Origin of the sequence: Arthrobacter sp. MW3 TE3886, assembly GCF_041262145.1 — a bacterium.
Lineage (GTDB): Bacteria > Actinomycetota > Actinomycetes > Actinomycetales > Micrococcaceae > Arthrobacter.
In genome coordinates this window covers 3,835,669-4,288,122 of record NZ_JBGCAN010000001.1, presented here as the reverse complement: position 1 = coordinate 4,288,122, position 452,454 = coordinate 3,835,669, and the positions used below count along the sequence as shown (strand labels likewise).

Below are 452,454 nucleotides of genomic sequence, written 5' to 3'. Positions count from 1 at the left end.
GCTTGTCGCGGTAGGGCTGCACAAACGATCCCGGAACCTGCGAACGGCCCGCACCTACGACACCAGGGAGCCGTTCGCGTCCGACGAGGACAGGCCCGTCAATCCTCATGCGCTGCCAAATACCTACGGCGCCCTTCCCCCACCGGGTTAGGCGTCCCCAGGCCCGGCGGATACCCACCGAGTGCTGCGACGGCCGTCACGATGGTTTGAAACTGGTGGGAGGGCAGGAGGACATGATCGCCGATGCCGCGCTGGACTTGGTCAGTGCTGCGCAGGCTTCGTAGGTCGTTGTGGCGTGACGGCCCCTTGTAAATCCTCATTGTGGCGGCTGCCCGACTGCGCCACGATGTCCGTATGAACGCTGAAACACCGAAGGCGGCGGAGCTGAATCTTCCCCAGGCCTTCCTCCTTCTGGCAACGAACGACAAAGACGGCAAACCTGTTGTGCCGATGTACGCACTCAGGACCACCTTGGCGGGGGCAATATTGGCCGAGCTGGACCTGATCGGTGCAATCGGGCTGCAGGGGAAGCTCGTCAGGGCTACCGGCACTGCCCCGGAAACGGATTTCCAGCGCGAGCTGGAGCTCATCCGTGGCAAATCCCGGCCCCACACTCCCAAACGGTGGGTCTCCATGCTGGAGGGCCGCGCCGAAATGCAGCGTGTCTACGAGGGGATGGCGGCACTGGGCATCGTGGAACACATCGGCGAAAAACACCTGGGTCTGTTCCGGACCGTGCGGTACCCGGAGAAGGACCACGCTCCCGAGGCGGCGCTCCTGACAAAGATCCAGGCCGCACTCGGTGGAGCGCCGCCCGCTCCCGCGAAGGCTGATGCCGGGACGCCCGCTCCCGCGACGGCTGACGCCACGGCACCTGATGCCGGGACGCCCGCTCCCGGGACGCCCGCTCCCGCGACGGCTGACGCCACGGCACCTGATGCCGGGACGCCCGCTCCCGGGACGCCCGCTCCCGCGACGGCTGACGCCACGGCACCTGATGCCGGGACGCCCGCTCCCGGGACGCCCGCTCCCGCGACGCCTGACGCCACGGCACCCGACGCCCGAACCACAGCGCTGATCGCCCTGCTGCAGGCGGCCGGGCTGCTCGGCAAGCTCATACCGGCAGCAGACAAAATCCGGGCAAGTGAGCTGGCGAAAGACTATTGGCCTTCCCGCGCGGTGGAGGTCGAACTCCGCATGATCAGACTGGCAGAGGAAGAAGAACCAGGCATATGAGGCTGCCTGAATCGCCAGGCGCGGGACTCGACGGTCTCCGTGGGCTCCGGACCCACCGTCGGCTCTACATGCTTAGCCCCCAATGGACCCGAATTGCCTCTGCGATTCGGCCAGTGGTGACATCGACCCGGAAAGCAGCGGGTGCGGTCCCTGTCTCTTCGATGACCGTGTCACGGTATACGCGGCCGCATGATGGACACAGCGTGTAGAGGTCCTCATCCTCATGCGGCAGGCTTCGGACCTAACGGTTCGTGGACGTGCCCTGTCCTTGAGCCGCGGTCAGGACTTCCGCCAGCGTCGCCATGGAATTGTCGCCCGGGGTGGTCATTGCCAAGGCGCCGTGGGCGGCGCCGATGTCAACGGCTTCTTGAACCGAGAGTCCCTGCAGCAGACCGTAGATCAGGCCGGACGCGAAGCCGTCGCCCCCGCCAACCCGGTCGAGAATCTCCAGTTCCTTCCGTTCCCGGGATGTGACGGTTCCCGTCGCTGACGTGTGGCACAGGCCGTGCCAGTCATTGCGACTGGCGCTGCTGACCCTGCGGGTAGTTGTGGCGACCATGCCCAGGTTGGGGAACCGCCGCAGTGTCCTGGAGGCGATTGAGGTAAATCGCGGCGTGCCAGTCAGGGATTCGGCGGGAGCCTCGATGCCAAGCCTGTCGACAAAGTCCGTTTCACCTCCAATGACGACGTCGGCGGCTTCGGCCAGTTGCATGAATACGGCGGCCGCCCGGTCCTGGCCTCCGTGGTCAGCCCACAGGCTCGGACGGTAGTTGAGGTCAACGGAGACCACCGTGCCGTGCTTCCGGGCGCACATCATAGCCGCGATCGCCGTCGCACAGGAGACTTCGGAGAGCCCAGCGAAAATGCCGCCGGTGTGCAACCAGCGGACACCGCGGACGCCGAAGAGGTCCTCGAAGTTCACGTCCTCCGCGCGCATCTGTGACACCGCGGTGTTTCCGCGGTCGGAGACGCCGCGCGCGCCGCGGATGCCAAAGCCTCGTTCCGTGAAGTTCAGCCCATTGCGGGCATCACGTCCAAGACCGTCGTAGGGAACCCACTTGATGAGGGAGGTGTCCACGCCGCCGGCGCGGGCCAGGCTCTCGATGAGATGACCGATGTCATTGTCGACGAGTGCTGACAAGGCCGCCGTCCGCTGCCCGAAGACATGGCTCAGGGCCCGGATCGCGTTGTACTCGCCGCCGCCCTCCCAGACATCGAATTGCCGGGCCGTGCGGATCCGCCCGGCGCCAGGGTCCAGGCGCAGCATGATCTCACCCAGCGCCACGGCGTCGTAGGACGCGTCGGCCTTGACCGTCAGAGGCATCAGATCGATCCCTTGTTCATGCGGTGGTGTTCGGCCAGCGCTGAACGGCTTTCAGCGCACAGCCGGGCAATTTCCTGGAAGTTGCCCGCAACGATCGCGGCCCGGGGGACCATCCAGCTGCCTCCGGCGGCGAACACCGCAGGATGGTCGAGGTAGGCGTTAACATTGTCCGGGCGCACGCCGCCGCTGGGCATGAACCGCACGTCGGGGAAGGGGCCGGAGAGTGCGCTGAGGACCGGCAGGCCACCTGATTGTTCGGCGGGGAAGAACTTCACGTGTCGGAGGCCCGCGGCTACGGCTGCCTGCAGTTCTGAGGCTGTGGCGACTCCGGGGATGGCGGTGACGCCGCGTTCACGGCACCGTGTAACGACGTCGGCTCCGAACCCGGGGCTGACGATGAACTTCGCCCCCGCATCGGCGGCGAGATCCACGTCCGCGGCGTTGAGCACCGTGCCGGCACCGAGCAGCAGATCGGTGCGCCCGCGAAGCGCCTTCAGCGCTTCAAGGCCGGCAGGCGTGCGGAAGGTGATTTCGGCGCAGGGGATGCCGCCCGCAACCAGGGCGTCGGCGAGTTCGTTCGCCCCCGCCGGGTCATCCAGGACCACCACCGGAACGATTTGGATTTCAGCGAGTATCCCGGTGACGGTTGCTGTCGAGGTGTGAGTCATCGTCCCAGCCATCCGCCGTCCACTGACAGCACCGTGCCGGAGACGTAGTCCGAGGCACGGCTGGACAGGAAGACGACGGCCCCCGCCATGTCATCGGCAGTGCCCCAGCGGCCGGCCGGGATGCGGTCCAATATTGCTTTGGACCGGCCGGGGTCGTTGCGCAGTGCTTCCGTGTTGTCTGTGGCGATATACCCGGGGGCAATGGCGTTGACGTTGATGCCGTGGCCCGCCCACTCGTTGGACAGCGCCCTGGTCAGTCCGGCGATGCCGGATTTGGCGGCGGTATAGCCGGGGACGTTGATGCCGCCCTGGAAGCTCAGCAGGGACGCGGTGAAAATGATTTTGCCCCCGGCGCCACGCTGGATCATGGCCTGGCCGATTTCGCGGCTCAGCACAAACTGCGAGGAAAGATTCACCTGCAGCACATGGTCCCAGAGATCGTCCGAGTGCTCTGCCGCAGGTGCCCGCTCGATGGTGCCCGCGTTATTGACCAGGATGTCAACGGGCCGCTCCATGGCGGCGAGTTCGGCGCCAAGGACGCCGACGGCGGCCCGGTCCGAGAAGTCGACGGTGCGGGCGCTGAATGTGCGCCCGAGTGACTCGACCGCCTGGGCGACCTCGCTGCCCTCGGGCTCCAGGGTTGCGCTGACGCCGATGATGTCGGCTCCGGCGGCGGCCAGGGCCTCGGCCATTGCCCGGCCCAGCCCGCGCTTCGCGCCGGTGACAACCGCAAGCTTCCCGGTCAGGTCGAATGGATGTGTGCTCACGCCGGCACCGCCTGGCAGTCGACCAGGATCTTCATGGCATCGCCGGCCGCGAGCCGGCTGAAGGCATCCGCGGTCCGCTCGAGGGGCACGGTTCCGGTGATCATCTGATCGGCCGGGATGACCCCGGCAGCCAGCAACTCTACTGCCGTTTCGAAGTCCCGGCGTTCGTAGACCCGTGCGCCCACGATGGTCAGTTCGCGCCAGAACACCCGCTGAAGGTCCACAGGCCGGGGCTGGGGGTGGATGGCCACGATCACCAGCCGTCCCCGCACCTTGGCCAGCGCCGTTGCTCCCAGCACCGCGGCGGCAGCCCCGGAAACCTCGAAGACGACGTCGGCGCCGGCGCCGCCTGTCCACGTGTTGACCCATTCGACCTGGTCCTGCGTCCGCGGGTCCAGTACTTCAAAGCCCAGCTCTTCAATCATGGCGCGCCGGTCGCCGTCGAGCTCCAGCACAACAACCTCGGCGCCGGCATGCCGCGCTGTGGTGGCGATGAGGACGCCGATGGGTCCGCCACCGATGACGACGGCTTTCTCGCCCGGTTGGATATCGGCGCGGCGGACATCGTGGACCGAAACCGCAACGGGTTCAACCAAGGCGGCGTGGTCCAGGCGCAGGGACTCCGGCAGCCGGACAAGGACCGATTCCGGGACGTTCCACTGCTTCTGCAGCGAGCCGGCCGAGTCGATGCCGATAAAGTTCAAGTTCTGGCAAATATGCTGATGTCCGGCCTTGCACGCGGGGCAGTCGCCGCACCAGTCAAGCGGCATCACCGTGACGGGGTCGCCAAGGCCCCAGCCGGTGACGCCTTCGCCGAGAGCCGAGATGCGGCCCGACATTTCGTGGCCGATGATCGCCGGAAAAGTGACCCTGGAGTCCATGTTGCCGTGCAGGATGTGAAGATCCGTCCCACAGATTCCCGTGAAGGCGACGTCGATCTGGACCTCGCCCGGCGCGGGCGGGCGTTGGCTGCTTTCGACGATGTCGATGGTGCTGTTGCCGATATATGTTGCCGCTGGCATGTCTTATTCCTTTGCTGGGAGGCTATGCGGGACCGGGACGTGCCCGGCCCCGCGGTTGACTTAGACGCTGACGGGAGCGGCGTTCCTGGCTTTACCCCAGTACGTGCCTGCGGGGAATGAGAACTCGGCCAGGGTGGACTCGAACATCTCGGCGCTGTACCCGGGAAGGGACGGCAGGACGTACGCGCCGTCGCGCACGATGCAGGGATCGACGAAGTGCTCGTGCAGGTGGTCAACGAACTCGGTAACCCGTCCCTCCAGGCTTCCCGAGACGGCAACGAAGTCGAAAATCGACAGGTGCTGCACCAGCTCGCAGAGGCCCACGCCGCCTGCGTGCGGGCAGACCGGGACCCCGAATTTGGCTGCCATGAACAGCACGGAGAGAACCTCGTTGACACTGCCGAGCCGGCAGGCATCGAGCTGGCAGTAGTCGATTGCCTCGGCCTGGAACAGCTGCTTGAACAGGACACGGTTCATTCCGTGTTCGCCGGTGGCTACACCGATGGGTGCCACGGCCTTCCGGACCGCGGCATGCCCGAGGACATCGTCAGGGCTCGTGGGCTCCTCGATCCACAGCGGCTTGAATTCGGCCAATGCGCTGACCCACTCGATCGCCTCCGGAACATCCCAGACCTGGTTCGCATCGATCATCAGGTGGGCGTCGTCGCCGATGACTTCGCGGGCGATTGAACAGCGGCGGATGTCGTCCTGAAGGTCGGCGCCGACCTTGAGCTTGATGTGGCGGTAGCCCGAGTCCACGGCCTCCTGGCAGAGCATGCGCAGTTTGTCGTCGGAGTAGCCGAGCCAGCCGGCGGACGTGGTGTAGGAGGGGTAGCCTGACACATCCAACTGCGCGATCCGGTCTTTGCGTGTTCCTTCGAGGTTCCTCAGCAGCGCCAGTGCTTCGTCGCGGGTGAGCGCGTCCGACAGGTAACGCATGTCCGCGGCGTTGACGAGCTCTTCGGGTGTCATCTCGGCCAGCAGTCTCCAGAGCGGCTTTCCGGCCCGGCGTGCGGCCAGGTCCCATACGGCGTTCATGACCGCGGCGAGGGCGAGGTGAATGACGCCCTTCTCCGGGCCGAGCCAGCGCAGCTGGGAGTCGGACTGCAGCTCACGATAGATGCCGCCCAGGTCCGAGGTGATCTCTTCGACGTTCCGTCCGATCAGCGGCAGCGCACGCTGCTCGGCGGCGGCAACACAAAGGTCGTTGCCGCGGCCAATCGTGAAGGTGAACCCGTAGCCCGAGAGCTCCGGGTCGTCGGTGTGGAGGACGACGTAGGCGGCGGAGTAGTCGCCGTCCTTGTTCATGGCGTCCGAGCCGTCCGCGGTCAGCGATGTGGGGAAGCGGACGTCTACGACGTCGACCCCGGTGATGACTGTCATTTTGATTCCTTAGCGAATGAGCTGGTGAGTGCGGGCGTGGCGTTCCATAAGTGATGCGCTGAGATCGAATCCTATAGGAATACTCGTAATTATATATAGGGTGTGATCTGAGTCAAGCAATTGGTCCTGCTGCGGGGCCGCACCCGGATGGCCGCAGGGGAATCGTGTGTGATGTGCTGGGCAGCGGCCGATCACATATGCTTCGTTTAAGCCACACACACGGAGGGACGGAAGGGTTTCATGCCAAATCGGGCGCCCGCAGACCAAGCCAAGGTCCCTACGAGCGAGGTGTATACGTTGCTCCGAGCGGCCATCATGTCCGGGGAAATCGCACCGGACTCGCGGATCAATATCGAGGCTATTTCGCGGACCTTTGGCGTGTCCCAGACGCCGGTTCGTGAAGCGTTGCAGCGCCTTGAAGGCGACAACTTGATTAACTACGCACCGGGCAGGGGATACAGCACCACGGCCCTGCTGGATCTTCAGGGTCTGCATGACCTCTTTGAGTTCCGGCTGCTCGTCGAACCCTGGGCGGCCCGGGCGGTAGCGGTGGACAGGCTTTCCAACCCCGGAACCCAACTCCTCCATGAGGTGGAAAAGTTCGCCGACACGGCGGCTCCGGACCAGGACCTGCGTCAGGACATGGTGGCGCACGATGCGCGGTTCCACGAATTGATCCTGACGGCCACCGGAAACCCGGTGATCGGGCAGGCCTACGCACAGACCCACTGCCACCTGCACATATTCCGCCTGTATCCCCGGGACCTCTACAGGGCTGAGACGATCGATGAGCATCGGCGGATTGCCACCGCCGTCGCCAACGCCGATCCGGAGCTGGCGGAGCAGGCCATGTCCGACCACATCAAAAACTCATTTGGACGGTTTTCCGTGGCCTTTGATGTCAGCGCAGGATCCCCGACGCTGGTCCACACGAAGCGGCCGCCGCTCCGGCTCCAGCGCTAGGGCTACATCACCGTGCCGACCATCCACGGAACGAATTCCTTGTCGCCGTAGCCGAAGTCTTCGCTCTTGGTGTGGGTCCCGGAGGCAACGTCGAGGATCGTCCGGAAAATTTCCTCTCCCAGGTCCTCGATGGTGGTGGTGCCGTCGGCCACGCCGCCACAGTTGATGTCCATGTCCTCGGTCATGCGGTCATAGAGTTCAGTGTTTGTGGCGAGTTTGATGCTGGGCACCGGAGCGCATCCGAACGCTGATCCGCGGCCGGTGGTGAAGCAGACCAGATTGGCCCCGCCGGCGACGATGCCGGTGACGGACACGGGATCGTGGCCGGGGGTGTCCATGAAGACGAACCCTTTGGACGTGACGGGTTCCGCATACTCCACGACGTCGGCGAGGGTGGTGGTGCCTCCCTTGGCGACGGCGCCCAGGGACTTTTCGAGAATGGTGGTGAGGCCGCCCTCCTTGTTGCCAGGGGACGGGTTGTTGTCCATGGATCCCGAGTTTTTCGCGGTGTAGTCGCGCCACCAGTCGATGCGTGCCAGCAGCTTGTGCGCTACGGCCTCGGTGGCCGCCCGCCGAACGAGCATATGCTCGGTGCCATAGATTTCGGGGGTTTCGCCGACGATCCCGGTCCCGCCCTGAAGGACCAGACGGTCCACGGCGTTGCCGAGAGCGGGATTGGCCGTAATCCCGGAGTAGGCATCGGAGCCGCCGCAGTTGGTTCCGAGAATGAGCTCGGATGCCGGGACGGTGGTTCGCTTCGTCTCGTTGACCTGCCCCAGCATGCCGGTGAGCCATCCGATGCCGGCGGCAATGGTCTTCGAGGTTCCGCCGAGCTCCTGGATGGTCGAATAGACGATGGGCAGGTCCGGGCGGAGCTGGACGTCCTGGGTCAGTTGATTGATCTGGTTGTCTTCGCAGCCGAGGCCCAGCACCAGGAAGCCGCCGAAATTGGGATGGGCGAGGTAGCCTCGCATGGTCCGGCGGAGGATGTCCATCCCCTCGCCCTCCTGGGCCATGCCGCATCCGGTGCCATGCGTCAGTGCAACGATGCCGTCGACGTTCTCATACTGGTCCAGGACACCTGAATACCGGAGGCGCTGGACGATCTGGCTCGCTGCCGTGGCGGAGCAGTTGACCGTGCTCAGGACGCCGATGTAATTCCGGGTTCCCACCCTGCCGTCCGAGCGGACGTAGCCCTGGAAGGTTGCCCGCTCGCTGAGGGGCAGAACGGGCTCAACCTTCGCGTCCACGCAGAATTCGTACTCGCGGTCGAACTCCTTGTAGTCAAGATTGTGCAGGTGAACGTGATCCCCGGTGCTGATGTCCGACCGGGCGAAACCGATGATCTGGCCGTACCGGCGGACTGCGTCGCCCTCGGCGATGTCGCGTACGGCCACCTTGTGGCTGCGCGGAACCGCGGCGGCCAGCGTCACCAGCTGATCGCCGGCACTGGCAGTTGAGGCGACCTGCATGTCCTGGGTGGTGATGGCCACGTTGTCTTCGGTGTGAAGGTGGATGAGGGGCGCAATGGCAGTGGCCACGGGGATAAACCTTTGTTCGATGTTTCGGCAGGACGGATCCAGGTCGGGCCGTCGATGGTGCGGGCACGTCCGGGCCGTGGGCTGTGCACGGAATTGGGGCGTCCGGTGGGAGATTGCCCCACCGGACGCTAAGGGGAGCCGGTATCCGGCGGCTAGAGAACGGCAGTTGGAGAACGGCGGCTAGAGAACCTTGCTCAGGAATCCCTGGGTTCTTCCGTGCTGGGGGGCGGCGAAGATCTCTTCGGGTGTGCCTTCCTCGACGATCCGTCCCTGGTCCATGAAGATCACGCGGTCCGCGACTTCCCGGGCGAAGCCCATTTCGTGGGTGACAACCACCATGGTCATGCCCTCATTTGCCAGGTCCTTCATCACGGCCAGCACTTCGCCGACAATTTCTGGGTCGAGAGCCGAGGTGGGTTCATCAAAAAGCATGATTTTGGGATCCATCGCCAGGGCCCGGGCTATGGCGACACGCTGCATCTGGCCGCCCGACAGGTTCCCGGGGAAGGTGTTCATCTTTTCCGCGAGGCCCACCTTTCTCAGCAGCATTTCAGCCTTGGCGCGGGCTTCCTCCTTGGAGGTCTTGGCGACCTTGAGGGGGGCAAGCATGACGTTGTCAATGACTTTCAGGTGCGGGAACAGGTTGAAATGCTGGAAGACCATTCCGGCCTCCTGCCGGACCAGATTGATATTGGTCTTCGAATCGTCCAACCGATGCTTGTTGATGACGATGCTTCCCGAGGAGATCGTCTCCAGGCCGTTCATGCACCGAAGGAAGGTGCTTTTGCCGGATCCTGAGGGGCCGATGACGCACACCACCTCACGCTCGCGGATGTGGCAATCGATGCCCTTGAGCACATGGTTCGGCCCGAAGTTCTTATTCAAATTCTCAACAAAAATCACTGGTGTATTCCGATCTAAATGCCCGCGGGCTCTGGAAGTTTGAGGGGGTCGGCATGGACGCCGGTGCGCTTCTCGTAGAGTCTGCCCAGCCGGGAGATGCCGTAGCAGATGACGAAGTACATGGCGGCGACCACCAGGAACGTCTTGATGGGGTCACCGGTGAGGTTGGTGACGATGTTCCCTGCATGGGTCAGTTCGAGGAGGCCGGTGACCGTGACTAGCGACGAATCCTTGACCAGGCCGATGAGGAACCCGATGCCGGGCGGAACCATGATCTTCACGGCCTGGGGAAGGATGACGTAGGTCAGTTTCCGCCAGTAGTTCAGGCCGAGGGCATCCGCTGCTTCGCTTTGTCCCTTGGCCACGGCTTCGATGCTGCCGCGCACGATCTCGGCGACGTAGGCTGCGGCGAAGCAGGTCAGTGCGATGACAGCTGAGGAGAACTTGTCCGGTTCCAGACCGGGAAACAGCAACGGGATCCCGAAGAAGACAAAGAAGATGATGACCAGAACGGGAATGCCGCGTACGCAGCTGATGTAGATGGTGCTGATCCATCGCGCGATCCTGCTCGGCGACGTCCGGGCGATGCCGAGAATCAGTCCAAAGATGACTCCGAGAATCCCGGATACGGCGCAGAGCTGAATGGTCAGCCATGCTCCCTGGAGCAGCGGAATCAGGTCCTGCCAGTCGAAGGGCCTAAACATGGGTGCCCACCGCCCAACGGAACAGCGTCGTTTCGGCCCGCTTGGAGGCCAGCGACATCAGTGCCGATACCCCGAGATAGAGAAGCCCGCCGACGGCGAGTACCTCGATGGTTCGGTACGTGGTGTTGCTGACGCTCATGATCGCGTTGGTCAATTCAGGAAGCGAGATGATGGATCCAATCGACGAGGCCAAGAACAGCAGAATGAGCTGGTTGGTCAGTGCGGGGAAGACGTTTCGCGTGGCCGGAAGCAAGATGATGTAGCGCACGATCTGGCCAGTCTTCATGCCGAGCGCTTTGCCGGCTTCGCGCAGGCCGTGGGGCACCGACTCGAACCCTGCCCGGTAGATTTCCGCCGTGTATGCAGCATTGTTCAGGGTCAGGCCGATGATGGCCGCCCAGACGGGCTCGAGGTTGATGCCCAGGGCGGGAAGTGCGAAGTAGATCAGGTACAGCTGCACCAGCAGGGGCGTGTTGCGGATGGCCTCGATGTAGCAGGTACACAGAATGCTGAGTGGTTTTCCGGGCCCGACCTTCCCCAGGTACACGAGAACGCCGAGGGCGCTTCCCGCCAGCATGGCCACGAGGGTGATGTACAAAGCCGTCCAAAGCCCCTCGAGTAGCAGCGAGCTGAACGGGAGAAGGTCTCCGAAATATAGAGCCATGAGCAGGGGATCCTATCCGTGAACGGCAGGCGTGGGCGGCGACTGCATGTCAGCCACCCACGCCTGAGGGCGCGTTCGAATGCTGTTTAGTGGGCGAGGAACGGAGGGAGGGACAGCCCGAACCACTTCTGCAAGGAGGCCTCGTTCTGCCCGGAGATGTTGTAGTTCCGGAGGAAGTTATTGAGGTAGTTGAGCCAGGTCTGGTCGCCCTGCTTGACCCCAATGGAGAACAGCGCCGGCTTGATCGGATCGCCCTTGAGGACCTGGAACGCGGAAGGTTCCTTCTTCACGAGACCGCCGACGATGGCATTGTTTTCAATCAGTGCGTCCACCTTGCCGCTTTTGAGCGCCTGGATGGAGTCCGCCGTCGTGTTGAAGCCGGTGATCTTGGCGTTGGGGAAGCTGGCCTTGAGGATCTGCTCGCCAACGCTGCCCCGTGACGTGGCCACGGCTTTCCCGTCAAGGTCCGCGTAGCTGGAGATCGGGCTTCCCGCAGGCACCATGAAGACGGTGGAGCTCGCAGCGTACGGCTCGGACATGTCCACCACTTGGGCGCGCGCATCCGAAGCAGTGAAGGTGGCGATCACGGCGTCAGCCTTATCGGTCTGCAGCAGCGGGATGCGGCTTTCATTCGTGGCGGTCACGAACTCGACCTTGGCGCCGAGCGAGGCGCCGAGGGCATTTGCGACGTCGATGTCGAAACCCTCGTGGGCACCGGAGGAATTCATGACGCCATATCCCGGGGAGTCGGCGCTGACGGCGATCTTGACGGTCTTCGACTTGAGAATCTGGGTGAGGTGGCTGTCTCCGACGGCGCCTGTTGCGGCACCGGATCCGTTCGAAGCGCCGCCGGAAGAGCAGCCCCCCAAAGTAAGGGCCAAGGCGACAGCCGGAACAAGAAGCAACTTCGGCGTTGCTCTGAACATGAGTACTCTCCTGGTGATTATTTACTGCGTAACGGAAGCGGACTGTGACAGCGTTCCGGGATCCCGGCTGATAGCGCCTCGAGAGATCCTGTAGGAATATGTTGTATCATATATGCAATGTGATCTAGGTCAAGTCTTTGCCTAAAGGGCCTGCTGCAGCTAGCTGGCGGTACGACCCGCCGTTCTGGCCAGCTCACGATCTCGACGGCTATTGGAATGAGGGGCGAGTGACGGTATCAACCGCAGGCGACGCAACGACGGCGAAGGTCGCGGCCAGCGACGTGTATTCAGCCCTACGCCAGTCAATACTGGATGGCGATCTGGCTCCGGGCACGCGCATTAACATCGACGCAGTGTCCAGGCGCCTGGGCGTGTCCCAGACTCCAGTCCGCGAAGCGCTGCAGCACCTGGAGGGCGACAACCTGCTGGTGTACTACCCCGGCCGGGGCTACAGCACTACGCCCCTGTTGAGCCTGCCGGAGCTTCGTTCCCTGTTTGAGTTCCGGCTGCTGGTTGAGCCCTGGGCGGCGCGATCGGCCGCCGTGGACCGGTTGTCCAACCCCTCGGCTGCCCTGCGGGCGGAACTTGACGTGCTTGAGCGCCAGGTGGATGACACTGTCAACGTGCGCCAGGACCTGCTGGCCCACGATGCACGCTTCCACGACCTGATCCTGGCCTCCGCCGGCAACCCGGTGGTCCAGCAGGCGTACGTCCAGACGCATTGCCACCTGCACATGTTCCGGCTCTACCCCTCGGACCTGGACAGCCAGGTCACGCTGATGGAGCACCGCGGCATCCGCGACGCAATTGCAGCCGCGGATCCGATAGCTGCCGAGGAAGCCATGAGCGCGCACCTCCGCAGCTCCTTCCACCGCTTCGCCCGTGCCTTCGGCGCGGGGCCGGCCGCACTGCCGCGCGCCGCGCCCGGACGATTGACACCCTAAGCCCCAGCACCATTTGATCCGGGTCACATTGCATATATGATGCGATGCATCCATATATGATCCATTCATCCGTTCAGGAGATAGAGACTTCATGGCAACGACGATTTCCAGCACCACCCGCGGCGAGGCCTCAGTGAGGACCAGCGTCGAGGACCTGAACACGACCGTAGAGGCGGCACACGCCGCGTTTCTGCTCGGGCGCCGCGCCGATTTGTCCACCCGGGCAGGGTGGCTCGAGGTGGTGGCTGCGGCCCTGGAAGAGGACGCCGACGTCCTGGTTCCGCTGGCGGCCCGCGAGACCAACCTCGGTGTAGCCAGGCTTCAGGGCGAACTGAAGCGCACCGTTTTCCAGCTCCGGCTGTTCGCCGCGGAAGCCCGCTCCGGTGAGCACCTGGACGCGACCATCGACCATCCGGATCCCGACTGGGGGATGGGCGCCCGGCCTGACCTGCGGCGGATGAATGTCCCGTTGGGCGTCGTGGGCGTCTTCGGCGCATCCAACTTCCCGTTTGCCTTCAGCGTCATGGGCGGGGACAGCGCATCGGCCCTCGCAGCCGGATGTTCCGTTGTCTACAAGGCCCACGAGGGCCACCTTGGACTCTCGCTCCGCACGGCCGAAACCGTGCAGCGCGCCCTCCGGGAGGCGGGAGCTCCGGCCGGTCTCTTCGCCCTGATCGCGGGCCGGGCGGCGGCTGAGGCGCTGGTAGACCACCCGCTGGTTAGAGCCGTCGGCTTCACGGGCTCCACGGCCGGGGGACGGGCGTTGGCAGAGCGGGCCTTCGCCAGGGCGGAGCCGATTCCATTTTATGGCGAGCTCGGCGGCATCAACGCCGTGTTCGTGACCGAAAAAGCCTGGACGGCGCGCAAAGACAGCATCCTCAGCGGCTACGCGGCGTCACTCAGCCTCGGCATGGGGCAGTTCTGCACGAAACCGGGCCTCCTCTTTGTCCCCGGGGGGACGACGGCGGAAGTTGCCGAAGCGCTGCGCGCAGCGTTCACGGACTTCGAGCCGGCGCCGCTGCTCACCGAACGGCTGCACGAAGGCTACCGCAATGCCGTCAAGGAAGTTGCCGGACGGCCGGGAGTGGAACCGCTGGTGGAAGGCACTTTCGACGCCGCCCCGATGCCGACCGTGCTGCACGCGGCCAGCGCTGCGGTCTTCGAACAGCCCGAGCTGCTGCGGCAGGAGATGTTCGGCCCGGCCAGCCTCCTGGTCGAATACCGGGACGAATCCGAGCTGGTGGCGCTGGCCGAGCTGCTCGAGGGCCAGCTGACCACCACTCTGCAGGCCGAGGCGGACGACGACGTCAGCGAACTCGCGGTCCGGCTTGCCGACATCAGCGGACGGGTTCTCTGGAACGGCTGGCCCACCGGCGTTACGGTCAGTTTCGCCCAGCACCACGGCGGCCCCTACCCGGCCACGACTTCGACCACGACGTCTGTGGGGACGGCGGCCGTCGGGCGCTTCATGCGTCCGGTGGCGCACCAGGACTTCCCCGCGGCACGGCTGCCGGAACCACTTCAAGACACGAACCCATGGTCGGTGCCCCAGCGCATCGACGGGACCTGGACCCGACCGCAGCCAAAGGTGGATGCCCGATGACTATTCCCAGCGAAAACCTCCCGCAGCGCCTGACGATGAGGGACGTGCTCCCCGAGGACCCTGAGAACGCCCTGCTGATCGGACGTGTCTGGGACGTTGAAACCCGGGGCCCGCGCGTCGTGGCCTTCCGCGGGGAAGACGCCTTCGATCTTCAGCCCGTCACCGCCACCGTGTCGGAGCTGCTGGAATCCAGGACCCTCCTCGCGGACGTAAAAGCGGCCATGACAACGCCCCGCTGGCGCACGGCGGACATCATCGACGCATCTATGTCCAGGGACCTTGAGCGCACCCACTTGCTGGCCCCGGTAGATCTGCAGGTCATCAAGGCCTGCGGAGTAACCTTCGTGGACAGCATGATCGAACGCGTCATCGAGGAAAGATCCGGGGGCAATCCGCAAAAGGCCGCCGACATCCGGGGCCGCGTCGGCGCAGCCCTTGGCGGTAGCCTGGCAGGGGTCCGGCCCGGCTCGAAAGAAGCCGTGGAAGCCAAGAAAGTGCTGATCGAGGAAGGGCTCTGGTCCCAGTATCTTGAAGTGGGCATTGGGCCCGACCCGGAGGTCTTCACCAAGGCGCCTGTGCTCTCCTCGGTCGGAACAGGCGCAATGATCGGGATCCCCTCCTTCTCGTCATGGAACAACCCGGAACCGGAGCTGGTGCTCCTGGTCAACTCGCGCGGAGCCGCCGTAGGGGCAACGCTCGGCAACGACGTGAACCTGCGCGATGTGGAGGGCCGCAGCGCACTCCTGCTGGGTAAGGCGAAGGACAACAACGCTTCCAGCGCGCTGGGCCCCTTCATTCGCCTCTTTGACGAGGACTTCACGTTGGAGACCCTGCGGACCGAGGAAATCCTCCTCAAAGTCCAGGGCCCGGACGGCTACCTGCTGACCGGGAACAGCAGCGTCGGCCGGATCAGCCGCAGCTTCGAAGAACTGATATCCGCGAGCCATGGCGACCACCACCAGTATCCGGACGGCTTCGCTTTGTACACCGGCACCCTGTTCGCCCCCACCCAGGACAGGGGTGAGCCCGGCCGAGGGTTTACTCACCAGATGGGCGACACCGTGGAAATTTCCAGCGCTCATCTGGGGACGTTGATCAACGAGGTAGGCCCTACGGAAGAGCTGCCACGCTGGAGCTACGGCATCCGTGATCTGCTGGGCTATCTCCAGCGCATCGGGGCCGGCACGACCATACCGTCTCCTGCCGTGAGGGCCTGACCGGGGGAGCAGCCGAGCACCTGAGCCGTGGCGACGTGGACCGGTCCCGCCGCCACGGCACAGGCCTCATCTCATTCTCCGACCGCTTCGCGGAGTTTTTCAGACCGCTTCTCGGAGCCAGGTGTCGACGCCGGAAATGTGGACCGTCAGCAAGGCCCGGGCGAGTTCGCTATCGCCGCGAGCCAGCGCCTCTACGATGGCGGCATGCTCGTCAACGGTTCGTGCCACCGCGCGTTCCTCGGTCAGGCCGCGCCAGATCCGGGCTCGCACGGTGCCGCTGGAGAGGCCATCCAGAAGGCTCGCGAGGTAGCTGTTGCCGCTGGCGTGGGCAATGATGCGGTGGAATTCCAGGTCGTGGGAAACCAGTTCCTCCACCGAGGTGTCTTTCCGGACCGTGGCCATGCTTGCCCGGAGCAGGGCCAGCTGGTCACCGCTGATCCGGCTGGCGGCGATGGATGCAGCTGCCGGCTCCAGGATTCGACGGACTTCGAAGAGTTCGAGTACTGAGGTGTCCTGGTGCAGGTCCACGATGAAAGCCATCGCTTCTGAAAGCAGCCGCGGCTCCAGGCTCGTGACGTAGGTGCCGTCGCCCCGGCGCACATCCAAGACACGGATGATTTCCAGGGCCTTGACCGCTTCGCGCAGCGAGCTGCGGGACAACCCGAGCTGCTCGCTGAGTTCCTTCTCGGGCGGTAGGCGCTCTCCTGCCGTGAGCCGTCCATCGAGGATCATTTCCTTGATCTTCAGAATCGCTTCATCGGTTACGGTCATGAGTGCCGGGCCGGGGGCAGCCGCAGTGCCTGGAGGCCTCCGTCAACGGCCAGGGAGGTACCGGTCGTGGAACCGGAGAGCGGGCTGGCCAGGTAGACAACGGCGCCCGCGACCTCGTCCGCAGTGACCAGCCGGCCATGCGGCTGCCGCCCGTTCAGGGCCACGCGTTCGGCCTCGGGATCGGCGGCGGCATCCAGCAGCCGCCCGACCCAGGGGGTGTCCGCGGTGCCGGGGTTGACGCAGTTGACGCGGATACCTTCGCACAGGTGGTCAGCAGCCATGGCCTGGGTCAGGGAGAGTACAGCTCCTTTGGTGGCGCTGTAGAGGGCGCGCTGGGGCAGCCCGGCCGTGGCGGCAATGGAGCAGGTGTTGACGATGGCGGCCGACGGCGACCTGCGCAACAGCGGCAGGGCGGCACGGGCAATACGGACCATCCCGACGACGTTGATGTCCCATACGCGGTGCCATTCGTCGTCGTCGTTATCCTCCACGGTGCCCAGAGCACCCATGCCGGCGTTGTTGACAACGATATCCAGCCGCCCGAATGAGGCTCGCACCGTCTCGATGGCCGCGCGCACGGACGCATCGTTGGCGACGTCGCAGACCAGGCCGAGCTGGCCGTCCGGCAGTCCGGTGGGTCGGAGGTCCAGAACGGCAACTGTGGCGCCGAACTCCTGCAGGCGGGCGGCTATGGCGGCGCCGATCCCGGATGCCCCACCGGTGACGACGGCGACGAGTCCATTCATTTCCTGGCCCATGCAGGCCTCCTTGCTGGAGCTAGTGGCTGCTTCGATGGGGGTGTGGCGCCGGCCCGGACGGGCGCTCGCGCGACGGGGTGCGCACGTAGGTCTGACGTTGCCGGCCCAGGCCCTCTATCTCGAGATCGACGACGTCGCCGTCCTGCAGGTAGGGGAAGCGGCCGGAGAGGGCCACGCCTTCCGGGGTGCCGGTGAGGATGACGTCCCCCGGTTCCAGCAGCATGTACTGGCTCACGTGGTGCACCACCGTCGCGACGTCGAAGATCAGGTCCGCGGTGTTCGAGTCCTGGCGTTCTTCCCCGTTTACCCAGCTGCGCAGCCGAAGGTTTCCGGCGTCCACTTCATCGGCAGGCACCAGCCAGGGCCCCAGCGGAGTGGACTTGGGCAGTGACTTGCCCTTCGTCCATTGCCCGGCGGCGCCTGGAAGCTGGTACTCACGTTCGGAGAGGTCATTGGCGACGAGGTAGCCCGCGACGGCGTTCATCGCCTCTGCCTGACTGTCCAGGTAGCTGGCTTCCTTGCCAACAACGATCCCCAGCTCCACTTCCCAGTCATACTTGCGGCTGCCCGGCGGAATCGGGGCGTGGTCGAAGGGGCCGGCGACGGTGTTGTTCGGTTTCAGAAAGACCACCGGGATTTCAGGCGGAGCTGCCCCTGACTCCGCAGCGTGGGCCGCATAGTTCATGCCGATGCAGATCACGTTGTTGGGCCTGGCGAGAGGAGTTCCTATCCGCAGACCGGCTGCCCCGGGCAAGACCGGCAGGGCGCCCGCCGTTAGGGCGGCGCGGAGCCGGGCAACGCCGTCGCCCGCCAGGAATGCCCCGTCGATGTCGGCGGTGATGCTGCTCGCGTCGTACGCCACTTCCTCGCCGTTCACCGCTGCGAAGATGACGGGTATTTCCTGCCCTGCTGGTCCAAGCCGTGCGATTTTCACTCTTGTCGTATCCCTTCGGGCGATTCCTGGGTGCGTGTCGCATATTGTCGCGAACCTCGAAGCACAGCAAACATCGGAGTTGTCAGCAGGCGTGATCGTGTTGCCACGCAGTTAGTTCAGCCAATAGTAATGGGATTTTCGACACAGGCAAGTAATACATCCGATGTTTCATGTACCTTCTCACCCGCGCATTGCCGCGGGTGCCGGTGGCGGGGCTCCTTCCCATCCAGGCGAGAACAAGGAATGATCATATTGGTCAGTAGACTTACTAATTTGGATGCGACTGAAGGAGCGAACATGAAGGCACTTACCTGGCAGGGCAAGCGGTCGGTCAGCGTGGAGATGGTTCCGGATCCCGTCATTGAGAAGGGGACGGACGCCATCGTCAGGATCACTTCATCGGCCATATGCGGCTCAGACCTCCACCTGTACGAGGTCCTTGGCCCCTATATGAAGGCTGGCGACATCCTGGGCCACGAACCCATGGGCGTCGTTGAGGAGGTCGGCTCCGAAGTCAGGAACCTCAAGCCGGGCGACAGAGTGGTCATCCCCTTCAACATTTCCTGCGGCCATTGCTGGATGTGCAAGCAGGGGCTTCAGTCCCAGTGCGAAACCACCCAGGTCCATGCCCACAACAGCGGGGCAAGCCTGTTCGGGTTCTCCGAGCTCTACGGGTCGGTTCCCGGCGGGCAGGCCGAATACCTGCGCGTCCCCCACGCCGACTACGGGCCGATAAAGGTCGGACACGAACTGCCCGATGAGCGGTACCTCTACCTCTCCGATATCCTTCCCACCGCCTGGCAGGGAGTGAAATACGCGGACGTCCCCGCCGGTGGCACACTGGCCGTCTTTGGGCTCGGCCCGGTAGGGCAGTTCGCCAGCCGGGTCGGTCGACACCTCGGCCAGCGGGTCATCGCCGTCGAGCCAGTTCCGGAACGCCGCCGCATGGCCGAGCGTCACGGAGTGGAAACGATTGACTTCACAAAAGACATCGGAGACCAGCTTCGCGACATGACCGACGGCAGGGGGCCGGACGCGGTCGTCGACGCCGTCGGCATGGAAGCGCACAATTCGCCTGTCGGCGCCTTTGCCCAGAATGCGGTGGGGCTTTTGCCGGATGCCCTGGCGAAGAAGGCCATGGAGACTGCCGGCGTAGACCGCATGACGGTCCTCCACGCTGCGATCGACTCTGTGCGCCGCGGAGGCACCGTCTCGCTAAGCGGGGTTTACGGGGGTACAGCGAGCCCCATGCCGCTGCTGACCATGTTCGACAAGCAGATCCAACTCCGGATGGGCCAGTGCAACGTCCGCCGGTGGACGGATGAGCTGCTCCCGCTCGTGGAAGATCCCGCAGACCCGCTCGGCGTCATGGACTTGAAAACCCACGAGGTAGACCTCGACGGTGCCGCAGCCGCCTACGAGATCTTCCAGAAAAAGGAAGACGGCTGCATCAAGGTGGTCCTGAAGCCGTAGCGAAGATGTCCCCGCTCCGGGAGATTTCCTTAAGTCTTCCGCCAGCCCGGACTCAGGCGTAGCTGGGCTCCCCATTCGACAGGAACGGGAGCCAAGCTGGGCGACCTCGGTGAAGAGAGGTCCCGCCGTCGTCCGTTTTGTGTGAAACTGCCGCTATTCGCCGGCGGGCTGGAACAACTCGACCACGTTCCCGGACGGATCCTCCAGCAGGATCTGCTGTCCGCCCGGGCCGGTGACAATGTCGTTCCGGAACGTGACGCCCGCGCCGCGCAGCCGCTTCACCTCGGCCGCGATATCGCCCACGATGAGATGTATGCGGTTCCATCCTCCCGGCGCGGGCACCGTGCCGTCCGGCATGGGACGGCCCGCCGAGCTGCTCGGCCCGCTCAGGAGGAGCCGCAACCGGCCGCGGGTGACGTCGGCGAACGCCGGTGCGGCGCTCATCCTGACGGTGAATCCGAGATGCGTTGTGTAGAAGTCGACCGCCGCGTCGACGTCGGCCACCATGTACCGGACGCTGACCAGCTCCGTAAGGTCGTTGGGCATTTCTCGCTCCTTTCCGAACTCGTTTGGGAGTACCCGAAGTAGATAGATCACACTGTTGATCGGTTTGGCACCCAACGCAAGCCCACGGCGGTGGGAGGTGCGCAGCCGATCCTTGGGCCTCGAACTCGCGAGTATCGCTACGCCCGGGAGCCGCCGGCGCCGGCCTCCAGCAGCCCGCCTCCGGCCCAGCGCCTGAGTGCGAGCTTTTCGGCGTCGTCGAACTCCATCAGGGCCAGCCGGCACAGCTCTTCCACGTTCCTGGTCCACGCGGCGGCGAGTTCTGCCGCTGACATCTCCTCTGCGAGGGAGCCGCCGGCGTACACCACGCCCTGGATCACGAAGTTGACGGCCGAGCGGGACACCGGCTGCCCGGCCGCAACACAGTCGTCCCGGACAAGGCGGGACAGCTCGCTTCGATTGACCGGCTGCTCCCGGAGCCTGGCGGCCATGGCCTCGAGCAGTTGACGGAACTGGGCCGCGGAGAGCGCGGGCACGTCAGTGACCCGGGCGACCCGTTCCGCGATGCCGGGCTCAATCTCAGCTCCGGCGGGCAAATCGTCGTCGGAGAACCTCTTCGCATCCCAGACCCAGCCGCCCCGCGCAGCTGAGTATTCAACACCGTGGCCGATCTGGGCCACCCACGTCCCGAACTTGCCGCAGCCGCCCCAGTCCGTCTTCAGGGAGGGATCGGCCGCGAGGGCACGGTGAGCCACCATGGCCCCGACCACCGGACCCGGGGCAGTCCGGACAAAGTCGCGGACCTCTTTGGCGGCGCCGGAAAGTGTCGTCGCCGTGGACTTCGCCTTCACTGCCCCTTCTGCCCGCGGCGTCTGGACAGATGCCACCGCGTGGATGGACTCGGCCGCGGTCCCGTTGAGGATTGCCACGAAGTCGTGGGACTCCACCACACTGTCGGCCATCTCCCGGTACGCGAACGCCACGGCACCGGCAGCGATGACGGTGGTCATCCGGTCCGCCGCCCGGAACCGCTGGACCAGCGAGGTGAAGTCCGCGTCCGCCGACGCGACGAAGAACTCCTCAATATGTGCCGCGCCGGACAGGGCATCCATTGCGTCCAGCACCAGGTTGATGTCGGTGCTGGACTTGCCCCGCTGTGTCAGGGAGGGGCAGTCGATCACGCGGAAGCCTGCGCGCGTCCAGTACGGCCGGTACTTGGAGTAGATCACCGGATTGAGATAGCAGTTGCGGATCAGGAAACGCCGGGACTCTTCGCCGGCGCCGCCATCGGCCAGCGCCTCCGTCCAGTGCTTGGGGTCCTCGGCGAATCTCTTCGCGGCCGCCGGGTCCAAGGCCATCAGGCCCGTATAGACGTTGTCGAAGTCCACGAACATCGCGGCACGGATGCCAGGCCGCCGGGACTGGGGGAGGGGATCGCTCATCGGCTCAGTGTGCCAGCAAGAGTGGGGACGTACCAGATGTGTCGTCCCCTTCGTTGCCTATTTGCCGTCGCGTTCGGGCCTCCTCGTGGGCGCAGGAGTTCCGTACGCCTGTCCGGGATCGGCCGTAGCGGCCGGTAGCGCCGGAACAGCTTGCTACGGCCAGTCTTCGACTATAAGCATCCGCGCCAAAACCCCGCCTGACCAGCAGGGACGTCTGTCCGGAGCCCATGGTTCACCGGACTAAGATGGATCCACGTTGTCGAAATACATCCCTGTCATGAGGGACTTTTCGTGGGGCGGCGCCTGCAGGCGCCGGACGGATTTGTCTGGGCCCGGGGCCCGGACCAACAGTGCCGCCGTCGGTCTCGATTGGCGGGTCCATGTGTGTGAATTGGAAGAGCAGGTTGGCCGATGGCGTCTGGTGCGGCAGCGCGAAACAACGTTCAGGTGTACGGCACAGAAGACGGCCCTGTCCTGGTGTTTGCCCACGGGTTCGGCACCGACCAGGGCATGTGGGGCAAGGTTCTGCCCCGGTTCGCCGACCGCTACCGGGTGGTCCTGCTGGACCACGTGGGTTCCGGCGGCTCCGACCAGTCCGCCTACGATTCGGCCACCTACTCCACGCTTGATGCCTACGTCGATGACCTGATGGAACTCTGCGGCGAACTCGACCTGCAGGACGTGACCCTGATCGGCCACAGCGTCGGTCCATGATGGCCGTCAGCGCAGCCGCCCGGGACACAGGGCGCAGGTTCGGCCGGCTTGTGCTGGTCACGGCGTCGCCGAGCTACCTCGACCACCCCGAGGACGGTTACGTGGGTGGGTTCACCCGGCAGGACATTGACGACGTCTTCGAATCCCTGGATGCCAACTATGTGGTCTGGGCCGAGTCGATGGCCCCAGTCTACATGAATACACCGCATGCTCCCGAACTGGAGCACGAGATCCAAGGCAGCTTCGGGCGGATTAGCCCCCGGGTTGCGCGTGACTTTGCCCGGGTGGCGTTCCTTTCCGATGTCCGGCACCTGCTCGGCGAGGTCACCATCCCGGTGTTGGTCCTGCAAAGCACCGACGACGTCGTCACGCCGGACCACGTGGGAACGTACCTGCACAACGCGCTCCCCAACAGCACCCTGGTCCGGCTTGCGGCCACAGGCCACTTCCCGCAAAGCAGCGCGCCGGACGAAACGTCCGCCGCCATCCTCGAATTTTTGAAGCCGGCATGACCCGGACCAGCACCATGGCCGTCGATTACGGGCAGCTCTTCCACCAGGCGCCCGCCGGCTACATCGTTGCCGGTACCGACGGGACCATCCTGGCCGCGAACGCCACCATGTGCGCCTGGACCGGCATCCCCGAAGGCGGCCTCGACGGCACCCGCCTCCTGGACCTCATGCCGGCCGGCGACAGGCTGATGTACCGGACGCACGCCGGGCCGAAGCTGGAACGCGACGGGCACCTCGCCGAGCTCTCGATCGAGCTGTTGGGCCCGGACGGGCATCGCAGGCCCGTCCTGCTCTCCGTCACCCGGACCGTGGACGGGGCGGAATCGAGGGATTTGATGATCTTTTTCGCGGCCCCCGAGCGGCGGCGGTATGAGCGCGAGCTGGCCAGTGCGCACCGGCGACTCGAGGATGCCGAGGCGGACCGCGCCAAACTCCTGCAGCAAGCCCACCATCGGGCGCTGCATGACCCACTGACAGGCCTGCCGAACCGGCGGCACCTGGAGGAAAACCTGCTGGCTGCCCTGGCCAGCGCCGGCGAACAGCGGAACCGCGTCGGCGTGCTCTTTTGCGACGTCAACAAGTTCAAACAGGTCAACGACACTCTGGGCCACGCGGCCGGCGACCAGGTCCTGGAACACGTGGCGCTGATGCTCTCCCAGGCCGTGCGCGGCGCGGACACCGTCACGCGCTACAGCGGGGACGAGTTCGTTGTCCTGATCCCCTGGCTGGAGCACCCGGCCGAGCTCGAGGCGGTTGCCGGGCGCGTCCGGAGCTGCCTGGCCGGCGCCGTCACCATCGCAGGAAGCGAACTCCGGCTGGGCATGTCCGTTGGCCAGGCGGAAACGGCAGTCCCGGCGGACGCTGATCCGGCAGCGCACAAGGAACTGGCCACGGCCCTGCTGCTGGCCGCCGATCAGGACATGTACCGGGTCAAGACGGAAATGCGCCGGGCCGTGGCCGCCGGTTGAGCCGCCGGCTTTAACGCCAAACGACGACGGGGGGAGGTGGCTCCCGCCGTCGTCGTTTTGCTTTTAGCCTGGAACCCGGGCTTTAGGCGCCGTGGTTCAGGCTGAGGGTGAAGGTGTTCGGGCCGCTGGCGTGGACCGCGATGTTGCTCTTGGCGGTGTTGTGGCGCTCGGAGAGCTCGTGGACCAGCGCGTCCAGCTCGTGGTGCATGGTGGAGCGGTCCCAGAGCTTGTGGGTTACAGAGTTGGCAGTTTCAAACGTCATTGTTCAGTGCTTCCATTTCTTGAATCCGGATGTCCGGCTGCCGCACCGATGCGGAGCCGCCGTAGGGGCCAAACCAGGAACGCCTGAGACCGTGGGCAGCTCTGCGAGCTCACCGGTTTGGCCTCATTGCGTCCACCAGGATGGGTGCCCGGCGTTTACTGCGGACGCGGAACGTCGCAGTCCCTGCCTTGCCTTTCCATAGTGCACAGCGCCGCGCGGGCGGCTCAAGCCAGATGGCGAAAATTGCGCGTGAGACTCGTCACAGCCGCCCTGGCTTCCGCCGCATCGGCGGAGCGGGCATGTGTTTGCGGCTCAGCCCCCGGGCGGGGGCGGGGGTTACCGGCACCGGGCCGCCGGGTTCCGGTCCCGCGGCAGCAGCGGCCCGTCCGTAACGGGCGGCCAACGGCGCGGCGCTGAGGCCGTGGGCCAGGACGCTGATCAGGACGGTGGCGGTAATGACGGCCACCGCCTGATCGGACACTGATCCGAGCGCTTCCAGCGCCAGCAGCGCGAACACGAGGGAAGCCAGGCCGCGCGGACCGAACCACCCCACGAACAGGACGGTTTTCCGGTCGAGGCCGGCGCCGATCGAGGCCAGCGCCACCGGCAGCATCCGCACCACCGTAAGGCTGAGCACGGCATAGGCGATGGTCAGGGGGACGGAGCTCGCCAGCATAATCGGAACGGTGATGGCTCCGAAGGACAGCCACACGAGCAGCGACACCAGGCCGCCCATCTGCTCGACGAAGACCAGCTCGGCCGGCGCCCGCTGACCGGCGCACGTTCCGAACGCCAGCCCGGCGCAGAACGCGGCGACGAAGCCGTTGCCGCCCACCACGAGTGCGGCGCTGTAGGAGAGCAGGCTCAGGGCAAGGACTCCGATGCCGGCGAAGTCCTCGGCCCCGGTCCCGCGCCGGCGGGCCAGCTGCAGCAGCCACCCGCCCAAGGTGCCGGCCCCTGCGCCGGCCCCGGCGCCGATGAGCAGTTCGACGGCGGCGCTGCCGGGACCGGCGGCGCTCTCCAGACCTGCCGCGGCGGCCGCGCCGGCGATCGCCAGCATGACAACGGGGGTGGCGATGCCGTCGTTGAGGCCGCTCTCGACGGTGATCAGCTGGCGGATCCGCGACGGCACCGCCGGATTCGTCACCACGGGGATTCCGAGTGCGGCGTCGGTAGGGGCCAGCGCGGCACCGACGAGCAGGGCCAGCCACAGCCCGAACTGGGGGAAAAACCAGGCGGCCAAGGCCCATCCGAACACAATCGTCAGGGGCAGGCCGACTCCCAGCAACCGCACATAGCGGCCCACGTCCCGGCGCAGTTCCTGCAGCGGCAGGCGGGCAGCGTCGGTGAAGAGCACCCACACCAGGGTGACCTCGACAACCGGGGTGATCAGCGCGGGCGCCGAGGACGCATTGACCAGCCCGGACCAGGCCAGGGCCGCGCCGAGGGCGGTGAACACAATAGGGGCGGTCAGGTCCGCCTGCTGCAGCCTCACCGACACCAGCGCCCATGCGAACAGTGCGGCGGTGATGAGGACGACGACTGTCAGCTCCATGACGGACCTGTGCCCGCGTCCGTGGGCCCAGCGGTCGGGCGGCCCGATGCCAGCAGCCGGATCGGTCCGTCCACAGGGACCACGCTCCCTCCGCCGGTGGCACCAACGTTTCCCCTGCAGTTCAGTGAATCCGCGGACCCGGCACCGCGCCAGAGAACTAAGCCCTGTCCTTTGGGTCGAGGCGCCCAATGCCGCCCGCAGGTGGATCAGGTGTGCTAGCGGGCCGCCCGCGGGGCCGCGACCGAGCCGCGGCGGATCAGCGCGGCCGTGAATGTCGGTGCGGCCGCCGGTGCCTTGCGGCCTTCGATCTGCCGGACCAGGGCTGACGCGGCCGCAACGCCCATGTCATAGACAGGCTGGGCGATGACCGTGAGCGGGGGTGTGGTCAGGCGCGTCCAGGCGAAGTCGTCATACATGAGGAAGGAGACGTCATCCGGAATGGAGAGGCCGAGTTCGTGGATCGCTTCCACGACGCTGAGGCCGATCAGGCCGTCGGAGGCGATGATCGCAGTCGCCGGGTCAGGGCGCTGCACGAGTTCGCGGGTGATCTTCTTGATGGACTCGTCGTCGCCGGCGTTGAGGCGGATCAGATCGACGGGCAGGTCCAGTCCCGCCTCCTCGAACGCGCGTTTCATTCCGTCGCGCCGGTCCGAGATCTGTGACGAGTCCAATGGCATGCCGTCGTGGTAAAGCCCGGCTGTTTTCAGGGTGGAGATGAAAGCGATCCTCCGGTGGCCGGACTTGAGCAAGTAACTGGTGGATTCATGGGAGATGTCCTCCATGTCCACCGCCACGGTGTCGACGTCGAGCCCTGGCGCCTTGCGGTCCAAAAGCACCAGCGGACGGCCGGATTCGTGAACGCGCCGTAAATGTTGCGTTTCCACGGAGGACGCGGGTGCCACGATCAGGCCGTCAACGCGCTTGTCGAGGAGCACCCTGACGGCGTCGATTTCCGCGTCGGTGTCCTCGTCCGTATTGATCAGGATGACATTGAATCCACTGCGCTTGGCGGTATCCGTAATGCCCCGTGTGGCCAGGCCGAAATGGGGGTTTTCGATGTCGCCGACCACCACCCCGATCGTGTGCGATTTCCCGGTGTTCATGCTGCGGGCGAGCTCGTTGGGTCGGTACTCCAGTTCTTCGGCGGCAGCCAGCACCCGCTCGCGCACGTCGTCGCTCACGGCCCCGTAGTTGCCTAAGGCGCGGGCGGCCTGGGCCTTGGAAACCTGGGCGGCTTTTGCGACGTCGGCGACAGTGACATCGCGGCGCCGGGAAGCATCACTATTCATTACGGCCTTTCGTAGCGGACCCTTGACGCCTGATGTGGCTTCGATTACATTTCTAGCAATCGATGTGAGTCCGGTCTCAATTCTAGGGACTGAGACCGGACTCAGCAAGACTCCCATCGACAAAGTCCCACTTCAAGGGGCCCACTGCCCGCCAACCTCGCCCCTCACCCCCACGATTGGAAACGCTGTGAACACAGGAAACAAAATGCGCCCCGGGGCGCTCATCGCCGCTGCTGTTGCCGCGGTCCTGGCACTGTCCGGCTGCGGAGGCAGCTCGTCCGCCTCGTCTTCGCCGGCGGACAACCCCTACGGCCTGATCGAGGCCGGCACCATCCGCGTTGCCAGCCTCGGTGATTCGAAGCCCTATACCTTTGCCGATGCCCAGGGCAACTTCACCGGCTTCGACGTCGAGCTCTTCAAAGACGTCGCCCACCGCGCCGGAATCGACAAGGTCGTCTTCACCGGGCAGGACTTCTCCGGGCTGCTCGCGGCCGTCTCCAACGGCCAGTTCGACGCCGGCGTTGCGGCGATCGGCATCACTGACAAGCGCAAACAAACCGTCGACTTCTCCGACGGCTACCTGGCCGGCTACCTGACCGTCATCACTACGAAGACCTCGGGCATCACCAGCGCCGACGGTCTCGCCGGAAAGCGTCTCGGCGTCGTGCAGGGAACACTGCAGGAGGCCTACGCCGTCAAGAACTTCACCTCCGCTAACCTTGTGCGCTTCCCGGACAACAACACCGCCATCTCCGCAGTGAACAGCGGATCCGTCGACGCGCACTTCCTGGATTACGAGGCAGCCAAGGCCTACGAGACGCAGTACGGACTGGTCAGCGCCGCGGACATCCCGTCCTTCGACGCTCCCGCCGGCTTCGCCGTGGCCAAGGGTAAGACCGCTTTCAAGGACGCCCTCAACAAGGGCCTGGCCGCAGCCATGGAAGACGGCACGTGGAAGAAGCTCTACCAGAAGTGGTTCCCGGGCTCCCCGATGCCCGAGCAGTACCTGCCCAAGGCCGAGCAGACGGCAAGCTCCACACCCAGCAAGTAGGGCCGAGCAAGTAAACGGCCCAGCAAATAAGCGGCCCGGCAGCCAATAGCCGCCGAAACTATCGGCACGTCCGGCACATAGCCCGGCTGCCACCTGACCGGGCGGGCCGCACCGCGCGGCCCGCCCGGGTTCCACAAGCTACCTACGTCTGAGAGCAACCATGGACTGGTTAAGCACCATCACCCGCACCTTCTTCGACTTCGGCGCAATGGCCGAGGTCCTGCCCCAACTTCTGGGAGTCGGTCTCCTCAATACCCTCATCATCTCCATTGCGGCAACGATCATCGGCGTTGGCCTCGGCATGGTCGTCGCCGTGATGGGGATATCTCCCTCCCGGTGGCTTCGGGTGCCGGCCCGGATCTACACGGACCTCTTCCGCGGACTCCCCGCCATCCTGACCATCCTGCTGATCGGCCAGGGCTTCGCCCGCTTCAGCCAATCGATCTTCGGCCCCTCGCCCTACCCCTTGGGGATCATCGCCCTGAGCCTGATCGCCAGCGCCTACATCGGTGAGATCTTCCGCGCCGGTATCCAGAGCGTGGACAAGGGCCAGGGTGAGGCCTGCCGCGCGCTGGGCATGAGCTACGCGAAGTCCATGGCCCTGGTGGTGGTTCCGCAAGGCGTTCGCCGGGTCCTGCCGGCGCTGGTGAACCAGTTCATCGCGATCGTCAAGGACTCCTCGCTGGTCTATTTCCTGGGCCTGCTGGTCACGGAACGCGAGCTCTTCCGCGTGGGCCAGGACGCCGCCGTGCTTTCCGGCAACCTCTCGCCCCTGGTCATGGCCGGCATCTTTTACCTGCTGATCACGGTTCCCCTGACCCATCTGGTCAATTACTTCGATAACCGCTTCCGCACCGGCCGACGCCGCCCCGCCGCACCCAGCAGCGGTCTCAAGGAAGTCAAAGAACTCGCCGCGGCTTCACCGCTGACCACCGGGAGCAACACATGAGCCTCGCCAGCAACACCGCAAGCAGCACCAGCAACACCAGCAACGCCAAAGAATCAGTCCCGGACATCGAGACGTTCCACGGCTCCAGCCTGGAACTGACGAACCTGACCATGGCCTATGGCGACGTCGAAGTGCTCCGCAACGTCAGCCTCAACGTCGCCCCGGGCACCACCACCTGCATTATCGGGCCCTCCGGCTCCGGCAAGTCCACCCTCCTGCGCGGCGTCAACCGGCTCCACGAACCCAAGAGTGGGGACGTGCTCCTGGCCGGCGAGAGCGCCCTGCAGGTCAAACCGGACCTCCTGCGCAGCCGCATCGGCATGGTGTTCCAGCACTTCAACCTCTTCCCGGACCACACCGCCCTCGAGAACGTGGCGCTGGCCCTCTGGAGCGTCAAGGGCATGCCCAAGGCCGAGGCCAGGGAACGCGCCCGGCGCCGCCTCGCCGAGGTCGGTCTCGCCGAACGCGCCGAGCACCGGCCACGCGACCTCTCTGGCGGACAGCAGCAGCGCGTCGCGATTGCCCGGGCCCTGGCCATGGAACCGGAAGTCATGCTCTTCGACGAGGCCACCAGCGCCCTGGACCCGGAACTGGTCAAGGGCGTGCTGAACCTCATGGCAGGCCTGGGCCGCCGGGGCATGACCATGCTGGTGGTCACGCACGAGATGGGTTTTGCCCGCAAAGTCGCCGACCAGGTCGTCTTCATGGACGAAGGCGAGGTCGTCGAGTCCGGCACGCCGGCCGACCTCTTCGACAACCCGCAAAGCGAACGCCTCCAGCGCTTCCTCTCGGAAGTGCTCTGATGGACACCCTGAAGGGAAACACCGCGGCGGCACCCATCCGCACCGCCGTCGTCGGGTTCGGCATCTCGGGCAGGGTCTTCCACGCACCGCTGATCGCGGCGGATGCGAACTATTCGCTGGACGTGATCGTCACGGCAGATCCGGACCGCGCCTCGGAGGCGGCACGGCTCTACCCGGATACCCGGATCGTCCCGACGCCGGAGGCCCTGTTTGCGCTGTCCGGTGACCTTGATCTGGTGGTCCTCGGCACGCCACCGCTGACCCACTTCGACCTCGCCGCGATGGCCATCGCCCATGGCCTCCACGTGGTGGTGGACAAGCCGTTCGTCACCACATCGGACCAGGGGCATGAGCTCATCTCCCGGGCGGCCGACGCCGGCGTGCAGCTCACGGTATTTCAGAACCGACGCTGGGACGCCGATTTCCTGACGCTGCAGAAGCTAATCGGGGAAGGAGCGCTGGGCGAGGTCCGCAGCTTCGAATCGCGCTTTGAATGGTGGCGGCCGGAGGGCTTCGGGAACTGGCGGGACACCGCCGCCGTGTCCGAGGGCGGCGGTATCCTCAACGACCTCGGTGCCCACCTGATCGACCAGGCCATCCAGCTCTTTGGCCCGGTAGCCGAAAGCTATGGGGAAACGGCGAACCACGGCCCGGACCCGGGCGGCGCCGACACGGAGGCCTTTGTGTCCCTGCTCCACGAATCCGGGGTCCGCTCACGGCTCTGGATGAACGGCATGGCCCCCCAGGTCGGCCCGCGCTTCCACGTCCTGGGCTCAGAGTCCGGCTACACGAAGTGGGGCCTGGACGGCCAGGAACCGGCCCTCGCGGCCGGCATGACACCGTCGGATCCCGCCTACGGCATCGAACCCCAAACCCATTGGGGGGCCTTGGGCACCGACGGAGACCTGCGGCCAACCGCACCTGAACCCGGCGCCTATCCGCTGTTCTATGCACAGCTCGCGTCTGCCCTCCGTGGCGAGGGCCCACTTCCTGTCAACCCGCAGGAATCACTCGACGTCCTGAACGCCATCGAAAATGTCCGCGCCTTCGCATAGCCCGCACACCGGCTCCCAGTGCCCCTGACGGACACCCCAGACACCACTACTTAAGGAAAGGCAGACCCATGTCCTCCACGCCCTCAACCAAACGCATCGCCATCATCGGCGGCGGCATCCTCGGCGTCTCCACCGCCGTCCACCTGCTCCGCGACGGCGCCTCCGTCATCCTCCTGACCGAACACGGCCTGGCCAGCGAGGCCACCGGCCGCTCGCTCTCCTGGCTGAACTCCGCCGGAGAACGGTCCACGCCGTACCACCAGCTCCGGGTCGCCGGCGTGGACCGCTACCGCACACTCTTCGCCGCTGACCCCGGCCGGGACTGGCTGCAGTTCGGCGGCGGCCTCATGTGGAATCCCGCCGGCCAGGAAGCCGCGACGGAAGCCCGCCACGGCTACGAGAAATCGATTGGCTACGACTCGAAGCTCCTGGCGCCCGGACAGATTTCTTCAAGCACCCCCGGCATCGTTCCGGATGCCGTGCCGGAGAACGCCATCTTCAATCCCGGTGAGGGCTGGGTCAGCCTGCCTCATCTGGTGGACTTCCTGATGGAGGAATTCCACGCCCTGGGCGGTGAACTCGTACTCAGCGCCGGGAAGGTGTCCGTGACGGTCGACGGCGGCCGGGCCACCGGCGTCGAGACGGCCGCAGGCGAAACCTACGAGGCAGACGCTGTCCTCGTGGCGTGCGGTGCCGCAACTCCCGCCGTGGTCGCGCCCCTCGGCGTCGAGATCCCCAACGGATCCCCGGTCTCCATGCTGGTGCTGACCAAGCCCGTGGAGCACGAGCTGAAGGCCGTGCTGAACACCCCCAGGGCCGCCGTCCGGCCCAACCCCGGAAACACCCTTGCCCTGGACCACGACTGGTATGAAGGGCACATCGCCGAACACGCCGACGGCTCCTTCAGCATCCCCGATGATGTGGTCCAGGAACTCGCCGATGAAGCCTCCAAGCTCATCGCCGGCAACCCCGACCTCAAACCGGCCTCCTGGAAGATCGGCTACAAGCCCATCCCGGGCGACGGCGAACCGGTCCTCGGTGAACTCGGCCAGGTGCCCGGCTGCTTCGTGGCCTTCACCCACTCGGGGGCCACGCTCGGCCTCATCGCAGGAGAACTTCTTGCGGGCGAGATCATGACCGGCACGAAGCACCCGATGCTCGCCACCTTCCGGCCGGGACGCTTCTCCTAGCCAGAGCCGCGGCTGCCAGGGCAGGCGGGGACGGCGTGCACCGGCCCTGCCTGCCCAAGCCCTGTCCTGCTCAGGTACCGGGCCCGGGCTACGGGCTGGGGGAGGGGCTGGGACTGGGGGACCCGGTCCCGGGTTGCGTGGGTGACGGGGCGCTCGAGGCAGTCCCGGACCCGGGCGATGCGGGCATGTATGACTGGTATTCGGGCAGCGTGGAATCGAGGACCGGAAGCTGCACCTCGGCCGACGTGCCCGTGGAGTCCTCACTCACCCGGACCGTGACCAGGGTCCCGGGGGATCCCGTGGTGGGGTCCAGCATCATGGCCGGAGGTTGGGCCAGGGATGTTTCACCGTTGGCCTTGACCGGAATCGATACCGTCGACCCGGAAGCGCCCGAAATGGTGACAACCGCGTCCGTGGCGGACGTGTTGAATACGGTGCCCATGATCCGTCCGGGCTGGTCCGCTCCGTAGGAGAGGATGAGCATGTCCGCCAGCTTTATCGGACCGACCACGGTGTTGATCCCGTTGGTTGCCGGCGTGATCTTCGTGGTTTCCGCGGGATTGTCGGAGGAGCAGCCGGTTCCGGTCAGCAGCAGCACCCCCAGCGTGAGGGCGGCGATCGCAGATCTGATTCCTGCCAGCAGGGTGGTGGGTGCCACGGCCGGCTCCTCTCGGCAGAAGCTGTCCGGTCACCTCCGATTATCGTCCCGGGCGGCGGCAAAATCGACCCGCCGTCGCTCCCGATGACCGCCCAGCAGGCGGCGCCCGACGACGGCGCCGAACTTTTCGACTGATTTGCGGATCGAACTGCCCATAATTTCCGCAAATGGGGGATTATGGAGTCATGCCGAAAATCCGCATCTCCGAAGCAGCACGTTTTCTCGGGGTCAGTGACGACACCGTCCGGCGCTGGACCGAGAACGGGATCCTGACCCCGGTGAAGGATGACTCCGGCCGCCTGGCCGTGGACGGCTTGGAACTTGCCCACCTCGCCCGCGACCAGGCCCAGCTTCCCGACGACCCCACCAAGGTGGGCCGCTCCGCCCGCAACCGGTTCGTCGGCCTGGTCACGGGCATCACCGCGGACAAAGTCATGGCACAGGTCGAGCTGCAGTGCGGGCCCTTCCGCGTCGTGTCCCTGATGAGCAGCGAAGCCGTCCGTGAACTGGGCCTGGAGCTTGGATCCGTGGCGACAGCGGTGGTCAAAGCCACCAACGTCATCATCGAAACGCCCCACGGAAAGAGCATCATATGAGGATCGCCAGCAAGCACGTCACCGCTATGCTGGTGGCCGGCGTCCTGGCCGCGGGCCTGGCCGGCTGCGCCGCCGGCACGTCCGGGGCAGGCTCCACCTCCAGCGCCGGGGCCAGCGGGACCCCCAGGCTGTCCGGAGCGATCACCGTCTTCGCCGCGGCCTCGCTGAAATCGACCTTCGCCAAGCTGGCCAGCGACTTCGAGGCGAAGAACCCGGGCACCAAAATCACGCTGAACTTTGCCGGTTCCTCGGACCTGGTCACGCAGATCACCCAGGGCGCCCCGGCCGACGTCTTTGCCTCGGCCGACACCAGGAACATGGCCAAGCTGGCCGATGCGAAGCTGATCGACGGCGCCCCGGCCGATTTCGCCACGAACGTCCTGGAGATCGCGGTTCCGCCGTCCAACCCGGCGTCGATCAGCTCCTTCGCCGACCTCGGCAAACCGGGCGTGGAGGTGGTGGTCTGCGCACCTCAGGTTCCCTGCGGTGCCGCGACCGAGACCGTCGAAAAGGCGGCGGGCACCACCCTGGCGCCGGTCAGCGAGGAATCGTCCGTCACGGATGTCCTGGGCAAGGTCACCTCGGGTGAGGCCGACGCCGGTCTGGTCTATGTCACGGACGTCAAGACCGCCGGAGACAAGGTCAAAGGCATCCCCTTCGCCGAGTCGGACCAGGCCGTGAACACGTACCCGATCGCCACCGTCGGCACGAGCAAGAACAAGGAGCTCGCCCAGGCTTTCATCGCCATCGTCACCGGCAGCGAGGGCAAGAAGGTCCTGAGCGACGCCGGATTCGGCACCCCGTAAACGGCATGCACAGACGCAGCGGCACGGGGTATTCCGGCATCCCGGCATGGATTTACGCCATCGCGGCGGCGGGGGCACTCTTCGTCCTGCTGCCCCTGGTGGCGATGGTGGCCAGGGTCAACTGGTCCCAGTTCATCCCGCTGGTCACCTCCGAATCCTCACTGACCGCCCTGGGCCTGAGCCTGCGGACCTCCGCGGCGAGCACGGCCGCCTGCATCGTCCTTGGCGTGCCGCTGGCACTCATCCTGGCCCGGAGCCCGTTCCCGGGCCAGCGCCTGCTCCGGGCCTTCGTCCTGCTGCCACTGGTCCTGCCTCCCGTGGTGGGAGGCATCGCCCTGCTCTACACCTTCGGCCGCCAAGGACTCCTGGGCAAAAGCCTGGAGCTGGCCGGAATCCAGATCGCCTTCTCCACCACCGCCGTCGTCCTCGCGCAGACGTACGTTGCGCTGCCGTTCCTGGTGGTCAGCCTCGAAGGCGCCCTGCGCACCGCCGGCAACAAGTACGAGGCGGTCGCCGCGACCCTCGGGGCCCGCCCGGGCACCGTGCTGCGCCGGGTGACCATCCCGCTGGTGCTGCCCGGGTTGGCCTCCGGCGCCGTCCTGTCCTTCGCCCGCAGCCTGGGCGAATTCGGCGCCACCCTGACCTTCGCCGGCAGCCTGCAGGGCGTCACCCGCACCCTCCCGCTGGAGATCTATTTGCAGCGCGAAACCGACGCCGACGCCGCCGTCGCCCTCTCCCTCCTGCTGGTCGCCGTGGCGGTGGCCGTCGTCGGGCTCTCCTACCGGCGCCCGCGCCTTGGCGTGGCACCGGAAGGGGCGGTCCGGTGACCTTTCAGCTGGACGCAACCCTGGCCGCACGGCGTTTCGAGGTCTCCCTCAGACTCGGCCCGGCCGAGACAATCGCCGTCCTCGGGCCCAACGGGGCCGGCAAATCGACGCTGCTCTCGATCATTTCGGGCCTGCTGCGCCCCGACGCCGGCAAGGCCACGATCGGCGAAAAGGTCCTTTTCGACCTGGGCGCGGACACCAACATCTGGCGCGCCCCGCACACCCGGGGCACGGCGCTGCTGGCCCAGGAAGCCCTCCTGTTTCCACACCTCAGCGCACTGGACAACGTCGCGTTCGGGCCGCGCAGCGCCGGCGCCTCCAGCGCCGCGGCCCGCGACACGGCCATGCACTGGCTCACCGAAGTCGACGCCGACTCCCTCGCCTCGCGGCGCCCCGGACAGCTCTCCGGCGGACAGGCCCAGCGTGTGGCCGTGGCCCGCGCCCTCGCCGCCGACCCAGCCCTGCTGCTCCTCGACGAGCCCATGGCCGCGCTCGACATCCATGCCGCCCCACTGCTCCGCCGGCTCCTCAAACGCGTCCTCGCCGGCCGCCGCGCCATCATCATCACCCACGACATCCTCGACGCCCTCATGCTGGCCGACAGGGTGATCGTCCTCGAGGACGGCCGGATCACGGAACAAGGCCCCACCCGCGAAGTCCTCGAAAAACCGCGCAGCCGGTTCGCCGCCGGCCTGGCCGGGCTGAACCTGGTGGCCGGCACCGTCAGCGACGCCGGCGTGACCACCGCCCAGGGGATGGTCGTCGCGGGCCAGCGGGACGGCACCATCGAGCCCGGGCAGGACGGCGTAGCGGTCTTTCCGCCCTCCGCGGTATCGGTGTTCCTCACCGAAGAGCACGGCAGCCCGCGAAACTCATTCCAGGTGATCATCACGGACCTGGAGCCGCACGGCGATCAGATCCGGGTCCGTGCAGGACGGCTCTCCGCCGACATCACCCCGGCCGCGTCAGCCGACCTCGGCCTTACCCCCGGAATGAGCGTCTACTTCGTCATCAAGGCCGCCGCCATCGCGATCTACCCGGCCTAGGGAGCTTCCGGACGTTCCGATCGGCGGAGTAGTCTCGGTGCCGGGTGCTGCCGGCGCCGAGCGATTTTAGAGCCGATTCTGAGAGAAGGGAAGGCCATGCCCGGACAGTATGTGGCGACATCGACCATCACCATCGAGGCGCCCGCGAGCCGCGTATGGTCCGTGATCACCGATCCCGGCGCCGCCAGGGAGTTCATGTTCGGCACCGAACTCGTGACCGACTGGACGGTGGGCGGAACCATCCTGTGGCGGGGCACCTGGGACGGCAAGGAGTACGAGGACAGGGGCAGCATCCTTGAGTTTGAGCCCGGTCGGCGGCTGGTCGTTACGCACTTCAGTCCGCTGAGCGGCCAGGAGGATGCGCCCGAGAACTACCACACGCTCACCTGGACGCTCGAGGACCGGGCCGGCGCCACGCAACTGACGCTCGCCCAGGACAACAACGCCAGTGCCGAGGAAGCCGACCACTCCAAGGGCATGTGGGACAGCCTGGTAAAGAGCGTGAAAGGAATCGCGGAGCGGGAAGAGCCAGGGCGCGATTAGGCCGTACGGCGGCAGAGTGCCTACAGCAGGCTTGCCGCGATGTCCCTCCCGATCCTCTGCAGCAGGGCGGCGGAAAGTCCGGGGTCTTTGGAGGAGTCCTGGTCGGTGTACTCGGCCAGGGTGTAGACCCGGGTGAGCGCCAGTTCGGACCACCGTTCCCGGGGGAGGAGGGAACGGCCGGCCACCGCGATGATCGGGCGGGTTCCGGACCTCCGGGCGACGGCGGCGGGAAGTTTTCCGGCGAGGGTCTGTTCGTCGATGCTGCCTTCGCCGGTGATGACGACGTCGCAGCTGTCCCTGCGGTTGTTGAAATCGAGCAGGTCCAGGAAGTAGTCGGCGCCCGAGACCTGCTTTGCGCCCAGCAGCAGGCAGGCGAAGCCGATCCCGCCGGCGCTTCCGGCACCCTCGCGCCGCGCAAGTGCGGCCGCATCCTCGAACCCGGCGTCCGTCATCTTGGCGACGAGGTGCTCCAGCCCGTGCTCGAGTGCCGCAATGTCCTGGGGTCCGGCGCCCTTTTGGGGTCCGAAGACCGCCGGCGCGCCGTCGGCCCCGAGCAGCGGATTGTGGACATCGCTGGCGACCACGAGCTCCGTCCCGTCCAGTTCCGGGAACCTGGTCCGGCGGATGGTGTGGATCTGCGCCAGGGACTGTCCGCTGCCGTAGAGCTGCCGGCCATCGGCGTCGTGGAAGCTGTAGCCCAGGGCGGTGAGCATTCCCATGCCGCCGTCGGTGCTGGCACTTCCGCCCAGCGCCAGCACGATCCTGGCCGGGTTCAGGCTGAGGGCCAACAGGACCGCCTCCCCAAAGCCCCGGCTGGAGGACACCAAGGGTTCCAGCTGGCCCTCCGGCAGGAGCGCCAGGCCGCAGGTGTTGGCGACCTCGACGACGGCGGTGGTGCCGTCGTACGCGATGCCGGCCCGGACGGGCTGGCCGGTGGGCCCGGTGACGGTGTGGCGGTGCCGGGTGAAGCCGGCGGCGACGGCGGCATCCACACTGCCGTCCCCGCCGTCGGCCAGCGGAAGCAGCTCGCAGTGGACCGCGGCGGCCCCGCCGGTGGAGCCTGCTCCGGCGCGGAGCCCTGCGGCCAGGGCATCGGCCACCTCGCCGGCCGTGAGGCTGCCTTTGAACTTGTCCGGCGCAATGAGGGTCCGCACGGTTTTCGGGGCGGTGGTGTTGAACATGTCAGATGGTTTCCGAGTAGGCGGGGCGGCGGTTGTCCTGGGCCGTCGGGGCGTCCTCGGCGGGTTCCGCGTGCCCCGGGTGGCTGTCCATGGACGGGTGGCCGTGGTCGGTGAGGTCAGCAGCGATATCCGTGAACTCGTCCAGTGGGGTCGGGTCCTCGCTGGGCAGGGGCTCAACAGCTTCGCCGTTGAAGACGCGGCGGACGCGGTCCGCGTCCAGGGTGTGGTCCCACCAGGCGATGAACAAGGTGGCGACGGCGTTGCCGGTGAAGTTCACCAGGGCCCGGCACTCGGACATGAACTTATCGATGCCGAAGATGAGCATGATGCCGGCGGCCGGGATGGTGCCGAGCGTGGCCAGGGTGGCGGTCAGGGCGATGAAGCCGCCGCCCGCGACGCCCGCGGCGCCCTTGGAGGTGAGCAGCATGACCGCGATGAGGCCCAGCTGCTGGCCGATGGTCAGGTTCGTGTTGGTGGCCTGGGCGATGTAGACGGCTGCCAGGGACAGATAGATGGCGGCTCCGTCGAGGTTGAAGCTGTAGCCGGTGGGGACCACGAGCCCGACCGTTTCCTTCTTCACACCGGCGTGCTCGAGCTTGCGCATCAGGCCCGGCAGGGCCGGTTCGGCAGTGGAGGTGCCCAGGATGAGCAGGTATTCCTCCTTGAGGTGGCGGATCATTTTGAAGATGTTCAGCTTCAGGAAGGCCATGACGGATCCGAGGACCACGACGACGAACAGGATCGAGGTGGCGTAGAAGAGGGCGATCAGCCCGCCCATGCTGGAAAGGGAGGAGACGCCGTACTTGCCGACGGCGAAGGCCATCGCGCCGAACGCGCCCAGCGGGGCGGCCTTCATGATGAAGCCCAGGATTTTGAACATGACCCCGGTGAGGCGCTGGACGCCGTCGAGGACGGGCGCTCCGACCTTGCCCATGGCGTTCAGGGCGATGCCGAAGATCACGGCGATGAAGATGATCTGGAGGATGTCGCCTTCCACGAAGGGCGCGACGATGCTGGTGGGGATGATGTGGGTCAGGAACTGCCACCATTCCTGGTGCGCGCCGGCGTCGATGAGTTTGGCTGCGGAGTCCGTCGTCTTGATCGCGCTGGCGTCTGCGTTGACGCCGTCGCCGAGGCGGAAGATGTTGATGGCGACCAGGCCGAAGAGCAGGGCAAAGATCGTGCCGACCTGGAAATACGTCAGGGCCTTCAGTCCGGTCATGCCGACCTTTTTCAGATCGGCGACGCTGGCGATGCCGCCGACGATGGTCAGGAACACGATCGGGCCGATCAGCATTCTCATGGCGTTGACGAAGGTGGTGCCGATCGGCTCCATGGCGATGCCCGCGGCCGGGGCCAGCCAGCCCACCAGAATGCCGAGGACGATGCCGGTTAATACCCAGAAGTACAGCTGCCTGTACCAGCGTTTCTTGGGGGCAGGGATTTCCGTGCCCGCGGTGGTGATGTGTCCCATGATTCCTACCTCATTGTGGAATGTCTCTGGAGATGCTTTTAAGTGTGGGGTTTGCACGGGGCGGGTGCCAGTTGGGCGCAGCCGCCCCGTGCGGTGGTATAGCGTTCGACGGCGGCCGCGCGGCCGGCGTCGTCTGTTTCAGTGCCGTCGTCCGTCTTAGTGCGCCGCAGCGCTAGACGGTGGCCAGGGTGCGGGCGAGGGCCTCGATGATGGCGTCGGTGACGTCCGCGGTGGTGGCGTCGCCGCCGACGTCGCGGGTCAGGTGGCCGGTGCCGGTTGCCTCTTCGATGGCGGCCTCGATGCGGCGGGCTTCCTCGTGCAGACCGAAGTGGTCCAGCATCAGGGCTGCGCTGGCGATCGCGCCGATCGGGTTGCTGATGCCCTTGCCCGCGATGTCCGGGGCCGAGCCGTGGACCGGTTCGAACATGGACGGGAAGCGGCGCTCCGGGTTCAGGTTTGCGCTGGCGGCCAGGCCGAGGCTGCCGGCCAGGGCCGAGCCGAGGTCGGAGAGGATGTCGGCGTTGAGGTTGGAGGCGACGACGACGGAGAGGTCCTCGGGGTGCAGGATGAACTTGGCGCTCATCGCGTCGACCAGGACGCTCTCGGTGGCGACATCCGGGTAGTCCAGGGCAACACGCTGGAAGGTTTCGTCCCAGAGGACCATGCCGTACTGCTGGGCGTTGGACTTGGTGACCGACGAGACCTTCTTCACCGTGCGGGTCCGGGCGAGATCGAACGCGAAGCGCATGATGCGCTCGCAGCCCTTCTCGGTGAACAGCGCGGTCTGCAGGGCCACCTCGTTGCCGGGGCCACGGCCGCTGAGGTTGCGCCCGCCGAGGCCGGCGTACTCGCCTTCGCTGTTTTCGCGGACCACAATCCAGTCGAGCTCGGTGGTGTCGGCCTTGCGCAGCGGGGACTGGACGCCCGGGAGGAACTTCACCGGGCGGATGTTCGCCCATTGGTCAAAGTTCTGGGTGATCTTCAGGCGCAGGCCCCAGAGGCTGATGTGGTCCGGGACGTTTTCCCAGCCGACGGCGCCGAAGTAGATGGCGTCGAAGTCCTTGAGGGTGTCCAGTCCGTCGGGGTCCATCATCTGGCCGGTTTTGGCGTAGTACTCGCAGCCCCACGGGAACTCGGTCCATTCGAAGGCGAACTTGCCGCCGGAATTCTGTGCCAGGGCGTCCAGGACCCGGCGTCCGGCGGAGACGACTTCCTTGCCGACCCCGTCGGCGGGGATTGAAGCGATGCTGAATTTCTGGGTGGCGCTCATGTGCCTACCTCCTCATTGAGTGTGTTAGCAGCGTCACACTGCCTTCCTCTTCAAGTAGACGGGCCGGCACCACCTGCCGTCCAAGACCAAGATCCGATCCGCTAGATAGGTTCAGCCTATTGATGAGGCGCCCGGGGGAGGCGTGTCTGTCTTTCCTTGCGGTGGCGGGGCCGCGTGCAGCCGCGCCACCGCCAGGAAGGACCGGGCTGCGGGGGTCAGGTCGTCCCTCCGGCTGAGAACGGCAACATCCAGGTAGGACACGGGTTCGATCAGCAGCGTCCGCAGCCCTGATTTGTGCGCCAGGGGCGCCCACGACGACGGCATCACGGCGTGGCCGACCCCGGCCAGGACCAACGGCAGTATCGAGGTCCGGTGGGCGACCTCGACGACGATCTCGGCGTCGATCCCCCGTGCCAGGGCGTCGTCCACAAGCCACCGCATCAGCGAACCGCGCTGGCTCGCGACCAGACGGTGGCCGGCCAGCTCCTCGCGTTGGATGGTTGTTGCGGCGCCGAACGTATCGGACTGGGGATTGACGAGAAGGATCAGCGGCTGGCGATCGAGCTCCAGCACCTCAACGCCGGGAACCTTGATGGGCGTGGGGGATCCTGCCAGCCCGATCTCCGTGCTGCCGCTTCGGACAGACTCGATGACGTCCTCCGGAGTGAAGGCGGCGCTGACATTGAGCCTGACCAGGGGATGCGCCCGCGTGAAGGCGGCGATCATCGATGACAGCGGCTCGATCCCGGGCGAGGGCATCGTGACGATGTCCAGCCGTCCGCTGCGCAGCCCCCGCACCGACTGCACCGCAGACTGCGCCGCATCGAGGTTGCGCATCACGAGCCGGGCCGGCCCGATCAGCTCCTTGCCCGCCTCCGTGAGCACCGCCCGCCGCCCGATCCGGTGGAACAGCGGCACGCCCAGCTCCTTCTCGAGGGCGGCGATGGTTTGCGAGAGGGATGGCTGGGCGATGAGAAGGTGCTCCGCCGCCCGGCTGAACCCGTCGTGGTCAACAACAGCCAGAAAATACTTCAGCTTTCGGGTGTCCACGCTGGCTCCTTCACCGGTTGGGCGCTTGGCGGTTGCCGTGCGTCCGCCTGATCGATGAGTCCGAGCCTATTTCCTGCCGACGGTCCGGATGAGCATTTGTTCCACATCCGAGGCAAAGAACGCTATCGCCGCCCGCGCCGCCCGCGCCGGCCGCCGCCCGCCGTCGTCCGCGCCGGATCACGCAACCCGGCGCTACGGCAGCCGGGACGGGCGCAGCAGCGTGGGGACGCCGGCCTGTCCGGGGTCGAGCGGCACGGGGCTGACCAGCACGGCCGGCCCGCGGCTCAGGAGGCCGGTCGAAAGGGGCTGGCAGCGCACGCCTCCCCGGCCGCGCATGGCGGCGTGCGCGCCCGGGGCAAGCATCCGGTCCATCCAGGCACAGGGGTGGGCTGGCCGTCCGGCCCGGATCCGGACCACGTCCCCCCTCGATTCGAGCGCGAACTCTTCGCCGAGCAGGGGAGCGAGGTGGGCGCCCCGGAGGACCACATTCCGCCGGGTCGGGAGCGGGTCAAAGGGTCCGGTTCCCAGCTCCTCGGCCATCGCCTCGAGGGCCTCGATCGAGAGGAGGGTGACGGCGGCGTCCATGTGCGCGGCCTTGCCGAAGAACCGGTCGCCGACGATGCCCTTGCCGGCCACGAGTTCGACTTGTTCCGCGTCCGTCGTGGGGACCTGCGCCGCACCATCGCGGGCGCGGCCGAAGTAGGCGTGCGCCGGCGAGACGAGGAGGTGCAGGATCTCGACGTCGTACCTGTAGCTTGCCGTCATGCCCTAAAACTATCCTCCCATCGTGGCGTTGGGGCGCGTCGATGGTCCCGGGTACGGCGGCCGCGTGCATGTGTGCCGGCTGTGGCGCGCGAAGTCGCCGGAAACCCTCGGGCTCGCCGGAACCTTGCGGCTACCTCGCAGGCTTCCGGCGAACCCGGCGGGGCCTTACGCCTAGTGCCGCGGCGTCAGCCATGCCGGCTCAGGGTACGAGCACGATCTTCCCTTTCGCCGCGGTGCTTTCCAGCAGCTCATGGGCGCGACGAACGTCGGAAATTGGCAGGCGCTCGGCGACCACCGGGTGAATCTGGCCGCGGCGAAGCATCTCGAGCAGGGCGAAGAAGTCTGCCCTGAACCAGTCCTGGTGATGGATGCGCAACTTCTGGATCCGGTAGGACAGCACTTTTCGGCGGGGTGACAGCCAGCCCCAGAGCGCGACGCTCCCCGTTGCCGCGTACCAGGCGATCACGCCCGGCCAGTTCTTGCGCCCCTGCGCGATCGTGGCGTAGCGGCCAAACACAACGAGCCGACCGCCGGGCCGCAGTGCGCGGAAGGAGCGCAGCGACAACGGCCCACCGATCCCGTCGAGGGCAATGTCGACGCCGTCGCCGGTGAGCCCGCGCACTCGGGCCAGGAAATCCTCGTTCTGATAGTCGATCGCCACCGCGCCCAGCCGCGCCACTGCGGCGCGGTCCGCGCCGGCGGCGGTCCCGTAGAGGCGGAGGCGGGCCAGTGTTCCGAGCTCGAGGATAGCGGTGCCCACCCTGCCGGCCGCGCCGTGAACCAGAACGCTCTCCCCGGGCTTCGCCTGGGCCGTCCGGTGCAGCAGCTGGTAAGCGGTCATATAGGGGAAGACGAGGCTCACGACCTCGGCCGGGTCGAGGTCCTCAGGCACCTCCACCGCGTATGCCTCCGGTACGCAGACGAGTTCGGCGTTGGCGCCCCACACCGTCAGCGCGCCGATCCGGTCTCCGACCCGTACCCGCGAGCAACCGGGCCCGATCTCATCGACGATGCCGACGAACTCGTAGCCGGGCGTGAAGGGCGGCTTCGGTCCGCCGAGGTAGGTGCCGGCGCGCAACTGTGCGTCGGTGAAAGAGACCCCCGAGGCCAGGACCCTGACGCGGACTTCGCCCGGGCCGGGCCGGGGATCCTCGACCTCCACCACCTGCAGGACCTCGGGGCCGCCGAAGCGGTCGATCACCACACGCTTCATGGGCTCACTCTACGCTCGGCACCCGCTCCGCACACCGGTCTCTTGGCGCCCGGCGCCGGGTCTCGTCTGGGCCGTTTCCCGACCTATTGACACCCCCGAACCGCCGGACTATTCTACAACCAAATGGTTGTAGATCAGCTCCGAGCCCAGCTCAACGACGAAGAACTCGACCGCCTGTTCCAGGCGTTCGCCGACACGACCCGCCGGGATATCGTGCGCCGGGTGACGGTGGGCGAGTACTCGGTCTCCGGGCTCGCTGCCTTCTATGCCATGAGTTTCGCGGCCGTCCAGAAGCATGTGGCGGTCCTGGAACGCGCTTCCCTTGTCTCCAAGGAAAAGCGGGGGAGGGAGCAGATTGTGCGGGCCAACCACGATGGGCTGCAGCGGGCCCGCCGGCTGCTCGACGAGTACGAGGTCATCTGGCGGCAGCGGGCGGAGCGGATCGCAGACCTGCTCGCCGAAACGGCCGCCCCCGAATCAGGCAACACAAACCAGCAAGGCAACACGCAAGGCAGGAACCAGCAAGCTGAAGGTTAGGAAGGGTTCGTCATGACGGTTATCAGTTCAGTCAAGAATCTCGAGGCGCTGAGCCTCACCGTGGTCGCCGAGTTCGACGCCGGCGTGGAGCGAGTCTGGCAAGTCTGGGAGGACCCGCGCCAGCTCGAGCGCTGGTGGGGCCCGCCCACCTGGCCGGCCACCTTCGAGAAGCACGAGTTCGTCCCGGGCGGCGAGGCCAGCTACTACATGACGGGACCCGAGGGGGAGAAGGCCCGCGGCTGGTGGCGGTTCGTGACCATCAACGCCCCGCACCGCCTGGAGTTCGATGACGGCTTCGCGGACGACAACGGCGACCCCGTGGCCGACATGGGCACCATTCACGGTGTTGTGACGCTGGAGCCAATCGGCGGCCGCACCCGAATGACCATCCTGTCCACCTTCGAGGCCGAGGAACAGATGGAGCAGATCGTCGCCATGGGCATGGAAGAAGGCATGAAGGGGGCACTCGGCCAGGTCGACGCGATCCTCGCCGAGTCCGTCAACGCCTGACCTGCAACGCAAGACGACGGCGGCGGGAATCTGCCGCCGTCGTCCTTTGGCCCTATTCAGCCCGCCGCGTGCGGCGTTAGGATGCCATGTGACTTTCACCCACGGTTACGCGGCCAACAGCGACCTCCGGATGTACTACGAGGTCCATGGTCACCCGCGGGTCGGCGAGCCTCCGCTGTTGCTGATTCCTGGCGGAGGCTCGAGCATCGAGACCAACTTCGCCGGCCTCATCCCCGCGCTGCTGGCCGAGAGCCTGCAGGTGATCGCCGTCGAAGAGGAAGGCCACGGCCGGACCGCGGCTACCGGCCGGCCGCTCACCGCCGAAAACTCGGCCGGGGACGTCAAAGCCGTGCTCGATGAGCTCAACGTGGACTCCGTGGATGTGCTCGGGTTCAGCGCCGGGGGCCACACTGCGCTTGCGCTGGCCATGAGGCATCCGTCCATGGTGCGTTGCCTGATTGCCGCCTCAACCTTCGTCAGCCGCGACGCTGTAGGCGACGAGTTCTGGGAGGGGATGGAGAAGGCAACCCTCGATGAGATGCCGGAGGCGTACCGGTCCGCGGACCGCCGGCTCAATCCGGAGCCCGGACACCTCGAGCGGATGTTCGAACTCGACCGCCAGCGGATCATGACCTTCCCCGGCTGGCCGGACGAGGATCTGCGCCGCATCACGGCCCGCACCCTGGTGCTGAGCGCCGACCGCGACGTCGTCAGCGCTGAACACGCCGTGCGGATGTCACGGGTCATTCCCGGGGCGCGCCTGATGATCGTGCCCGGCAGCCACGGCGACTACCTCGGCGAGCTGGCCGCCAGCGGGGGCGACCTGCGGGCCATGCGGACCACTCTCCCGTACCTGCTGCGGTTCCTGGAGGAGTAGCCGACAGCTAGGACGGTGCCGGCGCGGAGGTCCAGTGCTGCCGGTGCAGCCGCTCGAAGCCGTCCAGGAGCAGATCGAGGGCGAACTCGAACTCGAACTGGTCATCGCATCCCTGTCCCACCACGGAGTCCTGGTGCGCGGAGGCGGTGGCGACCTTCAGGATGTTCGGATACCGCTCGGCCATCTCCTGGAACATGGCCGCCTGGGCCTCCGGCGGAAGGGCGGCCAGTCCCGCGGCGTTCCCGTCGGCGGAGTCGTCGAACAGTTCCTGGGTGAACCCCCACATGCGGCTGCCGAGGGCGTGCATGACGTGATGGGTCAGGTCCACGGAGAAACCTCCGGCCAGGAACATGCCGATGAACGAGTCCATATAGCCAAGGACCGCGGGCGTTTTGTTCGTGCGCGATTCCAGCACTTGCCGTGCCCACGGATGCCGCAGCAGTGCCCCCCGCGCCGAGAGCACCCTCAGGCGCACGGCGTCCTTCCAGCCGGCGTCGCGGACGGGAGGATCGATCTCGCTGACAAGGGCGTCCACCATGCCGTCGAGGAGTTCCTCCTTGTTGGCCACGTGCTTGTAGAGCGCCATCGGCACGACGCCGAGTTCCTGCGCCAGCCGGCGCATGCTCAGCGCCTCGATCCCCACGTGATCGGCCAGCTGGACGGCGGCAGCCAGGACGCGGTCCCGGCTCAACGGGATCCGGCGCGTTCGCTCCGCTTGCTGGGTCATCCGGCCACCTTTCCCTAACGGTTCCCCATTGACAAGTGTACGCCGTACACCTAACGTTGCCGCATCAGGTGTACGCCGTACACCCCGGCCCATGTACCACCGCCTCCAGCCATCCCAGCCAAGGACCACGCCGTGACAACACACGCCAGCACCGCCCCCGTCCCCCGTGTCCGCCGCCGCCCCCAGTGGCCGGTGCCCGCCGGATTGATCCTTCTCAGCCTCATCCCGGTGATCGCGGGCGCGGCGCGGCTGACGGAACTGACCGGCGGTGCCGCCATCACCGCCCAGAACGCCCGGTTCTTCGCCTCGCCGGTGCCCGTGGTGACGCACATCCTCAGTGTCACCACCTACAGCCTGCTCGGGGCGTTCCAGTTCCTCCCCTCGCTGCGGGGCCGCCGCGGCTGGCACCGCATCGCCGGCCGCATCCTCGCGCCCGCGGGCCTGCTGGCCGCCCTGTCCGGCCTGTGGATGGCAGTCTTCTATCCGCTGCCGCCCGGGGACGGCCCGGCGCTGTTGGTGCTGCGGCTGGTCTTCGGCTCGGCCATGGCGGCGAGCATTGTCCTGGGAGTCGTGGCGGTGGTGCGCCGGGACTTTGTACGGCACGGCGCGTGGATGACCCGTGGCTACGCGATCGGCGTCGCCGCGGGAACGCAGGCGCTAACGGGGCTGCCGTGGATCCTGCTAGTGGGCCCGCCTGACGAACCGACCCGGGCGGTGCTCCTGGGGGCAGCCTGGGTGATCAACGTTGCGGTGGCCGAGTACGTCATCCACCGGCGCGCCAGGCGGACCGTGCGGGTGCCCGCCGTCGCCGTCCCCGGGCCCGCCGCCGTCGTCGAAGTCGCCGGAAGCGTGCCGGATCGCCGTACTGTTCCGGCGAAGCGGGCAGCTTCCGGCGAGGTGGAGTCCGGGCGGCTAGACTCACGCGCATGACGATTGTGGATGATCAGGGCCGCCCGGAGCCTCCCCTTGCCGCCGACGAAACCGCGACCCTCCTGGGATTCCTGGACTATCAGCGGGCCACGCTGGCGTGGAAATGCGCCGGACTGGACGCGGCCGGGCTTCGTGGCCACCACCGCCGCCTCATCGATGACCCTGGGCGGGCTCCTGAAGCACATGGCCTATGTGGAGAGCGAATGGTTCTCCCGGTCCCTGCACGCCCGGGACCGCGAGGCCCCGTTCGCCGCCGTGGATTGGAAGGCCGACCCGGACTGGGAGTGGCATTCCGCCGCCGGGGACACCCCGGACCAGCTGCGCACCCTGTGGCAGGACGCCGTGGACCGGTCCCGGGCCAGCGTCGCGGAGGCCCTGGCCACCGGTGGCCTGGACCAATTGGCCCGACGCCCGTGGCCGGACGGTTCGGCACCGAGCCTGCGCTGGATCCTGTGCCACATGATCGAGGAGTATGCCCGGCACAACGGCCACGCCGACCTCCTCCGCGAGGCCGTGGACGGCGAAACGGGGGAGTAGGCGGCAGGCGGGTCGACGCTTCCACCCGTTGCGCTATCAGTCCTGGCGGTTATCAACGCCGAATGACGACCAGGACTGATCGCGCAACGAGGTTGGGCAGGGCGGATTAGTAGGCCTTGACTCGCTGTTCGACGACGAGGTGGACCAGGGCGAACACACGGTCCCGGTCGATGGCGGCCAACGCAGCCTCGAGGGCGGCCGGCACGTCCTTGTCCTCGGTGACTGTGATGCCGAAACCGCCGAACGCCCGGGCCATCATGCCGAAGTCGGGGTTCTTCAGCTGCGTCCCCGATACCCGGGACGGGTAGTGGCGTTCCTGGTGGGTGCGGATGGTGCCGTATTCCTGGTTGTCCATCACGATGATCAGCGGCGTGGCTCCGTACTGGGCGGCCGTGGCGAGCTCCTGGCCGTTCATCAGGAATTCCCCGTCGCCGGCGATGGTGACCACCCGGCGCTCGGGGTTGGCCAGCGAGGCGGCGATCGCCGAGGGCACCGAGTACCCCATGGAACCGTTCCGGGCGCTGATCATCGAGGCGTAGCGCCGGGTGGGGAAGTAGCGGTGCGCCCAGTTGGTGTGCTCGCCCGCCCCGAATGTCACGAGGGCATCCTCCGGCAGCAGGGGGACGAGGTTCGCCATCAGGGTGTCCATCTTCGCGGGCCCCTCGCCGGGGGTCGACGGCGGCAGGCTGGCGAAGGAGCGCTGCTCGGCGCGCATTCGGGCCGTCCACGCCTTCCACTGCTGACTGACGGGCAGGTCGATGTTGACCAGATCCCGGACGAAGGCGTCCGGCTTGGCCAGGATCTGGCGGGAGACCGGACCGGAGCGGCCGCGCAGCGAGGGATCGATGGTGACGAGGAAGTTGTTCTTGTTCCAGTCCTGCCGGCAGACAAAGCCGTCCGTGATCACGTCCCCGGGGATTGTCCCGACAAAGACGAGCAGGTCGGTTTCCTCCAGGAGGTCATAGGTGGGGCGGGGCCGGCCGTAGCCGATCGGCCCCACATAGCTGGGGGAGTCGAAGGAGACGGTTCCCTGCGTGCGCCACTCCGCCGCGGCCGGGATGTGGTGCTTTTCGAGCCAGCCGGTCAGCTCCGAGGCCGCTTCCTGGGTCCAGTCGTTGCCGCCGGTGACAAAGAGCGGCTTCTTGGACTGGGCCAGGGCCTCGGCCAGGGCACCGGCATCGGTGCTGCTCATGCCGCCCGCGGCCACCGGGATGGCCGGGTGCAGGGCCGGATCAATGGGGACCCGGATGATGTCCTCCGGCAGGCCGACCACCACGGGGCCGGGACGGCCGCTCATGGCCGCGAACATTGCCTCCGCGACGATTTCGGAGGCCCGCTCGGGGTGGTCGAGGACCATCACGCGTTTGGCGCCCGTGTCGAACCACGCCTTGATGTCGAACTCCTGGAACGCCTCGCGGTCCCGGTGCGCGAACGGAATCAGTCCGACGAAGAGCAGCATCGGGGTGGAGTCCTGCCACGCGGTGTGCAGGCCCACGTGGGCGTTCGCCGCCCCGGGGCCGCGGGTGACCATGGCGACGCCGGGGCGCTGGTTCATCTTGCCGTCGGCCTCGGCCATGTAGGCGGCGCCGCCCTCATGGCGGCAGACCACGGTCTCGATCTCAGAGTCGTGCAGCCCGTCGAGCACGTCCAGGAAGCTTTCCCCCGGGACAACAAAGGTGCGTTCGACCCCGTGCGCCACGAGAGAATCAACAATTACGTGGCCGGCGGACTTGAGCGTCTTGCCCGGGTGGAGGAGGTCGCCGTCGGAGGGCTTCGTGTCAGTTACGGTCATGGTTGCTGTGAACTCCGTTGTCATCACTACTGGTTTTCTGGCTTGTTGGGATGGGACAGTTCCGCCGGGCACGGCGGGAGGGTGGCGGATTGCTAGTCGGTTTCAGGCCCGGTACAGAAGAAGCAGCCGTCTTCGCAACTGTCGTTCGACGCCGGCGGGTTGCCTTCGTTTGCGGCTGGCGGGTGGCGCTCCTGCAGAGTGCCGGGGCGGCCGTGACTCAGCGGGTTTTGTGGCTTCATGGAGGCTTTCAGGTTGTATGTCGGGCTGGGGGACGGGTCGGCGCCCGAATGTTCGATGAGCGAGGTTCGATTAGTGGATTGGGGTTCGGTTGGCCAGCACGGGCGCGGCGCCCGTGAAACCGTCGCGGGTTTCGGCGATGTCGTGGATCTGTTTCCGGCAGGCGTACCAGCCGCCTACCATCAGCGCGCAGGCTACCAGGGTCACCAGCAGCGTGAGCGGGGAGTCGATGAAGACCATGACGAGCACGCCGAGCAGGAACACCAGGGAGAGGTACCCGGTGTAGGGGGCGCCGAACATCCGGAAAGAGGGGCGCTCGAGCCAGCCTCTGTCTGCCCACCGTTTGAGCTGGATCTGGCAGAGCACGATGGTCGCCCAGGTGACGACGATGCCTACGGAGGCGACGTTCAGGACGATCTCGAATGCCTGGCCGGGGACGAGGTAGTTCAGCGGGACCCCGAGGAGGGAGACGCCGGCGGTGATGGCGATGCCGCCGTAGGGGACGCCGGCCTTGTTCATCCGCTGGGCGAACTTCGGGGCCGATCCGGCCACCGACATGGAGCGCAGGATGCGGCCGGTGGAGTACAGGCCGGCGTTCAGAGAGGACAGGGCGGCCGTGAGGACCACGAGGTTCATGATGACGTCCACGCCCTGGATGCCGATGGATCCGAAGAACGTCACAAACGGGCTGACGCCTTTTTCGTACGAGGTGTAAGGCAGCAGCAGGGCGAGCAGAATGACCGAGCCGACGTAGAAGACGGCGATGCGGAAAACTACGGAGTTGATGGCCTTGGGCATGATCCTTTCGGGGTTTTCGGTTTCGCCGGCGGCGGTGCCGATCAGTTCGATCGAGGCGTAGGCGAACAGCACGCCCTGCATGAGGATGATCATGGGCAGCAGGCCGTTGGGGAAGATGCCGCCGTTGTCGGAGATGAGGCTGAAGCCGACTTCCTGGCCGTCCACGGGGGTGCCGAACATGACGAAGTAGGCGCCGACCAGCAGGAACGCGACAAGGGCTGCGACTTTGATGAGGGCGAACCAGAACTCGAGTTCGCCGAACACCTTGACGGAGGCGAGGTTGAGGCAGAGGACCACGATGAGGGCGATCAGCGCCCACGCCCACTGCGGTACGGCCCCCATCCAGGGGATGTATTTGCCGAAGAAGTTCATGTAGAGGGCCGCGGCGGTGATGTCCACGACGGTGGTGGTGGCCCAGTTGATCCAATAGAACCAGCCGGAGATGAATGCGGCCTTCTCTCCGTAGAATTCGCGGGCGTAGGACACGAACGATCCGGACGAGGGCCGGTGCAGCACCAGTTCTCCCAGGGCGCGCAGGATGAGAAACGCGAAGAAGCCGCAGACGGCGTAGGCGATGACCAGCGAGGGGCCGGCCGCGTTGAGCCGGCCGCCGGCGCCCAGGAACAGGCCGGTTCCGATGGCGCCGCCGATGGCGATCATCTGGATCTGCCGGGGCTTCAGGCTTTTGTGGTAGCCCGAGTCCTCCGCGTGGATCGTGGCATCCGAAGCGTGGGCGTGGCCTCCATCGGCCTGGTACAAACCAACCTCGTCATTGGGGTTGTTGGACATGGGTGTTCCTTTCGATCTGTCAGAGATCTAAATGGGGTATTGGAGGGAGATTGTGGGGACAGCCAGGCGTCAGATCAGAAGATCGACCACCCTGTCCGGTCGGACAAGTCAGCGAGAGCCGCCGTGCCTGCCAGGGAATTTCCTTTGGAATCCAGCCGCGGGCTCCAGACGCAGATGACGCACTCGCCGGGGACGACGGCCAGGATTCCGCCGCCCACACCGCTTTTCCCTGGAAGTCCCACGCGGTAGGCAAACTCGCCGGCTGCGTCATACATGCCGCAGGTCAGCATGATGGAGCCAATGCGCTTGGCCTCGCTCCTGGAGATCACCGCGCCTTGCGTTCCGCGACCATCCTGCGCGAGGAAAAGGCCCGCCTTGGCCACCTCCACGCAGGTCATCATGATTGAGCATTGTCTGACGTAGTTCTCGACCACTGCCTGTGCGGGCCGCCGCAGGTTGCCGAATTCCTTCAGGAAGTGAGCGAGGGCCAGGTTACGGCTGCTGCTGGCGAGTTCACTCCTTGCGGCTATCTCGTCGATGAACGGGCCCGGTTGACCTACCTGGCCGGTGAGGAAGCGCAGGACCTGAGCGGCGGCGTCGGGAGATCTTTCCATCAGGTGGTCGGTGACCACCAGGGCGCCCGAATTGATGAAGGGGTTCCGTGGGATTCCGTGCTCGACTTCAAGCTGGACGAGCGAGTTGAAGGACGTCCCTGACGGCTCGCGAAGGACCCTGGACCACAACGCGCCGGAGTCGTCGGCGCTGAGCGCCATCGCCAGGGTGAAGACCTTGGAGATGCTCTGGATCGAGAACGGAAGATCGGCGTCGCCGGAACTGAACACGTCCCCGGAGGTCGTGGCAACCGCGATGCCGAAACGGTCGAACGGCGGGGACTGCAGGTGAGGAATGTTTGCGGGAACTGACCCCGCATCCGTCCGGGGCCGGTGGCTGCGGACAATGTCATCCAGTACCAGGCCAAGCGGGGGCGAATCGAGTGCTGTCATCATTTCTTGCCCAGGTGCTCCTTCTGCGTGCCGGCCCACTCCTGAACATGAAGCAGGGCGACCAATGAATCGCGGGGATTGCTGAAGGTCAGCCCGGTAACCCGGCTGACCTTGTTTATCCGGTAATAGACGGTGTTCTTATGCAGCTGCATGCGCTTCGCGCACTCGGCCACGTCCAGGGACGCGTCGAAGAATGCACGCAGGGTCTCGGCCAGTTCCGCATCATCGCGAAGGAGAGCCCAGAGGCTGCGGTGCCGGAACGCCGCCGTCGTGAAGTTCTCCACAGCGTCGTGGAAGAGGATCTCTGCCTCGAAGTCGTCCACGGTGGCCACCGGGGCTTCGCCGGACAGGCGCATACACCCCAGCAGCGCTTCGGATATTCCGGTCACGGAATGGATCGAGAGCAGATCGGGGACAACGGGTCCGACGGCGGCAAAGGGGCTGATGCCGAGGTGCTTGTTGGCATCTCTCACGATTGCCTGGGCCAGGCTCCGCAGCCCGGCCTCGGTGTTGGCGGATTGGAGCCCGGGAATGACCACGGCGGTGTCGCCGTGAAACTGTCCCACGATGGCTGACGGTTTGTAGGCGGCCGCGTGGATCGAGGCGAGGTTGGCCAGTTCCCCATGTTTGAGGGCGGCGTCGTCTTCCTGGGCTTCACGTGCCGACAGGCCAAGCAGGATCAGGGCCGCGGGACGGTCCGCGGGGATCTTCTCGCTGTGCGCGCTCGCCGCAGCCTCGGCAGGACCCGAAAGAAGGCGTGCAATCCGGTCCTCGCGCATGTGCACGGACTGCTGGTTGCGGTAGCGGATCAGTTCGGCGGAGGCCCGCGCGGCTGATCCGGTGAGGACGTAGTCGACGTCGTCACCGAAGCCGGCCCCGGTTTCCTGAAGCCAGATGTAGCCCATGATGCGGTTGCCGGCGAACAGGGTGATGGCGACGCGTTCCCGCAGGCCGTCCTGGGGCCGGGCGGCAACCCGTACCGGCAGGCGGGTCCGGTGCAGCTCGCGGTAGGCGCCAAGGTCCTTGAGCAGGAGTTCGTATTTGCGCGGACCGCGCCGGGCCAGGATGGAGGCCTTGCGGAGCTCGTCAATGGCATTGGAGACCGTGGAGTACGCCAGGACCTTGTTGGCGGCATCCTCGATCACCACGTGGCTGGAGGTCAGGCGGGCCGTGGTCTGGGCGATGGCGAAGAGGTCTTCTTCGAGAAGGGTCAGCACTTCGCGCTGGTAGCTGGGCGGCTGGATCCGGTCCTTGGCGATGGACAGCAGACGGTCCCAGTCCGCGGCCGGATCCACCAGCAGCAGGCCGGTTCCGGCGGCTCGCAGCAGCTCTTCGGCTTCCGCCAGTTCCCCGCGACTTCCCTTGACGGCGAGCACCAGGGGAGGGTTCTTCAGGAGGCGCCGCACTGCCGGCAACGCGGAGCGTCCGCGAACGCCGATCAGCAGGACGAATGCGGTCCCGCCGTCGGCGGTCTCGTCGTCGGCGTCGACGATCACAAATCGCTCGATCGCCGCATCCGTGCGGGACGGCCGGAGCATGAGGCTGGCGAAACCCAGCGGGAGATCCGCGAGGATGTGGTCCACCGTAGCTGCGGCCATGGGCTTCCTTCTGACATTGGCACCCTTCCCGGACGGCTTTGTCCGGACACCTCAGCCTATCCAGCTGCCATCATCGAAAGTATGGAAAAGTTCCTAAATTACGTGGCCCGTTTTAGGTCTGCGGACCAAGGCGAGGTCAGCGGGCCCACGGCGCCCCATCGATTGCTCCGTAAGTGCCGTAATCACTCCTCAAAAGGGCGTCTACGGAGCAATCGACGGGGTTTGAGGACCGGAAACGGACCGGTCATCATGGAGTGTTGGTGCGTCATTGCGGAACCCGACGTCCGCCGCACCGGCCGCCACTGGCGCTGACGCACACAGGAGAACACATGGACACGGCCCCGGAGCTGATCGACTTCACCGCAGGCGGCCCGCAGCCCGGCGACCTGGACGTGGCCTGGATCCACGGATCGGAGTCCGCGAAACACAACACAGACCCGGATATCCAGGTCCACGCCTACGACGAGCACACGTTTATCCTGCGCCAGAACATGGCGGTCAATTACGAGGCGCCGTTCATGTTCCTGCTGTTCGGCAACGCCCGGGCCGTCCTCATCGATACCGGCGCGACGGCATCCGCGGCCTTCTTCCCGCTGCGCCGCGTTGTCGACGGCCTTGTGGACACCTGGCTTGCCGCCCATCCCCGCGACGGCTACGGGCTCCTCGTCCTGCATACCCACCCGCATGGCGACCATGTCGCGGGCGATGCCCAGTTCGCCGGCCGTCCCGACACCGTCCTGGTGGAAGCGGCCCGGGACAGTGCGTGGGAATTCTTCGAATTCAGTGACGATTCTGGCAAGGGCGGTGACCCGGACAACGGCGACGGCGGCATTCGGCCTGCACACGTGGACCTCGGCGGCCGCGTCCTGGCATGCTGGCCCAGCCCGGGGCACCACCACGCGGCCGTCACGTTCTACGATCCCCACACCGGGTTCCTGCTCACCGGAGACACGGTCTATCCCGGCCGGCTGTACATCCAGGACTGGCCTGCGTTTGTCCGCACCATCGACCGGCTGATCGGGTTCTGCGACACCCATCCCGTCACCCATGTCTTGGGCTGCCACATCGAGATGTCGCGGCAGCCCGGCGTCGACTATCCGATCTTCACCACCTACCAGCCCGACGAACCACCGCTGCAGATGACCGTCGGGCAGCTCCGGCAGATCCGCCGGGCCATCGACGAGGTGGGCGGACGCCCCGGCCGGCATGTGTTTCCCGGCTTCATCCTCTGCCTCGACGAGGATTGAGGCCGCGGCAGCCTGGACCGCCGATTCGGTTCCCCGGCCGACGCGAGTGGGCAGTTCGCGGCAGTGTTTGTGGGGGACACTGCCGCGAATTGCCTACTCGGCGCACAACTCCGGGGTGGCGGCTCCTAGAGAGCGCCTTGGCCCGGGGTCCCGGCCGGGATGGGCTCGTGGCGCATGACCTCGACCGGTCGCTCCAGCAGTCCGTCGAGGGCGGCATTCAGCCGCTGGACGGGTTCGCCCGCGCCATGGGCGTCGAGCAATTCGGCGGATTCCCACTTCTCGATCATGAGGATCTGCCCGTTGGGGGATTCATGAATGGCGTAGAGGATGCAGCCGGGTTCCTCATGGACCTCTGCAATGGCCGGGGACAGGGCCGCGACCACGTGGTCGAAGGATCCCTCTTTGGGCGTGAATGTTGCGGTGACGACGACGGGCATGGATTTTCCTTTGTGATGTGGGCGTTAGCGGATGGCGGTCTGGGCGAGAGGGGCACAGCTGTTGCGGGGCAGGAAATCGGCCTTGACCTCAATGAGGCGGGGGCCTTCGGGGAGCCTGCCTTGCATTCGTCCGAGCACGAGTTCAATGGCATGAACGGCGAGCATGTCCAGCGGCTGGCGGATCACGCTCAGCGGCGGAGACATCAGTTCAGTCCACGGGTTGTCATCGAAGACAATCACCGAGAGGTCTTCCGGGATGCGGACTCCCTTCTGGACAAGCCGCCGCACCGAGCTCTGCACCTGGGCCGTATTGGCGACGATGAGGGCCGTGGGCGGCTGAGGCATGGCAAGGAGGGAGCCGACGGCATCGCCGCCGGCGTCCCCCCGGAACGGGACATCGCGGATGAGCAGGGGGTCAACCGGGAGGGACGCGCTCTCGTGCGCCGCGGTGTAGCCGCTGATCCTGGCCCTGCCCGTTGACGTGCTGCGGGGCCCCGTAACGAGTGCGATCCGGGTGTGGCCGAGGCCTAGCAGGTACTCCGTTGAGCGCTGCGCGGAGTCAAAGTTTTCGATGCTGACGACGTCGGCGTCGCCAAGCTCCTCGATGGTGCGGTCCACGAATACAACATTCACGCCGAGGTCCTGCAGGCGCGCCCATTTCTCGATGTTCCCGCCCGTGGGGGTGGCAATAACGCCGCTGACGGACCGGTCCAGCAGCGTATCCAGCGATTCCGCTTCCAGATGCGGATCCTCCTGTGTGGTCATCAAGACAACCTGCACACCGTGGCTCCGGGCTTCCCAGACGATGCGGTCGGCCAGGCGCGCGAAAAACGGGTTGGAAAGATCCGTGACCACGAGCCCGATCGTGAGGGCATGGCCAGCGCTAAGCTCGCGGGCGGCCGCCCGGGGCCGGTAGCCCAGCTCGTCGATGACCCTGACGACTTCCTGCCGTTTTGCCGGCGCAACGGGCCCGGAGTCCGGGTTCAGTACCCGGGACACCACAGAGACCGAGACTCCCGCAGCCGCCGCGACATCGCGAATGGTTGGGGCCTTCTTCACCGCTCCTCCTTGAGGGAAATCCTAGGCAGTAGTTCGTATGCAGCGTCTCCGTTTGAGTGCCATGAGCTGGCGGAGGACGTTTTGTTTGGATCCGTTGACACAGCTTAGCACCGGGTGGTACAAAAGTGGAACCGGTTCCACTTCGGGTAAATTTCCAGCACATAGCGACAAAGAAGTTGTTCCATCCGCCGCGGCGGACGGGCGTCTCTTCGCTTCGCACCCCTACCAGAGAGACTCCAGTGAATCTTCACAAACTCCTCAGCGACCGCGAACAGGATGGCCGTCCCATCCGGGTTGGCCTGATCGGTGCCGGCCGCTACGGCACCATGTACCTGGCCCAGGCCAACAACATCCCCGGCATCCACGTCGTCGCCATCGCGGACATCAACGTCAAGCGCGCCGAAGGCGCCTTCGATCTCGTCGGTTGGCCCAAGGACCAGATCGCTCCGGACATCGCGACCGCCCTCAGGAACCGCACCACGACGATCGTGGCCAACGCGGACGAGCTCTTCGACGTCGACATCGACGTCATCGTTGAAGCAACGGGCAACCCCATCGTCGGCGTGAAGCACGCGCTGCGCGCCATTGAAACCAAGAAGCACATCATCATGGTCACCGTTGAGGCCGACGCCCTGGCGGGCCCCGCCCTGGCCAGGCGTGCGGAAGCCGCCGGTGTTGTCTACTCGATGGCCTACGGCGACCAGCCTGCACTCATCATGGAACTCGTCGACTGGGCCCGCACCAGCGGCTTCGACGTTGTCTGCGCCGGCAAGGGCGCAAAGTACCTTGAGCACTATCACGAAATGAACCCGGACAACGTCTGGGAGAACTGGGAGTTCTCCAAGGAACTCACCGATTCCGGCCAGCTGAACCCGAACATGCACACCTCGTTCCGCGACGGCACTAAGGCCGCCATCGAGATGGCCGCCGTCGCCAACGGCGCCGGGCTGGTGCCTTCTGACGCCGGGCTGAGCTTCACGCCGGGGGATGTCGAGGAAATCGCCACGATCTGCCGCCCCGCCGACGTCGGGGGAGCCCTTGCGCACGAAGGCAGCGTCGATGTCATGTCCAGCGTCAACCGCGACGGCACGTGGATCCCCCACAACACCCAGGAGGGTGTCTTCGTCGTCGTCAAGGCCACGAACGACTACGTTTCCGGCTGCTTCAACGAATACCCGTGGCACCCGGACCCCACCGGCCAGTACGCCGCCCTGTACCGCCCGTACCACTACGTGGGCCTGGAGCTGAACGTCTCCATCGCCAACGCCGTTCTTCGGGGGATCGCCACGGGTTCGCCCGTCGGGTTCTTCGGCGACGTTGTGGCGACGGCGAAGAAGGACCTGAAAGCCGGTGAGTTCCTCGACGGCGAAGGCGGGTACACGGTCTGGGGCAAGCTCGTCTCGGCCAGGCACTCCGTCTCGGCCGGCGCACTCCCGGTGGCGCTGGCCCACCATGTGGAACTGCGCAACGACGTGGCCAAGGGCGAGATCGTCGGCTGGGACGACGTCATCATGGATGACTCCCTGTCCCAGGCCCTCGAGCTGCGTCGTGAAACCGAAGCGCTCGTCGCGGAAACCGCCCTCAGCGCCTGACGCTCCCCGCAACTCCCCGCAGCACACCGGGCGCGGCCATGAACTTCACCTGTTCACGCCTCCGGAACAAGACTCCTTCCAATGAAGAAAGGCATCACATGAAATCCAAGACCCGCGCCCTCACCGGAGTGCTGGCCTGCACCCTGGCCGCCTCGCTCCTCGCCGGCTGCGCTTCCGGAGCGCCCGGCGGGGCCGGCGGCGCTCCGGCGAAAATCCAGCTGTCCATCCCGGATCCGCTCACCTCGTCCGTGGGCGTTTCCGCCCAGCATTTCGCCGACCAGGTCAAGAAGACCTCCAACGGATCGGTGATCGTCACGGTGGTCCCGAACGGAACGAGCTTCAGCGGGGACCAGAACGCCGCCGTCACCCGCCTGCAGGGCGGCTCGCTCGACGCCCTCATCCTCTCGACTTCCGTGTACGCCTCGGTGGTACCGGAAATGAACGGCATCAGCATCCCCTACCTTTTCAAGGACACGACCGAGGAAGCGGCGTTCCTGGCAGGAAAGCCGGGCCAGCTACTCAAGGACAAGCTCGCAGCCAAAGACACCGTCGCCTTGTCCTTCCTCACCCGGACCGGCCGCGAGATCACCAACTCGGTGCGCCCCATTCAGAAGCCGTCGGACCTGAAGGGCCTGAAGATCCGCGTTCCCGGCAACCCGCTCTGGACCGACTTCTTCGGAAAGCTCGGCGCGAGCCCGACCACCATGGCCTTCTCCGAGGTCTTCACGGGCCTGCAGACGGGAACGATCAACGGGCAGGAGAACCCGATCGAGGTGCCGTGGACGAATAAGTTCTCCGAGGTGCAGAAATATGTCTCGCTGACCAACCACATCAATGACGCCTGGGTGCTCGCCCTGTCATCGAAGAAGTGGGGCACACTCTCCGAGGATCAAAAGAAGGCCCTCACCGACGCCTCGACCGAAACGGCCACGTTCAAGACAAGCTACGACGCCGAACAGTCCAAGAAACAGCTGGACGAACTCACGGCCAAGGGCATGACGGTCAACGAGCTCAGCGACTCGGGCCTTGAAGAATTCAAAGCCACCTCCAAGAGCCTCTACCCGCAGTTCTCCGAGCTGATCGGCAAGGAATTCTTCGACCAGGCGATCGCTTTCACAGAGTCCAACTAGCCCTGCACGGCCCGGGCCGGGGCGCCATCGGTGCCCCGGCCCTCCCACCAATATTCCGCTCTCCCCTCCACCAACATCCCGCTCTCAATGTCGACAGTCTGGAAGAACATGAAACGCACCTTGGCTCCCGAGCAACTCGAGGAGGTCATTCCGTCTGACGCGGAAGAGATCCTGCACCACGGTCACGTCCCCCCGGGTTGGAGTGGTGCCGTCTGGCTCGACAAGGTCCTCGAATGGACCGTGGGCGCGGCGATCCTCGCCGAGCTCGTCGTCATCCTTCTGAACATCATGGTCAGGCTCATCACCGGTGACTCTGTGCTCTGGACCCAGGAAGTGTCGGAGATTGCGCTCCTGACCATTGCCTTTATCGGCGGGGCCATCGCGTATCCCAAGGGTGCGCACATGTCGGTGCAGGCCCTGATCATGCGCCTGCCCGCAGCGTGGAAGCCCTATCTGGCCGCCCTGGTCGACTGGCTCGTCTTCGTCATGAGTGCAGGGGCTTTCGCCCTCTTCGTGCCGACCCTGGCCCAGCAGATCGAGGAAAAGACGCCCATCCTGCAGCTGCCCGTGTTCTGGGTTTCCCTGCCGTTCTCCTGCGGCATGCTGCTGATCGCGTGGTTCGCGCTCATCAAGCTCTGGCGCCAGGATCGCCGGCCCGTCCTGGCCGCGGCCGGGATCGCCGCGGCAATGGTCGCCGTCGTCATGCTGGCCCCGCCGCTGTTCTACTACGCATCGCCGAACGTCCTCCTCGGCGTGGTGCTCGCGGTCCTGTTCCTGCTGCTCTTCCTGGGCCTCCCGATCGCCTTCGTCCTGGCCCTCGCGTCCGGAATCTACCTCTACCTCGGCGGCATTTCCGATGTCAGCGCCATCCCGATCGGCATGGCCTCCGGAGCCAAGGGGTTCGTGCTGCTGGCGATCCCGTTCTTCATCCTCGCCGGAACGGTCATGAACTCTGCCGGCCTCACCCTGCCGCTGGCCAAGCTCGTCGACGCCCTCATCGGCCACCTGCGCGGCGGCCTGCTGCAGGTGGTCGTGGTCACCATGTACATCTTCTCCGGCATCTCCGGCTCCAAAGTCGCCGACGTCGCGGCCGTCGGCACCACCATGCGCGGCATGCTCGAAGAACGCAAATACCCGCGCGGCGAGGTGGTCGCGGTCCTTTCGGCCTCGGCCATCATGGGCGAAACAATCCCGCCCAGCATCGTGCTGCTCATCCTCGGATCCATCACGACCATCTCGACCACCACGCTCTTCCTGGCCGGCTTCGTTCCGGCGGCGTTCCTCGCCCTCGTCGTCATGGCCCTCGTCTTCCTGCGGGCCAGGAAGCAGGGCGGAGTCGCCAGCCCCAAGGCCACGTGGCGGGTACGCGGTTCAGCAACGTTCTTCGCCTTGCCCACCCTCCTCCTGCCGGTCGGCATGGTGGTGGGCATCCTCAGCGGCTTCGCGACGCCGACGGAGGTCTCCTCGGTGGCCGTGGCCTACGCCTTCGTGCTCGCCGCCGCCTACCGGCGGGGCAGCAAGAAGCTGCTCGGCGACACCCTGCGCGAAACGACGACGACGGCGGGCATGGTCCTCTTCATCATCGCCGCCGCCTCGCCCCTGGCCCAGACCCTCGCCCTCGCCGGCGTCTCGCAGCAGATCCACGACCTCATGTCCGGACTCGGCGATTCTCCGCTCCTGTTCATGCTGTTCACGATCATCCTGCTCATCATCATGGGCCAGCTGCTCGAGGGCCTGCCGGCCGTGCTCATCTTTGCCCCGCTGCTGCTGCCGATCGCCATCGACTTCGGCGTCAATCCGGTGCAGTACGCCATGGTGCTCATCATCTCCATGGGCATCGGCTCCTTCGCACCCCCGGCCGGCGTCGGGTTCTACGTAGCCTGCGCCACCGCCCGCGAAACCGTGGAAAACAGCCTGAAGCACTTCTGGCCCTACCTGGTGGCCGTATTCATCGGACTCCTCGTGCTGGCCGCGGTTCCGTGGTTCAGCACCTTCCTCCCCGCCCTCGCCGGGCTCATCCCCTTCTAAGCCAGGAGACAGCCAACAATGGACATTTCGTCTGCGGGCCTGCCCGCGTCCGTAGCACTGCTGGGAACAGGGCCCATGGGCGCCCCGATTGCCCGGAACATCATCGCCGCGGGCGTGCCGCTGACCCTCTGGAACCGCACACCCGAGAGAGCCCATGCGATTGACGGAGGTACCGTCGTGGCCGGTCCCGCAGAGGCGGCCAGCGAGGTCGTGCTGACTGTCTTGCCCGACCTGCCACAGGTTGCAGCCCTTCTTCACGGTCACGACGGGCTGCTGGCAGGGTGGAAGACCGCCGGCATAGAGCATCCAATCCTCGTCATTCACGGGACGGTGTCGCCGGTGGCGGTCGCCGAGTTCGCCGACGACTGCCTGCGAAACTGGGGCCTGACCGTCGTGGACGCACCCCTCAGTGGCGGCACGATCGGGGCGGAGGAAGGCCGGCTGAGCATCATGGTTGGGGGCCCCCACGGCGCAGTGGAACGTGTTAAGCCGCTGTTCTCGCTGTACGGCTCGACAGTCGTGTGGTTCGGCGACACGGGTGCCGGGTCCACGGTCAAGGCCTGCAACCAGATCGTCGTTGCCGCCACCGTGACGGCCCTGGCGGAGGCTATGGCCTTGGCAAACTCTGCCGGCCTGGATCTTGAAAAAGTGCAGTCCGTGCTTTCCGGCGGGCTCGCCAATTCGGAGGTTCTGGCTCAGAAAGGACAGCGCTGGATTGACGCAGACTTCGAAGGCGGCGGATCTGCCAAGAATCAGCTCAAAGACCTCGGATTCATTACCGAACTCGCAACGCAGGCCGGTCTGACGCTGCCCGTGGCCGGCAGCCTCCTGACCGCGTTTCAGGCGATGGTCTCCGCGGGCCGCGGCGAACTGGACCACACCGGCATCTACCTCGGCATCCGGGAGTGAGCCGGCCCAGGTCCCTCAGCGCCCCCTTAGCGACGCCGCGGCCGGAACGCCGGGCGGGAAATCAGGCAGCGCCCCTGCGGGCGTGTGGAAGATCCACAACGAGAGCGCTCGGTGGACGGCCCAGTCGTCGTTGGATGCCCGCAGGGACGCGATTTGGGTGCCGTCCGGCTGCTCTGTGGTCCGGATGACCTGCAGCCGTACCGGAGCGGCCTCCGGCAGCCGAAGCATGACCTCTCCCGAGGCCGGAAGCGTGCCGTGCGGGAACCGGACCGCCGCTCCGCCAACCGAAATGTCCAGCAGTTCGCCGCGGACCCCCTCGGCTTCCACCGGGGCGGCCACCTCGATCCGGTAGGCGTTGCGGCGGGACGTGGCGAATTCGGCGGCCCGGATCCTGCGCGTCCCGAGTACCAGGACCGCGCCGGCGAGAACCAGCCAAGCACCGGACGCCACCGTGGAACCGGGCGTCGTACGCCAGGGAACAAGCCCGGCCAGCCCGGCCGCCGCGTACAGAATCACCGCGGTGATAAGGACAACCATCACGATCAAGATGCGCGGCGTCCGGCCCCGGAGCCGGAGGTCGGCGGCGCCCTTGGGCGTCACCTGGAACTCCAGGATGTTCCGGGACATCAGCCACCAGAGGCACGCGAGGCCAACCGGGACGCGGAAGATCCGCAGGGCGAAAGCCGTGGGCCAGTGGATTTCGTTGCGCATCAGTTGCTTGGAGCCCCACAGGCGCACGGTGAACATGACCAGGAAGACCCCGGTGAAAAGCAGCGGGCCGGCGGTGGACGTCTGCGCCCCGGACAGCATGATCACCACCGGAATCAGGAAGGCCACCAGCGTGGCGATGCCCTCCAGCCACCACAGCGTGCCGTTGAGGTACTCGTGGTAATTCCGCCATGACAGCCAGCCCTTCGCCGCCCACAGCTTCTCGTGGACAAGGATCTGCATGGCACCCATGCCCCAGCGCCGGCGCTGCAGCAGGTACTGGTCCGGCGTCGCCGGCGCGAGCCCGACGGCGAGCGTCTGGTGGTGGTAGACGGTCCGCCAGCCGCGCCGGATGAGTTTGAGCGTGGTGTGCATGTCCTCGGTGATGGTCTCCGTTGCCACGCCGCCCACCTCCTCCAGGGCGCTCAGGCGCAACAACGACGTCGACCCGCACCAGAACGGTCCGGCGCCGGGAACGTTGCGGGACGCCATGAGGACGTTGAAGAAGGTGCCCTGCTCACCCGTGATGCCGTCGTCGTCGAACGCGCCGCCGTTGTAGAACGACTGCGGGCCCTGGATCAGGGCGATCTCGGGGTCATTGAACCAGCCCAGCGTGGCGGTGAGGAACGTGGGCAGCGGGACGTGGTCGCAGTCCAGGACGGCGATGATGTCGATGCCCGGGCCGCCTGCGGCCTTTTCCGCCGCCATCAGGCCCAGGGCGTGGTTCATGTTGCCGGCCTTGGCGTGGTCGTGGACGGCCCGGCGGACGTACCGGGCGCCATAGGCGATGCACATTTCTTCGACCCAGGGCCGGTCGCCGTCGTCGAGGACCCACGTCTCGTGCGCCGGGGCCAGCTCGCAGGCCGCCGCGACAGTGGGCGTCAGGACCTCGATGGGCTCGTTGTAGGTGGGGATCAGCACCGCCACCCGCATGCCGTCCGGGGCCTCCGTCACCGGCGCCGGCGGATGGCTGTCAATGTTCCACACGGACCACGCCTTCAGGATGAGGCCGGCCAGCGGCAAGGCCTCGAAAGTGACCAGGATCCAGGCGATGGCCAGGTTCCATTCACCGGACGGCATCGTAAACAGGACACGCCATGTCAGGTACATGACCAGGGCTGCGATGGCCGCGATACCGCCCACATGGGCCAGCCGCCGGGACCGGGGTGCTTCCGGTCCGGGAGGTCCCAGCCGTGCGGCCCAGCCGGCGATACCGGCACGGGTCAGGGCTGTGGCGTCAAGCGGTACGGGCCGCGGCGCAGCGGAAGATTTTCCAGTCGGCAGTCTTTGAACCGATACGTTCTCGGCGCGCTCATGCAGATCTTCACGCAGATTCTCTCGAGGCACGTGATCTCCCTCAGCTAGATCCGGTGCTCAATGTCCGATCATCGTAGCCGCGGCATGGCACCCGTGACCGGATCCGCCGGAATCCTTGCGCAAAACTGCGTATGGGGTGCGCTTCGTCCTACTGCCCTGTTCTAGTGGACGGCGGCGTTTTCCGTCTCCTCAGGCCCGACGAAGTTGCACGAGCCGGGGTGGCGCGCGGGCAGCGTGCACGTTCGCCCGGTGGGCAGGTGGACGTTGGCGCACCGTCCCGCCATGGCCACGTCTTCGCGGACATGCGTGACGTGCGTGCTGCTCTGATCCTCTGGCGCTTCCTCGCGGCTGGTTTGTAGGGGGCTTCCGGACGCACTCTGGTTTTGGCTGTTCACGGCTGCAACTCCTCGAGATCTGCTGTGCAGAAGGGATGGGAAGGATGCTTAGTTTTATCCGAAGTCCCCAGCCTCGCACGGGTGGGTTAACACCGGGTTACGGGAGTGTAAGGATCCCGTCTCGGCGAGGAGTCGGGTTGCAATTGTCGCGGTTCGCCGCCGCAAGGATCTTTTGCCGCCCCCGGCCGTTCCCCATACTGGAAGACAGATCCGCGATTCCGGCAGGCGAGGACGGTGGTGGCTGATGAGCAGCGGAGTAAGTGGTTCCAACAGCGCGTTCCGGCGCAGGGTGGAGCGGGCCGCGGAACTCCGGGCCGTGCGGGCCTCGGGCAGCACCGCCCAGGAGAACGGCGAGCTCAACGCCGCCGAGGACGAGCTCCGGCAAAAGCGCGCCAAGATCGACGACGCCGCCAAAGCCGAATACCTGATCCGGGACGCCATGGCGCAGGGCAAGTTCGACAACCTCAAGTACGCCGGCAAACCCATTCCCGGGCTGGGTGAGGCGTACGACCCCGACTGGTGGGTCAAGGGCCTGATCCAGCGGGAGAACATCTCCGGCCTGGGCCCGAAGGCGATCCTGCTCCGCACCGAGGACGCCGGGCTCGACGCGCGGCTCGATGCCCAGTTCAGTGAGAAGCAGGTCCGCGAGATCGTGGAGGACTTCAACGCCCGGATCATCGATGCCCGGCGGCAGCTTCAGGGCGGACCGCCCGTGATCACCAAAACGCGCGACGTCGACGTCGAACTGGGCCGCTGGCGGGGCCGCCGGGCCGCCGCGGCCGCCGTCGCCCCTCCGGAGCCGGAGCCGAAGCGGCCCTGGTGGCGGCGGCTCTGGAACGGGACCGGTTAGGCGCCGCCGAACTTAAGCCCATCGTCGACGCCGGCCAGATTGGCGACGTCGAAGTCCTTCGGCTCATTACCCGGGGCCGGCCCTTCGCCGCTGCAGCAGAGAGAACATCCAGGAGATATCAATGTCTGAACAGGAGCCTGTGCTGGTGGTCGGTGCAACGGGATCGCTCGGTGGGCAGGTCGTCGACCGGCTTCTTTCCCGGGGCAGGAAGGTGCGGGCGCTTGTCCGCCCGAGCTCGGACGCGGGCAGACTCCAAGCCAAGGGCGTCGAGATAGCCCCGGGCGACATGCTCGACCTCGATTCGCTCGTCGCCGCGATGTCTGGCACCGCCGCGGTAATCACGACGGCGGCCGGGTACACCGGGAAGAACAAGAACGCCCACGAGATCGACACGCGTGGCAACGCCAATCTCGCCATCGCCGCCAGCAAAGCCGGGGTGCCGCGCTTCGTGCTCACCAGCATCCTCACGAGCGACCAGGCACCCAATGTGCCGCATTTCTGGCACAAGAAGCTCGCCGAGGACAAACTCGAAGAACTCGGTGTCCCGTTCGTCGCCCTGCGTCCCGGAGCATTTTTCGATCAGATCGCCCAGATGGGCGGTGACCCGTTCGAGAAGGGCCGGATCGTCTGGCTCGGCTCCAAAAGCGTCCCGCTGACATTCGTTCTGGTCAGCGACGTCGCGACTTATCTCGCGGAGGCCGTTGACGCGGACATCGCCGACGGCGAACGCATCGATCTCGGCTGGAGCCGTCCAATCAGCATGCAGGAGGGCGCTGATCTGGTGTCGCGGCTGGCGAACAAGAAAATTAGGGTCGTGTCGGTTCCCACGGGACTGCTCCGGGCTGCAGGCAAGGTTGCGGGAAAGTCCGCCCCGCTCATGAAAGACATGGGAGCCATGGCGGCCTGGTTCGATACCGGACGTTACGTGGCCAAGACGAGCCGCCAGGCCGAACTCTTCGGTCCCGCGCCAACTCCGGAAGACGCCGTCGCGCGCTTCGCTGCGCGGCTAGGCCATGGACGAGCGCTGTCCTAATGGGTGCGGCGGTGTCCAGATAAACGGGCCGTCCGGCTGGGTCGCACGTGCGGCCGCGCTATACCGATCAAGGGTCCGTGGCTCCGCGGACGCAACCGGCGTAGCCTGCGCTTAGGGGCCAGCAACCAGGCGCGCAGTTCGCGCACCCCGCGCGTCGGCACGAAACGGGCGATGCCATGAAGAAGTACGGCACAGATCATAATCGGCGGCCGGCGGCTTCGGCCGAGTCCGGGCGCCCGTCATCAGCCCGTGCACCGCTGCGCCTGGCCGCCACGCTGGCGTTTGCCGGCTTCGCGCTGTCCGTGGTCGCCGGGCTGCTCCATGCCGACACGGCCAGCGCAAACGACCACCCGGCGACCTTTACGGAGTATGCCGGCAGCAGCATCTGGACTGCGGTCCACCTCGGTCAGTTCGTCGGCATGGCTCTTCTGATCGCCGGGCTGCTGGTCCTGCTGGTGGTCTTGAAAGGACCGGACGGGACCACGACCTGGACGGCCCGCTTCGGCGCTGTGGCTGCCGTCGCGGCACTGGCGCTGTATGCCGCGCTCCAGGCTGTCGACGGCGTTGCCCTCAAGCACGCCGTGGACGCCTGGTTTGCGGCTCCGGAGCCGGAGAGGGCTGCGCGGTTTGCGACGGCCGAGGGCATCCGGTGGCTGGAGTGGGGGATGCGCAGCTACCAAAGCCTCGTGCTGGGTGCAGCCCTCATCCTGACCGGGGCCGTGGTCGTCGGTGCCCGCCGCATTTCCCGGCTGATCGGCTATCTCATGGCGCTTTCCGGGCTCGCCTACCTCGCCCAGGGCTGGATCATCGGGGCCGAGGGCTTCTCCACGGCCAACACCATTCCCACGCTCTCGGGGATCGTCCTGATTCTGGTGTGGTCCGTGTGGCTGATGATGAGCGCCTGGCTCGGAAAGGACGTGCCGAACCGCGACAGGTGACGCGGCTGACGGGCCTCGACCGGCCGAATTCGCCGGAAAGCTGCGAGCCCGCCGGAAAAGTCCGGCGACCTTGAAGGCTTCCGGCGACTTCGAGCGGCGAAGGTGGCGTGGGGGAGGAGGCGTTAGCCGGCTTCAGCCTCCGGCGGAGCCCTGGTCGGCGTCGAACCCTGCCAGGAGGCGCCGGGAGGCCGTGTCCATGTGGGAGCGCATGGCTGCCGTCACGGCGGCCTCATCGCGTGATTCCAGGGCGCGGAAGATCTCCCGGTGCTCGGCAAGGGCCGATGCCGCGTGCCCTTCGTCCGTCAGAGCGCGGTCAACCCAGATGCGCAGCAGCGACCGGATGCTCTGGAGCAGTTCCTGCAGGACCTGGTTGCCGGAGGCTGCGGCGATTTCGCGGTGGAAGGCGGCGTCGGCCTCCACGAAGGTCGCCAGATCCTCGAGGCTGTGCTCCATCGTGGCCAGATTGGCGCGCATCCGGTCCAGGGCGTCGTCGGTAATCCGCTGCGCCGCCAACTGGCCGGCCTGTACCTCGAGCCCGCTGCGCAATTCCACCAGTTCGCGCGTGCGCGGGGCGCCCAGCATGAGACCCCAGCTCAGAGTGCGGGGGAGGAGCTCGGAGATGCCGTCTCGAAGGTACGTTCCGGAACCCGGCCGGACAATGACGATCCCAAGGATCTCCAGCGCCGCGAGGGCTTCGCGGACGGCGGAGCGTCCGACCCCCAGCGAGGCGGCGAGTTGGCGCTCGGCCGGCAGGCGGGTTCCCACGGCAATTTCACCGCTCGTGAAGTAGCCCAAGAGGCGTTCCGCGACTTCGGACACAACAGAGCCTTGCTCCATAGAACCGAGCGCAGCACTGATTTTTGCCGTCGAAGCGGCGGAGTTAACGGACACCTTCCCAGCGTAACAACCAGGACAGGCGCAGCCGCGCAGGCTTTATCCTCAGAAATAAACATGTCAACCGGTTGACCAATTTGCCTCCAGCGCTTTATGGTTTTAATCACACGCTTAGTAGCGGCCCCGCCAGCTTTCCCGAACTAGGCACTGAGACATCCCAAGGCATCCATCGCAGGCCGCCGCTGGGAGACCAACATCTAGGAGTCAATGTGGACACCACACAATCGGTGGTCGAAAGATCTGCAATCAAGAAGGTGGCATACCGGCTGGTGCCGTTCGTCGCTTTGATGTTCTTTATCAACTACCTGGACCGGACGGCTATCGCCTTTGCAGGCCCCAACGGCATGAACGCCGATCTGGGCCTCTCGGCGGCCCAGTTCGGCTTCGCATCCGGGGTCTTCTTCATCGGCTACATCCTGCTGGAAGTTCCCAGCAACCTCGCCCTGCACAGGTTCGGCGCCCGCCGCTGGCTCTCCCGCATCATGGTCAGCTGGGGCATCGTCTCCCTGCTGTTTGTCTGGGTCAGCAGCGTGGAGGGGCTCTATATTCTGCGCTTCGCCCTGGGTGTGGCCGAAGCCGGCTTCTTTCCCGGCGCCATCCTCTTCCTGAGCCTGTGGGTCCCGTCCCGTCACCGCAGCAAGATCCTGGCCCTGTTCTACTTGGCCCAGCCGCTGACCACGGTCGTTGGTGCACCGCTTGCCGGTTGGCTCATTCAGCAGGAGGGCCTCTTCGGCCTCGAGGGCTGGCGCGTGATGTACCTCGGCGTATCGGTTCCGGCCATCGTCGTCGGCATCATCGCCTGGTTCTACCTCGCCGATTCCCCGGCCAAGGCCAAGTGGCTTAATCCGGACGAAAAGACGTGGCTGACCAACGCCCTGGAGACGGAAAAGAAGGAAACAACGGCGAGCCACAAGCACGTCAGCGTCCGCACTGTCTTCTCCAACGGCAGGGTCTGGATGCTGTCCGCCATCTACTTCGGCTTCATCTACGGCCTGTACGCCTTGGCGTTCTTCCTGCCCACCATCATCGCCGGCTTCGAAAGCCAATACGGCGCGAAGTTCGATGTGCTCCAAAAGGGCCTCATCACGGCCATCCCGTACGTGTTCGCGGCCTTTGCCCTGTACTTCTGGTCCAAGGACGCCACGAAGCGCGGCGTCAAGACCTGGCACATCGCCTTGCCCGCCCTCATCGGCGGCCTGAGCGTCCCGCTGGCCCTGTTTGCCGGCTCGCCGGCCGCGACCATCGCCGTCATCACCGTCACGGCCATGGCCATCTTTGCCGCACTGCCCAACTTCTGGACCGTTCCCACCCAGTTCCTCACCGGAGCGGCGGCCGCAGCCGGCATCGCCCTGATCAATACCGTGGGAAACCTGGCCGGCTTCAGCGCCGGCTTCGTTACCGGCTGGCTCAAGGACTGGACCGGCGGCTACACCGTCCCGATGTTCGTCGTCGGCGGCCTCATGCTCCTGTCCGCCGTCCTGATGGTGGTGCTGGGCCGCTCCGGCGCCGGCAACGCCACGGCCGCCCCCGAAACAGCGGATTCAGCGGCCGTGGAGTCCGCAGCCGCCCGCTAACGGACGCAGCGGCGGAGTCCACTGCCGGCGCCCTCCCAACAAACCGGTGCCCGCCGCGTGCCACACGGCCGCGGCGGGCACCCACCAAGCAGCTTTTTCTTCTTCCAGGAGTACCCCCATGACCCGCCTGTTCAATGACCCCGCAGCCTTTGCTGACGAAATGATCGAAGGCTTCGTCGCCTCCCACAGCCGCTGGGTCAGGCGCGTCTCCGGCGGCGTCGTCCGCAACACCCACAGCACCCCGGGCAGTGTGGCGCTCGTGATCGGCGGCGGCTCCGGACACTACCCCGCCTTCGCCGGACTCGTGGGCCAGGGCCTGGCCCACGGTGCCGCGATGGGCAACCTCTTCGCATCCCCGTCCGCCCAGCAGATCTACACCGTGGCCAAGGCCGCCAGCAACGGCGGCGGCGTCCTCCTGGGCTACGGCAACTACGCCGGCGACGTCCTGCACTTCAACCAGGCCCAGGCCCGGCTCCGCGCCGAAGGCATCGACTGCCGCAGCATCGCCGTCACCGACGACGTCTCCTCCGCCCCGCCGGCCGAGCACGCCAAGCGCCGCGGGATCGCCGGCGACCTCACGGTCTTCAAGGTCGCCGCCGCCGCCGCCGAGGCCGGTTACACCATGGACCAGACCGTCGCGATCGCCGAGCGCGCCAACCACCGCACCCGCTCCTTCGGTGTTGCCTTCACCGGCTGCACCCTGCCGGGCGCGGACCGCCCGCTGTTCTCCGTCCCGGACGGCCGGATGGCCGTCGGGATGGGCATCCACGGCGAGCCCGGCATCGCGGAAACGGATGTCCCGACGGCGAACGGACTCGCCGAACTGCTGGTCAGCAGCCTGCTGGCGGAGGTTCCCGACGGCGTCGAGGCAAAGAGTGCGCGCGTCGTGCCCATCCTCAACGGCCTGGGCAGCGTCAAATACGAGGAACTCTTCGTGGTTTACCGCCGGGTGGCCCAGCTCCTGGCCGAGGCCGGCCTGGAAGCCGTGGACCCGCAGGTGGGCGAGCTGGTCACCAGCTTCGACATGGCCGGAACCTCCCTGACCCTGTTCTGGCTGGACGAGCAACTCGAAACTCTCTGGCATTCCCCGGCCGACGCCCCGGCCTTCCGCCGCGGCGCCGTCACTGCGGAAGCCCTGGAGGCCGGCGACGGAGGTACAGACAACAGCGAACTGGACGACGCCGTGACCGCCATCCCGGACGCCACCGAAGAGTCCCGCTATGGGGCCCTCCGGGTCCTGGCCGCCCTCGGCGCCGCCAAGGACGTGGTGGATGCCAACGCCGAGGAACTCGGCCGGATCGATGCGATCGCCGGCGACGGTGACCACGGCATCGGCATGGAACGCGGAGTGGGCGCGGCCGTCAAGGCGGCCACGGACGCTGTCTCCCGCGGCGCGGGAGCCGCGACCACCCTCTACATTGCCGGTGATGCCTGGGCCGACAAGGCCGGCGGCACCTCCGGTGCGCTGTGGGGCATGGCCCTGCGGGCCGTCGGTGACGCGATCGGGGACAGCAACGCTCCCGACGCCGCTGCCGTCGCCGCCGGCGTGGCCGGCGCGGCCGCCGCGATCATGGACTTCGGCAAGGCAAAGCCCGGGGACAAGACCCTGGTGGACGTCCTGGTCCCGTTCCGCGACGCGCTCACCGAGGGCGTGTCCGCCGGCAAGTCGCTCGGCGAGGCCTGGGGCACCGCAGCCGGCGTGGCCGAGCAGGCGGCCGAAGACACCGCCCAGCTGCTGCCGCTGATGGGACGTGCGCGCCCGCACGCCGAGAAGAGCCTCGGGACCCCCGACGCAGGCGCGGTGTCCATGGCGCTGATCGTACGAGCCATTCACAACACGCTCATCGAGCGGACAAACATTAAGGAGAACGCATGAGCGCCAAACTGCGCCTGGTCATCGGAGCCGACGACGCCGGATTCGACTACAAAGAGGCACTGAAGGCCGACCTCGAGGCATCCGACCTCGTCGAGTCGGTTACCGACGTGGGCGTGGATGCCACCAGCCACACCCCCTACCCGTCGGTGGCCATCGCGGCCGCCGAACTCATCGCCGCCGGCAAGGCCGACCGTGCGCTGCTGGTCTGCGGCACAGGACTGGGCGTCGCGATCGCCGCGAACAAGGTCCCCGGGATCCGCGCCGTCACCGCGCACGACAGCTTCTCCGTGGAGCGTTCGATCCTGAGCAACAACGCACAGGTCCTGACCTTCGGCCAGCGCGTCGTCGGCCTGGAACTCGCCCGCCGGCTCGCCAGGGAATGGCTCACCTACACGTTCGACGAAACCTCCGCCTCGGCCGAAAAAGTCACACTGATTAAGGACTATGAGGGTGTCACTTCCTGCTAAGACCGCGACAAAACCGAAGGCCATCATCGGCGTCAGCCTGAAGATGTACTTTGGCTACCAGCGCACGCTGGACTACTGCCGCGAAGTGGCCACCATCGCGTTCGCGCACCCGGCGGTCCAGAACGGCGAGATCGAGCTGTTCGTCCTGCCCACCCTGCCGGTACTGCCCGATGCGGCCCGCATCCTCGGGACCGCAGGGGCAGCCACAGGCGCCCAGGACATCTTCTGGGAAGACGAGGGCGCCTACACCGGCGAAGTCGGCGGCAAGATTGTTGCTGAACTCGGCGGCCGCTACGCCGAAGTGGGCCACGCGGAACGTCGCCGGATCTTCGGCGAGGACGACGACGTGATCGGGCTCAAGACCGCCGCGGCCTACCGCAACGGCCTCACCCCGGTCCTGTGCGTCGGCGAACCCGTCCGCGGCACGGCCGCGGACGCCGTGAAGCACTGCATCCGCGAAATTGAGGGCGTGTTGAACCGGGCGGCAAGCCTGGGCCCCGCCAGGCGGACGATTGTGGCCTACGAACCGCAATGGGCCATCGGCGCACCGGAACCGGCCAGCCCGGAGTACATCAGCGCCGTCAGCGCCGGACTGGACGCGCACCTGCGCACCCTGCCCGGTCAGGCCGACAGCCGGGTCATCTACGGCGGCAGCGCCGGCCCCGGGTTGATCAGCCGGCTGGACACCGCCGTCGCCGGGCTGTTCCTGGGCCGCTTCGCCCACGACCCGCAGGCGCTCAAGACCATCCTGGACGAAACCGCCGCACGGCTGGGCCTGCTGTCCGGGACGGCGGCAGCATGAGCACCACCGGCCACGGCTCCCGGACCCGATCTGGTTCAAGAATTGGATTGAGCAGCTACGCGTTCTTCTGGCAGCTCTCGGAAAAGGTCTCGGAGCCGCTCAACCTCCACCAGGCGCTGCAGCGCACCGCGGACCTGGGCGTGGACCTGTTCCAGATCTGCGACTACGCGCCGCTCGAAACCATGAGCGACGCCGAACTCAAAGACATCAGGGCCACCGCGGACTCGCTGGGCATCGCGCTGGAACTGGGCACCAAGGGCATCCGCCCGGAACACCTCCGGAAGTTCCTCGGGATTGCCGGGATCCTGGGCGCGCCGCTGCTGCGGACCATGTTCAACGTCCCGGGCCACACCCCCTCCGTGGAGGAGGCCGTGGCAATCTTCGCCGAGGTCCTGCCCGAATTCGAGGCCGCAGGGGTGAAGATCGCGGTCGAGACCTACGAACAGGTCCCCACCGCCAGGATCCTGGAGGTCATCCGCCGGGTGAACAGCCCCTCGCTGGGCATCTGCAGCGACCCCGCGAACACGGTGGCGGCGCTGGAGTCCCCGCGCGAGGTGATTGACGCCGTCGCGCCCTATGTCCTCAACATGCACATCAAAGACTTTGCGTTCAGCCGCAAGGAGGGGTGGGTCGGGTTCACGTACTCCGGCGCTCCCCTCGGCGAAGGCCTTCTGGACTATGACTACATGGCCGGAAAGCTGCAGCCCAAAGAAAGAAACATCAACCAAATTGTCGAGCACTGGCTGCCGTGGCAGGACTCCGAAGACGAGACCATCCGCCGCGAAAACCAGTGGACCCAGCAAAGCCTCGATTTCCTAAGGAGCAAGTGAAATGTCAGCAGAACAATTGACCGTCGCCGTCATCGGGGCCGGAGGCAAAATGGGGCTGCGTGTTTCAGCCAACCTCCAGAAGAGCGCCCACACCGTCTTCTACAGCGAGAACTCGCCTGCCGGCCAGGAGCGCGTCCGCGCTGAAGGCCGCGAAATCAGCGCCACCGAGGACGCCATCAAGGACGCCGACGTCGTGATCCTCGCCGTCCCGGACACCGTCCTGGGCGTCGTGTCCCACGGCGTGGTCCCGCAGATGAAGTCCGGCGCCATCCTGCTCACCCTCGACCCGGCCGCGGCCTACGCCGGCCTGCTGGCCAAGCGCGAGGACGTCGTCCAGGCCGTCGCGCACCCCTGCCACCCGTCGGTCTTCCTGGAGCGCACCACCAAGGAAGAATGGGCCGACACCTTCGGCGGCCAGGGCGCCCCGCAGAACGTGGTTGCCGCGATCGACGAGGACGCCACCGAGGCTGCCCGCGCTGCCGCCGAGGCGACCATCAAGGTCATCTACGCCCCCGTGATCGACGTGCACTGGGTCACCGTGAAGCAGCTCGCCATCCTCGAACCCACCCTCGTGGAGACGGTTGCCTGCATGATCGGCACCCTGCTCAAGGAAGCCCTGCACGAGACCGTGCACACCGCAGGCGTTCCCGAGGAAGCCGCCAAGGCCATGCTGTTCGGCCACGTCCAGATCGCCCTGACCAACGCCCTGCGTGGTTCCAACCCGTTCTCCGAGGCCTGCGAAATCGCCATCCAGTACGGCAAGGACACCATCATCAAGGACGACTGGAAGAAGATCTTCGACGACTCCGAGCTCGACTTCGTGATCGCCAAGATGCTCAAGCTCGACGCCGCCGTCCAGCGCTGACCACCCACCCCGGCCGAATTCGCCGGAACGCTGCGAGCCCGCCGGAAAAGTCCGGCGACCTCGCGGGCTTCCGGCGAATTCGCGCGCCCGGGCCAGGATGGGACAGCGGGTCCTGGGCCGGGCAGGACGGGTCAGATGGTGCGAGGCGCCTTGGCCAGGTTCTCGGCGAGCTCGGCCGCGTTCTGCCGGATCACGTAGGCCGGGCGGTCCCGTTCCGCGCGCCAGCTTTCGGAGGCCGGGCCCATATTGACGGTGTCGAAGCCGAATTCGTCATAGAGCCTGGCCACACGCTCAGCCGCTTCCGGGAAGTCGCTCGCCGTGGCCAGGGCCCGGCGGTTGGGGGTGCCGGCCGGCGTACCGTCCGTGGTGATCTGGCTGGACATGATGTGGTTGAAAGCCTTGGCCACCTTGGACTGGGGAAGGTGCTCCTGCAGCAGGCCGGTCGTGGTGGCCTCGCCGGCATCCAAAGCCGGGATATGCCCGTCGCGTTCCCAGTAGTAGTTGTTGGTGTCGAGGACGATCTTGCCCGCCAACGGCTCCACGGGGACGTCCGGGAGGCTCCTGAGCGGCACGGTGACGACGGCGAAGTCGCCGGCTGCCGCCGCCTCGGCCGGCGTTGCGGCCCGGGCCCTGGGCCCCAGTTCCGCGACGAGGTCCGCCAGGGTTTCCGGCCCGCGCGAGTTGCTGATCACGACGTCGTAGCCGAGCTCCACGGCCTTGCGGGCGATCTGGCCGCCGATGTGTCCTGCACCGATGATTCCGATTGTTGTCATGCCGGGGCAACACCCGGGCAGGCGAGGATATTTCGCCGGTTACGGACTGTGCGCCCGCGAACCGTCGGGGCCCCGCGGGGCAGGCGAGTCCAATTCGCCGGAAGCCTGCGGTCTCGCCGGAACTTTCCGGCGAGCCCGGAGGCTTCCGGCGAATTCGAGCCTAGAGAGCCTAGAGAGCCCAGGGAGGCTACGGCGTGGGGCCCGGTTCGTCGTCGAGGTCCGGGCCTTCTGCCGCGTCCTGGGAATGGGCCCGGTCGTCGAAGGGCTCAGCCGTTGCATCACCCTCGGCGGGGGTCTCGCTGTGGTGGCGCTCCGGCGCCTGTGAGTCGTTGCTCATGTCCGCTCCTTAGCTGCTCCTGCGGTGGATTGCCGGCTATTTGAACATCTAGCGCCCGCTGCGAGAGGGCTGTCAAGGGCCCCCGGATCCCGGGGATTCAGAAGGGCGCCCGGCCGCCGGGACGGCTGGAATCCCGTTTGTTTTCCTTGCGGGAGCGCAGGGCATAGTCGCGGGACCGCTTGCTGGAGAGCGCCAGAAGCAACAGGATGTCCAGGGTCAGGCCGGGGAGATTGGACGCCAGGGTGATGTCCGGGCCGCCGTGGAAAACATCGATTGCCTGGATGAGGATGGCGGCCGTGCTCAGTGCCATGGCCACCGTCCGGGCCCAGTTTCGGCCGAGGAACACAAACCACGCCAGCAGGATCTCGGCCAGGGCAAAGAGCAGGACAACCACCGTTGCGGCGCTGACGGCCAATTCCGCCTGGGCCTCCGTGACCGCCGGACCGGCTACGGGCTGCATCAGCGAGCCGACGTGCGCGTCCTTGAAGAGCACCAGGGACAGGGCCAGCAGCGCGGCCGCCGCCGCGCGGGCGCCGACGAAGAGCGCCCCGACAACCGTGGTCGAAGGACGCCTGGTGCGGCCCCCGGCCGGGGGCGTGACGGACACCGGCGGCTCCGCGGCGGTCTGCCGGAGATCGACGATCGGGAGATTGCCGTCGGTGGTGATGGTGTCGCCCCCGCCGTTGCGCGCGTGATAGCCGGTGGAAAAATCACGGATCACCCGGAGCCCGGCAGCGGGATCGGCTTCGATAATGGCGCCGACCACATGGTCGCGTTCGGCGTCGGTGTTCTCATCGATCTTGTGGGTGATCTGCAGGGTAAACAGGGACAGCCCGACGCTGCGGTCATACGTGCCGGCCGCCAACCAGTCGACGGCCAGGCCGCCCGGCAGCAGCCAGCCTGGCGGGCAACGCCAGAAACGGACGTGGTGCCGCTTGCCCGGGGTGCCGTCGACTTCCTCCTGGTAGGCGAAATCCTGCTGGCGGCCGAACAGGAACAGCGGACTGACCGGGGCCTCGAGATAGCTGCGGCGCAGGAGGGTGGAGGAGACGATCCGCCGGCTGCTGGCCAGGGTCACGTCATCGGCCAGCGTCCAGCCCGCGGACCGCATCACGCCATGGACCTGCGGTTCCGATCCCAGCAGGGCAATGTTCACGGGATCGCCCAGCAGCCCGTCGCTGGTGCGCGCCCGGCCGATGAAATAGTCCGGAACGTAGAGCCGGGTCAGGATCCGGTGGAGACGGGGGAGCACCAGATAGGCGAGCAGGGCCCAGAAGATGAAGAGGAACCAGACCTGCGCCCATCCCCATTCGAAGCTCAACTGCACCAGCAACGCGGTCAGCCACACAGCCGCAACGCCGCCCACCACGAAGAACACGCTGTCCAGCACCGAGTACGGCACCGCGTCCGCGGGGGCTGTGACCTCAACCGCTGCCTTGGTCATGGCCGTCATACTACGCCCGTCATCAACAGTGGGCTGGCCCGAAAGATGAATCTTCTGGCCCCAAGGTGGAGCGCGGCCGGATGTGACCGGCCGGGGGCCGACGCCGTGGATAGGGTGACAGCATGGAACCACTACTGAAAGTTTTGCGGCATTGGGGCGCCCCCGCGGCGGCCGTTCTCTTCTTCACGCTGTGGTGCGTGGCCGAGGCCGGCCGGATGGGCCCGGGCCTCCACACCTGGGATGGGACGTGGCCGCTGATCCTCATGACAGCAGCGATTGCCTGCGCCACCTGGAGGCCCTATGCGTCGCTCGGATTCACGGCAGGGCTCCTCGCGGGCCAGCTGGGGTACGCCATTCCCGCGATGCACGCCAACCACTGGGCCATCTACCTCGGGGCGTTCGTGGCCGTGGCCTTCATCCAATGGACGGCCCGGCGAAGGACACGCTTCATCGCGGCGGCCGCGAACGTGGTATTCGCCGGCGCCATGACCTTCCTGATGCTGTCCTGGCGCTACGGCAACGGCGTCGGCTGGTTTCCCCCTGCGTACACCGGCGATCGGTGGATGCTCCAGGACTACGGCTGGCAACTCTTTTCGCTGCTGCTGTTGATCGCGGCAGCCTCCGCCGCCGTCGGACTGCTGCTGGCCATGTACCAGGAACGCGGCAGCCTGTTCCGGGCCAGGACCATCGCCCAGACCAGCCTCAGGGAAGCGGAGGTGGACCTGATCGTGGAACAGGAACGGACCCGGATCGGCCGGGACCTGCACGACGTCCTGGCCCACTCACTCGCCGTGATCGCGGCGCAGGCGGACGGCACCCGCTACCTGAGCAAGGACCAGCCCAGAGCCGTGTTGAACGCACTTGAGAACATCGCGACGTCGGCCCGGAGCGCCCTGGTGGACGCGCAGCGCGTCATCGAGGGCGTGCACGACGACGGCGTTGTCACGCCCCAGCCCCGGCTCAGCGACGTCGGGCCCCTGGTGGCGCGCATGCAGGGCAGCCTCGAAATTGAACAGAGCGAGTCCGGCGCGCCCGCCGAGCTCTCCGCCGGGCAGCAGCTCGCCGTCTTCCGGATCATCCAGGAATGCCTGACCAACGCCCTGAAACACGGCGGCCGTGGCACCGCGGTGCGGCTGCACCTGGACTGGAGCGGCCCAGGGCTGACCCTGCATGTGGCCTCCGGCATCCCGGATGCCGCATCCACGGTCAGCCCGGACCCCGCCGCCGAAACACGGGTGGGCCGCGGCCTCGCCGGGATGCGGGAACGCGCCCACCTCGCGGGAGGGTGGATGACGTCCGGCCCGGATGGTGAACAGTACCGGGTGACCGTCTTCATCCCCTACGGCACAAGGACTGCCGACGCCGCCGTTGCCGGCGCGGAGCCGGACCTGGTTGTCGCGGGAAGTCCCGCAGCGCACCCGGGAATGCCGCTGGAGGAAGCCGGCCGTGGCTGATGCCGGGGCGGCCATTACCGTGGCGATCGTCGATGACCAGGCGCTGTTCCGTGCGGGAATTCGGATGCTGGTGGAGAGCCAGCCGGACATGGCGATGGCCTGGGAAGCCGGCGACGGCGCGCAGGCGGCGGTATCCGCCGTCGAACGGTGCCCCGACGTGATGCTCATGGACCTGCGCATGCCGGTCCTGGACGGCGTCGGCGCCACCCGGCGGATCGTGCGTGAGGCGGAGGCCTCGGGTACCAGCGCGCCGAAGATCATCGCCCTGACCACGTTCAACCGGGACCAGGCGGTGGTCGACGCCGTGCACGCCGGAGCCAGCGGCTACCTGCTCAAGAGCGCCGAACCGGAGTTCCTGCTCGCCGCGATCCGGACCGTATATGCCGGGTACTCCGTGATTGCGCCGGGATCAGTGCAGGATTTGTTCCAGCATGCCGCCCGGACCGTGCCGGCCGGGGGACCGGATCTGTCTGTGCTGGAAGTGCTCTCCGCCCGGGAACGGGACGTGTTCCTGCTCGCGGCCAAGGGGCTGGCCAACGGTGAGATCGCCGGAAGCCTGTTCGTTTCGGAGGCGACCGTCAAGACACACCTCAGGAGCGTGCTGGGCAAGCTCGGCCTCGGGACCCGGCTCCAGTTGGTGGCCTTCGCCTATGAGCGCCGGCTACTGGGCTGAGACCCACGGCTGAGATCCACGGCTGAGACCCACGGCTGAGACCAGCATTTTGGCCCCCGGCTGAGACCTGCCGGGAACCTCTACCGACGTCCGCCACTGGCAAGGCCGGATACCTCACACCGAAGCGTCAGAAGCTCACCGTCTGGGTCAGGTATCCGTAGTACTGCCCCCCGACCGGGTGGATGGGATCGCCGTCGAAGCCGTAGTCATGGTGCCGCTTCGAGTACGACTTTGTCAGCTCCAGGTACTGCTTCATGACGTGTTCGGCTGAGCCCGTGCAGGCCTTCTGGCTGATGCACAGGGCCACGGATCCTGCCACAGCCGGGCTGGCGAAGCTGGTGCCGTTGCTGACGTTGTACCCGCCGGGCCAGGTGGAGAGCATGCACACGCCGGGGCCGGCGACCGTGTGGGCCTTGTCCTCGCTCGTGGTGGCGAAGTTGGAGAAGAAGGCCTGCTGGTCATCCTTTTGCCCGTACTTCGAAAAGTCGTCCGGGCCGCAGACGGCGGCGGCATCCCCGCCGGACTTTCCGTCGAAGTCGCCCATGGCGGTGGCGGTCAGCACTTGGTCGTACGTGGCCGGGACCGTGTTGGCGAAGTCCTCACCGGCGTTGCCGGCCGCGACGGCGTAGGTGACGCCGGCCCGGACCGAGCGGCAGATGGCGTAGTGCATCGGGTCCGTGCCCTTGCCGCAGTTGGACGTGTCCGGGGCGCCGCCGGCGATGCTGATGTTGGCCACGGCGATGTCGTTGCTGTCGTCGTCATCCTTGTGCGTCGACGTCACCCAGTCAATCGCGCAGATCAGCATCTCCTCGGAGATCAGGCCGGCGTCGTCAACCACGCGGACGGACCACAGCGGGGTGCCCGGGGCGGTCCCAATCACGCCCAGGCGGTTGTTCCGGGCGCCGATCACACCGGCGACGAACGTCCCGTGCCCCATGACATCAACGGGGGTCACATCCACGGGCGAGCCGGACTGGCAGTCAACCCCGCCCTTGACGTTCAGGTCCGGGTGGGTCGCGTCGATGCCGCTGTCGATCACGGCGACGTTGACATTGATCCGGCTTGGCCCCTTGTCGAGGGCCTTACGGACGTCGGAACTGGTTCCGGCGATCCGCTTCCGCCAAAACGGTGTCTCCTGCGTGGCCGAGGTCCCAGGCTCCTGCGGATTCTGGAAGGTCCGGCCCGCAGTAACGAAGTCGACGTTCGGGTCGGCCTGGACGCGTTGCGCCTGGGCCGCCGTCAGGTTGGCAGAGTAGCCCTTCACGGCATTGCGGTAGACCTTCGACGTCGCAAATCCGTAGGCGCTTTGCTGGGCGGCCGCCACCGCTCCGGCGTCCACGACGCCGTCCTTGAGCACCACGATATAGTTTTGCGCCGGGCCGGCGGCGTTCGAAGGAGCTGCCGCCACCAGGCCGCCGCCAGCCACCAGGGCAAAGGCCGCCAGCGAGGCCAGCCCGCGCCCGAACCAACCTGTGTCCGTTCTGGGAAGGGAGCTGCGCCGGTGTCTGCGCGGGGTCCGCGCCACCGATGTTAGCTTCGGTTTTGATGCCTTGCGGCTGGCTTGGCTGAACATCGTGGCCTCCCATTAAGCGAGTTCGCTAATTCGAGTGCCCCCCGCCCATATCTTAAGCCTCCGGCCGCGTCTTACACCCGGGCCCTTTGGAAAAACTTGTGCCGGACCCGGCGGTCGCCTCAGACGAGGCTGTCCTCCTTTGCACGCGCGGATGCGTTTTCCGGTGCCCGGCCGGCCGCGTGGGCTGACGTCGCCGCGTGGGCCGACGTCGCGGCGTGCGCCGCGCCGACGTGGTGGCCGAACGGGTTGAACCGGCTGAAGCCCAGTTCGGCGAAGGCATATGCGGTCTCGGCGTGTTCAGACCGGTCCACGCCGGCGAGTTCATCCTCGCGGCTGACCCGGAAGCCCAGCGTCTTGTGGATGGCCAGTCCGATCACCGCGGTCCCGAGGCCGGACACCGCCACGGTGATGAGGACGGCCACGGCCTGCGCGATGACTTGGTGGAGCCCGCCGCCGTAGAACAGCCCGCCGCCGGCACCGTCCACCGGCAGCGCAATGAAACCGAGCGCGAGGGTGCCGATCAGGCCGCCGCCGAGGTGGACGCCGACGACGTCGAGCGAGTCATCGAAGCCAAACTTGAATTTCAGGTCCACGAACACCGCGCAGGCGGCACCGGCCACGAAGCCCAGGCCCAGCGCGGCGAGGGGGCTGATGTTGGCGCACGAGGGCGTGATGGCCACCAGGCCGGCGACAGCGCCGGACGCCGCGCCCAAAGAGGTGTGGTGGCCGTGGCGGACCTTCTCCGTCACCAGCCAGCTGATCATGGCCGCGGCGGGGGCGGCCAGGGTGTTCACCCAGATCAGGCCGGCCTGCTCCACGGTGGTAGCGGCGCCGGCGTTGAAGCCGAACCAGCCGAACCACAGGATGCCCGCGCCGAGCATGATGAAGGGGATGTTGTGGGGGCGGTGGCCGGGGTCCTTGCCGAAGCCGTGCCGGTTGCCCAGGATCAGGACCAGGACCAGGGCTGCGGTTCCGGACGCGATTTCCACCACGGTGCCGCCGGCGAAGTCGATGACCTGGCCGAACACGGCACTCACGGCGCCGCCGGCACTCATGAGGCCGCCGCCCCAGACCATGAAGGCCAGCGGGCAGTACACGAGGGTGATCCAGATGGGGACGAAGAGGGCCCAAGAGGTGAATTTCGCGCGGTCCGCGATGGCGCCGCTGATGAGGGCCACGGTGAGGATGGCGAATGTGGCGCTGTAGCCGGCCTTGATCAGGTCCGGCGATCCGATGAGGCTGCTCAGGCCGAAGCTCGCGAACGGGTTGCCGAACACGCCGAGGACGCCCTGCCCGGTGCTCATCGAGTAGCCCCAGAGGACCCACACCACCCCGACGATTCCGACCGAGACGAAGCTCATCATCATCATGTTGAGCGAGGCCTTGGCCCGGGTCATGCCGCCGTAAAACAGGCCCAAGGCCGGGGTCATCAGCAGAACCATCGCTGCCGACACAATCATCCAGACGCTTCCAGCAGTGAGCTCCACCGGCGGGTCCCTTCTCGTCAGTCTTCCGTACCGGGACACGTCGCCGCCGGCCCCCCCGATCCGGATTTAATCCTCGCGGAGCCATGTTTCCGGCAGTGGGGCGGAAAGTTGCGGGCACGTTACGGGAATCGCGACGGCGTGAAGTTCGCGTGACCGGCATGTTTCAGGAATGTAAACGGAGCCTCATGTGCCTGGAGGGCTGTCGAGCGGAATCTCCAGGCAGCGGCCGGCCGCGTTCCAGCTGCCCAACGTGCCCAGTTGGCCGCTCAGCCGCTGCATCCGGGCGGCTATATCGGGGGCCGACCCGCGGGCCAGGCGGGCCTGAAATCCGGCGATGATCGTCGGATGCAGCCGAAGAGTGCGGGGTGCGCCGGCGTCGGTGTCGAGCATGAACACGAAGGACTGGTCATTGCGCTCGACGGGGTCCACAGCGTAATCGTCAATGAAATCCCCGGCGCTGTAGATGATGGGGCGGTTCCGGTGGATGCCGACGCCGCGGAATATGTGCGGCGAATGGCCGAACACGACGTCGGCCCCGGCCTCGATGAGGTCCCGGGCAAGGTCCTGATGCCCGGCCGGGACCTCGTAGCCCCAGTTCCCGCCCCAATGGGCCGACACGATGAGGACCTGGACGCGGGCCTTGGTCCTGGCGACCAGTTCCAGGAGGCCGTCCCGCCGGGCCCGGCGGCGCCGGCCGCCGTCGGTCGCGGGAACGGCGGTCACGGGTACGGCGGTCACGGGTACGGCGGTCAAGGGAACATCGTCCACCGGGACGTAGTAGACTCCGGGAGCCGCGGGGCCGGCCTCCCAGCCGGGCTCGTTGTCCGTGAAGGCAATGAATCCGACGGCGACGGCGCCCACGCGCCACACGGCCGGGCGGCGGGCCGCCTCCAGGTCCGGGCCGGCCCCGGCATGGAAGATGCCGCAGCCGTCCAGCGCCGGCAGCATCTCAGCGAACGCTGCCTGGCCGAAGTCCAGGACGTGGTTGTTGGCCAGCGAGACGGCGTCGATCCCGGCGGCGAGGAGGCTGGCGACGTTCTTCGGGTCCGAGCGGAAATGGAAGATCTTGCCGGGCTCGGGCTCGCCGCCGGCCGCCAGGACACACTCGAGGTTGGCGATGCGAACATCCGCCTGCTTCAGGAGCTCCAGAGTGTCGCCCCACGGGTAGGCAGGCCGGGCCGTTGCCAGGTGCCGGTTCACCAGCCGGCCCAGCATGACGTCTCCCAGCAGCGCGATCCGCATGGCCTGCCTGCCTACTTCCCAGCCTGTCAGGTCAGGGCCGAGGGCTAGCTTTGGTAGCCCTCGACCTCGCTGACCGGCCGCACCTCCGCCTCGTCCGGGTTCTCGCCATAGTCCTTTTTCGCGCGCCGCTGGCGGAGCAGGTCCCAGCACTGATCCAGCTGTTCTTCCACCTGCTGCAGCCGGAGAATGTCCGGGGCTCCGCTCCCTTGCTCACCAGGCTGGGTTGAGCCTTCGCGGAGGCCGTGTTCCTCCTCCACCAGGGCCTTGATGCGCTCCAGGATGTCTTGGTTGTCCACGGTGTCCTCTTTTCGTCCGACGGCGGCGGGCCGCCTTCTCTTCCCCCGGGTTCCCTTCCAGCCTACGGAGGGGACGGCGCGGTGAACAGGGCAGCCCCGAGTGCGGGCGGGACGGCGCTGGCCGGTGCCTGCGGCCTAGCCCAGGAGCTCGTCCGGGTAGCACCAGCGCCAGTCCTCGCCCGGCTCGGCGCTGCGCATGACGGGGTGGCCGCTGAGCTGGAAGTGCTTGTACGCGTGGGTTCCCGGTGAGGAATCGCAGCAGGCCACGTTGCCGCACTGCAGGCACATCCGCAGATGCACCGTCGTCGTCCCCTCCCGTTCGCACGCCTCACAGAAGGGCCCGGGCGGGACGACGAGATCCGGGGCGGATTCCAGGTGCGGACAGACTCCGCGGGGCCGGGCGATTCCCTCACCGCCGCTGCCGCCGTCCGCGTCCGGTTCCTCCAGTGCGGCGTCCAGCATGGACTCTTCGACGTCGAGGCGGTCAAGGACGTTGACCAGGACCTCGTGCGCGTACCCGCCGCCGCGCCGCAGCTCGAGGACTTTGGTGCGTTCGGCGTCCAGCATGGCCAGCCGGAGTTGGGCGTACCGCTGGCTGGGGGTGGCGGCTTCGGCGGACGGGCGGCCCAGCCGCTCCCATGCGGCCAGCCCGCGCTCCTGGGTGCGCCGTTTCAGCATCGCCACGACTTCCGGGGGATCGGCGTCCGAACGCAGTTCCTGGAGCCGCTGCACGCCCGCCGCCGTCGCCATTTGCATCAGCGAAGCCTCGTTAAGCGCGTCCTCGCGCGGGTCCGGCCCCTTCACATTCAGCCACCGGACCAGGACCGGGAGCGTGAAGCCCTGCAGGGTCAGCGTGCCGCCCACCACCACGAGGGCCATCAGGATCAGGACGGACCGGTGCTCCAGCTCCGCCGGCAGGACCAGGACGGCGGCCAGCGTCACCACGCCGCGCATGCCGGCCCAGGACACGATCGCCGGATACTGCCACGGCGGCGCGGGATCCTTGCGCCGGACCGCGGGAATGAGCCGCGGCAGGTAGGTGGTGGGGAAGACCCAGACCGGACGCAGGACCAGTACGGCGAGCAGCACCACGGCACAGCCGAACCAGATCCTTTCCGGCCCCAGCGAATCATCCCGGACGCCCTCGATGATGGTCCGGACCTGCAGCCCGATCAGGAGGAACACAGAGTTCTCCAGCAGGAACTGCACCGTGTGCCAGTTGCTGCGCTGGCTCAGCCGTGCCGCCCCGTTTGGCATGGACGGCGCCTTGGTCCCCATGATCAGCCCGGTAACGACGACGGCCAGGACGCCGGAGGCGTGGATTGCTTCCGCCGGGAGGTAGGCCACGAGCGGGGCGATCAGCGAAGTGGAGGTGTTGATGGCCACGTTGCGGATCCGCTTGCGGAGCGCGGTGAGCACGAAAGCCGCGGCAACGCCCACCACCACGCCCCCGCCGGCCGCCAGGACGAAGCCGCCGGCGATCTCCGCTGCGGAGACAGCTCCGGCGATGGCGGCGATGGCAGCACGCAGGCAGACCAGCGCCGTGGCATCGTTGACCAGCGATTCGCCCTCCAGGATGGTGACAATCCTGCGGGGCATGCCCACCTTTCGCGCGATCGCCGTCGCGGCCACGGCGTCCGGAGGCGCGACGACCGCACCCAGGGCCATGGCGGCCGCCAACGGGATCTCTGGAAACAGCCAGGCGACCACCAGCCCGACGCTGACCGTGCCGAAAATGACGTAGCCCACCGACAGCAGGCCAATGGAGCGGCGGTTGGAACGGAAATCGAACAGCGAGGTCTGCAGCGCCGCAGCGTAGAGCAGCGGCGGCAACAGCCCGACCAGAACGAGTTCGGGGTTCAGCTCGATGGTCGGAACAAACGGGAGGAACGAGCACACCACGCCGGCCAGCACCAGCAGCAGGGGGACGGAGACGTTGATCTTTTGGCCCAGCGCGCTGACGGCACAGACGATGGCGACGAGGGCCAGTAGCCCGAAAGCGACTTCCATTGGCCCATTCTCTCAGCTTCCTGTCCGCTGCCGTCCGCGGCTCCGCAACACATCATCAGCTTGCTTACGACTTGGCGGCTTCCTAGAGTTAAGACTGCAAGCCAACTGAGAGTCTGCGCTGGCGCCGGCACTGAACAAATACTGAACAAATGCTGCCCGGCCCGCGCCCCGGCATGAGGAGGACATATATGTCAGAGCACAACCTTTCGGGCAAGAAAGTCGCGTTCCTGCTGACCGACGGTGTGGAGCAAGTGGAGCTGACCAGCCCGTGGGATGCCGTGAAGGAAGCCGGCGGCGTGCCAACCCTGGTCTCGCCGAAGAGCGGAGAACTGCAGGGCTATGACGGCACCGAAAAAGGGCAGACGTTCGCGGTCGACCTCGCCGTGGGACAGGCCGACGCCGCCGACTTCCACGCCCTGGTCATCCCCGGCGGCGTGGTCAACGCCGATCACCTCAGAGTCGACAAAGACGCCCAGGCGTTCACCCGGGCCTTCTTCGAGCAGCACAAGCCTGTCGCCGCCATCTGCCACGGCCCGTGGCTGCTCATTGACGCCGGCGTGGTCAGCGGCAGGAGCCTGACCTCGTACCACACGCTCCAGACGGACCTCAAGAATGCCGGCGCGATCTGGACTGACGAGCAGGTCGTGGTGGATCAGGGCCTGGTGACCAGCCGCAGCCCGCGTGACCTCCCGGCCTTCAACGCCAAACTCCTTGAGGAAATCGCCGAAGGCGAACACGCAGGCCAGACGCCGTAGCCGCACGCCCGTGGAAGCCTCCGACGGCGGCAAAGGCCGCCGTCTGAGGCTTCCGGCTGGCCCCTCAGTTGCTTTGTCGTCGGCGGCCCGGTTCCGCTGCCGGGCACCTACCCACGCTGCCGGTTTTGCGGCAGGATATGCCCTGTACCGTGCACCGTCGTCGTTGCCGCCCCGGCCGGCGCCCCCAGCAGCAAGGAGTTTCGGACATGACTACGCTCAATCCCTACCTCGGCTTCCGCGACAACGCGCAAGAGGCCATGACCTTCTACCAGTCGGTGTTCGGCGGCGAACTGACCATGAGTACCTTCGCCGAATACCACGCCAGCGAAGACCCGGCGGAGCAGGAGAAGATCATGCATGCCCAGCTCAGGACGGACGCGGGCATGGTGTTGATGGGCGCGGACACGCCCAACAGCATGGATTTCACCCCGGGCAACAACTTTTCCGTATCCCTCAGCGGGTCCAACGAGGCTGAGCTCCGTGGCTACTTCGACAAGCTGGCCGAAGGCGGCACCATCGCGATGCCGCTGGAGAGGGCACCGTGGGGCGACATCTTCGGCATGTGCAAGGACAGGTTTGGTGTGGACTGGCTGGTGAACGTCGGTTCCGAGCCTGCCTAGGAGGGGCCCTCGGCCCGGCCGGCAGCAAGCGCTATCCTAGATGCAGCCAGGACAGTGCAGGGACGAGTCCGTCCCCTGGCCAAGGGAGGCATGCAATGACCGAGAAGCTGCACCTCAGCCCGGAAGATGACTTCCCGGAGGACCTCAGCAAGGTGCCGGACAAGGATCTTCAGGTCCTCGACAGCCAAGTCGAGCGCCAGTTGGACTATGAGTACGTGGTGGAGGGGGAGCCGAATCCGGAGACGGAATTCCGGCACTATGACCTCGATGAGGAGTTCGAAGAGCGGGACAAACGGGACACCTGATCCGCCGTGATCAGCCTGAAAGGGCCGGCCGTCCCGCACGGCGTCAGGGATCTAGCCAGCAGGCTTACTAGACTGGGCCGACCACCCGGCTACGAAACGAGCCCTCCATGACCCCGGCTGCTGCCACGCGGTCCCTCCCGCACCCGTGCTGCGCGCCGCGGTCGTGCACCGCATGACCGATCCGGTCCGTCTGGAGATTTTTGTCGCGGGCCACGCCGGCCACGTCTTCGCCTCGCGCGAAATGGCTGGCGGGTCCGCGCCCGCCGTCGTGCTCATCCACGGTATCGGCGCGTCACACCGTTACCTGCGCCGGCTGCACCGGATCCTGGCCGGATCGGTGGAGACCTACTCCATCGACCTGCCGGGATTCGGCGCCACCCCCAAGCCCGCGTACACGCTCTCCATTGCCGACCACGCCCGCTACATCCTTGGCGCCATGGAACAGCTTGGCGTTGCCGAAATAGTGCTGGTGGGGCACTCGATGGGAACGCAGATGGCCCTGGAGGCGGCCCTTCAGGAACCGGGCCGGATCTCGAATGTGGTTCTGATGGGTCCCGTGGTGGACCCCCGGCGCGGCACAGTGGCGCGGACGGCCCTGGCGCTGGGCCGTGACTGCCTGTTCTACGAGAGCCCCTCCTCGAACGCCTTGGTTTTCACCGACTACCTGCGGTGCGGCCCGTCCTGGTACTTCAAGACCCTGCAGGTCATGATGGAGTACCCCATGGATCAGAGGATCGCCGGAGTCAGCGCACCGGTCCTCGTGGTGCGCGGCGCCAACGACCCCATCGCGGATGCAGACTGGTGCCGCCGGCTGGCCGGGCTCGCCAGCCGCGGGCGGCTACTGGAGGTGCCGGGAACCGGGCACGTCGTCCAGCACAACCGGGCCCTCGAGGTGCGGGACGGCATTCTGGCGTTCACGGGCCTTGGCGCGGCCGCGGGCGAGCCGCTGCCCGGAAGCCCGGCCTGACCGCACGGGCTGCCCAGGGCCGGGGTCAGACGTCGAAGTGGGTCCGGGTGGGGCCCTGACCGAGTGACTCGACCACCCCGGCCGCGACGGCGTGGAGCTTGATGTTCCGGGCGCTAGAGGCCGACTTCAGGAGCTCGAACGCCTCGGCCTGGCTGCAGCGGTTCTGCGCCATGATGATGCCGACGGCGACGTCGATCACGGTCCGTGTCTCCAGGGTGGCCTTGAGGTTGGCGGCCGTATCGCTGCTGTGCGCGAACCGGACAGCGAGGCGCAGGGCCATGGATGTCTGGTGGACGAAGTCACGGGCAAGTTCCGTGGCGCGCTCATCGAACCGGCCCGGCCGGTGCGAATACAGGTTCAGGGCGGCCCGGGTCTCGCCTTCGAGCAGGAACGGCAGCGCCAGGATGGACCGGAAGCCATGTCCGCGCACCGTGGCGGCGTACTGCGGCCAGCGGCCATCCAGAACCAGATCCTCAACGTGGACGGTTTCCTGCTCCCGGGAAGCCGTCATGCAAGGACCGTCGCCGAAGGCGTACTGGATTTCGTCCATGGCCTGCGCGGCGGGGCTGCTGCTCGCGACGGTGGCCGCCTTCCTTTCCCGCAGGAGCGTGATGCCGCACAGGACTTCGTCCCCGGGCTCGGACAGGCTGCGCGCGGACACGCGGGCGAGCTCACCGAGGAAGTCCTCGACGTCGGAGCTGCTGAGCACCAGTTCATGCAGGTGCTGGTTTATTGAATTTGCGGTTGACTCGCTGACCACTTATCTGTTGTGCCGTTTCACTCAGGTCAAGACGACCCGGCCGTGCTTCCCACCGCGGCAAAGTGGCGGATACGGCAGCGGCCGGATCGAAGAACAATCCAACGGCTCGCTGCAAAACCGTACCGGGAGAGTATATACATCCGGGAAACGCGGGTTCCATCCAGGCACTGGTCCGACGGCTCCTGAACCGTTCGTCCCGGGCATAAGCTGTGCCTTAAACGAATTGTCGTGAACGGATCCGCATGCCAGAGCTGGACGTCAAGGACTCGCCCCCCGCACCGCTGGCGATCGCCCGCGCCGCGGCCCGGCCAGTCGCCGCCGTGCTGGAAGAGCTGGGCTCGGGCGGGAATGGACTGACTGGTGCCGAAGCAGTCAGGCGCCTGGCGGAATTGGGGCCGAATGCGGTGCGGACCCACATGGCCAGCGGGTGGTCGGTGCTGGGCCGGCAATTGGCCAGCCCCATCCTGATCCTCCTGCTCATCACCGCCGGGCTTTCACTGTTTCTCGGGGATCCCACGAACGCGATCGTCATCGGCGTGATCCTGCTGGTCAGTGTCGGGCTCGGGTTCAGCAACGAATACCGGGCCGAACGCGCTGCGGAGGCCTTACATTCCCGCGTCACGCACCGCGCCGTCGTCGTTCGCGACGGGGTCCAAGGCGAAATCGACGTCACCGCGCTGGTGCCCGGCGACGTCGTCCACCTGGGGATCGGCGCGATCATTCCGGCCGACATGCGGGTGCTGACGGAGAAGGACCTCCTGTGTGATGAAAGCATCCTGACCGGGGAATCGCTGCCGGTTGCCAAGGATCCGGCGCCGGTGCCGGAGGATGCGCCGCTGGCGGAGCTGAGCAGCTGCCTCTTCATGGGGACCGTGATTCAGTCCGGCAGTTGTACCGCGGTGGTGGTCGCCACGGGAGGCCGGGCGGAATTCGGCCGGATTGCACTGGGCCTGGGCGAACGGCAGCCGCAGACCGAGTTTCAGCTGGGCCTGAAACGCTTCTCCTTCCTGTTGCTGCAGGTGGCCATCGGGCTGAGCTCGCTCATCTTCGTCGCGAACCTGCTGCTGCACCGGCCAGTGATCGAATCGCTGCTGTTCTCCCTGGCGATCGCGGTCGGCATCACTCCGCAGCTGCTGCCCGCGGTGGTCAGCACCAGCCTGGCCACGGGAACCCGGCAGCTGGCCCGGCGCAAGGTCCTGGTGAAGCGCCTGGTCTGCATCGAGGACCTGGGCGACATGGACATCCTGGTCACGGACAAGACCGGGACGCTGACCGAGGGCCGGATCAGCTTCACCGCCGCGCTGCCCGTCGGCCCGGGCATCCCGCCCGCCGAGCTGCTCACGCTCGGACTGTTGGCGACAGAGGCCGAATACGCCGAGGCGAAACTCTCTGCGGTCGGCCTGAACCCCTTGGATGCCGCCCTCTGGGAATCATCCGACGCGGCGGCCTTCCGGCCCGAGCGCTACGAACGCCTGGACGTCATAGACTTCGACCACCAGCGCCGCCGGACCAGCGTGCTGGTGCGCGAAGCCAACGGAGAAGCCCGCATCATCACAAAAGGCTCGCCGGAAGATGTCCTGGCCCTCTGCGTGGGCACGCCTGCGGACGTGCAGGCGATGCTGGACCAGCAGTTCGACGCCGGATCCCGGGTGATAGCTGTCGGAACGCGACCCGCGGGCGGGCTGGAGGACCTGACGCCATCCGACGAGAAGGATCTGGTCCTTGCCGGGTTCCTCATCTTCCTGGACCGGCCCAAAGCCAACGCCCGCGGCTCGCTTGACCAGCTCGAGGCGCTCGGCATTACGGTCAAGATCGCCACCGGCGACAACGCCCGGGTCGCCGAAAAGGTCTGTGACGAACTCGGCGTCCTCTCCGGCGGAACGCTCAGCGGCGCCGCCGTGGAGGCCATGTCCGATCCGGAGCTGGCCGCCGCCGCACGGGAGGCCAGCATCTTCGCCCGCGTATCGCCCGAACAGAAGGCGCGGATCATCCGGCTGCTGCGGCTAAGCGGCGGCGCCGTCGGGTTCATGGGCGACGGCGTCAACGACGCCCTGGCACTGCATGCGGCGGACATCGGCATCTCGGTCGACAGCGCCACCGACGTCGCCAAGGACGCCGCCGACGTCGTGCTGCTCGATAAGGACCTGGGGGTGTTGGCTGAGGGCGTCATGGAAGGCCGGCGGATCTTCGCCAACACCATCAAGTACGTTCTCATGGGCACGTCCAGCAACTTCGGCAACATGTTCAGTGCGGCCACGGCCTCCGTGCTGTTGAGTTTCCTGCCCATGCTGCCGGGCCAGATTCTGCTCAACAACCTGCTCTACGATGCCGGCCAACTGGCCATTCCGGGCGACCGGGTGGACAAGGAACAGCTGGTGGCCCCATCGCACTGGGACATCGGCTTCATCCGGCGTTTCATGTTCCTGTTTGGCCCGATCAGCTCTATCTTCGACTTCGCGACCTTCGCCCTGATGCTGTTCGTCCTCGACGCGGTTCCCGGCGAATTCCGGGCCGGCTGGTTCATCGAGTCCATCGTCACGCAGACACTGATCATCTTCGTCATCCGGACCCGGCGCGTGCCCTTCTTCCGGAGCAGGCCGTCGCTGGGCCTGGTCGGTGCCTCCCTGGGGGTGGTAACCCTGGGGGTGTACCTGCCGTTCTCGCCCCTGGCCGGCGTGCTGGGCTTCGATCCGCTGCCTGTTCCGTTCTTCCTCGCCTTGCTCGGGATGGCCGCGGTGTACTTGGTTCTGGTCGAAATGGCGAAAGTCTGGTTTTACGCCCGGGCCGCCCAGCAGCCTGTCCCTGGCCGGCCAGCGGCGCTCCGGCACCGCGGCCGGACCCACCGCATTGCCCGGCGGGCCGCCCGCTTCAGCATCCCGGCGAAGCCGCTCCTCGTCCACCGGGGCCCGGGATGGCGCCGTCGACGCAAACTCGGGCATAAAGGCCCTCACAGGGTTTCGGCCGCGGGCGGATAGTTGGAGGCAGCGGCCACCTGGTCCTGTTCGGGTTTGGGGAACCCGTAGGAGCGCACCAGTTTCAGCAGCACATGACTGATGGCCGATGGCCCACGCTTCGACTTGAAAGCCATAGCCCATGAGCATCTTTGAAGACAGGGTGGACGCCGGCAGGCAGCTCGGCAGGCGTCTGGCGGAATTGCGGGGCCAGGACATTGTGGTCCTGGGCCTGCCGCGCGGCGGCGTGCCCGTAGCCTTCGAAGTCGCCGCCGCCCTGGACGCTCCCCTGGATGTGATTGTGGTGCGGAAACTTGGGCTTCCCTACCAGCCAGAGCTCGCCATGGGGGCGATCGGTGAAGGCGGCGCCAAAGTCCTGGACGAGGAAGTCCTGGCCCATTCACGGGTCAGCGGTGAGGAATTCCAGGCTGTTGAAGAACGCGAACGCGCCGTGCTGGAAAACCGCGTGGTCCTGTTCCGGAAGGGCCGGACCCGGCACGACCTGACCGGACGCATCGCGGTGATCGTCGACGACGGGATCGCCACCGGCTCCACCGCCCGGGCGGCCTGCCGGGTCGCCCGCAAACAGGGTGCGGCCCGCGTGATCCTGGCCGTTCCGGTTGCCCCCGCCGAGACCCTCGCCGACCTGACAGAACCGGACGAAGTGGTCTGCCTGGCGACCCCGCGCCAGTTCACCGCCGTCGGATACCACTACCGGGACTTCTCGCCCACTGACGACGACGAGGTGCTGCGCCTGCTCGATCTTGCGGCCAAACGCGTCGAGGCCGCACCGCCGCCCTTCTGGACCTCGACGGCGACCCGCACCGACAGAGCCGCCGACGTCGACGAGGAAGTGGAAATCCCGTCCCGCGGGGTGCGGCTCCAGGCCCAGCTCCACCTGCCGGTGCCCGCGCGGGCCGTGGTGCTGTTCGCCCATGGCAGCGGCAGCAGCCGCCACAGCCCCCGGAACCGGTACGTGGCCGGCGTCCTGCAGCAGGCCGGTCTCGGCACGCTGCTGCTGGACCTGCTGACGCCTGCGGAGGAGCGCCACCGCGCCAACGTCTTTGACATTGAACTCCTGGCCCGCAGGCTGTCCTCGGCAACGGACTGGCTTTCCACCCGGGCAGATACGGCCTCCTGCGCGGTGGGCTACTTCGGTGCGAGCACGGGAGCCGGGGCCGCCTTGTGGGCGGCGTCGGAGCCGTCGGCCCGGATCGCGGCTGTCGTGTCCCGCGGTGGCCGCCCCGACCTCGCCGGCCCGCGGTTGTCCGCCGTCAAAGCGCCCACGCTCCTGATCGTGGGGAGCCTGGACCACGAGGTCCTGGAACTCAACCGCCGGGCGAAAGCGATGATGCGCAGCCCCAGCCAGCTCGCCGTCGTGCAGGGGGCGACGCACTTGTTCGAAGAGCCGGGCACGCTCGCGGCGGCGGCCATCCTGGCGCGGGACTGGTTTGTCGACTACCTGCTGCCCCCGAACGGTACCAGCGCGCGGGCAGCGGGCGTCTGAGGGGGCGGAACCAGCCCAGAACCAGCAGGGCCGGGGTCACGAAGGCCGCGGACCCTGGCTCCGGCGGCCCTCTACCCTGGACCGGATCCCCAGGAGCATCCGCCGTTCCATCAGGAACTGCACCGGCTCCAGCAGTGCGCGCAGGGCCAGCCCCTCCGCCAGGGGCGAAAAGTCGTACCGGGTGCGGGACAGGAGCCTGGTGGCCTGGGGACCAGCAGGCCGCAACACGAACGTCCAGCTGATGTCCAGCCGGCGCCCGGTGGGACGGACCCCTGCCGGCGACATCGTCCCCGTGCGCAGATCGATGGTTCCGCCCAGCCCCAGCACCGAACCGGACTGGAGGAGCCTGACCGGAAGGCCACCGTCGGCGGACATCGGAACAATGTCGCCTACTTTCAGGCGCTGCAGCTCCGGGAGAATCCGGTCCGCGTTCCGGATGCCCAGGCCCGCGCCGCGTTCGAGCCAGTCGTAGGAGTAGAAACCGCCGCGCCCGGCGCCCATCTGGACCAGCCATGGCCAGACCTCTGCCACCGGCGCCGCGATGGTGACCGCACGGGTGCTTTGCATGCGCGGGGCGGGCACGATCTCGTCCCCGGCGAGCGGGCCGGCGGCCTCCTGGGTGGTGGCCCCCCAGCGCAGGAGCCGCGGCCGGACGGCCAGGACGTAGGCTGCGCCCGCCGATGCCGCAGCCAGCGCCGCGAGCGGTCCGCGCAGCCGGCCGGGAACGTGCGGACCGCTCACGCGAGGGACCTCATCCGCTGGTCCGGCCCCGGAGGTCGTCCGAGTCCGGGCCGACCACCACCACCGGGCAGTGGGAGTGGGCCGCGCAGGCCCCGCTCACCGAGCCCATGACCTGATGGAGGAAGCCGCCCTTGCCGCGCCGGCCCACCACGAGCAACTCGGCGTGCTGGCTTTCCTCGATGAGGACCTTGGCCGGCGCCCCGAACTTGACCGAGCGGGTAAGTCCTTCCGGACGCGATTCGCCGAAGGCCCGCTCCAGTGACTGGTCCACGAGGCGTTCGGCGGTCTCCTCCAGCTCATCGAGGGTGGGCGTTCTGTCCTCCGGCAGGTGGGATGCAAGGAAGAAATCGGAAGTTCCCAGGCAGGTGATGATTTCCAACGGGATGTTCAGCCCCGCGGACATGCGCCCGGCGAGGCGGAGCGCCGTCGTCGAAAACTCGGAACCGTCCACACCCACGACAATGCGCTGATCACCGTTCATGTTCCCCAGCCTTGCCGCTGCCCCCGGGACTGCCTAGGGCCGAAAGTCACGCGGGGCTGGGCACCGCGGCCGCCTCCCCTTAGGGTGGAACGGTGAGCGCCGGCACCGGAGCAGGTGCCGGCCCCCGGCCGGACCATGACGGTCAGCCGAGCCTGCCACCCGAGGAGTTTCTGATGCGAGTTGCTGTTACTGGAGGAAGCGGAAAGCTGGGCCGAAACGTCATGCGGCGGCTCAGCGATGACGGGCACGAGGTGACCAACCTGGACCGCACCGGCGCGCGCGGCCGCGGCTTCACGGAGGTGGACCTGCGCAATTACGGCCAGGTGGTGGATGTGTTCCTGGGCCTGGAGGACCGCCATGCCGGCTTTGACGCCGTGGTGCACCTGGCCGCGATTCCCGCACCGGGCCATGCCCCTGATGCCGCCACCTTCGAGAACAACATGCAGTCCACCTACAACGTGTTCCAGGCTGCCCGCCGGGCCGGCATCAAGAAAATCGTCTACGCGTCCAGTGAGACGGTGCTGGGGCTGCCTTTCGACGTCGACCCTCCCTACATCCCGGTGGACGAGGACTACCCCGCCCGGCCGGAAAGCACGTACTCCCTGGTCAAACACCTTGAGGAGCAGATGGCCATCCAGCTGACCCGCTGGGACCCGGACCTGAGCATCACCGGCCTGCGGTTCTCCAATGTGATGGACCCGGAGGACTATGAGGAATTCCCCTCCTTCGACCACGACGCCCGGGCGCGCAAGTGGAATCTCTGGGGCTACATTGACGGCCGGGACGGCGCGCAGGCCGTGGCCCGCGCCCTGGAGCACGGCAAACCCGGCTTCGAGGCGTTCATCATCGCCAACGAGGACACGGTGATGAGCCGCTCCAGCGCCAGCCTGGCCGCCGAGGTGTTCCCGAACGTGAAAGTGGTCAAGGACCTGGCCGAGCACGAGACCATGCTCTCGATCGACAAGGCCAAGCGGCTGCTGGGCTACGCGCCGGAGCACACCTGGCGGAACTACCACCCGCTGCGCACCACCCCCACGGAAGACTGACCCCAATTTGAGGAGCTCCATGCAATACCGCACCCTGGGCAACAGCGGCGCCGTCGTCTCCAATTACGCGCTGGGCACCATGACTTTCGGCGCCGAGGCAACCGAGGAGCAATCCCGCGCGATCCTGGATGACTACTTCGCGGCGGGCGGCAACTTCATCGACACCGCCGACGTCTACAGCTCGGGGGTGTCGGAGGAAATCATCGGCCGGTGGCTGGCGGACCGGGCCGAGGTGCGGGACCGGGCGGTGGTGGCCACGAAGGGCCGTTTCCCCATGGGCCAGGCGCCCAACGACGTCGGAACCTCCCGCCGGCACCTGGTCCGGGCACTCGATGACTCGCTGCGCCGGCTGGGCGTGGAACAGATCGATCTCTACCAGTTGCACGCCTGGGATCCGGTCACGCCCCTCGAGGAGACCCTCCGGTTCCTGCACGACGCCGTCACCAGCGGCAAGATCGCCTACTACGGCTTCTCCAACTTCCTGGGCTGGCAGTTGACCAAGGCTGTCCATGTGGCGAAGGCTCATGGCTGGAGCGCCCCGGTGACGCTGCAGCCTCAGTACAGCCTGCTGGTCCGGGAGATCGAGTCGGAAGTTGTCCCGGCCTCACTCGACGCCGGGATCGGGCTGCTGCCATGGTCGCCGCTGGGTGGCGGGTGGCTGTCCGGCAAGTACAAGCGCGACCAGCCGCCGGCCGGGGCGACCCGGCTCGGCGAAAACCCGAAGCGGGGGATGGAGGCCTGGGAGGCCCGCAACGCCGATCCGCGCACCTGGGACGTGATTGCCGAGGTGGAGCAGACCGCCGGGCGCCATGGCGTGAGCCCTTCCCAGGTGGCGCTGGCCTGGCTGGCGGACCGGCCGGCGGTCACCTCGGTGATCCTGGGCGCCCGCACCACCGGGCAGCTGGCGGACAATCTCGCGGCCGCGGATCTGCGGCTCACCGCAGGCGAGACAGAGCGGTTGACCGAGGTCAGCCGGCCGCGCGTCGGAGTCTATCCTTATGGGCCCATGGCCCAGGAACAGCGCAGCCGGAAGCTCGAGGGCGGCCGCTAACCAAATAAGCCGCTTACCAAACAACGCGGGGTCACCTGGCACCGGTCCAGGGGGTGTGGATGGGCGCGGAGGGACCCCGCGTCAGTTCCCGGGGGAGGCGGGGCCGCCGGCGTGGTAGCTGGACCAGATGTCGCCCATTTCCTCGGTGGACTGCTCCACGATCCTGCTCATGGCGGCGTGCGCGGCGTCCGCCTCGCCGCGCTGAATGGCGCTGGCCACATCCACGTGCAGTTGGAGGGCCTCGTGGTGGGGCAAATGCGGCATGAGGCCGTGCTCGGTGCGCCCTGTCAGCACCTCGGTGACCAGGTTGTGCAGCTGGGCGAACATGGCGTTGCCCGAGGCGCGGAGCACCGCCGCGTGGAAGTCGATGTCGAGCCGGAGGAACTCGTCTTGGTCCCCGCGCTGGCCGGACGCCCACAGCCGTGCGGCGAGGGAGACGAGGTCGCTGCCGGCATCCCAGGATGCCCTCTCGGCGGCGAGGCGGGCAGCCTGCGGTTCGATTGCCCCGCGGAGCTCGTTCAGGGCCTGCAATTGCTCGAGGCGCCTTGAGGACGCAAGCCGCCAGCGGATTACCTGGGGGTCGTACGCGTTCCACGATTCCTCCGGCTGCACCACCGTCCCCAGCCGCCGCCGCGACTCCAGCATCCCCTTGGAGGACAGCACGCGGGTGGCTTCCCGCACCACGGACCGGGAGACGTTGTGCTGGGCCTCAATCTCGTCCAGGCGCAGGATCGAGTGCGGCGCCAGCGTCCCTTCGGCGATGGCAAGCCCCAGGTTCTGGAGCAGCACGGCATGCAGGTCTGCTGTTGGCTCCGCCTTTGGAGTTTTCATAAATAAATCATACTGTCGGGCCGCAAGGTCTTGTATAAATCTGCTTTATTTACCTAAGATCACTTCCAGAGCGGATGTAAAGATGCATTTGCAGTCGGCTGTGCAGAGACGCCCAGCCCTGAAAACCAAAGGAAGTCGTAATGAAGCGACGTTCAATTGCGAAGTACGCGGCTGTTGCCGCGGTCCTGTCACTGGGGCTGACCGCCTGCGGCGGGGCCAGCGGCAGCACCGACGCCAAGACCTCCGGCACCGTCCGGGTCACCCTCGCCAACCATGTCTGGACCGAGGGCATCAAGGCCGCCATTCCGGAATTCGAGAAGTCCAGCGGGCTCAAGGTCGAACTGACCCAGCTGGGCGAAGACCAGCTCTCGGACCAGTACAACGTCAAGCTCAACGCCGGCAGCGACGAGATCGACGTGATGATGTACCGCCCGCTCCAGGAAGGCAAGGCGTTCGCGAAGAACGGCTACCTCGCGGACCTGACGTCCAAGGTCTCCTCGGACGCCGCGTGGGACTGGAAGGACTACCAGGAGGGCCCGGTCAAGGCCACCACCGCTGACGGCAAGGTGGTCGGCGTCCCGATCATCACCGAGCGCGAAGTTCTCTACTACCGCAAGGACCTGCTGAAGGCCGCCGGCCTGGAGGTTCCCAAGACCATGGACGAGCTCGAAGCCGCGGCCAAGGCCATCAAGGCTTCCTCCCCGGACACGGCCGGCTTCGTGGCCCGCACCGGCAAGTCCGCCGCCGTCACCCAGTTCTCGAGCTTCCTGTACAGCTTCGGCGGCGACTTCACCGACGCCGGCGGCAAGTCCGCCGTCAACTCCGACGCCGCGAAGAAGGCGTACGCGTTCTACGGCGGCCTGATCAAGAACTACGGCCCCGCCAACGTCAGCACCGACATGAGCTGGCCCGAGGCCATGGCAATCTTCACGCAGGGCAAGGCCGCCTTCTACACCGAGGCCGACTCGCTCTACAAGAACGCCACCGACCCGGCCAAGTCCAAGGTCGCCGACACGGTGGGCTTCGCCGCCCTGCCCGCCGGCCCCGCCGGTTCCAAGCCGTACAACATTCCGTCCTGGGGCCTCGCCGTCAACCAGGCATCGAGCAACCAGGACAACGCCTGGAAGTTCATCCAGTGGGCCACCAGCAAGGAACGCACCCTCGAGGCACAGAAGGCCGGCGTCCCCGGACCGCGCGCCTCGGTCTGGGCTGACCCGGCCGGAACCTCCACGTACCCGAAGGACCTCGCCGAGGCCATCACCGTCAGTGCCAAGAACGGTGTCGGACACGACCGTCCCCAGGTTCTCACCGTGGGCAAGGCCCGCGAAATCGTGGGCGGCCCGATCGTCGCGACCATCACCGGCTCTGACGGTTCCGCCGCAGCCGACACGGCGCACGACGCCTTCCAGAAGTTCCTGGACACCGAAAAGAAGTAGCGCGCCCGGCGCGCTACGCGCCTGACACACTACCCGCGTGACGCACCATCGAGCCCGGCGGGACGGCAGTCCGCTGCCGTCCCGCCGCGGCCAGCTCTTCACTTCACCCCCAACTCCTTAGGTGAACCATGTCTGTATTGACTCCTCCCCGCAGCGCGCCGACCAGGAAGGCCGTCCGCCCACCCAGCGCACGCGAGAACTTCTCGGGCTGGGCCAACCGGCACCGCAAGTGGCTCTTCGCCGCCCCCGCCATGATCTTCGTCGGCGTCCTGATCGTCTTCCCGCTGGCCTGGACCCTGTACCTGAGCCTGACCGATTCGCAGGGCTCGGTAAGGGCTGCCTCCGAGTTCGTCGGCCTGCAGAACTACCTCACGGTCCTGTCCGACGTCGAACGCTTCTGGCCCGCCGTCGGCCGCACGCTCAGCTTCACCGGCGTTGCCCTCGTCTGCGAGGTGGTGCTGGGCATGTGCATCGCGCTGCTGCTGTGGCGCCCGTTCCGCGGCGAAAAGTGGGTCCGCGTTGCCATCCTGCTTCCGCTCGTCGCCACCCCCGTGGCGGTCGGCATGATGTGGAGGCTGATCTTCGACCCCAACATCGGCTTCGTCAACCAACTGCTCGGCATGGTCGGCATTCCCGCCCAGCCCTGGCTCTCCGGCCAGGACACGGCGCTGGGCACCACCATCTTCATGGACGTGTGGCAGTGGACCCCCATGGTGGTCCTGATCCTGCTGGCCGGGCTGACCTCCCTCTCCGAGGAGCCCGACGAGGCGGCCCGGATGGACGGCGCCAACGCCTTCCAGCGTTTCTTCTTCATCACGCTGCCCCTCATGATGCCGACCGTGATCGTCGCCATCCTGCTCCGGGGCATCGACGCCCTGAAGACCTTCGACATCCTCTACGCCACCAAGGGCAAAGGCGGCGGGTCCTTCCACGAAGTCGAGACGCTCAACGTCTACGCCTACGGGCTGAGCTTCGACTACAACCAGTACGGCCTCTCCTCCGCGGTGCTGATCCTGTTCTTCATGATCATCATCGGCTCCATGTGGCTGCTGACCATGCGCAAGAAAGCGGTAAGCAAATGACCGTACTGTCCAAAAACAACGGAAACACCAAAAACACCCAAAACACCGAACCCCAAACCGCCCCCGCCGAGCCGGCCAAGACGGCGCCGCGCCCCCGGAAGCCGCTGGGCACCCGCGCGTACAAGGTGTTCCGCGTCGCCGCACTGGTGGCCGTGGTGCTGTTCCTGATCGCCCCGCTGTTCTGGATGCTGCTGGCCTCCCTCAAGACCAACGTGGACATCTACGACACCGGTAAGTCGTTCTTGTTCACCCCCACATTCGAGAACTACGCCAATGTGCTGCAGCGGAACAACTACTTCGTCTTTATCTTCAACAGCTTCTGGGTGGCCTTCGTCTCCACGGCCCTGTCGCTGGTCCTGGGCGTGCCCGCCGCCTACGCCATGAGCCGGTTCACGATGCACCGCTCGGCGATCGTGGTCCTGATGGCCCGCGTCATCCCCGGCGTCTCCCTGCTGGTGCCCTGGTACTACGTCTTCTCCAACCTGAAGATGGTGGGCGGTTTCGAGGTCCTGATCCTTAGCCACATGTTCGTCGCGCTGCCGCTGATCGTGTACATCATGATGAGCTACTTCGATTCCCTGCCGCTGGAGCTGGAGGAGTCGGCCCAGGTGGACGGCCTCACCCCGATTGGCGCGTTCCGCCGCATCACGCTGCCGCTCTCCGTCGCCGGCATGGCCACCGCCGGCATCCTGTCCTTCATTTTCTCGTGGAACAACTTCATGTTCGCCCTGGTGCTCTCCGGCTCCAAGACCAAGACCCTGCCGGTCGCGATCTTCGACTTCGTCTCCTACGCCAGCATCGACTGGGGCGGACTCATGGCGGCCGCCACCGTGGTCACCATCCCGATCATGATCATTGCGCTCTTCACGCAGAAGTACATCGTCTCCGGCATGACCGCCGGCGCGACCAAGGGCTAGGCCACAGATGACACTCATCAGCAGGATTGAAACATTCCTCGTCGCGCCGCGCTGGCTCTTCGTCCGGGTCGAGACCGAGAGCGGGATCGTCGGCTGGGGCGAGGCGAGCTGCGAAGGCCGCAGCGAAACCGTGCGCACCGCCGTCGAGCAGCTCTCGGAGCTGCTCGTCGGCAACGATGCGCTGCGGATCGAGGACCACTGGCAGGTCATGACCAAGGGGTCCTTCTACCGCGGCGGGCCGATCCTGGCCAGCGCCGTGTCCGGCCTGGACCAGGCCCTCTGGGACATCGCCGGCAAGCACTTCAACACCCCCGTGCACCAGCTGCTCGGCGGCCATGTCCGGGACCGGATCCGGATGTACGGCTGGGTGGGCGGGGATGAGCCCAACGAGGTGGCCGACCAGATCAGCGCGCAGCTGGAGGTCGGGCTGACGGCCGTTAAGATGAACGCCAGCGGCCGGATGAGCCCCATCGCCTCCGTGGCCGAGCTCGACGGCGTCGTCCGCCGCGTCGCCGCCGCCCGCGAGGTCCTCGGCGACCACCGTGACGTCGCCGTGGACTTCCACGGCCGCTTCAGCCTCGCCAACGCCCGCCGGGTGGCTCCGCTGCTGGAACCGTACCGGCCCTTCTTCCTCGAAGAACCGGTGGTCCCGGAAAACACGCACCTGCTGCGCGAGTTCACCTCCTCCACCACGACGCCGGTCTCCACCGGCGAGCGGCTCTACAGCCGGCAGGAATTCCTGCCCGCGCTGCAGGCCGGCATCGCCGTGGCCCAGCCGGACCTCTCCCACGCCGGCGGCATCACCGAGGTCCGTAAGATCGCCTCGCTCGCCGAAATCTACGAGGTCCAGCTCGCCCCGCACTGCCCGCTGGGCCCGCTGGCGCTCGCCGCCTGCCTGCAGGTGGGCTTCGCGACACCCAACTTCCTGATCCAGGAGCAAAGCATCGGCATCCACTACAACCAGGGCGCCGAAGTCCTGGACTACGTGGTGGACAAGTCCCCGCTGAAGTTCGTGGACGGACACATCGAACGGCTCACCGGCCCGGGCCTGGGCATCGAGATCGACGAGGCCGTGGTCCGGGCCGCGGACAAGCGCGGGCATGCCTGGCGCGGTCCCGTCTGGCGGCACCCCGACGGCGCCTTCGCCGAGTGGTGAACGCCCGAACGCCGGATCCGGACCTATTTGCCCCGACGAAGGAGACGCCTGACATGGAGAACACGCTGACGCCCGAGCTGCTGCTGGCCGGCATCCAGGAAAGCCGGCTGGTGGCAATTGTGCGCGGCACAGACGGGGCGGCCGCCGCGAAGGCAGCCCTCGCGGCGATGGAGGAGGGCTTCCGGTACGTCGAAATAGCGCTCACCACGCCGCGGGCCCTTGAAGCGATCCGCGACGTCCGCGCAGCCGCGCCCGCGGGCTGCTTCGTGGGTGCCGGAACGGTGCTGACGGCCCGGGACGTGCACCGGGTGGCCGAGGCGGGCGGCCAGTTCATGGTGACCCCGTCGCTGGCAGAGTCGATCGCCGAATCGGCCCGGCTGGGGGTGCCCGTGCTCGCCGGTGCGCTGACCCCCAGCGAGGCCTACGAAGCCATGAACCGCGGCGCCACCGCGGTCAAGCTCTTCCCCGCTTCCATCGGCGGTCCGGGCTACCTCAAGGCGCTCCGCGATCCGTTCCCCGGGATCCCCTTCATCGCGGTCGGCGGCGTCGGGCTGGATGAGGCCGAGGGCTACTGGGAAGCCGGCGCCATCGCCGTGGGGCTCGGCGGACCGCTGTTCGGCGACGCCGGCTCCGGCGGCGACCTCGCGCCGATGCGGGAGCGGGCCCGCCGTTTCGTGGCCCTGGCCGCGGAATTTGGCCGCCCGCGCGCGGGGAGCCTGCGGTGATGGCCGACGTCGACAGCGCGTCCGCCCCGCAGGCCGTGGACCTGCTGACGTTTGGCGAGTCCATGGTCTCGCTCCGGTCCACCGGTCCGTTGTCCGCCGGCGGCCGCCTGGGGATGCACGTGGCCGGGGCAGAGTCGAACGTGGCCGTCGGGGTCGCCCGGCTCGGGCACAGCGTCACCTGGGCCGGGGTGGTCGGCGCCGACCCGCACGGGGAGTACATCCTGCGGCAGCTGCGCGCCGAAGGGATCAGGCTGCGGCACCGGGTGGACGCCGCACGGAACACCGGGGTGATGTTCCTTGAACAACGCACCGCGGATGTCACCCGGGCCTTCTACTACCGCGCCGGATCCGCCGGATCCACCCTGGGCCGGGAGGACCTGGACCGTGCCCTGAGCGCCGGTGCCCGGATCCTGCACCTGACCGGCATCACTGCCGCCCTCAGCCCCGACGCCCGCAAGGCCGTGGAGTACGCGGCCGAGCGCGCCGCCGCCGAAGGCATGGAGGTCTCCCTCGACGTCAATTACCGCAGCAAGCTGTGGACCCGGGAGGAGGCCCGCGCTGCGCTCACGCCGCTCGCCCGGCACGCCAGCATCGTGATCGCCTCCGACGACGAGCTCGGGCTGGTCGCGGCCCCGGTGGGGGCAGGCCCGGAGGGAACACCGCATCCCGGCGATGCCGATACAGATGCAGATGCCGCCGAAACGGCGATGGCCGCCGAACTGCTGGACCGCGGCGTCCGGGAAGTCGTGGTCAAACGCGGCGCCGCCGGCGCCGGCGTCCACACCTCCGACGGGCGCTGGGAAGTGCCCGCCGTGCCCGTGACCAGCATCGATACCGTGGGGGCCGGGGACGCTTTCACCGCCGGCTACCTCTCCGCCCTGCTCGACGGCGCCGACGCCGCCGGACGCCTGCAGCGCGGCGCCCTGGCGGGAGCCTTCGCCGTCAGCACCGCGGGGGACTGGGAAGGCCTGCCCGGCCGCGCGGAGCTGGCACTGCTCGGGACCACGCCGAGCGGAACCACCCAGCGCTAAGCCCCCAGCTATCAGCCCGCCGCGGCCGGCGACCGGCCGTTTCGGCCGGCGCGGCGCCGTTGGTGCCGGGCAATTAAGACATCCCCGTTAGAGCAGATAAGGACCTGTTGTGAAAATCATTGCCGCTGAAGTGTTCGTCACCAGCCCCTCCCGGAACTTCGTGACCTTGCGGATCACCACCGAGGACGGTGTGACCGGGATCGGGGACGCGACCCTGAACGGGCGCGAGCTGGCCGTGGCCGCGTATTTGAAGGAGCACGTCGCGCAGCTGCTGATCGGCAAGGACCCGCACCGGATCGAGGACACCTGGCAGTTCCTGTACCGGTCCTCGTACTGGCGCCGCGGGCCGGTCACGATGGCCGCGATCGCCGCGGTGGACATGGCGTTGTGGGACATCAAGGGCAAGCTCGCCGGGATGCCGGTCTACCAGCTCCTGGGCGGGGCGTCCCGGAACGGGCTGCGCGCCTACGGGCACGCCTCCGGCGCGGACCTGCCCTCGCTCTTCGACTCGGTCCGCGAACACCTGGAGCTCGGGTACAAGTCGATCCGGATCCAGACCGCGGTCCCCGGGATCAAGGCCGTCTACGGCGTCGCGGCCCAGGCCCAGGCCTCCGGGGAGCGGTACGACTACGAACCGGCCGGGCGCGGCGCGTTCCCGCAGGAAGAGGACTGGGACACCCGCGCCTACCTCCGCCACCTGCCGGGCGTGTTCGAGGCGGTCCGGAACGAGTTCGGCCCGGAAATCCCGTTGCTGCACGACGGGCACCACCGGATGACCCCGATCCAGGCCGCGAAGCTGGGCAAGGCGCTCGAACCCTACGACCTGTTCTGGCTCGAGGACTGCACCCCGGCCGAGAACCAGGAAGCCCTCCGCCTGGTCCGGGCGCACACCACCACCCCGCTGGCGATCGGGGAGATCTTCAACACCGTCTACGACTACCAGGCCCTGATCAAGGAACAGCTGATCGACTACGTCCGGGCCGCGTCCACGCACTTCGGCGGGATCAGCCCGCTGAAGAAGGTCATGGACTACGCCGCGCAGTACCAGATCAAGTCCGGCTTCCACGGCCCCACCGACATCTCCCCGGTCGGGTTCGCCGCGCAGCTGCACGTGGGCCTGGCGATCCACAACTACGGCATCCAGGAATACATGCAGCACTCGGAGGCGACCAACGAGGTCTTCGAACAATCCATGACGTTCACCGACGGCTACCTGCACCCGGGCGACAAGCCCGGCATCGGCGTCGAATTCAACGAAGAAGCCGCCGCCGCGTTCCCCTACCAGCAGGCCTACCTGCCCTACAACCGCCTCGTCGACGGCACCGTCCATGACTGGTGACCCGGCCATGAAAAGTACCCCGGCCACGACCGGTGAGCTGAACATGACCGGTGGCCATCCCTGACACACCAAAAAGGTCCCGGGCGGCGAGTCAATGCTCTGCCGCCCGGGACCTGGCTCTTTTGAGTCCGGCTCTCAGCGTCCGGTTTGCTGGTGGCTTAGCGAACCTGTTCCCGGGTCATGCCGAAGGGGACCTGGTCGGAGAGGGCCGCGGTGTAGTGGCCCGGCTTGTGCCGCGTGAGCAAAATGCCGTGCGTCCCCGTGGTCATGGCGAGCTGCTGCAGCCCGCGGACGGCGTCGTTGAGTCGGTCATCGAGTACGCGCCGGTTGTCGACCTGGATCTCAATGGACTCGGTAATCGTGGTCATAGCTCTGTCTTTCTTGGAGTACTTCTAGTCGGCCCCAATGGATTCAGGAACAATAACGTCATATTTATTGACCCGTCAAATCACCACGCCGCATCTGCGCGGGGTGCCGTGCGGGGGCCAAATGCCCGCACATTGGGCCGCGGGCGGCTGACCTGCAGATCCATCCAGGCACGGGTGGCCCCAGTGAGTCTGATCACCCGGCATCATTGCGGGCAGGCCGAAAGATGCTCGTGGACGCAAACGATGCCGCCGTCGGGGGCACGGGAGAAGATGATGGTCTCGCGTTCATCGCTCGTATCGCGGCCACCGTCCCGGTCAATCTGGACGGTCGTGGCGACTCGGTGCGAAAACACCGCGGTAGCCCCGAGGAGCTGGATATCCTGCTCGCTGCTCCGGCATTCAAGCACACGCCAGCCACCGGCGAGCCAGCTGTCCCAAAGGGTGCGGTAGGCGGAGCGGGAACCAAGGCGCTGGGCTTCCGGATGGAAGATAAAGGTCGCCTGCGGGCTGAAGGCCGCAAAGTAGGCCTCGGTGTCCGTGGCGGCGAAGGCGGCGACCAGTCGGTCCGCCGCATCCTGCACCTCCTCGCGGCTGAGGGCCCGGAGCGCAGCCGGCCGCAGTTCCGCCGCCGGCAGCGGCCGGGCCACGGCCCGGATCGGGGCGCCGTCGGCCCCGGGGATATGGAGGGGAAAGAGGAAGAGCTCGACGTCGGATCCGGCGTCTCTGGCCCGCTGGACCTGCTCCAGCCCGGTGAGGTTTTCCACGATGATGCAGCCGTTCCCGGCCAGGATGGCGTGGGCGGGAAAGTCGCCGCCGGCCGGGTTGCCGTCCGAAGCGCCGGGGGAGCTGGGATCCACGCTGAGGGCATCCAGGCCTACGGCGCGGTAGCCGCGGTCCACGATCAGTTGCGCCGCCGCCTCCTCCAGCCAGGGATGCTTGAGGTACTCCTCCGTTCCCCACGCCGCGGCGGAGCCGGTGTGCAGCAGCAGGATCTTTGCTGGCTTGTCCTGATCCCCAGAAGCCCCACCTGAACCCGCCGGGGCGATCCCCGCCAGCTGCGCTGCGGTGATGGCGCCGCCGCGGGCCACGTCCCGGACGTCCACGATTTCGGCGACGCCGCCGAAGAGGGACAGCGGCAGTTCGTCCAAAGCTGCCCAGCCCTCGCCCACGTGCAGGGGTGCGTCGGCGTGGGTGCCCGAATGGGAGCCCAGTCCGAGCGAGAGCACGTTGGCGCCGTCGGCCTCCACGGTCAGCGCCGCTGCAATCCGGACCTCAGGGTCGCCGGGGTAGACAGGCATTCCGGTGCGCAGCGGAACGCTGAGATCGAACCACGTCACCGCTGGCCCACCAGTTCCGTGTCCCGGTCGCCGGGCAAGCCCGGCCCGGCCGCCTCCGGTGTTCCGGCAGCGACGGTGTCTCCGGCCGCATCGATGACCGGCGGCACCGGGGTGTCCTTCGAAGGGATCCAGCGCGGCCCGGCGGACGGGAACACCCCGCGCGGCTCCGGGAAGATCCACAGCAGCCCGAGGTAGAGCACGGCTGCGAGCGCCAGCGATGCCGGCAGGCTGATGTCCACGCCGCCCGCCAGGTTGCCCAGGGGCCCCTGGAACTGGCCGGGCATGTTCACCATACTCAGCCCGGCCGCGGCGCTGACCAGCCAGGCCGTCATGCCGCGCAGGTTCCAGCCGTGGTTGAACCAGTACCGTCCGCCGGTCTGGCGCCGGTTGAATACCTGGAGGGCGTCGGCGTCGTACCAGCCGCGGCGGGTGATGAAACCGAGGATCATCACCACCATCCACGGCGCGGTGCAGGTCACGATCAGGGTGGCGAACGTGGAAATGCTCTGGACGAGGTTGAAGGCAAAGCGGCCGGCGAAGATGAATGCGATCGCCAGGATACCGATGAACAGGGTGGCCTGGACCCGGTTGAACCTCGGGAAGACGCTGCTGAAGTCAAGGCCGGTCCCGTACAGCGATGACGCCCCGGTGGACATGCCGCCGATCAGGGCGATGGCGCAGAGCGGGATGAAGTACCAGGCGGGGGAGATCGCCAGCAGGCCGCCGACGTAGTTCGGCGCCGCCGGGTCCATGAATTCCGGCGCTTTGGTGGCGATGATGGACGCCGTGGCCAGGCCAAAGACGAACGGAATAAGGGTGGCCAGCTGGGCCAGCAGCGCCGCACCCATGACCCTGCGCTTCGGGGTGGCGGTGGGGATGTAGCGCGCCCAGTCGCCCAGGAACGCGCCGAAGGAGATGGGGTTGGACATGACGATCAGGGCCGCGCCGATGAACGCCGGGATGAACCCTGCGACGCCGACGCCGTCGAACCCGGTCCCGAAGGCACCCTCGAAGTTCAGGTTCAGGTCACCCGCGAACGCGATGAACCCGACAACGAACAGCAGGGTGGCCGCGGTGACGGCGATCTTGTTCACGAGCAGCATGAACTTGAACCCGTAGACGCAGACCACCAGGACGAGTCCACCGAAGAGGCCGTAGGCGACGGCGAACGAGCCCATGTCCTGCGGCAGGCCAACCAGCCGGTTCAGCCCGCCGACCAGGGCATCGCCGGAGCTCCAGACCGAGATGGAGAAAAATGCCAGCGCGGTGAGCAGCGACAGGAATGATCCGACCACCCGGCCGTGCACGCCCAGATGGGCGGAGGAGGACACCGCGTTGTTGGTCCCGTTCGTGGGGCCGAAGACGGCCATGGGCGCCAGCAGGAGGGCGCCGACAACCAGGCCCGTCACCGTCGCGGCGAGCCCCTGCCAGAATGACAGGCCGAAGAGGATCGGAAACGCGCCCAGGAAGGCCGTGGCAAAGGTGTTGGCCCCGCCGAACGAAACCCTGAACAAGTCAAAGGCACTGGCATTGCGGTCCTTCTCGGGGATCCGTTCGATGCCATAGGTCTCCACGTCGGTGACCTTGCCGCGGTTCCGCCCTGCGCGGGCGCCGGCAGGCTGTTCCTCGACCATGTTGTTCTCCATCCAGCTCATCATTGATTCCGTGAGAGTTGCTTCATAAGCATCACAAGTTGCTTTGGAGGCTACCTTGCTTGGTTTGGAGGCTACACTGTGAAGCGGCTCACAGCAAAGCGCCGGTCCGTCCGGCCGGCATATTAAGCAACCGGCCGCCGGACCGGACCTCTCCCGCGGGGCCCGGGCGCCCGGGTGCCTGCCGCCCCGTGAAGAACAGGGATAATCTTCAACGGGGACTATCCACTACACGGCGCAAAGGCGGCACGGCGACATGGCACAGGCTCAGACAGGCAAACCCCGGGGACGGTGGCGGACCTTCCACGAAAAATTCGTCGTGGAAGAGCGCTACATGAGTGTGGCGGCGCGCCGGAATCTCTACCGCACTGCCGTCGTCCTGATGATCACGGGCGCCGTGCTGTTCGTGGTAATCCTCACCGGAGTCCTGCAGCACGGCGGCATCTCGGCGGCGGACGAGCCCGTGCGAACCTGGCTCCTGACCCTGCGCGCGGAACCCACCACCATCATCATGATCATCCTGGCGATCATCTTCGGCCCCATCGGCCTGCCAATCATCGTCCTCATCGTGACGGTGGCCTGGGGCCTGCTCGCCAAGCACGCCTGGCGGCCGATGCTCCTGGCCGGCGCCATGCTGACCGGCGTCATCCTGGCGCAGGTCATCGGCCGCATCGTCGAACGCCACCGGCCTCCGATCGACCTCATGCTTTTCGGCGCCGACTCCACGTTCTCGTTTCCTTCCGGGCACGTCCTGGGCGCGTGCGACTTCCTGCTGGTCACCACGTACCTGGTCTTTTCGCGCCGGAAGAACCCCGTGTCCGCTGTCATCGCCTTCATTGTGGCGGGGATCGGCATCTTCTTCGCGGCCGTCAGCCGCCTCTACCTCGGCTACCACTGGATGACCGATGCCCTGGGCGCCTTCTCGATCTCGCTCGTGATCCTGGGCGGCGTCATTGCGCTGGACACCTGGCGAACGGCACGGATCCCGGGCGAACAGATCACCGGGACGCTGTCCACCGCCGACGCGGGCCAGGACTAAGCGCCGTCAGCGGCTGCGCGCCCGCTTGAGTTCGGCCCGCAGCCGGGCGTTGGCTGCCTCCAGTTCCATCACCTTGGCCACGCCGGCCAGGTTGAGCCCCTCCGCCAGGAGTTGGCCGATCCGCCGCAGCACTGCGAGGTCTGCGTCGCTGTACTGCCGGGTGCCACCCGCGGTGCGGTCCGGCGCTAGGAGCCCCCGGCGCTCGTAGAGCCGGATGTTCTGCTGCCCCGTGCCCACCAGTTGAGCCACCACCGAGATGGCGTACAGGCCTGTATTCGTGCCGCGGTCCGCCATGGCATTCCTCCCGTTCCGGCAATTCCCTTGCATCAGTGTTTCACCGGTGCTATAAAAAATCTATACCCACTACCACAGATAAATAGTGGTGGGTTGTGGAAGGAATGCAGATCAACTCTCGCTAAAGGAGTGGGAAATGATGTTGATTCGGACGGACCCGTTCCGTGACTTTGACCGGCTCGCGCAGCAGGTGTTCGGCACGGTGGCGCGCCCGGCGCCCATGCCCATGGATGCGTGGCAGGAAGAGGGCGTATTCGTCGTCGTGTTCGATCTTCCGGGGGTCAATGTCGACTCGATCGGGCTCGACATTGAGCGCAATGTCCTGACTGTCCGGGCGGAACGGCGGGACCCGGTGCAGCCCGATGTGGAGCTGACGGTCTCGGAGCGCCCCCGTGGCGTGTTCAGCCGCCAGCTGATCCTCGGCGACACCCTGGACACGGAGAACGTCAAGGCGAACTACGCCGACGGCGTCCTGACGCTCCGCATCCCGGTGGCGGAGGCGGCCAAGCCGCGGAAGATTGAAGTCACCCGTTCGCAGGACAAGATGCAGGAGATCGGGAAGTAGCCCCCGGAGCCGGGGCGGCGCCCGCAGCGTTGCTCCGGCTCCGGCTTCATGCAACGGAGGCCGATCATGTCCGGCAGGAACCCTGATCCCCACGGCTACTACGCGCTCTTGCACGTCTCGCCGGAGGCGGGACGGCAGGAGATTGGCCGCGCCTTCCGGGCGCTGATGCGCCGGCACCATCCCGACATCGGCCAGTTGGACATCGACCCTCCCGATGTCGGCGCCATTCTGCACGCTTTCGCCGTGCTGCGGGACGCCAGGAGCCGGGCGGAGTACGACGCCGGCGGCTGGCGGCCCGCCGTCGAGGACGACACCTTCCAGCACCGGAACGACCATGCCGGCCAAGGCGGACGCGACATCCCGGTGCGCATCATCCGGCGTCGGGATCCTCTTGTGCGCGTGCTCCCCGTCCGCTGGGAACCCGGGCCGTGACGGGGCAACACTCATGGCCGGGCCGCTGAACCGGACAGGAAGCCCACCCGGCAGTCCCATCCAACAGTCCCATCCAACAGTCCCATCCGCTGAGGAGGAGAGCGGCCATGAGCACATGGCGCCGTTACGATTCGCACCTGATGCCGGTATTCCACGAGCGCTTCGAAGAGCGCTGGGGCGTGGGAACGGCGCCGTTCCTGGACCCAGAGGCGCACGAGGCCCCGTTGCCCCGTGCGCAATGGATCAACATCGACACGGGCGCGGCGCTGGCCGTGGTCCCGGTCTGGACAGATGAAGACAGTCAGCACCGATCCTTTGGCGTGTTCTACCTGCCGCCCGCGGGTGATATCTGGGTGCTGAGGCCTGGCTTCACGGAGTATCTGGAACCCTCGATGGACGAGGCTGAGCAGCTCATGACGCTGCGGAATGATGCCTTCCGCAAGGCCGTGGAGCACGCCAAGGTCTTCCTGTTCGGGCCGGAGACCTCGGTGTTCTGAACGGCCCGGTGGTCTGAACGGCAGGGACCAGTTGATGCCAGGGATCAGTTGCTGGCGGCGGCGTACGCATTCAGGCTCAGGGAGAACACGATCCACGAGACATATGGCAGCATGAGCAGGCCCGCCGCCCGGCTGATAAGGCCGAACCGGACCACGGTGACGGCAGCGGCCACCGCATGGACGGCGATGAGCAGCAGGGCCAGCCACAGGGCGGCCCCGCCGGCCATGGGGTACATGCCGAAGAACAAGGGCGCCCAGGCGAGGTTCACGAGCAGCAGGATGACGTAGACGGTCATGGCGCCACGGCCGCGCCCGGAGCGTAGTCCTGTCCCCCGGCGCCAGACCAGCCACGCTGCCACGGCCATGGTCGTATATAGCACTGTCCAGACCGCTCCGAAGGCCCAGCCCGGCGGAGTCCACGGGGCCTTCTCTGCCGCCGCGTACCAGCCGTCGGCGTTGCCGATGATGGCCAGCGACGCCACGAAGGACACCCCGTGGGAGACCGCCAGGAAGCAAAGGAGGGCCGCCGCCTGCCTGCCGGGGCTGGGCGGCGCCGCCGGCGGCCGGCGGTTGACGCCTTGTTCAATTTTCACGTGCACTGATCAACAGTGGCCGTTGGCACCGCGCGCGTCAAACGGCCCGGGTCGTGGCGCTCACCCCCGTCGGAGCCTAAGATCAGTCAACCAACCACCGAAACTACATAGAGGTCCCCGTCGATGAACGCTTCCGCCAACGATCTGGCTTCCCTTCTTCCGCCCGGCTTCACCCTGGGCGTGGCGACCTCGGCCTTCCAGATCGAGGGTGCACTCGATGAAGACGGCCGCGGCCCTTCCGGATGGGACGTCTTTGCCGCGAAGCCGGGTTCGATCGTGGAGGACCAGAGCCCGGCCGTTTCCTGCGACCACTACCACCGGATGCCCGAGGACGTGGCGCTGATGAAGGACCTGGGGATCGACTCGTACCGGTTCTCGCTGTCCTGGTCCAGGATCCAGCCCGGCGGGAGCGGGCCCGCGAACCCCGCCGGGGTGGACTTCTATGACCGGCTGATCGACCTTTTGCTCGCCAACGGCATTTCCCCCATGGCCACGCTCTACCACTGGGACACCCCATTGCCCCTGGATGAGGCCGGCGGCTGGATGAACCGAGACACGGCCTACCGGCTGGGGGACTTCGCCGCCATCGCCGCCGCTGCCTTCGGGGACCGCGTGAAGCGCTGGGTGACTGTCAACGAGCCCGCCACAGTCACCACCAACGGCTACGCCCTGGGCATGCACGCGCCCGGCCAGGCCCTCATGCTCAAGGCACTCCCCAGCGTGCACCACCAACTGCTGGGCCACGGCCTGGCGCTCCAGGCGCTGCGTGCCGCCAAAGTACCGGGGGAGATCGGCATCACCAACGTTTACTCACCGATGGTCCCGGCCACCGCGAACCCGCTGGACAAGGTCAGTGCCGGACTCATGGACGTGGCGCAGAACCGGCTCTACGCCGATCCCGTGCTGCTCGGCAAATACCCGGATGTCATCCGGGCCGCCACGTTCTTTTCGTCGTCTTTCAGCCCGTCCAGCGAAGACATGGAGCTGATCTCCCAGCCCCTGGATTTCTATGGCCTGAACTACTACATGCCCACCCTGGTCGGGGCAGGCCCGGGGGAGGGGGCCGTGCCGCCCGGCATGGCCGAGGCCATGGGGGACGACCTCAGCGGGACACCCGGAGCGCCCTTCCACATCGCGCCGTTCCCGGACACCGAGACCACGGCCTACGGCTGGCCGGTCAAGCCCGAATACATGTCTGTCGCCCTGGCCGAGATGGCCGACCGCTACCCGGATCTGCCCCCGGTCTACATCACCGAGGGCGGGGCGAGTTTCGAGGACGTCGTGGTCCACCCTGTCGGGACGGACCGCCGGATGATCCCGGACGAACGGCGCCTGCGTTACCTCGCGGACCACATCGGTACGGCCCTGGAAGCGACACGTCCAGGCGGTGCCGCCGAGGCCATCGACCTCCGCGGCTACTATGTGTGGTCCTTCATGGACAACTTCGAGTGGTCCGCTGGCTACAAGCAGCCGTTTGGTCTGGTGCACGTCGATTTCGATACCCAGGTCCGCACGCCGAAGGCCTCCTACTACTGGCTCCAGGAGGTCATTGCGGCCCGAAGCGCGGCGTCCGCCGGAGAGCCCGACAGCCTCGCGCAGCCCGCCAGCGGCGCCGGGCAGGACTAGACGGCCGACGTCGGAGCGCCGCATCCGGCAGGCTGACACCCCAAAAGCAGGGTCAGACTAGAGCAGATCCAGGTCCTGCAGGCCCTTGGCGAGTCCCGCCCCGTCGGGCGAATAGAACCACGGGACGGAGGACTCCGAGTGGTCGCCGGTGTCGGAGTGGCCACCGGCGAAGACCGCTTCGGTGGAGGAGAGCTGCCGGATGCCGATCGCGGCCACCTGGTCGGGGTGCTTCTGCGCGAAGCCGGAGTAAATCTCTTCATCGTGCTGGCCGTTGTCGCCGAACAGCAGCCAGCGCATGTTCGGGAACTCCTGGGCCAGCAGCTCAAGGTTCCGCCGCTTGTGTTCCTGGCCGCTACGGAACCAACGGTCGTGCGTCAGTCCCCAGTCCGTGAGCAGCAGCGCGCCCGAGGGATAGAGGTTCCGTGCGATGAAACGGGCCAGGGTGGGAGCTGCGTTCCACGGCCCGGTGGACAGGTAGATCACCGGCGCCTCCGGGTGCTCCACCTTGAGCCGATCCAGCAGGACGGCCATGCCGGGTGTCGCCATCCGGGCCCGTTCGTTCAGGACGAAGGTGTTCCACAGTGCCAGGAAGGGCCGGGGGAGGGCTGTGACCATGATGGTGTCGTCAATGTCCGAGACAATGCCCAGCTTGGTGTCCGGGGAGATCACGAAAATCCTGGCCTCGACCGGTTCCGTTCCTTCGGCGCGCAGCACCGCCGTATGCCAGCCCGGGGTCAACGACACGTGAACCAGGGTGTCCACCAGGCCGCCGCGGTCGGCATGCACGCGGGTGGTGACGCCGCCGATCTGGATCTCCACCTCGGTGAACTGGACCGGGACACTCGTGAACGCCCGCCAGCCGCGGAAGTTCTGGTTGCCGTTCACGGCCAGCCGTTCCGCCTTGCTGCCGGCCACCGGCCGGCTGGTGAGGACCACGCGGCCCAGTACCCTGACCCACTCCGTCGAGCCGTAGCCCTGATAGGCGACGGTCTGCGGGCTGAACTTCCAGCGCCGGGCCGTCTTGAGCCGGACCCCGTTGACGGTGTCAGACACCCAGTGGGCGAGCCGGAAGGCCCTGTTGCCGGACACGGGCAGCTGCTGCGCTGGTTGCGACGCCAATTCCATGCCTCCACTCTCCCACAGTGCCGGGCTCCGGCCGTGCCGGCGGGGTCCCCGGGACCCGGCCCCCGCCATGCCGGATCACCATCGCGGCGGCTGACCCAGCAGCCCGCGCAGGGTGGCGGCGTTGCGGACGGCGTTGCCGCCGCCGTCGTTGTTAAAATACGCGTAGACGTCTTTCCCGCCGGCCTGCCACTCGCGGATCCGGTCCGCCCACCAGCGCAGGTCCTCATCGGAATAGGATCCGCCGTACAGGACGTCGTGGTCCGGGCCGTGCAGCCGGACATAGACGAACGGCGCGGTGGCGCGCAGCACGCACGGGAGCCCGGCGCCGCTCATGATGCAGTAGGCCGCGCCGTGGCTTTCCAGCAGGGCGTACACGGCGTCGTCGTCCCAGCTGGGGTGGCGGAACTCCACGCAGACGCGGATCCACCCGGGCAGAGCCGCCAGGAAGTAGTCCAGCCGGGCGTCATCGCGCGCCAAGCCCGGGGGCAGTTGGACGAGCAGCACGGCCCGCTTGTCGCCGAGCTCGTGCCAGCACCGGGTGATCCGCTCCGCCCAGACCTCCGGGGCATATAGCTTCTTGGCGTGCGTCAGGCCCCGGGGCGCCTTGACGGACAGGGCAAAACCGTCGGGCAGGCGGCGGCGCCAGCTGGCGAACGAGTCCTCTTTCGGCCAGCGGTAGAAGCTGGCATTCAATTCCACGGTGTCGAAGCGTGCCGCGTAGTAGGCCAGCCTGTCCCGGGCCGGCAGGCCTGGCGGATAGAGGACCCCGTCCCAGTGGTCATAGCTCCAGCCGGACGTGCCGATCCGCACAGTGGCTTCGTGCGCTGCCATGCCCCGTCCCCTGCCCTTTCCCCTCAACGATGGATCCGCGTCCTCCGGCCGGTCCCGTGCGCCGCCGCCCGTCAGCTTTCACCATCAGCTTTCACCGTCAGCTTTCACCGTGTGCCCTCCGCCCGTGCCGGGTGCGCGGCGGTGTGGCACTGTAAGTGTCATGGTACGCATCGAGGATTACGCAATGGTCGGGGATCTGCATACCGCGGCCCTGATCAGCACCGAAGGTTCCATCGACTGGCTGTGCCTGCCGCGCTTCGACTCACCGGCCTGTTTCAGCGCCCTCCTCGATTCGCCCGCGGCCGGCCGGTGGCTCCTGGCGCCGGCAGGCGGCGGCGAATGCACCCGCCGCCGCTACCGCAAGGGCACGCTGATCCTGGAAACCGAGTGGGATATGCCTGAGGGCAAGGTCAGGATCATTGACTTCATGCCACCCCGCGACGAGGTGGCGGATATCGTGCGGATCGTGGTCGGTGTCCGCGGCACGGTGCGGATGCGCGGCGAACTGGCGCTCCGGTTCGACTACGGCCATGTTGTGCCGTGGGTCCGCCACGACGAGCGCGGGATCCACGCCGTCGCCGGGCCCGATGCCGCCTATCTGGTGACCGATGCGCCCCTGCGCGGTGAGCGGATGCATACCGTCAGCGACTTCACGGTCAAGGCCGGGGAGCGTGTGCCCTTCGTGCTGACCTGGAGCCCCAGCCACCTGCACCGGCCGCGGTCGGTGAATCCGGAAACGGTCCTGGCGTCCACCGAGGAGTTCTGGCTTCGCTGGTCGGCGAAGTGCACGGTCACCGGGCGGTACCGCGACGCCGTCCAGCGCTCGCTGATCACGCTCAAAGCCCTGACTTTTGCCCCCACCGGCGGGATCGTGGCCGCCGTCACGACGTCGCTGCCGGAGGAGATCGGCGGCACCCGGAACTGGGACTACCGCTTCTGCTGGCTGCGCGATGCCACGCTCACGCTGCAGGCGCTGCTGGCCGCGGGCTACACGGAGGAGGCCGGCGCGTGGCGCGACTGGCTGCTCCGCGCCATCGCCGGGGACCCGGCGGATCTGCAGATCATGTACGGGCTCCACGGCGAGCGCCGGATGCCGGAGCTCGAACTGCCGTGGCTGAAGGGCTACGAGAACTCCGCGCCGGTGCGTACCGGCAACGGTGCGGCCGGCCAGCTGCAGCTCGACGTCTGGGGCGAGGTCCTCGATTGCCTGTCCCTGACGCGGAACTCCCTGCTCAAACACACTGACGACGCCTGGGACGTCCAGGTGGCCCTCATGGAACATCTGGAGACGGCCTGGCGCCAGCCGGACAACGGGCTGTGGGAAATGCGCGGCCCGCAGCGCCATTTCACGCACTCCAAGGTGATGGCATGGGTGGCGGCGGACCGCATGGTCAAGGGTGTCCGGGACTTCGGCCTGATCGGCCCGGCGGACCGTTGGGAGGAGCTGCGTGACGCCATCCACACCGAGGTCATGGCCAACGGGTTCGACGCCGACCGCAACACGTTCGTGCAGTCCTACGGGCGGCCGGAGCTGGATGCGAGCCTCCTGCTGCTGCCGCGGGTGGGGTTCCTCCCGCCGGATGATCCGCGCATCATCGGCACCATCGACGCGGTCCAGCGCGAGTTGACGCACGACGGCTTCCTCCGCCGCTACCTGCCGGCGCAGAGCGACGACGGGCTTCCCGGCGGGGAAGGGGTGTTCCTGGCATGCTCCTTCTGGCTGGTTGAGGCCCTGATCGGGGCGGGCCGGCGCCACGAGGCCCGGGAGCTGTTTGAGCGCCTGCTGGCGTTGCGCAACGACGTCGGACTCCTCAGTGAGGAGTGGGGCGTGGAGACCGGCCGGCAGCTGGGCAACACCCCGCAGGCCTTCAGCCACTTCGCCCTCGTGATGAGCGCGCTGGAACTGCATGAAGATGGCGTCCGCCGCAGCGACACGCCGCTTCCGTGACCCGCGGCCCCGCCACCGGCCGCGGCGACCGCCGGCGGGACCTTCAGCACTTTCCCCGCACCGTAAAATAAGTACACTTACTAATATCCCGGCGGGGGATACGAGGGAATGAGGAGTGTGCAATGGCGGGGTATTTTGAGCTCGTGGACGCGCCCGACGGCGGCTACCGCATTCGGATGATGGACGGGGCAGGGCAGCTGCTGGCGGTTTCCGTGACGTTTCCCACCAAGAAAGCGGCCGTGGCCGGCGTGGCCCAGGCGAGGGAGATCGCCGGAACCGGCCTGATCAGGGACCGCAGCGCCGATGGACGGCCCGCCGTGCCCGGCTCGTCCGCCCGGGTGATCAGGGGGCGGCGCGGCGGCGCCGGGCGCTCAAACTCCGCCTTGGGCAGCTCGCTGGCGGGCAAGAGGGCGCAGGCCCGTACCTGATCCTCGGGGCGGCAGTGTCCCCTGCGGGGTTCCCCGCGCCGAGCGGTTACAGTATGGCCATGGAGCAGCGGGGGAATCGGAACACCGGCCGTGCACGGAAGAATCTGCTCGGCCGTGTGGCGGTGCCGCTCGCTGCCGCGGCCATGCTGGTGGCCGGCCTGGTTTTCCTCGCCCAGCCTGTGCCGCAGGAGGACTTTGGCTGGGTCGCTTATGCTCCGCTGCCGACGGGGCCCGTCGTGCTGCAGGGGCTCATGATCATGGGCCCGTGGACCTGGGCAGGGGTCGCGCTGATCGGCATCGGGTTGCTCCTGCTGGCGTTCTGGTCCGGCTACCGCACCGGCCGGCAGGCCCGGGACCGCGGCGACGACTCCCGCTAGGCGGCTGCCGCCTGGCCGTCCGTCGGTTGGCCGGCCGCGCCGCACCGGCTGCAGCCGCGAGCCCGCTCTGCCGGTGCCCCGCTCTGCCGCCAGCCCGCTCCGCCGCCGCCCCGAGGAGAGCGTTCGCGGCGGTCCGGGCGCGAAACACTGCCGCGATGTGCCGTCTCGGCGGTACGCTGGCCGGGCAGCGCCTAACCGTCGAGGAGGAGGACCTCATGAGCCAGCACCACACCCCCGGAAGGGTCGCCGTCGTCACCGGAGCCGGTTCCGGCATCGGACGTGCGGTGGCCCGCCTCATGCTGGCCGAGGGCTACCGGGTGGTCCTGGCGGGGCGGCGGGAAGAACCGCTCCGCGAGACCGCGGCCGGCCACCGCCAGGCGCTCGCGGTCCCGTGCGATGTCACCGTCCCCGCCGACGTCGAGCGGCTCTTCGCCGCGGCGCTGCGTCAGTGGGAACGGGTGGACGTGCTCTTCAACAACGCCGGCGTGTTCGGCCCCGCCGCCTCGGTGGACGAGATCACCCTGGAGGACTGGGACGCGACCGTTGCCGTGAACCTCACAGGATCCCTCCTCTGCGCCGCTGCCGCGGTCCGGGCCATGAAGGCCCAGTCGCCCCAGGGTGGGCGGATCATCAACAACGGTTCGGTCGCGGCGCATTCGCCCCGGCCGCGGACGGTGGCCTACACGGTGACCAAGCACGCGATCACGGGACTGACCAAAAGCATTGACCTGGACGGGCGCGGGTTCGGCATCAGCTGTGGACAGATCGACATCGGCAATGCGGCGACGGATCTCATGGAGGAGATCGGCGTCGGCTCCGGGGCAGCCCAGGCAGACGGCAGCCTGCGGGCCGAGCCGACATTTGCGGTGCAGGACGCGGCGCGGGCCGTGCTGCTGATGGCCGGGATGCCGGCGTCGGCCAACGTGGGATCCCTCGTGGTGACAGCTGCGGGCATGCCGTTCATCGGGCGCGGCTGAGGCGCGGGCCCGTCTGGTGGGTCCTGCCGGTGGGTTCTGCCGGACTCGGCATCCGGACGCCGCATCCGGGGGTTGCTAGAGGGGCAGGAGGGCGGACAGGTCCGCGCGCAGTCCCGAGGCGGCAACACGGCCGGCCGCGACGGCGTCGGCCCAGCTCAATCGTCCGCTGACCATCGCCAGCCAGGTGTCGGCGTCGCACTCGATGACGTTTGGCGGGGTGCCGCGCGTGTGCCGCGGGCCCTCCACGCACTGAGTGACGCCGAACGGCGGGACGCGCACCTCCACGGAGTTCCCGGGCGCCCGCGCGGTGACTTCCTCCAGGCAGTAGCGCACCGCCGTCGCGATCGTGGTGCGCGGGACCGCGCCGGGTCCTGCAGGGCCGGGGACCCCGGGGGCCTGTACGCCGGTTCCCGGCGCGGGCGCGGTGGCGTCCTGCCATGCGGCGAGTGCCGCGCGGCCCTCGTCCACGGCAATGCGACGGCGCGATACAGCCACTTTCCTGCCTCCAGCCTGGCGATGTGACGGCCGCCGTTTCGGTGGCCTCAGTCCAGCCTATGCCACAGGCCGCGGTGGTCCCGAAGCCGGCGCCGTCCGCCCTCCGGCTGGGGTATGACTCCTAGTCCAGCAGTGCCGCGACGGCCCGCCCGAGCCGGATCTTGCCGACCGGGCGTCCCCCGCCCAGTACCGGGTCCACAACCTTGTCCAGGACGCTGGACACTTCAGGGATTTCGACGGCGCCGGAGGCCGCGAGGAGCGTCAGCCCCACCAGCGTGGTGGCCCGGATGTTGCCGTCGAGCATCTTGATGGCAACCGAGACGCCCTGGCGGGTGGCCATGACCAGCACGCCCTCGGCGCCGATCTTGGCCAGGATGCCGAGTTCGTCCATGACGATCGTGTTGGCCTGCCCGCGGCCCTGGACGGCCCACGGGTAGTCCAGCATGGATGTGGCAATCGTGGCGGCCCGCGCGTTCGAGTTCTTGTCGCCCGGGGCCTTGGCCAGCTTCGAGTAGGCCCGGGCGAGGCCGATCAGGGAGACGGCGGCAACGGGCGCGCCGCAGCCGTCGATGCCCAGGTGGGTGATGCGTTCGCCGCAGTATTCCTCGATCACGGAGCGGATGCGCTGCTGCAGCGGGTGGTTGGGTTCGAGGTAGCTGTTCTTGTCCCAGCCGTTCTCCGTGCACGCCCACAGGAACGCGGCGTGCTTGCCCGAGCAGTTGAAGGCCAGCCGGGACTTGCCGCGCTCGGTCTGGACGAGCCAGTTCCGGGCGGTCTCATCCTGGGGCCAGTCGGCCGGGCACTGCAGCTGGTCTTCCTTGGCCCCGGCCGCCTTGAGCATGCCCTCGACCACGTCCATGTGGTCCAGGGATCCGACGTGGCTGCCGCACGCGATGGCCACCTGGGCGCCCCGCAGGGGCACGCCGGACTGCATCGAGGCCAGGGCCTGCAACGGTTTGAGCGTGGACCGGGCAAAGATCGGGGCGTTCACGTCGCCGAGCTCGACCACTACTGTCCCGTCCGCGGCCAGCACCACGGCCGAGCCGATGTGGCGGGACTCCACGAAGCCGCTGCGTTCGATGACTGCCAGTTCGACGGCGGAGTCGACTGTGAAAGTTGCATGCGGGTTCAAAGCCATGCTGCAAGTCTATGGTGCCCGGTGCTGATACCCCGGTTATTCCACGGTCACCATCACCGACTGCCAGCCGGAGGCGCCGTCCGGGACCGGATCCGCCCGCTTGTCCGTCTGGACCTCGCCGGTGCCGTCCGTGGCACGGACCTTGAGGTAGTGCGGGCCCGGCGTGGCCTCCCAGTCCAGGGACCACTGCCGCCACGTGATGAGGGAGGCCTCGTCGGAGAGTACTGCCTCGGTCCAGGGCCCGCTGTCGATCTGCACCTCGACCTTGGTGATCCCGCGGGTCTGGGCCCACGCGGTGCCGCCGATGGCGACCTTTCCGGCGGGGACCTTGGCGAAGGACTTCGGCACCTCGATCCGGGCCATGGTCTTGATCGGGCCGCGTTCGGACCAGCCGCGCTGGGTCCAGTAGGCCGTGCTGTCCGCGAACCGGGTCACCTCCAGGTCCACCACCCACTTGGTGGCGGAGACGAAGCCGTACAGCCCGGGAACCACCATCCGCACCGGGTAGCCGTGTTCGAGCGGGAGCGCCTCGCCGTTCATGCCGATTGCCAGCATCGCGTCGCGGTCGTCCTGGAGGACCTCCAGGGGCGTGGAGGCGCTGAAGCCGTCAATCGAGGTGGAGAGCACCATGTCCGCGCCCTGCGTGGGGCGGGCCAGCTTCAGAGCGTCGCGGATGGGCATGCCCAGCCATTTGGCGTTGCCGGCCAGGTTGCCGCCGACCGGGTTGGACACGCAGGTCAGGGACACGTGGGATTCGATGAGCTGGGCGTCGAGGAGGTCCTGGAAGGTGAGCCGGACCTCCTGTTCCACGAGGCCGTGGATGCGCAGTTCCCAGTCCTGGGCGTTGACCTCCGGCACACTCAGGGCCGTGTCGATCCGGTAGAAGTCCTTGTTCGGGGTCAGCCACGGCGTGACGCCCGGCGCCTTGGACTGCACCCCGGCCGGGACCGCGGGGGCGGCCTTGGCGGGCGCGGGCAGCTGCAGCGACTCGCGGGCCGCGGCCACGTTGCTGCGGGCCGCGCTCAGCAGCCGTCCGCCGGTGGCGGCCACGGCCGAGGCGGCCGCGGTGATGCCGGCGGCGGCGAAGAACCCGCGCCGGGTGGTCGCCGGGCGCTCGGGTTCCTTCGCGGCGAGGTCCGCGGCCCGGTCCGGCCATTCCTGCATCCGCCACAGCCGGGTGATCAGGAACCGCAGCACCACCAGCCCGGCGACGGTGCCGATCAGGGAGGGAATGGCATCGACCGGCTTGACGCTGGCCCGCGTCACCACGCTGCCGACGATCACGGCGCCCATCAGCACCACGCCGGCCACACCCAGGGCCCACTTCCGGTACGCCACGATGCCGAGCACGCACGCCAGGAGCAGGATCGTGACGGCCATGCCGGCGAACAGTGCGGCCTTGTCGTTGGTGCCGAACGTGGCAATCGCGAAATCCTTCATCCACGGCGGCGTGAAGTCGATGAACGTGGAGCCCAGCGCGATGACGGGTGTGGCCCGCGCGGTGAAGAACGCCCCGATCAGTTCCGCGACGGACAGGACGACGGCGGCCGCAGCCACTCCGGCCACCGCGGCCAGGGCTGTGGCGCCGCGGGACCGCTTGCTGGGCTTCATGCTGGGTTTGGTCATACAGGCCATTCGTAGCCGCGGGCCCGGCGGATTGTCCGGCGCCGGGTCCGGTCCTCCGGCCGGTGGGCATGCCCTCCGGCCGGACCCGGGAGTGGACATGCCCCGCGGTCCACGGGACATGCCCAGTCTTGGAACCTGGGCGTGGGCATGTTCTCCAGCGCCAGGGGACATGTCCAGCCTTGGGACCCGGGCGTGGGCATGGTGGCATTGTGCCCAATGGCCGAGGCCGGGACTGGACATGTCCCGGGGATTTGCCCGGCGCCCGTGGGTGCCGCGCTGCGGACCCACATGCGGTCCCGGGGCTAGTGCCTGGGTCTGTTCGACGCGGCCGGGGGACATATCCCGCCGTAACTTGGCGGGTGCAACATGTTCCCCGGGCCCAGGAGGACATGTCCAGCCTTGGCATTCCGGCAGGGGCATGTTCGCCCGCAACACGGGACATGTCCAGCCCTGGCGCCCAGGCGTGGGCATGGTGGCATTGTGCCCAGTGGCCGCGCCCGGGACTGGGCATGTCCCGCGGGTTGCCCCTGCGCCTGCGCCCGCGAGTGCCGAGCCTGCCGGTTGCCCCTGCGTCCGGGACTGGACATGTCCCGCGGGTTGCAACTGCGCCCGCGAGTGACCGGCCGCGAAATTGAGCATGTCCAGCGGCCGACACAGCTTAGGAGCCTGCGGGGTGCACCACGTACCCTTGGAGACTGTGAAGGTACTTGTCATAGGCCCCGGCGGCCGCGAACACGCCATTGTCCGATCCTTGCTTGCAGACCCCAACGTTTCCGAGGTCCACGCGGCCCCGGGCAACGCCGGGATCAGTGCGCTGGTCCCCACATATGCGATCGACGCGAACGATCCCGACGCCGTCGCCGCGCTGGCCGTCAAGCTCACCGTGGACCTGGTGGTGGTCGGTCCGGAGGCGCCCCTCGCCGCGGGCGTGTCCGACGCCGTCCGCGCTGCCGGCATCCCGGTCTTCGGCCCCAGCAAGGCCGCGGCCCAGCTGGAAGCGTCCAAGGCCTTCGCCAAGGAAGTCATGGCCGAGGCCGGCGTGCCCACCGCAATGGCCCGCGTTGCCTCCAACGCCGGGGAAGCCGCCGACGCCCTCGATACCTTCGGCGCCCCCTACGTCGTCAAGGACGACGGGCTCGCCGCCGGCAAGGGCGTCGTGGTCACCTCCAACCGCGACGAGGCCCTGGCGCACGCCCAGACCTGCTTCGACGCGGGCGGCACCGTGGTGATCGAGGAGTTCCTGGACGGACCCGAGGTCTCCGTGTTCGTCCTTTGCGACGGCACCAACACCGTGGCCCTGTCCCCGGCGCAGGACTTCAAGCGCATCTTCGACAACGACGAAGGCCCCAACACCGGCGGCATGGGCGCGTACACACCCCTGGAATGGGCCCCCGAAGGCCTTGTGCAGGAAGTGATCGACCGCATCGCCCAGCCCACCGTTAACCAGATGGCGCACCGCGGCACCCCGTTCGTCGGCGTCCTCTTCGTCGGCCTCGCCCTGACCTCGCGCGGGACGAGGGTCATCGAGTTCAACGTCCGGTTCGGCGATCCCGAAACCCAGGCCGTCCTCGCCCGGCTCAAGACGCCCCTCGGCGGGCTGCTCATGGCTGCCGCCAAGGGCGAACTGGACAAGGTGCAGCCGCTGCGCTGGTCCAAGGACACGGCCGTCGCCGTCGTCGTGGCTGCCGAAAACTACCCTGACACCCCGCGGACCGGTGACCGCATCCGGGGCCTGAAGAAGGTCGACGCCCTGGACGGCGTCCACGTGATCCACGCCGGCACCAAGCTCGACGGCGAAGGCAAGGTCGTCTCCGCCGGCGGCCGCGTCCTGGCGGTTGTGGCGCTGGGTACGGACCTCGTAGAGGCCCGGGAACGGGCGTACGACGGCGTCGAGCTCGTCCAGCTGGACGGCAGCCAGTTCCGCACCGACATCGGCGGCAAGGCCGCCCGCGGCCAGATCCGGGTAGCCGCGCCGGGAACCCCGGCCGCGTCGAAAGCGAAGGCATGAACGTGACCGAACCCGCAGCGCCGGCGCCCGGCACCCAGCCCGAGACCACGCCCGAGACCGCGCCTGAGACCCGGCCCAAGGGCGGGCTCGACACCGCCACGCAGGACCTGCCGGGCTGGCGGCACGTCTACTCCGGCAAGGTCCGCGACCTCTACGTCCCCGCGGACCCCGCCGTCACCGAGCGCTTCGGCCAGGACTGTGTCCTGGTGGTTGCCAGCGACCGGATCAGCGCGTTCGACCACGTCCTGGCCAGCGAGATCCCGGACAAGGGCCGCATCCTGACCCAGCTGAGCCTGTGGTGGTTCGACCAGCTCGGCGTCGCCCACCACGTCCTCGCCTCCACGGCCGACGGCGGTGTTCCCGCCGCCGTCGAGGGCCGGGCGATGATCTGCAAGAAGCTGGACATGTTCCCGGTCGAATGCATCGCCCGCGGCTATCTCACCGGCACCGGGCTCGCGGAGTACCGCGAGTCGGGCACCGTGTGCAGCATCCCGCTGCCCGCCGGCCTGGTTGACGGGTCGCGGCTGCAGGAGGCGATCTTCACGCCGTCGGCCAAGGCCGAGGTGGGCGAGCACGACGAGAACATCACCTACGACGCCGTCGTGGGCCTCGTCGGTGCGGACGTCGCGGCGGATTTGAGCAGGCTGACCCTGGAGATCTACACCAGGGCCGAGGAAATCGCGCGCGGCCGCGGCATCATCCTGGCCGACACCAAGGTGGAGTTCGGCCTGGACGCGGCGACCGGCGTCATTACCCTGGGCGACGAGGTGCTGACCCCGGATTCCTCACGGTTCTGGGACGCGGCCACGTACCAGCCCGGGCAGGCGCAGCCGTCCTACGACAAGCAGTATGTGCGCGACTGGCTGACGTCGCCGGCATCGGGCTGGGACAAGGCCTCCGACACGCCCCCGCCCGTCCTTCCGGCCGACGTCGTGGCGCGCACGCGCAGCCGCTACGTGGAGGCCTACGAGAAGCTCACCGGCCGGACGTTCGCCTAGCCCGGGCGCACCCGGTCCGGGCTGCACCCGGTCCGGGCGGGGCTAGGCTTCCGCGGAAGCGGCCTCGGCCCGGCGCTGGGCGAGCTTGATCTCGAGCACGGCGTCCAGGGCCTGCTGGACCCGGTCCGAGGCGCCCGCCGCGCTGAACTCCTTTTGGGCTTCCTCAAGATACACCAGGGCCTCCGCGGACTCCCCGGCAGCCTTAAGCGCCTTCCCCAGCAGCAGGGAGACCTCGCCGGCGGTGTGCCGGGCCAGTGCCTCCCGCTCGGCATGGATCTCGCGCAGTTTCTGGACGGCGGCCACGATGTCGCCGGTGAGGTAGAGCCAGCGGGCCCGGATGAAGGCGACCTCCAGCTGGTCCGTCTTGTTGCCGCCGACAATCGAGAGGGCCAGCTCGGCGCGCTCGATCGATGACAGCGTCTCGGGCTCGACGATTCCCGAGGACAGGCGGACGGCGGCGGAGGCCTTGTTGAACCGGGCCCACAGGTCGATGTCGTTGGCCGGGGAGAGCAGCCGGCCGGCCCGTTCGTGGTATTTGATCCCCTCGGGGTAGTCGTGGCGCATGAAGGCGACGTTGCCGATCACCCAGGCCACCTCGCCGGCGAGCTGGGACATTGAGTGGTCGTCCATCTGGTCGTTCATCGCCTGGCAGTACTCCCAGGCTTCATCGAGCCGGCCGCTCTCAGCCAGGGCGCCGATCAGGGCGCGGAGGGCGCCGATGATCATGGTGGAGCCCTTGGGCAGCTCTGCGCAGAGCCGCACCGCTTCCTGCGCATGCTCGACGGCGGCGGTCAGCTGGCCCTGGCCCTGCGAGGCTGCGGCGAGCATCTGCTGGGCCCGGACGCCGAGCCCGGCCGACTCCGCGGCCATCGGGTGCTCCAGGAGATTCTGGACTACGTCCTTGCACTCCTGCCAGAGGCCCTGCTTGATCAGACACTCGGCCTGCATATAGGTCATGTTCCACCACGCGCTGGTGTTCCTGGCCTCCAGGGCGATCTTGGCGGCGGCGGCGGCGTGGGTGGCGGCCACGGGGTAGTCCCGGAGGTCCCAGGCCTGCCGGGCATACAGCCCAGCGAGCACGTATTCGGCGTCGCTGGTGGACACCGGCTGGCTCCAGGCCTCGAGCGCTTTGGGGGCAAGTTCAAGCCGGTGGGCCAGCTCTTCGATGACGTCGGCCGTCGGCTCGCGGCGCCCGGTTTCCAACAGAGAGATGTAGCTGGGGGAGTACAGGTCGCGGCCCAGCTCCGCTTGCGTCAGGCCCCGTTCGAGCCGTTCCGCGCGGAGCTTCTCCCCAAATCCGTTCCCCACGGATACCTCCTAATTCCGGACATTCTTTGTACTAAATGCTTGACAGTCTCTGTGGAAACCATTTTACAATGTGTGTCAACAAGGGTAGTACTGACTTGGTTAAGGACCCCAACGCATATTGAGGAACTCTATGTTGAAGAAGATTGCAGCCGGCGCCGTCTTGGCGGGCGCACTGGCATTCTCCGCCGCGGCCCCGGCCGTGCTGTCCGCTGCTTCACTGACCGATGTCTCAGACGTTGCCGCCGTCGGCAACTGGCCCGACCCCATGCGCACGGCCCAGGCGGTGGGCAACTGGCCCGACCCCATGACCCACTCGCTGAACGTCGGCAACTGGCCCGACCCGATGTAACAGCCCCGGCATAGCGGGCCTGGCGCAGCAACGGCCGGCTGCCTGCGAATGTCCGGCACAGCCCCGGGGGATTGACTCCCGGGGCTGTGCTGTGTCCGGGGCGGAGTTGTGTCCGGGGCGCCCCGCGCCGGGAAATTCGCCGCCGGGAGACGCGCCGGTGACGCCCTGAAATCGTGCCGGACATGCAGCGGACATACAAAAGAGGACCCTCCGTGTGGAGGGCCCTCTTTGTGTTTGGTCGGGATGACAGGATTTGAACCTGCGACCTCGTCGTCCCGAACGACGCGCGCTACCAAGCTGCGCCACATCCCGATCCGCTGCTTCAAAAGCAACTTCACAAGAGTATCCGATCATGGCCCCGGATGTGAAATCGGGGCGTCGGCCGGGACGCGTCCCGCCGTCGTCCCGGCCCGGATGCCGACCGGTCTCGGCAGGAGCTGTTCAGACCAGCGAGTCTTTCCAGGCGCCGTGGAGCCGGGCGAAGGCGCCGCCGTCGCCGATCAGCTGCTCCGGGGTGCCGTCCTCGACGACGCGTCCGTCGTGCACCACCAGGACCCGGTCCGCCGTCTCCACGGTGGAGAGCCGGTGGGCAATGATCAGCGCTGTCCGCCCGGCGGGGGCCGCGGCGGGCTGGCCGCCGGTCGCCTGCTGGCCGGCCTCCCGGGTGCCCTGCAGCAGCCCTGCCAGGCCCTGCTGGACCATGCGCTCCGACGGGATGTCCAGCGAGGACGTGGCCTCGTCCAGGATCAGGACGGCCGGGCGGGCCAGGAAGGCGCGGGCGAAGCTGATCAGCTGGCGCTGCCCTGCGGAGACGCGGCCGCCGCGCTTGTTGACGTCGGTGTCGTAGCCGTCCGGAAGTTCCATGATGAAGGCGTGCGCCCCCACCGCCCTGGCCGCGTCCTCGATCTCCCTGCGCGAGGCTTCGGGCCGGCCCAGGGCGATGTTGTCCGCCACGGAACCGCTGAACAGGAAGGCCTCCTGGGTGACCATGACGACATTCCGGCGCAGGTCCTCGGTGCTGAGCTGGCGCAGGTCCACGCCGTCGAGAGTCAGGGACCCGGCCGAGACGTCGTAGAAGCGGGCAATCAGCTTCGCAAGGGTGGATTTGCCGGCCCCGGTCTGCCCGACGAGCGCGACCGTCTGGCCGGCGGGGATGTGCAGGTCCAGGCGCGGGATGACGACCGGGCCCTCGCCGTAGCGGAATTCGACGCCGTTGAAGTCGATGCTGCCCCGCGCGTGGGGCAGGGCCGCGGGTGTTTTCGGCGGCCGCACCGTGGGGACCTCCTCGAGCAGGCCCGAGACCTTTTCCAGGGCCGCCTGGGCACTTTGGAAGGAGTTGTAGAACATCGCCATCTGGTCCACCGGCTGGAAGAAGCGCTTGGCGGACAGGATCAGGGCCAGGAGGACGCCCACCTCCAGGTCGCCGCTAAGGACCCGGAAACCGCCGGTGAGCAGCACGAGAGCCACGCACACGTTCCCGATCAGCACCAGCCCCGGCTGGAAGATGCCGTTGAGGTTGATGGAGCGGACGGTCGCGCGCCGGTAGTCCTCCGACAGTCCGGCGTAGCGCGCGGCATTCTCGCGTTCCTTCCGGAAGGCCTTCACGGCGCGGATCCCGGTCATGGTCTCGACGAAGTGCACGATCAGCCGGGCCGAGACCACCCGGGATTCGCGGAAGGCGATCTGGGAGTGCTTCTGGTACCAGCGGGCCAGGAAGTACATCGGCACGCCGGCGGCCAGCACCAGCACGCCGCTGCGCCAGTCCAGGGCGAACACGGTCACGGCGGTGAAGGCCATGAACAGTGTTCCCGAGGCCAGCGAGCTCACGCCGGAATCCAGGAGTTCGCGCAGGGCCTCCAGGTCCGAAGTCTGCCGGGCGATGATGCGCCCGGAGGTGTATTTCTCGTGGAATTCCAGGCTCAGCCGCTGCGTGTGGCGGAAGACCCGGACCCGGAGGTCCAGCAGCATCGCCTGGCTGAGCCGCGCCGTCGACGTCACGTACAGGGCCGTCAGGCCGGCCGCCACGACGGCCGCGGCAAGGTAGGCGACGCCGGCGAGCACCAGGGGAAGGCTGTTGCCGGCGCGCACGGCGGGCAGGGCGTGGTCGATGCCGAATGCGATCAGCGCCGGCCCGGCCACGCGGGCGGCCTGGGACAGGACGACGGCGCCGATCGTCAGCCAGAACCGGGCCCGGACGGGACGGATCAGGGAGCCCAGGAGGGTCAGGGAACGCCGCCGGACGGCCTTGCTTTCGTTCCTGCTGAGGTGCGCGTTGTCCTCATTGGCGGTGCCGAACGTGGCGCTGCTCATCGGGAAATCTCCTCGGACTGGTCCTCGAGGGCGGACAATTCTGAATCCAGGTCCCGCGGTTCCGGGTCCAGGCTGGCGATCACGTAGCGGTAATGGCTGTTCTTGGCGAGCAGTTCCGCATGGGTTCCGACGGCGGCGATCCGGCCGTCCTCGAGCAGGGCCACCCGGTCGGCCAGCGCCACCGTGGAGGGCCGGTGCGCCACGATCAGCGTGGTGGTGTCCGCGAGGACCTTGCGCAGCCGCGCCTCGACGAGCACCTCGGTGTTCACATCCAGCGCCGAGAGCGGATCGTCCAGGACCAGCACGGCCGGTTTCGCGGCGATGGCCCGGGCCAGGGCGATGCGCTGGCGCTGGCCGCCGGAGAGGCTGAGGCCCTCCTCTCCGATCAGGGTATCCACCCCGTCCGGCAGGGAGTAGGCGAAGTGGGCCTGGGCGACGTCGAGGGCTTCTTCCAGGGCCGCGTCGCGGCCTTCCGCCGACCCGGCGTCGGGCGCGCCGAGCAGAACGTTGTCCCGGACGGAGCTGGAGAACAGCGTAGTGTCCTCGAACGCCACCGCGACCACGGTGCGCAGGTCCTCCACGGCGAACTCGCGCAGGTCCACGCCGTCGATGGTGATGGCACCGCCGGTGACGTCATAGAGGCGGGGGACCAGCTGGATCAGGGCGCTTTTGCCGCCGCCCGTGATGCCCACGAGGGCCATGGTTTCGCCGGGGCGGATGTCCAGGGTGATGTCCTTGAGGATCGGCTTGTCCGGCGCGTCCTCGAACGCGAACGAGGCATTGCGGAAGCTGAGGGCACCCTTGAGGCCGGCCGGGCGGCGGGGCTGGTCCGGGCTGGTGATCGTGTTCTGCGCGTCCATGACCTCGAAGTGCCGGTCCACCGCGGACTTCGCGGTGAGGGCCATCGCCAGCAGCATGCCGCAGAACTCGACCGGCGCGGCGACCACGGCGGCGGTGGCGAAGAAGGCCACCAGGGAGCCGATGGAGAGCTGGTCCGTGGATGCCAGCAGGATGCCGACGACGAGGCCGGCGCCGAGGGCGAGCTCAGGCAGGAGCGTCACCACCAGGCTGAAGGTGGCCAGGTGCTTGGCCTTGGCGATCTCGGTCTGCCGGAGTTCCTCGGCCTGTTCGTTGAAATTCTCCAGCGCCTCGCGGCTGCGGCCGAAGGCCTTCAGGACGCGGATGCCGTGCACGGATTCCTCGACCGTGGTGGCGAGGTCCCCGGCCTGGTCCTGGCTGCGGCGGGCCACCTTGCTGAACCGGGTGCGGAAGCGGAATCCGTAGATCATGATCGGCACGGCGGCGGCCAGGAAGATCAGGGCCAGCTGCCAGCTCATGGCAAACATCACCGCGACGCCTATCACCACGGTGAGCGTGGTGACCACCAGCATGATGGCGCCGAAAGCCATCCAGCGGCGCAGGAAGTTCAGGTCCGTCATGGCCCGGGACAGCAGCTGCCCGGAGCCCCAGCGGTCATGGAAGGCGACCGTGAGGTCCTGAAGGTGCCCGTAGAGCGAGACCCGCATCCGGGTCTCGACGGTGGTGGCGGGATTGATGACGAACTGCCGGCGCAGGGCCACGAGGCCCGCCTCGGCGATGCCCAGGACCAGGATTATGAGCGAGGCGGTCCAGACGGCCTCCGCGCTGCCGCCGGGGGTCAGGGACTCGTTGACCAGCACGCGCAGCACCTGCGGGATGGCCAGTGCCATGAGGCTGGCCAGCAGTGCGCAGAGCAGGCCCATGACCAGCCGGGGCAGGATTGGCCTGACGTGCGGGTAGAGACGGCTGATGGAGGTGAAGAATGAACTCTGCTTGGCCATGCCTGCTTCTTAAGACGCCCGTGCATAGATCGCACCGTTGAATGTAGTTTCCTGTAGCAACTACCCTAGGCCATCGGGTGACCGGATTCACACGTTGTTCAGCGCTCCCAGCATCTCGCCCAGTCATTACGATCCGCAATGGGCTACGGGCGGCGGGGGACCCCGGGACATGTCCAGTGGTGGCCCGGAGCCCGGCGGGACATGTCCGGTGGTGGCCGTGGCGGGTGGGCATGTCCGGTGGTGGCGCGGAGCCCGGCGGGACATGTCCGGTGGTGGCCGTGGCGGGTGGGCATTGTGGGTCTATGCCCATTGCTTGCGATCAGGGGAGGGCATGTCCCGTGGGCGCGGGCGCGAGGGGAGGGCATGTCCACCCGCCGGACCGCAGGACGGGGAGGACGCGCAGGGCGGGCTGCGGCCAGGCCTAGGCGCGGGAGGTCAGTGTGAGCAGAACGGCTTCGGGCCGGCAGGCGATGCGGACCGGGGCGAAGCGGGACGTGCCGATGCCGCCCGAGACGTTCACCGGCGTCGTCCTGCCGTTGCTTTCCCAGGTGTGCAGCCCCCGGGCCCGCCAGGTGGGCAGGTCGCAGTTGGTGACCAGTGCCCCGTAGCCCGGGACGCAGATCTGGCCGCCGTGGGTGTGGCCGGCCAGGAGGAGATGGGCGCCGGCTTCGGTGAAGTGGTCCAGGACGCGCTGGTAGGGTGCGTGAGCGACGGCGATGCGCAGGTGCGGGTCGGCGTCCCGGCCCTTGGTGCCGCGCGGCCAGCCCGCGTACCGTTCCAGGCGCAGGTGGGGGTCGTCGACACCGGAGAAATCGAAGCGCATGCCCTTGAGCACAACAGACTGGCAGCGGTTGGTCAGGTCCAGCCAGCCGGACATGCCGAACTCGGAACGCAGCCGGGGCCAGTCGAGTTTTTCCGGGTCTTTGCGCTCGCCCGAAGGCCCGAACAGGTATGAGGCCGGGTTCTTCAAGCTCGGGCCGAAGTAGTCGTTCGAGCCGGGGACGAACACGCCGGGGAATTCCAGCAGGGGGCGCAGGGCCGCCACGAGGGGGTCCACGCCTTTGGCATGGCTGAGGTTGTCGCCCGTGTTGACCACGAGATCCGGCTGCAGCTGCGCCAGGGAGGACAGCCACTGTGCTTTCCGGTGCTGGCCGGGAACGAAGTGGATATCGGACAGGTGCAGTATCCGGAACGGGCCGAACCCGGCCGGCAGGATGGGGAGGGTTTCCTCCCGGAGCACGAACTGGTTCTTCTCCCACAGCCCGTAGCCGGTAGCGGCCGCCCCTGCCGCCGTCCCGATCGCGGCGGTCACGGCAAAGCCGCGTCCGATGCTTCGGACGCGGCTCGCCAGATCATTGCGCAGGGTCATCGGCTACTTCTTGCCGGACGACTTCGTGGGCGCCGGCTTTGGGTCGGCGGACGGTTCGGCGGACGGTTCCGTGGCCGGCTCGGTGCTCCGCTCCACGGGGTTGGTGTTCCGCGGCGGTGCCACCGGCGCCGGGGCGTAGAGCATGTCCGACGGCGGTTCCGGGAACGGATCGGTGCCGTAGGCCGGCGCGACCTGGGCCATGTAGTTCGAGAACTGCGGCCCGGCGATCATGTAGCCGTCGATGCCCTTGTAGAAGTTGCCGTTGATCGTGACATTCTGACCGGCACGCTGCTGGTCGCCCAGCGGATCGCCGAACCACGTGGCCGTAGCGAGGCCCTTGGTGTAGCCCGCCACCCAGGTGGAGCTGTTGTTGTCGTTAGTGCCGGTCTTGGCCGCGATGGGGAAGCTGGTCCGCGTCGAAATCCTGGGCTGGATCAGCGAGCCGGAGCCGCGGTTGAGCACTTCCTGCATCGCGTACGCGACGCCGCGGGCCACCTCGGGTTTGATCGCGTCCCTGCAGTTGGGTGACTGGGCCGGCAGTTGGGCGCCGGTTGCGTCCGTTACGGACTCGATGGCCATCGGTTCGCAGTACTTGCCGTCGTTGGCGAAGGTGGCGAACGCGCTTGCCATGGTCAGCGGGGCCGTTTGGGTGGCGCCGATGAGGTTGGAAAGGCGGGTCATGGGCACCTGCGGGTGCGGATCATCGCCGTTGGGACTCGGGTTGCCGCCGTGGATTCCGACTGCGTCGACGATCTTCTGGATCCCGCACAGGTCCACCTGGGCGGCCGAGGCGAACGTGATGGTGTTGATGGAGTTCGCCAGACCGTCAAGGACCGACATGTACTTGTAGTGGGTCTCGTCGGCGTTCTGCAGGTCAAAGCTCCCCTGGACGTTGGCGTCATAGAATCCGTCCGTCGGGGTGGGGCACGTGTTCTTCCACGGGAAGCCGGGGGAGTAGCGGCGCACGGCGCCGTTGAGCTGCGTGCTCATCGACTTGCCCTCGTTGAGCCACTCCGCGAACGTGAACGGCTTCATCGTGGAGCCGGGCTGGAAACCGCCGAGGCCGTTGAGGTCATTGCCCTTGGCGTCCTGGACGTCCACGTTGAAGTTCTGCGTCTGGTCGAACTTGCCGTCGGCCGGGAACCAGACGGTGTTCTGGGCCATGGAGACGATCTTGCCGGAGCCCGGCTGCACGGACACCAGCGAGGCGCCCCACTTGTCCGGGTTCGCCCCGGCCGAGCCGTCCACCTGGGCCTGGGCCACGGACTGGGCCTTCGGATCCAGCGTGGTCTTGATGGTCAGGCCGCCGCGGAAGATCTTCCGCTCACGCTCGGCAGCATCGGCCCCGTAGGCCGGATTGTTCAGGAGCAGGTGGAGCACGTAGTCGCAGAAGTACGGCGCGGTCTGCGAATAGGCACAGCCCTGGCGGGGCTGGGTGACCTTGGTCTGCACCGGCGTCGCGACCGCTGCGTCGTAGTCGGCCTGCTTGATCTTGCCCTGCGTCAGCATCGCACGGAGCACGAGGTCGCGGCGGACCTTGGCGTTCTCCGGGTTGGTGATCGGGTCATAGTAAGAAGGGCTGTTCACGACGCCGGCCAGCAGGGCCGCCTGCGGCAGGGTCAGGTCCTTGGCCGTGGTGCTGAAGAAGAACTTGGACGCGGCTTCGATGCCGTAGGCGTCCCGGTTGAAGAACACGATGTTCAGGTAGCCCTCGAGGATCTGCTCCTTGGTGAACTTCTTCTCCAGCGCGATGGCCAGCTTCATTTCACGGAGCTTGTCCCCGACGCCCTTATTGACGCCGTTGAGGAGGACCTCGTCGCCCTTGCCTTCGGCCTCCAGCGAGGAGTTGATGACGTTGTTCACGTACTGCTGCGTGATCGTGGACGCGCCCTGCTTGTTGCCGCGGGCCGTGCTCACGAGGGCGCGCAGGATGCCGGTGGTGTCCACACCGCCGTGCTCGTAGAAGCGGCTGTCCTCGATGGCGATGATCGCATCCTTGATGTGCGGGGACATCTGGTCCAGCGAAACACGGGTGCGGTTTTCCGCGTAGAGGTTGGCGATCGGGCTGCCGTCGGACGCCAGGATCGTGGTCGACTGGCTCGGCGGATCGACCTTCAGCTCTGCGGGGAGCGTGTCAAAGAACTGGATCGAACCGCTCGCCGCGCTGCCCGAAACGGCCGCCGCGGGAACCAGGAGGCCCGCCACCAAGACACCGCAAATAGCGCTCACGCCCAGGAAAAGAAAGATCTTTCCGAGGGTGGTGGCCGTGTCGAATAAAGGGTTCTTGCCAGTCGCCATGTTTTCCACTTTACCGGCAACGACTAGGCTTTATGTCATGACCAAATGGGAGTACGCCACGATTCCGCTCATTATCCACGCCACAAAGCAGATCCTGGACCAGTGGGGCGAGGACGGCTGGGAGCTCGTCCAGGTTGTTCCGGGACCCGATGGAAACGGCCTGGTTGCCTACCTGAAGCGGGAGAAGCAGTAGCCATGAGCACCCCCTCAGAAGCCGTTCCGGCCACGCCGGCCGGCGCGGAAAACATCTCCGAAAACACGGCCGGCGCAGAGAGCCGCACGGGCGGCGCGGGCGCGTCGTCCGCCGTCGAACAGCGCCTGGCGGAGCTGGGCCTGACGCTCCCCGACGTCGCGGCTCCGGTCGCGGCGTATGTTCCCGCCGTGATTTCCGGCGACCACGTCTACACCTCCGGGCAGCTGCCGTTCATCAACGGCAAGCTCGAGGCCACCGGAAAGGTTTCCACCGGTTCGGCGGGCGCCTCCGACGAATCGACGGTGTCCCCGGAAGACGCGAAGGCCTACGCTGCCGTCTGCGCGGTCAACGCCCTGGCTGCCGTCAAGAGCGTGATCGGCGACCTCGACCGCATCACACGGATCGTCAAGGTTGTCGGATTTGTTTCCTCCGACCCTTCCTTCACCGGGCAGCCCGGTGTCATCAACGGCGCCTCGGAGCTGCTGGGCCAGGTCCTCGGCGACGCCGGCCAGCACGCGCGTTCCGCCGTCGGCGTTTCGGTCCTGCCACTCGACTCGCCCGTCGAAGTCGAATTGATCGCTGAATTCGCCTAGTAGACCGGTTACTTCGTTGCCTCAGTTAGAACGCCGCCTGTTCGTCCTGCCCCCAGATCTTGAGGGGGCAGCGCGCAGCTGGATTGAACACGGTGAGCGGACGCCCCGCGCGCCCCGGTTTGCCTCCTCGGTAATCCTCCTGCGGGATTCGCCCACGGGCCTGGAGACCTGGCTCGGCTACCGGACGGGATCCTCCCCGCTCGGTGTCCTCGCCTTCCCCGGCGGATCGCTGGAAGCCTCCGACGACGACGCCGTCGGCTGGCTGGGCCCCTCACCCCAGCACTGGGCCGAGCAGATGGGGACGTCCGACGTCGGGCTGGCGCGCCGGCACGTCATCGGTGCTATCCGTGAACTGTTTGAGGAGACCGGCATCCTGCTGGCCGGCCCCGACCTGTCCACCACGGTGGAGCTGACCTCCAGTGCCGAATGGATGCGCGCCCGCGAAGCCGTGGCCGAGCAGGAGAAATCCTTCACCGACGTGCTCGCCAAGCGCGGTCTCTCGTTGCGCACCGACCTGCTCAAACCCCTGGTGAACTGGCTCAGCCCCGATTTCGCGCACCGCCGGTTCAACACCCGGTACTTCGCCGCGACTGTGCCCGTGAACCAGCAGCCCTCGCTGCTGGCCAGCAAGGGCGTCTGGGGCCGCTGGGTGTGTGTCCGGAAGGTTGTGCTCGAGCGGGACACCACCGTGCTGGGTGACGAGGTGGGGCAGGAGAACACCGTCGGCCGGACCCTGGGCGAACTCCTGGTCCCCGGTTCGGAGATCATGCTCGAGAAGATGGCCAAGGCCAACGGCTGCATCGCGTACCTCAGCTACAAGCGCAAGGCCCACGTCTACCAGCCGAAGCTCGTCGAGGAAGACGGCCGGCTCATGCTCGAAGTCGAAGCAGCCAAAACGATCGCCGGCGAACCGCAGCGGGAACGCTAGGCCGCCGAGGGCCGACGCCACGGAAGCCAGGCTTCGGGTTGGCGGCCTGTTAGGGCTTGGCTTGGGCGGGGAGCGCGGGCGATTCCCGGGACATGCTCCGCCCTGATCCTCAGCACTGGACATGTCCCTTCTTGCCGCGCGCCGGCCCCGGACATGCCCCGCCCTGCTCCTCAGCGCTGGACATGTCTCTTCTTGTCGCGCGCCGGCCCGGGACATGCCCTCCGTTGGCCCTGGCCCTCGCGGCCGGGGTTGGAAATGTCCCCAAGTGGCGCGTGCCGGCCCCGGACATGCCCCTCCCTGCTCCTCAGCGCTGGACATGTCTCTTCTTGTCGCGCGCCGGCCCGGGACATGCCCTCCGTTGGCCCTGGCCAGTGGACATAGTGGCATTATGTCCAGTCCTCGCGGCCGGGGTTGGAGATGTCCCGTATTGGCGCGTGCCGGCCCGGGACATACCCCGCCCGGCTCCTCAGCACTGGACATGTCCCGCGGACAACCAGCCGGGACCAGCGACACTTAACGGCAGAAGGCCGGTCCCGTTTCCGGGGCCGGCCTTCGTGGTTGCTGCTGGGAATCCCTAGCGGGAACGCTGGCGCAGGCGCTGCATGTCAAGGATGACGACGGCCCGCGCTTCCAGGCGCAGCCAGCCGCGCTGCACGAACTCAGCCAGAGCCTTGTTGACCGTCTCACGGGAGGCGCCGACCAGTTGGGCGAGCTCTTCCTGCGTCAGCTCGTGGGCGACCAGAACACCGTCGGTCGCCGGGCGGCCGAAGCGGTCGGCCAGGTCCAGCAGCGCCTTGGCCACACGGCCCGGCACGTCGGAGAAGACGAGGTCGGAGAGGGAGTCGTTCGTGCGGCGCAGGCGGCGTGCCAAGGCCTGCAGCAGCTGGGCCGAAACCTCGGGGCGGGTGCGCAGCAGCGCGTTGAGGCTCTCGTTCTTCAGGCCGGCGAGACGCGTCTCGGAAACGGCAGTTGCCGTGGCCGTGCGCGGGCTGGGGTCGAAGAGCGCCATTTCGCCGAAAAGTTCGCCCGGGCCGAGGATGGCCAGCAGCGATTCGCGGCCGTCCGGCGACGTGCGGCCGAGCTTCACCTTGCCGGAGACAATGAAGTAAAGCTGGTCACCCTGATCGCCTTCCCGGAATACCGAGGCACCGCGTGAAAGGTCCACCTCGGTAAGTTCGTCCGTCAGCAGACGGAACGCCTCGTCGTCGAGCGTGGCGAAAAGGGGTGCGCGGCGCAATACCTCGATATCCATGAAATCTCCTGACTAGCTGTGTCGGCTGGGGCGCTTCAGCCATTCTTTCAGAATTTTGGAGCTTCTGTGACGTAGTTGGCACGGAAACGCCCGAAGGGGCCGAAAGCGCACGGCTGGGGAAGTCCGCGCAGATCCCTGTGCAGGCTGGCGGCCGGTCGGCAAACGTTCAGCTTACACCGGTACAATCGTCGCTGAACTGTCTGTGAGGAGCCCCGGTGTTTGGCTTGACCATTTTGGACCTGGTGTTGGTTGTGGCGCTCTTGTCCTACCTGATCCACGGCCTTCGCAACGGCTTCCTCGTGACGCTCGGAGGCATCGCGGGATTCGCGGCAGGCGCCGTCGCCGCATTCGTCTCCGTTCCCATCGTCAGCGGCCTCGTGGAGGACAGCGGCTGGCGCCTGACCGCCATCGTTGCCACCGCGGTCCTTCTGATGATCGTGGGCAACGGCCTTGGCACCATGATCGGGCGGCGGATCCGCAGCGTGGTCCCCTTCAGCCCCCTGCGGGCGGCGGACCGCCTCGTGGGCGGAGGCGTGAACGTGGTGGTGTCGGCCCTCGTGATGTCGATGCTCGCGTTCAGCATCGGGGCCCTGGGCGTGCCCTTCGTATCCCAGCAGCTCGCGGAATCCAAAGTCATCAGGTTCATCGACGGCGTGACGCCGATGCCGGTCAAGGCATCGATGGCCCAGCTGCGCTCCGCCGTGATCGGCGAGGGCATCCCAACCCTGCTGGACGGCTTCGGCCAGAGCCAGCCCGTTGCCGTTCCGGACACCAGCACGGACACGCCGGCGCTGAACAAGGCCGCAGCGTCGGTGCTCAAGATCGCCGGAACCGCCTACCAGTGCGGCCAAAACCAGACCGGAACAGGCTTCGTGGTCGCCCCCGGGCGCGTGGTGACCAACGCCCATGTGGTCGCCGGGGTCGACGAACCGGTGGTGGAGACGCCCGGCGGCCGCGCACTGCCTGGGCGCGTGGTGTACTTCGACGCCCAGCACGACCTCGCCGTCGTGGCCGTTGACGGCCTGCGCTCGGAACCGCTCGCGCTGGCCGCTGACCTGCCGTCCGGCAGCGCCGCGGCCTTCGCCGGCTATCCGCACGGCGGGCCCTTCCAGTCCAAACCGGCCACGGTCCAGGACATCGCCACGGTGCTGGTCCCCGACATCTATGGCAAAAATGCGTCGCCCGAGGACGTCTACCGGCTGGCGGGCGACGTGCAGCCGGGCAACTCTGGGGGCCCGCTCCTGACCATGGACGGGCAGGTGGCCGGGGTGGTCTTCGCCAAGGCCACAACCGAGTCCTCGCTCGGATTTGCGATCACCATGAATGACCTGAGCCCCGTGGCGGCGCAGGCGCCGGGTCTGGGCAGCGCCGTCTCGTCCGGACAGTGCATCAAGAAGTAGCCGGACCGCCACGGTAGCCGGACAGCCACTCTGGCTGGAGCCGCACTCAGGCTAGAGCCACTCCAGGCTCTGCCCGTGCGGGCCCGTGATGGCCGCCGGCTGGCCGTCCTGCAGCAGCAGGAACCGGCCGCGGAGCCGGGCGTCATCCATTTCCGGGACCACACTGGACCCGTCCGCCTGCGCAACCACCATGTGGCCTTCGTTCGAGAGCCAGTGGCAGCCTCGCTCCGCGGCAAGATCCGCCATGGTGCGCCGGAACCGGGCGCGGCCGCCGGCATCCAGGTACGCCATGACGGCGCTGTGGAACACCACCAGGACGGCGTCGGCCGGGGCGCGGTCGGCGAGGGCCACAAGTTTTTCGTTGAGGTCGCCGGCCACCAGCAGCGGCGGCCGTTCCCTGGCAATGGCGATCGCCTGGCGCAGCCGCTCAAGCCGGAACTCCTGCTCCGGCCAGACGAGGGCTTCGAGCCAGGCGACGTCGTCCGGGTTGCGCACGTCCAGGGGGTTGAGATCGATCCCGGCACGCCAAACCACCCGGGGAATTTCCGCCGGCAGCGGCACCGGGCCCGAGGTGACGCAGCGCAGGACCGGAAAAGTTCCAGGCTGAGCGCCAGCCGGAACCAGCCGCGTCGTCCTTGAGTCCGCCGCCGGGCCCGAACCCGGCTCATCCGGTCCGCCGGCCCCAGCGTCGACAAACTCATAGCCGTAGCGGTCAGGGAATAGGGCCAGCCCGGCCGAGGCGCCCACCTCGATAAGGGCCAACGGCCGGCCCTCCATTGCGGAAATCTGCGCGAGTGAGGGCAGCAGGGTGGCGCAACGTCCCGCCTCGTTCGTCTGCGTGGACCGGGACAGTACGATTTCCGAGACCGCTGCCCAGTGGCTGTCCAGGAATTTCCGGAAGTCGCGGTAGGGGCTGACCTGCGCGCCCAGGAAGCGGGCCGCGGCGAGGATCAGCAGCGGCTGGCGCTTGTTGTGCGGCCACTGATCGATCCGCCGGATCAGCTCGGCGTCCCCGGCGATCCCCACGGCCCACGCGGCATAGCACGGGGAGGAAGCAAGCGCGTCGGTGGTGCCGAAGTGCCGGTACCACTGCGCCGTGTCCGAAGCAGTGTCCGACGCCGTGCCCCCGGCCGGCCGCGCAACCGGTCCCGGATTCCCGGACGGATCTGCGGCAGGATCCCCGGACGCTTCCGACGCCGCCGCGGGTTCCACGGGGGACATGCTCAGTCCTCGGCCGCGGGCAGCCCGGCGAGGTATTCCACCGCGAAGCGGTAGCCCAGGATCCCGGCGCCGGCGATCACGGCCTTGCTGATGTCCGAAAGGTATGAATGGTGCCGGAAGGGCTCGCGGGCGTGAACATTGGTGATGTGCACCTCGACCGTCGGCAGGGCAACAGCGGAAATGGCGTCCCGGATGGCCACGGACGTGTGCGTGTAGGCGCCGGCGTTGAGCACGATTCCCACCGCCTTCCCGCGTGCGGCGTGGATGGCGTCCACGAGGGCGCCCTCGTGGTTGGACTGGAAGCACTGGACGTCCAGGCCGTGCGCGGCGCCGGCATCTTTGGCGAGCTGTTCGACGTCGGCCAGCGTCGCAGTCCCGTATTTCTCGGGCTCGCGGGTGCCGAGCAGATTCAGATTGGGTCCGTTGAGAACCAGGATGGTGCCGCGGCCGGCAGCGCTGGCGGGGGTGGCTTCAGTCATGTCTGCAAATCTATCGCGCCGCGGCCGGCACGCGCTGTTCGTTACTGCCAATCGGTTCGCTACTGCGGAACTTTCCGCCGCGGCCGCGTATACAGACAGGATTGACGACGACGGCGGCGACGCCCACCGGGGTGGGCAGCGCCGCCGTCGTCCATGCGCCGGTGTTCACCCCCCCCGGCGCGGCGGCTATTTCTGCCGGCTATTTCTTCAGTGACTGCGCAATCTGGGCCATGACCGTGTTGTCCGCCAGAGTCGTCGCGTCGCCAACTTCGCGGCCTTCGGCGACGTCTTTGAGCAGGCGGCGCATGATCTTGCCGGACCGGGTCTTGGGCAGTTCCGGGACCACGAGGATGGTCTTGGGTTTGGCGATCGGGCCGATCTCCTTGCCGACGTGGTTGCGGAGTTCCTGGACGACGGCGTCGCCGGTGTCCACGGCATCGCCGCGCAGGATCACGAAGGCGACGATGGCCTGGCCGGTGGTCTCGTCCGCGGCGCCCACGACGGCGGCTTCCGCCACCGCGGGGTGGGATACGAGTGCGGACTCGATTTCGGCGGTGGAGAGGCGGTGGCCGGAAATGTTCATCACGTCATCGACCCGGCCCAGCAGCCAGATATCGCCGTCCTCGTCTTTCTTGGCGCCGTCGCCGGCGAAGTACATGGTCTCGAAGCGGGACCAGTAGGTTTCCTTGAACCGTTCCGGGTCGCCCCAGATCCCGCGCAGCATGGCCGGCCACGGTTCGCGGATCACCAGGAAGCCGCCGTGCCCGTTGGGGACGGATTCGCCGAGTTCGTCCACGACGTCGACGGCGATGCCCGGCAGCGGGACCTGGGCCGAACCGGGTTTGGTGGCCGTGACGCCGGGCAGCGGGGCGATCATCTGCGCCCCGGTCTCGGTCTGCCACCAGGTGTCCACGATCGGCGCGGGGTTTTGCTTCCGCTCGCCGTTCTTGCCGGCGTTGCCGCCGATGACCTCGCGGTACCACATCCAGGCTTCGGGGTTGATGGGTTCGCCGACGGAACCGAGGACCCGGATCGAGGAGAGGTCGGACTTGGCCGGGATGTCGTTGCCCCACTTCATGAAGGTGCGGATGGCGGTGGGGGCGGTGTAGAGGATGGAGACCTTGTACTTCTCCACGATCTCCCACCAGCGGCCCTGGTGCGGGGAATCCGGGGTGCCCTCGTACAAGACCTGGGTGGCGCCGTTGATGAGCGGGGCGTAGGCGACGTAGGAGTGCCCGGTGATCCAGCCGACGTCGGCGGTGCACCAGTAGACGTCGGTTTCCGGGTGGAGGTCAAAGACCGCCTTGTGCGTGTAGGCGCCCTGGGTGAGGTAGCCGCCGGTGGTGTGCAGGATGCCCTTGGGCTTGCCCGTCGTGCCGGAGGTGTAGAGGATGAACAGCGGGTGTTCGGAGTCGTGCCCGACGGCGGTGTGCTCGGCCGACGCGGTCCCCACGGTGTCCGCCCACCAGTGGTCCCGGCCCTCGTGCCAGTCCACGTCCTGGCCGTTGCGCTTGACCACCACGACGTTCTGCACGGTGTGCCCGCTGCCGTCTCCCTCGTGGGACAACGCGTCGTCGACGGCCGGCTTCAGCGCGCTGGGCTTGCCGCGGCGGAAGGTGCCGTCGGCCGTGACCACGAGCTTGGCCTCCGCGTCGTCGATCCGGGAGCGCAGGGCTTCGGCGGAGAAGCCGCCGAAGACCACGGAATGGATCGCGCCGATCCGGGCGCAGGCCAGCAGTGTGATGACGGCCTCGGGAATCATGGGCAGGTACACGGCCACGCGGTCGCCCTTGGCCACGCCGAGGGACTCGAACGCGTTCGCGGCCTTCTTCACTTCCTCGGTCAGCTGCGCGTACGTGTACGTGCGGGTGTCGCCGGGCTCGCCCTCGAAGTAGATGGCCACCCGGTCCCCGTTGCCGGCCTCGACGTGCCGATCCAGGGCGTTGTAGGCGGCGTTGACCTCGCCGCCGACGAACCACTTCGCGAACGGCGGGTCGGACCAGTCCAGCGCCTGGGTGAAGTCCTTGGACCAGCTGAGCAGCTCGCGGGCCTGCTTCGCCCAGAATGCAGGACGGTCGGCGTCGGCCTCGGCGTACTCGGCGGCGGTGGCCACTGCGTTCGCGGCGAACTCGGCCGACGGCGCAAACCGGCGGTTTTCCTGGGACAGGTTTTCGAAGGCATCGCCCTGGGGCGCCTGCATTGCGGTGGATACGGGAGTCTGCTGGGACATGGTGAACCTCATCATTCATCGATCCGTGCTGCGCGGACGTTCGTGGTGCCTCCGCGCCGTGCCGCATGCGCGACGTTGGGCGGCGGCAGACCGCGGCAGTGCCGCTAGCGCTGTCTGGAATCAACACTAATACGTGGGTCCGACCAAACGTGCGCCCCGTCACAAACAGCACCGTGAGCGGTGTTTGTTAAGCGCCGAGTGGTCTGTCGCCGGCGCCGGGCGGCGGGCCGGGGCAAGCGTCCGCGATTCGGAAATCCGGGGAATTCTGCTGCGTCCGCCCTCGGCTTGTCAGCTAGTGATCGGCCATTCACTTGGCTAGGCTGAGATGAAGTTGTGACATCCGATGGAGGCGACAGGACCGCTGGCGGTTCTGTCCTTGCCTGCCGTTAGACGGCGCTGTCCAGGGCGCCGCCATGCTAAGGAGATACGGAATGAACGAGCAAGACAACGGGCAACTCCGGGCGCCCGCCCTGAACCAAGGTGGAACGGCGCAGCCGGGGCCCGCCGGGTTCGGGGATGCGCCACGCTTCACGGTGGACAAGAAGACCGCGAAGAAGAACGAAGCAGTCCTCGGTCCGTTCACCATCCGTGACCTCACCGTTTTCGGCTCGACGCTCCTTCTTTTCATCGCCTCGCTGATTCCGATGTTTGCCTTCGCCTACAACCTGTGGAACCTGGGCAGCCTGTTCTTCCTGGGCCTGGGCATCGTGCTGCCGCTTATTGTCACCGCGTTGTTTGTGGCCCGCCGCCTCAGCCCGTCGACCAAGATCCGGATCGGATCCCTGTCGATCGACCAGTTCGCGTCCGTTGTTGCGTCCTTCACGCTGGCCTTCTTTTTCCTCGCGGCCGCCGGCGCGTTCGTGCCGAGCATGCTGATCGCGCTCCTGGGCGCCTTGGGGCTCTTCGCCGCCACGGTGCTGGCCCGCTGGATTCCGTTCTTTGCCGGCGACTTCCTGGGCCGGGAGGATGCGCCTGCCCACGTGGTTGCCCGCGAAGCTGCTGTCCCGGTGCGGAAGCCCCGAGCGCCTAAGGCGCCGAAGCAACCGAAACAATCCAAGCTGACCAAGGACACTGCGGGTACAGGCGCAGCCGGGGCGGGCGCCTCTTCGGCGGCCGCATCCGGCGCGGCGGCGTCCGGCGCGGTTGCGTCGGGGCAGGCCGCGTCCGGCGCGGCTGCGGGCTGGGCCAAGCGTCCGGCCACCGGCAGCCAGGCGGCCATGCCGGCGGAAACCACACCTGCCGGGCCCTCCGCCGGGGCAGCTGCGGCGGGCGCGGCGTCCGCTGCGGCGCCCAGCGCTGCGGCTCCCGGCGCACCGGAGACCCAGGTCTCGGGCGTCGTGCCAGCGGCTGCCCCGGCACCGACGGCCTCATCGACGCCGTCGACGCCGGCCCAGACTGCGGAGCCCGCTCCGTCCGCCGCGGACAAGACCCGGACCGCCGGCGTCCCTGCCGCCGGAGCTGCCGCGGGCGCCGCTGCCGCTGCCGGTGCCGCGGGCGCTGGTGCGCAGCCTGCTCCCGCCGCGGAACAGACCCAGGCCGCTGCCGTTCCGGCAGCTGCCGGCGGCAGTGCCCCCACCACGGTCAACCCCCAGGTCCGGCCGCAGGAACAGGTCCGGCCGCAGGAGCCCATCGGCGCGACCGTTGATCCCGCCAGCCGGCCCGCGGAGGACGATGTCCACCCCGTGCACGAGGCTTTCTGGTTCGCCGTCGCACAGCCCCGCACCGCCGTCGATGAGCGCACCGGTGCCCCGGCGTTCGTCATTGAACCCGGCGGCTGGGTCCTTGCCCTGGAGGACCGCGGCAACGAGTTCCTGGTCCAGCACACTGACGGCCGGCTCGGCGTTTTGCGGGACCTCAGCAACATCGAACGCGGTTAGTCCACCCCGTGACAACGGAATCCGGCGCCACGGAATCCGGCAGCCCGGTCCCCGGGACCCCGAACCCGGGGAGCGCCAAGCCGGGTGCGCCGCGGGCGTCAGAAGAGTCGGTGCTGGCGCTCAAGCGCCGCGCGCGTCGGATCAACCGGGAACTCGCGGAACAGTACCCCTACGCCCACGCGGAGCTGGACTTCCGCACACCGTTCGAGCTCGTGATAGCCACCGTGCTGTCCGCACAGACCACAGACGTGCTGGTCAACCAGATCACGCCCCTGCTGTTCGCGCGCTACCCGGATGCGCGGCGGATGGCAGAGGCGGATCCGGCCGAGCTGGAGGCCATCATCAAGCCCACCGGCTTCTTTCGCGCCAAGGCCAGAAATCTCCTGGCGCTGTGCACCCGGCTGGTGGACGAGTACGACGGCGAGGTGCCGGGCCGGCTCGCGGACTTGGTGACGCTGCCCGGCGTCGGGCGGAAAACCGCAAACGTTGTGCTGGGCAATGCCTTCGGCATTCCGGGCATCACGGTGGACACCCACTTCGGTCGCTTGGCCCGGCGCTTTGGCTGGACGGAGTCCGATGATCCGGTCCGGATCGAGTCCGACGTCGCCGCGCTGTTCGAGCCCAAGGACTGGACCATGCTCTCGCACCGCGTCGTCTTCCACGGCCGGCGAGTCTGCCACGCCCGCAAGCCGGCCTGCGGCGCCTGCGCCGTGGCTAACTGGTGCCCCAGCTACGGTGTTGGCGAGACCGACCCGGAGAGGGCCAGAAAGCTGCTGAAGTACGAACTCGCCCCGGGGCAGGAGGAACTGCTGGCCCGGCTGCTGGCCGAGACGCACCGCGCCGCGGAAATCCGGATGGAATCGCAAAGGAAACAGCCGTGACCGCGCGCCAGGACCTCGTCGATCTCGTCGCCGCGGTGGAAGCGGGCACGGCGCCGGCCCCGGACCCGCGCTGGCGGGAACTCGCCGTCGAACCCGGTGAGCGGGTCCGCAGGGCCGCGGTGCTGATGCTCTTTGGTGCGCTGGACAACGTCCCCGCGGTGTCCGAGAAGTTGCTCGCTCCGGCCGATTTGGACGTGCTGCTGCTGCAGCGGGCCCAGACTCTGGACGACCATCCCGGGCAGGTGGCGTTTCCCGGCGGCGGCATCGATCCGGGTGAGTCCGTGGTGGACGCGGCCCTCCGTGAGGCGGAAGAGGAGACCGGCCTGAACCCTGCGGGCGTGGACGTCCTCGGCGTGATGCCTGAACTGGCCCTGCCCCGGGGCAATTTCCTGGTGACCCCGGTCCTTGCCTGGTGGGCTGCCCAGTCGCCGGTCCGGGTGGTGGACTACGGTGAATCCGCGCAGGTTTTCCGTGTCCCGGTCCGGGACCTGCTGGACCCGGACAACCGGGTGATGGCCACGGTCAGCCGGGCTGGCCAGACCTTCCAGAGCCCGGCCTTCACCGTCAACGGCGTCGTGGTGTGGGGGTTTACCGGGATGATCCTGAACCAACTCTTTGAACAGTTGGGCTGGGCCGTGCCGTGGGACCGCGCACGGCTGTACGGGATCGATGTGTAAAGCCCGCAGGGCGCCGGCCAGCCGGCCGGTCCGCTAGCCGGCCAGTCTGCTAGCCGGCAGCCACCGGGCTGCCTGCCCGGGGAGCCAGCGCCCGTACTCCCGACCTGCTGGTGGCGACTCGCCGGTGAGCGCCTGAACGATCCACAACCAGGCCGGTCGCGGCGTTCTCGCGCACGGCGTTGATGCCCGCCGCGGCGCTTTTGATGGAGCTGAAGAGCGGGGACACGGCCACTACTGTGCCATCCGCCGCCGTCAGCCTGAAGAAATATGCCTTGTCGCCAGCCTGCGCGATCTCAAAAATGCCAGCCAAACCTCTGCCTCCCCAATTTCCTTGCGTCGTTGCAATAGCCGGCGGATCGTACGGGAATTTCGCCGGCCTTTCCGAGGGTAGCCCGGTGACGGAGCGCACACAACGCTACCGACGGGTACGTTACAGGCGGTGACTTGGGTCACTCATTTGGCGTTGTCGTACGAGTCCACGACGGCAACACTGACTGGAAATTCGACCGGAATCCGGCCGAACAACAGCTCCTTGGCGGCAGCCGCGGATTCCTCAATCGCCTTGATGCAGTCGCCGACCGCGCTTTCAGGGCAGTGCACCATCACCTCGTCGTGGAGGAAGAACACCAGTTCGCCAGCGGCGGCGCCTTCCGCCCGTGCGGCGCGAAGCCGGCGTCGCAGTTCCGCGAGCCAGCACGCCGCCCAGTCAGCGGCCGAGCCCTGGACCACGAAGTTCCGGGTGAAGCGGCCGCGCGAGCGGGCGATCGAGTCTCCCCGGCGCTGTTCTTCCGCCGTGGTGGAGTGCTGGCTTTGCAGCCAGCGCTCCGACGGCGGCGGGCTGCTCCGGCCCAGGCGTGAGGTGACGGTCCTGCCGGCTTCGCCGTCGCGGGCGGCCTGCTCGACGAAGCCCACGGCGCGGGGGTAGGTGCGGGCCAGCTGGGGCATCAGCCGGCCGGACTCGCCCGTGGTCGCCCCGTAGATTGCCCCGAGGAGGGCCACCTTCGCCTTGGCCCGGTCGCCGCCGAATCCTTGGGCGGCAATGCCGGCATAGAGGTCCTTGTCCCGCGCAGCCTCGGCCATTTTGGAATCCTGGGCCAGTGCCACGAGCACGCGGGGTTCGAGCTGCGAGGCGTCGGCAACGATCAGTTTGTGGCCGGGATCGGCGTGGACCGCCTCGCGGACCTGGCGCGGGATTTGGAGCGCCCCGCCGCCCCGCGACGCCCACCGGCCCGAGACCACGCCGCCCACCACGTACTCAGGCTGGAACCTGCCGTCCTTCACCCAGGTATCAAGCCATGCCCAGCCGTTCGCCGCGTGCAGACGGGCCAGCTTCTTGTAGGCCAGCAGCGGCACGATCGCGGGGTGGCTGGATTCTTTCAGCTCCCATTGGCGGGTGGTTTTCACTTCGATGCCGTTGCGGTGCAGGGCGCGCATGAGCTCCTGCGGGGAGTCCGGGTTCAGCACCGGCGACTTCAGCAGCAGCCTCAGTTCGGACGTGAGCGATTCGAGTTTGGCCGGACGCTGGCCGGGAGCCGGGCGGGGTCCCAGGTGCTCCGCGAGGATCTGCTCGTGGAGTTCCTCCCGCCACGGGACGCCGGTGTGCTGCATTTCGGCGGCGATCATGGCCCCGGCGGATTCCGCCGCGAGCAGCAGCTGGAGCCGTTGCCGCCGGCCGGCGTCAGGAACGACGTCCGTGCCGGGCCCCGTGCCGGGCGCCGTTCCCGCCTGGCGAAGTGCCTCCTGCTGCGCGGCGTACTCGGTGCGGAGAGCCTCAAGGGTTTGGCCGGGACGCTGACCGGGGGCCGGGGCATCGAACAGGGCCCCCTGTTCCGGCGGCGGGGCAGGAGGCTGCAGCCCCCGGGGCGGCTGGTGTAGCTCGTCGTCCTGGGTCAGCTTCTCCGCCGCCTGGGCGTAGCCGGTGTGGGCGGTGAACTCCGAGTGGGCCAGGATCGAACCGCACAAGGTGAGGTCGTAGCAGCGCTCGAGCTCCACCCCGGCGCGCAGCAGGGCGGGATACCAGTCCTGCGTACGGTGCCAGATCCAGCGCGGGTGCCGCGACTCAAGCCCGCGCACAACTCCGGCGAGGTCGACGGCCCTGACAACCCGGGGTTCCGGATTGGCGGGTTCGGGGACGCCATCGGCCGTGATTTGCTGCAATGCCGCGCCATCGGCGTGGGCGGCGAGCAGCAGGTACATAGGGTCAATTCTGCCCTGCTCCGGGACGTGGTCCGTGCCCATTCCCCTGCGGCGGTGCAGGAAAGCCGCCAGACTTGTCCACATAGCCCACGACGGCGGTTCCGCCGCGCTTCCGGCCCGGGCACAGTGGCAGCATGAACAGGCACCAGCACCGTGGTCCAGGCTCGCCGCCACCGCGGGCGCATGAGCCCTGGACCCCCGGGGATTCCGCGGAAACCCTGCTCGTTACTGGGGTCGATGCGCTGCGCAGCGAGGTGGAACGCATCGTGGCAGCGGCCGGAGGCCAGCTGCGGACGGTGCAGGACGTTGCCGAGGCTGCGCCTTTTTGGGACGCCGCGGCCGCCGTGCTGGTGGGCAGCGACATCCGCGGGTTGCCGCCCCGGCGGAGGGCTCCTGCGGTGCTGCTCGGCCTCGAAGGTGATGGAGAAGGGTTGTGGCATCTGGCCGCCGCCGTCGGGGCCGAACGTGTCGCGGTGCTGCCGGACGCGGCGGCCTGGCTGGCGGAATACCTGAGCCGGTCCCGTGCGCCGGAAGCCGGCGGGCTCGTGCTGGGTCTCACCGGCGGCTGCGGCGGGGCCGGGGCCACGACAGCTTCGATCTGGATCGCGCAGGCCGCCGCCGGGGCCGGGGTCCGGGTGCTGCTGATCGACGGAGACCTCCTGGGCGGGGGCCTGGAACTGGCGCTGGCGGCCGAGGACGCCCACGGGCTGCGCTGGCCGGATCTTGCCGGGGTGAGCGGCAGTATCGACCCCGCCCAGCTGGAGGAGTCGCTGCCCGTCGCCGGTGGATTCTCCTTCCTGTCGTGGCCGGGAACCCGGGACCGGGCCGCCGGCGTGGACGCGGCCACCGTGGCCGCGGTTCTCGACGCCGCCCGCCGCGGCTACGAATTGGTGGTGCTGGATATCGGCCGGGAACGGGAAGCCTTGCGGGCCTTCGCCGGCGAATGCGACCGGATTATCGTCGTGGCGCCCGCCCGGCTGCGGGCCGCCGTCGCCACGGCCTGGCTGCTGCAGGAGCTTCCACCCGTGGACACCGCGCTCGTGGTCCGGGTCAGTCGCGGCGCCGCCTTGGATGCGCCGCTGATCGCCGGCTCCGTGGGGCTTGTCCTTCAGGGCATCATGCCGGACATCAAGGATCTGACCGGGGCAACGGAACTCGGCCGCCTACTCGAAACCGGCCGGCACCGCGCCGTCCGCCGGTTCGCGGCCGGACTCCTTGGGCTAAATGGGGGAGATGGGGCATGAGTGCCCATTCGGCCGCAGGACCGGCAGAACCGGAACGTCCGGCCCGCCGGGCACCGGGCCGCCGCCGCTCGCAGGGATTTCTCGACGAGACGCTGCTGGAGTCCGTACGCGAGTCCGTCATGGCCGATGCCTCCCCGGTGACCGCGTCAAGGGTCGCGGCGGCGGTCCAGGCGAGCGGGCGGCTGCTTGGAACGGCCGGCGCCCTGGCCGCCGCGGAGAGCATCAGCGCGGAACTGAATGGACTGGGTCCCCTGCAGCCGCTCACCCGGGATCCCGCCGTGACGGACATCTTCGTCAACGGGCCGGACTCGGTCTGGCTGGACCGCGGCCGCGGTCTTGAGAAGGCGCCGGTCGTCTTTTCCGGGGAACTGCAGGTCAGGGCCCTCGCCGCGAGGCTGGTGGCAGCCGGCGGCCGCCGCCTGGATGACGGTTCGCCCTGCGTCGATGTCCGGCTCGACGGCGGCTACCGGGTGCACGCGGTGCTGCCGCCGATTTCTACGGCCGGGACACTCCTGAGCGTGCGGATCCGGCGGGCCACGGTTTTCTCCATGCCGGAGCTGCAGCGCGCCGGCATGTTCGGGACCGGGACGCTCGGGAGTCTGGTCCAGTCCGTGCTCGAACGCATGGTGGCGTCCAGGCTGAGCTTCCTCATCAGCGGGGCCACCGGTTCGGGGAAGACCACGCTACTGGCGACGCTGCTGGGATTGTGTCACCCCGGGGAGCGGCTCGTCCTGCTCGAGGACGCCGCAGAACTAAATCCCGTCCACCCGCACGTCGTCTCGCTGGAATCCCGGCACGGAAACCTGGAAGGTGGTGGCGCCGTGGACTTGGGCGAACTGGTCCGCCAGGCCCTCAGGATGCGGCCGGACCGGCTGGTGGTGGGCGAATGCCGCGGCGCTGAGGTCCGCGAGCTGCTCTCGGCGATGAACACCGGACACACCGGAGGAGGCGGGACCATCCACGCGAATGAGGCGGCGGCTGTGCCGGCCCGGCTGGCGGCCCTTGGCGCGCTCGCCGGCCTGGGCCAGGACGCGGTGCGGCTGCAGGCCGCCAGCGCGATCGACGCCGTCGTGCACGTCGAGCGGACCGAATCGGGGCGCCAGGTCGCCAGCGTTGGAATCATGGAGGTCCAAGACTCGGGCCTGGCTGTCGCTGCCGCACTGGAGATCCAACGGGGCGAGCTCCGCTTCTGCGGGGCCTGGCCGCTGCTGGCGCACCGTCTCGGCATGGATCCCGGGTTGGCCGGAGCGGGCCCCTCCGATCTGCCGGCGGCGCCGCCAGGACGACCTCCGGGTTCCGGGCACGAATCCGTACAGCCATGGGCGCAGCGATGACCGGTTTCCTCATCGTCGTCTTGGTCCTGGCCGTGTGGCTGGCATTTCCCTCGCCGCGCGCGGCCGGCCCTCGTACCCGCAGGGCATTGCAGGCCTCGGGCACGCGAGGTCCGGCGGCTCACGGGCCGCCGGGATCCCGGCAAGGACGAGCAGTCAGGGGCGTGGCCCGTCGGCTCGGTGGAGGATCCGCCGATGCCGGGCCCGTCCCCATGACAGTCCTGGTCCAACAATTGGCCGCGCTGCTGAGGGGAGGGCGCATCCCCGCCCGACTGTGGGATGAACTGTGGGCCCTGTACGGCGGGGACGCCGCAAGGGGCTGGCCGGTGGCGCAGGTCGCGGTTCACGGCGCCGGCCGCGACCGTCCCCGCGACCGCCCCCACGACCGGACAGGGGACGGCGCCGGAACCGTCCTCGGCCCGGAGTCCCGGAGGATCCTTGCAGCCGCGCGTGGCGCCGCCCTGCGCGGGTCCTCCGTGGCCGCGGCCATCCGCCGCGAGGTCTCCGCGGTTTCTGCCGGTGAGGGCGCCGTCGTCCCGGCCACCAAGGGTGCCGTCGGCATCCGGGCCCGCCGCGACGTGCGCGTGTGGGGCGAGCTCGCCGCATGCTTTGACACCGCTGAGGCCAGCGGTTGCCCCCTGGCCGATGTCCTGGCGCGCTTTGCCGCCCACCTTGAGTCGGAGGACGACGCCGAGGCTGCCCGGCAGACCGCCTTGGCGGGGCCCCGCGCAACCGTCCGCCTACTGACCTGGCTGCCGCTGTCGGGCCTGGGCCTCGGCCTGCTGCTCGGCGTTGACCCGGTCGCGACACTGCTGGGAAATCCCTGGGGCCTCACGGCGTTGGCCGCGGGCGTGGCGCTCACCGTCGTCGGCCGGCTGTGGTCCGCAAGGCTCGTCCGCACCGCGGCGGAAGCCCCAACGTGACGCAGCGGCCGCCGTGAGGCCCGAACTTGCCGGATTCGTGATCGCAGCGAGCCTTGCCGGGGCAGCCGCCGTGGTCCTCGCCCGGCCGGGCCGTGTCCGCCGGCGGCTCCGGCGCCAGCTTCGGGCACCGGCTGACGGGGCCGCGCGACGCCCGACGGCCCAGGACGCAGGCCGGGGACGTCACGGCTTCCAGGGTCTGCGGGACACCGCCATGATGCTGGAACTGATCGGCGCCATGCTGGATGCGGGAGCCGGACTTGGCCGGGCCCTCGAACTCCTGGCCGCCCTCATGCCACCGGAACTCGGGCGGCAGCTTCGGCCGGTTGTGTCAGCCCTCGCAATCGGTGCGGACTGGGGCACGGCATGGCGCAGTTCCGGTGCCCAGGCGTCCCAACTTCAGGCCCTGCGCGACGCCCTTTCCTTCGCCGCGCTCACCGGCGCCCCCTCCTCAGCGCTCCTCTATGCCCAGGCGGCCCGGCTTCGCCGCGAACGCAACAGGACCGCCGAGCAGCGCGCGGCGGCGCTCGGCGTGAAGCTCGTCGTGCCGCTGGGCCTGTGCTCCCTGCCGGCGTTCGTCTGCCTCGGCGTCGTGCCCGTGCTCCTGGGGCTGCTTCCGACGTGATGCCGGCAGCCCGCGGATCACCCGGACCCAAGGTTAATTCAAGTTGCTGGGGGATACCTTGGGGGCAGGCACCGTCGGAGTATGAGCGGTCTCGTGCGTCGGCTACTCACAGCACTTCCTTGGCGCCTCGAATCCCGGAGTATCTGGGGTCTCGTACAAACTGGGAGCCACGCCAGGGGGGCAGATCAATGATTCGACTGTACAAAGCGGGCGTGATTGCAGCGCTCAACCTACTAGTGTTGACCGGTTTGGCGGTGGGAGCCAGTCCGGCGTCCGCCGCCCCGACCTGTCAGCCGGGAACACCCCAACCGACCAACCAATACCCTGGCACAACGGTGATTGCCACGAACTTCGAGTCCGGAAGCCTCACCACCGCCGGCTTCGCCACCGCTTTCACTTCCGGAACCGGCACCGCCGACGTCTCCTCGGCCCAGCAACACTCGGGCCGCTGCTCAGCCAAGGTCCACGTCACCACGGATGCCGGTTCCGTGGCGAATTTTTCCGCACCAGTTCCTGCCGGGAACAATGAGGTCTACGCCGACGGCTGGTTCAACATCACCAAGGAGGGCGTCGCCGGCAACAACGTCCCGTACTTCCGGTTCTTCAACGGGAACACCCGGTTCGTTGACGTCTACCGTTCCAACGGCGGCGTCGGCCCGCTGTGGCTGCGCGTCGCGGCACCCGACGGAACCCTCCGCTACACCGCGATGAAGGTGAACGTTCCGCTCGGCACCTGGCACCATCTCGTCACACACGTCATCGCAAATGGGGCCTCCTCCACGGTCGAGGTGATCTTCGACGGCAAGCTCGTGTATTCCAGCAAGCAGGTCGCCACGGCCTTTACCGCGGTCACCAAGATGCAACTCGGCGCCGAACACCGGCGGCAGGCCGGCGACAGCTTCATTGACGACGTGGTCATCAAGGCCAAAAAGGCGGCCGGCCAGCTTCCCGGGACGTTTACCCCGATTGCCCCACAGCGGTTCCTCGACACCCGGAAAACGTCGCCGGTGGGTGCCGACAAGTCCGTCTCCTTCCAGGTTGCGGGGGCCAACGGGATCCCGGCAAAAGTCGCCGCGGTCGTCTTCAACCTGACCGTCACCGAAGGAAAATCCATTGGCTACATCACCGCCTACCCCTCCGGGACAGTCCGGCCGAATGCTTCCAATGTGAACTTCCGCGCCAACCAAAACGTGCCTAACCTGGTAACAGTCAAGGTGGGTGCGGACGGGAAAGTTGCGCTGTTCAACAGATCCTCTGGCACAACCCACCTCATCGCCGATGTCACCGGCTATTACGTCACGGGGGCCCCAGCGACGCCGGGTGCCTTCCAAAGCCTGGCGCCCAAGCGGCTGCTGGACACCCGGTCCACCACGGCACTTGCAGGAGATTCCACGGTGTCCCTGCAGGTTGCGGGGACCAACGGCGTCCCGGCATCTGCCGCTGCTGTGGTCTTCAACCTCACAGTGACCGAGCCAACTAGGATCGGGTACATTACCGCCTATGCGTCGGGCTCGGCGCGTCCGGACGCGTCCAACCTCAACTTCAACGCCGGACAGACAGTGCCGAACCTGGTCACGGTCCCCATCGGCCCAGACGGGAAAGTCACACTGTTCAATCGTTCCTTCGGACGTTCACACCTGATCGCAGACGTTGCCGGCTACTACCTCGGCGGCACGCCGTCGGCCACCGGTGCGTTCAAGGCCACCGGTCCATCCAGGATCCTCGACACCCGAAACACAACGGCTGTGCGGCCGGACTCCGCGGTGTCCTTCCAGATTGCCGGGGCCAACGGCATCCCCTCCAGTGTCCTGGCGGCTGTTTTCAACCTGACGGTCGTCTCGCCCCAGTCCATCGGCTACGTCACCGCCTACCCCTCGGGCTCCGCCCGTCCGGACGCGTCCAACCTGAACTTCACCGCCCGACAGACTGTGCCGAACCTGGTCTCGGTCCCCGTCGGTTCAGACGGAAAGGTGACGTTGTTCAACCGTTCCTCCGGGTCCTCACACCTCATCGCCGACCTCGCGGGATACTTCCTCCCTTAGGAACGCGCGGGTGACCCGCACCAACTGAACCCGAGGGGCTGTCGTCGCAGGACGGACCGCAGCCCCTCGGGTTCAGCCCTGTCTGGGTCCGGGCAGGGGGCTGGCGGATCCGGGCTTGGCGTTCGGCGTCTGTTGGCCGCCCGGCGGGGACCAGACAGTTCTCCTCCACAGGCAGCCACGACGGCATTTTCGGGCAGGTTTTCCACTTGGCTGCCCTCGGGGCTTATGACGCGGCGTACAAGCCGGGAGAGTCGAATCAGCCGGCGATCACGCCGGTGTCCCGTGGAAGGAAAGCAGATGTCAACAAATCAGGACACTCCCGCTGCACGTCGCATTGAAGCAGGGGAGGGCGGCGTTGCCGAGGTCTATGAGATCTACCCCGGCGCCAGCTCGGTTGTTCCCGTTCAACCACAGAGACGCACAGGGCCGCCGGCCGCGCAGGCGGGCATGGCTACCGCTGAATATGCCATAGCAACCCTGGCCGCCGTGGGCTTCGCCGGGGTCCTCGTGTTCATCATGCGCAGCGATGAGGTCCGCGGGTTCCTCCTGAACCTCATCCGGACAGCGCTCACGTTGCCATGAACGGACTCTGGCGCGCCCGGGGGAGCGGCGGCCGGAGGGAGCCGCCGCCAACGGCGGAGTGCCGCGGGGCCGTCACCGCTGAGTTCGCCGTCGCGTTGCCCTCGGTCGTCCTCCTGCTCTCCGTGCTGCTCGCGGGTTCGGCTGCCGGGGTGATGCAGCTCCGCGTCGAGGAGGCGGCCCGTGGCGGTGCCCGGGCGGTGGCGAGGGGAGCCGCGGCCGGCGAAGTCGGTGAGATTGTCCGCCGTCTCGCCGGCGAAACGGCGGACTCCGAGGTGACGCGGGACGGCGATTGGCACAGGGTCACCGTTTCCGGCCGCGTCCCCGGGGCTGTTGGGTCTCTGGTTCCCTGGGCCCTCAGCGCCAGCGCATGGGCGCGTGCTGAGGATCCTGGCGCGGCACAACGTCCCGGGCTGGACGAGTCCGGACTGATGGGCGTCTCCCGGTCCCCGTCCCCGTGGCGAAGCGGCACGTGATGTCGCCTGCCCATGTCCGTGTCCGTGTCCGGGCCCGCGTCCGTGCCCGGGCCCGCGGGCCGCGACCCCGGAGCCCGGATCCTGCCCGCGCCCGGCACCGGTGTGCGTCTTCAGAGCGGGGGTCGGGGACCGTGCTGGCCCTGGGACTCGGGCTGGCAGTCATCATGGCGTTGGCCCTGCTGCTGCTTTTGGCCCAGTCGGCCGTCGCGGCGTCGAGGGCTGCGGCGGCTGCCGATCTGGCGGCGCTGGCTGCCGCGGACGCCGCGCGGGGGATCACGTCCGGCGAGCCCTGCGCTGTGGCTCGAGAGGTCGCGCTGAAGAACAACGCCACGCTGGCCGCCTGTGCTGAAGGACCGGACGCCACGGTTCAGGTCCGCACCGAGTTCGGCGCCGGTCCGTTCCTCGGGGCGGCCACCGGACGGGCCAGGGCGGGACCGCCCCCCGCGGCCGGGAACGGGTCCGCACGGTGAATGATGCTTCGTTTCCGGCGGGTCGCCAGGAGAGGTGTTCAGGCGCGGAGCGGCTGGGCAGGCTTATCGTCCGAGGTCCCGGCCGCGGCCGCCGTTGTGCCGGGACTGCCGGCGTGCATGAGGTCGCCGGCGTCTTGGAGCAGTACATCGATCAGTGTGACGGCGGCGTCCTTGTCGAGCGGGTTGTTCTTGTTGCCGCACTTGGGTGACTGGACGCAGGAGGGGCAGCCGGACTCGCATTCGCAGGCCTTGATGGCGTCGCGCGTGGCGGTCAGCCACAACCTGGCCTTGTCGTAGCCGCGCTCGGCGAAACCGGCCCCGCCGGGATGGCCGTCGTAGACAAAGATGGTGGGCACTCCAGTGTCGGCGTGGATGGCCGTGGACACTCCGCCGATGTCCCAGCGGTCGCTGGAGGCCACCAGCGGAAGGAGGCCGATTGCCGCGTGCTCGGCAGCATGCAGCGCGCCGGGGAACTGTGCCTCGATGAGCCCCGCGCCGGTCAGCGAGCGGTTGTCCACAACAAACCAGACCGCCTTGGTAAACAGGTCCCTGGCGCCCAATTCCAACGGTTCTTCGCCGAGGATCTCATTCGAAATCAACGCCTTGCGCTGGAAGGACACCACCTGGGTTGTCACTTTCACATCGCCGAAGTGCACAGCCACATCGCCCCACTGGGTGGTGCGTTGCGTCTCGAGGACCTCGATCTGGGTCACGTCCCGGGCGGTGGTGTAGTAGTCGGGGTTCGCCCGGCGCACCACCACACAGTGCTCATCCTCATTCAGGTCTTCCACCACGTAGCTGTCGCCCTGGTGGACATAGATGGCGCCGGTGTGGGCCTGGTAATGGGTCTGCGGCGAATCCATAGTGCCGAGCAAGGAACCCGTCTCGGCATCCACGATGCTCACCGGACCTCCGCCGTCGGCCCGGAGGTTCACCATGGCTGCGGCATTTTGCGGATGGGTCCAAAACCATCCGGCCGGCCGTTTGCGCAGGTAGCCCTGCAGGACCAGCCGGTCCAGCAGCTTCTCGGCGGTGGCCCCGAAGAGCTCCAGTTCGGCGAACCCGAGGGGCAGTTCCGCGGCGGCCGCGCACAAGTGCGGGCCCAGCACATATGGATTGGAGGGATCGAAGACCGTGGCCTCCACCGAGACGTCGAAAATCGCCTCGGGGTGGTTCACCAAGTAGGTGTCCAGCGGGTCGTCGCTGGCCACGAAGGCCGCGATCGCGTCCTGCCCGGCGCGTCCTGCCCGGCCGATCTGCTGGAACAGCGACGCGCGGGTGCCCGGCCAGCCTGCGACCAGGACGGCGTCGAGACCGGAAATGTCGATGCCCAGCTCCAACGCGGACGTGCTCGAGACGCCCAACAGTTCACCCGAGCGCAGCGCCTTTTCCAGGGCCCGCCGCTCTTCCGGCAGGTAGCCCGAGCGGTAGGCGGCCACGCGCTGCGGCAGGCTGGGGTCTACCTCGTCGAGGAGGCGTTTGGCGATTGAGGAAATCGTCTCTGCCCCGCGCCTGGACTTGATGAACGCAATGGTCCGGGTCCGGGAGGACACCAGGTTGGCCAGCAGGTCGGCGGTCTCGGCGACGGCCGTCCGGCGCTCCTTGGCACCGTTTTCGCCCCGGAGTTCGGTCAATGCCGGCTCCCAAAACGCCACCGTGGTGGACCCGTGGGGGGAACTGTCTTCGGAAACGGCCCGCACCGGTGCGCCGATCAGCCGGCCGAAGGACTGTCCGGGTTCAGAGGCCGTGGCGGACGCCGCGATGAACACCGGTCCGGGATGTGAGCCGCCCGGGCTGTAGTAAGCACAGATCCGACGCAGCCGGCGCATGAGGTTTGCCACATGGGAGCCGAAGACGCCGCGGTAGCTGTGGGCCTCATCCACGATCACGTAGCGGAGGCGCCGGAAGAACCTCGCCCACCAGGCATGGTTCGGGAGGATGCCGAAGTGCAGCATGTCCGGGTTGGCCAGGATGAAGTTCGCATGGTCCCGGATCCAGCGCCGGGAAGCGGGATCGGTGTCGCCGTCGTAGGTTTCTGCCCGGACTGTGGGGAGCTTCAGTGCCCTGATCGCTGCCAGTTGGTCGGCGGCGAGCGCCTTGGTCGGGGAGAGGTAGAGGGTCACAGCCCCGTCGTCGTGGATTTTCCCGGGATCGGACAGGACCTTGAGCTCGGAACGGTGGATCGCGTCCAGAGCCGGCAGCTGATACGCCAGGGACTTGCCGGACGCGGTGCCGGTGGCGATGACCACGTTCTCTCCGGCGTGGGCCAGTTCGGCGGCCCGGACCTGGTGAAGGTAGGGCTCGTGGATCCCCAGGGAACCGTAGGCTGCCACGAGATCGGGGTGGGACCACTCCGGCCACGGCGCATTAACGGCCTGGCGGGCGGGGATCGTCCGCACATGACGCAGCTGTTCCGGGTCCGGACCTCGGCCCAGCAACGGAATCAAGGACTCATGCGGGTTCACTCACATATTCTTTCATCCGCCCTCAAATCGGCGGCCTTCCGCCGGGCAGGCATGTTGCCCCGGGCGCACGCCCGCCGGACGGCAGGCGCCCGCGGCGCTTCAACCGACGGAGCGGCGCCTCACCCCACGGACAGGTCGGCCCCTTCGTCGGATGTCGACAACATCAGGACGTGGCACACCTCGCGCCAGCCGAGGTGTGAATAGAGTTTTTGGCCGTCAAGGGAGGCGAGCAGCAGCCCGGAGTCGACATCGTGTTCGAATGCCTGGGCGGCCAGGGCCTTCATGATGAAGCTGCCCAGCCCCCGCCGCTGGTAGGCCGCCGACGTCACGATGTTGTCGAAGATGGCGGTGTGTCCCACCACAAACACGCGTCCGCTCGCGGCGACGTCCTCGCCGGCGGTGACTACTGCGTGGTGGACGCCGTCGGTCCGGGAGGTCTCGAGCTTGAGGTCGTCGTCCGAAAGCCAAGGGTCCTCAGCATCCTGGGTCTCCATGTCCACGATCATCATGGTTTGGGAGGCCGAGGTGACATGGAGGCCGTTCCGCTGTCCCAGCAACGTGTACCGGGCCGCATCGTTGGTGAGGATGGTGAGGACCCGGGCCGGCACTTCGGCCGTCTTTGCCGCCAGCGCCTCGAACTCCGCGTCGGACGGATCGTAGGCGAAATACTCCCATTCGTGAGTGGTGTCCGCGCGTAAGGCCGCGGGGAACCGTCCCTCCCTGCGCGTCTCGTATCCGCGGCAGCCGGCCCATCCGGCAACCCAGATTTCCAGCAGGTGAGTGGTGTCTTCAACCATGGCGTCAAGACTCATGTGATGAGCGTATTCCAGCCGTGCCACAAGCAACAGGGGCCGGGTTGGGCGAAGCCGCTTGCTTATCCAATTGTGATTGTCGCCCGGCCGTCCGCGCCAGCAAGTACCCTTAAAAGCGTGGCTTTGAACAGGATTGTGCTTTTTTACGGATTCACCCCCCTGCCTGACCCGGACGCCGTCCGGCTCTGGCAGCGCGCCCTGTGTGAAAAACTCGGACTGACCGGCCGCATCATCCTTTCCAAGGACGGCATCAACGCCACGGTCGGCGGAGAACTGAACGCCGTGAAGCAATACGTCAAAACGACGCGGGAGTACAAGGGCTTCCAGGGCATCGACGTGAAGTGGTCCGAGGGCGGCGCGGCGGACTTCCCGCGGCTCAGCGTGAAGGTGCGGGACGAAATCGTATCCTTCGGCGCCCCGGGCGAACTCAAAGTCGACGCCGGCGGAGTGGTGGGCGGCGGAACGCACCTCAAACCCGAGGAACTCCACGAACTCATTGAAGCCAAGAAGCAGCAGGGCGACGAAGTCGTGTTCTTCGACGGCCGGAACGGCTTCGAGGCCCAGATCGGCAAGTTCAAGGACGCAGTGGTTCCCGATGTCGCCACCACCCACGACTTCATCAAGGAACTCGACTCCGGTAAATACGACGCCCTCAAGGACAAGCCGGTTGTCACCTACTGCACCGGGGGCATCCGCTGCGAGGTGCTCTCGAGCCTCATGGTGAACCGCGGGTTCAAGGAGGTCTACCAGCTCGACGGCGGCATTGTCCGCTATGGCGAGGCCTTCAAGGACCAGGGCCTGTGGGAGGGCTCCCTGTATGTGTTCGACAAGCGCATGCACGTCGAGTTCAGCGGGGACGCCAAGACCATCGGCAAATGCGTCCGCTGCTCGGCACCCACAAGCAAGTTCGAAAACTGCTCGAATCCGTCCTGCCGGACCCTGACGCTCTATTGCGCCGGTTGCGCCGCGAGCCCCGACACCCTGCGGTGCCCCGAGGGCTGCGCCGCCTGAGGCCTGAGCCGGACTTCCGGCCGCCCCGGAACGCTCAGATGCGGCTCACCCGGTACGCGAAGTTTGCCGGTGCGTTCGCATCCACTTTGATCGACAGCGACGCATCCGCAGCCAGCTGCACCACGTTCACCCTGGACGTCCCGCACCGGAGACTCAGGTCCACGAGTTCGTCCTCACCGTTCTCGATGGAAAAGGACACGCGGCGGGTACTGCGGCAAGCCAGGGTCACGGCGTACGTACCCTTGGGCAGCTGGGCTGTCGTCTCTTTCCGCTCCTCGTCGGCCTCCAGCGTCCCGAAACCGGTATGGAGGACTTGTCCCTCGGCGTCGGGCAGCACGGCATCGACCCAGTCATCCAGCTCCTCGCCCGTCACCGGCTCGTTGAGATGGGGGTCCTGGGGCAGGGCGGCGTCAGTGGTCGGAGGGGCAGCGGAGGTCGATTCATCGTCCCAGTGGTCGGCGCTGTATTCATACGCGCAACCGGACAGGACCGTCCCGAGAAATACCGCAACTGAAAGCACCACGGCGGCCGCCGGGGTGCGCCGTCGCGGCACCCTGCTCGCCGGCACAGTTGGCATACCCTGAGATTAGGGCCGCCCGGGGTCAAACGCCAGAGGCCAAAGGTCCGGGTCGGACAGCCCCGTCAGGGGGCGCCGGGCCGGACACCGCGGACCGGGCTGCGGCGCACGCTACTCGGACGCCGCCAGGTGGTAGGCGTAGAGAAGCGGGGCATCCACACTGGACGTGCTGAGCGTGACCTTGCCCGCGGCGGGCACTTTGATGCGGGCGGTTTCGCGGCTGCCGTTGCAGGCGGCACCGGCTTCGGCCAACTGGCTGCCGTCCAGGCTGACGGCGAAGAACGCCTTCCCGCCGCCGTCGCAGGTCATGGTCAAGGTGTAGGTGCCGGCGGGCACGCCGGACGCGGTCCGGACGATCGGATCCCGGTTCAGGATCTTGCCGGCATCCTCCAGCACCGTCCCCGGGGCGGAGGGCAGCGCGGTGGCCTTCCACGCCGGGACGTCGGCGCCCTCAATCGAACCGGCCGGGGAACATGCCGCTGCGGCCAGTACGACGACGGCGGCGGCCGTGCCGCTGAGCGTCCGCCGGGCCAGGCGGGCGGCCGGGGCGTGGGAGGAAGGGAAAGCCATGCCTCAAACTTACCGTCCCGCGGGCTGCCCTCCGGCCGCGTCGACGTCCCGGGCGCCCTTCCCCCGCGGGCCCTTGACTTTGACGTTGCGTCAAAGTTTAGAGTCGAAGCGACGGCCGGCAGCGGCCGGCCGGCACGGGAACAGCGGGGTCCAGGGGACGCGGGCCTCGAGGGCGCAGAAGGGTGGAGGCATGGACTGGTCCGTTCAGCAGATCGCGAAGTTGGCCGGCACCACCGGCCGGACTTTGCGTCACTACGACGACATCGGCCTGCTCAGGCCAAGCCGCACCGGCAACAACGGCTACCGGTACTACGGCCAGGAGTCCCTGGTCCGTCTGCAGCGGATCCTGCTCCTGCGCGACTTGGGGCTTGGGCTGCCGGCGATCGCGGACGTGCTCGGCAACGAGGCGGACGAGGAGCATGCACTGGGCCGGCACCTGGCGTGGCTGCTGCAGGAACAGGACAGGCTGGGGCGGCAGATTGCCTCGGTCCGTCACACCATCGAGGCATTGCAAACGGGAGGAAAGATCATGGCGGAGGAAATGTTCGACGGTTTCGACCACACCAGGTACCAGGAAGAGGTGGAGCAGCGGTGGGGCAAGGACGCCTATGCGAAGTCGGACGCCTGGTGGCGCGGCATGGGGGCCGGGGAGAAGGCTGCCTGGACAGAACAGTCCCGGCAGCTCGGTGCCGACTGGACGGCTGCTGCGGCATCGGGAGTCCCGGCGGACAGCGCGCAGGCGCAAGACCTGGCCCGGCGCCACGTCGAATGGCTCAGGCGAATCCCCGGCACGCCGGCGTCACCCGCAGCGGCCGGCAGCCCGGCGACCGGTGGCGACATCAAGGGGTACGTGACGGGGCTCGGCGAGATGTACGTGGCCGATCCCAGGTTCGCCGCCAACTACGGAGGTGCCGACGGCGCCGCCTTCGTCCGGGACGCCCTGAAAATCTATGCGGAGACCGAGCTGTAGCCGGACCTGCATCGCCCGGGCCCACCACCGGGGCACAGGCTCCGGAATGAAAGGGGGCCCGGGCCCGGGGACTAAACTTGTCCGGTGACTTCCTCAGCGCAAGGCCCCGCCGCACAGGCTCGTTCAACGCAGGCTCCGGCTACGCCGTTCACGGCGGGCAATACTCCGGACGCTCCGCGCAGCGACCTCCCCGGCCTCCTCGCGGCGCTGGCCGCTGACCTGCGTGCCGTTGGCTACACCGTGGACGGGGTCGCGGAGCTGCTCGGCGAGGCCGCGCACTCGGCCCTGGGCCGGGACCAGCTCATCCCGGCGCTGATCATCACCGGGCGTTCCCTCGGGGAGCCGGCGACGGCGGCGCTCGCCGGCGTCGTGCGTCTCTGGCTCCTGTCCGAACCGCAGCGCGCGGAGACGCTCGACGCCGCCCTCCCCGGCATCCGTACCAAGGGGCTGATGGAACTTGGTCTCGTGGAGCCCTCGGGCGGGGACCTGGTCCAGGCGAAGGTGGACCTCAGGCCCTACGGCTGGGACCCGGCCGTGGGGGAGGACGGGACCAGTGCGGGCGGCGCGGACCTCTGGGTGGCCAGCGACCTCGCGGCCCATCAGCGCGCCGGCGTTCTCCGGCATGACCACGTCCTGGGGATTGGGCAGGCCTCCACCACCCTGGTCCAGGTCACCGCCCGCCGCCATGTTGCCACGGCCCTCGATCTCGGCACCGGCTGCGGCATCCAGACCTTCCACCTGCTGCACCACGCCGAGCACGTGACCGCCACGGACATCTCCGAACGTGCGCTGGCGTTCACCCGGTTCAACCTGCTGCTCAACGCCGCCGAACTGCACCTGGATCCGGCTGACCTTGATGCCCGCGTCAGCCTGCGGCTCGGGTCCTTGCTGGACCCGGTCGCGGGGCAGGAGTTCGAGCTGGTGGTGTCCAACCCGCCGTTCGTCATCACGCCCCGCAGCCTGGGCGAGACCGCCACGGACCAGTTCACGTACCGCGACGGCGGCCTGCCGGGGGACGAGATTGTGTCCTCGCTGGTCCGTACACTGCCCTCGGTCCTTGCCCCGGGCGGAACGGCCCAGCTTCTGGGCAACTGGGAGATCACGGCGGGCGCCGGCTGGGCCGACCGGCCCCAGAGCTGGGCCGGCCCGGCCGCCGACGTCTGGTTCATCCAGCGCGAGCAGGTGGGCCCCGAGCAGTATGCCGAGACCTGGCTCCAGGACGCCTCGGAAGGCCGCGACCGCCGGCTCTACGAGGACTCGTACGCTGCCTACCTGGACGACTTCGCCTCGCGCAATGTGGCCGGAATCGGCTTCGGCATGATCTGGCTGCGGCGGCCTGCCGACGGCGCCGGACGGGTGCTGTCCCGTTTCGAGGAGATCACCTACCCGATCGAACAACCGGTCGGGCCGCACCTGGGCGCCGCCGTCGAGCGTGCCGACTGGCTGGCCGGCCATGATCTGGCCGCCGCCCACCTGCTGGTCGCGGAGGACGTCACCGAAGAACGGCACCAGCGCCCCGGCGCGGAACACCCCGGCGTCATCCTGCTGCGGCAGGGTGCCGGGCTGCGCCGCACCAACCTGCTCAGCACCGAGCTGGCGGGCCTCGTTTCAGCGTGCGACGGCGACCTGTCCGTCGGGCAGATCATCGGCGCCCTCGAGGCGCTGCTGGGCGGCTACGAGGGGTTCGACGGCGCGGAGTTCCGCACCGGCCTGCTCGAAGAAGTCGGGAACCTCGTCCGCGACGGCTTCCTGCTGCCTGCCTGATACGGCAGCGGCCGCGCCCGCCAACGGCGGTTCGGTAGCGGCCGGCAAGGCCGCTTCTGCCGCAGCCCCGGCTGCCGCAGGACCAGTACCGGAGTCGGAATCCTCCCGGCCGAACCGCGGCAGGACGTACGCCGTGAGGGCGAGGGCGACCACGGCCCCGACGACGCCGGTGAGCACGAAGCTGACGCGCACCGGCACCAGGGCGCCCAGGAGGCCGCCCAGGGCCAGCGCACCAATGGAGACGGCACGCGTCATCCCGCCCACAATCGCCATCGCCTGGCCGCGCCCGCTTTCCGGAATCCGCAGGATCGCGATGGCCCCGAAACAGGCGTTCAGGACGCCGCAGGCCATTCCCGTCCCTGTGTAGGCGGCAAAGAGCAGTTCCACGTTCGGGACCATCCCGGTGAGGACCAGGCACGCCGAGGCTGCGGTCATGGCGGCCAGCAGCACGCGCAGCCGGACCCGTGGCGTCCTGATCCTGCCGGCTATCGCGGCCCCGGCTGCCATCCCGAGGCCAAAGGCCGCGGACAGGAGGCCGTACTGGATCTCGGTGGCGCCAAGTTCGTCGCGGGCCAGGAACACCTCCAGCACGTTGGTGGCTTCGCCGACGACGATGAAGAACATTGCCCCCAGGACCAGGGCCCAGACCAGGCTGTCCCGGCGGATCAGGCGCAGCCCGTCCAGCAGCGCCGGCTTCGCCTGGCCGACCCGTTCGGCCGCCGTGCCGCGGCGGGTGCGGATCAGCAGCGCGCCGAGCCCCATGGCGACATAGCAGCCGCTGGCCACGGCGAACACCAGCCCGGTCCCGCCCCAGCCGCTGAGCAGGCCGCCCGCGGCGGGGCCGGCCATGCCCGCGATCATGATGGTCGCCTGCATGGTCCCCATGGCCCGGGGCGTGCGGTCCTCGCCGACGATCCGCGGCAGCAGGGCCTGCCAGGTGGGGCTGGCCACGGACTGGGCCGCGTCGAGCAGGAACGTCATGGCAAATAGCACCGGCAGATAGTTCTCCAGATACTGCATGCCAAGCCCCATGCCGGCGACGGCGGCGGCACTGACCGCGGAACTCGCCGTCGCCAGCGTGCGCGAATCCATGGTGTCGGCGAGCCGGCCGGCCCAAGGGGCCAGCAGGACCAGCGGCAGCGCTGAACACAAAAGGTAGGCGGCCACGAGCCAGGGCCCGGCGACAGGCGTTTCGCCGGCCGCGGCCGCGTTCTGTAGATGCAGCATGACGCTGACGACGACGGCGCCCATCCCGGCCGTCGCCACGAACCGGGCGGTGCCGGCAATCACGAAGTCGCGGTTGCGCCACAGGGGCCGCACGCCGGTTGCGGGGGCCGGCAATTTATGAAGTGTCTGTTTCATAAACAGGAACGTAGCCCGGCGGCAAAACAAATGTCAAGCATTTCTTTCATAGTTTGGCGGGGCTGGATACACTGGAGGAGTGAACGCAGAAACCCCGACGGCGGAGTCAACGGCTCCGCCGGCCACCAAGCGCCGGCACCGTCCGGAGAAGCAAGTGGAAATCACTGACCCGAAGGCGATCCGTGCCCTGGCCCACGCCGCCCGGCTGGAGGTCATTTCCGAGCTGTATTCCACCCAGGTGAGCCGGACGGCCACCGAGCTTGCCGCGCAGACCGGACTGACTCCCAGCGCCATGAGCTACCACCTGCGGGCGCTGCAGAAGTGGGGCATCGTGGTTCCCGCGGCCACCGCAGGGGATGCCCGGGAGCGGCGCTGGCAGGCCGCCGGTACAGATTTCACCATCCACTCGCTGGGGGGAGTGGCCAGCCCCGAACTCGCCGTCCTGGACCTGGAGCTCGACGCCTACCGCCGCCGGGTCCGTGCCTACGCCACGGCCCGCAACGCCCGGCGCGAGAGCGGCGACACCGCCGACGGCCCGTCCTCGGTGGTGCTGGCCAGCAACCTGCTGTACCTGACGCCGGACCAGCGGGCCGAACTGACGCGGCGGATCTTCGACCTGCTGCGGGACTACGAACTCGAGGATCCGGACCACGTGCCCGAGGGCGCCGAGCGCATGGCCACGATGTGGTCGATGATTCCGGACGACCGCGGACCGGCTGCAAAAGCCGCCCCCGGCAAGCCCGCCGCCGGCAAGGGCTGAGGCCTACGCCGGGAAGGCATGGACCGGTCGCGGGCGCGGCGCGGGACTGCATCCGGGGCGCCCCCAGGAGCCGCCCGGGACCCGGCCTTTTTGCGGCCGGAAGCCGCGTCCGCCAGGCCGTCATATCCGGCCGGATGCGCGGGATTCTGCAAAATATGGTGAACTAGGCGGGTATGGGCGCATCTGCCCGAGCCACCTTTTTCTGTAGGAGCACCGTGCCAAGCAAGGCCAAAACCGGCAAGAAACTCGTGATTGTGGAGTCTCCCGCCAAGAGCAAGACCATCGCCAAGTACCTCGGCGAAGGCTTCATAGTGGAGGCCTCCATCGGTCACATCCGCGACCTCCCGCAGCCCTCGGAGCTCCCCGCGGAACTGAAGAAAACCCCGCTGGGCAAGTTCGCCGTCGACATCGACAACGACTTCAAGCCCTACTACGTGGTGTCCTCGGACAAGAAGAAGAAGGTCGCCGAGCTCAAGGCCCAGCTCAAAGACGCCGACGCTCTCTATCTCGCAACCGATGGGGACCGCGAGGGCGAGGCCATTGCGTGGCACCTGCTGGAAGTGCTCAAGCCCAAGGTTCCCGTCTACCGGATGACCTTCGGTGAAATCACCAAGGAAGCCATCCACCGCGCCATGGACAACCTGCGCGATGTCGACCAGGACCTGGTGGACGCCCAGGAGACCCGGCGCGTCCTGGACCGGCTCTACGGCTATGAGATCTCCCCCGTGCTCTGGCGCAAGGTGGCCCGCGGCCTCTCCGCCGGCCGCGTGCAGTCCGTCGTCACCCGCATGGTGGTGGACCGCGAACGCGAACGGATGGCCTTCAAGGCCGCCTCCTACTGGGACCTCACCGGCCAGTTCGCTGCCGGTTCCGGCTCCTTCAAAGCCAAACTCGCCGCAGTCGACGGCGCCAAGGTCGCCAGCGGCCGGGACTTCAACGACAACGGCGAACTCACCTCCCGCAACGCCGTGCACCTCAACGAGGAACTTGCCGCCTCGCTCGCGGCGGGGCTGCAGGACGCCGAATTCCGCGTCCGCTCCGTCGACACCAAGCCCTACACCCGCCGCCCGGCCGCGCCGTTCACCACCTCCACGCTGCAGCAGGAGGCCGGCCGCAAGCTGCGCTTCTCCTCGAAGAGCACGATGCAGGTGGCGCAGCGGCTCTACGAAAACGGCTACATCACTTATATGCGTACGGACTCGTCCGCGCTGAGCAACGAGGCCGTCACGGCCGCCCGGCGCCAGGCCTCCGAGCTGTACGGCCCCGAGTACGTGCCGCAGTCGCCGCGGGTCTACAGCGGCAAGGCAGCGAACGCGCAGGAAGCCCACGAGGCCATCCGTCCCGCCGGTGACTCCTTCCGCACCCCGGCCCAGGTGGCCCAGCAGCTCTCCGGCGACGAATTCCGCCTCTACGAGCTCATCTGGAAGCGCACGGTCGCCTCGCAGATGGCTGACGCCAAGGGCTCCACCGCCACGATCCGCCTCGGCGCCGTCACCGTGGGTGACCCGGCCGACCGCCGCGACGCCGAGTTCTCGGCCTCGGGCACCGTCATCACCTTCCCCGGCTTCCTCGCCGCCTACGAAGAAGGCAAGGACGAAAGCCGCGGGGACGACGAGTCCGAGGAAGCACGCCGGCTGCCCAACGTGGCCAAGGACGACGCGCTCACCGCCACCGACATTGTCGCCGTCGGCCACGAGACCTCGCCGCCGCCGCGCTACACCGAAGCCTCACTGACCGCGGAGCTGGAAAAGAAGGGCATCGGCCGCCCGTCGACCTACGCCTCCACCATCTCCACGATCCAGGACCGCGGCTACGTCCGGAAGCAGGGCTCAGCGCTGGTCCCGAGCTGGATCGCGTTCTCCGTGATCCGGCTCCTGGAGCAGCACTTCCACGACTACGTGGACTACGAGTTCACGGCCGACATGGAAGCGGACCTGGACAAGATCGCCAACGGCCAGGCGGCCGGACCGGCGTGGCTCAAGCACTTCTACTTCGGTGAGGACTCCGAGCCCGGCCTGCTGAGCATCGTGAACAACCTCGGCGAGATCGATGCCCGCGAGATCAACTCCATCCCCATCACGGACGCGATCACGCTCCGGGTCGGCAAGTTCGGCCCGTACCTGGAAAGCTCCACCGCGACGGTGGATCCCGAGACCGGCGAAGTGGTTGAGGCGGCCCGCGCCAACGTCCCCGAGGACCTGGCCCCGGATGAGCTCACAGCCGCCAAGGCCATCGAACTCATGGAGACCGCTGCCCCGGAGGAGCGTGTCCTCGGCGCGGACCCGCACACCGGGCACACGATTGTGGCCAAGAACGGCCGCTACGGCGCCTACGTCACCGAGATCATCCCGGAGATGACCGAGGAACAGCTGGCCAACCAGCCCGTTGAGTACTACAAGAACGGCAAGCCCAAACCGCCGAAGAAGCCCGTCAAGGCCAAGCCGCGCACCGGGTCCCTGTTCGCGTCCATGAGCGTGGACACCATCACGCTGGACGAGGCGCTGCAGCTCATGAGCCTGCCCCGCGTGCTCGGCCAGGACGCCGAGGGCAACCCGATCACGGTGCAGAACGGCCGGTTCGGCCCGTACCTGAAGAAGGGCACGGACTCCCGCTCCATCGGCTCCGAAGAGGAGATCTTCACGATCACGCTCGAGGCGGCGCTGGAGATCTACTCGCAGCCCAAGCAGCGCGGCGCCCGTGCCGCCGTGCCGCCGCTGGCCGAATTCGGGCCGGACCCGGTCTCGGAGAAGAACATCGTGGTGAAGGAAGGCCGGTTCGGCCCGTACATCACCGACGGCATCACCAACATCACGGTGCCGCGCACCACCTCGATCGAGGAACTGACCCGGGAACGCGCCGTCGAACTCCTCGCCGAAAAGCGGGCCAAGGGCCCGGTCAAGCGCACGACGACGGCCCGCAAGGCACCCGCCCGGAAGGCCCCGGCCAAGAAGTAGGCCGGCGCGCCGAAATCGCCGGAAACCTGCCGTTTCGCCGGAAATTACCGGCGAAACCGCAGGTTTCCGGCGATTTCGCGTTTGCGGACCGGCCGTGGACGTGATCGAGTAGGAATATGACTGAACAGCCCGCACACCTGGACAACCAGCCGCTGAACGAACTCGAGGAGCAGCTCGCCCGGGGGGAGCAGCCGGACGCCAACCCGGTGGACGTGATCCTGGCCTTCCTCAACAACGAGGTCTATGTGGTCAGCTCCGACGCCCTGGGAGGGCCCCGACTCGCAGGTGGAGCCGCTGGTCCTCGCCAACTCCTCCGGCAAGCCCGTCCTGGCCGTCTTCTCGCACCCGAGCCGCGTCACCGAGCAGTATCTCGCCGCCGCCCCGAACGTGCTGGGCACGCAGGGCGCCGCGATCATCGGCAACCTCGGCGCGGAACTTGGCATGGTGATCAACCCCGGCGCCGCCTACGGCTTTGAAATCGACCCGGAGGGCGTGGCCAACATCCGCCGCGACTTCAAGCCAACGGACGAGCCCGCTGACGGCACTGCCGACCAGCCCACTGACCCGTCCGCTGACCGCCCGGCGCAGGACAGCGACCCGGCCTAAGCCCGTGATCGGCCAAGACTGCGACGGCGGTATTCTTCGCGAATACCGCCGTCGCAGCTAGGCCGGCCGGTCCGTGGGGGGAATAATGGCAGCATGCGTCTAGGCGTCCTCGACATCGGGTCCAACACTGTCCATCTCCTGCTGGTCGACGCCCATCCCGGCGCCCGTCCGGTCCCCTACGCCTCGCACAAGCGGCGGCTGTCGCTCGTGCAGTACCTCGATGACGACGGCAACATCGACGACGAGGGGCAGCATGAACTTGTCGAGTTTGTCCTCGAGGCGTGGGAATTCGCGGCCAAGCACAAAGCCGACGACCTGCTCGCGTTCTGCACCTCGGCCATCCGCGAGGCCACCAACGGCGCTGACGTCCTGGCCCGCGTCAAGCATGAAACCACCGTCACCCTCCGGGAGCTCACGGGCAGCGAAGAGGCATCCATGACGTTCTTCGCCGTCCGGCGCTGGTACGGATGGGGCGCCGGGCCCATCCTGAACCTGGATATCGGCGGCGGCTCCTTCGAGATGGCCCTCGGACAGGACGAGCTGCCCGAGCTGGCGATGTCCGTTCCGCTCGGCGCCAGCCGGCTGACGCGCGACTGGCTGCCCGAGAACCCGCCCTCGGCCAAGAGCATCAAAGAGCTGCGCCGCTACATCCGCGCCACGCTCAAACCCGCGGTGCGCAAATTCGAGAAGCTGGGCCCGCCCAACCTTGTCGCGGGCACGTCCAAGACATTCCGGTCCCTCGCCAGGATTGCCGGGGCCGCCCCCAGCGGCGCCGGGCCCTACGTCAAGAGGGAGCTGCTGGCCCTCGACCTTGGGCTCTGGGCGCAGCGGATCTCTGCCATGGAGATAGAGGACAGGCTCCACTTGCCCGGGGTCTCCGAGGCCCGCGCGCCGCAGGTCCTCGCCGGCGCCCTCGTCGCGGAAGCGGCCCTGGAGATGTTCAAATTCGACAGCATGGTGACCTGCCCGTGGGCCCTGCGTGAGGGACTCATCCTCCGCCGCCTGGACCAGCTGGTGTTTGAGGGGCCGGTCGAGCCCGCGCCGCATGTGGCAGAGCAGCCGCCGGCGCGGCTCCAGTCGCCGGCAAAAGCTTCCTGAGACCACTCCGGTGACCCACGGTGCCGGGACCGTGTCGATCCGGAGCGTCCTCGATCGTGTAATTGCTGAGAGGCCGGCACACCGCCGGCTGATTCGACAAGGAGGCACCCGAAATGACGCAGTACCTGCTCAGCATTTACCAGCCGGACGGCCCTGCCCCGGACCCTGAGTTCCTCGAACCCATCATGCGGGACCTGGCGGCCCTGAACCATGAAATGCAGGCGGCGGGGGCCTGGGTGTTCGCCGCGGGGCTCCACCCGGCAGAGTCCGCGACGGTCCTGCGGCCCGACGGCGGCGAGATCCTGGTGACCGACGGGCCGTTCACCGAAGGCAAGGAGCACCTCGGCGGATTCACCGTGATCGAGGCCGAAGACCTGGACGCGGCCCTTGGCTGGGCGCGGAAGCTGGCCGGCGCCACCACACTTCCCGTTGAAGTCCGTCCGTTCCAGCATTAGCCGCCGGGCCGGGGTGCCGCTGTGGGTGACCGTCGTGCAAATGAGGCAGCGACCGAGGCGGACATTGCGCGGGTGTTCCGGCACGAATACGGCCGCGCCGTAGCCGTTCTGACGCGGACGTTCGGGAACATCGATATTGCCGAGGACGCCGTCCAGGATGCCTTTGCCGCGGCGGTCCAGCACTGGCCCTCGGCCGGCATCCCGCCCAGCCCGGCCGGCTGGATCATCACGACGGCACGGCACCGGGCGATCGACCGGCTGCGGAGGGAAGCCTCACGCGAGGACAAGCACGCACAGGCGGCCTTGCTCGCGGCGGCGCGGTCCGGGACCGGACCCGCGCCGGCCGCCGAAGAGCAGTTCCTGGCGGAACAGTCAGGAGTCGAGGACGTGGACGACGACACCTTGCGGCTGATTTTCACGTGCTGCCATCCCGCCCTGGCCGGGTCCGCCCGGGTGGCGCTGACGCTGCGGCTTCTGGGTGGCTTGACGACGGCGGAAATCGCCAGGGCCTTCCTGGTCCCGGAGGCGACCATGGCACAGCGGCTGGTCCGGGCGAAAGCGAAAATCCGGGATGCCAAGGTCCCGTACCGGGTCCCGCGGGGCGCCGAACTGCCCGAACGGCTGCAAGCCGTGCTGGCGGTGGTCTACCTCATCTTCAACGAGGGCTACACCGCGGGCCCCGCCGACGGCCCGGAACGCACGGAGCTCTGCACGGAAGCCATCCGGCTCGGCAGGCTGTTGGCGTCGCTGATGCCCGACGAGCCGGAAGCGGCGGGACTGCTGGCGCTGATGCTGCTCAGTGAGTCCCGCCGTGCCGCGCGATTCACACCCGACGGGGGACTGGTGCTGCTCGCGGCCCAGGACCGGGGGCGCTGGGACTCCGCCCTGGCCGCCGAAGGCCGTGAACTGGTGCGCCGGTGCCTGCGCCGGAACCGGCCCGGACCGTATCAGCTGCAGGCGGCGATCAACGCCGTCCACAGCGACGCCGCGACCGCCGGGGACACCGACTGGGCGCAGATCCTGCAGCTGTATGACCAGCTCCTGGCCGTCGCGCCGGGGCCCGTCGTGGCGCTGAACCGCGCCGTGGCCCTGGCAGAACTGCACGGGCCCGCTGCCGCGCTGGCGGCGGTCGAGGGCCTGGGGCTGGACAACTACTACCTCTTCCACGCCGTCCGCGCCGACTTCCTGGTGCGCCTGCGCCGCTATCCGGAGGCCGCCGAAGGCTACAGGCGGGCCCTGGCGCTTGCCGGCAGCGCCGCGGAACGCCGGTTCCTGGAAGGCAAGCTCCGCAGCCCGGCGTTCGGCGGGGCCGGAGACGGCTAGAAACCGGGGGCACCGCGCCCCCGGTGCGGGCCCGTTCACACCGGTTAAACGAGTATGGCCGGGCGATCCGGAGCAGGACTTGGGGGAACTCTGCTGCAAATCGCCCGGCGCACCGCCGGCTCGGAGGAACCGGCTATCATCACTCGCACCTGTTGAGGCACTTTCCAAGGTAACGGCCGATCTTGGGCGCACAGCGAGATTTCCCTGTACGTTTGCTGGCAATCCGACGGCGCCCCCGGGGTTGCGGCCAGCTCCGCCACCGGTCAAAACGGCAAAGCTGTCTTAAACGGCAAAGGCACCGGCGGTCCGCTGCGGGAAAATGGGAAAACCCGCTGCAACCACCGGTGCCGCGCAGGCATCCGCATGCCTGCTGCATCACTCGCACCCTCAATGAGGTAGTTACAACGGTAGGTTCCAAAGTTGTGCGCTGACTGCGCTGAAGGTGGGAGCTGGCTGGGAATCACGTCAGACTGCAATGATGGGGACATGAGCAACCGAATCGCATTCCTGGGCTGTGGGTCAATGAACGAGGCAATCATGGGCGGGCTGATCGACGGCGGCGTCGACCCGGGCGACATCGTCGCGACCGTCCGTCGGGCCGAGCGCGCGGCCGAGCTGGCCCAGCGCCACCACGGGATCACGGCCATCGCGGGCGAAGAAGAGCCCGACAACAACAAACAGGCCGCCACCGGCTCCGGCGTCGTGATCCTCGGCGTCAAACCCGTGGGGATCGCGGACCTGGCCCGGGAAATCAGCGGCTCCCTGGCTCCGGACACGATCGTCATCAGCGTTGCCGCCGCCGTGTCCCTGGAACAGCTCGAGGCGGCGCTGCCGGCCGGCCAGCCCGTCATCCGCACAATGCCGAACACGCCGGCGAAGCTGGGCCGCGGCGTCGTCTCCGTCTCGCCCGGGACCAACTGCTCCGCCGGGCAGCTCCAGCGCGCCAAGGACATCCTCGCTGCCGCCGGCACGGTCGTGGAGATCCCGGAAGAGCAGGTGGACGCCCTCTCCGCGATCAGCGGCTCGGGTCCGGCCTACGCCTTCTACCTGGCGGAGGCCATGGCCGAGGCCGGGGCGCAACTGGGCCTGGACCCGGAGCTGTCCCTGTTGCTGGCCCGCGAGACCGTCGCCGGGGCGGGTTTCATGCTGGCCGAGCCCGGCGCGGATCCCGCCGCGCTGCGCAAGGCGGTCACGAGCCCGAACGGCACCACGGAACGGGCCATCGCGACGTTTGACGAGCGCGGACTGCCGGCCATCATCGCCGACGGCGCCCGCGCGGCGGCCGAGCGCGCAGCCGAAATCACCCGCCAGCTCGCCTGAGCCGGCCCGGGCGGCCCAGGGGGCTGCTGCAGGTCCGGAGCCGCCGCGGCTCCAGTTCCCCCGGCCGGCTCCGGCTGCGGGCTAGGGGCGGGCAGCGAACCGTTCGAGCAGGTCCACGTGCCCCGAAACAATGAGCATGTCCCGCGAGGAAACCTTGGTTTCCGGCCGCGCGTAGGTGAAGTCCTCGCCCGGGGACTTCACGCCCACAATCGTGACGCCGTATTTGGACCGGACCTTTGACTCATCGAGGGTGAAGCCCACGGTCTCTCGCGGCGGGTACATCTTGACGATCGCGAAGTCGTCGTCAAACTCAATGAAGTCCAGCATGCGCCCGGAGACCAGGTGCGCGGCACGGACGCCGGCGTCCGCCTCCGGGTAGATGACGTGGTTGGCGCCGATCCGGGTGAGGATCTTGCCGTGCGAGGGCGTGATCGCCTTGACCCAGAGGTGTTCGATCCCGAGGTCCACGAGGTTTACGGTGATCAGCACCGAGGATTCGATCGAGGTGCCCACGCCCACGACGGCGGAACTGAATTCCTGGGCGCCGAGCTGGCGGAGGGCATCGATGTTGGTGGCGTCGGCTTCCACCACATGCGTCAGGACGCTCGCCCACTTCTGGACGAGGGTGCGGTCGCGTTCAATGGCAAGGACCTCCCGGCCCTGCTTGACCAGCTGCTCTGCGGTGGACGCACCAAAACGGCCCAGCCCGATCACCAGAACAGGGGCGTTGTGGGCGGGGCGGTTGACGGCGCCTGAGGAACTAGCCAATGATCGGTCTCTCTTCCGGGTAGTGGTACAGCTGGCTGCGTTGGCGCAGGGCCAGGCCGGCCGCAAGGGTGACCGTCCCGACGCGCCCGGCGAACATGAGCAAAGCGAGGACATAAACCCCCGACGGCGGCAACTCTGCACTGAGGTTGGTGCTAAGGCCCACCGTGGCGAAGGCGGAAATGGTTTCAAACAGGACCCGGTCCAGGGAGGCATGGCTGATGTGCAGGAGCAGGAGGGCCGAGACCGAGACAAGGGTGGCACCGGCAACGATCACCGAGATGGCCACGCGCATCGTGCCCTCGGGGATGGTGCGGCCGTAGATTTTCACGTCCGCGTCGCCGCGGGCCTCGGCGGCGATCGCCAGGAACATCACGGCGATGGTGGTGACCTTGATGCCGCCGGCCGTGGATGCGGAACCGCCGCCGGCGAACATGAGGGCATCGGAGAGCAACATGGTGGTGGACTCCATGTGGTTCTGGTCCACCAGGTTGAAGCCTCCGGAGCGCAACATGACTGAGGCAAACAGCGCATGTGTGATCTTGTCGCCGAGGTCCATGTCCCCGATGGTGCGCAGGTTGTCCCACTCCAGGAAGCCCCAGAGGACCGTGCCGGCGGCCAGGAGAATGAAGGAGACCTGGATGGTCAGCTTGGTGTGGAGGTTCCACTTCTTCCACCGCAGCCCGTTCTGGTGCAGCACCATGACCACCGGGAAGCCCAGGCTGCCCAGGAATACCCCGAGCATCAGCGGGACGAGGATCCAGAGATCCGTTTCGTACGGCACGATTCCGTCCGAATGCGGCGTGAATCCGGCGTTGTTGAACGACGAAATGGCGTAGAAGATCCCGTGCCAGATTGCCTGCGGGAAGCTCTCCCCGAGGATCAGGAAGCGGGGGATAAGAGTCAGCGCCAGGGCGGCCTCGATCACCACGGAGGTCACGATCACGATCCGGAGCAGCGTACCGACTTCGCCGAGCCGGCCGGCATTCATGGCCTCCTGGGCGATCAGCTTGCCGCGGACACCGAGTCTCTTGCTGACCATGAGCGCCAGCAGCGACGCGAGGGTCAACGTACCCAGGCCGCCCACGAAAATGCCGACCAGGATCACGAGCTGGCCGAAGAAGGACCAGTGCACAGCCGTGGAGACCACGGTCAGCCCCGTGACGCAGACAGCGGACGCCGCGGTGAAGAACGCCTGATGCAGTGGTGTGACTTGTCCCGTCGCGGAAGCTAGGGGCAGCGAGAGCAAGGCGGTGAAGACCAGAATCACGACGCCGAACGCCGAGAGAGCCAGGCGGGCAGGCGAGCTGTTGGCGATGCCGTCAATGAAGTCGCGCAGGCGTGTGAAAATCCACAGGCCTTCCCGCTCCGGCATGCCTGGCTGCCAGTTGGCCGGGCTCGTGGACCTCGACTGGCTTTGCGTCATGTTTTTCCTCGGTTGAAACTTCTTCCCCAAGTAGTAAACCACTAAACACCGCGTAATGGCCGGGGATCCAACCTGCACGCGCGGGAAGCCGGGGACCGCTCGGGTAGCCTGTGATTGATGACATTCCTGCCCGGACTCGCTCAGACCGCGCTGCCAACGACGGTGGTGTGGGCCCCAGCCATGACTGCCTACAACTTTGGCCACTCCCACCCCATGGCGCCGGAACGCATGGAGCTCACCGCAAAGCTGGCCGGAAGCCTTGGACTGCTGGATCTGGACCACGTCACGGTAGCGCCTCCCGACGTCGCCACCGACGCGGAGCTGTGCACAGTCCACAGCCCGGAGTTTGTGGCCGCCGTGCGGCGCGTGAGCGAAAAGCCGGACACCCCCGACCATGCCAGGGGCCTCGGAACCGAGGATGACCCCGCCTTTGCCGGCATGCACGAAGCCAGTGCCCGGCTGGCCGGCGGCTCCCTGCTGGCTGCCGCAGCTGTCCTCGACGGAAGCGCGGTGCGGGCCGTGAACTTCGGCGGCGGTATGCACCATGCCTCCCGGGACCGCGCGAGCGGTTTTTGCATCTACAACGACGCCGCCCTGGCCGTCCAGCGGCTGCTCGACGGCGGCGTCCGGCGGGTGGCCTACGTCGACGTCGACGCCCACCACGGCGACGGCACGCAAAGCATCTTCTGGGACGATCCGCGCGTCCTGACAATTTCGCTGCACGAATCCGGGCTGACCCTCTTCCCGGGCACCGGGTTTGCCAACGAGATTGGCGGACCGAACGCACAGGGCAGCGCCGTGAACGTCGCCCTCCCGGCCGGCACCGTTGACGCCGGGTGGCTGAGGGCCTTCCACGCCGTCGTGCCCCAGCTCATTGGTGCGTTCGAACCGGAAGTGATCGTCAGCCAGCACGGCTGCGACTCGCACCGGCTTGACCCGCTGACCCACCTGAACATCAGTGTGGACGGCCAGCGCGAGGCCGCCACAGCGATCGGCAACCTCGCCGCCCGCTACTGCGAGAACCGGTGGATTTCGACCGGAGGCGGCGGCTACAACGTCGTCAGCGTGGTGCCGCGGGCCTGGAGCCACCTCATAGCCATCGCCGCCGGCCGCCCGGTGCCGCTGCGCACCCCGGTTCCGGAGGACTGGCGCAACTACGTCAAAGACAAGTACGGCGCCAAGTTCGGCGTGGAGCCCCCCGAGACGATGGGCGACGACGTGGACCTCTGGTGGCGGTCCTGGGAAGTGGGTTTCGACCCCAACGACGAGGTGGACCGCACCATCATGGCCACCCGCAAGGAAGTGTTTCCGCTGCACGGGCTGGACCCCTGGTTCGACTAAATCCCGACCGGGCCCAAGGCCCTGCGCCAAGGCACCAATTCGTGGATGCCATCTGGCGTATATGTCGCTAGTGTGGAGGGCATGGTGACAGACGACGTATTTGCCGTCATTGCTGAGGCAACCAGGCGTGACATTCTGATAGCCCTCCGCAAGGGGGACAAAGCGGTGGGGGAACTGGTCCAGGAGCTTGAAGCAAGCCAGCCCACTATTTCCAAGCATCTTAAAGTCCTCCGCGAAGCGGACCTGGTGAGCATGCGCGCCCAGGGCCAGAAGCGGTACTACACGCTCAATCCCAAGCCGCTCGCCGGGGTTGCCAGCTGGCTGCAGGCATTCGACGTCGGCCCCGCCGTGACGGCGGACGCGGCCGCGGCCCTCCACCCCGAAACCGGCCCCACGGCCGTCCCGGATGGCCTGGCCGCCGCCGCTGTTTCGCAACCGGCCGTCCCGCAACCGGTCGCCGCGCAACCCGCCGCAGCACTGGCGGGCCGCCCGGCCGGCAGCCCGCTGAGCCCCGCCGTCGTCATTCCGGTGGGAACGGCAGGGGAGGACAAGATGCCCCAGCAGATCGGGCGGACCGTTGGCCGGGCGGCGACCAGGGCCGCGGATCTCCTGGCCAACCTGCCCAAGTTCGGCCGCAAGAAGTAGCCTTTCCCGCCCCTGCGTATGCCGCCGCGGGTATGCGCCGCGGCCGGCAGCCCTGCCCCACTGCGGACCAGGCGGACCTTGCGGGCGCCTGGTGCGCTAGGTGCGGAGGATCCGCACGTGTTCGGGGGTGAGGTCCGCGACCCGGCTGACGCCCAGCAGGGCCATGGTGCGTTGCATGTCCTTCTCCAGGATGTGGAGGGCATGGTCCACGCCGTCCCGTCCGCCTGCCATGAGCCCGTAGAGGTAGGCGCGGCCGATCAGCGTGAAGTCGGCGCCGAGGGCGAGGGCGGCGATGATGTCCGCGCCGCTCATGATGCCGGTGTCCAGGAGGATCGCGGCGTCGCTGTGGTCGGCCTTGAGGGCGGCGGAGACTTCGGGGAGCAGGTGGAAGGGGATCGGTGCGCGGTCCAGCTGGCGGCCGCCGTGGTTGGAGAGCACGATGCCGTCGGCGCCGTGGTCCACGACTTTGCGGGCGTCGTCGACTGTCTGGATGCCCTTGACCACGAGCTTGCCCTTCCACGTCTCGCGCAGCCAATCGAGGTCGGCGTAGGTCAGGGTGGGGTCGAACATGGAGTTGATGAGGTCCGCGACCGTGCCGGTGTACCGGGAGAGGGATGCGAAGGTCAGTGGTTCGTGGGTGAGGAAGTTGAACCACCACGCGGGCCGGTAGGACGCATCGAGGACGGTCTTGAGGGTCAGGGCGGGCGGGATGGTCATGCCGTTGCGGACGTCGCGGAGCCTGGCGCCGGCGACGGCGGTGTCCACCGTGACCATGAGGGTGTCATTGCCCGCCGCGGCGGCACGCTGGATCAGTTCCAGGGAACGGTCCCGGTCCGTCCACAGGTATAGCTGGAACCAGTTGCGGCCGGTGGGCGCGGCGGCGGCCACGTCCTCGAGGGAGGCCGTGCCCATGGTGGAGAGGGTGTACGGAATGCCGGCGGCTTCGGCGGCCTGGGAGCCTGCGTATTCGCCCTCGGACTGCATCATCCGGGTGAAGCCGGTGGGCGCGATCCCCACCGGGAGGCGGGACGGTCCGCCCAGGATGTCGGTGCTGAGGTCGATGCTGGAGACGTCACGCAGGACCCCGGGCCGGAATTCGATGTCCAGGAACGCCTGGCGGGCGCGGCGGAGGGAGATTTCGGCCTCGGCGGCGCCGTCGGTGTAGTCGAAGGGCGCCTGGGGTGTGCGGCGCTTGGCCATGTCCCGCAGGTCCCAGATGGTGCTGGCCCGGCGGAGCCTGGCGGCCCGGCTGAACTCCGGCTTCTTGAACTGCATCAGGGGCGCAAGGTCGGCGTATTTGGGCACCCGGCGCTTCAGCGCGGCAGGGAGCCCGCGGGCGGCCGCGGCTGTGTCGTGGCCGGATGCGGGGGGCCCAGGGTCCGGGGCGGTGGCCGCGGGTGTGGTCGGAGCCTCGGGGTTGCGGGGCGGGACGGTCTGCGTCATGGCTGCCTCCGGTTCTGCGGGATCTTAAGCGTGTGCTCCAGAACACTCTAATGGCCATGCTTCTGGGCCCCGGCAGGTGTGGCCCAGTGGCTGCCAGGGCGTTCGGGCCAGACCCGTGGGCGTCACCGACCAGCCTGGTGCCCGCAGGAGGCATTGACCTGCTGCCCGATGACGGGAGTTACGTCCTGGCCCGGTGCGACGGCGGATTGTTACGCCCGACGTTTGCCCCGGCCGCGGCTCCGGGGCTATGGTCGACGCTATGACTAAGCGTTGGTATGCGTATTTTTCGTTGGCTCTGGAGGGGCCCGCGTCTAACTGACACGCATCCAACTTTCCTTCAGAGCCAACAGGGCAGAGATCATTCTCTGCCCTTCGCCATTTCTCCGGCGGGTTCTGATCAGGGCCCGCTCCGCATCCGGAACAGGACCCGAACATGAGCATCGAAGCAGCCACCGGCACCCAGCAACCCACCTCAAACCTGCGCGTCAGCGAGTTCACCCCGCTGCCCACCCCGCAGGACCTCATGGCGGAACTGCCGCTGGAGGCCCGCCTGGCCGAGGTGGTCCGGCGGGGCCGGGACGAGGTCCGGGCCATCATGGACGGCGTGGACGACAGGCTGCTCGTCATCGTGGGCCCCTGCTCCATCCACGACCCCAAAGCTGGGCTGGAATACGCCCGTAGGCTCGTCAGCCAGGCGGAGAAGCACCGCGAGGACCTGCTGATCGTTATGCGCACCTACTTCGAAAAGCCGCGCACCACGGTCGGGTGGAAGGGCCTGATCAACGACCCCCGGCTGGACGGCAGCCACGACATCGCCGCGGGCCTGCGCGCGGCCCGGGCGTTCCTGCGGCAGGTCACCGCCCTCGGCCTGCCCACCGCCACTGAGTTCCTTGAGCCCATCAGCCCCCAGTACGTCGCGGACCTGATCGCCTGGGGCGCGATCGGCGCCCGCACCACGGAGAGCCAGATCCACCGCCAGCTGGCCTCCGGGCTGTCGATGCCGATCGGCTTCAAGAACGGGACCGACGGCGATCTCCAGGTGGCACTGGACGCGTGCAGCGCCGCCGCCGCCGCCCAGGCATTCCTCGGGATCGACGACGACGGCAGGGCGGCGCTTGTGGCTACCGCCGGCAACCCGGACACCCACGTCATACTCCGTGGCGGACGCAAGGGTCCCAACTACTCGGCAGCCGACGTTGAAGCGGCCTCGGCGAAACTCGCCGCGAAGCAGTTGAACCCCCGCCTGATCGTCGATGCCAGCCACGCCAACAGCGGCAAGAACCACCACCGCCAGGCCGAGGTCGCCCTCGAAATCGGTGCGCAGCTGGAAAGTGCCGGAGCCGCCGCCGGGGCCATCGCCGGCGTCATGCTGGAGAGCTTCCTGGTGGGCGGGGCGCAGACCCTTGAGGTCAACGCCGCCGTCAACACCGTCACAGGCGCCGGACGCGACGGGCTGGTCTACGGCCAGAGCGTCACGGATGCCTGCATGGACTGGGACGTGACGGCATCGGTACTTGGCCAGCTGGCCGCCTCGGCCCGCACCCGGCGGACGCTTGCCTGAGTCGGGAACCGGAGGAGGCCGGTGCTGCGAGTTTTTCGAGATTCCTGCGGAAATCGTGTGGGGATTCCTGAGGAAGTCTTTCACTTTGGCACCATGAGCAACTAGTGTTGCTAACACATGGTTGTTTGATGGCTCAGCATCGGCACACCGCCATGTCAACAGGTGGGGCTGCCGTTCGCTTGAGCAAAGGAATAGGGAAATGTCTACGGAGGCCAACTTCTCCAAGGCCCGTTTTTTGACCGTGGCCGAAGTCGCGGAACTTATGCGGGTATCAAAAATGACTGTGTACCGTCTTGTGCATTCGGGGGAGATGCCGGCCGTGCGGTTCGGCCGCTCCTACCGCGTGCCGGAAAACGCCGTCGAACAGTACCTCAAGGGTGCCGTCGTCGACCGGAACGACGGCCACGCCGGAACTGGCTGAACAGTCAGCGGCAACATTCACAGCGTGAATCGACTGCTTTGGGTCCCGCACGGGGCCCGCGGTCGTGGGGTGCCTCGCAGAGGCGGTACCCTGTTAAGGAACGTTTTACGTCATTGTAAGAACCTGTCAGTTGTTTTAGTCTGCTGCTTAGCCCGCGGACACTTCCCAACAGGCAGGTACTGCATCTAGCCGGTAAGGAACTTTCGTGGGTTCAGTTATTAAGAAGCGTCGCAAGCGTATGGCCAAGAAGAAGCACCGCAAGCTGCTTCGCAAGACGCGCCACCAGCGTCGCAATAAGAAGTAGCAATACTTCGAAATGCATGAAATGCCCGTTGCCTTCCCGGTGGCGGGCATTTTTCTTGTCCCGCCCCGGTGTGAGGATTTCGCACCGGTCAGGGACACGGGCTACGGAACCGGACACAGGCGGCCCGGATCCGCGGCGCACGGGTCTGAAACCGCAACCCGGGTTCGAAATCGCAGCGGAAAGCCGCGGGCGGCCTAGCGGCTGGGGCCGCGGAAGCGGGAGAACCCCCGCCACAGGCCGTAGATGGCCCCTCCGACCGTCGCGGCCTTGAAGCCCAACGTGGCGGCGCGCCGGCCGGCACGGAAGTCGTAGACCGGCCAGTTGTGCTCGCGGGCGTAACGGCGCAGCTTGGAGTCGGGATTGATGGCAACGGGGTGCCCCACCATGCTCAGCAACGGGATGTCGTTGTGGGAATCGCTGTACGCCCAGCAGCGGCTCAGGTCCAGGCCCTGCTCCTCGGCGATGTGCTGGACTGCGACCGCTTTGGCCGGTCCATGGAGGATCTCGCCCACCAGCCGCCCCGTGTACGAGCCGTCCATGATCTCGCCCACCGTGCCCAGCGCCCCGGTCAGGCCCAGCCGGGCGGCAATGACCGTGGCCACCTCGATCGGCGTCGCCGTAACGAGCCATACCTTGCGCCCGACCCGGAGATGCTGCTCGGCCAGGGCCTTTGCCCCCGGCCAGATCCGCGACTCAATCATCTCGTCGTAGACCTCTTCGCCCAACGCCTCGATGTCCTTCGCCGTGATGCCGGCGGCCAGCGTCAGGGCCGAATCGCGGACGGCATGGACGTCATCCATGTTTTCGCCGCGCAGTACGAACATGAACTGCTTCCAGGCGAACCCGGCAGCCTGCGGCAGGGTGAAGGCGCCACGCTGGTGAAGCTTCCGGGCGACATGGAAAAGGCTTGCGCCCTTCATGAGGGTGTTGTCGACGTCGAAAAATGCGGCCTCGCCGTGCTGCGTCGATGCAGCAGGCTCATTGGCCACAATGACGTATTTCTCCTCGGGCATGCCACGAGTCTAGTCAATGACCGGCCCCCGGCCGCCCCCGTGGCGCGCGGCGCGACGGCAGAACGGCCCCGGCCCCGGGCGGACTGCGCCGCGCGTCGACGCCGAAGTGGCCGCCGGGCTACGGTGGACGCATGGCCAAACCCGCGTCTTTCCCCGATGTAGTTCTGATCACCAAAGCTGACTGCCACCTGTGCACAGAGGCGCGTGCCGCCGTCGGCCGCGTCACCGCTGCGCTCGGAATAGATTGGTCGGAGAAATCGGTGGACGACGACGCCGGGCTGCGGGAACGCTTTGCCGAGGAGATCCCGGTGGTGCTGGTCAATGGTGTCCAGCGGGATTTCTGGAAGATCGACGAGGCCCGCCTGACCCGGACCCTGCAACGGGTCCTCGACCAGTCCTCCTGACGGCGGGTGCTTTGTTGCGTGATGCGCGGGGGCTCTAGAGTGGGAAGCACAACGCGACGCAATGGAGCAGATAGTGACTTCGCTGGATTCATCTCCCGGGGCTGTCCCCGGGGGAGCCGGGACTGCGGCCAAACAGATTCCACCCGCCGCCGTGGCCCGGCTGACCATCTATCTGCGCGCCCTGACCACACTGCTGGCTGAGGGAGTGGACCGGGTCTCCTCCGAATCGCTGGCCGAGGCCTCCGGCGTCAGCTCCTCGACGCTGCGCAAGGACCTCTCCTATGTCGGCTCCTACGGAACCCGGGGTGTCGGTTATGAGGTCCAGTACCTCAACCGCAACATCGCGGCCGCGCTCGGGCTGACGCATGACTGGAAAGTCGCGATCGTCGGTGCGGGCAACCTGGGCAAGGCCCTGGCCCGGTACGGCGGATTCGAGTCGCGGGGCTTTGACATCGTGGCAATTTTCGACGCCGACCAGATGGTGGTGGGCAGCGAGGTCGGCTGGCTGCGGGTCAGCGACGCCGCCGACCTTGAGCCGGTACTGCAGCGGACGGGCGCCAACATGGTGGTCCTCGCCTTGCCTGCCGCTGTGGCCCAGGACGTCTGCGACCGGGTGATCGCCGCCGGCGTGCGGAGCATCCTCAGCTTCGCGCCGGTGATGCTGCAGGTCCCCCCTGGGGTCAACCTCCGCAAGGTGGACATGGCAACGGAACTGCAGATTCTGGCCTACCACGCACAAAGGGCGCAGGACCCGGAAGACGCCGACTAAGGTCGGCGTCTTCCGGGCCCCGCGCCGCTGGGTGGTTCCCTACTGGGCAGAGACTGGCGGAGTTACTTCCCGAACGGGGCTCCGGGCTGTCCGTAGGGGTTGGCAAAGGGCTGCCGCTTCTGGAAGTACGGCGCTGCCGCGGGCAGGTAAAGCAGCACGATGGCCGCGATGCCGACCAGTGCCGCCAGGGTGGCGAGGCTGAGCGGGATGATGTTGAAGACCGACAAGGCGGCGAACACGGTGCCCAGGATGCGGGCCCAGTTCTTGCCCTTGCGGACATTGAATGCCACGAGGGCGTACAGCCCGGCGCTGATGGCGGCGAACACCACGATGGTGCCGATCAGCACACCCTTGATGGATTCGAAATCGATGCTCGTGCCGCTCGCTGCCATCTGCTGCTCGAACATGTCCCTGACGGCAGGGCTGTCCAGGGTTCCCAGGGACACCAGCATCGAGATGACCCAGAGGGCTCCGGCTGCGATGATCAGCCAGAACGAAGTATTGACCAGCTGGGGAACCGCGCCCTGAGCCTGCGGCTGTTCGGACGGGTACTGGGCGTAGGGGGACTGACCGTAGGGGGACTGGCCGTACTGCGGTGCCTGGGGGGCGTTCTGGCCGTAGGCCGGGGGTGTTTGCTGGCCGTACTGCGGTGCCTGGGGGGCGTTCTGGCCGTAGGCGGGGGGTGTCTGCTGGCCGTACTGCGGTGCCTGGGGGGCGTTCTGGCCGTAGGCCGGGGGTGTTTGCTGGCCGTATTGCGGTGCCTGGGGGGCGTTCTGGCCGTAGGCCGGGGGTGTTTGCTGGCCGTACTGCGGTGCCTGCGGGGCGTTCTGGCCGTAGGCCGGGGGCGTCTGCGGGGCCGGAGTGGATTCCTGGCCCGGCTCGGAGCCGTCGGAAGGTGGGGGCTGGACTGGCGGGTTGCTCATGAAGCGGTCCTTTGCGTGTCGATCGATCGAATCGGCCACCGGGATCAGAGATCCTGCCCTGCCCCCAGCATGGTTTAGCTCAACCGTACCGCGGGCTGGCCCCCGTGCGGATCATTCCGGAGAGGTATTCTCAACCCTCATTCGGTGGCCGGCGAGTGGCCGCGGTGGAGCCCTGGCGCTGCCACGATCCGGCCGTGCCCTGTGCGGCGGCGGGCCTAGATTCGGCCCCGGTTGGCGACAAACCAGGCCTGTGCGTTCGGCAGCCACATGAGCACGGTCGCCACCAGGCTGATGAGGAAGCCCGGCAGGTTTCCGCCCGCCCGGCCGTCCGCGATGCCGGAACTGATGAGTGCCAGCACCAAGGAGATGCCAACAAGGATGGTGAGGGCGAAGCGGGCCCACTCCCGGCCTTCCTTCATCTTCATCGCCAGGATGATCTGAGCAGTTGCCAGCATGAGCGCCACGATGACGAGCAACAGCACCAGGAGCCCGATTGCCGGCGCGAAGGCGATCAAAACGAAGGACCCGAACAACCCGATGATTCCACCGAGGAGTCCCAGGAGCCCGCCGATAAGCCAGATCCAGTACGAGACCTTCAGCTCGGTGGGCATTGCAGCGACCTTGAACATGCCAGAGAGTCCGCCGGCAGGCAGTGCATCGCCGAAGTTCCGGGGGCGGTCGGTCGGCATCTCGAAGCGGAATCCGCCGGCAGGGGCCGGCTGGCCCTGGTACCCCGGAGGCGGTGCCTGATAACCGGGCCCGCCCTGGTACCCCGGCGGCGGTGCCTGATAACCGGGAGGGAACGGCGGGTTGGCCGGGGGCTGCTGCGGTCCCGCGGGCGGGACGTTGCCCGCCGCCGGTGGCTGGGCGCCCGGCTGCTGCGGAGGTACATCACTCGGGTTGCTCATGGCTCTCACTGTAGACCGCCGTTTCCCTGTTATCTAGGGAATCTGCAGCCGCGTCCCGGTGCCCGCCGGCGGCGCCCAACAGGGGCAGATAGCAGCGGCGCAAACAGCAGCGCCCTGCTTCATCGCGAAGATGAAGCAGGGCGCTGGAGCCGGCTGACCGGCGTCGGCCATCAGGCCCGTACTGGAGTGACCGGGACCGGACCTGTTGAATACCGACCTGTTGAATACTGACTACGCTGCGGGAGCGATGAAGGCCAGTTCCAGGTTGATGGCAACCTTGTCGCTGACCAGCACGCCGCCGGCTTCGAGGACGGCGTTCCAGGTCAGGCCGAAGTCCTTGCGGCTGATCGTGGTTTCGGCGCTGAGGCCGGCGCGGGTGTTGCCGAAGGGATCGACGGCCACGCCGTTGAATTCGGTCTCGAGGGCCACGGGGCGGGTGATGCCCTTGATGGTGAGGTCGCCCTGGAGCTCGTAGGCGTCGCCCTTGGGGACGATGGTGTTGGAGACAAAGGAGATCTCCGGGAACGTCTCGACGTCGAAGAAGTCTTCGCCGCGGACGTGGCCGTCGCGGTTGGCGTCGCCGGAGTCGAAGCTTGCGGTCTTGATCGAGGCGTTGACCTTGGAGTCGGTGACGTTCTCGGCGAGGTCCAGGGTGGCTGAGGCGTCGGTGAACTGACCGCGCACCTTGCTGATGCCGGCGTGGCGGACGGTGAAGCCGATCTCGCTGTGCGACGGGTCGAGGGTCCAGGTGCCGGTGGTGACGTTTGCGGGAAGTGCCATGGTGGTTCTCCTTGAGTCGGGTTGGTACTGCGGTGGTTCGTCTGATCGCTAGTTGAAGCATCATTGGTTGAACTCTCAACTAACTGCTTCACCCAGTATAAACATGCATTTGCATCTTTTATTCCAACTCCGGGGAACATTTTTCCAAACTCATCAGTTCTACCTCCTGTAGAAGATTTCAGATCGACCGGCATCTTTGAGAAACTGGTAGACATGCCCCAAGCCACTGTTCATTTGCTCCGCCACGGCGAGGTCCACAATCCCGATGGTGTCCTGTACGGCAGGCTGCCGGAATTCCACCTCTCCGAACTCGGCCGGGAGATGGCCCGCACCCTGGCGGAACACTTCAGGGAGCGTTCCGCGCAAGGGGCCCGGATTGTCCACCTCGCCGCGTCCCCGCTGACCCGCGCGCAGGAGACTGCGCAGCCGATCGCCGATGCCCTGGGCCTGGAGATTGCCACCGAGGCCCGCATCATCGAGGCCGCCAACCACTTCGAGGGCCTCCACGTCTCCAAAGCGGAGCTGCTGCGGCCCAAGCACTGGGCCCGGCTGTACAACCCGTTGCGGCCCTCGTGGGGTGAGCCCTACAAGGAGCAGGCCGCACGGGTCATCGCGGCAGTCCAGGACGCACGCGTCCGGGCCATCGAACTGGGCGGCAACGGGGCCGAAGCCATCCTTGTCAGCCACCAGCTGCCCATCTGGGCAACGCGGCTCAGCGCCGAAGGCCGGCCGTTGTGGCACGACCCCCGCAAGCGCGAATGCACCCTGACGTCCCTGACGTCCCTGGTGTTCGACGACGCCGGCGGCCTCGTGCGCGTCGACTACAGCGAGCCCGCTGCCGCCCTGCTGCCCGGTGCCGCCAGCACCCCGGGAGCCTGACCATGGCCGCGAACCGCCGCGAAGAAACTCCTTTGTCCCGCCGCCGCGTGCTGACCGTCGGCGGGGCCGCGCTGGCCGCCGTGTTCGGGCTGTCCGGCTGCGCCCAGGACGACGCCCTCGCCAAACAGGCCAAGGCCGGGGACAACAAGAACTATGTGGCCGGCGACGGGTCCGTCACCGAGTTCGCCGTCGCGGACCGCAAGAGTCCCGTGGCGCTCAAGGGGACGCTGTTCGACGGCACGGCCGTGACGTCGGCGGACTTCCCCGGCAAGGTGACCGTGCTGAACTTCTGGTTTGCCGCCTGCGCCCCCTGCCGGGTCGAGGCGCCCTCCCTCGAGGCGCTGAACCAGGAATTCAAGACCCAGGGCGTGCAGTTTTTCGGCGTCAACCTGCGCGATGAGAAGGCCACGGCCGACGCGTTCGACAAGACCTTCAACCTGACGTACCCGAGCTTCAATGACAAGGACGGCGCCGTGCTGCTGGCGGTCTCCGGACTCGTGCCGCCCGGCGCCGTGCCTACCACCCTCGTGCTGGACAAGCAGGGCCGCGTCGCCTCCCGGGTCCTGGGCGAAATCCAGCAGGGCACCCTGAAGTCCCTCATCGCCGCCGCCGTGGCCGAGTAGCGCGGCCCCACTGTGAACAGCCCCTTCGCCGAAGCCATCCTCAACGGATCGCTCCTGCTTGCCATTCCCGTCGCGCTGCTGGCCGGACTGGTCTCCTTCCTCTCGCCCTGTGTCCTCCCGCTGGTGCCCGGATACCTGGGCTACGTCACGGGACTGACCGGCGTCGACCTGCAGAAGCAAAGGCGCGGGCGCATGCTGGCCGGCATCGGGTTGTTCGTCCTCGGCTTCTCCGTGATCTTCGTGCTGCTCGGCGGCGCCTTCGGGCAGCTGGGCAGCGTCATCACGGGCTCGCAGAACACCTGGATCACCCAGCTGCTGGGCGTCCTGGTGATCGTCATGGGCGTGGTGTTCATGGGCGGCTTCGGCTGGCTCCAGCGCGATGCCAAGATCCACGCCAAACCGCCGGCCGGACTCTGGGGCGCGCCCCTGCTGGGCATCACCTTCGGGCTGGGCTGGGCGCCGTGCATCGGTCCGACGTATTCGGCCGTCCAGCTGCTGAGCCTCTCCGGCGGCTCCTCGGCGGCCAAGGGGGCGTTCCTGGCGTTCGTCTATAGCCTTGGGCTGGGAATCCCGTTCCTGCTGATCGCCCTGGCCGTGCGCCGCGGCATCGGCGTGATGTCCTTCTTCCGCAACCACCGGCTCGCCATCCAGCGCACCGGCGGCGGCATCCTGATCCTGCTCGGGATCCTGATGGCGAGCGGCGTGTGGGGCACCTGGGTCTCCGGGTTGCAGTACTGGTTCCAAACCGATGTGAAATTGCCAATCTGATGAGCGAGCGCGTGAACGAAAAGAAGAAGTCCCCGAAGCCCGAGGCCGTCCTGCCCACCCTGGGTCCGTTGGGCATGCTCCGGTGGGCGTGGACGCAGCTGACCAGCATGCGCACAGCCCTGTTCCTGCTCTTGCTGCTGGCCGTCGCCGCCGTGCCCGGCTCGCTGTTCCCGCAGCGCCCGGCCAACCCGGCGATTGTCACGCAGTACATCAAGGACCACCCGGACTACGGCGCGATCCTGGACTCGGTGCAGCTCTACGACGTCTACTCCTCGGCCTGGTTCTCGGCGATCTACATCCTGCTGTTCGTCTCGCTGATCGGCTGCGTGATCCCCCGCGCCATCGCGCACTACAAGGCGATGCGCTCCCAGCCCCCGCGCACCCCCGCCCGCCTGTCCAGGCTGCCCGAATACGGCACCCTGGTGATTCCGGCCGACGCCGGGATCCCGGCGTCGGCCGCCATCACCGACGCCGCCGAGCTGCTGAAGAAGCGCGGCTACCGCGTCGACGTGCGGGACCGCGACGGCGCCCGCCCGTCTTTGGGTGCCGAGCGCGGCTTCCTGAAGGAAGTCGGCAACCTCGTCTTCCACACCGCACTGATCGGGGTGCTGGTCTCGGTGGCGGCCGGCGGCCTCTTCGGCTACAGCGGGCAGCGGATCCTCGTGGAGGGGGACACGTTCGTCAACACCCTCGTCGGGTACGACCAGTTCACCCCCGGTACCAATTTCCAGAGCAGCCAGCTGCAGCCCTATTCGGTCCAGCTGGATAAGTTCGACATCACCTTCGACCGTGAATCGAAGGGCAAGTTCGGTCAGCCCATCGACTTCACCGCCGCCGTGACCACGAAGGAAAACCCGGACGCACCCGCCAAGAAGGAGGTGCTCAAGGTCAACGACCCCCTCAGCCTCGGCGGCACCAGCGTGTACCTCACCGGCAACGGCTACGCTCCCGTGGTCACCATCCGCGACGGCGCCGGCAATGTTGCCATGCAGGGTCCCGTGGTCGCCAAGCTCCAGGGCGAGAACTACTACTCCTCCGTGGTCATCAAGGTCCCGGACGCCAAACCGGAACAGCTCGCCTTCGCCGGGTTCTTCCTGCCGACGGCGTTCGTCACCGACCAGGGGGTGTCCTTCAGCGGTGATCCCGAGCTCATCAACCCGCAGTTGACGCTCAACTCCTACTTCGGCGACCTCGGCCTCGACGCGGGCTCCCCGCAGAACGTCTTCGAGCTCGACGTCAAGAAACTCACGCCGCTCAACGCCCGCAACCTGGACACGAAGGGCATCGTCCTGGCGCCCGGAAGCAGCTACACGCTGCCGAACGGCAAGGGTTCCATCAGCTTCGACGGCGTCAAGCGCTACATCGGCGTGGACATCCACCACAACCCCGGCCAGCTCTACGCCCTGATCTTCGCGCTTTTGGCCGTCGCCGGTCTGGTGACCTCGCTCTACGTGAACCGCCGCCGCGTCTGGGTCCGCACGGGCACCCACGAGGACGGACGGACCATGGTGGAATACGGTCTGCTGGCCCGCGGCGAAGACCACCGCCTGGCCGGGGAGGCCGCGGCCATCCGCAAGCTCCTTTCCGACGATTGGCTGTTGGGCGATGACGCTCCAACCGGCTCCCAGCCCGCTCCCAGCGCAACAGCGGATAATGACCGGGCGGATACCGCCGCGAAAGGTGCCAGCGGCGCGCACGCCTCTCCTGAACAACCCGCAGAAGACTTCATCCAGTCAACAGCCGGCTCTTCCGAGTCGAAGAAGGACCAGTAATGCCGTTCTCGATCAACGAAACCATGGGCCAGTACAGCGAGCTGTTCATGCTGCTGGCCGCCGGCACGTACACGGTGGCGTTCATCGCCTTCGCCTGGGACCTGGCCAAGAGCAGCAAGACGCTGCGCGCGGTGGACCTCAAGGCCGCAGAGCTCTCCGGGGCGGCCGAGGCCAATGCCGCGCGGGTTCCCGTCGGTGTCGGCGCGGCGGCCGCCGGAGCCGACGTCGCCCGCTCCGATGCGGACGTCAGCGGACCGGCAGGCCGTGCCGAACGTCCGACGTCGGCCACCTCCCGCCGCGGCACCGCGGCAGGCGCGGGCCAGACCGCCGACGGCAGCATGCGCTACGCCGGCGAGCGGCGCGCCCCCGCCCGGGTGGCCGTCGCACTGACCGTCCTCGGCGCCGCGATTCATGCGGCCGGCGTGATCACCCGCGCGCTGGGTGCCGGCCGGGTGCCGTGGGGCAACATGTACGAATTCCTCACGACGGGCGCGTTCGTGGCCGTGGCCGTCTTCCTGCTGGTGCTGATCCGCCGCGACCTGCGCTTCCTGGGCACGTTTGTGATCGGGCTGGCCATCATCATGCTCGTCGCGGCCTCCATCGCCTTCTGGACCCCCGTGGGCCACCTCGTGCCGGCGCTGCAGAGCTACTGGCTGATCATCCACGTGTCGATCGCGGTAATGTCCTCGGCCCTGTTCACCCTGACCTTCGCCATGTCCGCGCTGCAGCTCGTGCAGTCGCACCGGCAGAAGACCATCGCCGCCGGCGGCGCCGACAAGCTCGGGTTCATGCGCCTGGTTCCGAACGCCCTGAGCCTGGAGAACCTGTCCTACCGCATCAACGCGATCGCGTTCGTCGGCTGGACCTTCACGCTCATGTTCGGCGCCATCTGGGCGGAGAAGGCCTGGGGCCGGTTCTGGGGATGGGACACGAAGGAAGTCTGGACGTTCGTGATCTGGGTGGTGTACGCCGGATACCTGCACGCCCGTGCCACCCGCGGATGGACCGGAACCCGTGCCGCCTGGCTGTCGATCGTTGGCTACCTGTGCGTGGTCTTCAACTTCACGATCGTGAACCAGTTCTTCAACGGCCTGCACTCCTACTCGGGACTGTAAGCCGCACCGCAGCCGGGTCCTTCGGGGCCCGCGCTCCCTCGATTTGCCACAGATGGCCGCTAAGCCGATGCGCTTAGCGGCCATTCGTGTCAGGTGGGTACGGCTGGGGGCGGTGTGGCGTGCGGCTGGGGTCGGCTGGGGCGGCGTGGCGTGCGGCTGGGGTGGCGTGGCGTGCGGCTGGGGGCGGCATGGCGTTGCGGGCCTGCCGACACCTGTGTGCTGGACGCGGCCGCGGACCTCGGACGGTGCTTTCGGGGCTGGCAGGGACCGCGCTCCATCGATTCGCCACAGATGGCCGCTAAGCCGATGTTCTTAGCGGCCATTCGTGTCAGGTCGGTGCGGCTGGGGGTGGGCACGTTGACGCCGGCCCGGCTTTTGGCACGGGTCCGGGGTCCAGCCGCGCTCCGTCAGCGCCGCACGCACGCGGGTAACTGCGGCCGGCTCCATCCCAGGGCCGGGCGGGGTCAAATGCCATTGGGTCAATACGACGACGCGCCACCCGGCATCCCTGGCGTTCTCATCCCGGAAGATGTCGCTGCGACGCTGGGCCGGACCGGCGTGGTGACCGCCGTCGTACTGGATCGCGATCCTTTCTTGCTCATAGGAGAGATCCGGGTCCTGGATCCAACCGCCGGTCTCATCGAACATCGGGACATTGATTCCGGGTTCGGGCAGGCCATGCCGAATCAGGAGGAGCCGGAGTTCGGTCTCCTTGGGGGAGTCCGTGCCGGCGCGTATCAGGGAGCGGGCCTGCATGGCCCGCCGGCAGCCCGCCCGGCCTTGTTTCCCGGCGAGGAATGCGTCCAGCTCGGCGAGCGTGGTCAATGGATTTCTCCGCCGCAGCAGGAAGTCCCCGGCGATCACCAAGTCATCGAGGCTTAGTATGCCCGCGAGATCGAACCACGTCCGCAACGGAGAGGTGCAGCTCACCCGCACCCCGGTCACGATTTCCTCCGGTTCAAGTGACTGCTGATGGCCCACCACATTCTTATGCCGGACCGCCCGCTGGCCCGGCCGACTCGTCAGATGGATGACCGCCAGGTTCTCCAGGGCCTGCGGCAGTGGAAATCCCCACAGCACTGCCGCAGACAGGTGGCTTACGATTGCGCCCGTCACGGCAGTCAGGGCATGCACGCGTTTCAGCAAACTGTCTGGGGTGGCCGCCGTGGCGCGGACCCCGTAACAGGGGCTGACGAGATCCCTGGCCCGGGTCCGTCGTCGCCCCACCCCGGCAGTGCGGGCCGCGGCCACGGTGAAGGGCTGGTTTCGAAGATGCGGGGGAAGCTCACTGGGCTGGCGCATACGGGCATTCTGCGCCCGCGCGGACAAGGCTCGGAGGTTATCCACAGAGCAGGCACAGTGTGGGGGAGGAGTGGGCGGTGTGAGCAGCAGACGCCGGCGGGGATGAGTGGCGGCCATTTGCCGGAGATGGCCGCTTAGAGCGTGGGATTCCGGCCATTTGCGGCGAACGGCCGCAGGTGGAGGCCCGGGCGGGGTGACGGGGGCGGCCGAAGATGGGAAAGAGACGCCTGGGCCGGGGCGCGTAAACAGTGGCCAGAGGCGCTGTGAGCAGCAGACGCGGGCGCGGATGAGTGGCGGCCATTTGCCGGAGATGGCCGCTTAGAGCGTGGGATTCCGGCCATTTGGGGCGAACGGCCGCAGGTGGAGGCCCGGAATGGTTCTACCTGACCTCTACTTGACTTCGTCCGTGCCGGGCGTTCCGGCATCGCCGGGTTCGTGGGCATCGCCGGCGCCTTCGGTGCCGCCGGCTTCCGCGTTGCCGGCGTCGTGCTTGCGGCCCTTGGCGTCGAATTCTTCCTTGAGCTTCTTGAGCCTGTCGGCCTCGGCCTGGTTGCGGCGGCGGATCTCAAGGTTGCGCAGGAACTCGGGGTCGTCATCGGGCGCTACCGGGTGGCTGTAGGCAACCGGTGCGGTGTCCGTGGCGCGGGGGCGTCCAATGAGAAACCACAGGGTGGCGCCGACCACGGGGAGGAGGACCTGCACGAAGATCCAGGCGGTCTTGGAGATGCCCCTGGTCAGCCGCGCGTCAGTGCGGATGAGGTCGACCAGTCCATAGACAAACACGGCCAGTATGACGATCGGAACCACTACACGGAGCATACCTTCAGTCTAGCCGTCGGGCGCCTCGACGGCGCCGGTCACTATGCCCGGGTGCAGGCCCCAGGCACCGCGGCCGCTGGGAGCGGAATGGCCGAAGCAACGCGCCGTCCCGGCGGCTAAACTTGAGGCGTGGCTTTCCTCAAATACACCCTGATTCGGCTGGCGCTGTTTGCGCCCTTGTTTGCGCTCTTCCTCTACCTTCAGCTGGGGGTGCTCCTGGCCGCCCTGTGCGCCGGGATGATGTCCTTCGCCGTCAGCTTCCTGTTCTTCCAGAAACAGCGCGACGCGGCCACCGCGACGCTCCACCACCGGTTCTCGGGCAAGGCCAAGCCGATGCGCAGCGCCGGCGAGGTGGCCGACGCCGAGGCCGAAGACCGCCTCGTGGACGAGAACCCCGACATTGCCGTCCGCACTGACAACCGCCCCAAAGATTCCCGGCAACCCGGGGCCTGAGCCCCCGGCCCAGTCCCGTGCAGTCCCGGCAACCCGGGGCCTGAGCCCCCGCGCCGGTCCCGTGCAGTCCTGGGAAACCCCGGCTCAGAGCCCCCCCGCCTAGAAGCCGTGGCTGAGCACGAGTCCGAGTGAAAACAGCGCGGCGAAGCCGAGGTTGATCAGTCCGGTCTGCTTCAGGACCGGGATCAGGCTCTTGCGGCGCCGCCCGGAGATCATCAGCCAGGACGGCATGAGACTGGCGGGGATCAGCAGGAGCACAATCAGCATCCAGGGCCGGGCGGGGGCCAGGACGATGACCAGCAGGATCGCTACGGCCAGCATCAGCACGTAGCTTTCGCGCGCGTGCTTGTCCCCGAGCCGCACGGCAAGGGTTTTCTTCCCCGCCTTTCTGTCGGTGGGGATGTCGCGGACGTTGTTGGCCATCAGCAGGGCGCACGCGATCAGTCCGGTGCCGATCGCCCCGATGATCGCTGCGAGGCTCAGTTGCCCCGCCTGGGTGTACGTGGTGCCAAGCGTTGCGACGAGCCCGAAGAACACAAACACGAAGACGTCGCCCAGGCCGAGATAGCCATACGGGTTCTTGCCGCCGGTATAGCCCCAGGCGGCCAGCACGCAGCCGACGCCGACCAGGATCAGCCACCAGGCCTGCGTTATGATCACGAGGATCAGGCCGAATAGCATCGCCAGCCCGAAGGCCGCGAACGCTGCCCTTTTGACGTGCTCCGGGCTGGCGGCACCGGAGCCCACCAGCCGGAGCGGGCCCACCCGGTCCTCATCCGTGCCGCGGATGCCGTCAGAGTAGTCGTTGGCGTAGTTGACTCCGATCTGCAGGAGCAGGGCCACCAGCGCGGCCAGCACGGCGTTCAGCAGGATGAACGAATCCATCTCGTAGGCGGCTGCGCTGCCGATCAGCACCGGTGCGATCGCTGCCGGCAGGGTGCGCAGTCGGGCGCCTTGGATCCATTGTGCGGCTGTAGCCACGGTCAGTACCTCGTTGGTTGGTTGAATACTCGTTGGTTGAAACACGCAGCCGGCCCGAAGCCGGAGGCGGCTTGTCTATTTTCCCTGATGGAGGGCGTCCAGCAGGACCGTCATGCCCAGCCGGTCCGGTTTGCCGTTGGGCAGCATGAGCAGTTCCGCGGCGGGCAGCACCGTCTTCGGGGCCAGCGCGCCCAGCGACGGTGCCCAGGTCTCGTTCCGGCGGTCGGCGAACGCCGCCAGCCCTTCCGGGGAACTGTCGGCCACGGCGACGTACGCGGCCAGGGCGTGGCCCCACTCGGCGGACGGTACACCGGCGACAAAAGCCGCCCGTACGCCGTCGAGCTTTTCCAGCTCAGCCTGGACATGCGCGGCCGAAACTTTGACGCCGCCGGTGATGACGACGTCGTCGGCGCGGCCGAGCACGGTGAGCCGGCCGTCGGCGTCCAGCTCACCGAGGTCATTGGTCCGGTACCAGCGGACGCCGTCCGCTTCGATGAACGCCGCGGCCGAGAGCTCGGGGGCCTGAAGATAGCCGGCTGCAATGGTTGCCCCGCCCAGCAGGATGCGGCCGTCGTCCTCCACGCGGACCAGGACGTCCTCGAGCGGGAAGCCGTCGTACACGCACCCGCCGCAGGTTTCGGACGAGCCGTAGGTGGTCACCACCCGCACTCCGGCGTCCCTGGCTGCGGCGAGGAGCTCCGCGGACGCGGGACCGCCGCCGAGCAGGATGGCGTTGAAACGCCGCAGCACCGCCAGCGTCCCGGCGGAGGGAGCGTCCAGGAGCCGCTGGAGCTGGGTGGGCACCAGCGAGGTGAAACGGAGCTTGTCCGTGAGTTCCAGCGCCGCGGCGGTGAAGGCCTCCGGCGTAAAACCGCCGGAGAGGTCCATGACCCACGGGCGGGTCCCCGCGAAGAGCGAGCGGACCAGCACCTGGACGCCGGCCACATACTGGACGGGAAGGGCCAGCAGCCACTGCCCCTCGCCCTTGAGCGCAAAGGCGGTCGCCACGGACGAGGCCGCCAGGGCATCGACGGTCAGCACGGTCGCCTTTGGTGTGCCGGTGGAGCCGGAGGTCCGGACCACGACGGCCGCGTCCTCGATGCCGGCCGTGTCAGGGAATCCCAGCACCGGCGTGCCGTCCGGCCCGGCGGAGAGTTCGACGGCGGGTCCCTCGCCATGGAGGGCAGCAGCCAGCGCCTTGAGCGCAGGCTCGATGTTTATGGCTCCGGAAGTCACAGCGCGCCCTAGAAGTAGTACGGGAAAGCGGACCAGTCGGGATCGCGCTTCTCGAGGAAGGCCTCCTTGCCCTCCACGGCCTCGTCCGTCATGTACGCCAGGCGGGTCGCCTCGCCGGCGAAGACCTGCTGGCCGGCCAGGCCGTCGTCGGCCAGGTTGAAGGCGAACTTAAGCATGCGGATGGCCTGCGGGGACTGCCGGGCAATGTCGGCGGCGTACTCCAGGGCGACCTCCTCGAGGCGTTCGTGGTCCACGGCCTCGTTCACGGCGCCCATCCGGACCATGTCCTCGGCGGAATATTCGCGGGCCAGGAAGAAGATCTCCCGGGCGGACTTCTGGCCGATCTGGCGGGCCAGGAGGGCCGAGCCGTAGCCGGCGTCGAAGCTGCCCACGGTGGCGTCGGTCTGCTTGAACTTGCCGTGCTCGCGGGAGGCGATCGTGAGGTCCGAGACCACGTGGAGGGAGTGCCCGCCGCCGGCCGCCCAGCCGTTGACGACGGCGATGACCACCTTGGGCATGGTGCGCATGAGCCGCTGGACTTCCAGTATGTGCAGCCGTCCGGCGCGGGCCGGATCAATGGTTTCGGTCGTTTCACCATTGGCATAGCGGTACCCGTCGCGGCCGCGGATCCGCTGGTCCCCGCCCGAGCAGAACGAGTGCCCGCCGTCCTTGGGGGAGGGGCCGTTGCCGGTGAGCAGGACGGTGGCGACGTCCGGGGTCATCCGGGCGTGGTCCATGGCACGGTAGAGCTCGTCCACGGTGCCGGGCCTGAAGGCGTTGCGGACCTCGGGGCGGTCGAAGGCGATGCGGACGGTGGGCAGGTCCCGGACCACTTCCCCGTCTGCGGAGCGCTCCACCTGCCGGTGGTAGGTCATGTCCTGGAAGTCGTCGAAACCGGACACGGTGCGCCACCGGGAGGGGTCAAAGACGTCGGATACCTTGGCGGGGATTTCGTTGCTCACAGTCCGAGTCTAGTAATCGCGTCAGCTGATGCAGAACTCGTTGCCTTCCGGGTCCGCCATGGTATGCCAGGAATGCGGTCCCTCGCTGGCGGTCCAGAGGAAGGTGGCGCCGCGCGCTTCGAGCGCCGCACGCACTTCGTCCTTGTCCGCGCCGGCCAGGTTCACATCCCAGTGGACCCGGTTCTTGACGGTCTTCGCCTCCGGCGCGGTCTGGAAAAGAATCCGCCGGGTAGCCGGCTTGACCCCCAGATCCTGCGGCGGCCGAATGGCGGCGCCGGTCCGCCAGACCAGTTTCCCGTGGTGCACCTTGGTCTCAGCTTCCGTCGCGAAACCCTGCTCAATCATCGAACGGATGAAGCCCTCATCCTGCGGCTCAACAGCCCAGTCCAGGGTTTCGGCCCACCAGTCGGCGAGTTCGTGCGGGTTGATGCAGTCCACGGCGATCTGGATGTTCAGTGTCATGGGAAGAACCTACGACGCCGCGGCCCGCGACGGAAGGGTTCAGGCCCCACAAGGCGTCGGAGGCCCTTGCGGCGTCAGGGAGTCCACGATCCGCCAGATCGATCCATCCCGTGCCATCAGGTAGTCGAGCTTCCATTCCGAGCATGACTGCCCGTCGGGCCGCTCAGCGCGAGAAGCGTCGTCATCGCCGCAGCTGCCGGGAGCACGAACATTCGGTGGGCGTGGGCTTTCATGGCAGTCCTCCCCAATACAAGGTTGCCGCTCCAACCCTCCCAAACTATCGCGAAGTGCCCTCAAGATAGCGCATGCGCCGGCGAACAACCAGAGGGGAACCGCGTGCGGCGGTAGGGTTCAGGCCCCACAAGGCGCCGCGTTCCTTCGGTCAGCCCTGGACCTGCTGCAGCTGTTCGAGCACCTCGGGCGGAATCGCGTAGATGAAGATGACCGCCAGGAGGTTCTTGGAGGCGTGGACGAAGTAGGAGAACATGACGTTCTTCCCGGTCCAGACGTACACGAACACCAGGACGGCGCCCATGGCGAGGTACGGCATCAGCACCTGCAGGGTCATTTGCTCCTGCCCCACGATGTGCAGGGCCGCGAAGAGAATCACGGACATGGTGCAGCAGACCCAGAGGTTGACCCGGCGGCTCAGTTTGCCGATCAGCAGATGGCGGAAGATGTATTCCTCGACGAACGGGCCGACCAGCACCAGCAGGGGCACCATGAGCCAGACCGGGACCTGCTGCATGAGCGCCTGGAGGCCGGCCTGGTTGGCGGAGGTCTGCACCGGCCCGCTAAGGGCCACGAGCACCGCGGTGAGGATGAGCATCGCGACGACGGTCAGGGGCACCATCAGGGCCGTGAACCAGGGCCTCGTGGCCAGGACGCGGAGATCGCGGACCGCGACACGCCGGGCGGCGGTCACGGCCAGGACGCCGACGGTTGCATAGAAGATCAGGTTCACCGCGTAGGACGCCACCGCAGGATTGGGCGAGAGCTGCAGCAGCAGCGGCTCCAGCAGGCTGCCCGCCACGGCGAATACGCCGGCCACGGCAACATAGAGTCCAACAGTGATGAAATCGAGCCGGGAGAACCGGTAAAGCTCCGGCTGCGGCGCGGGTGGTGTGCGGAGAGCTGTGCCCATGTCCCCAGCCTAGCGCCGAGGCAGGAGGACGCGGTCCAGCTCATCATCCCCGGCACCACGGCAGACCCGACGCCCGACGGCGGCACCCGCCCCGGACACCGGCCCCGGCGCCCAGTGCCCCAGTGACGGCCGGCGGTGCCATACTGAGGCTGCAGGCCGCCGTCGGGCATGCTGGCACCTACTTGCGAGGACTCCTTGAGCGAACATCTCCGCCTTTCAGGCGTATCCCACGGCTATGGGGACCGCCAGCTCTTTGCCGGCGTCGACCTTGCCATCACTGCCGGAGAACATGTGGCGATCGTTGGCGAAAACGGCGCGGGCAAATCCACGCTGCTGCGGATCCTGGCCGGCTTCGAGGCCCCGGACGAGGGCACGGCCGTCAGCCACGGCCGCGTGGGCTACCTGGCCCAGACCCATGGCCTGCCGGAGCAGTTCACCGTCCGCGACGCGATCGACGCCGCACTGGAATCGCTGCGCGCGCTGGAGGCCGAGCTGGACCGTCTGGAGGACGGGCTGGCCGGCGCGGAAGCGGACGAACTGGAGCGCTACGGAAACCTGCAGACGCAGTACCAGCTCAGGGAGGGCTACGCCGCGGAATCCCGGGTGGAGGCGGCGCTGGACCGGCTCGGCCTGGGCGGGCTGGACCGGATGCGGACACTGGGCTCGCTCTCCGGCGGGGAACAGGAACGGGTGGCACTGGCCTGCGTTCTCGCCGATCCCGCGGACATCCTGCTCCTGGACGAACCCACCAACCACGTGGACGCCAGCGGCACCGCCTGGCTGGAGGCACGGCTGGCCGCGCACCGCGGCACCGTGGTGGTGGTCTCCCACGACCGCGTCCTGCTGCGCAAAGTGGCCTCAACCGTGATTGAGGTCGATGCCGAACGCCGGTCGGTCAACCGGTATGGCAACGGCTATGAAGGCTATCTGCGGGAGAAGGCTGCCGAACGCCAGCGCTGGGCCCAGCAGTACCACGGATGGCTGGACGCGATGGCCGCCGAACGGCTCCAGGCGGACACTGTTTCCGGGAAGATGGGCTACGCCCGCCAGCGCGACGGCGACAAAATGGGGTTCGACTTCAAGGCCGGCACGTGGCAAAAGGCCGCCACCAGCAAGGTCCGCAATGCCCAGGAGCGGCTGCGCCGGCTGGAGGCAAACCCCATTGACCGTCCCCCGGTGCCCCTGAGGCTGGCGACGGATCTGCGGGCGGACGTGGCCGAAGGCCCGGCTCTCGAGGCGAAGGGGGTCGCCGTGCCCGGCCGCCTGGAACCCACGGACTTCCGGGTGGAAACCGGCCAGAAGATACTCATTACGGGCCCCAACGGTGCCGGGAAGTCCACGCTGCTCTCCGTCCTCGCCGGCACGCTGGAACCGGCCCAGGGCAAAGTGGTGAGGCACGGCCGGATCGGCTACCTGCAGCAGGAATTGGACCTTCCGCAGCGCCCGGGACTGCGTCTCCTGCCCGCTTTTGCCGCGGGCCTGGGCGGCAACATCGATGAGCACGCCGAGGCCCTGCTCCGGCTGGGGCTCTTCCGGACCAGCGAATTCCACGTGCCGGTGGGCAGCCTTTCCGCGGGGCAGCAACGCCGGCTGGCGCTGGCCCGGCTCCTGCTCGGCGGGTTCGGGACGATGCTGGTGGACGAGCCCACCAACCACCTGGCGCCCGTGCTGGTGGAACAGCTCGAAGCGGCCTTGTCCGAGTTCGCAGGGACACTGGTCATGGTCAGCCACGACCGCGCGCTGGGGGAGTGGTTCAGCACCTGCGCCCGGCGAGGAACGAGCCAAGAAACTCGGAACGGGCACGGGAACAGCTCCGGGAACTGGCTCCGGTACGCGATGCGGGACGGCGCGCTGGCGTAACAGCAGGATGAGCCGGACTTTGCGGAGCCGAAATAGAACATTATTCGGCGATTAGGCAAATCATGCGCCATAAATTATGGATAGTACCCATCTGGTGTTGCCCGCGTCACGGCCAGGCTGGGAATTCTAGTACGATGGATGAGCCGCGCGAAGCTTTGACTTTGTGAGGTTCGGTACACGAGGCTGCCCCACCGGGCAGAACCCGAATGGTGTGTAACCGAATCCCGGTCCCGTCCCGGCCATAATTCGACCTACAAGGAACCGTTGTGCCATCACTTACCCCTACAGAACTCCAGAGCGCGCCGGCGGAATCCGCCGTCGACTCGACCCTCAGCGCCGAGGGCTACAAGAAGACCCTGAGCGGCCGCCACGTGACGATGATCTCGATGGGAGGCGCAATCGGCGTCGGCCTGTTCATGGGAGCCGGCGGACGCCTGGCCTCCACGGGCCCGGCGCTGATCTTCTCTTACGCCATCGCCGGCGTGATCGCCTACCTGCTCATGCGGGCACTGGGCGAGCTCATCATGTACCGCCAGACCTCGGGCTCCTTCGTCAGCTACGCCGGCGAAATGTTCGGCAAGAAGGGCGCCTTCCTCTCCGGCTGGATGTACTTCATCAACTGGGGCATGACCGGGATCGCCGAGCTGATCGCGATCGGCCTGTACTTCCAGTTCTTCTTCCCCAACGTGCCGGTGGAAGCCTCCGCGATTGCCGCCCTCGCGCTGCTCGTGGCCGTCAACCTGCTCAGCGTCAAGGCGTTCGGCGAGTTTGAATTCTGGGCGTCCTGCCTCAAGGTCGGCGCCATCCTGATCTTCCTGGCCGTCGGCACCTTCATGGTGGTCACCAACGCCAAGGTCGGCACCGGCCACGCCTCAGTCGCCAACCTCTTCGCCGACGACGGCGGGATGTTCCCCAAGGGCGCCCTGGTGATGGTCCTCGTGCTCAACGCCGTGATCTTCGCCTACAACGGCATCGAACTCGTCGGCATCACCGCCGGCGAGATGGAGAACGCCAAGCGCGAAGTGCCCAAGGCGATCCGCGCCGTCGTACTGCGCATTGTGGTGTTCTACGTCGGTTCCGTGCTGCTGCTGGCCATGCTGCTGCCCTCGGACCAGTACAAGGCGGGCGTGTCCCCGTTCGTCACCGTGTTCGGCCAGATGGGCCTCGGCTGGGTGGGCGACGTGATGAACATGATCGTCATCACCGCCGCGCTGTCCTCCTGCAACTCGGGCCTGTACTCGATCGGCCGCGTCTTCCGCACCATGGCCAACAACGGGCATGCCCCGCAGTGGCTCACCCGGATGTCCAAGCGCCACGTGCCGTACGCGGCCATCCTGGCGATCGCCGCCTTCTACCTCGTGGGCATCCTGCTGAACATCTGGCTCGGCGGCTCGCACGCCTTCGACCTCGCACTGAACACCGCCTCGATCGGCGTGATCTTCACGTGGGGCGCCATCTTCGCCAGCCAGATCGCGCTGCGCCACCAGAAGGGCCGCGTCTCCAGCCTGCCCATGCCGGGCTCGCCGTGGACCAGCTGGGCCGGACTGGTCGCGCTGCTGGCCATCACGGTGCTGATTGGCTTCGACACCATGACCAGCAAGACCGGTGAGGTCTTCCACCTGGGCCTGTGGACCCTGGCGACCGTTCCGTTCTTCGCCCTGGTGCTGTGGCTGGGCTGGCAGAAGGTCAAGAACAACGCACCCAAGAGCGAGCTCTACAGCTAGGACCGACCAGTCCGGCGCTTAACGCGGCGACGGCGGCAGCCACCTGGAGAAGGTGGCTGCCGCCGTCGCGTTTAACGCCCCGAAGCTTCAGTAACTGGCGGGGGTGCCGCCAGGCTCAGCCACCGGGTCCGGTGGGATGTAGTCGGCGGCAAGGGCCTCGGAGCCGCGGGCCAGGATGGACACATCCGCCCCGACCAGCACAAACGCTGCGCCGGCGGCCAGGTAGGCGCGGGCGGTTGCGGGGTTGAAGGCGTTCACGCCGGCGGGTTTGCCGGCCGCGGTGGCGGCGGCGAGGCAGTGTTCGACGGCGGCGCGCACCCGGGGGTGTTCCTGCTGGCCCAGCAGCCCCATGGAGGCGGCAAGGTCGGAAGGCCCGAGGAAGATCGCGTCCACGCCGTCCACCGCCAGGATGTTCTCCACGGCGGCAACCGCTGCTTCGGATTCAATCTGGACGGTGACGCTGACGGTGTCGGAGGCGCGGGCGAGGTAGTCCGGGATCCGGTTCCAGCGCGCGGCCCGGGCCAGGGCGGAGCCGACGCCGCGGACCCCGTGCGGCGGGTAGCGGGTGGCGGCCACGGCGGCCTCCGCCTCGGCTGCCGAGTTCACCATGGGGATCAGCAGGTTCTGGACGCCCAGGTCCAGGTACTGCTTGATGAGGACCGTGTCGTTCACCGGCGGCCGGACCACGGCCTGGACCGGGTAGCCGTGCACCGCCTGCAGCTGGGCCAGGACGGATTCGAGCCCGTTGGGGCTGTGTTCGGCGTCGATCAGGAGCCAGTCCAGGCCGGACCCGGCGCAGAGCTCGGCCACCAGCGGGCTGCCCGAGCACACCCACATCCCGGCCAGCGGCCGGCCGGCAGCGCCGGTTTGCTTGCGCAGGGCGTCCCTGAGCGTTGCGTCGGGTTCTACTCGAAGCGGCATGTGATGCTCCCCAGCGGTCCGTAGTCGGCGTGCACGGTGTCGCCCTTGTAGACCCAGAGCGGCCGGGTGAAGGAGCCGGCGAGGATGATGTCGCCGGCCTTCATCCCGTCGCCGTGGGCGGCGATCTTGTTGGCCAGCCAGTGCACGCCGTTGGCCGGGTGGTCCAGGACCCCTGCCGCGACGCCGGTTTCTTCCACTGTCTGGTTCTTGTAGAGGATAGCGGAGACCCAGCGCAGGTCCACGGCGTCGGGACGGACGGGGTTGCCGCCGATCACCATGGCGCCCATGGCCGCGTTGTCGGCGATGGTGTCCACGATCGTCCGGCCCTCCATCTCGATCCGGGAGTCCAGGATCTCCAGGGCCGGGACCACATAGTCGGTGGCGTTCAGGACGTCGAAGATGGTGCAGCCGGGGCCGGCGAGGTCCTGCTTCAACACGAACGCGAGCTCCACCTCGACCCGGGGATGCGTGTACCGGTCCCAGTCCACGGAGCAGCCGGTTTCCAGCACCATGTCATCGAAGATGGCGCCGTAGTCCGGCTCGGTGATGCCGGTGGCGGCCTGCATCGCCTTGGACGTGAGGCCGATCTTGCGGCCCACCAGCCGGCGTCCGGCGTCCTCGTTGCGCCGCCGCCACAGCTGCTGGACGGCGTAGGAGTCCTCCACCGTCATCTCCGGGTAGCGGGTGGTCAGGCGGGGGACCGGTGTGCGGTTGCGGCCGGCCTCCAGCAGTTCGTCCGCGATGGCCTCGATCGTTGCGGGATCCAGCACGCTAGACCTGCGCCCCGAGCTTGAAGCCCGTCGCTTCTCCGGCGGAGCCTTCCTCTTCCTTGCGGGTGTAGGAGAAGCCGTCGGCGCCCACGGTCACGGCCATCTCGCTCTTTTCCTCGCGGACGATCACGGGCTGCGGGTTGCCGTCGAGGTCCAGGACCAGGGAGGCCTCGGTGTACCAGGACGGGACCACGGGATTGCCCCACCAGTCGCGGCGCTGGTTGTCGTGGACGTCCCAGGTGATGGTGGGGTTATCCGGGTCGCCGGTGTAGTAGTCCTGGGTGTAGATCTCGATGCGGTGGCCGTCCGGGTCCAGGATGTAGAGGTAGAAGGCGTTGGAGACACCGTGCCGGCCGGGGCCGCGTTCGATCCGGTCCGAGATGCGCAGGGCGCCCATCTTGTCGCAGATCTGGATGATGTTGTGCTTCTCGTGCGTGGCGAAGGCAATGTGGTGCAGCCGCGGGCCGTTGCCGCCGGTCAGGGCGGTGTCGTGCACGGTCTGCTTGCGGTGCATCCACGCGGCGTACGTGACGCCGTCGGAGTCCTTGATGTCCTCGGAGACGCGGAAGCCGAGGTCCTCGAGGTACGCCCGGCCGCGCGGGACGTCCGGGGTGACCTGGTTGAAGTGGTCCAGCCGGACCAGTTCGCCGGCGGAGTAGAGGTCATAGCGCTGGGTGAGGCGCTCGACGTGTTCGGTCTCGTAGAAGAATTCGTAGGGGAAGCCGAGCGGGTCCTCGACGCGGACGGCGTCGCCGATGCCCTTGGTGAAGCCTTCTTTGCGGCGTTCGGTGCGGCAGCCCAGTTCCTTGTAGTAGGCCTCGGCGGCGTCCACCTCGGCCGGGGACTTCACCCGATAGGCGAAAGCGGCCGCAGCGGCCACGGGACCCTTGCGCAGCACCAGGTTGTGGTGGATGAACTCCTCGAGGGAGCGCAGGTAGATGGTGTTCTCGTCTTCCTCGGTGACGTGCAGGCCCAGCAGGTCCACATAGAACTCGCGGGACTTGGCGAGGTCCGTGACCACGAGTTCCAGGTAGGCGCAGCGGACGATGTCCGGAGCCGGGACAGTGGGGGTGGGGACGAAGTTGGTCATGGTGCTCTCTCTTCTTTGAAAGGGGTCTGGGTGGCGCCGGCGGGAAACTTAGGCGCCGAATTTAGGCGTGTGGACGGTGCCCAGGGTGATGTGGACGGCCTGCTGGTCGGTGTAGAAGTCGATGGAGCGGTACCCGCCCTCGTGGCCCAGGCCGGAGGCCTTGACGCCGCCGAACGGGGTGCGGAGGTCGCGGACGTTGTGGCTGTTGAGCCAGACCATGCCGGCCTCGACGTTCTGCGAGAAGTTGTGGGCCCGGGTCAGGTTCTGGGTCCAGATGTACGCCGCGAGCCCGTACCGGGTGTTGTTCGCCAGGGCGAGGGCCTCGGCGTCGCTGTCGAACGGGGTGATGGCGACCACGGGGCCGAAGATCTCCTCCTGGAAGATCCGCGCGTCCGGGGCGACGTCGGCAAACACAGTCGGGGCGATGTAGTTGCTGTTGTTGAGCCCTGCGGGCAAGTGCTCCGGCCGGCCGCCGCCGGCCAGCAGCCGGCCTTCGGTCTTGCCGATCTCCACGTAGGAGGCCACCTTGGCGTAGTGCTCGGGGTGGACCAGGGCGCCGACCTCGGTCTTGGGATCGTGCGGGTCACCGACCACGATGTTCCTGGCCCGGGCGGCGTACTTGTCGCAGAATTCCTCGTACACGGCGCGCTCCACCAGGATCCGGGAGCCGGCGGTGCAGCGCTCGCCGTTGAGGGAGAAAACGCCGAACAGGGCGGAGTCGATCGCGGCGTCGAGGTCCGCGTCGGCGAACACGACGCACGGTGACTTGCCGCCCAGCTCCATGGAGAGGCCCTTGAGGTTCGCCGCGGCGTTGCGGAAGATCGTCTGGCCCGTGGTGGTCTCGCCGGTGAAGGAGATCAGCGGCACATCCGGGTGCTTCACGAGGGCATCGCCGGCTTCCTCGCCGAGGCCGTTGACCAGGTTGAACACGCCGTCGGGGAGCCCGGCGTCCTTGAAGATCTGCGCCCACAGCGAGGCCGAGAGCGGGGTGAATTCGGCCGGCTTGAGCACCACGGTGTTGCCGGTGGCCAGGGCCGGGGCGAGCTTCCAGGACTCGAGCATGAACGGGGTGTTCCACGGCGTGATGAGCCCGGCGACGCCGATCGGCTTGCGGTTGACGTAGTTGATCTGGGCGCCGGGGACCTTCATGGCGTCGTCGAACTGGGCCACGATCAGGTCCGCGAAGAAGCGGAAGTTCTCCGCCGCGCGCAGCGCCTGGCCCTTGGCCTGGGTGATCGGCAGGCCGGTATCGAACGTTTCGAGCTCGGCCAGGCGTGCCTCCTGGGCCTCGACGGCGTCGGCGATCCGGTTCAGGACCCGGGCCCGCTCGCGCGGCTTCATCTTCGGCCACGGGCCGTTGACGAACGCCTCGCGGGCCGCGGCGACGGCGAGGTCGATGTCTTCCTTCTGGCCGGCGGCGGCGGTGGCGTAGTTGGTGTTGGACACCGGGTCCAGGACGTCGAAGGTTGCCCCGCCCACCGAATCAACGAATTCGCCGTTGATGTAGTGCTGGATGTGGGTGGGAAGGTCCTGCGGAACGTAGTGGGCTGTGGTTTCTGCGGCAGTAAACGTCATTGTCTTCCTTACTGGTAGTCCAACGCAGGGTCACTTACGGCCCATGAGGGGGGCCTTAATGGGCGCTAAGTGACCCCGCGTTGGTTTGGGCGAGGTACGCGTCGAGGGTGGCGCTGCGGTGGCGGCGGGCGGCCTTTTCGATGTCATCCGGGCTGGCGCCGGACTCGATGAGCTGCAGCAGCGCCTCGTGCTCATCGACGGATTCGTGGGCACGGCCCGGGACGAAGCGGAACGTGGAGGACCGCAGCGACGCCAGCCGGTTCCAGCCCCGGTGGACGAGGTCCAGGATGTGCGGATTGGGGCAGTGCTCGAACAGGACGCTGTGGAAATCCTGGTTCAGGGCGGTGAACCGGATGGGGTCGAAGTGCTGCAGGCACTCGCGCATCTCGGCGTTGACGGCCCGGGCGCGGGCCACGTCCGCCGCCCCGATCAGCGGGGCCGAGAGTGCCGTGGCGGCGCCCTCGACGATGCTGAGGGTCTGCATCGTGTACAGGTATTCGGTGGGGTCGATCCCGGATACGGTGGCGCCGACGTTCCGTTCGAATTTGACCAGGCCCTCGGCCTCGAGCCGGCGGATGGCTTCGCGGACCGGCACCACGCTGACGCCCAGGTCCTCGGCGATCTTGGCCAGCACCAGCCGGTAGCCCGGGGAGTAGGTCCCGTCCACGATCCGGGCCTTGACGGCCGCATAGGCCTGCTCGGATTTGCTGCCGGAGGTCGCGGGCGGCGTGGCTGCGGCCCTGGCTGTCTCAGTCATTGGCCTTGCCAGCTTCCCATTGCTCGTAGCGGGTCCGCCATGCGGCGTTGAGCGGGTAGAGGCCGTCGACGCTGTGGCCCTGCTGCACCATCTCGGCGATGAAGGTTTCCTCGCGTTCCTGCGCGATCGAGTCGTCCGCGACCTCGTCGGCGAGGGCCGGCGGGATCACCAGGATGCCGTCCGCGTCCGCGACGATGATGTCCCCGGGCTGCACGGTGGTGCCGCCGCAGGCGATGGTGATGTCCGTGTCCCAGGGGATGTGCCGGCGGCCCAGGACGGCCGGGTGCGGGTTGGCATAGTAGGTCGGCATGTCCATGGCGGCCACGGCCGAGAAGTCGCGCACGCCGCCGTCGGTGATGATGGCGGCGGCGCCGCGGACCTGGGCGCGCAGGGCCAGGATGTCGCCGATCGTGCCGGTGCCCTTTTCGCCGCGGGCCTCCATCACCAGGATCTCGCCCTCGTTGACGGAATCGATGGCCTTCTTCTGGGCATTGAAGCCGCCGCCGTGGGTCTTGAACAGGTCCTCGCGGTTGGGCACGTAGCGCAGGGTCCGCGCCAGTCCCACGATCCGCCGCTCCGGGCGGGTGGAGGTCAGGCCGTCGATGCTGACGTTGTTCAGGCCGCGCTTGCGCAGCTGGGAGGACAGGGTGGCCGTGCAGACGGACTCCAGCTTCGCCTTCAGCTCCGGGGACAGGCCCGGCGTTCCTGACGGCTGGGCGGCGGCGAGCCCGGCCGCTTCACGGGAACCGTAGGCTTCCTCCCGCTGGAGATCATCGGTCTTCGGCCGGGCGCCGAAGTCCGCGAACGGCGTCGTGCCTTCCACTACCCGGGTGACCAGCCGGCCGGTGGTGAGCCCGCCGCCGTCGTTGTCTACTTCCACCTCGACGATGTCGCCCGGCGTGGCGACCGACGCCCCGGCGGGGGTGCCTGTGAGGATGATGTCGCCCTCTTCGAGGGTCAGCAGCTGGGACAGGTCGGCCACGAGCCGTGCGAACGGGAAGAGCAGGTCCCCGGTGGTGTCGTCCTGGACCAGCTCACCGTTGTGCCACGTGCGGATCCGCAGTTTTGCGGGATCGACGGCGTCTGCCGCGATCAGGCCCGGGCCCACGGGCGTGAAGCCGTCGCCACCCTTGGAGCGGAGGTTGGAGCCCTTGTCCGCGTAGCGGAGGTCGTAGACGCCGAGGTCGTTGCTGGCCGTGACCCACTCGACATGGCTCCACGCATCCTCGATGCCCACGCGGCGGGCGGGCTTGCCGATGATCAGGGCGATCTCGCCCTCGTAGCCGAGGAGTTCGCAGCCGGCCGGGCGCTCCACGGTCGAAGGGGCTGCTGCCGAACCGAGAGCCAGGGACGACGACGGCTTCAGGAAGTAGGAGGGCTGCTCGGGTGTGCGGCCGCGCTGGGCTGCCCGGCTGGGGTAGTTGATATGCACCGCGATGACCTTGCGGGCCGCGGCCAGGATGTGGTCGGTGACCTGTTCCAAGTGTTGCTCCTCATCGAGTACGAAATCGTATACGAAACACTATGGCCCGGGAATGGCGGAGCGTCAACCCCCTGCGCCGGGACATTGGCACGGGCATTTGCCGGCACCATCTGGCGCACTTGTAACCCGCGTCATATCTGCCGTACAGTTCTGGATCAGGAACACAAATTCTATTATCGAACGTGACGTTCTAATATCGAACACGCTTGGCCGTTGACAGGCCGCCACACAACGAAGTGAGGAAAGCCCGTGCATTTCCACCACCACGGTTACGTATCCGGTGACCCGCGAGTCCAGCCGGCCGCCGGCGTCGGCATCGATCGGCCCACGCAGCTTCCCGACGAGGTTGATGTGCTGATCGTGGGCTCCGGCCCCGCAGGCATGCTCGCCGCCGCCCAGCTGTCCCAGTTCCCGGGCGTCACCACCCGGATCGTGGAACGCCGGCCGGGCCGGCTCGCGATCGGCCAGGCCGACGGCATCCAGGCCCGCAGCGTCGAGACTTTCCAGGCCTTCGGTTTCGCCGAGCGGATCATCGCCGAGGCGTACCGCATCACCGAAATGGCGTTCTGGAAGCCGGATCCCGCGGACCCCTCGAACATCGTCCGCAGCGCCCGCACCCTCGATGACCCGGGCGGGATCAGCGAGTTCCCGCACCTGATCGTCAACCAGGCCCGCGTACTCGACTACTTCTCCGAGTTCATGGCCATGTCCCCGGCCCGAATGACCCCGGACTACGGTCTGGAGTTCCGCGGCCTGGAGGTCACCGGCGAGGGTGAATATCCGGTCACTGTGACGCTGGCGCACACCGCCGGTCCCGACGAGGGCCGGGAACGCATCGTTCGGGCCAAGTACGTCGTGGGTGCGGACGGCGCCCGCAGCAGGGTGCGCGAGTCGATCGGCTGCACCATGGCCGGCGACCAGGCCAACCACGCATGGGGCGTCATGGACGTGCTCGCGTCCACGGACTTCCCCGACATCCGGCTCAAATGCGCCATCCAGTCCCACGACGGCGGCAGCATCCTGCTGATTCCGCGCGAGGGCGGGCATCTCTTCCGCATGTATGTCGATCTCGGCGAGGTCGCCGCGGACGACCGCGGGGCCATCCGCAAGACCACCATCGAGCAGATCATCGCCAAGGCCAACGCGATCATCCACCCCTATACGCTCGACGTGCGCAACGTGGCCTGGCACAGCGTCTACGAGGTGGGCCACCGCCTCACCGACAGGTTCGACGACGTCCTGCCGGAGGAGTTGGGCGCCCGCACGCCGCGCGTGTTCATCACCGGCGATGCGTGCCACACGCACAGCGCCAAGGCCGGCCAGGGCATGAACGTCTCCATGCAGGACGGCTTCAACCTCGGCTGGAAGCTCGGCCACGTGCTGGAGGGCCGCAGCCCGGAGAGCCTGCTGTCCACGTACTCGGCCGAGCGGCAGGTCGTCGCGAAGAACCTCATTGACTTCGACAAGGTGTGGTCGACGCTCATGGCGAAGAAGCCCGAGGAGTTTGAAAACCCCTCCGAGCTCGAGGACTTCTACGTGCGCACCGCCGAGTTCCCTGCCGGCTTCATGACCGAGTACTCGCCGTCGATGGTCGTGGCCGAGGCGACGCACCAGCAGCTGGCCACCGGCTTTCCCGTCGGCAAGCGCTTCAAGTCCGCGCCCGTTGTGCGGGTCTGCGACACCAACCCGGTCCAGCTCGGCCACCAGGCCACGGCGGACGGCCGCTGGCGCATCTACGTCTTCGCGGACGCGGCAGCGCCAGGACAACAGGCGGGGTCCCCGTCGCCCGCCGCGGACCTCGCCGCGTGGCTGGCCGGCGCGCCGGACTCGCCGCTCGCCGCCACCCCCGCAGGGGCCGACCGTGATGCGTGGTTCGATGTGAAGGTGATCTACCAGCAGGACCATACGGGCATCGATATCGGCAACGTCCCCGCGGTCTTCACGCCGGAGGTGGGGCCGTTCAAGCTCCCCTACCTCGAGAAGGTCTACGGCACCGATCCGGCGGCGGACATCTTTGAGCTGCGCGGCATCGACCGCGGCGGCGTCATCGTGGTGGTGCGCCCGGACCAGTACGTGGCCAACATCCTGCCGCTGACGGCGACGGCGGAGCTTGCCGCGTTCTTCGCACCCCTCCTGCAGGCAGGGCGGGCTGCGGCGGTGTGACCGCGTGGGGTGGCTTTCTTCGCAAGGTTGGTCCGGGCTGGCGGTCAGAGGCCGGCTGCCTGCCCGGTCCGGTATTCGGCGGCGGCATAGACGCCAAGGATGCGTACCTCGGTGGTGAAGAACTCCAATTCCTCCAGCGCCAGGCTGAGCGGCAAATCCTCGGGGTGCCCCTCGACGTCGGCCATGAACATCGTGGCCGCAAACTCGTTGCCCACCATGTAGCTCTCCAGCCTTGTCATGTTCACGCCATTCGTGGCAAACCCGCCCAGCCCCTTGAAGAGTGCGGAGGGGACGTTCCGGACCCGGAACAGGAAGCTGGTCACAGCCGGTCCCGGCAACGCCTCCCGGGACGGCAGCTCTTTTTCCGGCGCCAGGACCACGAACCGCGTGGTGTTGGACGGATCATCCTCCACCCGCGAAGCCAGCACCTCCAGGCCGTAGATCCGGGCCGCGAGCGGGGGAGCGAGGGACAGCTTGGCTGGATCGTTCCACTCCCGCACTTCACGGGCGGAACCCGCGGTATCCCCGGCAATTACGGGCTTCAGGCCGGCACTGCGGATCAACTTGCGGCACTGACCCAGGGCGTGGATGTGGCTGTGGACCTCGGTGGCCCCCTCGATGGTGCTGCCGGGGATGCCCATCAGGTCGAAATGGATCGGAAGAAAGTATTCGCCCACTATCTGCAGCCGGGATTGGGGCAGCAGGATGTGGATGTCAGCCACCCGGCCGGCGATCGAGTTCTCGATCGGAATCATGGCCAGGTCGGCCTCGCCGCTGGATACCAGCTCTAAAGCGTCCTCGAAGCTGGCGCAGGGGACGCTCTCCAGCCCGGGAAACATCTGCGCGCAGGCAATATTTGAATTGGCGCCGGGCTCACCCTGGTACGCAATCTTCTGGACCATGGTCCGTATGGTTTCACGCCCAGCGTCCGCCTGCCTAAGTAAGTCGCGGCTGGCGCCGCTTAGGGACTCAAAACGGCTTGCCGCGAATCAGGTGGGGTTCAGATGCGTGGCGAAGTGGTCCTCGATCCGCTGCCAGGCTTCCGGGGCCGATTCCGGATCCGGGCCGATGCCCATGACCCGCATGAGCGGCCGCAGCACTCTCGGCCCGGTCTCCACATCGTTGAGGAAGGCGTGTCCGGCATGCGGGAATTCCTTCACGTCGTTCTCCACGCCCAGCCCGTCGAGCACGGCCGCGAGTTTTGCCGCTTCGCCGGGCAGGGTGCGGTCCCGGCCGCCGAAGTTGGCCACGATCGGGCAGGCGCCGGCGAGGGCCACCGCGGGGTCTTTCGGGCGGCGTCCATAGTTGACGGCGGCGGCGTCGAAGCCGTCATTGGCAAGCAGCAGGGCGAAGCCGCCGCCCATGCAGAAACCGATCACGCCGATCTTGCCCGTGGTCCGGCCGGACGCAAGCAGCCAGTCCCGGGCGGTGGCCAGATCGGTGAAGGCCCGGCCCTCGCCCGCGGACAGCGCGCGCATGGTGGCGACGAGGCAGCGGCGCGCCCCGCCGTCGCTGTACAGGTCAACGGCCAGTGTCAGGTAACCGGCCGCCGCCATCCGGTCGGCGTGGCGGACAGTGATGTCGTCCAGGCCGAAGGCTTCATGGACCATCAGGACGGCCGGGAAAGGCCCTTCGCCTGCCGGCGTCGCCAGGTAGCCGCGCAGCGCCGGCGAACCGCCGGCCGCGGCGCCGCCAGCCTGGCTGAGGTCAGTATTGCTGAGACCCCGGGTGGCGGGCTTGCCCTGTCCTGCGTGTGTCCGGTCCATGCTGGCCCCTCCGTCGGCTGTGGGGCCATTCTTGCATGGCCACAAAACCCCAAAACCGCGGCACGACAGAACGGGCACAAAAAAGCGGCGCCGGAGATCCCCCAAAGGAAAATCCGGCGCCGCGATCGCCCTAAGGGCTAGTCCTTCTTGAAGGCGTCCTTGACGTTTTCGCCGACCTTCTTCGCGTCGGCTACAACCTGGTCCCGCTGGCCCTCGGCTCGAAGCTGGTCGTTGTCAGTTGCGTTGCCAGCAGCTTCCTTGGCCTTGCCGCCGAGGTGCTCTGCTTCGTTCTGAATCTTGTCTCCGACACCCATGGTGTAGGCCACCTTTCGTTCCGGTTGAAAATACTGTCCGATCAGCCTAACACAAAGCATGCTTACTAATTCAAGGGGTTTCGCGGGATAATCCTCCAGAGCGTCGTCTGCGGCAGTTGCGGGGCGGTTTGTCAAAGGGTGAAGTTCCCCCGGTCCGCGGGCTAGGCTCGAGGTCATGGACCACAAGACCACTCTCACCCAGCACATCGATGCTCCGGCGGACTCGGTCTGGGCGGTGGTGTCGGACATTCCCGGATCTGCCGCGACCCTGTCCGGCGTCGATTCGATCCAGATGCTCACCGACGGGCCCTATGCCGTGGGCACCCGCTGGAAGGAAACGCGCACCATGATGGGGCGCTCGGAAACGGTGGAGATGTGGGTGTCCCAGTCCGAGGCGCCGTCGAACGGCCGGGGCGGCAGCACCACGGTGAAGGCCCATCAGGGCGGCGCCGACTACACCACCAGGTTCGCCCTGGCGGAGCGCAGCGGCGGAACCGACCTCACGCTGACCTTCGGCGCCGAAGTCATCAAACCGACCCGGTTCAGCAGGATCATGCTCACCGTGTTCGGTCCGCTCGGAATGCGCATCACCCGCAAGGCCCTTGCAAAAGACCTGGCTGACATCGCGGCCAAGGCCGAGTCCCTGTGATGGTCCGGCGGACTGCGGCGGACAAGACCCCGAAAGTCACCGCCCCCCGGCTCGCCCCGGTCCGGACCGGGGATCTGCGGGATGACCCTGCCCCGGAGTTCCGGCGAGGTGTTCGGAACGACGGCGTCCGGTACAGCCGCGCGTCGGCAGACGGTCTGGACCTGGGCGGTGCGGACTTTGCCGAGTGCGAGTTCACCGGGGTGTCGTTCAATGAGACGCAGCTGCGGGGTGCGACTTTTCGTGACTGCATCCTGACCGAGGCTTACGCCCCGGTGCTGATGGCGGCCCGGACCAGCCTGCGGGATGTCGAGATCGGCAACCCCCGCTGGGGATCGGCGGAGCTCTATGAAAGTGGCTGGCAGTCTGTCCGGATCGACGGCGGCAAACTCGACTACGTGAACCTTCGCGGATCCAAGCTCACGGACGTGCAGATCAGCGACTGCATCATTAGCGAGCTGGATCTGGGCTCCTGCACCGCCACGCGGGTCGCCTTGAAGAACTGCACGATCGGCACTCTTGATTTCACCGGAGCCAGGCTCAAGGACTTCGACCTCCGCGGCACCGACTTCCGCACAGTCAGCGGCCTGGGCAGCCTGGCCGGCCTCGTCGTCGACGATTACCAGCTCACCCTGCTCGCCCCGTTGCTCGCGGCCCATCTGGGCGTCGTCGTCGCGTAATCCGGTGGCATCCGGTTGACCCCCTTGCACCGCCGTGTAATCTTTATAGAACGAACGGTCGGTAAATTACTTTGCTGCCGGCCCCGCTTTCTTGGTGAAGGATGTTCTCATGGTCGAGGCTTTTCTTGTTGGCGGCGCCCGCACCCCCGTGGGCCGGTACGGCGGCGCCCTCTCCGCAGTCCGCCCCGATGACCTGGCCGCACTGGTGGTCCGCGCGGCTGTGGCCCGCGCCGGCGTCGATCCGGACACCATCGACGAGGTCATCCTCGGCAACGCCAACGGGGCCGGCGAAGAGAACCGCAACGTGGCCCGCATGGCCACCCTCCTTGCCGGGCTGCCCCTCCACATCTCCGGCATCACCGTGAACCGGCTTTGCGCCTCCGGGCTCAGCGCCATCATCATGGCCAGCCACATGATCAAGTCCGGCGCCGCGGACATCGTGATCGCCGGCGGCGTCGAATCCATGAGCCGCGCTCCCTGGGTCCAGGAAAAACCCCGGACCGCTTTCGCCAAGCCGGGCGAAATCTTTGACACTTCCATCGGCTGGCGTTTCGTGAACCCCCAGTTCACCAAGGGCGAGCTGTCCCGGGACGGGAAAATGACCTTCTCCATGCCCGAGACGGCGGAAGAGGTGGGACGGGTTGACGGCATCTCGCGGGAGGACGCCGACGCCTTCGCCGTCCGGTCCCACGAACGCGCCCTGGCCGCCATCGCCGCCGGCCGTTTCGCCGAGGAAATCGTCCCCGTGACCGTCAAGACCCGCAAGGGTGAGACCGTGGTGGACACCGATGAGGGTCCCCGCGCCGGCACCACCATGGACGTCCTCGCCGGGCTCCGGCCGGTAGTCAAGGGCGGCTCGATCGTCACCGCGGGCAACTCCTCCACCCTCAACGACGGCGCGTCCGCCATCATCGTTGCCTCGGAGGCCGCGATCCAGAAGCTTGGCCTCACAGCCCGCGCCCGCATCATCGATGGCGCCTCCGCCGGCTGCGAGCCCGAAATCATGGGCATCGGCCCGGTCCCGGCCACCCAGAAGGTGCTCGCCCGTTCCGGGCTCAGCGTCGAGGACCTCGGCGCCGTCGAACTCAACGAGGCGTTCGCGACCCAGTCCCTGGCCAGCATGCGCCGGCTTGGCCTGGACCCGGAGATCGTGAACCGCGACGGCGGCGCGATTTCCCTGGGCCACCCGCTGGGGTCGTCCGGTTCCCGGATCGCCATCACGCTGCTGGGCCGGATGGAACGCGAAAACGCGAAGATCGGCCTCGCCACCATGTGCATCGGCGTCGGCCAGGGCACGGCAATGCTGCTGGAGCGCGTCTAGTGGCGGCCCCGGCAGCAGCGCTCGAGACCGCTACCTTCAGCACGCTCCTGGTCGAAGAGCGCGAGGACCGGGTGGTGGTGCTGCTCAACCGCCCCGAGGTCCGCAACGCAATCGACCAGCAGATGGTGGACGAACTCCACACCGTCTGCGCCCATCTCGAGCGTCTCCCCAAGACCCTCATCATCGCCGGCGCTGACGGGGTATTCGCCTCCGGTGCCGACATCGGCCAGCTGCGCGAACGCCGCCGCGACGATGCCCTGCAGGGCATCAACTCCACCATTTTCGTCCGGATCGCCAAGCTGCCGATGCCCGTCATCGCGGCCCTCGACGGCTTCTGCCTCGGCGGCGGCGCCGAGCTGGCGTACGCCGCCGACTTCCGGATCGGCACACCGTCCGTCCGGATCGGCAATCCCGAAACCGGACTCGGCATCCTGGCCGCCGCCGGTGCCAGCTGGCGCCTCAAGGAACTCGTGGGGGAGCCCGTCGCCAAGGAAATGCTGCTCGCCGGTTCCGTGCTGCGCGCAGAACGTGCCCTCGCGGTCAATCTCATCACCGAAATCCATGAACCGTCCGATCTGATGGCCGCGGCCCACAGCCTCGCCGACCGGATCGCCACCCAGGATCCGCTGGCCGTCCGGATTACCAAATCCGTGTTCCACGCCCCGGCCGAGGCGCATCCCCTCATTGACCAGCTGGCACAGGGGATCCTCTTCGAGTCCCAGGCCAAGTTCGACCGTATGCAGGCTTTTCTGGATAAGAAATCAGCCAAAAAGTCAGCCAAGGAATCAGGGAAGCAGAAATAAACATGGGCAACTCCGTACTCCCCGCCAACCTCCTCGCATCCGTCGGAGTTCTCGGCGGCGGCCGCATGGGCGCAGGCATCGCCCACGCCTTCCTGATCAACGGAGCCAACGTGGTGGTGGTCGAGCGCGATGAGGCGTCGGCCGAGGCAGCCCGGGAGCGGGTTGAGTCCGCCGCCGCCAAGAGCATCGAGCGGGGCGCCGTGGACGGCAACCTGGACGAGATCGTTTCCCGGCTCGCGGTCACGGTGGACTATGACGACTTCGCCGGCCGGCAGTTGGTGGTCGAGGCCGTTCCGGAGGACTGGGACCTGAAGGTCACGGCGCTGCGCGGCATCGAGGAACGGCTCGCCGACAGTGCCTACCTTGCCTCCAACACGTCGTCGTTGTCCGTCAACGGGCTGGCCCGTGAACTGAAGCGGCCGCAGAACTTCCTGGGCCTGCACTTCTTCAACCCGGTGCCGGCGTCGACGCTCATCGAGGTGGTCCTCGGCGAGCAGACTTCCGACGCCCTGGCCCAGGCCGCCCGAGGCTGGGTCGAAGCGCTCGGCAAGACCGCCGTCGTGGTCAACGACGCACCTGGCTTCGCCTCCTCCCGGCTGGGCGTCGCGATCGCCCTCGAAGCGATGCGCATGGTGGAAGAGGGCGTGGCCACCGCCGAAGACATCGACAACGCCATGGTCCTGGGCTACAAGCACCCCACGGGCCCGCTCCGGACCACCGACATTGTGGGCCTGGACGTGCGCCTCGGCATCGCGGAATACCTGCAGTCCACGCTGGGCGATCGTTTCGCTCCGCCGCAGATCCTCCGCGACAAGGTTGCCCGCGGCGAACTGGGACGCAAGTCCGGCAAGGGCTTCTTCGACTGGACCAAGTGACCGGCCTTCGTTCGTGCCCCTAGGATGGTGCGGTGACCTCCCTGGACCGCCCCGCGATCGCCCCCATCACCCTGACCGGCAAATACGTCGTCCTCGAGCCGCTGAGCCAGGACCACCACGACGGCCTCGTCGAGGCGGCCCGCGACGGCGAGCTGTGGCACCTCTGGTACACCAGCGTGCCCGCCCCGCAGCAGATGGCCGCCGAGATTGAGCGGCGCCTGGCCCTGCAGGACAGCGGCGCCATGCTGCCCTTCACCACGCGGCTGCTCGACCCCGCCACGGGCGGGCCGGGCCGGGTGATCGGGATGACCACCTACATGAACATCGACGCCGCCACGCCCCGGGTGGAGATCGGCTCCACCTGGAACGCGGCGTCCGCACATGGCAGCGGCAGCAACCCGGACTCCAAGTTGCTGCTGCTGCGGCATGCCTTCGAGACGTTGGGCTGCCCCGCCGTCGAGTTCCGGACGCACTGGCTCAACCACCAGTCCCGTGAGGCAATCACCCGGCTGGGGGCCAAACAGGACGGCGTGCTCCGCAGTCACACGCGCAGCACTGACGGGGCGCTGCGCGACACCGTCGTGTATTCCATCCTGGAACACGAGTGGCCGATGGTCCGGAACGCCCTTGAATCAAGGCTGGCCAAGCGGCGCTAGGGTGCCGAGTAGGCCTTGGCCGCACTAAGGGATGCGAAGTACGCCTCGTAGCCCTTGGCGTTCGGGTGGAAGTTTTCCGGACTGGCCGGGGCCCAACGGTGGAGATTGATCCACGGGGCCGCAGAGTTGACACCGTGACCGGCGAAGGCGGCCCGGACATCGACGTACTCCGCCCCGGTGGCCCGGGCAGCGGCGGCGATGGAGCCGTTCAGGCCGTCAGCCAAGTGCGTGGCCTTGTAGATGAACCGGGACATCGAATCAGTCTGGCCGGGGGCGACCGGATCGTAGAGGTAGGGGTAGCCCGTCACCACAACGTTGGCGTTGGGCGCGGCAGCCTTCACGCGCTGGATCATCGCGGTCACGTCACCGGCCAGTTTGTGGCTGGAGATCTGGTCCTCCGCGTAGGCGCTGGCGGCCTCGCACAGTGGGTCCGCGGCGGGATTGACGATGGCAGCGCCGCAGGAGGCGAGGATTTCCGCAAACCGGAGATTGTTGCCGCCAGCAGTGATGGTGACGAGCCCGGTAGCCCTGTTCAGCCGCTTGAGCTGGGTGTCGACGACGTCCTGGGTCGTCTTGCCGCTGCAGGCGGCGTTGGCAACCAGCTTGACGGTTTTCGTGTGGGTAGCGAGTTCTGAATAGCTGTTCTCGCTGCGGTAGCAATCATCCAAGTACGGCCCCGCCCCCAGCCCGGCGGCGTAGGAGTCTCCGAGTGCAACGTACCTGGTCCTGTCCACAGCCTGCGCCGGCACAACCGCCACCCCGGCCGCCATGGCCAGGGTGGCGAGACCGGCCGCCAGAGCCGTCCGCCGGCGTCGAAGTTTCAGAGTTCCCATGGTGTTTCCCCTCAGTGGCACGCTGGTTTCAGCGCGCGTGCCGTGAAACGAGTCGCGAGGCGTGAACCCCAGATTCTGCCAATGGTCCCACTCTGTATAACGTTTGTGAATCCTGCCGCGGATCGCGCCGGTGCGTGTGCTTAGCTGTCTGGATGACGATTCCTGCAGCGCCCCTGGGCCAAGCCAAGGGGCAGGCGGTGCCCGGAACGATGGAGTGGGACGGGGCCGTCAACGCGTGGCACGTGGCCGGGGACGTGTTCCGCATGGGACGCCGGGAATGGCTCACCGAGGCCGGCTGGCGGCAGGTGCACCGCCGGGGTATCCGGACCGTCATCGACCTCCGCAACGAAGCCGAAATCCGGCGCCGGGAGACCGATCCGCCGGTGCGGGCGGCGGCCCTGGCCGGCTTCGACGTCGTGCAGGCCCCCACCGAAGACCCGGATAACCGCGAATTTCGCGAGCTCTGCGTGCCTTACCTGAACGACCCCGCCTGTTATGCCGACAACGCCAGGCTGTTCCCGCACCTGCTGGCCCGTGTCTTCAAAGCGGTGGCCGGCGCGGAGGGCGGCGTGGTGATCCATTGCTCCGCCGGGCGGGACCGGAGCGGCATGATCGCCGCCATGCTCCAGGACCTCGCCGGCGACAGCGACGAGGCCATTGTGAGCGGCTACCAGCGCTCCATGCGGGGCATCAACGAGCACCTCCGGCACGCTGCCGTCCCGCATCCCCACGAGCGTTTCCTGCCCGAGAACGTGCTGGTGCCCCTGCTGGAATCCCGGGGCAAGAGCCTGCTGCACTTCGTCCGGTCCCTCAACACAGCGGACTACCTGGTCCGCCACGGAGTGACGTCCGAGGAACTCGCGGCCATCCTGGGAAAGCTCGGCAGATAGGGTGCGCGCAGTTAGGGTAGGCCAGTGAAGACTCCGAAGTTCCAGCCGCTGGGGCGGGCCGCTGCGGCGCTCGCGATTGCGCTTGCCGGTACCCTGCCTGCCTTTGCGTTGACCGCAGTCCCGGCCATGGCCGAAGCCAACGCCCCGGCCCCGGCCCCTGCCGGCCCGGCGCCGTCGACGGTCTCGACGGCGGTCCCGGTGCCGGCGGCTAGCCCCAGTCCGGCCGCGCCGGACCCGGCGCCGTCGACGGTCTCGACGGCGGTCCCGGTGCCGGCGCCGTCTGACGCGCCTTTGGCCGGTTCTTCTGCGGTGCCGTCCGCGACCCCGATCAGCGATGCCGGGCTCGCCGAGGCCGTGCGGCGGGATCTGGGCATGACCCTTGCGGAATTCGACGCCGCCGGTGCCCTTGCCCGCCGGGCCGCCGACGCCGCGCCCTCCCTGCGGGTGCTACCCGGCTACGTGGGGATCAGCCTCTCCGGCGGCAAGATCGCGGTTGAAGGCAGCGGCCCCGGGCTCCGTGCCCGCGTGGCCGAACTGAACCAGTCCGGCCACGCCGACTTCGTGCTTGCCGCCCCTGCGGCCGCCGCCGTTGTCCCCTCGGCCGCGGAGTTGCTGGCCTCCAGCACCCAGCAACTGTTCGAGGCCTACGTCCGCGAGGTCGGGACCGCCGGGCTCCAGGCCGTCACCTACACCGACGGCCACTTCGTCATCCGCGCCGGCGGCACCAACACGGCGCAGTCCGGTCCCGCCTCCGGCGCCGTTCTGGATGCCGGATTGAATCTGCAGCCGGCGGGAGAGCCGGGCACGAAGATGTCCGCGGCCGAGTTCGTGGCCCGCTACGCCAACGTGACGCTGGAACAAGGATCGCGGGTCACCACCGAAGAGGACTTCTTTGGCGGCCAGGGCTACATCGTTGACGGACGCACGCTCTGTTCGGCCGGGTTCGGGGCCTTCAGCCCCGCGGGCGAGCCCGTGGTCCTGACCGCCGGGCACTGCGCCGGTGACGGCGCCGCGAAGCAGGCCGAGATCGAAAATCCGGCGGGAGCGCCAGCGGCCGGGGGCGCTGGTTCGGGCGCGGCCGCCGGGATCCTGGGCACATTCGGGTTCAGCCAGTTCGGTGGCTCCGGCAATTCAAGGGTTGCGTCGGACGGCACCAACGTCGGCACGGACATCACCGTCCTCCAAGGCATCAGGAGTGGCCTGGACCTCCAGCCCGCCGTCACCCGATGGGACAATCCTGCCGATCCGGGGCCGACGTCCGTGAAGATCGTGGGAACTGTGGCGCCCTTCCAGGGCCAGCCCGTGTGCCGTTCCGGCCGGACCACCGGGTGGAGGTGCGGCACGGTGGACTCGGTCGGCATCTGGGCCATCCCTGGGCCAAATTCACTGCCGCCGGACTATGACAACGATCTCCGGGCGATCCGGGGCTTCGACTCGACGTCCGTCACCTCCGGCGGCGGGGACTCCGGCGGGCCGTGGATCAGCGGGAACTTCGCTGTCGGGCTGCACACAGGGGCGGAAAGTACCGACGAGGGCGTGCAGACACGGGCCATCGCAACCACTCTCGAGGACGCCATGGGCCAGGTCCCCGGCGGTGTCCAGCTGCAACTGTTCCTGGCCAAGCCAACGCTCGCGGCGGCCTCCAACGCAACTGTCACAGCCGGTGAGCCGATTACCGGGCACATCGATGCCGGTCCGGCGTCTGTGGTGGCTCCGAATTCCAAGGTCCGCGTCACCGTCCTGAACCAGAAACCGGGCCAGACCTCCGGCCAGAAGGACGGCCAGCCCTTGGAAGTGCCGGTCGACGCGTCGGGAAACTGGCAGTTCCCCGCACCGTCGTCGGCAGGGACCTTCAAGTTCTCCGCTGAAACCGTGAACGGCAACAGCCGCTCCGGTGCAGTCGCCCTGTCCGTCGACGTCTCCCGCCTCGCGGCTCCGGCCATCACCTCACCGGTGGACGGCCAGCCGGACGGCCCCGGTCTCACCGCCATCGAAACCATCGAGGGCACGGGAGAAGCCGGAGGCACGGTGCGGCTCTCCGGCGACCTCACCGGGACCGGGCTCGTCGCCGCAGACGGCCGCTGGAGCATCAACGTGGCCGATCAGCCGGTCTTCGGAAAAATTTCGGTCATGGCCGTGCTCACGGCCCCCGGAGAAGTGGACAGCCCCGCGGTGACCCGCACCTACTCCGTCATTCCGCCGGCGCCGGCGGTGTCGAACCTCAGGGACGGCAGACACCTGCGCCAGGACGCCCTCCCAGCGACCATCTCCGGCATGGCGATTGATGGTGCCGACGTGGCCGTGGCGGTGGACGGCGTTGCTGTTGACTCCGTGCGGGCCGGTCCCGGTTCCACAGCGGCGAAGGCCGCGCTTGAGCCCGGGATCACGCAGACCTCGGCCGGCAGTGCCCGGTGGAGTGTCCCGTTCCCCGCGGAACTCGCCGCCGGAGCGCACACCGTGACCGTGACGCAAGCCATTGACGGTGTCGCATCGCTGCCGGCAGCCGTAGCATTCGTTGTCGATGCCGCGCCTGCGTCCGGGGGCACCCCGGCCGGCACGCCGGGATCCGGGAAACCGGGAGCCGGGACGCCGGCAACGCCCGGCCAGCCGGCAGTCCCGCAGCAGCCGGCCAACCCCGCCGGGGCTCCCGCCGGACCGGCCAAACCGGCGCAGGCTCCCGCCCCGCCGTCGGACACCTCCGTCAGCGTGGGCGGCACAGCACCGGACTACACAGCACCTGGCAACACGCCGGGCACCGCAGACCAGTTGGCGAGCACGGGCGCCGGCGGGCTTCTGCCCGTCGCCGGTCTCGGTGCCGGGGCCCTGCTGCTCGGCGCGGCCTTCATGGCGTTCGGCCGGCGCCGGGCGCTGCGGTAAGCAGGGGCTCCAAGCCCGGGCTCCCCGGAAACCTGCGGGGTCGCCGTACGGCTACGGCGACCCCGCGAGTTTTGGCCGAATACGCGCGGTCGGGACAGAACAGCCCGCCGCGGTTACTGGAAGTCGGCCAGCCAGAGATCCGGGCCGAAAACCTCGTATTGAATGTCCTTGGCTGGGACGCCCCCGGCAATCAAGGCGCTCCGGACCGATTTCAGGAACGGCAGGGGACCGCAGAGGTAGTACTCGGCGTCGTCGGGGAGTTCGACGTCGCTGACGTCCATGAAACCGGAGAACACGGACCCGGACGCCCCGCCGGTCTCGCCCGTCCCGCCGGCCTCCGCTGCCTCCGCGGGAGTCAGGAACCACGTCTTCAGGGTCCCGTCCGCGAGTTTCGCGAGATCCTCCGTGACCTGCGCGCGGAGCGGGAAGGTCGCCTCGCTCTCATCGGCATGCAGGAGCATCACCTGGCGTCGCGACCCGGACTGCACGAGGTGGGAGAGCATTCCGGCCATGGGCGTGATGCCGATTCCGGCGCTGGCCATGACCAGGGGCCGGTCCGTGTACTCCAGCACTACGTCGCCGAACGGTGCTGAGAGCACCACCTCGTCGCCCACCTGGACATCGTTGTGGAGCAGGGTGGACATCTCGCCGTCGGGAGTCGGAAGTCCGTGGACCCTCTTGACGGCGAATTGCCGGTGCTGGCCGTCGTCGGCCTTGGTCAGGCTGTATTGCCGGGGCTGCTGTACGCCGTCGGGCATGGTCATCTTGAGAGTCACGTACTGCCCGGGCAGGGACGGTTTGACGTCCCGCTCGTCGGTCCGTTCGACGACGAACGAGACGACGTCGGCGGTCTCCTGGATCCGCTGCACCACCCGCCACGTCCGCCAAATGGTCTCGGGGGAAAGGTGCACTGCGTTGTACAGCCCGCGCTCCTTGTTGATGAGCAGGTTCGCCATGAGCCAGTAGACCTCGTCCCAGGCCGCGGCGACCTCGGGCGTGACCGCATCCCCCAGAACATCCACGATCGCCCACATGAGGTGGTCGTGGACAATCTGGTACTGGTCCGGGCTCAGCCCCAGCGAGACGTGTTTGTGGGCCACCCGGGAGAGCAGATGGTCCGGCACCTGGTCCGGTTTCTCCACGAGCATGCCGGCGAATGCCGCGATGGATCCTGCGAGTGCCTGCTGCTGCCGGCCGTCAGCCTGGTTCCCCCGGTTGAACAGCCCGTCCAGGAGATCCGGCTGCGCCTCGAACATATGTTTGTAGAAGCGCTTGGCGATCTCCTCGATGTGCTCGCCGACCACGGGAAGCGTTGCCTGGATGACGGGAAGTGAGGTGTCTGAGAGCATGGTGCATCCCTTCCGGTGAGACCGGTGATACCCAGCGGTGCCGGGCGACTCAGCACTTCCACGCTAACAGCCGGGGCAGCGGGCCTTCCGGGTCCATCGGCCCTACATCGCCGGCGGAGTCCGGTGTAGCCGGGTGCTCAGCCCCGGGTGCTCAGCCTCCAAGGCCCCGGCTCGCCGGAACGCTGCGGGGTCGCCGGAAAGATACGGCGACCCCGCAGCGTTCCGGCGACCTCGAGGGGCGGGGCGGTACTCAGCCCTTGCGGTCCAGCAGCAGGTTGGTAATCCGCAGCGTGCAGATCCGCTGGCCGGCCTCGTTCGTGATCAGCACCTCGTGGGTGGTCAGGGTGCCGCCCAGATGGATGGGGGTTGCCGTGATCGTGATCAGTCCCTCGCGGGCCGACTTGTGGTGCGTGGCCGAGACGTCGACGCCCACCGCCGTCTTGCCCAGGGTGCTGGCGTGGATGACGGCGGCCCAGGATCCCACGGCCTCGCCCACGGCCAGTGAGGCGCCGCCGTGCAGGAGCCCGAACGACTGCCGGTTGCCCTCCACCGGCATGGTCGCCACCACGCGGTCCACGGACTCCTCGACGATCTTCACGCCCATCTTCTCGTCGAGTTCCCCAAGGGTGATCTTCCACAAGTCGGTGCTGCCGGTCTCGGGCGTCATAGCGTCTCCTTTGTTGCCGACCGGCCGGGGCCGGGACGGTCGGTGCCGCCGCGGCTAGTGTGCGGCAGGCCTCATTCATGTACTGTAGATCATATTACCGAACGGACGGTCAGTAATGTTCCGGCCGTGTTGATCTTGCTCCCCCGTTGGAAGGACCCGTCAACGATGACCACCACAGCCGCACCCACAGTAGACACTGTCGAGATCGTTCCCAGTTTCATCCGGGGTTCCTGGTGGACTCCCGACGCCACCTCCGCCGCCGGCGCGGCGCCGGTACTGGACGCCAGCACCGGCGAACTCCTGGCGAAGGTGAGCACCGCGGGGCTCGACCTCGCCGCCGTCGTGGATTATGGCCGCACCACGGGCCAGGCGGAACTTGGCACGCTGACCTTCCACCAGCGCGCGCTCAAGCTCAAGGAGCTGGCGCAGTACCTCAACGGCCGCCGCGAGGAGTTCTACGCGCTCTCGGCGCAGACCGGCGCCACCAAGATCGACTCCATGATCGACATCGACGGCGGCATCGGCGTCCTGTTCACCTTTGGGTCCAAGGGCCGCCGCGAGCTGCCCAACTCCCAGGTGGTGGTGGATGGCCCCATGGAAGTGCTGTCCCGCGACGGTTCGTTCGCCGGCGAGCACATCTACACCCGCATTCCCGGCGTCGCCGTGCAGATTAACGCCTTCAACTTCCCGGTCTGGGGCATGCTGGAGAAGCTTGCCCCGGCCTTCCTCGCCGGCGTCCCCACCATCGTCAAGCCCGCCACCCCCACCGGGTACGTGGCCGCGGCCGTGGTCAAGGCGATCGACGAATCCGGCATCCTGCCCACCGGCTCGTTGCAGCTGATTTCCGGCTCCGTCCGCACCCTGCTGGACCACCTGGACTACCGCGACCTCGTGGCCTTCACCGGCTCCGCCTCGACCGCCAACACGCTCAAGTCCCACCCCAATGTGGTCAAGGGCGGGGTCCGCTTCACCTCCGAGACCGACTCGCTCAACGCCGCGATCCTGGGCCCGGACGCCGTCAAGGGCACACCTGAATTCGACGCCTTCATCAAGTCCCTCGTCACCGAGATGACCGCCAAGGCGGGCCAGAAATGCACCTCGATCCGCCGCGCAATCGTGCCGCAGGACCTCGTCGCCGACGTCACCGCGGCCGTGGGGGACCGCATCCGCGAACGCGTGGTGCTCGGTGATCCCCGCGCCGAGGGCGTCACCATGGGCGCCCTGGCCTCCCTCGAGCAGCTCGCCGACGTGCGCGCCGCCGTCCAGTCCATGCTCGACGCCGGCGGGGAGCTCGCCTACGGCACGCTCGATGCGCCCAAGGTCACCAGCGCGGACGGCAGCATCGGCGTCGTTGACGGCGGCGCCTTCATGTCCCCGGTCCTGCTGAGCTGGGCCAACCCGGAGGCCGAGGAGGTCCACTCGCTCGAGGCCTTCGGCCCGGTGTCCTCGGTGATCGGCTACACCGATCTGGCCGACGCCGTCCGCCTCGCCGCCCGCGGCGGCGGCTCTCTCGTCGCCTCGGTCTGCACGAACGATCCCGCCGTGGCCCAGCAGCTGGTCACCGGTATCGCGGCCCATCACGGCCGTGTGCTCATGCTCAACCGCGAGGACGCCCGCAGCTCCACCGGCCACGGCTCCCCGGTCCCGCACCTGGTCCACGGCGGTCCCGGCCGCGCCGGCGGCGGCGAAGAGCTCGGCGGCATCCGCTCGGTGATGCACCACATGCAGCGCACCGCCATCCAGGGCTCGCCGAACATGCTCACCGCGGTCACCGGGGTGTGGCACACCGGCGCCGACCGCAACTTCACGCTCGAGACCGAGGGCCAGCACCCGTTCCGGAAATCCCTGGCCACGCTGCACATCGGCGACGCCATCCGCTCGGAGCTGCGTGAGGTCTCGCTGGAGGAAATCACCAAGTTCGCGAACTCCACCGGCGACACCTTCTACGCCCACACCAACCAGGAAGCCGCCGCGGCCAACCCCTTCTTCCCGGGCATCGTGGCGCACGGCTACCTCCTGCTCAGCTGGGCCGCCGGCCTGTTCGTGGAGCCCGCACCGGGCCCGGTCCTGGCCAACTACGGGCTGGAGAGCCTGCGGTTCATCACCCCCGTGGCTGCGGGTGATTCCATCCGGGTGACCCTGACGGCCAAGAAGATCACCCCGCGCGAGACCGACGAATACGGCGAGGTGGCCTGGGACGCCGTCTTGACCAACCAGAACGACGAAATCGTGGCGACCTACGACGTCCTGACCCTCGTCGAAAAGTAGCCCGTCCGACGCTCCCTCACGTTGCGCTATCACTTGTGGCTGCCAAAAGGTCGGCAAAGTCAACTGGTCGGTGCAACGCGGGTGTTTAGGCTGCTGTTTGCAGCAGCTGGTTCAGCCGGTTGGCTGGGGTCTGCAGGTTGAGGGTGGGACGGGGCCGGCGGTTGAGTTTCGCTGCGACCTGGCGGAGGTCTTCGGGGGTGTGGACGGAGAGGTCCGAGCCTTTCTCGAACCAGAATCTCAGCAGCCGGTTGGTGTTCTCGTTGGTGCCGCGCTGCCAGGGCGAGTGCGGGTCGCAGAAGTAGAGCGTGGTGTCCAGGGCGGTCTGGATCCGGTCATACTCGGCGAGTTCGGTTCCGCGGTCCCAGGTGATCGAGCGTCGCAGGTGATCCGGGAGGTGGCCCATCTCCCGGATCATCGCGGCAGCGACGGTGTCGGCGGTGTGGTCCCCGGGGAGGTGGAGGAGGATCGTGAACCGGGTCGAGCGTTCCACGAGGGTGCCGATCGCGGTCCCGTTAGAGCCGATGATCAGGTCTCCCTCCCAATGCCCGGGCACGGCCCGGTCCTGGACTTCGGCCGGGCGTTCGCTGATCTTGAAGGCCTCCTTGTAGGGGCTGTTCTTGTGCCGGTCCGCGGCATGCGGGACGCGCTGCTTCCGTTTCAGGCTGAGCTTTTCCGCCAGGTCCGCCCGCAGACTTCCGCGGGTTTGGACGTACAGCGCCTGGTAGATCGTTTCGTGGCTCACCTGCATAGTCTGATCGTCGGCGAAGTAGAAGGCCAACATCTCCGAGATCAGTTTCGGGCTCCACCCGTCATCCATCCATACCCCGATCAGCCGGCACAACGCCTCGTCCTGGACCAGTTTCAGCGGTTTGGGCCGGCGCCTGGCCTGGTGGGCCCTCGTGTGGGCGACCGAGGCGTAATACACCCCGTCGTCGCCGGTGTTGCGGTTGACCTCACGCCAGACCACGGATCTGTCCCGGCCGATCAGCTCGGCGATCTTGGCGTAACTGAGCCCGCTGCGCTGGCCCATCTGGATCATCCCCCGCTCAGCCAGGTCCAGCGCCCGGCCCGGGCCCCCGGGCGAGGGCGCCGGATCCGCCAGGCCCCCGACTGGCCCCATGTCCATAGTCATCATCCGGCCAGACTGGGCCCACCAGTTCCTCCCGGTCCCATGCGTGGCCCCGACACACCGGGCGGCAGCAAGAATCGACCTCCCCGAGCACACCAGATCAAAGAACTCAGTGCGCGCTTCCAGGGAAAATACATTGACCATCAAACGCTCCATCAATGAGAGCGTTGCTACGACCATAAGAATTTGCCGTCGCAAAAGGCCGAAATGGCCGCCACAAGTGATAGGGCAACCAGGGAGCGTCAGCTGTCCGCGGGGCAATTAGCAGGCTCTTTCCACCACGCTCCGGCGTAAAATCTTGCTCGTAGGAGGTGGCGAAATGACCCTAGTACTCAATAAAGCCACAACAGTCCTGCCAGTTGATGATGCAGCGCGTGCCCGGCATTTCTACGCGGACACTTTGGGGCTCCCGCACCGCGGCGTGGCAGATGACGGAAGCGAATTGTTCGGCTCAGAAGGCGGCCCAATGCTGCAGCTGATGCCAGTCAAGGATGGAAAGCACTCAGAGCACACCACCCTGAGCTTCGAAGTCAACGAGATCGAGCGCACCGTCCAGGAAATGGAAGCCAAGGGCGTCATGTTCCAGGACTACGATCGCCCGGATCTCAAGACCGAGAACCACATTTGTACAACAGATTCAGAGAAATGCGCCTGGTTCATGGACTCCGAGCACAATATTCTGTGCGTCCACGAGAACATCACCACGGCAGCTGATTACCAGCTCTAAACGGCGGGCAACGGCGAGTTTTCGGGCGCTCCGGCTCAGCGGGGCGCCCTTTCTGTTGCCTGCGGTCATCCAGGGCGCCTCGCCAGTGGCTCGCAGGCTGGTCAGCGGCCGTTGTACTCGTCGTCGGTGATGTGCTCGCCCCACGTGGTGGTGGTCGCTGGGTCCTCGCCGTTCTGGAGCATGGCGATATGTTCCATGAAGCAGCCAGGTGCAGCTGCGTGCCAGTGCTCCTCGCCGGGCGGCGTGTAGAGCGTCTCGCCGGGGTGGACCTCGATGATCTTGCCGTCCCGGGTCCCGAAGCGGCCCACGCCCTGGGTGACGCGGAGGTACTGGCCGTGTTCGTGGGAGTGCCAGGCGGTGCGGGCTCCGGGCGCGAATCGGACGGTCGCGACCACCATCGTCTGATCCGGCTCGTGCGGGAGCGCGATCGGATCGAGCCAGACATCGCCGGCGAACCGGGCCGGCGGGTTCTTCGAAGTGGGGACAGTGGGTTCGATGTTCATGGTGATCCTTACTTGCTCTCGGTGAAGAGTTGCTTGGCGACGCCCATGGCGGCCATGCCCTTGGGCCAGCCGGCGTAGAGCGTGACGTGGGTGATGGCTTCGATGAGTTCTTCCTGCGTGAGGCCGTTCTCAATGGCGCGGCCAAGGTGGAAGCCGAGCTGTTCGGTGTTGCCGCCGGCCGTGAGTATGGCGACGGTGATGAGGCTGCGGTCCCGGGCCGGAAGCTCCGGGCGGTTCCAGACGTCCGCGAAGAGGATGTCGTCGGTGAGCTCGGCGAGCTTCGGGGCGAAGTCTCCGAACATGTTCCGGCCTCCGCCGACCTGCTTGGGTTGGTCAGTCATGATGTTCCTTCTTTCAGTGTTGTGGCGGTTGGCAGGTGTGGATGTCATTCGTCGTCGTCGGATGGTCAGTCGAAGATTTCGACGCCGGTGAGGCGTTGTTCTTCGACATCGAGCCTGGTCTGAAGTCGCCGGGCGACGGTGTCATCGACCGTGCCGGCGAGGCGTAGTCCTAGGAGTGCCTCCCGTTTCCTCTCGAGTAGGGCTTGGCGGAGCGTTGTTTCCTCCCGGCGCGATTGCGTAATCGCCGCCGGATCGGAACCGGTTTTCAGCGCTTGTGTGACCGACAGGTGGGACCGACACTCGTCCGCGACTCGGCCGCGGACTTCTGCGCTGGTCCCGAGTTCCTGGGCGAGTTCGTCCACGGCGGAGACGGCGGCGGAAGCGATGGCCAGTTCGGCCAGTCGGAGTTCTTCCTCCTCAGGTTCATCGGGAAGCTTGGCCCAGCGGACTACCGCGGGAAGTAGTGGGCCTTGGACGAGCATGGTCAGCACAATGACGCCGGCGCTGATGAAGATGATGTCCTCGCGTCCGGGGAGCGGCGTGCCGTCATCGAGTGTTAGGGGCACGGACAATGCGATCGCGAGGGACACTGCTCCGCGGAAGCCGGCAATGGAGCTGACGATTCGTGCGCGGTAGGTCATGCGGCGGTGGCGTTGCGAGGGGCGTCTGTCCAGAATTCGGATGATGGCGACGCTCACGGTTTGGAACACGAACCGGATGATGATGAGCACCAGCCAAACGGCAACTGTGGTCACCAAAAGCCGGCCCACGTCAGCGGGATCGATCTCGTGCACCGCGGCCTGCACCTGAAGGCCGATGAGAACAAACAAGGCGCCGTTCAAAAGGTAGGAACCGAGAGGCCAGGCGGACTCGGTCTGGCGACGCGATGCTGCCGTGCTGATCCGGTTCGAGGTGAAGGAGATGATCAACCCGGCGGCAACAACGGCCAGCACACCCGAGGCTCCAAAGGCTTCGGCGAGCAGGAAGGCAGCGAACGGGGTAATCAACAGTGCGATGTTGATGATCAGCGGATCGCGTACCCGGACCAGAAGCAGGTAGGCTGCGGCTGCCACCAGAATGCCGGCGGCCGCGCCCCCGACATAGGAGAGCGCGAACATGCCTGTGATGTCGAGGGGCGTATAGCTCCCGCCAAGTGTCGCGCCCACTGCGATGGCGTACAGCACCAAGGCAGTGCCGTCATTCGTCAGGCTCTCGGCCTTAAGCAGCATGAAGTTCCGGCGCGGCAGCATCCGGCCCAGAGCCGCGACAGCCGTCGCGTCCGGAGGAGCCAGAGCCGCCCCGAGGATGAGTGCGGCATTCCAGGGAAGACCGAGGAGATGTGCCACGCCCGCCACGGCGAGAGCCGTGGCAACCACAAGCAGCGTGCTGAGCAAGACGATGCCGCGCAGGTCCCGCCGGATCGATCGGAGTGAGGTTGTCAGGCTCTCCCAGAACAGCATGACCGGCAGGAAGATCAGCAGCACCGTCTCCGGTGGAAGCTCGATCTGTCGCAGTTGCGGGACGAAGCCAAGGACAAGGCCGAAGACCAGCAGCAGCAAGGGTGCGGCGACACGGAGCCGGGGAGCCAGGATTGCGCCCGCGAGGACGGTCACGCCCAGGAGTACGACCGTTTCCAGGCCTTCCATGGCATCTCCTTTCGATCTGTATGTTCTATTGCTGTTTCGGACGGGTGGGCTGCCGATGGCGGGGCTGCTACCAGGTTGATGCGACCGTGCGTGCTATGACCCAGCCGTCGCCGCGGGGCTCGAACCAGGAACGCAGCGTCAGGCGCCACGTGGACCTGGATCCCCAGATCGTGGCGTCGGTGCGCGTGCGTGCAGTCAAGCGTGGCGCGGTCCCCTCCGCGTTGAGGGTGGCCTCGACTGTTTCCATCCGGTGGTACTGCATCTGGCCGGATTCGATGGCGTCCAACCATTCCGCCTTGGACTGCACGTATCCGGTCATGTGCGTGAGCGTGAAATCGTCGGCGAGGATGCTGTCCAGCTCCGCCAGGTCCCCGGCGACCATCGCCTGGCACAGAGCTTCATGCAGGGCCTCTACTGCCGCGGCGGTCACGGGGTCTTCCGACGCCGTGACTGCGCTGTGAGTTCGTGGGCTCCGTAGCTGTTGTCCTCGGGGTTGACGGTAACGCCGGGTGCGACGAGCTGGTCGATGCGGTCCAGCACGTCGGCAGACAGAGTGGTGTCGGCGGCGGGCAGGTAGGACTCGAGCTGTTCCATGGTGCGCGGTCCCACGATGGCGGCCGTGACGCCGGGGTGGTTGATCACGAAGGCGATGGCCAGTTCGATGAGTGTCAGCCCGGCCTGTTCGGCCAGCTGGGCGAGTTCTTCGACGATGTCGAGCTTGCGCTGGTTGGCCGTGCTCGTCATGTCGAACCGGGCGCTCGGGCGGGCACTCGAGGTAGGGGCGGACGCTGAGTCTTTGCGCCAGCGCCCGGAGAGCCAGCCGCCGCTGAGCGGACTGTAGGTGAGGGTGCCCATGCCGTGGCGCTGCACCGTGGGAAGGATGTCTTCCTCGATGCCGCGCACGAGGATCGAGTACGGCGGCTGCTCGGTGACGAACCGCTCCAGGTTGCGTTCCCGGGATGCCCACTGGGCTTCCACGATCTGGGATCCGGAATACGACGAGGACCCGATGTAACGTACCTTGCCCTGGCGGACGAGGTCGGTGAGGGCGCCGAGGGTCTCCTCCACGTCGGTGTCCGGGCTGGGCCGGTGCACCTGGTAGAGGTCGAGGTAATCGGTGTTCAACCGGCGAAGGGAGTCTTCCACCGCCCGCATGATCCAGCGGCGGGATCCACCCCGCTGGTTCGGGTCTTCGCTCATGGGCATGAAGAACTTCGTGGCGAGGAACACGTCCTCACGCCGGCCCTCCAGGGCCTGTCCGACGATTTCCTCGGATGCCCCGCCGGAGTAGACATCGGCGGTGTCGATGAAGTTGACGCCCGCGTCCAGGGCGCGGTGGATGATCCGAATGGAGTCCGCGGTGTCGTTGTTGCCCCAGGGGCCGAACATCATCGCGCCGAGGCATAGGGGACTGACCTGCACGCCTGTGCGGCCAAGGGGGCGGTATTTCATGGTGGTTCCTTCTCTCTGTCTCAGGCTTCGGGGATGACCATGGCGAAGCGCTCTTCGCGGGCCTCGTCGGGATCCGGTCCGTTGCGCACGCCGGTGTCGAGTGCGTCGAGGGCGGCGAGTTCGTCGGCGCCGAGTTCGAAGTCGAAGACGTCGAAGTTCTCGGCGATGCGTGCCGGGTTGGTCGACTTCGGGATGGCTGAGCGGCCCTGCTGCAGGTGCCAACGGATCATGACCTGTGCAGGGCTCTTCCCGTGTGTTTGTCCGATGCCGGTGATCGTCGGGTCTTCCATCACGCTCCGGCGGTCCTCGCCCCATCCGGGGTAAAAGGTGATGCCGCCGATCGGCGACCACGCCTGGGTAAGGATGCCGTGTTCGGCGTCGGCCGCCTGGACGTCCGGCTGGGTGAAGTACGGGTGCAGCTCGACCTGGTTCACCGCCGGGACGACGTCGGTGCTCGCCAGCAGCTGCTCCAGGTGGTGCGGCATGAAGTTGCTGACGCCGATCGCCCGCACCTTGCCGTCGGCAAGCAGGGTCTCCAGGGCCCGGTACGCGCCGACGGTCTTGTCGAACCGGTCGGGGGCGGGCTGATGCAGGATGAGCAGGTCCACGTAGTCGACGTCGAGCTTGGCCGTCGCTTTATCCCAGGCGTGCAGGGTCTGGTCGTAGCCGTAGTCGCTGACCCAGACCTTGGTCTCGATGAACACGTCGGAACGGTCCAGGCCCGAGTTGCGGATGCCTTCGCCGACCTCCCGCTCGTTGCCGTACGCCGCGGCGGTATCGATATGCCGGTAGCCGGCGGCAAGCGCGGCTTCGACGGCCGCCGTGGTCCGCTCGGGGGCGCTTTGGAAGACGCCGAGACCGAGGGCGGGCATCGTGATGCCGTTGTTGAGAGTAAGTTTCATGTCCATGCCTTTCACCGTATTCAGAGGTGCGCAGTTGTGGGAGGGCACATGAGTACCCCCTTTTTAGCGGCTGGGCGGTTCAAAGGTTCAGCGCAAAGGGGCAGGCCCCGCGAGAGGCACTGCCCCTGGCAACGCGTGTTTGCCGGCGCAGCTGAACTTATTGGTCGCGGTCGATCGCGGCGTCGAGACCTGCCGAGAGCGGTGCGCCGACGAGGTCGAGGGCGGCCAGGGCTTCGTCGATTTGCCGGAGGTCGTGTGCGGTGAGTTCGAGGTCGGCGGCTGGAAGGTTATCGTCCAGGTGCGCGATGCGGGTGCCGCCGGGGATCGGCACGACCCATGGCTTCTGGGCCAGCAGCCAGGCGAGTGCGATCTGCGCCGGCGATGCGCCCTTTTCGGCGCCGAAGTCCTTGAGGAAGTCGACGAGGGCGAAGTTCGCCTCGAGGGCCTCGGGGGTGAAGCGCGGGAAGTCGGCGCGGAGGTCATCCGGGTTGTCGAACCGCATGTCCCGGGTGATGCCCCCGGTGAGGAATCCCTGTCCAAGCGGACCCCACGCGACCAGCCCGATACCCAGCTCCTCGCAGACCCCGAACTTCTTGGTTTCCGGCTCTCGCATCCACAGAGAGTAGTGGTCCTGAATGACGGCGATGGGCTGGACGGCGTGGGCGCGGCGGATGCTTGTTTCGCTCGCCTCCGACAAGCCGAAGTGACGTACCTTGCCCTCGGCAATGAGTTCCTTGACGGCGCCCGCGACGTCCTCCATCGGGACGTTGGGGTCAACCCGGTGCTGGTAAAGAACGTCGATGTGGTCGGTGCGCAGCCGGCGCAGTGAGGCGTCGACCACGTCCCGGATGTGCCCGGGCCGGCTGTTGAGTCCGACCGTTTCGCCATTGCCGTTGATGTCGAACCCGAACTTGGTGGCGACCAGAACGTCGTCGCGGATGGGCTGCAGCGCTTCGCCGACGAGTTCCTCGTTGACGTAGGGGCCGTATCCCTCGGCGGTATCGAAGAGGGTGACGCCGCGGTCGGCGGCGGACCGGATGACGGCAAGTGCTTCCGTCCGGTCGGTGGCGGGGCCGAGGCCGAAGCTCAGGCCCATGCAGCCGAGGCCGAGGGCCGAGGTCTCGAGGCCGTCGCCGAGTTTGCGTGTGTCCATGGGGATTTCCTTAGGTTTTGTCGGGAACGCAGTTGGGTCTAACCGCAACGCGCCGGTCGAAGGGGGCTTCCTGCAGGAAGGCCGATAAGCGGATACTCTCTATCCGCATAGATCCATGGTAGCCCGATAACCGGATAGTGTCTATCCACTTGTTAGGATGGTGGCATGACTGAACCGGCTTTGCGTAAGGACGCCGAACTGAACCGGCAGCGGCTCATGGCCGCAGGACGCGAGGTGTTCGCCCGGCGCGGCCTGGACGCCACGCTGAACGACGTCGCCCACCATGCGGGTGTGGGGGTCGGCACTGCGTACCGGCGCTTCGCCAACAAGGAAGAACTGATTGACGCGATTCTCGAACAGCAGGTCGGTGAGATCGAACGCATCCTGCGCGCCGCCCTGGCCGAGCCCGATGCGTGGAAGGGCCTGGTGATGTATCTCGAGGGTCTTCTGGCCATGCAGGCTAAGGACCGTGGAATAGCGCAGATCCAGTCCGGCAGGCGCGGTCGGCGGGAGAAGTACGACTGGCAGCGCGACCGGCTCGCCCCGCTGGTCAATGAGCTCGCCGACCGTGGGCGGGCGCAGGGTGTCCTTCGCCCCGACGCGACCGGCACCGACCTGATTTTCCTGCAGATCGCATTGACCGCCATCTCCGAAACTGTTGCTGACAGGACCGAGCCGGGAATCCTGCCAGACGTTGGACAGCTGTATCGACGCTACCTGTGGATCGCGCTCGATGGCCTCCGGGCCCGACCGGAAGGCGTTTCACCGCTTCCCGTGGGCCCGCTGACCACCGAGGAAACCCATACCCTGCTCGGCCCCCCGCAGCCGGGCGCTGACACCCGGTAGCGTCGGCAACGCGTAAACACCCGCCACCAAACGTGGGCCGTTCATCTCCAGGGTGTCCGGCGTTCAGCGGCAGCCCTGCGAACCCAGAGAACGCCAGTGTCCACCAGTTCAGCGGTAGCCTCGACCGCCCTGACTACTCAGGTGTCCAACAGTCTCACCGCGCGGGTTCTGCCTCCCGTGCGGGCACGGCCGCTCGCTGATTTCTGGTCCGCCGTGCCGTGAGGTCTGCGGGCAGGATGAGGGCCGCGGTGACAGCCAGGGCAAGGAGCAGCAGGGCACTGCCTGTCGTGAGGGCAGCGCTGACCTGCGCGGCCAGGTGAGCCGCGGCAGAACCGGCGGCGGGGACGGTGGCTGCGGCCGCGACCGCGATGCCCAGCCCGAGGCAGGTGCCCACCTGGTGGAAGGTGTTCAGCAGGCCCGATGCCGCGCCGGCGTCGGCCGCGGGCGCACCAACGATGCCGAACGACGTAAGGGGCGCAAAAGCCAAGCCCTGTCCGGCTCCGATAAGGACCATCGGGAAAGCGACGCCCGTCAGGTAGGAGGAGTCGACGCCGACCCGGCTGAGCCAGAACATCCCGGCCAGGGTGACCAGGATGCCGGCCACGAGGGGAAATGAACCCGGCATCCGGTTCAGGAGCCGCGGGATGCTCATCGCGACGGCGAAGTTGACGGCCGTCATGGGCAGGAATCCCAGGCCGGCCTGCAGGGGGTCGAAGCCGAGTACCTCCTGCAGGAACTGGGTGGTGAAGAAAAAGAATGCAATCATCGCGCCCAGGTACAGGAAGCGTGCAACATAGGCGCCGGTGCGGCGGCGGCTGGCGAACAGCCGCAGCGGCATGATCGGCTGGGCGGCCCTGCGTTCGATCAGTACGAACACGATGAGCAGTCCGACGCCGGTGGTGACGGCCGTGACAGTGGCCGGGGAGGTCCAGCCCGCGTCGGCGGTGTTGATGATGCCGAACACGAGAGCGCCGACACCCAGGGTCGCGCTGAGCGCCCCGAACATGTCGAAGCGGCCGCTCGCCCGACCGGTTTCCGGGAGGAACCGCGGAGCGAGCGCGATCATGGCCGCGCCAATGGGTACGTTGACGAAGAACCCGGCACGCCATGAGATCCAATGAGCCAACGCCCCGCCGATGACCAGGCCCAGGCTGGCACCAATCCCTGCGGTCGCGCCGTACAACGCCACGGCCCGGGTGCGCCCACGGCCTTCCGGGAAGCTCGCCGTGAGCAGGGACAGCGAGGCGGGCGCGACGATCGCCGCCCCGATACCCTGGATCGCCCGGCCGGCGATCGCCCACCAGCCCGCCGGGGCCAGGCCGATCAGCAGCGACGCGATCGAGAACACCACCAGCCCGAACACAAAGACGCGCCGCCGGCCGAGCAGGTCTCCTGCCCGGGCGCCGAGGAGCAGCAGGCCGCCGAAGACCAGGGTGTACGCGTCCTGGACCCACGAGAGCTCACCCGTGCTCAGCTGCAGATCCGCCTGCAGGCTCGGCAGGGCCGTGAAGATGACCGAGTTATCGAGCAAGATCATGAAGTAGCTGACGAGGACGATCGCCAGGATCGCTGCCGGGTGGGCAGCAGGTGCGGGTTCAGGTTTCATGCTTTCAATGCAACCCTGATCCCTTAATGGCGGGGAGTCACGGTCGTTCCGGGTAATGCCAGTGCCTCCCTCGTCGCATCGGCCGCGGGTAGCGTGGAGGCCATGACACACAGTGACGACGTGCGGAAGTTCCTGACCTCCCGCCGTGCCAGGATCACGCCGGACGAGGCAGGCCTCCCGGTCTACGGCGGCAACCGCCGCGTTACCGGGCTGCGCCGCGAGGAAGTCGCGATGCTCGCCGGGATGAGCATCGATTACTATATCCGCCTTGAGCGCGGGAACCTCTCCGGCGCCTCGGACAGCGTCCTTGAAGCCCTCTGCCGTGCGCTGAAGCTTGACGACGCCGAGACGGCCCACCTTTTTGACCTGGCCCGCGCGGCCACGGCCGCTCCCCGGGTGCGGCGCAAGCGCAGCCCGCAGACGGTGCGGCCGAGCGTGCAACGCGTCATTGATGCGATCACGACGGCGCCGGCCTGGGTCCGCAACGACCGCGGGGATGTCCTCGCCGCCAACGAGCTCGGCCGTGCGCTCTACCTGGACTTGATGGCCGAAGCAACCACTCCGCCGAACAGTGCACGGTTCACCTTCCTGAACCCGAAAGCGCGGGAGTTCTTCGCCGACTGGGAACGCAGCGCGGACGACATCGTCGCGGTCCTGCGCTCCACTGCCGGGAAAAACCCCTACGACAGGGACCTCACGGACCTGATCGGAGAGCTTTCGACCCGCAGCGAGGAGTTCCGCACCCGGTGGGCCCGGCACGACGTGAAGTACCACCGCACCGGCCGCAAACGGCTCCACCACCCGATCGTGGGGGACCTGGACCTGAGCTTCGAAGCACTGGAACTGCCCGCGGACCCGGGACTGCGCATCAACGTTTACACCGCAGATCCCGGGACACCCTCCGAGGACGCCCTGAAAGTCCTCGCCAGCTGGGCCGCGACCCAGCGCGAAACGACAGCGGCCGCAGTCAAGGAGAAGAAATGACCGGCCGTTCCTCCACCGTGCTCATCGTCGGCGCCACCGGAAGCATTGGCCGCCACGCCGTGGCCGAGGCTCTGCGCCAGAGCTACGTCGTCCGGGCGCTCGTGCGTGACCGGGCCCGCGCGGTCCGCATCCTTCCAGACAGGGTGGATCTCGTGACCGGTGACCTGACCCGCCCCGATACTCTCGGCCCAGCCGTCGACGGAGTGGACGCGGTCGTGTTCACGCACGGATCCACCACCAGCGAACGGGACGTGCGGGACAACGACTACACCGGCGTCGCCAACGTCCTTAAAGCCTTGAACGGCCGCCGAACCCGTATTGCCCTCATGACTGCCATCGGCACCACCCGGCCCGGCGTCGCCTATGCCCAGTGGAAGCTGCGCAGCGAGCGGCTCGTCCGCGCCAGCGGCAACCCGTACACGATCGTGCGGCCCGGCTGGTTCGACTACAACCAGCCGGGTCAGCGGACGATCGTCATGCTCCAAGGAGACAGACGCCAGACCGGATCACCCGCCGACGGCGTCATCGCCCGGGACGAGATCGCCCGCGTGCTCATCGACAGCCTTCACGTTGACGCTGCCAACCACAAAACACTCGAGCTCATCGCCGGGCACGGGCCCGAACAAGACGACCTCGCCACGGTCTTCGCCGCACTGACGCCCGACTCAGCCGAATCCCTCGACGCGGCCGAGGACATTGTCGACCTCCCTACGGAGAGCGAACCCGAAATGTTCCGCCGCGACCTCGCCTCAATCAGGGAAGGACGCCCCAAGGACGGGGACTAGATCCGGGCTCCCAACCCCGTCTGGCAGGCACGAACCGCTGCCGGTTCCCGCGCCGGTCCGGGCGGATGTCCCGGGCCGGGCGTGTCACCGGTGCACGCAGGGTCAATGGCCGGGGCCGGTGACGATCTTCTTGCGTTCGGATTCATGCGCGCCGCCCTTCTTCGCCAGCGTTGCGCATGCCTCCTCGATGTCCCGGGCGAGCGTGTCGACGTGCTCGCGGCTCATCGTTTCCTTGACCAGCGCCCGCATGATCGTCACGTCCTGGGCGTTCGGCGGCAGGGTGTAGGCCGGCACCATCCAGCCGCGCTCGGCCGCGAGCTGCCAGGCAATGTCGAACTCGTTGTACCCGGTGTCGGTGGCGAGCCGGAACGCGACGAGGGGCAGCTGCTCCTCGTTGGGGCCGATGATCTCGAACCGGCCCATGGCTTCCAACTTCTCGGCGAGGACGCGGGCGTTGGTCTGCATCATCTGCATGATGTAGGTGTAACCGGCGCGGCCATAGCGCACGAAGTTGTAGTACTGGGCGAGAACCATCGCCGAGCCGGTGGAGAAGTTCAGGGTGAACGTCGAGTCGGTCTTGCCGAGGTAGTTTTCCTCGAAGACGAGGTCCTTGGCCAGATCGGCCGTCTCCCGGAAGATCAGCCAGCCGATGCCGGGGTAGACCAGGCCGAACTTGTGCCCGGAGACATTGATCGAGCGGACCTGCTCGAGCCGGAAGTCCCACTCTGAGTCCGGGTACAGGAAGGGCCAGACGAACCCCCCGCTGGCCCCGTCCACGTGCAGCGGCACATCGAGGCCCCGCTCACCCTTGATCCGGACCAGCAGGTTGTTGATGCCGACGATGTCGTCCTTGTGCCCGGTGAACGTTGTGCCCAGCACGGCTGCGACGCCGATGGTGTTCTCATCGACATGGGCCTGCACGTCCTCCGGGCCGATCGTGTACTTCCCCGGCTGCAGGGGCACGATCCGCGGCTCGACGTCGAAGTAGCGGCAGAACTTCTCCCACACAACATGCACGTCGCCGCCGAACACCAGGTTCGGGCTCGACGTCGATGCGCCGGCGGCCTCGCGGCGCTTGCGCCAGTTCCACTTCAGGGACAGGCCGCCGAGCATGATCGCCTCGGACGATCCCTGGGTCCGGGCGCCCGTCGTCTCGCCGGGGGCGTGGAAGAGGTCGGCGAGCATCCGAATGCAGCGCTGCTCGATCTCGGCCGTGCGGGGATATTCGGCGTGGTCGATGAAATTGCGGTGCAGGTTCGCAGCGATGATCTGCTGGGCCTGCGGCTCCATCCACGTCGTCACGAAGGTCGCCAGGTTCCGGGCCGGATCACCTTCCAGCGCCAGGTCCTCCGACACCAGCCGCAAAGCGTCCTGAGCCGGAATGCCAGTCTCCGGGAACTTGCGGCTCGGAACCTCCTGGGTGACAAATCGGTTGCCGAACAGTGCCACATCGGCATCAGCCGGCTGGGAATTTATTGACATCACTTCTCCTTGCGAAACTGTTGAAAAGGGTTACGGATGAGCTTCCCGTTCCGCCGGAACCGCGGCGTCGGTGGATTCTGGACTCAGCATCAGAATCGCGCCGGTGAGGAAGCACAGGGCTCCCACGAATGTGCCCAGAGTGGCCAGGTCGGCGTTCCAGACATCGCTGCTCGACGGCATGACAAAGGCCGCGACAGCCGAGACGCCGAACGCAACAGAGCCGGCCAGGTTGATCACGCCGATCTTCCACACCCGAGGCCTGGGCCTGCCGGCGATGGCGCGACCGGCATCCCGCAACGCCACACCGCTGGCAACGAGGAAGGCGACTGAACCCAGCGCATCGGGTCGCCACACCCGCTGCTCGGTCAGCGCCACACTGAGATTGACCCGCAATGCGTTTCCCGTACTCCAGTTGAACCACAGCGTGCCGGCAAGCTGAACCGCGCAGGCGAGCCAGCCGAGGTTCCGTGGCGCCCACACCCAAAACGAGTGGCGGCGCGTGGCCCCCAGGAACGGGAGCGCGTCAACGGCTTCGCGGTACTGCAGGAACGACGCAGAGGTGAAGAACAGCGAACCGACGAAGAAGGTGAGCGCACACAAGCGCAATCCCACGGCCTCGGCGTATGACGGAACCGCCCCCAAGGCGAACAGGCCCGAACCAATGATGAACAACCATGCGATCCGCCGGTCCCGTCCGGTCGAACCGCCCGCGCTCCTCATCTCACTTGCATGCTCGGACTTCGAGGCAGCCCGATGGTGGACCTTGCCGCCATGGTCAGGCGCCGCGGGCGCTTTCGGCCCGGGGGCCGGGAGCACGTTGGAGATTACGAAGGCCACCGCCACAGCCACCACCACCTGCGGTGTTACGGCCACGCCGTCCACTCCCAGCAGCAGCGTGGCCAGCAGCGTCGACGTCAACGGCAGCCGCAGCATGGCTGCGCACATGGCTCCCATGCCCATGCCGAGCCCTGCCGCGAGATTCATTCCGGGCAACCCGCTCGCGGCAATACCCAGCGCCGCACCGATGAACATCGAAGGGAACACGGGCCCGCCACGAAAGGCGCTCAGCGAGAGCCCATAGGCCAAGGCCTTACAGGCGATCAGCAGAAGGAGCACAGCAAGCGAGTAGTCCGTGGCGTGTTCGACCAGATCCGGAAGGGCGTCCTGCCCCGAGAACAAGACCTGCGTGAAGCTTTTCCCAGAGATCAACTGGTAGGCCATCGCGGCAAGACCGATCAGCAGGCCCAGCCCAGAGGTCACCACCACCCGGTTCAGGTGCACGAGCGGACGAAGCGAGAGCCCGACCCAGCGGATCAACCATCCCAACAGCGCGCCGACGACGCCCATGATCACCGCCCAGCCCAGCGTCGCCAGGGTCGGCGGCACCGCAGGCGGCACGACGGGCAGCGCCAGCGAGAAGCTTCCCAACCCGGTCCAGCCGTCCAGGCCGACGAACACCAGCGCCCCGACGCCGGATGCGAGCAGTCCGGGCAGGGCCATCAGGCTCAGCGTCATTCCCCCGATTCCGGCGGCCTCCATGATCAGGAATGCGCCGAGCACGGGGGATCCGAGCAGGGTACTGATCGCTGCGAAACTGCCGGCCGACGCCATGATCGTCAGGGCCATCGGCGGGGCGTCCTTCTTCGCCAGGTGCACCGCCAACGCCCCGAGGCCGCCACCGATCGCGATCAGCGGACCCTCCGGCCCGAGCACCGCACCGAGGCTGAGCGTGGTCAGCGCCGCGAGAACGATGCCCACGAGCTCCCGGCCGCTGGGCGGACCGCCGCCTGTCTTGAAGCCGAAAGCCGGTGAGTGGCCCCCGGTTCCCGGCAGATACCGGATGGTCGACGCCGTCAACAGCCCACACAGCACCAACCACGGAACCGGCCACCAGGCAGGAGCGGGTCCCCCGAGGACTTGTTCCGGCAGCCCGACGAAGACGTACTGCTGGACCGCCGCGACCAAAGCGAGAAAGCCGTACGCAATGACCGAGATGGGAACGCCCAGGACCGCTGCCAGCACAAGCGCAGAAATGTACGCCCTGGAACGAATTACGACGGCCGGATCGAAACTGGGCGGCGATGCTGCAGGCTCGCTCATTTTCGGCGACCCGGCGCGACTGTGACGATCCGGGTGGCCCCGAATGTCCTTCTTCCAGCTCGGGGCGGCGTGCCCGGCCGGCAACACCGCGGGTCACCGGTGATCAACGGGCAGAACATCATCCCTCCTCCTTCCGCCAGACGGCGGGGAGCCTTGAGCGAGGTCTCACAAGCGATAGAGGTGGTCCTTCAGATGTTCTCCAAGCTAGCGCTTCCAGCCGGGCGCAGTCGTCACCCAATGCGGGTGAAAGAGCACTAAAGCGCTGCGGTTCACGCCTCCGGTGCCCCGGGTCCGCCCGGGCGGGACCACGGCGTGACGGGGCGCTCCTGCCGGACGCCGTCCACGGTGATGTCCACTCTTTCATTGAAGAAACTGACAAGTCCGTGGATCTGGGCGGCGTCGAGGAACCGCCGGTCGTAACTCCACGCGACGTTCCTGCCCTGCGCGGAACCCGGGTAGCTCCAGTAGCTCGCCTGGCCTTTGTACGGGCAGACGGTCCGCTTGGGGCTCGCCTCCATCAGATCCAGCCGCACATCCGCCGGCGGAATGTAGTAGCGCACCGGCAGCATGGTTTCGTAGAGCAGCTGCGCGCCGTTCGTCGTGGCGAGCATTACGCCGTCGATCCCTACCTCAACGGTGAGCGAGGACGCCCGGATGTCCACGCGGTGGAACGGATCACGTGGATGGCCGATGATCTCCTCGTCGTCCTCGAGCCAGTCGAAAGCGGTGAAATCCAGCACTACGAAGCCGGCGAGGTCGGGGTCCGCCGGCCGGAAGGCAGCGCGCGGCAGCCTCGCATGGGGAGTGACGACGTCGAGCTCCTCACCGGCCGCCGTGTGCCTGCCGAACGCCGTGCGCGGATCCAGTGCCGGCGGCCCCTCCCGGCCCATTCTGAAGCCGTGCTCCGGGACGTCGCCCGCCTGCTGGCCCGGCGGCGCGAGCTCGGCCCGGAGGTCACCTTCGGAAACGGCGTAGACGGGGGTGACGCGTTTCGGCTCCCACACCAGGAGCGCGCCCAGGGTGTCGATGACGGGCCGCCCGCCCGCCATGGCACGGACCCTTTTCGCGGTGGGCTGATAACGCAAATCGGGGAAGGTGCTGAAGAGGACATCAGAGATCTTCGTGGCCATGACAACAGGGTGGGCGTCCGTTATCCTGCCGTCAACGACTCGCCGGGCCACCCGCCGGCCGGCAGGCGGTCAGCGGGGGACGTGAAGGCCGTGGAACGCCATGGTGATGACGTCGTCGGCCAACTTCTCCGGGGACAGCGAGCCGCCCGGCTTGTACCACTCGACGATCGAGTTGATGGTGCCGAACAGCAGCCGGGTGACGGTGCGGGGGTCAATGTCCTGGCGGAGCGAGCCCTCATCCCGGGCCTCGGAAATCAGTGCGGCGACCTTGTGGTCGAAGGTGCGGCGCCGCTCCAGCGCATCCCGCTCGATCTCCGTGTTCCCGCGCAGGCGCAGCAGCAGCGTCACGAAGGGCAGCCGCTCCACCAGCACCGAGATGGTCTGGCGGACCACGAACTCCAGCCGGGCATCGGCCGAACCGGAGGTTGCCCCGGGCTGGTCCAGGATCGCCTCGAGTCCCCCCAGGGCGTGGTCCAGGGCGAGCTTCAGCAGGTCGCCCTTGGACGGCACGTGGTGATAGATCGCGGACTTGGAGATGCCCAGATTCTCGGCGAGGATACCCATCGAGGTGGCGTCGTAGCCGTGGCGGTTGAAGACGTCGACGGCGATGACCAGCACGGACTGCTGGTCATAGCCGGGGCGGCCGCGCTTGGTGGTGGTTGCTGTGCTGGGCATAGTGGCTAGTTTCTCACGATCGGGTGCTCATTCAGGCCTTGGGGCGCAGGTCGTAGATCCGCCGCAGCTTGCCGTTGGACCGCTCCAGGGAGCCGGGTTCGACGACGTCGACTGTGCAGGAGGAGCCGACGTGGATCTTGATCTGCTGCTGCAGGACCTTGGCGGCGTCCGTGGCGCCCTTGACCGTGACGGCGTCGCGGCGCTCGATCTTCACGGTCAGCTGGTCCATGCGCTGTCCCTCGGGCCGGGTCAGCTCCAGCTGGAAGTGCGGGCTGAGCTCGGGGATGCGCAGGGCGATCTCCTCGATCTGGGACGGGAACAGGTTCACCCCGCGCAGGATGATCATGTCGTCGCTGCGGCCGGTGATGCGGCCCATGCGGCGGTGTGCCGGACGCGCGGTGCCCGGCAGCAGCCGGGTGAGGTCCTTGGTGCGGTACCGGATGATCGGCAGCGCTTCCTTGGTGAGCGAGGTGAAAACGAGTTCGCCCGGTTCGCCGTCGCCCAGCACCACCGTGGGGTCGAAGGCGTCGATGATCTCGGGCCGGAAGTGGTCCTCCCAGATGTGGCTGCCGTCCTGCGTTTCCACGGCTTCGCCGGCGACGCCCGGGCCCATGACCTCGGAGAGTCCGTAGATGTCGCAGGCCTTGAGGTTCATGGTGGTCTCGAGCTCGTGCCGCATTTCCTCGGTCCACGGCTCGGCGCCTAGGACCGCGTACTTCAGGGACGTGGAGGCCGGGTCGATGCCCTGCTTGATCATGGCGTCGGCAATCGTCAGCAGGTACGTGGGGGTGGCAAGGATGGCGTCAGGCTTGAAGTCCTGGATGAGCGTGATCTGGCGCTCGGTCTGGCCGCCGGAGATCGGGATGACGGTGCAGCCGAGGGCCTCTGCGCCGGCGTGGGCGCCCATGCCACCGGTGAACAACCCGTAGCCGTAGGCGTTGTGGACCTTCATGCCGGGCCGGACGCCGGAGGCGCGCAGCGAGCGGGCCACAAGCTTGGCCCAGTCGGCGAGGTCCTTCTTCGTGTAGCCCACCACGGTGGCGCGGCCAGTGGTGCCGGAGCTGGCGTGGATCCGCGCGACCTCGTGCTGCGGCACGGCGAACATGCCGAAGGGGTACTCGAGGCGGAGGTCCTCCTTGGTGGTGAAGGGGAACTTGGCGAGGTCGGAGAGCTCACGCAGGTCCGCCGGGTGGACGCCGGCCTCGTCGAACTTGCGCTTGTACAGGGGGACGCGGTCATAGGCGTAGGCCACCGTGTGCTGCAGGCGGCTGAGCTGAAGCGCCTCGAGCTCGTCGCGGGAGATCGTCTCCTCGCGGTCCAGGACGGCGTCAGTTGTGGCGGCGGCAGTTTCTTGGGTCATCTGTGGGTCCCTGTTTCTATTTCTTGGAGATGGTGCGGCTGCGGCCGCGGAACTCGGCGATGAGTTCGCCCGCAGGGGTGGCGGGGTCCGCGGGGAGTTCGCCCGGGACCGTGGCGGTGGGAACCGAGCCGGCGGGTGCCGGCTGCGGAGTGCCCGCGCCGGCGCCGGGATCGGCGGCGTAGATCTGGACGTCGTAGAGGCCGCTGCGCCCGGTGCTGGCGCGGCGGTTGGCGACGGCGGTCAGGACCTGGCCGCGGAAGGCCGGCTTGAGGAAGTTGATGTCGACGCCGGAGGCCACGGTGATGGTGCCGCTGTCGATCCCGGCTTCGCCGGGTTTCGCGCTGGCCGGGTTGCAGGCCAGTGCAAAGGCTGTGTCGCCGAAGGCGAAGATCATTCCGCCGTGGGCCATGCCGAAGCCATTGAGCATTTCCTGCCGGAGCCTCATCCGGATCGTGGCATGTCCGTCGTCCAGTGCGAGAACTTCGATGCCCATCCATTCGGAGGCATAGTCGTCCTTCAGGATTGGGTGGGTGTCACCGGAAATCGTCAGTTCAGCCATGCCTCATTGCCTCCAGCTTTATTTACCGAATGTTCATTAGGTAATCCCATGTGGGTGCCCGCTGTCAAGGGGTGTAAGTATGCTGGGACGCATGGCCAAAGGAATCTATGTCAGCGCGACCACCCCGGGCTCCGGCAAGTCCCTCGTAGCGCTGGGCCTGGCGGACACCCTCCACCGGCACGCGGACCGGATCGGCTTCTTCAAGCCCGTGGTCAACGGCCCCGACGCCGCCTCGGACCCCATGGTGGCCGTCATGAAGTCCCGCTTCGGCCTGGACGAGGACCGCTGCCGCGGCGGCCTGACCTTCGCCGAGGTCCGCAGCCTCCTGGCCGAAGGAAAGCGCGAGGAAATCAACTCCCGGTGCGTCGAAATCTTCGCCGACTTGTCCCAGCACTGCGACGTCGTGATCGTCGAGGGAACGGATCTGACCGGCCAGGACGCCGCCGTCGAGTTCGACCTCAACGCCCGGCTGGCCAACAACCTCGCCGCCCCCGTGGTGGCGGTGGTGGGCGCACGCGGCCTCACCGCTCCGGAGGCCGCGGACGCCGTCGAGGTGGCGCGCAAGGAGCTCCTCGCGGAGCGCTGCGAGCTCCTGGCGATCATGGTCAACCGTGCCGACCCGGAAGACCTCGACGCCATTGCCGCCGCCGTGAAGCCTGGCGCGTCCGGCCGGCCTGTCTATGTCTTCCCGGAATTGGATGACATCGCCCGGCCCACCACCGGGGAGGTCGCCTCGGCCCTGGGCCTCGGCCAGGTGGCCGGCCTTCCGGACCTGGAACGCGATGTCCGTTCCATCAAGGTCGCGGCGATGAACGTCGCCAACTTCCTGCACGTGCTCAACGACGGCGCGCTGGTGATCGTCCCCGGCGACCGGGCGGACGTGCTCGTGGCCTGCCTGGCGTCCTCGTTCTCGCCTGAGTTCCCGGTGCCGTCGGCCCTGATCCTCACCGGCGGCCTGGCCCCGGACCCGACCATCTACTCACTGCTGGCGCAGGCGCCGTTCCCGATCTTCGCTGCTCCCGACGACACCTATGTCACCGCCAAACGCGTCTCCGAGGTCCGGAGCGAAATCTGGTCCGGGCACCGCCGCAAGATCGCCTCCGCCCTGGGTCTCTGGGCCCGGCGGGTGGACGAGGCCGAGCTCCTGGAGCGCCTGCACCTGCCCCGGCCGGAACGGATGACCCCGCTGCGGTTCCTGCATGAGCTGATCGGGCGGGCCAGATCCCAGCGCCGCCACATCGTCCTGCCCGAGGGCAAGGAACTGCGGATCCTGCGCGCCGCAGAGATCCTGCACCGCCGCGACGTCTGTGAACTCACGGTGCTCGGACGCGAGGCCGACGTCCGCGAGGTCGCAGCCACCCATGGCGTCGATCTCACCGGCATCAACATCGTGGATCCGGCCTCGTCCGAACTCCGGGGCGACTTCGCCCGCAAGTACGCGGAACTGCGCGCGCACAAGGGCGTGGACCTGGCCAAGGCCCTGGAGGTCATGCAGGACGAAAGCTACTTCGGCACCATGATGGTCCAGCTCGGCGTGGTGGACGGGATGGTCTCCGGCGCCGCCCACACCACGGCGCACACCATCCGCCCGGCACTGGAATTCGTGAAGACCCGGCCCGGCGTCAAGATCGTCTCCTCCGTGTTCCTCATGCTCATGCCGGACCGGGTCCTGGTTTACGGTGACTGTGCCGTGAATCCTGAACCCAACGTGGAGCAGCTCGCGGACATTGCACTGGCGTCAGCGGAAACGGCGGTGCAGTTCGGCGTCGAGCCGCGGGTCGCGATGCTCTCCTATTCCACGGGCGGCTCCGGCTCGGGCGGGGCCGTGGACCTGGTCCGGGAGGCCACCGAACTGGTGCGCAGCCGGCGCCCGGACCTCGCGGTGGAGGGGCCCATCCAGTACGACGCCGCCGTGGACGCCGCCATCGCCGCGTCCAAGATGCCGGGCTCGTCCGTGGCCGGGCAGGCGACCGTGTTCATCTTCCCGGACCTGAACACCGGCAACAACACCTACAAGGCTGTGCAGCAGTCCTCGGGTGCGGTCGCCGTCGGGCCGGTCCTGCAGGGCCTGCGCAAGCCGGTCAACGACCTCTCGCGCGGCTGCACGGTGGAGGACATCGTCAACACCGTGGCCATCACGGCCATCCAGGCCCAGTCCGTGGAGCCCGCTGCCGAGCCGGCACCCGCGGCCGCCAGCGCATAGCCAGCTGTTTCCCGGCCAGCTGTTTTCCGGCTCAGCTGTTTTCCGGCTTTGCCGGGCTGTCGGGATCTTCCTGCTTGGCAGGCTCATCGGCCAGGCCCGCCGGCGTGAGATCCAGGTCCTCCAGATTCTCGGGGGCCTCGGGTGCTTCCCCGACCTCGGCGGCCTTAAGGTTTCCTGTGTCGTCCAGGGCCGGGTTCGCGCCCACGACGCCGGTGGGATCCGGTTTACCGGAACCGCTGGCCGGTCCGGTGCCCTCTGGCTCGGTGCTGTCCGGTCCGGTGCTGCCCGGCTGGGTCGGGTCGTCAGTCATGGAAATCCCTTTCGTGAGTTGTCCAGTTGGTCCGCCGACTCTAGGCGCCCGGCCCGGCTTTCGCAACGGATTGGCGCCCTGGCGTTCCGGCATTTTGGTCCGGCAGTTCCGTCCGGCAATTTATAGTGGATCCCACGGAGCGCTCGGCCAGGCTCCGGCGTGATGCCAGTTACGGCGCACCCTAGGGTAGCGTCGAAGCCAAGGCTTTAGGAGGCCCCATGCTCGTGCTCGTCATCAACTCCGGTTCGTCCTCGCTCAAGTACCAGGTGCGCGACGTCGAGGCCGGCAACGTGCTCACCGAAGGCCTGGTCGAGAAGATCGGCATGGGTGCCGGCGGCGAGGGCGACGGCCAGATCGAGGGCCCGCGCGACCACGCCGAGGCGCTGGAACAGGTGGACGCGGCCATCCACGAAGCCTTGGGGGACCGAGTGCTGGATGCCGTGGGCCACCGCGTGGTGCACGGCGGTGAGCGCTTCGCCGAACCGGTGCTGGTCAACAACGAGATCACCCGGGCCATTGAACGGCTGAACCCGCTCGCACCGCTGCACAATCCGGCAAACGTCCTTGGCATCCGCGCGATCTCGAAGAAGTGGCCCGAACTGCCGCAGGTGGCCGTGTTTGACACCGCCTTCCACCGCACCCTGCCTGAGCACGCCTGGCGCTATGCGGTGCCGGACGAGCTCTACACCAACCACGGGATCCGCCGCTACGGGTTCCACGGCACTTCGCACGAATACGTTGCGCACCGGGCGGCGGCGCTGCTGGATGTTCCGGTCGAGGAGTTCGACGCCGTGATCGCCCACCTGGGGAACGGCGCCTCGGTCACGGCGATCCGCGGCGGCCATTCGATCGACACGTCCATGGGATTCACGCCCCTTGAGGGCCTGGTCATGGGCACCCGCTCCGGCGACCTCGATCCGTCTATCCTGGTCTTCCTGGGCCGGAACGGCTGGTCCCCCGAGGACTTGGATTCGATGCTGAACCGGCAGTCCGGTCTCAAGGGCCTGGCCGGAAACAACGATATGCGCTCGGTGGTGGAGGCCGCGGAAGCCGGCGATGCCAAGGCGGCCATGGCCCTGGCGGTTGCGTCCTACCGGCTCGCGAAGTACATCGGCGGCTACCACGTGGCCGTTGGCGGCGCGAAGGCCCTCGTGTTCACGGCCGGGATCGGCGAGAACTCGCACCAGTTCCGGAACCTGGTGGCGCAGCGGCTCGGCGCCCTCGGCGTCGAGCTCGACGCCGGGCTGAACCGGGAGCGGTCCAGGGAACCCCGCGTCATTTCCACCCCGACGTCGGCCCTGCCAGTCCTCGTGGTGCCCACCGACGAGGAGCGGGCGATCGCAGAGGCAACGGCCGCCGTCGTCGCCCGGGCATCCGTTGCTCCGTAGCCGCCCTTGTGGCGGCTCAAAACGGCGCTTACGGAGCAGCTGATTGGGTAGCGTTGGAGATGTGACCGAACCCAAGCCCCTCCCTCCGCTGCCCATCCGCACTGAACGGCTGGTGCTGCGGCGCTTTGCAGCCGCCGACCTCGATGCCTTCCACGCCTACCACTCGCTCCCGGAAACCGCCCGGTTCCTGCCCCGCGAGGCCAAGAGCTACACCCAGTCGATGGAAACGGTGGGACGGTACGCGAACTTCGAGTTCGAGAAGGAGGGCGACTGGGTGGCCCTGGCCATCGAGGCCCAGGATTCGCCCGGACTCCTCGGCGAGGTGGTGCTGAAATGGCTGGAAGGGTGCGGGCAGGCCGAGATCGGCTGGAGCCTGGCCCCGGAGGCGCGGGGCCGGGGCATCGCGAGTGAGGCCGCCCGGGCGCTGCTCAAGCTCGGCTTTGAGGATCTAGGCTTCCACCGCATCGACGCCAAGCTCGATGCCCTGAACACGGCCTCGGCGGCGCTCTGTGAACGGCTCGGCATGCGCCTGGAATCACGGCAGGTGGACAAATGGCACTACAAGGGCGAATGGGCCACGGAGGTGGTGTACGCCATCCTCGCGGACGAGTGGAAGGCCCTGCAACAGGTATCCGGCGGCTGACGGCGCCGGGAAGCCCCAACACCACGGAACAACGACCCAACGGGACACCGGTCTGACGCAGATGGCCGGAATGAAGTCCCCATTCCGGCCATCTGCGTCAATTCGGGCCCGCTTCGAACCCGCTTCGAACCCGATTCGGGCCCGCTTCGAACCCGATTCGAACCCGATTCGGGCCCGATTCGGGTCCCCGGCTTAGGGTGCCGGCGGCGCGGTCGACGCGGGCGCCGGTGAGACCGTGCCCGGTGCGGGGGCCGCGGGTTGCGTCAGTTGCTGTCCCGCCGGCACCGTGGCAGAGGAACCCGGGCTGGGCCCGGACGACGTCGTACCGCCAGTCGGCGCCGCCGTTCCCGTGGGTCCCGGGGCCGGGGCCTGCGTGCTGCCGGGGGTGGCTCCCGCAGTGGCGCCGGGAGTCGCACCAGGCGTGCTGGCTCCCGTGGTGGCGGCAGGCGTGGCGCCGGAGGTTGCGCCGGGAGTGGCCCCCGGCGTCGAGGCCGTGCCGGCGGACCCGGCCGGGGTGGCGTTCGGATCGGCCTTGATGACCGCCATGATCTGTTCCTTGTAGGCGCTGAGCCGGCCCTGGATCTCCGAGAGCGGCTGGTTCTGCAGGTCCTTGCCGTAGGCGGCGATCTCCTGCCACAGCGCGTTGAGCCTGGCCATGCCGTCGCTGCTCAGGGGCCCGTCGAGGGTCAAGACAAGCTGGCTGGCCAGGGCGTAGGTCAGGCACCGGACGCAGTTGTAGTTCGCTGACGCCGAGAGGTTTTCCGGAACGATCACGTCGGTCTGGCCCACAATCAGGACCACCTGGAAGCCCACCGCCACGGCGGCGCAGTCCGCGCAGCTGGCAAAGGCGTAGGCCTCATTCCGGGTGTCCACGGTGTCACCGTCCTCGGCCCAGACCAGGGCGAAGGCGACGTCGTAGACCACGGAACCGTCAGTGGTGTTGACCGCGAGCGACTGGTTGCCGTCGTCTTCCGGCGCGGCCGGCTTGTCGAAGGGGAACACCCACGAAGGGGCAGCGGGCGCCGCCGCGGGGGCCGGCCGTGGTGGAGGTGCCGGACTGCCGGGGTACCAGGACCATGCTCAGCTGCGGGTCCTCGCGTGTGGGCCGCCGGGCGCCCTCCGGCCACAGGGCAACGGTCGTTCCTGACTGGCCCTCGGCCATCCGGGCCGCGGCGGCGGCCGGGAAGACGGCGGTGGTGGCGTCGGCCAGGGTGCCGCGCTCGTAGGGCTGGACCGGGCGGTAGGTGTCAGCGCCGGGCCACCAGGCCCAGGCGAGGCCCGCCGCCACCGCCGCGATCGCAACGATGGCGGTGGCACGCTGGAGGGCCTTGCCGCGGGTCTTGCGCCATAACCCGGTGGCCAGCTGGCGGACCAGGCGCAGCAGGATGTACAAGATGCCCAGCACCGGCAGCGCGAGGCAGGCGATCGCGATCACCCGGACGGCGGCGTCGGCGATGTCCCCGGTGGCGACGCTGTGGGAAAGCATGGCCTGCTGCTTCAGGCCGTTGTCCCAGGCGGTGCCCAGGACGCGCGGCAGGGTGAGCACCATGGTGGCCATGCTGAACAGAAGCAGGGGGACCGTGACCAACACCCAGATGGTGACCACGGCCCGCGCCCAGGGCTTCAGGAGCCCGGCTTCGGGATCAGTCTTCCGCCATGGCACCAGGGCCAGCAGCGTGGGTTTGATCCGCTGGAACAGGTCCGGGACGCCGGTAGCGTCGGCCAGGATGTGGTAGCCGTCAAAGCGGACCAGTGGCATCAGCTGCCGGACCATCTGCAGGATCTGGGTGACCACCACCAACAGCAGCGCATCGAAGCCGGTGGCCCACCAGATGCCCATGATCGCGACGGCCACGATGGCGTTGAAGTACAGTCCGCCGAGGTCGGTGCGCAGCCGGCCGCCGCGCCCCAGCCGGTACGAATCCGTGACGTCGGTATAGAAGGCCGGCCACATCAGGTACAGGCCCGTCCCCATGGCGCCGGGGGTGGCCCCGCCGCGGCGGGCGGCGGCGGCGTGGCCGAACTCATGGAAGCCGGCCGAGAGCACCGTGACCACCAGGATCAGCAGCACCAGGCCGGGGTTGGCGAAGGCCTCATGCGTGGCCGACGCCAGCCCCTTGACCATCAGCACCCACCAGCACGTGGCCAGGAATGCAGCAGTCACGGCCACCACGATCAAGGGGTTGAACAGCGTGGCGAACGGCGCCGTGATCTTCCGGGTGCGGTCCGGATCGGTCACCGAGTACCGGAACCGCATGCCCAGCAGCGGATTCGATTTCTTCACCGCGGGCTCGGAACCGTCCGCCAGTTGCAGGAGCCCGAGGGGGAGCAGCTGGGAGGTGATCAGCGTGCGGACGTTCTCGGCACTGACGAGCCGTCCGAAACTGTCGCTGGCGTGCCCGGCGATTTCTTCGATGCCCCGCTGGCCGTCGATTGCCTCGAGCACCAGGTACAGCAGACGGGTGAGCTGGATGGTCTGGCCGTCGGCACGGCGCACCAGGGACGGGGCTTCCTTGTAACCGGACCCTTTCGCCTCGCCGATCAGCTGTACGCCGGCGGCCCGCACCGGAACCGGCTGCTGGGCGACCGCCACGGACGACGCCGGCCCGGCGGCGCCGCGCGCGCCAACGCCAGCGCCGGAGTCGGCGACGGGCGATGGGGCGCCGGCTGTGGCGCCGCCGGTGGCAGGCGCGGCGGGAGGGCCGTCCTGCCCGGACGGCCCTCCGTGAACTGTGCTCATCTAGGTGCTACTGCTTCAGGTCGGACTGCTGGTCAGCCGACGCCGTAGCGTCGCCATGGATGTCCTGGTTGATGATGGCATCCTGCTGGGCGACGGCGAACGCGTTGCTGTCGATTGAGCCGATGTTGGCGCCGACGGCAGCGTCGATCGGCGCGGCCACGTTGGCGTTGGCGGCCACCGCACCATTGATCGGTGCCGCGATGCCCGCGTTGGCGTCCAGGTTCACGTCGACGTTGAGCAGGTTTCCGCTGAGGGCGCCCGCGGCGCCGGCGGCGGCTCCCACGTCCGTCGGCAGCGCGCCGCCCAGGTCCGGGGCCGTGCCATCCGGCAGGACGCCGGTGGCATCGGCGGGTACCGTGCCGGCGGGTACGGCGCCGCCGAGATCGGTCGCGGCCGGATCCGTGGCGGCAGGCGCGGGCGCAGGGGCGGCGTCGGTACCGGTGCCGGCATCCGCGCCGGTGCCCTGCTCGATGACACTGTCCTGGGTGGAGTCTGCCGTGGCGTCGCCCGTGACGCCCTGGTTGATGATGGTGCCCTGGTCGGCGAGGGCCTGGGATTCGGACCCGACTGAGAGCACGTTAGCCGAGGCGGCCGCGTCAATCGGGGCGGCCACGTTGGCGTTGGCCGCGATGCCGAGATCGATCGGCGCCGCTGCGCTGATCCCCAGGTTCAGGTCGGCGTTCAGGTCCAGGACGGAGGCGACTTCCTTGTCCGGAAGAGCCGTGCCGCCCTGCGCCATCAGCTCATCATCAGTCAACGGGGTCATTCCCTGCTCAACGCTCATAACAAACTCCATCTCCGGCACGGTGTCTGCTGCCCCCAGTGAGCAGTATCTACATCGATGTGCCTAATTCCGGGTCAATAGTAAGCATGATGATCATGTGTTGGGTAACGGAAAGCGCATCGGTTGCTCCGTAGCTGCCCTTATGGACCTCCAAAAGGGCGGCTACGGAGCAACCGACGGGGTTCTTACTTCAGTCCGGCTCCGGGCAGCAGTTCGGTGGCGCCGAGGGAATCGGCGACGAATGCGTAGTCCCAGGCCCGTTCGCGCCACTGCACGTACCGGCCCGACGCGCCGCCGTGGCCGCCCTCCATCTCGATTTTCAGGACGACCGGTTCGTTTCCGGTGTTCACCTCGCGCAGCCGCTGCACCCATTTGGCCGGCTCCACGTAGAGCACGCGGGTGTCGTTGAAGCTGGTGACCGCGGCGATCTTCGGGTACGCCACGGCGCGGACGTTCTCGTAGGGCGTGTAGGACTTCATGTACGTGTACACGTCCGGGTCGGTGATCGGGTTGCCCCATTCCTCCCACTCCAGCGCCGAGAGCGGCAGTTCCGGGTCCAGGATGGTGGTCAACGCGTCCACGAATGGGACGGCGGCAACAATCGCCGCGTACTTTTCCGGCGCCAGGTTGGCGACGGCGCCCATCAGCAGGCCGCCCGCGGAGCCGCCCATCGCCGCGATCCGGGCCGGGTCCACCCAGCCGGAACCGGCGAGCCAGTCCGTGGCCGCAATGAAGTCGGTGAATGTGTTTTTCTTGTGCAGCTTCTTCCCGTCGTCGTACCAGTGCCGGCCCAGCTCGCCGCCGCCGCGGATGTGGGCGATCACGAACACGATGCCGCGGTCCAGCAGGGACAGCCGGGGGATCCCGAAGCCCGGATCCATGCTCATTTCGTAGGAGCCGTAGCCGTACACCAGGCCGGCCGCCGTCGAATCCTGCCGGACGGAGGCGTGGCGGAGGACCGAGAGCGGAATCCGGGTCCCGTCGGAGGCCACCGCCCATTCCCGGGTGGCGACGTAGTCCGACGGCGAGTAGCCGCCGAGTACCGGGCTCTCCTTGCGCAGCAGCAGTTCACCGGCCGGGAGCTCCGGGGTGGGCAGCACGAAGTCGTAGACCCGCGACGGGGTGAAGTAGGAGGTATAGCCCATCCGGATCACGGGCGCCTCGTAGTCGGAGCCCGCGACGCCGGCGGTATACAGCTCCTCGGCAAACGCAGGTTCCACCGCGGCGCCCTGCTCCGGGGTGCCCAGCCCGGCCAGGGGCAGGACCTGGACCCGTTCAATGGTGTCCTTGCGCACGGAGACCACCGCGTGGGTCGACGTGACCCCGGCGCCGTTGACCCGGACCTGGTCGGAATGGGCGACGACGGTGTCCCAGCGCTGCTCGGCGAGCGGCTTGGCGAGCTCGGCCGGGTCCACCAGCGAGACCATGGAATTGATGGCGTCCTTGTTGTGGGTGAGCAGGATCCGCTCCTGGCCCCGGCCCGAGGCGTCCGTCAGCAGGAACGGCTCGGCCTCGTAGAGGATGCGCTCGTCGCGGGAGATCACGGTGCGCAGGCCGGCGTCGAGATCGTCAAAGCGCAGCAGGCGTGTCTCGCTGAACTCGGAGCAGCCGATGCTGAGCACCAGGTGGCGCCGGTCGGCCGAGAGCTCGAAGCCGAGCCACATGGCGACGTCGTCCTCCTGGTAGATGACTGTGTCCTCGCCGACGGGTGTGCCGAGCACGTGGGACTTGACCTGGTACGGCCGCCACGAGTCGTCGACCACGGTGTAGAAGATCCGGCTGCCGTCGGGGGAGAAGGAGATGCCGTAGAAGACGTTCTCGATCACGTCCGGCAGCAGCTCGCCGGTGCGGAGGTCCTTGATCCGCAGCGTGAAGCGCTCGTCGCCGGCGTTGTCCACGGCATAGGCATAGAGGGTGCCGTCGATGGTCGTGGCGGCCCCGCCCACGGCGAAGAACGGCTTGCCCTCGGCCTCGAGGTTGCCATCGAGGAGGACTTCCTCGCCGGGGATGACGACGCCGGCCTCCACGGCCGGGGGAGTCCAGTCCGCGACGCGGTCCCCGGTGTCCTGGCCGCGCACGCGGCAGTGGATGCCGTACTCCTTGCCCTCGACGGAGCGGGTGAAGTACCACCAGCCGTCCTTGCGGTTCGGGACGGAAAGGTCAGTTTCCTGGGTGCGGCCCTTGATTTCCTGGAAGATCGCTTCGCGCAGCGGCTCCTGGTGCGCGGTTACGGACTCCTGGTAGGCGTTTTCCGCTTTGAGCAGGTCCACGACCTCTGCGGACTCCTTGTCCCGGAGCCACTCGTAGTTGTCCTCGAATGCGTCGCCGTGGTGGGTGCGCACCGAGGGCACTTTCCGGGCGACGGGAGGCTGCGGGGACGGCTGGGCGGGAGTCTGGGTCATGGACCCAATCTACCGAAGAGCGGCGCCTCAATTGCCGTTCTGCAGGTTGTTGGCCGCGACGTAGCCGGCGAGCGTTCCCGAGCGCAGTGCGGCGGAGACCGCGGCGGTCGCGGCAGGGTCTTTCAGGACAATCGACTGGCCGTCCCGGCTGGTCCCGGTGCCCGCGGTCGGCAGGGTGAAGAACACGGCACGCCCCGGCGGTGTGTTCCGCAGGCTGAAGGCGAGGTTTTCCAGCGGCTTCAGGGTGAAGCTGGCGTCCAAGGTCACGTGCGGCAGCACCGTTTTGATGAGTTTGCGGACGGTGCCGCGGTCCGCCAGGCCGCCTTCGGAAGCCATCTTGGCCATCATGGCTTTCAGGAAAGTCTGCTGGTTCCGGACCCGCTGGTAATCGCCGTCGGCGAAGGCATGGCGTTCGCGGACAAAGGCCAGGGCCTGCAGCCCGTTAAGGTGGTTCACGCCCGCCGGAAAATGCACCTTGTCATCTGCGGTGGCGGTGAATGGCTGTTTGATGGTGACGTCGACGCCGCCGAGTGCGTCCGTCATGGCCGCGAACCCTTGAAAATCCAGCATCACCGTGTGGTCGATGCGGGCACCCAGCAGCACCTCCACCGTTCGCGTCATCAGCGGCACCCCGCCCAGTTCCAGTGCGGCATTCACCTTCGCGGCTCCGTGGCCGGGGATGTCTACCCAGAGGTCGCGCATGATCGAGATGCCGTAGACGGTCTTCCGGTCCGCCGGGAGGTGGATCAGCACAAGGGCGTCGCCGCGCTGGTCGGAGGTGGTGCCGCCGGCCGCCGCCGCCCGTTCATTCACCCGGCTGTCGCTTCCGATCAGCAGGATGTTGAGGGCGACGGCGGGTGGTTCCGGGGTGGGCGTGGGGCTGGGCGCCGGCGTGGGGCTGGCCGGCGTCGCGGTCGCGGCCGCCGGGGCGGCGGCCGGTGCCGTGGTTCCGGCCGGTCCGGGGCTGCCGGGCCGGGCCCCGGGGAGAATGTAGACCGCGACGGCCACCGCGGCGGCGACCGCGAGAAGTACTCCCAGCAGCAGCATCGTCCGGCGGCGGGCGCCTGCAGCGGCGGGCGGGGGAGGGGGCGGGGACGCCGCGGATGCCGCTGCTGCTGGCTCCGGAGCGTTCCCCATAAGCGGACGCTACCACTGCGCCCGGCCGCGGACTATGGGTCCAAGGGCCTCTCTGGGCGCCTCACCCGGCCGGGCTTAGTTGCCGTTCTCGAACTTGTTCGCCGCGACGTATTCGCCCAGGGTGTCAGAGGCCATCGCCGCGGAGATTCTTTGGATGGCGTCCGGGTCGGCCAGCACAATCGACTGGCCGTCCGTGGACGTTCCGATGCCCCCGGTCGGCAGGGTGAACATGACGGTGTTCTGCGCCCGGATGTCCTTGAGTTCGAGCCCCAGCCCTGCCACGGCTCCCGAATCGAAGGTTTTGTCGACCGTGACGAACGGCGAGACGGCACCCACCATGTTGTTGATGGTGATCGGGTTGCTCAGCGTCTGGCCGGCGATCGATTTCTTGATGATGGCCCGCAGGAACTCCTGCTGGTTGCGTACCCGCTGGTAGTCGCCGTCGGCGTAGGCATGGCGTTCGCGCACGAAGGCCAGGGCTTGGGTTCCGTCGAAGGTGTGCTGGCCCGGGGCGAAGGACTGGCCAGGCAGTGCGGTCGAGGTGAACGGCACCTTGATGTTCACGCTTACCCCGCCCAACGCGTCGGTGAGTCCCTTGAAACCTTCAAAGTCGATCATCGCCACGTGATCGATGCGCTGCTGGAAGATCGACTCGATGGTCTGCACCATCAGCGGCGTACCGCCAAGGGCCAGCGCCGAGTTGATTTTCGCCTCGCCGTGGCCGGGAATGTCCACCCAGAGGTCGCGCATGATGGACATGGTGTAGATGTTCTTGCGGTCCGCCGGGATGTGCATGAGCATCAGCGTGTCCGCGCGCTGGTTCGTGGGCGTTCCGCCCGCGGCATCGGCCTCGGCGGCGCCGCGGCTGTCGCTGCCCATCACCAGGATATTCATCGCGGAGTTTGTCTTCTGCGGCCGCGTGGACTCGTCAGGGAAGGCCTGCTCAATCTTGCTCGTACCGGAGTCGAAGGTCCGTGCCAGGTTGAAGAGGTAGCCGCCAGCCACCACCGCGACGAGCGCCACCACCACGGCGACGGCGATCAGCACCTTGCGGCCTCGGTGTTTCTTCAGGGGCCGCCGTTCCCTGGATCCGGCCGCGGGGACTTGGTCTGCGCTGTCGAAGGGGTGCGTCATGTGTTCCTCTTGGTCAGTCGGGACGGTGCCCGGAATCTATCTGGCCGTACTCAGGCTGGCCGTACTCAGGCTGGCTGCGCCGGGGGCAGGCGCCAGAAAGTGGGCGCGGTGGCGGCCTTCTTTACAGTACACCGGGGACGGCAACAATACTTCTGGCCCAAGAAGGCGCTAGATAACGCGGGGTTTCCCGGATATGAAGCGCACTGTTGCCTGCGTCACACTCCCTGCCTAGGCTGGGGGCGGTCGCAGCGTCGCGGCCAAACCGGTCGCAGCGTCGCGGCCAAAGCAGTAAATGCACGAACAGGGGAATCGTTTGAACCACAAACTCCGGGTTCTTGTCAGGCTTGACCTCGATTGCGGTCAGGCAGAAGTAGCAGCGCAGGGACATGTGACGGCAAGAAGCCTCCAGGCCCTGTACGTGGTGGTCAAGCGGGCGAACCACCTGAGGGAAGGACTCCACCTGGTGCTGGATGTCAGCCACGCCGTGGTGGAGCCGGCGGCCCTTGAGCAGCTGCGGGAGTGCTCAGCCTCCCATCACCTGCCCGCGGCCATTGATCCGCTTCAGTCCGAATGCCAGCTCAGCATCGTGGCGCCGGTGGAAACGACGGCGGTACCCCGGGCCAGGATGTTGGCGGCATAGCTCCGGCCCGTCGAACGACACTCCTCCGGGAGTGCCCGGCTCTACGGCCGCTCAGCCGTTGCCAGTCAGCCGTTGTGCCGCTCAGCCGTTGTGCCTCTCAGTCGCGGTGCGCGCGAAACGCAGGATGGTGAAGAGCGCGGGTGCAAGCTCGTACTCCATCTGCCGGTACATTCCCTCGCCGCGTCCGTAGGGATCCACGACGTCGTCCTCTGAAGCGTCCTGGGCAAGCGTCAAGTGCCGGACCGCAGCGGCCCGGGCGGGCAACTCGCGCCAAAAGCTTCCCAGGTCCACGGCCGGATCCGCCGTGCCATCCCGCTGCGTGCTGCCCCGCTGTTCCAGGACGCTCAGCATGCGCGCGAACTCACGGACGGTAAACGTGCGCCGGAGCGCGGAGGCATCCAGCTGCAGCGCTTCGCCGCGGTGATGTGCGGCCATGGTCAGGACCAGATCGGTGTCGCGCAGGATCTTCGGCGTCAACTGCCGGGCGGCAAAGCCTTCCGGTGTTCCGCCATAGGCCCGGATGATGTCCGCTGAGCTGGGCTGGACGGGCTCGCCCACCATGGCCCGCGTGCCGGCACTCTCCACCTGGAAGGCGCCGGGTTTCATCCGGTCAAGTCCTGCCTGGAGCAGGCGCTCTGCGACGGGGGAACGGCAGATGTTTCCTGTGCAGATGGTCAGGATCCGAATGGGTGTGGACGACTCCAAGGCTTCCTTTTTCCGGTTCGTGATGCTTAGCGGCGACGTGATGTTCGAGCTTATCCTCCCCCGGGCACCGGCGTGAGTTTGCCCGCTGAAAGGATGCCTGGACGGCGCTATTCGGCGGACGGCCGCCGTCGTTGCTGTTTCGTTGCCGCCCGCTGTTCCTTGGCGGCGAGGCGCCGACGGTTCGAGCCGCGGGTGGGTTTGGTCGCCCGCCGGCGGGCAGCCTCGGGGGCAAGACCCTCTGCCACGAGGCCGGCGAGCTTGGCCAGGGCGATCTCGCGGTTGCGCAGCTGAGAGCGCTGCTCGGCGGCGGTCACGGTGATAACGCCGGCGATGAGGCGCCGTTCAAGGCGCGTGGCCAGCATCAGCCGCTGGCCATCCGAAAGCGCCGTCGAGGCCGCGACGTTCCACGAAAGTTCGACGCGGCTGTCCGAGGTGTTGACGTGCTGGCCGCCGGGCCCGGATGACCGCGAGAACCGCCAGCGGAGTTCCGACGCGGGAATGGTGAGCGCGGCCGACACCTCCAGATCCATACAACCAGCGTTGCACGGATTCCTGTCCTTGACGCATCTCCGGCCTTCCGCATATCCTGAACGAACGGTCGGTAATTATTTATCGGAAATCATTAGGAGCAACCATGGCATCGCAGACCCTGCAGTCAGTGCCCGCCGAGCCATCGCCGGCACGGCATGAACCGAGCCCCGAGGACGCGGCCCGGCGCGACGCCGAGGGCCAGGCATACTTCGACAAGGTCATGGCGGAAGATTCCCGGATCGAGCCGCGTGACTGGATGCCCCCGGCCTACCGCAAAACGCTCCTGCGCCAGATCTCGCAGCACGCGCACTCGGAGATCATTGGCATGCAGCCCGAAGCCAACTGGATCTCCCGCGCCCCGAGCCTGAAGCGTAAGGCCATCCTCATGGCCAAGGTCCAGGACGAGGCCGGCCACGGACTCTATCTGTATTCCGCTGCCGAAACCCTCGGCCAGCCGCGCGATCAGATGATGCAGGACCTGATGGACGGCAAGGCCAAGTACTCCTCCATCTTCAACTACCCCGCCCGCACCTGGGCCGACATGGGTGCCATCGGCTGGATGGTCGACGGCGCCGCGATCGCCAACCAGGTGCCGCTCTGCCGCGCCTCCTTCGGCCCCTACGGCCGGGCCATGGTGCGGGTCTGCAAGGAAGAGTCCTTCCACCAGCGCCAGGGCTTTGAGATCCTGCTGGAACTCTCCAACGGCACCCCGGAGCAGAAGCAGATGGCGCAGGAAGCGGTGAACCGCTGGTACGCCCCCGCCCTGATGATGTTCGGCCCGCCAGACGACGATTCGCCCAACTCCAAGCAGTCCATGGCCTGGAACATCAAGCGATTCAGCAATGACGAGCTCCGCAACCGGTTTGTCGGCATGATGATGGAGCAGGTCAAGGTCCTCGGCCTGACGCTTCCGGACAAGGACATCCGGTTCAACGAGGAAACCAAGAAGTGGGAGCACGGGCCGCTGGACTGGGCTGAATTCCATGAAGTCCTGGCCGGCCGCGGCCCCTGCAACGCCCAGCGCCTGGAACGGCGCCGCGAGGCACACCAGAACGGCGCCTGGGTGCGCGAAGCCGCCGCCGCCTACGCGGAAAAGCAGGCAAAGAAGCAAGCAGAAAAGGTATCCGCAGCATGATCCCCAACGACACCCCAACCTCGCAAGCTCGGCCGGGGATCCCTGTCGCCGTGGCCCCCACCGAGCCCCAAGCAGGAAACGTCTGGCCCATCTGGGAAGTATTTGTCCGCTCCAGCCGCGGCCTGTCCCACGTCCATGCAGGATCGCTGCACGCGCCCGACGCGGCCATGGCCCTGCGCAACGCCCGGGACCTCTACACCCGCCGCAACGAAGGGGTGTCTATCTGGGTGGTTCCGGCCGACGCCATCGCCTCCAGCGACCCCGATTCCAAGGGCTCCTTCTTCGAATCCCCCCAGGGCAAGGACTACCGCCACGCGACGTACTACACCAAGAGTGAGGGCGTGAAGCACCTGTGAGCACCACTCCCGAAACTGCCCTGCCCGCAGAAGAAACGGCCGGCCACGGCGACATCAACGTCGGCGTCACCGGAGCCAGCGGTAGCGGCGAGGCCACGGCCAGCGCCACCCGCATCACCCCCGGCAACGCCCTCCGTCCGGAGGACATTGCCCTCGCCGTCAGCCGCGGCTCCGCGAAGCCGAGCGAGGACGCGGCCGAGTTCGCGCTGCGCCTGGGTGACGACGCCCTGATCCTGGCCCAGCGGCTGGGCCACTGGATCTCCCGCGCCCCGGAGCTCGAAGAGGACGTCGCCCTCGGCAACATCGCCCTGGACGAACTGGGCCATGCCCGGTCCTTCCTCAGCTACGCCGGCGGGCTGGACGGGCGCAGCGAAGACGACCTCGCCTACTTCCGCAGCGAGCATGAGTTCCGCTCCGCGGCGCTCTTCGAGCAGCCGAACGGGGACTTCGCCGTCACCATCGCCCGGCAGTTCGTGGTCAGCTACTACCAGTTCGAGCTCTACCGCCGGCTGATGTCCTCCACCGACTCCACCCTGGCCGGCATCGCCGCCAAGGCGGTCAAGGAAGTGGACTACCACCGGGACCACAGCGCCCAGTGGGTGCTGCGCCTGGCCCTCGGCACGGACGAATCGCGCCAGCGGATGATCCACGCGTTCAAAGTCGTCTGGCCCTTCGTTGATGAGCTGTTCCACGACGACGAACTCACCGGACGCCTCAGCGAAGCCGGCGCCGCGCCCCAGCCGTCGAGCCTGCGCGAGGACTTCGACCGGCTCACCGGCGAGGTCCTGGCCGAAGCGGAGCTCGAGGTCCCCAACGTCCAGCCAACACCGGGCGGGGGCCGCCGCGGCCTGCACTCCGAACACCTCGGCTACATCCTCGCCGAGATGCAGGTGCTCGCCCGCGAGCACCCCGGAGCCAGCTGGTAGACACCATGGAAATGTTTGTCTCCGATCCGGAAACCGCCGAGCGCCGCAACGCCGCCAAGGGCAACACCGCCCGTGAAAAGGCCTGGGCGGTGGCTGCCACAGTGTGCGACCCCGAAATCCCGGTCCTCACCATCGCGGACCTCGGCATCCTTCGCGATGTCCAGGTCTCGACGGAACCAAGCACTGACGACGGCGGGATGGTTCCCGCCGTCCAGGTCACCATCACCCCGACGTACTCCGGCTGCCCCGCCATGGACGCCATCCGGGATGACCTCACCGCGGCTTTCCACCGCGCGGGGTATCCGAGCGTCCGGATCGAACTGGTCCTCTCGCCGGCCTGGACCACTGACTGGATGAGTGCGGAGGGCAAGGCCAAGCTGGAACAGTACGGGATAGCCCCGCCGTCCGGCCACACAGCTGTTGACGGAAAAGCAGTCCGGCACGCCGGCCCGGTCCGGCTCGCGCTCGCCGTCAAGTGCCCCCAGTGCTCATCCCTGAACACCAAAGAACTCACCCGCTTCGGTTCCACATCCTGCAAGGCCCTCTACGTGTGCCAGGACTGCAAGGAACCGTTCGACTACTTCAAAGTCTTGTAAGGAACAGGTGCCTCCATGAAGGTTGTCCGCCAGACCGCCGCGGAGTCGGCCGCAGCCACCGGCCGCCGTCGTGCGTCCTTCCACACGCTGACGGTGGACGAGGTCCGCCGGCTCACCGACGACGCCATCGAGGTGACGTTCGGGGTCCCGGCCGAGCTCGCCGGGCAGTTCGACTACCTGCCGGGCCAGTACGTCGCGCTGCGCACCACGCTGCCCGACGCCGACGGCCAGCCGCACGAGATCCGCCGCAGCTACTCGATCTGCGCCGAACCGCGCAGTTTCGCGGACGGCAGCAGCGAAATCCGCGTCGCCATCAAGAAAGACCTCGGGGGCCGGTTCTCCACGTGGGCCAATGCCGAACTCAAGGCCGGCGACGTCCTGGACGTCATGAGCCCCATGGGTGCCTTTGTCTCCAAGCACGGCCGCGACGGCAAATCCGTGGAACAGAACGTCATGAACTCGATGAACCATCCGCAGGACATGGCAACGGAACTGGCGGGTGAGCCCGGCTCCTTCGTGGCGATCGCCGCCGGCTCAGGCATCACCCCGGTGATCGCCATCGCCCGCACCCTGCTGGCGGCCCACCCGGAGACCCGCTTCGACCTCATCTACGCCAACAAGGCCGCCATGGACGTGATGTTCCTGGAAGAACTCGCGGACCTGAAGGACAGATACCCGGCCCGGCTGGCATTGCACCACGTCCTTTCGCGTGAACAGCGGATCGCTCCGCTGCTCAGCGGCAGGATCGACGCCGAGAAGCTGCAGGCCCTGCTGGGCACCGCGATCCACGCCGACGACGTTGACGAATGGTTCCTTTGCGGCCCCTTCGAACTCGTCCAGCTCTGCCGGGACACGCTCGCCGCGCGCGGCGTCGCCCCGGAGCACGTCCGCTTCGAACTGTTCACCTCGGGCAAGCCGGAGCGCCCCGAGGGCAACATTGGCCGGCCCGTGGTCACTGACGAATCGAAGGAAACCTACAAGATCACGTTCAAGCTGGACGGGCTGCAGGGCGAAGTGGCGAGCCCCACCCATGCCCGTGAGTCCATCCTCAACGCGGCCCTCCGGGTCCGCCCCGATGTGCCGTTCGCCTGTGCCGGCGGCGTCTGCGGCACCTGCCGGGCCAAGGTGGTCAGCGGCAACGTCATCATGGACGAGAACTACGCCCTGGAACAGGATGAACTCGACAAGGGCTACGTCCTGACCTGCCAGTCCCACCCCACCACCCCGGAAGTCACGGTCGACTTCGACGTCTAAGGTTTTTCGAGGTTTTCCGAATCCAGGTTTTTTCGAATCCAAGGAGCCCCATGATTTCCCTTTCCATCGCCGACGGCGTCGCCGAGGTCGTCCTCGACGCCCCGCACAAGCTGAACTCCCTCGACGAGCAGGCGCTCGCGGATTTGTCCCGGGCGTATGACGACGCCGCTGACGCCGCCGCGCGCGGTGAAGTCCGGGCTCTGCTGCTCCGCGGCGAGGGCCGGGCCTTCTGCGCCGGCCGTGACATCGCTGGCGTGACCCCGGAGAGCGACGACGCGCAGGCCTACCTGGGCGGGCTCGTCCAGCCGTTGCTGAAGAAAATGAGCGCCTTTCCCGCGCCCACGTTCGCCGCTGCCCAGGGCGCCTGCCTCGGCGTGGGGCTGGGGCTGCTGCTGGCCACAGACGTGGTCTACGTGGCAGAGAACGCCAAGGTCGGCTCACCGTTCGCCAAGCTCGGTGCCACCCTCGATTCGGGCGGGCACTGGTATTTCACCGAGCGCCTGGGCATGCACCGGACCCTGGACCTGATCTACACTGCCGAGCTCATGAGCGGCGCCGACGCCGTGGCGCAGGGCCTGTTCAGCCGGGCCATGCCCGCGGCGGAACTGCTGGAGAATACCCGCGCCATCGTGGCCAACGTTGCCACCGGCGCCACGGGTGCGTTCCGGGCCAGCAAGGAGCTCGTCGCGCACATCCGGGACCAGCGGCTCGGGCTGTGGGAGGCCATGGAAGAGGAAAACGCAGAACAGGCACGGCTGTGCAAGAGCGAGGACTACGCCGAGGGTTTCCGCGCCTTCCAGGAGAAGCGCAGCCCGGTTTTCAAGGGCTGAGGGCCGCCCCGGACGGGCGTCCCGGAAACGTGCTTTCGGGGTACTCGTCTTTGCTTCGAAGCATTTTCATTTCCGGAACCCGCTTGTAATGTTCGGTTATGACTCTGGGGAAATCTGTAAACAAGGCTGTCATACCTGCGGCGGGACTGGGAACGCGGTTCCTGCCGGCCACCAAGGCGATGCCCAAGGAAATGCTGCCCGTGGTCGACCAGCCGGCCATCCAGTACGTGGTGGAAGAAGCCGTCCGGGCCGGGCTGACGGATCTGCTCATGGTGACCGGGCGCCAGAAGCGGGCGCTGGAGGACCACTTTGACCGCGAGCCCTCGCTGGAGCACGCCCTCGAACTCAAGGGTGATTTCGACAGGCTGGAGGCCGTCCGCCACGCTTCCCGCCTGGGCCCGCTGCACTACGTGCGCCAGGGCGATCCCAAAGGCCTCGGCCATGCGGTCCTCTGCGCCCGCCAGCACGTCGGGTACGAACCGTTCGCCGTCCTGCTGGGCGATGACCTGATCGACGAGCGGGACGAGCTGCTGACCGCCATGATGGAGGTCCAGGCCCGGACGGGCGGCTCCGTCGTGGCCCTGATCGAGGTGGATCCGGCGGAAATCAGTGCCTACGGCTGCGCCGACGTTTCGGCGGTGCCGGGCCAGGACCATGTGCGGGTCAACCGGCTCGTGGAGAAGCCCGCCGCAGCCGAGGCCCCGTCCAACCTGGCCGTGATCGGCCGGTACATCCTGCACCCGGAGATTTTCGATGTCCTGGAGGACACCCCGCCCGGCCGCGGCGGCGAGATCCAGCTCACCGACGCGCTGCAGACCCTGGCCGTGTCCGACTGCGAGGGCGGAGGCGTCTACGGGGTGGTCTTCCGGGGCCGCCGGTATGACACCGGAGACAAACTGAGCTACCTCAAGGCTGTCATCTCCATCGCTGCCGACCGGGTGGAGTTCGGCGAAGAGCTCCGGGCCTGGATGAAGGCGTTCGTCAGCTAGCGGGTGTCCAGGTCCTCGAACACCAGGAACGTCTGGGTGTCCAGCACCCCGGGCATGGACTGCAGCTGGTCGAAGATCACCCGGCGCAGGTCGATGTTGTCCACGGCGCGCACCAGCAGGATCACATCGAAGTCCCCGCCCACCAGCGCGATGTGGTGGACCTCGGGGATGGCGCGCAGGAGTTCGCGCAGCTCGCGCCAGGAATGCTGGCGCACCTTCAGCGTGACGTAGGCAGAAGACTTCAGGCCGGCTTTGATGGGATCCACCAGGGCCGTGAACTTGGTCAGGACGCCCTCGCCGGTGAGCCGGGCGATCCTGGTGTAGGCGTGGGCGCGGGAAATATGGACGTTCTCGGCCACCTGTGTCACCGACATCCGGCCGTCCCGGGTCAGCTCCGCAATGATGTTCCGGTCCACATCGTCCAGCGGCACCGCCACCTGCTCTGATTCGAGCTCTGCCATTCGTCTACAACCCCCGCCGGTAATCCAGCTCACACTTACGATTTGTCTTCCAGACTAGGGCAAATTCGTGGACATCTCCATGATTCCCGGGAGAGGTGGATACGAAACATCGGCTGGCGGCATACTGGGAAAGATTAGTGGCTACAGAAGGACGGACCAATGACGATCTCCGCAGACCACGCTGCGCAGCCAGCTGCGCAGCAGGCCGCGCAACAAGATCCAGCCGGTGAGGCCGTGAGCAAGTTCGGCATCACCGTTGAGGACTACATGCTGCCCGCCCGCCACCAGATCCAGATGGTGGGCCCGGACGGAACCCTGAATCCCCACACGGAGCAGGGCACCCAGCCGGGGCACGAGTACAGCCTGCCCAGCGAAGCCGAACTGATGGCCGCCTACGAGCAGCTCGTCGTCGGCCGTCGCGTCAATGACCAGAACTCCGCGCTGGTCCGGCAGGGCCGCATGGCCGTCTACCCCTCGAGTCACGGCCAGGAGGCCTGCCAGGTTGCCGCCGCACTGTGCCTTGCCGAGGGTGACTGGCTGTTCCCCACCTACCGCGACTCCGTGGCCGTCATGGCCCGCGGCGTGGATCCGGTCCAGACGATGACGCTCTTCCGCGGCGACTGGCACGGCGGCTACGACCCCGCCAAGAACAAGGTCGGGATCCAGTGCACCCCGCTGACCACCCAGCTGCTGCACGGCGTCGGCGTTGCCCACGCCGCCAAACTGCGCGGCGAGGACACCGTGGTCCTGGCCATGTGCGGCGACGGCGCCACGAGCGAAGGCGATTTCCACGAAGCCCTGAACTTCGCCGCCGTCTTCCACCTGCCCGTGGTCTTCTTCGTCCAGAACAACCAGTACGCGATCTCCGTGCCGCTGGCGCACCAGTCCGTCGCGCCCTCGCTCGCCCACAAGGCCGTGGGCTACGGCATGGCCGGCGAACGCGTGGACGGCAATGACATCGTGGCCCTTCTGGCCGTCCTCGGCCGGGCCGTCAAGCTCGCCCGGGAAGGTTCCGGCCCGCTGCTGGTGGAAGCGCACACCTACCGGATGCAGGCGCACACCAACGCCGATGACGCCACCCGCTACCGGCAGGACAGCGAAGTCGCCGAATGGGTGGCGAAGGATCCGCTGAGCCGGATGCAGACCTACCTGACGGACCGCGGCCTGCTGGATGACGACCGCGCCGCCAGGATCGCCGAAAAGGCAGAGGCTGTGGCCACGCAGCTGCGCGAGGGCCTCAGCGAAGAGGTCCCGGTGGAACCGCAGGATCTCTTCAAGTACGTCTTCTCCACCCCCACACCACAGTTGAAGGAACAGTCCGCCATGCTCGCCGACGAACTGGCCCGCGACGCCGCATCCACCGCAACCGCATCTGCTTCGAAGGGGTCCGGGAAATGAGCCCCACCATCACCACATCCTCCGAAGCGAACGGCAACGTCAGCGCCGCGACCGCGCGCGCCGCCGCCAAGGCCGCAGTTGCGGCCGAGCAGGCCGGCCCGCAGACCATCACCCTGGCCAAGGCCCTGAACACCGCGATGGCGGACGCCATGCACGCGGACCCCTCTGTCCTGGTCTTCGGCGAGGACGTCGGCATGCTCGGCGGCGTCTTCCGCATCACGGACGGGCTCACCAAGACCTTCGGCACGAGCCGCTGCTTCGACACCCCGCTGGCCGAATCCGGCATCGTCGGCATGGCCGTCGGCATGGCAATGAACGGCATGCGCCCGGTCATCGAGATGCAGTTCGACGCGTTCGCCTACCCGGCCTTCGAACAGATCGTGAGCCACGTCGCCAAGATGCACAACCGCACCAAGGGCGCCGTGAAGCTGCCCATGGTCATCCGGGTTCCGTACGCCGGCGGCATCGGGGGAGTGGAGCACCACTGCGACTCGTCCGAGGCCTACTACGCGCACACCGCCGGCCTGAAGGTCTTCACCCCGGCCACCGTGGCCGACGGCTACCGGATGCTCCGGGAAGCCATCGACTCCGACGACCCTGTCATGTTCATGGAGCCCAAGAAGCTGTATTGGTCCAAAGACCAGGTGGACCTGGATGCGCTGCGCGCCGAGCACGCCGCGAACACCGAGCAAGGCACGTCCTCCGAGGGCCGGGCCGCCGTCGCACGCCCCGGCACCGACGCCACACTGATCGCCTACGGCCCGTCTGTCCCGACGGCGCTCGCCGCCGCGGCCGCCGCCGCCGAGGAAGGCCGCTCGCTGGAAGTGATCGACGTCCGCTCGATCGTGCCGTTCGACGACGAGACCGTCTGCGCCTCGGTCCGCAAGACCGGCCGCGCCGTGGTCATCGCCGAGGCCCACGGCTTCGCGTCCGTGGCCTCGGAAATCGTCGCCCGGGTCCAGGAACGCTGCTTCCACCACCTGGCCGCACCGATCCGCCGCGTCACCGGCTTCGACGTGCCCTACCCGGCGCCGAAGCTCGAGCACTACTACCTGCCCGGCGTGGACCGCATCCTCGACGCCGTTGACGACCTCCAGTGGGAAGACTGACCATGAGCGAACCGAAAGTATTCCTCCTGCCGGACCTGGGCGAAGGCCTCACCGAAGCCGAACTCGTGAACTGGCTCGTGTCCGTGGGCGACGAGATCCGCGTGGACCAGCCGATCGCCGAGGTCGAGACGGCCAAGTCCATGGTGGAGGTGCCCTCGCCGTACGCCGGCACCGTGGCCGTGCTGCACGGCGAGCCCGGCCAGACGCTCGACGTCGGCAAGCCGCTGATCTCTGTGATGCCGGTTGGAGCCGCTGCTTCTTCCGTTTCCGGTGGGGCTGGTGGCGCCGCCACAGGCAATGCCGCCCCCGGTGGGGCCGGCGCGGATGATGCCGCCCCCGCCCCTTCGCCGGACGGCATTGCTGCAAGCAGCATGCCGTCCGGCTCCGGAAGGCCCGATGCCACTCCCGGGGCGGCATCATCCGCGCCGGCCGGTTTCGCTGCTGGCTCACCTGCTGCTGTTGCGGCTGAGGCTTACCGCGAGGAGGAGAAGGCCGGGTCTGGCAATGTCTTGATCGGGTATGGGACTCCGGGCGGGCATGGGGTTGCCCGGCGGACTCGGGCTCCTAAGCGGGCCGCGATGGCTGAGGCTGCCAGCGGGGTCTCTGCTGCCGAGAAGGCTGCCGATGACCTGGTGCTGATGCGCACCCGGGTTCCCGGGAAACTGGGGGCCGTTATTTCTCCGCTGGTTCGCCGGATGGCGCGCGATCATGGGGTTGATTTGGGGGAACTCCAAGGGTCAGGGGCCAGCGGGCTCATCATGCGGCGCGATGTCGAGGCCGTCATCAAGCCGTCGCCGGTGGTTGAGCGCCCGATTGCGGAGCCTGCTGCTCTTGCTGCGCCTGCCGCGGCATCCGGAGACACCGACGCGCGCACCGGGCTGGGCATTTCCGGACGCACAGCGGTCCGGGGCGTGCGCAAGGCGGTCGCGGCGAACATGACGCGCAGCCGCTCCGAGATCCCGGAAGCCACCGTGTGGGTGGACGTGGACGCCACTGCGCTGGTGGAGATGCGTGCCGCGCTGAAGAAGGCGGACCCGCACAGCACCCCCGGGCTGCTGGCCTTCATCGCCCGGTTTGTTACTGCCGGGCTCAAGAAATTCCCTGAGCTGAACACCCGGATCGTGACCACCGAGGATGCCGCGGGCGGCGCGATGCAGGAGATTGTGGCCTTCGATGGCGTCAACCTCGGGTTCGCGGCGCAGACCGACCGCGGACTGATGGTGCCGTCGGTGCGGAACGCGGACAAGCTCAGCGCCCGCGAACTGGACGCCGAGATCCGCCGCCTCACCGCCGTCGTGCGCGAAGGCAAAGCGACCCCGGCGGAACTGGGCAGCGGCACGTTCACGCTGAACAACTACGGCGTGTTCGGGGTTGACGGTTCCGCCGCGATCATCAACCACCCCGAGGTGGGGATCCTCGGCGTCGGGCGGATCATCGACAAGCCCTGGGTGGTCAACGGCGAGCTCGCGGTCCGCAAGGTCACCGAGCTGACGCTCACGTTCGACCACCGGGTGTGCGACGGCGGCGCGGCCGGCGGCTTCCTGCGCTACGTCGCGGACGCGATCGAGAACCCGGGGTCGGCGCTCGCGGACATGTAAGGCGTAACCGGGATCTGCACCCCGGGTGAGGGGACGGGGACCGCACAGTCAGTCTGGTGCGGTCCCCGTGCTTTCCGGCCGGGCCGAAAACCACCGTGCCAGCCACGATGCCGGCAGGAGCAGCAGCCACACGAACGGCGTGTAGGCGTTGAGGACGAACGCCGCCGGGATGGAGAGCAGGAAGACCAGCGCCACGGCAATCCGCGCATAAAAGATGCGGCGGTGGACGTGGGCGGCCATCTCGCGGTCCATGAGCCCCGCGTGCTTCGCATAGCCCCAGATGGCCGCCAGCATCAAATAGACCGCGGCAATGTTGGCGGCGTACAGGACGCTCGGCCACGGGGTGGGATCGTCCCCGTAGTCACTGAGGACCGCCGTCGGACCGGGCAGCATGGCGATGAAGAACAAGAGGGCCAGGTTCAGCCAGGCCAGGTTCGCATTGAAACGGCGGATGAGGGCAAAGTCGGAGTGGTGGGACATCCACGTCTTGGCGATGATGACAAAGGACAAGGCGTACGCCAGCAGCTGCGGCAGGGCAGCAACCAAGGCGTCGTCCACCTGCTCCGCGGGAATGCCCTCGGGCAGTTTCAGGTCCAGGGCCAGGAGCGTCAGGGCGATCGCGAAGACGGCATCGCTGAAGAACACCATCCGCTCCAGGGACGTGCCGGATTTCAACGGGAGCCACCCCCATTCGTTCGGTGGAGCACCTGGCTCAATCGAGGGAAGTAGCCCACAGGCTACACCGCCGCGCAGGCCACGACGAGGGGTCCGGGCATACCCGCCGCAGGGACGGGACGGGCACGCCCTGACGGGAATTGCCAGCCAGCGCGGGTAGAATCGAGGCCTGTACAGCACCAACAACGCCGGACCAACAATGCCGGAAAAGCGTCGGAAATACGGAGATTCAATGTCACGATGGCTCGAAGTCGGTCCGGACAACTACGTACTGACAACCCAAGGTTCCCTGCTCAACACAGGTCTGGTGGTCGGCACCGAGCGCGCCATGGTGATCGACACCGGCGGCGGCCCCCGGCAGGGCCGCGAGATCCTGGCTGCCGTGCGGGAAAAGACCGGGCTGCCGCTCGTCGTCGTCAACACGCACGCCCACTACGACCACTTCTTCGGCAACGCCGTCTTCGCCAGCGACGGCGTCACGGAATTCTGGGCGCACGAGAACTGTGCCGCGGAAATCGAGGAGAACGGCGACGAGCAGCGCCGCCTTGTGGCCTCCGCGGAACCCGAAATGGCGGCCGGTCAGGGCTCCGACGCTGAGCTGGTGGTTCCGAACGCCATCGTGAAGGACCAGCCGGTCCTCGTGGATCTTGGCGGACAGACCGCCACCTTGTTCTATCTGGGCCGCGGCCACACCGACGGCGACCTCCTGGTCGGCACGGCAAGCACCCTCTTCGCCGGCGACCTCGTTGAACAGGGTTCCCACCCATCCTTCGAGGACTCATTCCCGGAAGACTGGGCCGACGCCCTCCGGCACCTCTCCGCGCTGCGGCACCGCTACGAATTCCTGATTCCCGGCCACGGCGAACCGTGCTCGGACCAGTTCGTCAAGACCATGGCCAACACCATGAGCACCGCGGTCCGGCAGGCGATCCAGGCCACCCGGGAAACCCCGGACGATGCGACCAAGGCCATCCCGATCCTGCCGTACGGCCCCGAACAGTCTCGCTGGTTCATCAAGCGCCTGCAGGACACACGGGCCCACCGCTAAGTCCAGATAAATGGCGGTGATGGTAAGCGTGCTCATTACTGCCCCTAGACTTGTTCCTTGAACGATGTCAATCGAGCACTGCAGCGGTCTGCGCTGTGATCCTTGGGGGGAACGAACATGCCAGAACCGGTCGAAAACAAGACCGCCAACGCCCTCGCTGAAGCTGAAGCAGCTGAAGAGCAGGCCCAACTTCCGCGCCGGAGAGACCGCCGCCGCGGCGACGACTCTGACGCCTGGACAGGAACCATGCCCATCATTTCGAGCAACCAGGCCGAACAGCGCCCCTCAGCCCCCAGCAGTTCCTGGGCGGAGGCCGCCGCTGCCGCCGATGCGCCGGCGCGCCCGCAGCCTGCCAAACCGTCCAAGGATCCCGTGCTGAAGCCGCCTGCCCCCGAGGCCGCTCCTGCCGTGCCCGCCCAGCCCACCCGTTCCACCCGTTCGGCCAGCAGGGCCGCGGCCCTGGCCGACGCCCCGCTGCCCGACTTCATCAGCTCCCCGGGTCTTTTTGTCCGCGAGCAGAAGCCCCGGCCCGTCGGCGGGTTCCGCGGCGCCCTCTACAACCTGACCGGCGGCGGGCTGAACCTGGGCCCGAGTGCCAGGCAGCGTGAGGAAGACGAGCTGGCCCGGCGCATCTCCCGCCAGCTCCAGGGCAGCTACAACACGGCCGTCCTGAGCCTCAAAGGCGGCATCGGGAAGACCTCCACTACGGTCGGCGTCGGACTGACCCTGGCCGAGTTCCGGGGCGATCCTCCGTGCGCCATCGACGCCAACCCCGATTCCGGCGACCTCGTCGAGCGCGCCCTCGGCGAAGGGATCTACCAGCAGCAGAGCCCGCGCACCATCACGGACCTGCTCAAGAACATCGAGTCAGTCGATTCCCTCACGGCCCTGGCCCGCTACATGCACCACGCCGGCAGGCTCCACCTCATTGCCGGCGAACAGGACCCCGAGGTTTCAGATTCGCTGACGGCCGAGGAATACCTGCGGATCCGCAAGCTCATCTCCGCCTACTACTCAGTGGCGCTGATCGACTGCGGCACGGGCGTGACGCACAATGCCATGAGCGGCATCCTGCAGTCGGCGGACAACCTGATCATCGCGGCCGGCTATGCCGTCAGCGGAGCCAAGCGGGCCCGCAGCACGCTTCACTGGCTGGCCAGCCACGGCTACGAAGACCTCGCCCGCAACGCCGTCGTGGTCATCACCGACAAGGACGAGGTGTCCACCCGGGTGGACAAGGACGCCATCGAGGAACACCTGTCCGGCATCTGCCGCCAGCTGATCGCGGTTCCGCACGACCGCGGGGTGGCCGACGGCGACCTTGTCACCCTTGATGTGCTTCGCCCCGAAACGCGGCGCGCATACCGGGAGATCGCCGCGGCAATCGTTGACGGATACGTCTAAGCGCGACCCGTGCCGGCCTCCGCGGTACATTTGAGCATGGCCAACAACTCACTCGGGGTCGACGCCGCCCGCCACCTCCAGGACCTGCTTCTGGGAACCGACAACGTCGAGGACTTCCTGGGCCGCCTTGCGGAGTTCTCGGCCGCCACCCTGAGCCGTACGACCGGCGCCGAGATTGAGTGCGGCGTGACCTTGCAGCGCCGCAAGCGGACCATGACGGTCGCGGGCAGCAGTCCGCGGGCAGTCACCCTGGACCGCATCGAACAGACCCTCGGTGACGGCCCCTGCATCGAGGCGCTGCGGACCAGGTCCGTGGTCCTGCTGGCGGATGTCGACGCCGATCCCCGCTGGCCCGACTACCAGCGGCAACTTGCCGCCAACGGGTGCCGCAGCACCCTGGGCGTTCCGCTGGAAATCGGCGACGACGCCGCCGCGGCCCTGAACTTCTTCGGGGCGGACACCGGGCTGTTCACGGACGACATCATTGCGGAGGCGGCCGGATTCGCCGACCTCGCCGGCCGCGCCCTCCGGCTGGCCGTGCGGCTCGGAACCTTCCAGTCCCGGGCCGAAGATCTCCAGTCGGCCATGGAACACCGCACTTCCATCGATCTCGCCTGCGGTGTGATTATGGCCCAGAACCGCTGCTCCCAGGACCAGGCCATGGCCATCCTCACCAAGGTCTCAAGCAACCGGAACCAAAAGCTCCGGGAAGTCGCCGCGGACGTGCTCCGGCACCTCACCAGCGAGGAAGTCCGCACCCACTTCGACGCGTAGGGCAGGGACGGCCGCGGTGGATGCCTAGGATGAAGGGGATGACCACCACACGCCTCGAGCCCTTCAGCCTCCGCAGCATCGCCGTTCCCGCGTTCGGGCCGGCCCTCATGTTCAGCCTGGGCGAGGGCGCGATCCTCCCCGTGGTCGCCCTGTCCGCCCGCGATCTTGGCGCCTCCGTGCCCGGTGCCGCGCTGATTGTTACGCTGATCGGCCTCGGATCGTGGTTCTTCAACCTTCCGGCGTCGCTGATCACCCTGAAATTCGGGGAACGCTGGGCGATCGTGGGGGCCGCGGCCGCCAGCGCGTTAGCCCTCGCCGCGGCGGCCGTCGCTCCGCTGTTTTCCGGCGGCCTTTGGGTGCTGGCGGCGGCGATGGTGGTGGTCGGCATGGCCGCCAGCGTATTCAGCCTGGCCCGGCAGAAATACCTGACCGAGGCCGTGCCGGTCATGCTCCGGGCCCGGGCCTTGTCCACCCTCGGCGGCGTCAACCGGATCGGGATCTTCATCGGCCCGTTCGTTGGCGCCGCCGTGATGCAGTTTGCCGGCATCAGCGGGGCCTACTGGGCCGGCGTCGTCGCGATGGCCGCCGCGGCAGCCGTGTCCGTCACCATCCCCGACCTCGAGGCGAAGCCGCTGCCGGCCGGCGGCGTTCCGGCGCAGCAGCCCACCTTGCGCGGGATCGCGGTGTCCCACGCCGGCGTCTTCCTGAGCGTGGGGATCGGGGTCCTGCTGCTGAGCGGGCTGCGCGCCTCGCGCCAGGTGGTCATCCCGCTGTGGGCCGATCACCTGGGCCTGGACCCCACCCAGGCCTCCCTGATTTACGGGATCTCCGGGGCGATCGACATGCTGGTGTTCTATCCGGCCGGAAAGCTGATGGACCGCAAGGGCCGGCAATGGGTGGCCGTGCCGTCCACGCTGATCATGGGGACGGCCATGGTGCTGATTCCGCTAAGCACGGGCTTCGTCTCGCTCATGCTGGCGGCGCTCCTGATCGGCTTCGGCAACGGGATCAGCTCGGGCCTGAACATGACGCTCGGGGCCGATTTTTCGCCGGACAACGGCCGGGGCCAGTTCCTGGGCATCTGGCGCTTCATGGCCGACGCCGGAGCGACCGGCGGGCCCGTGCTGCTCTCCGCCGTCACCGCCGTCGCGTCCCTGGGGGCCGGCGTGGCCGCGACCGGCGTGATCGGCTTGGCCGCCGCGGCCGTGTTCGCTGTGACCATTCCCCGACTCAAGCACCGCCGGAACTACTGAGCGCTGCCGGGCCCAGAACGACAAGCAGGTAGCGACTACTCGGGTGCATGCTAAGCGGGCTTAGTAGGGTCGGGCCAGTGCGCCGGTGCATTCCATGCCGGCCCTACGTGGGGCGGCACGAGTGCCGTTGTCAGGGTCCGCCCGTGATTATTTGCAGCGCATGGTCTCCGCCCGGATGGGTGATGCGTTTCGACGCAAAAAAATGAGGAGATGCTCATGTTCGGAAAACCGTCCCGCTGGTTCGCGCCCCTGGCTGCAACAGCAGCCCTGCTACTTGCTGCTTCGCCCGCGGGTGCAACTGTCACCCGTCCGCCCAACCCGCCGGATTTTGTTGTTTCGGCCGATCTGGCGTGCGGCTTTGATCTTGGCGTCTCCGGTACCGGCGGAAAGATTACGCGGATTGACTTCAAGAACGGCAACTTCTTTCAGGTTGGCAAGGGAGTCATCCTCACCTATACCAACATGAGCAACGGGAAGACGTACAGGGTCAACACGGCCGGAACCGTGGCGAGATTCACCCAAAACCCGGACGGAAAAACCTGGACGTTCAGCGCCGCAGGCCATTTTGGGTTTATCTTCTTTCCGACAGATGCGCCCGGGGCCGGGGCCTTCCAGTACACCGGACAGTTGAAGCTCACCATTGACTCGCCGAGCACTGTGAACGTGCTCTCCGTGGACTCCAGCGGGGGCAAAGCCGTGGACATCTGCGCACGTCTCAGTTAGCTGTCGCAGGATCCCGTAGGCCCGGGCACGCTGTGCTGCCCGGGCCTACGTGCGCCACGCTAGCGTTCCTGGCGCGGGGGCCTGTCCGGCCGTCGTGGGTCCGGCTGCCGGGCGGCCAGGCCGAACAACCACACACCGGCCACCGTGGCGAGGTAGCCGGCAATGACGATCAGCGCCGTGCCGGCCCAGAAGTAGCTGATGGTGCTGACCTCCTGCCCACCCGGCCCGATGCTCAGCAACGCGACGGCCGCCACCCCGGCCGCGGCAAGACCGGTGAGGACGGGAAGCGCCACCCACACCCTGGCTGAGGCCCAGTGCTCGTTGTAGCCGTTCCAGACATTCCAGCCCGGGCCCCGGCGAATGATCAGCCAGCCGGCCGGGACCATAAAGGCCCCGACCACCAGGAAGGCCGCCACCACATCGGCGGGCCGGTGCCACTGGTTGATCAGCGTGGACACGCCCGTGGCGACGGCGAAGCTGCCGCCCAGATAGCCGGCCAGCGGCCGCCAGCGCGGCGAGACCATGAGGAACACGGCAGCGGCGGCCGAGGCCGCCATGGTGGTGTGGCCCGAAGGCAACGAATTCAGCTCCAGCGTCTCGACGCCGCGGTACGGCCGGACCGGAAGCCAGTCCTTCAGGATCTGGGTGGCCAGGTTGGCGCCCACGCACGCCGCAATCGCAATCACCGCCTCAGACCAGCGGCGCCGCAGGATGGTGACGAACACGACCACCACCGACGCGATCACCACAGAGAGCGCCGGCAGCCAGTCCAACAGCTTGGTGGCGGCCTTGCCCGCGGTACCGCTGAGCGCCACGGCTTCCACGAGGGCCGATTCGTCAATGAACTGGCCCGTGGTGGTACGGACAAAGAAGACGTAGGTGGCGGCCAGCGCCGCGACGCAGGCAACCGTGGCCAGCACGAACAAGGCGGCGGTGGCCTTGCCGGGGGACCGCTGAGCCTGCGGATCCGGTGTGGCGCGGGTCCGAGCGCTGCGCCCCGGAGTTTCGGGCGGACGGGCCGGGAGGACTTGTGTTTCCGCGGCCTGTGTTTCATGGACCGGTATCATCTGGACCTGGGTTTTCTGGACTCGGGCAGACGGGTCCCAGGAAGTGCGTTCCTGCCGAAAAGTCATGCCATTAAGAGTCCCACAGAACCCTGCGCGCCAGCTGAAGGGCCCGGCGCGTGGCTGGGGCGGTCGTACCTGCCAAAAAACGAGTACCCACTACTCGTGCGCCGTCGGACCGGGATTTGTAGAGTCGTGTGTGCCGGCGCGGCTTGTCCCCGGCACGACGCTCCTTGAGCGGGGCCGGCGGAGACGAGTTTCCTGGACCAGGGACTCACCCCCAGTCGACGCCGGCCCAATCAAGGATCCACGCCCGGCTCCCGGAACTCAATCCCCGCGCTGTTCATTCCTCGCAGTGCATTCCCAGTACAGTGGCTCCATGCCTGCCCTCCCCATGGACCCCCCGGCACGTCCCGCCGCGCCCCTGCCCGGCCTCGACGAACTCCTGGCCGGCGCCCATGTTGTAAGCCTGCCGATGCGCGTGAAATTCCGGGGCATCCTGCAGCGGGAGGCCCTGCTGCTCCGCGGGCCGCTGGGCTGGGGCGAATTCTGTCCCTTTCCCGAATATGGCGACGCCGAGGCCTCCCGCTGGCTTACAGCCGCGATCGAGGCCGGCTGGGCCGGGTTCCCGGCGCCGTTGCGGGACAGCATCCCGGTCAACGCCACGGTCCCTGCCGTGCCGGCGCACAAGGTGCCGGAGGTCCTGGCCCGCTTCGGGCGGGTGGACGCGGTCAAAGTCAAGGTCGCGGAGCGCGGCCAGAGCCTGGACGACGACGCCGCCCGGGTGGCGGCCGTCCGGGCGGCGCTGCCGGACGCCGCGATCCGTGTGGACGCGAACGGCGGCTGGGACGTGCCGGAGGCCGTCTCGGCACTGACGCGGCTCGCCGCCGTCGGGCTCGAATATGCCGAACAGCCCGTGCCGGAGATCGCGGGCCTCGCCGACGTCAGGCGGCAGCTCCGGGCCGCCGGCGTACCCGTGCTGATCGCCGCGGATGAGAGCGTGCGCAAGGAGGACGACCCCCTCAAAGTGGCGCGGGCCGGCGCCGCGGACCTGATCGTGGTCAAGGTGGCCCCGCTCGGGGGAGTGCGGCGCGCCCTGCGGATCGTGGCGCAGGCCGGGCTGCCCGCCGTCGTGAGTTCGGCGCTGGACACATCGGTGGGGATCCGGGCCGGACTGGCCCTGGCTGCCGCCCTGCCCGAGTTGCCGTATGCCTGCGGCCTGGGCACGGTGTCCCTGCTCGCTGCCGATGTCACTCACGATCCGCTGGTTCCCGACGACGGCGCGATCGCCCTGCGGGACGTCCGCCCGGCGCCCGAGCTGCTGGCCGAACACGCCGCCCCGCCGGAACGCCGGGACTGGTGGCTGGACCGGCTGCGGCGTGTGCACGCGGTGCTGGCCGCATCGACTGCTCCGTAACGGCCCTTTAGGACCTCGAAAACGGCGCTTACGGAGCAACCGATGGGTTCGGCGGCACGGCGAGCATTCACCGGGACTTCATCTGGGAGACGCCTCTCGGTAGCCAGCGGCTGGAAGGGTGGGCGCGACCGCAACTCACCCCATGGAAGGTCTCTCCATGTCTGTCTCCTCCGGACGCACGTTTTCCCTGCTCCCCATGCTTGGCCACACCAAAGGCAAGCGAAGCCCCGTCACCTGCGCGCTGAAGTGCGACAACGCCTGCTCGGGCGAGGTCTGCAACACCAGCACCAACAGCTACTTCCGTGACATCGCCTCCGCCACGATGTCCCGCCGCGCCGTGCTGGGCTTCGGCGCCGCCGGCGCGCTCGCCGTCGCCTTCGGCAACGCGGTGACATCCGCCGGAACCGCCGTCGCCGACGGCGGCCCGGGACTCGCCGCCGCGGCCAAGGACGGGTTTGGGAAATCCAAGCTGCAGTTCACCGCCATCGCACCCGTCGACGCCAGCGTGGACAAGCTGACCGTCCCCGCCGGGTTCACCTGGCAGCCGGTCATCCGCTGGGGCGACCCGCTGTTCAAGGACTCGCCGGCCTTCGACATCGGGCACCAGAGCGCCGCGGCGCAGGCCCGCCAGTTCGGCTACAACAACGACTACACCGACATCCTGCCGATCGAAGGATCCAAGGACCGCCGGGCCGTGCTCTTCACCAACCACGAATACACCAACGAGAACATCATGCTGCCGGCTGGATTCGACGCCGCCGAGGCCCGCGCGATCGGCCGCGCAGCCCACGGCCTGACGGTGGTGGAGCTGGAACGCACGAACAAGAACAAGCCCTGGAGCTACGTCCGGGGCGCCGGGCTGAACCGCCGCTTCCTGACCGACACCACCTACGAGCTCGACGGTCCGGCCGCCGGATCCGCCCTTCTGAAGACCACCGCCGATCCCTCCGGCCGGGCCATCCAGGGCACCCTGGGCAACTGCTCCGGCGGCACCACCCCGTGGGGCACCATCCTCTCCGGCGAGGAAAACTTCAACGGCTACTTCGCCGCGCCCGGAACCTCCGACGCCGACAAGCGCTACGGCCTGACCAGCAAGCCCACCGCCCGCCAGTGGGAACTGGATGACCCGCGCTTCGACACCCGCAACCCCGGATACCAGAACGAGGCCAACCGCTTCGGCTGGATCGTGGAAGTGGACCCGTTCGACCCCACCTCCACGCCCCGCAAGCACTCCGCGATGGGCCGCTTCAAGCACGAGGGCGCCAACGTGATCGTCGCCAAGTCCGGCCACGTGGTGGCCTACATGGGCGACGACGAGCGCTTCGACTACCTGTACAAGTTCGTCTCGGCCGGCACGTACCGGCCCGGAAAGACGGCGGAGGACCGCAAGAACAACCTCACGCTGCTCTCGGAAGGCGACCTGTACGTCGCGAAGTTCACCGGCAATTCCCCGGCCGACGGGTTCGACGGGGCGGGCAAGCTTCCGGCCGACGGGGCCTTCGACGGGGCCGGTGTTTGGCTGCCCCTCGTGGTGGGCGGACAGTCCAAGGTGCCCGGGATGTCCGTGGAAGAAGTGCTCGTGTACACGCGCCTCGCCGCCGACAAGGTAGGCCCCACCAAGATGGACCGCTGCGAGGACGTCCAGCCGAGCCTGCACACCGGCAAGGTCTACGTGGTCTGCACCAACAACGCGGACCGCGGCAAACCCGGCAAGGAAGGGGCCACCGAGGTCAACCCCCGCACCCTCAACCGCGACGGCCACATCGTCGAAATCACCGAGACCGGGGACCAGAGCTCCACAACGTTTGGCTGGAACCTGCTGATGGTCTGCGGCGATCCGGCCAAGAACTCCGCCACCTACTTCGCCGGGTTCCCCGCGAGCCAGGTCTCACCGATCTCCTGCCCGGACAACGTGGCCTTCGATTCCGTGGGTAACCTCTGGATCTCCACCGACGGTGCGCCCTCCAGCATCGGCTACGCCGACGGGCTCTTCAAGGTGACCCTGGACGGTGCCGAACGCGGGAAGGTGGAGCAGTTCCTCGCCGTCCCGCGCGACGCCGAAACCTGCGGCCCGGTCATCCACGACGACGAGCGCACCGTCTTCGTTGCCGTCCAGCACCCGGGCGAGGAAGGCACGTTCGCCGACCAGCACTCGTACTTCCCGGACTACGTCGCGGCCGGGGCGACGCCGAAGCCCGGCCAGGTGCGCGCTCCGCGTCCGTCCGTGGTCCAGGTGTTCCGCACCGACGCCTAGCCGCCTCCGGTCAAAGCAACGCGGGGTCATTTCCCGCCCGTGTCGGCGCCCGGCATGGGCCGGAAATGACCCCGCGTTGCATCTGAGGGCGTTGCTTCGGTGGACGGGCGAGCATCGGGGGAGGGCTCCTACTGATAATTTGGGAACTGTGAATAATCCGGCCGAATTGGTTGTCCCCAGAGTCCAGGCTGCAATTGCCACCGCGTTTGGCGAAGAGTTCCGGCAGACGGACCCGGTGGTCAGGCCCTCCCAGTTCGCGGACATCCAGATCAACGCCGCCATGGCCCTGGCCAAGAAGGTCGGCCTGCCGCCCCGGGACGCCGCTGCCAAGATCGTGGAAGCCCTGAACCTGGACGGCATTTGCACCAGTGTGGAAATCTCCGGGCCCGGCTTCATCAACCTGAGCTTTGACGGCACCTGGATCGAGGAACTGCTCAATGCAGAGTCGGTCCAGGCCGCGTCCCCGGCCACGGCCGTCACGCCCGCCGCGACACCGCAGCGCGTCGTCGTCGACTACTCCTCCCCGAACGTCGCCAAGGAAATGCACGTCGGCCACCTGCGCACCACCGTGGTGGGGGACAGCCTCGTCAAGGTGCTCGAAGCCCTCGGCGACACCGTGATCCGGCAGAACCACATCGGTGACTGGGGCACCCCGTTCGGGATGCTGATCGAGCACTGGCTGGAGATCGGCGAGGACTCCCCGGAGGCGGCGCTGCTGGTGGAGGACCCCAGCGCCTTCTACCAGGCCGCCCGGGCCAAGTTTGATGCCTCCGCCACCGACGAGGACGGCTTCGCCACCCGGGCCCGGCTCCGCGTCGTGGCCCTGCAGGGCGGCGACCAGGAGACCTTCGCCGTCTGGCAGCGGCTGGTCGCGCAGTCCAAGCGCTACTTCAACGCCATCTACTCCACCCTCGGCATCAGCCTTACCGATGACCACATCGCCGGCGAAAGCTCCTACGACGCGCACCTGGCACAGCTGTGCCAGGAACTCGAGGAGCGCGGCCTGGCCCGGATCAGCGACGGCGCCCTGTGCACCTTCCCGGCAGGATTTACCGGCCGCGACGGGCAGCCGCTGCCGCTGATTATCCGCAAGTCCGACGGCGGCTACGGCTACGGCACCACGGACCTCGCCACCATCCGCTACCGGGTCCGCGACCTGGAGGCCAACCGGATCCTCTACGTCGTGGGTGCCCCGCAGAACGTCCACCTGCGCATGGTCATGGCCACGGCCCGGGACGCCGGCTGGCTGCCAGAGACGGTCGAGGCCGTGCATGTGCAGATCGGCAACGTGCTCGGCGAGGACGGGAAGATCCTCAAGTCCCGGTCCGGTGCCCCGGTGAAGCTCATGGCCCTGCTCGAGGAGGCCGTGGACCGGGCCCGCGCCGTCATTGACGCGAGCCGGCCCGAGCTCAGCGAGGCGGAGCGCGCGGTGACCGCCCGCCAGGTGGGCATCGGCGCCGTCAAGTACGCCGACCTCTCCACCGGCCACGACACCGAGTACGTCTTCGACTTCGACCGCATGCTCGCCCTCAGCGGCAACACCGGACCCTACGTGCAGTACGCTGCGGCCCGGATCCGCTCCATCCTGCGCAAAGCCGGGGTACTGGAACAGATCACCGGCGACGGCGGCACACCGGCGGCGGGCACTCCGGCAGCCGAAGCATCCGGCGGACCCGCCACGGCGATCGCCGTCGTCGAACCCGCAGAACGCGCGCTGGCCCTGCACCTGCTGGAGTTCGACGCGACGCTGAACAAGGTGCGGGACGCGCTGGAGCCGCACCGGCTCTGCGGCTACCTCTTTGAGCTCGCGCAGCTTTTCACCACGTTCTACGACCAGTGCCCGGTGCTCAAGGCCGAGGAATCGGTCCGTGACTCGCGGCTGGCCCTGTGCGCGCTGGCGCTGCGCCGCCTCTCCGGCGGCCTGGAGCTGCTGGGCATCGAAACGCCGGAGAACATGTGAGTCCGGCGGATTCCGCTGCCGCCTCGCCCGCCCCCGGCCGCCTGACCGCGGTGGAGGCCGCGCGCATCGCCGTCGACGCGCTGCTCGCCGCCGGTGTGCGCCAGGTGGTGGTGTCGCCGGGATCGCGCTCGGCGCCCATGGCCTACGCCCTGGCCGAGGCCGAAGCCGCCGGACGGGTGGAGCTGCTGGTCCGGATCGACGAGCGGTCCGCCGGTTTCACGGCCTTGGGCCTCGCCCTGTCCGCCGGTGCGCCCGCCGCCGTCCTGACCACGTCCGGGACCGCCGTCGGCAACCTCCTCCCGGCCGTCATGGAGGCCAACCACGCCGCGGTGCCGCTCGTGGTCATCTCCGCCGACCGGCCCGAGGAACTCCGGGGAACCGGCGCCAACCAGACCACCGTGCAGTTGGACCTCTTTGGCGACCACGTCCGCTTCGCCGTCGACGTGCCCGCGGGCAGCGATCCGCAGCGCGCCGTCGAAACGGCCCTCAGCGCCGCCACCGGAGCCTTCGAGGACGCCCCGCCCGGGCCGGTGCAGCTCAACCTTGCCTTCCGCGACCCGCTGGTCCCGGCCGTGGGCGACGGGCTGCCCGCGGCGGCAGGGCGCGGCATCTACCGGGCCGCCCGGAACCCCCTGGCCCTGGACTTTCCGGCCGCGTCGACGGCGCTGCCGGAGCGGCGCACCGTGGTGCTGGCCGGGCACGACGCCGGCCCGGTCGCCGAGGCTTTCGCCCGCGCGCACGGCCTGCCGCTGCTGGCCGAACCGTCTTCCAACGCCCGCTTCGGCCCCAACGCGGTGGGGCCCTACCGGCTGCTGATCGAGCACTTCGGCGCGGACGCGGCACAGCCGGTCGAACGTGTGGTCCTCTTCGGCCGGCCGACGCTTTCCCGGCCGGTGAGCGCGCTGCTGGAGCGCGCCGATGTCCCGTCGGCCCTGTACCAGCCCGTTCCGGTGGCCTGGTACGAACCCGGCCGCCGCACCGAACTGCCGCTGGAAACCCTGGCGGACCTGGCGGACTTCGCCGGCCGCGGAACTGCCGCATGGCTCGATGCCTGGCTGCTCGCAGGAGCCGCCGCCCAACACGCCGTGGACCTGATCCTGGCCGCATCCCCGGCCGCGACTGGCCCGTCGGCGGGCGCCGAGGTCTGGAAACACGCCCGCGGTCAGCTGGTCCTGGGCTCCTCGAACGGGATCCGCGACGTCGACCTCGCCGGGGCGCCGCCCGCGGAACCCCAGGCCACCATGTTTGCCAACCGGGGCCTGGCCGGGATCGACGGCACCACGTCCACCGCCACCGGGATCGCGCTTGGCGGTGGCCAGGAAACGACCGTGTTCATGGGGGATGTGACGTTCCTGCACGACGCCGGGGGACTCCTGCTCGGGGCCGGGGAGGCCGAACCGCAGCTTCGGATCGTGGTGCTCAACGATGCCGGAGGTGCCATCTTCGGGCTCCTGGAGCACGGCACAGTCGCCGCGGCGGGGCGCTACGGCGATGCCGTCGAACGTCTCTTCGCCACCCCGCAGCGCGTGGACCTCGCCGCCCTGGCTGCGGCATACGGTGTCCCGCACCGCCAGGTCGGCACGACGGCGGAACTCGCCGAGGCGCTGTCCGGCCCGCCGGAGGGCCGCAGCATCATCGAGGTGCGCACGGACCGGCACCGGCTCGGGGAACTGCACCGCGCCATCCGGGCCGCGGTGGCCACGGCCGTGGAGGGCCTGCCGCAGACGTAGCGCACGTTTCCGCTACGAAAAAGGACAGCCGCCACGTGGATCCACGTAGCGGCTGTCCTTATTCGGTGCGGAATACCGGAATTACAGCACCCGGCTCAGGAACTCCTTGGTGCGGGGGTGCTGGGGATTGGCCAGGACCTCCCGCGGGTCGCCCGACTCCACGACGATGCCGCCGTCCATGAAGGTCAGGCGGTCACCGACTTCCCGGGCAAAGCCGATCTCGTGGGTCACCACGATCATGGTCATGCCCGACTTGGCGAGGTCCTTCATCACGTTCAGGACATCGCCCACGAGCTCCGGGTCGAGCGCGGAGGTGGGCTCATCGAAGAGCATGAGTTCGGGATCCATGGCCAGTGCACGGGCAATCGCGACGCGCTGCTGCTGGCCGCCGGAGAGCTGGTTCGGGTAGTGGCCGGCGCGGTCGCCGAGTCCCACGCGGTCCAGCAACTCCAGGGCCCGCTTCCGGGCCACTGCCTTCGACTGGCCCTTGACCTGCACCGGGGCTTCCATGATGTTCTGCAGCGCCGTCTTGTGCGGGAACAGGTTGAAGCGCTGGAACACCATGCCGATCTCGCGGCGCTGGGCGGCGATTTCCTTGGCCTTCAGGTCATGGAGCCTGCCCTTGACCTCCCGGTAGCCGATCAGCTCCCCGCCCACGGAAATGCGTCCGGCGCTAATGGTCTCCAGCAGGTTCACGCAGCGGAGCATCGTCGACTTGCCCGAACCGGACGGGCCGATCACCACCGACACCTCGCCCTGGTTGACGTTCAGGTCAATCCCGCGCAGCACGTGGTGCTGGCCGTAGTACTTATGAAGGCCTTCGATCTGTACCAGCGGTTTCTCAGTGGTGATCGTCATTTCGCCTCCTCCTCGGGGAAGTCCATCTTGAGTGCCGGCTCGGCGTCGGCGCTTGGGGCAACGGCCGCTGCAGCCTTGGCCGCCGCGGGGTTCACCGTGGCGGGGGCCCGGTTGTCCACGCCCTTGCCGTAGTAGGCCTCGATGAAGTGCTGGCCCACCATCAGGAGGCTGGTGATGACGAGATACCAGATGGCCGCCACGATCAGCAGGGGAACCGGCAGGTACGTCCGGTTCGCCAGGGCATTGGTGGCAAACGTCAGGTCCAAGGTGAAGGGCACGGCCAGGACCAGCGACGTGGTCTTGAGCATGCCGATGGTTTCGTTCCCGGTGGGCGGCACGATCACTCGCATCGCCTGCGGCAGGATGATACGCCACATGATCTTGGTCTTGCCCATGCCCAGAGCCTCGGCGGCTTCCATCTGGCCCTGGTCCACGGACTTGAGCCCGGCCCGGAAGATTTCCGCGAGGTAGGCGGATTCATTGAGGCCAAGGCCCAGGATCGCCGCCACCGTGGCGGTGACGACCGTGCTGGTGTCCACGCTGAACATCTCCGGCCCGAACGGGACGCCGGCGCTGATTTTGGGGTAGAGAACGGCGATCAGGCCCCAGAAAATCAACTGGGTGTAGACCGGGGTGCCGCGGAAGAACCAGACCCAGGTCCAGCTGGAATAGCGGAATACAGGGTTTTCGGATTGCCGCATGAAAGCCAGGAGGACGGCCAGAATGATGGCCAGGAGCATGGACGCAACCGTCAGGACCAGAGTCCAGACGACACCCTGCACGACCTTGACGTCCAGGATGTAGGCGCCTACGACGTCCCAGCGGAAGTTGGGATTCGTGACGAGGCTCTGCAGGAAGAGAGCCAATGCACCGAGAATGATGATGGCGCTGATCCAGCGGCCGGGGTGCCGCACCGGCACCGCCTTGTTCAGTACCGGTGCTGCCTGGCTGTCCTGATGGCTGTCCATCTGTGCACCTGATTTTTGATTGGTTGTGGGGATACTCATTAGCCGACCGCCGGGTTGACCTCGGACTTGGTGATGGCGCCGTCGCCGTTGCCCCAGCCTTCCAGAATCTTCTTGTAGGAGCCGTCTTGCATCAGCTTGGTGAGGGTCTTCTGGACGACGTCGGCCAGCGCAGTGTCGGACTTGGCGACGGCGATGCCCTGGGGAGCGGAATCGTAGACATCGCCCAGCTTCTCGAGCTGGCCGCTGGTCTGGGTCAGCGCGTAACCGATGATGGGGGAGTCGGCCGCCATCGCATCGATGCTGCCGTTGACCAGCCGGGTGGTGATATCCGTCTGGGTCTTGAGCGTCACGATGTTGATGGGCTGCTTGCCCGCGTCGACGCACTTCTTATTGCGGCCCGAGAGGTCCGGATCTTCCTGGACGGTACCGGTCTGGACGCCGATTGACTTACCGCACAGGTCATCCAGGGAGACCTTCTTCGGGTTGCCCTTCTGCACGGCCCAGGCGGTGCCTGCGTTGAAGTAGCTGACCATGTTCACTGCGGCGAGCCGCTCCGGGTTGATCGTGAACGAGGAGATGCCGAGGTCGTACTTCGGGCCCAGGGCCGGAAGGATGCCGGTGAATTCGGACGTCTGGACCTGGACCTTCAGGCCCAGTGCCGCGCCGATCGCCTTGGCGATGTCGACGTCGTAGCCCACGGGGGTCTGGCCGTCGGTGCCGAGGAATTCCGCGGGTGCGTAGGAGGTGTCCGAGCCCACGGTCAGCGTGCCCTTTGCCTTGATCGCCTCGGGCACCATGGCCGCCAGGGCGTCGTCCTTCTGGACCGTGCTGGGGTCAAAGCTGGCCGCCGCGGCACTGCCGGAGGGCGACGCTGCCCCCTGGCCGCCGGTTTCGGAGGCGTTGGTGCAGGCCGAGAGGGCCAGGGCGCCGACGGCCAGGACGGCTGCCGTCTTAAGCATGGAGTTGCTCAGGAGCGAACGGGAAGTCTGCATTTTCTTACCTTTTGTTGCCGGAGGGATGGTAACGAGGCCGGTTATAGTGTAGCGCCGAACATGAGATGTGCGTCACAGAAAACTTTGTTTCACTATTGGATAACAAATTCGGGTCCAAAAGCAACATCTCTAAAGTCCGATCTGTCTGTAATCCCGGAATCCTACCGATTTGCCAACTCTGACGGCGCCTCCAGCTCCGCGGGCACCGCCAGGTCCGCCGGCGCCGCCGGCGCCGAGCCGCCGGCACCTACCGCCGGCGCCGCACGCTAGCTGCTGATGCCCAGGGACTCCAGCATCGGGCGGAACTTGGCCCACGTCTCGGCGAGCTCGGTCTCGGGCACGGAGCCGTCCACCACGCCGCAGCCCGCGTACAGCCGGACCGTATTCGGGGACTCGATGACGGCGCCGCGCAGCGCGATGCCCCATTCGCCGTTGCCGGCGGCGTCGAGCCAGCCGACCGGGCCGGCGTAGGGCCCGCGGTCCAGGTGCTCGAGTTTGCGGATCAGTGCGCCGGCCACGGTGGTGGGCGTGCCGCAGACCGCGGCGGTCGGATGCAGCGCGTTGATCAGAGCCAGGCACGTGGGGACGTGGCCTTCCACTTCGGCCAGTTCAGCCTTGACGTCCGAGGCCAGATGCCACACGTTGGGCAGTTCCAGGATGAACGGCTCGCTGTGCGCGTTCATGGCCTCGGAAAACGGGGCCAGCTGCGTGGTGAGGGACTGGATCGCGATGTCGTGTTCGTGCCGCTGCTTCTCGGAGCCGGCCAGCACGCGCTCGGCGAATTCCAGCGGGGAGCCGTCCATGCCGTCGGCGTCGCGGCGGTCCAGGGTGCCGGCCAGGACGCGGGCCTGCGCGGTGCGGCCCTCCACCTGGATCAGCATCTCCGGTGTGGCCCCGACCAGCCCGTCCACACCGTACGTCCAGCATTCGCGGTACCGGGCGGACAGCTCGCGGAGCACCTCGGCGGCCTTGACGCCGGTGGGGACGGTGGCCACGACGTCGCGGGCCAGTACCAGCTTCTCCAGGGCGCCGGTCCGGATCTCAGCGACCCCGGCGGCAACGGCGGCCATCCAGTCTTCCTCGCTCAGCGAGCCGGTGTGCAACGTGGCCCCTGCGGCCAAAGGCAAAGGGCGTACGACGGCGCCACCGGCCTGCGCGGCCGCAGGCACCGGGTCGTCCACAGCGGTCACTCGGGCCCCGGGATTGGCGCTGGCAGCGGCGCCGGGATTGGCGCCGGGACCGGGGTTGGCGCTGACGCCGGGATTTGAGCGGGGGTTGGCGCTGGCGCCGGGATTGGCGCCGGGGCTGGTGCTCGTGCTGCCAAGCCAGCGGTCCAGGGCGGCGCGGGCGCCGGCTTCGGTGAGTTCGCCGTCGTCGAACGTGAGCTGGGTCAGCCAGGCCTGGCCGTCGCGGAGCCCCACAGCGATTTCCGGGACCAGCAGCCGGGATTCATGGGCGGAAGCCTTGGAGAAGGCGAAGGATCCGAAGGCGACGGGGCCGGTGCCGGGGCAGCCCACACGGTCCTCGATCTCTGCCTCCAGGACCTGGTGGCGCCACCAGATGTCCGCCTCCAGGAACCGCTCGGGGCCGGTGGCGGTGAATCGGGCGATCTCGCCGAAGCCCACGAGCCCGGCCTCGCGGCGGGTCCAGCAGAGGACATCATCCCGGACCAGAAACGACGGCAGGCCCCCGGGGAAAGTTTCGGCATCGAGGGTGACTGTCAAGGTGCGGAACGTGCTCGTCATGATGGCATAACACTAGCCCGTGATCGCCCGTTGGGTGGATATACACGAGTCCGCAGGGACCGGACGAGGGTGCCGCGGCCGTTGCCGCAGGTGAAAGCCGCGTCAATTGACGGTCCGTTCGTGGGAGCGCCGATCATTTGAGACAATGTCAGGGTGAACCGAGCATCCTTGGATAAGCGTCCGGACGAAGTAGCCACGATGTTTGACGACGTCGCCCCCAAATACGACGTCGTCAACGATGTCCTGTCCTTGGGGCAGACGCGGCGTTGGCGCAAGGTGGTGGTCGAGGCCATGGGCGTATCGGCCGGCCAGCGCGTCCTGGACCTCGCCGCGGGCACGGGCACGTCCAGCGAGCCGTACGCCGACGCAGGCATCAACGTCATCGCCTGCGATTTCTCCCTTGGCATGCTCAAGGTGGGCAAGCGCCGCCGCCCGGACATCGACTTCATCGCCGGGGACGCCACCCGCCTGCCATTCGCGGACAACACCTTCGACGCCAGCACGATCTCCTTTGGCCTGCGCAACGTCAACGAGCCGAAGAAGGCCCTGGCCGAGATGCTGCGGGTCACCAAGCCCGGCGGCCGGTTGGTCATCGCGGAGTTCTCCCAGCCGGTGGTGCCCCTGTGGCGCACCATGTACACCGAATACCTCATGCGGGCCCTGCCGGCCATCGCCGTCAAGGTCTCCTCCAACCCCGACGCCTACGTCTACCTCGCCGAGTCCATCCGGGCCTGGCCGGACCAGGACCACCTCGCGGCCTGGCTGCAGGAGGCTGGCTGGGAATCCGTCACCTACCGCAACCTCAGCGGCGGCATCGTCGCCGTGCACCGGGCCCAGAAACCGGCAGATCCCTCAGCCGGCCCTGCCGCCGGCGCTGCGGCGCTGGCCGCCCACACCGGACCCGTGGCCAAGCTGCGCCGCAACATCACCCGGCCCGGCCGATAGCCGATCCCTGCTGTGAATGTACTGATCGTCGGGGCGGGCCCGGCCGGATCCACCGCCGCCTACTACCTTGCCAAAGCCGGCATTGATGTCACGGTGCTGGAGAAAACCAGCTTTCCCCGCGAGAAGGTCTGCGGCGACGGACTCACCCCGCGTGCGGTCCGCGAGATCCAGAAGCTGGGACTCGCCCACCCCGAAACCGACGGCTGGCGGCGGAACAGGGGCCTGCGCCTGATTGCCGGCGGCCGCACGATCGAACTGCCCTGGCCGGAGGTTGCCGACTTCCCGCAGTACGGGCTGATCCGGACCCGGCTCGGCTTCGACGAACAGCTCGCCCGGCATGCCCAGTCCGCCGGCGCCGTCGTGCTCGAACGCCACAGCGTCACCGAGGCGCTGCGCTCCGAGGACGGCCGGGTCACCGGCGTGCGCGCCGCGCTGCTGGACAACTCCGGGCGCAAGACCGGCGAGACGCGTGACTTCAGTGCCGACGTCGTCCTCGCCGCCGACGGGAACTCGACGCGCACCGCCGTCTCCCTGGGCATCGGCAAGCGCGACGACCGCCCGCTCGGCGTGGCCGTGCGGACGTACTTCACCTCGCCGCGGCACGAGGACGACTGGATGGAAGGCTGGCTCGAGCTTCCCGGCCGCGACGGCAAACTCCTGCCCGGCTACGGCTGGGTGTTCGGCGTCGGCGACGGCACTTCCAACGTGGGCCTGGGCATCCTGAACTCCTCGAAGGACTTCGGCAAGCTGGACTACAAGCAGGTGCTGCGCGAATGGACCGCCGGCATGCCCGCCGACTGGGGCTTCACCCCGGAGAACCAGGTGGGCGAGATCCGCGGCGCCGCGCTGCCCATGGGCTTCAACCGCACCCCGCACTATTCTCCGGGCCTGCTGCTCCTCGGCGACGCCGGCGGCATGGTCTCCCCGTTCAACGGCGAGGGCATCTCCTACGCCATGGAGTCCGCCCGCTTCGCGGCCGAATTCATCGCCGACGCCGCTGCCCGGTCCGCGTCCGCCGGCTGGGGGTCCGGGACGGAGGCCGCCAGGGCCGCCGACGCGCACCTTGCCCGGTACGCCGACTACGTCCGCCAGCAGTGGGGCTCACACTTCACGCTGGGCCGGGCGTTCGCCGCCCTGATCGGCAAGCCGGCCGTCATGAAACTGGCCCTCCGGACCGGCATGCCTGTCCCCGTGCTCATGCGTTTCGTGGTGCGGATGCTGGCCAACCTCACCGATCCTGCCGCCAAGGGCTTCGAGGACCGGGTCATCCGGGTTCTGGAGTCCCTGGTACCCGCCACGTCCAATCAGGCAACGTCCAACAAGGCCGCACCCACCTCGGACAGTGTTCCGCGCTCCGGCACCAACTCCGCGGTTTCCGCAACAAAAAGTTAGGGTTAACCCGTGACCAACTCTGCAGACCAAAGCTGGACGCACGCCGGACACGGCCTGCCGAGCGCTGAACCCAGCCTCAACACCACCGCGATCGCCACCGGCCTCCAACTGCCGGCAGGCTTCTCGGCCATTGCGGGCGACCCCGAGCTGGGCCCCGCGCTCACCACCAACCTGGCGCGCGTCGAGAAGAAGCTGCGCGAAGCCATCGCCAACTCCGATCCCCTGGCTGACGCAACGTCGCGTCACCTCGTGGAAGCCGGCGGCAAGCGCATCCGCCCGCTGCTGACCCTGCTGTGCGCCCACCTCGGCGACGCCTCCCTGCCCGCAGTGGTGCAGGCCGCCGTCGTCGTCGAACTGACGCACCTCGCCACCCTCTACCACGATGACGTCATGGACTCCGCGCCGTTCCGCCGGGGGGCGCCGACGGCCCACGAGGTTTGGGGCAACTCCGTCGCGGTCCTGACCGGCGACCTCATCTTTGCGCGCGCCTCCATCCTGGTCTCGGAGCTCGGGTCCCGGGCGCTTGGCATCCAGGCCCGCACCTTTGAACGGCTCTGCCTGGGCCAGCTGCACGAGACCGTGGGACCGCGCCCGGACGAGGACCCTTTGGCGCACTACCTCTCCGTCATCGCGGACAAGACCGGCTCGCTCGTGGCCGCCTCCGGGCAGCTTGGCGCGATCTTCTCCGGCGCCGACGAAGCCTACGAGCCCATCCTGGTTGAGTACGGCGAGAAGGTGGGCGTGGCCTTCCAGCTCGCCGACGACGTCATCGACGTCACCGGGATCAAGGTCAAGTCCGGCAAGTCGCCGGGGACCGACCTGCGCGAAGGCGTCCCCACCCTGCCCGTGCTGCTCCTGCGCAACGCCGCCCGCGACGGCGATCAGGCCGCCGTCGAACTGCTGACGCTGATCGACGGCGACCTCAGCTCGGATGAGGCCCTGGCCGCCGCCGTGGCCGGACTCCGGGAACACCCCGTCACCGCACAGTCCTGGGTGGTGGCACGCGCCTGGGCCGATGAGGCCATTGCCGCCCTTGCCCCGTTGCCCGAAGGCGTCGTGAAGGCCTCGCTGACCAGCTTTGCCCACGCCGTAGTGGACCGCAGCAGCTAGGTCCCCCGCCCCGGCCTCCGGCTTAAACCGGCCGGCCTTCCGGCTGAGCCTTCAGCGCCGTCCCCGGCCGGTCCTTCTGGCCAAGCCCGGCCCGCCGCGCAGCCGGTCCTCCGGCTTAAACGGAATGGCCCCGGTTCCTCACAACGTTCGAGTCTTCCGTTGTGCCGAACCGGGGCCATTTCTCCGTTCGCATCAGATCCACCGGAGGCATTTGGTGAACCCAAGAAAGAGCATATGACAACTTTGTAATACTGTCCAGCGGTTTTGTAATTTGATTGTCACAGGTTTCGTCGGCAGCTTGGCGGAACCCCGGGCACCTGGGGCCGCCGGCGTATCTTTCGGCCGTGCGGGGCCACTTTGCCGTGCTGCGGACTGGTTCCAGGCTGTTTTCTCGGCGTGTTGGCGTCAAAGTGCCCCGCAGCGGCACGGGGTGTCCGGTCCGAGGTTTTCCACATGGCACAACCGGGCCGGGCCCTAAAGATCCCCGACAGGGCACATTGGCGGAATGGACGTTGCCACTTATCTTGCTTCACGGGGAGGGACGGCCGCTACGGCGGACCTTGGCCGAGCTGGATTCAGCCGCCACCGACTTGCCAAGGCCGTGGCCCAGGGCACCGTGGTGAGGATCCGCCGCGGGCAATATGGGCTTCCGCAGGATCCCGGCGCCTACCGGGCGGCGCGCGAACTGAAGGGGTTGCTGACGTGCCTCTCGGCCGCTCCGGGCTACGGCTTGTGGACTTTGGCGCCGGCCGAGTCCATGCATTTGTCTCTTGGGCACCGGGCGGCACCGCCCGGCACCGTGGCCCACGGCAGCTGCAGGCACGTCCGGCACCCGTGGCTACCCATGGCCGGACTCGCGGACGTGCTGATCCATGCACTCCATTGTCTGCCTGAATTGGCGGCCCTTGTCATGGTCCAATGTGCTGTGGGCCCGGGGGGACATCAGCCTGGCCTTCCTCCGCAGCAAGCTCGGGGGCAACCGCAACGGCCGCGCCAGATCGGTGCTGGACCTCGTCATTGCCCGGGCCGATTCGCTGCTGGAAGTCCTCGCCAACACCGCTTTCCGCAGGGCAGGGCTGCACGTGCGCCGACATGTGGAGATTGCCGGGGTAGGGGAGGTGGACTTCCTCGTCGAGGACTGCATCGTCGTGGAGACTGATGGTGCCTCGCACCTGGAGCCACTGCAAGTCAAGAAGGACCGGCGGCGGAACAACGCAAGCCTCATCGGCGGCTACCTGGTGCTCAGGTTCGGTTACGACGACGTCGTCCATCACCCGGAGCGGATGGTTGCGGAGGTGCTGGCGGTGCTGGAGTTGTGGCGCAGTGGGGCTTTCAGGCCGTGACGGGCAGGTCTCGGCGGCCGTCCGGGGCTACATTGGTGCCTGAGCCGGGGATCCCCGGGCCGGACGACGGCGTGTCCGTGTCAAAGTGCCCCCGGACCGCCGGGCCCGGCAGGGGGGGTAGCCGTGAAGGCCTAGTCCTCGTCCTCGTCCTCGTCGTTGAAGGCCCACTCGAACATGTCGAAGACGAATTCGGAGAAGGTCCCTTCCTCGCTCTTCCACTGGCCGCGGGCGTTGTTGCGGCGGTACACGATGGGATCCGGGATGCTGAGGTCCCCGACGCGGAAGCCCCAGGTGAACTGCTCTTCCTCGTCCTCGAGGAACATGAGGAAACCCTCATCATCTACTTCGAGCTCTTCGGGGTCCCAGAAGTAGTGGTAGGCCTCCATGATGTCCTCGCAGCCGCCGACGGCCAGGTAGAACTCGCGCAGGACCAGCGGGACCTGGAATTGGTGTTCGGCGAGGGCGGCATCGAGCTCCTCGGCCGGGAGGCCATCTTCTTCCTGCCATTCGTCTTCGAGATACTTCGGGACAAGCGCGCGGAATTTCTCGAGGAACATGTCAGTCATGGTCTTATCCTAGCTAATCCTCAGCGGTCGTTTTCCGCGGTGTCCAGGCCCAGCCGGTGCCAGCCGCGCACCGCCAGCGGAACGTACCAGTGGCGCCGCCAGGCCGTGACCCGGAAGGCGAAGACAATCCCGGCGACGGCGCACGCGGTCACCGCGGTGAAGGTCCCCGTGAGGGACAGGATCACGGTCGACGCCGACCCGGCGAACGCCGGCAGTGCGTACAGATCCTTGGGGTCGAAGAGCTGCGGCACCTCGTTGGCGGTGATATCCCGCAGCAGGCCGCCACCTACCGCCGTCGTGACACCCAGCAGGACGGCAGCCACAGGATTCATCCCCGCGGCCAGGGCCTTCAGTGTGCCGGTGATGCAGAACAGGGCCAGCCCGCCGGCGTCGAACAGGACCAGCAGCGACGTGAAGCGCTGGACGCTGGAGAACAGGAAATACACCAGCACCGTGGCAAACAGGGGCGGCGCCAGATACGCCGGGTTGGTGAACGCGGCGGGCGGGCCTGCGTTGATGATGATGTCGCGGATGACGCCGCCGCCCAGGCTCACCACCGAGGCCAGGAGCAGCGAGCCGATGATGTCGAACTGCTTCCGCGCCGCGAGCAGCGAGCCGGAGACCGCAAAGAAGAACACGCCGGCGAGGTCAAGCCAGACCAGGACAAGGCTGAAGGAGAAGGTCATGAAGCGTCCCGGTCGATTGCAAGGGGGCGGATAGGGCGGCTCCAAGGTTACGCTAACGGCTATGAATACCCCCATCCTGATCGCCTGCGCCCACGGCACGTCGAGCCCGCAGGGGGCCGCGGAGGTCAACGCGCTCCGGGACGGCATCGCCGGGCTCCGTCCCGGACTGGACGTCCGCGAGGCCTACGTCGACGTGCAAAACCCGGACCTGCCGGCCGTCGTAGCGGGGCTCCCGACGGGGGAGACCGCCGTCGTGGTTCCGCTGCTGCTCAGCGTCGGGTACCACGTCAAGGTGGACATCGCCCGCGCCGTGAAGAGCCGGCCCACCTCCCTGGCCGCGGCGCCGCTCGGGCCGGATCCGCGGCTCGCAGCGCTGCTGGACCAGCGGTTGCGCGAGGCCGGGGTAACGGACAACGACGCCGTGGTCCTCGCCGCCGCCGGTTCCTCCGATCCCGGAGCCGCACAGAGTGTTGAGGAACTCACGGAACAGCTCCGCGCCCTGCGTTCCAACCGGATCGTGGCCGCCTACGGCGCCTCCGCCAAACCCTCGGTTCCCGACGCCGTCGCCATGCTCCGCGAGGAGGCCGCCGGCGGTGCCGGTGCGGGGGAATCGGCAGGAGCGGTGGACCTTGGCGGACGGGTGGTCATCGCCTCGTATCTTCTGGCGCCCGGCTTCTTCCACGACCAACTGGCCAAGGCCGGCGCGGACCTGGTGACGGCGCCGTTGCTGCCCTCGCCTGTCCTCGCCGAAATTGCCCTGGAACGCTTCGACGCGGCGCTGGCCGGGTCATCGCAACCCCTGCCCTGACGGTCCGCGCAGATGCACAGCCGGTGGGCGACTTCAAGGGTTTCCGGCGGTTCGTGACGAAATGTTGCCCTAGGTGACTCCCCGTTTCTGACCCTTTGTGACGGGATTACGGCCGCCCCTACAGTCGATGCATGACTGATACAGCTCTAGCCGGAGCGTCCACGGACGAGGCTGCCGCCGGCCGCACCAAGCGCCCTTCCCGCCCGGCCGCAAAGCCGCACGGGCAGTGGAAAGTGGACGGCACCACGCCGCTGAACGCCAACGAGACCTGGAAACAGGAAGACAACGGCCTCAACGTCCGCGAGCGTATCGAGTCCGTCTACTCCAAGCACGGCTTCGACTCGATCGACGGCACGGACCTGCACGGCCGCTTCCGCTGGTGGGGGCTCTACACCCAGCGCAAACCCGGGATCGACGGCGGCAAGACTGCCACGCTCGAACCGCACGAGCTCGAAGACAAATACTTCATGCTCCGGGTCAGGATCGACGGCGGTGCGCTCACCACCGAGCAGCTGCGCGTCATCGGTCAGATCTCCGTGGACTTCGCCCGCGACTCGGCCGACCTCACGGACCGCCAGAACATCCAGCTGCACTGGATCCGGGTCGAAGACATGCCCGAGATCTGGCGCCGGCTCGAGGGCGTGGGGCTGTCCACCACGGAAGCCTGCGGCGACGTGCCCCGCGTGATCCTCGGTTCCCCGGTGGCGGGCATTGCAAAGGACGAGATCATCGACCCCACGCCGCTGATCCAGGAACTCGCCGAGCGGTTCATCGGGGACCCGGAACTGGCCAACCTGCCGCGCAAATTCAAGACCGCCATCACCGGCCACCCCAGCCAGGACGTGGTGCACGAGATCAACGACGTCGCCCTGGTGGGCCTGGTCCACCCCGAACTCGGCATCGGCTACGACCTCTGGGTGGGCGGCGCGCTCTCCACCAACCCCATGCTGGGCAAGCGCCTCGGCGCCTTCGTCCGGCCGGACCAGGCTGCCGACGTGTGGCTCGGCGTCACCAGCATCTTCCGCGACTACGGCTACCGGCGCATGCGCACCAAGGCCCGCCTGAAGTTCCTGCTGGCCGACTGGGGACCGGTGAAGTTCCGCCAGGTCCTCGAGGACGAATACCTCGGCTACAAGCTCGCCGACGGCCCGGCCGCCCCGAAGCCCTCCACACCCGGCGACCACATCGGCGTGCACGAACAAAAAGACGGCAAGTTCTTCATCGGCGCGACCCCGCTGGCCGGCCGCCTCTCCGGCAGCCAGCTGGTCAAGCTCGCGGACACCCTGGAGGCCCGCGGCTCGCAGCGCCTGCGCACCACCCCGCACCAGAAGCTCGTGGTCCTCGACGTGCCCAAGGACGAGGTGGACCCGCTCGTGGCCGAGCTCGACGCGCTGGGCCTGTCCGCCCGGCCGTCCGTGTTCCGGCGCGGCACCATCGCCTGCACCGGCATCGAGTTCTGCAAGCTCGCCATCGTGGAAACGAAGGTGACCGCGGCGACGGCGGTTGCCGAACTGGAGCGCCGCCTGGCCGACCTCGCCGAGAGCAAGCAGCTGCCCCAGGCGCTGTCCCTGCACATCAACGGCTGCCCCAACTCCTGCGCACGGATCCAGACGGCGGACATCGGCCTCAAGGGCATGATGCTGCCAACACCCGACGGCGACCCCACCCCGGGCTTCCAGGTCCACCTCGGCGGCGGGCTCGCGTCCGACAGCCGCGAGGAGGCAGGCCTGGGCCGCACCGTCCGGGGACTCAAGGTCACGGCCGGGGAGCTGCCCGACTATGTTGAACGCGTGGTCCGCAAGTTCGTCGCCGACCGCTCCGAGGGCCAAAGCTTCGCCGAGTGGGCCTTCGCCGCGGAGGAAGGTGACCTTCAGTGACCGCAGTCCTCCGCACCCACGACGAGCTCAAGGCCCTCGCCGAGGCCGGTGCCGCCGAGCTCGGCTGGGACGCCCCGGCCCGCGACGTCATTGCCTGGGTGGCCCGCAATTTCGAGCTGCCGACGGTCGCCGTCGCCTGCTCCATGGCGGATGCGGTCCTCCCGGCGCTGGTCGCGGACCAGCTTCCCGGCGTCGACGTCCTGTTCCTGGAGACCGGCTACCACTTCCCGGAGACGCACGCGACACGCGACGAGGTGGCAGCCAACCTGCGCGTCAACGTCGTGGACGTGCTGCCGGAGAACACCGTGGAGCAGCAGGACCGGCTCCTGGGCAAGGACCTCTTCGCCCGCGACCCCGCGCAGTGCTGCGCCCTGCGTAAGGTGGCGCCGCTGCGCCGCACCCTCGCCGGCTACGAGGTCTGGTTCACCGGGGTCCGCCGCGACGAGGCCCCCACCCGCACCAACACGCCGCTGGTCACCTGGGACGAGGCCAACGGCCTGGTCAAGGTCAACCCGGTGGCGGCGTGGTCTTTCGACCAGCTGGTGCAGTACTCCGACGACAATCTTCTTCCCGTCAACCCGCTGCTTTCACAGGGCTACCCGTCCATAGGCTGCCAGCCTTGCACCCGCAAGGTGGCGCCCGGCGACGACCCCCGCGCCGGACGCTGGGCAGGAACCGACAAGACAGAATGCGGACTACACGTATGAGCACTTTCCTGACTGAGGAGCCCACGCAGGTGAACGACGCTCCCGTTTCCACACGACTCTCCAGCCTGGACACCCTTGAGTCCGAGGCCATCCACATCATCCGCGAGGTGGTCGCCGAGTTCGAGAAGCCTGCCCTCTTGTTCTCCGGCGGCAAGGATTCCGTGGTGATGCTGCACCTGGCCACGAAGGCGTTCTGGCCGGGCAAGGTCCCCTTCCCGGTGCTGCATGTGGACACCGGGCACAACTTTCCCGAGGTCATCGACTTCCGCGACCGCACCGTGGAGCGGCTGGGCCTGAAGCTGGTCGTGGGCTCCGTCCAGGAATTCATCGACTCCGGTGAGCTGGCCGAGCGTGCCGACGGCACCAGGAACCCGCTGCAGACCGTGCCGCTGCTGGATGCGATCCAGCGCAACAAGTTCGACGCCGTCTTCGGCGGCGGCCGCCGGGACGAGGACAAGGCCCGGGCCAAGGAACGGATCCTGAGCCTTCGCGATGAGTTCGGCCAGTGGGACCCCCGCAACCAGCGGCCCGAGCTGTGGAACCTTTACAACGGCCGGCACACCGTGGGCCAGCACGTCCGCGCGTTCCCGATCAGCAACTGGACCGAACTGGACGTGTGGCGCTACATCGAGCGCGAAAACATCGAGCTGCCGGGCCTGTACTACGCCCACCGCCGCGAAGTCTTTGCCCGCGACGGCATGTGGCGCGCCGTCGGCGAGGTCTCCCAGCCGCGCGAACACGAGGAAGTCATCACCAAGACCGTCCGCTACCGGACCGTCGGCGACATGTCCTGCACCGGCGCCGTGGAATCGGACGCCGCCACGGTGCGCGACGTCGTCATTGAGGTTGCCGCCTCCACCATCACCGAACGTGGCGCCACCCGGGCCGATGACCGCATCTCCGAGGCCGCCATGGAAGACCGCAAGAAGGACGGCTATTTCTAATGAGCACGGAAACGTTTCTCCCGGGCCCGGACCTGGTCTCCGCGGCGCTGCCCACCACACTGTTCCGCTTCGCCACCGCAGGCTCCGTCGACGACGGCAAGTCCACCCTGGTGGGCAGGCTCCTGCACGACTCGAAGGCGATCCTCGCCGACCAGCTCGACGCCGTCGCCCGCACCTCCGCGGACCGCGGCTTCGGCGGCGAAGGGGCCACCGGCACAAAAGCGATCGACCTCGCCCTGCTGACCGACGGCCTGCGCGCGGAACGCGAGCAGGGCATCACCATCGACGTCGCCTACCGCTACTTCGCCACGGACCGCCGCAGCTTCATCCTCGCGGACTGCCCCGGGCACGTGCAGTACACCAAGAACACGGTGACCGGCGCGTCCACCGCGGACGCCGTCGTCGTGCTCATCGATGCCCGCAAGGGTGTCCTGGAGCAGACCCGCCGGCACCTGTCCGTGCTGCAGTTGCTGCGGGTGGCGCACGTGATCGTCGCCGTGAACAAGATCGACCTCGTGGACTTCAGCGAGGACGTGTTCCGCGAGATCGAGGCGGATGTCCAGCAGGTCGGGCGCGAACTCGGGCTCGGTTCCGATGGCGTGGCGGATCTCCGGGTCATCCCCGTGTCCGCGCTCGAGGGGGACAACGTGGTCGATGCCTCGGAGCGCACCCCGTGGTACGACGGCCCGGCGCTGCTGGAAGTCCTCGAGACGCTGCCGGCCGCGGACGAACTCGAAAGCCACCTCGAGAGCTTCCGTTTCCCGGTCCAGCTGGTGGTCCGGCCGCAGGGCGCGCTGGCTCCGGATGCCATCGCCGGCGGCCTCGATCCGGAGGCGTACCGCGACTACCGTGCCTATGCCGGCCAGATCACCGAAGGCTCGGTCAAGGTGGGGGACCAGGTCAGCATCCTGACCCCGGGCCAGGAGCCGCGCACCACCATAGTCACCGGGATCGACTTCGCTGGCCGCGAGCTCACCGAGGCGGCAGCGCCGCAGTCCGTGGCCCTTCGTCTGGCGGATGAATTCGACGTTGCCCGCGGTGACACGATCGCGGCCGCCGGTCCCGCCGGTGGCAAAACACCTGAAGCATCGGCAGACCTCTACGCCGCGCTGTGCTGGCTCTCGCCCAAACCGCTCCGGGAGGGCGCCAAGGTCCTGGTCAAGCACGGCACCCGCACCGTCCAGGCGCTGGTCCGGAACGTGACGGGCAAGCTGGACCTCGCCAGCTTCGGCCTGGAGCCGACCACCACCCTGGAGCTGAACGACATTGGGCACGCCCAGCTTCGGCTCGCCGCCCCGCTTCCGCTGGAGAACTACCTGCACCACCGCCGCACCGGGGCGTTCCTCGTGATCGACCCGCTGGACGGCAACACCCTCGCCGCCGGCCTGGTCAACGGCCACCCCGGCGACCACGAGGACGAGCGCTACTCGATCTAGGCCACGTGTCACACGGGCGCAGCTTGTTTCCCGGTCGGTCGCCATTGGCGGTGGTCCGGGAAACAAGCTGCCCTCTTTTGGGGCCGAATGTGACGCTGCGTGAACCCGCGTGACCCCCGGTTTCCGGGGCCGTTGAACCCCGAATATGACACTCCCTATGGTGAATGAATGAAGACACAGGAACGGTTCCCCGGCCTCCCCCGCAGGGACTTCCAGGGGCGATGTCGCCGGCGCTGACCATCCGCCCGGCCCTTCCGCACACCCCCAGAACAGGACTTCACCCATGTCTCACACCCCCGAAAACCCCGGGCCCGGCACGCAGCCCGGCACCACCCGGATCGTCGCCGGCGAGACCGGCAAACCCAAACGCAAGCGCACCCTGGAGATTGCCCTCGTCGCGGGGCTCGTGCTCCTGATCGGCGCCGGCGCCGCCGTGGCATCCTCGCTGTCCCGCAGCCCGGAAACCGCCCCGGCAGCGGCCGCGGCGGACGCAGGCCCGGCCACCGAGCTCAAGCTTGGCTACTTTGGCAACATCACCCACGCCCCGGCCCTGGTGGGTGTCAACAAGGGGTTCATCGCCAAGGACCTCGGGGCGACCAAGCTCAGCACGCAGGTGTTCAACGCCGGCCCGGCCGCGATCGAGGCCCTGAACGCCGGCGCCATCGATGCCACCTACATCGGCCCCAACCCGGCCATCAACTCCTATGTCAAGAGCAACGGCCAATCCATCAGCATCATCGCCGGCGCCACGGCCGGCGGAGCGCAGCTGGTGGTCAAGCCCGGCATCAACTCGGCCGCCGACCTGAAGGGCAAGACGCTCGCGTCGCCGCAGCTCGGCGGCACGCAGGACGTGGCCCTCCGCGCCTGGCTCGGCAAGCAGGGGTTCAAGACCTCCACGGACGGCAGCGGCGACGTCTCGATCAACCCGACCGAGAACGCGCAGACCCTCAAGCTGTTCCAGGACGGCAAGCTCGACGGCGCGTGGTTGCCCGAGCCCTGGGCCTCCCGCCTGGTGCTGCAGGCCGGCGCGAAGGTCCTGGTCGACGAGAAGGACCTGTGGGAGAAGGGCGAGTTCGTCACCACCGTCCTGATCGTCAACAAGACGTTCGCGGCCGAGCACCCTGCCACGGTGCAGGCGCTGCTGAAGGGCCATGTCGAATCCGTGGACTGGCTCAACGCGGCGCCCGCCGCCGAGAAAGCCACGGTCCTCAATGACGGACTCAAGGCAGCCGCCGGCAAGGCGCTGCCGGCGGACGTCATCGACAGGTCCCTGAAGAACATTGTCTTCACCACCGACCCGCTCGCGGGGACGTACAAGAAACTGCTTCAGGACGGCATCGACGCCGGCACCACCAAGCAGGCCGACATCAACGGCATCTTCGACCTCACGGCGCTCAACAGTGTTCTGGGCGAGAGTGCGGCCGGCAAGAAGATCTCCGCCGAAGGGCTCGGCAAAGAGTAGCTCCCCGGCCTCCAGCCACCCGCCACAACAGTAAGGACCAGACCATGCCAGTCGTACTGGAACACCTGGGCAAGCGCTTCGGCGCCGGCACGCCGGTGCTGGACGACGTCAACGCCACCATCGGGCAGGGCGAGTTCGTCGCCCTGCTCGGTGCCTCCGGCTGCGGCAAGTCCACCCTGCTCAACATCATGGCGGGACTGGAGGCCCCGACGTCGGGGGCCCTGGAAGTGCCCAGCGACGGCGCCGCCTTCATGTTCCAGGACGCCGCACTGTTTCCTTGGCTGACCGCGCGGGAAAACATCGAGCTGGCCCTGAAGCTCCGCGGCGTCGGGAAAGCTGATCGCCGGGTCAGGGCAGGGGAGTTGCTGGACCTGGTGCACCTGGGCGGCGCGGGGGACAAACGGCCCCACGAACTCTCCGGCGGGATGCGCCAGCGCGTGTCGCTGGCCCGGTCGCTGGCCCAGGACCGCCAGCTGCTCCTCATGGACGAGCCGTTCGCGGCCCTGGACGCCATCACGCGGGACCTGCTCCATGACGAGCTGGAACGCATCTGGAAGGAAACCGGCCGGACCATCGTCTTCGTCACCCACAACGTCCGCGAGGCCGTCCGGCTTGGCCAGCGCGTGCTGCTGCTGTCCTCCCGGCCCGGCCGCGTGGTGCGGGAATGGCACGTCAGCGAAGAGCACCGCACCGACGCCGGACTGGCCGGCCAGCTCACCGGCGAAATCACCGCCCGGCTACGCGAGGAGATCCGCCGCCATGCCAAGTAACCAGCTACCCGTGGCGGAAGCCCCGGCCGAGACCCGCAAAGTCCATGCCGCGCTGACCCGGTCCTCCACCGGCACGGAAGATCTCCGCGAGCTCGAAGCGGGCCTCGATTCCCTGCAGTCAGACTCCATCCGCAAGGTCCGCATCGACTGGAGCCGGATCCTGCTGCCGGTGGCTGCGCTCGCGGTGCTGATTATCCTGTGGCAGTTGTACGTCTCCCTCGGCTTCAAGCGGCGCGACGTCGTGCCCGGCCCCCTGGATGTCGTCGGCCAGGTCGGAACCTTGTGGAGCGAGGGCAAGCTTCAAGAGGCCGTCTGGACCTCGCTGCAGCGCGGCGTCGTGGGCTTCTTGATCAGCGTGGTGATCGCGACGCCGGTGGGTCTTGTGCTGGCCCAGGTGGCACCGCTGCGCCGCGCGTTCGGGCCGCTGATCTCCGGGCTGCAGGTCCTGCCGTCGGTGGCCTGGGTGCCGGCCGCCATTCTCTGGTTTGGGATCACGGACGCCACCGTGTATTTCGTGGTGTTCATGGGTGCCATTCCCTCGATCATCAACGGCCTGATCTCCGGTGTGGACCAGATTCCGCCGCAGTACCGCAGCGTCGGAAAGGTCCTGGGTGCGTCCCGGCTCCAGCTGGCCCTGCAGATCATCCTGCCGGCGGCCCTGCCCGGGTACCTCGGTGGCCTCAAGCAGGGCTGGGCGTTCTCGTGGCGCTCGCTCATGGCGGCGGAAATCATCGCCGTCGGCGGCACGATCGGCTTCGGCCTGGGCTCCATGCTGGACCAGGGCCGCGTCCTGTCCGACATGACCATCGTCATGGCCGCGATCCTGCTGATCCTCGCCGTCGGAATCCTGATCGAACTGCTCGTGTTCGCCCCGATTGAAAAGCGGCTGCTCCGCCGCCGGGGCCTCCTGGCCGGCAGCACCCGCTAGGCCCGCCGCCCAGCCCCACCACCCCGCCCCATCAAAAGCAACGCGGGGTCACTTACGGCCGATAAACCCAAGGGATATTGGCCGTAAGTGACCCCGCGTTGCTTTTGCGATGACTCCTTGCCCGGGCACGGGCACGGGCCTACACTCGCGCCTAGAGGCCGGGTTGCGGCCCCTTCCACGGCTGATGCAAAGCCCGATTCCTAGGAGGTCGCTGTGGCAGCAAAATTTGGCGTGCTGGCCCTGGTCGAAGCCAAAGCGGGGAAGGAACAAGACGTCTGGGACTTCCTGAACGGAGGGCGGGAGATCGTGCTCAACGAGCCCGGAACGCGCACCTGGTATGCCTTCCGGGTCAACGAGAACACCTTCGGCATCTTCGACACCTTCGATACCGAGGAGGACCGGCAGGCCCACCTGGGCGGGGCCATTCCTGCCGCACTCGGCGAACACGGTCCCGCCCTGCTCGCCAAGGATCCCGACATCAAACTCATCGAACTCATCGCCGTGAAGTAGGCCCAGGCCTGTGCTCCGGCGGGGCGAGGGCACATTGGCGAGGACACGCCGTCATTCTGGCCCGAGATGACTGCTCCAGACGTCAAAGTGCCCCCGGACCGCTCCCAGCCTGACCAGTTGAACCCGGATGAGCCCACAGGAGCCCGCAATTATGTGACGCGGCGTTACCTTGCGTGAACTGGTGTTGCCGCACCGTTGTTCCGCTGTGTGACGCCGCCCTATCGTCGATGCATGGCAATTCAGGACATTTACCCCACGGCGCTGCGCCTCCTCGGCCGTCCAGTGCTGGTGGTCGGCGCCGGACCGGTGGCCACCCGGCGTACTAAGGGCCTGCTCGACGCCGGAGCCCGCGTCACCGTCGTGGCACCGGTTGCCTGCCCGGCGCTGGCTGAACTCGCCGACGCTGGCCTCCTGAACTGGGAGCCCCGCCCGTACCGGCCCTCCGACGTCGACGGCGTCTGGTTTGTCCAGACCGCCACCGGCGACGCCGCCGTGGACGCCCAGGTCTCTGCCGACGCCGAGGCGCAACGCATCTGGTGCGTCAACGCCTCCGACCACGAAGCGTCCGCCGCCTGGACGCCCGCCGTCGCCGTGGTGGACGACGTCAAGATCGCCGTCAACGCCGGCGGTGACCCGCGCCGCGCCATGGCCTTGCGCGACGCCGTCGCCACCGCCCTGGCCACCGGAGACCTGCCGCTGCGCCGGCACCGTCTTTCCGGGACGGGGGCAACTCCCGGATCCGTGGCCCTCGTGGGCGGCGGCCCCGGCGACACCGGACTCATCACCGTCCGCGGCCGCCGGCTCCTTGGCCAGGCCGACGTCGTGGTGGCGGACCGGCTCGGCCCGCGTGAACTCCTGGCCGAACTGGCCCCCGACGTCCGCGTGGTGGAGGTCGGCAAGACCCCCGGCCACCATCCGGTGCCACAGTCCGAGATCAACCGGATCCTGGTCGAGGAAGCCCTGCAGGGCCACCGCGTGGTCCGGCTCAAGGGCGGCGACCCCTATGTGCTGGGCCGCGGCGGCGAGGAAGCCGAATTCTGCCGGCAGCACGGCGTCGAGGTTGAAGTGGTTTCCGGCGTCACGTCGGCCATCTCCGTCCCAGCCGCCGCCGGCATCCCGGTCACGCACCGCGGGCTCGCCAAAGGCTTCAGTGTGGTCACCGGCCACGAGGAACTCGCAGAAGTTCCGGCCCGTGCCGACCACACTGTGATCCTGCTCATGGGCGTGGGCCAGCTGCGCGATTCCGCGGCCTCCCTGGCCCGCGCCGGTTTGCCTCTTCAGACGCCTGTTGGCATCGTAGAGAATGGATACCTGCCAAACCAGCGGGTGACCATCGGAACCCTCGGGACCATCGCGGACCAGGCGGAGGCCGCAGGCGTAGCGAACCCCGCCGTGATCGTGATCGGCGACGTGGTCCGCGTCAGCCCGTTCGCGCCGTCGCACTTCAAGACCGCGGACTACAGCACCACCTCCCCGAACGCTCCCCGCACCACCAAGACCCGCGTACTGACCCCCTAACACCCGTCGATTGCTCCATAACTGCCGTTATCAAGCCCCAAAAGGGCGTTTGTGGAGCAACGGATGCAGAAGAAAAAAGGAACACAGCCGTGTCAACTAGCACCCCCGTAGGAACCGCCGCCCGCCCGCTGCGCGTCGCCGTCGTCGGCTCCGGTCCCGCCGGCGTCTACGCCGCGGACATTCTGACCAAGAGCGAGGCCGTCAAGAGCGGCGAGCTCACCGTCAGCATCGACCTCTTCGACCGCTACCCGGCACCCTACGGCCTGATCCGCTATGGCGTGGCCCCCGACCACCCCCGCATCAAGGGCATCGTCAACGCCCTGCACAAGGTCCTGGACCGCGGCGACATCCGGTTCTTCGGCAACGTGGACTACGGCACGGACTTGTCCATCGATGACCTCCGCACCCACTACGACGCCATCATCTTCGCCACCGGCGCCATCAAGGATGCGGACCTCAACATCCCCGGCATCGAGCTCGAGGGCTCGTACGGCGGCGCCGACTTCGTGTCCTGGTACGACGGCCACCCCGATGTGTCCCGCGACTGGCCGCTGGAGGCCAAGGAAATCGCCGTGATCGGCAACGGCAACGTGGCCCTCGACGTGGCCCGCATGCTCTCCAAGCACGCCGACGACCTCCTGGTCTCCGAAATCCCGGACAACGTCTACGCCGGCCTGAAGTCCTCGCCGGTCACGGACGTGCACGTGTTCGGCCGGCGCGGGCCGGCCCAGGTCAAGTTCACGCCCCTGGAACTGCGCGAACTCTCCCACTCCAAGGACGTGGACATCATCCTCTACGCCGAGGACTTCGAGTTCGACGCCGAATCGGACCGGCAGATCCAGAGCAACAACCAGACCAAGACCATGGTGGGCACGCTCACCAACTGGATCGCCGAACAGCCCGAGGACCTCTCCGAGCTCACCGCGTCCCGCCGGCTGCACCTTCACTTCCTGCACAGCCCCGTCGAGATCTACGGAGAAAAAACAGACGACGCCGGGACCCCCGGCCGCGTCGCCGGGATCAAGTTCGAGCGCACCGAGCTGGACGGTACCGGCAACGCCCGCGGCACCGGCGAGTTTGTCGACTACCCGGTCCAGGCCGTGTACCGCGCCATCGGCTACTTCGGCTCCGCCCTCCCCGAGGTCGAGTTCGACCACAGCAAGGGCGTTGTTCCGAACGACGGCGGCCGCGTTCTGGACGCCGCCGGCAGCCACGTGCCGGGGCTCTACGCGACCGGCTGGATCAAGCGCGGGCCGGTGGGACTGATCGGCCACACCAAGGGTGACGCCCTCGAAACCGTGACCTACCTGCTCGAGGACCGCGAAAACCTGCCGGTGGCCGCGTCGCCTGCCCCCGAGGCGATCGTCGAGCTCCTGGCGGGCCGCGGCGTCGAGTACACCAGCTGGGAAGGCTGGCTGGCTCTGGACGAGCACGAACGCGCCCTCGGAGAAAAGGCCACCGCCGCCGGCGGGTCGCACGGCGTCGCCGTCCAGCGCGAGCGCATCAAGGTGGTTCCGCGCGAGGACATGGTGGAAATTTCCCGCGGCGGAGTGGCCGCAGAGGTCTAAACGCCCGCCTCGCAACTGCAACGCGGGGTCACTTCGCGCCCATAATCCCCTCCGGGACGGGCGCGAAATGACCCCGCGTTGTGTGTTAACGGCGCAATCCCGCCGGGTAGTCAGTAGGCTTACCGTCATGAACGAGCAGCGCATGCAGACCCCCGGCGCAGGATCGGGCCAGTGAGGCTCCGCCACAGCAACGCGTCCGGCCGCGGATACCGCAGGGTTCCCGCCGGCACCGGGTTCAGTTACAAGGACCTGGACGGCTCCACCCTGCCGCCGGGCCCCGTGCGGGAACGGCTCGAGGGCATCGGGATCCCGCCGGCCTGGACGGACGTCTGGATCGCCCCGTACGACAACGGGCATATCCAAGCCACGGGCGTCGACGCGGTGGGCCGGCGGCAGTACATCTACCATCCGAGCTGGCGGGAACGGAAAGACCGGCTGAAGTTCGACCGTTCGCTGCAGCTGGCCGAGACCCTGCCGACCGCACGCCGCCTGGTGACCTTGGACCTGCGCTCGGAAGGCCTGACCCGGGAACGCGTGCTGGCGGCCGCCTTTCGGATGCTTGACAGCGGATCGCTGCGCGTCGGCTCGGAGCGCTACACCAACGAAAACGGCAGCCACGGCCTCGCCACGCTGCTCTGCGCCCACGTCAAGGTGCGCAAGAACGAACTCCGGCTCAGCTTCCCGGCCAAGAGCGGCAAGACCTGGGAGTCACGGATCGACGACGCCGACCTTGCCGCCGTCGTGCGCCAGCTCAAGCGCCGCGGCGGCAACGCCAGGCTGCTGGCCTACAAGGACGGCCGCAATTGGCATCCGGTGTCGAGCGCGGACATCAACGAGTACGTCAAGGAGCGCACAGGGGAGGACTTCACCGCGAAGGACTTCCGCACCCTTCGTGGGACGGCGGCGGCAGCGGTCAGCCTGGCGCAAAGCGGCCCGCAGGCGAAAGTCTCGGCCCGGAAGAGCGCGGTGAGCCAGGCCATGCAGGACGCGGCCGCGGTCCTGGGCAACACGCCGTCGATCGCCCGGAAAAGCTACGTGGATCCACGGCTGCTGGACCACTTCGCGGCGGGGGAGACGATCGACCCGAGGCGGCTGGATTCCGCCGAGTCCGAAATCCGCGCCCTGCTGTACCAGGAAGGCGACGTGGTGCCGCTGCGGAAGGCCGTGGGCTAGTACCCCGGCGGCGTTGGCAACACCTCAGAACTCGGCGTTGATGAACCCGATGACGATCGCAGTCCACCAGCACAGCTGCGAGATCACCAGGCACAGCAGCAGATGGACCCGTTGCCCGACGGCCAGGGCCTCGAACGAGGCATCGGGCGTCAGTCTGGCCAGCCGCCGCATGAGCGGAATGAGCATGATCCCGTTCAGGCTGAGCACAAGGACGGCGGCGAGCTTGAGGTCCGTCATCGGGTTGTTCAGGTGTGGGTTCAGGAACACGCCCGTGGCCAGCATGCCGGCCAAGCCGCCCCAGATCAGCGGTGTCGCCGCACCATCGAGCCTGATAGTTTCGGCCAGGTCGCGTCTGCCGATCAGCCACAGGAACCCGTGCCAGTCCACCAGGATGACGGCGCCAAAGGCCACCACCATCGACAGCACGTGCAGCACGACGGCCACATGGTGGACATAGGTATCGACATGGACCGCGGTGGACAACGTGACGGACAGCAGCCAGGCCGCAGCGGCCGCGACGGACAAGGCGGCAACGAGCCGCCGCGTGGACCGCTCAGATTCACGGTGCCGTCGGAGGGTGCGTCGGCTCACCGGAACGTAACTCATGACATACCTCTGCGAGACCTGCCGCCGGTGGCCGTCCCAGCCCGGCCCGGGGTATGTCCACGATAGTCCCGCGGGCGGATGCCAACAAGAAAATCTCCACCCGGGCCTGCGGCTACATCCGGCCGAAGCGCGCCCGGACCAGCGCGAACACGCCGTAGGCAATGAACCCCGCCCCGATCGCCAGGAGCAGGTATGGGCCGAAGGGGTGGCCCCTGAGCGCCTTGAGGCTGCCGTCCAGGCCGGTGGAGGAGTCGGGGTTGTTAGTCGCCGCGGCGATGACGAAGAGCAGCCCGGTCAGGATCAGCGCCAGCCCTTTCGACACGTGGCCGGTGACGCCGAGCACGCTGATCAGCTTGCCGCGGCGAGTCCCTTCGAAATGCTGCAGTTCCTCCTTGAATTTCTTCCCGAAGCCCTTGACGATGAAATACACGCCGATTCCCATGATGGTGAGCCCGAGGCCGACCAGGGCCGGGACCCCGAACGGTGACTGGACCAGCGCGGTGCTGAAATCCCGCGTCGACTCGCCCGAATCGCCGCGCTGGCCGAGCCCGAAGCCCGCGAAGCTCAGCCCGACGCTCCCGTACGCAATGGCAAGGAAGCCGGAGGAAATGAGTTTGCCCAGCTGTTCCCGGCGCGGCAGGTGGCGGCCCCGGAGCGTCGCCTCGCTCAGCTGCCAGAGCGCGAGGCCCGCGCAGGCGATGCAGGCCGCCCACATCACGGCCGGCCCCCAGGGGTTGGCGGCGAGTTGTTCGATGGCGCCGGTGGGTTCGGCCTGGCCCGGCGCGCCCAGGACCAGGGCGACGGCGATAGCTCCGATCACGATATGAAGCACTGCCATGACGGCGAATCCCGAACGTGCGACGACGTCGAGCACGCTACTGTTCGACGCCGCCTCCGCAGTGTCGACGGCGTCGCCGATGGCGGCTTCGATCCCGGACTTTTCTTCTGCCACGTTGATGCTGCCAAACCTCATCTGGTCCGGTGGACCAGTGTTGTGCCCCGGCGGTGCCCCGGCGGTGCCCCGGCGGTGTCCCGGCGGCGGTGTGTCTACCCGCCGATTCTACGCGCGGCGAAGTGGCAGCCGGTGGACTACCGCGTTTTTGGTAAGTGTGCTTACCATAGCCGGGTCATGGCCCCGCTCGTGGACATGCCGCGGACCGGCAGCCTTGCTGCCCCTGCGATTCGGATTCGAAGACAGACGATAGGAAGCTCAACATGGCAGGTAATCTTGTTGCCCGATCCATTCACGACCTGACGGCAGCCGCCTGGTTCGGCGGTTCCCTGATGGGCGCCATTGGGCTCAACGGTGCTACGGCTGTTGCCAAGGACCCGGCGGAACGTACCCGCCTCTCAAGCCTGGGTTGGAAGAAGTGGGCGCCGTACCAGACGGCGGCGTTTGGGGCGCATTTCCTTTCGGGCCTCGCCGTCATGTGGGAGAACAAGGGCCGGATGGCCAAGCAGGACGGCGTCACGCGGCTGAGCGTCTACAAGTCCGTCGTCACCCTCGCCGGTGCCGCTGTGACCCTGTACGCGGGCCTGCAGGGAGCCAAGGTCGAAAAACTGGCCGCCGAGGGCGCCCAGGGTGCCACCGAGCCGAAGCCGGGCGCTTCCGAGGAACTCCGTTCCGCGCAGCAGCAGCTCAAGATGCTTCAGTGGGCCATCCCCGTGTTCGCCGGCTGGGTGATTGTTCTCGGCGCCAAGCACGGCGAGATGCAGCGCCCCAAGAACGTCCTGAAGGGCCTCGTCCGCTAGCCCCGGCACAACCCGGTAAATGCCACTGGAGGGGCCGGAACATCGCGTTCCGGCCCTACCAGTGGCAGGTCCGCTCACGCCGGAACCGTACTCTCACGCCGGAACGGGGGGAGCCGAGACTGCGGCCTGGCCCTTCGATTGCCGGGCCCGCAGGATGATCTTGAAGAGTTCGCCGAGGAGCAGCAGCACGACGCCCGGTATCAGGCAGAGCAGCCACTGTTGGCCGGTGAGCGGCTCGGTGCCGAACAGATCCTGCAATACCCGCATCTGGGTGATCAGCATCGAGCCGAGGACGGCCCACGCAAATGCCCAGAGAAGCTTCGGGTTGGACACCGTGGCGGGCCCGAAGGCGCTCTCCGTGGGGTACCGGAGGTTGAGGGCGACAAAGATGTTCATGAGGCCCAGACCCACGATTGCCATGGTCTGGCCGACCTCGAGGGAACCGTAGGTGGTCTTGCCGATCTGCACGAGGATCAGCGTCGCGGCCGCCATGAAAAGCCCGACGACGAACAGGCGCACCATCATCGACCTGACGAGGATCGGCTGATTGAAGGGCCGGGGCTTGCGGTCCATGATGCCCGGCGTCGCGAGATCCAGGCCCATCACCGCCCCGATCGGGGCGACGATCGCCATGTGGATCCACAGCACCTGAGCCGGACTGAGCAGGGCCGTGCCTGCGATGGCGAACGCCGAGGATCCGATGAACGCCAGAATGAACATGAACAGGTTGGCGACCTGGATCCGGATAAACTTCTGCAGGTTGTCGTACACGAGCCGGCCCTCTTCGACCGCCGCGACGATGGTGGCAAAGTTGTCGTCAGCCAGGATCATTTTGGCCGCGCCCTTGGCGACGTCGGTGCCCGTGATGCCCATCGCGATCCCGATGTCGGCCGCCGCGATCGCCGGGGCATCGTTGACGCCGTCGCCGGTCATGGCAACGACGTGGCCCTTGCGCTTGAGCACCTCGACCAGCCGGACTTTGTGTTCGGGGGCCACCCTGGCGATCACGCCGATCCCGTCCACCTGGCTGTCAGCCTCCGCATCACTCATGGCCGCGAACTCGGCCCCGGTCACCGCACGGCCCCTGATGCCCAGTTCCTCGGCGATCGCCGCCGCCGTGACGGCGTGGTCGCCCGTGATCATCCGGACCCGGATGCCGGCGTGCTTTGCCTTGGCGATGGCGGCCACCGCCTCGGCGCGCGGCGGGTCCACCTCGCCGATCAGCGCCGAAATCTCCAGGTCCTGCATCAGCGCCATCAGGTCACCCGAAGGCTGGAACGTCGCCGGGTCGAACTCGCGCTGCGCCAGGGCGAGCACCCGCCTGCCCTGGCTGGCAATGCGGTCATTCTCGGCAAGCACCTTGCCCCGCATTTCGTCGGTGAGACGCTCGGAGCGGCCGCCCGGCATCCGGCCGAAAGAGGACCTGCTCAGGAGGACGTCGGGTGCCCCCTTCACGTAGGCCCGGATCACGGGCCTGCCATCGGCCCCCGGCATCCGGTGGAACGTGGCCATGAACTTGTAATCGGAATCGAACGGTACCGACGCCACACGCGGGTTGTTCCGGCGGAATTCCCTGACGTCCACGCCGCCCTTCTGCGCGAGCACGTACAGTGCCGCCTCGGTGGGGTCCCCGACCACCTCGCCGTCGTTGATATCGGAGTCGTTGCACAGGGCACAGGAGTACATCACGTAGTCCAGGTCCCGCTCGGCGTCGCCGGTGGTCCGTTGAATCTGGCCGTCGAAACTGTAGCCTTCACCGCTGACGGTGTAGTGGTGCTGCACTGTGGTGATCTCGCGAACCGTCATTTGGTTCAGGGTCAGAGTGCCCGTTTTGTCCGAGTTGATCGCCGACGTGGAGCCCAGGGTCTCGACCGCAGGGAGAACCTTCATGATGGCGTTCTTCTTGGCCATATTGACCGACCCGACGGACAGGATGGTAGTGACGACGGCGGGCAGCGCGTCCGGGATGGAGCCGACAGCCAGCGCCACACCGATTCCGAAGAGCACCGCGAAGGACTCGCCCGAGGCCAGGCCCATCACGACGATGGCGATAAACGCGAAGAGGGCCGCGACGATGATGAAGATGGTGAGCCGGTCCACCTGCTTGGTCAGCGGGGTCTTCTCCGCCTTCTGTCCGGACAGCATGTGGGCGATGTGGCCGACCTCCGACCCCATGCCCGTGGTGGTGACGAGGATTTCGCCGTGGCCCCGCGTCACGTTCGTGTTCATGAATGCCATGTTCAGGCGGTCGCCGATGCCGACGTCGTGCCGGCCGATGGTCTCGGTGTCCTTCTCGACGGCGACGCTCTCTCCGGTCAGGGCGCCCTCCTCGATCTGGAGGGTTGCCGCCAGGATGATCCGGCCGTCCGCCGGGACGCGGTCACCGGCGTCGACCACCACGATGTCGCCGGGGACGATCTGTTCGGCGGGGAGCTCCACAACGTCACCGTCGCGGCGCACCTTGGCCATGGCCTTCATCATCTGCCCCAGGGAGGCGGCGGCTTCCTCGGCCTTGCCCTCCTGGTGGTAGCCCAGCCACGCGTTGAACAGCGTCAGCAGGGCCAGACCAATGGCGGTTCCGTATTCCGCGATCAGCAAGCTGACCAGGGCGGCGACCACAAGGACGATCTGCATGTAGTCCTGATAGTGCTTGAAGAACCGTTTCCACACCGGCTCCTGCTTTGCGGCGGCCAGGGCGTTCGGGCCGTACTCCTGCAGCCGTTGCTGCGCCTCTCCCGGGCTCAACCCTCCAGTCGGATCCACCTTCAGCTCGGCCGCCACTTCCGCCGGCGCCAGCGCGTACCAGCTCGCGTCCGCCTCCGCCGGGGCCACCCCCGCTACTGCTCCGGGATCGTCGCTCATGACTTCCTCCTCATCGCCGGGGCGCTGCTTAGAACGGGGTGGGGATGTGCCGGACGGGCAGTGCCGGCTCGGTGTAATCGCCGGCCTTCTGGCGCTTGGGGAGTTCGACGTCGAGCCCCGGGTACGGTTCGTAGGGCACCTGGCTGAGGATATGGCTGATGACGTTCAGCCTGCCGCGTTTCTTGATGTCATTGTGCGCGACGTACCACGGTGCCCAGGCGGTGTCGGTCGCCTCGAACATGGCGTCCCGGGCCCGGGAGTAGTCGTACCACCGCTTGTAGGACTTCAGGTCCATCGGGGAGAGTTTCCAGGTCTTGCGGGGATCGTCCATGCGGCTCTCGAGCCGCCTGGTCTGCTCGTCCGCGCTGACCTCGAGCCAGTACTTGAGCAGGATGATGCCGGAGTCGACCATCGCCTTCTCCACCATCGGAGTCATGTCGAGGAACCTCTGGGTCTGCTCCGGGGTGCAGAAACCCATCACCCGCTCCACGCCCGCACGGTTGTACCAGCTGCGATCGAAGATGACCACCTCGCCCGCCGCCGGGAAGTGCGACATGTAGCGCTGGAGGTACATCTGCGACTTCTCCCGCTCGGTCGGTGTGGGGAGCGCCACCACGCGGAACACCCGGGGGCTCACCCGCTCGACGATGCGCTTGATGGTGCCGCCCTTGCCGGCCGTGTCGCGGCCTTCGAAGACGATGCAGATCTTGGCTCCGGTGGACTTCACCCACTCCTGCATGGCGACCAGTTCACCCTGCAGGACGGCCATCTCCGCTTCGTACTTCTTGCGCGGCATCTTCTGCCCGGCGCGCTCATCCTCTGCGTCGGAGCCCTTGGTCTTTTTCTTCTTCTTGCCCACCATCGACCTCCTCGCGACGTACTTGCTGAGGTAAACCACACGCTGCGACACCGGCGAGACTGTCATCCAACGAGACCGGCACCTCGGCCCGGGGACCAGCGCGCAAATGCACTTATCGCGGGCACCCTCGTGCGGCGTCCTGCCACTCTTAGTGTTGACCGGGGCTGGGGTCCGGTCTACGGCACTAAGACCCTAATGGGCGCCCGCGGAACCGGGTGGCCCAGTCGAGCCGGCCCCTGCTGCTGGGCGCAGGGGCCGGCCGTCTGGACTCGGCGCTGACGCCGATGATGGCGGGAACCCGCCCGGTCGCGAGGCCGGTGCGCGGGTGGCGGCCGCCACTGAGACAGAGCATCTTCCGTTCACCTTGGGAATCCCTTGGGCTACTCCTGGAGCCATTCCGCGCAGGAATTCAGGTTCCGGGTGACGCTCTCGACGGCGGCCGCCTCGTCGCGGGCGGCAATCGCGGCCACGAGTTCGTCGTGGCCCTCCTCCGGCAGGCCGTTGAAGCCTCCCCGCCGCTGCTGGCGGAGCAGGTCATTGTGGAATACGCTGCCGAAGCTGACATACAGCTCATGCAGCAGCGGGTTGGCGGACGCCTGCGCCACGCGCGCATGGAAGTCCCAGTCTGCCCGGGCCCACGCGGCGTAGTCCTCGGCCAGCCAGGCGGCACGGCGGGCGGTGAGCAAACCGCGCAGGGCAATGAGGTCGTCGGCCGTCGCGTGGCGTGCAGCGAGCCGGGCCGCCTGGGTGTCCAGCCCGACACGGACCTCGAGGATGTGCTCTTGGGAGTGGTCCTGATACATCCGCTGCGTGGCGCCTGCGATCTCGCTCGTCGCGCGGACGTAGGTGCCGTCCCCGCGGCGGACCTCGAGCATTCCGCTGTGGGCGAGCGCCTTGATGGCCTCGCGCAGGGTGCCACGGGAGACCCCGAACGCGGCCATCAGCTCAGGTTCGGCCGGAATGCGCTGCTGCAGCGGCCACTCGCCCGAGTGGATCAGGGCCCGCAGCTTGGCAGTGATTTCCTCCGCCAGCGGTGGCCGGTGCGAAGCCGTGAGGGTCATCGCCGGGTTCCTTCCGAGGAGTGCGGGGTGGCCGCCCGCAGCTTTTTGGCCGCCAGTTCCCTGGCCCGCAGCTCCTTCGGTCCCGCTGAGAGGAGGTGGCCTACCGCGATCTGGCCGAGGGCCACGGCCAGCAGCAGGGCCAGGGGCAGCGTCCAGGAATTAGTGGCGCTGTGCAACAGGCCCATGCCGAACGGCCCGAGCGTCGCCAGCAGATACCCGGCGGACTGGGCCACGGTGGACAGCGCGGTGGTCTCGGCCGTGCTGCGGCCGCTGCGGCTGATCATCACCATGACCAGCGGGAAGATGCCGAGTCCGAAGCCGACCAGCACAGCGGTCAGTGGAGACCAGACAGGGGGCAGGACCAGCATGGCCAGGATGCCCAGGGCCATGGTCACGGTGGCAAGGTAGAACGCCGTCCGCAACATCCGGGGGCGTGAGCCGATGGCCACCAGCACCATGCCGGCGGGGACGGAGACGAGCTGCATGAGTCCGAACATGAGCCCGCTGTCGGAGGCGGTGAGGCCCATGGTGGCCAGCATGTAGGGGAACCAGCTGAGCACGGCATAGGCCAGGAGCGCCTGCACCGTGAAGCCGAGGGTGATCAGCGCGCCCGTGCGGGTCCGCAGCAGGGGCCATGGCGAAACCCGGGCAGCCTTGCCGGCGGAAGCGTTCCGGTGGGCGTGTACCGCGATCGGGAGGAAGCCGAGGCAGGCGCCCAGGGCCAGGAATCCGATCGCGCCGACGCCCGCCGAGGGCGAGCCCAGGGCCTGGGCCACCGGAACGATCAGCACGGCGGTGGCGGTGGCGCCCGTGGTCATGGTCAGCGTGTAGACGGCGGTCATGAGGGACGTGCGGTCCGCGAAGTGCACCCGGATGAAGGAGGGCATGGCCACGTTGCAGATGGCCAGCCCGGACATCCCTGCCACGGTGCCGGCCAGCAGCATCCCGGTGGACGGGACGCCGCGGAGCAGCAGCCCGGCCGCCAGCATCGCGAGGGAGAGCAGGATGGCTTTTTCCAGCCCCAGCTGCCGGGTAAGCCAGGACGTGGCAGCACCGGCCACGGCGAAACACAGCGTGGGGATTGAGGGGAGCAGGGCTGCGATCAGCGGGCCATAACCCAGGACAGCCTGCAGGTCGTGGAAGAGCGCGGCAGCGCCGGTGATGCCGGCGCGCAGGTTGAGTCCGATGAGCACGAGCGCCACGACGCCGGCCACGATCACGCGGCGCGGGCGGACCGCGCCGGGTGGAGCTGTCTGGGAAGGTGCGGAAATCGCAGTGCTGCTAGCCATAGCTAAAGGTTAGACGTTTGATGTTTGAGACTCAGCCTTTAGTGGCGAATATCTCGGCAAGTGACAACCCGCAAAATGCAACGCGGGGTCACTTAGCGCCCATTGTGCGGCCCGGAATGGGCGCTAAGTGACCCCGCGTTGCTTGGTGGTCAGCGCGGGTGCCGGGCGCTGAGCCGCTGCACCGCGAGCGCAAGCCAGAGCTGCACCCGGTCCGCTGTCTGTGCGGGGTCGTATCCGGTGAGTTCGGTGATCTGCGCCAGCCGGTAACGGACCGTGTTGCGGTGCAGGGTCAGTTCCTCGGCGACGGCCGCCACCGAGCCGTTGTTGCCGAGGTAGCTTTCCAGCGTGGCCATGAGTTCGGCCCCGTGCGCCGCGTCGAAGGCCCGCAGCGGGTTCAGCGATTCGTTGGCCATGTCCGCCAGCGGAACGTCCTCGCTGGCCAGCAGCAGCGAGGTCAGGCTCAGCCGCTCGGGCTCGTTGACCGGCAGCCCGTGGCTGGCCGCGTCGCGGGCCTCGAAATAGCTCCAGCGCAGGCCGTTGGGCTTGGTGTACGCCCCGCCTATGCCGATCGTGGCATGGATCCCGGCCTCGGCGAGGTGGTCGCTGAGGCTGCGGGCAAGGGCGCTGGCGCCGCTGCCGTCGTCGGGCACCACCACCACGAGGTCCTTCCCGACGACGGAGCCGACCGCCGCCGCAAGCGGCTGGGGCAGCGAAGAGCTGCCCAGCTGTTTCTGGTGGGCGGCCGATTCGGCGAGCAGGACCACGTTCTTGCGGGTGCTGTTGATGCCGACGCCGGCCAGGCGCCGGGTGGCTTCGGAGGCCTCCAGCGTCCCGTGGATGACGTCGTCGAGGACCTGGCCGGCCAGCGCCCGCTGCGCCTGGCGTTGCTTGACCATGTTGTTGAGTTCAACGCTGATCAGGTTCTGGGCGTAGCCCACGATGCCCGTGTCCTCGAACGGCTGCTTTACCCAGAGGGTGCAGGCGTCGCGGCGTCCCGTGGGAATGGGGTAGGACGCCCAGCCCTCGGCCTTGGGCGCCGGGTGGCCGGCGACGCTGTTGTACAGCTGGGCGGTGAACTGGGTCAGGACGATCTCGGTGCGCAGCATCGACCCCAGGTGTTTCAGGAGCTCGGCGAGGCCGCCGCCGGTCAGCAGCGCGCGGGCCAGGATCTGGTGCCCGGCGATGAGCCGCTCGAGCTTGACCAGGTGGTCCGCGGACTGGGCGTCGGCCACGAGCTTTCCGATCGCGATGAAAGGTGTCTCGTACGGCACTTCCACCACCGGCAGCCCCCACCGGTTGGCCTCGGCGATCAGGGCCGGCGGAACGGCGTCGTGCGTCAGGCCGACCCCGAACCCGATGCCCACCGCACCTGCCCGCTGGACCTGACGCACAAACCGGCGCTGCTCCGCGGCGCTCTTGAGCCGCATCCCGGTTGTCAGGATCAGTTCGCCGCCATTGAGGAACCGCTGCGGATCCTCCTGTTCGGTGACGGCCACCCAATGAATGTCCTGGTGCCAGGTGGTTTCGGCGAGTCCGGCCTTGGTGAGATTCAGGGACGGAACTCCCAGCAGGGCAGCGAGTGAAATGGCCATGGATTCAGGATAGCCGGGTGCTGGTCAAGCGCACTAAAGTTCCGCGGGGATGGTGTGCAGGTGCCTATTCCCAGCGTTGCCGTGCTGGCATAGGCTCGTGACCAGTCACACATCCGTCATTGGCAGTAAGAAAGAGGTTGTACACCGTGGTTCAAACCTTGCAGAACTTCATCAACGGCGAGTTTGTCACGCCCGCCGGCACAGGATTGCTGCCCATCGTGAACCCCACCAACGGTGACGTGGTGGCGCAGGCGCCGATTTCGGTGCAGGCCGACGTCGACGCCGCCATGACGGCCGCCAAGGACGCCTTCAAGACCTGGAAGCACACCACGCCCGGGCAGCGGCAGCTCATGCTGCTCAAGCTCGCGGACGCCGTTGAGGCCAACAGCGACGAGCTCGTCGAGGCCCAGCACCGCAACACCGGCCAGATCCGGTCGCTGATCGCCTCTGAGGAAGTGGCCGCGGGCGCCGACCAGTTGCGCTTCTTCGCCGGTGCGGCCCGCATCATGGAAGGCAAGTCCGCCGGCGAGTACTTCGAAGGCCACACTTCCTACGTGCGCCGCGAGCCGATCGGCGTCGTTGCGCAGGTGGCCCCCTGGAACTACCCGTTCCTCATGGCCATCTGGAAGATCGGGCCGGCCCTGGCCGCCGGCAACACCGTGGTCCTCAAACCGTCGGACACCACCCCGGAATCCACCCTGGTGCTGGCCCGGCTCGCCGGTGAGATCTTCCCGGCCGGCGTCGTGAACGTGGTCCTGGGCACCGGCGAGACCGGCGCCATGATGGTGGAGCACAAGGTCCCCGGCCTGGTCTCCATCACCGGTTCCGTCCGCGCCGGCATCGCCGTCGCCTCGGGCGCCGCCAAGGGACTCAAGCGCGCCCACCTTGAACTCGGCGGCAAGGCCCCCGCCATTGTGTTCGCCGACGCCGACATCAAGAAGAGCGCCGCGGCGATTGCCGAGTTCGCCTTTTTCAACGCCGGCCAGGACTGCACGGCGATCACCCGGGTCCTGGTCCAGGATTCGGTGCACGACGACGTCGTCGCCGCCATGGTGGAACACACCAAGACCCTGCACACGGGTTCGCAGAACGACGAAGACAACTACTTCGGCCCGCTGAACAACGTCAACCACTTCAACGCGGTCACGTCCGTTGTCGAGCACCTGCCTGCCAACTGCAAGATCGAGACCGGCGGCCACCGCGCGGGCGAGAAGGGCTTCTTCTTCGAACCCACCATTGTCACGGGCGCCAAGCAGAGCGATGACATCGTCCAGAAGGAAACCTTCGGCCCGGTCATCACGGTGCAGAAGTTCAGCACCGAGGACGAGGCAGTGGAGCTGGCGAACGACGTCGACTACGCCCTGGCCTCCAGCGTCTGGACGTCCAACCACGGCACCGCCATGCGCCTGAGCCGGGACCTCGACTTCGGTGCCGTCTGGATCAACACCCACATCCTGCTCACGGCCGAAATGCCGCACGGTGGCTTCAAGCAGTCCGGCTACGGCAAGGACCTGTCCATGTACGGCGTCGAGGACTACACCCGCATCAAGCACGTCATGTCTGCGTTGGACGCATAACGCAGACGCATAACGCAGGCGCGTACCCCGGCCGCATAACGCTGCTAACCCAACCTGACGCATAACTCGCGCGCTCAACCGCACGCTTAGAAAGGCTTTCCCATGACCACCACGGCACATGACATCACCTACCGGCTCGAACAGAAACGCCGCGTCCAGGCCGACTTCCCGGGCCCCAAGTCCGTCGCCCTGACCGAGCGCCGCAAGGCCGTGGTCGCCGCCGGCGTCGCCTCCAGCGTCCCGGTCTTCGTGGCCGACGCCGACGGCGGCATCATCCACGACGTCGACGGCAACTCCTTCATCGACCTCGGCTCCGGCATCGCGGTGACGAGCGTCGGCGCCTCGGACCCCGCCGTCGTCGGCGCCGTGAAGGAAGCCGTGGAGCACTTCACCCACACGTGTTTCATGGTCACCCCGTACGAAGGCTATGTTGCCGTCGCAGAGCAGCTGAACCGCCTCACTCCGGGCGACCACGAAAAGCGCACGGTGCTGTTCAACTCCGGCGCCGAGGCCGTCGAAAACGCCGTCAAGGTGGCCCGCCTGGCCACCGGCCGGGACGCCGTCGTCGCGTTCGACCACGCTTACCACGGCCGCACAAACCTGACCATGGCGCTGACCGCCAAGGCCATGCCGTACAAGACCAACTTCGGCCCGTTCGCGCCCGAGGTCTACCGCATGCCGATGAGCTACCCGTTCCGCGAGGAAAACCCGGAGATCACCGGTGCCGAGGCCGCCAAGCGCGCCATCACCATGATCGAGAAGCAGATTGGCGGCGAGCAGGTTGCCGCGATCATCATCGAACCAATCCAGGGCGAGGGCGGCTTCATTGTCCCCGCCGACGGGTTCCTGCCCGCGCTGGCGGACTGGGCCAAGGACAAGGGCATCGTGTTCATCGCCGACGAGGTCCAGTCCGGCTTCTGCCGCACCGGCGAATGGTTCGCCGTGAACCACGAAGGTGTTGTCCCGGACATCATCACCATGGCCAAGGGCATCGCCGGCGGCATGCCGCTCTCCGCCATCACGGGCCGCGCCGACCTGCTCGACGCCGTCCACCCGGGCGGCCTCGGCGGCACCTACGGCGGCAACCCGGTGGCGTGCGCTGCGGCGCTGGCCTCGATCGGCTCGATGGAACAGTACGACCTCAACGGCCGCGCCAAGCACATCGAAGAGATTGCCCTCGGCAAGCTGCGCGAACTCGCCGCCGAGCTTGCTGACAGTTCCGTGATCGGTGACATCCGCGGCCGCGGCGCCATGCTGGCCATTGAACTCGTCCAGGCCGGTTCCAAGGAGCCGAACCCGGAGCTGACCAAGGCCGTCGCCGCAGCCTGCCTCAAGGAGGGTGTCATCATCCTCACCTGCGGCACCTACGGCAACGTCATCCGGCTGCTGCCGCCGCTGGTCATCAGCGACGAGCTGCTGCTGGACGGCCTCGGGGTCCTGGCCGCGGCCATCAAGGCCAACGCCTGACCCTAGGCACCATGGGCTAAGGCCCCATGAGCTGCCGGGAAGGCGATCCTTTCCCGGCAGACGCGGGAGGCCCGGAATGCCCGGCGCTACCCGAAAGCGGGCGACTCAGCGGAGGAGCCGCGGACATCTTGTCCGCGGCTCCTCCGCTGTTTCCGTCCTGATTTCTGTTTCGGCCCCGCGCCCGGCCCTACTTCCAGGCGGTCGCGTCCAGCTGGATCGCGACCACGTACAGGTGCTGGCCCTGCTCAATCTTCTCCACCTCAATGACGCGCACCTTGGTCTCCGGAATGGTGCCCATCGGACGGCCGACGCCGATTCCGTAGCTCAGCACGCCCTCGAAGTCCCCGGCGGGCGCGTAGCTGGTGAGCGCCGGGTATCCGATTGCCGGTGGCGGCGCACTGGTCACGGTGCTGGCCGTGCCGTCTGCGGTGTGCGCCTGGGCCCCGCGGAACGTCACCTCGAGGAGGGTTCCCGTGCCGGGCATCGGGATGGGCAGGCCGCTGCCGTCGTCGACGAGTTCGGGGACCATTTCGACGTCGTAGCTGGGGAACCCGCCGGCGAAACGGAAGCTCAACTGGTCATATGGCGGGGCATCGGCGGGGTGCTGGCCCGCGCCGATGGCGGACAGCGTCGGCAGCGGCGCCGCCGGCGGCGGCGCGATGGGCACGGGATTTTCATGGTCGGTGTGGAACGGGGTGGTGGGCCCCGGCACCGACCAGTCGTGCGTGACCGTGGAGGAGATCACCTTGTCGCCCGGTTGCGGCGGTGCCGTTTCGTCGGCATCCCCGGTTGCGGACGGCGACGGGCTGGCGGTCGGGCTGGCGGAGGCAGTCGGGGACTGCGACGCCGGCTGGCTGCCGGCGGAGGGCTGCGGGGCCGGCGGCGTACAGGCTGTCATGACCAGCAAGAGCGTCAGGGTTCCCAGCCCCGCGGTCCGCGACCGGGCCCTGCGGTTGCGAATGGCGTCCATGATGCGCTCCCCTCGACCACCCCAGCGTAGGCCCGGAAGATTGTGCTGTTCAGGGTCATAAGTCACCACCTTTGAGGGCCCGCTGGACTAGAGTCGTTCCTATCCACTGCAGGAACGCAGACCGGCCGACGTCGCCCGGAACCCCCGGGGCGCAGCTGGCATCTGCCCCAGACCCAAAAGGGGTTCATACATGCGATACGTAGTCGGCTATACACCCACCGAACGCGGTGCGGACGCCGTTGCCCTGGCCTCAGCCATGGCTCGGGCACAGGGAGCCCATCTCGACCTGGTCTATGTGGTGGATCGGCACACGCCTTATGTGGCGATGAATCCGGAGGGAAACCAGGTCAGCGCCGCGGAGCAGAAGATCCGCTCAGCGGAACGCCAGGGAATGGAGCTGGTTCCTGAGGGGCTGGAGGCGCACTTCCATGTCCGCCAGGCGGAATCTTTCGCGGCTGGCCTGATCGAGGCCGCCCTCGAGTACAGGGCCGGCCTGATCGTTGTGGGTGCCGCCAGCAGCAGCCTGTTCAAGCGCCATACCGTGGGCAACGTGGCCAACGCCCTGCTGCACGCGGCTCCGGTCCCGGTGGCCCTGGCGCCGCGCGGCTACCGCCGCACCGAAGCCATCACGCGCCTGACCCTCGCCGTGGGCCAGCGCGTCGGAGCGGAGGCGGCGATCGACGTCGCCATCGAATCCGCCGAGCGCCGAGGGGTGCCGCTGCGGCTGGTTTCCCTCGTTGAACTGGACGTCGAGGGGGACGGCGGGGAAAACGTCAACGCTGCCCACATCCACGCCAACACCATCCTGGCCGCCGCGGCGCACCGCCTGCCGGAGGGCCACCACGTCAGTGTGGAGGTCGCCCACGGGCGCACGATCGAGGAAGCGATCGACGACCTGGAATGGGACGACGGCGAGGTCATGATCGTCGGGTCCTCCCGCCTGGCGGAGAAGTACAAGCTGTTCATCGGCAGCACGGCCTTCAAGGTGCTGCGGGCGCTCCCAGTTCCCATGGTCGTGGTCCCGCGCGACTACCAGCGCGTGGATTCCCTCCCGGAGGTTTGAGGCCTCGGGGCCAGGACCGCCCAGTACGCGGGAATGCTGCAGGGCGGTCCGCCGGCCTCCATCGGCACGGTCTCCAGGACGGTGGGGCCCTCAGCGATGAGGGTCCAGCGGTCCGGGGGAAACACGCGCGAGCGTTGCCCGGGGCCGAAGTGGCCCGGTTTCGGCAGGGCGGCAATGGCCTGGCGGAGCGGTCCCGGGATCCGATTACCGGTGGCGCCCAGTTCCCGCAGGTAGCTTAGGGCCCCGCCCGGGACGTTCGTCTCGACGAGGTAGATCCTGCCCCGGGTGCCAAGGAGGGCCTCGATGGAGCCTGCGAGGCGTGCCTGCCGTCGCCGGCTGAGGACATGGAGAACGCCGCGGACAAAAACGTTGGCGTCGCCGAGTTCGCGTGCCAGCGCAGCCGCCGCGGCCGGCTGTGTGGCATCCAGGCTCCGGAAACTGAGGCCGGGGACCGGCGGCGGCGCGGAATGCGCGGCTGCCACGGCCTGGGGTGAGACATCGACGCCCAGGACCGAGGGGAAGATGCCGGTAAGCCGCCGTGTGATGGTCCCGTTCCCGCAGCCGAGATCGATCACCGGAAGACTGGTGTCCATCGCACCGGCCATCGCCTGCAGGTGGTGCCGGATCTCTTCGTTCCCGGCGCCCGGGGCGGCGTCCCAGATGATCGGTTCCCTGAGGGATCCCTGTGACACGCCGCGCCAGAAGGCATCCCAGCGCCGGTCCGGGGGGCTGGGACGGTGCAGGGAGAGTACGGCGACCCTGGCTGCGAGCCGGATAGTGTCTGCCGCCCTGTGCACGCGTGTGCCTGTCTTGGGTGTGCCTGTCTTGTGTGTGCCTGTCTCGCGTGTGCCCGCCGGAACGGGTCCGCTCACGCGACCGCGCCGTTTCTGTGCGCGAGCAGGTCCGTCATGTCCGCCACCGGGAGCGGTCGGCTGAAGAAGTACCCCTGGCCGAATTCGCAGTTCAGTTGCCGCAGCCTGTCTGCTTGCTCCCTGTCCTCGATGCCTTCGGCGACGGCACCCAGCCCGGCCGAATGGATCAGCTGCAGGATAGCGGCGACGAATGTTTCCTGCTGCCGGTCCGTGGTCAGCCCGTCGAGCAGGGACTTATCGATCTTCGCCTGCGCGGCAGGGAGCGTGCGCAAGTAGCTGATGGAGGAATAGCCGGTGCCGAAGTCGTCGATCTCGATCCGGACGCCGAGGTCATTGAGCGACTGCATGGTGGCGGCCACTTCCGGGCCGCCGCGCATGATCGCGGTTTCGGTGATTTCAATCGAGATATGGCAGGGATCGACGCCGTGCTGGGCCAGGAGGCCTTCGACGTAGGGCGCCAGATCGACGTGGTGCAGGTCCGCGGGGGAGAGGTTGATGTGCGTGCTGAAGTCCGCGGGAAGCCCCGGAAGGGACTTCCAGCGGCCGGTTTGCGCGATGGCGTTCCGGAGCACCCAGTGGCCGATTTCCACGGTGAGCCCGGCGTCGTCGGCGGCGTCGAGGAAGGTATCCGGACCCAGCAGGCCCAGGGCGGGGTGGCGCCAGCGGATCAGGGCCTCGGCACCGGCAATCGCTCCGGTGCGCAGGTCCATGATGGGCTGGTACTCCAGCTCGAGCTGGTCCATCGCCAGCGCCGTCCGCAGCTCCGCCACCTGGTGGACCCGCTGCTTGGCGGCCTCGTGCATGGCCGCGGAAAACACCAGCAGGGTGTCCCGTCCGCGTTTCTTGGCCTCGTGCATGGCGATGTCGGCATCGCGGATGAGTTCCTCGCTCCGCAGGCCCGGTTCCCCCAGCCGGACACCGGTACCGGCCGTGAGGGCGACCGCCACTCCGCCGGCGACGATTCTGTCCTTCAGTGATTCACCGAGCCGGGCCGCGGTCTGCAGCACGGCCTCCGTGTCCTGGTCCGCGACGAGCACCGCGAATTCATCGCCGCTGAGGCGTGCGATCACGTGGCCGGGTCCGGCCGCCGCGCTGAGCCGCAGGGCCGTCTCGCGCAGCACGGCATCGCCCGCGGCGTGGCCGAGGCTGTCGTTGATGAGCCGGAAGGAATCAAGATCCAGCAGGATCAGCGCCGGCTGGCGTCCCGCGCCGGCCCCGGCGACGGCTTCGGCCACTTTTTCCTGCAGCAGCGAGCGGCTGGCCAGGCCCGTCAGCTCATCGGTGTCGATGACGCGCCGGAGTTCGGCTTTGGCCGCCTCGAGGAGTGCGGTCCGCTCGGCGACCCGGACTTCCAGGTCCTCGTACATGCTCTGGAGCTCTTCGGCCAGCAGGTTGATGCCGGTGGTGACTGCGTCAATCCCGTCCCGGGCCGGTGAGACCGGCAGCCGGTTCGACAGATCGCCCGAGGACAGTACGACGATGCCGTCCACGAGTTCCTCGAGGCGGCGGTCATCATCACGCCCCGTCATGGCCCTGCGAGGTCAGCCAGCGGACCGCCTCATCGCCGTTGGTGAAGAAGCGCGTTGGTACCGGCGCGGAATTGACGCCTAGGAAGAAGTTGGCGAGGACCCGGTCCACGGCGGAGGAACCGAGGAGCGCGATTGCCGAGGCGTCGCAGCGTTTGGCAAACACGGCCCGGGCCGCCCGGCTGACGGACTCCGTGGTGGCCATGTCGATCAGCAACGGCGTGGGCCGGCCGCCGCACAACTCATTGACGCGATCCATGGCCAGCTGGGCGCTGGGGGCATCAATCGCCACGCCGCGGGCCCACTGAAGGCGCAAGATGCCGCTGCTGTCGAAGTCCAGGGACGAGATGTCGCGCCCGCCCGGAGTTTCACGATCCTCTTGTGGCACCAGCAATCCTCAATTTCGCCCCAACGTGTCCCCTTCATGATGACACTAACGCACAGCGGCAGGGGTGCGCAGGCCGCTAACCCGCCGGGGCGGCAGGGCTAGGCGGCGGCACGGGCCCGTTTCCGGGTCACGGAGTTCTTCCGGGCCGTGTGCAGCATGTCCACGGTCAGTACCAGCAGCGCCAGCCAGACGACGCCGAAACCGGCCCAGCGGTCCGGTGTCATGGTTTCCTTGAACACCACGAGCGCCACAATGAACTGCAGGACGGGGGCGAAGTACTGCAGCAGGCCGATCGTGGTCATCGGCAGACGGCGGGCTGACGCGCCGAAGAACAGCAGCGGCACCGCAGTGATGACGCCTGATGCCACTAACAGCCAGAAATGTCCCGCACCGTTGGCGGCCAGAGTTGCCGCCCCGCTGACCGCGAGGAAGATCATGGTCGCCGCAGCCACGGGTGCCAGCACGATCGTCTCCACGGTGAGGCTCGTGATCGCCTCCGCCCGCGGGCCCACGCGCTTCTTGACGAATCCGTACAGGCCAAAGCTCAGCGCGAGCGTCAGCGCGATCCAGGGGAGCTTGCCGTAGGAGACCGTCAGCACCCCGACGGCCACGAAGCCGATGCCGACGGCGGCCCACTGGAGCGGCCGCAGCTTCTCCTTCAGGACGAAGACTCCCAGCAATACGGAGACCAGCGGGTTGATGAAGTAGCCCAGGGAGGCCTCGACGGCCTGGCCGGTGGTCACGCCGTAGGTGTACGTCAGCCAGTTCACCGCGATCAGGGCAGCGGCGATGGACAGCGGCCCAATCACCGTGCGGTCCCGGAAAGCAGCAGCCAGAACCCGCCAGGACCGCGTGACGGTGATGAGCAGGACGCAGAACAGGAGCGACCAGACCACCCGGTTGGCGACGATTTCGACCGCGCCGGCCGGCTGCAGAACGTAGAAGTACAGGGGCAGCAGCCCCCAGAGCCCGTAGGCGCCGATACCGAACAGGATTCCCGCCGTCGTGTCCTTGTCCACCGGCGCCGGTCCGGCCGGCCGGACCGGCGCAGGCCCGGCTTCAACGGCTGGGCCTGCCGGCGCTGTCAGTGGGACGGGGGAGAAGGATCCTTCGGGCTTAGGCACAAGACCAATAACACCACCTGCGCGGCGCCTATTCCTGCCAATCGGACCACGAGCGGGCGGGGCACATTTAGAATAGGGGCCTGTGCGCTGTATCTACTGGCGCTGTCCCTAAGACTCAGAAGGGCTCCCGGTGTCCAACTCGGCCGAATCCACATCCTCTCGTCCCCTCCGTGTCGCGATTGTCGGCGCCGGCCCGGCAGGCGTCTACGCCGCGGACATCCTGACGAAGTCCAATGAGGTCAAGGACGGCGACTTCCAGGTCAGCATCGACCTCTTCGAGGCATATCCGGCGCCCTACGGCCTCATCCGCTACGGGGTGGCTCCTGACCATCCGCGGATCAAGGGGATTGTCAACGCGCTCCACAAGGTCCTGGACCGCGGCGACATCCGGTTCCTCGGCAACGTCACTTACGGCCGGGACCTGACGCTGCATGACTTCCGTGCGTTCTATGACGCCGTCATCTTCTCCACCGGCGCCATCAAGGACGCGGACCTGGATATTCCCGGGATCGGCCTGGAGGGTTCCTTCGGCGGGGCCGACTTCGTCTCTTGGTACGACGGCCACCCGGACGTGCCGCGGGACTGGCCGCTGGAGGCCAAGGAAATTGCGGTGATCGGCAACGGCAACGTGGCCCTCGACGTGGCCCGCATGCTGGTCAAGCACGCCGATGAACTCCTGGTCACCGAAATCCCGGACAACGTCTACCGGGCGCTCAAGGATTCGCCGGTCACCGACGTCCACGTGTTTGGCCGCCGCGGCCCGGCCCAGGTGAAGTTCACGCCGCTGGAGCTGCGCGAACTCAGCCACGCCAAGGACGTGGACATCGTCCTGTATCCGGAGGACTTCGAATTCGACGAGGCCTCGGACGAGGCCATTCGCAGCAACAACCAGATCCGGACCATGGTCAACACCCTCACGAACTGGCTCGTCGAGGAGCACGCCGAGTCCGAGGAACCGTCCTCGCGCCGGCTGCACCTGCACTTCCTGCACAGTCCCGTCGAAATCTATGGAACAACAGACGACGCCGCGAACCCCGGCAAGGTCGCCGGCATCAAGTTCGAACGCATGCAGCTGGACGGCACCGGGAACGTCAAGGGCACCGGTGAGTTCCTCGACTACCCGGTCCAGGCCGTCTACCGCGCGATCGGCTACCACGGGTCGCCGCTGGATGAGCTGGAATACGATGCCCGCCGCGGCGTCGTCCCGAATGAAGGCGGCCGCGTGCTCGACGCCGAGGGGAACGCCGTGCCCGGAATCTACGCGACGGGCTGGATCAAGCGCGGCCCCGTCGGGCTGATCGGCCACACCAAGGGCGACGCGCTGGAGACCATCGGCTTCCTGCTGGAGGACCGGCTGACGCTTCCGCCGGCGCAGAACCCGGACCCGCAGGCCATCATCGACCTGCTCCATGAGCGCGGCATCGAGTACACCACGTGGGAAGGGTGGATCAAGCTCGATGCCCACGAGCTCGCCCTCGGCGCCGAGTGGTCCGCGGCGGAGTCCGCCAACGGGATCGAACGGGAGCGCATCAAGGTGGTGCCGCGCGAGGACATGATCGAGATTTCCCGCGGATAGGCTGTGACCACCGGAAGCGGCAGGCCGGTGCGTATCCAAACGCCCCGCGCGGAACTAGACTGGGCCGGACGAGGCGGCCTCTGGCACGCCGTCGAGCCCGTCCGGTGGGAGTTCAATGAGGAAACTGGTCCATCCCGCAGCACTGTTCCCGCCGGCAGGCGGGGTCACCGCAGCGCTGCGCCAGCAGCATGCCAGCGCCGGGCACGAGGAACTCGACTCGCAGGGGCTCGTTTCCCCGGAAGACCTGCGCCTGCCCGGGCTTAGCAGCCTGATCCAGGAGTCGTGGCGGCGTTCGGCGCAGCTGCGCGCCAACCCGGACAACCCCGAGGCGCCGCTGGCCATGGACCGCGAGGAACTCGAAGAATACCGCCGCCAGCATCCGCTGGCCGCCATCATGCCCGTGATCCACAAGCTCCTGGTCCTGCCCAGCCACGACAGCGGAATGCTGGTAGCCGTGGGGGACGAGGTCGGCAGGCTGCTCTGGGTGGAAGGGGATGCCGCCCTGCAGCGCCGGGCCGAGGGCATGATGTTCGTCCCGGGCGCCGACTGGTCCGAAGCGACAGTCGGCACCAGCGCCCCCGGCACCGCGCTGGCCCTGGGCCGGGGAATCCAGATCTCCGGTGCCGAGCACTACAAGCGCTCGGTGCATCCGTGGAGCTGTACGGCCGTGCCGTTCCACGATCCTGATTCCGGTGCCCTGCTGGGTGTCGTGGACATCACCGGCACCGCGTCGGCCGTGGCCCCGCATACGTTGTCGCTCGTAGAGGCGACGGTCGCCGCGGCCCAGGCGCATCTGCGGGTGGAGCGGTTGCAGTTGGCTGCCGCGGGCCAGTCCGCGCCGTCCCGGCGGCGGAACTCGGGGCCGAAAACGGCTGTGGGTCCGGGCGCCAACAGCCTCTACCGCAACAGCCTTCAGCTGCTCGGCCGCGACCAGGCGCTGCTCAGCATCGACGGGCGCACCGTGGCCCTGTCCGCCCGGCACAGCGAGATCCTGGCCCTGCTCAGCACCCACCCCGCGGGGCTGAATGCCGAGGAGCTCTGCGCCCTCCTGTACCCCGGGGATGCCTCCACCATGACGCTGCGCGCGGAGATGGTGCGGCTGCGCAAGGTACTTCAGCAGCTCAACCCCGGCGCCGTCCCGCAATCACGCCCTTACCGGCTGCCGCTGGACCTGGTCCCCGACGCCGGCCAGGTGCTGGACTGCCTGCAGCGCGGCGCCCACCGGATAGCGCTGGAAATCTACCGCGGCGCCGTGCTGCCCCGCTCCGAGGCGCCCGGCATCGTGGAGCTGCGGGACAGGGTCTCCGCGCTGATGCGCGAGGCTCTGCTGACAGACGGCAGCGCCGAATCGCTGTTGAAGTACGCCGCTCTGCCCGAAGCAAAGGACGACGTCGACGTCCGCAGCGCCGCGTTGAAGCTGCTGGCGCCGCGTTCGCCCAAGCGCGCCGCCGTCGTCGCCGACCTGGAACGGCTGGACCGCGAGCTGAGCGCCTGACCGGCGCGGGCCGCGGAATGCCCCGCCAGTGACCTGGCTCACTTCGGTTGCAACCTGACTGCAACCTTCGCGCGCCTACGCTGGGTGCAACGGGGGCCGGAAGCGCCTTGCTGCCCCCATCTTGCACAGCAAAGGAGCTAGCAATGACTGTTTACGCCCAGCCCGGAACCGAGGGCTCGAAGGTCACCTTCAAGGACCGCTACGAAAACTGGATCGGCGGCGAATGGGTTGCCCCGGTCAAGGGCCAGTACTTCGAGAACATCACCCCCGTGACCGGCAAGGCCTTCTGCGAGGTGGCGCGCGGCACCGCCGAGGACATCGAACTGGCGCTGGACGCCGCCCACAAGGTCGCGCCGTCCTGGGGCAAGACCTCCGTGGCCGAGCGCGCCGCGATCCTGAACAAGATTGCCGACCGGATCGATGAGAACCTCGAGATGCTCGCCGTCGCCGAATCCTGGGACAACGGCAAGCCGATCCGCGAGACCCTCAACGCCGACATTCCGCTCGCCGCCGACCACTTCCGCTACTTCGCGTCCGCCGTCCGCGCTCAGGAAGGCCGGCTGTCCCAGCTCGACGACGACACCACCGCCTACCACTACCACGAGCCCCTCGGCGTCGTCGGCCAGATCATCCCCTGGAACTTCCCGATCCTCATGGCCGTCTGGAAGCTCGCCCCGGCGCTCGCCGCCGGCAACGCCGTCGTCCTAAAGCCCGCCGAGCAGACCCCGTCCTCGATCATGGTCCTGATGGAGCTCATCGGCGACCTGCTGCCGGCCGGGGTCCTCAATGTGGTCAACGGCTTCGGCGTCGAGGCCGGCAAGCCGCTGGCCTCCAGCCCCCGGATCCGCAAGATCGCCTTCACCGGCGAAACCTCCACGGGCCGCCTGATCAGCCAGTACGCCAGCCAGAACCTGATCCCGGTCACGCTGGAGCTCGGCGGCAAGAGCCCCAACATCTTCTTCAACGACGTCGCGGACTCCAATGACGCGTTCTACGACAAGGCCCAGGAAGGCTTCACGCTCTTTGCCTTCAACCAGGGCGAAGTCTGCACCTGCCCGTCCCGCGCCCTGGTCCAGGAAGACATCTACGATTCCTTCATGGCCGACGCCGTGGCCCGGGTAGAGAAAATCATCCAGGGCAATCCGCTGGACACCGAAACCCAGCTCGGTGCCCAGGCCTCCAACGACCAGCTGGAAAAGATCCTCTCCTACATCGACATCGGCAAGCAGGAGGGCGCCAAGGTGCTCACCGGCGGAGCCCGGGCCGAAATGCCCGGAGACCTGGCCGGCGGCTACTACGTCCAGCCGACCATCTTCGAAGGCCACAACAAGATGCGGATCTTCCAGGAGGAAATCTTCGGACCGGTGGTGTCCGTAACCCGCTTCAGCGACTACAACGACGCCATGGGCATCGCCAACGACACCCTCTACGGCCTCGGCGCCGGCGTCTGGTCCCGCAACGGCAACGTCGCCTACCGCGCAGGCCGGGAGATCCAGGCCGGCCGCGTGTGGGTCAACAACTACCACGCCTACCCGGCAGGGGCCGCGTTCGGCGGGTACAAGTCCTCCGGCATCGGCCGCGAGAACCACTCGATGATGCTGGACCACTACCAGCAGACCAAGAACCTCCTGGTCAGCTACAACGAGAACAAGCTCGGCTTCTTCTAAGCCGCACTGACCCGGGCGGGGCGGATCGCGCATGATCCGCCCGCCCGCACCACTTGTGCACTTACACGGAGGGACGCCGGCTCACTGCACATGCCCTTAAGCCACACCCAAGTTTGATGACGCAAGGATTTCGCTATGACGACGACAACGACGACGACGACAATGCAAGCCGCGGTAGTTACCGAATTCGGCAAGGACCTCCAGATCCGGACCCTCCCCGTTCCCGTGCCGGGCCGCGGTGAGGCACTGGTCAAGGTACTGACCACCGGGGTCTGCCACACCGACCTGCACGCCGCGGAGGGAGACTGGCCGGTCAAGCCGTCCCCGCCTTTCATTCCCGGCCACGAAGGCGTCGGTGAGGTCGTTGCCCTCGGTGAGGGCGTCACGGACCTGGCCGTCGGCGATTTGGTCGGCAACGCGTGGCTCTGGTCGGCCTGCGGCGACTGCCAGTACTGCCGGACCGGCTGGGAAACCCTGTGCGAGGCGCAGCAGAACGCCGGCTACAGCGTCGACGGTTCCTTTGGCGAGTACATGCTGGTGGACACCCGCTTCGCGGCCAGGATCCCGGCCGGATCGGACCCCGTCGAGGTGGCTCCGGTGCTCTGCGCCGGCGTGACCGTCTACAAGGGCCTGAAAATGACCGAGGCCCGGCCCGGCCAGTGGGTCACCATCTCCGGCATCGGCGGACTCGGGCACATCGCTGTCCAGTACGCCGTGGCGATGGGGCTGCGGGTCGCGGCGGTGGACATCGCCGATGACAAGCTCGCCCTGGCCAAGAAGCACGGCGCCGAGCTGACCGTCAACGCCCTGCACGAAGACCCTGTCGAAGTCATCCAGCGCGAAACCGGAGGTTGCCATGGAGTCCTGGTCACGGCAGTGCACCCGTCAGCATTCGGGCAGGCCATCGGGATGGCCCGCCGCGGCGGAACGATCGTGTTCAATGGGCTGCCGCCGGGGGACTTCCCGGCGCCGATCTTCGAGATTGTGCTCAAGGGCCTGACGGTCCGCGGCTCCATCGTGGGCACCCGGCAGGACCTGGAGGAAGCGCTCGAGTTCTACGCCCAGGGAAAGATCCACCCCACTGTGTCCACGAGGGAACTCTCCGAAGTCAATGCCGTCCTGGACGAGATGAAGCACGCCAAGATCGACGGCCGTGTGGTCATCAAGTACTGACAAGGAAGGACGCTGATGCCTGACACCAAGCTCCATGCGGCAGTGACCCGCCCGGGCGAGGATTTCTCCCGGGTGGCGCTCACCCCGGAAGCGGTGGAGCTGCTGCGCAAGCTCTGGCTCCAGCACGGACCGCTGATGTTCCATCAGTCCGGCGGCTGCTGCGACGGTTCCTCGCCCATGTGTTATCCGGCGGGGGAGTTCATCACCGGGGACTCGGACGTGCAGCTGGGCCTGTTCGACATCTCCGACGGCCTGCAGCCGCAGCCGATCGACTTCTGGATGTCCAAGGAACAATTCAACTACTGGAGCCACACGCACCTGACCGTCGACGTCGTTCCCGGCCGGGGGAGCGGTTTCTCGGTGGAAGCGCCGGAAGGCAAGCGGTTCCTGATCCGCTCGACGCTGATGGAAAACTGGCCCGTCTAGGCGGCCCGGATGCTCTGATACGGAGCAGCTGCGCGCAAGCGGGCCGTGCAGGGGAAACCCGCGCGGCCTGCTTTTGCGTCTCACTATGTGGGATAAAAATGGCCGTCCAGTGGATGGACACTACAATGGATAGGTCTGTTTCCAAACCAGTTATCGAGATTGCGGACTTTCCTAATGAACCTTTTCCGGACCAAATCCATCGAGCAGTCCATGTCCGACGCCGATGAACCCGGACGCAAGCTGAAGCGCTCGCTAAGCACGTGGGACCTCATGATCATGGGGGTCGCGGTAGCCGTGGGCGCCGGGATCTTCTCGGTCGGTGCCAAGGCCGCCGCGAACTTCGCCGGCCCCGCCGTCACCATCTCCTTCGCGATTGCTGCCGTCACCTGCGCGCTCGCCATCATGTGCTACGCCGAGTTCGCCACGGCCATCCCGGTGGCAGGCTCCGCCTACGTCTTCACGTACGCGACCATGGGTGAGATCCTGGCGTGGATCATCGGCTGGAACCTGATCCTCGAACTCTTCACGGCCGGCGCCGTGATCGCGAAGTACTGGGGCATCTACCTCAGCAAAGTCTTTGCGCTCATGGGCGTGGACATCCCGCCGTCGATTTCCCTGGGCGGCGTGGACCTCTACTGGGGCGCCTTCCTGATTGTTGCCATCTTCACCGTGCTGCTGGTCCTGGGGACCAAGCTTTCCGCCCGTGTCGGCAACATCTTCACGCTCATCAAAATCGCAGTGGTCCTCTTCGTGATCGTCGTTGGCTTCACGTACGTGAAGTTCGAGAACTACGCCCCGTTCGTCCCGGCCTCCGAACCGACCGGAGGCACCGGAACCGCGGATGTCCTCAAACAGTCCTTCTTCGGCTTCCTGACCGGCGCGGCCCCGGCCCAGTACGGAACCCTCGGAATCTTCGCCGGCGCCGCCCTGGTCTTCTTCGCCTTCATCGGCTTCGACGTCGTCGCCACGTCGGCCGAAGAGGTCAAGAACCCGCAGAAGACGCTGCCCCGCGGCATCTTCGGCGGCTTGGCTATCGTCACCGTGCTCTACATCCTGGTGTCGCTGGCCCTGACCGGCATGGTGTCCTACACCCAGCTGGCCGAGGCCAAGAACCCGACCCTCACCACCGCCTTCGAGGCCGTCGGCAACACCGACGCCGCCAAGGTCATCGCCTTCGGCTCCCTCGTGGGCCTTACCACCGTGATCATGGTGCTCCTCATGGGCCTCTCCCGCGTGGTCCTCGCGATGAGCCGCGACGGGCTGCTGCCGCGCTCCCTGTCCAAGACCAGCACCATTCGTGCGACGCCGGCCCGCCTGCAGATCATCTGCGGTGCCGGAGTGGCACTCGTCGCCGGCCTGACCAACGTGGACCTGCTCGAGGAAATGATCAACATCGGGACCCTGTCCGCCTTCGTCATGGTGAGCCTCGGCATCCTGGTGCTGCGCAAGAAGCGCCCGGACCTGAAGCCGGCCTTCCGTGTCCCGTTCGGCAAGGTGCTCCCGATCGTCTCCGCCGTCCTGTGCCTGTACCTCATGACGAACCTGGCCGTGGAGACCTGGATCTTCTTCGCCATCTGGCTCGTGATCGGTATTGCGATCTACTTCGCGTACGGCCAGCGCCACTCCCGGCTGAACGAAAAGTTCGCGGAGGCCCGCGCCTCGGTGAACGGCCCGGGCAGGGCAAGCGCTACCGGAGTGTCCGCGGAGGACGACGAGGACGCGCTCACCCGCGCCTGACTCCGGAGCGAGCCGCCCCGCCACATCGAAGTCGCCGGAGCAGTGCGGATTCGCTGGAAATTTCCGGCGTAGTCGCACGGCTCCGGCGACTTCGGCGTTCCGGCGGCGCTCCCTAAGATGGACACATGGCCCGCCCAGCAAGACCGGAACGCAAATCAGAGTTGCTGTCGGCAATTCTCGACTACCTCATGGACAAGACCCTGGCGGAGCTGACCTTTCGGAGCCTTGCCGACGGGCTGGGCGTCAGCAGCTACGTCCTGGTGTACCACTTCGGGCACCGCGAACAGCTGATCAACGAGATCATCCGCGGCATCGAATCCCGGCTCGACAGCATCCGCGCCACCGACGTCAGAGACATCGACCGGGACGCGTGGCGGGCCTTCCTGCTTGAGTCCTGGCAGTGGACCATGGCGCAGCGCAACCGGCACCTGGCCCGGCTTGAATTTGAGGCTACAGCGCAGGACATTGTGGCGGCGGTGCCGCGCGGCACAGCGCAGGAGCACTTCCGGATGCTGCACGAGAAGGCCCGGGACTGGCTGGTCATCCAGGGCATCCAGCCGGAATTCGCCGACACCGACGCCCGCCTGTTCACGGCCGCGTTCTACGGGCTGCAGTTCGACTTCGTCGTCAACAATCAGCCCGAGGAAGCCAGCAAGGCCTTTGAGCTGATGATGCTGGTCTTCTTCAACAACCTCGACAGGCGCCTCGCCACCGACGGCCAGCACATCTGAGCTGAACCTCAGGGAGCCGCGTAGCGGCCCTCCCATTCCACGAGGGGACGCAGCTCCTCCCAGCGCCGGGCTATTTCCTCGACCGCCCCAGGCCCGGCAAGCCAGCCGGGCTGGCCCACGTTGACCCCGGCCGTGAGGGATTTGTGCTTGAGCAGCTCGGCCCTCAGATGGTCCTTGTCGAAGCCCCGCGGCACCGTCTTCAGCCGTTCGCCCTCAACCGCGAACCCTGCCGCCTCGACGTTCCGCACGATCGCCTGCAGGGCATCGCCGCTGTCGGGATCGTCCACGGCACCGCGAAAGCGTGCCAGCTGGGCCGGAGTGTAGGTGTGGCAGCCGCCGCCGATCAGGAGGCCGTCGGCGCTGAGCTGGATATAGAAGCCCACGCCTTCGTCCACCGCCGCGAAGGCCCCCTGCGCGGTCTTATAGGGTGACTTGTCCGGCGAGAACCGGACATCCCGGTTGGGGCGAAAGAGCTTGGCCGGGCCGAAGCGTGGCTCCAGCTCGGCCAGCAGCTGGGTCAGCGGCCCCTTCACCGCGGCATCGTAGACAGGCTTGTGCTCCAGCCACCAGTCCCGGTTGTTGTTCTGTTCAAGATCGGCGTAGAACCGGAAGGCGTCACTTGGAATGCCTGCGAAGGGAATGCCTGCGAATGCGGTCATGCCCAAATCCTACGGAGCCGCGGCACACGGTGGCGAGGGGCACGAGCACCCATGTGGATAACGGCAAAACGCCCCGCCACGGAAATCCGTGACGGGGCGTCTCTCTGGCTCCAGCGGTCACTGAAAGGCCGGTCACTGAAAGGCCGGTCACCGAAAGCCGGTCACCGGCCGCCAAAGCGGCCGTCCGAGCCGGCGCTCAGGCAGGCTTCGACGCAACGGTCAGACCTTGTTGGCGGCCTCGGCGTCGGACTCAACCTGGCCGGCACCGAGGTTGGCGCGCAGCTTGGCGCCGAATTCGGTGTCGACGTTGGTCCAGTACTGGATGGCGCGTTCCTTGATGTCGGCGTTCTTGACGCCGCTGACGGCGCCGGTGACGGTCTCCAGCAGGCGGGCCTTCTCGCCGTCGTTGTACACCTCGCGGTACAGCGTGCCGGCCTGGCCGAAGTCGCCGTCCTCGGCGTGCAGGGAGTGCGCGGAGAGCGTGAGCTCGCCGTCGTTCTCCCAGCCGCCGCCTGCAACGCCGGGCTCAACGGCAGCCGGGCCGCCCACGGAGTTCGGTGCGTACACGGGAACGGACGGGGCGTTGAAGTGGTAACGCCCGGCGCCGTCCTGGCTGTAGTTGTTGACCTGGCTCTTGGGCAGATTCACCGGGAGCTGGGCGTGGTTGGTGCCGACGCGGTAGCGGTGCGCGTCCGCGTAGGAGAAGATGCGGGCCTGCAGCATCTTGTCCGGGGAGGCGGCGATGCCGGGCACGAAGTTCGACGGCGCGAAGGTGGCCTGCTCGATCTGCGCGAAGTAGTTCTCCGGGTTCTTGTTCAGCTCCATGGTGCCGACCTTGATCAGCGGGTAGTCCGCGTGCGGCCACACCTTGGTGAGGTCGAAGGGGTTGAAGCGGTACGTCTTGGCGTCCTCGTACGGCATGACCTGGACGTGGAGGTCCCAGGAGGGGAAGTTGCCGGCGGCAATGTTTTCCTGGAGGTCGCGGATGTAGAAGTCGCCGTCGGCGCCGGCGAGGGCCTCGGCCTCGTCACCGGTCATGGACTTGACGCCCTGGTTGGACTTGAAGTGGTACTTGACCCAGAACCGCTCGCCCTCGGCGTTGATCCACTGGTAGGTGTGGGAGCCGTAGCCCTGCATTTCACGCCAGGAGGCCGGCAGGCCGCGGTCACCCATGAGCCAGGTGACCTGGTGGGCGGACTCGGGGGAGAGGGTCCAGAAGTCCCACTGCATGTCGGCGTCACGCAGGTGGCTGCCGGGGAGGCGCTTCTGGGAGTGGATGAAGTCCGGGAACTTGATGCCGTCGCGGATGAAGAACACCGGAGTGTTGTTGCCGACGAGGTCGTAGTTGCCCTCGGTGGTGTAGAACTTCACTGCGAAACCGCGGGGGTCGCGCCAGGTGTCCGGGGAGCCTGCCTCGCCGGCAACGGAGGAGAAACGGATGAGCATGTCCGTCTCAACACCGGGCTGGAACAGTGCGGCCTTGGTGTACTTCGAGACGTCCTCTGTGGTCTTGAAGGTACCGAAGGCGCCGCCGCCCTTGGCGTGCACGACGCGCTCCGGGACGCGCTCGCGGTTGAACTGCGCGAGCTTCTCGATCAGGTAGTGATCGGTCAGGATGATCGCGCCGTCGGCGCCGACGGACTTTGAGTGGGCGTCGGAAGTGACGGGAGTCCCGGACTGTGTCGTGGACACGGCGGGCGCAGAGATGATCTCAGTCATAGTTCTCCTTGGGTTGGGTTTTTTAGTTTCGTTCGGAGGGAAGCTGTTGGGTGCGCTGGCAGTCCTGGCAGATGCCCTGGTACAGCACGTCCGCGATCTGGATGGTCATCGGCTTGGCGTCCGCGTTCCAGTGCGGGGTCAGGCAGGGCGCGTGGCCCACGGCGCAGTCGACATCCTCCACCCGGCCGCAGCTGATGCACACGGCATGGTGGTGGTTGTCCCCGACCCGTGTCTCGTAGAGCGCGGGCGAGTGCGGGGGCTCAAAACGGCGCAACATGTGCAGATCGGTGAGATCGCCGAGGACCACATAGACCGACTGGGCGGTCAGGTCCGGCAATTCCTGCCGGGCGGCGGCAAGGATTGCCTCCGCCGGCGAATGCGGGTGATGTTCGACGGCGGCCAGCACGGCCAGGCGCTGCTTGGTCACCCGGCGGCCGTGGGCACGCAGGGCGGCTGCCCATGCGTCGTGGGTGCCCGAGGAATCCGTCATACCCTCATTCAAGCACTTATTATGACTGCCTCACAATAAGGCGGGGCTAATAATGTCCGGCCGTGTCACAAGATACTCCCGGTTCGCCACTAGAGTTGCCCGGTGGGGACATTGTTGGCGGACATCACGCCGTTGCGTGAAAGTCCGGCCTTCCGCCGTCTGTGGCTGGGGTCCGCCGTCTCCGCCCTGGGCAGCCAGCTGACCCTGGTGGCGGTCAGCCTGGAGGTCTACCGGCTGACCCAGGACAGCCTCTACGTGGGGCTGCTGAGCCTCTTCGCCCTGGTGCCGCTGGTCTTTGGAGGCCTCCTGGGCGGTTCGATCGCCGACGCCCATGACCGCCGCACGGTAGCCCTCCTGGCCTCGTCCGTCCTCTGGCTGACCACCGCCGCGCTGGCCCTCCAGGCATGGCTGCAGCTGGGCAACGTGTGGCTGCTCTATGGGCTCGTGGCGGTGCAGAGCGGTGCCCAGGCCATCAACCAGCCGGCCCGCAGCGCCATCATCCCGGTGCTGGTGCGCAAGGAGTTGCTGCCGGCGGCGAATGCCCTGAGCATGATGATTTTCGGGCTGACCATGACCGCTGGCCCGCTGCTGGCCGGCGTGCTTGTGGCGTCGGTCGGGTTCGGCTGGACGTACACGATCGACGTCGTCAGCTTTGCGTTTGCGTTCTGGGCTCTCCTGAAACTGCCTTCCATGCCGCCGGGCGAGCACGCCAGGCCGGCCGGGCTGCGTTCGGTGGTGGAGGGGTTCCGTTTCTTGGGCACCCGGCCCAACCTCCGCATGACGTTCGTGATCGACCTCGTGGCCATGGTCTTTGCCCAGCCCCGGGCGCTCCTGCCGGCCATCGGCGCGTTGATGATCGGCGGCGGTGAGGCCACGGTGGGGATCCTGTTGGCCTCGATGGCCGTGGGGGCGTTCCTGGCCGGCCTGTTCTCGGGGCCTCTGGGCGGCGTCCGCCGGCAGGGCTCCGCGGTGGTGTGGTCCGTGATGGGCTGGGGCGGCTCGGTGGCGGCCTTCGGCCTGGTGGTGGTCCTGGCCGGTCATTCCGGCGACGACGGCGTGGGCGTGTGGCTTTTGCCCGCCGCCCTGTGCTGCGCGCTGGCCGGCATCGCGGATTCCGTGAGCGCCGTCTTCCGGACCACCATCCTGCAGGCCTCCACCCCGGACCACCTGCGCGGGCGGCTGCAGGGCGTCTTTGTGGTGGTGGTTGCCGGCGGACCCCGGATCGGGGACATGCTGGCAGGCGGCGCGACTAAACTTTTGAACGAGGGCTGGGTCCTGCTGCTCGGCGGCATGTTGTGCATCGCCGTGGCCTGGACATTGGCCCGCCAGCAGTGCGGATTCCTGCGGTACGACGCGCGGAACCCGGTACCGTAGCGGTTCGTTTTCCTTGGTAGGTCAGTGAAATACAGGGCATCAGCTTGCAGTACACGGATCAGGAGGACCAGTGCACAAGCATCACAACGGACTGAAGACCGCGGCGCTGTTCGGCGTACTGTGGGCGGTCCTGCTGGGCCTGGGGGCGTTCATCGCCGCGGGAACCCGCAGTGCCGCGCCGATCTGGATCATGGCCCTGATCGGCGTCGCCACCACGGCCTACGGGTACTGGAACAGCGACAAGCTCGCCATCCGTGCCATGCAGGCCTACCCCGTTACGGAGGCCGAGGCGCCCCAGCTGTACCAGATCGTCCGGGAGCTGTCCGGCCGGGCCAACCAGCCGATGCCGCGCATCTACGTCTCGCCCACCATGGCACCGAATGCCTTCGCCACCGGCCGGAACCCGCAGAACGCGGCCGTCTGCTGCACCGAAGGCATCATGCGGCTGCTGGATGCCCGCGAACTGCGCGGCGTCCTCGGCCATGAACTGATGCACGTCTACAACCGGGACATCCTGACGGCGTCGGTGGCCGCCGCCGTCGCCGGCGTCATCACCTCGGTGGCGCAGATGATGCTGCTGTTCGGCGGCGGGGACCGCCGCAATGCGAACCCGTTCGCCGCCATCGCCATGGCGCTGCTGGCCCCGTTCGCCGCGTCACTGATCCAGATGGCCATCTCGCGTACACGGGAGTACGACGCCGACGAGGACGGCTCGTCGCTGACCGGAGATCCGCTGGCGCTCGCCTCCGCCCTGCGCAAGATCGAGCAGGGCGTGCAGCTGGCCCCGCTGCCGCAGGATCAGCGGCTGGTCAACGCCTCCCACATGATGATCGCCAATCCGTTCAAAGGCGGAGGCGTGGCCAAGATGTTCTCCACCCACCCGCCGATGGCCGAACGGATCGGGCGGCTGGAGCGGATGGCCGGCCGGCAGCTCCACTGAAGCTGGCTGCGGGTCTGGCGATGCGCGAATAATTCCGTGAAACGCAAAAGGCTGGCGACACCGGAATACCGGTGTCGCCAGCCTTTTGCGCGTCGTGCGGAACTTTGCGCCGCGGACGGGCCGCTAGCTGCGGAAGTTCACGAACTGCAGGTCGGCCTCGTCGAAGCCCTTCAGCAGGTTCATGGTCTCCTGCAGGTCATCGCGGGACTTCGACGTCACGCGGAGCTCGTCGCCCTGGATCTGTGACTTGACGGACTTGGGGGCCTCGTCCCGGATCAGCTTGTTGATCTTCTTCGCGAGGTCCTGGGCGATGCCCTCCTTGATGGAGGCCTCGAGCCGGAATTCCTTGCCGGAGGCATAGGGCTCGCCGGTGTCGAGGGATTTGAGCGAAATGCCGCGGCGGATGAGCTTGGACTGCAGCACATCGAGCACCGCGAGCACGCGTTCCTCGGAGTTGGCCTTCATCAGGATCTTCTCGCCGCTGAAATCGACCTCGGCGCCGACACCCTTGAAGTCGTAGCGCTGGGCAATTTCCTTCTGCGCCTGGTTCAGCGCGTTGGCGACTTCCTGCTTGTCTACCTTGCTGACGACGTCGAACGTAGATTCGCCTGCCATGACTTTCCTCCTGATGGTTGCCGGGTGCCTGCGTGGGGCCGGGATGTCTGCATTCCAGACTAGTACGGATGCCCCCGAAGTGGCGGCCGGGCTTGCGTCCAGGGTTTCACAGTCCGCTCATAGCTCAATCACGGCGGGAACGAAGCCGGGCTGGCCAGAGTTGCAAGAGTTGGAACCGCTGCTGAAAGGCAAGAACATGCACCATAAAGCCGTCCGCTACGTAAACCGCACCACCGCCGCCGCTGCCAGCACCCTGGCCGCGACGGCCAGCTCCGTTGCCGCCGCCGCGCTGGCGGCCTCCATCATCCTGAGCCCGGCGGCCGACGCATCAGTCCGCATGGACGGGGTCCACACGGACCTGGCCCGTGCCGTGGAGCTGAACCAGGTCACCGCCGAGCAGGCGGCCCGATTCGAGGCAAGGCTGGCGGGGCGGATTCTCGGCGAGGCCTGAAATTCCGCGGATTTTGGCCCATTTTTGGCCCTTTTTTGATCCACTGAAGCGCCGATTCGATTCTTCGGCGGAAGTTCTGTAAAGTTGTCTTGCCCGCGGGTGCTGGAAGCGGAACGGACTGGAAACAGGCGTTCCGGGACTGGAAACCGCGAGTGATCTTCTTTTGAAGTTCGGCAGATTACCCGAGCGGCCAAAGGGGGCTGACTGTAAATCAGCTGGCAACGCCTACGGGGGTTCGAATCCCTCATCTGCCACCCTTGGAAAAGCCTCCGGAACCACTAGGTTCCGGAGGCTTTTCTTTGTCCCCGGCTCAATGGCCCGGCTCAAAGGCCCTGCTCAGTCGATCGGTGGATTTGGAATGGCCACCGTGGCACCGGCGGGCGGAATCCATTCGCCGCCCGTTAACAGGTTCAGGTTGGCTATCCGCAGGGCATAAAGCGGAACGCCGTAGCGGCTCGCGATGCCCGCGGGAGTGTCTCCGGCGCTCGCCCTGTACAGGAGCCGTCCCTGTCCGTCCTGCCCGGTCACGCTGCCGCCGGCTCCCAACTGGGGCACGTCTACCCCTCTGAGGTCGATGATCTCTCCGGCGGCAACGGACTCCGCTTCGTTGAAGCTCTTGAGGATCTCCGGCGTCATCCGGAAGTGGGCGGCGATGCCCTCCCACGTGTCGCCGTCGACGGCCGTGTAGCGCATCGGCTGGAGGAACCCGTTCACTTCGGTCGTCCCCTGCAGGCCTCCGGACGCCGGGGATGTTGCGGGGGCGGACACCGCCGGCGCTCCGCCCGGGGCATCCGTGCCGGAAGAACAGGCTGCCAACAGAATGGCGAGAGCCGCCGCGAGAACCGCGGCAAGAAGAACTGCGGCGGCGGGCCGGACCCGATGTGCACCGGAATCGAGATTCACCCTGGGTGTCCTGTCGCTCGGGGCCTCCCCCCGAGGCCCGTTGCGCCAATTATTCCATACGTTTTATGAAACCTGGCGTGCCGGCAGGCAGCGCCCGCACGTTCGGTATAGTGCCGGTCATGGACGACAAAGCGATCTTGCACACCTACCTGCGCACCCGGCGCCAAGACCTCCTCGGGAAGCTCGAAGGCCTCAGCGAGTACGACGTACGCCGGCCCCTCACACCCACGGGAACCAACCTGCTGGGACTGGTCAAGCACGTGGCCAGCGTCGAAGTCGGCTACTTTGGCGAGGTCTTTGGCCGTCCCAGCGAGCTGAAGCTGCCGTGGTTCGCCGACGACGCGGAGCCGGATGCGGACATGTGGGCAGCCCCCGGCGAGACGCGGGAGCAGATCACTAAGCTGCACCGGCTCTCGGCGGCCCACAGCGATGCCACCATCGAGGACCTTCCGCTCGACGCGCCCGGTGTGGTGCCCTGGTGGCCGGACGAGCGCAAGCACGTGACCCTGCAGCAGATCCTCGTGCACATGTGCGTGGAGACCGCCCACCACCTCGGACACGCCGACATCCTGCGCGAACTCATCGACGGCAGCGCGGGCCAGCGGCCGGGGGATCCGAACCTTTCGCCGCGCACCGCCGAGGGGTGGGCCGTGCACCGGGCCCGCATCGAGGCAGCCGCCGTCGCTGCCGAAGCGGGGGCGGCAGGCCGCTAGTACGGCCGCTAGTACGGCCGCTAAAACGGGCACGTAGCGGCAGCCAACAGCGGCCGGCGAACACTGCCGCGACGGATTGCCAGCGTCGCCGCATCGTTTCTGCAAGCAAAATCTCAGTTTTCGGTGCGGAGCCAACGTAGGGTAGTCCGGTCCGCTGTTGAAGAAGAAGGAGCATTCGTGAAGTCGTTTGCCTGTGGTGATGTGGTTCCCGGTTGTGACGCCCGCTGGGTGTGCAGTACCGACGATGAAATTCTGGTCAATGTGGCAGCCCACGCCGCGTCCGCACATGGGCTGGAGGAGCTGCCGGCCGACGTCGTGCAGTCGATCCACAGCGCCATCGTTCCCGTTAGTTGATTCACGAGGCAGGCGGCCTCCCGCCCGACGCCGGGGCCGCACCGGGCCCGGACTGGGAGGAGCAGCTGGCGGCCGCCTGCCGGGGTGTTGGCCTTTCCGCGGCCTACCAGCCCATTGTTGATACCGCGCGCGGCACCGTGGTGGGCTATGAGGCCCTCGCCCGGTTTCCGGGTTTCGCCGAAAAAAATCCCGAGGTGTGGTTCGCCGCCGCGCACACGCATGGCCTGGCGGCCGAGCTCGAGGCCGCAGCCTTGCGGGCGGCGCTCGCGGCGCGCCCCACCCTGCCGCCGAACTGCTTCCTGACCCTCAACGTCTCACCGGAGCTGCTGCTGACGGAAGAGATCCGTGGCATCTGGCGCGGCCAGGGCAATCTCGGCGGGCTGGTGGTCGAGCTGACGGAGCAGACCCCGATCAACTCCTATCTGGAGCTCGAGCCCGACCTCAACCAGCTGCGCGCCGCCGGCGCGCTGATCGCCGTCGACGACGCCGGTGCCGGCTATGCCGGGCTCCGGCACCTCCTGGCCCTGCGGCCCTCGCTGATCAAGCTCGATCGTGAACTGATCCAGGACGTTGACCGGGACGAGGCCAAGCGTGCCCTGATCTCCATGCTCGGAACCTTCGCCAGCCGCGTCGATGCCTGGATCCTGGCCGAGGGGGTGGAGCGCGTGGAGGAACTGGACGCCCTCGTCGCCCTCGGCGTGCCCCTGGTGCAGGGGTACTGCCTGGCCCGGCCCGGTCCGGCGTGGGAACAGATCGATCTTGACGTTGCCCACCGTCTGGCATCCAAACCCCCGGCCACGCAGCAGAGCATCATCCGGGACATCGTGGAACCCGCGGCGACGGCCGCCACCACTGCGACGGCGGCGGCCGCGTTTGATGACAACCCCGCCCTGCAGTCGGTGGTGCTGATGGGCGAGCATTTGCGGCCCGTTGCGGTGCTCGGCCCCTCCGCGGCGGCCCTGGGCGTGGTGAGCCCGGGAATGCGGGTCAACCTGGACACGCCGCTCAGCGAGGCCCTGGCGCGTTCCATGACGCGGACCCAGGCCAGCCGGTTTGACCCCCTGCTGGTGACCGACAACGCCGGCCGCTTTGCCGGCGTCGCGCGCATGGAACGGATGATTACGGCGCTGGCGGCGGACAGCTAACCGTCCGTCGGGTCCGGACCGCCGGATTCTCCTTCCAGCGGCTGGTCTTCCAGGAGCTGGTCCGTGGCGGGATCGGGCAGGCCATCGAAGTAGCGGTCCAGGACGTCGCGGAACACGGGTTCGCCGGGCGCAGCGCGCCGGAACAGCGTCATGGACGAGTGCAGCTTCCGGGCGTCGATGCCGCCGAAAATTTGCACCGCGGACCGCCCCTGAAGGTCGGCCACTGCGGCGGCAGCCTCCCGCAGCCGCGGGCCAAGGACGCCGTGCCGGCAATAGGCACGGGCCTCGGCCAGGGAGGAGATGGCGTACTTGCGGGCGGTTTCGCTGCGGCCCAGGCCCGCGAGCTGGGGGAAAACGAACCACATCCAGTGACTCCTCTTCATGCCCGACCGCAACTCCGTCAGGGCGTGCCCGTAGGTTCCGCCGGCATCCTGGGCCGCCACGAACCGTTCAAGATCGTAAGGGTCTTCCATGCCCGCTAGGCTACGTCCCCCGGTGCCGGAGTGACAGCACCGCGACAGGCCGCCCGCGGGCGAAGGGGTCATTCGGCCGGGCCTAAAGTGCCGGTCCCGGGCGTATCGTGTCCCCCATGGCGAATGTCTTGGAGATGGTCGGCGTTGTGAAGCGGTTCGGATCCGTGGTCGCCCTGAACGGGTTGGATTTTTCAGTCGAGGCGGGCGAGGTCCACGGCTTCCTTGGACCGAACGGTTCGGGTAAGTCGACAACGATTCGCCTGCTGCTGGGCATGCTTCGCGCCAGCGCGGGCTCCATCCGAGTGCTGGGCCTGGACCCGTGGCACGACGTCGCGAGCCTCCACCGGCGCCTGGCGTACGTCCCCGGGGATGTGGCGTTGTGGCCCAACCTGACCGGAGGGGAGGTCATTGACCTCCTCGGCCGCCTCCAGGGCGGCCAGGACCTGGCCCGGCGGGCCCAGCTGTTGGACCTCTTCGACCTCGATCCCACGAAGAAATCCCGGGCCTACTCCAAAGGCAACCGGCAGAAGGTGGCCCTGGTCGCTGCGCTGGCCACCGACGCTGAGCTGTTCCTGCTGGACGAGCCCACCAGCGGCCTGGACCCCCTGATGGAGGAGGCCTTCCGCGGCTGTGTCCGGGAACTGCGGAACCAGGGCCGCACGGTACTGCTCAGCAGCCATATCCTCAGCGAGGCCGAGGCGCTTTCGGACCGCGTGAGCATCATCCGTGAGGGCCGGGTGGTGGAGACCGGGCGGCTTGATGAACTCAGGCACCTGACCCGTACCTCCGTCACTGCCGATCTCGCGGTGGTACCGACAGGCCTGGATGCCCTGCCAGGCGTCCACGACGTCGTCGTCACGAACCACCGCGTCAGCGCCCAAGTGGAACCGTCCGGCCTGGCCCCGTTCATGCGGGCGCTGACCGACGCGGGACTCGTCGCGCTGACCAGCCAGCCGCCCACCCTGGAGGATCTCTTCCTGCGCCACTACGGCGCGCCGGTGCCCGTGGCCGCGGCAGGGTCGAGCAGCGGGGGCACCGCAGATGCGTGAAACGCTGGCGGGGACCGGAGTCCTGATCAGGCTCGGGCTCCGGCGCGACCGATGGCTGTTGCCGGCGTGGATCGCCGGATTCGCCGCGACAACGTATTCAACCGCGGTGGCCGGCGCCGAGCTCTACCCCGATGTCGGGAGCCGGGTCGAGGCCGCGACGGCCCTGAATGCCACGGCCTCGCTCGTGGCCCTCTTCGGCAGGGTCTACGACCCCACATCCCTCGGTGCCCTGTCCCTCATCAAGTACACGGCGTTCATGGCTGCCATCCTGGCCGTCCTCATGGTGTTCATCACCGTCCGCCATACCCGCAGCGACGAAGAGTCCGGGCGGCTCGAGCTCCTGGGCGGCGGCCGACTGGGCCGGGACGCGCCGCTCGCGGCCGCCCTCGCCATCAGCTTCGGAGCCAGCATTGTCCTGGGGCTGGTCACGGCAGTTTCTTTGGCAGCCGGCGGGCTTCCGGCCGCCGGCTCGATCGCGTTCGGACTGGGCTGGGCCGCCACCGGCATGGCGTTCAGCGCCGTGGCCGGGGTCACCGCCCAGCTGACGGCCAGCGCGCGGGCGGCCACGGGAATGAGCCTCGGCGTCGTTGCCGTGACCTATGCGCTGCGGGCGGTGGGGGACCTCGCCGAACCGGGGCCCTCCGCCCTGTCCTGGCTTTCGCCGATCGGCTGGAACCAGCAGATCCGGGCCTTCGCCGGGGACCAGTGGTGGGTGCTCGCCCTGCCACTGGCACTGTGCGCCGCACTCGTGCCCGTGGCGTTGGCCCTCCGCGCCCGCCGGGACCTCGGCTCCGGCCTGCGCCAGGAGCGCCCCGGCCCGGCACGCGGCTCGCTCCGCGGGGTCGGGGACCTCGCCGTGCGGCTCCAGTTCCGGCTGTTGGCGGCCTGGGCGGTCGCCTTCGTGGTCTTCGGCGCGGTGATCGGATCGCTGGCCGGCAACGTCACGGATTTGCTGAGTTCGCCCAACGCTCAGGACCTGATCAGGATGCTGGGCGGAACCCAGGCCATGACGGATGCCTTCATTGCCGCGGAGATCAGCATCATGGGACTGCTGGCCGCTGCCTACGGACTGTCCGCGGCCAGCCGGCTCCGTGAGGAGGAGACGGACGGCCACGTCGAGGCGCTGCTGGGCACTGCCACCACCCGGCCGCGGTGGGCCACCAGCCATTTCGCCCTGGCGCTGGCCGGCGTCGCCGTGCTCATGCTGCTGGCCGGAGTGTCCGTCGGGGCCGGCGCAGCCACCGTCCTGGCCGATGCCAACCAACTCGGCCGCGTCACCCTGGCCGCTGCCGCCCAGATCCCCGCTGCCTGGGTCATGACCGCAGCGGTGCTGGCGGTGTTCGGCTGGGCGCCCCGGCTCACGGGGACGGTCTGGGCTCTGCTGCTGCTGTTTGTTGCCCTGGGAGAGTTCGGCGTGCTGTGGAACGCCCCGGAGTGGCTGATGGAGCTCTCCCCATTCCGGCATTCGCCGCTGCTGCCCTTGGATTCCGGCGCAGTCGGCCCATTGCTGGGACTCACTGTGACGGCCGCTGCGCTCGCTGCGCTGGGATACGCCGGCTGGCGCCGCCGGGATCTGGCCCCGTGAGCGGGCCAGACCCACCACTACTCGCCAATAGAGGGCAGCGGTAATATCAGATTCGAGAGTTCCTGGCGCATCCCGGCACTGACCGGACGCCACTCTCGGGCCGGGTCGGAGGGCGGGATGCAGGACGCATACGGGCTATATACCCCGACCACGCTGGTGGAAATCGGGCTTCTGCTGGCGACGTTTATCCTCTGCTCCCTGATCGGCACCGAGCGGCAGGTCCGGCAAAAGGTCGCCGGCTACCGCACCCACGTCCTGGTCGGGCTCGGATCGTGCACGTTCACCCTGATCTCCGCCTACGGCTTCGCCGCCGTCCAGACCGGGGGCACCGTGGACCCGTCCCGTATTGCAGCCCAAATCGTCAGTGGCATCGGTTTCCTCGGCGCCGGGGTGATTTTCAAGGGACGGAACGTTGTCCGCGGCCTGACGACGGCCGCCAGCATTTGGGTTTCTGCCGCCGTCGGCATGGCGTGCGGCGCCGGAATGCTGTCCCTGGCTGTCTCGCTGACCGCTTTCCACCTCATCACGTTGTACGTCGTCTCTCCCGTGATCAGGAAGATCCCGACCCCTGACGCCCACCGGGTCCTGCACCTGGGCTATGCCGACAACAAAGGCGTGCTGCGGCAAGTGCTGGAGATCGCCACCAACATGGGGTTCAGCTCCTCAATCCTGAGCATTAATAAGGCGGGCGATGAACAAAAGCCGATCGTCCTCATGGACATCCGGTTCCATGGTCATCTTCCGCTGCGGGAACTCGTCCCCTACCTCCTGGATGTACCCGGCGTGCAGAGTGTGAACGTTCGCGACTCCGACCCAAACGAGGATGACGACGACGCCAGCGCTTGAGAACCATGCGCTGATTGAAGCCGTTCGGGGATGACCGTTAGAGTCTGCGGATGACCGAGAACAGCGTCGCTTTGACGGATACCGTGTGCGTGCGGGTGCTGCGCAGGTCCGACGCCGGACCCTTGGCCGACGCCTACCTGCGGAACCGGGAGCACCTGGCGCCCTGGGAACCGCTGCGGTTTGAGGAATTCTTCACCGCCGAGGGACAGGCGGTCAGCATTGAATCCAAGCTCGGGATGTTCATCGCGGGAACGGACGTGCCCTGGGTCCTCGTGGAAGGTTCCCGCATCATCGGGGTGATCAACCTCAGCGGGATTGTCCGGGGGCCATTCCTCAGCGCCCACCTCGGCTACTGGGTGGACAAGGACATGACGGGGCGGGGAATTGGCTCGGCCGCGGTGGAGTTTGCCCTCCAAACCGCGCGCAATGAACTGGGACTGCACCGGCTGCAGGCCTCAACCCTCCCGCACAACGCCGCGTCCCAGCGGATCCTGAAGCGGGCTGGCTTTGAGGAGATCGGTTTGGCAGCCCGGTACCTGCGGATCGCCGGATCCTGGCAGGACCACGTCCTGTTCCAGCGGATACTGTTCTGATGGCTGATATTCCGGTTGCACCAGGTCCCGTTGCAGCAGTTCCAATTGCACCAGTTCCAATTGCGCCGGCGGACTTTGGTGCCCTGCATCATGTAGAGCTCTGGGTGCCGGACCTGCAGCGGGCCAGGGACCAGTGGGGCTGGCTGCTGGGCCGGCTGGGCTACGAGGCCTACCAGGACTGGACCCACGGGTGCAGCTGGCGCCGCGGGCCGACGTACATCGTCGTCGAGCAGTCCCCGGCGCTGACCGGAACCGCGCACGACCGCAAAGCCCCGGGCCTGAACCACCTCGCGTTCAGCGCGGGGACCCGGGCAGACGTGGACGCCATAGCGGCGGAGGGCCCGAGCCACGGTTGGGCGGAGTTATTTCCGGACAAGTATCCGCACGCGGGCGGCCCCGATCACTTCGCCGCCTACCTCGTGAACGCGGACGGCTACGAAGTGGAGCTGATCGCGGCCGCCTGATCGCCTCGGTGCCCTACGGGTTGGTTGTCGGCGGTGCCTGTTCAGCCTTGAGTTCCTCGCCGTGGGCGATGATCGCGTAGATGATCAGCACGTCCATGGCGATGACGATGACGGACCACCACGGCTGCGCCGGAATGAGCATCAGTTGAACGACCGCGCTGAAGCCGGCAACGACGACACCGACGACTCGAGCCCACGTTGCACCGGAGAAGAGCCCGACGGCGGTGAGGATCAAGAGCACCCCGAGGGCGACATTCCACCAGCCCCACCCCTCCGCATCGAAGAGGAACAGGCTTCCCGGGGTCGACAAATAGTAGGTGTCGGGACCGGTGAGAGCGACGAGGCCCTGAAGGCCGCTGAAAACGCCGTTGATGATCAGAATGACTCCGGCGAAACGGACCCAGCCGGTCCAGCCAGTCGAAGCAACAGGATGATGGGCAGTAGTCATAGTGCCGACCGCTTTCCGTTGAATGCTCTGCCGTCGGCCTCATGGTCGGCGCAGTCGTGTCGTGAAACTAGTACCGATTCCGATTATGTTCCTCACCCTCCGCGGCGGTCAATCGGCACAGGAACTTTGGCGTCCGCGGTGTCTGGTGCAGACACTGATGGCGATTGCCCCGGATCCGGGTACGTTGAAGCATGACCATCCTGCTTGTTGGCGGCGGCCCTGACACCGTGACCGTTCCTGCCGTCTTCGACCGGTTCGTCAAGGAACTCCGGCGCCGGGCCCCCGGCAGGATTTCCCGCGTCGCTGTGGTTCTCTTTGACCATGAGGGCAGCTCGGAATATTTCCTGCCTGCCTATGTGGAGCCGCTGGAGTCCCGGAGAGCCTGCGAGGTCGTACCGGTCCTCCTCGGCTTCAACCGGGGCGCGGACCCCGCCGCGTTCGACGACGTCGACGGCATCATCGTCGGGGGCGGGCCGACGCCGGGCTATCTGGAAGGCCTGCTGCCGTCCGCGCAGCCTATCCGCAGTCTGGTCTCTGACGGTGTGCCGTATATGGGATTCTCAGCCGGCGCGATGGTGGCGCCCGTACGGGCGATCGTGGGCGGCTACCGAATCCGCGGCACCGAGGTCTGCCCAGCGGATTGGTCGGAGGGTCTGGATGAAGTGGAGATCCGCGACGGGCTGGGCCTGGTGCCCTTCGCCGTCGACGTGCACGCCGCGCAGGCGGGGACCCTCGGCCGGGCCGTTGGGGCGGTGGCAAAAGGCCTCGTGGACCGCGCGGTCGCCGTGGATGAGAACACCGCCCTGGTCCTGCACCAGGCGGACCTGGAGGAGCTGGACGTGATCGGCACCGGGAACTGCTGGACGATTCGCGGCGCCGGCGCCAAAGCCACCGTCTCGGTTCTGTCAGCGCACAGCTAGGTTCCGGCACCACCCCTTGGCACGCTTGTTACTCGCGGGTAACATGTGATTCATGCATCTCCTGTTCCGGACCCTCCTGCTGCTGTTCACGTCCTCACGCCGCCCACCGCTGAGCATCTGGGACAGCTCCTCGCTGCCGCTGCGGGTACTGCCCACGGACATCGACATCGCCATGCACGTCAACAACGGCATGTACTTCTCGCTCATGGACCTCGGGCGCTTCGACCTCATGGCCCGCAGCGGCACCTGGAAAAAGATGCGCCGCCGGGGCTGGACCCCGGTCGCGGCGGGGGAGACCATCGCGTTCCGCCGTTCGCTGCAGCTCTGGCAGCAGTACACGATCGAATCCCGGATCATCGGCCTGGACTCGAAAGCCATCTACTTCGAGCAGCGGATGGTGGTGGACGGCGAAGTTTACGCACGCGCCTATATCGCCACCCGGCTTCTGAGCAAGGGCAAGCCCGTCAGCCAGGAGGAAATCATCCGCGAGTTCGGTGCCCCGCCGGCGGATCTGGAGCTGCCCGAGTGGATCCACGAATGGCGCGAAACCAACGCCCTGCCCGGCGCCAGGCGTCCGGCCCCGCACGCCTGGGCGTGACCTGCGGCCGCCCCCGCCCGGATGTGCCAACAGCGAAATGCCGGGGACAATCCACGGCTGCTCCCGTACCGTTGACTCATGGCTACCGTAGACATCACAGGTGAACAGTTCGCATCGACAGTCGAGGATAACGACATTGTCCTCGTCGATTTCTGGGCCGAATGGTGCGGCCCGTGCAAGCAGTTCGGCCCCACGTACTCGGCGATCTCCGAGAAGCACCCGGACGTCGTCTTCTCCAAGGTCGACACCGAAGCCGAGCAGCAGCTCGCCGCCGAGGCCGGCATCACGTCGATTCCCACGCTGATGGCCTTCCGCGAAAAGGTCCTGGTGTTCTCGCAGCCTGGCGCCCTGAACGCGCAGCAGCTCGAGCAGGTGGTCGACGCCGTCAAGGCCCTGGACATGGAAGAAGTCCACGCCCACGTGGCCCGGTCCCAGGCCGAGGCCGCCGCAGCCGCGGCCAAGCAGGACGGCACCCAGATCCCGGAGGCCTGAACCTCCACGGCTTAATTCCACGGCTTTAAAGCAACGCGGGGTCACTCCGCGCCCATAAATCCCTCAGGGATGGGCGCGGAGTGACCCCGCGTTGTGGTTGGAAGGGCCGGTTAGAGCTTTTCCAGCTTGACCGGCTCGGCCAGCAGTGCGCTGAGGGATTCGTTCAGGTCCTGGACGGCCGTGCCCTTGGAGTGCTTATCCAGATCCGCCTGGCTGGCCCACCGCTCGGTCAGGACGAGCTTGTCCTCGCTGGCCTCGGTGAGCTCGTAGCGGATGCAGCCGGGCTCGTTGACCACCTCGTCAATCGCGATGTCCAGGGCGAGCTTCACGCGGAAGAATTCGCCGTCGTTGGGGATGAAAATGGCCTGAAGGTCAACGGGTGCACTCATGGCAATCACCCTACCGGGCCGCCGCGCAGGCGCAGGAACATGACCCAAGATTTCATAGGACTTCCAAGCTTTGCTCTTCTTTTGCCTCCGCACTGTTGGTAGCGTCACACCATGCTTGCTTACACAGCCGGGGACACTGACGTCCCGCTGCTCGAGGAAACCGTTGGCGCGAACTTCGAACGGATCGCGGCGCGGTTCCCGTACCACGATGCCCTGATCGAGGCGGCCGCGGTGCCCGGCGAAGAGGCCCGGCGGTGGAGCTACACCAAGCTCAACGACGACGTCGACCGCCTGGCGCGTGCGCTCCTCGCCTTGGGCGTGACGAAGGGCGAGCGGATCGGCATCTGGAGCCCCAACTGCGCCGAATGGACCATCCTGCAGTACGCCACCGCGAAGGTCGGGGCGATCCTGGTCAACGTCAACCCCGCCTACCGCAGCCATGAGCTCGAGTTCGTGGTCACGCAGAACGGCATGCGTATGCTGGTCACCGCGCCGTCGGACAGGAACAGCGACTACACCGGGATGGCCCGGCAGGCGCTGTCGGCGTGCCCGGACCTGCGCGAGCTGGTCTTCCTCCCGGACGCCGGCCTGGACGGGCTGACCGCCGGCGAGCCCGGCACTGAGGCGGAGCGCACCTATGCCGAGCTGCTCAAGCGGGCCGACGACGTCGGGCACTCCGAGCTGAAGGCGCGGATGGCGGAACTGGACCCGCACGATCCCATCAATCTGCAGTACACCTCCGGCACCACGGGGTTCCCGAAGGGCGCCACGCTGACGCACCACAACATCCTTAACAACGGCTTTTCGATCGGCGAGCAGCTGGGCTACACGGAACACGACCGCGTGGTGATCCCGGTGCCCTTCTATCACTGCTTCGGCATGGTGATCGGGAACCTCGCGGCGCTCAGCCACGGGGCTGCCACCATCATCCCCGGCCGGTCGTTCTCGCCGGCCGCGGCGCTGGAGGCTGTGCAGGACTTCGGCGGAACCTCGCTGTACGGCGTGCCCACCATGTTCATCGCCGAGCTCGCCCTGCCGGACTTCGCCTCCTACGATCTCTCGACACTGCGCACGGGCGTCATGGCCGGCTCGCTGTGTCCCATCGAGGTGATGAACCGGGTCATCACGGAAATGAACATGAAAGACGTCGCGATTTGCTACGGCATGACGGAGACCTCGCCGGTGTCCACGATGACCCGGAGCGTGGACACCATGGCCCAGCGCACCGAGACCGTGGGCCGGACCATGCCGAACCTGGAGAGCCGGGTCGTGGATCCGGTCACGGGCGAGGTGCTGGAGCGCGGCGGGATCGGCGAACTCTGCACGCGCGGCTACGCCGTGATGCGCGGGTACTGGAACCAGCCGGACAAGACAGCCGAGGCGATCGACGCCGACGCCTGGATGCACACCGGGGACCTCGCCCGGATGGACGCGGACGGGTACATCGTGATCGAGGGCCGGATCAAGGACATGGTGATCCGCGGCGGTGAGAACGTCTATCCGCGCGAAATCGAGGAATTCCTCTACACCCACCCGGACATCCAGGACGTCCAGGTGATCGGTGTCCCGGATGCCAAGTACGGCGAGGAACTGATGGCCTGCGTCATTTTGAAACCCGGGGCCGCGCCGATGGACGCCGCCAGCCTGGCCGAGTTCTGCCGCGGCAAGCTGGCGCACTACAAGATTCCGCGCTACGTCGACGTCCGGGAGAGCTTCCCGATGACCGTCTCCGGCAAGATCCGCAAGGTGGACATGCGCCAGGAGGCCGCGGCCCGGCTGGGGCTGCAGGCCGACGCTTAACAGCAACGCGGGGTCACTTACGGCCCATCCGGAGGCTCCGGATGGGCCGTAAGTGACCCCGCGTTTTGGCGATTCCTGGGGGCCTGTGGATAACCTCAGCGCCGAGGCTGATCCGCGGTCACAATGGTGCGCATGGTCCGCATCGTGCCTCTCCCCGGAAGCCTCGTCCAGACACCGTTCACCGTGTATGAGTCACGCGCGCTGGGCGTCCGGCCCAAACGTCTGCGGGCCCAGGATTTGTCCGACGGCGGCCGCCTTATCTATCTGCCCGCCGGCCGGCACCTTGAGATCGCCGAACGGGCCCGGGTCCTCGCCGCCGCCACCCCTGGCGCCTGGGTTTCCCACGAAACCGCGGCAGTGCTGACCAGCCTCGGACTGCCGCCGTGGATGGGCGAGTGCCCGACCATCCACCTCAGCAAGCCCCATGAACTGCCCAGGGTCCGCCGGGCCGGGGTCACGGGCCACCGCGTGCGGTGCATCCCCGGCGAGCTGACCGGGGTCGACGGCATCCCGGTCACCGCACCACCCCGGACCTGGCTGGATCTGGCGGCGGTACTGCCGCTCAACTACCTCATTGCCTTGGGCGACCAGCTCATCCGGCAGCCCCGGCCCAGCCTCGAGCTGAGGTCGGAACCTTACGCCTACAAGGACGGCCTGCGGCTGCTGATCCGCCAGCATCCCAACATGAAGGGCGTCGAGAAGGCCCGGCTGGCCCTGGAGGAGATGCGGGTGGGGGCAGACTCCTTCCCGGAGACCTTCCTGCGGCTGGCGTTGCTGGAGGCGCGTCTGCCGGAACCGGAGCTGCAACTGCGGCTTGATCCGGATGACCGGCGCTCGCCGGCTGCAGATTTGGGTTACCGGAGATTCCGGCTCGCCGTCCAGTACGACGGCGCTCCTCACCTCACCCGGGAACAGCAGTCGAAGGATAATCGTCGCGACGAGGCCTTCCGCAGCGCGGGTTGGGCGTACTTCAAAGCCAACGCCGATGACCTCGCAGAGGGTTTCGAGTCCATGATCGCCAGGATCAAGCGGTCGCGAATCCGCCCGGTCTGAGACAACGCGGAGTCACTTAGCGCCCATGAAAGCGCGGCGGATAGGCCGTAAGTGACCCCGCGTTGCTTTCAGTGGCCGCGGTGGTCCTGGATGGTCATGCGCGGGCCGAAGGTCGGTTTCCGGAAGCCGCTCAGCCCGAGCATCCTGACCACCCGCTGCCGGTGCCCCGCCCAGGGGGCCAGCAGCCTGAGCATGCCGGCGTCGTCCGTCCTGCGGCCGGTCAGGGCGGCGCCGACGTAGGCCGCAAGGTGGTAGTCGCCCACCGAAATCGAGTCCGGGCAGCCGTGCGTGCGCTGCACCACCTCCGCCGCCGTCCACACCCCGATTCCGGGCAGGGTCTGCAGCTTGGCCGCCGCCTCCGCGGCGGGAAGGGCGGCGAGCCGTTCCAGCGCGACGGCGGAACGCAGCGCCCGCATGACGGTGCCCGAACGCTGCGGGCCCACGCCGGCCTTGTGCCATTCCCAGGACGGGATGTCCAGCCACTGCGCTGCCGTCGGCTGGACCAGGAGATTGGCGGGCGCGACGGTGCCGGCACCCGGAGCCGCCGTCCCGAAGCGGTACATCAGGTAGCGGTACCCGCGGCGGGCCTCGATGACGGTGACCTTCTGCTCGAGGATGGTCGGCACCAGTGAGTCGATCATCCGCCCGGTTGCAGGCAGTCGGATCGCGAGGTTCCGGCGTCGGGCTTCAACCACCATGCGCGGGAGGGTGGCGTGGAATGCGGGCTCGTCGAAGCCGGACCAGTCGTCCTCGTTCCCGAGCATGCGCGGGACGGAATCGACGGCGTCCCCCGCTCCGGGCCCCCAGGCCTGCGCGTCCACGGCAGGGTCCGCCCGCGTCCCGGCCGTTGCCAGGCGCAGGGTGGCCGGACCGTGCGGCGTCGTGAACGCGAACCAGATCCCGTCCGGGGCGGTGCGGATGGACGGGTCGCCGTGGCCGCGCAGCAGCGTGCCGATGGTTTGCATCAAGTCGAACGGGCCGCCCGGGTGCCACCGCAATGAGGCGTCCGCCGCGGAGGCAAGGCCTGCGGGGGCGTCTGCAAGGCTCATTCGAATATGTTCCCACGGCCCGCTGACAGCGGCGGCATCCGCGGCAAGGACGCCCGGGCCGTAGGGCCCTTAACCTCCGGCGCTGCCGGGGCTAAAATCCGGCTGTGGCGTGGTGTGTCCGCGCCCGCCTCTTGGCCCCGAATCCTTGTTCTTAGGAGAGTGTGATGGCTGGTGGAGTGGTGCATTTCGAAATCCCCGCAGACGACGAGGGCCGCGCTCGGGAGTTCTACAGTTCGGCGTTCGGCTGGGAGCTAAGCCAGGTGCCGGAGATGAGCTACGCCATGATCAAGACGACGCCGACGGATGCCAGCGGCATGCCCTCCGTACCGGGCTCCATCAACGGCGGCATGTTCCGCCGCGAAGGCGACCTCACATCCCCCGTGGTCACGGTGGACGTCGATGACATTGACGCGGCGTTGGAGAAGATCAAGTCCCTGGGCGGCAGCACCGTCTTGCCGCGGGAGGCGATTGGCACCATGGGCTGGGCCGCCTACTTCCGGGACACCGAAGGCAATGTGGTCGGTCTCTGGCAGAGTGCCCCGCGTGAGGGCGGCGCCGGGGCAGCGAACGCCGGGAACGACATCGGCGCCTGATGCGGCCGCGGGCACGCCGGGCAGCCGGGCCTCGGTACGTCCACCTCACTGCATCCCGGTGGTGAGCCACAGCGCCACGACCGCCAAGGGGACGGTGAGGACGACGGCGGCCACACCGGCCAGGGCGAAGCCTCCCCAGCGGATCTCGACGTTCAGGGAGCGGAGCCGTTCGTGCCACAGCAGCGTGGCCAGGGACGCCCACGGGGTCACCAGCGGGCCAAGGTTCACGCCGATCAGCAGGGCCGCCAGCCGGGCCGGGGAGCCGCCCACGGGTTCCAGGGCCAGATAGGCGGGGAGGTTGTTGACCGCGTTGGCTGCCCCGGTGCCCAGGCCGGCGAGCTGCAGGAGCGCCGGCAGGCTCTGGCCCGTGCCGGCAATCCCGGTCAGGAACTGGGTGAGCCCGTTGGCGTGCAGGGTCTCCACCACCATGAACAGCCCGGACGTGAGCATCAGCGGACGCCACGGAATCATGGACCAGCGCAGGACGGAGCGCCGCCGCCAGAGGAAAAGCAGGAGCAGGGCCGCAGCCGCCGCGAGCGCCGGGATCTGCACCGGCACCCCGGACACAAGCGCCGGCAGCAGGACCACCATGACCCCCGATGCCGCGTACAGCAGCACCCGGTCCCGGACCTTATGGACGGGCTGGGGGCCGTACTTGCCGCGCAGGTCCTTCCGGAATGCCAGCCACAGGAGCACCAGCGGCACGAGGATGCCCACCAGGGCCGGGGCCCACACGAGCGAAGCGAACGCGGCGGGGCTGAGGTTGAGCCGCTCCTGCGCGAGCAGGTTGGTCAGGTTGGAGACCGGCAGCAGCAGCGAGGCTGTGTTCGCCAGCCACACCGTGGACAGCGCGAACGGCAGCGGCGGAATGCGGGCGTGAATGGCCAGCAGCACGACGACGGGAGTCACCAGCACCGCCGTCGTATCCAGCGACAGGAACACCGTGGAAACGGTGGCGAGGGCGATCGCGAGGAACCACAGCAAGAGGACCCGGCCGCGGCCCAGGGCGGCCAGCCGCTCCGTGACGACGCGGAAGAGCCCGGCCTCATCCACCAGCTCGGTGACAAGGGACATCGCGACCACGAACGCCAGTATCGGCACGGTGCGTGCTGCCAGGGCCTGGAAGGCGGGGACCGGCAGCAGCCCGGACGCCAGCGCCGCGCACCCGGCCAGCAGCATGCCCGCGGGCAGCGCATAGCTCCTGAACTTCTTCAGCCGGGCGATCCTCTTCACCGCCATATCCTCGCACCTGCCGGGACCGCGGCCGCGCCGACGTGCCCGCCGCGCCGGAGACGGTAACTTTGTACCTATGAAGTACGCCCAGTCCGTCCTGGACCTCATTGGCCATACGCCGCTCGTCAAACTCAACCACGTGACCGATGGCATCGCAGCCACGGTCCTGGTGAAGCTCGAATACCTGAACCCCGGCGGTTCGATCAAGGACCGCATTGCGGTCAAGATGATCGAGGAGGCCGAACGAACGGGCCAGCTCCTGCCCGGCGGCACGATCGTGGAGCCCACCTCGGGCAACACCGGCGTCGGTTTGGCGCTCGTGGCGCAGCAGAAGGGCTACCGCTGCATCTTCGTCGTGCCGGACAAGGTCGGCGAGGACAAGAGGGCCGTGCTCCAGGCCTACGGCGCGGAAGTGGTGGTCACGCCCACCGCCGTCCCGCCGGACAGCCCGCAAAGCTACTATGGCGTCTCCGACCGGCTCGTGACCGAAATCCCGGGGGCCTACAAGCCGGACCAGTTCTCCAACCCCGCCGCCCCGGCCAGCCACTACGAAACCACCGGCCCTGAGATCTGGCACGACACCGACGGCCGCATCACGCACTGCGTGATCGGCGCCGGGACCGGCGGCACGATCACCGGCACCGGCCGGTACCTCAAGGAAGTCTCCGCCGCGCGGACCGGGGCCGAGGGCGGCGTCGTGAAGATCATCGGCGCGGATCCCGCCGGCTCGGTGTACTCCGGCGGCACGGGCCGCCCGTACTTTGTCGAGGGCGTCGGGGAGGACATGTGGCCGGCCAACTATGACAAGTCCGTCCCGGACGACGTCATTGCCGTCAGCGATGCTGACTCCTTCGCCATGACGCGCCGGCTGGCGCGCGAGGAAGGCCTGCTGGTGGGCGGGTCCTCGGGCATGGCCGTCGTGGCCGCCATGGAGGTCGCCAAGGACCTGCCGGCCGACGCCGTCGTCGTGGTCATCCTGCCGGACTCCGGCCGCGGCTACCTGGCGAAGATCTTCAACGATCAGTGGATGCGCTCCTACGGCTTCCTGGCCGGCGGGGACGAGGCGTCGGTGGGCGAGATCCTCAAGGCCAAGACCGGTGAACTCCCGGACCTCGTGCACATCCACCCGAACGAGTCCGTCCGCGATGTCATCAACATCATGAACGAATACGGCGTCTCGCACATCCCCGTCCTGTCGCAGGAACCGCCCGTCGTCATGGGCGAGGTGCTGGGCGCCGTGGACGAGCGCACCCTCACGGCCAAGCTCTTCCGCGGCGAGGCCAAACTCTCGGACAAGATCTCCGAACACATGGAGGCCCGGCTCCCCGTGATCGGCTCGCTCGAATCGATCTCGACCGCCCGCGAACTCCTCTCCGATGCCGACACCCTCATGGTGACGTTTGTCGGCGCTCCGGTGGGGATCCTGACCCGCCACGACCTCCTCGCGTACCTCAGCAACTGACCAGTTCAAGGAGTCCCATGTCTGTGCCTGAAAGCCCGTCCTCGAAAAACCAGGGTTTCAACACCCGCGCCATCCACGCCGGCCAGGCGTTTGAGCCCCGCACCGGGGCGGTGGTGCCCCCCGTGCACTTCTCCTCGACCTATGCCCAGGACGGCATCGGCGGGCTGCGGGCCGGTTACGAATACGGCCGGGGCACCAACCCCACCCGTGACTCGCTGCAGGAGCAGCTGGCGGCCCTGGAAGGCGGGAGCGCCGCGTTCTCCTTTGGCTCCGGCCTGGCCGCCGAGGACTCGATGATCCGCGCCCTCACCCGCCCCGGTGACCACATTGTGCTCGGCAACGACGCCTACGGGGGCACGTACCGGCTCATCAGCCGGGTCCTGGGGGAGTGGGGCATCGGCAACACCCCGGTGGACATGTCCGACCTCGACGCCGTCGCAGCCGCCGTCGCGGCAGGCGGCGGCGCCGACGGCGGCGGCAAGACCCGCCTGGTGTGGGTGGAGACCCCGTCGAACCCGATGATGAAGATCACCGACATCGAGGCGCTCGCGAAGGTGGCGCACGACGCCGGCGCGCTCCTCGTGGTGGACAACACCTTTGCCTCCCCGTACCTGCAGACCCCGCTCGCCCTCGGCGCCGATGTGGTGGTGCATTCCACCACGAAGTACATCGGCGGGCACTCCGACGTCGTCGGCGGCGCGATCGTGGTCAACGACCCGGAACTGGCGGAGAAGATCGGCTTCGTCCAGTTCGCCGTCGGCGCCGTGTCCGGGCCGATGGACGCCTTCCTCACCACCCGCGGCCTGAAGACCCTCGGGGTGCGCATGGACCGGCACAGCGACAACGCCCAGGCCGTGGCCGAATGGCTGCTGCAGCGCCCCGAGGTCGAGGCCGTGCTCTACCCGGGCCTGCCCTCCCACCCGGGCCACGAGCTGGCCAGGAAGCAGATGAAGAAGTTCGGCGGCATGATCTCCGTGCAGTTCAAGGGCGGCGAGGCCGCGGCGCGCAAGGTGGCCGAGTCGACCTCCGTGTTCACCTTGGCCGAGTCCCTGGGCGGGATCGAATCGCTCATGAACTACCCGTCCGAAATGACCCACGCCTCGGTGAAGGGCACCGAACTGGCGGTCCCGGTCAACCTGATCCGGCTCTCGTGCGGCATCGAGGACGTGGAGGACCTGATCGCCGACCTCGACGCCGCGATCTCCTCCCTGCCCGCCGGCAGCTAGCCGCACCCGCAGCTGATGCGCAGCTGACCCGGCGCCCGCCTCCTTCCGCCGGACCACCCTAGCTTTCTCTAAGAGAGTCAGCTAGGGTGGGCCGCATGGCACTTCGATCGGACTGGTCCCAGCGGACCTGCAGCATGGCCCGCGGCCTCGACATCCTGGGCGATCCCTGGAGCGTGCTCGTCCTGCGCGAGGTGTTCTTCGGCAACGGCCGCTTCGAGGCCATGAAGGCCCGGCTGGGGGCGGCCGATTCCGTGCTCACCAAGCGGCTCGCCGGGCTCGTCGCCGCCGGGCTGCTCACCCGGCGGCCCTACGACGACGGGGGCCGCACCCGCCAGGAATACGTCCTCACCGCCATGGGCGAAGACGCCCTGCCGGTGCTCAACGCCGTCGTGATCTGGGCCGAAAAGCATCTCCCGGCCCCGTCCGGGCAGGCCCACATGTTCGTCATCCACAGCGGCTGCGGGGAGAGGACCTCCTCGGCTGACACGTGCACGGCCTGCGGGGAACCGCTGACGGCCGCCAACACGAGCTGGCACAGCCTTTCCCGCACCACGGACCCCGTGCCGCTGGCCTCGGCCGGCACCGGGACCCCTGTCCAGAACGGAACCGCCGCATGAGTGCCCCCGAAACCACCCTGACCCCGGCGCCGGTCCGCCGCCGCATCCACCCGGCGTGGATCGTTGCCGCCGTCGCTTTCCTCGCGCTCGTCGGCGCGGCAGGGTTCCGGGCAGCCCCGGGTGTGCTGATGGTGCCGCTGCAGAACGAGTTCGGCTGGTCCACCACCGTGCTCTCCGCCGCGGTCAGCATCAACCTGGTGCTGTTCGGGCTCACGGCGCCGTTTGCGGCAGCGCTCATGGAACGCTTCGGCATCCGCGCCGTCACGGCCGTGGCACTGGTGCTGATCGGCGCCGGCAGCGCGCTGACCGTGCTCGTGACCCAGTCCTGGCAGATCCTGCTGACGTGGGGGCTGCTGATCGGGCTCGGCACCGGGTCCATGGCGCTGGTCTTCGCCGCGACCATCGCCAACACCTGGTTCGCCAAGAGCCGCGGCCTGGTCATCGGCATCCTCACCGCCGGCAGCGCCGCCGGACAGCTCGTGTTCCTGCCCTTCATCGCGGCCCTGGCCCAGGACCCGGGCTGGCGGCAGGCTTCGCTGCTCATCGGTGCCGGCGCGCTGGCCGTGGTGCCGCTGGTGCTGATGTTCCTGAAGAACTCCCCGGCCGAGGTTGGCGTGCTGCCCTACGGGGCGACGCCGCCGGCCGCCGACCCGAACGCCGCCAAGGAATCCAGCGGGCCCGAACCGACGGGACCGGCCGCGGGGCAGGATGCGCACGAGCCCCGCCGGAACGCCGCGGTCCGTGCCCTGCAGGTCCTCAAACGGGCCAGCAAAGTGCGTACCTTCTGGGCCCTGGTGGCCGGCTTCGCGATCTGCGGCGCGACGACCAACGGGCTGATCGGCACCCACTTCATCCCCTCCGCCCACGACCACGGCATGCCCGAAACCACCGCGGCGGGCCTGCTCGCGGTCGTCGGCCTCTTCGACATCATCGGCACCATCGCCTCCGGGTGGCTGACGGACCGCTTCAACCCCCGGATCCTGCTCGCCGTGTACTACCAGTTCCGCGGGATCGGGCTGCTGGTCCTGCCGCTGCTGCTCAGCGCCACCGTCCAGCCCAGCATGATTGTGTTCGTGGTCATCTACGGCCTGGACTGGGTCGCCACGGTCCCGCCGACCGCCGCGATCTGCCGCCAGGTGTTCGGTGCCGACGGGAGCGTCGTGTTCGGCTGGGTGTTCGCGGCCCACCAGCTCGGCGCGGCCGCCGCGGCCCTGGCGGCCGGGGCGGTCCGGGACGCCACCGGCCAGTACACGTACGCCTGGTTTGCCGCCGCTGCCATGTGCACCATCGCCGCCGTCATTAGCGCCACCATCCGCAAGGACGCCCGGAAGCCGGAGTCCGTCCCGGTTCCGGCGTAGCTGTTCTGTAGACTGACCCGACAGCGAGGGCGCGTTTGCGCCGCCCTGGACGGAACCGACCAAACGGCCAGCGTCTACATCAGCAGCCCGATGGGGGAATTCATGTCAGTGCCCGCTTCAGACCCCAGCCCGGCGCGGCACTCACCCGACGTGCACCTGTTACGGCTCTCCGTCATCCTGGCCATCGCCGCGGTGGGCTACTTCATCTGGATCTCGCTCGGAGTCTGGGGCAAGCACGGCCTGGACTTCAGCGTCTACTGGTACGGCGGCAAAAATCCTCAACGACGCCGGCGCGGCACCCTCAGCCCTGTATGCGGGCAACGTGGACTGGGCCGGCGGACCGACGCTGATGTTTACCTACCCGCCGTTCGCCGCCATCCTCTTCGGCCTTTTGGCCCGGCTCCCCCTGGTGGCGGCGCTGACCCTGTTCAACGCCGCCGGCGCCGGCGTTGCGGTCCTGGCCGCGGTCCGTGCGGTCCGGTACTGGAACGGGAAAGCCTCCTGGCGCGACACCTTCCGGGCTCCGGGCAACGGCTGGGCCGCCGCCGTCCTGGTCCTGGCGGTCCTGAACCTGGGACCCTGGCGCGAGACCCTGGTGTTCGGTCAAATCAACGCCCTCCTGATGGGCCTGATCGCCGTGGACCTGCTGGCCCGCAACCGGCGCTGGGCCCGCGGTTTCCCGGGCGGCGGCTTCCTGGTGGGCGTCGCGGCCGGCATCAAGCTGACACCTCTGGTGTTCGGGCTCTACTACCTGGTCCGCAAGGACTGGCGCGGGCTGGGCAATATGGCCGCCGGCTTCGCCGCCACCGTGGTGGCCGGCTGGCTGCTCCGGCCCGCCGAATCCCTGCAGTTCTGGCTCCAGATGCTGCCGGACACCTCCCGGATGGGCGGAGCGGGCTATGTGGACAACCTGTCCATTAAGGGCGCCCTGCTGCACTTCGGGGTCCCGGAAGCGCACGTCACCGGGCCATGGCTGCTGCTGAGCCTGGCGGTTGTGGCCGTGGGTGCCGCGGTGATCAAGGCCGCCAGCGATCAGGGCGCCCGCGTCGTGGCCGTATCGGCGACTGCGCTCACCATGCTGCTGATCAGCCCGGTCTCGTGGTCCCACCACTGGGTGTGGGTCGCGGCGGTCTTTCCGGCTTTCGCCTGGACCCTGCGGGAAGCTCCGCGCCGGTACGTCGGGATGCGCTGGACCATGGGAGGCGTGCTGGGCCTGTCGATCCTCGTGTTCCTGTTCTCGCCCAAGACCATCGGCACGGCCCTCGGCGCCGAAAACCTCGACATCCAGACGCCCGGGGTGTGGATCATGGCCTCCAGCGCCGGCGTCTTCTGCGCCCTGGCCCTGCTGGTGTGCTGGCTTGTGGCCCTCCGGCGGGACCCGCTGGGCCCGGGGCCCGACCTTGCCGCCGAACCGGTTGCTGAACGCGACGTCCGGGCCGCCGTTCCCGCTTCCTCAGTCTCCTCGTAGGCGCCGCGCTTAGTAGGCAGTAAGCCGCGCTCTTAGTAGGCGCCGGCCGCCGCCGCTAGGCTGTTCGGCATGAGCTCCCCTGACGCACGTAAGACGGCCCTTGTCACCGGGGTCGGCCGCCTCGCGGGAATCGGCGCCGGCATCGCGCGCCGCCTCGCTGCGGACGGCTGGGACCTCGTGCTGACGTACTGGCAGGACTACGACGCCAGGATGCCGTGGGGAGTCCAGTCGGACGACGTCGAACGCCTCACCGCCGAGCTGCAGGCGACCGGCGCCGCCGTCGTGGCTCTGCCGGCGGATTTCCAGGACCCGGGCGCCGTGGACCGGCTGATGTCCGCCGCCGCGGCGGAGGCCGGAACCCTGCAGGGACTGGTGCTCAGCCACGCCGAATCCGTGGACTCGTCCATCCTGGACACATCCCTGGAGAGCTTCGAGCGGCACTTTGCGGTCAACACCCGGGCCAGCTGGCAGTTGATTGCCGCATTCGCCCGGCAGGCCGGTCCCGACGGCGGGGCCATCGTGGCGCTGACCAGCGACCACACCGCCTTCAGCCTGCCCTACGGGGCATCAAAGGGCGCCCTGGACCGGATCGTGATTGCCGCCGCCCGGGAGCTCGGCCCCTTGGGGATCAGCGCCAACGTCCTGAACCCGGGACCGGTGGATACCGGCTGGATGGATGAGCCGCTCCGTGACGAACTGGCCCGGCGGCACCCCGGCGGCCGGCTGGGCACACCGGCGGACGTTGCCGGCACCGTCGCGTTCCTGCTCTCGCCCGAGGGCCGCTGGATGTCCGGGCAGCTGGTCAAAGCCGACGGCGGCTTCTCCGCCTGAGCCGCTGGGACCGCGGTGACGCTCTGATTCATGGAGCGTGTGTGGTGGTGGGGCAGCGTCCCGTGGTGGCCGGATCGGGTCAGCCGGCGCTCAGCCGGGCGAGGGCTGTTGCCAGTTCCCTGGCGGCGCCCTGGAGGAGGCAGGCCGTCTCCCGTGCCCGGGCGTTGCGTCCGGACCGGAGGTCGGCATCAATGAGGTCGGCGATGAGTTCGAGCCGGCACGCACCGGCCTTGGCTGCGGACCAGGACAGGCTTTGGGCGGCGAGGCGCGCGTCCTCCCAGTCCCCGGCGGCCAAGGCCTGGTGGATCTTTTCGACCCGGTGGGGAAGCATGAGCTGGAATGTGCTGACGAAGTCGTGGAACCTCCAGGACTGGAGCGTCCCTGTGCTCTCCTGAAGTCGGTTGCGGTCCAGGACGAGTGCCGCGCTGATGCGGGCGCGGTACCGGCGGGGTCCCTGGCCAGCGGCGGAAATGTCCCGGTCGTTCACGTCTGAGCTGGCCGTGGTGTGACGTGCCGGGAGGAGCCGAAGCGTCCACGCGGCTGGCTTTGCGTTGAGACTCATGCTGTCCCCCTTTACTTGGCAGCCTGCCCGACCCGCCGGGCATTTGGCTGCCTCCGGTCCGGTGGCGATGGCACCACTGTACGAATGCCACTGTACGAATGCGCCCGAGGGGGAACACGAGTGCTGGCTACCCGAAAACCCGGCTGCCACCACTTGTTTCCCTGGCCTCATCCGTATCGCGCGCCCGGTCGAACCGGGAAACACTGCCGTGGCACGCCCCCGGGCTTAGCGGAAGGCGGGGAGACCCGTGATGTGCTGGCCCAGGATCAGGGTGTGGACCTCGTCGGTGCCTTCGTAGGTGCGGACGGATTCCAGGTTGGCGGCGTGCCGCAGCGGTGAATGGTCCAGCGTGATGCCGTTGCCGCCCAGAATGGTGCGCGCTTCCCGGGCAATGGCGAGCGCTTCCCGCACGTTGTTCAGCTTGCCGAGCGAGATCTGCTCCGGACGCAGCCTGCCGGCGTCCTTGAGCCGGCCCAGGTGCAGGGCCAGGAGCGTGCCCTTCTGGATCTCCAGGACCATGTTCACGAGTTTCTCCTGCGTCAGCTGGTACCCGGCCAGCGGCTTGCCGAACTGCAGCCGCTCCTGGGAGTAGGCCAGGGCAGCCTCGTAGGAATCCCGGGCGGCACCCATCGCACCCCACGCGATCCCGTACCGGGCCTCATTGAGGCAGGAGAACGGGCCGCGCAGCCCGCGCGCCGCCGGCAGCAGCGCCTCCGGGCCCAGCCGGACGGCGTCGAACGTGATGTCGCACTGGATGGAGGCGCGCATCGAGAGCTTCTGACCGATCGGCGTCGCGGTGACGCCCGCGGTGCCGGCAGGGACGAGGAAGCCGCGCACGCCGTCGTCGGTCATGGCCCACACCACCAGCACGCCCGCCACGGAGGCGAGCCCGATCCAGCGTTTGGCGCCGTCCAGGATCCAGCCGGCGTCATCGCCGGAGCCGTCGCGGCGGGCAAAGGTCTTCATCGAGGCAGGGTCCGAGCCGGCCGTGGGTTCGGTCAGGGCAAACGCGCCGATCAGCTCGCCGGCGGCCATCCGGGGGAGCCACTCCTGCTTTTGGTCCTCGGAACCCCACTTGTGGATGGCCGTCATGGCGAGGGAGCCCTGCACGGAGACGAACGTGCGGACGCCGGAATCGCCGGCCTCGAGTTCCATTGCCGCGAGGCCATATTCGACGGCGGAGCGGCCGGGGCAGCCGTACCCCTCCAGGTGCATGCCGAGCACGCCGAGCTCGCCAAGTTCCGGGGCGAGCTCGAGGGGGAACACTGCGTCCTCGTACCAGCCGGCGATACCCGGCCGGATCCGCTGGTTCGTGAAATCGCGGACGCGCTCGCGCACGGTGCGCTCCTCGGCGCTCAGCAGGGAATCGATGGCCAGGACATCGGAGACGTCGGAAAGGTTGGCCTCATTGCTTATGCCAGCTTCGTTGCTCATGCCAGCATCCTACGGCCGCACCTGCAGTGGCGTGCCGGCGGCGGGCTGGTGCTGGAGAAAGTAGCCCCGCGTGGACGGCGCGAAACGGCAGACGGCGGCCAGCGCCACGCCCAGCCCCAGGAGCAGCACGCCACTGATGAAGGCCCCGCCGACGCCGAAGATCTGCGTGTCACCGTAGTCCGGATCCCACATCTGCACCGCCGAGACGAAGAATGCCGCAGTCAGCATAAGAGCGCCGAGCAGGGGCATGACGCCGCGGAACCAGAAGTTCCGGGCCGAGCCGCGCAGGGTCGCGCGGAAGTACCAGACGCAGGCGAAACCGGTCAGGGCGTAGTAGAACGCGATGAACAGGCTGATCGAACTGATGGAGTCGGCGAGCAGGTTCTCGCTCAGGACGCTCATCAGGACGTAATAGGCGACGGCCCCTGCACCCATAACCTGGGTGGAATACCCCGGCGTCTGGTGGCGCGGGTGGACCTCGCCGAACCTGCGCGGCAAGGCTCCGTGCACCCCCATCGACAAGGTGCCGCGGGCCGTGGGAAGGATGGTGGTCTGGGTTGAGGACAGCACCGACGCCAGGACGGCGACGACGATCAGCCAGCCCCAGGGGCCCAGCACCACGTCCTTCATGGCGAGGAAGACATCGTCCTGGTTGGTCTCGTTGCCCAGCCCTATTCCTTCCGTGCCCACCGTGGCATACATCATCACCAGGAGGGCCACAGAGACGTAGATCGCCACGAGGACGAGCGCCGAAATGACGGCGCCGCGGCCGGGCGTGGTGGCAGGGTTCTCGGTCTCCTCGTTCACCGCCAGGCAGGTGTCCCAGCCCCAGTAGATGAACAGGGCCAGCAGGGCACCGTGCACCACCGCGCCGGGATCGGCGAACGCACCGGCGGGGTTGAACCACTCAAGGTCGAAAGCTTGGCCGGTGGCCCCGCCGGGCACCCCGCCCGCGATCCGGAAGATGATTGCCATCGCGAAGATGCCCAGCGAGAGGTACTGCACGTAGGTCAGAACCCGCTGGACATGTTCCCCGAGGCGGATGCCGCGGTAGTTCACAAGGGTCATGAACACGATGAACAGCACGCCGGTGGCGGTGACCACGAGGCTGTTCCCGGCCAGCGAACCGTCGCCGATCAGCAGCCACAGGTACTGCCCGGCGACCTGGGCGAGATTGGCCAGGACCACGACGCCGGCCAGGGCCACGCCCCACCCGCCCAGCCAGCCGGCCCAGGGACCGAACGCCCGGCGGGCCCAGATGAAGGTGGTCCCGCAGTCCGGCATGGCGCTGTTGAGCTCACGGAAGGCGAAGGCGATGAAGAGCACGGGCACGAAGCCCAGCAGCAGGATCAACGGAGTGTAGTTGCCGCTCACAGCCACGATCAGTCCCAAGGTCGCCGCGAGCGAATAGACCGGCGCGGTGGAGGCCAGCCCCAACATGACGGAGTCTCCGAGATCCAGGATCCCGGCGCGCAGTCCCTTGGCGGGAACTGCCGCCTGACCCGCGGGACCGCCGGCCGTCGTCGTGGTTCCGGTGCTCATAGGGCAATACCTGCCTTGCTGGAGTGGGCCTGGTTCGAGGGCGGGGCGGGCGCGTCAATCGTGTTGGGCACGAAGCGGCAGAAGTAGTCGGTGATGGGCCCGTCCGATTCGCGGATGCCGCAGCCGACCGATTCGCCGTCGACCACCCAGAGGCCGAGCACCGGGCGGTTGCCGTCGAAATCGGGAAGAGCGTGGAACTGCTGGTAACACCAGCCTTCCCGGCCATAGCCGCCGGGCTGTTCGAGGTCGATGCCGGCGGCGTGGATCCTGATGTTGTCCCCTTCGCGGCCGTGCAGCGGCTTGGCCACCCACTCCTTGAGCGGCCCGGGGCCGTCAAGATAGGCCGGAAGCAGGTTGGGGTGGTCCGGGTAGAGGTGCCAGAGCGCCGCGAGCAGGGCCTTGTTGGACAGAAGCATCTTCCAGACCGGCTCCACCCAGCGCGGATTGTGGGCGCGCTGGAGCAGCCGCTGCCCGAACGGCTCCTTCATCATCAGTTCCCAGGGGTAGAGCTTGAACATGGTGCTGATCATGAAGTTGTCCAGGTCCACGAAACGGTTAAGGTTCGGATCCCAGCCGATGTCGGACATATTGATCCCGATGGTGGTCCAGCCGGCCTGGCTCGCGACGTCCCGCATGTAGGCCGCCGTCATCCAGTCCTCGCCGGATTCTTCCGCCTCGGAGTGGGCGACGTGGAGCGTGCTCATGCCGGTGCGGTACTGCAGCCTCTTCCACTGCCGGATGAGGGCTTCATGGATGCCGTTCCACTGGTCCTTATCGGGAAAGACGTCCTGCAGCCAGAACCACTGGGCGACGGCAGCCTCAATGAGTCCTGTAGGGGTGTCCGCGTTGTACTCCAGCAACTTGGCCGGGCCGCCCCGGCCGTCGTAGACGAAGTCGAAGCGGCCGTAGACGTCCACATCGCCGGCCTGCAGCGATGCGGCCGCCAGTTCCAGTGCCTGCGGCCCGATCCCGATGTTGCCCATGGCGCCGGTGGCGAGGAACTTCGCGGCCTCGAGGCACATGCGGTGCATGTCCTCCGCGGCCTGTTCGAGGGTCTCCACTTCGTCCATGGTGAATTCGTAGTAGGCGCTTTCGTGCCAGTACTCGACGTTCGTGCCGTCGGGCAGGGCCGTGGTGGAGAAAAGCAGGCCCTGTGCTTCAATCCGCTCTTTCCAGTCCGGCCGCGGCGCGGATCCCAGTCGTTTCATCCCTAGCCTCCTGTGCTTCCGCCCTTGGCGCTGCCGCCGAAGCCGCCCCTGCTGACCGTGCCGCCCGTGGGGCTGTACCCCGTGGATGCCTTGGCCCCGGTGGGAACGGTCCTGCTGTAGCTGGGGTAGCCCGACCGGTTCTGGCCCAACCCGGGCACGCTGGCGCCGCGGGAGTAGAAGTACCAGGCGTAGATGCCGGAGCTGCGGCCGTCCGTGCTGCTGTTGTTGCACTGGGCATCATCGACCCGCTCGCCGGTGTCGTCGTTGAAGCACACCTGCGCGTAGTCGGCCTCGTCCTCGTTGCTGGCCACCATGGCGGCGATCGTGCCGGCCAGGAGTGCCGTGACGCCCAGCCCGACGACGACGGTACGGCGCTGCGAGCGCTTCTTCCGCGCGGCCGCGCCCGCCAGGCCGCGCTCGCGTTCCAGGGCGAAGGGGTCAATGACGGCGGGGGCAGTGGCGTCTGCCGGAAGTCCCGGCGCGGGCTGGCCGGACTGGTTCTGCAGCTCGGGCCGGAGCTCTGGCTGTGGAATCTGCCACGGAGGCTGCTTCCGGTCCGGCCGCGGCGCGTCCGGGTGCTCGTCGTTTCGGCCCAAATGTGTCCCCTCACGTCTGGCCGCAGGATATCCCGCGGATGGCTTGCGTGCTTTTCCCGACGCCAGCCTAACCGGCCTCCGGATCCGGGGCGATGGAAAGGGCCAGCCGTGTCTGCAGCGGGCGGGGGGGAAGCGTACCGGCGCTGGGCCCCGGGCCGCGGGCGCGCCGCAGGCCTACACTGGTGCCATGGAAACCGCATCCGTGCTTGCTGTCTGCAGGGTTCACCAGCTGCTCGATGATCCCGGCAGCGTCGGGGTCACCGCGATCGACAAGCGCCCGGTTGATGGACCGGTGAAAGTCCACAAACTTGGCCTGCGCGGCGATGTCCAGGCCAGCAGGATCCACCACGGCGGCGAGGACCAGGCACTCTACGCGTATTCGCAGGACGACGCCGACTACTGGGCCGGCGAGCTCGGGCGGGATATGCCGGCGGGCATCTTCGGCGAAAATCTGCGGATCACGGGCCTCAACGCCTCCAATGCCGTAATCGGTGAACGCTGGAAGATCGGACTGGACGTCGAGGTGGAAGTCACCTCCCCGCGCATTCCCTGCGCTACCTTCCAGCGGCGGATGGGCGAGCCCCACTGGGTCCAGCGGTTCACCGAGGCGGGCCGGGTGGGCACCTACCTCCGGGTGGTCCGGACCGGCAGCATCGAAGCCGGAGACCACATCCACCGGCTCTTTGTCCCCGCCCACGGCGTGACGATCGCCAAGTGGTTCACCGATCCCACCCTGGAGGACATGGAGGCACTGCGCGACGCCGACGCCGACGGCCAGATCCGCCTGCAGCCCGAGTACCACCAGAGGTTTGAGCAGCTGCAGCGCCGTCTCGGGGTCTAGGCGTGGGAGCCGGTGTGCGCAAGCTCACCAGCCGCCGTCGGCCTCTCAATTACCACTGTTCTGTTCGATGCCCTACACTTGAAATATCCCCCACTCCGGAAATCCCTTATTCCTGCCCAATTCTTGAGGCAGGACTGGCAAGTGTTGGGGCCCGCAAATGTGATGCGGGCATTTTCATAGGGAGAGCCGGCAAAAGAAAACGCTGTACAGACTGCTGGGATAGCAGCCAAGAGATGCAGCGGGAAGTCCTGCCATGGGATTGCGAAAGCGCCGGACTTCTGTGACCCGCCGGTCAACCGTACGCCCGGCACTCGTGTCACGCGTACTGCGGCTCCGCTCACCTCGGGTTGTGCCGCTTGGCCCCTATGGATGAGGAAATTTCACCTATGCCCGAAAATCAGAACAACTCCGTCGACACCGAACTCGCCACCGCGACTAGCCAGGGCGACGTCGAGACTTCTGAAACGGCTGCCCCCGCAGCCGGCTCCGCCCCGGAATTCACCGAGGCTCCTGCGAACTTTGTAGCACCGGCCGCCGAGACTGCCGAAGCTGCCCCGCAGGCTGAAACCAAGACCGAGGCCACCTCCGCCCCGGCAAAGGACGAGGACGCCGAGGAAGAAGGCGTCAAGTTCGTAGACCTCGGCATCGACGGCCGTGTCCTCGCCGCCCTGCAGGACGTCGGCTACGAGAAGCCGTCCCCGATCCAGGCAGCAACCATCCCGCTGCTGCTCGAAGGCCGCGACGTCGTGGGCCTGGCCCAGACGGGCACCGGTAAGACTGCAGCATTCGCAGTACCGGCACTGTCCCGCCTGGCCGAGCTCCACGACCTCAACGGCCCGTCCCGCAAGACCCAGGCCCTGGTGCTGGCTCCCACCCGCGAGCTCGCGCTCCAGGTTGCCGAGGCTTTCACCTCCTACGCCAAGCACATCGACGACTTCACCGTCCTCCCGGTGTACGGCGGCTCCGCCTACGGCCCCCAGCTCGCCGGCCTGCGCCGCGGCGCCCAGGTTGTTGTCGGTACCCCCGGCCGCGTCATCGACCACATCGCCAAGGGTTCCCTGGACCTGTCCGAACTCCAGTACCTCGTGCTGGATGAGGCCGACGAGATGCTCCGCATGGGCTTCGCCGAAGACGTTGAGCAGATCTTCCAGCAGACCCCCGCGGGCCGCCAGGTTGCGCTGTTCTCCGCCACGATGCCGAGCCAGATCCGCCGGCTCTCCAAGCAGTACCTGAACAACCCGGCCGAGGTGCAGGTCAAGTCCAAGACCACCACGGGCGCCAACACCCGCCAGCGCTACCTGCAGGTCATGGGCCCGCACAAGCTCGATGCGCTGACCCGCATCCTCGAGGTCGAAGAGTTCGAGGGCGTCATCGCCTTCGTGCGCACCAAGATGGCCACCGAGGACCTCGCTGACAAGCTGCGCTCGCGCGGCTTCCAGGCTGCCGCCATCAACGGCGACATCCCGCAGCAGCAGCGTGAGCGCACGGTCGAGGCCCTGCGTGACGGCAAGATCGACATCCTGGTCGCCACCGACGTCGCCGCCCGCGGCCTGGACGTCGAGCGTGTCAGCCACGTGGTCAACTACGACATCCCGCACGACACCGAGTCCTACGTCCACCGCATCGGCCGCACCGGCCGCGCGGGCCGTTCCGGCGACGCGATCCTGTTCATGACGCCGCGCGAGAAGTACCTGCTGCGTTCCATCGAGAAGGCAACCCGCCAGCCGGTGGAGCAGATGCACCTGCCCACGGCCGAGACCGTCAACACGCTGCGCCTGGGCAAGTTCGCCGAGCGCATCACGGAGACCCTCGCGTCCGAGGACGTTGCAGCGTTCCGCGACCTGATCTCCTCCTACGAGGAAGAGCACAACGTGCCGGCCTCGGAGATCGCCGCCGCACTGGCCGTCATGGCCCAGGGCGGACAGCCGCTGCTGGTCAAGGAACTGCCGGCAGCGCCCGAGTTCCAGAAGCGCGAGCGCTCCAAGGACGGCTTCGGCTCACGCGGCCCGACCCGCACCCTGACCGAGGGCAACGCCACTTACCGGATCGCCGTCGGACGCCGCCAGCGCGTCATGCCGGGTTCCATCGTTGGCGCCATTGCCAACGAAGGCGGCATCTCCTCGGCCCAGATCGGCGGCATCGACATCCGCTCGGACCACTCCCTCGTGGAGCTCCCGGCGGACCTGAGCGCCGATCAGCTCAAGGCACTGTCCCGCACCCGGATCGGCGGCGAGCTGATCCACCTCGAGCTCGACAACGGCCGCAAGCCGGCCGGGGACCGCGGCTCCTACCAGGGCAACCGTGGCGGCGACCGCGGCGGAGACCGTGGCGGCTACTCCGGCGGCAGCGGCAACTTCAAGGGTAACGGCGGCTTCAAGCGCGAATTCCGCAAGGGCGACGGCGAGCGGTCCTCCGCTGACCGTGGCGGCCGCTCCTTCAGCGAGCGTTCCGAGCAGCGCACCTTCGGCGCGGACACCCGCAAGCCCCGCACCGAGGGCGGCTTCAAGCCCCGCAACAAGTGGTAACCACTAGCACCAATTGAGAACGGGCCGGCTCCCTGAGCCGGCCCGTTCTTGTTTAATCCTCCCGCCCCCGTGTTCGCTTCGTCACAGCCGCGGCGGCCGGCCGGTCCCGGGAGCCGATCCGGGCTCCCCGGACCGCCCTGGGAGCCCGGATTTCCGCTGTTTCCGGCCGGTCCGACGTCGTTCGGCCGCCGATTTGTTGGTGGGCGAATCTTCCGGTAGAGTATTTACTCGTTGCCCCCCTAGCTCAGTGGTAGAGCGCGTTCTTGGTAAGAACGAGGTCACCGGATCGATTCCGGTGGGGGGCTCTGAATGAGGGCCTGTGTCAAGGCGGTTTTTGACCGGCTTAGCGCAGGTTTTCCTCATTTACGGCGGTGTAGCTCAGTTGGTTAGAGCGCACGACTCATAATCGTGAGGTCGGGAGATCGAGCCTCCCCACCGCTACCAGATAAGACCCCCGGAATCCGCATGGATTCCGGGGGTCTTTCTGTCTCTCCGAGCGGACAAGGGCCAGGCACAAGGCGCGGCACCACCGCTTGGCGCGGTGCCAGTGGATGCCGGCTGCACCGCACATGACGCCAAAGTGAACAGGATGAGGGCCAGTACTCCGGCTATCCCGACGTTCTTCCTCGTGGCCGCGTCATACGGCTGGAGGCCAGTCATGTCTACGGCAGACGTATGCCTCCCGTGGCGGGCAGATACACCCAAACCGGTCATGATTGAGAGCCCCACCCACGGTCCGTTACGCCCCGCTGGTACAGTCAGCGGCACTGAACAGATTTGGGGGAACTGATGAGGCTAGAGGGCTACCACGTAGTGCTGATGTTGGTGACGGTGTTGACGGTGGCCGCTGTCGTCGTCGGCGTGACGCTCCTCATTCGGTGGGCCTTGCGCAAGAGATGATCACTTCAAGTCCGCCCAGGTGTAGCCTCACCGTAGCTTTGCAGCATCTGACGGTTGGGGATATCAGTGGACCTTCTTGGCACCATCATGGCCCCGTTCAAATGGCTGGTCTCAGCCATGATGGCGGCCTTCCATGACGGACTCAGCGCCATCGGCATGCCGGCGGCCAGCGGCTGGACGTGGACGCTGTCCATCATCGGGCTCGTGCTGGTCATCCGCGCCGCCCTGATCCCGGTGTTCCTCAAGCAGGTCAACGTCCAGCAGCGCATGAGGCGGTTGCAGCCTGACCTGAAGAAGCTCCAGGACAAGTACCGGGGCAAGACCGATCCGGTTTCCCGCCAGGCCATGGCGCAGGAACAGATGGCCATCTACAAGGCGCACGGCACCAACCCGTTCTCGGCATGCCTGCCCCTGCTGATCCAGATGCCCTTCTTCTTCGCGCTGTTCCAGATGCTGTCCGGCATCAGCGCCGCGGCCGGCCAGGGCGAAGGCGTCGGAGCCATGAGCGCCGAGCAGGTCGTGCAGTTCGACCAGTCCACGATCTTCGGCGCCCCGCTCTCGGCCTCGCTGCTGCACGGCGGCGGCGGCAGTCCAGTCTCGGTGTGGGTCCTCTCCATTGCGATGATCCTGGCCATGACGGCTTCGCAACTGATCACGCAGCGGCAGATCATGGCCAGGAGCTTGTCCGACGAGGCCGTTGCGACTCCGCTCATGGCCCAGCAAAAGGTGCTGCTGTACAGCCTGCCGGTTGTCTTCGGGGTGGGCGGAATCGTGTTCCCCATCGGCGTCCTGATCTACTGGACCACCACCAACCTGTGGACCATGGGGCAGCAGTTCGCGCTCCGGTGGGACAGAATGGGACCATGACGCGCATCGCAATCATCGGCGGCCACGGCAAGGTGGCTTTGGAACTGTCCAGGATCCTCGCGGCGGAAGGGCACGGGGTCACCTCCTTTATCCGCAACCCGGACCATGCGTCCGACGTCGCGGCCACGGGCGCCACGCCGGCGCTGCTGGATGTGGAGAACGCGACGACGGCGCAGATCGCCGGGGCCCTCCGCGGACACGACGCCGTGGTGTGGTCGGCCGGGGCCGGCGGAGGCAGCCCCGAGCGGACCTACGCCGTGGACCGCGACGCCGCGATCCGTTCCATGGACGCCGCGGCGGAAGCCGGCGTCAACAGGTACGTCATGGTGTCTTATTTCGGTGCCGGGCCGGACCACGGCGTCCCCGCGGACAACGGCTTCTTCGCCTACGCCGAGGCCAAGGCCGCAGCGGATGAGTACCTGCGCGGTTCAGGCTTGGACTGGACCGTCCTGGGCCCCGGAACGCTGACCGCGGGACCCGGCAACGGGATGATCGACGTCGACCCCGCCGATGCGTCGGACGGCACCGAAACCGCACGGGCCAACGTCGCCCTGGTGGCGGCGGCGGTCCTCGGATTGCCGGCCACGATCGGGCGCACCATCGAGTTCCGCGACGGCACACTCCCGCTGGCGGCAGCGCTGGACACGTTGGACTAATCCGGCCGGCCGGCGCCAAGCGAACGAGCCGGACCCGACCCGTCAGGCCGGGGCGGGGAGGGCCAGCTCCAGGGCATGCGCCTCGACGTAGTCCAGGGCGTGCCGGACCGCGCCCGCCGTGACGATCGCGTCGCCCAGCGGTGAGACCGTCACCCGCGGGGGAGTCGCGGTGAAACGGGGGAGCAGCGCTGTGATGCCCGGCAGGAGCGCCCCGGCGGACTCGGCGACGGCGCCGCCGATCACCACCTGCTCGGGGTTGATCAGGCTCGCGATCGAGGCGATGACCCGTGCCATGCGCTCCGAAATCCGGTCCAGGATGGCCAGGGCGGCAGGGTCTCCCGCGGCCGCGTCCGCGAAGACGCGCGGCGCGCTGGCCGGGCCGCCCGCGGAGGGTCCGCCGCCGGCCGCCGACCACTGCCGCACCAGGGCGGCGATGCCGTCGCTGGAGCCAACGCCCTCCACCATGTCCAGATAGCCCATCTCGCCGGCGGCCCCGCCGCGGCCGTGGAGCAAGCGGCCGGATTCCATCACGCCGGCGCCGAGGCGTTCGCCCGCCAGGAGCACCACCAGATCATCCACGCCCACGCCGGACCCGCGCCAGCGCTCACCGAGCGCGGCCAGGTTGGCGTCGTTCTCCAGGAGCACCGTCCAGCCGTGCAGTTCCTTCAGCGCGGAGCGGAGCCCGACGTCGAACAGGCTCCAAAACCGCTGCGTCACCAGAACGTTGCCATCGCGGTCCACCGGCGCGGCGATTCCGGCGCCAACGGCCAGGACCCTGCCCGGGTCCGCCCCCGCTGCTTCCAAGGCCTGGCGGCAGGCGAGGTCGACGACGCCGATCCGCTCCTGCGCGGGGATGTCCGCCGCGCGGAAGCTCCCGCTGGAACGGCCGATCACCGTGCCGCGGAGGTCGGCCACGGCGGCGGTGGTGGTCGCGGCACCGATGTCCAGTCCCAGCACAAAGCCCGCTTCCCGGTTGAAGGCAAAGCGCCGGGCCGGCCGGCCCTTCCGCGGATTGGCAGGGTCTGTGGGCTGGTCCTGCTCCACGATCCAGCCCCGGCTGATCAGGTCCTCGCAGACGGCGATGACCGAGGCCCGGGTCAGTCCGGTCAGGGCCATCAGCTCGGTTCCGGTGGCAACATCTGCGCCGCGGATGTGGCGCAGCACGGCCTGGGCGTTGACGCGGCGCAGCAGCTGCGGCGTGGCGGCGGCTGCGTGCGGCATCACTTCTTGACCTCTTCTGTCCCCGGACCCATAATTGTTCAGGCAATATATTTAGCTTGTATCTAAAATACCAGAAGCCCTCCCAGACCCCGAAGGAATCTCCTTTGACCAACACCGCCACGCTGGCCACCCTGTCCGGTTCCGACCTCGCCGCCGACCCCAACTGGTGGCGCCAGGCATCGGTGTACCAGATCTACCCCCGGAGCTTTTCGGACTCCAACGGTGATGGCCTGGGCGACATCAAGGGCATCACAGCCAAGGTCCCGTACCTGAAGGAACTCGGGATCGACGCCGTCTGGCTCTCCCCGTTCTACCCCTCGGCCCTCGCCGACGGCGGCTACGACGTCGACGACTACCGCGACGTGGACCCCAAGCTCGGCACCCTGGCGGACTTCGACGAGATGTCCGCCGCGCTGCACGCCGCCGGCATCAAGCTCATCGCCGACATCGTCCCCAACCACTCCTCGAACCGGCACAAATGGTTCCAGGAGGCCCTGGCCTCCCCGCGCGGCTCCGCCGCCCGCGACCGCTACATTTTCCGCGACGGTCTCGGCGAAAACGGCGAGCTCGCGCCGTCGGACTGGGAATCCGTCTTCGGCGGCCCCGCCTGGGAGCGCATCACCGAGCCCGACGGCACGCCCGGCCAGTGGTACATGCACATCTTCGCGAAGGAACAGCCGGACCTGAACTGGGCCAACCGGGAAATCCGCGACGACTTCCTCAAGACGCTCCGCTTCTGGTCCGACCGCGGCGTGGACGGCTTCCGCGTCGACGTCGCCCACGCGCTGACCAAGGACCTCACCGAGCCGCTGATCTCCAAGGTGGAGCTCAGCGCCGCCAACACCGGAACGGACGGTTTCCCGGACGGCTCGCACCCGTTCTGGGACCGCGATGAAGTCCACGAGATCTACGCCGAATGGCGCGAGGTGTTCAACGAATACAACCCGCCGCGCACCGCCGTCGCCGAGGCCTGGGTGCACGCCACCCGCCGCGCCCGTTACGCCAGCCCGGAAGGCCTGGGCCAGGCGTTCAACTTCGACCTCCTGCAGGCCGACTTCGACGCCGGCGAGTTCCGCGAAATCATCGCCCGGAACCTTGCCGAGGCCACGGAATCCGGTGCCTCCTCCACCTGGGTCTTCTCCAACCACGACGTCGTCCGCCATGCCACCCGCTACGGCCTGCCCCAGGGCGGCGGCAAGCACGCCCAGGGCCAGGACGGCAAGGGCTGGCTGCTGGCCGGCGCCCCCGTCGAGGAACTCGACGTCGAACTCGGCCTGCGCCGGGCCCGTGCCGCCACCTTGCTGATGCTGGCCCTGCCGGGTTCGGCCTACCTGTACCAGGGCGAGGAACTGGGACTGCAGGAAGTCGCGGAGATCCCCGACGCCGAGCGCCAGGACCCCACCTTCTTCCGGAACAAGGGCGTGGAGATCGGCCGCGACGGCTGCCGCGTGCCGTTGCCGTGGGCCCCGGAGGGCACCTCGTTCGGCTTCGGCGCCGGCGGCGCACACCTGCCGCAGCCGGCCTGGTTCAGCCGCTACGCGGTGGCAGTCCAGGACGGCGTGGAAGGCTCCACCCTCGAGCTCTACCGCAAAGCCCTGAAGCTGCGCCGCGAACTGCAGACCTCCGAGGAACTGCAGTGGCAGGAATCCGGCAGCGCCGACGTCCTGCGCTTCAGCCGCCCCGGCGGCTGGCAGACGGTGACCAACTTCGGCGACGCGCCGGTTGATCTGCCGGCCGGCGAGGTGCTGGTCAGCAGCGGCCCGCTGGACGGCGGACAGCTGCCGGCCAACACCACCGTCTGGCTGCGGTGATCCCCGCACCGCAGGCTTCGTCCGGCACGGCCGCCGACGCCGGGAACCTCCCCCAGGAACTCGTCTACGGCTGCATGGGCCTGGGCGGCGACTGGTCGGCCGAGCCGTACTCCTCCGCGCACGTGGACGAGGCGGCCGCGGCCGTCGAAGCCGCCATGAATGCGGGCATCACGCTGTTCGACCACGCGGACATCTACACCAACGGCAAGGCCGAAGCCGTCTTTGGCGAGGTCCTGTCCCGGACCCCCGGTCTGCGGGAAAAGATCCGGCTGCAGACCAAGTGCGGCATCCGGCTCAATGAGCAGGGCCTGGAGGCCTACTACGACCTCAGCCGGGACGGCATCCTGGAGCGGGTCAACGAAAGCCTGGCCCGGCTCCGGACGGACTACGTCGACGTGCTCATGCTGCACCGCCCCGATCCCCTGATGGACCCGGCGGAGGTGGCCTCCGCCGTCGGGCAGCTCATGGCCGAAGGCAAGGTGCGGGCCGTGGGCGTGTCCAACATGTCGGGCCCGCAGATCGAGATGCTGCAGGACCGGCTCGAGGCGCCCGTGGTGGGCAACCAGCTCGAAATGAGCCTGCTGAAGCGGGCGTGGCTGGAAAGCACGGTGCTGGTCAACCATGCGGAGGGCACGGACTACAGCTTCCCGCACGGGACCGTGGAGCATTGCGTCCGGAGCGGCATCCGGCTGCAGGCGTACGGGTCGCTGGCCCGGGGCCTCTACACCGGGGCGCCGGCGGCCGCGCGGACGCCGGCCGAAGAGGCCGCCACCTCCCTCGTGGCCGCCCTGGCCGCCGAGAAGGGGACCACGGGGGAGGCGATCGTGCTGGGCTGGCTCATGAGGCACCCTGCCGGGATTGCGCCCGTGATCGGCACCGCGAACCCGGACAGGATCCTCGCCTGCGCCGGTGCCGCCGAGGCCGCCGCGGCGATGACCCGCGCCGAGTGGTACGGCCTCTGGGTCGCGGCCCGGGGAAGCAACATCCCCTAGCCAATCCGCCCCCTCCCGCCCCACCCAACTGGCCGGCCGCCTGGCCGTGGTGAGCCCTGAAAACGGCTTCTGCTGCCGGCCAGTTGGGCAGGGATGTGATTTTGGTCGTAATGGTCGCCCCTGAGGGCCGGATCGCTTAGCGGCAAGTGCCCCCGGGCGACTAGCGTAGATGCATGACCTCTACCACCACCGCCGAATCACTTCGGCCCCCAACGCAACATCCCGGCCGACATCGCCCGCTCCTGGCTGCTGGTTAATGCGATGAAGACCGACCTCTTCGACCAGTCCGCCGTCTCCCGGGCCGATGCGATCATCCTCGACATCGAAGACGCGGTGGACCCCTCCCAGAAGGACACCGCCCGCGCCAACGTCGTGAACTGGCTGACCGCCGGCGGCAGCGCCTGGGTCCGGATCAACGACGCCACCAGCCCGTTCTGGGCCGACGACCTCGCCGGCCTGCGCGGCACCCCTGGCCTGCTGGGCATCATGCTGGCCAAGACCGAATCGGCCGACCAGGTGACCGAGAGCTTCCACCGGATGGACGGCAAGACCCCGGTGATCCCCCTGGTCGAGTCCGCCGTCGGCATCGAGGAAGCCAACAACATCGCCAAGGCGCAGGGCGCGTTCCGCCTGGCCTTCGGCTCGGGCGACTTCCGCCGCGACACCGGCATGGCGGCCACCGCGGAAGCCATGGCCTACCCCCGCGCCAAGCTGGTTGTGGCCAGCCGCGTGGGCAACCTGCCCGGCCCCATCGACGGCCCCACCGTCGGCACGAACCACCCGATCCTGCGCGAACAGACCGGCATCACCGTGATGATGGGGATGACCGGGAAGCTCTGCCTCGCGATCGACCAGACCCCGGTCATCAACGAGGTCATCAGCCCCACGCCGTCCGACGTCGCCTGGGCCACGGACTTCATGGCCGACTTCGAGGCCAGCGGCCGCGTCATCCGGGACGGTTCCGACCTGCCGCGCCTGGGCCGCGCCGAGAAGATCATGAAGCTCGCCGTGGCCTTCGGCGTGCGGCCGGCCCTGTAACCGCCACACCACTACAGGAGACCCCGTGACCGATACCCGCTATCTGGTTCACGGGGTCTTTTGGGATTCTCCGGCGCCCGGGCCCGCCGCGGCGTCCGGCGGCAGGCCTCCGGCGATGCGCCTGCAGGACCCGGACGGCGCCATCACCGCACTGCCGCTCGACGCCGGCATCCGCCTCGGTTTCCGGCTCGCCGCCGCGGGGAAACATTGCCTTGGGCATCACTTGGTGCACGGCTCGGCGGACCGGGACCACGTCCTGTGCCCCGACCGGGCAGCCGCCGCCAGGGGCGGCCAGTGCGGGCGGTGCTTCGTCCTGGACGACTCCCGGCTGATCCACGACTTCCACCGCGGCGGCCGGGTCCCGCCGGGCCTTCGCGCGTACCTGATGCAGCCGCACTGGCTCTACGTCGCCACCTTCGCCAACGGGGCCAGCAAGGTCGGCACCGCGTCCCACCCGCGCAAATGGAACCGGCTCGCCGAGCAGGGCGCCGTCGTCGCCCGGTACGTTGCCCGTGCCGAGGATGGCCGCGTGGTCCGTCTCCTTGAGGACATGATCACGCGCGAGGCCGGGCTGCCGCAGCAGGTCCGCGCTGCCGCCAAGGCCGCCGCGCTGCTCGCCCCGGCGGCCGCCGTCGATCTCGACGCCCTGAACGGACGGCTGGCGGGGGAGGTCCGGACCCTGCTCGCCGGTGCCGGCGGGGAGGGTTTCGCGGTGGTGGATGAGCGGTGGGTCCGGCCGGAACTCTCCGCGAAGGCCTGCGCCCCGGCCGCCCGGCATGCCTATCCGCACGACCTGGGGGCCGGAGCGCACGGGTTCCGGATCGACTCGCTGAGCGGCGGCATAGCGGTCGCGGCGCTGGATGGCAGCGGACTGGAATTCGTGGTGAACCTGGGCCAGCTCAAGGCCCGGGTGATCGAACTCGGTGACCATGGCTCGGACGTCCCGGCCGTGCAGGAATCCCTGTTCTGACGCCGGAATTGCCCCGTGACGCGCAAATTACCGGACGCGCCCGGATTCCGACGTCGCCAGGCAATGTGAGTGTCGCCAGGAATTGTGCGGCTCGCGGCGTTGCCCGCCCGCCCCGGTAGACTGGCACGGTGCTGAATGAATTCTGGGCCACCGCGTCAACCGCCTACAAGGTGCTCGTCTTCGGCGCCATGGGCCTGATCGGCGTCGGCATCATCCTCAGCGTGGTGGGCAACAGCACCGGCAACCAGGCGCTGGCCCTCTCCTCACTGGCAGTGATCGGGCTGGGCCTGATCCTGCACATTGCCGGGCTTGTGGTCCGAGGCCAGGCGATCCGGAAAAATCTCAAGCGCTAGCGGCCGCGTTCCGCACCACATGGCTCCGGGCATGCTCCACGGCGTCCGGGAGGGATGTGAACAGGTGCTTGTGATGCCGCAGTGAGCGGATGACCCCCACATTGGTCACGAGCTCCAGATGCTGCGGCTGGACCCCCTTGAGCAGGACCGTGACCCCGCGCAGCTCCAGCGCGGAGACCACCTCGACGAGCATGTGGGCGCCGGTGGCGTCCAGCATCCGCAGCTGGGACAGCCGGATGATGGCCACCTGGATGTCCCTGACCTGGCTGATCTCCTGCAGGACCCGCTCCGCGGCGCCGAAGAACATGGCCCCGTCCAGCCGGAAGATTGCGATGTGCTCGTCGCCCGGAACGGGCGGCCCCGGGATGTCCTCGCGCCGGACCCCGCTCAGGGAAGCGAACGTCCGCAGCGTGAACACGGCTGCCGCGGCGAGTCCGATCTGGATGGCCACGATGAGATCGAAGGCGACGGTGATGAGGGCTGTGATGACGAACACCGCGGCGTCGGCCCGGGTGGAGCGCAGGATCGCCGTCACGGTGTGCCGCGAGACCATGCGGGTGGCCGTGACCATGAGGATGCCGGCCAGCGCCGCCAGCGGGATCCTGCCGACGAGCCCCGCCGCCAGGTAGATGATGGCCAGCAGCACCAGGGCGTGCACCACCGCGGAGAGCCGGGTCTTGGCCCCGGAACGGACGTTCACGGCGGTCCGGGCGATCGCGCCGGTGGCGGGCATGCCGCCGAAGAATCCGGCAGCGATCGAGGCCAGCCCCTGCCCGGTGAGCTCCCGGTCCGGGCTGTACGCGCCGGACGGACGGCCGTCGGGGCCGACCATGCCGGCGGCCACCCGCGCCGAGAGCAGGGATTCGATGGCCGCGAGCGTCGCGATGGACACGGCAGGCATCAGCAGTCCGCCCAGCGCGGCCGGATCGACCGAGGGCATCGACGGCGCCGGCAGGGAGTGCGGAAGCGCCCCGATCCGAGGTATGTCCAGCGCCAGCATCTCCGACATCGCGGTGGTGAGCAACACCGCAATCAGGCTCGCGGGCAGGGACCTGTTGAGCTTGGGCAGCAGGTACATCACGGCCGCGACACCCGCCACCACCGCGAGCGTCTCCAACACAGTGGGCATCGTGGCCTGTGACGCGCTCTCGACGGCGGCCAGGAGGGTGTTGTGACCCGGGGTTCCCTCGGTGCCCGTGGCCAGCGGAACCTGCTGGAGGAAAATGATGGCGGCGATGCCGAGCGTGAAACCCTCCACGACCGGCCACGGGATGAACGCGACGGCCCGGCCCAGCCCGCTGGCTCCCAGGATCATGACGAGCAGCCCGGCCAGTACGGAGACCAGGGCAATGCTGCCGACGCCGTGGGCGGCGACCACCGGGGCCAGGACCACCACCATGGCGCCGGTCGGGCCCGAGACCTGGACATTGGATCCGCCCATGACGGCGGCGACAAGTCCCGCCACCACCGCGGTGATCAGTCCGGCCTCCGCCCCGACACCGGAACTCACCCCGAAGGCCAGCGCCAGGGGGAGCGCCACAATGCCCACCGTGATGCCGGCGAACAGGTCCGTCTTCCAGGCGGACCGCAAGAGCTCATAGTCGCGGCGGGACGGCAGAAACCGGGCGAGGCGTCCCCGTGCCGTGCGGGAAGTGGTGGCCGGGTCTGCTGCCTGCGCCGCGCTCACGGTGCTGTGTTGTCGAGGGGGGCGGCACTGTCGACGCCGCCCGCACGGTCGAGGTGGCCTGCCGGCAGCTCCTGCGCTATCCGGAGCTGTTCGCTGGAACCGGCCAGGGTGTCCAGCAGGAAGACCCGGGCGATCGCGAGCAGCTCCTTGATCTTGGGATGAGCCAGCCGGTAGGTCACCACATTCGCCGTCCGGACCGACGTCACCACACCGTTCCGGCGCAGCGTGCCCAGATGCTGGGACAGGTGCGAGGGCTCCAGCCCCGTCTCGGCGAGCAGGTAACTGACCGGCGCCGTAGTGTCCGGTGCCGCCGCCAGGAGTTCGAGGATCCGGATTCGGGCCGGGTGGGCCAGGGCCTTGAACAGATTGGCCTTGATTTCGTACAGGGGGGTCTGCGCGGCGGAGATCATGGCAGGAGGACACTTTCTCGCATCCGTTCGCGGCGCGGCCCGGCGGGTCAACGCGTCCGTACGGATTGATGGATTGATGTTTTCATCATATCGTTCGAGTCAAGACCCGCAAGAGCACCCGCCAGTACCCGCCCGGGCCCCGCGCCGACCCGTCACGAAGCCGGACGGCCCCGGGCGTGGCGATAGGCTGGAACCATGACAATCAATCCGGACCTGCAGGGGCGCAGCTACCCTGCCGCAGAGGTGTATGACGTCGGCCGCGAGAAGATCCGCGAGTTCGCGCGCGCGGTCAAGGCCACCCACCCCGCCCACTTCGATGTTGCCGCCGCCGAGGGGCTGGGTCACAGCGACCTCGTCGCGCCGCCGACCTTCGCCATCATCGTCGCGCAGCGCGCCGACGCGCAGCTGATCGAGGATCCGGAATCCGGGATCGACTTCTCCCGCGTGGTCCACGCCGACCAGCGGTTCACCCACCACCGCCCGATCGTCGCGGGCGACCGGCTGGTCGCCGAATTGCACGTCGACGGCGTCCGCGCCATGGGCGGCGGAGCCATGATCACCACCCGCTCGGAAATCTTCGCCCTTGCCTCCGGCGATGCCTCCGACGCCGCCGGCGTCCGGGAGCCGGTCGCCACCGCCACCTCGTCCATCCTGGTCCGCGGAGAGGGACAGTAGCCATGAGCATTGACATCGCGGAACTCACGGTCGGCCAGGACATCGGCAGCCGCAGTATTACCGTCACCCGCACCGACCTCGTCAAGTACGCCGGCGCATCCGGTGACTTCAACCCGATCCACTGGAACGAGGCCTTCGCCACCGGCGTCGGCCTGCCGGGCGTGATCGCCCACGGCATGTTCACCATGGGCGCGGCCGTCCAGCTCGTGACCGACTGGGCCGGGGATCCCGCCGCCGTCGTCGACTTCCAGACCCGCTTCACCAAGCCGGTGCCCGTCGCTGACACGACGGGGACACCGGAGGCCGGTGCCGTGATCGAGGTCAGCGGGGCCATCGGGGCGCTCGACGCCGACGCCGGCACCGCCCGCGTCGACCTCACGGTCGTCTCGGCCGCCCAGAAGGTCCTCGTCAAGGCCCAGGCCGTCGTCAGGCTGGCCTAGCCCATGCCGTTTCTGTGAATCTGGCTGCAGTGACCAAGGAAGTCTTCGTCCCGCCCGCCGAAATCACGCACTGGCGGAACGCCGTGGTGGTCGCCTACGCCGCGAGCGGTATCGCCTTTTCCACGTGGGTGTCCCGGCTGCCGGCCATCCGCGACGGCCTGGACCTGACCCCGGGCACAATCGGGCTGCTCCTGCTCTGCATGACGGCGGGATCTTTCGTGTCCGTGTCCGCCTCGGGCCTGATTGTCCTTCGCCTTGGCTCCAAGCGCACCATCCGGATCGGCAGCATCATGGTCGGGTTTGGGCTGGCGCTGGCAGGCTTCGGCACCTCCGTGCTCGCCAGCCCGGTGGCCGTGGCCGCGGGACTGGCCATCATCGGGCTGGGCACGGCCAGCTGGAACACCGCGTCCAATGTCGAAGGGGCCGCGGTGGAACGCGCCGTCCGGCGGCACATCATGCCCCGGCTGCACGGTTCCTTCAGCCTGGGCACAGTGGCGGGCGCCGGGCTGGGCGCCTGGGCTGCCGCCGCCGGGATCCCCGTCTTCCTGCACCTGGCCGCGGCGGGCCTGCTGGTGGCCGGCTCGGTGACCACCGCGGCGGCCTGGTTCCGGGCGGACATCACGCCGGTCGAGGGGGAGCCGCCCTTCAAGGCATCCGGGACAGATACCTTCGAGGATCCCTCCACCGGGCCCATCCCGATCGTCCGGCAGACTGACGCGGTCCCGGAGCCGCCGCTGGACAACAAACGCCTCATCGCCCAGGCCTGGCGTGACCGGCGCACACTGCTGCTGGGCGTGCTGGTCCTCGGGCTGGCCCTGGCAGAAGGAGCGGCGGGGGACTGGGTGGCGCTGGCGCTGGCCGACGGCCACGGCCAGACCGACGCCGCCGGAGCCGCCGGGTACGGGCTGTTCGTCACCTTCATGACCATCGGCCGCTTCGCCGGCACCCTGGTCCTGGACCGTTTCGGCCGGGTCCCGGTGATGCGCTGGTGCGCCGCGCTGGCGGTTCTGGGCCTCGGCCTGTTCGTCTTCGCCCCGGTACCGTGGCTGGCCTACGTGGCCCTGGCCATCTGGGGACTCGGCGCCTCCCTGGGCTTCCCGGTCGGCATGTCCGCTGCAGCCGACGATCCCGTCAAGGCCGCCGCACGGGTGTCCGTGGTGTCCACGATCGGTTACGGAGCGTTCCTGTGCGGGCCGCCGCTGCTGGGTCTGCTGGCCGAGCACGTCGGGATCCTCCACTCGCTGCTGGCCGTCATGGTGATGCTGGTCGTCAGCTTCCTGCTCTCCCCAGTGGCCCGCAAACTCCCCGCGCCCGCGCCCGTGCCGGGACAGTAGAGCCAGCCAAGGGCAGCCGGCACCGGCTTAGGCGAGCGGATGATCCCGGCTAGGCTGGTCAGGTGACCCAGATCCAGCTCTCCGCCCTGACCACCTCCGCCGTCGGCGGCCCTGCCGGCAGCTACATCGAGGCCCGCAGCGAGGCCGGGATTATCGACGCCGTGCGCACGGCGGACGCCGCCGGCGAGTCCCTGCTGATCATCGGCGGCGGCTCCAACCTGCTGGTGTCCGACGACGGGTTCCCTGGCACGGTGCTGAAGATCGCCTCGGAGGGTTTCACCGTGGACGCCGAGGACTCCTGCGGCGGCGTGGCAGTGGTGGTCCAGGCCGGCCACAACTGGGACGCCTTCGTTGAACACGCCGTGAAGCATGCCTGGTCCGGCGTCGAGGCGCTCTCCGGGATCCCCGGCGCCACGGGCGCCACCCCCGTGCAGAACGTCGGCGCCTACGGGGCCGACGTCTCCCAGACGATCGCCGCGGTGCGCACTTGGGACCGGGAACGCAACGCGGTGAAGACCTTCACGAATTCCGAACTCAAGTTCGGCTACCGGGACTCCATCCTGAAGCAGACCACCGTCAACGGCTCACCGCGCTACGTGGTGCTCACCGTGGAATTCCAGCTCCCGCTCGGCCGGATGAGCGCCCCGGTCCGCTACGCCGAACTCGCCCGGGTGCTCGGCGTCGAGCAGGGCCGGCGGGCCTACTCCACCGACGTCCGCCGCGAAGTGCTGCGGCTCCGGGCGTCCAAGGGCATGGTCTGGGACGCGAACGACCGTGACACCTACTCCACGGGATCCTTTTTCACGAACCCGATCGTGACCGAGGACGTCGCTGCACGGCTGCCGCAGGAGGCCCCGCGATACCCCGCCGGTGCGGACGGGCTGACCAAGCTCTCGGCGGCCTGGCTGATCGACCAGGCCGGGTTCGCCAAGGGCTTCGGCCTGGACCCGGACAGCGTCTCGGGCGGCCGGGCCTCGCTGTCCACCAAGCACACCCTCGCCATCACCAACCGGGGAGGGGCGAGCGCGGCGGACATGCTGGCCGTCGCGCGGGAGGTCCGCCACGGCGTCGTCGAACGCTTCGGCATTGAACTGCACCCGGAACCGCTGCTGATCGGCGTCGATCTCTAGGGAACGACCGGCCCCAGGAAAGCGGCCGCTGCCCGGGCCGGACCACCGCCGGCGGGGCGCCTCAGCTCCCCGGCTACGGTTCCGTGTGGCGGGGGGCCACCTTGCTGAAAAGCATGAAGGTAAAACCGGAGGCCGCGGCCCCGAGCAGGAAGACCTGGCAGAACGCCACGGACTGGACGCTGGGCCCGCTTTGCAGCACCAGTCCGGCGCACGCAAATGCCACGGCGCCGGCGAGGAACGCCAGGGATCCGAGCAGGAAGGCCTGCACGGTGGCCGGAAATTCGCTGCCGTAGTCGAGCTGGAGCTCCCGGCCCTGCGGGGCGATCCTTCCGTGCTTCACGGCCGCCTGAGACCGTGCCTGAGACCGTGCCCGCGGCTGCAACGCCGCAGCCGTGACGAAGCTGGCCACGGACAAAGCCATGGACAACGTGGCCACCAACTGCAGGGTGCTCATCATGGGCGAAAGCCGGGTACCGCTGGCGATGGCGACGGCGAGCCCGGCAGCCATGCCGGCGGCGCTGGACGCCCAGCCCAGCAGGGCCAGCTTCCGGCACAGGGGCCGAAGCAGCGGCCACACCTCACTCATAGTCATGATTCAAGGGTAGGGAAGCCTGCTGGATGGCGGCTGGGAGCAGCCGGGCAACAACCCGACAGCCAGCACACGCGACTTACCATGGTTCCATGGCAGCAGTGACGGGCATCCGCCGGCTTACCCCCGGGGTCATCGGCAGGTTGCGGCTGGCTGCCCAGGGACTGCTGGGACCAGGGTTTGAGTCCGTCCCGCAAGCCGTCCGCGGCATGACAGCGATGCAGGCCCAGGACCTGCAGGCCGTTCTCTGGGCCGTCGGCCAGCGTGTGCCGGGTTCCCGCGCCACGGACGTCCGCGGCGCGCTGGACCGGGCAGAGTTCGTTCGTTCGTGGCCGATGCGCGGCACCTTGCACGTGCTCGCGCCCGAGGACTTGAAATGGATGCTGGCCATCACCTCGGAACGGCTGATCCAGGGCCTGGCACGGCGCCACCGGGAGCTCGAGATCAATGACACGGACGTGGACGCCGCGGCGGGGTCCGCGTTGCGGCTGGTCTCCGCGGGGGCGGCCAGCCGGGCGGAGCTGTTCGAGGCCTTCGAACGGGCGGGCCAGTCCACCGCGGGCCAGCGCGGCATTCACTTGCTCGGGGTCCTGTGCCAGCGGGGTTTGCTGGTGCAGGGGCCGCTGTCAGGCAACCAGCAACTGGTCGTGGCGTTCGGCGACTGGATCACCGAGTCGCGGACCCTGGACCGCCAGGACGGCATCGCCGAGTGGCTGCTGCGCTACTTTCGCAGTCACGGCCCCGCCACGGAACGTGATTTTGCCTGGTGGGCCGGCATTCCGCTGACGGAAACCCGGGCTGCCCTGGCCCGGGTGTCGGACCAGTTGGCGGAGCTGGAGTTTGAGGGGACCAGCTACTGGCTCTCTCCAGAGACAGCCGCGCTGCTCGACGACGGCGTCCCCGGTCAGCGCACGGTTCTGGCGCTGCCGGGGTTCGACGAATTCCTGCTCGGCTACGCGGACCGGTCCCTAGTGCTGCCGCCGGAGCACGCCGACAAGATCGTCCCTGGCGGCAACGGCGTGTTCAAGAAGACCATCGTGGCCGGCGGCGGCGTGATCGGCACCTGGGTCGGGCCGCCGGGCGGCCGGGGAGCCGCCGTCGTGCCCGAACCCTTCGACGCCGTTAACGGGCTGCGGCCTGCCGCCCAAAAGTCCTTTGGGCTGCAGGCCGCGAAGTATCGCAGATTCCTTGGCGCCTGAACAGGCGACTGAACCGGCGCCTGAAGGGGTGTCTGAGCCGGCGCCTGAAGGCGTTTCCCGGACGGCTCCTAGAGGTTTCCGGTCGCGATGCGGAGCATGCGCCGCAGCGGTTCCGCGGCGCCCCACAGCAGCTGGTCGCCCACCGTGAACGCGCTGATGTACTGCGGGCCCATCTCGAGCTTGCGGATCCGGCCCACCGGAATGTCCAGGGTGCCCGATGCCGCCACGGGCGTGAGCTCGGCCATCGAGGCTTCCTTGGTGTTCGGCACCACGCGGGCCCATTGGTTGTCGGCGTCCACGAGCTTCTCGATCTCGGCGACCGAGAGGTCCTCGCGCAGCTTCAGCGTCAGGGCCTGGGAGTGCGAGCGCATCGCACCGATCCGGACGCACAGGCCGTCCATGATCACGCGGTTCCCGGCGGAGGTGCCAAGGATCTTGTTGGTCTCCACCCCGGCCTTCCATTCCTCCTTGGACTGGCCGTTGCCGAGGTCCGCGTCGATCCAGGGGATCAGCGAACCGGCGAGCGGGACGCCGAACTGTGTGGCGTCGATGCCGGTGCGCTGGTGCGCCAGGACCTTCCGGTCGATCTCCAGGATCGCCGACGCCGGATCGTCCAGTTCGGTGCTCACCTCGGCGTTGAGGCTGCCGAACTGGTTCAGCAGTTCACGCATATGGCGCGCCCCGCCGCCGGACGCCGCCTGGTACGTCATGGACGTGCCCCATTCGACGAGGTCGTTCTTGAACAGCCCGCCCAGGCCCATCAGCATGCAGGACACGGTGCAGTTGCCGCCGATGTAGTCCTTCACCCCGCCGGAGAGGCCGGCGTCGATGACGTCCCGGTTGATGGGGTCCAGCACGATGATGGAGTCCTCATTCATGCGCAGCGTGGAGGCGGCATCGATCCAGAGGCCGTCCCAGCCGCGGCTGCGGAGCTCGCCGTGGACCTGTTTGGTGTAGTCCCCGCCCTGGGCGGTGACAATAATGGGCAGCTTCGCCAGCGTCTCGAGGTCGAACGCGTCCTCGAGCTTGCCGGCTGCGCCCGCAGCGGCGCCGGTTATGGCCGGTGCGGCGCCGCCCGCGTTCGAGGTGGAGAAGAAGACCGGGTTGATGTTGGCGAAGTCGCCCTCGTCCTGCATGCGCTGCATCAGGACGGAACCGACCATGCCACGCCAACCGACCAGGCCGACGGACGGGGTAGCTGCTGTAGTCATGGGCCCAGTTTAGACTTCACCGGCGCCACGGCGCAGTCGGTTACGTCACGCGTTCTGGTCGCCGCGCGGCTCTTCCAGCAGCGCCGCCTTGCGCCGGCGCAGCGCGAAGACCGCCCCGAACGTGAAGACCTGGGTCACCACCACCAGCACGATCGCCCCGAGGATCTTGTTGCCGCCCAGGATCATGGTCAGCCCCACGATCGCCGAGAGCAGGGCGAGCAGGGGCAGGAGCATGTACCCCAGGACAAAGAGTGTCTCGGGTTTGCGGAGCATTACTTGGCCTCCGTCCGGCGCCACAGCGTGATCCGGTAGCGGGTGCCGTTGGCGGAGGTCAGCCAGCCGTTGGCCGGGAGGCTGGCGGAGGCGGTCCAGTCGTAGCCGAGGTCGGGAGCGAAGGTGTCCCCTTCGGCGGTGGTGTCGATGGTGGTGACGACGGCGACGTCGGCAAGGTCCAGGGCCTGGGCAAAGATTTCGCCGCCGCCGATGATCCACACGGTCTCGTGGCCGTCCACGAACTGGGATTCAAGCAGGGCGTCATCGAGCGAGGCGACCGCGACGGCGCCCTCCGCGCCCGGGGTGTCCCGCCAGGCGGCCTGGCGGGTGATGACGATGTTCGTCCGGCCGGGCAGCGGGCGATACTTGTCCGGGAATGACTCCCAGGTCTTGCGTCCCATGATGACCGGGTGCCCGGTGGTGAGGCGGCTGAAGTGCGACAGGTCCTCGGGCAGGTGCCACGGCATGGCGCCGGCCTTGCCGATCACCCCGGTGCTGGTCTGGGCCCAGACCAGCCCGAGGCCGGTGGTGGACGCGCGGAGTTGCTCGGTGAAATCGCCGGGCTGCAGGTGCGAAGTGTTTTCGTTGCTCATACGGCTATCGGGGCCTTAATCGTCGGGTGGTGCCGGTAGCCGACCACCTCGAAGTCCTCGAGGGTGTAGTCGAAGATGGAGTCCGGCTTGCGGGTGATGTTCAGCTGGGGGTAGTCGTAGGGCTCGCGGGCGAGCTGCTTGAGGACCTGGTCCATGTGGTTGTCATAAATGTGCACATCCCCGCCCGTCCAGACGAATTCGCCCGGTTCCAGGCCGGTCTGCTGCGCGATCATGCGTGTCAGCAGGGCGTAGGACGCGATGTTGAACGGCACGCCCAGGAACGTATCCGCCGACCGCTGGTACAGCTGGCAGGAGAGCTTGCCGTCGGCCACGTAGAACTGGAAGAACGCGTGGCACGGGGGCAGGGCCATGTCCTTGAGCTCGGAGACGTTCCAGGCCGAGACGATGTGCCGGCGCGAGTCCGGGTTGGACTTCAGGCTCTCGATGAGTTCGGCGATCTGGTCGATGTGGCCGCCGTCGGGCGTGGGCCAGGAACGCCACTGGACCCCGTAGACGGGACCGAGTTCGCCGTCGGCGTCGGCCCATTCGTCCCAGATGGTGACGCCCTGGTCCTGCATCCATTTGACGTTCGTGTCGCCGCGGAGGAACCAGAGCAGCTCCACGGCCACGGACTTGAAGTGCACCCGCTTGGTGGTGATGAGCGGGAAGCTCTTGCTCAGGTCAAAGCGGAGCTGGCGGCCAAAAACGCTGAGGGTGCCGGTGCCGGTGCGGTCCGATTTGTGCGTGCCGTGCTCGAGGACGTCGCGCAGGAGGTCTTCATAGGGCGTAGGGATGCTCACCGTTCCAGTCTACTGAGAACTCGCCGGCTCTCCTTATTTGTGTGACCGTCCCTGCCTCGCCCGGAGGATCGCCAGCAGTGCCGCGTCGTCGAGCCGGGCAGCACGGGCTATCACCCACCGCAGAACGGCGTAGACCAGCAGGGCGGCGATCGCCGGGCCGAGCAGCAGTAGCGGCGGCACGTTCCACAGGACCGGCATGGAATCCCCCAAGATTCAGCAGTAATGTACCAAGCTATTGATACAACTAGGCTTGGGGCCCCGGGGGTCAAGGACCTTAGTCGTCGAACGGCTTGAACCGCTCCACGGCAACCACTTTTTTCTTGCTGCCGCGCGCGACGTGGCAGACCACAATCTCGCCCGGCGCCAGGAACGGGTCCGAGGACGGCAGCAGATCCCGCAGCCGGGAGCTCATGTGTTTTGCCAGCTGCTTCAGGACGGTCGGCAGGGCCGGGCGGTGCGTACACAGAGCCACCGCCCGCTGCTTGTCGAACAGCCCCTCGACGACCGCTGCCGTCTTGTGCGGGCTGCGGCCGTGCCGGTGCTCGGTAAGGGCCTCGTTGAGCTTGACCTTGGCGTCGGCCGCCTTGGCGTAGGGTGCGATGGTGGCCACGCACCGCAGCCACGGGCTTGAAACGATCCGCGCGGGCTTCCACGCCTGCAGGAGCCGCCCCACCGCCTGCGCCTGCCGCATGCCGGTGGCGGCCAGCGGGCGGTCGCCCTCGGCCTTGGTCCAGGAGGAACGGGGCTTGGCCTTGGCGTGGCGCACGATCAGCAGCGGCCAGGTCTCCAGCTCCCCGCGGTCGTGGGCGTTCACCAGGTGCTGCAGCGGTTCAATGTCACCCGGGTTGCTCAGCAGGCGGGCGGCCTTCTCAGGCGGGCACCACATGACGCTGTCGACTTCGGTGCCGTCCGGTATCAAGACGGCGCCGTCGACGTCGACCGCCCAGTAGTGGACCACCTTCAGCCCCGCCGCCACGTGGTAGTGGATGGGCGGAAGTGGAATCCCCAGCGGAGCGGAGAGCCCGATCTCCTCCTCCACCTCGCGCACGGCGCACTCCGGGATGGTCTCGCCGGGGTTGATTTTGCCCTTCGGCCAGGACCAGTCGTCATACCGCGGACGGTGGATCAGCAGAACCTCGAGCTGGTCCTTGTTTACCGAATTGAGGCGCCACGGGATGGCGCCCGCCGCCGTGACGGAAACTTCTTCGCCGGGTTGGTCAGCCTGGTCCGCAACCAGTGCATCGCTGCTCACACTCACGATCCCTACCGCAGGCTGGTCGAGCGCTGGCGCGAGCGGGAGGCGAGCAGCCAGGACTGCACGTCCTTGAGGTCCTGGCCGTCTTCCGCCAGGTGGTGGCGGGTCCATTCGCCCTGCTTGTCCAAATGCCAGCTGGCGGTTTCGGGCACCATGTAGCGGTTGAGCAAGTCCAGGACATAACTCGTGTCGTCGCCGCTCGTCAGCTGCACGAGGGCCTCCACCCGGCGGTCGAGGTTGCGGTGCATCATGTCGGCCGAGCCGATGTATACCACCGGGTCGCCGGCATTTGCGAAGGCGAAGACGCGGGAGTGTTCCAGGAAGCGGCCCAGCACGGAGCGGACCGTGATGTTCTCGCTCAGCCCGGGAACGCCGGGCCGCAGGGAGCAGATGCCGCGGACAATGACGTCCACCTGCACCCCGGCCTGGGACGCGCGGTACAGGGAATCGATGATGGCCTCGTCCACCATCGAATTGACCTTGATCTGGACACGGGCGGGGATGCCGGCGCGGGCGTTCCTGATCTCGGTTTCGATCCTGTCGATCAGCCCGGAACGGACCGAGCGCGGCGCCACGAGCAGCCTCTTGAACGTGGACTTCGGCGCGTAGCCGGAGAGCTGGTTGAACAGCTTGGACAGGTCTTCGCCGACCTGTTCGTTCGCCGTCAGCAGGCCCAGGTCCTCGTAGTAGCGGGCCGTGCGCGGGTGGTAGTTGCCGGTGCCGATGTGGCAGTAGCGGCGCAGGCCGTCCACTTCCTGGCGGACCACGAGGGAGAGCTTGCAGTGGGTCTTGAGCCCCACGATGCCGTACACCACATGGACGCCGGCCTGTTCCAGTTTCCGGGCCCAGGAGATGTTCGCCTGCTCGTCAAAGCGCGCCTTGATCTCCACGAGCGCCAGGACCTGCTTGCCGGCCTCGGCGGCGTCGATCAGAGCATCGACAATCGGGGAGTCACCGGAGGTGCGGTACAGGGTCTGCTTGATGGCCTGGACTTTGGGGTCCGCGGCCGCCTGTTCCAGGAACGCCTGGACGGACGTGGAGAAGGAGTCGTACGGGTGGTGCAGGAGGATGTCCCGGCGCCGCATGGCGGCAAAGACGTTGGCCGCCTTGGACGTTTCCGATTCGTTGAGGTAGCGCGAGGTGTGCGGGACGTGCTTGGGGTAGTGCAGGTCCGCCCGGTCGATCCCGGCAATCACCGAGAGCCCGCGCAGGTCCAGCGGCGCCGGGACGGAGTAGACCTCGGATTCCTCGACGCCGAGCTCGCGGATCAGCAGGGCACGGATGTTCGGGTTGATGTCATTGGTGACCTCAAGCCGGACGGGCGGGCCGAACCGGCGGCGCAGGAGTTCCTTCTCCAAGGCCTGCAGCAGGTTTTCGGCGTCGTCCTCTTCAACCTCGACGTCCTCGTTGCGGGTCACGCGGAAGATGTGGTGTTCCAGGACCTCCATGCCGGCGAACAGCTGGTCCAGGTGCACGGCGATCACTTCTTCAAGCGCGATGAACCGTGCCACCCGCCCGGGAACGGAGCCGGCGCGGGCGCCGTCGATGGAGATCAGGCGCGGGAGCTGGTCAGGGACCTTGACGCGGGCGAAGAGCTCCTTGTCGCTGACCGGGTTGCGGACCACCACGGCCAGGTTCAGGGACAGCCCGGAGATGTAGGGGAACGGGTGCGCCGGGTCCACGGCCAGCGGGGTCAGGATCGGGAAAACCTTTTCCGCGAACATGGCGCTGAGCTGGTCCTTGGCCTGCGAGTCGAGTTCCTCCCAGTGCATCAGGTGGATGTGCTCATAGGCCAGCGCCGGGCGGATCTGTTCGGCATAGACCCGGGCGTGGCGCTGCTGCAGCCGGTGGGCCTCCTCGCCGATCTGCTCCAGGACCTGCATCGGGCTCAGCCCGGCAGGGGAGGGGACGGCAAGCCCCGTCGCGATCCGCCGCTTCAGTCCGGCCACCCGGACCATGAAGAACTCGTCCAGGTTGGAGGCGAAGATGGACAGGAAGCTGACCCGCTCCAGCAGGTACAGGTTGGGGTCCTCGGCCAATTCCAGGACCCGGGCGTTGAAGGCAAGCCAGCTCAGTTCCCGGTCCAGGAACCGGTCGGGGCTGATGTCGCCTTCCGGCTCCAAGTTCGGCGCGAACTCCGGAATGTCGATCCGGTCCTGCGTGGCGCGTGAGGCCGGCACTTCGGAGGAGCCAAAGCGGGCACGTACCGGACGCGCCCCCTTTTCCGGCGTTGCTGGTTCAGACGTGGATGTCCGGGCGGTATCCCGTGGCATGGTGTCTCCTCAATGCTGGCGCGATGTAGCTTCAACCTTACAAGCAATCATGGCCGGATGACCCCAGATTTCGGCCCGGTCGGGGCGGTCATCCGCCGACTTGACTAACGCCGTCCGGCGCGGGAGTGGCGGCCGGTGTTTGCGGCTGCGGCAGCGGCGCGTACATCACATCGACATCCCAGCGGGTGAATCCGAGCCGGCGGTAGAGGGCGACGGCGGGGGTGTTGTCGGCGTCGACGTAGAGCATGACGGCGCGGAGCCCCAGGCCCTTCAGATGCCGGATGCCGGCGACCGTGAGGGCCTTGCCCAGCCCGGACCCCTGGGCATCGGGGGTCACGCCCACCACATAGACCTCGCCCATGGCGGGGTGATCGCCGTGCCGGGGGTGCACCTTGGTCCAATGGAATCCCAGGAGCCGGTCCGCCGGGTCGATGGCCAGAAGGAAGCCTGCGGGATCAAACCACGGTTCGGCCATCCGGGCGGCCAGATCGGCCCGCGTCATGTTGCCCTGCTCCGGGTGGTGGGCGAAGGCGGCCTTGTTGGCGGCCAGCCAGGCGTCCTCGTCCCGGCCGGGCACGAAGGCGCGGAGTTGTACGCCCTCCGGGAGGTGGACCTCCGGCAGGGCCGCCGCTGCTGTCATCAGCCGCATTTTCCACAGCTCACGGACGGCGCCGTAGCCGTAGCGGGCTGCGAGGTCGGCCGCGGCCTGGTGGTTTCCATGGGACCAGGCTTTCAGGCCGGCGAAGCCGCGGACGCTTTTCAGTTCGCCCACCAGGCGGTCGCCCACGCCCTGGTTGCGATAGCTGGGGTGGACGGCGACCTCCAGGACCCCGGTGCCGTCGGGCTCCTCGATGACGACGGCGATGCCGGCGAGGTCCTGCGCCGTCGCGGGATCCGACTTGTCGTCCGGGGCGTAGAGTGCCAGGGCAAGCACGGAGTGCTCGCCCGCATCGGCGGCGCGCAGCGTGACAAGGGTCTGTTCGGACAGTGGCGGATTGCCGTCCGACTCTTCCGCCGCGGCGACAAGGGCAGCGACGTCCCGCAGCAGCGCGCCGTCCACGGTTCCTTTGACAGTGTGTACGGGCCAGTTTTCCGGGTGCGCAGGGCTCATGGTGCAAGGCTATCGGGTGCATGGCGGTCGGCGGCCGATTTTGTTGAACTCCGGACGGCCGCGTATAGTCGTTTCTCGTCCGGCGTTGAGCCAGATGCGAGGGGGATCCACCACTGGGGTGGCCTCGATACGTTCGACCCGTATGTCCTCCACTCAGAAGTACTGAGAAGTACTGATAAATACTGAGAAGTTCCGTACCGAGGGATCGGTGCACCAAGAAGGCCCCGGACTCTGGATTCCAGAGTCCGGGGCCTTCTGCGTTCAGTGCCTTGGGCGGCGGCGCCTGATTACCGGCGCTGCCGCGTCCTGGCGGCCGCAGTGCGCTCAGGCCTCGGTGAGTTCGTCCTCGGGCTGGCGGACCAGGGTCAGGCGGTAGCCGACGTTGCGGACGGTGCTGATCAGGTTCTCGTGGTCGGCGCCCAGTTTGGCCCGCAGCCGCCGGACGTGGACATCCACGGTGCGGGTGCCGCCGTAGTAGTCGTAGCCCCAGACTTCGGTCAGCAGCTGCTGGCGGGTGAACACCCGGCCGGGGTGCTGGGCCAGGTATTTCAGCAGCTCAAATTCCTTGAAGGTCAGGTTGAGCGCGGCGCCGTTGACCCGTGCGGTGTAGCTGGCCTCGTCAATCACGACGCCGGCGGCCCGGATTTCGGTCGGCACATCCTCTTTCTCCGGAACGGCGCGCGCGATCCCGAGACGGATCCTGGCTTCGACTTCTGCCGGGCCCGCGGATTCCAGGAGGATGTCGTCCACGGCCCACGCCGAGGAGACCGCGGCCATGCCGCCCTCGGTGAGGATCAGCATCAACGGGGCGCTGAGGCCGGTGGCCTTGAGCAGCTGGGTGAGGGAACGTGCGCCGACCAGGTCCTTGCGGGCATCCAGCAGGACGATGTCGCAGGGGTCGGTCTCGAGCAGGGCAGTGGGCTCGGCCGGAAGGATGTGCACCCGGTGGTTCAGCAGTTCCAGAGCAGGCAGGACGTCCACGGATGTTCCCGTGCTGTTCGTCAATAGCAGGATGTGCGACATTGTTCCTCCAAGGGGTGTCCGCGCATCATTGAGCGTCTTGTTGCTGATGCTGAGTATACCTAAAGGCCCCATTCCGGCCATGGTCCCGTCACCTCCAGCCCCTCCTTTTGCGACACATACCGGTCACATAGGGCAGGATTGAACCGTCAGGGCCCGCGGCCCGTCGAAATTGAGCCGAGTCGAATTGGGGTCCGCAGTGAGCGAAGGTCTGGCCATGGTGGGTCTGCCGATGGCGAGCAGACAGTGAAGCCGTGGAGCGTCGGGATCATCGGCCTGGCAGGTCTCGCGGCTATTGTCGCCGGCGCCTATTCCTCGCCGGAGGTCCTCCTGGCAGTCGCGGCGCTCGCCGCCGCCGGCATCGGTATCGGCTGGCCCTACTTTCTCGGCATCCCCGCCAAGAAGACCCTCGCGGTCCTGATTGGCCTGCCCGGTGTGGGGTCGGCGGTGGCTGCTACGTATCTCCCGGCTCCCGGCTTCCTGGACTGGACGCCGTCGTTCATGGCCGTCGGGGTCATAGCAATCTTCGTCATGCAGCTGATCCGGGGCACCGGCCAGGCCCAGCGCCTCGAATCCACCTTGGGCTCGTGCGCGGGTGTCCTGCTCTCCTGCCTCGGCGCCGGCTGGATTGCGAGTTCGCGCTTCAACGGGGTCCGCGAAATGATCCTCGTGGCGGCCATCAGCGCGGCGATCGCTCTGCTGGCGGGGCTGATCCGCTGGCCGGACCGGATCGTCGCCCCGCTGGGCATCGTGAGCGCCGGCCTTGCCGGGCCGCTCGCCGGCCTGGTGTTCTCCGACATCGCCGTGCTGCCGGCCGCTCTCGTCGGCGTCGTCGTGGGGGCGGTGCTGGTGAGTTTCCGCCGCCTCGTCATCCTCAACGGCGAGGGCCTGAATATTTTGGCGGCCGTGGGCATGGGGCTCGGGCCGGTGTCTGCGGTCGGTTCCCTGGCCTACTTCATAGACAAACTACTCATCTACTAAGCGTTAGGATGGCATCATGTCCGTACTTGCATATGAGATCTTTTTCCTTGTCCTGCTTGGCGTGGCCAGCCTGTCCATGGCGTGGTTTGCCGGCTTTGTCGTGTACCGCCTCTTCAAAGGCCAGAAGTAACACGTTCCAGACCCCGTAGCTTCCAGAGGTAGATGCTGTGCCGATTGAAATCCCTACTGATCTGACCCCCGAAATCGTTCCGCTGTCCTGGCTCATTGGTGAGTGGGAGGGCAGCGGCCGGCTGGGGGCCGGGGACGAGGACTCCGAGCACTTCCTGCAACACGTCTCGTTCACGCACAACGGCCTGCCGTACCTGCAGTACCGGGCCGAGAGCTGGCTGACCGACGACGAGGGCACCAAGCTGCGTCCCCTCACCGTCGAGACCGGCTTCTGGGCGCTGGAACGTAAGCAGCGTGACGAGGACGGCGGCCCCGGCCTGATCCCGGCGGACATCGTCCCCGTGCTCAAGAGCGCCGACGAGGTGGAAGCCCTGCGCAACAGCGACGGCGGTTTCGACATCTCGGTCTCCATCGCCCACCCAGGCGGGATCTCGGAGCTGTACTACGGCCAGATCAAGGGACCCCAGATCCAGCTCAGCACCGACATGGTGATGCGCGGCAGCCACTCCAAGGAGTACACGGCGGCCACCCGGATCTTCGGGCTCGTGGAAGGGAACCTGCTGTGGCGCTGGGACGTGGCCACCGGCAAGAGTTCGACGTCGGGCGGCGGCCTGGAGGCCCACGCATCGGCCATCCTCGCCAAAGTAGGCTAATTACCCGGTCTCACTGATTTTTCCGTTGTCAGCATCGACCCAGGAGAAATGCCGTGAACGACGCAGTCACCAGCACAGCCGCCAGCACAGCCCCCGGTAGCACCAGCTACGCCGACCTCAAAGCCGTGTTCTTCAACGGCACGCTCAAGAAGTCCCCGGACGTGTCCAACACCCAGGGCCTGGTCGAGGTCAGCCGCCGGATCATGGAGAAGCAGGGCGTCACCACCCGCGTGATCCGCACGGTGGACCACGACATCGCCAGTGGCGTGTACCCGGACATGCGCGAACACGGCTGGGCCACCGATGAATGGCCGGAACTCTACCCGGCCGTCCAGGAAGCGGACATCGTCGTCGTCGCCGGGCCCATCTGGCTGGGGGACAACTCCTCGCAGACCAAGAAGCTCATCGAGCGCCTCTACGCCCACTCCGGGCAGCTGAACGCGAAGGGCCAGTGGGCCTACTATCCGAAGGTGGGCGGCTGCCTCATCACCGGCAATGAGGACGGCATCAAGCATTGCGCCATGAACGTCCTGTACAGCCTCCAGCACATCGGCTTCACTATCCCGCCGCAGGCCGACGCCGGCTGGATCGGCCCCGTCGGGCCAGGACCGAGCTACCTTGACGAGGGGTCCGGGGGGCCGGAGAGCGATTTCACCAACCGCAACACCACCTTCATGACCTGGAACATGCTGCATCTGGCGCGGATGCTCAAGGACGCTGGCGGCATTCCCGCCTACGGAAACCTGCCCGACGCCTGGAAAGCCGGCACCCGCTTCGACTTCGAAAATCCGGAATACCGCTAGGGCCGGCTTGCCCCACAGTGGGGCCGGAATACGCACAGAGCTAAGGACGTTCCTTTCAATATGACTATCAAAAGCCCCCTGTTGTCGCGCCCGGCCGCGGTTGAGGCCGGCGGCGCCGACGCCGGCGTCGCCGCCCACTACGGCGAGCCGCTCCGGGAGCAGCGGGCGCTGGCCGCCGGCACCGCCGTCGTCGATCTCTCACACCGCGGTGTGGTCACGGTCAGCGGCCCGGACCGCCTGAGCTGGCTCAACACCCTGTCCTCCCAGCAGCTCACTTCCCTGGCCCCGGGCCAGTCCACCGAACTGCTGTTGCTGAGCGTGCAGGGCCGGATCGAATTCGACGCCCGGGTGGTGGACGACGGCGCGACCACCTGGCTGATTGTCGAGGCGGCCGAGGCGGCCCCGCTCGCCGAATGGCTGAACAAGATGAAGTTCATGCTCCGGGTCGAGATCGCGGACGTCTCCGCGGACTGGGCCGTACTCGGCTCCACCCGCCGCATCCCGGAATGGGCGGCGCTGCAGGCCTGGGAAGACCCGTGGCCGCACGTCGGTGCCGGCGGCTACTCCTACGCGGTGGTGGGCGAGGACGCCCATCCAGGACTGGAACGGCCGTGGTTTGAGTACCTGGTCCCCGCGGACGAGCTGGTCGCGACCGTGGGTGACCGTGCTCTCGCCGGCACCATGGCGTCCGAGGCGCTGCGGATTGCGGCGTGGCGGCCCCGGTGGGGCGCGGAAACGGACGACAAGACCATCCCGCATGAGCTCGATCTCCTGCGCACTGCCGTGCACCTGGCCAAGGGCTGCTACAAGGGCCAGGAGACGATCGCGCGCGTCCACAACCTGGGCCACCCGCCGCGCCGCCTCGTGTTCCTCCAGCTCGACGGTTCCCAGCACACCCTGCCCGCGGCCGGCAGCGAGGTGCGTGCGGGCGAGCGCAAGGTGGGCGCCGTGACCTCCGTGGCGCAGCACTACGAGATGGGCCCAGTGGCCCTGGCCGTGATCAAACGCTCTGTCGCCCCGGACGAGGTCCTCACCGTCGTCGACGGGGACGAGCCCTACTCCGCGGCCCAGGAAGTCATTGTGGCCCCCGACGCCGGCCAGGTGGTGGGACGCCAGACCGGCTTCCTGCGGGGCACCCGATGAGCGGCGGAGGCGCCGCGCCCGACGACGAGACACTCGCGCTGGCCCACGCGCTCTTCGACGCGGCCCGCGAGGGCAACTCCGCGCTGCTGGGCAGCTACCTGGCCGCCGGCGCCCCGGCCACGCTGACCACCTCCTCCGGCGACTCGCTGGTGATGCTGGCGGCCTACCACGGCCACGCCGGCACGGTCCGGCTGATCCTGGACCACGGCGGCGACGCCAACACGCCGAACGACCGCGGCCAGACCCCGCTGGCCGGTGCTGTCTTCAAGGGCTACACAGACGTGGCCCGGGAACTGCTGGAGGCCGGGGCCGACCCTGACGCCGGCACCCCCACCGCGCGGGCCGCCGCGCAGATGTTCGCCCGGACGGACATCCTGGCCCTCCTCGGCTGACCAAACCCGGCCCAGGGCTCTGCCCGCCTGGGGCCGGGAGGATTGCCGCCAAATACTCCACGTGGAATAATCTTCAGTGGAGTAACCGCCGTTTAGTCCGAAGAGGACACTCTTAGACCGAAAAGGACTGCACCATGGCCCGGGCAACCGCCTTGACACCCCTGGGTGTCGCCGCACTTTCCCTGCTCGTGGAAGAACCGATGCATCCCTACGAGATGTACCAGCTCCTGATCGCACGGCACGAGGACCGGCTGGTCAAGGTCCGGCCGGGAACGCTCTATCACGCCGTCGGGCGGCTCGAAGAACAGGGGCTGGTCGCAGCGACGGGAACGGACCGGGGAGGCAACCGTCCGGAGCGCACCACGTACACCATCTCGGCTGCCGGCCGCGAAGCGTTCACGAAGTGGCTGCAGGACATGCTCGCCGCCCCGGTCAACGAATACCCGGCCTTCCCGCTGGCCATCTCCGAGGCATACAACCTGCCCGCCGGCGTCGTCGTCGAACTCCTCGACCGGCGCCTTAAGGCGTTGCAGGAGCAACTCGATTTTCTGGTCTCCGGCGAGGAACTGCTCGCGAAGAAGGGCGTGGAGCGCAAGTACTGGATCGACGTCCAGTTCCAGCAGAGCACGCTGCGCGCCGAAATCGCCTGGATCCACAGCCTTCAGGACCAGCTCCGCTCCGGCGAACTGCCGTGGTGACCCCCGCGCAGGACCCCGGTCGGGACCCGGCCGCCCTCACACACAAACCCATCCACCGTTTCACACCAGCCCCTAAGGAACCGCATGGAAAACGTAGCCCGGCCATGGCCGGCACTCTGGTCCCTGGTGATCGGCTTCTTCATGATCCTGATCGACACCACCATCGTCTCGGTGGCCAACCCCAGCATCATGGAGGGCCTCAACACTGACATCAACTCGGTGATCTGGGTGACCAGCGCCTACCTGCTCGCCTATGCCGTGCCGCTGCTCATCACAGGCCGGCTGGGGGACCGTTTCGGACCAAAGAAGCTCTACCTCTCCGGGCTCGTCGTCTTCACCATGGCATCGCTGTGGTGCGGCCTCTCCGGCAGCGTCGAAATCCTCATCGCGGCCCGTGTGGTCCAGGGCCTCGGCGCCGCCATGATGACGCCGCAGACCATGGCCGTCATTACCCGGATCTTCCCCCCGGACCGCCGCGGCGCGGCCATGGGCATCTGGGGTGCCACGGCGGGCGTCGCCACGCTGGTTGGCCCGATCCTCGGCGGCGTGCTGGTGGACGGCCTCGGCTGGGAATGGATCTTCTTCATCAACGTTCCCGTCGGGATTGTCGGCTTCATCCTCGCCCAGCGTTTCGTCCCTTCGCTGACCACGCACCCGCACAAGTTCGATATTCCCGGTGTGCTGCTCAGCGCCCTCGGCCTGTTCCTCCTGGTCTTCGGCATCCAGGAGGGCGAGACGTACGACTGGGGCACCATCGCCGGCCCCATCACCGTCTGGGGCCTGATCATCAGCGGCATCGCCGTGCTGGTGGTCTTTGTCCTGTGGCAGCGGTTCAACACGGGTGAACCGCTGCTGCCCCTGTCCCTTTTCAAGGACCGGAACTTCTCGCTCGCAAACATTGCGATCACCACGGTGGGCTTCACCGTCACCGCGTTCAGCCTGCCGCTGATCTTCTACTACCAGATCGTCCGCGGCCTGACGCCCACCCAGTCGGCGCTCATGATGGTGCCGATGGCGCTGATCTCGGGCGGCCTCGCCCCCGTCGTCGGCCGGATCATCGACAGGGTGAACCCGAAATTCATCACCGCGGTCGGCCTGGTCCTGATGTCGGTGGCGCTGTTCTGGAACGCCCTGCTCATGCACCCGGATACCGCCATCTGGCTGTTCCTGCTGCCGAGCGCAGTGCTGGGCTTCGCCAATGCGGGCATTTGGGCGCCGCTGAGCTCCACGGTCACGCGGAACCTGCCGCCGCGGCAGGCCGGCGCCGGCTCGGGCGTCTACAACACGACCCGCCAGATCGGCGCCGTGCTCGGCAGCGCCGCCATCGCCGTCCTCATCCAGGCGCGGTTGGCGGCCGAGCTCCCCGCCCGGCCCGGAGCAGGCGCAGACGCCAGCCCGATGGGCTTCGGCGGCGCCCTGCCCGCGGAGCTCCAGGAGGGGTTCTCGACGGCGATGGGCCAATCCATCCTGCTGCCGGCGGCGGTCATCCTGCTCGGCGCAGCCGTGGCGCTCTTCTTCGCCAAGCCCAAACCGGTCCAGGGTTGGGGCGAACCCGGCTCTGCCGCGGCTGCGGGAACGGCCACGGCAGACACGGGCACGGCAGACGCGGGCACAGCAGACGCGGACACGGTAGGCGCGGACAAGGCCGCCGCCGAACGCGGCTAGCCTGGCGGCATCCGGATCAGCCCAGCAGCACGCTGGTCTGGATGCCGCCCGCGGAGAATCCCAGGCTCCGGGCCAGCGCCAGCGACCCCTTGTTGCTGACTTCTGAACGCCACTGCAGCGTCAGGCCGGCGGCGAGGGCCTCGTGGGCGGCTATCGAGGCGGCCAGCTTGCCCAGGCCATGGCGCCGCCATTCGGGCGCGACCAGCACGCCCATATGGGCCAGGAGCCCTTCCCATTCGGCATACGCCCCGCAGGCCACCGGTGTCCGGCGCCCGTCTTCCAGATGCAGGACGGTGAAGCGGTGTTCAAGGTCGGCGAGGCCCACCTCGTTGACGTCGTCGGGCGGGCAGAACGTCTCCAGTTCGATCGCTTCCGGGTTCCCGTGCGAGACCGTCAGTTCCCCGGAGGGCTGCTGCAGGGGGAGGTCGTCGGCGAAGAAGAGTGCGGCGGCGCCGAGCCCGTGGCCCCCGTGCCCGCGGGTGATGGTCAGCAGGGTGACGTGCTGGGCCAGTTCCTCGTCGGAGAGACCGTCGGCGGCGTCCAGCGCCCATTGCGGGCCCACCAGGGCGGAGTTGCCGAACAGGCGGACGAACTGCAGGGACCGGGCTGCGTCGTCCGCCCGGGTGAGCCGCACGCCGGCGGCGGCCGCGAAGGCGCCGTCGTCGAACCCCAAGCGGCGCGCCCATGCGAGCTGGACAATTTCGGCGGAACCGGGCTCAAGAGTCATGAATCAACCCTACCCACCGCGGCCGGGCTTCCGGCCGCACGGGCCGGCCGTCCGCACTCCTGCCTGCGGGGCCGGGCCTGATCCGGCCTCCCCCCGCCGGCGGGCCAGCCTAGCCAAAGAGGACGGCGGCCTCGTCGTAACGGCTCTGCGGAACGGACTTGAGGTTGCCGAGAGCGGCGTCGAAACCGACGTGCACAATATCCGTGCCGTGCAGCGAGACCATGGTGCCCCAGCGCTTCTCCACCACCGAGTCGATGGCGGCCATGCCCAGGCGGGTGGCCAGGACGCGGTCGAACGCCGTCGGGACGCCACCGCGCTGGATGTGGCCAAGGACCGTCGCGCGGGTCTCGATGCCGGTGCGTGCCTCGAGCTCGGGCGCCAGCATTTCGGCGATGCCGCCGAGGCGGGGGCGGCCAAAGGTGTCGAGGCCGCGCTCCGAGTGCGGGGATTCCTGGCCCTCGGGCACGAACCCCTCGGCGACGACGAGCAGCGGGGCACGGCCACGGTCGTGGGCGGAGACGACCCACTCGGCGATCTGTTCCATGGAGGCCTTCTGCTCCGGGATCAGGATGGCGTGGGCGCCCGAGGCCATGCCGGCGTGCAGGGCGATCCAGCCCACATGCCGTCCCATGACTTCGGCAATCATGCAGCGGTGGTGGGACTCTCCGGTGGTGCGCAACCGGTCGATTGCCTCGGTGGCGATTTCCACGGCCGTGTCGAAGCCGAAGGTGTAGTCCGTGGCGTCGAGATCGTTGTCCACCGTCTTGGGCACGCCCACGATCTTGAGACCGGCGTCCGTGAGCCGCTTCGCGGCGGCCAGGGTGCCCTCGCCGCCGATGGCGATGATGGCGTCGATCCCGAGCCGGTCCATGTTGGCTTTGATGACCTCGGGGCCGCCGCCGTTCTCAAACGGGTTGGTGCGGGACGTGCCGAGGATGGTGCCGCCCTGCTTGGCGATGCCGCGGACCATGGTGCGGGGAATCTCCACGATGTCGCCCTCGACGACGCCGCGCCAGCCATCCTTGAATCCTACGAACTGCTGGCCGTGGACTGCGATTCCTTTGAGGACGGCGCCACGGATGACGGCGTTCAGGCCGGGGCAGTCTCCGCCGCTGGTGAGGATTCCAATTTTCATGTCTTGGCTCAAATCCTGGTTTGAAGGGGTACAGGCAGAGCGCCACGCTGAGCTCACCCTAGAGTCTAGTGGCGGGTGTGGGGCAGGACACAAACGGTTACAAAAGGTGCCCCCGCCGTGGAGGCGGGGGCACCTTTTCGTGGTGCGGCGGAGCTGCCGGGCGCCGGTAGCCGCCAGGCCGGGACGGCCACAGACGGTCGGCCTGTGACGGATGTCAGGGCCGGGAGGAACGCTTCGAGAGGAAGCTTTCGAGGACGATTGCGTTGCGCTGGTCCGGGAGGAGCAGCCAGGCCGCGACGTAGAACACGAACGCCGGCCCGGGGAGCAGGCTCAGGAGCAGGTAGGCGATCCGGACATAGGCCACATCAACGTTCAGTTTGGCGGCAATCCCGCCGCAGACGCCGCCAACCCAGCGCTGCGGACCACGTTTCAGGCCGAGGCCCCGGATGGTGTCGAAGAATTTATCCATGGGTCAAGACTTCCCTGTAGTCGACTTATTGTCACGCCTGCGTGCCGAGACCAGGCCGCCCACGACCAGGGCGGCCCCGGCCCCGATCATCAGGCCGATCAGCACATAGGTGCCGTTCAGGGCCACGAGGCCGAGCCCGGAAATGATGATCAGCGCGGCCAGTGCCACCACTGTCAGTCCCCAGACCACTGTGCCCACCCGGGCGGGGGACGCGGCTTCCGGGTCCTGCCCGGCGTCGGCCGGCCGCGAGTCGTCATAGATGCTCATGTCAGTTGCCTTCCTTGATGGTCACGTTGCTGACGGTGCCGGAGATCTCCAGGACCAGCCGGGCGCCCGGCTTCGAGGCGTTGTAGTCGCTTTGCTGCTTCGTGATGCCGCCGCGGTCCTGGTTGCCGTCGTGGAGGTTGCCCATGGTCATGTCCGCCTGGACGTGCACCGGGACAGTGGTGGGGATGACGACGGTGAGGTTGCTGGCCGTCGCGTCGATCGGAACTACGACGTCGGAGCCCAGGGGCGGATTCAGCGCCAACTTGGTCAGGTCGGCGGTTCCGGTGCCTCCGGTGATCTCGAAGCCGCCTTGTGCCTGTTCAATGCTCGAGGGCGTCCAATCGGCGTTCTGGAAGCGGAACCTGTCCCCGTGAGGGACCACGCTGAAGATCGCGCCGATCAGCAGGGCCACGACCGCGAAGAAGCCCAGGATCCCGGAGGTCCGCCCCCGCAGCCCCGCGACGAGGATCCCGAGACCCAGGATGGCCGCGCCGAAGGCCCAGACCAGCGCATTGCCGGCATCGCCGAGATCGATCACGTTGGCGGCGTCGAGGGCCTTGATGCCGCCGCCCACCAGGAGGGCGGAGCCGACGGTGATGGCGACCGCCGGAGTGCCCGGGCCAAGGTTGCGTGCGGCCGGAGGGGGCGGTGTGGCGCCGGGCCCCGGGCCATAGCCGCCCGGGGGAACGGGGCCGGGCGGGAAGGGGCCGGACGCTAGGGGTCCCGACGGCGGATTCGGACCCCAGTCCGGGCCGGCGCCGGTGGCTCGAGAGCTGTCAGCGGGGTGGCCATATGCCTGGCCGCCGCCCTGCGGGAAGCTGCCTGCGGATTGCGGCCCGGCGTCAGTGCGGGGGTTGACCACGAAAGCCGCGCCGCCGGCCGGGCTGCCGGAGTCGTATCGCGATGACATGGGAGTGGCTCCGTTCCGGATCTTGTTGCGTTGGGTCAGGTAGTAGACGAGGTAGATGGCGCCGCCCACCCAGAAGACGGTCCAGACGAAGGCGCCGAAGCCGAAGCGGTCCCAGCCCCAGACCCCGGTGCCCAGGCTGGGGAAACCGATGACCGAGGTGATGAGGGCGCCGGTCATGCCGGCGGTCCACCGGCCTGCGGCGGCCTCCTGGACGTGAATGCGGCCGTCAGGCTCAGGCAGCAACGCCCAGGCCAGGCCGTAGGCGAGCACGCCAACTCCGGCGAAGACGGTCAGGACAATCAGGACACCGCGGATAATCAGCGGGTCGACGCCGAGCCGGTGGGCTATGCCACTGGCCACGCCGCCGATCCAGCGGTCGCGTCCGCGGTAGATGCCCTGGCTGCGGATCCAGTCGAAGAAATTCTGGGTTTGCCGGCCGGGCAACGGTCCATTCGGGTCCCCGGGCGGGTATAGCGGCGGCGGCTCCGGCGGCGCGCCGCCCGGCCCGGCGAAGGCCGGAGCGGGCTGGCCCGTGCCTGGAAGCTCTGGGTCCGGAAGTTCCGTGGCGGGACGTTCCGGGTTTGGAAGTTCCGGGTTTGGACGTTCCGGGTTTGGAAGTTCCGGGTTTGGAAGTTCCGGGTGGGATCGATCCGTGGCCGGCCGGTCTGCGGAGGCTGTGCCTTCATCGGGGTGCGGAGTGTGCGGGTTCATACTTCGATCCTTCCCGTTCCCGGTGCCGGGCTCTACTGGGGAACACCCTGAACGGTCCCTGAGCGGCCCCCGGGTTGGGCCCTCAAACGCGTCCGGGGAACCCCGATCCGTGCTTGGATTGATCCATGACAACCGCGCCCGCCCGCCCGCCGCTGGTCCGCAGCAGCGATCGCGTGATTGCCGGCGTGTGCGCGGGCCTCGCCAACCACCTGGGCTGGCCGGTGCGGATGGTCAGGATCGGCATGGTGGTGGCTGCGCTCGCTGGCGGGGCCGGTGTGGCCTTCTACGCCTGGCTCTGGATCATGGTCCCCACGGCGGATGAAAGCGCCCGGCGCAACGCCCGCCGCCCTGCGTCGCCCATCGCTCCGGCAGTGAGCTTCCCGGAGACCCCCGACGTCGCAAAGAGGCCCGGCGCGCCCGACGCGCCGGGTGCCCCTGATCCCCGTGGCACGCCCGCGACAGGGCCGACGGGGCCCTGGCGGACCAAATTCTCCGGCATGCCGTTCGGCAAGGAGATCCTGCTGGGCGCAGGCCTGCTGCTGGCCGCCGGGATCCTGATCGCACGCCTCCTGGGTGTTGACGTGCCGCTGGGCACCCTGATCCCGGTCGCGGCCATCCTGGGCGGAGCCGCGATCGCCTGGATGCAACTGGACGAGACCCGCCGGGCAGGGCTCGTGGACAAGACCAAGGCGGACCAGGCCGGCGGCTGGGCCCGCCTCGCGGCCGGGCTCGCCCTCGTCGTGGCCGGAGTGCTGGTTATGGTTTCCGGCTCGGGGTCCTGGGAGCAGACCTGGCTCGCCCTCCTTGCCTCGGTGGCCGTGCTGGGCGGCGTGGCCCTGGTGCTGCTGCCATGGGGGCTGAAGTTCTGGCGCGACCTGGAAACCGAGCGCGCGGGGCGGGTCCGCGCCACCGAGCGTGCCGAGATCGCCGCCCACCTCCATGACTCCGTGCTGCAGACCCTCGCCCTGATCCAGCGCCGTGCCGGGAACGAGCACGATGTCATCAGGCTGGCCCGCGCGCAGGAGCGCGAACTGCGGGGCTGGCTGTATCGGGACGCCGACAGGGAATCCGGCCAGCTGTCCGACAGCATCAAGGCCGCCGCCGCAGAGGTTGAAGACGCCCTGGGACACGCGGTTGAGGTGGTCAGCGTGGGGGACTGCGTCATGACCCAGCGCCACGAGGCCCTCGTCCAGGCATCCCGCGAGGCCATGCTGAACGCCGCCCGGCACGGCGGCGGCGCTGTGTCCGTGTACCTGGAAGTCACCGACGCCGCCGCGGAAGTTTTCGTCAAGGACCGGGGCCCGGGCTTCGACCCTGATTCCGTTCCCCCGGACCGGCTCGGCGTCCGGGAATCGATCATCGGCCGGATGAACCGCCACGGCGGCACCGCCGCCATCATCAGCAGCCCGGACGGTACCGAGGTGCGGCTCCGGCTGCCCATCACCGCCGCCGCACCTGCCGCTGCCAACAACGCCAACGGAGAGGCCAAACCGTGACCAGCCCCGCATCAGGAAACCCTGCGCCAGGAAGCCATACGCTGGGAAAGCCTGCACCGGTCCGGGTGGTGATCGTGGACGACCACGCCATCTTCCGCTCCGGGTTGAAAGCGGACCTGGACCCGGACATCGTCGTCGCGGGGGAGGCCGGAACCGTGGAGGAGGCAATCGCCGTCATCGCAGTCCAGCGCCCCGACGTCGTGCTGCTTGACGTCCACCTTCCCGGCGGCCGGGGTGGCGGGGGACGCGAGGTCCTGGCCGGCTCGGCGCCGCTGCTGGGCGCCACGCGGTTCCTGGCCCTAAGCGTCTCCGATGCGGCGGAAGATGTGGTGTCCGTGATCCGGGCCGGCGCACGCGGCTATGTCACAAAGACAATTTCCGGCGCGGAGATCAGCGGCGCCGTCCGCCGCGTGGCCGGCGGCGACGCCGTCTTCTCACCCCGGCTCGCGGGCTTCGTCCTGGACGCGTTCGGCACGGCCCCCGCGGACATAGCCGACGACGAGCTGGACAAGCTCTCGGCACGGGAGCTCGAAGTGATGCGCCTTATCGCCCGCGGCTACAGCTACAAGGAGGTGGCCAAGGAACTGTTCATCTCGATCAAGACCGTTGAAACCCACGTCTCGGCAGTGCTCCGCAAGCTGCAGCTCTCCAGCCGCCACGAGCTGACCCGCTGGGCCGCCGAGCGCCGCCTGCTTTAACCCAAGGATGCGCTATCACGTAGGGTCCTTATGCCGCGGCGATAAGGAACCTACGTGATAGCGCATCCGGGGTCTGGGGTGGGCTACTTGGCCTTGCCGAGGAAGTCCTGCAGGCGGCCGACGCCCGTGGCCAGGTCGTCGTCGCCGAGCGCGTAGGACAGGCGCAGGTAGCCGGACGGGCCGAACGCCTCGCCGGGAACCACGGCCACTTCCACCTCGTCCAGGATCAGCGCCGCGAGTTCGGCAGAGGTGGCCGGCCGCACCGGACCGTTCGCGGACGGGAACTCCTTCCCCAGCAGCGCGCGGACGTCCGCGTACACGTAGAAGGCGCCCTTCGGCGTCGGGCAGTCAACGCCGTCAATTGCGTTCAGGCCCGCGACGATCGCCTTGCGGCGGCGGTCAAAGGCCACCTTCATCTCATCGACGGCGGTCAGCGGCCCGGACACTGCCGCGAGGGCGGCGACCTGGGGGATGTTGGAGACGTTCGACGTCGCATGCGACTGCAGGTTGGTGGCGGCCTTGATGACATCCGCGGGCCCGATCATCCAGCCCACACGCCAGCCGGTCATGGCATAGGTCTTGGCAACGCCGTTGAGGATGACCACCTTGTCGCCCAGCTCGGGAACTGCGGTGGCGATCGAGGTGAACGGCACACCGTCGTAGGTCAAGTGCTCGTAGATCTCGTCAGTGACAACCCAGAGGCCCTTGGACGCTGCCCACTGGCCGATCTCCCTGACCTGCTCCGGCGAGTACACGGCGCCGGTGGGGTTGGACGGGGAAACGAAGAGCAGGATCTTGGTGCGCTCGGTCAGGGCCGCTTCCAGCTGGTCCACGGTGACCAGGTAGCCCTGCTCCGGGCCCGCGAAGACCTCCACCGGCACGCCGCCGGCCAGCCGGATGGCCTCCGGGTAGGTGGTCCAAAACGGGGTGGGAACAATGACCTCGTCGCCCGGATCCAGCAGGGTGGCGAAGGTGTTGTAGACGGCCTGCTTGCCGCCGTTAGTCACCAGCACCTGGGACGCCGCCGCCTGGTACCCGGAATCCCGGAAGGTCTTGTCCGCGATGGCCTGCTTCAGCTCGGGAAGCCCGCCGGCGGGGGAGTAGCGGTGGTACTTCGGCTGGCTGGCGGCCTCGATGGCGGCCTGCACAATATAGCCGGGGGTCGGGAAATCGGGTTCCCCGGCACCGAAGCCGATGACCGGCCGGCCGGCTGCCTTCAGCGCCTTCGCCTTGGCATCGACGGCCAGAGTGGCGGATTCGGCTATGGCGGAAATGCGCTGGGAAATGCGGGCAGCAGACATGGGCGGGTCCGTTCTTCGCTGGCAGCTGGAAGGCTGGATATGGGATTCGACGAAATCTACTCTATGCTGTTCAGCGGATCCCCCGGGGTGCCTGAACCCGAATATGACTGGCGGCTGTCAGTTGGTTTTCGCAGGCACGCAGGGGTCCCAAAGAGGGCCGGTTCGACGTAGGCGCAGTTGTTGCGTAGACTGGTTCTCCGGTGTTGAAAACACGATGATGGCCTGCGCCTCAGGGAAGCCTGTGGGACGCGTCGGCCGGAGCGAATTTTCTCCCCGAAGGGTAGTGGCGCAATTGGTAGCGCAGCGGTCTCCAAAACCGCAGGTTGCAGGTTCGAGTCCTGTCTGCCCTGCGCATGCTGTTCCGGATCATCCGGAACCAGCGCAGCAACCATGGTTCAGTTCAGAGCCGGGTATCCGATCATTGCGAGGATGAGTGAGGACCAGGTGACCGAAACAGCTGCCAGCAGCTCCAAAGGCCGCCCCGCCAAGAATGCCGCCAAGCCCGGCTTCTTCGCTCGTATCGCGATCTTCATCCGCCAGGTCATTGGCGAACTGAAGAAGGTCGTCGCACCGACCCGCAAAGAACTGATCAACTACACACTCGTGGTACTGGTGTTCGTGACCATCATGATGGTGATCGTCACCTTGCTGGACCTGGCCTTTGGGACCGCGGTCAGCTGGGTCTTCGGCGGCAGCGCCCCCACGGACAGCTAAGGCGACCGGTCCGCAGACTGCGTGGATTCCCCGGGAAACCGGAGATTCCGCGGGGTGTGCGGAATTGAGTCATTTAAATAGGCATGTTAGGCAATGAGGAAGCAGGAGACCAAGTGTCTGAGCAGGAGCTCGAGGTAACTGAGACTGAGCTGGATAAGAGCCAGGACGCCGCGGTGGAAGCCGCGGAAGAATCCGAGGCTGTGTCTGCTGCGCCCGAATCCGACGTCACTGACGAGGCCGTAGCCACGGAAGAAGCGGCAGACGACGCAGAAGCAGGCGACGCTGACGACACCGACGCTGATGAGGCTGACGCTGACGACGCCGACGTGCTGGCAGCGGCGGCCGCCAAGGCCGACGTCGACCCCGCCGACGAGTTCAAGGCCAAGCTGCGCCGCCAGGAGGGTGACTGGTACGTCATCCACTCCTACGCAGGCTACGAGAACCGCGTCAAGGCCAACCTTGAGACCCGCATCCAGACCCTGGACATGGAAGATTACATCTTCGAAATCCAGGTTCCGATGGAGGAAGTCGTTGAGATCAAGAACGCTCAGCGCAAGGTCATCAACCGCGTCCGCATCCCCGGCTACGTCCTGGTCCGCATGGACCTGACGGACGCTTCCTGGGGTGCCGTCCGCCACACACCCGGTGTCACCGGCTTCGTGGGCAACGCCCACAACCCGGTCCCGCTGCGCCTCGATGAGGTCTTCTCCATGCTCGCGCCGGTCTTCGAAGAAGAGCAGGCCGAGAAGGGCAAGCCGGTCAAGCACGCCGCCGCCCAGGTCGACGTCGACTTCGAGGTTGGAGAGTCGGTCATCGTCAAGGAAGGCCCGTTCGAGACCCTCCCCGCCACGATCTCCGAGATCAAGATCGATTCCCAGACCCTCGTGGTGCTGGTGTCCATCTTCGAACGCGAGACTCCGGTCACCCTGGCGTTCAACCAGGTCAGCAAGATCTAGCTGAACCGTAAGATCCAGCTGGACTACAAGAATTCGCCCCGGGCTGCCCGCTTAGCAGCCACGGGGCGGCCGGCCGCCTCGCCATGGCGGCCACCAACCTGAGGCACGCTCCTGTGCCCCAGGACGTATTTGAGAGAAGGACCTACATTGGCTCCCAAGAAGAAGGTCACCGGCCTCATCAAGCTGCAGATCCAGGCAGGTGCCGCTAACCCGGCCCCGCCGATCGGTCCTGCGCTTGGCCAGCACGGTGTCAACATCATGGAATTCTGCAAGGCGTACAACGCTGCGACGGAAGCCCAGCGCGGCAACGTTATCCCCGTGGAGATCACGGTCTACGAAGACCGTTCCTTCACGTTCATCACCAAGACCCCGCCGGCTGCAGAGCTCATCAAGAAGGCTGCAGGCGTCGCCAAGGGTTCGGCTACCCCGCACACCGTCAAGGTTGCCAAGCTGACCCAGGCCCAGGTCAACGAGATCGCCACCACCAAGATGGAAGACCTCAACGCCACCAGCCTCGAAGGCGCAGCGAAGATCATCGCCGGCACCGCCCGCTCCATGGGTATCACCGTCGAGGGTTAATTCCCCACCGCTGATGCGCCGGGATCGGGAAACCGGTCACGACGCCGTCAGCACCGCCGGCCAGCCGGCACCACCTAAACAATGAAAAGCGGAATTCCGGAACGGATACAAGCCGGAATGCCGCCTGTGGCAGGGCCCAGCGCGGTCCGCAGACCACAACTGCACAAGGAGAAATAAGCAGCATGGCAAAGCGCAGCAAAGCATATGAGGCAGCCGCGGCCAAGATCGACGCGGAGAAGTTCTACGCGCCGTTCGAGGCAGTGACGCTCGCCAAGGACACCAACCCGTCCAAGTTCGACGCCACCGTTGAGGTCGCTTTCCGCCTCGGCGTTGACCCGCGTAAGGCCGACCAGATGGTCCGCGGCACCGTCAACCTGCCGCACGGCACCGGTAAGGTCGCCCGCGTCCTCGTCTTCGCAACGGGCGACAAAGCTGAGGCTGCAATCGCAGCCGGCGCGGACTTCGTTGGTTCCGATGACCTGATCGAAAAGATCGCCGGCGGCTGGACCGACTTCGACGCCGCCGTCGCCACCCCTGACCTCATGGGCAAGGTTGGCCGCCTCGGTAAGGTCCTGGGTCCGCGTAACCTGATGCCGAACCCGAAGACGGGCACCGTGACCGCTGACGTCGCCAAGGCCGTCAACGACATCAAGGGCGGCAAGATCGACTTCCGCGTCGACAAGCACTCGAACCTGCACTTCATCATCGGCAAGGTTTCGTTCGACGCCATCAAGCTGGCCGAGAACTACGCAGCCGCACTGGAAGAGGTTCTTCGCCTCAAGCCGTCCGCTTCCAAGGGCCGCTACATCCAGAAGGCCACCGTGGCCACCACGTTCGGCCCGGGCATCTCGGTTGACCCCAACGTCACCAAGGTCCTGACCGAGGTCTAGTCCTCACCGGATCCTCGGAACCGTCAGCCACGCTGGCGTCGCCGGTTCCAGCAAAAGGCCGTCCCGCAACTGCGGGGCGGCCTTTCGCCGTCCTGCCCCGGGGACCCCAGTGCCCCGGGAACCCCGGGCGTCCGGGACCCTTGGAGCCGCCGGACTTGCCGGTTAGGCTGTCCCGGTGACTACGCCGTCGTACCTCATCGAGGAACTCTCCCTGCCCGCCAGCCTTGATCCCGCTGACCCCGACGCCGCTGATACAGCGGAGTTCCTCGAATTCATGGACCTCTGCGATGAGCTCATCCTGCAGAGCTGGGGCAACCTGGACCGGGCAACGTCCGCGGCGGCCCGCCTGCAGTACTGGCGGGACACGGCGTACTCCCGGCTGCGGCTCTTCTTCGTCCGCGTCGACGGACGCATGGCGGCCAACTCCTGGGTCCGTTGCGAACTGCAGGAGAACCTGGGCAGTGCGCTGCTGCACGTGAGCGTCCTGGATGCTTTCGCCGGGCGGGGGATCGGCCGGGCACTGCTGGAGCACGCCGAGGCGCTGGCCGCCGCCGACGGGCGGACAATCCTGCAGACCTTCACGGAGCACCCGGCCGATTTCGACGTCGATGGCCCCAACCTCATTAGGCCCGCCACTGGGACCGGGGCGCTGCCCGCCAGCGCGCCGGGAGTCCGTTTCGCCGGAAAAGCCGGCTACCGCCTGGAACAGGTCGAACGGTTTAGTGCGCTCGACGTCCCGCCCGCTGCGGACCTCGACGCCCTGGAACGGGACGCCCTGGCCCGCTCGGCGGACTACGAACTGCTGCACTGGACCGATTCCTGCCCGGAAAAGCATGCCACCCAGCTCGCGGTGCTGATGTCCCGGATGAGCACCGACGCCCCCTCCGGAGCGCTGAGCTACGACCCGGAAATCTGGGACGTCGCCCGGGTCCGCCACGTCGAGGACACCTGGCGGCGGGCCGGCCAGTCCTCCCTCGTGGTGGCGGCACGGCACCGGTCCAGCGGTGAACTGGCCGCCTATACCGTCCTGCAGACAACAGCCGACAAGCCATGGCTGGCCAACCAGGACGACACCCTGGTCGCGGTGGGCCACCGCGGCCACCGGCTTGGCATGCTCATCAAGATCCGCAACCTGCGCCTGCTGCGGGAGGCGTACCCCGCAGTCCGGCGCGTCCTGACCTATAACGCGGCCGAAAACGATCACATGCTCGGCATTAACATCGCACTGGGCTTCAAGCCGGCGGGCTACGACGGCGAGTGGCAGCGGACCGCTGCCGCCGCGGGCGCAGCCGACGGCAATGAGATCCGGAACTGACCGGGCGCCGAACGGGGCAGAAACTGCCGGGCACCGACTGGAGCGGAACCTGCCCGGCGTCACCAATGGAACAGCGGCCCAAACCGGCATATGCTGGCGGTTGAAAGCCCGGCTTGAGCCGGGCCGTACCGATGGTGGGTGGCACAACGGCTGGGAAGATGCCCTCTATGGCAAACGATGTACGGATTGAGCAGCTGTGGATCCCCGATTCCCTCGACGCGCCCGATGCCGCCGACTTTCTCGCCGCCATCGAGGTGGGGCGCAGGGTCCGGATGCAGACCTGGGGCACCGACGACCTCGCCTACGCGCCGCAGGAAAAGCTTCTTGAGATGGCGGACCCCTACGAACGCCAGGTGATCCTCGTCGCCAAGATCGACGGCGTGATTGTCGGGACGGCGGACATCGCCCTGCCGCTCGTGGACAACCTCGATCTCGCCGAATTTACGCTCGACATCCTGCCCGAATTCCGGCGCCAGGGCGTGGGGAGGCAGCTGCTGGAGGCCGCCGAACATTTCGCCCGGGACGAGGGCCGCCACACGATCCTGATCGACACCAACCACCCGGGATCAACCCTGACGGACCCTGAGGCCGAACAGCTCGTGCCCGGCAGCGGTGTCGGGTTCGTCCCGTTGGGCAGCCGTGACGTGGAATTTGCCCGCCACACCGGCTACACCCTGCAGCACATCGAACAGTTCAGCTCCTGCGCGTTGCCGCTGGACACCAAACTCGTCGCCGACCTTGAGGCCGAGGCCGAGGAGGCCAATGCCGGCCGCTACCGTCTGCACCACTGGACGGACCGGTGTCCTGACCAGTGGCTCGAGGCCGTCGCCGCCCTGGAAAACCAGGCAGGTGAGGACGAAGTGCCGGGGCCGGATGCCCAGGAAATGGTGTTCGACGGCGGCATCCTCCGGGAAGCGGAGGAAGTCACCATTGCCCAGGGCCGCCGGACGGTGGTCACCGCCGTCGAGCACATCGCCAGCGGGACGCTCGTGGGCCTGACCACCATCAGTGTCCTGGCCCTGCGCCCGGACGTCGTCTTCCAGGACGACACCGTGGTGCTGCAGGAACACCGCGGCAACAAGCTCGGGCTGCTGATCAAGGTCGCCAACATGGAACGGCTCAGCGAACAGTTTCCGGACGCCCGTGTCCTGTACACGTGGAACGCCCCGGAGAACCGCTACCTCCTGAAGGTCAACCAGCAGCTCGGCTTCACGACGGCGGGCGTGACCGGTCTCTGGCAAAAGGAACTCCCCAACTTCGGACCAGCAGTCAGCTGAGGCTCCGGGCCGAAGTCCACCGCGACCCCACCGCGACCCCTGTCCGCCGAGCCCGATTTGGAACACGCGCGCCGCGTCCCGTAAGCTTGGAGGACCAAAGACCGTCGGTTGTTGGAAATCCACTCTCCCAAGCAAGACTCACTTCTGCAGTCGCGCCGGGAGAGCGCAGTGGATTTCCGGACGAAGGACCCTGAACATAGGGCGGCCAGCGCAGGTGAACGAAGCAAAGCTCCGCGGTCATGGACCGCGTCGAGACAAGCCCCGTGCATCTGCGCGGGGCGTTTTTTAGTTTTAGCTCTTTTGAGCGGGGACCCGGACATACCGGCACTATCCCCGGAAGGAGGGTTATGGCAACGCCTAGCAAGGTTTCAGCAGTAGCTGAGATCACTAACGATTTCAAGGAATCGAACGCCGCTGTCCTGACCGAATACCGCGGGCTCACCGTTGCACAGCTCAAGCAGCTGCGTGTCTCTCTCGGCCAGGAAACCAAGTTCTCGGTCGTCAAGAACACCCTGACCGCCATTGCAGCCAAGGAAGCTGGTGTCGAAGCATTCGACGGTCAGCTCGCCGGCCCCACTGCAATCGCGTTCATCAAGGGTGACGCAGTTGCAGCTGCCAAGAGCCTGACGGATTTTGCCAAGGCCAACAAGCAGCTGGTCATCAAGACCGGTTACTTCGAGGGCAAGGCACTGAACGCCAGCGAAGTTGCTGCTCTGGCAGCACTCGAGTCCCGTGAGCTGCAGCTCGCCAAGGTTGCAGGGATCCTCAAGGCTCCTGCCGCCGCCGCTGCACGCATCATCGACGCACTGCGCCTCAAGCTTGAAGAAGAGAACGGTGCCCCGGCAGCAGCCGAAGCACCCGCCGCTGAAGAAGCTCCCGCAGCAGATGCAGCAGCCGAGGCCGAAGCACCGGCCGAAGCCGCAGCCCCCGAAGAGAAACTAGTCCTCTTCTCCATAAGACTCCGGTGCGACAGCGAGCCTCAGGCCCGCCGGGCACCACTATAGGAAGGACGCCACACCATGGCGAAGCTCACCAACGAAGAGCTCATTGAAGCTTTCAAGGAACTGACCATCATCGAGCTCTCCGAGTTCGTCAAGCTCTTCGAAGAGACCTTCGAAGTTACCGCTGCCGCTGTTGCCGTTGCCGGCCCCGCTGCCGGTGCTGCTGAAGAAGCTGAAGAGAAGACTGACTTCGACGTCATCCTCGAAGCTGCTGGCGACAAGAAGATCGCAGTGATCAAGGAAGTTCGCGCCATCACCTCCCTGGGCCTCAAGGAAGCCAAGGACCTGGTTGACAGCGCACCCAAGGCTGTTCTCGAAGGCGCCACCAAGGAAGCTGCCGAGAAGGCAAAGGCTCAGCTCGAAGAAGCTGGCGCCCGCGTTACCCTCAAGTAACACCCGCCGTCCGGATCAATCGCGGTCCGCACTGCTCGAAGGAAACCCCGTCCACTCAGTGGGCGGGGTTTCCTGCGTTCTGCGGCCTGACAGCGAAGTGGCCGCGCCGGAAGCAGCCGCCGGTGAACCGTAACCAAGGATTCGGCAAAGTTTTTCTGATACCCCTGTCGCACTTGACGGCGTGACCCTAAACTTTGGATTTGTGCCCACCGGCCCCCAACGTCCAGGAGTTCACCCACAATGACGGACCCAAACACTTCCCCTTCCCGCCGCGCCATGCTCGCGGCAGCCCTCGTGGGCGGCGGAGCAGCCGCCGCCGCGCTGACCGGAGCCCCGGCGGCACAGGCCGCCCCCGGCCAGGCAAACACAAAGAAGCCGTTTACCCTGACGGTGCTCGGCACCACGGACCTGCACAACAACGTCTTCAACTGGGACTACTTCAAGAACGCGCCCTATGCCGACGCCGCCGGGAACAAGATCGGAATCGCCCAGGCAGCGACGCTGATCAACGCCATGCGGGCCGAACGCGGCGCGGCCAACACGCTGACCATCGACGCCGGGGACACCATCCAGGGCACACCCCTGGCCTACTACTTCGCCAAGATCAACCCCGCATCGGCAACCGTGAAACACCCCATGGCGCTGGCCATGAACGCGGTCGGCTACGACGCCGTGGGGCTGGGCAACCACGAGTTCAACTACGGCATTGGACTCCTGCGCACTTGGGAGCGGCAACTGGACTTTCCCCTGCTGGGCGCCAACGTCCACGACGCCGTGACGGGCGGGCGCGCCTTCACCCCCTACGTCCTGAAGCGGATCAAGACCGGCAGCGGCTGGCTGACGGTCGGCCTGGTCGGCTTTGTGACGCCGGGCTGCGCGCTCTGGGACCGCGACAACGTGCAGGGCAAGCTCGATTTCAACGGCATCGTCGAAGAGGCCCGGACTGTCATCCCGCAAGTCAAGGCGGCCGGGGCCGACGTCGTGATCGTCACGAGCCATTCGGGGGCAACCCCCGGGTCCTCCTACGGCGACGCCTTGCCCTTCCCCGAGAACGCATCCACCCAGCTTGCCGAGGAAGTCCCCGGCATCGACGCCATCCTGGTCGGGCACGCCCACTTGGAGATCCCCGAGCGCTTCGTAACGAACAAGGAGACGGGCAGGCAGGTGCTGCTGACCGAGCCGCTCAAGTGGGGCATGCGCGTCTCCGTCATGGACCTCGAGCTCGCCAGGGACAAGGGGCGGTGGACCGTCACCGCGGCGCATTCGCACCTATTGGACGCCAAGACCGCCGACGCCGATCCCGCCGTCGTCCGGGCCGTCGAGGCCGGGCACGACGCCACGGTGAGCTACGTCAACGAGGTTATCGGGACCTCGACGGCGCCGCTGAGCACGGCCACCGCCTGCTGGGAAGACTCCGCCGCGATTGACGCCATCAATTACGTCCAGGCCAGCACCATCAAGGCCGAGCTCGCCAACGGTCCGGCGGCGGGGCTGCCCGTCCTGTCCATTGCGGCGGCCTTCTCCCGCGCCGTCGACGTCAAAGCCGGACCGCTGACCATCCGCGATGTCGCGGGGCTGTACATCTTCGACAACACGCTGCTCGCCATCAAGGTCACCGGAGCGCAGGTCAAGGCCTACCTGGAGTGGTCCGCGCAGTACTTCAAGCCGGTGGCGGGCACCACGGCCAGGGCCCAGGACGTCACCAACGCAGTGACGGCCGTGGCCCCGAACGGCACGCCCGACTATAACTACGACGTCGTTTACGGACTCGACGCGCCGCTGAACTACGAGATCGACCTTGCCCGGCCGGTGGGGGACCGGATCGCCAACCTCAGCTACGGCGGCCAGGCGTTGCGGCCCGAGCAGGAATTCGCCCTGGCCATCAACAACTACCGGCAGAGCGGCGGCGGCAACTTCCCGGCCGTGAAGAGCGCGCCGGTGCTCTCGAACAGCCAGCAGGAGATCCGGCAGCGCATCATCGACTACGTAGTGGACCGCGGTTCCCTGGACGTCGCCGTGTTCAGCCAGGCCAACTGGCGGCTCACCGTCAACGGAGCGCCGCTGACAGTCACCGCCTGACGCCCGGTTAAAACAGCAACGCGGGGTCACTTCGCGCCCATCCCGACCGTCCGGATGGGCCCGAAGTGACCCCGCGTTGCTTTTAACCCGGGCGGGCTAGTTGGGTTCGGTGATGTCGGCGACGACGGCGCCCAGCGCCGCCGTCAGGGCGTCCGCGTCCACGAACGCGCTATAGCCATGCTCCCCGGCGCCCATGGAGATCCGCCGGCCCGTGATGGTCTGGTCGGCGTAGACCGGCCAGGGGCGGATGCTGCCGAGCGGTGTGATGGTCCCGCGCTCGTACCCAGTGGCCTCGAAGGCGGTATCCGCCGCCGGCAGCGAGAGCTTGTTGACGCCCAGCAGTGCCCGCAGCTTGGGCCAGGAAATCTGCCGGTCGCCGGGGACCAGGGCGAACAGGAAACTGCCGTCCTTGTGCTTGACCACGAGCGACTTCACGATATCCGCAGGCCGGATCCCGAGGATGCCGGCCGCCTCCTCAAGGCTGCGGGCGGCGAGGCGCTCGACGACCTCGACGTGCAGCCCGCGCGCCGCGGCGTCGGCAAGGAACCGCTCGCGGCCGCTGGCCGTTTTCTGCTCTGGCATCGCGTCAAACCTTCCTGACTCCTGGTGGCTGTTGCCGGTCCGCCCGGTGTTCCCGGGGCGCCGGTTGCCGGTGTTAGTCGCGGTACAGCAGCAGCGCCTCGCCCTGGCCGCCGCCGCCGCACAGGGACACGGCCGCCCTGCCGGTACCCCGGCGCTTGAGTTCGTGGGCCGCGTGCAGGGCCAGCCGGGCACCGGAGGCCCCGATCGGGTGGCCCAGGGCGATGGCTCCGCCATGGATGTTGCACTGCTCCAGCGGGTAGTTGAGGTCCTTCAGGGACTGCACCGCGACGGAACCGAAAGCCTCGTTGATTTCGATGAAATCGAGGTCCGCGGCGGACCATCCGGCCTTGTCCAGGGCGTTCTTGATGGCGTTCGAGGGCTGGGAATGGAGCGAGTTGTCCGGCCCGGCGACCTGGCCCGGCTTGCCGACCACCGCGAGGTACTCGAGGCCGTTGTCCTCGGCGAACTTCCGGCTGCTCAGCACCAGGGCAGCAGCGCCGTCGGACAGGGGAGAGGAGTTGCCGGCGGTGATGGTTCCGTCCGTGACGAACGCCGCCCGCAGGCCGGCCAGGGATTCGACGGTCGTGTCCGGCCGGATGCCTTCGTCGGAGGTGACGGCGATCGGATCGCCCTTGCGCTGCTTGACGCTCATCGCGGCGATCTCGCTGTCGAAGACTCCGTCCTTCGCGGCCCGGGCGGCACGCTGGTGCGACTGGGCCGCCACCTCGTCCTGGGAGGCCCGGTCGATGCCGAGGGTCAGGTTCTTGCTCTCGGTCGACAGTCCCATGGACTGCCCGTCGAAGGCGTCGGTCAGGCCGTCGTGCGCGGCCACGTCGAGTGCCTGGACCGTGCCGTACGCCCAGCCCTGCCGGGAGCCGGGCAGCACGTGCGGCGCGCGGGTCATGGACTCCTGGCCGCCGGCGACCACCACGGTGGCGTCCCCGCTGCGGATCATCCGGGCGGCGTCGATCACGGCGGTGAGGCCGGAGAGGCAGACCTTGTTGATGGTCACCGTCGGCACGTTCCAGCCGATGCCGGCACCGATGGCGCTCTGGCGCGCAGGGTTCTGGCCCGCTCCGGCCTGCAGGACCTGGCCGATGATCACGCTGTCCACCTGGTCGGCCTTGACGCCGCTGGCGGCCAGGGCCGCGCGGATGGCGTGCGTGCCAAGCTCGACGGCGGTGAAGCTGGCCAGCTGCCCGTTCAGGCGCCCCTGGGGGGTGCGGGCGGCGGCGAGAATGACAACATCGTTGTTGTCTGCAGGATTGCTCATGGTGTTTTCTTCCGATCTACTTTCGACTTATGTCTACGTTATCGTGAGCCCCGTCACCTATCCATTCGGCAGGGTGGACGCCGTCGCCGCGAGGAGGCCGGGAAAATTCCGCCGAAACTTCGTGCTTGCAATCCCGCCGGAAGTGGGGTAGACAAGTAGGTTGCTTTGCCGTATCGTAGATATTTGCGTCTTCCCTGTTTACCTTCAGCCTTCATATAGCGGTGGGCTTAGCCTGACAGCTGTTCCATCAATGTGCCGTCTACCACGTGCACCAGCCATGGACAGCGCGGGTCCCGGGTCATATAGCGGAACCGGACTGGTAGCGCTGCGGAGTCATTCTGCAGAGTGCATAACGGGGGAGATCTGACAACGCCTGAAGGTCTGTGGAAGGATCCCTCTTGGTCGCCTCGAGCACCTCTAATGTAAACAACGCTACCGCTATCAATGCCGACAGCACCGACGGTGCAACCCGCCGGCTCTCATTCGCAAAGATTCACGAACCCCTTGATGTTCCGAATCTGCTCGCCCTGCAAACCGACAGCTTTGACTGGCTGGTCGGAAACGAACGCTGGCAGGCGCGCGTTGCGAAGGCCGTCGAAGAAGGCGACCTCAGCGTCGCCACCTCCTCGGGTCTGTCCGACATCTTCGAAGAGATCTCCCCGATCGAAGACTTCCAGGGCACCATGTCCCTGAGCTTCTCCGAGCCGGAGTTCGCTGACCCCAAATACACCATGGCTGAGTGCAAGGACCGGGACGCAACCTACTCGGCTCCGCTGTACGTCAAGGCCGAGTTCATGAACAACAACACGGGCGAAATCAAGCAGCAGACCGTGTTCATGGGTGACTTCCCGCTGATGACCGAGAAGGGCACCTTCGTCGTCAACGGCACCGAGCGTGTCGTTGTCTCCCAGCTGGTCCGCTCGCCGGGCGCCTACTTTGAGCGCACCGCCGACAAGACCAGCGACAAGGACATCTTCACCGCGAAGATCATCCCCTCCCGCGGCGCCTGGTTCGAGCTCGAAATCGACAAGCGCGACCAGGTCGGCGTCCGTCTTGACCGCAAGCGCAAGCAGTCCGTCACCGTGCTGCTGAAGGCTCTCGGCTGGACCGAAGGCCAGATCCTCGAGGAATTCGGCCAGTACGACTCCATGCGCGCCACGCTGGAGAAGGACGCCACCGAGACCCGCGAAGACGCGTTGCTGGACATCTACCGGAAGCTGCGACCGGGCGAGCCGCCCACGGTTGAGGCTGCCCAGTCCCTGCTGGACAACCTGTACTTCAACTCCAAGCGCTACGATCTGGCCAAGGTCGGCCGTTACAAGATCAACCGCAAGCTTGGCATCGACCGCTCCCTTGGCGACAAGGAAGCTTCGGTCCTGCACGTTGAAGACATCGTGGCCATGATCAAGTTCCTGGTTGCGCTGCACGCCGGTGAGAAGACCCTCATGGGCAAGCGCGACGGCCAGGACCACGAGCTCCGCGTCGAGATCGATGACATCGACCACTTCGGCAACCGCCGCATCCGCGCCGTCGGCGAGCTCATCGAGAACCAGGTCCGCACCGGCCTGTCCCGCATGGAGCGCGTTGTCCGCGAACGCATGACGACCCAGGACGTCGAGGCCATCACGCCGCAGACCCTGATCAACATCCGTCCCGTCGTGGCAGCCATCAAGGAGTTCTTCGGAACTTCCCAGCTGTCCCAGTTCATGGACCAGAACAACCCGCTCTCGGGTCTGACCCACAAGCGCCGCCTGTCCGCGCTTGGCCCGGGTGGTCTGTCCCGTGACCGTGCCGGCATGGAAGTTCGTGACGTGCACCCGTCCCACTACGGACGTATGTGCCCCATCGAAACTCCTGAAGGCCCGAACATTGGTCTGATCGGTTCGCTGGCTTCCTACGGACGCATCAACCCGTTCGGTTTCATCGAAACCCCGTACCGCCTTGTCGCCGAGGGTGTCGTCTCCGATGAGGTCAAGTACCTCACGGCCGACGACGAAGCCGAGGTCCTGATCGCACAGGCCAACGCACCGCTGGACGAGAACAAGCGTTTCGCGGAAGAGACCGTCCTGGTCCGTGCCCGCGGTGGTGGAGGCGAGCCCGTGCTGGTTCCCGCCGCCGACGTCGAGTTCATGGACGTTTCCCCGCGCCAGATGGTGTCCGTGGCTACCGCCCTGATCCCGTTCCTCGAGCATGACGATGCCAACCGTGCACTCATGGGTGCCAACATGCAGCGCCAGGCCGTGCCGCTGGTCCGTTCCGAGGCACCGTTCGTCGGTACCGGCATGGAGCGCGCCGCAGCCGTCGACGCCGGTGACGTTGTCATCGCGAAGAAGGCCGGTGTGGTTACCGAGGTCTCCGCTGAGCTGGTCATCATGCTCAACGACGACGGTACGGAAACCAACTACCGCATCAACAAGTTCGCCCGCTCCAACCAGGGCAACTGCTACAACCACCGTGTCCTGGTGAACGAAGGCCAGCGCCTGGAGGTCGGCGGCATTATCGCTGACGGCCCGGCAACGGACCAGGGCGAGCTCGCCCTCGGTAAGAACCTGCTCGTGGCATTCATGTCATGGGAAGGCCACAACTTCGAGGATGCCATCATCCTGTCCCAGCGCATCGTGGCCGAGGACGTCCTGTCCTCCATCCACATCGAGGAGCACGAGATCGATGCCCGCGACACCAAGCTTGGTGCCGAGGAAATCACCCGTGACATCCCCAACGTGTCTGAGGAAGTCCTGGCAGGCCTGGACGAGCGCGGCATCATCCACATCGGTGCCGAGGTTGAGGCCGGCGACATCCTGGTCGGTAAGGTCACCCCCAAGGGCGAGACCGAACTGACCCCGGAAGAGCGCCTGCTGCGCGCCATCTTTGGTGAGAAGTCCCGCGAAGTGCGTGACACCTCCCTGAAGGTGCCGCATGGCGAGTCCGGCACCGTGATCGGTGTCCGCGTCTTCGACCGCGACAACGACGACGAGCTGCCCCCGGGCGTCAACCAGCTGGTGCGCGTGTACGTCGCTGCCAAGCGCAAGATCACCGACGGCGACAAGCTCGCCGGCCGCCACGGCAACAAGGGCGTTATCTCCAAGATCCTTCCGATCGAGGACATGCCCTTCCTTGCCGACGGCACCCCCGTTGATATCGTCCTGAACCCGCTGGGTGTTCCGGGCCGCATGAACGTCGGCCAGGTGCTGGAAACGCACCTCGGCTGGGTTGCCAAGACCGGCTGGAAGATCGAGGGCGAGCCCGAGTGGGTCAAGCAGCTGCCGAACCTGCCGCGCGAGAGTGGCCAGACCACTGTGGCGACGCCGGTCTTCGACGGTGCGCGTGAAGAAGAAATCACGGGCCTGCTCGATTCCACCAACGTCACCCGCGACGGCGACCGCCTGATCAACTCCTCCGGCAAGACCCGTCTGTTCGACGGCCGCTCCGGCGAGCCGTTCCCGGATCCGATCTCGGTCGGCTACATGTACATCCTGAAGCTCCACCACCTGGTGGACGACAAGATCCACGCGCGCTCCACCGGCCCGTACTCCATGATCACGCAGCAGCCGCTGGGTGGTAAGGCACAGTTCGGCGGCCAGCGCTTCGGTGAAATGGAAGTGTGGGCGCTCGAGGCTTACGGCGCCGCGTACACGCTCCAGGAACTGCTGACGATCAAGTCGGATGATATCCACGGTCGTGTGAAGGTCTACGAAGCCATCGTCAAGGGCGAGAACATCCCCGAGCCGGGCGTTCCTGAGTCCTTCAAGGTCTTGATCAAGGAAATGCAGTCGCTGTGCCTGAACGTGGAAGTGCTTTCCACGGACGGAACCACAATTGAAATGCGTGACTCTGATGACGCAGTCTTCACGGCTGCGGAAGAACTGGGCATCGATCTGTCTCGTGCAGAGCCCAGTTCCGTAGAAGAGGTTTAGCAGGTGGGGTTCGACGGCGGGTCACCACTCGCCGTCGAACGCCACCTCCCTCTTCCCGTAACCCAAGACTTCAGAATTTAGAGAACAAGAGAGAACAGGGACCATATGTCCAGCGAATCCTCCTTCGGCCTCATGCAGATCGGCCTCGCCACCGCGGAAGACATCCGTGGCTGGTCGTACGGCGAGGTTAAGAAGCCGGAAACCATCAACTACCGCACGCTCAAGCCCGAGAAGGACGGCCTCTTCTGCGAGAAGATCTTCGGCCCGTCCCGCGACTGGGAATGCTACTGCGGTAAGTACAAGCGCGTGCGCTTCAAGGGCATCATCTGTGAGCGGTGTGGCGTTGAGGTCACCCGTGCCAAGGTCCGCCGTGAGCGCATGGGCCACATCGAGCTCGCCGCCCCGGTCACGCACATCTGGTACTTCAAGGGTGTCCCCTCCCGTCTGGGCTACCTCCTTGACCTGGCGCCGAAGGACCTCGAAAAGGTCATTTACTTCGCCGCCTACATGATCACGAGCGTCGACGCCGACAGCCGCCACGAAGAACTGCCCAACCTCCAGGTTGAGCACGACATCGAGAAGAAGCAGCTGATCGACAACCGCGACTCGGACATCGCCACGATCGCCCGCGACCTCGAGAACGAGCTTGCCCGTCTCGAAGGCGAAGGCGCGAAGGCTGCCGACAAGAAGAAGGCCCGCGACTCCGCTGACCGCCAGATGGCGAACGTCCGCAAGCGCGCCGACGCCGAAATCGAGCGCCTCGAGCAGGTCTGGGACCGCTTCAAGAACCTCAAGGTCGCAGACCTCGAAGGTGACGAAGGCCTGTACCGCGAACTGCGCGACCGCTACGGCATGTACTTCGAAGGCTCCATGGGTGCCGAGGCCATCAAGAAGCGTCTTGAGAACTTCGACATGCAGGCCGAGTCGGACATGCTGCGCGACATCATCGCCAACGGCAAGGGCCAGCGCAAGACCCGCGCCCTGAAGCGGCTCAAGGTGGTCAACGCGTTCCTGACGACCAACAACAGCCCGCTCGGCATGGTGCTGGACGCCGTCCCGGTGATCCCGCCGGAACTGCGCCCCATGGTCCAGCTGGACGGTGGCCGCTTCGCGACCTCCGACCTCAACGACCTCTACCGCCGCGTGATCAACCGCAACAACCGCCTCAAGCGCCTGCTTGACCTCGGTGCTCCGGAGATCATCGTCAACAACGAGAAGCGCATGCTTCAGGAAGCTGTTGACAGCCTCTTCGACAACGGCCGCCGCGGCCGTCCGGTCACCGGACCGGGCAACCGTCCGCTGAAGTCCCTGAGCGACATGCTCAAGGGCAAGCAGGGCCGTTTCCGCCAGAACCTCCTCGGCAAGCGCGTCGACTACTCCGGCCGTTCGGTCATTGTCGTCGGCCCGCAGCTGAAGCTGCACCAGTGTGGTCTGCCCAAGCAGATGGCCCTGGAGCTCTTCAAGCCGTTCGTGATGAAGCGCCTGGTTGACCTCAACCACGCCCAGAACATCAAGTCGGCCAAGCGCATGGTGGAGCGTTACCGTCCGCAGGTCTGGGACGTCCTCGAAGAGATCATCACCGAGCACCCCGTGCTGCTGAACCGTGCACCTACCCTGCACCGTCTCGGCATCCAGGCGTTCGAGCCGCAGCTTGTTGAAGGCAAGGCAATCCAGCTGCACCCGCTGGTTTGTGGCGCCTTCAACGCCGACTTCGACGGCGACCAGATGGCAGTCCACCTGCCGCTGAGTCCCGAAGCCCAGGCCGAGGCCCGCATCCTGATGCTGTCCTCGAACAACATCCTGAAGCCGTCTGACGGCCGCCCGGTGACCCTGCCGTCGCAGGATATGATCATCGGTCTCTACCACCTGACCACCAAGCGTGTCGGTTCAGCTGGCGAAGGCCGGATCTTCTCCTCGGTCGCGGAAGCCATCATGGCCTACGACCTCCACGAGCTGCACCTGAACTCCAAGGTCAAGATCCGCCTCGAGGGCTTCGTGCCCTACGCCGGCTGGGAAGCCCCGGAGGGCTGGGAGCCCGGTCAGACCGCATTGGTCGAGACCTCCCTCGGCCAGGTCATCTTCAACCAGACGCTGCCCGCGGATTACCCGTGGGTTGAGGATGTTGCCGACAAGGGCGAGCTGTCCCGGATCGTCAACGACCTCGCCGAGCGCTACCCGAAGGTGATCACGGCGGCAACGCTGGACAACCTGAAGGATGCCGGTTTCTACTGGGCCACCCGGTCCGGCGTGACCGTTGCCATCTCCGACATCGAGGTGCCCACGGACAAGCCGCGGATCCTCGCCGGTTACGAGACCATGGCCGCCAAGATCCAGGGCCAGTACGACAAGGGCCTGATCGACGACGACGAGCGTCGCCAGGAACTGATCGAGATCTGGAACAAGGCAACGAACGAGATCGCCCAGGCGATGCGTGACAGCCTGTCCCCGATGAACACCATCAACCGCATGGTGTCCTCCGGTGCCCGTGGTAACTGGATGCAGGTCCGTCAGATTGCGGGTATCCGTGGCCTGGTGGCCAACCCCAAGGGTGAAATCATCCCGCGTCCGATCAAGTCCTCCTACCGTGAGGGCCTCTCGGTGCTGGAATACTTCATCGCCACGCACGGTGCCCGTAAGGGTCTGGCCGACACCGCCCTGCGTACCGCCAACTCGGGTTACCTGACCCGTCGTCTGGTGGACGTCTCGCAGGACGTCATTGTCCGCGAGGAGGACTGCGGTACCGAGCGCGGCCTGATGACCGCCATCGCCGTGGCCGACGCCAACGGCGTGCTCGTTCTGGACGAGAACGTCGAGAACAGCGCCTACGCCCGCACCCTGGCCGTCGACGTCGTCGACTCCAAGGGCAAGGTCCTGGCAGCTGCCGGCACCGACTGCGGTGACGTCGTCATTGCCGAACTGTTCGCAGCCGGCATCACCGAGGTCAAGGTCCGCTCCGTACTCACCTGTGAGTCCAGCGTCGGCACCTGCGCCCTGTGCTACGGCCGTTCGCTGGCCACTGGCAAGACCGTCGACATCGGTGAGGCCGTGGGCATCATTGCCGCACAGTCCATCGGTGAGCCGGGTACCCAGCTGACCATGCGTACGTTCCACACCGGTGGTGCTGTTTCCGCCAGCGGCGGCGACGACATCACCCAGGGTCTGCCCCGTATCCAGGAGCTCTTCGAAGCCCGTACTCCGAAGGGTGTCGCACCGATTGCTGAAGCAGCCGGCCGCATCACCATCGAAGAGTCCGAGCGCCAGATGCGCCTGGTCATCACCCCGGATGACGGATCTGAAGAGATCGCCTACCCGGTGCTGCGCCGTTCACGTCTTCTCATCGAAGACGGCGATCACGTCAGCGTTGGCCAGAAGCTCATCAACGGCCCGGTCGACCCCAAGCAGGTGCTGCGCATCATGGGTCCCCGTGCCGCGCAGAAGTTCCTGGTGGACGAAGTCCAGGGCGTGTACCGCAGCCAGGGCATCGGTATCCACGACAAGCACGTCGAGGTTATCGTCCGCCAGATGCTGCGCCGCGTCACGGTCATCGAGTCCGGCGAATCGGATCTGCTGCCCGGCGAGCTCGCCGAACGCAGCCGTTTCGAAGAGGCCAACCGCCGCGTTGTGTCCGAGGGCAAGACGCCGGCATCCGGCCGTCCCGAGCTCATGGGCATCACCAAGGCGTCCCTGGCGACCGAGTCCTGGCTGTCCGCAGCTTCCTTCCAGGAGACCACCCGCGTCCTGACGCAGGCGGCCATGGAAGGCAAGAGCGATCCGCTGCTCGGCCTCAAGGAAAACGTCATCATCGGTAAGCTCATCCCGGCCGGCACGGGTCTCCCGCGCTACACCGAGGTCACGGTGGAACCCACTGAAGAAGCAAAGGCCAACCTGTTCACCGGCCCCAGCGCATTCAGTGACTTCTCCTACGACAGCCTGGGCGGCGACGGAGCTCCCGAGTTCCACGCCATCCCGCTGGATGACTACGATCTCGGCAGCGACTTCCGCTAACCGCTAGCTCGACGTCGGGCCCCGTCACCACTCCGCTTTTCAGCGGAGCGGGGGCGGGGCCCTTCCGTTTGACCCCGTTCAACGATCGACTGCTGAGGTGCCGCCCTTTTGGAGCCCCAGAACGGCGTTATCGGAGCAATCGATGAGGGAGGGGCCGGACGTCGGGAGGGCGCCTCCCGCCTGCCGATTAAGGGCTGGGACCCGTCCGTGTTAGACTTGAGACTAATTGTTATTGTGGCAGTGGATGAGTGCGCCGGTTTGGGTCAGACAGCTTGCAGCTGAAAGGTTCAACCAGGACGACGTTTCCGGTTTGCAGGGTTCTTGTGCAACGTATGCCACATTTTCGCATGCCTAGGGGCAGTTCGGGTCGAAAGTCCTTGGACCCCGGCGTGCGGTCCGACTATTAAGGCTTCGCCTCAGCTGCTCTGGAGAGAACTTCAAAGCTCGGGCGGCGAGGCGCAGCGACAAGAGAGCGGCCGCCAACGGCCGCTCCGGATAAAACGGAGAACACGAGAGTGCCTACGATTAACCAGCTGGTCCGCAAGGGCCGCACGCCTAAGGTCAAAAAGACCAAGGCTCCCGCGCTTAACGGCAGCCCGATGCGCCGCGGTGTTTGCACCCGCGTTTACACGACGACCCCGAAGAAGCCGAACTCGGCTCTGCGTAAGGTTGCTCGCGTGCGCCTCAACGGCGGCATTGAAGTCACCGCATACATCCCCGGTGTAGGCCACAACCTGCAGGAGCACTCCATTGTGCTCGTCCGCGGCGGCCGCGTGAAGGACCTTCCGGGTGTCCGCTACAAGATCGTCCGTGGCGCCCTCGATACCCAGGGTGTCAAGAACCGTAAGCAGGCTCGCAGCCGCTACGGCGCAAAGATGGAGAAGAAGTAATATGCCTCGCAAGGGTCCGGCCCCCAAGCGGCCGCTAGTTCTAGATCCCGTTTACGGCTCCCCGCTGGTCACCCAGCTCATCAACAAGGTGCTGGTTGACGGCAAGAAGTCCACCGCAGAGCGCATCGTTTACGGTGCCCTCGAGGGTGCTCGCGCCAAGTCCGGCGGCGACCCCGTTGCAGCCCTCAAGAAGGCCATGGAGAACGTCAAGCCTTCGCTTGAGGTCCGCTCCCGCCGTGTTGGTGGCGCCACCTACCAGGTTCCCGTTGAGGTCAAGCCGGGCCGTTCCACGGCCCTCGCCCTCCGCTGGCTGGTTGGCTACTCCAAGGCCCGCCGCGAAAAGACCATGACCGAGCGTCTCCAGAACGAAATCCTGGATGCCTCGAACGGTCTCGGTGCCGCTGTGAAGCGTCGCGAAGACACCCACAAGATGGCCGAGTCCAACAAGGCCTTCGCACACTACCGCTGGTAATACTTCCCGGACGCCGCCGGCTCGACTGAGCCGGCGGCGAACGTGCAGTCCATCCGAAAGGGAGACACCGTGGCACAGGACGTGCTTACCGACCTTAGCAAGGTCCGCAATATCGGCATCATGGCCCACATCGATGCCGGCAAGACCACTACTACCGAGCGCATCCTGTTCTACACAGGTGTGAACCACAAGATCGGCGAAACGCACGACGGCGCTTCGACGACTGACTGGATGGAACAGGAAAAGGAACGCGGCATCACCATCACGTCTGCCGCCGTGACCTGCTTCTGGGAAAACAACCAGATCAACATCATCGACACCCCCGGCCACGTTGACTTCACGGTCGAGGTTGAGCGCTCCCTGCGCGTCCTCGACGGCGCAGTCGCCGTGTTCGACGGCAAGGAAGGCGTGGAGCCGCAGTCTGAGACTGTTTGGCGCCAGGCTGACAAGTACAACGTTCCGCGCATCTGCTTCGTCAACAAGATGGACAAGCTCGGCGCTGACTTCTACTTCACCGTCGACACCATCATCAGCCGCCTCGGTGCCAAGCCGCTCGTCATGCAGCTGCCGATCGGCGCCGAGAACGACTTCATCGGCGTCGTCGACCTCCTTTACATGCGTGCGCTGGTCTGGCCCGGCGACGCCAAGGGTGACGTCACCATGGGTGCCAAGTACGAGATCCGCGAGATCCCGGCTGACCTCCAGGCGAAGGCCGAAGAGTACCGCGCAACGCTCGTTGAGACGGTTGCCGAGGCCTCCGAGGAACTCATGGAGAAGTACCTCGAGGGCGAAGAGATCAGCATCGATGAGCTCAAGGCCGGCATCCGCAAGATGACGATCAACTCTGAGCTGTACCCGGTGTTCTGTGGTTCCGCATTCAAGAACCGCGGCGTCCAGCCGATGCTCGACGCAGTGGTGGACTACCTGCCGAACCCGCTCGACGTCCCGCCGATGATCGGTCACGATCCCCGCGACGAAGAGAAGGAACTTACCCGTAAGCCCTCCTCTGAAGAGCCCTTCTCCGCACTGGCCTTCAAGATCGCCGCGCACCCCTTCTTCGGCCAGCTCACCTTCATCCGCGTGTACTCCGGTCACGTGGAAGCAGGCTCGCAGGTGGTCAACTCCACCAAGGGCAAGAAGGAGCGCATCGGCAAGCTGTTCCAGATGCACGCCAACAAGGAAATGCCCGTCGAGGGCGCTACCGCCGGCCACATCTACGCAGCGATCGGCCTGAAGGACACCACCACGGGCGACACCCTGTGCGATCCGGCCAACCAGATTGTCCTCGAGTCCATGAGCTTCCCGGAGCCCGTGATCTCGGTAGCGATCGAGCCGAACACGAAGGGTGACCAGGAGAAGCTCTCCACGGCCATCCAGAAGCTCTCCGCTGAGGACCCGACCTTCCAGGTCTCCCTCAACGAGGACACCGGCCAGACCATCATCGCCGGCATGGGCGAGCTCCACCTGGACATCCTGGTGGACCGCATGCGCCGCGAATTCAAGGTCGAGGCAAACGTTGGCAAGCCGCAGGTTGCTTACCGCGAAACCATCAAGCGTGCTGTGGAGCGTCACGACTACACGCACAAGAAGCAGACCGGTGGTTCCGGCCAGTTCGCAAAGATCCAGATCGCGATCGAGCCGCTGGACACCTCGGGTGGCGAGCTGTACGAGTTCGAGAACAAGGTCACTGGTGGCCGCGTTCCGCGCGAGTACATCCCGTCGGTCGACGCCGGCATCCAGGATGCGCTTAACGACGGCGTCCTGGCCGGTTACCCGGTTGTCGGCATCAAGGCGACGCTGATTGACGGCGCTTACCACGATGTTGACTCCTCGGAAATGGCGTTCAAGATCGCCGGCCGTATGGCTTTCAAGGAAGCCGCACGCAAGGCGAACCCTGTCCTGCTCGAACCGCTGATGGATGTCGAGGTCCGCACCCCTGAGGAATACATGGGTGAAGTTATCGGTGACCTCAACTCCCGCCGTGGCCAGATGCAGTCCATGGAAGATGCCCAGGGCGTCAAGGTTATTCGCGCACACGTCCCGCTGTCCGGCATGTTCGGCTACATCGGTGACCTGCGCTCGAAGACCCAGGGCCGCGCTGTGTACTCCATGACGTTCAACAGCTACGCCGAGGTCCCGAAGGCAGTTGCCGACGAGATCATCCAGAAGAACCGCGGCGAGTAGTCCCTAGGACGCCTCGCAGTAACAAGAAACTCGGGTGCGTCTCCGCCAGCGGAGATACATCTGGTGCAAGTGGCCGGACTCCGGTCAGCTGTAGTCCGGCCAGGCCGGAGTCAGGCCGCCTGCACGAACAGGCTCTAGGCACTAGCATTAGTACCTGAATCTGCAATTTCATCAATCCAAAGCCCCCCAAGTAGACTTACTGGAGTTTCTGCCGCGACAAGCGCGGCCGAAGGGTAAGTCATTTGAAAACGTTCTAGGAGGAACCTGTGGCAAAGGCAAAGTTCGAGCGGACTAAGCCGCACGTTAACATCGGTACCATTGGTCACGTTGACCACGGTAAGACGACGCTGACGGCCGCCATTTCCAAGGTGCTGTACGACAAGTACCCGACTCTCAACGAGAAGCGTGACTTCGCGTCGATTGACTCTGCTCCCGAAGAGCGTCAGCGCGGCATTACCATCAACATCTCCCACGTTGAGTACCAGACCGAGAAGCGCCACTACGCACACGTAGACGCTCCGGGTCACGCTGACTACATCAAGAACATGATCACCGGCGCTGCTCAGATGGACGGTGCAATCCTCGTGGTTGCCGCCACTGACGGCCCGATGGCTCAGACCCGCGAGCACGTTCTGCTCGCCCGCCAGGTTGGCGTTCCCTACCTGCTGGTCGCGCTGAACAAGGCTGACATGGTTGACGACGAAGAGCTCCTCGACCTCGTTGAAATGGAAGTTCGCGAGCTGCTCAGCTCGCAGGGCTTCGATGGCGATGAGGCTCCGGTTGTTCGCGTTTCCGGCCTGAAGGCCCTCGAAGGCGACCCCGTCTGGGTCAAGTCCGTTGAGGACCTCATGGCAGCTGTCGACGAGTCCGTTCCGGACCCCGTACGTGACCGTGACAAGCCCTTCCTGATGCCGATCGAAGATGTCTTCACGATCACCGGCCGTGGCACCGTTGTTACGGGCCGCGCCGAGCGTGGAACCCTCGCCATCAACTCCGAGGTCGAGATCGTCGGCATCCGCCCGGTCCAGAAGACCACGGTTACCGGTATCGAGATGTTCCACAAGCAGCTCGACGAAGCATGGGCCGGCGAGAACTGTGGCCTCCTGCTCCGCGGTCTGAAGCGCGACGATGTCGAGCGTGGCCAGGTTGTCGTCAAGCCGGGTTCCATCACCCCGCACACCGACTTCGAGGCTAACGTCTACATCCTCTCCAAGGACGAAGGCGGACGTCACAACCCGTTCTACTCCAACTACCGCCCGCAGTTCTACTTCCGCACCACGGACGTAACCGGCGTTATCACCCTGCCGGAAGGCACGGAAATGGTTATGCCCGGCGACAACACTGAGATGACCGTTGCACTCATCCAGCCGATCGCAATGGAAGAGGGCCTCGGCTTCGCTATCCGCGAAGGCGGCCGCACCGTTGGTTCAGGACGCGTCACCAAGATCATCAAGTAATTACTTGCCGATCTGATGCTTTGCCCCTGATCAGCCCGCCGTCCGGCAGCTGAACAGAGGATCGGGAACAGCCCCGCTGCACTTGCAGCGGGGCTGTTCCTTTTAAGTTCCTGATACCTTTGCAGGAAGGGAAAGGAGCTCACCATGGGCTGGTTAATTTTTCTGCTGATTGCCGCAGCGGTCGTCGTCGCGTTCTTTTGGGCGAAGAAGCACTTCCGCCAGGAGATTGAGCGCGCCAAGCGCATCAACCGGTCAAACCGCAACCAGTAGCAGCGGCCGGACGGGACTCAGGCCCGGCGTGCCCGCGCGAGGGCCTGGTACCAGTAGTACGAGTCTTTCGGCGTGCGCTTGAGGCTCGTGAAATCGACGTGCACCAGGCCGAAGCGCTGCGAGTAACCGGCCGCCCATTCGAAGTTGTCCATCAGCGTCCAGACGTAGTAGCCGAGCAGCTCGACGTCGTGGGCCACGCCCCCGGGGGAAGTGGCCTCCACCGCCTGGCTGAGGTGCGCGGCGAGGTAGCTGATCCGCCCGGCGTCGGGGATGGGACCGGTGACGTGGTCCGGTTCGGGGAAGCTCGCCCCGCTCTCGGTGATGTAGAGCGGCGGCAGCGAGGCACCGTACCGGTCCTTCAGCTCCCGGAGCAGGATCCCCAGGTGGTCCGGAGCGACCGGCCAGCCGAATCCCGTGCGCTCGTACTCCGGGAACGCGGCCATATGGAACGGAACTTTGAGCATCGCCTCCGCGGTTGCCGAAAGGCTGTCGACGCCGCGCCCCGTGGCCACCTTGACGGGGTAGTAATAGTTCAGGCCGTAGAAATCCAGCGGCTGGTGGATCGTGGCCAGGTCCGCGTCGCTGATGCTCCGCATTGAACGGAACCACGGCCGGGCGATCAGCGGCAGCCGGGGAAAGCGGCCCAGGAGGATCGGGTCAGCGTAGAGCCGGTTCAGCACGAAGTCGAACACCCTGGCCAGCAGCCTGTCCGTTGGCGAACCGGAGGCAGGCCGGACGGGGGAATGCAGGTTCGTCACGCCGACGGCGCCGGCGACACCCTCCGCGCGCAACGCCTGAACCGCCAGCCCGTGCCCCAAGAGCTGATGCCGCACCGACGGCAGGGCATCGAAGAGCAGGCCGCGGCCGGGCGCGTGGACGCCCAGGGCGTAGCCGTTCAGGGTAACCGAGGCGGGCTCGTTCAGCGTCACCCACTGCGCCACGCGGTCGCCGAACCGCTTGCCTGCGGCCGCGCTGTACTCGGCAAACCGTTCCGCCGTCGAACGGTCCATCCAGCCGCCCCGGTGCTCGAGGGGCAGCGGCGTATCCCAGTGGTAGAGGGTGGCCATGGGGGAGATGCCGGCGGCGAGGAGCCGGTCGATCAGGCGGTCGTAGAAGTCCAGGCCGGCCGCATTGAAGCGGCCGCTGCCCTCGGGCTGGACCCGCGGCCAGGAGATCGAGAAGCGATAGGAATCGATCCCGAGATCGTGCATCAGTTCGATGTCTTCCTCGGCACGGTTATAGTGGTCGCAGGCGACGGCGGGGGAGTGCCCGTGCAGGATGTTGCCGGGCTTTTCGGCAAAGGCGTCCCAGCCCGAGGGCCCGCGGCCGCCGGCGGCGAGGCTCCCCTCGATCTGGAAAGCCGCGGAGGAAACACCCAGGGTGAATCCCGGGCTCAGGCGCGCGGCGAGGGCCTGAACTGCCACAGAGTCCTGCACAGTCATGCCCCTATCATCCATTCGACGGCGATTCAGGACAATGGCCCTCCGGCAGGGATTGCAGTGCAGTGATTGCAGTGCCTGCTACGGGCTGATTCGCTTCTGCCCGAATATTCCGGCATACTAGATGAGTTGTTCAAGCGCTCTTTCGCGTCCCGATCCGGATAATGCCGGGTGCCAGGGTCCAAGTGAGAGACCAAACATAACCCACTCCCCATGGAATTGCGGACGCGTACGTGTGAAAACATGCGACACGCCCGACCGCGGGGGTCGGTTGCGTCGGCAGGTTGAGGAACCCGGATCCTTCCGGATTCAGCTTGTGCGGCGGGTGGTAGTTACGACTTCAAATGCTTCGGCAGCCATACAACTAGTAAGTGAACAGGGCAGCCCTAATCAGGGGAAGCACAGACTGAAAGAGAGTCAGGCGACATGGCGGGACAAAAAATCCGCATCCGGCTGAAGTCATATGACCACGAGGTCATTGACGTTTCAGCACGGAAGATCGTTGAGACGGTCACGCGCGCAGGCGCAACTGTAGTTGGCCCCGTGCCGCTGCCGACGGAGAAGAACGTTTACTGCGTTATCCGCTCTCCGCACAAGTACAAGGACAGCCGCGAGCACTTTGAAATGCGCACGCACAAGCGTCTTATCGACATCATCGATCCCACGCCCAAGGCTGTTGATTCGCTCATGCGTCTCGACCTGCCGGCCGACGTGAACATCGAAATCAAGCTGTAGGGAGGTGCTGAGAGACTATGACCGCAACCCGTAACGTAAAGGGCCTGCTGGGCACGAAGCTCGGCATGACCCAGGTCTGGGACGAGAACAACAAGCTCATCCCCGTCACTGTGGTCCAGGCTGACTCGAACGTCATCACGCAGCTGCGCAATGCAGAAACTGATGGCTATGTCGCCGTTCAGATCGGCTACGGCCAGATCGATCCCCGCAAGGTCACCAAGCCGCTGGCTGGTCACTTTGAAAAGGCAGGCGTCACGCCTCGCCGCCACGTCGTAGAACTGCGCACTGCAGATGCTGACTCTTACGAGCTGGGCCAGGAGCTCTCCGTAGAGCTCTTCGAAGCCGGCCAGAAGATCGACGTCGTTGGCACCACCAAGGGTAAGGGCTTCGCCGGTGTTATGAAGCGTCACGGCTTCCACGGCGTTGGAGCTTCCCACGGTGCCCACAAGAACCACCGTAAGCCCGGTTCAATCGGTGGCGCATCCACCCCGAGCCGCGTCTTCAAGGGCATGAAAATGGCCGGCCGCATGGGCGCCGTTCGTCACACCACGCTGAACCTCACGGTCCACGCGGTTGACGTCGAGAAGTCGCTGCTCCTGATCAAGGGCGCCGTCCCCGGCGCCCGCGGCCAGGTCGTACTCGTACGCACCGCCGTGAAGGGAGCCTAGTTCAATGACTAGCACTGTCAAGGTTGACCTGCCTGCAGAGATCTTCGACGTACAGACCAACGTGCCGCTGCTGCACCAGGTCGTCGTTGCCCAGCTCGCTGCTGCTCGCCAGGGTACCCACAAGACCAAGACCCGCGCCGAGGTTTCCGGTGCAGGTCGCAAGCCGTTCAAGCAGAAGGGCACCGGCCGCGCCCGTCAGGGTTCCATCCGTGCTCCTCACATGACCGGTGGTGGCGTTGTCCACGGCCCCACGCCGCGTGACTACAGCCAGCGCACCCCCAAGAAGATGATTGCTGCTGCACTGCGCGGCGCACTCTCGGACCGCGCCCGCAACGGCCGCGTCCACGTCGTTGCTGACCTGGTTGCCGGCTCCAAGCCGTCCTCCAAGGAAGCACTGGCAACCCTGCGCGGAGTTTCCGAGCGCAAGAACCTGCTCGTTGTCATTGAGCGCGCCAACGATGTTGCTGCACTGTCCGTGCGCAACCTCGAGGAAGTTCACGTTCTGTACGCAGACCAGCTGAACACCTACGACGTTCTCGTTTCCGACGACGTAGTCTTCACCAAGGCTGCCTACGAAGCATTCGTTGCTGACAAGGCTGCAAAGAACGAGGAGGATGCCAAGTGAGCGCAGCCACCATCAAAGACCCGCGCGACGTCGTGCTTGCACCCGTCGTCTCGGAAAAGAGCTACGGCCTGATCGACGAGGGCAAGTACACCTTCCTGGTGGACCCCCGCTCGAACAAGACCGAGATCAAGCTGGCCGTGGAGAAGATTTTCTCCGTCAAGGTCGAATCGATCAACACCATCAACCGTGCCGGTAAGCGCAAGCGCACCAAATTCGGCTGGGGTACCCGCAAGAACACCAAGCGTGCCATTGTGAGCCTCAAAGAAGGCACTATCGACATCTTCGGCGGTCCGCTTTCATAGCGGAGACCACTTTAACGAGGAAATAAATTATGGGAATCCGTAAATACAAGCCGACTACCCCGGGCCGTCGCGGCTCGAGCGTAGCGGACTTCACTGAAATCACGCGGTCGACGCCGGAAAAGTCGTTGGTACGTCCCCTCCCGAAAAAGGGTGGCCGTAACAACTCCGGTAAGATCACGACCCGTCACAAGGGTGGTGGACACAAGCGCCAGTATCGTCTGATCGACTTCCGTCGCCACGACAAGGACGGCGTCAACGCCCGCGTTGCCGAAATCGAGTACGACCCGAACCGCACGGCTCGGATCGCCCTCCTGCACTACGTTGATGGCACCAAGCGTTACATCATCGCCCCGAACAAGCTGTCCCAGGGCGACTTCGTAGAGGCCGGCGCCGACGCTGACATCAAGCCCGGCAACAACCTTCCGCTGCGCAACATCCCGGTCGGTACCGTAATCCACGCAGTCGAACTGCGCCCGGGTGGCGGCGCCAAGATGGGCCGCTCCGCCGGCGCATCGATCCAGCTCGTTGCAAAGGAAGGCCGTTTCGCCCAGCTGCGTCTGCCTTCCGGCGAAATCCGCAACGTTGACGTGCGCTGCCGCGCAACCGTCGGCGAGGTCGGCAACGCCGAGCAGTCGAACATCAACTGGGGCAAGGCCGGCCGTATGCGGTGGAAGGGCGTTCGCCCGACCGTCCGTGGTGTCGCCATGAACCCGGTTGACCACCCCCACGGTGGTGGCGAGGGTAAGACGTCCGGTGGACGTCACCCCGTCAACCCGAACGGTAAGCGCGAAGGCCGCACCCGCCGTCCCAACAAAGAGAGCGACAAGCTTATTGTTCGTCGCCGTCGTACTGGCAAGAACAAGCGATAGGAGCCTGGACACATGCCACGCAGCCTGAAAAAAGGTCCTTTCGTTGACCAGCACCTCTTTGTAAAGGTAGCCAGGGAAAACGAAAAGGGCACCAAGAACGTCATCAAGACCTGGTCCCGCCGTTCGATGATCGTCCCCGACATGCTCGGCCACACGATCGCCGTACACGACGGACGCAAGCACATCCCCGTGTTTGTCACTGAGTCGATGGTCGGGCACAAGCTCGGCGAATTCGCTCCCACGCGGACATTCCGCGGCCATGTCAAGGACGACCGTAAGGGCAAGCGCCGCTAGGCGCCTGCACTTACGTCAAAGACGAGAGAAGGAAAGCAATGGAAGCCAAGGCAATTGCGCGTCACATCCGCGTAACGCCTATGAAGGCCCGGCGCGTCGTCAACCTTGTTCGTGGTAAGCAAGCGAATGAGGCTCTGGCAATTCTGAAGTTTGCCCCCCAGGCAGCTTCGGAGCCGGTATTCAAGGTAGTTCAGTCGGCAATCTCCAACGCCCGGGTCCTCGCGGACCGCGACGGCGTGGCGTTTGACGAAGGTGACCTCATCATCAGCGAAGCGTTTGTTGATGAAGGCCCGACCATGAAGCGGTTCCAGCCGCGAGCCCAGGGTCGTGCATTTCAGATCAAGAAGCGCACGAGCCACATCACCGTGGTAGTCGCTACCCCGGAGAAAGAGGAGGCTCGCTAAGTGGGACAGAAAGTTAACCCGCACGGGTTCCGACTCGGCATCACCACCGATCACGTATCGCACTGGTTTGCTGACAGCACCAAGGCCGGCCAGCGGTACAAGGACTTCGTTCGCGAAGACATCCGCATCCGCCAGCTCATGTCCACGGGCATGGAGCGCGCCGGTATCGCCAAGGTCGAAATCGAGCGCACCCGCGACCGTGTCCGTGTGGATATCCACACGGCACGTCCGGGCATCGTCATCGGCCGCCGCGGCGCTGAAGCAGACCGCATCCGCGGCGAGCTTGAGAAGCTCACGGGCAAGCAGGTACAGCTGAACATCCTCGAGGTCAAGAACCCCGAGATGGAAGCCCAGCTTGTCGCCCAGGGCGTTGCTGAGCAGCTGACTTCCCGCGTGGCTTTCCGCCGTGCGATGAAGAAGGCCATGCAGTCCGCACAGCGCGCCGGTGCCAAGGGCATCCGGATCGCTTGCTCGGGTCGACTGGGCGGCGCAGAAATGTCCCGCTCGGAGTTCTACCGCGAAGGCCGTGTGCCCCTGCACACCCTGCGTGCGAACATCGACTACGGCTTCTACGAGGCCAAGACCACCTTCGGCCGCATCGGCGTGAAGGTCTGGATCTACAAGGGCGACGTCACTGCCAAGGAACTGGCTCAGCAGGCAGCTGCTGCTCCGTCCCGTGGCCGTGCCGGCGACCGCCCGGGCCGCCCGGGTGGCGCCGACCGTGGTGACCGCCGCCGTCGTCCCGACCGCCCCGCAGCTGAGGCAGCACCTGCCGCCGAAGCTCCGGCTGTCGAAGCAGCAGCTGCACCGGCAGTAGAAGGAGGACAGGCTTAAATGCTTATCCCACGTCGAGTCAAGCACCGTAAGCAGCACCACCCGGGTCGTTCCGGCGCTGCTACGGGCGGCACCCAGGTCTCCTTCGGTGAGTGGGGCATCCAGGCGCTGAGCCCGGCCTACGTCACGAACCGTCAGATCGAATCTGCCCGTATCGCGATGACCCGCCACATCAAGCGTGGCGGAAAGGTCTGGATCAACATTTACCCGGACCGTCCGCTGACGAAGAAGCCGGCCGAAACCCGCATGGGTTCCGGTAAGGGTTCTCCGGAATGGTGGGTCTCAAACGTCAAGCCGGGCCGGGTTCTCTTCGAACTCTCCGGTGTCAGTGAAGAGGTAGCTCGCGAGGCCCTGCGCCTGGCAATCCACAAGCTGCCGTTGAAGGCACGCATTGTGCGTCGCGAAGGTGGTGAGTAGAAATGGCAGTAGGATCCAAGGAACTTGCATCCGCACAGCTGGACGGTTTCGACAACGAGCGTCTCGTTGAAGAACTCCGCAAGGCCAAGGAAGAGCTGTTCAACCTGCGTTTCCAGTCCGCCACCGGTCAGCTGGAGAACCACGGTCGTCTGCGCGCGGTAAAGAAGGACATCGCCCGCATCTACACCGTTCTCCGTGAGCGCGAGCTCGGCATTCGTGCCGAGGTTGCCGCACCGGTTGTGGAAGCCAAGGAAGAGAAGAAGTCCAAGAAGGCTGCAACCAAGAAGGCCGAAAAGGCTGAAACGGTTGAATCCGAGGAGGATGCCAAGTGAGTGAAAAGGACGAGAACGTGACGGAAACTGTTTCCGACGCAGCCAAGGCTGACGAGCGCGGTTACCGTAAGACGAAGCGCGGCTACGTCGTCTCGGACAAGATGGAAAAGACCATCACTGTCCAGGTCGAAGACCGCGTGAAGCACGCCCTCTACGGCAAGGTCATCCGCCGCAACGCCAAGATCAAGGCTCACGACGAAGAGAACAGCGCCGGCATCGGCGACCTCGTGCTCCTCGCCGAGACCCGCCCGCTCTCCGCTACCAAGCGGTGGCGTCTGGTCGAGATCCTCGAGAAGGCCAAGTAACACCTGCACCTGGTGCCTGGTGATACAGCAGAAGCCCTCGTTCCCCTCTGGGGGAGCGGGGGCTTCCGCGTTGCCGGCAGCAGCCGCCGCGGGCCGCCTGCGCCCTGCTACAGCCGCTTGCCGGGCGCGTCAGGCGGAGCAGCCTTTGGGAGGCCTGCGACGGCGGCCGGCCGGGTTCCCGGGTTTGCCCGGCGGCGGGCCCGCCTAAAGCCTGTCCGGCGTGACGGCGACGGCAGTTGCGCGGGCCGGGGGTGTGCAGGCGCCATGGCTGTGATATGGGGATACGCCCAAAACGTGCTAAGATTTTGAGTTTGTATGGCGCCTTTTGCGCGCCGTCATCAACCTCGTAAACAATCGTGCCACGGCATAGTGCCCCCTTGCGCCCCGACTCGTCGGGAACCGCCTGGGAAGCAAATGTTTTTGGCACGGGCGTTTAGGCCTGGTCTGGCAAAATCCAGGCAGGTCAAGAGACACCCCGATCAACCGTTCCGCAAGGCTCATTCCGTAGGAAGATTTTCGGTCTGAGAACCAGCGCGACGCAAGGAGTAAATAGTGATTCAGCAGGAGTCGCGACTCAAGGTCGCCGACAACACGGGTGCTAAGGAAATCCTTACCATTCGCGTTCTCGGTGGATCTGGCCGTCGCTACGCAGGCATTGGCGACGTAATCGTCGCTACCGTCAAGGATGCAATTCCGGGCGGCAACGTAAAGAAGGGCGACGTCGTCAAGGCTGTCATCGTCCGTACCAAGAAGGAACGCCGCCGTGCGGATGGTTCCTACATCAAGTTTGACGAGAACGCAGCCGTCATCCTGAAGAACGACGGTGACCCCCGCGGTACCCGTATCTTCGGACCGGTTGGTCGTGAACTTCGCGACAAGAAGTTCATGAAGATCGTTTCTCTGGCTCCGGAGGTGCTCTAGTCCATGGCTAAGATCAAAAAGGGTGACCTCGTTCAGGTCATCACTGGCGCCAAGGCTGAGCGCGGCGGCGACAAGGGTAAGCAGGGCAAGGTTCTGCGCGTCTACCCGGAGACCAACCGCGTGTTGGTTGAAGGCATTAACCGCGTAACCAAGCACACCAAGGTCGGTCAGTCGCAGCGCGGCACCAAGACCGGTGGCATTGAGGTCGTCGAGGCTTCGATCCACATCTCCAACGTGGCTCTGGTTGACCCGTCCACCAAGAAGCCCACCCGCGTCGGTTTCCGCACCGAGACCGTTGAGCGCGATGGCGTGAAGCGTGAAGTGCGCGTCCGCGTGGCCAAGAGCTCAGGGAAGGACATCTAATGACTGAGACTCTCGAGACTCCGGCAAGCAAGATCGTTCCTCGTCTGAAGACCAAGTACGCCGATTCCATCAAGAACACGCTGACTGAGGAATTCAAGTACCAGAACGTCAACCAGGTTCCCCGCCTGGTGAAGGTCGTTGTGAACATGGGTGTTGGAGATGCCGCCAAGGACTCCAAGCTGATCGACGGCGCTGTCCGCGATCTGACCCTGATCACCGGCCAGAAGCCGCAGGTAACCAAGGCCCGCAAGTCGATCGCACAGTTCAAGCTGCGCGAAGGCATGCCGATTGGTGCACACGCAACTCTTCGTGGGGACCGCATGTGGGAATTCCTGGACCGTCTGGTCACGCTGGCCCTGCCGCGTATCCGCGACTTCCGTGGCCTCAGCGGCAAGCAGTTCGATGGCAACGGCAACTACACCTTCGGTCTGACCGAGCAGGTTATGTTCCACGAGATCGACCAGGATTCCATTGACCGCGTTCGCGGTATGGACATCACCGTCGTGACCACTGCCAAGACCGACGACGAAGGCCGCGCGCTGCTGAAGGCGCTTGGCTTCCCGTTCAAGACCGAAGACTAATCTAGCTACGTAAAAGGTCCGCCCGCGCTCTGTTCCGAATTCTGTTCGGGACAATCGGCACGGCGGAAACCGTTATGAGGAAGGGCAAGAGCCCACATGACAATGACAGATCCCGTCGCAGACATGCTTACGCGTCTGCGCAACGCTAACTCGGCATACCACGACTCCGTGACCATGCCGTACAGCAAGCTCAAGGCACGCGTTGCCGACATCCTGAAGGCTGAAGGTTACATCGCCTCCTGGAAAGAAGAAGACGCTGAGGTTGGCAAGAAGCTGACCCTCGAGCTCAAGTTCGGTCCGAACCGCGAGCGTTCAATCGCTGGCGTTCGTCGTATTTCCAAGCCGGGACTGCGCGTTTACGCAAAGTCCACCAACCTGCCGCACGTGCTCGGTGGCCTGGGTGTCGCAATCCTGTCCACCTCTTCCGGCCTCTTGACTGACAAGCAGGCCGGCAAGAAGGGCGTGGGCGGCGAAGTCCTCGCTTACGTCTGGTAACGGGAAAGGAAGAGAATAATGTCACGTATTGGACGTCTCCCCATCACCGTTCCTGCCGGCGTTGAGGTCAAGGTTGACGGCTCTGTCGTCAGCGTCAAGGGTTCCAAAGGCGAGCTGAGCCACACTGTGGCCAGCCCGATCGAGGTTTCCCTGGAAGATGGCACCCTGACTGTCGCCCGCCCGAACGACGAGCGCGCCTCACGTTCGCTGCACGGCCTGACCCGCACCCTGATCGCCAACATGATCCAGGGTGTCACCGCAGGCTACGAGAAGAAGCTTGAGATTGTCGGTACCGGTTACCGCGTCCAGGCCAAGGGTTCTGACCTTGAGTTCGCTCTGGGCTACAGCCACCCGGTTAACGTCTCGGCACCGAACGGCATCACCTTTGCAGTTGAGACCCCGACCAAGCTCTCTGTTTCAGGTATCTCCAAGCAGCAGGTCGGCGAGGTTGCTGCCAACATTCGCAAGCTGCGGAAGCCGGACCCCTACAAGGGCAAGGGCATCCGTTACGCAGGCGAAGTCATCCGCCGCAAGGTCGGAAAGGCTGGTAAGTAACCATGGCGATCGCAATTAACAAGAAGCGTACGAACAAGAGCAAGTCTGCCCAGCGCAGCCGCCGCCAGCTTCGTATCCGCAAGCGCATCTCCGGTACGGCTGTACGCCCGCGTCTGGTCGTCAACCGTTCCGCACGTCACGTATTCGTCCAGGTTGTCGATGACACCAAGGGCCTGACCGTGGCAAGCGCCTCCACACTGGAAGCCGACCTTCGTGCATTCGACGGTGACAAGACCGCCAAGGCCAAGCGCGTTGGCGAACTGGTCGCCGAGCGTGCCCAAGGCTGCCGGTATCGAAGCAGTTGTCTTCGACCGCGGTGGTAACAAGTACCACGGCCGGATCGCCGCCGTCGCTGACGGCGCACGTGAAGGTGGGCTGGCACTGTGACCGAAAATAACGAAAAGGACATTCAGGTGACTGAAGCTGTAGCTGCTCCGGCAACTGAGACCGCTGCGCCTGCTACCACTGACGACCGCCGTGGTGGCGCTCGTCGTGGCGAGCGTGGCGACCGCGGCCAGGGCCGTGGCGACCGTGGCGGCCGTGGTGGCCGTGACGGCGGCCGCGAGGCCGAGAAGAGCCAGTTCGTAGAGCGCGTCGTAACCATCAACCGCGT

Annotated in this window: 429 protein-coding genes, 5 tRNA genes and 5 pseudogenes (2 of these 439 cut by a window edge); 256 read left to right on the top strand and 183 right to left on the bottom strand. The window is 67.4% G+C overall.

Annotated features, from left to right (window positions below; translation table 11 throughout):
• A protein-coding gene (locus ABH915_RS19575; RefSeq protein WP_370124478.1) for a hypothetical protein crosses the window boundary here: on the top strand, window positions 1-151 show its final stretch. The gene continues 164 nt to the left of window position 1, outside the view; the window shows 151 of its 315 coding nt (coding positions 165-315); its start codon lies off the left edge, out of view; its stop codon occupies window positions 149-151.
• 203 nt (window positions 152-354) lie between these two features.
• Window positions 355-1,236, top strand: coding sequence for a GPP34 family phosphoprotein (locus ABH915_RS19570; protein WP_370124476.1), 882 nt, complete (start codon window positions 355-357; stop codon window positions 1,234-1,236).
• 241 nt (window positions 1,237-1,477) lie between these two features.
• On the opposite strand, the gene ABH915_RS19565 is transcribed toward ABH915_RS19570, so the two are convergent.
• From ABH915_RS19565 to ABH915_RS19545, 5 genes are read right to left on the bottom strand one after another with little or no spacing between them, the layout of a single operon-like run.
• Window positions 1,478-2,560 carry a sugar kinase gene (locus ABH915_RS19565; protein WP_370124474.1) on the bottom strand — a complete coding sequence of 361 codons (1,083 nt, stop codon included), beginning with the start codon at window positions 2,558-2,560 and terminating at the stop codon, window positions 1,478-1,480.
• The gene (gene eda / locus ABH915_RS19560) at window positions 2,560-3,228 is read right to left on the bottom strand and encodes a bifunctional 4-hydroxy-2-oxoglutarate aldolase/2-dehydro-3-deoxy-phosphogluconate aldolase (protein ID WP_370124472.1); all 669 of its coding nucleotides are present in this window, start codon (window positions 3,226-3,228) and stop codon (window positions 2,560-2,562) included. The genes ABH915_RS19565 and eda overlap by 1 nt, the downstream gene beginning before the upstream one ends.
• The gene (gene kduD, locus ABH915_RS19555; protein WP_370124470.1) at window positions 3,225-3,995 is read right to left on the bottom strand and encodes a 2-dehydro-3-deoxy-D-gluconate 5-dehydrogenase KduD; all 771 of its coding nucleotides are present in this window, start codon (window positions 3,993-3,995) and stop codon (window positions 3,225-3,227) included. The genes eda and kduD overlap by 4 nt, the downstream gene beginning before the upstream one ends.
• On the bottom strand, window positions 3,992-5,017 hold the full coding sequence (locus ABH915_RS19550; RefSeq protein ID WP_370124468.1) for a zinc-binding dehydrogenase: 1,026 nt from the start codon (window positions 5,015-5,017) through the stop codon (window positions 3,992-3,994). The genes kduD and ABH915_RS19550 overlap by 4 nt, the downstream gene beginning before the upstream one ends.
• A gap of 60 nt (window positions 5,018-5,077) precedes the next feature.
• A complete protein-coding gene (locus ABH915_RS19545; RefSeq protein ID WP_370124466.1) occupies window positions 5,078-6,400 on the bottom strand; it encodes an L-fuconate dehydratase in 1,323 nt (440 codons plus the stop codon).
• Window positions 6,401-6,640: 240 nt separating this feature from the next.
• Between ABH915_RS19545 and ABH915_RS19540 the strand changes: the two genes are divergently transcribed.
• The gene (locus ABH915_RS19540) at window positions 6,641-7,363 is read left to right on the top strand and encodes a GntR family transcriptional regulator (protein ID WP_370124464.1); all 723 of its coding nucleotides are present in this window, start codon (window positions 6,641-6,643) and stop codon (window positions 7,361-7,363) included.
• Window positions 7,364-7,365: 2 nt separating this feature from the next.
• Here the strand turns inward: ABH915_RS19540 and ABH915_RS19535 are convergent, their stop codons facing one another.
• From ABH915_RS19535 to ABH915_RS19515, 5 genes are all read right to left on the bottom strand, one after another.
• A complete protein-coding gene (locus ABH915_RS19535; protein ID WP_370124462.1) occupies window positions 7,366-8,904 on the bottom strand; it encodes a UxaA family hydrolase in 1,539 nt (512 codons plus the stop codon).
• 180 nt (window positions 8,905-9,084) lie between these two features.
• Window positions 9,085-9,807, bottom strand: a complete 723-nt coding sequence (locus ABH915_RS19530) for an amino acid ABC transporter ATP-binding protein (RefSeq protein ID WP_370124460.1) — start codon at window positions 9,805-9,807, stop codon at window positions 9,085-9,087.
• 14 nt (window positions 9,808-9,821) lie between these two features.
• On the bottom strand, window positions 9,822-10,511 hold the full coding sequence (locus ABH915_RS19525; RefSeq protein WP_370124458.1) for an amino acid ABC transporter permease: 690 nt from the start codon (window positions 10,509-10,511) through the stop codon (window positions 9,822-9,824).
• Entirely contained in the window at window positions 10,504-11,175 is a 672-nt protein-coding gene (locus tag ABH915_RS19520) for an amino acid ABC transporter permease (RefSeq protein WP_370124456.1), read from the bottom strand. Before ABH915_RS19520 ends, ABH915_RS19525 begins: the two co-directional genes overlap by 8 nt.
• A gap of 86 nt (window positions 11,176-11,261) precedes the next feature.
• Window positions 11,262-12,056, bottom strand: a complete 795-nt coding sequence (locus tag ABH915_RS19515; protein WP_370124454.1) for a transporter substrate-binding domain-containing protein — start codon at window positions 12,054-12,056, stop codon at window positions 11,262-11,264.
• A 272-nt stretch (window positions 12,057-12,328) separates the two neighbouring features.
• Here ABH915_RS19515 and ABH915_RS19510 point away from each other — a divergent pair, with 272 nt between their 5' ends.
• The 3 genes from ABH915_RS19510 to ABH915_RS19500 all read left to right on the top strand — a co-directional run bounded on the left by ABH915_RS19510 (window position 12,329) and on the right by ABH915_RS19500 (window position 15,865).
• A complete protein-coding gene (locus ABH915_RS19510) occupies window positions 12,329-13,045 on the top strand; it encodes a GntR family transcriptional regulator (RefSeq protein WP_370124452.1) in 717 nt (238 codons plus the stop codon).
• Between the two features lie 91 nt (window positions 13,046-13,136).
• Window positions 13,137-14,648 carry an aldehyde dehydrogenase (NADP(+)) gene (locus tag ABH915_RS19505; protein WP_370124450.1) on the top strand — a complete coding sequence of 504 codons (1,512 nt, stop codon included), beginning with the start codon at window positions 13,137-13,139 and terminating at the stop codon, window positions 14,646-14,648.
• The gene (locus ABH915_RS19500) at window positions 14,645-15,865 is read left to right on the top strand and encodes a fumarylacetoacetate hydrolase family protein (protein ID WP_370124448.1); all 1,221 of its coding nucleotides are present in this window, start codon (window positions 14,645-14,647) and stop codon (window positions 15,863-15,865) included. Before ABH915_RS19505 ends, ABH915_RS19500 begins: the two co-directional genes overlap by 4 nt.
• 99 nt (window positions 15,866-15,964) lie before the next feature.
• Here the strand turns inward: ABH915_RS19500 and ABH915_RS19495 are convergent, their stop codons facing one another.
• From ABH915_RS19495 to ABH915_RS19485, 3 genes are read right to left on the bottom strand one after another with little or no spacing between them, the layout of a single operon-like run.
• Complete coding sequence (locus ABH915_RS19495; protein ID WP_370124446.1) at window positions 15,965-16,636, bottom strand: FadR/GntR family transcriptional regulator; 672 nt, start codon at window positions 16,634-16,636, stop codon at window positions 15,965-15,967.
• Window positions 16,633-17,394 carry an SDR family NAD(P)-dependent oxidoreductase gene (locus ABH915_RS19490; protein WP_370124444.1) on the bottom strand — a complete coding sequence of 254 codons (762 nt, stop codon included), beginning with the start codon at window positions 17,392-17,394 and terminating at the stop codon, window positions 16,633-16,635. Before ABH915_RS19490 ends, ABH915_RS19495 begins: the two co-directional genes overlap by 4 nt.
• A 19-nt stretch (window positions 17,395-17,413) precedes the next feature.
• Entirely contained in the window at window positions 17,414-18,328 is a 915-nt protein-coding gene (locus ABH915_RS19485) for a fumarylacetoacetate hydrolase family protein (protein ID WP_370124442.1), read from the bottom strand.
• Between the two features lie 297 nt (window positions 18,329-18,625).
• Here ABH915_RS19485 and ABH915_RS19480 point away from each other — a divergent pair, with 297 nt between their 5' ends.
• Window positions 18,626-19,801, top strand: a complete 1,176-nt coding sequence (locus ABH915_RS19480; RefSeq protein WP_370124440.1) for a zinc-dependent alcohol dehydrogenase — start codon at window positions 18,626-18,628, stop codon at window positions 19,799-19,801.
• A 153-nt stretch (window positions 19,802-19,954) separates the two neighbouring features.
• Here ABH915_RS19480 and ABH915_RS19475 read toward each other — a convergent pair whose 3' ends face one another.
• Both ABH915_RS19475 and ABH915_RS19470 read right to left on the bottom strand, forming a co-directional pair.
• A complete protein-coding gene (locus tag ABH915_RS19475) occupies window positions 19,955-20,347 on the bottom strand; it encodes a VOC family protein (RefSeq protein ID WP_370124438.1) in 393 nt (130 codons plus the stop codon).
• Between the two features lie 137 nt (window positions 20,348-20,484).
• Complete coding sequence (locus ABH915_RS19470; protein WP_370124436.1) at window positions 20,485-21,747, bottom strand: NYN domain-containing protein; 1,263 nt, start codon at window positions 21,745-21,747, stop codon at window positions 20,485-20,487.
• Window positions 21,748-22,194: 447 nt separating this feature from the next.
• Here ABH915_RS19470 and ABH915_RS19465 point away from each other — a divergent pair, with 447 nt between their 5' ends.
• From ABH915_RS19465 to ABH915_RS19455, 3 genes are read left to right on the top strand one after another with little or no spacing between them, the layout of a single operon-like run.
• Complete coding sequence (locus ABH915_RS19465) at window positions 22,195-22,461, top strand: alpha/beta fold hydrolase (RefSeq protein WP_370124434.1); 267 nt, start codon at window positions 22,195-22,197, stop codon at window positions 22,459-22,461.
• Window positions 22,458-22,973, top strand: coding sequence for an alpha/beta hydrolase (locus ABH915_RS19460; protein WP_370124432.1), 516 nt, complete (start codon window positions 22,458-22,460; stop codon window positions 22,971-22,973). Before ABH915_RS19465 ends, ABH915_RS19460 begins: the two co-directional genes overlap by 4 nt.
• A complete protein-coding gene (locus tag ABH915_RS19455) occupies window positions 22,970-23,941 on the top strand; it encodes a diguanylate cyclase domain-containing protein (RefSeq protein ID WP_370124430.1) in 972 nt (323 codons plus the stop codon). Before ABH915_RS19460 ends, ABH915_RS19455 begins: the two co-directional genes overlap by 4 nt.
• Window positions 23,942-24,023: 82 nt before the next feature.
• On the opposite strand, the gene ABH915_RS19450 is transcribed toward ABH915_RS19455, so the two are convergent.
• The 3 genes from ABH915_RS19450 to ABH915_RS19440 all read right to left on the bottom strand — a co-directional run bounded on the left by ABH915_RS19450 (window position 24,024) and on the right by ABH915_RS19440 (window position 27,047).
• Entirely contained in the window at window positions 24,024-24,203 is a 180-nt protein-coding gene (locus tag ABH915_RS19450) for a hypothetical protein (RefSeq protein ID WP_018775517.1), read from the bottom strand.
• 259 nt (window positions 24,204-24,462) lie between these two features.
• A complete protein-coding gene (locus ABH915_RS19445) occupies window positions 24,463-25,758 on the bottom strand; it encodes a cation:proton antiporter (RefSeq protein WP_370124427.1) in 1,296 nt (431 codons plus the stop codon).
• A gap of 215 nt (window positions 25,759-25,973) precedes the next feature.
• Window positions 25,974-27,047, bottom strand: coding sequence for a LacI family DNA-binding transcriptional regulator (locus tag ABH915_RS19440; protein WP_370124425.1), 1,074 nt, complete (start codon window positions 27,045-27,047; stop codon window positions 25,974-25,976).
• 205 nt (window positions 27,048-27,252) lie between these two features.
• Between ABH915_RS19440 and ABH915_RS19435 the strand changes: the two genes are divergently transcribed.
• The 5 genes from ABH915_RS19435 (at window position 27,253) to ABH915_RS19415 (ending at window position 32,095) form a co-directional block, all read left to right on the top strand.
• Window positions 27,253-28,098, top strand: a complete 846-nt coding sequence (locus ABH915_RS19435) for an ABC transporter substrate-binding protein (RefSeq protein ID WP_370125044.1) — start codon at window positions 27,253-27,255, stop codon at window positions 28,096-28,098.
• A gap of 160 nt (window positions 28,099-28,258) precedes the next feature.
• Complete coding sequence (locus ABH915_RS19430; protein WP_026538635.1) at window positions 28,259-29,047, top strand: amino acid ABC transporter permease; 789 nt, start codon at window positions 28,259-28,261, stop codon at window positions 29,045-29,047.
• The gene (locus ABH915_RS19425) at window positions 29,044-29,850 is read left to right on the top strand and encodes an amino acid ABC transporter ATP-binding protein (protein ID WP_370124422.1); all 807 of its coding nucleotides are present in this window, start codon (window positions 29,044-29,046) and stop codon (window positions 29,848-29,850) included. Before ABH915_RS19430 ends, ABH915_RS19425 begins: the two co-directional genes overlap by 4 nt.
• Entirely contained in the window at window positions 29,850-30,905 is a 1,056-nt protein-coding gene (locus ABH915_RS19420; protein WP_370124420.1) for a Gfo/Idh/MocA family oxidoreductase, read from the top strand. Before ABH915_RS19425 ends, ABH915_RS19420 begins: the two co-directional genes overlap by 1 nt.
• A 68-nt stretch (window positions 30,906-30,973) precedes the next feature.
• Window positions 30,974-32,095: an NAD(P)/FAD-dependent oxidoreductase gene (locus ABH915_RS19415; protein WP_370124419.1), complete on the top strand. Its 1,122-nt coding sequence runs from the start codon at window positions 30,974-30,976 to the stop codon at window positions 32,093-32,095.
• 88 nt (window positions 32,096-32,183) lie between these two features.
• On the opposite strand, the gene ABH915_RS19410 is transcribed toward ABH915_RS19415, so the two are convergent.
• Window positions 32,184-32,753: a hypothetical protein gene (locus ABH915_RS19410; protein WP_370124417.1), complete on the bottom strand. Its 570-nt coding sequence runs from the start codon at window positions 32,751-32,753 to the stop codon at window positions 32,184-32,186.
• 185 nt (window positions 32,754-32,938) lie between these two features.
• Between ABH915_RS19410 and ABH915_RS19405 the strand changes: the two genes are divergently transcribed.
• The 5 genes from ABH915_RS19405 (at window position 32,939) to ABH915_RS19385 (ending at window position 36,571) form a co-directional block, all read left to right on the top strand.
• On the top strand, window positions 32,939-33,349 hold the full coding sequence (locus tag ABH915_RS19405; RefSeq protein ID WP_370124415.1) for a molybdopterin-binding protein: 411 nt from the start codon (window positions 32,939-32,941) through the stop codon (window positions 33,347-33,349).
• Entirely contained in the window at window positions 33,346-34,155 is an 810-nt protein-coding gene (modA, locus tag ABH915_RS19400; protein WP_370124413.1) for a molybdate ABC transporter substrate-binding protein, read from the top strand. The genes ABH915_RS19405 and modA overlap by 4 nt, the downstream gene beginning before the upstream one ends.
• Window positions 34,156-34,160: 5 nt before the next feature.
• Window positions 34,161-34,982, top strand: coding sequence for an ABC transporter permease (locus tag ABH915_RS19395; RefSeq protein ID WP_370124411.1), 822 nt, complete (start codon window positions 34,161-34,163; stop codon window positions 34,980-34,982).
• Window positions 34,979-36,028, top strand: a complete 1,050-nt coding sequence (locus tag ABH915_RS19390) for a sulfate/molybdate ABC transporter ATP-binding protein (protein ID WP_370124409.1) — start codon at window positions 34,979-34,981, stop codon at window positions 36,026-36,028. Before ABH915_RS19395 ends, ABH915_RS19390 begins: the two co-directional genes overlap by 4 nt.
• 96 nt (window positions 36,029-36,124) lie before the next feature.
• Window positions 36,125-36,571 (top strand): SRPBCC domain-containing protein, encoded by a 447-nt coding sequence (locus ABH915_RS19385; RefSeq protein ID WP_370124407.1) that lies wholly within the window; start codon window positions 36,125-36,127, stop codon window positions 36,569-36,571.
• Window positions 36,572-36,591: 20 nt separating this feature from the next.
• Here the strand turns inward: ABH915_RS19385 and ABH915_RS19380 are convergent, their stop codons facing one another.
• From ABH915_RS19380 to ABH915_RS19355, 6 genes are all read right to left on the bottom strand, one after another.
• Window positions 36,592-37,752 carry a glycerate kinase gene (locus ABH915_RS19380; protein WP_370124405.1) on the bottom strand — a complete coding sequence of 387 codons (1,161 nt, stop codon included), beginning with the start codon at window positions 37,750-37,752 and terminating at the stop codon, window positions 36,592-36,594.
• 1 nt (window position 37,753) lies between these two features.
• On the bottom strand, window positions 37,754-39,226 hold the full coding sequence (dctA, locus tag ABH915_RS19375; RefSeq protein WP_370124403.1) for a C4-dicarboxylate transporter DctA: 1,473 nt from the start codon (window positions 39,224-39,226) through the stop codon (window positions 37,754-37,756).
• 172 nt (window positions 39,227-39,398) lie between these two features.
• Window positions 39,399-40,496, bottom strand: coding sequence for a tartrate dehydrogenase (locus tag ABH915_RS19370; RefSeq protein WP_370124401.1), 1,098 nt, complete (start codon window positions 40,494-40,496; stop codon window positions 39,399-39,401).
• 111 nt (window positions 40,497-40,607) lie between these two features.
• Window positions 40,608-41,546: a LysR family transcriptional regulator gene (locus ABH915_RS19365; RefSeq protein ID WP_370124399.1), complete on the bottom strand. Its 939-nt coding sequence runs from the start codon at window positions 41,544-41,546 to the stop codon at window positions 40,608-40,610.
• Between the two features lie 192 nt (window positions 41,547-41,738).
• The gene (locus ABH915_RS19360; protein ID WP_370124397.1) at window positions 41,739-42,311 is read right to left on the bottom strand and encodes an MOSC domain-containing protein; all 573 of its coding nucleotides are present in this window, start codon (window positions 42,309-42,311) and stop codon (window positions 41,739-41,741) included.
• A gap of 199 nt (window positions 42,312-42,510) precedes the next feature.
• The gene (locus ABH915_RS19355) at window positions 42,511-43,524 is read right to left on the bottom strand and encodes a medium chain dehydrogenase/reductase family protein (protein WP_370124395.1); all 1,014 of its coding nucleotides are present in this window, start codon (window positions 43,522-43,524) and stop codon (window positions 42,511-42,513) included.
• 123 nt (window positions 43,525-43,647) lie between these two features.
• Between ABH915_RS19355 and ABH915_RS19350 the strand changes: the two genes are divergently transcribed.
• From ABH915_RS19350 to ABH915_RS19340, 3 genes are all read left to right on the top strand, one after another.
• The gene (locus ABH915_RS19350; protein WP_370124393.1) at window positions 43,648-44,061 is read left to right on the top strand and encodes an ArsR/SmtB family transcription factor; all 414 of its coding nucleotides are present in this window, start codon (window positions 43,648-43,650) and stop codon (window positions 44,059-44,061) included.
• A gap of 12 nt (window positions 44,062-44,073) precedes the next feature.
• Window positions 44,074-44,571 carry an SRPBCC domain-containing protein gene (locus ABH915_RS19345; protein ID WP_370124391.1) on the top strand — a complete coding sequence of 166 codons (498 nt, stop codon included), beginning with the start codon at window positions 44,074-44,076 and terminating at the stop codon, window positions 44,569-44,571.
• An 88-nt stretch (window positions 44,572-44,659) separates the two neighbouring features.
• A complete protein-coding gene (locus ABH915_RS19340; RefSeq protein WP_370124389.1) occupies window positions 44,660-45,448 on the top strand; it encodes an alpha/beta fold hydrolase in 789 nt (262 codons plus the stop codon).
• A gap of 7 nt (window positions 45,449-45,455) precedes the next feature.
• Here the strand turns inward: ABH915_RS19340 and ABH915_RS19335 are convergent, their stop codons facing one another.
• Window positions 45,456-46,175, bottom strand: a complete 720-nt coding sequence (locus ABH915_RS19335) for a TetR/AcrR family transcriptional regulator (protein ID WP_370124387.1) — start codon at window positions 46,173-46,175, stop codon at window positions 45,456-45,458.
• Between the two features lie 132 nt (window positions 46,176-46,307).
• On the opposite strand from ABH915_RS19335, the gene ABH915_RS19330 reads away from it, so the two are divergent.
• Complete coding sequence (locus tag ABH915_RS19330; RefSeq protein WP_370124385.1) at window positions 46,308-47,105, top strand: DUF2306 domain-containing protein; 798 nt, start codon at window positions 46,308-46,310, stop codon at window positions 47,103-47,105.
• A pseudogene (locus ABH915_RS19325) lies at window positions 47,102-47,642 on the top strand (DinB family protein). The gene ABH915_RS19330 and the pseudogene ABH915_RS19325 overlap by 4 nt, the downstream one beginning before the upstream one ends.
• A gap of 106 nt (window positions 47,643-47,748) precedes the next feature.
• On the opposite strand, the gene ABH915_RS19320 reads toward ABH915_RS19325, so the two are convergent.
• The 4 genes from ABH915_RS19320 to ABH915_RS19305 form a co-directional block, all read right to left on the bottom strand.
• A complete protein-coding gene (locus ABH915_RS19320; protein WP_370124383.1) occupies window positions 47,749-49,434 on the bottom strand; it encodes a thiamine pyrophosphate-dependent enzyme in 1,686 nt (561 codons plus the stop codon).
• 309 nt (window positions 49,435-49,743) lie between these two features.
• Entirely contained in the window at window positions 49,744-51,258 is a 1,515-nt protein-coding gene (locus tag ABH915_RS19315) for an amino acid permease (RefSeq protein ID WP_370124381.1), read from the bottom strand.
• Between the two features lie 74 nt (window positions 51,259-51,332).
• Entirely contained in the window at window positions 51,333-52,265 is a 933-nt protein-coding gene (locus ABH915_RS19310) for a glutaminase (RefSeq protein ID WP_370124379.1), read from the bottom strand.
• Entirely contained in the window at window positions 52,262-53,860 is a 1,599-nt protein-coding gene (locus ABH915_RS19305) for a PucR family transcriptional regulator (protein WP_370124377.1), read from the bottom strand. Before ABH915_RS19305 ends, ABH915_RS19310 begins: the two co-directional genes overlap by 4 nt.
• A gap of 329 nt (window positions 53,861-54,189) precedes the next feature.
• Between ABH915_RS19305 and ABH915_RS19300 the strand changes: the two genes are divergently transcribed.
• Window positions 54,190-55,107 carry an MBL fold metallo-hydrolase gene (locus ABH915_RS19300; RefSeq protein WP_370124375.1) on the top strand — a complete coding sequence of 306 codons (918 nt, stop codon included), beginning with the start codon at window positions 54,190-54,192 and terminating at the stop codon, window positions 55,105-55,107.
• 125 nt (window positions 55,108-55,232) lie between these two features.
• On the opposite strand, the gene ABH915_RS19295 is transcribed toward ABH915_RS19300, so the two are convergent.
• Window positions 55,233-55,544 carry a putative quinol monooxygenase gene (locus ABH915_RS19295; RefSeq protein ID WP_370124373.1) on the bottom strand — a complete coding sequence of 104 codons (312 nt, stop codon included), beginning with the start codon at window positions 55,542-55,544 and terminating at the stop codon, window positions 55,233-55,235.
• A 24-nt stretch (window positions 55,545-55,568) separates the two neighbouring features.
• A complete protein-coding gene (locus tag ABH915_RS19290) occupies window positions 55,569-56,603 on the bottom strand; it encodes a LacI family DNA-binding transcriptional regulator (RefSeq protein ID WP_370124371.1) in 1,035 nt (344 codons plus the stop codon).
• A 239-nt stretch (window positions 56,604-56,842) separates the two neighbouring features.
• On the opposite strand from ABH915_RS19290, the gene ABH915_RS19285 reads away from it, so the two are divergent.
• The 4 genes from ABH915_RS19285 (at window position 56,843) to ABH915_RS19270 (ending at window position 62,262) form a co-directional block, all read left to right on the top strand.
• Window positions 56,843-58,195 (top strand): NAD(P)H-dependent oxidoreductase, encoded by a 1,353-nt coding sequence (locus ABH915_RS19285; RefSeq protein WP_370124369.1) that lies wholly within the window; start codon window positions 56,843-56,845, stop codon window positions 58,193-58,195.
• A 98-nt stretch (window positions 58,196-58,293) separates the two neighbouring features.
• Window positions 58,294-59,325 (top strand): DctP family TRAP transporter solute-binding subunit, encoded by a 1,032-nt coding sequence (locus ABH915_RS19280; protein ID WP_370124367.1) that lies wholly within the window; start codon window positions 58,294-58,296, stop codon window positions 59,323-59,325.
• A gap of 87 nt (window positions 59,326-59,412) precedes the next feature.
• A complete protein-coding gene (locus tag ABH915_RS19275; RefSeq protein WP_370124365.1) occupies window positions 59,413-61,353 on the top strand; it encodes a TRAP transporter large permease subunit in 1,941 nt (646 codons plus the stop codon).
• Between the two features lie 18 nt (window positions 61,354-61,371).
• On the top strand, window positions 61,372-62,262 hold the full coding sequence (locus ABH915_RS19270; protein WP_370124363.1) for an NAD(P)-dependent oxidoreductase: 891 nt from the start codon (window positions 61,372-61,374) through the stop codon (window positions 62,260-62,262).
• A gap of 15 nt (window positions 62,263-62,277) precedes the next feature.
• On the opposite strand, the gene ABH915_RS19265 is transcribed toward ABH915_RS19270, so the two are convergent.
• The gene (locus ABH915_RS19265; RefSeq protein WP_370124361.1) at window positions 62,278-64,317 is read right to left on the bottom strand and encodes a glycosyltransferase family 2 protein; all 2,040 of its coding nucleotides are present in this window, start codon (window positions 64,315-64,317) and stop codon (window positions 62,278-62,280) included.
• Between the two features lie 609 nt (window positions 64,318-64,926).
• Between ABH915_RS19265 and ABH915_RS19260 the strand changes: the two genes are divergently transcribed.
• From ABH915_RS19260 to ABH915_RS19250, 3 genes are all read left to right on the top strand, one after another.
• The gene (locus ABH915_RS19260) at window positions 64,927-65,532 is read left to right on the top strand and encodes a DUF1992 domain-containing protein (RefSeq protein ID WP_370124359.1); all 606 of its coding nucleotides are present in this window, start codon (window positions 64,927-64,929) and stop codon (window positions 65,530-65,532) included.
• Between the two features lie 121 nt (window positions 65,533-65,653).
• On the top strand, window positions 65,654-66,565 hold the full coding sequence (locus ABH915_RS19255; RefSeq protein WP_370124358.1) for an SDR family oxidoreductase: 912 nt from the start codon (window positions 65,654-65,656) through the stop codon (window positions 66,563-66,565).
• 176 nt (window positions 66,566-66,741) lie between these two features.
• Window positions 66,742-67,503, top strand: coding sequence for a hypothetical protein (locus tag ABH915_RS19250; RefSeq protein ID WP_370124356.1), 762 nt, complete (start codon window positions 66,742-66,744; stop codon window positions 67,501-67,503).
• A 132-nt stretch (window positions 67,504-67,635) separates the two neighbouring features.
• Here ABH915_RS19250 and ABH915_RS19245 read toward each other — a convergent pair whose 3' ends face one another.
• The gene (locus ABH915_RS19245; protein WP_370124354.1) at window positions 67,636-68,394 is read right to left on the bottom strand and encodes a FadR/GntR family transcriptional regulator; all 759 of its coding nucleotides are present in this window, start codon (window positions 68,392-68,394) and stop codon (window positions 67,636-67,638) included.
• A 212-nt stretch (window positions 68,395-68,606) separates the two neighbouring features.
• Between ABH915_RS19245 and ABH915_RS19240 the strand changes: the two genes are divergently transcribed.
• The 6 genes from ABH915_RS19240 to ABH915_RS19215 all read left to right on the top strand — a co-directional run bounded on the left by ABH915_RS19240 (window position 68,607) and on the right by ABH915_RS19215 (window position 74,811).
• The gene (locus ABH915_RS19240; RefSeq protein ID WP_370124352.1) at window positions 68,607-69,971 is read left to right on the top strand and encodes an MFS transporter; all 1,365 of its coding nucleotides are present in this window, start codon (window positions 68,607-68,609) and stop codon (window positions 69,969-69,971) included.
• Between the two features lie 118 nt (window positions 69,972-70,089).
• Window positions 70,090-71,847, top strand: a complete 1,758-nt coding sequence (locus ABH915_RS19235; protein WP_370124350.1) for a dihydroxyacetone kinase family protein — start codon at window positions 70,090-70,092, stop codon at window positions 71,845-71,847.
• Entirely contained in the window at window positions 71,844-72,314 is a 471-nt protein-coding gene (locus ABH915_RS19230; RefSeq protein ID WP_370124348.1) for a ribose-5-phosphate isomerase, read from the top strand. The genes ABH915_RS19235 and ABH915_RS19230 overlap by 4 nt, the downstream gene beginning before the upstream one ends.
• A complete protein-coding gene (locus tag ABH915_RS19225) occupies window positions 72,298-73,116 on the top strand; it encodes a triose-phosphate isomerase (protein WP_370124346.1) in 819 nt (272 codons plus the stop codon). The genes ABH915_RS19230 and ABH915_RS19225 overlap by 17 nt, the downstream gene beginning before the upstream one ends.
• On the top strand, window positions 73,113-73,946 hold the full coding sequence (locus ABH915_RS19220; protein ID WP_370124344.1) for a sugar phosphate isomerase/epimerase family protein: 834 nt from the start codon (window positions 73,113-73,115) through the stop codon (window positions 73,944-73,946). The genes ABH915_RS19225 and ABH915_RS19220 overlap by 4 nt, the downstream gene beginning before the upstream one ends.
• Before the next feature lies 1 nt (window position 73,947).
• Window positions 73,948-74,811 carry a phosphogluconate dehydrogenase C-terminal domain-containing protein gene (locus ABH915_RS19215; RefSeq protein ID WP_370124342.1) on the top strand — a complete coding sequence of 288 codons (864 nt, stop codon included), beginning with the start codon at window positions 73,948-73,950 and terminating at the stop codon, window positions 74,809-74,811.
• Window positions 74,812-74,942: 131 nt separating this feature from the next.
• Here the strand turns inward: ABH915_RS19215 and ABH915_RS19210 are convergent, their stop codons facing one another.
• The 3 genes from ABH915_RS19210 to ABH915_RS19200 all read right to left on the bottom strand — a co-directional run bounded on the left by ABH915_RS19210 (window position 74,943) and on the right by ABH915_RS19200 (window position 77,365).
• Window positions 74,943-75,584 carry an NADPH-dependent F420 reductase gene (locus ABH915_RS19210; protein WP_370124340.1) on the bottom strand — a complete coding sequence of 214 codons (642 nt, stop codon included), beginning with the start codon at window positions 75,582-75,584 and terminating at the stop codon, window positions 74,943-74,945.
• A gap of 187 nt (window positions 75,585-75,771) precedes the next feature.
• Window positions 75,772-75,921, bottom strand: a complete 150-nt coding sequence (locus ABH915_RS19205) for a hypothetical protein (RefSeq protein ID WP_370124338.1) — start codon at window positions 75,919-75,921, stop codon at window positions 75,772-75,774.
• A gap of 97 nt (window positions 75,922-76,018) precedes the next feature.
• On the bottom strand, window positions 76,019-77,365 hold the full coding sequence (locus ABH915_RS19200; RefSeq protein WP_370124336.1) for an LssY C-terminal domain-containing protein: 1,347 nt from the start codon (window positions 77,363-77,365) through the stop codon (window positions 76,019-76,021).
• 122 nt (window positions 77,366-77,487) lie between these two features.
• On the opposite strand from ABH915_RS19200, the gene ABH915_RS19195 reads away from it, so the two are divergent.
• Both ABH915_RS19195 and ABH915_RS19190 read left to right on the top strand, forming a co-directional pair.
• Window positions 77,488-78,819, top strand: a complete 1,332-nt coding sequence (locus ABH915_RS19195; protein ID WP_370124334.1) for a sensor histidine kinase — start codon at window positions 77,488-77,490, stop codon at window positions 78,817-78,819.
• A complete protein-coding gene (locus ABH915_RS19190; RefSeq protein ID WP_370124332.1) occupies window positions 78,812-79,492 on the top strand; it encodes a response regulator in 681 nt (226 codons plus the stop codon). The genes ABH915_RS19195 and ABH915_RS19190 overlap by 8 nt, the downstream gene beginning before the upstream one ends.
• Window positions 79,493-79,619: 127 nt before the next feature.
• Here ABH915_RS19190 and ABH915_RS19185 read toward each other — a convergent pair whose 3' ends face one another.
• The 5 genes from ABH915_RS19185 to ABH915_RS19165 all read right to left on the bottom strand — a co-directional run bounded on the left by ABH915_RS19185 (window position 79,620) and on the right by ABH915_RS19165 (window position 86,100).
• Window positions 79,620-81,065, bottom strand: coding sequence for a S8 family serine peptidase (locus ABH915_RS19185; RefSeq protein WP_370124330.1), 1,446 nt, complete (start codon window positions 81,063-81,065; stop codon window positions 79,620-79,622).
• Window positions 81,066-81,184: 119 nt separating this feature from the next.
• Complete coding sequence (locus ABH915_RS19180) at window positions 81,185-82,525, bottom strand: ammonium transporter (RefSeq protein ID WP_370125043.1); 1,341 nt, start codon at window positions 82,523-82,525, stop codon at window positions 81,185-81,187.
• 210 nt (window positions 82,526-82,735) lie between these two features.
• On the bottom strand, window positions 82,736-83,794 hold the full coding sequence (locus tag ABH915_RS19175; RefSeq protein WP_370124328.1) for a CapA family protein: 1,059 nt from the start codon (window positions 83,792-83,794) through the stop codon (window positions 82,736-82,738).
• Window positions 83,795-83,838: 44 nt separating this feature from the next.
• Window positions 83,839-84,090, bottom strand: a complete 252-nt coding sequence (locus ABH915_RS19170) for a DUF2630 family protein (RefSeq protein ID WP_026538595.1) — start codon at window positions 84,088-84,090, stop codon at window positions 83,839-83,841.
• A 135-nt stretch (window positions 84,091-84,225) separates the two neighbouring features.
• Window positions 84,226-86,100, bottom strand: a complete 1,875-nt coding sequence (locus ABH915_RS19165; RefSeq protein ID WP_370124326.1) for a Na+/H+ antiporter — start codon at window positions 86,098-86,100, stop codon at window positions 84,226-84,228.
• Between the two features lie 188 nt (window positions 86,101-86,288).
• Here ABH915_RS19165 and ABH915_RS19160 point away from each other — a divergent pair, with 188 nt between their 5' ends.
• The 4 genes from ABH915_RS19160 to ABH915_RS19145 all read left to right on the top strand — a co-directional run bounded on the left by ABH915_RS19160 (window position 86,289) and on the right by ABH915_RS19145 (window position 88,747).
• Window positions 86,289-86,855, top strand: a complete 567-nt coding sequence (locus ABH915_RS19160) for a type 1 glutamine amidotransferase domain-containing protein (protein ID WP_018775452.1) — start codon at window positions 86,289-86,291, stop codon at window positions 86,853-86,855.
• A gap of 206 nt (window positions 86,856-87,061) precedes the next feature.
• Window positions 87,062-87,475: a VOC family protein gene (locus ABH915_RS19155; protein ID WP_370124324.1), complete on the top strand. Its 414-nt coding sequence runs from the start codon at window positions 87,062-87,064 to the stop codon at window positions 87,473-87,475.
• 95 nt (window positions 87,476-87,570) lie between these two features.
• Window positions 87,571-87,780: a hypothetical protein gene (locus tag ABH915_RS19150; protein WP_018775450.1), complete on the top strand. Its 210-nt coding sequence runs from the start codon at window positions 87,571-87,573 to the stop codon at window positions 87,778-87,780.
• A gap of 172 nt (window positions 87,781-87,952) precedes the next feature.
• Window positions 87,953-88,747 (top strand): alpha/beta fold hydrolase, encoded by a 795-nt coding sequence (locus ABH915_RS19145; protein ID WP_370124322.1) that lies wholly within the window; start codon window positions 87,953-87,955, stop codon window positions 88,745-88,747.
• 25 nt (window positions 88,748-88,772) lie between these two features.
• Here the strand turns inward: ABH915_RS19145 and ABH915_RS19140 are convergent, their stop codons facing one another.
• Window positions 88,773-89,507, bottom strand: coding sequence for a GAF and ANTAR domain-containing protein (locus tag ABH915_RS19140; protein ID WP_370124320.1), 735 nt, complete (start codon window positions 89,505-89,507; stop codon window positions 88,773-88,775).
• A 242-nt stretch (window positions 89,508-89,749) separates the two neighbouring features.
• On the opposite strand from ABH915_RS19140, the gene mgtA reads away from it, so the two are divergent.
• The gene (gene mgtA, locus ABH915_RS19135; protein ID WP_370124318.1) at window positions 89,750-92,482 is read left to right on the top strand and encodes a magnesium-translocating P-type ATPase; all 2,733 of its coding nucleotides are present in this window, start codon (window positions 89,750-89,752) and stop codon (window positions 92,480-92,482) included.
• On the opposite strand, the gene ABH915_RS19130 is transcribed toward mgtA, so the two are convergent.
• Window positions 92,455-92,595 (bottom strand): hypothetical protein, encoded by a 141-nt coding sequence (locus ABH915_RS19130; protein ID WP_370124316.1) that lies wholly within the window; start codon window positions 92,593-92,595, stop codon window positions 92,455-92,457. The genes mgtA and ABH915_RS19130 overlap by 28 nt on opposite strands.
• 5 nt (window positions 92,596-92,600) lie before the next feature.
• On the opposite strand from ABH915_RS19130, the gene ABH915_RS19125 reads away from it, so the two are divergent.
• On the top strand, window positions 92,601-93,965 hold the full coding sequence (locus tag ABH915_RS19125; protein WP_370124314.1) for a phosphoribosyltransferase family protein: 1,365 nt from the start codon (window positions 92,601-92,603) through the stop codon (window positions 93,963-93,965).
• A gap of 36 nt (window positions 93,966-94,001) precedes the next feature.
• On the opposite strand, the gene ABH915_RS19120 is transcribed toward ABH915_RS19125, so the two are convergent.
• Window positions 94,002-94,706: an SRPBCC family protein gene (locus ABH915_RS19120; protein ID WP_370124312.1), complete on the bottom strand. Its 705-nt coding sequence runs from the start codon at window positions 94,704-94,706 to the stop codon at window positions 94,002-94,004.
• Between the two features lie 10 nt (window positions 94,707-94,716).
• Window positions 94,717-95,187: a universal stress protein gene (locus ABH915_RS19115; RefSeq protein ID WP_370124311.1), complete on the bottom strand. Its 471-nt coding sequence runs from the start codon at window positions 95,185-95,187 to the stop codon at window positions 94,717-94,719.
• Window positions 95,188-95,360: 173 nt separating this feature from the next.
• Between ABH915_RS19115 and ABH915_RS19110 the strand changes: the two genes are divergently transcribed.
• Together ABH915_RS19110 and ABH915_RS19105 are read left to right on the top strand one after the other, a co-directional pair.
• On the top strand, window positions 95,361-96,233 hold the full coding sequence (locus ABH915_RS19110; protein ID WP_370124309.1) for an NAD-dependent epimerase/dehydratase family protein: 873 nt from the start codon (window positions 95,361-95,363) through the stop codon (window positions 96,231-96,233).
• Between the two features lie 19 nt (window positions 96,234-96,252).
• The gene (locus tag ABH915_RS19105; RefSeq protein WP_026538586.1) at window positions 96,253-97,284 is read left to right on the top strand and encodes an aldo/keto reductase; all 1,032 of its coding nucleotides are present in this window, start codon (window positions 96,253-96,255) and stop codon (window positions 97,282-97,284) included.
• 81 nt (window positions 97,285-97,365) lie between these two features.
• Here ABH915_RS19105 and ABH915_RS19100 read toward each other — a convergent pair whose 3' ends face one another.
• Window positions 97,366-98,115 (bottom strand): FadR/GntR family transcriptional regulator, encoded by a 750-nt coding sequence (locus ABH915_RS19100; protein WP_026266771.1) that lies wholly within the window; start codon window positions 98,113-98,115, stop codon window positions 97,366-97,368.
• 140 nt (window positions 98,116-98,255) lie between these two features.
• Between ABH915_RS19100 and ABH915_RS19095 the strand changes: the two genes are divergently transcribed.
• From ABH915_RS19095 to manD, 7 genes are all read left to right on the top strand, one after another.
• A complete protein-coding gene (locus ABH915_RS19095; protein WP_370124306.1) occupies window positions 98,256-99,551 on the top strand; it encodes an ABC transporter substrate-binding protein in 1,296 nt (431 codons plus the stop codon).
• 128 nt (window positions 99,552-99,679) lie between these two features.
• Complete coding sequence (locus tag ABH915_RS19090; RefSeq protein WP_370124304.1) at window positions 99,680-100,633, top strand: carbohydrate ABC transporter permease; 954 nt, start codon at window positions 99,680-99,682, stop codon at window positions 100,631-100,633.
• On the top strand, window positions 100,630-101,550 hold the full coding sequence (locus tag ABH915_RS19085) for a carbohydrate ABC transporter permease (protein WP_370124302.1): 921 nt from the start codon (window positions 100,630-100,632) through the stop codon (window positions 101,548-101,550). Before ABH915_RS19090 ends, ABH915_RS19085 begins: the two co-directional genes overlap by 4 nt.
• Window positions 101,551-101,557: 7 nt before the next feature.
• Complete coding sequence (dgoD, locus tag ABH915_RS19080) at window positions 101,558-102,706, top strand: galactonate dehydratase (RefSeq protein WP_370124300.1); 1,149 nt, start codon at window positions 101,558-101,560, stop codon at window positions 102,704-102,706.
• Between the two features lie 53 nt (window positions 102,707-102,759).
• The gene (locus tag ABH915_RS19075) at window positions 102,760-103,431 is read left to right on the top strand and encodes a bifunctional 4-hydroxy-2-oxoglutarate aldolase/2-dehydro-3-deoxy-phosphogluconate aldolase (protein ID WP_370124298.1); all 672 of its coding nucleotides are present in this window, start codon (window positions 102,760-102,762) and stop codon (window positions 103,429-103,431) included.
• Window positions 103,431-104,462: a sugar kinase gene (locus ABH915_RS19070; protein WP_370124296.1), complete on the top strand. Its 1,032-nt coding sequence runs from the start codon at window positions 103,431-103,433 to the stop codon at window positions 104,460-104,462. The genes ABH915_RS19075 and ABH915_RS19070 overlap by 1 nt, the downstream gene beginning before the upstream one ends.
• Window positions 104,463-104,571: 109 nt before the next feature.
• The gene (manD, locus tag ABH915_RS19065; RefSeq protein ID WP_370117620.1) at window positions 104,572-105,801 is read left to right on the top strand and encodes a D-mannonate dehydratase ManD; all 1,230 of its coding nucleotides are present in this window, start codon (window positions 104,572-104,574) and stop codon (window positions 105,799-105,801) included.
• Between the two features lie 158 nt (window positions 105,802-105,959).
• Here manD and ABH915_RS19060 read toward each other — a convergent pair whose 3' ends face one another.
• The 3 genes from ABH915_RS19060 to ABH915_RS19050 all read right to left on the bottom strand — a co-directional run bounded on the left by ABH915_RS19060 (window position 105,960) and on the right by ABH915_RS19050 (window position 109,152).
• The gene (locus tag ABH915_RS19060; protein ID WP_026538585.1) at window positions 105,960-106,169 is read right to left on the bottom strand and encodes a hypothetical protein; all 210 of its coding nucleotides are present in this window, start codon (window positions 106,167-106,169) and stop codon (window positions 105,960-105,962) included.
• 203 nt (window positions 106,170-106,372) lie between these two features.
• Window positions 106,373-107,506, bottom strand: coding sequence for a cyclase family protein (locus ABH915_RS19055; protein ID WP_370124294.1), 1,134 nt, complete (start codon window positions 107,504-107,506; stop codon window positions 106,373-106,375).
• Entirely contained in the window at window positions 107,503-109,152 is a 1,650-nt protein-coding gene (locus ABH915_RS19050; protein ID WP_370124292.1) for a cytosine permease, read from the bottom strand. The genes ABH915_RS19055 and ABH915_RS19050 overlap by 4 nt, the downstream gene beginning before the upstream one ends.
• Window positions 109,153-109,414: 262 nt before the next feature.
• Here ABH915_RS19050 and ABH915_RS19045 point away from each other — a divergent pair, with 262 nt between their 5' ends.
• Entirely contained in the window at window positions 109,415-110,197 is a 783-nt protein-coding gene (locus ABH915_RS19045; protein WP_370124290.1) for a phosphatase PAP2 family protein, read from the top strand.
• Window positions 110,198-110,203: 6 nt separating this feature from the next.
• Here the strand turns inward: ABH915_RS19045 and ABH915_RS19040 are convergent, their stop codons facing one another.
• Window positions 110,204-110,491: a MerR family transcriptional regulator gene (locus ABH915_RS19040; protein ID WP_018776184.1), complete on the bottom strand. Its 288-nt coding sequence runs from the start codon at window positions 110,489-110,491 to the stop codon at window positions 110,204-110,206.
• Between the two features lie 136 nt (window positions 110,492-110,627).
• On the opposite strand from ABH915_RS19040, the gene ABH915_RS19035 reads away from it, so the two are divergent.
• The 3 genes from ABH915_RS19035 to ABH915_RS19025 all read left to right on the top strand — a co-directional run bounded on the left by ABH915_RS19035 (window position 110,628) and on the right by ABH915_RS19025 (window position 111,985).
• Entirely contained in the window at window positions 110,628-111,056 is a 429-nt protein-coding gene (locus ABH915_RS19035) for an Hsp20/alpha crystallin family protein (protein WP_018776183.1), read from the top strand.
• Window positions 111,057-111,122: 66 nt separating this feature from the next.
• On the top strand, window positions 111,123-111,488 hold the full coding sequence (locus ABH915_RS19030; protein WP_370124288.1) for a J domain-containing protein: 366 nt from the start codon (window positions 111,123-111,125) through the stop codon (window positions 111,486-111,488).
• Between the two features lie 107 nt (window positions 111,489-111,595).
• Entirely contained in the window at window positions 111,596-111,985 is a 390-nt protein-coding gene (locus ABH915_RS19025; protein ID WP_370124286.1) for a hypothetical protein, read from the top strand.
• A gap of 44 nt (window positions 111,986-112,029) precedes the next feature.
• Here ABH915_RS19025 and ABH915_RS19020 read toward each other — a convergent pair whose 3' ends face one another.
• The gene (locus tag ABH915_RS19020) at window positions 112,030-112,578 is read right to left on the bottom strand and encodes a TspO/MBR family protein (RefSeq protein WP_370124284.1); all 549 of its coding nucleotides are present in this window, start codon (window positions 112,576-112,578) and stop codon (window positions 112,030-112,032) included.
• Between the two features lie 123 nt (window positions 112,579-112,701).
• Here ABH915_RS19020 and ABH915_RS19015 point away from each other — a divergent pair, with 123 nt between their 5' ends.
• Window positions 112,702-114,204, top strand: a complete 1,503-nt coding sequence (locus tag ABH915_RS19015) for a GH1 family beta-glucosidase (protein WP_370124282.1) — start codon at window positions 112,702-112,704, stop codon at window positions 114,202-114,204.
• 57 nt (window positions 114,205-114,261) lie between these two features.
• On the opposite strand, the gene ABH915_RS19010 is transcribed toward ABH915_RS19015, so the two are convergent.
• Both ABH915_RS19010 and ABH915_RS19005 read right to left on the bottom strand, forming a co-directional pair.
• Window positions 114,262-115,329 (bottom strand): App1 family protein, encoded by a 1,068-nt coding sequence (locus tag ABH915_RS19010; RefSeq protein ID WP_370124280.1) that lies wholly within the window; start codon window positions 115,327-115,329, stop codon window positions 114,262-114,264.
• A gap of 75 nt (window positions 115,330-115,404) precedes the next feature.
• Window positions 115,405-116,160, bottom strand: coding sequence for a DUF72 domain-containing protein (locus ABH915_RS19005; RefSeq protein ID WP_370124278.1), 756 nt, complete (start codon window positions 116,158-116,160; stop codon window positions 115,405-115,407).
• A 160-nt stretch (window positions 116,161-116,320) separates the two neighbouring features.
• Here ABH915_RS19005 and ABH915_RS19000 point away from each other — a divergent pair, with 160 nt between their 5' ends.
• From ABH915_RS19000 to ABH915_RS18985, 4 genes are all read left to right on the top strand, one after another.
• On the top strand, window positions 116,321-118,108 hold the full coding sequence (locus tag ABH915_RS19000) for a glycoside hydrolase family 15 protein (RefSeq protein WP_370124276.1): 1,788 nt from the start codon (window positions 116,321-116,323) through the stop codon (window positions 118,106-118,108).
• 122 nt (window positions 118,109-118,230) lie between these two features.
• Entirely contained in the window at window positions 118,231-118,536 is a 306-nt protein-coding gene (locus ABH915_RS18995; RefSeq protein WP_370124274.1) for a hypothetical protein, read from the top strand.
• A 59-nt stretch (window positions 118,537-118,595) separates the two neighbouring features.
• Complete coding sequence (locus tag ABH915_RS18990) at window positions 118,596-118,913, top strand: hypothetical protein (RefSeq protein WP_370124272.1); 318 nt, start codon at window positions 118,596-118,598, stop codon at window positions 118,911-118,913.
• 215 nt (window positions 118,914-119,128) lie between these two features.
• Window positions 119,129-119,890, top strand: a complete 762-nt coding sequence (locus ABH915_RS18985) for an SDR family oxidoreductase (protein WP_370124270.1) — start codon at window positions 119,129-119,131, stop codon at window positions 119,888-119,890.
• 75 nt (window positions 119,891-119,965) lie between these two features.
• On the opposite strand, the gene ABH915_RS18980 is transcribed toward ABH915_RS18985, so the two are convergent.
• From ABH915_RS18980 to ABH915_RS18970, 3 genes are all read right to left on the bottom strand, one after another.
• Complete coding sequence (locus tag ABH915_RS18980; protein ID WP_370124268.1) at window positions 119,966-120,385, bottom strand: sterol carrier family protein; 420 nt, start codon at window positions 120,383-120,385, stop codon at window positions 119,966-119,968.
• A gap of 121 nt (window positions 120,386-120,506) precedes the next feature.
• Entirely contained in the window at window positions 120,507-121,523 is a 1,017-nt protein-coding gene (locus ABH915_RS18975) for an asparaginase (RefSeq protein WP_018776171.1), read from the bottom strand.
• Window positions 121,524-121,559: 36 nt separating this feature from the next.
• Complete coding sequence (locus ABH915_RS18970) at window positions 121,560-123,149, bottom strand: molybdopterin-dependent oxidoreductase (RefSeq protein ID WP_370124266.1); 1,590 nt, start codon at window positions 123,147-123,149, stop codon at window positions 121,560-121,562.
• Window positions 123,150-123,846: 697 nt separating this feature from the next.
• Between ABH915_RS18970 and purD the strand changes: the two genes are divergently transcribed.
• Window positions 123,847-125,157 carry a phosphoribosylamine--glycine ligase gene (gene purD / locus ABH915_RS18965; RefSeq protein WP_018776169.1) on the top strand — a complete coding sequence of 437 codons (1,311 nt, stop codon included), beginning with the start codon at window positions 123,847-123,849 and terminating at the stop codon, window positions 125,155-125,157.
• Window positions 125,154-126,155 (top strand): phosphoribosylaminoimidazolesuccinocarboxamide synthase, encoded by a 1,002-nt coding sequence (locus tag ABH915_RS18960; protein WP_370124264.1) that lies wholly within the window; start codon window positions 125,154-125,156, stop codon window positions 126,153-126,155. The genes purD and ABH915_RS18960 overlap by 4 nt, the downstream gene beginning before the upstream one ends.
• Before the next feature lie 42 nt (window positions 126,156-126,197).
• On the opposite strand, the gene ABH915_RS18955 is transcribed toward ABH915_RS18960, so the two are convergent.
• Window positions 126,198-127,463 carry a helix-turn-helix transcriptional regulator gene (locus tag ABH915_RS18955; RefSeq protein ID WP_018776167.1) on the bottom strand — a complete coding sequence of 422 codons (1,266 nt, stop codon included), beginning with the start codon at window positions 127,461-127,463 and terminating at the stop codon, window positions 126,198-126,200.
• A gap of 130 nt (window positions 127,464-127,593) precedes the next feature.
• On the opposite strand from ABH915_RS18955, the gene ABH915_RS18950 reads away from it, so the two are divergent.
• Complete coding sequence (locus ABH915_RS18950) at window positions 127,594-127,812, top strand: hypothetical protein (protein ID WP_018776166.1); 219 nt, start codon at window positions 127,594-127,596, stop codon at window positions 127,810-127,812.
• 235 nt (window positions 127,813-128,047) lie between these two features.
• On the opposite strand, the gene ABH915_RS18945 is transcribed toward ABH915_RS18950, so the two are convergent.
• The 5 genes from ABH915_RS18945 to ABH915_RS18925 form a co-directional block, all read right to left on the bottom strand.
• Window positions 128,048-128,124: transfer RNA gene (locus ABH915_RS18945), tRNA-Pro, on the bottom strand.
• 129 nt (window positions 128,125-128,253) lie between these two features.
• The gene (locus tag ABH915_RS18940; RefSeq protein WP_370124261.1) at window positions 128,254-130,122 is read right to left on the bottom strand and encodes an ABC transporter ATP-binding protein; all 1,869 of its coding nucleotides are present in this window, start codon (window positions 130,120-130,122) and stop codon (window positions 128,254-128,256) included.
• Complete coding sequence (locus ABH915_RS18935) at window positions 130,119-131,942, bottom strand: ABC transporter ATP-binding protein (protein ID WP_018776164.1); 1,824 nt, start codon at window positions 131,940-131,942, stop codon at window positions 130,119-130,121. The genes ABH915_RS18940 and ABH915_RS18935 overlap by 4 nt, the downstream gene beginning before the upstream one ends.
• A 421-nt stretch (window positions 131,943-132,363) precedes the next feature.
• Window positions 132,364-133,311, bottom strand: coding sequence for a metallophosphoesterase (locus tag ABH915_RS18930; RefSeq protein ID WP_370124259.1), 948 nt, complete (start codon window positions 133,309-133,311; stop codon window positions 132,364-132,366).
• A 3-nt stretch (window positions 133,312-133,314) separates the two neighbouring features.
• Window positions 133,315-135,609: a transglycosylase domain-containing protein gene (locus ABH915_RS18925; RefSeq protein WP_370124257.1), complete on the bottom strand. Its 2,295-nt coding sequence runs from the start codon at window positions 135,607-135,609 to the stop codon at window positions 133,315-133,317.
• 37 nt (window positions 135,610-135,646) lie between these two features.
• Between ABH915_RS18925 and ABH915_RS18920 the strand changes: the two genes are divergently transcribed.
• Genes ABH915_RS18920 through ABH915_RS18910 form a run of 3 tightly spaced genes read left to right on the top strand, consistent with a single transcriptional unit; the run spans window position 135,647 to window position 137,323 of the window.
• Window positions 135,647-135,802, top strand: coding sequence for a DUF4177 domain-containing protein (locus ABH915_RS18920; RefSeq protein ID WP_009359196.1), 156 nt, complete (start codon window positions 135,647-135,649; stop codon window positions 135,800-135,802).
• A 2-nt stretch (window positions 135,803-135,804) separates the two neighbouring features.
• Entirely contained in the window at window positions 135,805-136,395 is a 591-nt protein-coding gene (locus ABH915_RS18915; protein WP_370124254.1) for a RidA family protein, read from the top strand.
• A gap of 16 nt (window positions 136,396-136,411) precedes the next feature.
• Window positions 136,412-137,323 (top strand): NUDIX hydrolase, encoded by a 912-nt coding sequence (locus ABH915_RS18910; RefSeq protein ID WP_370124252.1) that lies wholly within the window; start codon window positions 136,412-136,414, stop codon window positions 137,321-137,323.
• A gap of 574 nt (window positions 137,324-137,897) precedes the next feature.
• Here the strand turns inward: ABH915_RS18910 and ABH915_RS18905 are convergent.
• Entirely contained in the window at window positions 137,898-138,575 is a 678-nt protein-coding gene (locus ABH915_RS18905; protein ID WP_011693220.1) for a Crp/Fnr family transcriptional regulator, read from the bottom strand.
• Window positions 138,576-138,790: 215 nt separating this feature from the next.
• Here ABH915_RS18905 and ABH915_RS18900 point away from each other — a divergent pair, with 215 nt between their 5' ends.
• Window positions 138,791-139,975, top strand: coding sequence for a MarP family serine protease (locus ABH915_RS18900; protein ID WP_026539137.1), 1,185 nt, complete (start codon window positions 138,791-138,793; stop codon window positions 139,973-139,975).
• 51 nt (window positions 139,976-140,026) lie between these two features.
• Here ABH915_RS18900 and ABH915_RS18895 read toward each other — a convergent pair whose 3' ends face one another.
• The 3 genes from ABH915_RS18895 to acs form a co-directional block, all read right to left on the bottom strand.
• Window positions 140,027-141,196 (bottom strand): DUF2332 domain-containing protein, encoded by a 1,170-nt coding sequence (locus ABH915_RS18895; RefSeq protein WP_370124248.1) that lies wholly within the window; start codon window positions 141,194-141,196, stop codon window positions 140,027-140,029.
• A gap of 2 nt (window positions 141,197-141,198) precedes the next feature.
• Window positions 141,199-141,675 (bottom strand): type II 3-dehydroquinate dehydratase, encoded by a 477-nt coding sequence (gene aroQ, locus ABH915_RS18890; protein ID WP_370124247.1) that lies wholly within the window; start codon window positions 141,673-141,675, stop codon window positions 141,199-141,201.
• Between the two features lie 199 nt (window positions 141,676-141,874).
• Complete coding sequence (gene acs / locus ABH915_RS18885) at window positions 141,875-143,905, bottom strand: acetate--CoA ligase (RefSeq protein WP_370125042.1); 2,031 nt, start codon at window positions 143,903-143,905, stop codon at window positions 141,875-141,877.
• A 431-nt stretch (window positions 143,906-144,336) separates the two neighbouring features.
• Here acs and ABH915_RS18880 point away from each other — a divergent pair, with 431 nt between their 5' ends.
• The 3 genes from ABH915_RS18880 (at window position 144,337) to ABH915_RS18870 (ending at window position 147,340) form a co-directional block, all read left to right on the top strand.
• Window positions 144,337-145,782 (top strand): hypothetical protein, encoded by a 1,446-nt coding sequence (locus tag ABH915_RS18880; protein WP_370124245.1) that lies wholly within the window; start codon window positions 144,337-144,339, stop codon window positions 145,780-145,782.
• 110 nt (window positions 145,783-145,892) lie between these two features.
• Window positions 145,893-146,663, top strand: coding sequence for an endonuclease III (nth, locus tag ABH915_RS18875; protein ID WP_370125041.1), 771 nt, complete (start codon window positions 145,893-145,895; stop codon window positions 146,661-146,663).
• Complete coding sequence (locus ABH915_RS18870) at window positions 146,660-147,340, top strand: CoA pyrophosphatase (RefSeq protein ID WP_018775014.1); 681 nt, start codon at window positions 146,660-146,662, stop codon at window positions 147,338-147,340. Before nth ends, ABH915_RS18870 begins: the two co-directional genes overlap by 4 nt.
• 49 nt (window positions 147,341-147,389) lie before the next feature.
• Here ABH915_RS18870 and ABH915_RS18865 read toward each other — a convergent pair whose 3' ends face one another.
• Window positions 147,390-147,650 carry a YegP family protein gene (locus tag ABH915_RS18865; RefSeq protein WP_370124241.1) on the bottom strand — a complete coding sequence of 87 codons (261 nt, stop codon included), beginning with the start codon at window positions 147,648-147,650 and terminating at the stop codon, window positions 147,390-147,392.
• A 143-nt stretch (window positions 147,651-147,793) separates the two neighbouring features.
• Window positions 147,794-149,536, bottom strand: a complete 1,743-nt coding sequence (locus ABH915_RS18860) for a bifunctional 3'-5' exonuclease/DNA polymerase (protein WP_370124238.1) — start codon at window positions 149,534-149,536, stop codon at window positions 147,794-147,796.
• Between the two features lie 134 nt (window positions 149,537-149,670).
• On the opposite strand from ABH915_RS18860, the gene ssd reads away from it, so the two are divergent.
• The 8 genes from ssd to ABH915_RS18820 all read left to right on the top strand — a co-directional run bounded on the left by ssd (window position 149,671) and on the right by ABH915_RS18820 (window position 157,223).
• Window positions 149,671-150,780: a septum site-determining protein Ssd gene (gene ssd, locus ABH915_RS18855; RefSeq protein WP_370124236.1), complete on the top strand. Its 1,110-nt coding sequence runs from the start codon at window positions 149,671-149,673 to the stop codon at window positions 150,778-150,780.
• Window positions 150,777-152,114 (top strand): TadA family conjugal transfer-associated ATPase, encoded by a 1,338-nt coding sequence (locus ABH915_RS18850; protein ID WP_370124233.1) that lies wholly within the window; start codon window positions 150,777-150,779, stop codon window positions 152,112-152,114. Before ssd ends, ABH915_RS18850 begins: the two co-directional genes overlap by 4 nt.
• 161 nt (window positions 152,115-152,275) lie before the next feature.
• On the top strand, window positions 152,276-153,034 hold the full coding sequence (locus ABH915_RS18845; RefSeq protein ID WP_370124231.1) for a hypothetical protein: 759 nt from the start codon (window positions 152,276-152,278) through the stop codon (window positions 153,032-153,034).
• Window positions 153,035-153,047: 13 nt separating this feature from the next.
• Window positions 153,048-153,656 carry a type II secretion system F family protein gene (locus ABH915_RS18840; RefSeq protein WP_370124228.1) on the top strand — a complete coding sequence of 203 codons (609 nt, stop codon included), beginning with the start codon at window positions 153,048-153,050 and terminating at the stop codon, window positions 153,654-153,656.
• 335 nt (window positions 153,657-153,991) lie between these two features.
• Window positions 153,992-155,698, top strand: a complete 1,707-nt coding sequence (locus tag ABH915_RS18835; RefSeq protein WP_370124225.1) for a hypothetical protein — start codon at window positions 153,992-153,994, stop codon at window positions 155,696-155,698.
• 255 nt (window positions 155,699-155,953) lie between these two features.
• A complete protein-coding gene (locus ABH915_RS18830) occupies window positions 155,954-156,280 on the top strand; it encodes a DUF4244 domain-containing protein (RefSeq protein WP_370125040.1) in 327 nt (108 codons plus the stop codon).
• Window positions 156,277-156,753: a TadE family type IV pilus minor pilin gene (locus ABH915_RS18825; protein WP_370124222.1), complete on the top strand. Its 477-nt coding sequence runs from the start codon at window positions 156,277-156,279 to the stop codon at window positions 156,751-156,753. The genes ABH915_RS18830 and ABH915_RS18825 overlap by 4 nt, the downstream gene beginning before the upstream one ends.
• Complete coding sequence (locus tag ABH915_RS18820) at window positions 156,753-157,223, top strand: Rv3654c family TadE-like protein (protein ID WP_370124220.1); 471 nt, start codon at window positions 156,753-156,755, stop codon at window positions 157,221-157,223. Before ABH915_RS18825 ends, ABH915_RS18820 begins: the two co-directional genes overlap by 1 nt.
• Window positions 157,224-157,261: 38 nt before the next feature.
• On the opposite strand, the gene ABH915_RS18815 is transcribed toward ABH915_RS18820, so the two are convergent.
• Together ABH915_RS18815 and ABH915_RS18810 are read right to left on the bottom strand one after the other, a co-directional pair.
• Window positions 157,262-159,688, bottom strand: a complete 2,427-nt coding sequence (locus tag ABH915_RS18815) for a DEAD/DEAH box helicase (RefSeq protein WP_370124217.1) — start codon at window positions 159,686-159,688, stop codon at window positions 157,262-157,264.
• 119 nt (window positions 159,689-159,807) lie between these two features.
• On the bottom strand, window positions 159,808-160,500 hold the full coding sequence (locus tag ABH915_RS18810; RefSeq protein ID WP_026539123.1) for a GNAT family N-acetyltransferase: 693 nt from the start codon (window positions 160,498-160,500) through the stop codon (window positions 159,808-159,810).
• A 117-nt stretch (window positions 160,501-160,617) separates the two neighbouring features.
• Between ABH915_RS18810 and ABH915_RS18805 the strand changes: the two genes are divergently transcribed.
• The gene (locus ABH915_RS18805; RefSeq protein WP_370124213.1) at window positions 160,618-161,511 is read left to right on the top strand and encodes a rhodanese-related sulfurtransferase; all 894 of its coding nucleotides are present in this window, start codon (window positions 160,618-160,620) and stop codon (window positions 161,509-161,511) included.
• A 34-nt stretch (window positions 161,512-161,545) separates the two neighbouring features.
• Here the strand turns inward: ABH915_RS18805 and ABH915_RS18800 are convergent, their stop codons facing one another.
• Window positions 161,546-162,088 (bottom strand): DUF6023 family protein, encoded by a 543-nt coding sequence (locus ABH915_RS18800; RefSeq protein WP_026266710.1) that lies wholly within the window; start codon window positions 162,086-162,088, stop codon window positions 161,546-161,548.
• A gap of 111 nt (window positions 162,089-162,199) precedes the next feature.
• Entirely contained in the window at window positions 162,200-162,658 is a 459-nt protein-coding gene (locus ABH915_RS18795; protein ID WP_370124211.1) for a hypothetical protein, read from the bottom strand.
• 190 nt (window positions 162,659-162,848) lie between these two features.
• Here ABH915_RS18795 and ABH915_RS18790 point away from each other — a divergent pair, with 190 nt between their 5' ends.
• The gene (locus ABH915_RS18790) at window positions 162,849-163,628 is read left to right on the top strand and encodes a MerR family transcriptional regulator (RefSeq protein ID WP_370124209.1); all 780 of its coding nucleotides are present in this window, start codon (window positions 162,849-162,851) and stop codon (window positions 163,626-163,628) included.
• A gap of 84 nt (window positions 163,629-163,712) precedes the next feature.
• Window positions 163,713-165,392 (top strand): methyltransferase, encoded by a 1,680-nt coding sequence (locus ABH915_RS18785; protein WP_370124206.1) that lies wholly within the window; start codon window positions 163,713-163,715, stop codon window positions 165,390-165,392.
• Window positions 165,393-165,494: 102 nt separating this feature from the next.
• Here ABH915_RS18785 and ABH915_RS18780 read toward each other — a convergent pair.
• Window positions 165,495-166,643: pseudogene (locus tag ABH915_RS18780) on the bottom strand (MFS transporter); the annotation flags it as partial.
• A 190-nt stretch (window positions 166,644-166,833) separates the two neighbouring features.
• On the opposite strand from ABH915_RS18780, the gene ABH915_RS18775 reads away from it, so the two are divergent.
• The 7 genes and pseudogenes from ABH915_RS18775 (at window position 166,834) to proC (ending at window position 175,270) form a co-directional block, all read left to right on the top strand.
• On the top strand, window positions 166,834-167,514 hold the full coding sequence (locus ABH915_RS18775; RefSeq protein ID WP_370124203.1) for an ArsR/SmtB family transcription factor: 681 nt from the start codon (window positions 166,834-166,836) through the stop codon (window positions 167,512-167,514).
• Window positions 167,515-167,729: 215 nt separating this feature from the next.
• Window positions 167,730-170,468, top strand: coding sequence for a type I DNA topoisomerase (gene topA / locus ABH915_RS18770; protein WP_370124200.1), 2,739 nt, complete (start codon window positions 167,730-167,732; stop codon window positions 170,466-170,468).
• A 116-nt stretch (window positions 170,469-170,584) separates the two neighbouring features.
• Window positions 170,585-171,074: pseudogene (locus ABH915_RS18765) on the top strand (SseB family protein).
• Between the two features lie 93 nt (window positions 171,075-171,167).
• Window positions 171,168-172,172 carry a Ppx/GppA phosphatase family protein gene (locus tag ABH915_RS18760; RefSeq protein WP_370124197.1) on the top strand — a complete coding sequence of 335 codons (1,005 nt, stop codon included), beginning with the start codon at window positions 171,168-171,170 and terminating at the stop codon, window positions 172,170-172,172.
• A gap of 113 nt (window positions 172,173-172,285) precedes the next feature.
• Window positions 172,286-172,627 (top strand): YciI family protein, encoded by a 342-nt coding sequence (locus ABH915_RS18755; RefSeq protein ID WP_018775037.1) that lies wholly within the window; start codon window positions 172,286-172,288, stop codon window positions 172,625-172,627.
• A gap of 21 nt (window positions 172,628-172,648) precedes the next feature.
• Window positions 172,649-173,950, top strand: a complete 1,302-nt coding sequence (locus ABH915_RS18750) for an RNA polymerase sigma factor (protein WP_370124194.1) — start codon at window positions 172,649-172,651, stop codon at window positions 173,948-173,950.
• 486 nt (window positions 173,951-174,436) lie between these two features.
• Window positions 174,437-175,270 (top strand): pyrroline-5-carboxylate reductase, encoded by an 834-nt coding sequence (gene proC, locus ABH915_RS18745; protein ID WP_370124191.1) that lies wholly within the window; start codon window positions 174,437-174,439, stop codon window positions 175,268-175,270.
• A gap of 81 nt (window positions 175,271-175,351) precedes the next feature.
• Here the strand turns inward: proC and ABH915_RS18740 are convergent, their stop codons facing one another.
• Window positions 175,352-176,038: a TrkA family potassium uptake protein gene (locus tag ABH915_RS18740; protein ID WP_018775040.1), complete on the bottom strand. Its 687-nt coding sequence runs from the start codon at window positions 176,036-176,038 to the stop codon at window positions 175,352-175,354.
• Window positions 176,031-177,461: a TrkH family potassium uptake protein gene (locus ABH915_RS18735; protein ID WP_026539111.1), complete on the bottom strand. Its 1,431-nt coding sequence runs from the start codon at window positions 177,459-177,461 to the stop codon at window positions 176,031-176,033. Before ABH915_RS18735 ends, ABH915_RS18740 begins: the two co-directional genes overlap by 8 nt.
• Window positions 177,462-177,578: 117 nt before the next feature.
• Here ABH915_RS18735 and ABH915_RS18730 point away from each other — a divergent pair, with 117 nt between their 5' ends.
• Both ABH915_RS18730 and ABH915_RS18725 read left to right on the top strand, forming a co-directional pair.
• The gene (locus ABH915_RS18730) at window positions 177,579-178,802 is read left to right on the top strand and encodes an acetoin utilization protein AcuC (RefSeq protein WP_370124187.1); all 1,224 of its coding nucleotides are present in this window, start codon (window positions 177,579-177,581) and stop codon (window positions 178,800-178,802) included.
• Window positions 178,803-178,883: 81 nt separating this feature from the next.
• Complete coding sequence (locus ABH915_RS18725) at window positions 178,884-179,447, top strand: ArsR/SmtB family transcription factor (RefSeq protein ID WP_370124184.1); 564 nt, start codon at window positions 178,884-178,886, stop codon at window positions 179,445-179,447.
• Between the two features lie 96 nt (window positions 179,448-179,543).
• Here ABH915_RS18725 and ABH915_RS18720 read toward each other — a convergent pair whose 3' ends face one another.
• On the bottom strand, window positions 179,544-180,890 hold the full coding sequence (locus ABH915_RS18720) for an alpha-hydroxy-acid oxidizing protein (RefSeq protein ID WP_370124181.1): 1,347 nt from the start codon (window positions 180,888-180,890) through the stop codon (window positions 179,544-179,546).
• Window positions 180,891-181,323: 433 nt separating this feature from the next.
• On the opposite strand from ABH915_RS18720, the gene ABH915_RS18715 reads away from it, so the two are divergent.
• The 3 genes from ABH915_RS18715 (at window position 181,324) to ABH915_RS18705 (ending at window position 183,176) form a co-directional block, all read left to right on the top strand.
• On the top strand, window positions 181,324-182,451 hold the full coding sequence (locus ABH915_RS18715; RefSeq protein WP_370124179.1) for a 3-deoxy-7-phosphoheptulonate synthase: 1,128 nt from the start codon (window positions 181,324-181,326) through the stop codon (window positions 182,449-182,451).
• A gap of 199 nt (window positions 182,452-182,650) precedes the next feature.
• On the top strand, window positions 182,651-182,872 hold the full coding sequence (locus ABH915_RS18710) for a helix-turn-helix domain-containing protein (protein ID WP_018775046.1): 222 nt from the start codon (window positions 182,651-182,653) through the stop codon (window positions 182,870-182,872).
• 205 nt (window positions 182,873-183,077) lie between these two features.
• Window positions 183,078-183,176: a 30S ribosomal protein bS22 gene (locus ABH915_RS18705; RefSeq protein ID WP_003792170.1), complete on the top strand. Its 99-nt coding sequence runs from the start codon at window positions 183,078-183,080 to the stop codon at window positions 183,174-183,176.
• A gap of 194 nt (window positions 183,177-183,370) precedes the next feature.
• On the opposite strand, the gene ABH915_RS18700 is transcribed toward ABH915_RS18705, so the two are convergent.
• Window positions 183,371-184,189, bottom strand: a complete 819-nt coding sequence (locus ABH915_RS18700) for an HAD family phosphatase (protein ID WP_026537389.1) — start codon at window positions 184,187-184,189, stop codon at window positions 183,371-183,373.
• A gap of 131 nt (window positions 184,190-184,320) precedes the next feature.
• Between ABH915_RS18700 and ABH915_RS18695 the strand changes: the two genes are divergently transcribed.
• Window positions 184,321-184,593: a glutaredoxin family protein gene (locus ABH915_RS18695; protein WP_026537390.1), complete on the top strand. Its 273-nt coding sequence runs from the start codon at window positions 184,321-184,323 to the stop codon at window positions 184,591-184,593.
• Between the two features lie 73 nt (window positions 184,594-184,666).
• Window positions 184,667-185,362: a redox-sensing transcriptional repressor Rex gene (locus ABH915_RS18690; RefSeq protein WP_018775049.1), complete on the top strand. Its 696-nt coding sequence runs from the start codon at window positions 184,667-184,669 to the stop codon at window positions 185,360-185,362.
• Between the two features lie 62 nt (window positions 185,363-185,424).
• Here ABH915_RS18690 and ABH915_RS18685 read toward each other — a convergent pair whose 3' ends face one another.
• The 3 genes from ABH915_RS18685 to ABH915_RS18675 form a co-directional block, all read right to left on the bottom strand.
• Complete coding sequence (locus ABH915_RS18685; RefSeq protein ID WP_370124175.1) at window positions 185,425-186,285, bottom strand: hypothetical protein; 861 nt, start codon at window positions 186,283-186,285, stop codon at window positions 185,425-185,427.
• A gap of 215 nt (window positions 186,286-186,500) precedes the next feature.
• Window positions 186,501-187,193 carry a hypothetical protein gene (locus ABH915_RS18680; RefSeq protein ID WP_370124173.1) on the bottom strand — a complete coding sequence of 231 codons (693 nt, stop codon included), beginning with the start codon at window positions 187,191-187,193 and terminating at the stop codon, window positions 186,501-186,503.
• Window positions 187,194-187,424: 231 nt separating this feature from the next.
• Entirely contained in the window at window positions 187,425-187,973 is a 549-nt protein-coding gene (locus tag ABH915_RS18675) for a YceI family protein (protein ID WP_018775052.1), read from the bottom strand.
• A 213-nt stretch (window positions 187,974-188,186) separates the two neighbouring features.
• Between ABH915_RS18675 and ABH915_RS18670 the strand changes: the two genes are divergently transcribed.
• Genes ABH915_RS18670 through ccsB form a run of 5 tightly spaced genes read left to right on the top strand, consistent with a single transcriptional unit; the run spans window position 188,187 to window position 193,130 of the window.
• Window positions 188,187-188,852: a histidine phosphatase family protein gene (locus tag ABH915_RS18670; RefSeq protein ID WP_370124171.1), complete on the top strand. Its 666-nt coding sequence runs from the start codon at window positions 188,187-188,189 to the stop codon at window positions 188,850-188,852.
• A 2-nt stretch (window positions 188,853-188,854) separates the two neighbouring features.
• Window positions 188,855-189,475, top strand: a complete 621-nt coding sequence (locus ABH915_RS18665; RefSeq protein ID WP_370124169.1) for a TlpA family protein disulfide reductase — start codon at window positions 188,855-188,857, stop codon at window positions 189,473-189,475.
• A gap of 12 nt (window positions 189,476-189,487) precedes the next feature.
• Window positions 189,488-190,243: a cytochrome c biogenesis CcdA family protein gene (locus ABH915_RS18660; protein WP_018775055.1), complete on the top strand. Its 756-nt coding sequence runs from the start codon at window positions 189,488-189,490 to the stop codon at window positions 190,241-190,243.
• A complete protein-coding gene (locus ABH915_RS18655) occupies window positions 190,243-192,015 on the top strand; it encodes a cytochrome c biogenesis protein ResB (RefSeq protein WP_370124166.1) in 1,773 nt (590 codons plus the stop codon). The genes ABH915_RS18660 and ABH915_RS18655 overlap by 1 nt, the downstream gene beginning before the upstream one ends.
• Window positions 192,015-193,130, top strand: coding sequence for a c-type cytochrome biogenesis protein CcsB (ccsB, locus tag ABH915_RS18650; protein ID WP_370124164.1), 1,116 nt, complete (start codon window positions 192,015-192,017; stop codon window positions 193,128-193,130). Before ABH915_RS18655 ends, ccsB begins: the two co-directional genes overlap by 1 nt.
• A gap of 312 nt (window positions 193,131-193,442) precedes the next feature.
• Here ccsB and ABH915_RS18645 read toward each other — a convergent pair whose 3' ends face one another.
• Together ABH915_RS18645 and ABH915_RS18640 are read right to left on the bottom strand one after the other, a co-directional pair.
• The gene (locus ABH915_RS18645) at window positions 193,443-194,432 is read right to left on the bottom strand and encodes a hypothetical protein (protein WP_370124162.1); all 990 of its coding nucleotides are present in this window, start codon (window positions 194,430-194,432) and stop codon (window positions 193,443-193,445) included.
• Window positions 194,433-194,822: 390 nt separating this feature from the next.
• Window positions 194,823-195,251, bottom strand: coding sequence for a PLD nuclease N-terminal domain-containing protein (locus ABH915_RS18640; RefSeq protein ID WP_018775059.1), 429 nt, complete (start codon window positions 195,249-195,251; stop codon window positions 194,823-194,825).
• A 129-nt stretch (window positions 195,252-195,380) separates the two neighbouring features.
• Between ABH915_RS18640 and ABH915_RS18635 the strand changes: the two genes are divergently transcribed.
• Window positions 195,381-195,704 carry a DUF4229 domain-containing protein gene (locus tag ABH915_RS18635; protein ID WP_018775060.1) on the top strand — a complete coding sequence of 108 codons (324 nt, stop codon included), beginning with the start codon at window positions 195,381-195,383 and terminating at the stop codon, window positions 195,702-195,704.
• Between the two features lie 99 nt (window positions 195,705-195,803).
• Here the strand turns inward: ABH915_RS18635 and ABH915_RS18630 are convergent, their stop codons facing one another.
• The 5 genes from ABH915_RS18630 to ABH915_RS18610 form a co-directional block, all read right to left on the bottom strand.
• Window positions 195,804-196,685: a 1,4-dihydroxy-2-naphthoate polyprenyltransferase gene (locus ABH915_RS18630; RefSeq protein ID WP_018775061.1), complete on the bottom strand. Its 882-nt coding sequence runs from the start codon at window positions 196,683-196,685 to the stop codon at window positions 195,804-195,806.
• A 75-nt stretch (window positions 196,686-196,760) separates the two neighbouring features.
• Entirely contained in the window at window positions 196,761-197,921 is a 1,161-nt protein-coding gene (locus tag ABH915_RS18625; RefSeq protein WP_370124159.1) for an AMP-binding protein, read from the bottom strand.
• Between the two features lie 8 nt (window positions 197,922-197,929).
• A complete protein-coding gene (locus ABH915_RS18620) occupies window positions 197,930-198,883 on the bottom strand; it encodes a 1,4-dihydroxy-2-naphthoyl-CoA synthase (protein ID WP_026537400.1) in 954 nt (317 codons plus the stop codon).
• Between the two features lie 21 nt (window positions 198,884-198,904).
• Window positions 198,905-199,345 carry a VOC family protein gene (locus ABH915_RS18615; RefSeq protein WP_370124157.1) on the bottom strand — a complete coding sequence of 147 codons (441 nt, stop codon included), beginning with the start codon at window positions 199,343-199,345 and terminating at the stop codon, window positions 198,905-198,907.
• Window positions 199,346-199,727: 382 nt separating this feature from the next.
• The gene (locus tag ABH915_RS18610) at window positions 199,728-200,489 is read right to left on the bottom strand and encodes a lysostaphin resistance A-like protein (protein ID WP_370124155.1); all 762 of its coding nucleotides are present in this window, start codon (window positions 200,487-200,489) and stop codon (window positions 199,728-199,730) included.
• A 195-nt stretch (window positions 200,490-200,684) separates the two neighbouring features.
• On the opposite strand from ABH915_RS18610, the gene ABH915_RS18605 reads away from it, so the two are divergent.
• Both ABH915_RS18605 and ABH915_RS18600 read left to right on the top strand, forming a co-directional pair.
• The gene (locus ABH915_RS18605; protein ID WP_370124153.1) at window positions 200,685-202,349 is read left to right on the top strand and encodes an ABC-F family ATP-binding cassette domain-containing protein; all 1,665 of its coding nucleotides are present in this window, start codon (window positions 200,685-200,687) and stop codon (window positions 202,347-202,349) included.
• Between the two features lie 266 nt (window positions 202,350-202,615).
• Complete coding sequence (locus ABH915_RS18600) at window positions 202,616-204,073, top strand: amino acid permease (RefSeq protein ID WP_026537404.1); 1,458 nt, start codon at window positions 202,616-202,618, stop codon at window positions 204,071-204,073.
• An 87-nt stretch (window positions 204,074-204,160) separates the two neighbouring features.
• On the opposite strand, the gene ABH915_RS18595 is transcribed toward ABH915_RS18600, so the two are convergent.
• Genes ABH915_RS18595 through ABH915_RS18570 form a run of 6 tightly spaced genes read right to left on the bottom strand, consistent with a single transcriptional unit; the run spans window position 204,161 to window position 210,669 of the window.
• Entirely contained in the window at window positions 204,161-204,994 is an 834-nt protein-coding gene (locus ABH915_RS18595; RefSeq protein ID WP_370124151.1) for an HpcH/HpaI aldolase/citrate lyase family protein, read from the bottom strand.
• Window positions 204,979-205,764 carry a 2-oxo-hept-4-ene-1,7-dioate hydratase gene (hpaH, locus tag ABH915_RS18590; protein ID WP_370124149.1) on the bottom strand — a complete coding sequence of 262 codons (786 nt, stop codon included), beginning with the start codon at window positions 205,762-205,764 and terminating at the stop codon, window positions 204,979-204,981. The genes ABH915_RS18595 and hpaH overlap by 16 nt, the downstream gene beginning before the upstream one ends.
• Before the next feature lies 1 nt (window position 205,765).
• Window positions 205,766-206,854 carry a 3,4-dihydroxyphenylacetate 2,3-dioxygenase gene (gene hpaD / locus ABH915_RS18585; protein WP_370124147.1) on the bottom strand — a complete coding sequence of 363 codons (1,089 nt, stop codon included), beginning with the start codon at window positions 206,852-206,854 and terminating at the stop codon, window positions 205,766-205,768.
• A gap of 48 nt (window positions 206,855-206,902) precedes the next feature.
• Window positions 206,903-208,429 (bottom strand): 5-carboxymethyl-2-hydroxymuconate semialdehyde dehydrogenase, encoded by a 1,527-nt coding sequence (gene hpaE, locus ABH915_RS18580; protein ID WP_370124145.1) that lies wholly within the window; start codon window positions 208,427-208,429, stop codon window positions 206,903-206,905.
• 55 nt (window positions 208,430-208,484) lie between these two features.
• The gene (locus tag ABH915_RS18575) at window positions 208,485-209,186 is read right to left on the bottom strand and encodes a GntR family transcriptional regulator (RefSeq protein ID WP_370124144.1); all 702 of its coding nucleotides are present in this window, start codon (window positions 209,184-209,186) and stop codon (window positions 208,485-208,487) included.
• A complete protein-coding gene (locus ABH915_RS18570; RefSeq protein WP_370124142.1) occupies window positions 209,179-210,669 on the bottom strand; it encodes a fumarylacetoacetate hydrolase family protein in 1,491 nt (496 codons plus the stop codon). The genes ABH915_RS18575 and ABH915_RS18570 overlap by 8 nt, the downstream gene beginning before the upstream one ends.
• Before the next feature lie 249 nt (window positions 210,670-210,918).
• Here ABH915_RS18570 and ABH915_RS18565 point away from each other — a divergent pair, with 249 nt between their 5' ends.
• Window positions 210,919-212,832, top strand: coding sequence for an FAD-binding monooxygenase (locus tag ABH915_RS18565; RefSeq protein ID WP_370124140.1), 1,914 nt, complete (start codon window positions 210,919-210,921; stop codon window positions 212,830-212,832).
• Window positions 212,833-212,876: 44 nt separating this feature from the next.
• Here the strand turns inward: ABH915_RS18565 and ABH915_RS18560 are convergent, their stop codons facing one another.
• The 3 genes from ABH915_RS18560 to ABH915_RS18550 form a co-directional block, all read right to left on the bottom strand.
• Window positions 212,877-213,734 (bottom strand): prephenate dehydratase, encoded by an 858-nt coding sequence (locus ABH915_RS18560; protein ID WP_370124138.1) that lies wholly within the window; start codon window positions 213,732-213,734, stop codon window positions 212,877-212,879.
• Window positions 213,735-213,821: 87 nt separating this feature from the next.
• Complete coding sequence (locus tag ABH915_RS18555) at window positions 213,822-214,598, bottom strand: dienelactone hydrolase family protein (protein WP_370124136.1); 777 nt, start codon at window positions 214,596-214,598, stop codon at window positions 213,822-213,824.
• 137 nt (window positions 214,599-214,735) lie between these two features.
• Complete coding sequence (locus ABH915_RS18550) at window positions 214,736-214,912, bottom strand: CsbD family protein (RefSeq protein WP_043422699.1); 177 nt, start codon at window positions 214,910-214,912, stop codon at window positions 214,736-214,738.
• 175 nt (window positions 214,913-215,087) lie between these two features.
• Between ABH915_RS18550 and ABH915_RS18545 the strand changes: the two genes are divergently transcribed.
• The 6 genes from ABH915_RS18545 (at window position 215,088) to ABH915_RS18520 (ending at window position 219,893) form a co-directional block, all read left to right on the top strand.
• On the top strand, window positions 215,088-215,561 hold the full coding sequence (locus ABH915_RS18545) for an SRPBCC family protein (protein WP_370124133.1): 474 nt from the start codon (window positions 215,088-215,090) through the stop codon (window positions 215,559-215,561).
• Window positions 215,561-216,238: a pentapeptide repeat-containing protein gene (locus ABH915_RS18540; protein WP_370124131.1), complete on the top strand. Its 678-nt coding sequence runs from the start codon at window positions 215,561-215,563 to the stop codon at window positions 216,236-216,238. Before ABH915_RS18545 ends, ABH915_RS18540 begins: the two co-directional genes overlap by 1 nt.
• Window positions 216,239-216,347: 109 nt before the next feature.
• Window positions 216,348-217,559 carry an acetyl-CoA C-acyltransferase gene (locus tag ABH915_RS18535; RefSeq protein WP_370124129.1) on the top strand — a complete coding sequence of 404 codons (1,212 nt, stop codon included), beginning with the start codon at window positions 216,348-216,350 and terminating at the stop codon, window positions 217,557-217,559.
• Window positions 217,559-218,362: an enoyl-CoA hydratase/isomerase family protein gene (locus tag ABH915_RS18530; RefSeq protein ID WP_018775084.1), complete on the top strand. Its 804-nt coding sequence runs from the start codon at window positions 217,559-217,561 to the stop codon at window positions 218,360-218,362. Before ABH915_RS18535 ends, ABH915_RS18530 begins: the two co-directional genes overlap by 1 nt.
• A gap of 2 nt (window positions 218,363-218,364) precedes the next feature.
• The gene (locus tag ABH915_RS18525; protein ID WP_370124127.1) at window positions 218,365-219,237 is read left to right on the top strand and encodes a 3-hydroxyacyl-CoA dehydrogenase family protein; all 873 of its coding nucleotides are present in this window, start codon (window positions 218,365-218,367) and stop codon (window positions 219,235-219,237) included.
• 32 nt (window positions 219,238-219,269) lie between these two features.
• The gene (locus tag ABH915_RS18520; RefSeq protein WP_370124125.1) at window positions 219,270-219,893 is read left to right on the top strand and encodes a GNAT family N-acetyltransferase; all 624 of its coding nucleotides are present in this window, start codon (window positions 219,270-219,272) and stop codon (window positions 219,891-219,893) included.
• Here ABH915_RS18520 and ABH915_RS18515 read toward each other — a convergent pair.
• Window positions 219,890-220,726: an SGNH/GDSL hydrolase family protein gene (locus ABH915_RS18515; protein ID WP_370124123.1), complete on the bottom strand. Its 837-nt coding sequence runs from the start codon at window positions 220,724-220,726 to the stop codon at window positions 219,890-219,892. The genes ABH915_RS18520 and ABH915_RS18515 overlap by 4 nt on opposite strands.
• A 209-nt stretch (window positions 220,727-220,935) precedes the next feature.
• On the opposite strand from ABH915_RS18515, the gene ABH915_RS18510 reads away from it, so the two are divergent.
• Complete coding sequence (locus ABH915_RS18510; protein ID WP_370125039.1) at window positions 220,936-221,616, top strand: tyrosine-protein phosphatase; 681 nt, start codon at window positions 220,936-220,938, stop codon at window positions 221,614-221,616.
• Between the two features lie 11 nt (window positions 221,617-221,627).
• Here ABH915_RS18510 and ABH915_RS18505 read toward each other — a convergent pair whose 3' ends face one another.
• Window positions 221,628-221,990, bottom strand: a complete 363-nt coding sequence (locus ABH915_RS18505; RefSeq protein WP_370124121.1) for a hypothetical protein — start codon at window positions 221,988-221,990, stop codon at window positions 221,628-221,630.
• On the opposite strand from ABH915_RS18505, the gene ABH915_RS18500 reads away from it, so the two are divergent.
• Window positions 221,989-224,493: a S1 family peptidase gene (locus tag ABH915_RS18500; RefSeq protein ID WP_370124119.1), complete on the top strand. Its 2,505-nt coding sequence runs from the start codon at window positions 221,989-221,991 to the stop codon at window positions 224,491-224,493. The two genes, ABH915_RS18505 and ABH915_RS18500, sit on opposite strands and share 2 nt — an antisense overlap.
• A gap of 113 nt (window positions 224,494-224,606) precedes the next feature.
• On the opposite strand, the gene ABH915_RS18495 is transcribed toward ABH915_RS18500, so the two are convergent.
• Window positions 224,607-225,842, bottom strand: a complete 1,236-nt coding sequence (locus ABH915_RS18495) for a globin domain-containing protein (protein WP_370124117.1) — start codon at window positions 225,840-225,842, stop codon at window positions 224,607-224,609.
• A 250-nt stretch (window positions 225,843-226,092) separates the two neighbouring features.
• Complete coding sequence (locus tag ABH915_RS18490) at window positions 226,093-226,509, bottom strand: PaaI family thioesterase (RefSeq protein WP_018775092.1); 417 nt, start codon at window positions 226,507-226,509, stop codon at window positions 226,093-226,095.
• Between the two features lie 165 nt (window positions 226,510-226,674).
• Between ABH915_RS18490 and paaZ the strand changes: the two genes are divergently transcribed.
• The gene (gene paaZ, locus ABH915_RS18485; protein ID WP_370124115.1) at window positions 226,675-228,777 is read left to right on the top strand and encodes a phenylacetic acid degradation bifunctional protein PaaZ; all 2,103 of its coding nucleotides are present in this window, start codon (window positions 226,675-226,677) and stop codon (window positions 228,775-228,777) included.
• Between the two features lie 85 nt (window positions 228,778-228,862).
• Here the strand turns inward: paaZ and ABH915_RS18480 are convergent, their stop codons facing one another.
• On the bottom strand, window positions 228,863-230,050 hold the full coding sequence (locus ABH915_RS18480) for an IS30 family transposase (RefSeq protein WP_370117672.1): 1,188 nt from the start codon (window positions 230,048-230,050) through the stop codon (window positions 228,863-228,865).
• 175 nt (window positions 230,051-230,225) lie between these two features.
• Between ABH915_RS18480 and ABH915_RS18475 the strand changes: the two genes are divergently transcribed.
• A complete protein-coding gene (locus ABH915_RS18475) occupies window positions 230,226-230,633 on the top strand; it encodes a VOC family protein (RefSeq protein ID WP_026266718.1) in 408 nt (135 codons plus the stop codon).
• Window positions 230,634-230,734: 101 nt separating this feature from the next.
• Here the strand turns inward: ABH915_RS18475 and ABH915_RS18470 are convergent, their stop codons facing one another.
• The 7 genes from ABH915_RS18470 to ABH915_RS18440 form a co-directional block, all read right to left on the bottom strand.
• Window positions 230,735-231,136, bottom strand: a complete 402-nt coding sequence (locus ABH915_RS18470) for a cupin domain-containing protein (protein ID WP_370124112.1) — start codon at window positions 231,134-231,136, stop codon at window positions 230,735-230,737.
• Between the two features lie 8 nt (window positions 231,137-231,144).
• The gene (locus ABH915_RS18465; protein WP_370124109.1) at window positions 231,145-231,477 is read right to left on the bottom strand and encodes a carboxymuconolactone decarboxylase family protein; all 333 of its coding nucleotides are present in this window, start codon (window positions 231,475-231,477) and stop codon (window positions 231,145-231,147) included.
• Window positions 231,478-231,542: 65 nt separating this feature from the next.
• Window positions 231,543-233,123 carry a Na+/H+ antiporter gene (locus ABH915_RS18460; protein WP_370124106.1) on the bottom strand — a complete coding sequence of 527 codons (1,581 nt, stop codon included), beginning with the start codon at window positions 233,121-233,123 and terminating at the stop codon, window positions 231,543-231,545.
• Window positions 233,124-233,190: 67 nt separating this feature from the next.
• On the bottom strand, window positions 233,191-233,553 hold the full coding sequence (locus tag ABH915_RS18455; RefSeq protein ID WP_370124103.1) for a nuclear transport factor 2 family protein: 363 nt from the start codon (window positions 233,551-233,553) through the stop codon (window positions 233,191-233,193).
• A complete protein-coding gene (locus ABH915_RS18450; RefSeq protein WP_370124100.1) occupies window positions 233,550-234,575 on the bottom strand; it encodes an aldo/keto reductase in 1,026 nt (341 codons plus the stop codon). The genes ABH915_RS18455 and ABH915_RS18450 overlap by 4 nt, the downstream gene beginning before the upstream one ends.
• Before the next feature lie 20 nt (window positions 234,576-234,595).
• On the bottom strand, window positions 234,596-235,477 hold the full coding sequence (locus ABH915_RS18445; protein ID WP_370124097.1) for an aldo/keto reductase: 882 nt from the start codon (window positions 235,475-235,477) through the stop codon (window positions 234,596-234,598).
• Window positions 235,478-235,634: 157 nt separating this feature from the next.
• Window positions 235,635-236,630: an aldo/keto reductase gene (locus tag ABH915_RS18440; protein ID WP_370124094.1), complete on the bottom strand. Its 996-nt coding sequence runs from the start codon at window positions 236,628-236,630 to the stop codon at window positions 235,635-235,637.
• A gap of 165 nt (window positions 236,631-236,795) precedes the next feature.
• Here ABH915_RS18440 and ABH915_RS18435 point away from each other — a divergent pair, with 165 nt between their 5' ends.
• Window positions 236,796-237,476, top strand: coding sequence for a TetR/AcrR family transcriptional regulator (locus tag ABH915_RS18435; protein ID WP_370124091.1), 681 nt, complete (start codon window positions 236,796-236,798; stop codon window positions 237,474-237,476).
• Window positions 237,477-237,630: 154 nt separating this feature from the next.
• Here ABH915_RS18435 and ABH915_RS18430 read toward each other — a convergent pair whose 3' ends face one another.
• Window positions 237,631-239,082, bottom strand: a complete 1,452-nt coding sequence (locus ABH915_RS18430; RefSeq protein ID WP_370124088.1) for an MFS transporter — start codon at window positions 239,080-239,082, stop codon at window positions 237,631-237,633.
• 102 nt (window positions 239,083-239,184) lie between these two features.
• Here ABH915_RS18430 and ABH915_RS18425 point away from each other — a divergent pair, with 102 nt between their 5' ends.
• Together ABH915_RS18425 and ABH915_RS18420 are read left to right on the top strand one after the other, a co-directional pair.
• The gene (locus tag ABH915_RS18425; RefSeq protein WP_370124086.1) at window positions 239,185-240,066 is read left to right on the top strand and encodes a helix-turn-helix transcriptional regulator; all 882 of its coding nucleotides are present in this window, start codon (window positions 239,185-239,187) and stop codon (window positions 240,064-240,066) included.
• Entirely contained in the window at window positions 240,063-240,851 is a 789-nt protein-coding gene (locus tag ABH915_RS18420; RefSeq protein WP_370124083.1) for an SDR family oxidoreductase, read from the top strand. The genes ABH915_RS18425 and ABH915_RS18420 overlap by 4 nt, the downstream gene beginning before the upstream one ends.
• Window positions 240,852-240,953: 102 nt before the next feature.
• Here the strand turns inward: ABH915_RS18420 and ABH915_RS18415 are convergent, their stop codons facing one another.
• From ABH915_RS18415 to ABH915_RS18390, 6 genes are all read right to left on the bottom strand, one after another.
• Window positions 240,954-242,333, bottom strand: coding sequence for a glutamate decarboxylase (locus ABH915_RS18415; RefSeq protein WP_370124080.1), 1,380 nt, complete (start codon window positions 242,331-242,333; stop codon window positions 240,954-240,956).
• 30 nt (window positions 242,334-242,363) lie between these two features.
• On the bottom strand, window positions 242,364-244,433 hold the full coding sequence (locus tag ABH915_RS18410; RefSeq protein WP_370124077.1) for a chloride channel protein: 2,070 nt from the start codon (window positions 244,431-244,433) through the stop codon (window positions 242,364-242,366).
• Between the two features lie 269 nt (window positions 244,434-244,702).
• Window positions 244,703-245,563, bottom strand: coding sequence for a DUF427 domain-containing protein (locus ABH915_RS18405; RefSeq protein WP_370124074.1), 861 nt, complete (start codon window positions 245,561-245,563; stop codon window positions 244,703-244,705).
• Between the two features lie 69 nt (window positions 245,564-245,632).
• Window positions 245,633-246,238, bottom strand: coding sequence for a TetR/AcrR family transcriptional regulator (locus tag ABH915_RS18400; RefSeq protein ID WP_028276376.1), 606 nt, complete (start codon window positions 246,236-246,238; stop codon window positions 245,633-245,635).
• 31 nt (window positions 246,239-246,269) lie between these two features.
• Complete coding sequence (gene paaK, locus ABH915_RS18395; protein ID WP_370124070.1) at window positions 246,270-247,598, bottom strand: phenylacetate--CoA ligase PaaK; 1,329 nt, start codon at window positions 247,596-247,598, stop codon at window positions 246,270-246,272.
• Between the two features lie 16 nt (window positions 247,599-247,614).
• Window positions 247,615-248,157 carry a hotdog fold thioesterase gene (locus tag ABH915_RS18390; RefSeq protein ID WP_370124067.1) on the bottom strand — a complete coding sequence of 181 codons (543 nt, stop codon included), beginning with the start codon at window positions 248,155-248,157 and terminating at the stop codon, window positions 247,615-247,617.
• 91 nt (window positions 248,158-248,248) lie between these two features.
• Here ABH915_RS18390 and pta point away from each other — a divergent pair, with 91 nt between their 5' ends.
• On the top strand, window positions 248,249-250,360 hold the full coding sequence (gene pta, locus ABH915_RS18385; protein WP_370124064.1) for a phosphate acetyltransferase: 2,112 nt from the start codon (window positions 248,249-248,251) through the stop codon (window positions 250,358-250,360).
• A 31-nt stretch (window positions 250,361-250,391) separates the two neighbouring features.
• On the opposite strand, the gene ABH915_RS18380 is transcribed toward pta, so the two are convergent.
• On the bottom strand, window positions 250,392-250,670 hold the full coding sequence (locus tag ABH915_RS18380) for a hypothetical protein (RefSeq protein WP_370124061.1): 279 nt from the start codon (window positions 250,668-250,670) through the stop codon (window positions 250,392-250,394).
• 218 nt (window positions 250,671-250,888) lie between these two features.
• On the opposite strand from ABH915_RS18380, the gene ABH915_RS18375 reads away from it, so the two are divergent.
• Together ABH915_RS18375 and ABH915_RS18370 are read left to right on the top strand one after the other, a co-directional pair.
• Entirely contained in the window at window positions 250,889-252,058 is a 1,170-nt protein-coding gene (locus ABH915_RS18375; protein WP_370124059.1) for an acetate kinase, read from the top strand.
• Between the two features lie 61 nt (window positions 252,059-252,119).
• On the top strand, window positions 252,120-252,701 hold the full coding sequence (locus tag ABH915_RS18370) for a GNAT family N-acetyltransferase (protein WP_370124057.1): 582 nt from the start codon (window positions 252,120-252,122) through the stop codon (window positions 252,699-252,701).
• Window positions 252,702-252,893: 192 nt separating this feature from the next.
• On the opposite strand, the gene ABH915_RS18365 is transcribed toward ABH915_RS18370, so the two are convergent.
• From ABH915_RS18365 to ABH915_RS18340, 6 genes are all read right to left on the bottom strand, one after another.
• Entirely contained in the window at window positions 252,894-253,703 is an 810-nt protein-coding gene (locus tag ABH915_RS18365) for a hypothetical protein (protein WP_370124054.1), read from the bottom strand.
• Window positions 253,633-255,441 carry a hypothetical protein gene (locus ABH915_RS18360; protein ID WP_370124051.1) on the bottom strand — a complete coding sequence of 603 codons (1,809 nt, stop codon included), beginning with the start codon at window positions 255,439-255,441 and terminating at the stop codon, window positions 253,633-253,635. Before ABH915_RS18360 ends, ABH915_RS18365 begins: the two co-directional genes overlap by 71 nt.
• 7 nt (window positions 255,442-255,448) lie before the next feature.
• Window positions 255,449-256,225: a peptidoglycan-binding protein gene (locus ABH915_RS18355; RefSeq protein ID WP_370124049.1), complete on the bottom strand. Its 777-nt coding sequence runs from the start codon at window positions 256,223-256,225 to the stop codon at window positions 255,449-255,451.
• 185 nt (window positions 256,226-256,410) lie between these two features.
• Complete coding sequence (locus ABH915_RS18350; RefSeq protein WP_370124046.1) at window positions 256,411-258,627, bottom strand: S9 family peptidase; 2,217 nt, start codon at window positions 258,625-258,627, stop codon at window positions 256,411-256,413.
• Between the two features lie 27 nt (window positions 258,628-258,654).
• Window positions 258,655-259,764 (bottom strand): LCP family protein, encoded by a 1,110-nt coding sequence (locus ABH915_RS18345; protein ID WP_370124043.1) that lies wholly within the window; start codon window positions 259,762-259,764, stop codon window positions 258,655-258,657.
• Between the two features lie 75 nt (window positions 259,765-259,839).
• A complete protein-coding gene (locus tag ABH915_RS18340) occupies window positions 259,840-260,898 on the bottom strand; it encodes an LCP family protein (protein ID WP_370124040.1) in 1,059 nt (352 codons plus the stop codon).
• Between the two features lie 388 nt (window positions 260,899-261,286).
• On the opposite strand from ABH915_RS18340, the gene ABH915_RS18335 reads away from it, so the two are divergent.
• Window positions 261,287-261,538, top strand: coding sequence for a hypothetical protein (locus tag ABH915_RS18335; RefSeq protein WP_018775116.1), 252 nt, complete (start codon window positions 261,287-261,289; stop codon window positions 261,536-261,538).
• 81 nt (window positions 261,539-261,619) lie between these two features.
• On the opposite strand, the gene ABH915_RS18330 is transcribed toward ABH915_RS18335, so the two are convergent.
• Both ABH915_RS18330 and arfB read right to left on the bottom strand, forming a co-directional pair.
• Window positions 261,620-262,243, bottom strand: a complete 624-nt coding sequence (locus ABH915_RS18330) for a low molecular weight phosphatase family protein (protein ID WP_370124037.1) — start codon at window positions 262,241-262,243, stop codon at window positions 261,620-261,622.
• Between the two features lie 107 nt (window positions 262,244-262,350).
• The gene (gene arfB / locus ABH915_RS18325; protein WP_018775118.1) at window positions 262,351-262,773 is read right to left on the bottom strand and encodes an alternative ribosome rescue aminoacyl-tRNA hydrolase ArfB; all 423 of its coding nucleotides are present in this window, start codon (window positions 262,771-262,773) and stop codon (window positions 262,351-262,353) included.
• 104 nt (window positions 262,774-262,877) lie between these two features.
• Here arfB and paaA point away from each other — a divergent pair, with 104 nt between their 5' ends.
• The 7 genes from paaA (at window position 262,878) to galU (ending at window position 268,860) form a co-directional block, all read left to right on the top strand.
• Window positions 262,878-263,909 carry a 1,2-phenylacetyl-CoA epoxidase subunit PaaA gene (gene paaA / locus ABH915_RS18320; protein WP_018775119.1) on the top strand — a complete coding sequence of 344 codons (1,032 nt, stop codon included), beginning with the start codon at window positions 262,878-262,880 and terminating at the stop codon, window positions 263,907-263,909.
• On the top strand, window positions 263,906-264,265 hold the full coding sequence (gene paaB / locus ABH915_RS18315) for a 1,2-phenylacetyl-CoA epoxidase subunit PaaB (RefSeq protein ID WP_370124033.1): 360 nt from the start codon (window positions 263,906-263,908) through the stop codon (window positions 264,263-264,265). The genes paaA and paaB overlap by 4 nt, the downstream gene beginning before the upstream one ends.
• Window positions 264,262-265,191, top strand: coding sequence for a 1,2-phenylacetyl-CoA epoxidase subunit PaaC (paaC, locus tag ABH915_RS18310; protein WP_018775121.1), 930 nt, complete (start codon window positions 264,262-264,264; stop codon window positions 265,189-265,191). The genes paaB and paaC overlap by 4 nt, the downstream gene beginning before the upstream one ends.
• Window positions 265,192-265,202: 11 nt before the next feature.
• Window positions 265,203-265,787: a 1,2-phenylacetyl-CoA epoxidase subunit PaaD gene (gene paaD, locus ABH915_RS18305; RefSeq protein ID WP_370125038.1), complete on the top strand. Its 585-nt coding sequence runs from the start codon at window positions 265,203-265,205 to the stop codon at window positions 265,785-265,787.
• 15 nt (window positions 265,788-265,802) lie between these two features.
• Window positions 265,803-267,041: a 1,2-phenylacetyl-CoA epoxidase subunit PaaE gene (gene paaE, locus ABH915_RS18300; protein ID WP_370124029.1), complete on the top strand. Its 1,239-nt coding sequence runs from the start codon at window positions 265,803-265,805 to the stop codon at window positions 267,039-267,041.
• 50 nt (window positions 267,042-267,091) lie between these two features.
• A complete protein-coding gene (locus ABH915_RS18295) occupies window positions 267,092-267,871 on the top strand; it encodes an enoyl-CoA hydratase/isomerase family protein (RefSeq protein WP_026537450.1) in 780 nt (259 codons plus the stop codon).
• A 98-nt stretch (window positions 267,872-267,969) separates the two neighbouring features.
• Window positions 267,970-268,860, top strand: coding sequence for a UTP--glucose-1-phosphate uridylyltransferase GalU (gene galU, locus ABH915_RS18290; RefSeq protein WP_026537451.1), 891 nt, complete (start codon window positions 267,970-267,972; stop codon window positions 268,858-268,860).
• Here the strand turns inward: galU and ABH915_RS18285 are convergent.
• The gene (locus ABH915_RS18285; protein ID WP_026537452.1) at window positions 268,857-269,321 is read right to left on the bottom strand and encodes an Lrp/AsnC family transcriptional regulator; all 465 of its coding nucleotides are present in this window, start codon (window positions 269,319-269,321) and stop codon (window positions 268,857-268,859) included. The genes galU and ABH915_RS18285 overlap by 4 nt on opposite strands.
• Before the next feature lie 159 nt (window positions 269,322-269,480).
• Between ABH915_RS18285 and pdhA the strand changes: the two genes are divergently transcribed.
• Genes pdhA through ABH915_RS18270 form a run of 3 tightly spaced genes read left to right on the top strand, consistent with a single transcriptional unit; the run spans window position 269,481 to window position 273,426 of the window.
• Complete coding sequence (gene pdhA / locus ABH915_RS18280; RefSeq protein ID WP_370124024.1) at window positions 269,481-270,719, top strand: pyruvate dehydrogenase (acetyl-transferring) E1 component subunit alpha; 1,239 nt, start codon at window positions 269,481-269,483, stop codon at window positions 270,717-270,719.
• Complete coding sequence (locus ABH915_RS18275) at window positions 270,716-271,828, top strand: alpha-ketoacid dehydrogenase subunit beta (RefSeq protein ID WP_370124022.1); 1,113 nt, start codon at window positions 270,716-270,718, stop codon at window positions 271,826-271,828. The genes pdhA and ABH915_RS18275 overlap by 4 nt, the downstream gene beginning before the upstream one ends.
• Before the next feature lie 2 nt (window positions 271,829-271,830).
• Window positions 271,831-273,426, top strand: a complete 1,596-nt coding sequence (locus ABH915_RS18270) for a dihydrolipoamide acetyltransferase family protein (protein WP_370124019.1) — start codon at window positions 271,831-271,833, stop codon at window positions 273,424-273,426.
• A 48-nt stretch (window positions 273,427-273,474) separates the two neighbouring features.
• Here the strand turns inward: ABH915_RS18270 and ABH915_RS18265 are convergent, their stop codons facing one another.
• Complete coding sequence (locus ABH915_RS18265) at window positions 273,475-274,101, bottom strand: TMEM175 family protein (protein ID WP_370124016.1); 627 nt, start codon at window positions 274,099-274,101, stop codon at window positions 273,475-273,477.
• A gap of 232 nt (window positions 274,102-274,333) precedes the next feature.
• Here ABH915_RS18265 and ABH915_RS18260 point away from each other — a divergent pair, with 232 nt between their 5' ends.
• The 5 genes from ABH915_RS18260 (at window position 274,334) to ABH915_RS18240 (ending at window position 279,303) form a co-directional block, all read left to right on the top strand.
• A complete protein-coding gene (locus ABH915_RS18260) occupies window positions 274,334-275,149 on the top strand; it encodes an MBL fold metallo-hydrolase (protein WP_018775131.1) in 816 nt (271 codons plus the stop codon).
• 117 nt (window positions 275,150-275,266) lie between these two features.
• Window positions 275,267-276,553 (top strand): MinD/ParA family protein, encoded by a 1,287-nt coding sequence (locus ABH915_RS18255; protein ID WP_018775132.1) that lies wholly within the window; start codon window positions 275,267-275,269, stop codon window positions 276,551-276,553.
• Window positions 276,554-276,589: 36 nt separating this feature from the next.
• Complete coding sequence (locus ABH915_RS18250; RefSeq protein WP_018775133.1) at window positions 276,590-277,327, top strand: GAF and ANTAR domain-containing protein; 738 nt, start codon at window positions 276,590-276,592, stop codon at window positions 277,325-277,327.
• Between the two features lie 38 nt (window positions 277,328-277,365).
• Entirely contained in the window at window positions 277,366-278,580 is a 1,215-nt protein-coding gene (locus ABH915_RS18245; RefSeq protein WP_370124011.1) for an MFS transporter, read from the top strand.
• A gap of 216 nt (window positions 278,581-278,796) precedes the next feature.
• On the top strand, window positions 278,797-279,303 hold the full coding sequence (locus tag ABH915_RS18240) for a hypothetical protein (protein ID WP_370124008.1): 507 nt from the start codon (window positions 278,797-278,799) through the stop codon (window positions 279,301-279,303).
• Between the two features lie 59 nt (window positions 279,304-279,362).
• Here ABH915_RS18240 and ABH915_RS18235 read toward each other — a convergent pair whose 3' ends face one another.
• Window positions 279,363-280,436 carry a phosphatase PAP2 family protein gene (locus tag ABH915_RS18235; RefSeq protein WP_370124005.1) on the bottom strand — a complete coding sequence of 358 codons (1,074 nt, stop codon included), beginning with the start codon at window positions 280,434-280,436 and terminating at the stop codon, window positions 279,363-279,365.
• 310 nt (window positions 280,437-280,746) lie between these two features.
• Here ABH915_RS18235 and ABH915_RS18230 point away from each other — a divergent pair, with 310 nt between their 5' ends.
• The 4 genes from ABH915_RS18230 to menD all read left to right on the top strand — a co-directional run bounded on the left by ABH915_RS18230 (window position 280,747) and on the right by menD (window position 287,728).
• A complete protein-coding gene (locus ABH915_RS18230) occupies window positions 280,747-281,784 on the top strand; it encodes an o-succinylbenzoate synthase (RefSeq protein WP_370124002.1) in 1,038 nt (345 codons plus the stop codon).
• A 157-nt stretch (window positions 281,785-281,941) separates the two neighbouring features.
• On the top strand, window positions 281,942-284,038 hold the full coding sequence (locus ABH915_RS18225; protein ID WP_370123999.1) for a PhoX family phosphatase: 2,097 nt from the start codon (window positions 281,942-281,944) through the stop codon (window positions 284,036-284,038).
• Window positions 284,039-284,204: 166 nt separating this feature from the next.
• On the top strand, window positions 284,205-285,998 hold the full coding sequence (gene argS / locus ABH915_RS18220) for an arginine--tRNA ligase (protein ID WP_370123997.1): 1,794 nt from the start codon (window positions 284,205-284,207) through the stop codon (window positions 285,996-285,998).
• Window positions 285,995-287,728 (top strand): 2-succinyl-5-enolpyruvyl-6-hydroxy-3-cyclohexene-1-carboxylic-acid synthase, encoded by a 1,734-nt coding sequence (gene menD / locus ABH915_RS18215; protein WP_370123994.1) that lies wholly within the window; start codon window positions 285,995-285,997, stop codon window positions 287,726-287,728. The genes argS and menD overlap by 4 nt, the downstream gene beginning before the upstream one ends.
• 81 nt (window positions 287,729-287,809) lie before the next feature.
• Here the strand turns inward: menD and ABH915_RS18210 are convergent, their stop codons facing one another.
• The 4 genes from ABH915_RS18210 to ABH915_RS18195 all read right to left on the bottom strand — a co-directional run bounded on the left by ABH915_RS18210 (window position 287,810) and on the right by ABH915_RS18195 (window position 292,291).
• Window positions 287,810-288,586 (bottom strand): amino acid ABC transporter ATP-binding protein, encoded by a 777-nt coding sequence (locus ABH915_RS18210; protein ID WP_370123991.1) that lies wholly within the window; start codon window positions 288,584-288,586, stop codon window positions 287,810-287,812.
• On the bottom strand, window positions 288,583-289,554 hold the full coding sequence (locus ABH915_RS18205) for an amino acid ABC transporter permease (RefSeq protein WP_370123987.1): 972 nt from the start codon (window positions 289,552-289,554) through the stop codon (window positions 288,583-288,585). The genes ABH915_RS18210 and ABH915_RS18205 overlap by 4 nt, the downstream gene beginning before the upstream one ends.
• 38 nt (window positions 289,555-289,592) lie before the next feature.
• Window positions 289,593-290,546 carry an ABC transporter substrate-binding protein gene (locus ABH915_RS18200; protein WP_370123985.1) on the bottom strand — a complete coding sequence of 318 codons (954 nt, stop codon included), beginning with the start codon at window positions 290,544-290,546 and terminating at the stop codon, window positions 289,593-289,595.
• Between the two features lie 266 nt (window positions 290,547-290,812).
• Entirely contained in the window at window positions 290,813-292,291 is a 1,479-nt protein-coding gene (locus ABH915_RS18195) for an isochorismate synthase MenF (RefSeq protein ID WP_370123982.1), read from the bottom strand.
• Window positions 292,292-292,444: 153 nt separating this feature from the next.
• On the opposite strand from ABH915_RS18195, the gene ABH915_RS18190 reads away from it, so the two are divergent.
• The 4 genes and pseudogenes from ABH915_RS18190 to ABH915_RS18175 all read left to right on the top strand — a co-directional run bounded on the left by ABH915_RS18190 (window position 292,445) and on the right by ABH915_RS18175 (window position 297,081).
• Entirely contained in the window at window positions 292,445-293,236 is a 792-nt protein-coding gene (locus tag ABH915_RS18190) for a demethylmenaquinone methyltransferase (protein ID WP_370123979.1), read from the top strand.
• Window positions 293,237-293,248: 12 nt separating this feature from the next.
• Window positions 293,249-294,628, top strand: coding sequence for a geranylgeranyl reductase family protein (locus ABH915_RS18185; protein WP_370123976.1), 1,380 nt, complete (start codon window positions 293,249-293,251; stop codon window positions 294,626-294,628).
• A 9-nt stretch (window positions 294,629-294,637) separates the two neighbouring features.
• Window positions 294,638-295,738, top strand: coding sequence for a polyprenyl synthetase family protein (locus ABH915_RS18180; RefSeq protein ID WP_018775147.1), 1,101 nt, complete (start codon window positions 294,638-294,640; stop codon window positions 295,736-295,738).
• A 505-nt stretch (window positions 295,739-296,243) separates the two neighbouring features.
• Window positions 296,244-297,081 (top strand): annotated as a pseudogene (locus ABH915_RS18175) (DUF559 domain-containing protein).
• A gap of 131 nt (window positions 297,082-297,212) precedes the next feature.
• On the opposite strand, the gene ABH915_RS18170 reads toward ABH915_RS18175, so the two are convergent.
• A complete protein-coding gene (locus tag ABH915_RS18170) occupies window positions 297,213-297,647 on the bottom strand; it encodes a hypothetical protein (RefSeq protein WP_370123973.1) in 435 nt (144 codons plus the stop codon).
• Between the two features lie 20 nt (window positions 297,648-297,667).
• Window positions 297,668-298,333: a trimeric intracellular cation channel family protein gene (locus tag ABH915_RS18165; RefSeq protein ID WP_370123971.1), complete on the bottom strand. Its 666-nt coding sequence runs from the start codon at window positions 298,331-298,333 to the stop codon at window positions 297,668-297,670.
• A gap of 61 nt (window positions 298,334-298,394) precedes the next feature.
• Between ABH915_RS18165 and ABH915_RS18160 the strand changes: the two genes are divergently transcribed.
• From ABH915_RS18160 to ABH915_RS18105, 12 genes are all read left to right on the top strand, one after another.
• Complete coding sequence (locus tag ABH915_RS18160; RefSeq protein ID WP_370123969.1) at window positions 298,395-299,141, top strand: sirohydrochlorin chelatase; 747 nt, start codon at window positions 298,395-298,397, stop codon at window positions 299,139-299,141.
• A gap of 131 nt (window positions 299,142-299,272) precedes the next feature.
• Window positions 299,273-301,018 carry a nitrite/sulfite reductase gene (locus tag ABH915_RS18155; protein ID WP_370123966.1) on the top strand — a complete coding sequence of 582 codons (1,746 nt, stop codon included), beginning with the start codon at window positions 299,273-299,275 and terminating at the stop codon, window positions 301,016-301,018.
• Window positions 301,015-301,725, top strand: a complete 711-nt coding sequence (locus ABH915_RS18150; RefSeq protein ID WP_370123964.1) for a phosphoadenylyl-sulfate reductase — start codon at window positions 301,015-301,017, stop codon at window positions 301,723-301,725. Before ABH915_RS18155 ends, ABH915_RS18150 begins: the two co-directional genes overlap by 4 nt.
• Window positions 301,722-302,669, top strand: coding sequence for a sulfate adenylyltransferase subunit CysD (gene cysD / locus ABH915_RS18145; protein ID WP_370123962.1), 948 nt, complete (start codon window positions 301,722-301,724; stop codon window positions 302,667-302,669). Before ABH915_RS18150 ends, cysD begins: the two co-directional genes overlap by 4 nt.
• Window positions 302,669-304,105: a sulfate adenylyltransferase subunit 1 gene (locus tag ABH915_RS18140; RefSeq protein ID WP_370123960.1), complete on the top strand. Its 1,437-nt coding sequence runs from the start codon at window positions 302,669-302,671 to the stop codon at window positions 304,103-304,105. Before cysD ends, ABH915_RS18140 begins: the two co-directional genes overlap by 1 nt.
• 283 nt (window positions 304,106-304,388) lie before the next feature.
• Window positions 304,389-305,567, top strand: a complete 1,179-nt coding sequence (locus tag ABH915_RS18135; RefSeq protein ID WP_370123957.1) for an ABC transporter substrate-binding protein — start codon at window positions 304,389-304,391, stop codon at window positions 305,565-305,567.
• A 44-nt stretch (window positions 305,568-305,611) separates the two neighbouring features.
• Window positions 305,612-306,337: an ABC transporter ATP-binding protein gene (locus ABH915_RS18130; RefSeq protein ID WP_370123955.1), complete on the top strand. Its 726-nt coding sequence runs from the start codon at window positions 305,612-305,614 to the stop codon at window positions 306,335-306,337.
• Window positions 306,327-307,265, top strand: a complete 939-nt coding sequence (locus tag ABH915_RS18125; protein ID WP_370123952.1) for an ABC transporter permease — start codon at window positions 306,327-306,329, stop codon at window positions 307,263-307,265. The genes ABH915_RS18130 and ABH915_RS18125 overlap by 11 nt, the downstream gene beginning before the upstream one ends.
• Before the next feature lie 213 nt (window positions 307,266-307,478).
• A complete protein-coding gene (locus ABH915_RS18120; RefSeq protein ID WP_018775159.1) occupies window positions 307,479-307,775 on the top strand; it encodes a putative quinol monooxygenase in 297 nt (98 codons plus the stop codon).
• A 231-nt stretch (window positions 307,776-308,006) separates the two neighbouring features.
• The gene (gene cobA / locus ABH915_RS18115) at window positions 308,007-309,293 is read left to right on the top strand and encodes a uroporphyrinogen-III C-methyltransferase (protein ID WP_370123949.1); all 1,287 of its coding nucleotides are present in this window, start codon (window positions 308,007-308,009) and stop codon (window positions 309,291-309,293) included.
• 89 nt (window positions 309,294-309,382) lie between these two features.
• Window positions 309,383-310,861: an FAD-dependent oxidoreductase gene (locus tag ABH915_RS18110; protein WP_370123946.1), complete on the top strand. Its 1,479-nt coding sequence runs from the start codon at window positions 309,383-309,385 to the stop codon at window positions 310,859-310,861.
• A gap of 171 nt (window positions 310,862-311,032) precedes the next feature.
• Window positions 311,033-312,034 (top strand): DNA topoisomerase IB, encoded by a 1,002-nt coding sequence (locus ABH915_RS18105; RefSeq protein ID WP_370123943.1) that lies wholly within the window; start codon window positions 311,033-311,035, stop codon window positions 312,032-312,034.
• A gap of 24 nt (window positions 312,035-312,058) precedes the next feature.
• On the opposite strand, the gene ABH915_RS18100 is transcribed toward ABH915_RS18105, so the two are convergent.
• Window positions 312,059-312,640, bottom strand: a complete 582-nt coding sequence (locus ABH915_RS18100; RefSeq protein WP_370123940.1) for a hypothetical protein — start codon at window positions 312,638-312,640, stop codon at window positions 312,059-312,061.
• Window positions 312,641-312,752: 112 nt separating this feature from the next.
• Window positions 312,753-313,613 carry a DUF1206 domain-containing protein gene (locus ABH915_RS18095; RefSeq protein WP_370123937.1) on the bottom strand — a complete coding sequence of 287 codons (861 nt, stop codon included), beginning with the start codon at window positions 313,611-313,613 and terminating at the stop codon, window positions 312,753-312,755.
• Window positions 313,614-313,855: 242 nt separating this feature from the next.
• Between ABH915_RS18095 and ABH915_RS18090 the strand changes: the two genes are divergently transcribed.
• On the top strand, window positions 313,856-314,392 hold the full coding sequence (locus tag ABH915_RS18090; RefSeq protein ID WP_370123934.1) for a hypothetical protein: 537 nt from the start codon (window positions 313,856-313,858) through the stop codon (window positions 314,390-314,392).
• 93 nt (window positions 314,393-314,485) lie between these two features.
• On the opposite strand, the gene ABH915_RS18085 is transcribed toward ABH915_RS18090, so the two are convergent.
• The 5 genes from ABH915_RS18085 to ABH915_RS18065 all read right to left on the bottom strand — a co-directional run bounded on the left by ABH915_RS18085 (window position 314,486) and on the right by ABH915_RS18065 (window position 322,055).
• Window positions 314,486-317,254 carry a cation-translocating P-type ATPase gene (locus ABH915_RS18085; protein WP_370123932.1) on the bottom strand — a complete coding sequence of 923 codons (2,769 nt, stop codon included), beginning with the start codon at window positions 317,252-317,254 and terminating at the stop codon, window positions 314,486-314,488.
• 28 nt (window positions 317,255-317,282) lie between these two features.
• Window positions 317,283-318,179 (bottom strand): polyphosphate kinase 2, encoded by an 897-nt coding sequence (ppk2, locus tag ABH915_RS18080; RefSeq protein ID WP_370123929.1) that lies wholly within the window; start codon window positions 318,177-318,179, stop codon window positions 317,283-317,285.
• A 314-nt stretch (window positions 318,180-318,493) separates the two neighbouring features.
• Window positions 318,494-319,174, bottom strand: coding sequence for a FadR/GntR family transcriptional regulator (locus tag ABH915_RS18075; RefSeq protein WP_370123926.1), 681 nt, complete (start codon window positions 319,172-319,174; stop codon window positions 318,494-318,496).
• Window positions 319,171-320,463, bottom strand: coding sequence for a CynX/NimT family MFS transporter (locus ABH915_RS18070; protein WP_370123923.1), 1,293 nt, complete (start codon window positions 320,461-320,463; stop codon window positions 319,171-319,173). The genes ABH915_RS18075 and ABH915_RS18070 overlap by 4 nt, the downstream gene beginning before the upstream one ends.
• 149 nt (window positions 320,464-320,612) lie before the next feature.
• Window positions 320,613-322,055 carry a PucR family transcriptional regulator gene (locus tag ABH915_RS18065; protein WP_370123920.1) on the bottom strand — a complete coding sequence of 481 codons (1,443 nt, stop codon included), beginning with the start codon at window positions 322,053-322,055 and terminating at the stop codon, window positions 320,613-320,615.
• Window positions 322,056-322,201: 146 nt separating this feature from the next.
• Here ABH915_RS18065 and ABH915_RS18060 point away from each other — a divergent pair, with 146 nt between their 5' ends.
• Both ABH915_RS18060 and gabT read left to right on the top strand, forming a co-directional pair.
• A complete protein-coding gene (locus tag ABH915_RS18060) occupies window positions 322,202-323,632 on the top strand; it encodes a gamma-aminobutyraldehyde dehydrogenase (protein WP_370123917.1) in 1,431 nt (476 codons plus the stop codon).
• A 102-nt stretch (window positions 323,633-323,734) separates the two neighbouring features.
• Window positions 323,735-325,099, top strand: coding sequence for a 4-aminobutyrate--2-oxoglutarate transaminase (gene gabT, locus ABH915_RS18055; protein ID WP_018775171.1), 1,365 nt, complete (start codon window positions 323,735-323,737; stop codon window positions 325,097-325,099).
• Window positions 325,100-325,286: 187 nt separating this feature from the next.
• Here the strand turns inward: gabT and ABH915_RS18050 are convergent, their stop codons facing one another.
• Window positions 325,287-326,069, bottom strand: coding sequence for a hypothetical protein (locus ABH915_RS18050; RefSeq protein WP_370123915.1), 783 nt, complete (start codon window positions 326,067-326,069; stop codon window positions 325,287-325,289).
• Between the two features lie 190 nt (window positions 326,070-326,259).
• Here ABH915_RS18050 and ABH915_RS18045 point away from each other — a divergent pair, with 190 nt between their 5' ends.
• Entirely contained in the window at window positions 326,260-327,132 is an 873-nt protein-coding gene (locus ABH915_RS18045; RefSeq protein ID WP_370123913.1) for a universal stress protein, read from the top strand.
• Here the strand turns inward: ABH915_RS18045 and ABH915_RS18040 are convergent.
• The 4 genes from ABH915_RS18040 to rarD all read right to left on the bottom strand — a co-directional run bounded on the left by ABH915_RS18040 (window position 327,099) and on the right by rarD (window position 331,042).
• Complete coding sequence (locus ABH915_RS18040) at window positions 327,099-327,929, bottom strand: class I SAM-dependent methyltransferase (protein WP_370123910.1); 831 nt, start codon at window positions 327,927-327,929, stop codon at window positions 327,099-327,101. The two genes, ABH915_RS18045 and ABH915_RS18040, sit on opposite strands and share 34 nt — an antisense overlap.
• Window positions 327,930-328,000: 71 nt before the next feature.
• Window positions 328,001-329,533, bottom strand: a complete 1,533-nt coding sequence (locus ABH915_RS18035; protein ID WP_370123907.1) for a putative bifunctional diguanylate cyclase/phosphodiesterase — start codon at window positions 329,531-329,533, stop codon at window positions 328,001-328,003.
• Entirely contained in the window at window positions 329,520-329,924 is a 405-nt protein-coding gene (locus ABH915_RS18030) for a hypothetical protein (RefSeq protein WP_018775176.1), read from the bottom strand. The genes ABH915_RS18035 and ABH915_RS18030 overlap by 14 nt, the downstream gene beginning before the upstream one ends.
• Window positions 329,925-330,016: 92 nt before the next feature.
• Window positions 330,017-331,042: an EamA family transporter RarD gene (gene rarD, locus ABH915_RS18025; protein WP_370123904.1), complete on the bottom strand. Its 1,026-nt coding sequence runs from the start codon at window positions 331,040-331,042 to the stop codon at window positions 330,017-330,019.
• A gap of 130 nt (window positions 331,043-331,172) precedes the next feature.
• Here rarD and ABH915_RS18020 point away from each other — a divergent pair, with 130 nt between their 5' ends.
• The 7 genes from ABH915_RS18020 (at window position 331,173) to ABH915_RS17990 (ending at window position 339,847) form a co-directional block, all read left to right on the top strand.
• The gene (locus ABH915_RS18020; protein WP_370123902.1) at window positions 331,173-332,618 is read left to right on the top strand and encodes an FAD-dependent oxidoreductase; all 1,446 of its coding nucleotides are present in this window, start codon (window positions 331,173-331,175) and stop codon (window positions 332,616-332,618) included.
• A gap of 115 nt (window positions 332,619-332,733) precedes the next feature.
• A complete protein-coding gene (locus ABH915_RS18015) occupies window positions 332,734-334,113 on the top strand; it encodes a GAF domain-containing protein (protein WP_370123899.1) in 1,380 nt (459 codons plus the stop codon).
• Window positions 334,114-334,256: 143 nt separating this feature from the next.
• Window positions 334,257-335,780: an aldehyde dehydrogenase family protein gene (locus ABH915_RS18010; protein ID WP_370123897.1), complete on the top strand. Its 1,524-nt coding sequence runs from the start codon at window positions 334,257-334,259 to the stop codon at window positions 335,778-335,780.
• A 162-nt stretch (window positions 335,781-335,942) separates the two neighbouring features.
• The gene (gene adhP, locus ABH915_RS18005; RefSeq protein WP_370125037.1) at window positions 335,943-336,953 is read left to right on the top strand and encodes an alcohol dehydrogenase AdhP; all 1,011 of its coding nucleotides are present in this window, start codon (window positions 335,943-335,945) and stop codon (window positions 336,951-336,953) included.
• A 15-nt stretch (window positions 336,954-336,968) separates the two neighbouring features.
• Entirely contained in the window at window positions 336,969-337,379 is a 411-nt protein-coding gene (locus tag ABH915_RS18000; protein WP_018773561.1) for a DUF779 domain-containing protein, read from the top strand.
• Between the two features lie 174 nt (window positions 337,380-337,553).
• The gene (locus ABH915_RS17995) at window positions 337,554-339,116 is read left to right on the top strand and encodes an amino acid permease (protein WP_370123894.1); all 1,563 of its coding nucleotides are present in this window, start codon (window positions 337,554-337,556) and stop codon (window positions 339,114-339,116) included.
• A 125-nt stretch (window positions 339,117-339,241) separates the two neighbouring features.
• A complete protein-coding gene (locus ABH915_RS17990; RefSeq protein ID WP_370123891.1) occupies window positions 339,242-339,847 on the top strand; it encodes a TetR/AcrR family transcriptional regulator in 606 nt (201 codons plus the stop codon).
• Window positions 339,848-339,855: 8 nt separating this feature from the next.
• Here the strand turns inward: ABH915_RS17990 and ABH915_RS17985 are convergent, their stop codons facing one another.
• The 3 genes from ABH915_RS17985 to ABH915_RS17975 form a co-directional block, all read right to left on the bottom strand.
• On the bottom strand, window positions 339,856-340,506 hold the full coding sequence (locus ABH915_RS17985; RefSeq protein WP_370123888.1) for a DUF2461 domain-containing protein: 651 nt from the start codon (window positions 340,504-340,506) through the stop codon (window positions 339,856-339,858).
• A 219-nt stretch (window positions 340,507-340,725) separates the two neighbouring features.
• Window positions 340,726-342,225 (bottom strand): catalase, encoded by a 1,500-nt coding sequence (locus ABH915_RS17980; RefSeq protein WP_370123885.1) that lies wholly within the window; start codon window positions 342,223-342,225, stop codon window positions 340,726-340,728.
• 22 nt (window positions 342,226-342,247) lie between these two features.
• Complete coding sequence (locus ABH915_RS17975; RefSeq protein ID WP_370123882.1) at window positions 342,248-342,715, bottom strand: Fur family transcriptional regulator; 468 nt, start codon at window positions 342,713-342,715, stop codon at window positions 342,248-342,250.
• Between the two features lie 102 nt (window positions 342,716-342,817).
• Here ABH915_RS17975 and ABH915_RS17970 point away from each other — a divergent pair, with 102 nt between their 5' ends.
• Together ABH915_RS17970 and htpX are read left to right on the top strand one after the other, a co-directional pair.
• Window positions 342,818-344,089, top strand: a complete 1,272-nt coding sequence (locus ABH915_RS17970; RefSeq protein WP_370123879.1) for an MFS transporter — start codon at window positions 342,818-342,820, stop codon at window positions 344,087-344,089.
• Between the two features lie 70 nt (window positions 344,090-344,159).
• Window positions 344,160-345,029: a zinc metalloprotease HtpX gene (gene htpX, locus ABH915_RS17965; RefSeq protein WP_018773568.1), complete on the top strand. Its 870-nt coding sequence runs from the start codon at window positions 344,160-344,162 to the stop codon at window positions 345,027-345,029.
• A gap of 123 nt (window positions 345,030-345,152) precedes the next feature.
• On the opposite strand, the gene ABH915_RS17960 is transcribed toward htpX, so the two are convergent.
• Entirely contained in the window at window positions 345,153-345,644 is a 492-nt protein-coding gene (locus tag ABH915_RS17960) for a YajQ family cyclic di-GMP-binding protein (protein ID WP_018773569.1), read from the bottom strand.
• A 196-nt stretch (window positions 345,645-345,840) separates the two neighbouring features.
• On the opposite strand from ABH915_RS17960, the gene ABH915_RS17955 reads away from it, so the two are divergent.
• On the top strand, window positions 345,841-346,095 hold the full coding sequence (locus ABH915_RS17955) for a hypothetical protein (RefSeq protein ID WP_370123875.1): 255 nt from the start codon (window positions 345,841-345,843) through the stop codon (window positions 346,093-346,095).
• Window positions 346,096-346,267: 172 nt separating this feature from the next.
• Window positions 346,268-346,349 (top strand) — tRNA-Tyr (locus ABH915_RS17950).
• An 82-nt stretch (window positions 346,350-346,431) separates the two neighbouring features.
• Here ABH915_RS17950 and ABH915_RS17945 read toward each other — a convergent pair.
• On the bottom strand, window positions 346,432-346,998 hold the full coding sequence (locus ABH915_RS17945; protein WP_370123872.1) for a LysM peptidoglycan-binding domain-containing protein: 567 nt from the start codon (window positions 346,996-346,998) through the stop codon (window positions 346,432-346,434).
• 119 nt (window positions 346,999-347,117) lie between these two features.
• Between ABH915_RS17945 and ABH915_RS17940 the strand changes: the two genes are divergently transcribed.
• The 3 genes from ABH915_RS17940 to ABH915_RS17930 all read left to right on the top strand — a co-directional run bounded on the left by ABH915_RS17940 (window position 347,118) and on the right by ABH915_RS17930 (window position 349,210).
• Window positions 347,118-347,711, top strand: a complete 594-nt coding sequence (locus ABH915_RS17940; RefSeq protein ID WP_370123870.1) for a DinB family protein — start codon at window positions 347,118-347,120, stop codon at window positions 347,709-347,711.
• A gap of 177 nt (window positions 347,712-347,888) precedes the next feature.
• Window positions 347,889-348,065, top strand: a complete 177-nt coding sequence (locus ABH915_RS17935) for a DUF1059 domain-containing protein (protein WP_370123867.1) — start codon at window positions 347,889-347,891, stop codon at window positions 348,063-348,065.
• Complete coding sequence (locus ABH915_RS17930; protein WP_370123864.1) at window positions 348,062-349,210, top strand: EAL domain-containing protein; 1,149 nt, start codon at window positions 348,062-348,064, stop codon at window positions 349,208-349,210. The genes ABH915_RS17935 and ABH915_RS17930 overlap by 4 nt, the downstream gene beginning before the upstream one ends.
• Here the strand turns inward: ABH915_RS17930 and ABH915_RS17925 are convergent.
• Window positions 349,207-349,683 carry a DUF1810 domain-containing protein gene (locus ABH915_RS17925; protein ID WP_370123861.1) on the bottom strand — a complete coding sequence of 159 codons (477 nt, stop codon included), beginning with the start codon at window positions 349,681-349,683 and terminating at the stop codon, window positions 349,207-349,209. The genes ABH915_RS17930 and ABH915_RS17925 overlap by 4 nt on opposite strands.
• Window positions 349,684-349,799: 116 nt before the next feature.
• On the opposite strand from ABH915_RS17925, the gene ABH915_RS17920 reads away from it, so the two are divergent.
• The 5 genes from ABH915_RS17920 to ABH915_RS17900 all read left to right on the top strand — a co-directional run bounded on the left by ABH915_RS17920 (window position 349,800) and on the right by ABH915_RS17900 (window position 354,220).
• Window positions 349,800-350,732, top strand: a complete 933-nt coding sequence (locus ABH915_RS17920) for an ATP-binding cassette domain-containing protein (protein WP_370123858.1) — start codon at window positions 349,800-349,802, stop codon at window positions 350,730-350,732.
• The gene (locus ABH915_RS17915; RefSeq protein WP_370123855.1) at window positions 350,725-352,317 is read left to right on the top strand and encodes an ABC transporter permease; all 1,593 of its coding nucleotides are present in this window, start codon (window positions 350,725-350,727) and stop codon (window positions 352,315-352,317) included. Before ABH915_RS17920 ends, ABH915_RS17915 begins: the two co-directional genes overlap by 8 nt.
• A 117-nt stretch (window positions 352,318-352,434) precedes the next feature.
• A complete protein-coding gene (locus ABH915_RS17910; RefSeq protein ID WP_370123852.1) occupies window positions 352,435-353,163 on the top strand; it encodes an MgtC/SapB family protein in 729 nt (242 codons plus the stop codon).
• 50 nt (window positions 353,164-353,213) lie between these two features.
• Complete coding sequence (locus tag ABH915_RS17905) at window positions 353,214-353,756, top strand: GNAT family N-acetyltransferase (protein ID WP_370123849.1); 543 nt, start codon at window positions 353,214-353,216, stop codon at window positions 353,754-353,756.
• A 59-nt stretch (window positions 353,757-353,815) separates the two neighbouring features.
• A complete protein-coding gene (locus tag ABH915_RS17900) occupies window positions 353,816-354,220 on the top strand; it encodes a VOC family protein (protein ID WP_370125036.1) in 405 nt (134 codons plus the stop codon).
• A 13-nt stretch (window positions 354,221-354,233) separates the two neighbouring features.
• On the opposite strand, the gene ABH915_RS17895 is transcribed toward ABH915_RS17900, so the two are convergent.
• Window positions 354,234-354,668, bottom strand: coding sequence for a hypothetical protein (locus ABH915_RS17895; protein ID WP_370123847.1), 435 nt, complete (start codon window positions 354,666-354,668; stop codon window positions 354,234-354,236).
• Window positions 354,669-354,859: 191 nt separating this feature from the next.
• On the opposite strand from ABH915_RS17895, the gene ABH915_RS17890 reads away from it, so the two are divergent.
• The 3 genes from ABH915_RS17890 (at window position 354,860) to trxA (ending at window position 356,678) form a co-directional block, all read left to right on the top strand.
• Window positions 354,860-355,588, top strand: coding sequence for a Type 1 glutamine amidotransferase-like domain-containing protein (locus ABH915_RS17890; protein WP_370123844.1), 729 nt, complete (start codon window positions 354,860-354,862; stop codon window positions 355,586-355,588).
• Between the two features lie 52 nt (window positions 355,589-355,640).
• Window positions 355,641-356,186, top strand: coding sequence for an acyl-CoA thioesterase (locus tag ABH915_RS17885; RefSeq protein WP_370123841.1), 546 nt, complete (start codon window positions 355,641-355,643; stop codon window positions 356,184-356,186).
• A gap of 78 nt (window positions 356,187-356,264) precedes the next feature.
• Complete coding sequence (trxA, locus tag ABH915_RS17880) at window positions 356,265-356,678, top strand: thioredoxin (RefSeq protein ID WP_018773584.1); 414 nt, start codon at window positions 356,265-356,267, stop codon at window positions 356,676-356,678.
• 110 nt (window positions 356,679-356,788) lie between these two features.
• Here trxA and ABH915_RS17875 read toward each other — a convergent pair whose 3' ends face one another.
• A complete protein-coding gene (locus ABH915_RS17875; protein WP_018773585.1) occupies window positions 356,789-357,067 on the bottom strand; it encodes a putative quinol monooxygenase in 279 nt (92 codons plus the stop codon).
• Between the two features lie 111 nt (window positions 357,068-357,178).
• Here ABH915_RS17875 and ABH915_RS17870 point away from each other — a divergent pair, with 111 nt between their 5' ends.
• Window positions 357,179-358,867, top strand: a complete 1,689-nt coding sequence (locus ABH915_RS17870; protein WP_370123836.1) for an AMP-binding protein — start codon at window positions 357,179-357,181, stop codon at window positions 358,865-358,867.
• A 132-nt stretch (window positions 358,868-358,999) separates the two neighbouring features.
• On the top strand, window positions 359,000-359,920 hold the full coding sequence (locus ABH915_RS17865) for a hypothetical protein (protein WP_370123833.1): 921 nt from the start codon (window positions 359,000-359,002) through the stop codon (window positions 359,918-359,920).
• A gap of 68 nt (window positions 359,921-359,988) precedes the next feature.
• On the opposite strand, the gene ABH915_RS17860 is transcribed toward ABH915_RS17865, so the two are convergent.
• Complete coding sequence (locus tag ABH915_RS17860; protein WP_370123830.1) at window positions 359,989-360,969, bottom strand: DNA-3-methyladenine glycosylase; 981 nt, start codon at window positions 360,967-360,969, stop codon at window positions 359,989-359,991.
• Between the two features lie 164 nt (window positions 360,970-361,133).
• Here ABH915_RS17860 and ABH915_RS17855 point away from each other — a divergent pair, with 164 nt between their 5' ends.
• Window positions 361,134-361,562: a VOC family protein gene (locus ABH915_RS17855; protein WP_026537519.1), complete on the top strand. Its 429-nt coding sequence runs from the start codon at window positions 361,134-361,136 to the stop codon at window positions 361,560-361,562.
• Between the two features lie 45 nt (window positions 361,563-361,607).
• On the opposite strand, the gene ABH915_RS17850 is transcribed toward ABH915_RS17855, so the two are convergent.
• Complete coding sequence (locus tag ABH915_RS17850) at window positions 361,608-362,801, bottom strand: SLC13 family permease (RefSeq protein WP_370123827.1); 1,194 nt, start codon at window positions 362,799-362,801, stop codon at window positions 361,608-361,610.
• 70 nt (window positions 362,802-362,871) lie between these two features.
• Between ABH915_RS17850 and ABH915_RS17845 the strand changes: the two genes are divergently transcribed.
• The 6 genes from ABH915_RS17845 to ABH915_RS17820 all read left to right on the top strand — a co-directional run bounded on the left by ABH915_RS17845 (window position 362,872) and on the right by ABH915_RS17820 (window position 369,757).
• Complete coding sequence (locus ABH915_RS17845) at window positions 362,872-364,257, top strand: cystathionine beta-synthase (protein WP_370123824.1); 1,386 nt, start codon at window positions 362,872-362,874, stop codon at window positions 364,255-364,257.
• A gap of 17 nt (window positions 364,258-364,274) precedes the next feature.
• A complete protein-coding gene (locus ABH915_RS17840; protein WP_370123821.1) occupies window positions 364,275-365,483 on the top strand; it encodes a cystathionine gamma-synthase in 1,209 nt (402 codons plus the stop codon).
• A 95-nt stretch (window positions 365,484-365,578) separates the two neighbouring features.
• Complete coding sequence (locus ABH915_RS17835) at window positions 365,579-366,100, top strand: helix-turn-helix domain-containing protein (protein ID WP_026266463.1); 522 nt, start codon at window positions 365,579-365,581, stop codon at window positions 366,098-366,100.
• Complete coding sequence (locus ABH915_RS17830) at window positions 366,097-367,458, top strand: MFS transporter (protein ID WP_370123818.1); 1,362 nt, start codon at window positions 366,097-366,099, stop codon at window positions 367,456-367,458. Before ABH915_RS17835 ends, ABH915_RS17830 begins: the two co-directional genes overlap by 4 nt.
• Before the next feature lie 349 nt (window positions 367,459-367,807).
• Window positions 367,808-368,926, top strand: coding sequence for a glycosyltransferase 87 family protein (locus ABH915_RS17825; protein ID WP_370123815.1), 1,119 nt, complete (start codon window positions 367,808-367,810; stop codon window positions 368,924-368,926).
• Window positions 368,927-368,995: 69 nt separating this feature from the next.
• On the top strand, window positions 368,996-369,757 hold the full coding sequence (locus ABH915_RS17820) for an SDR family oxidoreductase (protein WP_370123813.1): 762 nt from the start codon (window positions 368,996-368,998) through the stop codon (window positions 369,755-369,757).
• Window positions 369,758-369,836: 79 nt separating this feature from the next.
• On the opposite strand, the gene ABH915_RS17815 is transcribed toward ABH915_RS17820, so the two are convergent.
• The 5 genes from ABH915_RS17815 to ABH915_RS17795 form a co-directional block, all read right to left on the bottom strand.
• Complete coding sequence (locus ABH915_RS17815) at window positions 369,837-370,319, bottom strand: hypothetical protein (protein WP_370123810.1); 483 nt, start codon at window positions 370,317-370,319, stop codon at window positions 369,837-369,839.
• A 225-nt stretch (window positions 370,320-370,544) separates the two neighbouring features.
• A complete protein-coding gene (locus ABH915_RS17810) occupies window positions 370,545-371,753 on the bottom strand; it encodes an acyl-CoA dehydrogenase family protein (protein WP_370123807.1) in 1,209 nt (402 codons plus the stop codon).
• 9 nt (window positions 371,754-371,762) lie between these two features.
• Window positions 371,763-373,295: an APC family permease gene (locus tag ABH915_RS17805; RefSeq protein WP_370123804.1), complete on the bottom strand. Its 1,533-nt coding sequence runs from the start codon at window positions 373,293-373,295 to the stop codon at window positions 371,763-371,765.
• Window positions 373,292-374,503 carry a glutathionylspermidine synthase family protein gene (locus tag ABH915_RS17800; protein WP_370123801.1) on the bottom strand — a complete coding sequence of 404 codons (1,212 nt, stop codon included), beginning with the start codon at window positions 374,501-374,503 and terminating at the stop codon, window positions 373,292-373,294. Before ABH915_RS17800 ends, ABH915_RS17805 begins: the two co-directional genes overlap by 4 nt.
• A 2-nt stretch (window positions 374,504-374,505) precedes the next feature.
• Window positions 374,506-375,099 (bottom strand): Tat pathway signal protein, encoded by a 594-nt coding sequence (locus tag ABH915_RS17795; RefSeq protein ID WP_370123798.1) that lies wholly within the window; start codon window positions 375,097-375,099, stop codon window positions 374,506-374,508.
• A 187-nt stretch (window positions 375,100-375,286) separates the two neighbouring features.
• Here ABH915_RS17795 and ABH915_RS17790 point away from each other — a divergent pair, with 187 nt between their 5' ends.
• From ABH915_RS17790 to ABH915_RS17765, 6 genes are all read left to right on the top strand, one after another.
• Entirely contained in the window at window positions 375,287-375,940 is a 654-nt protein-coding gene (locus tag ABH915_RS17790) for an MOSC domain-containing protein (protein WP_018773602.1), read from the top strand.
• Between the two features lie 386 nt (window positions 375,941-376,326).
• On the top strand, window positions 376,327-378,465 hold the full coding sequence (locus tag ABH915_RS17785; protein ID WP_018773603.1) for a DEAD/DEAH box helicase: 2,139 nt from the start codon (window positions 376,327-376,329) through the stop codon (window positions 378,463-378,465).
• A 233-nt stretch (window positions 378,466-378,698) separates the two neighbouring features.
• Window positions 378,699-378,770 (top strand) — tRNA-Thr (locus tag ABH915_RS17780).
• A 62-nt stretch (window positions 378,771-378,832) separates the two neighbouring features.
• Window positions 378,833-378,909: transfer RNA gene (locus ABH915_RS17775), tRNA-Met, on the top strand.
• 522 nt (window positions 378,910-379,431) lie between these two features.
• A complete protein-coding gene (gene yidC, locus ABH915_RS17770) occupies window positions 379,432-380,232 on the top strand; it encodes a membrane protein insertase YidC (protein ID WP_370123793.1) in 801 nt (266 codons plus the stop codon).
• Window positions 380,229-380,888 carry an NAD(P)H-binding protein gene (locus ABH915_RS17765; protein ID WP_370123790.1) on the top strand — a complete coding sequence of 220 codons (660 nt, stop codon included), beginning with the start codon at window positions 380,229-380,231 and terminating at the stop codon, window positions 380,886-380,888. Before yidC ends, ABH915_RS17765 begins: the two co-directional genes overlap by 4 nt.
• A 42-nt stretch (window positions 380,889-380,930) precedes the next feature.
• Here ABH915_RS17765 and ABH915_RS17760 read toward each other — a convergent pair whose 3' ends face one another.
• Complete coding sequence (locus tag ABH915_RS17760) at window positions 380,931-382,109, bottom strand: ROK family transcriptional regulator (RefSeq protein WP_370123787.1); 1,179 nt, start codon at window positions 382,107-382,109, stop codon at window positions 380,931-380,933.
• Window positions 382,110-382,213: 104 nt separating this feature from the next.
• Here ABH915_RS17760 and ABH915_RS17755 point away from each other — a divergent pair, with 104 nt between their 5' ends.
• From ABH915_RS17755 to ABH915_RS17735, 5 genes are all read left to right on the top strand, one after another.
• Window positions 382,214-383,920 (top strand): glycoside hydrolase family 13 protein, encoded by a 1,707-nt coding sequence (locus ABH915_RS17755; protein ID WP_370123784.1) that lies wholly within the window; start codon window positions 382,214-382,216, stop codon window positions 383,918-383,920.
• Window positions 383,917-384,912, top strand: coding sequence for an aldo/keto reductase family oxidoreductase (locus tag ABH915_RS17750; RefSeq protein ID WP_370123782.1), 996 nt, complete (start codon window positions 383,917-383,919; stop codon window positions 384,910-384,912). The genes ABH915_RS17755 and ABH915_RS17750 overlap by 4 nt, the downstream gene beginning before the upstream one ends.
• A 219-nt stretch (window positions 384,913-385,131) precedes the next feature.
• Window positions 385,132-385,950 (top strand): CoA ester lyase, encoded by an 819-nt coding sequence (locus ABH915_RS17745; protein ID WP_370125035.1) that lies wholly within the window; start codon window positions 385,132-385,134, stop codon window positions 385,948-385,950.
• A gap of 25 nt (window positions 385,951-385,975) precedes the next feature.
• On the top strand, window positions 385,976-386,920 hold the full coding sequence (locus ABH915_RS17740; RefSeq protein WP_370123779.1) for a DUF2797 domain-containing protein: 945 nt from the start codon (window positions 385,976-385,978) through the stop codon (window positions 386,918-386,920).
• A 128-nt stretch (window positions 386,921-387,048) separates the two neighbouring features.
• Entirely contained in the window at window positions 387,049-387,273 is a 225-nt protein-coding gene (locus tag ABH915_RS17735) for a DUF3188 domain-containing protein (RefSeq protein WP_370123776.1), read from the top strand.
• On the opposite strand, the gene ABH915_RS17730 is transcribed toward ABH915_RS17735, so the two are convergent.
• Both ABH915_RS17730 and ABH915_RS17725 read right to left on the bottom strand, forming a co-directional pair.
• Window positions 387,263-388,960, bottom strand: coding sequence for a SulP family inorganic anion transporter (locus ABH915_RS17730; protein WP_370123773.1), 1,698 nt, complete (start codon window positions 388,958-388,960; stop codon window positions 387,263-387,265). The genes ABH915_RS17735 and ABH915_RS17730 overlap by 11 nt on opposite strands.
• A complete protein-coding gene (locus tag ABH915_RS17725; protein WP_370123770.1) occupies window positions 388,957-389,370 on the bottom strand; it encodes an ArsR/SmtB family transcription factor in 414 nt (137 codons plus the stop codon). The genes ABH915_RS17730 and ABH915_RS17725 overlap by 4 nt, the downstream gene beginning before the upstream one ends.
• A gap of 195 nt (window positions 389,371-389,565) precedes the next feature.
• Here ABH915_RS17725 and ABH915_RS17720 point away from each other — a divergent pair, with 195 nt between their 5' ends.
• The 4 genes from ABH915_RS17720 to ABH915_RS17705 all read left to right on the top strand — a co-directional run bounded on the left by ABH915_RS17720 (window position 389,566) and on the right by ABH915_RS17705 (window position 392,949).
• Window positions 389,566-390,045, top strand: a complete 480-nt coding sequence (locus ABH915_RS17720; RefSeq protein WP_370123767.1) for a MaoC family dehydratase N-terminal domain-containing protein — start codon at window positions 389,566-389,568, stop codon at window positions 390,043-390,045.
• A 2-nt stretch (window positions 390,046-390,047) separates the two neighbouring features.
• A complete protein-coding gene (locus tag ABH915_RS17715; protein WP_370123764.1) occupies window positions 390,048-390,485 on the top strand; it encodes a MaoC family dehydratase in 438 nt (145 codons plus the stop codon).
• 14 nt (window positions 390,486-390,499) lie between these two features.
• Window positions 390,500-391,819 carry a sugar MFS transporter gene (locus ABH915_RS17710; RefSeq protein WP_370123762.1) on the top strand — a complete coding sequence of 440 codons (1,320 nt, stop codon included), beginning with the start codon at window positions 390,500-390,502 and terminating at the stop codon, window positions 391,817-391,819.
• A 62-nt stretch (window positions 391,820-391,881) separates the two neighbouring features.
• Entirely contained in the window at window positions 391,882-392,949 is a 1,068-nt protein-coding gene (locus ABH915_RS17705; protein ID WP_370123759.1) for a UDP-N-acetylmuramate dehydrogenase, read from the top strand.
• 73 nt (window positions 392,950-393,022) lie between these two features.
• Here ABH915_RS17705 and ABH915_RS17700 read toward each other — a convergent pair whose 3' ends face one another.
• The gene (locus tag ABH915_RS17700) at window positions 393,023-393,541 is read right to left on the bottom strand and encodes a hypothetical protein (protein ID WP_370123756.1); all 519 of its coding nucleotides are present in this window, start codon (window positions 393,539-393,541) and stop codon (window positions 393,023-393,025) included.
• An 89-nt stretch (window positions 393,542-393,630) separates the two neighbouring features.
• Here ABH915_RS17700 and ABH915_RS17695 point away from each other — a divergent pair, with 89 nt between their 5' ends.
• Window positions 393,631-394,737: a winged helix DNA-binding domain-containing protein gene (locus ABH915_RS17695; protein WP_370123753.1), complete on the top strand. Its 1,107-nt coding sequence runs from the start codon at window positions 393,631-393,633 to the stop codon at window positions 394,735-394,737.
• A gap of 68 nt (window positions 394,738-394,805) precedes the next feature.
• Here ABH915_RS17695 and asd read toward each other — a convergent pair whose 3' ends face one another.
• The 9 genes from asd to ABH915_RS17650 form a co-directional block, all read right to left on the bottom strand.
• Window positions 394,806-395,948, bottom strand: a complete 1,143-nt coding sequence (asd, locus tag ABH915_RS17690) for an aspartate-semialdehyde dehydrogenase (protein WP_370123751.1) — start codon at window positions 395,946-395,948, stop codon at window positions 394,806-394,808.
• 45 nt (window positions 395,949-395,993) lie between these two features.
• Complete coding sequence (locus ABH915_RS17685) at window positions 395,994-396,221, bottom strand: NF038396 family protein (protein ID WP_370123748.1); 228 nt, start codon at window positions 396,219-396,221, stop codon at window positions 395,994-395,996.
• A complete protein-coding gene (locus ABH915_RS17680; protein WP_370123745.1) occupies window positions 396,221-396,814 on the bottom strand; it encodes a dihydrofolate reductase in 594 nt (197 codons plus the stop codon). Before ABH915_RS17680 ends, ABH915_RS17685 begins: the two co-directional genes overlap by 1 nt.
• Window positions 396,811-397,614, bottom strand: a complete 804-nt coding sequence (locus ABH915_RS17675; protein WP_370123742.1) for a thymidylate synthase — start codon at window positions 397,612-397,614, stop codon at window positions 396,811-396,813. The genes ABH915_RS17680 and ABH915_RS17675 overlap by 4 nt, the downstream gene beginning before the upstream one ends.
• 33 nt (window positions 397,615-397,647) lie before the next feature.
• Window positions 397,648-397,824 (bottom strand): hypothetical protein, encoded by a 177-nt coding sequence (locus ABH915_RS17670; RefSeq protein WP_370123739.1) that lies wholly within the window; start codon window positions 397,822-397,824, stop codon window positions 397,648-397,650.
• A 64-nt stretch (window positions 397,825-397,888) separates the two neighbouring features.
• Window positions 397,889-398,866 carry an NUDIX domain-containing protein gene (locus ABH915_RS17665; protein ID WP_370123736.1) on the bottom strand — a complete coding sequence of 326 codons (978 nt, stop codon included), beginning with the start codon at window positions 398,864-398,866 and terminating at the stop codon, window positions 397,889-397,891.
• Window positions 398,867-398,877: 11 nt separating this feature from the next.
• Window positions 398,878-401,142, bottom strand: coding sequence for an RNA degradosome polyphosphate kinase (locus tag ABH915_RS17660; RefSeq protein WP_370123733.1), 2,265 nt, complete (start codon window positions 401,140-401,142; stop codon window positions 398,878-398,880).
• Between the two features lie 88 nt (window positions 401,143-401,230).
• Window positions 401,231-402,253, bottom strand: coding sequence for a mycothiol synthase (gene mshD, locus ABH915_RS17655; protein WP_370123730.1), 1,023 nt, complete (start codon window positions 402,251-402,253; stop codon window positions 401,231-401,233).
• Between the two features lie 324 nt (window positions 402,254-402,577).
• Window positions 402,578-403,276, bottom strand: a complete 699-nt coding sequence (locus ABH915_RS17650; protein WP_018773628.1) for a response regulator transcription factor — start codon at window positions 403,274-403,276, stop codon at window positions 402,578-402,580.
• Between the two features lie 243 nt (window positions 403,277-403,519).
• On the opposite strand from ABH915_RS17650, the gene ABH915_RS17645 reads away from it, so the two are divergent.
• The 7 genes from ABH915_RS17645 (at window position 403,520) to ABH915_RS17615 (ending at window position 409,737) form a co-directional block, all read left to right on the top strand.
• The gene (locus tag ABH915_RS17645; protein ID WP_018773629.1) at window positions 403,520-404,254 is read left to right on the top strand and encodes a hypothetical protein; all 735 of its coding nucleotides are present in this window, start codon (window positions 403,520-403,522) and stop codon (window positions 404,252-404,254) included.
• Window positions 404,255-404,421: 167 nt separating this feature from the next.
• Window positions 404,422-405,036, top strand: coding sequence for an FABP family protein (locus ABH915_RS17640; RefSeq protein WP_026537549.1), 615 nt, complete (start codon window positions 404,422-404,424; stop codon window positions 405,034-405,036).
• A 53-nt stretch (window positions 405,037-405,089) separates the two neighbouring features.
• A complete protein-coding gene (locus ABH915_RS17635; RefSeq protein ID WP_370123725.1) occupies window positions 405,090-405,839 on the top strand; it encodes a flavodoxin family protein in 750 nt (249 codons plus the stop codon).
• Window positions 405,840-405,899: 60 nt separating this feature from the next.
• Window positions 405,900-406,982, top strand: a complete 1,083-nt coding sequence (locus ABH915_RS17630) for a folate-binding protein YgfZ (protein WP_370123722.1) — start codon at window positions 405,900-405,902, stop codon at window positions 406,980-406,982.
• Window positions 406,979-407,374 carry an ankyrin repeat domain-containing protein gene (locus ABH915_RS17625; protein ID WP_018773634.1) on the top strand — a complete coding sequence of 132 codons (396 nt, stop codon included), beginning with the start codon at window positions 406,979-406,981 and terminating at the stop codon, window positions 407,372-407,374. Before ABH915_RS17630 ends, ABH915_RS17625 begins: the two co-directional genes overlap by 4 nt.
• Before the next feature lie 134 nt (window positions 407,375-407,508).
• Entirely contained in the window at window positions 407,509-408,072 is a 564-nt protein-coding gene (locus tag ABH915_RS17620; RefSeq protein WP_370123718.1) for a PadR family transcriptional regulator, read from the top strand.
• Window positions 408,073-408,156: 84 nt separating this feature from the next.
• Window positions 408,157-409,737, top strand: a complete 1,581-nt coding sequence (locus ABH915_RS17615; RefSeq protein WP_370123715.1) for a DHA2 family efflux MFS transporter permease subunit — start codon at window positions 408,157-408,159, stop codon at window positions 409,735-409,737.
• Between the two features lie 16 nt (window positions 409,738-409,753).
• On the opposite strand, the gene ABH915_RS17610 is transcribed toward ABH915_RS17615, so the two are convergent.
• The 5 genes from ABH915_RS17610 to ABH915_RS17590 all read right to left on the bottom strand — a co-directional run bounded on the left by ABH915_RS17610 (window position 409,754) and on the right by ABH915_RS17590 (window position 413,689).
• The gene (locus ABH915_RS17610) at window positions 409,754-410,464 is read right to left on the bottom strand and encodes a GNAT family N-acetyltransferase (protein WP_018773637.1); all 711 of its coding nucleotides are present in this window, start codon (window positions 410,462-410,464) and stop codon (window positions 409,754-409,756) included.
• Window positions 410,465-410,573: 109 nt separating this feature from the next.
• Window positions 410,574-411,599 (bottom strand): 6-phosphofructokinase, encoded by a 1,026-nt coding sequence (locus ABH915_RS17605; protein ID WP_018773638.1) that lies wholly within the window; start codon window positions 411,597-411,599, stop codon window positions 410,574-410,576.
• A 214-nt stretch (window positions 411,600-411,813) separates the two neighbouring features.
• Window positions 411,814-412,068, bottom strand: a complete 255-nt coding sequence (locus ABH915_RS17600; RefSeq protein ID WP_018773639.1) for a PspC domain-containing protein — start codon at window positions 412,066-412,068, stop codon at window positions 411,814-411,816.
• Window positions 412,069-412,071: 3 nt separating this feature from the next.
• Window positions 412,072-412,335 (bottom strand): hypothetical protein, encoded by a 264-nt coding sequence (locus ABH915_RS17595; RefSeq protein WP_370123710.1) that lies wholly within the window; start codon window positions 412,333-412,335, stop codon window positions 412,072-412,074.
• 1 nt (window position 412,336) lies between these two features.
• Complete coding sequence (locus tag ABH915_RS17590) at window positions 412,337-413,689, bottom strand: PspC domain-containing protein (protein ID WP_370123707.1); 1,353 nt, start codon at window positions 413,687-413,689, stop codon at window positions 412,337-412,339.
• 392 nt (window positions 413,690-414,081) lie between these two features.
• On the opposite strand from ABH915_RS17590, the gene ABH915_RS17585 reads away from it, so the two are divergent.
• Together ABH915_RS17585 and ABH915_RS17580 are read left to right on the top strand one after the other, a co-directional pair.
• On the top strand, window positions 414,082-415,452 hold the full coding sequence (locus tag ABH915_RS17585; RefSeq protein WP_370123704.1) for a PspC domain-containing protein: 1,371 nt from the start codon (window positions 414,082-414,084) through the stop codon (window positions 415,450-415,452).
• A gap of 65 nt (window positions 415,453-415,517) precedes the next feature.
• Window positions 415,518-416,150 carry a response regulator transcription factor gene (locus tag ABH915_RS17580; RefSeq protein ID WP_018773643.1) on the top strand — a complete coding sequence of 211 codons (633 nt, stop codon included), beginning with the start codon at window positions 415,518-415,520 and terminating at the stop codon, window positions 416,148-416,150.
• 83 nt (window positions 416,151-416,233) lie between these two features.
• Here the strand turns inward: ABH915_RS17580 and ABH915_RS17575 are convergent, their stop codons facing one another.
• Window positions 416,234-417,451 carry a pyridoxal phosphate-dependent aminotransferase gene (locus ABH915_RS17575; RefSeq protein WP_370123701.1) on the bottom strand — a complete coding sequence of 406 codons (1,218 nt, stop codon included), beginning with the start codon at window positions 417,449-417,451 and terminating at the stop codon, window positions 416,234-416,236.
• Window positions 417,452-417,728: 277 nt separating this feature from the next.
• Here ABH915_RS17575 and ABH915_RS17570 point away from each other — a divergent pair.
• The 10 genes from ABH915_RS17570 to ABH915_RS17525 all read left to right on the top strand — a co-directional run bounded on the left by ABH915_RS17570 (window position 417,729) and on the right by ABH915_RS17525 (window position 426,655).
• A tRNA-Trp gene (locus ABH915_RS17570) sits at window positions 417,729-417,801 on the top strand.
• A gap of 79 nt (window positions 417,802-417,880) precedes the next feature.
• The gene (secE, locus tag ABH915_RS17565) at window positions 417,881-418,165 is read left to right on the top strand and encodes a preprotein translocase subunit SecE (RefSeq protein WP_026266472.1); all 285 of its coding nucleotides are present in this window, start codon (window positions 417,881-417,883) and stop codon (window positions 418,163-418,165) included.
• 113 nt (window positions 418,166-418,278) lie between these two features.
• On the top strand, window positions 418,279-419,121 hold the full coding sequence (gene nusG, locus ABH915_RS17560; RefSeq protein WP_026537561.1) for a transcription termination/antitermination protein NusG: 843 nt from the start codon (window positions 418,279-418,281) through the stop codon (window positions 419,119-419,121).
• Between the two features lie 147 nt (window positions 419,122-419,268).
• A complete protein-coding gene (gene rplK / locus ABH915_RS17555) occupies window positions 419,269-419,700 on the top strand; it encodes a 50S ribosomal protein L11 (protein ID WP_018773647.1) in 432 nt (143 codons plus the stop codon).
• Window positions 419,701-419,882: 182 nt separating this feature from the next.
• Window positions 419,883-420,590 (top strand): 50S ribosomal protein L1, encoded by a 708-nt coding sequence (rplA, locus tag ABH915_RS17550; protein WP_018773648.1) that lies wholly within the window; start codon window positions 419,883-419,885, stop codon window positions 420,588-420,590.
• Between the two features lie 175 nt (window positions 420,591-420,765).
• Entirely contained in the window at window positions 420,766-421,905 is a 1,140-nt protein-coding gene (locus ABH915_RS17545; RefSeq protein WP_370123695.1) for a GNAT family N-acetyltransferase, read from the top strand.
• Window positions 421,906-422,072: 167 nt separating this feature from the next.
• Complete coding sequence (locus ABH915_RS17540) at window positions 422,073-423,182, top strand: GNAT family N-acetyltransferase (RefSeq protein WP_018773650.1); 1,110 nt, start codon at window positions 422,073-422,075, stop codon at window positions 423,180-423,182.
• Between the two features lie 347 nt (window positions 423,183-423,529).
• Window positions 423,530-424,186, top strand: a complete 657-nt coding sequence (gene rplJ / locus ABH915_RS17535; RefSeq protein ID WP_370123691.1) for a 50S ribosomal protein L10 — start codon at window positions 423,530-423,532, stop codon at window positions 424,184-424,186.
• Between the two features lie 15 nt (window positions 424,187-424,201).
• Window positions 424,202-424,576 carry a 50S ribosomal protein L7/L12 gene (gene rplL / locus ABH915_RS17530; RefSeq protein ID WP_018773652.1) on the top strand — a complete coding sequence of 125 codons (375 nt, stop codon included), beginning with the start codon at window positions 424,202-424,204 and terminating at the stop codon, window positions 424,574-424,576.
• A 240-nt stretch (window positions 424,577-424,816) separates the two neighbouring features.
• Window positions 424,817-426,655 carry a bifunctional UDP-sugar hydrolase/5'-nucleotidase gene (locus ABH915_RS17525; protein ID WP_370123688.1) on the top strand — a complete coding sequence of 613 codons (1,839 nt, stop codon included), beginning with the start codon at window positions 424,817-424,819 and terminating at the stop codon, window positions 426,653-426,655.
• A 96-nt stretch (window positions 426,656-426,751) separates the two neighbouring features.
• Here the strand turns inward: ABH915_RS17525 and ABH915_RS17520 are convergent, their stop codons facing one another.
• Window positions 426,752-427,237, bottom strand: a complete 486-nt coding sequence (locus ABH915_RS17520) for an aminoacyl-tRNA deacylase (protein ID WP_018773654.1) — start codon at window positions 427,235-427,237, stop codon at window positions 426,752-426,754.
• 73 nt (window positions 427,238-427,310) lie between these two features.
• Complete coding sequence (locus ABH915_RS17515; protein WP_370123684.1) at window positions 427,311-428,510, bottom strand: acetyl-CoA C-acetyltransferase; 1,200 nt, start codon at window positions 428,508-428,510, stop codon at window positions 427,311-427,313.
• A 398-nt stretch (window positions 428,511-428,908) separates the two neighbouring features.
• On the opposite strand from ABH915_RS17515, the gene rpoB reads away from it, so the two are divergent.
• From rpoB to ABH915_RS17480, 7 genes are all read left to right on the top strand, one after another.
• Window positions 428,909-432,424, top strand: a complete 3,516-nt coding sequence (rpoB, locus tag ABH915_RS17510; protein ID WP_018773656.1) for a DNA-directed RNA polymerase subunit beta — start codon at window positions 428,909-428,911, stop codon at window positions 432,422-432,424.
• A 105-nt stretch (window positions 432,425-432,529) separates the two neighbouring features.
• Window positions 432,530-436,429 carry a DNA-directed RNA polymerase subunit beta' gene (locus tag ABH915_RS17505; RefSeq protein WP_018773657.1) on the top strand — a complete coding sequence of 1,300 codons (3,900 nt, stop codon included), beginning with the start codon at window positions 432,530-432,532 and terminating at the stop codon, window positions 436,427-436,429.
• Window positions 436,430-436,944: 515 nt separating this feature from the next.
• Window positions 436,945-437,319, top strand: coding sequence for a 30S ribosomal protein S12 (rpsL, locus tag ABH915_RS17500; RefSeq protein ID WP_018773658.1), 375 nt, complete (start codon window positions 436,945-436,947; stop codon window positions 437,317-437,319).
• A gap of 1 nt (window position 437,320) precedes the next feature.
• On the top strand, window positions 437,321-437,791 hold the full coding sequence (rpsG, locus tag ABH915_RS17495) for a 30S ribosomal protein S7 (protein ID WP_011692813.1): 471 nt from the start codon (window positions 437,321-437,323) through the stop codon (window positions 437,789-437,791).
• A gap of 69 nt (window positions 437,792-437,860) precedes the next feature.
• Window positions 437,861-439,975 (top strand): elongation factor G, encoded by a 2,115-nt coding sequence (fusA, locus tag ABH915_RS17490; protein WP_018773659.1) that lies wholly within the window; start codon window positions 437,861-437,863, stop codon window positions 439,973-439,975.
• Window positions 439,976-440,241: 266 nt separating this feature from the next.
• A complete protein-coding gene (gene tuf, locus ABH915_RS17485) occupies window positions 440,242-441,432 on the top strand; it encodes an elongation factor Tu (RefSeq protein ID WP_018773660.1) in 1,191 nt (396 codons plus the stop codon).
• 144 nt (window positions 441,433-441,576) lie between these two features.
• The gene (locus ABH915_RS17480; RefSeq protein WP_018773661.1) at window positions 441,577-441,702 is read left to right on the top strand and encodes a hypothetical protein; all 126 of its coding nucleotides are present in this window, start codon (window positions 441,577-441,579) and stop codon (window positions 441,700-441,702) included.
• Between the two features lie 17 nt (window positions 441,703-441,719).
• On the opposite strand, the gene ABH915_RS17475 is transcribed toward ABH915_RS17480, so the two are convergent.
• Window positions 441,720-443,144, bottom strand: a complete 1,425-nt coding sequence (locus tag ABH915_RS17475; RefSeq protein WP_370123677.1) for a GH1 family beta-glucosidase — start codon at window positions 443,142-443,144, stop codon at window positions 441,720-441,722.
• A gap of 423 nt (window positions 443,145-443,567) precedes the next feature.
• Between ABH915_RS17475 and rpsJ the strand changes: the two genes are divergently transcribed.
• From rpsJ to rpsE, 18 genes and pseudogenes are all read left to right on the top strand, one after another.
• Window positions 443,568-443,876 (top strand): 30S ribosomal protein S10, encoded by a 309-nt coding sequence (gene rpsJ / locus ABH915_RS17470; protein ID WP_003803825.1) that lies wholly within the window; start codon window positions 443,568-443,570, stop codon window positions 443,874-443,876.
• A gap of 17 nt (window positions 443,877-443,893) precedes the next feature.
• Window positions 443,894-444,544, top strand: a complete 651-nt coding sequence (gene rplC / locus ABH915_RS17465) for a 50S ribosomal protein L3 (RefSeq protein WP_003803812.1) — start codon at window positions 443,894-443,896, stop codon at window positions 444,542-444,544.
• A gap of 4 nt (window positions 444,545-444,548) precedes the next feature.
• Window positions 444,549-445,169: a 50S ribosomal protein L4 gene (gene rplD / locus ABH915_RS17460; protein WP_018773663.1), complete on the top strand. Its 621-nt coding sequence runs from the start codon at window positions 444,549-444,551 to the stop codon at window positions 445,167-445,169.
• Entirely contained in the window at window positions 445,166-445,471 is a 306-nt protein-coding gene (rplW, locus tag ABH915_RS17455) for a 50S ribosomal protein L23 (protein ID WP_018773664.1), read from the top strand. The genes rplD and rplW overlap by 4 nt, the downstream gene beginning before the upstream one ends.
• A gap of 29 nt (window positions 445,472-445,500) precedes the next feature.
• Window positions 445,501-446,340, top strand: a complete 840-nt coding sequence (gene rplB, locus ABH915_RS17450) for a 50S ribosomal protein L2 (protein WP_026266473.1) — start codon at window positions 445,501-445,503, stop codon at window positions 446,338-446,340.
• 12 nt (window positions 446,341-446,352) lie between these two features.
• Window positions 446,353-446,634, top strand: coding sequence for a 30S ribosomal protein S19 (gene rpsS / locus ABH915_RS17445; protein WP_018773666.1), 282 nt, complete (start codon window positions 446,353-446,355; stop codon window positions 446,632-446,634).
• Between the two features lie 38 nt (window positions 446,635-446,672).
• Window positions 446,673-447,038 (top strand): 50S ribosomal protein L22, encoded by a 366-nt coding sequence (gene rplV / locus ABH915_RS17440; RefSeq protein ID WP_003803798.1) that lies wholly within the window; start codon window positions 446,673-446,675, stop codon window positions 447,036-447,038.
• Window positions 447,039-447,872: a 30S ribosomal protein S3 gene (gene rpsC / locus ABH915_RS17435; RefSeq protein WP_018773667.1), complete on the top strand. Its 834-nt coding sequence runs from the start codon at window positions 447,039-447,041 to the stop codon at window positions 447,870-447,872.
• Window positions 447,873-448,289 (top strand): 50S ribosomal protein L16, encoded by a 417-nt coding sequence (rplP, locus tag ABH915_RS17430; protein ID WP_018773668.1) that lies wholly within the window; start codon window positions 447,873-447,875, stop codon window positions 448,287-448,289.
• A 2-nt stretch (window positions 448,290-448,291) separates the two neighbouring features.
• Entirely contained in the window at window positions 448,292-448,621 is a 330-nt protein-coding gene (gene rpmC / locus ABH915_RS17425; RefSeq protein ID WP_018773669.1) for a 50S ribosomal protein L29, read from the top strand.
• On the top strand, window positions 448,618-448,926 hold the full coding sequence (gene rpsQ, locus ABH915_RS17420) for a 30S ribosomal protein S17 (RefSeq protein WP_018773670.1): 309 nt from the start codon (window positions 448,618-448,620) through the stop codon (window positions 448,924-448,926). Before rpmC ends, rpsQ begins: the two co-directional genes overlap by 4 nt.
• A 552-nt stretch (window positions 448,927-449,478) precedes the next feature.
• A complete protein-coding gene (gene rplN, locus ABH915_RS17415) occupies window positions 449,479-449,847 on the top strand; it encodes a 50S ribosomal protein L14 (RefSeq protein WP_003803789.1) in 369 nt (122 codons plus the stop codon).
• A gap of 3 nt (window positions 449,848-449,850) precedes the next feature.
• On the top strand, window positions 449,851-450,210 hold the full coding sequence (rplX, locus tag ABH915_RS17410) for a 50S ribosomal protein L24 (protein WP_018773671.1): 360 nt from the start codon (window positions 449,851-449,853) through the stop codon (window positions 450,208-450,210).
• Complete coding sequence (gene rplE / locus ABH915_RS17405; RefSeq protein ID WP_018773672.1) at window positions 450,210-450,791, top strand: 50S ribosomal protein L5; 582 nt, start codon at window positions 450,210-450,212, stop codon at window positions 450,789-450,791. Before rplX ends, rplE begins: the two co-directional genes overlap by 1 nt.
• Window positions 450,792-450,887: 96 nt before the next feature.
• On the top strand, window positions 450,888-451,286 hold the full coding sequence (gene rpsH / locus ABH915_RS17400) for a 30S ribosomal protein S8 (protein ID WP_018773673.1): 399 nt from the start codon (window positions 450,888-450,890) through the stop codon (window positions 451,284-451,286).
• A gap of 18 nt (window positions 451,287-451,304) precedes the next feature.
• Window positions 451,305-451,841, top strand: a complete 537-nt coding sequence (gene rplF, locus ABH915_RS17395) for a 50S ribosomal protein L6 (protein ID WP_011692797.1) — start codon at window positions 451,305-451,307, stop codon at window positions 451,839-451,841.
• Between the two features lie 2 nt (window positions 451,842-451,843).
• A pseudogene (gene rplR, locus ABH915_RS17390) lies at window positions 451,844-452,228 on the top strand (50S ribosomal protein L18).
• Between the two features lie 26 nt (window positions 452,229-452,254).
• Window positions 452,255-452,454, top strand: the start of a protein-coding gene (rpsE, locus tag ABH915_RS17385) for a 30S ribosomal protein S5 (protein WP_173403037.1). Its footprint extends 481 nt past the window's final position; only the first 200 of its 681 coding nucleotides appear in the window; its start codon is at window positions 452,255-452,257; the stop codon falls past the right edge of the window.

Excerpts from the sequence above, each read along its gene's own strand:
- ABH915_RS19570 (WP_370124476.1), top strand. The coding sequence starts at position 355 with ATGAACGCTGAAACACCGAAGGCGGCGGAGCTGAATCTTCCCCAGGCC.
- ABH915_RS19565 (WP_370124474.1), bottom strand. The coding sequence starts at position 2,560 with ATGCCTCTGACGGTCAAGGCCGACGCGTCCTACGACGCCGTGGCGCTG.
- eda (WP_370124472.1), bottom strand. The coding sequence starts at position 3,228 with ATGACTCACACCTCGACAGCAACCGTCACCGGGATACTCGCTGAAATC.
- ABH915_RS19550 (WP_370124468.1), bottom strand. The coding sequence starts at position 5,017 with ATGCCAGCGGCAACATATATCGGCAACAGCACCATCGACATCGTCGAA.
- ABH915_RS19545 (WP_370124466.1), bottom strand. The coding sequence starts at position 6,400 with ATGACAGTCATCACCGGGGTCGACGTCGTAGACGTCCGCTTCCCCACA.
- ABH915_RS19540 (WP_370124464.1), top strand. The coding sequence starts at position 6,641 with ATGCCAAATCGGGCGCCCGCAGACCAAGCCAAGGTCCCTACGAGCGAG.
- ABH915_RS19525 (WP_370124458.1), bottom strand. The coding sequence starts at position 10,511 with ATGTTTAGGCCCTTCGACTGGCAGGACCTGATTCCGCTGCTCCAGGGA.
- ABH915_RS19520 (WP_370124456.1), bottom strand. The coding sequence starts at position 11,175 with ATGGCTCTATATTTCGGAGACCTTCTCCCGTTCAGCTCGCTGCTACTC.
- ABH915_RS19505 (WP_370124450.1), top strand. The coding sequence starts at position 13,137 with ATGGCAACGACGATTTCCAGCACCACCCGCGGCGAGGCCTCAGTGAGG.
- ABH915_RS19500 (WP_370124448.1), top strand. The coding sequence starts at position 14,645 with ATGACTATTCCCAGCGAAAACCTCCCGCAGCGCCTGACGATGAGGGAC.
- ABH915_RS19495 (WP_370124446.1), bottom strand. The coding sequence starts at position 16,636 with ATGACCGTAACCGATGAAGCGATTCTGAAGATCAAGGAAATGATCCTC.
- ABH915_RS19490 (WP_370124444.1), bottom strand. The coding sequence starts at position 17,394 with ATGGGCCAGGAAATGAATGGACTCGTCGCCGTCGTCACCGGTGGGGCA.
- ABH915_RS19480 (WP_370124440.1), top strand. The coding sequence starts at position 18,626 with ATGAAGGCACTTACCTGGCAGGGCAAGCGGTCGGTCAGCGTGGAGATG.
- ABH915_RS19475 (WP_370124438.1), bottom strand. The coding sequence starts at position 20,347 with ATGCCCAACGACCTTACGGAGCTGGTCAGCGTCCGGTACATGGTGGCC.
- ABH915_RS19470 (WP_370124436.1), bottom strand. The coding sequence starts at position 21,747 with ATGAGCGATCCCCTCCCCCAGTCCCGGCGGCCTGGCATCCGTGCCGCG.
- ABH915_RS19460 (WP_370124432.1), top strand. The coding sequence starts at position 22,458 with ATGATGGCCGTCAGCGCAGCCGCCCGGGACACAGGGCGCAGGTTCGGC.
- ABH915_RS19455 (WP_370124430.1), top strand. The coding sequence starts at position 22,970 with ATGACCCGGACCAGCACCATGGCCGTCGATTACGGGCAGCTCTTCCAC.
- ABH915_RS19450 (WP_018775517.1), bottom strand. The coding sequence starts at position 24,203 with ATGACGTTTGAAACTGCCAACTCTGTAACCCACAAGCTCTGGGACCGC.
- ABH915_RS19445 (WP_370124427.1), bottom strand. The coding sequence starts at position 25,758 with ATGGAGCTGACAGTCGTCGTCCTCATCACCGCCGCACTGTTCGCATGG.
- ABH915_RS19440 (WP_370124425.1), bottom strand. The coding sequence starts at position 27,047 with ATGAATAGTGATGCTTCCCGGCGCCGCGATGTCACTGTCGCCGACGTC.
- ABH915_RS19435 (WP_370125044.1), top strand. The coding sequence starts at position 27,253 with ATGCGCCCCGGGGCGCTCATCGCCGCTGCTGTTGCCGCGGTCCTGGCA.
- ABH915_RS19430 (WP_026538635.1), top strand. The coding sequence starts at position 28,259 with ATGGACTGGTTAAGCACCATCACCCGCACCTTCTTCGACTTCGGCGCA.
- ABH915_RS19425 (WP_370124422.1), top strand. The coding sequence starts at position 29,044 with ATGAGCCTCGCCAGCAACACCGCAAGCAGCACCAGCAACACCAGCAAC.
- ABH915_RS19420 (WP_370124420.1), top strand. The coding sequence starts at position 29,850 with ATGGACACCCTGAAGGGAAACACCGCGGCGGCACCCATCCGCACCGCC.
- ABH915_RS19415 (WP_370124419.1), top strand. The coding sequence starts at position 30,974 with ATGTCCTCCACGCCCTCAACCAAACGCATCGCCATCATCGGCGGCGGC.
- ABH915_RS19405 (WP_370124415.1), top strand. The coding sequence starts at position 32,939 with ATGCCGAAAATCCGCATCTCCGAAGCAGCACGTTTTCTCGGGGTCAGT.
- modA (WP_370124413.1), top strand. The coding sequence starts at position 33,346 with ATGAGGATCGCCAGCAAGCACGTCACCGCTATGCTGGTGGCCGGCGTC.
- ABH915_RS19395 (WP_370124411.1), top strand. The coding sequence starts at position 34,161 with ATGCACAGACGCAGCGGCACGGGGTATTCCGGCATCCCGGCATGGATT.
- ABH915_RS19385 (WP_370124407.1), top strand. The coding sequence starts at position 36,125 with ATGCCCGGACAGTATGTGGCGACATCGACCATCACCATCGAGGCGCCC.
- ABH915_RS19380 (WP_370124405.1), bottom strand. The coding sequence starts at position 37,752 with ATGTTCAACACCACCGCCCCGAAAACCGTGCGGACCCTCATTGCGCCG.
- dctA (WP_370124403.1), bottom strand. The coding sequence starts at position 39,226 with ATGGGACACATCACCACCGCGGGCACGGAAATCCCTGCCCCCAAGAAA.
- ABH915_RS19370 (WP_370124401.1), bottom strand. The coding sequence starts at position 40,496 with ATGAGCGCCACCCAGAAATTCAGCATCGCTTCAATCCCCGCCGACGGG.
- ABH915_RS19360 (WP_370124397.1), bottom strand. The coding sequence starts at position 42,311 with ATGACGGCAAGCTACAGGTACGACGTCGAGATCCTGCACCTCCTCGTC.
- ABH915_RS19355 (WP_370124395.1), bottom strand. The coding sequence starts at position 43,524 with ATGAAGCGTGTGGTGATCGACCGCTTCGGCGGCCCCGAGGTCCTGCAG.
- ABH915_RS19350 (WP_370124393.1), top strand. The coding sequence starts at position 43,648 with ATGGTTGTAGATCAGCTCCGAGCCCAGCTCAACGACGAAGAACTCGAC.
- ABH915_RS19345 (WP_370124391.1), top strand. The coding sequence starts at position 44,074 with ATGACGGTTATCAGTTCAGTCAAGAATCTCGAGGCGCTGAGCCTCACC.
- ABH915_RS19335 (WP_370124387.1), bottom strand. The coding sequence starts at position 46,175 with ATGACCCAGCAAGCGGAGCGAACGCGCCGGATCCCGTTGAGCCGGGAC.
- ABH915_RS19320 (WP_370124383.1), bottom strand. The coding sequence starts at position 49,434 with ATGACCGTAACTGACACGAAGCCCTCCGACGGCGACCTCCTCCACCCG.
- ABH915_RS19315 (WP_370124381.1), bottom strand. The coding sequence starts at position 51,258 with ATGTCCAACAACCCCAATGACGAGGTTGGTTTGTACCAGGCCGATGGA.
- ABH915_RS19310 (WP_370124379.1), bottom strand. The coding sequence starts at position 52,265 with ATGATGACAGCACTCGATTCGCCCCCGCTTGGCCTGGTACTGGATGAC.
- ABH915_RS19305 (WP_370124377.1), bottom strand. The coding sequence starts at position 53,860 with ATGGCCGCAGCTACGGTGGACCACATCCTCGCGGATCTCCCGCTGGGT.
- ABH915_RS19300 (WP_370124375.1), top strand. The coding sequence starts at position 54,190 with ATGGACACGGCCCCGGAGCTGATCGACTTCACCGCAGGCGGCCCGCAG.
- ABH915_RS19295 (WP_370124373.1), bottom strand. The coding sequence starts at position 55,544 with ATGCCCGTCGTCGTCACCGCAACATTCACGCCCAAAGAGGGATCCTTC.
- ABH915_RS19280 (WP_370124367.1), top strand. The coding sequence starts at position 58,294 with ATGAAATCCAAGACCCGCGCCCTCACCGGAGTGCTGGCCTGCACCCTG.
- ABH915_RS19275 (WP_370124365.1), top strand. The coding sequence starts at position 59,413 with ATGTCGACAGTCTGGAAGAACATGAAACGCACCTTGGCTCCCGAGCAA.
- ABH915_RS19270 (WP_370124363.1), top strand. The coding sequence starts at position 61,372 with ATGGACATTTCGTCTGCGGGCCTGCCCGCGTCCGTAGCACTGCTGGGA.
- ABH915_RS19260 (WP_370124359.1), top strand. The coding sequence starts at position 64,927 with ATGAGCAGCGGAGTAAGTGGTTCCAACAGCGCGTTCCGGCGCAGGGTG.
- ABH915_RS19255 (WP_370124358.1), top strand. The coding sequence starts at position 65,654 with ATGTCTGAACAGGAGCCTGTGCTGGTGGTCGGTGCAACGGGATCGCTC.
- ABH915_RS19250 (WP_370124356.1), top strand. The coding sequence starts at position 66,742 with ATGAAGAAGTACGGCACAGATCATAATCGGCGGCCGGCGGCTTCGGCC.
- ABH915_RS19235 (WP_370124350.1), top strand. The coding sequence starts at position 70,090 with ATGACCCGCCTGTTCAATGACCCCGCAGCCTTTGCTGACGAAATGATC.
- ABH915_RS19230 (WP_370124348.1), top strand. The coding sequence starts at position 71,844 with ATGAGCGCCAAACTGCGCCTGGTCATCGGAGCCGACGACGCCGGATTC.
- ABH915_RS19220 (WP_370124344.1), top strand. The coding sequence starts at position 73,113 with ATGAGCACCACCGGCCACGGCTCCCGGACCCGATCTGGTTCAAGAATT.
- ABH915_RS19215 (WP_370124342.1), top strand. The coding sequence starts at position 73,948 with ATGTCAGCAGAACAATTGACCGTCGCCGTCATCGGGGCCGGAGGCAAA.
- ABH915_RS19210 (WP_370124340.1), bottom strand. The coding sequence starts at position 75,584 with ATGACAACAATCGGAATCATCGGTGCAGGACACATCGGCGGCCAGATC.
- ABH915_RS19205 (WP_370124338.1), bottom strand. The coding sequence starts at position 75,921 with ATGAGCAACGACTCACAGGCGCCGGAGCGCCACCACAGCGAGACCCCC.
- ABH915_RS19200 (WP_370124336.1), bottom strand. The coding sequence starts at position 77,365 with ATGACCAAGGCAGCGGTTGAGGTCACAGCCCCCGCGGACGCGGTGCCG.
- ABH915_RS19195 (WP_370124334.1), top strand. The coding sequence starts at position 77,488 with ATGGAACCACTACTGAAAGTTTTGCGGCATTGGGGCGCCCCCGCGGCG.
- ABH915_RS19185 (WP_370124330.1), bottom strand. The coding sequence starts at position 81,065 with ATGTTCAGCCAAGCCAGCCGCAAGGCATCAAAACCGAAGCTAACATCG.
- ABH915_RS19180 (WP_370125043.1), bottom strand. The coding sequence starts at position 82,525 with ATGATTGTGTCGGCAGCGATGGTTCTGCTGATGACCCCGGCCTTGGGC.
- ABH915_RS19175 (WP_370124328.1), bottom strand. The coding sequence starts at position 83,794 with ATGCGGATCGCGCTGCTGGGAGACGTCATGCTGGGCCGGCTGGTGAAC.
- ABH915_RS19165 (WP_370124326.1), bottom strand. The coding sequence starts at position 86,100 with ATGGAAGTCGCTTTCGGGCTACTGGCCCTCGTCGCCATCGTCTGTGCC.
- ABH915_RS19160 (WP_018775452.1), top strand. The coding sequence starts at position 86,289 with ATGTCAGAGCACAACCTTTCGGGCAAGAAAGTCGCGTTCCTGCTGACC.
- ABH915_RS19155 (WP_370124324.1), top strand. The coding sequence starts at position 87,062 with ATGACTACGCTCAATCCCTACCTCGGCTTCCGCGACAACGCGCAAGAG.
- ABH915_RS19150 (WP_018775450.1), top strand. The coding sequence starts at position 87,571 with ATGACCGAGAAGCTGCACCTCAGCCCGGAAGATGACTTCCCGGAGGAC.
- ABH915_RS19145 (WP_370124322.1), top strand. The coding sequence starts at position 87,953 with ATGACCGATCCGGTCCGTCTGGAGATTTTTGTCGCGGGCCACGCCGGC.
- mgtA (WP_370124318.1), top strand. The coding sequence starts at position 89,750 with ATGCCAGAGCTGGACGTCAAGGACTCGCCCCCCGCACCGCTGGCGATC.
- ABH915_RS19130 (WP_370124316.1), bottom strand. The coding sequence starts at position 92,595 with ATGGCTTTCAAGTCGAAGCGTGGGCCATCGGCCATCAGTCATGTGCTG.
- ABH915_RS19125 (WP_370124314.1), top strand. The coding sequence starts at position 92,601 with ATGAGCATCTTTGAAGACAGGGTGGACGCCGGCAGGCAGCTCGGCAGG.
- ABH915_RS19115 (WP_370124311.1), bottom strand. The coding sequence starts at position 95,187 with ATGAACGGTGATCAGCGCATTGTCGTGGGTGTGGACGGTTCCGAGTTT.
- ABH915_RS19110 (WP_370124309.1), top strand. The coding sequence starts at position 95,361 with ATGCGAGTTGCTGTTACTGGAGGAAGCGGAAAGCTGGGCCGAAACGTC.
- ABH915_RS19105 (WP_026538586.1), top strand. The coding sequence starts at position 96,253 with ATGCAATACCGCACCCTGGGCAACAGCGGCGCCGTCGTCTCCAATTAC.
- ABH915_RS19100 (WP_026266771.1), bottom strand. The coding sequence starts at position 98,115 with ATGAAAACTCCAAAGGCGGAGCCAACAGCAGACCTGCATGCCGTGCTG.
- ABH915_RS19095 (WP_370124306.1), top strand. The coding sequence starts at position 98,256 with ATGAAGCGACGTTCAATTGCGAAGTACGCGGCTGTTGCCGCGGTCCTG.
- ABH915_RS19090 (WP_370124304.1), top strand. The coding sequence starts at position 99,680 with ATGTCTGTATTGACTCCTCCCCGCAGCGCGCCGACCAGGAAGGCCGTC.
- ABH915_RS19085 (WP_370124302.1), top strand. The coding sequence starts at position 100,630 with ATGACCGTACTGTCCAAAAACAACGGAAACACCAAAAACACCCAAAAC.
- dgoD (WP_370124300.1), top strand. The coding sequence starts at position 101,558 with ATGACACTCATCAGCAGGATTGAAACATTCCTCGTCGCGCCGCGCTGG.
- ABH915_RS19075 (WP_370124298.1), top strand. The coding sequence starts at position 102,760 with ATGGAGAACACGCTGACGCCCGAGCTGCTGCTGGCCGGCATCCAGGAA.
- ABH915_RS19070 (WP_370124296.1), top strand. The coding sequence starts at position 103,431 with ATGGCCGACGTCGACAGCGCGTCCGCCCCGCAGGCCGTGGACCTGCTG.
- ABH915_RS19060 (WP_026538585.1), bottom strand. The coding sequence starts at position 106,169 with ATGACCACGATTACCGAGTCCATTGAGATCCAGGTCGACAACCGGCGC.
- ABH915_RS19050 (WP_370124292.1), bottom strand. The coding sequence starts at position 109,152 with ATGGAGAACAACATGGTCGAGGAACAGCCTGCCGGCGCCCGCGCAGGG.
- ABH915_RS19045 (WP_370124290.1), top strand. The coding sequence starts at position 109,415 with ATGGCACAGGCTCAGACAGGCAAACCCCGGGGACGGTGGCGGACCTTC.
- ABH915_RS19040 (WP_018776184.1), bottom strand. The coding sequence starts at position 110,491 with ATGGCGGACCGCGGCACGAATACAGGCCTGTACGCCATCTCGGTGGTG.
- ABH915_RS19035 (WP_018776183.1), top strand. The coding sequence starts at position 110,628 with ATGATGTTGATTCGGACGGACCCGTTCCGTGACTTTGACCGGCTCGCG.
- ABH915_RS19030 (WP_370124288.1), top strand. The coding sequence starts at position 111,123 with ATGTCCGGCAGGAACCCTGATCCCCACGGCTACTACGCGCTCTTGCAC.
- ABH915_RS19025 (WP_370124286.1), top strand. The coding sequence starts at position 111,596 with ATGAGCACATGGCGCCGTTACGATTCGCACCTGATGCCGGTATTCCAC.
- ABH915_RS19015 (WP_370124282.1), top strand. The coding sequence starts at position 112,702 with ATGAACGCTTCCGCCAACGATCTGGCTTCCCTTCTTCCGCCCGGCTTC.
- ABH915_RS19010 (WP_370124280.1), bottom strand. The coding sequence starts at position 115,329 with ATGGAATTGGCGTCGCAACCAGCGCAGCAGCTGCCCGTGTCCGGCAAC.
- ABH915_RS19005 (WP_370124278.1), bottom strand. The coding sequence starts at position 116,160 with ATGGCAGCGCACGAAGCCACTGTGCGGATCGGCACGTCCGGCTGGAGC.
- ABH915_RS19000 (WP_370124276.1), top strand. The coding sequence starts at position 116,321 with ATGGTACGCATCGAGGATTACGCAATGGTCGGGGATCTGCATACCGCG.
- ABH915_RS18995 (WP_370124274.1), top strand. The coding sequence starts at position 118,231 with ATGGCGGGGTATTTTGAGCTCGTGGACGCGCCCGACGGCGGCTACCGC.
- ABH915_RS18990 (WP_370124272.1), top strand. The coding sequence starts at position 118,596 with ATGGAGCAGCGGGGGAATCGGAACACCGGCCGTGCACGGAAGAATCTG.
- ABH915_RS18985 (WP_370124270.1), top strand. The coding sequence starts at position 119,129 with ATGAGCCAGCACCACACCCCCGGAAGGGTCGCCGTCGTCACCGGAGCC.
- ABH915_RS18975 (WP_018776171.1), bottom strand. The coding sequence starts at position 121,523 with ATGGCTTTGAACCCGCATGCAACTTTCACAGTCGACTCCGCCGTCGAA.
- ABH915_RS18970 (WP_370124266.1), bottom strand. The coding sequence starts at position 123,149 with ATGACCAAACCCAGCATGAAGCCCAGCAAGCGGTCCCGCGGCGCCACA.
- ABH915_RS18960 (WP_370124264.1), top strand. The coding sequence starts at position 125,154 with ATGAACGTGACCGAACCCGCAGCGCCGGCGCCCGGCACCCAGCCCGAG.
- ABH915_RS18950 (WP_018776166.1), top strand. The coding sequence starts at position 127,594 with ATGTTGAAGAAGATTGCAGCCGGCGCCGTCTTGGCGGGCGCACTGGCA.
- ABH915_RS18940 (WP_370124261.1), bottom strand. The coding sequence starts at position 130,122 with ATGAGCAGCGCCACGTTCGGCACCGCCAATGAGGACAACGCGCACCTC.
- ABH915_RS18935 (WP_018776164.1), bottom strand. The coding sequence starts at position 131,942 with ATGGCCAAGCAGAGTTCATTCTTCACCTCCATCAGCCGTCTCTACCCG.
- ABH915_RS18930 (WP_370124259.1), bottom strand. The coding sequence starts at position 133,311 with ATGACCCTGCGCAATGATCTGGCGAGCCGCGTCCGAAGCATCGGACGC.
- ABH915_RS18925 (WP_370124257.1), bottom strand. The coding sequence starts at position 135,609 with ATGGCGACTGGCAAGAACCCTTTATTCGACACGGCCACCACCCTCGGA.
- ABH915_RS18920 (WP_009359196.1), top strand. The coding sequence starts at position 135,647 with ATGACCAAATGGGAGTACGCCACGATTCCGCTCATTATCCACGCCACA.
- ABH915_RS18915 (WP_370124254.1), top strand. The coding sequence starts at position 135,805 with ATGAGCACCCCCTCAGAAGCCGTTCCGGCCACGCCGGCCGGCGCGGAA.
- ABH915_RS18905 (WP_011693220.1), bottom strand. The coding sequence starts at position 138,575 with ATGGATATCGAGGTATTGCGCCGCGCACCCCTTTTCGCCACGCTCGAC.
- ABH915_RS18895 (WP_370124248.1), bottom strand. The coding sequence starts at position 141,196 with ATGTCCCCCGTGGAACCCGCGGCGGCGTCGGAAGCGTCCGGGGATCCT.
- aroQ (WP_370124247.1), bottom strand. The coding sequence starts at position 141,675 with ATGACTGAAGCCACCCCCGCCAGCGCTGCCGGCCGCGGCACCATCCTG.
- acs (WP_370125042.1), bottom strand. The coding sequence starts at position 143,905 with ATGTCCCAGCAGACTCCCGTATCCACCGCAATGCAGGCGCCCCAGGGC.
- ABH915_RS18880 (WP_370124245.1), top strand. The coding sequence starts at position 144,337 with ATGAACGAGCAAGACAACGGGCAACTCCGGGCGCCCGCCCTGAACCAA.
- ABH915_RS18860 (WP_370124238.1), bottom strand. The coding sequence starts at position 149,536 with ATGTACCTGCTGCTCGCCGCCCACGCCGATGGCGCGGCATTGCAGCAA.
- ssd (WP_370124236.1), top strand. The coding sequence starts at position 149,671 with ATGAACAGGCACCAGCACCGTGGTCCAGGCTCGCCGCCACCGCGGGCG.
- ABH915_RS18850 (WP_370124233.1), top strand. The coding sequence starts at position 150,777 with ATGAGTGCCCATTCGGCCGCAGGACCGGCAGAACCGGAACGTCCGGCC.
- ABH915_RS18825 (WP_370124222.1), top strand. The coding sequence starts at position 156,277 with ATGAACGGACTCTGGCGCGCCCGGGGGAGCGGCGGCCGGAGGGAGCCG.
- ABH915_RS18820 (WP_370124220.1), top strand. The coding sequence starts at position 156,753 with ATGTCGCCTGCCCATGTCCGTGTCCGTGTCCGGGCCCGCGTCCGTGCC.
- ABH915_RS18810 (WP_026539123.1), bottom strand. The coding sequence starts at position 160,500 with ATGAGTCTTGACGCCATGGTTGAAGACACCACTCACCTGCTGGAAATC.
- ABH915_RS18800 (WP_026266710.1), bottom strand. The coding sequence starts at position 162,088 with ATGCCAACTGTGCCGGCGAGCAGGGTGCCGCGACGGCGCACCCCGGCG.
- ABH915_RS18795 (WP_370124211.1), bottom strand. The coding sequence starts at position 162,658 with ATGGCTTTCCCTTCCTCCCACGCCCCGGCCGCCCGCCTGGCCCGGCGG.
- ABH915_RS18790 (WP_370124209.1), top strand. The coding sequence starts at position 162,849 with ATGGACTGGTCCGTTCAGCAGATCGCGAAGTTGGCCGGCACCACCGGC.
- ABH915_RS18760 (WP_370124197.1), top strand. The coding sequence starts at position 171,168 with ATGCGTCTAGGCGTCCTCGACATCGGGTCCAACACTGTCCATCTCCTG.
- ABH915_RS18755 (WP_018775037.1), top strand. The coding sequence starts at position 172,286 with ATGACGCAGTACCTGCTCAGCATTTACCAGCCGGACGGCCCTGCCCCG.
- proC (WP_370124191.1), top strand. The coding sequence starts at position 174,437 with ATGAGCAACCGAATCGCATTCCTGGGCTGTGGGTCAATGAACGAGGCA.
- ABH915_RS18735 (WP_026539111.1), bottom strand. The coding sequence starts at position 177,461 with ATGACGCAAAGCCAGTCGAGGTCCACGAGCCCGGCCAACTGGCAGCCA.
- ABH915_RS18730 (WP_370124187.1), top strand. The coding sequence starts at position 177,579 with ATGACATTCCTGCCCGGACTCGCTCAGACCGCGCTGCCAACGACGGTG.
- ABH915_RS18725 (WP_370124184.1), top strand. The coding sequence starts at position 178,884 with ATGGTGACAGACGACGTATTTGCCGTCATTGCTGAGGCAACCAGGCGT.
- ABH915_RS18720 (WP_370124181.1), bottom strand. The coding sequence starts at position 180,890 with ATGACGCAGACCGTCCCGCCCCGCAACCCCGAGGCTCCGACCACACCC.
- ABH915_RS18715 (WP_370124179.1), top strand. The coding sequence starts at position 181,324 with ATGAGCATCGAAGCAGCCACCGGCACCCAGCAACCCACCTCAAACCTG.
- ABH915_RS18710 (WP_018775046.1), top strand. The coding sequence starts at position 182,651 with ATGTCTACGGAGGCCAACTTCTCCAAGGCCCGTTTTTTGACCGTGGCC.
- ABH915_RS18700 (WP_026537389.1), bottom strand. The coding sequence starts at position 184,189 with ATGCCCGAGGAGAAATACGTCATTGTGGCCAATGAGCCTGCTGCATCG.
- ABH915_RS18695 (WP_026537390.1), top strand. The coding sequence starts at position 184,321 with ATGGCCAAACCCGCGTCTTTCCCCGATGTAGTTCTGATCACCAAAGCT.
- ABH915_RS18685 (WP_370124175.1), bottom strand. The coding sequence starts at position 186,285 with ATGAGCAACCCGCCAGTCCAGCCCCCACCTTCCGACGGCTCCGAGCCG.
- ABH915_RS18680 (WP_370124173.1), bottom strand. The coding sequence starts at position 187,193 with ATGAGCAACCCGAGTGATGTACCTCCGCAGCAGCCGGGCGCCCAGCCA.
- ABH915_RS18675 (WP_018775052.1), bottom strand. The coding sequence starts at position 187,973 with ATGGCACTTCCCGCAAACGTCACCACCGGCACCTGGACCCTCGACCCG.
- ABH915_RS18670 (WP_370124171.1), top strand. The coding sequence starts at position 188,187 with ATGCCCCAAGCCACTGTTCATTTGCTCCGCCACGGCGAGGTCCACAAT.
- ABH915_RS18665 (WP_370124169.1), top strand. The coding sequence starts at position 188,855 with ATGGCCGCGAACCGCCGCGAAGAAACTCCTTTGTCCCGCCGCCGCGTG.
- ABH915_RS18655 (WP_370124166.1), top strand. The coding sequence starts at position 190,243 with ATGAGCGAGCGCGTGAACGAAAAGAAGAAGTCCCCGAAGCCCGAGGCC.
- ccsB (WP_370124164.1), top strand. The coding sequence starts at position 192,015 with ATGCCGTTCTCGATCAACGAAACCATGGGCCAGTACAGCGAGCTGTTC.
- ABH915_RS18645 (WP_370124162.1), bottom strand. The coding sequence starts at position 194,432 with ATGCGCCAGCCCAGTGAGCTTCCCCCGCATCTTCGAAACCAGCCCTTC.
- ABH915_RS18640 (WP_018775059.1), bottom strand. The coding sequence starts at position 195,251 with ATGCTCCGTGTAGTGGTTCCGATCGTCATACTGGCCGTGTTTGTCTAT.
- ABH915_RS18615 (WP_370124157.1), bottom strand. The coding sequence starts at position 199,345 with ATGACACTGAACATCCAGATCGCCGTGGACTGCATCAACCCGCACGAA.
- ABH915_RS18610 (WP_370124155.1), bottom strand. The coding sequence starts at position 200,489 with ATGGGCACAGCTCTCCGCACACCACCCGCGCCGCAGCCGGAGCTTTAC.
- ABH915_RS18595 (WP_370124151.1), bottom strand. The coding sequence starts at position 204,994 with ATGCCGCTTCGAGTAGAACCCGACGCAACGCTCAGGGACGCCCTGCGC.
- hpaD (WP_370124147.1), bottom strand. The coding sequence starts at position 206,854 with ATGACCAACTTCGTCCCCACCCCCACTGTCCCGGCTCCGGACATCGTC.
- hpaE (WP_370124145.1), bottom strand. The coding sequence starts at position 208,429 with ATGACGTTTACTGCCGCAGAAACCACAGCCCACTACGTTCCGCAGGAC.
- ABH915_RS18575 (WP_370124144.1), bottom strand. The coding sequence starts at position 209,186 with ATGACTGAGACAGCCAGGGCCGCAGCCACGCCGCCCGCGACCTCCGGC.
- ABH915_RS18560 (WP_370124138.1), bottom strand. The coding sequence starts at position 213,734 with ATGGTCCAGAAGATTGCGTACCAGGGTGAGCCCGGCGCCAATTCAAAT.
- ABH915_RS18555 (WP_370124136.1), bottom strand. The coding sequence starts at position 214,598 with ATGGACCGGACACACGCAGGACAGGGCAAGCCCGCCACCCGGGGTCTC.
- ABH915_RS18550 (WP_043422699.1), bottom strand. The coding sequence starts at position 214,912 with ATGGGTGTCGGAGACAAGATTCAGAACGAAGCAGAGCACCTCGGCGGC.
- ABH915_RS18545 (WP_370124133.1), top strand. The coding sequence starts at position 215,088 with ATGGACCACAAGACCACTCTCACCCAGCACATCGATGCTCCGGCGGAC.
- ABH915_RS18540 (WP_370124131.1), top strand. The coding sequence starts at position 215,561 with ATGGTCCGGCGGACTGCGGCGGACAAGACCCCGAAAGTCACCGCCCCC.
- ABH915_RS18535 (WP_370124129.1), top strand. The coding sequence starts at position 216,348 with ATGGTCGAGGCTTTTCTTGTTGGCGGCGCCCGCACCCCCGTGGGCCGG.
- ABH915_RS18525 (WP_370124127.1), top strand. The coding sequence starts at position 218,365 with ATGGGCAACTCCGTACTCCCCGCCAACCTCCTCGCATCCGTCGGAGTT.
- ABH915_RS18515 (WP_370124123.1), bottom strand. The coding sequence starts at position 220,726 with ATGGGAACTCTGAAACTTCGACGCCGGCGGACGGCTCTGGCGGCCGGT.
- ABH915_RS18510 (WP_370125039.1), top strand. The coding sequence starts at position 220,936 with ATGGAGTGGGACGGGGCCGTCAACGCGTGGCACGTGGCCGGGGACGTG.
- ABH915_RS18500 (WP_370124119.1), top strand. The coding sequence starts at position 221,989 with ATGACCCTTGCGGAATTCGACGCCGCCGGTGCCCTTGCCCGCCGGGCC.
- ABH915_RS18505 (WP_370124121.1), bottom strand. The coding sequence starts at position 221,990 with ATGCCCAGATCCCGCCGCACGGCCTCGGCGAGCCCGGCATCGCTGATC.
- ABH915_RS18495 (WP_370124117.1), bottom strand. The coding sequence starts at position 225,842 with ATGCTCTCAGACACCTCACTTCCCGTCATCCAGGCAACGCTTCCCGTG.
- ABH915_RS18490 (WP_018775092.1), bottom strand. The coding sequence starts at position 226,509 with ATGACGCCCGAGACCGGCAGCACCGACTTGTGGAAGATCACCCTTGGG.
- paaZ (WP_370124115.1), top strand. The coding sequence starts at position 226,675 with ATGACCACCACAGCCGCACCCACAGTAGACACTGTCGAGATCGTTCCC.
- ABH915_RS18480 (WP_370117672.1), bottom strand. The coding sequence starts at position 230,050 with ATGGTCAATGTATTTTCCCTGGAAGCGCGCACTGAGTTCTTTGATCTG.
- ABH915_RS18475 (WP_026266718.1), top strand. The coding sequence starts at position 230,226 with ATGACCCTAGTACTCAATAAAGCCACAACAGTCCTGCCAGTTGATGAT.
- ABH915_RS18470 (WP_370124112.1), bottom strand. The coding sequence starts at position 231,136 with ATGAACATCGAACCCACTGTCCCCACTTCGAAGAACCCGCCGGCCCGG.
- ABH915_RS18465 (WP_370124109.1), bottom strand. The coding sequence starts at position 231,477 with ATGACTGACCAACCCAAGCAGGTCGGCGGAGGCCGGAACATGTTCGGA.
- ABH915_RS18460 (WP_370124106.1), bottom strand. The coding sequence starts at position 233,123 with ATGGAAGGCCTGGAAACGGTCGTACTCCTGGGCGTGACCGTCCTCGCG.
- ABH915_RS18450 (WP_370124100.1), bottom strand. The coding sequence starts at position 234,575 with ATGAAATACCGCCCCCTTGGCCGCACAGGCGTGCAGGTCAGTCCCCTA.
- ABH915_RS18445 (WP_370124097.1), bottom strand. The coding sequence starts at position 235,477 with ATGAAACTTACTCTCAACAACGGCATCACGATGCCCGCCCTCGGTCTC.
- ABH915_RS18440 (WP_370124094.1), bottom strand. The coding sequence starts at position 236,630 with ATGGACACACGCAAACTCGGCGACGGCCTCGAGACCTCGGCCCTCGGC.
- ABH915_RS18435 (WP_370124091.1), top strand. The coding sequence starts at position 236,796 with ATGACTGAACCGGCTTTGCGTAAGGACGCCGAACTGAACCGGCAGCGG.
- ABH915_RS18430 (WP_370124088.1), bottom strand. The coding sequence starts at position 239,082 with ATGAAACCTGAACCCGCACCTGCTGCCCACCCGGCAGCGATCCTGGCG.
- ABH915_RS18425 (WP_370124086.1), top strand. The coding sequence starts at position 239,185 with ATGACACACAGTGACGACGTGCGGAAGTTCCTGACCTCCCGCCGTGCC.
- ABH915_RS18420 (WP_370124083.1), top strand. The coding sequence starts at position 240,063 with ATGACCGGCCGTTCCTCCACCGTGCTCATCGTCGGCGCCACCGGAAGC.
- ABH915_RS18415 (WP_370124080.1), bottom strand. The coding sequence starts at position 242,333 with ATGTCAATAAATTCCCAGCCGGCTGATGCCGATGTGGCACTGTTCGGC.
- ABH915_RS18410 (WP_370124077.1), bottom strand. The coding sequence starts at position 244,433 with ATGAGCGAGCCTGCAGCATCGCCGCCCAGTTTCGATCCGGCCGTCGTA.
- ABH915_RS18405 (WP_370124074.1), bottom strand. The coding sequence starts at position 245,563 with ATGGCCACGAAGATCTCTGATGTCCTCTTCAGCACCTTCCCCGATTTG.
- ABH915_RS18400 (WP_028276376.1), bottom strand. The coding sequence starts at position 246,238 with ATGCCCAGCACAGCAACCACCACCAAGCGCGGCCGCCCCGGCTATGAC.
- paaK (WP_370124070.1), bottom strand. The coding sequence starts at position 247,598 with ATGACCCAAGAAACTGCCGCCGCCACAACTGACGCCGTCCTGGACCGC.
- ABH915_RS18390 (WP_370124067.1), bottom strand. The coding sequence starts at position 248,157 with ATGGCTGAACTGACGATTTCCGGTGACACCCACCCAATCCTGAAGGAC.
- pta (WP_370124064.1), top strand. The coding sequence starts at position 248,249 with ATGGCCAAAGGAATCTATGTCAGCGCGACCACCCCGGGCTCCGGCAAG.
- ABH915_RS18380 (WP_370124061.1), bottom strand. The coding sequence starts at position 250,670 with ATGACTGACGACCCGACCCAGCCGGGCAGCACCGGACCGGACAGCACC.
- ABH915_RS18375 (WP_370124059.1), top strand. The coding sequence starts at position 250,889 with ATGCTCGTGCTCGTCATCAACTCCGGTTCGTCCTCGCTCAAGTACCAG.
- ABH915_RS18360 (WP_370124051.1), bottom strand. The coding sequence starts at position 255,441 with ATGAGCACAGTTCACGGAGGGCCGTCCGGGCAGGACGGCCCTCCCGCC.
- ABH915_RS18355 (WP_370124049.1), bottom strand. The coding sequence starts at position 256,225 with ATGAGCGTTGAGCAGGGAATGACCCCGTTGACTGATGATGAGCTGATG.
- ABH915_RS18350 (WP_370124046.1), bottom strand. The coding sequence starts at position 258,627 with ATGACCCAGACTCCCGCCCAGCCGTCCCCGCAGCCTCCCGTCGCCCGG.
- ABH915_RS18345 (WP_370124043.1), bottom strand. The coding sequence starts at position 259,764 with ATGGGGAACGCTCCGGAGCCAGCAGCAGCGGCATCCGCGGCGTCCCCG.
- ABH915_RS18340 (WP_370124040.1), bottom strand. The coding sequence starts at position 260,898 with ATGACGCACCCCTTCGACAGCGCAGACCAAGTCCCCGCGGCCGGATCC.
- arfB (WP_018775118.1), bottom strand. The coding sequence starts at position 262,773 with ATGGATCTGGAGGTGTCGGCCGCGCTCACCATTCCCGCGTCGGAACTC.
- paaA (WP_018775119.1), top strand. The coding sequence starts at position 262,878 with ATGGCATCGCAGACCCTGCAGTCAGTGCCCGCCGAGCCATCGCCGGCA.
- paaB (WP_370124033.1), top strand. The coding sequence starts at position 263,906 with ATGATCCCCAACGACACCCCAACCTCGCAAGCTCGGCCGGGGATCCCT.
- paaD (WP_370125038.1), top strand. The coding sequence starts at position 265,203 with ATGTTTGTCTCCGATCCGGAAACCGCCGAGCGCCGCAACGCCGCCAAG.
- paaE (WP_370124029.1), top strand. The coding sequence starts at position 265,803 with ATGAAGGTTGTCCGCCAGACCGCCGCGGAGTCGGCCGCAGCCACCGGC.
- ABH915_RS18295 (WP_026537450.1), top strand. The coding sequence starts at position 267,092 with ATGATTTCCCTTTCCATCGCCGACGGCGTCGCCGAGGTCGTCCTCGAC.
- galU (WP_026537451.1), top strand. The coding sequence starts at position 267,970 with ATGACTCTGGGGAAATCTGTAAACAAGGCTGTCATACCTGCGGCGGGA.
- ABH915_RS18285 (WP_026537452.1), bottom strand. The coding sequence starts at position 269,321 with ATGGCAGAGCTCGAATCAGAGCAGGTGGCGGTGCCGCTGGACGATGTG.
- pdhA (WP_370124024.1), top strand. The coding sequence starts at position 269,481 with ATGACGATCTCCGCAGACCACGCTGCGCAGCCAGCTGCGCAGCAGGCC.
- ABH915_RS18275 (WP_370124022.1), top strand. The coding sequence starts at position 270,716 with ATGAGCCCCACCATCACCACATCCTCCGAAGCGAACGGCAACGTCAGC.
- ABH915_RS18270 (WP_370124019.1), top strand. The coding sequence starts at position 271,831 with ATGAGCGAACCGAAAGTATTCCTCCTGCCGGACCTGGGCGAAGGCCTC.
- ABH915_RS18260 (WP_018775131.1), top strand. The coding sequence starts at position 274,334 with ATGTCACGATGGCTCGAAGTCGGTCCGGACAACTACGTACTGACAACC.
- ABH915_RS18255 (WP_018775132.1), top strand. The coding sequence starts at position 275,267 with ATGCCAGAACCGGTCGAAAACAAGACCGCCAACGCCCTCGCTGAAGCT.
- ABH915_RS18250 (WP_018775133.1), top strand. The coding sequence starts at position 276,590 with ATGGCCAACAACTCACTCGGGGTCGACGCCGCCCGCCACCTCCAGGAC.
- ABH915_RS18245 (WP_370124011.1), top strand. The coding sequence starts at position 277,366 with ATGACCACCACACGCCTCGAGCCCTTCAGCCTCCGCAGCATCGCCGTT.
- ABH915_RS18240 (WP_370124008.1), top strand. The coding sequence starts at position 278,797 with ATGTTCGGAAAACCGTCCCGCTGGTTCGCGCCCCTGGCTGCAACAGCA.
- ABH915_RS18235 (WP_370124005.1), bottom strand. The coding sequence starts at position 280,436 with ATGACTTTTCGGCAGGAACGCACTTCCTGGGACCCGTCTGCCCGAGTC.
- ABH915_RS18230 (WP_370124002.1), top strand. The coding sequence starts at position 280,747 with ATGCCTGCCCTCCCCATGGACCCCCCGGCACGTCCCGCCGCGCCCCTG.
- ABH915_RS18225 (WP_370123999.1), top strand. The coding sequence starts at position 281,942 with ATGTCTGTCTCCTCCGGACGCACGTTTTCCCTGCTCCCCATGCTTGGC.
- ABH915_RS18210 (WP_370123991.1), bottom strand. The coding sequence starts at position 288,586 with ATGACGATCACCACTGAGAAACCGCTGGTACAGATCGAAGGCCTTCAT.
- ABH915_RS18205 (WP_370123987.1), bottom strand. The coding sequence starts at position 289,554 with ATGGACAGCCATCAGGACAGCCAGGCAGCACCGGTACTGAACAAGGCG.
- ABH915_RS18200 (WP_370123985.1), bottom strand. The coding sequence starts at position 290,546 with ATGCAGACTTCCCGTTCGCTCCTGAGCAACTCCATGCTTAAGACGGCA.
- ABH915_RS18195 (WP_370123982.1), bottom strand. The coding sequence starts at position 292,291 with ATGACGAGCACGTTCCGCACCTTGACAGTCACCCTCGATGCCGAAACT.
- ABH915_RS18170 (WP_370123973.1), bottom strand. The coding sequence starts at position 297,647 with ATGACTGACATGTTCCTCGAGAAATTCCGCGCGCTTGTCCCGAAGTAT.
- ABH915_RS18165 (WP_370123971.1), bottom strand. The coding sequence starts at position 298,333 with ATGACCTTCTCCTTCAGCCTTGTCCTGGTCTGGCTTGACCTCGCCGGC.
- ABH915_RS18160 (WP_370123969.1), top strand. The coding sequence starts at position 298,395 with ATGAATACCCCCATCCTGATCGCCTGCGCCCACGGCACGTCGAGCCCG.
- ABH915_RS18155 (WP_370123966.1), top strand. The coding sequence starts at position 299,273 with ATGACTGATACAGCTCTAGCCGGAGCGTCCACGGACGAGGCTGCCGCC.
- cysD (WP_370123962.1), top strand. The coding sequence starts at position 301,722 with ATGAGCACTTTCCTGACTGAGGAGCCCACGCAGGTGAACGACGCTCCC.
- ABH915_RS18140 (WP_370123960.1), top strand. The coding sequence starts at position 302,669 with ATGAGCACGGAAACGTTTCTCCCGGGCCCGGACCTGGTCTCCGCGGCG.
- ABH915_RS18135 (WP_370123957.1), top strand. The coding sequence starts at position 304,389 with ATGTCTCACACCCCCGAAAACCCCGGGCCCGGCACGCAGCCCGGCACC.
- ABH915_RS18130 (WP_370123955.1), top strand. The coding sequence starts at position 305,612 with ATGCCAGTCGTACTGGAACACCTGGGCAAGCGCTTCGGCGCCGGCACG.
- ABH915_RS18125 (WP_370123952.1), top strand. The coding sequence starts at position 306,327 with ATGCCAAGTAACCAGCTACCCGTGGCGGAAGCCCCGGCCGAGACCCGC.
- cobA (WP_370123949.1), top strand. The coding sequence starts at position 308,007 with ATGGCAATTCAGGACATTTACCCCACGGCGCTGCGCCTCCTCGGCCGT.
- ABH915_RS18100 (WP_370123940.1), bottom strand. The coding sequence starts at position 312,640 with ATGAGTTACGTTCCGGTGAGCCGACGCACCCTCCGACGGCACCGTGAA.
- ABH915_RS18095 (WP_370123937.1), bottom strand. The coding sequence starts at position 313,613 with ATGAGGTTTGGCAGCATCAACGTGGCAGAAGAAAAGTCCGGGATCGAA.
- ABH915_RS18090 (WP_370123934.1), top strand. The coding sequence starts at position 313,856 with ATGGCAGGTAATCTTGTTGCCCGATCCATTCACGACCTGACGGCAGCC.
- ABH915_RS18085 (WP_370123932.1), bottom strand. The coding sequence starts at position 317,254 with ATGAGCGACGATCCCGGAGCAGTAGCGGGGGTGGCCCCGGCGGAGGCG.
- ppk2 (WP_370123929.1), bottom strand. The coding sequence starts at position 318,179 with ATGACAGTCTCGCCGGTGTCGCAGCGTGTGGTTTACCTCAGCAAGTAC.
- ABH915_RS18075 (WP_370123926.1), bottom strand. The coding sequence starts at position 319,174 with ATGACCCTCACGGCTTCGCACCGGCCACCGCTGGCGGAGGAAATCACT.
- ABH915_RS18070 (WP_370123923.1), bottom strand. The coding sequence starts at position 320,463 with ATGGCTAGCAGCACTGCGATTTCCGCACCTTCCCAGACAGCTCCACCC.
- ABH915_RS18065 (WP_370123920.1), bottom strand. The coding sequence starts at position 322,055 with ATGGCCATTTCACTCGCTGCCCTGCTGGGAGTTCCGTCCCTGAATCTC.
- gabT (WP_018775171.1), top strand. The coding sequence starts at position 323,735 with ATGACCACCACGGCACATGACATCACCTACCGGCTCGAACAGAAACGC.
- ABH915_RS18050 (WP_370123915.1), bottom strand. The coding sequence starts at position 326,069 with ATGGACGCCATTCGCAACCGCAGGGCCCGGTCGCGGACCGCGGGGCTG.
- ABH915_RS18045 (WP_370123913.1), top strand. The coding sequence starts at position 326,260 with ATGCGATACGTAGTCGGCTATACACCCACCGAACGCGGTGCGGACGCC.
- ABH915_RS18035 (WP_370123907.1), bottom strand. The coding sequence starts at position 329,533 with ATGACGGGGCGTGATGATGACCGCCGCCTCGAGGAACTCGTGGACGGC.
- ABH915_RS18015 (WP_370123899.1), top strand. The coding sequence starts at position 332,734 with ATGAGGAAACTGGTCCATCCCGCAGCACTGTTCCCGCCGGCAGGCGGG.
- ABH915_RS18010 (WP_370123897.1), top strand. The coding sequence starts at position 334,257 with ATGACTGTTTACGCCCAGCCCGGAACCGAGGGCTCGAAGGTCACCTTC.
- adhP (WP_370125037.1), top strand. The coding sequence starts at position 335,943 with ATGCAAGCCGCGGTAGTTACCGAATTCGGCAAGGACCTCCAGATCCGG.
- ABH915_RS18000 (WP_018773561.1), top strand. The coding sequence starts at position 336,969 with ATGCCTGACACCAAGCTCCATGCGGCAGTGACCCGCCCGGGCGAGGAT.
- ABH915_RS17995 (WP_370123894.1), top strand. The coding sequence starts at position 337,554 with ATGAACCTTTTCCGGACCAAATCCATCGAGCAGTCCATGTCCGACGCC.
- ABH915_RS17990 (WP_370123891.1), top strand. The coding sequence starts at position 339,242 with ATGGCCCGCCCAGCAAGACCGGAACGCAAATCAGAGTTGCTGTCGGCA.
- ABH915_RS17985 (WP_370123888.1), bottom strand. The coding sequence starts at position 340,506 with ATGACCGCATTCGCAGGCATTCCCTTCGCAGGCATTCCAAGTGACGCC.
- ABH915_RS17980 (WP_370123885.1), bottom strand. The coding sequence starts at position 342,225 with ATGACTGAGATCATCTCTGCGCCCGCCGTGTCCACGACACAGTCCGGG.
- ABH915_RS17975 (WP_370123882.1), bottom strand. The coding sequence starts at position 342,715 with ATGACGGATTCCTCGGGCACCCACGACGCATGGGCAGCCGCCCTGCGT.
- ABH915_RS17960 (WP_018773569.1), bottom strand. The coding sequence starts at position 345,644 with ATGGCAGGCGAATCTACGTTCGACGTCGTCAGCAAGGTAGACAAGCAG.
- ABH915_RS17955 (WP_370123875.1), top strand. The coding sequence starts at position 345,841 with ATGCACCATAAAGCCGTCCGCTACGTAAACCGCACCACCGCCGCCGCT.
- ABH915_RS17940 (WP_370123870.1), top strand. The coding sequence starts at position 347,118 with ATGGACGACAAAGCGATCTTGCACACCTACCTGCGCACCCGGCGCCAA.
- ABH915_RS17925 (WP_370123861.1), bottom strand. The coding sequence starts at position 349,683 with ATGGAAGACCCTTACGATCTTGAACGGTTCGTGGCGGCCCAGGATGCC.
- ABH915_RS17920 (WP_370123858.1), top strand. The coding sequence starts at position 349,800 with ATGGCGAATGTCTTGGAGATGGTCGGCGTTGTGAAGCGGTTCGGATCC.
- ABH915_RS17915 (WP_370123855.1), top strand. The coding sequence starts at position 350,725 with ATGCGTGAAACGCTGGCGGGGACCGGAGTCCTGATCAGGCTCGGGCTC.
- ABH915_RS17910 (WP_370123852.1), top strand. The coding sequence starts at position 352,435 with ATGCAGGACGCATACGGGCTATATACCCCGACCACGCTGGTGGAAATC.
- ABH915_RS17905 (WP_370123849.1), top strand. The coding sequence starts at position 353,214 with ATGACCGAGAACAGCGTCGCTTTGACGGATACCGTGTGCGTGCGGGTG.
- ABH915_RS17895 (WP_370123847.1), bottom strand. The coding sequence starts at position 354,668 with ATGACTACTGCCCATCATCCTGTTGCTTCGACTGGCTGGACCGGCTGG.
- ABH915_RS17890 (WP_370123844.1), top strand. The coding sequence starts at position 354,860 with ATGACCATCCTGCTTGTTGGCGGCGGCCCTGACACCGTGACCGTTCCT.
- ABH915_RS17885 (WP_370123841.1), top strand. The coding sequence starts at position 355,641 with ATGCATCTCCTGTTCCGGACCCTCCTGCTGCTGTTCACGTCCTCACGC.
- trxA (WP_018773584.1), top strand. The coding sequence starts at position 356,265 with ATGGCTACCGTAGACATCACAGGTGAACAGTTCGCATCGACAGTCGAG.
- ABH915_RS17875 (WP_018773585.1), bottom strand. The coding sequence starts at position 357,067 with ATGAGTGCACCCGTTGACCTTCAGGCCATTTTCATCCCCAACGACGGC.
- ABH915_RS17870 (WP_370123836.1), top strand. The coding sequence starts at position 357,179 with ATGCTTGCTTACACAGCCGGGGACACTGACGTCCCGCTGCTCGAGGAA.
- ABH915_RS17865 (WP_370123833.1), top strand. The coding sequence starts at position 359,000 with ATGGTCCGCATCGTGCCTCTCCCCGGAAGCCTCGTCCAGACACCGTTC.
- ABH915_RS17860 (WP_370123830.1), bottom strand. The coding sequence starts at position 360,969 with ATGAGCCTTGCAGACGCCCCCGCAGGCCTTGCCTCCGCGGCGGACGCC.
- ABH915_RS17855 (WP_026537519.1), top strand. The coding sequence starts at position 361,134 with ATGGCTGGTGGAGTGGTGCATTTCGAAATCCCCGCAGACGACGAGGGC.
- ABH915_RS17850 (WP_370123827.1), bottom strand. The coding sequence starts at position 362,801 with ATGGCGGTGAAGAGGATCGCCCGGCTGAAGAAGTTCAGGAGCTATGCG.
- ABH915_RS17845 (WP_370123824.1), top strand. The coding sequence starts at position 362,872 with ATGAAGTACGCCCAGTCCGTCCTGGACCTCATTGGCCATACGCCGCTC.
- ABH915_RS17840 (WP_370123821.1), top strand. The coding sequence starts at position 364,275 with ATGTCTGTGCCTGAAAGCCCGTCCTCGAAAAACCAGGGTTTCAACACC.
- ABH915_RS17835 (WP_026266463.1), top strand. The coding sequence starts at position 365,579 with ATGGCACTTCGATCGGACTGGTCCCAGCGGACCTGCAGCATGGCCCGC.
- ABH915_RS17830 (WP_370123818.1), top strand. The coding sequence starts at position 366,097 with ATGAGTGCCCCCGAAACCACCCTGACCCCGGCGCCGGTCCGCCGCCGC.
- ABH915_RS17825 (WP_370123815.1), top strand. The coding sequence starts at position 367,808 with ATGTTTACCTACCCGCCGTTCGCCGCCATCCTCTTCGGCCTTTTGGCC.
- ABH915_RS17820 (WP_370123813.1), top strand. The coding sequence starts at position 368,996 with ATGAGCTCCCCTGACGCACGTAAGACGGCCCTTGTCACCGGGGTCGGC.
- ABH915_RS17815 (WP_370123810.1), bottom strand. The coding sequence starts at position 370,319 with ATGAGTCTCAACGCAAAGCCAGCCGCGTGGACGCTTCGGCTCCTCCCG.
- ABH915_RS17810 (WP_370123807.1), bottom strand. The coding sequence starts at position 371,753 with ATGAGCAACGAAGCTGGCATAAGCAATGAGGCCAACCTTTCCGACGTC.
- ABH915_RS17805 (WP_370123804.1), bottom strand. The coding sequence starts at position 373,295 with ATGAGCACCGGAACCACGACGACGGCCGGCGGTCCCGCGGGTCAGGCG.
- ABH915_RS17800 (WP_370123801.1), bottom strand. The coding sequence starts at position 374,503 with ATGAAACGACTGGGATCCGCGCCGCGGCCGGACTGGAAAGAGCGGATT.
- ABH915_RS17790 (WP_018773602.1), top strand. The coding sequence starts at position 375,287 with ATGGAAACCGCATCCGTGCTTGCTGTCTGCAGGGTTCACCAGCTGCTC.
- ABH915_RS17785 (WP_018773603.1), top strand. The coding sequence starts at position 376,327 with ATGCCCGAAAATCAGAACAACTCCGTCGACACCGAACTCGCCACCGCG.
- ABH915_RS17765 (WP_370123790.1), top strand. The coding sequence starts at position 380,229 with ATGACGCGCATCGCAATCATCGGCGGCCACGGCAAGGTGGCTTTGGAA.
- ABH915_RS17760 (WP_370123787.1), bottom strand. The coding sequence starts at position 382,109 with ATGCCGCACGCAGCCGCCGCCACGCCGCAGCTGCTGCGCCGCGTCAAC.
- ABH915_RS17725 (WP_370123770.1), bottom strand. The coding sequence starts at position 389,370 with ATGATCTCCGCCGCGCAGACCCCCCTGTACGAAATCAAGGCCAATCTG.
- ABH915_RS17720 (WP_370123767.1), top strand. The coding sequence starts at position 389,566 with ATGACAATCAATCCGGACCTGCAGGGGCGCAGCTACCCTGCCGCAGAG.
- ABH915_RS17715 (WP_370123764.1), top strand. The coding sequence starts at position 390,048 with ATGAGCATTGACATCGCGGAACTCACGGTCGGCCAGGACATCGGCAGC.
- ABH915_RS17700 (WP_370123756.1), bottom strand. The coding sequence starts at position 393,541 with ATGACTATGAGTGAGGTGTGGCCGCTGCTTCGGCCCCTGTGCCGGAAG.
- ABH915_RS17695 (WP_370123753.1), top strand. The coding sequence starts at position 393,631 with ATGGCAGCAGTGACGGGCATCCGCCGGCTTACCCCCGGGGTCATCGGC.
- asd (WP_370123751.1), bottom strand. The coding sequence starts at position 395,948 with ATGACTACAGCAGCTACCCCGTCCGTCGGCCTGGTCGGTTGGCGTGGC.
- ABH915_RS17685 (WP_370123748.1), bottom strand. The coding sequence starts at position 396,221 with ATGCTCCGCAAACCCGAGACACTCTTTGTCCTGGGGTACATGCTCCTG.
- ABH915_RS17680 (WP_370123745.1), bottom strand. The coding sequence starts at position 396,814 with ATGAGCAACGAAAACACTTCGCACCTGCAGCCCGGCGATTTCACCGAG.
- ABH915_RS17660 (WP_370123733.1), bottom strand. The coding sequence starts at position 401,142 with ATGCCACGGGATACCGCCCGGACATCCACGTCTGAACCAGCAACGCCG.
- mshD (WP_370123730.1), bottom strand. The coding sequence starts at position 402,253 with ATGAGCCCTGCGCACCCGGAAAACTGGCCCGTACACACTGTCAAAGGA.
- ABH915_RS17650 (WP_018773628.1), bottom strand. The coding sequence starts at position 403,276 with ATGTCGCACATCCTGCTATTGACGAACAGCACGGGAACATCCGTGGAC.
- ABH915_RS17630 (WP_370123722.1), top strand. The coding sequence starts at position 405,900 with ATGACTATCAAAAGCCCCCTGTTGTCGCGCCCGGCCGCGGTTGAGGCC.
- ABH915_RS17625 (WP_018773634.1), top strand. The coding sequence starts at position 406,979 with ATGAGCGGCGGAGGCGCCGCGCCCGACGACGAGACACTCGCGCTGGCC.
- ABH915_RS17620 (WP_370123718.1), top strand. The coding sequence starts at position 407,509 with ATGGCCCGGGCAACCGCCTTGACACCCCTGGGTGTCGCCGCACTTTCC.
- ABH915_RS17615 (WP_370123715.1), top strand. The coding sequence starts at position 408,157 with ATGGAAAACGTAGCCCGGCCATGGCCGGCACTCTGGTCCCTGGTGATC.
- ABH915_RS17610 (WP_018773637.1), bottom strand. The coding sequence starts at position 410,464 with ATGACTCTTGAGCCCGGTTCCGCCGAAATTGTCCAGCTCGCATGGGCG.
- ABH915_RS17605 (WP_018773638.1), bottom strand. The coding sequence starts at position 411,599 with ATGAAAATTGGAATCCTCACCAGCGGCGGAGACTGCCCCGGCCTGAAC.
- ABH915_RS17600 (WP_018773639.1), bottom strand. The coding sequence starts at position 412,068 with ATGGATAAATTCTTCGACACCATCCGGGGCCTCGGCCTGAAACGTGGT.
- ABH915_RS17595 (WP_370123710.1), bottom strand. The coding sequence starts at position 412,335 with ATGAGCATCTATGACGACTCGCGGCCGGCCGACGCCGGGCAGGACCCG.
- ABH915_RS17585 (WP_370123704.1), top strand. The coding sequence starts at position 414,082 with ATGACAACCGCGCCCGCCCGCCCGCCGCTGGTCCGCAGCAGCGATCGC.
- ABH915_RS17575 (WP_370123701.1), bottom strand. The coding sequence starts at position 417,451 with ATGTCTGCTGCCCGCATTTCCCAGCGCATTTCCGCCATAGCCGAATCC.
- secE (WP_026266472.1), top strand. The coding sequence starts at position 417,881 with ATGAGTGAGGACCAGGTGACCGAAACAGCTGCCAGCAGCTCCAAAGGC.
- rplA (WP_018773648.1), top strand. The coding sequence starts at position 419,883 with ATGGCAAAGCGCAGCAAAGCATATGAGGCAGCCGCGGCCAAGATCGAC.
- ABH915_RS17540 (WP_018773650.1), top strand. The coding sequence starts at position 422,073 with ATGGCAAACGATGTACGGATTGAGCAGCTGTGGATCCCCGATTCCCTC.
- rplJ (WP_370123691.1), top strand. The coding sequence starts at position 423,530 with ATGGCAACGCCTAGCAAGGTTTCAGCAGTAGCTGAGATCACTAACGAT.
- rplL (WP_018773652.1), top strand. The coding sequence starts at position 424,202 with ATGGCGAAGCTCACCAACGAAGAGCTCATTGAAGCTTTCAAGGAACTG.
- ABH915_RS17525 (WP_370123688.1), top strand. The coding sequence starts at position 424,817 with ATGACGGACCCAAACACTTCCCCTTCCCGCCGCGCCATGCTCGCGGCA.
- ABH915_RS17520 (WP_018773654.1), bottom strand. The coding sequence starts at position 427,237 with ATGCCAGAGCAGAAAACGGCCAGCGGCCGCGAGCGGTTCCTTGCCGAC.
- ABH915_RS17515 (WP_370123684.1), bottom strand. The coding sequence starts at position 428,510 with ATGAGCAATCCTGCAGACAACAACGATGTTGTCATTCTCGCCGCCGCC.
- ABH915_RS17505 (WP_018773657.1), top strand. The coding sequence starts at position 432,530 with ATGTCCAGCGAATCCTCCTTCGGCCTCATGCAGATCGGCCTCGCCACC.
- rpsG (WP_011692813.1), top strand. The coding sequence starts at position 437,321 with ATGCCTCGCAAGGGTCCGGCCCCCAAGCGGCCGCTAGTTCTAGATCCC.
- ABH915_RS17480 (WP_018773661.1), top strand. The coding sequence starts at position 441,577 with ATGGGCTGGTTAATTTTTCTGCTGATTGCCGCAGCGGTCGTCGTCGCG.
- ABH915_RS17475 (WP_370123677.1), bottom strand. The coding sequence starts at position 443,144 with ATGACTGTGCAGGACTCTGTGGCAGTTCAGGCCCTCGCCGCGCGCCTG.
- rpsJ (WP_003803825.1), top strand. The coding sequence starts at position 443,568 with ATGGCGGGACAAAAAATCCGCATCCGGCTGAAGTCATATGACCACGAG.
- rplC (WP_003803812.1), top strand. The coding sequence starts at position 443,894 with ATGACCGCAACCCGTAACGTAAAGGGCCTGCTGGGCACGAAGCTCGGC.
- rplD (WP_018773663.1), top strand. The coding sequence starts at position 444,549 with ATGACTAGCACTGTCAAGGTTGACCTGCCTGCAGAGATCTTCGACGTA.
- rplB (WP_026266473.1), top strand. The coding sequence starts at position 445,501 with ATGGGAATCCGTAAATACAAGCCGACTACCCCGGGCCGTCGCGGCTCG.
- rpsS (WP_018773666.1), top strand. The coding sequence starts at position 446,353 with ATGCCACGCAGCCTGAAAAAAGGTCCTTTCGTTGACCAGCACCTCTTT.
- rplV (WP_003803798.1), top strand. The coding sequence starts at position 446,673 with ATGGAAGCCAAGGCAATTGCGCGTCACATCCGCGTAACGCCTATGAAG.
- rplP (WP_018773668.1), top strand. The coding sequence starts at position 447,873 with ATGCTTATCCCACGTCGAGTCAAGCACCGTAAGCAGCACCACCCGGGT.
- rpmC (WP_018773669.1), top strand. The coding sequence starts at position 448,292 with ATGGCAGTAGGATCCAAGGAACTTGCATCCGCACAGCTGGACGGTTTC.
- rplX (WP_018773671.1), top strand. The coding sequence starts at position 449,851 with ATGGCTAAGATCAAAAAGGGTGACCTCGTTCAGGTCATCACTGGCGCC.
- rplE (WP_018773672.1), top strand. The coding sequence starts at position 450,210 with ATGACTGAGACTCTCGAGACTCCGGCAAGCAAGATCGTTCCTCGTCTG.
- rpsH (WP_018773673.1), top strand. The coding sequence starts at position 450,888 with ATGACAATGACAGATCCCGTCGCAGACATGCTTACGCGTCTGCGCAAC.
- rplF (WP_011692797.1), top strand. The coding sequence starts at position 451,305 with ATGTCACGTATTGGACGTCTCCCCATCACCGTTCCTGCCGGCGTTGAG.